Genomic DNA, 331,100 nt, shown 5'->3' on the forward strand with positions numbered 1-331,100 from the left:
ACCGTGCAGGCCGGCAGTTGGGCCAATGTGCCGAGCAATTGGCTGCGGCTGGTTTTCTTGCGCAAAACCTGATGACCTTTGGCGTCCTGGCCGTGCAGATGGAAACTGTGTTTACCAATGTCGATGCCGAGAAGCGTCATCGTGTTCATGAGAGATCCTCCGCCGAAAACGAGAAAAGCCCTGCAAGCGTAAACCTGCAGGGCTTCTCGGTCAGGCTGACCATCTCATTAAACCCGCTTCGGCGGGTTTTTTATTGCGCTGGATTGTTCGGGCAAGAACTTGTTTTGTGGTGAGCGGATGGGTTCCCTTGCCCCAAGAGATCCCTGTCGGCCGTGAGCACAATCGTCATTCAAAGTGACGAATCCAGTGATTGCCCCATCGCCAACCCCTGCCTAGTCTTTCAGCGTTCAGTCACTGGAGGTCACCCATGCAAGGCCCGTTGGCGTCGCTCAAGGTCCTGGATTTCTCGACTCTGTTGCCTGGTCCGTTCGCTTCACTGTTACTGGCGGACATGGGGGCAGAGGTGTTGCGTATCGAATCGCCGACCCGCCCGGACCTGGTGCGCAACCTGCCGCCACATGACCAGGGGATGTCGGCCAGTCATGCCTACCTCAATCGCAACAAGCGCAGCCTGGCCCTGGACCTCAAGCAGCCCGCGGCACGAGAGGTCATCGGGCAACTGCTTGGCGAGTACGACATCGTGCTGGAGCAGTTCCGGCCCGGGGTGATGGAGCGGCTGGGGTTGGGATATGAAACCCTGAAAGCGATCAATCCACGGCTGATCTACGTGTCGATTACCGGCTATGGCCAGACCGGGCCCTACAGGGACCGCGCCGGCCATGACATCAACTACCTGGCCCTGACGGGGCTTGCCAGCCATACCGGCCGTGCCGATAGCGGCCCGCTGCCTTTGGGTATCCAGGCGGCGGACATTGCCGGCGGTTCGTTGCATGGGGTGATCGGGCTGCTGGCGGCGGTGATTGCCCGGCAACAGAGCGGACAGGGCCAGCATCTGGATGTAAGCATGAGCGATTGTGTCTTCAGCCTGAACGCGCTGGCAGGCGCCGGTTACCTGGCCTGTGGTGTCGAACCGGGCAGGGAGGACCAATTGCTCAACGGCGGCAGCTTCTACGATTATTACCGCACGCGGGATGGCCGCTGGATGTCGGTGGGCAGCCTGGAACCGGCCTTCATGCAGGCACTGTGTGAGGCCTTGGGGCGACCGGAACTGGCGGCCCAGGGACTGTCGCCCAAGCCTGAAGAGCAATACGCCCTTAAGCAGGCACTGCAGACCGAGTTCCAGAAGCATGATTTTGCCGAGCTGTGCGGCTTGTTTGCTAGGGTCGATGCTTGCGTCGAGCCGGTGCTGAGCCTGGCGGAAGCTGTCCGGCATCCGCAGTTACAGGCTCGGGAGCTGGTGAAACAGGTGCCCCGAGGGGATGGTTCGAGCCAGGCTCAGATGGCCTGTCCGTTGAGGTTTTCAGATGGCCTGCCCGAACCTCGACATGTTGGCGTGGGGCTGGGGGCGCATACGGATCAGGTGTTGGGGGCGTTGGGGTTCAGTGCTGGGCGGATTGCCGAATTGCGCAGGAGCGGGGTGGTTTTGTAGGGCGGCAAGGCCGCCATCGCGAGCAAGTTCGCTCCCACACTGGATCTTTGGCATTCACGGATCCTGTGGGAGCGAGCCTGCTCGCGATGAGGCCGGCCCACACCACAAGAGCATTACTCCACCCGCGTTTCCCCACTGAACACCAGGGTATTGCGGCAGCTGCGGCACAAGTATCGCCGCCCCTGGCGCACCAGGCGATGGCGCTGGGCCGAAAACGGGAAGTCGCTGCCGTCGCAGGGGCATTTGTAGATGTAGCGGGTCACGCTGCGACGCTTGATTTCGTAGGTGTGGCAACGATTGGGCGGCAGTTCGTAGACCCCGCGCATGATCAGTTGCCATTCCTCGCCGTGGGGCTGGATGCGTTCGCCGAACAATTGATGGGCGATCAGGTGCGCGACTTCGTGGGCGACAGTCTGCTTGAGGAAATCCTCGGCGTTTTCCCGGTACAACTGCGGGTTGAAGCGCAGCAGGTTCTCGTGCAGATGCGCGACACCGGCTTTCTGGCCACGCAATTTGAAGCTGACTACGGGGCGTTTGAAGGAACGTTTGAAAAAGGCTTCGGCTTGTTGGTAACACTCTTCGACGCGGGTATTGAGTTGCTCGAGCATGCTTTACGGGTCTCCAGAACCCCGAGTATGCCGCAAGCGCCGGCCATTGCGAATCGCCCGGGCGCCCAATGGTCGTCTTGGCTGTTCCAGGCACAGGAAGGCCGCCTTGCGGCGGCCTGTATTGGCAGATCCTGTTTTTATAGGTGAGCCTTGGAGTTCAGTTGGTGTAGACCGGGCCGACGCCCAGCCCCCAGACAATGACCGTGAACGCCATGATCGCGACCAGCACCACCAGGCCGACGGCGAGCACCGAGCTGGAAAACAGGAACCCTTCGTCCTGGGGAATGTTCATGAAGGTGGGCAGGCCCACGTACAACAGGTAGACCGTGTAGCAGATCGCTGCCGTGCCGACGATCATCCCCAGCCACATGTGCGGGTAGAGCGCCGCCAGCCCGCCGATGAACAACGGTGTCGCGGTATAGGTGGCGAACGCGACGCAACGGGCCAGGCTCGGATTGGCGTCATAGGTACGGGCCATCCAGTGGATGAAGGCACCCATCACAGCCACCCCACCCAACATGGCGAGGTACGACATGATGGTCATCCATAGCGCGCTTTCCTGGGTAAGCATCACCGGTGGGCGATTGCCGATGACCCATCCCACCTGCGTGGTGCCGATAAACGCCGATACTGCGGGGATGGCCGCGAGAATCAGCGTATGGGTGAGGTACATGTGGCTGATGCTTTCCTCCTGATCGCCACGGATTTCCTTCCATTCTTGATCAGGGTGGGTAAAGAGCCCCACGACATGATGGATCATAGTCAGTCACTCCTTTGTTATTGCCATCGCCCCCCAACGGAGCGCCTACGGGCCAAATGGCCAAGTAAGTAAAGGTCTGAATATGTGTGCGACCTTATGACGCAGTATAGAAAGGAGTTATCCCTAGTGGGACTAGGGGCTTAGAGCAAATCGCGCTGTAGAAAAGTCTATTAATCGCCGATGAGTCTTGCGCCGGTGCGGTAGGCGGGGCTTACCCGTGGCCAGGGGACTTATCCCGCTGGACCATGCAACAGCTCCCCTCATCTGCAGTGTCAGGCTGGGAAGCCAGTGGAGCGGGGCGCTTCGCACTCCAGCAGGGAAAATTCCCTCGCCACAATCAGCGTTCATCATGGGTCTTCGCTGAAAGTGGGTTTTTTGCGTAAAATGCCGGCCTTTCGTCACACCTCACGGATTTCGCGTCATGGGCACTCTTACGGTCAACCAGAACAAACTGCAAAAGCGCCTGCGCCGCCTGGCCGGTGAGGCGGTCGCCGATTTCAACATGATCGAGGATGGCGACAAGGTCATGGTCTGCCTGTCCGGCGGCAAGGACAGCTACACCCTGCTGGATGTCCTGATGCATTTGCAGAAGGTTGCGCCGATCAAATTCGACATCGTCGCGGTGAACATGGACCAGAAGCAGCCCGGTTTCCCCGAGCATGTGCTGCCGGCCTACCTGGAGTCCCTCGGCGTGGAATACCACATCGTCGAGAAGGACACCTACTCGGTGGTCAAGGAGCTGGTCCCCGAAGGCAAGACCACCTGCTCGCTGTGTTCACGCCTGCGTCGCGGTACGCTCTACACCTTCGCCGACCAGATCGGTGCAACCAAGATGGCCCTGGGTCATCACCGCGATGACATCGTCGAGACCTTCTTCCTGAACATGTTCTACAACGGAACGCTCAAGGCCATGCCGCCCAAGCTGCGGGCCGACGACGGGCGCAACGTGGTGATCCGTCCGCTGGCCTATTGCAGCGAAAAGGACATCCAGGCCTATTCGGATTTCAAGCAATTCCCCATCATCCCCTGCAACCTGTGCGGCTCCCAGGAGAACCTGCAGCGCCAGGTGGTCAAGGAGATGCTCCAGGAGTGGGAACGCAAGACCCCGGGCCGTACCGAGAGCATTTTCCGCGGCCTGCAGAACGTCGTTCCATCGCAATTGGCCGACCGCAACCTGTTCGATTTCACCAACCTGCGCATCGACGAAAACGCCACGCCGCGGTTCGTCAACGTGGTGAACCTCTGACGGTGCCAACCGCTCTATTCACGGCGCCAGTGGCTATGAAGGCCACTGGCGCCGTTTTCATTCCAGACCCCAGGAGAGGGCATGCGCGACTACAAGTGGCTGCACGAGTATTGTCTGAACCGCTTCGGTTCGACGACTGAACTGGAGGCTCACCTGCCGGTGCCCAAGACCCCGGCGCAACTGCGCAAGATCAGCGACGATCGCTACCTGTCGACCCTGGCGCTGCGGGTCTTTCGCGCCGGGCTCAAGCACAGCCTCGTGGATGCCAAGTGGCCGGCATTCGAAGAGGTGTTCTTCGGGTTCGACCCGGAAAAGGTCGTGCTGATGAGCGCTGAGCACCTGGAGCGGCTGATGCAGGACGCAAGGATCATCCGGCACCTGGGCAAGCTCAAGAGCGTGCCGCGCAATGCGCAGCTGATTCTGGACGTGGCCCATGAAAAGGGCAGCTTTGGCGCGCTGGTTGCCGACTGGCCGGTGACTGACATCGTCGGCCTGTGGACCTACCTGAAAAAACACGGCCATCAGTTGGGCGGCCTGTCGGCGCCGCGCTTCCTGCGGATGATGGGCAAGGACACTTTCGTGCCCAGCTACGACGTGGTGGCCGCCCTCAATGCCCAGGACATCATCGACAAGGTTCCCACCAGCCTGCGGGATCTGGCGACGGTGCAGAATGCCTTCAACCGGTGGCATGAGGAGAGTGGCGGCAGGCCCATGAGCCAGATCTCGATGATGCTGGCCTATACCGTGAATCATTGAGACCGCATGGCGGCCATCGCGAGCAGGCTCGCTCCCACAATGACTCAGTGACACCCTGTGGGAGCGAGCTTGCTCGCGATAGCGGTTCATCAGGCGACGGGGATATCTCCCTCACCAGCCAAGCGCCGGTTCAACTGGAACCGCCAGCGCACATACAGCAAGGCCGAGCAGAACACCGCCACGCTCGCGGCCATTTCCAGCACGCCGAACCACTGCCGGTTCGGGTCATAGGCCGCCAGCGCACCCTTGATGAAATACAGGTTCACCACAAAGCACATCCAGGAGTGGCCACGGGCGCTGCCCATGATCATGCCCGGCGCCAGGATCAGCAGCGGCACCAGCTCGATCAGCAGGATCACCCAGGGCCGGGCGCCGTGCAGGTCGGCGATGAGCAGGTAGTACACGCAGAGCAGCCCCACCAGGCCGAAAAAGCACAGCAGGCTCACGGCGCGGGCGACGCGCACGCGTGGTTCCAGCCACTGGATCGGCGGCAGGGTCTTGGGCTTCTTAGCCACGGCCGTTCTCCAACAGTTGCGCGGTTTTCGCCAGGCGCGAACCCAGGGCCCGGCACAGGGTCACTTCGTGTTCGTTCAAGCCGCTTTTACCGTCGGCGCCCGCATGATGGCTCGGCCCGTAGGGGGTACCGCCGCCCTGGGTGTCGATCAGTGCCGATTCGCTGTAGGGCAGGCCGGTGATCAGCATGCCGTGGTGCAGCAGCGGCAGCATCATCGACAACAGAGTGGTTTCCTGGCCGCCATGCAGACTGGCGGTGGAGGTGAACACCCCGGCCGGTTTGCCCACCAGTGCGCCGGTCAGCCACAGGTTGCTGGTGCCGTCGAGAAAATACTTGAGCGGTGCGGCCATGTTGCCGAAACGGGTCGGACTGCCGAGGGCCAGGCCGGCGCAGTGCTTCAGGTCATCGAGGGTGGCGTACAGTGGGCCCTGGCCGGGAATTTCCGGGGACACCGCTTCGCACTCGGTGGACACTGCCGGCACCGTACGCAGCCTGGCTTCCAGACCGGCCTGCTCGACGCCGCGGGCGATCTGCCGGGCCATTTCGTTGGTGGCGCCACCGCGGCTGTAATACAGCACCAGGATGTACGGCGTGCTCACGGCAGGATCTCCAGGATCTTTTCCGGTGGCCGGCCGATGACGGCCTTGTCACCGACTTCGAGAATCGGGCGCTCCATGAGTTTCGGGTGCGCGGCCATCGCGGCGATCAGCTGGGCTTCGCTCAGGCCTGGATCGGCCAGGTTCAGGGCCGCGTATTGCTCCTCGCCAGTGCGCAGCAGTTGTCGGGCGGTGATACCGAGCTTGCCCAGCAGGCGCTCCAGCTGCGTGGCGTCGAGCGGGGTTTCCAGATAATGAACCACGCTGGGCGCGAGGCCTCGGTCCTCCAGCAGTTGCAGGGCACCACGGGATTTCGAACAGCGCGGGTTGTGATAAAGCGTCAGGTCGGTCATGAGCGGGTCGCATCTTGCGTAAGGTGGCGGCTATTCTACTGTGCCACGAGGTGCCAGGCATCCTGCGCAGGTGCCAGGCATTCACATTCATACAAGGACAGCACATGACAAGGCGACTGACGGCGGCATTGGCATTGATGGGCTCTTTATTGCTCGCCGGTTGCGGCAATGACTATGGTGTGGACCAGAACGGCCAGGCCATTGCCTCGCAGCGGCTGGACAAGCAATGGCTGGTGGTCAACTACTGGGCCGAATGGTGCGCACCGTGCCGCACCGAAATTCCTGAGTTCAACGCCTTGTCCGAGCAGCTCAAGGGGCGCGGCATCGGCGTGTTCGGGGTCAATTTCGATCAGGTGCAGGGCGAGGAACTCAAGAGCGCCAGCGAGAAGATGGGCATCCGTTTCACCGTGCTGGCCCGAGATCCGGCCGAGATCTTCGACCTGCCCCGCAGCGAGGGGCTGCCGGTGACCTACATCATCGACAACCAGGGCAAGGTGCGCGAGCAGTTGCTGGGGGAACAGACGGCGGCGGGGGTGATGGCGAAGCTTGAGGCGTTGCAGGCGTTCAAATAACTTGTTTTGACAGGTGGGATCCCCTCGCCACAGGGGATCCATGCCGGATCCAGGATCTTCGCCTGAAGGACTCAGCCTTCTTCGAGCCACCAGCGCAGCGGCTTGCCCTGGGCCGGCCAGAAACGGATCTGCTCGATGGGGGAAATGTCCCAGCGCTCGACCTTTTCCAATGCCTGCAAGAAGCGCGCTTCCTGCTCCATCAACGCCGGGCCGCAGAGTTTGCGAGTGCTGCCGATCTTGCCGAAGCTCAGGCGTTCGCCTTCCAGCGTATAAGGCGCGAACCAGTGATTGCAGCCACCGTTGCCATAGGCCCGGCCGTCCTCGCCGAGGGTGATGGTCAGGTGGCTGTAGTCCATCAACGGGCGTTCGCCGATCCATTCCAGGATGTAGCTGCGGTTCTGTTGCAACCGAACCGGCTCGGCGGCACACCCCATCAGGCCGACGCCGATCAGCGCGAGGGCAAGCGGATGTTTCATCAGGCGGCGTCCTGGCATTCGGGGCACAGGTGTTTTTCGCCCTGGGTGGTCCAGCCTAGCTCGGCGATGCGTGCGGTGGCGGCTGGTTTCTGGGCCTTGCTGCCGAGCTTGGCATCCACGGCAAATTCGAAACTCAGTGCCTTGGCGCAGCGATCGCAGTTGACCTGCCAGGTATGGATCGCCAGTTCGCCAAAGACCGGACCGGTGGTCATGGCGGTCCACTGGCCCATGGGCTTGAGCAAATGCCGGACAGTGTCCACGGTAAGGCGCATGGACAAGTCCTTGCTGCCCTTGAGCGTGACCAGCAGCACATCGTTGGCCTGGATCGAACCGCCATTGCCGGTCACCTGGTATCGGCCCGGCGCCAGGGCGCGGACTTCAGTCAGGGTGTGGTGCGGATTCATCAGGGTGTAGCGGAAATCGTGTTCGGCCATGGGTCCTCCAAATAGGCGCGACATGCTAGCACGGGGCATGGCCTGGGATGGTCAACCACGAATCCTGCCGACGAAACTCCCACTGGGGGAAGGCCGGTTCAGGTCTAGCGCTCAACCAGGTTTTTCGGCGTGCCGGCCGCCCACGCTGCGATGTTATCCAGGGTGGTCATGGCAATCGCCGCCAGGGCTTCATGGGTGAGAAAGGCCTGGTGAGCAGTGATCACCACGTTGGGGAAGGTCAGCAGGCGTGCCAGCACATCGTCCTGCAAGGGCTGGTCGGAGCGGTCCATGAAGAATAGATCGGCCTCTTCTTCATAGACATCCAACCCCAAATAGCCCAATTGGCCGTTCTTCAGTGCCTCGATCAAGGCCGGTGTGTCCACCAGGCCACCGCGTCCGGTGTTGATCAACATGGCGCCGCGTTGCATCGATGCCAGGGACTGGGCGTTGATCAGATGGCGGCTCTGTTCGTTCAGCGGGCAGTGCAGGCTGACGATCCAGGCTTGGGCCAGCAGCTCGTCCAGGGGCAGGTAGCGAGCCCCCAGGGCTTGCACCTGAGGGTTGGGGTAGGGGTCATGGGCCAGCAACTGACAGCCGAAGCCGGCCATGATCCGGGCGAAGGTGGCGCCGATCTGCCCGGTGCCGATCACGCCGACGGTCTTGCCCACCAGGTCGAATCCGGTCAGGCCATGCAGGCTGAAATTGCCGTCTCGGGTCCGGTTGTAGGCGCGGTGCAGGCAGCGATTGAGGGTCAGAATCAACGCCACCGCATGTTCGGCCACGGCATGGGGGGAGTAGGCCGGTACCCGGGCGATGCTCAAGCCCAGGCGTTTGGCGGCGGGCAGGTCGACATGGTTGTAGCCGGCCGAGCGCAGGGCGATCAGCCGGGTGCCGCCGGCCGCCAGTTGTTCCAGTACCGGGGCGCTCAGGTCATCGTTGATGAACGCACAGACCACCTCGTGGCGCTCGGCCAGGGCCACGGTGTCCAGGTTCAGGCGCGCCGGCTGGAACTGCAGCTCGATACCCGCCGGCAGCGGGGCGTTGGTGAAACTGTCGCGGTCATAAGTCTGGCTGCTGAAAAAAATTACGCGCATGGCGGCCTCCTGGCACTGGAATGGCATCAGCTTAGCCGCAATCGTCCCGATGGCTATTGCCCTGGGTCAGGCGCTGACACGCGCCTCGCTGGCCAGGCGGTCGATGGCATTGTCCAGATCCTGGAGGGCGGCGGCAGCTTTCGGGTCCTGTTGCTTGAGCAGGGTTTCGCTGCGCTGGCAGGCGGCACGCAACTGGGGGACGCCGCAGTAGCGTGTCGCGCCATGCAGGCGATGCACCCGTTCGATCAGGGCATTGTGGTCGTTGGCTTCGTTGGCCTGGCGAATCGCTTCGCGGTCGGCCTCCAGGGAAGCCAGCAACATGGCCAGCATGTCCGCCGCCAGGTCCGCCTTGCCGGCGGCCAGGCGCAGGCCTTCCTCGTGGTCCAGCACCAGCAGCTCGCCGCTGCCCTGGGCTTCATGGCCCCGCTCCGGCGTCTGGTTGCGCAAGGCCAGGCCAGTCCATTTGAGCACTACCTGGGCCAGCTGGCGCTCGCTGATGGGCTTGGTCAGGTAGTCGTCCATTCCACTTTGCAGCAACGCGCGTTTCTCGTTGGCCATGGCATGGGCGGTGAGGGCGACGATGGGCAGTGGCGTGCAGTGCCGCTCGCTTTCCCACTGACGGATCGCCTCGGTGCTCTGGCGGCCGTCCATGCCGGGCATCTGGACATCCATCAGGACCAGATCGAAAGTCTCCTTCTGCACGGCCTTGACCGCGGCATAGCCACTTTCCACCGCCAGCACCTTGGCCCCCATGTCCTCGAGCAGGGTTTGCACCAGCAGCAGGTTGGCCGGGTTGTCGTCCACGCACAACACCTTGGGGGCGCGGCTGGCCACGGGTTCGCTGGGTTCGCTGCGGGGCGGGCGCGGGTTGATCAGGTCGGACAGAGAGCGACGCAACTTGCGGGTGCAGGCCGGCTTGGCCTGCAGCTGGCTGTGGGGGTTGGGCACCGAGAGGTGGTACAGCGTCTGTTCGGTGGTAGGGCACAGTACCAGGACCTTGCAGCCCAGGTGCTCAAGGTCCCAGACATGCTGGTTGAGGCGTTCCGGCGGCATGTCGTTGCTGGTGATGCCCAGCACGGCCAGGTCGATGGCCTGGTCGGTCTGGTGGGCGATGGTCACGCCGTTGGTCAGGCTCTCCAGGGTATTGAATGGCGTGACTTGCAAGCCACAGTCTTCCAGCTGGTGCTGCAGGGCCTGGCGCGCCAGTTCGTGATTTTCCAGCAGGGCCACGCGACGGCTCAGCAACGGTGGGCCGGGCAGGTCCTCGGCGTCGTCACGGGTCTTGGGCAGGCGCAGACTGATCCAGAACTCCGAGCCCTCGCCCGGTGTGCTGTCGACGCCGATTTCGCCGCCCATCTGTTCCACCAGGCGCTTGGAAATCACCAGGCCCAAGCCGGTACCGCCCGGTTGCCGGGACAATGAGTTATCGGCCTGGCTGAAGGCCTGGAACAGCGCCCGTACGTCCTGGCTCGACAGGCCGATACCGGTGTCCTGGATGCTGATGCGCAGTTGCACGCTGTCTTCATGCTCGTCTTCGAGCATGGCACGGGCGACGATGGTGCCTTCGCGGGTGAACTTGATGGCATTGCTTACCAGGTTCGTGAGGATCTGCTTGAGGCGAAGGGGGTCGCCCACCAGCGACAGCGGGGTGTCCCGGTAGACCAGGCTCACCAGCTCCAGCTGTTTGGCGTGGGCGGCGGGCGCGAGGATGGTCAGGGTGTCCTGCAACAGGTCGCGCAGGTTGAACGGAATGCTGTCGAGCACCAGCTTGCCGGCCTCGATCTTCGAGAAGTCGAGGATCTCGTTGATGATGCCCAGCAAGCTGTCGGCGGATTTCTCGATAGTGCCCAGGTAGTCGAGCTGGCGCGGGGTCAGCTCGCTTTTCTGCAGCAGGTGCGTGAAGCCCAGGATGCCGTTGAGCGGCGTACGGATCTCATGGCTCATGTTCGCCAGGAATTCGGACTTGATCCGGCTCGCCTCCAGGGCTTCCTTGCGGGCCAGGTCCAGCTCGATGTTCTGGATCTCGATGGTCTCCAGGTTCTGGCGCACGTCCTCGGTGGCCTGGTCGATGCTGTGCTGCAATTCCTCCTGGGCATTCTGCAGGGTGCCCGCCATGCGGTTGATGCCCGATGCCAGTTCATCCAGTTCCTGGCTGCCCAAGGGGGGCAGGCGGGTTTCCAGATGACCGTCCTTGAGTTGTGCCACGGCTTGCTTGATCTGGCTCAACGGCCGGTTGATGGTACGGCCCATGCGCAGGGCCAGCAGCGCGGTCAATCCCAGGCCGGCGGCGATCAGCAGCAGGCTGGCGAACAGGCTACGGTAGCCGCGCAACAACATGCCGCTGTGGGACAGCTCCAGTTCGACCCAGCCCAGCAGGCGGTCGGCCTCTTCGGGGATCAGTTCGCCGGCCAGGTTGCGATGCTTGCCGAATACCGGCAACAGATAGCGGGTGGCATCGTTGCCGGTGCGCTGCAGCAACTGGGTGCTGTTGCCTTCCGGCGCACGGTTGAGCATGGTCGGGCCGGCATGGGCCAGCGGTGTGCGGTCGGGCGCGAGGAAGGTCACCGCACGCACGTCCGCCTGTTCCAGGGACTGGGTGGCGATGCGTTCCAGCAGGTCGGTCTCCTGGCGACTCATGGCCGGGGCGACCAATGGTGCAAGCTGTTCTGCGATCATTTCGCCGCGTTGCAGCAACTGGGCGTGCAGGTCAGATTGCTGCATCCAGGTGAAATAGCCCCCCAGGACCAGCGCCATCAGGCTGGTCGGCAGCAGGGTCAGCAACAGTACGCGGCCTTTGATTCCCAGTTTCTTGAGCACACTTGTCTCCTGCATCCAGCGGTCAGATCGAACTTGCACGCATCCGGCATGCAATACCTGCGCAGTGTAGCGATTTGCGGGCGGTCAATCTCCGTAAAATTCATGCGCGTCTCGTATCCGTACTGCCGAGCAATTGTCCACGGCGATAAACGGCGCTGGCGTCTGGGGGCAGGGTCAAACTCGCGATGATCCGTGGGCGGCCAGACCATGTGTCACTTTCGGCTCGCTATTGACCATCGGTCGGGACTGTCGATCTTGACAGGTGTCGGCTTCTTTTCTGTTTTTTAAGCTCGGTGTCGTTGAGTTATTAACTACCTGAGGAGAAAGACATGAACACCCTGAGCGACAAAGAAAGGATGAAAGCTATAAAAGCTGCTCCCAGGCTTGATGCGAAAGGCTCAATAACCATCACGCTTAATGGGCAGGTCACCAAAACTGAGGACGTTTATATTCTGGATCAGCCCGATAACTCCATTGTCGGGGTTATAGGAGAGGATAAAGGTATAGTCATCGTGCAGTTCAGCTCTCTGACGGCGCCGGGTACCTATGAGATCAAAAAACATAATATCTGGATACAGATGTCGTTCCACGGTTTCTCAGGGGCGGCAAACACTGGAGATTTGACCCTTGAGACCATCGAGATAAAAAACAAATACAAAGGTCGTTTTGACGTGAAAACCGTGGATCACCAGAAAGCTGATGGGGTATTTGACGTACAGAAGGTATAGGTCTGGCAGTCGCGGACAGGTGGACTGGTTCCATGGGAGAGGTTCCCAGCCAGACTTGCTTCACCTCCCCGTGTTCGCGAGGTCGGCGATAGCTCGCAGCCCGGCGGGATCAAGCCCTGTCTCTCCATCTCATGACCCGCTTATTCCCATAAGCCATAACCACCACACTTTGCGTGATATGGCCTGGCAACGTTTGCCGGTATGATAGGCGCCCCCGCAGCCCGGATTGCGAATACGCCATGACATTGCAGTACCCCACCATCGCCGATTGCGTCGGCAACACCCCGCTGGTCCGTTTGCAGCGCCTGCCTGGCGCCACCAGCAACACGCTTTTACTCAAGCTTGAAGGGAACAACCCGGCGGGTTCGGTCAAGGATCGGCCGGCGCTGTCGATGATCACCCGGGGTGAACTGCGTGGACAGATCCGGCCCGGCGACACCCTGATCGAGGCGACGTCCGGCAACACCGGTATCGCCTTGGCCATGGCGGCGGCCATCAAGGGCTACAAGATGATCCTGATCATGCCCGACAATTCCAGCGCCGAACGCAAGGCGGCGATGACCGCCTACGGTGCCGAATTGATCCTGGTGTCCAAGGACGAAGGCATGGAAGGCGCCCGGGACCTGGCCGAGCGCATGCAGGCCGATGGGCGTGGCAAGGTGCTGGATCAATTCGCCAACGGCGACAACCCCGAGGCCCACTACACCAGCACCGGCCCCGAGATCTGGCGCCAGACCGGCGGCACCATTACCCATTTCGTCAGTTCGATGGGCACCACCGGTACCATCATGGGCACTTCGCGCTACCTCAAGGAACAGAATCCGGACGTACAGATCATTGGTCTGCAGCCGATGGAGGGCTCGGCCATTCCGGGCATTCGTCGCTGGCCCGAGGAATATCTGCCGAAGATCTACCAGGCCGATCGCGTGGACCGCATCATCGACATGGCCCAGAGTGAGGCCGAGGACGTGACCCGTCGGCTGGCCCGGGAAGAGGGTATTTTCTGCGGCGTGTCTTCGGGCGGTGCCGTGGCGGGCATGCTGCGCTTGTCCAAGGAAGTTGAAAACGCGGTGATCGTGGCGATCATCTGCGACCGGGGCGACCGTTACCTGTCCACCGGCATTTTCGACGCGCCCAACTGATGGCCAGGCATGAAAGAGGCCTGCGCTTCCAGCCCAGCGGCGGAAGCCGGGCCCCCCAGGTGCCCACCGGCAAAAAGCAGCGCTTGAGCATCGAACGCCTGGCCAACGATGGCCGGGGTATCGGCTTTGTCGATGGCCGTACCTGGTTCGTCATCGGTGCCCTGGCCGGCGAGGAGGTCGAGGCTCGGGTGCTCGGTGCCCATGGCAAGGTGGTCGAGGCGCGCACCGAGCGTGTGTTCCAGACCAGTGAACTGCGCCGCCCGGCAGCCTGTGCCCACGCCGGTCAATGCGGAGGCTGCAGCGTCCAGCATTTGCCCCACGAAGAACAGCTTGCCCTGAAACAGCGCATGCTCGCCGAGCAGTTGTCGCGGGTGGCCGGCGTCGAACCCGAGGAGTGGGCCGCGCCGCTGAGCGGGCCGGAGTTCGCTTATCGACGTCGCGCCCGGGTGGCCGTGCGCTGGGATCAGAAAGCGAAGAAGCTCGAGGTGGGTTTGCGTGCGGCCGGCAGCCAGGACATCGTTGCCATTGGCGATTGCCCCGTGCTGGTACAGCCCTTGCAGCCGATCATGAGCCGCCTGCCGGATATGCTCAGGCGCCTGAGCAAGCCCCAGGCGCTTGGCCATGTGGAGTTGTTCGCCGGCTCGTCCCTGGCGGTGTTGCTAAGGCACATGGCACCACTATCGGAGGCCGACCTGACGATCCTCAAGGATTTCTGCGCGTTCCATGAGGCCCAGTTGTGGCTTCATGGAGAGGGCGAGCCGCAACCGGCGGAGCCCGGCCAGACCCTGGGTTATCGCCTGGATCCCTGGGGCCTGGAGCTGGCCTATCGACCGGGGGATTTCATCCAGGTGAACGCCGGCATCAACGAGGCGATGATTGCCCAGGCCTTGCAATGGCTGGCGCCTCGGCCCGAGGAGCGGGTGCTGGATCTGTTCTGTGGCCTGGGCAATTTCGCCTTGCCACTGGCCAGGCAGGTACGCGAAGTCGTCGCCGTCGAGGGCGTGCAGGTCATGGTGGATCGGGCTGCGGCCAACGCGCTCAGCAACAATTTGCATAACACTGCCTTTTTTCAGGCCGATTTATCCCAGCCGCTGGCGGGTGCCGAATGGATCGGCGAAGGCTTTTCTGCGGTACTCTTGGACCCACCCCGTGACGGAGCTTTCGAGGTGGTGCGCAAGCTGGCCTCCCTGGGCGCCGGACGGTTGGTATATGTATCGTGCAACCCGGCAACTTTGGCCCGGGACACGGTCGAATTGATCAAGCAGGGCTACCGGTTAAAACGTGCCGGGATTCTCGATATGTTTCCTCAGACGGCGCATGTCGAGGCCATGGCGTTATTTGAAGCGAGCCAGGATGGCTTGTCCGACTGACCCGTTCGTGCCAACCCGCTACAGTCCTGGGCGGAAGCACGGACAACGAAGGTCAGCGATGTTGACGCATTGAATCTGCGTCATAGGGAAGGTAAGTAAAGATGGTACAGGTGAGAGCACACCAGCCGATCAACACCGACGGCAGTATCAATCTCGAGGCTTGGCTCGATCACGCGGTCAGCATCGACATGGCGTTGGATCGCGAAGCCTTGAAGCAAGCCTGCGAGTTCGCTCGCGAGGCGGAACAGCAACACAATGCGGCGAAGAACCTCTGGTCCGAAGGCACCTCGAGTTTTCATACGGGCCTGGAGATTGCCGAGATCCTCGCCGACCTCAAGCTCGACCAGGATTCCCTCGTGGCCGCGGTGCTGTACCGCGGCGTTCGCGAAGGGCAGATCCCGCTCCCGGTGGTCAGCCAGCGCTTCGGTGCGGTGGTCGCCAAGCTGATCGACGGCGTGCTGCGCATGGCGGCCATCAGCGCCAGCCTCAGTCCGCGCCATTCCATGGTCCTGGGTACCCAGGGCCAGGTAGAGAACCTGCGCAAGATGCTCGTGGCCATGGTCGACGACGTGCGCGTCGCGTTGATCAAGCTGGCCGAGCGGACCTGTGCGATTCGTGCGGTGAAGTCCGCCGACGACGAGAAGCGCAATCGCGTCGCCCGGGAAGTGTTCGACATCTATGCCCCCCTGGCCCACCGTCTCGGCATCGGTCACATCAAGTGGGAGCTGGAGGATCTGTCCTTCCGCTACCTGGAGCCCGACCAGTACAAGCAGATCGCCAAGCTGCTGCATGAGCGACGCCTGGACCGTGAGCGTTTCATCACCGATGTGATGACCCAGCTGCGCGAAGAATTGCAGGCCACCGGCGTGGAAGCCGATATCAGCGGCCGGGCCAAGCACATCTATTCGATCTGGCGCAAAATGCAGCGCAAAGGGCTGGAATTCAGCCAGATCTACGACGTTCGCGCCGTTCGCGTGCTGGTTCCGGAAATGCGCGATTGCTACACCGCCCTGGGGATCGTCCATACCCTGTGGCGACACATTCCCAAGGAGTTCGACGACTACATCGCCAACCCCAAGGAAAACGGCTATCGCTCGCTGCACACTGCGGTGATCGGTCCCGAAGGCAAGGTACTGGAGGTGCAGATCCGCACCCACGCCATGCACGAGGAAGCCGAGCTGGGTGTCTGCGCGCACTGGAAATACAAGGGCACCGACGTCAAGTCCGGCTCCAACCACTACGAAGAAAAGATTTCCTGGCTGCGCCAGGTCCTGGAGTGGCACGAGGAACTGGGTGATATCGGCGGCCTGGCCGAGCAGTTGCGGGTGGATATCGAGCCGGACCGGGTTTACATCTTCACCCCCGACGGGCATGCCATCGACCTGCCCAAGGGTGCGACGCCCCTGGACTTCGCCTACCGGGTCCACACCGAGATCGGCCATAACTGCCGTGGCGCCAAGATCAACGGGCGGATCGTACCGCTCAACTACAGCCTGCAGACCGGTGAACAGGTCGAGATCATCACCAGCAAGCACGGCACGCCGAGCCGTGACTGGCTGAACCCGAACCTGGGCTATATCACCACGTCGCGGGCTCGGGCGAAAATCGTCCATTGGTTCAAGCTGCAGGCTCGCGACCAGAACGTCGCCGCCGGCAAGACCTTGATCGAGCGCGAGCTCAGTCGCCTTGGCCTGCCGCAGGTGGATTTCGACAAGCTGGCCGAAAAGGCCAACATGAAGACCGCCGACGACATGTTCGCCGCCCTCGGGGCCGGGGACCTGCGCCTGGCGCAACTGGTCAACCTGGCCCAGCAACTGGTGGAGCCGGAGCGTGGCAACGAACAACTGGAGCTGATCCCGCGCAAGGCCACTGGCTACAAGCCGGGCAAGCGCGGCGATATCCAGATCCAGGGGGTCGGCAACCTGATGACCCAGATGGCCGGCTGCTGCCAGCCGTTGCCGGGGGATGCGATCGTCGGCTACATCACCCAGGGGCGCGGCGTGAGCATTCACCGCCAGGACTGTGCCTCGGTGCTGCAACTGGCCGGCCGCGAGCCGGAACGGATCATCCAGGTCAGCTGGGGCCCGGTGCCCGTGCTCACCTATCCGGTGGACATCATCATTCGCGCCTACGATCGCTCCGGGTTGCTGCGTGACGTGTCTCAGGTGCTGCTCAATGAGCGGATCAACGTGTTGGCGGTCAACACCCGTTCGAACAAGGAAGACAACACCGCACTGATGTCCCTGACCATCGAGATTCCGGGGCTGGATGCGCTAGGCCGCCTGTTGGGGCGGATTTCCCAGTTGCCGAACATCATCGAGACCCGGCGTAACCGGACACCAGGTTAAGCGCAGTCCGAAAAAGTGGGAGCGAGCTTGCTCCCACAGGACTTTTTTGTGATGGGATGGATTGATGTACAGCCTCGAAGACCTGCTCCACTTGATGAACCGTCTGCGGGACCCCCAGTACGGTTGCCCGTGGGACATCAAGCAAACCTACGCGACCATCGTTCCCCATACCTTGGAAGAAGCCTACGAAGTCGCCGATGCCATCGAGCGCGGCGACTTCGATCACCTGCAAGGCGAATTGGGCGATCTGTTGTTCCAGGTGGTGTATTACAGCCAGCTGGCCCGGGAAGAAAACCGCTTTGAATTCGCCGGTGTGGTCGACAGCATCACCCGCAAGCTGATCCGGCGCCATCCTCACGTATTTCCCACCGGCGATCTCTACGCGCCGCTGGATGTACCGCGCCTGAGCGAGGAGCAGGTCAAGCATCGCTGGGAGCAGATCAAGGCTGAGGAGCGGGCTGAAAAGGCCTGCGCTCCGGAGCAGTTGTCACTGCTCGACGATGTGCCAGCGGCCCTGCCGGCGTTATCCCGGTCGGCGAAGCTGCAGAAACGGGCGGGCCAGGTCGGTTTCGACTGGCCGGGTCCACTGCCGGTGCTGGACAAGGTTCGCGAGGAGCTGGACGAAGTGCTGCAAGCCATGGCCGACAATGACCCACAAGCCATTGGCGAGGAGGTCGGCGACCTGCTGTTCAGCGTGGTGAACCTGGCCCGTCATCTCAAGGTCGATCCGGAAACCGCACTGCGCGGCGCCAATGGGAAATTCGAGCGGCGTTTTCGATTTATCGAACAGGCATTGCGCGACACCCACCGTCCCATGGAAGATTGCACCCTAGAAGAATTGGACGCCTTGTGGGGCGAAGCCAAACGTCAGGAAAAGAATTTGCCCAGCTGCGGCTGAGGCCGTTGCCTAAGTGAGTAAGCACCATGAGCCTTTCCCTTCGCGACCAGTTGCTCAAAGCAGGGCTGGTCAACCAAAAGCAGGTCAAGCAGGTCGGCAAAGAGAAGCAGAAGCAGCAGCGCCTGGCCCACAAGGGCCAGATCGAACTGGACGACTCCCAGCAGCGCGCGGCCCAGGAGGCCATGGCGGAGAAGGCGCGGCGTGACCAGGAGCTCAATCGCCAGCAACAGGAAAAGGCCGAGCAGAAGGCCCGTGCCGCCCAGATCAAGCAGTTGATCGAAGTCTCGCGCCTGCCGAAGCTGACCACCGATGATTACTACAACTTTGTCGACGACAAGAAGGTCAAGCGTATCTCGGTCAACACCCTGATGCGTAACAAGCTGAGCAGCGGCTCTCTGGCGATCGTCCATCATGCCGGCGGTTATGAAGTGATCCCCCGCGAAGCGGCGTTGAAAATCCAGGAGCGCGATCCCAAGCGTATTGTGCAGCTCAATACCCAGACCGAAGAAGTGGATGCCGACGATCCGTACGCGGCGTATCAGATTCCGGATGATTTGATGTGGTGAGCCGGACGCAATATCGTTGAACTGAAACACAAAACCTGTGGGAGCGAGCGTGCTCGCAATAGTGGTTATCAGTGCCCCATATGGCGACTGACACTCCGCTATCGCGAGCACGCTCGCTCCCACAGGTTTTTCGTTGTTCAGGATTCTGCCGTCTCCCGCGAGCGCAGCATTTCCTCGCGCTCCAGCTCCGCCTTGTAGCTATGGGCGTCTGTCTCCGAATGGAACATCCCCACCAGCAGATCCTGCTGATGCACATCCCAGATCCGGATGCCGGCGGCAATGGCTTCGTGGGACATGTGGGCATCATCGCGTTCAATTACTTTCACAGTCATCTTTGCAAACTCCAATCTCTGTCATCTGCAGCAAAACGTGTGCAGGACTTTGTTATAGGTTTGCGTAGCCTGCTAAGTAAATGCCCCGGTCCGTTAAGAAGTTTTCATGGAAAGCGCAGCGGTCGTACAGCCCAGGCCGGGCGCGGCATTCGGTCGCAGGGAGGCATCATGAAAAAGGTTTCATATTGGCGCGGCAACCATCCAGCGAAGCTGCCTCCCTGGGGAAAGAGGCTGCCCGCGATACCGAGTGCCAGCCCACTTCCATCGTGAGCAGGTGCACGCAAGGCATGTCATCCCGGACAAAAAGAAGCCCCGCATATGCGGGGCTTCCTGATTATCGAGCCGGATCAGCTGCCTTTGACTGGCTTGCCGTTGACCGTGCCGTCCTGGAGCATGATGTTGTACTCCTTGCCGTCGGTCTCGACCTGTTGCAGGCGTACCAGCAGGTAATCCCAGTCCTTGGCGAACCAGAGTACGGTGATGCGCTTGCTTTGTGTCGGGTCGCGCACACGCTCCACTTTGATCGCGTCGATCTGCCCGGCCTTGGTTTCGACTTTTTCGGCGCCCAGTACGCGGAAGTCATAGGTGTCGACTTCGCCGTCATCGACCACCTGATAGCTCATGCTCTTCTTGCCGGCGGCCACATCGTGCTGCAAGGCCAGCTGGTAGGTGGATTTATCCACCATGCCTCGGTTGAGCGGCAGCTTCACCGCGTCGCCGCGATCGGTGCCGGTGACCATCTTCGTGTTCCAGTCGAAGTCCAGGTCGGCCTTCTTGGCCTTGCCCAGGCCGCTGCGCTCGAAGTGGTAGGACTGAGGCAGCAGGGTGTCCTTGTCCAGGGTCAGGGTGCTTTCTTCCGTCAGGCCGGCAATCATCATCGATGCCTTGAAGCTCAGCTTCCAGGTGCCGTTGGCTTCCTTGGTCAGGCTGCGCTCGGCAGTGCCGCTCATGGGCAATTGTTTCCAGTCGGCGGTGTAGCTGGCGGAGAAAGGTTGAAGCTCCGCGGCCTGTGCCAGAGGCAGGGCAAGCAGGGCGCAGGCGAAGAGCAGGGCGCGACGCATAAAATCTCCTAGTATCGAATCAAATGGCCGCTGGCGGCGAGCAACTGGCCGTCCAGCGAGGCACCACGATCGTCGAGGGTCAGCCGTCCTTCGGCAAACCAACGCACGGCCATCGGGTAGATCTGGTGTTCCCGGGCGTGGACCCGTTGTGCCAGGCTTTGCGGCGTGTCGTGCAACTCTACCGGTATTACTGCCTGTACGACCAGTGGTCCGCCATCGAGTTCCTCGGTGACGAAGTGCACCGAGCAGCCATGCTCCGTGTCCCCGGCCTCCAGTGCGCGCTGGTGAGTGTGCAACCCTTTGTATTTGGGTAGCAACGAAGGATGGATATTGAACAGCCGGCCCTGGTAATGACGCACGAAGCCGGCGCTGAGGATGCGCATGAAGCCGGCCAGGACCACCAGTTGGGGACTGAAGGCGTCGATCTGTTCGATCAGTGCGGCGTCGAAGGCTTCGCGGCCATCGAATGCCTTGTGATCCAGGACGCGGGTCTCGATTCCCGCCTCCTTGGCGCGTTGCAGGCCGTAGGCATCGGCGCGGTTGGAAATCACCGCGCGGATGCGGACCGGGTTGTCTCCGGTCCGCGTGCTGTCGATCAGGGCCTGCAAGTTGCTGCCGGTGCCTGACAGCAGCACCACGACGTCACAGGTTGCAGACATCCGTTCGTGCATCAGTGTGCCTTAAGGTTTTTAAGCTCGACCTGGGCGGCGCCTTCGGCTGCCGCAGCGATGTGGCCGATGACCCAAGGCTGCTCGCCGGCTTCACGCAACACGTTCAGGGCGGTCTCGACGTGCTCCTGGGCCACGCAGATGACCATGCCCACGCCGCAGTTCAGCACGCGGTGCATTTCGGTTTCATTGACGTTGCCTTTTTCCTGCAGCCAGTCGAACACTGCGGGGCGGGTCCAGCTCGCCACGTCGACCACCGCCTGGGCGCCTTTTGGCAGGACGCGCGGGATGTTGTCCAGCAGGCCGCCACCGGTGATGTGGGCCATGGCCTTGACGGCGCCGGTGTCCTTGATCAGCTTGAGCAGCGGCTTGACGTAGATGCGGGTCGGGGCCATCAGCAGGTCGGTCAACGGCTTGCCGTCGAGCTGGGTGTTTTCGATGTCGGCGCCGGACACTTCGATGATCTTGCGGATCAGCGAGTAGCCGTTGGAGTGCGGACCGGAGGACGGCAGGGCAAGCAGGGCGTCGCCGGTGGCGACTTTCGAACCGTCGATGATCTCGGCTTTTTCCACAACGCCGACACAGAAGCCGGCCAGGTCGTAGTCCTCGCCTTCGTACATGCCTGGCATCTCGGCGGTTTCACCACCGACCAGGGAGCAGCCGGACAGCTCGCAGCCGGCGCCGATGCCGGTCACTACCTGGGCTGCGGTGTCGACGTTCAGTTTGCCGGTGGCGTAGTAGTCGAGGAAGAACAGTGGCTCGGCGCCGCAGACGACCAGGTCGTTCACGCACATCGCCACCAGGTCGATACCGATGCTGTCGTGCTTGTTCAGGTTCAGTGCCAGGCGCAGCTTGGTGCCCACGCCGTCGGTGCCCGAGACCAGCACCGGTTGCTTGTAGCCGGCCGGGATCTCGCAGAGGGCGCCGAAACCGCCCAGGCCGCCCATGACTTCCGGACGCGCAGTGCGCTTGGCGACGCTCTTGATGCGTTCGACCAATGCTTCACCGGCGTCGATGTCTACACCGGCGTCCTTGTAGCTCAGGGAGGGTTGCTTGCTCATGATCCAGGCCTTTAGGGGGGGGATTTCTGGGTAACGACCGACCGCCGGGGCCATTGAATACTCGTTGTGCGAGTGATTCCGGATGCCCAGCCGTTGCCGGTCTGCGAAGGCGCGCGATTTTATCAGGCTTGTGGGGCAGCGGCCATCCTCGCGCCGACGGGCAGGAACATATCCGCAGAAAAAAACCGATATTTCTTCTATTGGTGCTGCACGATGCGGCTGTATAAGGTGTAGCCGTAACCGGCTATGGTGACGACCGCGCAAAACTTCCATCGGTGTGTGAGTGTTTTGGCGCATGCCGTGGTCACAGCCATGCTTCGTTTTCTTCACACGGCCTGTTCCAGCCGTCATGTCCGGGAATCTTCCATGCGTCTGATCAAATTCTTGTCTGTGGGCTGCCTGGCGTTGATCAGCCTGGCGAGCCAGGCCGAACCCCTCAATGGTCTTTATCAAGTCTACGAGCCCGTCGCGAGCCAGTCGCCGGACGAGCGCAACCAGGCGACATTACGCGCCCTGGACACGCTGGTGCTGCGTCTGACCGGCGATGCCGGGGCGGCACAGAACCCCGGGCTGGCGGCGCTCCGCAAGGACCCGCAGCAGATCATTCTCCAGTATGGCTACGACGCCGGCCCTCCCGAGAGCCTGAAGGTGGACTTCGATCCGGTGAGCACCGATCGCGCCCTGCGTTCGGCAGGGCTGTCACTGTGGGGCGCGAACCGGCCTTCGATCCTGGGCTGGTGGCTGAACGAGTCGACCGAGGGTTCGAGCCTGGTGGGTGACGGGCAGCCCAGCGCCGCGCCGTTGCGCCGCGCCGCCCAGCATCGGGGCTTGCCACTGCTATTGCCACTGGCTGACCTGAGCGAACAGATCGTCGCTACCGCGCCGAACCTGGAGGGCACTGACCCGGCTCCGTTGCGCGACGCATCGGAGCGCTACGGCGCCGATGCGCTGCTGGCGGTCCATGCCAAGGAAGAGGGCGGTCAGTGGAAGGGCACCTGGCGCCTGTGGCTGGGCAATCAACGGGAACAGGGCAGTGCCCAGGGCGCCGATGCCGCCGCGCTGGCCGATGCGGTGATGCTGGCGGTGAGTCAGCGTCTGGCCCCGCGCTTCGTCGCCAAGCCAGGGGTGGCAACCGAACAGTTGCTGGAAGTGCAGGGCATGAACTTCGAGCGTTATGCCGCCCTGGGGCGTTTGCTGGAGCCGTTCGGCGGGCAATTGCAGCGGGTCGAAGGGGACCGGATCGTCTATCGGGTCAATGGCAGTGCGGAGCAGCTCAAGGCGCAGTTGGCCCTGGCGAAACTGCAGGAAATTCCGGCCGGCGAGAGCATCGCGCCCGTTCCTGCGGCACAACCGCCAGCCGATGGTTCGGCCACGGCCCCCGCTGCGCCCCCCGCACCGACGGCCAACCTGCGGTTTCGCTGGTAGTTTTCCTTCTATATAGCCAGGAGTTGTTCATGGGTGATACGCGGCGTTGGTTCTGGTTGGGCGGGGTCGCCCTGCTGTGCGCGCTAATCTATCTGTTGCATCCGATTCTGACCCCGTTCCTGGTGGCGCTGCTCCTGGCCTATCTGTTCGATCCGGTGGTGGATCGCCTGGAGAAGCTCGGCCTGTCGCGGACCTGGGGCGTGGTGACGGTGTTTGCCCTGTTTACCCTGATCGTCATCGCGCTGTTGCTGGTGTTGATTCCCATGCTGGCCAAGCAACTGCTGCGCCTGTATGAACTGGCACCGCAGATGCTCGATTGGCTACAGCACACAGCGGTGCCCTGGGTACAGTCCAGGCTGGGTCTGGCGGACGGTTTCTGGAAGTTCGACAAGGTCAAGGCTGCCATCAGCGAACATATGGGCCAGACCACCGACATCGTTGGCGTGGTGCTGAGCCAGGCCACAGCCTCGAGCCTGGCCTTGATGGGGTGGCTGGCGAACCTGGTGCTGATTCCGGTGGTGAGTTTCTATCTGTTGCGGGACTGGGACCTGATGATGGCCAAGATCCGCGGCCTGCTGCCGCGTCACCGGGAGGAGCAGATCATGACCCTCACCGGCGAATGCCACGAGGTGCTGGGTGCGTTTGTGCGGGGGCAGTTGCTGGTGATGGTGGCGCTGGGCTTCATCTATGCGGCGGGACTGATGCTGGTTGGGCTGGAGTTGGGTCTGCTGATCGGCATGATCGCCGGCCTGGCGGCCATCGTACCGTACATGGGCTTCGTGATCGGTATCGGCGCGGCGTTGATCGCCGGGCTGTTCCAGTTTGGTGGCGACCTGTATCCCATGGTCGGCATCGTGGCGGTATTCATGGTGGGTCAGGCCCTGGAAGGCATGGTGCTGACTCCGTTGCTGGTGGGCGATCGCATCGGCCTGCACCCGGTGGCGGTGATCTTCGCGATCCTGGCAGGTGGTGAGTTGTTTGGTTTTACCGGGATCCTGCTGGCGCTGCCGGTGGCGGCGGTCATCATGGTGCTGGTGCGCCACGCGCGTGACCTGTACAAGGATTCGGACCTCTACAGTGGCGTCGAAGACCCCGATCTGTAGGGCGCGACCGGCCGGGGCGCCAGGGAAATGGTCGCCATGCCGTGTTGCTGCTGCAAACCTTTGATTTTGCTCGTGGAGCGGCGCATTGTGCGGTCTGCTTCACGAGTATAAACTTTGCGAACTTTACACAGAGGCCACTAACGGTTCCTTGGAACTGTCCAGCCAGCATGAAACCGATTCAGTTGCCCCTAGGTGTGCGTCTGCGTGATGACGCCACCTTCATCAACTACTACCCAGGCGCGAATGCCGCTGCACTCGGCTATGTCGAGCGGCTATGCGAAGCCGACGCCGGCTGGACCGAGAGCCTGATCTACCTGTGGGGCAAGGATGGGGTTGGGCGTACGCACCTGTTGCAGGCGGCCTGCTTGAGATTCGAGCAATTGGGCGAGCCGGCGGTGTACCTGCCATTGGCTGAATTGCTGGACCGTGGCGTTGAAATCCTCGACAACCTCGAACAATACGAACTGGTCTGCCTGGACGATCTCCAGGCCGTGGCCGGCAAGGCCGATTGGGAAGAGGCGCTGTTTCATCTTTTCAACCGGTTGCGGGACAGTGGCCGGCGCCTGCTGATCGCTGCCTCCACGTCTCCCCGGGAGTTGCCGGTAAAGCTGGCGGACCTCAAGTCTCGTCTCACCCTGGCGCTGATCTTCCAGATGCGTCCGCTTTCCGATGAAGACAAGCTGCGTGCCTTGCAGTTGCGCGCTTCCCGGCGCGGACTGCATCTGACCGATGAGGTGGGGCATTTCATTCTTACCCGTGGCACCCGCAGCATGAGTGCACTGTTCGAGTTGCTCGAGCGCCTCGACCAGGCCTCCCTTCAAGCACAGCGCAAGCTGACCATTCCTTTCTTGAAAGAAACCTTGGGCTGGTAGAGCCTGTCCGACTAGTGGCTCTTGGCCTGCTTTGCGCACGAGCAAACCCGCGGCCCTGTTGGGTTGCAGGCCACGCGACATTCAAAATGGGCTTAAGCGCTTAGATGTGATGGCAAATCCGGGAAGTCACATTTTTATCGATTGAATTTGCAAATGAAGTCGATAGAAGGCATAGTCTCGCCATCTTTACAACTACAGCCACGGTCGTGCCCATGCTAAATCGCTTCGCACCCCTCGTGCCTCTCGCACTCGTTACCCTGTTGTTCGGTTGCGCTGCCCACTCCCCAGTGACCCAGCAAGAGCAGCAACCACAGGTCAAGAATTCCGTTACCGCCCAGTCTTCCTCCGTTGCGTTCCAGGAAGAAGTGGCCTCCGACAAAGAGCTGGCGGCCTTCGCCAGCAACAAGCCCTATCAGCTTCCCGTGCTGGCCGACAGCATCCTGGAGCGTGGCATGTCCCTGATCGGGACCCGCTACCGTTTTGGCGGCACCTCCGAGGCGGGCTTCGATTGCAGCGGTTTCATCGGTTATCTGTTTCGCGAAGAGGCCGGCATGAACCTGCCGCGTTCCACCCGCGAAATGATCAACGTGAATGCCCCGCTGGTGGCTCGCAATCAACTGGAGCCGGGTGACTTGCTGTTTTTCAGCACCAATGGGCGCCGTGGACGTGTCAGCCACGCCGGTATCTACCTGGGTGACAACCAGTTCATCCACTCCAGCAGCCGTCGCAGCGGTGGCGTACGCATCGACAGCCTCGGTGACAGCTACTGGAGCAAGACCTTCATCGAAGCCAAGCGCGCCCTGGCCATGGCGCCGACTGTGGTCACCGCTCGCAAGTAAGCGCACAGTTTGTAAGGCAAACTTAAAGTCTTACTTGAAGTTTGCCTCATAGCCGCTAGAATCCTTGATCATTGATTGATGGCAATCCGCCTGCGTTCCAGCAGGCGGATTTGTTTTCATGCCCCGGCAGGAAAAAGCCGCATCCAGATCAGGATCGTTCTGCATATGTCGACGTCGGCCCGCCTCGCTACCCTTCTCCTGGCCGCGCTGCTCAGCGCATGCGCCAGTCGAACCCCGCCCCCTGCGCCTGTGCGTGCTCCGGTGGTATTCGCTCCCTCGCAACCCGTGTCCCCGGCCGCCGAAGACGTACTCTTCCGGGCGCTTGGCCTGGTGGGCACGCCTTATCGCTGGGGTGGCAACACACCGGATTCGGGTTTCGATTGCAGCGGCCTGATCGGTTATGTCTATCGCGACGCGGCCGGTATTTCCCTGCCACGTTCGACCCGCGAAATGATCGGCATGCGAGCCCCGGAAGTCGGTAAGGATGCGCTGCAGAGCGGGGACCTGGTTTTCTTCGCCACCAATGGCGGTTCCCAGGTCAGCCACGCCGGAATCTACGTCGGAGAGGGCCGTTTCGTGCATGCGCCGGCCACCGGTGGGACGGTCAAGCTCGATAGCCTGTCCAAGGCCTATTGGCAGAAGGCTTACCTGGGCGCCAAGCGTGTATTGCAGCCTGAGCATCTGGCACGCAATCCCTGACGTAGATCTTCAGGCCAGCGAGGACCTGTGGCGAGGGGATTTATCCCCGCTGGGCTGCAAAGCAGCCCCAAAGACAGCGGCTTGGATGCGATCGGCCTGAAAACTCCGCATTTCAAGCTCTAGGGCTGCTGCGCAGCCCCGCGGGGATCAATCCCCTCGCCACAGAAGAGTGCGATCAGCGCTATTGGGCAGACACCCGCCAGATCTTGTTCCCCACATCATCGGCCACCAGCAATCCACCCTGTTTGTCGATCACGACACCTACCGGGCGGCCCTGGGCTTTTTCGTCGGCGTTCAGGAAGCCGCTCAGCACATCGACAGGTTGCCCGACCGGCTTGCCAGCACTGAAGGGGACGAAAATCACTTTGTAGCCACTGTGGGGCTTGCGATTCCATGAGCCGTGCTGCCCGATGAACGCTCCCTCGGTAAATGGCGCGGGCAGGTTGCTGCCCTCGGCGAAGGTCAGGCCCAGCGACGCGGTGTGAGGCCCGACGGCATAGTCCGGGGCGATGGCCTTGGCCACCAGGTCCGGTTTCTGGGGCTCGACCCGAGTATCGACATGCTGCCCGTAATAGCTGTAGGGCCAGCCATAGAAGCCGCCATCCTTGACCGAGGTGATGTAGTCCGGCACCAGGTCGCTGCCGATCTCGTCCCGTTCGTTCACCGCTGTCCACAGCGCTCCGCTGCGCGGCTCCCAGGCCAGGCCGTTGGGGTTGCGCAGGCCAGAGGCAAAGATGCGGTGGTTGCCGCTGGCGCGGTCCACTTCCCAGATGGCCGCACGACCTTCTTCAGCCTCCATGCCGTTTTCCGCGACGTTACTGTTCGAGCCGGTGGTGACGTACAGCTTGCTGCCGTCGCGGCTGGCGATGACGTTTTTGGTCCAGTGGTGGTTGAGCGTGCCGCCCGGCAAGTCGACGACCTTGGTGGGCTGCGCCTTGATTTGCGTGTCGCCGTCCTTGTAGGGAAAACGAATCAACCGGTCAGTGTCGGCTACGTACAGGTCATTGCCCACCAGGGTCATGCCGAACGGCGAGTTGAGGTTCTCCAGGAAAACCGTGCGGGTTTCGGCGATGCCGTCGTGATTGGCGTCACGCAGCAGTGTGATGCGATTGGGGCTTGGCACTCCGGCGCCGGCGCGACCCATGACCTTTTTCATTACCCAGCCGCGCACGCCCTTGGAATCGTCTGGCTTGGGCGGGGCATTGGTTTCGGCTACCAGCACATCGCCGTTGGGCAGCACATAGAGCCAGCGTGGATGATCCAGGCCTTCGGCGAAAGCCTTCACTTGCAGGCCCTGGGCCGGCGTCGGCTTGGCGCCGTCCGGCCAGCCGACAGCTTCGGCGATGTTCACGGTGGGGATCAGGGTCTTGTTCGGTTCCGGCAGCTTCGGCGATGGGCCGGTGCCATCGGACACTTGCAGCGTGGACGATTCCCCGCAAGCGACAAGCCCTGCGGCAAGGACAATGGTCAGGAGATGAGGCGGCTTGAGCATGCTGGCTTCCCTATGAATGCATGTGGTTATTCATAGAGAAGCGTAGACGCGCGATGGTTCCACCCGTCAGCCGTGGGCCTGCTTGAACAGCACGGCGATCCCCGGATGATAATGACCGGCCTCGTTGCGCAACTTGCGGTAGGCGTAAGGGAAATACCAGGCCACGGCGCAGGTGTTTTCCTTCTGCAGTTCATCGACCATGTCCTGCAGCTCTTCGGGCGTGGTGCTTTGCTGGGCTTTTTGCGGCGCGACGAACAGGCAGCCCAGCTTCAGGTCGCTGGCGTAGCTGATGCGCTTGGCGTCGCTGGTGGCTTCGAGCAAGGGCTGGGTCAGGTTGAGGCTCTTGACCTTTGGCCAGCGCTGGGTGGCCTGGATGAAGGCGCGCTCATCCGTACCGGCAATGAACAGGTGGGCCCTGGCGTTGCGTTCGCCTTCTTCATTCTGCTTGCGGGTCGGGGCGTCCTGCAGCGTGACCATCTCGGCCATCCAGGCCGCTGCCGAGAGCAATCCCAGGTTGGCTTTTTCGTCGAACCAGTACGGCGTGTCGTTATCCCCGCGCACGGTGTTGTAGCGATCGATGCAGTCGAACCAGCGTTCGAGCATCGGGCGCAGGAACTCCAGTTTTGGATTGCTGATGATCATGCCTTGCATGCGTTGCCCCCTGTTGTTCTTGTGATATCGGGTGGTAATGTCCATTTGATATCATTTGCCGCATCATGGCACAACATTGACGTCATTTTATTGATCCTGGCCAATAAGCGACGCCCGGCCCGCGGTGGCTTTAATTGACGCTCCTGCCCCAACCCTCTAACCTTCGCGGCTTGTTTCAGGTGCTTTGTGGCCGCAGGCCGACAAAGTGAAACAGGGAAGCCGGTGAGCCCATGCGAGCCCGGCGCTGCCCCCGCAACGGTAAATGAGTCAAGGCTGCCCATGAGCCACTGCGTCCAAGGACGTGGGAAGGCGGGTAGCCCGGCATCACGCCGCTCATGAGCCCGGAGACCGGCCTGATCCATTCAACGGCGTCACGGTGGGCGATGCCAGGCTTGTTGCCGTCTCTTTTTGTGCCCGCCCGCCGTTATCCAGTCCCAACGGAGGCCTCCCCATGACCGGTTCCCCCATTTCCGATGCGTCCGATCGCGACGAACGTCACCTGGCGCGCATGCTGCGCAAGAAAGCCGTGATCGACGAGCGTATTGCCAACGCGCCGAACGAGTGCGGCCTGCTGCTGGTGTTGAGCGGCAACGGCAAGGGCAAGAGCAGCTCTGCGTTCGGCATGCTCGCGCGGGCCATGGGGCATGGCATGCAATGCGGCGTGGTGCAGTTCATCAAGGGGCGCAACAGCACCGGGGAAGAACTGTTTTTCCGTCGCTTCCCGGAGCAGGTGCGTTTTCATGTGATGGGGGAAGGATTTACCTGGGAAACCCAGGACCGCCAGCGCGATATCGCTGCTGCCGAAGCCGCCTGGGCGGTGTCGCGCCAGTTGCTGGGCGATCCGTCCATCGGCCTGGTCGTGCTCGATGAACTCAATATCGCCCTCAAGCATGGATACCTGGACCTGGACCAGGTGCTGAGCGACCTGCAGGCCCGCCCGCCCATGCAGCATGTGGTGGTGACCGGGCGTGGCGCCAAGCCGGAAATGATCGAGTTGGCGGATACCGTCACCGAGATGGGCATGATCAAGCACGCCTTCCAGGCCGGCATCAAGGCGCAGAAGGGCGTCGAGCTGTGAGCGATGCCCGCATGCACAGCCGCCAGTGCCCGGCCGTCCTGATCGCAGCCCCTGCCTCGGGGCAGGGCAAGACCACCGTCACCGCCGCGCTGGCCCGGTTGCATCGCAACCAGGGGCGCAGGGTGCGGGTATTCAAGTGCGGTCCGGATTTTCTCGATCCGATGATCCTGGAGCGCGCCAGCGGCGCGCCGGTCTATCAGCTGGACATGTGGATGGTCGGCGAGCAGGAAAGTCGACGGCTGTTGTGGGAAGCCGCCGGGGAGGCGGACCTGATCCTGATCGAAGGCGTGATGGGGCTGTTCGACGGCACCCCGTCCAGTGCCGACCTGGCGCGGCATTTCGGTGTACCGGTGCTGGCGGTGATCGACGGAACGGCCATGGCCCAGACGTTCGGCGCCCTGGCCCTGGGCCTGGCGCGTTATCAAGCGGACCTGCCGTTTGCCGGGGTGCTGGCCAACCGGGTCGGCACCTTGCGGCATGCGCAACTGCTCGAAGGCAGCCTGACCGAAGGGCTGCGCTGGTACGGCGCGTTGTCCCGGGAAACCGGTATCGAATTGCCCAGCCGTCACCTCGGCCTGGTCCAGGCCAGTGAGCTGAATGACCTGGATCTGCGCCTCGATGCTGCCGCCGAGGCCCTGGCGAGCAGTTGCGAAGTGACGCTGCCGCCGGCCGTGACGTTTGCCGCACCCGAGGTGGTGGCCGTGCAACCCTGGCTCGACGGCGTCCGTATCGCCGTGGCGCGGGACGAAGCGTTTGCGTTCACCTACGGCGCAAGCCTCGACCTGCTGCGGGCCATGGGCGCGCAGTTGAGCTTTTTCTCTCCGATCCATGACACGACGCTGCCCGAAGCGGACAGCCTCTACCTGCCTGGCGGTTACCCGGAGCTGCACCATGTCGCCCTGGCCCGGAACGCGTCGATGCTGGCGGCGATCCGGGCTCACCATGAGGCCGGCAAGCCCTTGCTGGCCGAATGCGGCGGCATGTTGTACCTGCTGGATTCGCTGACCGATGTCGAAGGTACTCGCGCCGAGCTGCTGGGCCTGCTGGCCGGCGAGGCGCAGATGCAGAAACGCCTGGCGGCCCTGGCCCTGCAAGCGGTGGAGCTGCCGGAAGGCACCTTGCGGGGCCATACCTACCATCATTCGCTGACCAGCACCGATGTTGCGCCGATCGCTCGTGGCCAGAGTCCCAATGGCGGGCGTGGAGCCGAGGCGGTTTTCCGGCAGGGGCGGATGACGGCTTCCTATGTTCACTTCTATTTTCCATCGAACCCGAGGGCGATCGCCGCGCTGTTCGCGCCGGTCCCCGAGGCCGCTTTCGCGAACACGTTCGATCACCTGACTCCAGTGGAAGCGGGCTTGCTCGCGAAAAGGCCATGACCGACAACGCTTTCTCCCAGGCCGAACGCGACGCCATCTACCGCGCCATCGCCGAGCGCCGCGACATGCGCCACTTCGCAGGTGGCTCGATTGAGCCGGCCTTGCTGCGGCGCCTGCTGGAAGCGGCGCATCAGGCTCCCAGCGTGGGCCTGATGCAGCCGTGGCGATTCATTCGCATCAGTGACCGCGCCCTGCGCGGCAATATCCGGCAGTTGGTGGAAGAGGAACGTGTTCGCACCGCCGAGGCCCTGGGCGAGCGTAGCGATGAGTTCATGAAGCTCAAGGTCGAAGGCATCGACGACTGCGCCGAAGTGTTGGTGGCCGCGTTGATGGATGATCGCGAGCGGCATATCTTCGGGCGTCGGACCTTGCCGGAAATGGATCTGGCCTCGCTGTCCTGCGCCATCCAGAACCTGTGGCTGGCCGCCCGTGCCGAAGGGTTGGGGATGGGCTGGGTGTCGTTGTTCGAGCCCCAGGCCCTGGCCGACCTGCTGGGGTTGCCCGTCGGCGCCAAGCCCCTGGCGATTCTGTGCCTGGGGCCGGTGCAGAGCTTTTACCCGGCTCCGATGCTCACCCTGGAGGGCTGGGCGCAATCGAGGCCGCTCAATGAACTGCTTTATAAAAACCGTTGGGGCGTGAGCTCATGAGCGTGGCACTGCTCAGCGCTGCTGCGGTGGCGTTGGATGCGTTGCTGGGCGAACCTCGACGCTGGCATCCGTTGGTGGCGTTCGGCGGATTTGCCGATCGCATCGAACAACGTTTCAACGCGGGCGGGCGCGGCTGGCGCAGCCACGGTGTCACGGCGTGGTTCATCGCCGTGGTGCCGTTGACCTTGCTGGCCACGGCCTTGTCCTGGGCCCCCCTGGTGGGTTGGCTGGTGGACATCCTGGCCTTGTACTGCGCCCTCGGGCTGCGCAGCCTGGGGGAACATGTCGAGCCGGTAGCCCGGGCGTTGCGCAGTGGGGACCTGGACGAAGCGCGTCGGCGGGTGGGCTATCTGGTCAGCCGTGAGACCCGTGAGCTGGACGAAACCGCTGTCGCGCGCGCTGCCACCGAATCGGTGCTGGAGAATGGCAGCGACGCGGTATTCGCCGCCTTGTTCTGGTTCGCCGTGGCCGGCGCGCCCGGCGTGGTGTTGTACCGCTTGAGCAATACCCTCGATGCGATGTGGGGCTACCGCAACGAACGCTTCGAGCGGTTCGGTTGGGCTGCGGCCAGAATCGATGATGGCCTCAATTACATTCCGGCGCGGCTGGTGGCGTTGACCTACGCGTTGCTGGGGAAAACCCGAGTGGCGCTGCGGTGCTGGCGTCGCCAGGGGCCGACCTGGGACAGCCCCAACGCCGGGCCCGTCATGGCGGCCGGTGCCGGGGCGCTTGGGGTCGAGCTGGGAGGCGCGGCGGTTTACCACGGCGAGCTGCACCAGCGTCCGCCTTTGGGCGAGGGCGTTCCGGCGAGCGCCGATTCCATCGATCGCGGCTGGCAACTGGTCCAGCGCGGCGTATGGTTGTGGTTGCTGATCCTCTGCCTGGGAGCCGAGTTTTATGCTTGAGCACGGTGGGCGCCTGCGCAACGCGGCCCGGCAATACGGTATTGCCGAGGCGCAATGGCTCGATCTGTCCAGCGGCCTGGCGCCCTGGCCGTTCGAGGTTCCGGCGATTCCACTGCGCGCCTGGGCCCGGCTGCCTGAGACGGATGATGGGCTGGAACAGGCGGCCCGCGATTATTACGGCGCTGAGCATGTGCTGCCGGTGGCAGGTTCCCAGATGGCCATCCAGTTGTTGCCCCGCCTGCGTCGCACCGGCAAGGTCGGCGTGCTGTCGCCCTGTTACGCCGAGCACGCCGAGGCCTGGCGCCGAAGTGGCTACATCGTGCGGGAAGTGCTGGAAGCGGAAGTGGATTTCTTCCTCGACAGCCTCGATGTGCTGGTGGTGGTCAACCCGAACAACCCCACGGGCCAGAGCCTGAGCCCGGAGCGTCTGCTCGACTGGCATGCCCGGCTGGCCCAGCGCGGTGGCTGGCTGGTGGTCGATGAAGCGTTCATGGATGTCACGCCGCAACTGAGCCTGGCGGCCCATGCCCATCAGGTTGGTCTGATCGTGCTGCGTTCGTTCGGCAAGTTCTTTGGGCTGGCCGGAGTTCGCCTGGGCTTTGTATTGGCCGAGCGGCACTTGCTCAGGTTGTTGGCCGAACAGGTCGGGCCATGGGCCGTCAGCGGGCCGACGCGGGTGCTGGGGCAGGCCTGTTTGCTGGACCATGCCGCTCAGGTCCGCCAGCGACAGCGCTGTGAAGTCACCAGCCAGCGCCTGGCGCTGACCCTGGAGCGTCATGGCTTCAAGCCCCAGGGCGGCTGCGGGCTGTTCCAGTGGCTGGTGACCGAGCATGCCCAGGTGCTTCACGATTTCATGGCCCGCCGCGGCATTCTCCTGCGCTTGTTTTCCCACAACAGCAGCCTGCGGTTCGGGCTTGCAGCCGACGATGCAGAATTCCTGCGCCTCGAACAGGCGTTAGAGGCCTACACCAAGGATCTTCCATGACCACTTTGATGGTGCAGGGCACCACATCCGATGCCGGCAAAAGTACCCTGGTGACGGCGCTGTGCCGCTGGGTCCGCCGCCAGGGCGTCAGCGTGGTGCCGTTCAAGCCGCAGAACATGGCGCTCAACAGCGCGGTGACCGCCGATGGCGGCGAAATCGGGCGCGCCCAGGCAGTACAGGCCCAGGCCGCAGGCCTTGAGTCCCATACCGACATGAACCCGGTGCTGCTCAAGCCCAACAGCGACACCGGGGCCCAGGTCATCATCCATGGGCGTGCCGTGACCACCATGAACGCCGTTGCCTATCACGATTACAAAGCCATCGCGATGCAAGCGGTATTGGCCTCTCACCGGCGGTTGAGCGAGGCCTATCCGGTGGTGATGGTGGAAGGTGCGGGATCGCCGGCGGAAATCAATCTGCGGGCCGGCGACATCGCCAACATGGGCTTTGCCGAAGCGGTGGACTGCCCGGTCCTGCTGATCGCCGATATCAATCGCGGCGGGGTCTTCGCCCATCTGGTGGGCACCCTGGAATTGCTGTCGCCCAGCGAGCAGGCGCGGGTGAAAGGCTTCGTCATCAACCGATTTCGCGGCGACATCGCCTTGCTGCAGCCGGGCCTGGATTGGCTTGAGGCGCGTACCGGCAAACCGGTTATTGGCGTGTTGCCCTACGTGACGGATCTGCACCTGGAGGCCGAGGATGGCCTCGACCAGCGCCAGGCCGACAAGGTCGGGCAGGTGCTCAAGGTGGTGGTGCCGGTGTTGCCGCGCATCAGCAACCATACCGATTTCGATCCGTTGCGCCTGCACCCGCAGGTGGACCTGCAATTCATCGGCCCTGGCCAGGCCATTGCGCCGGCCGACCTGATCATCCTGCCCGGTTCGAAAAGCGTGCGCAGCGACCTGGCCTATTTGCGTGCCAACGGCTGGGAGGCGGCTATCCAACGCCACTTGCGCTATGGCGGCAAACTGCTGGGGGTCTGCGGTGGTTTGCAGATGCTCGGCCAGCAGGTCCACGACCCGCTGGGGCTGGAGGGCGCGGCGGGCTCCAGTGCGGGGCTGGGTTTGCTGGCCTTTGAAACGACGCTGGAGCACGAAAAACAACTGCGTAATGTCCGCGGGCGATTGGCCTTGGAAGAGGCTGACGTCAGCGGCTATGAGATTCACGCGGGGGTGACCACTGGACCGGCCCTGGAAAACGCAGCGGTGTACTTGGAAGACGGCCGTTGCGACGGCGCGAAAAGTCTCGATGGGCAGATTGTCGGCACCTACCTGCATGGACTGTTCGAATCTCCCCAGGCCAGCAGTGCGTTGTTGCGCTGGGCTGGGCTACAGGATGTGCAGGCAGTGGATTACCACGGCTTGCGCGAGCGGGACATCGAGCGGTTGGCGGATCTGGTGGAGCGGCATCTGGACACTGGGTTGTTGCGTGAACTCTGCGGGATCTAGGGTGGCTGTGCCGGCCTCATCGCGGGCAAGCTCGCGTCCACATTGGATTTCTGATGACCACAGAATTCATGAACCCACAGGATCAACTGTGGGAGCGCGCTTGCTCGCGATGGCGCCAGTCGCCACACCGCCAAATAAAGGTAATGACTCATGCTCCAACTGATCCTCGGCGGCGCCCGCTCCGGCAAGAGTCGCCTGGCGGAAAAACTCGCCACGGACACTCAATTACCCGTGACCTACATCGCCACCAGCCAACCCCTGGACGGCGAGATGAACGCACGGGTCGCCCAGCACCGCGCCCGTCGCCCGGCCGAATGGGCGCTGGTGGAAGAACCCTTGGCCCTGGCCCGGGTGCTACAGGAAAACGCCGCACCCGGGCAATGCCTGCTGGTGGATTGCTTGACCCTGTGGTTGACCAACCTGCTGATGCTCGACGACGCCGAGCGGTTGAACGCAGAACGCGATGCGCTGCTGGACTGCCTTGCTGCGCTGCCCGGCGACATCATTTTTGTCAGCAACGAGACCGGCATGGGTGTCGTGCCGCTGGGTGAGTTGACTCGCCGTTATGTCGATGAAGCCGGTTGGCTGCATCAAGCCTTGGCCGAACGGTGTCAGCGTGTCGTGCTGACCGTCGCCGGCCTGCCCCTGACTCTCAAAGGTACTGCGTCATGACTCACCGCTGGTGGCTGGACCCCTGCAAGCCCCTCGATACCCAGGTCCTGGAACAGGCCGCGGCTCGTCAGCAACAGCTGACCAAACCGGCCGGCTCACTCGGCCGGCTGGAGTCGGTGGCGGTGCAACTGGCGGGGTTGCAAGGGCAGGTCAAGCCGAATCTGGATCAAGTCTGGATCGCGATTTTTGCCGGCGATCATGGAGTCGTGGCCGAGGGCGTATCAGCCTTCCCTCAAGAAGTGACCGGGCAGATGCTGCTCAACTTCGTCAGCGGCGGCGCGGCCATCAGTGTCCTGGCGCGGCAACTGGAGGCCCGGCTGGAAGTGGTGGACCTGGGCACGGTGACGCCGTCGCTCGAATTGGCGGGTGTCAGGCATCTGCGGGTCGGGCCTGGCACCGCGAATTTTCTCCATGGCGCGGCGATGACCCCGAAGCAGGGCGTGCAGGCTTTGCAAGCGGGGCACGACAGCGTGGCGCGCGCGGTCGAGGTCGGCACGCAGTTGTTCATCGGTGGCGAAATGGGCATCGGCAACACCACCGCGGCCAGCGCCCTGGCTTGCGCCTTGCTGGATTGCCCGGTGGCTCACCTGGTGGGGCCGGGTACGGGACTGGACGCGGCGGGTATCAGCCGCAAGGCGCTGGTCATCGAACGCGCCCTGGCGTTGCATGGTGCCCAGGGCAACGACCCGCTGCAGACGCTGTTCAACCTGGGCGGTTTTGAAATCGCAGCGCTGGTCGGTGCCTACCTGGCCTGTGCCCAACAAGGTGTCGCGGTGCTGGTGGACGGTTTCATCTGCAGTGTCGCGGCATTGGTGGCGGTGCGGCTCAATCCGGGCTGCCGGCCATGGCTTCTGTTCGCCCATCGCGGTGCCGAGCCAGGGCATCTCCATGTGCTGGAAACCCTCGGAGCCGAACCGCTGCTCGATCTGGGCCTGCGCCTGGGCGAGGGCAGCGGCGCGGCGCTGGCGGTGCCGCTGTTGCGCCTGGCTTGTGGCCTGCACGGGCAGATGGCGACGTTTGCCGAGGCCGCCGTGGCGGATCGTCCGGCATGACCTTGCGCCTGGACCTGTTGCGTCACGGCGAAACCGAGCTGGGAGGCGGGCTGCGAGGCAGTCTCGACGATGCCCTGACGGCCAAGGGGTGGGAGCAGATGCACACGGCCGTCGCTCAAGGCGGGCCCTGGGATCGGCTGGTGAGTTCACCCTTGCAGCGCTGTGCCCGTTTCGCCGAACAACTCGGCGCCCGGCTCAACGTGCCGGTGCACCTGGAAAAAGACCTGCAAGAGCTGCATTTTGGCGCCTGGGAAGGTCGCAGCGCAGCGGCGTTGATGGACACTGATGCCGAGGCACTGGGCCAGTTCTGGGCCGATCCCTACCGGTTCACCCCGCCCGACGGCGAGCCGGTACTGGCGTTCTCGACACGGGTCCTGGCGGCGGTGGACCGTCTGCATGCGGCCTATGCGGGGCAGCGCGTCCTGCTGGTCAGTCATGGCGGTGTGATGCGCTTGCTGCTGGCTCGTGCCCGGGGGCTGCCACGGGAGCAGTTGCTCAACGTCGAAGTGGCCCATGGCGCGCTGTTTTCACTGCGCGTGTCCTCCGGTTCGGTTCTGGCGGAGATGACCTGACGATGTTGTCGTTCTGGATCGCCTTGCAGTTCCTCAGCAGCCTGCCGGTTCGTCTGCCCGGCATGCCCGAGCCGACGCAGCTCGGTCGGTCGCTGTTGTTCTATCCGTTGGTGGGGGCGTTGTTCGGCGCATTGCTGTGGATCCTCAGCGCTGCGCTGTCCGGAGCGCCGCCACTGCTTCACGGAGCCCTGCTGCTGACGGCGTGGGTGCTGCTCAGTGGCGGCCTTCACCTGGATGGTCTGGCCGACAGCGCCGATGCGTGGCTCGGTGGTTTTGGCGACCGGGAGCGTACGCTGTCGATCATGAAGGACCCCCGCAGCGGCCCCATTGCCGTGATCACGCTGGCACTGGTGTTGCTGCTCAAGTTCACTGCGCTGCTGGCGCTGATCGAGCAAGGCCAGGCCGTTGCCCTGATCATCGCGCCGGTTCTGGGACGTTGTGCGCTGCTGGGCCTGTTCCTGAGCACGCCTTACGTGCGAGCTGGAGGATTGGGCCAGGCACTCGCCGATCACTTGCCACGAGACGCGGGCTGCAAAGTGCTTTCGATCAGTGTGCTGGGCTGTGTTCTGCTGGCGGGGTGGACGGGGATCCTGGCATCGATCATCGCGACTGCTGTGTTTATCGGCCTGCGGCACATGATGCTGCGCAGGCTCGGGGGTTGCACTGGAGACACGGCCGGGGCGTTGCTGGAGCTGCTGGAAATGGCCGTGCTGGTGGGCTTGGCATTGGCCTGATCCGTACTTGGTCTTGATTGACAAGGGATTCATTTCGCTTCGCTGCGCAGGCATCCTCGCCAAATTAAAATTTGCATTCACTTAGTCGCGGGTATATACACGCATCATGCTTCCTTCCCAATGTCTATGCATCAACCTGCGTCGTGCCGCCCGGGGCGTCAGCAGGTACTACGACGGAGCCCTCGACGGTTTCGGCATCAACGTTGCCCAGTATTCGCTGTTGAACAACCTGGCACGCCTGGACCAGCCGAGCATTTCCTCCCTGGCCGAGGCCATGGGCCTGGATCGCAGTACCCTTGGGCGAAACCTGCGAGTACTGGAGGGCGAGGGGCTGGTCCGGCTCGCAGAGGGTGAAGACCTGCGCAACCGCATCGTGATGTTGACGGAGGCCGGGCATGCCCGGCTCGAGGCCGCGTTGCCGGCCTGGGAAGCGGCGCAACAGAAACTGATCGATAAGCTGGGTGCCGAGAAACGCGCCACCTTGCTGGCCTTGCTGGATGAACTGGCGTGAAGCCGGTTCGTTCGACGATAAGTGGGTATATACCCACAACCGGAGAATAAAATGACATCGATGTGGCGTACCTGTGGTTGGGTCCTGGTGGGCAGCGCGCTGATCCTGGCGTTGTCCCTGGGGGTGAGGCATGGCTTCGGGCTGTTCCTGGCGCCCATGAGTGCCGAATTCGGCTGGGGCCGCGAAGTGTTTGCCTTCGCCATTGCCTTGCAGAACCTGATCTGGGGCCTGGCACAACCCTTCACCGGAGCCTTGGCCGATCGCTTCGGTGCGGCCAGGGTCGTGCTGATCGGTGGCGTGCTTTATGCCCTCGGCCTGTTGTTCATGGGGCTCTCGGATTCTGCCTGGTCGCTGTCGTTGAGTGCGGGACTGCTGATCGGGATCGGCCTGTCCGGTACGTCGTTCTCGGTGATCCTGGGGGTGGTCGGTCGCGCGGTGCCGGCGGACAAACGCAGCATGGGCATGGGCATCGCCAGTGCTGCCGGCTCGTTTGGCCAGTTCGCCATGCTGCCGGGCACGCTGGGGTTGATCGGCTGGCTGGGATGGTCCGCCGCGCTGTTGGCGCTGGGCCTGCTGGTGGCGTTGATCGTGCCGTTGGTCAGCATGCTCAAGGACGTGCCGGCGCCGCTGTCCAGTCATGAACAAACCCTGTCTGAAGCCTTGCGCGAGGCGTGCAGTCATTCCGGGTTCTGGCTGCTGGCATTCGGTTTTTTTGTCTGTGGTTTCCAGGTCGTGTTCATCGGCGTGCACCTGCCCGCCTATCTGGTGGACCAGCACCTGCCCGCCAGCGTGGGAACGACCGTGCTGGCGCTGGTGGGGTTGTTCAATATCTTTGGCACTTACACGGCGGGCTGGCTCGGTGGCCGGATGTCCAAGCCGCGCCTGCTGACGGGCTTGTACCTGCTGCGCGCGGTGGTGATCGGCCTGTTCCTGTGGTTACCGGTGACCACCACCACTGCCTACCTGTTTGGCATGGCGATGGGCTTCTTGTGGCTGTCTACGGTGCCGTTGACCAATGGCACGGTGGCGACTCTCTTCGGTGTACGCAATCTTTCGATGCTGGGAGGGATCGTGTTCCTGTTCCACCAGTTGGGGTCATTCCTCGGTGGCTGGTTGGGTGGGGTGGTGTACGACCGCACCGGCAGCTACGACCTGATCTGGCAAGTGGCGGTCCTGCTCAGCCTGCTGGCGGCTGCGCTGAACTGGCCGGTGCGTGAGCGTCCGGTAGCGCGCCTGCAGGTGCAGGCGGGTGCCGCATGAGCCGCGTCGGTCCGTGGTTGCTTGTCCTGGGCGCTGGCGCGCTGCTGGCGTTGGCCTGGTGGGGCTGGCATCAGGGCGGGCTGGCATTGATGCAACTGGGCATGGGCAACTGCTGAACAATGGACGGCACCGTGCGTGCGGAGTAACGTCGTGGTCTGATCGGCTTTCAAGGACATTCGACATGCTGATGCGCTGGCTTGCTGTTTCCGCTCTGCTGCTGGCCGTGGCCGGACAAACCCAGGCCGCTGGCTGCCCGCCGTTGCTGGAGGGTTCGTTGCCCAAGCTGCGGGCCAAGGAAACCATCGATCTTTGCCAGCACTTCGCCGGTAAGCCGTTGGTGGTGGTCAATACCGCCAGTTTCTGTGGGTTCGCCCCGCAGTTCAAAGGCCTTGAGGCTCTCAACCAGCGCTACAAGGGCGAAGGGCTGCAAGTGTTGGGCGTGCCATCCAATGATTTCAAGCAGGAGTCCAAGGATGGCGCTGAAACGGCCAAGGTTTGCTACGTCAATTACGGCGTGACCTTCACCATGACCGAGCCTCAACCGGTACGCGGCGCTGACGCCATCCCATTGTTCAAGCATCTGGCCGAGCAATCCAGCGCACCGAAATGGAATTTCTACAAATACGTCGTGGACCGCCAGGGCAAGGTGGTGGGCAGTTTCTCCAGTCGCATCAAGCCCGATGATCCCGAATTCATCAAGGCAGTGGAGGCGGCCATCGCATCCCGACCCTGATTGCTCTCATGAGAAAGCCCCGTCTCTTTGCAGAGGTCGGGGCTTTTTTTGGGCTTTGAAATCTGCCGTGATCCACTCGAGTCTCAGTCATATCCAATACGTTTTATTGCTTGGAATGTTGTGAATGTTGAGTTATCCAGTTTGCAAATAATTCCCTGGTTGTGTGTGGCGGGTTCAATGATTAGTGAGGAAGTTGGATAAGGCAAATAAAGTTGAAAGTTTTATTGTGATTCATGGGAGGAAGAGTCTGTAGCTAGTTGTTGGGAAGAGGGAAGGCCCGGACTGGAAAAAACATTTTTTATCCCACTCGATCGCTCGGGTATTGATCGGGTGCACCAGTGTCGGCTGGCTGTACGGCCATCTAGTGAAGTAGCGCGCAGTCCTGAGAAGTGCCTCAGAAGTCCCGCTCTAGAGGCATCAGAATTTCTCGGTCCTTCTGCTTGGCAACATTCGGTTGCATCGGATGATTTCATATAGCTACCATTTGGCCTGTGGCGCGTCCTATTGGTCGCTATCGGGCTCGGGAAAACGGTCCTGGTCTTGGCCCAAAGTTATCGTGATCGTCGTTGTATCGATGATTCAAGAAGTTCGGAGTTCATACGAATGATCACTGTTGATGCGGCTGTGGAAGAGTTTGTGCGCTTACTTGATGTTGCGACTGTCATTGCGCAAGAAATGAAGAATAGTTCCAGGGATGCCTGTGTTATCCAGGCGGCTGAAGTCACGATCAAGAACCTCAAGGGTTTTCGCAGCCTGGCGCTGTCCGGCGGGCTGCCGAGGCCATCGAGAGGTGAGGTTGCCCTAGGGGCAGGTCTCGATTTGCGTCGTGGTGTTGGCGAATGGGCAGGAGCCGGTAAGTTGGTGGAGGCTATTGGTCAGGTCGAACATCACTACGAACATTCGCTGTAAGCTGACCGCCTGGCGGATAGAGCGTTGGATACAAAACGCCCGATGCTGGGCACCGGGCGTCAGGTTGAAGCAAAGCGGCGAGCGTACAGCCTCGCCGTGAGTTGTCAGAAGCGGTAGGTTGCGCCAACGCCGAAGCCGTTTGCGCTGTTTTCGTATTCAGCGTTATAGGACTGGCCCAGTGCGTTGGTTTGATTGACGTTGACTTTCTCTTCCTTCAGGTAGGAATAGGCCACGTCGATGGTCAGGTCTTCGGTTGGGCTCCAGCCGGCACCCAGGCTGAAGATGGTCCGATCGCCGGTTGGAATACGAGGCGAACGGTCCGTGTTGTTGGCCGGCGACTGGTCGAACGTCAAACCGGTGCGCAGCACCCACTGCTTGTTCAACCGATAGGACGTACCGATGGCATAGGCCCAGGTGTCATGCCAGTTCTGCTCTTCGGTGATGGTGCCGAGAACCGGGTTCAGCAGGCCGCCGCCCGTCTCGGTCCCTTTGTTTTCCACAGTGATATCTTTCAGGCGGCTCCAGCGAGTCCAGGTGCTGCCCGCATAGACGGTCCAGGCATCGTTGATTTCCTGGGTAACCGAAAAGTCCACCGACTCTGGCGTGGTAATGTCCAGCGAAGCATCGTAGCGTGCGCCGCTGAGGAAGCCGGCGGGGACGCCAGCGCCCGGGCTCACTTCGGTATGGCCGTCGAGCTTGTACTTGACCTTGGAGTGGTAGGTCAGGCCAACGCGCGTGGTGTCGGTCGCCTGGACCAGCAGGCCGATATTGTAGCCGTAGCCAATGTCGTCGCCCTTGATCTTGACGTTGCCATCAGTACCCGGCAAAGGCGCTGGCAAGGTCAGTGCCGATTCCAGGGAGCCCGAAATGCGGTTGATGGTGGGACCGAAACCGATCGACACCTTGTCATTGAAGGCATAGCTGACAGTTGGCTGGAAGGTGACGACCTTCACTTCGCTCTTGCTGCCGAAATTACGGCCCTGGAAACTGCTTTCATAGTCAGTGATCAGGCCGAACGGTGCGTACACGCCCAGGCCGAAAGCCCACTGGTCATCGATAGGCTTGACGTAATAACCCATCGGAACGCCGGTGAGCGGAACCATGTCGCCCTTGTTGGTGCCCGATTGGGAGCCACTGGCATCGTTGATATCGGTGGAGGCGTCGATGGCGGCAAAACCGCCAGTCACTTGCTGGCGCTTGAGGCGCGACATGCCGGCAGGGTTACCAAATACGGTGCTTGCGTCGTCTGCGGAAGAGGAACGACCAGCGAAACCAGTGCCCATGCCACTGATGCTTTGTTCGTTCAAGGCAAAGCCACTCGCGAAGAGTTGGCTGGATGCCAAGGTAACGGCAAGGCCGAGGGTGGTTTTGAGCATCATTTTTTTCATTGTTAGAACTCCTGGTGATCACCGGCGCAAAAACTACCAATATTTTCGTTCAAGCGCTATAGCCTGTTTCGCTTGATTTAGAGCGGTTTTGTAGGACAATCCGACCAGAATCGCGACCAATACCTGAACTTTTCAAAATCCCGTTCAGCAGGCGACCTGATTCAAGGGTGAAACACATTGTTGCCAGGCGCAGGTGAAATCTCTCAAGCGCCCTTGGGGATGAAAGGTCTGGCGCCAGATCCGGGCCATGCCCAGCAGATCGTCGGCCTCGGGAAGCGGTGTGTTCTGTTCTTCCACCAGTAGCCATGCGATGGCGGTGGCGTAGCGAAGATTGACGGTCAGCTCCAGGTGGGGGCCGCTGAGAAAGGCGTGCTGGCTGGCGAGGCCGCGCACCAGGCTGGCGCGTTCAGGGTCGCGGGCCAGATAGTCGTCCCAGAGCGCGCGATGACGAGGCTCGGGAATGCGATACAGGCCATGTCCGCGGCGGTCATGCAGGGCTGATCCCAGGGCCGACTGGCTGGCGGCGATCCCCAGCAACAGGCATTCCGCCGTGCTGCTGTGGCTCCCCAGGTAAAGGAGCGTAGGGCGGATCACATATCGACACAGTTCGCTGGCAGCGATACCCATAAGACCCTCGAAGCGTAGAAAGGGGCGAAGCCTGAAGATGTGGGCTTGGCAGCGGTGGATCGGTCCAGGCTCCGCCGGAAGCGGATCATGCCGCTTGACTTGAAGTGTAGTGTCATATTTGCGCTGTAAAGGACTGTTTTTAAAACATCTTCAGCGAACGGTTATAACCGTTATATCCCTTGGTACTTAAGCCGTTGCGCTTCTACGGGCTTTTCCAGGCAATAAAAAGCCCCGCTTTTTCAGGGCGGGGCCTTTGGTTTCAGCTTGCTGGCGTTCAGGCAACCAGGGCCTGGCGGGTACGCTCGATCACGGCCTGCAGCGGTTCTGCGCTGGAGTACTGATCGGGATACAGGCGTTCGCTGTGACGGGCGATGCCGTGTTCGTTGACCAGCGTGAAGCTGAAGCAGCCTTTGCGAGCGGCCAGGATCAGGCAGTTCATTGGAGCAAAGGCGTTGGTGAGGGTGCGGATGGCATCCTGTGTCTGGATTTGAGTCGACATGTTATGGGTGTTCCTACAAATGACACGGTTAAGAACCGTGCAACGTTAAAACGTTCCAGTAACGTCGACCACCATTGGTCGAACGAAGAACCCGACTGGAACAAAGCAGCCAGTTTGAGCGCTGTATAAGTGCGCGCTTGGGCCGGCAGGTAGGTACTTAGGAGGGCAGGCGACACATCAAGGGCAGAGGTTCTGGGCCCAGGGTGAAGATCCTGATCAATTTGCAGGGTGGTTCGTTCAGAGTAAGGGACTTGGCGACGCCTTTGTATTCTTCCAAAGGCTGTGTTGTCGCGAGTGTTACCTGGAAACCATCGAGGGGTCCGGTCTCTTTCACCGGTGGGCTATCCTTCTGGGTGGCTGACCGTAGCGTGAAGAGTTTGACCCGGAATTGATTTTCAGCTTGGTACTAACGGCGCGGATAGTAACGGATCGATCCGGCAAAGGAAAGGCCGTTGATCAAAAAATCTCCAATGCAGCGGTGCCGGTCACAGGCCCCGGATCTCCGGGACACGGGCGAACGGAGCGAGCGATGGATGTCGGGGGCTACCCGGCCGCGGCGGTTGTGCAAACGCACCAAAAAAAAGCAGAGATATAACCGTTTCGTTGTTACTTGTGCACACTTGTGGCGACGGCTGTCACTCAACTGTCATCTCGAAACAATCCCGGGTGGGTGCCTGTATCCAAAATTTAAGTCAATGAAAAACATCGCTTTTTTTTACTGGTGAAAAAATCGTCAGTTTAAGCGCAGGCCCCGTCCTACAGGGCTTGCGACCCATTCAAGGGGGGTTGTCCACTGAGTTATCCACAGCTTCTGTGGATTGTCCCAAGCACTTGCTCTAGGACGGGCGTGCCGGATTTTTTCGACTTTACCGGCACGAAAAAAGGAGTAGAGTGGCGCGCCTTCCGATCTGTCCCGCAGTGCTTTATGAAGTTTCGCTCAGTATCAACGGTTGTTACCTCCACACCCTCTGGTGTTATCTCTCCCAAGCGTATTTCGATGCGAGTCGCCGAGTGGCTGCTCGACAGTCCCCGACTCGCGGCAAGCCCCAGCGTCAAGCACCTGGCTGGCCGGTTGCTCAAGCAGCCGGCTCGCGACGGCGTGGTGGCCGCACAAAGTCGCCTGGGTCAGTTGATGTGCCGTGAATGCGGGAACGCCAGGGACCGGCGCATCGGCCAGGACCTGTTGCGCCAGGCCGCTCGGGCCGGGGACTCGCGGGCACAAAAGGCCCTGACTGAAATAGAAAGATGAAATCGAAGACGCGACTGGGCAACCTGCGGCGGCTTGGTTAACCTTCGGGCTTTATTCGACCGGCAGGATTTGTCATGGCTATGGATTTGACCAGCCTGTTGTTTGGCCTGGCAGGCGCAGCAGTGCCGCTGCTCGCTTTGGCCTGGCATCTGCAACGCCAGGCCGCTGCCGCGCAGACGGAGTTGGCCTTGCTCGAAGAGCGCCTGGCAATGGCCCATATGGCCCATGATGGCTTGAACGCCCAGCTCGATGCCTGCCGTGACGAAATCAGCGACCTGAGCCAAGCCAATGCCGCCAGGCAAGCCGAGCTCGCTGCTGCCTGCCGTGAAGTCGAGTTGTTGCAGATCGAGCGCGACAACGCCCGGGATGCCGCCCACGCCTGGAGCCTGGAACGTGCCAGCAAGGAGGCGGAACTGCGACGGCTCGATGCCCAGGCCGCGTCCCTGAACGCCGAATTGCGCGAACAGCAGGAAAGCCACCAGCAACGCCTGAACGACCTGCAAGGCTCGCGAGACGAACTGCGCGCGCAATTTGCCGAGCTGGCGGGAAAGATCTTCGACGAACGCGAGCAGCGTTTCGCCGAAACCAGCCAGCAGCGCCTGGGACAATTGCTCGATCCGCTGAAAGAGCGCATCCAGTCCTTCGAGAAACGCGTCGAGGAAAGTTATCAGGCCGAGGCACGGGAACGTTTTTCCCTGGGCAAGGAGCTGGAGCGCCTGCAACAGCTGAACCTTCGCCTGAGCGACGAAGCCACCAACCTCACCCGGGCACTCAAGGGCCAGAAGACCCAGGGCAATTGGGGCGAGTTGATCCTGGAGCGGGTGCTCGAACACGCGGGGCTGGAAAAGGGGCGCGAATACCAGACCCAGGTCAGTCTCAAGGGGCCGGACGGCGAGCGATTCCAGCCCGATGTGTTGATTTACCTGCCCGGCGACAAGCAGGTGGTGGTGGATTCCAAGGTCAGCCTCACGGCTTATCAGCAGTACGTGGGCGCCGAGGACGATGCCGTTGGCCTGCATGCCCTCAAGCAACACGTCGCTTCATTGCGAGCCCACGTCAAAGGCTTGGCCGGCAAGGATTACAAGCGGCTGGAAGGTCTGCACAGCCTGGATTTCGTCCTGCTGTTCGTGCCGATCGAAGCCGCGTTTTCCGCAGCCTTGCAAGCCGAACCTAACCTGTTCCAGGAAGCCTTCGACCGCAACATCGTGATCGTCAGTCCTACCACGCTGTTGGCGACGTTGCGGGTCATCGACAGCCTGTGGAAGCAGGAGCGCCAGAGCCAGAATGCCCGTGAGATCGCCGAGCGGGCCGGATGGCTGTACGACAAGTTCGTCTTGTTCATCCAGGATCTGGACGAAATCGGCAGCCGTCTGCAGCAGTTGGACAAGGCTTACGGTGCGGCGCGTAACAAGCTGACGCAAGGGCGTGGCAACCTCATCAGCCGCAGCGAGCAACTGAAGCTGCTCGGTGCCCGGGCCAGCAAGAGCCTGCCCACTGAACTGCTCGAGCGGGCGATGAGCGATGGGGATGGGTTGCCTGAGTTGCCGGAAGAAACCGCAAAAATCCAGGATTGATGAAATCCTTGGGTCTGGTGCGAAACCTGTGGCGAGGGGATTCATTCCCGTTCGGCTGTGCAGCAGTCGTAAACCGGCTTGCATGGTTCGTCTGCTGCGCCGCAGTGCGCAGGGCAGGGGGCACAACCCAGCGGGGATGAATCCCCGCGCCCACAGCTCGGTGCCCGGCCGGAAAACCCTTGCGCCTACAACGGCAAATGCCGGCTCAATAATGCTCGCAACGCCGCCGGCTTCACCGGTTTGGCCAGGAAGTCCAAGCCTGCGGCGTGCACTTGGGCGACAGTTTCGGGCCGACCGTCTGCGCTGATCACCACTCCCGGCACGGGTTCGCACATTCGCTTACGCAGCCAGGCCATCAGTTCCGTGCCGGTCTCGCCACCGTCCAGGTGGAAATCCACCAGGGCCAGTTGCGGGCGGCCACCCTGGGCCAGCCAGGACTCGCATTCCTCGCGGTTGCGCGCTGTCCGCACCTGACAGCCCCAGCGCGTCAGCAGACTGTTCATGCCGATCAGGATGCTGTCTTCGTTATCCACGCACAGCACCTGGGCACCGCTTGGCAGGACACCGTTGGGTTCGACGACGGCACTGGGCACGGCGTTCTGGGTACGGGCCAACGGTACGCTGACGCTGAAAACACTGCCACGCCCAGGCCAGGAGCGTACGCGCAAGGTATGGCCAAGCACGCGGCACAGCCCGTCGGCAATCGCCAGGCCCAGGCCGAGGCCTTTTTCGGCCCGGGTCTGATGGCTGTCCAGCCGTTTGAACTCTTCGAAAATCACCTGTTGCTTGTCTTCGGCGATGCCGGGCCCGCGATCCCAGACCTCCAGGCACAGCTCGCCGTTGCGCCGGCGTACGCCCAGCAGTACCGGGCCCTTGGCATAGCGGAAGGCATTGGTGAGGAAGTTCTGCAGGATGCGCCGCAGTAACTTGATATCGCTGTCGACCCGCAGCCGCGAGCCGCGCACCCGGAATTTCAAGCCTTGTTCCTGGGCCAATGCGGTGAATTCGGCGCCGAGGATATCGAACAGCTCGTTCAGGGCGAAGGGCTTGCGATCGGGGTTGATCTTGCCGTTTTCCAGGCGCGAGATGTCCAGCAGGTCGGTGATGAGGTCTTCGGCCGAGCGCAGCGAGCTGTCCAGGTGCTGCACCAGTTGCCGGGCCTCGCTCGGCAGGCTGTCATGCTGGTGGGACAGGGCGGCGGAGAACAGGCGGGCGGCATTGAGCGGCTGCATCAGGTCATGGCTGACCGCCGCCAGGAAACGGGTCTTGGACTGATAGGCCGCCTCGGCGGTACTTTTGGCTTCGGTCAGCGCCTGGTTCAACTGCGACAATTCCCGGGTGCGCTCAGCGACCCGTTGCTCCAGTCCTTCGTTGGCTTCGGTCAAGGCCTGTTCGGCTTCGCGGAACGCGGTAATGTCGGTAAAACTCATGACGAAACCGCCACCCGGCATCGGGTTGCCGATCAGCTCGATCACCCGGCCATTGGGAAACAGTCGTTCGGAGGTATGGGCGCGTCCCTGGCGCATCCAGTGCAGGCGCCGGGCAACGTGGACCTCCGCCTCGCCCGGCCCGCAGAGGCCGCGTTCGGCGTTATAGCGGATGATGTCGGCAATGGGCCGGCCAACGCTGATCAGGCCGTCCGGGTAATTGAACAGCTCCAGGTAACGACGGTTCCAGGCCACCAGCCTGAGGGACTGGTCCACCACGCTGATGCCCTGGGTGATGTTCTCGATGGCCCCCTGCAGCAGGGCCCGGTTGAACTGCAAGACTTCCGAGGCTTCGTCAGCGATCCGTACGACATCTTCCAGTTGCATCTCGCGACCTTCGATCGCCGCCTTGACCACCGCCCGTGTCGAAGAAGCCCCCAGCACACCGGCCAGCAGGCGTTCGGTGTGGGCAATCCATTCGCTGTCGGCATTCTGGTTCGGGTTGAATCCCTTGCCTTGACGGTAGGCGAAGCGGATGAAGCTCTGGCGTGCCCGTTCCTCGCCGACGAACCGGGCGGCCAGTTGCAGCAGATCTTCGATATGCACCGCCAGCATCGAACGGGCATTGGGGCGTGGGCTGATCTCCTGGCCGATGAAGCGTCCGGCCTGCCAGTGTTCCGAGACACGGGTGCGCGACAGCAGGGAGACCCAGGCAAACAGGCTGAAGTTACCGGCCAGGGACAGCACGACACCCTGGGTCAGCGGGGTGATAGGCAGGTCCAGGGGATTGCCATGCAGCCAGGCCAGCCCCGGGAAACTGTCCAGCGACCAGCCCAGGCTGTGGGCCGCGATGGGCAGCACCAGGGTGTAGAACCACAGGAAGATCCCGGCGGCGAGACCGGCGAATACGCCGCGGCGGTTGGCCTGTTTCCAGTACAGCGCGCCCAGCATGGCGGGAGCCAGCTGGGTCACGGCGGCGAAGGCGATCTGGCCGATGGTGGCCAGGCTTGCCGTCGAGCCCAGCAATCGGTAGCTGACGTAGGCCAGCAGCAGGATCACCACGATACTCACCCGACGAACCGAGAGCATCCACTGGCGGAACACTTCGAACGGCCGCTCGGCGTTGTTGCGACGCAGCAGCCAGGGCAACAGCATGTCGTTGGACACCATGGTAGAGAGCGCGACACTCGCCACGATCACCATGCCGGTAGCCGCCGAGGCGCCCCCGATGAACGCCAGGACCGCCAGCGACGGGTGGGCCTGGGCCAGTGGCAGGCTGATGACGAACGAGTCGGGCAGCACCGAGCTGGGCAGCATCATTTGTCCGGCGAGGGCAATGGGCACCACGAACAGCGCGGCCAGGGCCAGGTAGGCGGGGAATACCCATTTGGCCAGGCGCAGGTCCTGGGGATCGATGTTCTCCACCACGGTGACGTGGAACTGTCGCGGCAGGCAGATGATCGCCATCATCGCCACCCCGGTCTGCACCACCATGGAAGGCCAGTTGATGGTTTCCTTCCAGTACTGTTCCAGTCGCGGCGCGAGCATCGCCTGGTTGAACAGGTCATCGAAGCCGTCATAGAGACCGAATGTCACGAAAGCGCCGACCGCTAGGAAAGCGAACAGCTTGACCAGGGATTCGAAGGCGATGGCCAGCACCATGCCGCGGTGGTGCTCGGTGGCGTCCAGGTTGCGGGTGCCGAAGACGATGGTGAACAGGGCCAGGATCAGCGAGACGATCAGCGCGGTGTCCTGGGCGCGAGTGCCCATGGCGTCGGCGCCGGCGCCGATCAGCAGGTTCACGCCGAGCACGATGCCCTTGAGCTGCAAGGCAATGTAGGGCAGCACGCCGACCAGGCAGATCAGGGCGATCACGATGGCCAGGGATTGGGATTTGCCGTAGCGGGCGGCAATGAAGTCGGCAATGGAGGTGATGTTCTCCTGCTTGCTGATCAACACCATTTTCTGCAGGACCCATGGCGCCAGCACTAGCAGCAGGATCGGTCCGAGATAGATCGGCAGGAATGACCAGAGTTGTTCGGCGGCCTGGCCCACGGCGCCAAAGAACGTCCAGCTGGTGCAATACACCGCCAGCGAGAGGCTGTAGACCCAGGCCCGCACCCGCGGCGGCAGCGGTGTGCTGCGCCGGTCGCCATAGAAGGCGATGGCGAACATGATGGCCATATAGGCCAGGGCAACGACGGCGATCAGCCCGCTGGACAACGACATGAAAACTCCCGAACGAAGAACACCGGGACCGGGCCCGGCACGACAGTCTCGCACGCCCGCTCGGGTTCGTCAGTGTCGACCAAGGTCGAGGCGTGGCGAGGTGTCGCGGGCCATAGGGAGAGGGCTTTGCCGGAGCGATTCGCGAGCCGGTCCGTTGCCGTCGCAGGCTACCGAGCCAAGGCCAGATCGATCAATCGATACAACTCTTCGACCTCCAGCGGAGCGGTCGCAAAGAGAATGCGAAACACCGTCGGCGCCACCACCACATTGATCAGCCGCTCGATGCCCGGGTTTGGCGCCTCGGGATAGCGATCCAGGATGATCTGCAACTGAGCGCTGATAATCCCCACGCAATGCCCAGGCGTAGCGCAGGCCTGGATGTCGCGCATCATGTTGCGCCCGGGTTCGGAGCTCATTTCGTCCAGATACTGCTCGGCCCAGGCGCGCAGGTCGCCGCGCAGACTACCGGTGTTGGCTGGTTCGCTGTCGGGGCGCATGCGGGCGATGGCGACGTCTGCCAGCAAGGCAGCCAGATCGCCCCAGCGCCGGTAAATGGTGGACGGCGTCACGCCGGCACGCGCGGCGATCTGCGGCACGGTGAGGGTGGCGCGGTCCTGCTCCTGGAGCAGGGTGCGGACCGCCGAATGAATCGACTCCTGGACCCGGGCGCTTCGACCGCCGGGGCGTAAACCTTCTTTAATAGCCATGCAGCGGACCTTAACACAAAGAATTTGCTTTAAGCACCCATCGGTAGCACACTGCGCAAAAGCAAAAAATTAGCTTTTGCGGATGATCCCTTGCGGAGTGTGCCCATGTCTCGTCCAGCTTCGACCCGTGCCAGCCTGATTTTCCTGGCCATCACCTTGCTCGGTTTTCTCGCCGCTTCCAGTGCGCCGACGCCGTTGTATCACCTTTATCAGGAACACATGCAATTCTCCCCGGCGATCCTGACGCTGATCTTTGGCGTATATGCGTTCAGTCTGCTCGCCGCCTTGCTGACGGTGGGGTCGCTGTCGGATTACCTGGGGCGCAGGCCGGTGATCTTTGTGGCGTTGTTGCTCAACATATTGGCCATGTCGCTGTTCATCAACGCCGACAGCATCGGTTGGCTGATCTGGGCCCGTCTGATCCAAGGTTTCGCCACCGGCATGGCCACCAGCGTGCTTGGCGCTGCGCTGTTGGATTTCGACCGCCGCCAAGGTCCCTTGATCACCAGTCTCGCACCCTTGCTCGGCATGGCCTTTGGGGCCTTGGGTTCTGGCCTGTTGGCGCAGTACGCCCCATTGCCGCTGGAACTGGCCTACTGGATCCTGCTGGGGTTGTTCCTGCTCCAGGCCGCTTACCTCTGGCGCCTGGCCGAAAGCGTCAGTCCGCAGCCCGGGGCCTGGCAATCCCTGCGTCCGACCTTGCATGTCCCTGTGCAGGCGCGGCGGGCGTTATGGCTGGTATTGCCACTGAACCTGGCGGCCTGGGCAGTGGGTGGTTTCTATCTGTCCTTGGCCCCGTCCCTGGTTCGCGCGGCAACCGGATCGACCTCCAACCTGATGGGGGGCGCGCTGGTGGCGGTGCTGACCCTGACGGGGGCATTGTCCATCTATACGCTGCGCAACCAGGGAGCGGACAAGATACTGCGTCTTGCCGCCGGCTTATTGATGAGCGGCCTGGCCCTGGTGTTGATCGCGGTGCATGGCGGCAGCCTGCCGCTGTTTTTCCTCGGTACGCTGGTGACCGGCAGTGGTTTCGGTGCCGGTTTCCTGGGCGCGTTGCGCAGCATCATGCCGCTGGCTTTGCCCCACGAGCGGGCTGGCTTGATGTCGGCGTTCTATGTCCTCAGTTATCTGGCTTTCAGTCTTCCATCATTGCTGGCCGGAAACCTGACCCGGGTGTTCGGATTGATCGCCACCACCGATGGCTACGGCGTCATATTGATGTTGCTGGCCGCCGGAGCGTTATGGGGGCTGCTGCGTCAGGCGCAGGGTAGGGCGGTGGAGCAACGCAGTGTGTGACTTATCTATAAAATAGATTAGCTATAGAAAAATTACCCGTTATATAGATATTAAATTCGGATCTAGCATGGCTCCACCTCATTCGAGGACAGGAGTTCGCCATGACATGCTGCACCGAAAGAAATCGCTTGCGCCCATTGAGCCATTTGCCCAGGCCGTTGGAAGCCATTCGCCAGTTCACCCCGAACTGGTTCGCCGTGACCATGGGCACCGGGGTGCTGGCCCTGGCCTTGGCCCAGTGGCCGGGAGGAGGATCCGGGCTGCGCCTGCTGGGTGAAGGACTGTGGCTGTTCAATGCCGCGTTGTTCGTGCTGTTCGCCGGCCTGTACGCCGCCCGTTGGGTGTTGTTCTTCGATGAGGCGCGGCGGATCTTTGGGCATTCCACGGTTTCGATGTTCTTCGGCACCATTCCCATGGGGCTGGCAACCATCATCAACGGTTTGCTGGTGTTCGGCTTGCCTCGCTGGGGGGAGGCAACAGTGCCCATTGCCGAAGTCTTGTGGTGGATCGACGTGGCAATGTCGCTGGCCTGCGGCGTGCTGATTCCATTTCTGATGTTCACCCGTCAGGAGCACCGGATCGACCAGATGACCGCCGTTTGGCTGCTGCCCGTGGTGGCCGCCGAGGTGGCGGCTGCCAGCGGCGGGCTCCTGGCACCGCACCTGGCGGACGTGCATTCGCAATGGGTGATGCTGGTCACCAGCTATGTCCTCTGGGCGTTCTCCCTGCCCGTGGCCTTCAGCATCCTGACGATTCTGCTGTTGCGCATGGCCTTGCACAAACTGCCTCACGAAAACATGGCGGCCTCGAGCTGGCTGGCCCTCGGTCCGATCGGTACCGGTGCCTTGGGCATGTTGCTCCTGGGCAGCGAAGCGCCAGGGATATTTGCCGCCAACGGCTTGCCGGGCGTCGGCGAAATCGCTGCCGGGTTGGGCTTGGTGGCGGGGATTACCCTGTGGGGCCTGGGCTTGTGGTGGATGTTGATGGCGGTGCTGATCACCGTCCGCTATCTGCGCGACGGCATCCCGTTCAACCTTGGTTGGTGGGGGTTCACCTTTCCCCTGGGGGTCTACGCCCTGACGACGCTGAAGCTGGCGAGCCTGTTGGGCCTGGCGTTCTTCACCGGGTTCGGTTGCCTGCTGGTGGTATCGCTGTTGCTGATGTGGCTGATCGTCGCCCGTCGTACCCTGCTGGGGGCATGGCACGGTGAGTTGTTCGTGTCGCCCTGCATCGCGGGGCTGGCGAAATAATTGCCCGGCCCCTCCAAAGCGGCGTGTCGTGGGGTAATGTGTGGCCTGGATCGAAAAACGTCATTCCAATAAGCGTCCAAGCCACTCAGGTACATGGAAGATGAGTCACTCGTCACAGTTCACCTTGCTCCGCAAGCGGCGGTTCCTGCCGTTCTTCATCACGCAGTCCCTTGGGGCGTTCAACGACAACGTGTTCAAGCAGTCGCTGATCCTCGCGATCCTCTACCGGCTGACCATCGAGGGTGACCGTTCGATCTGGGTCAACCTCTGCGCGCTACTGTTTATCCTGCCGTTCTTCCTGTTCTCGGCATTGGCGGGGCAGTTCGGGGAAAAATTCGCCAAGGACGCGTTGATTCGTCTGATCAAGTTTGGCGAAATCGTCATCATGGCAGTGGGCGCAGTGGGGTTTCTGTTCGACCACCTATGGCTGATGTTGCTGGCGTTGTTCGCCATGGGGACACATTCCGCGCTGTTCGGGCCGGTAAAGTATTCGATCCTGCCGCAAGCGTTGCACGAAGAAGAGTTGGTCGGTGGCAATGGCCTGGTGGAGATGGGCACTTTCCTGGCGATTCTCGCCGGTACCATCGGCGCGGGGATCATGATGTCCTCGACTCATTATGCGTCGGTGGTGTCCACGGCGATCGTCGGTATTGCCGTGCTTGGCTACCTGGCCAGTCGCAGCATTCCGAGGGCAGCGGCGGCTTCGCCGCAGATGCGCCTGAACTGGAACATCTTCAGCCAATCCTGGGCCACCCTGAAGCTGGGTTTGGGCCAGACCCCATCGGTATCCCGCTCCATCGTCGGTAACTCCTGGTTCTGGTTCGTCGGGGCGATTTACCTGACGCAGATTCCCGCCTATGCCAAGGAGTGGATGCACGGGGACGAGACCGTGGTGACCTTGATCCTGACGGTGTTTTCCGTGGGCATCGCCCTGGGCTCGATGCTCTGTGAGCGCTTTTCGGGGCGCAAGGTCGAGATCGGCCTGGTGCCGTTCGGTTCGTTCGGCCTGACAGTGTTCGGGCTATTGCTATGGTGGCATTCCGGTGCGATCCCCGACAGCGTCGACGGCCACGGTTGGCTCCAGGTACTGGGATTCGGACACGCCTGGCTGGTGCTGATGGACATCCTTGGCCTCGGCATCTTCGGCGGTTTCTACATTGTGCCGCTGTATGCCCTCATTCAATCGCGAACCGTTGAAAACGAACGGGCACGGGTCATCGCCGCCAACAACATCCTCAATGCCTTGTTCATGGTGGTTTCGGCGATTGTATCCATCGTCCTGTTGAGTCTGGCCAAGCTGTCGATACCGCAGCTGTTTCTCGTGGTTTCGCTGCTGAACGTCGGCGTCAACGCCTACATCTTCAAGATTGTCCCCGAGTTCAGCATGCGCTTCCTGATCTGGCTGCTGAGCCATTCCATGTACCGCGTGGAGCATCGCAACCTGGAGGCGATCCCCGATGAGGGGGCGGCGCTGTTGGTCTGCAACCACGTGTCTTTCGTCGATGCGCTGTTGATTGGCGGTGCAGTGCGTCGGCCGATTCGCTTCGTGATGTACTACAAGATCTACAACCTGCCGGTGCTGAACTTTATCTTCCGTACCGCCGGGACGATTCCGATTGCCGGGCGTCAGGAAGATATCCACATCTACGAAAAGGCCTTCACCCGAATCGCGCAGTACCTGAAGGACGGTGAGTTGGTGTGCATTTTCCCTGAAGGAAAACTGACGGCTGACGGTGAGATCAATGAGTTCAAGAGCGGGCTGACACGCATCCTCCAGGAAACCCCGGTGCCGGTGATTCCCCTGGCATTGCAGGGTCTGTGGGGCAGTTTCTTCAGTCGTGATCCGAGCAAGGGGTTGTTTCGTCGGTTCTGGTCGCGGGTGACGCTGGTGGCGGGTTCGGCGGTTGCGGTGGAAGTGGCTGAGCCGGCGAAGTTGCAGGCGTTGGTGGGGGAGTTGCGTGGGACTGTCCGCTAGGGCAGAAAAACTGTGGGGGCGAGCTTGCCCGCGATTGCAATCTGTCTGGCGTTGATGTCACAGGCAAACCGCTATCGCGAGCAAGCTCGCCCCCACGGGGCGATCAGGCGCTGACCTTGAGCCCGATCAACCCCGCAACGATCAATGCCACGCTGGCCAGGCGAACCAGCGCCATTGATTCGCCGAACAGAATGATCCCGGCGATCACCGTGCCCACGGCGCCTACGCCCGTCCAGATCGCATAGGCTGTGCCCAGAGGCAACTCCTTCATGGCAAGGCCGAGCAGGCCCAGGCTGATGGCCATGGCGGCAATTGTCAGTGCCGTGGGGAGAGGGCGACTGAACCCGTCGGTGTACTTCAGGCCTACGGCCCAGCCGACTTCGAACAGGCCAGCAAAAAATAGAATGATCCAAGACATCAGACACCTCATCGATGGATGGGGTCGTCCCCGGATTCAAGACTCAATCGAGTAGCGGGGTCGTCCCCGCAGTGGAAGGATAGAGTGCCCATGATCGGGCACTCGATCAAGCCTGACTTAATCGGCTGTTTGCCGGGTGCCGAGGGTCTCGCCGTCGCGCTTTTCGCTCATGCGCCGGAAGTACGTCGAGAGCAGCGCTCCGGAAATATTGTGCCAGACGCTGAACAGCGCACTGGGGACCGCCGCCAGTGGCGAGAAATGCGCACTGGCCAGGGCCGCGCCGAGGCCGGAGTTCTGCATGCCCACTTCCAGCGCCAGGGTCTTGCGCTGGGCCAATGGCAGGCCGAACACGCGGGCGGTGAAATAGCCCAGCAGGTAACCGAAGCTGTTGTGCAAGATCACGATAGCCATGATCAGCAGGCCGGATTCGGCAATCTTCGCCTGGCTGGCAGCCACCACCGCCGCCACGATGATCACGATGCTTACCACGGATATCAGCGGCAGCACTTCTACGGCATGGCGAACCCGGGCGCCTAGCAGGCGTTGCGCAACGATGCCCAACGCGATCGGCAACAGCACGATTTGCAGGATCGACCAGAACAACGCCGAGAACGATACCGGCAGCCAGGCCGAGGCCAGCAACCAGATGAGCGCTGGGGTCAACACAGGTGCGAGCAGGGTTGTGATCGCGGAAATCGCCACGGCCAGGGCCAGGTCCCCACGAGCCAACCAGGTCATGACATTGGACGAAGTGCCGCTTGGGCAACATCCCACCAGAATCACGCCGACCGCGATCTCCGGTGGCAGGCTGAACACCTGGCACAGCAGCCAGGCGGTACCCGGCATGATCACGAACTGGGCAATCACCCCCAGGGCCACACGGCCTGGATGACGGGCCACTTCGGCGAAATCCTCCAGCTTCAGGGCCAGGCCCATGCCGAACATCACCAGGCCCAGCAAGGGGACGATGGCAACTTTAAGGTCGACGAACCATTGCGGTTGGAAGAATGCCAGCACCGCGAAAAACAGTACCCAGTAAGCGAAGGTATTGCCGACAAAGCGACTCAATGCAGCCAGTGCGCGCATGACCTGATCCTTATTATCAAGAGCATCGAATACTGATGTGGGAGCAAGCTTGCTCGCGATTACGGAGTGTCAGTCAACATATCGGTGACTGCCATGTCGCTATCGCGAGCAGGCTCGCTCCCACAAGGGTAAGCCGTTGCGTTTTAGATCCCCTGCGCAATCTCTTCCCCGCCCAGGGCTTCGACCAGGGCCGGCAGGAATTCGCCGAACGTCAGCATCATCAGTGTGAAACTGGCATCCAACTGGCCCAGGGCTTCGTCGCCGCCGTCCTGTTCCGCCTGGTCTTGCAGCAGATCCTCGAACTTCAGGCGCTTGACCACCATCTTGTCGTCGAGCACGAAGGACAGCTTGTCCTGCCAGGCCAGCGACAATTGGGTCACCACCTTGCCAGTGTTCAGGTGCAGCTGGATTTCGTCGCTGGTCAGGTCCTGGCGCTTGCAGCGCACGATGCCACCGTCCTCGTGAGTGTCGCGCAATTCGCATTCGTCCAGCACGAAGAAATCGTCCGCGGCTTTCTGGGTCTTGACCCAGTCGGTCATGATGGCGGTGGGGGCTGTCTTGACCGTCAATGGACGCACTGGCAGCGAGCCGATGACTTCGCGCAGGGTGGAAAGCAGGTCTTCGGCGCGTTTCGGGCTGGCGGAGTTGACCAGGATCAGGCCCTGCTTCGGTGCGATGGCGGCGAAGGTGGACGAACGACGGATAAAGGCGCGAGGCAGGAACGCCTGGATGATCTCGTCCTTGAGCTGGTCCCGCTCTTTCTTGTAGACCTTGCGCATCTGTTCGGCTTCAATTTCCTCGACCTTTTCCTTCAGCGCATCGCGCACGACGCTACCGGGCAGGATGCGCTCTTCCTTGCGCGCGGCGATCAGCAGGAAGTCCTGGCTGACATGCACCAGCGGCGCGTCCTCGCCCTTGCCGAATGGCGCGACGAAACCGTAAGTGGTCAACTCCTGGCTTGCACATGGACGCGCCAGTTTGCTGGCCAGTGCAGTTTCCAACGCCTCGGCATCAAAAGGCAGATCTTGGGTCAGGCGATAGATAAGCAGGTTCTTGAACCACATGGGGTGAATCTCTCCTTTATACAAAGGGGGGCATTATTCTCTTCGCGGCGCCATAGGCCAACCCTTCGCTAAGCCTTTGGAAGGCCTGAGAAAATTAATTTAAAAAGTGCTTGCCAGTCGTGAGGGCGCTCCGTAGAATGCGCGCCACACCGAAAGCGAAGGGTGATTAGCTCAGCCGGGAGAGCGTCTGCCTTACAAGCAGAATGTCGGCGGTTCGATCCCGTCATCACCCACCATTTCGCTTCAAGTGTTACGCGCAGCGGTAGTTCAGTCGGTTAGAATACCGGCCTGTCACGCCGGGGGTCGCGGGTTCGAGTCCCGTCCGCTGCGCCATATTCGGTTACCTGGAACACTGAACGCCAGGTCACCACGAAAAGCCCGCTAACGCGGGCTTTTTGCTGTTTGCAGTTCCTGTGGTGCGCATCGATCGCGGTTTTTATTTTTTGCTAATTAAATCAGCACATTACGAAAAACTGTGAGAGAATGCGCCCCGCATCGAAAGTGCAGGGTGATTAGCTCAGCCGGGAGAGCGTCTGCCTTACAAGCAGAATGTCGGCGGTTCGATCCCGTCATCACCCACCAAGCTTTCAATGTTACGCGCAGCGGTAGTTCAGTCGGTTAGAATACCGGCCTGTCACGCCGGGGGTCGCGGGTTCGAGTCCCGTCCGCTGCGCCATATTCGATTACCTGGAACACTGAACGCCAGGTCATCTGCAAGAAGCCCGCTTAACAAGCGGGCTTTTTGTTGCCTGGCGTTTGGCGCGACCGGCCCTTATTGCTCGGCATTACGGGTGTGACGGTAATCGCTGACCGCCTCGTATACCGCCTTGCGCAGCCGATTGATCCCGCCGATGGGGCGATGGGCCTCGATGCCGAACCAGGGATTGAAGGACAGGTTGTCACAGGCCAGGTTCTGCTTGGGGGTGTCGAAGTCCTGGGCGGGCACCTTGATCCGTGCCACCGTCTCGAACGGGGCGTCGCTCTCCCGCCATTCGATACTGGTGTCTTCGATCGGCATGTATTTGCTTGGATCCTGGCGCTGGATCTGCAGGACGAAGCACGCTGGCACACGGTCCGTGGACAGTTGCTGGTTCAATGCACTGCGTAGAAAGTTCGGCAGGTCCTGGTTTTGTGGCGGCAGGGTGTATTCCGGGCAGTTGTCTGGATCCGGCGCGACACGGAACTTCGCGTTGGCCTCGCCGAACTTGTAGGGCGATACCGAGAAATACGTTGTCTGGGTCGGGCTGGCGGGCGGTGGCGAGAGGGTTGCCAGGGCGATGAACAGATGGCGGATCTGCCACGTGCGTGGATCGATGCTTGGAAAAAACGCCATGGCCTTTTTGCCGTCGGCCTGGGCGGCTACGTTCTGACGGTATTCGGCGACATCGCTGACGAAGAAGTTCGGATGATTGAACATCACGAAATCCTGTTCAGCCTGGGATTGCCGTTCTGCCAGCAATTGCCTGCCCGGCACGTTCAGCAATTTGATGGCCATTCCGCGGGCATCGCGCAAGCTGTCGAACTGAGGGTAGGCGTTGCCGTTGGACAGCCGCATGGTTGCCTGCCAGACCTTCCCCGGTTCGGCGAATACGCCCTGGCGCAAGGGGGCGGGCAGGTCGGTTGGTACCTGGACTTCGGCCATCACGCAGCCGTGAGCCTTGGCATGGGCGTCCCGCAGATAACGAGTGCCTTCGCGATGCTGATCGACGATGCGAATGGCGGTCTGGATGATGTCCTGGGTCATGGCGGTTTCGCCCGGCGGCATCTGTTCCTTGTCCGGGACCGGTCCGCTGTGTTGCCAGGCGAACCAGGCCGTGGCCAGGGCCCAGCCGAGCAGTCCCATGCCCAGCAGCCACAGGAGCATCTTGCCCAGAAAGGCGCCGAGGCGCAGCCAGAGCGTGATCAGCATGGGTCAATCCTTTTGCCTGAAAAGTTCATCATCACAATTGCGACTCCAGTGGCCCGCCGAGCACTTTGAGGTATTCCAGCAGCGCCCAGCGCTCCTGCGGCTGCAGCAGGCGGCCAATCACGCCGTTGCCGCGTTCGCCTGCGCGGAATTCGTGGCCGCTGTTGTGGTTGCCGGTGATCCGGGTATCGAAGACGAAACCGTTGGTGAAGGCCTCGGTGCGATAGCCCAGGTGTCGTGGATCGTATTCGAAGCTGCCTTTATAGAAGGTGGTCGCCCGCTCGGCCTGGGGTGAGAGCAACTGATAGATCGTCGGTACCGAGCCGTTGTGCAGGAAAGGCGGCGTGGCCCACACGCCGGCCAGCGGACGAGCCTTGTAGGCGCGCAGTTCGCGCACGCCAATGGGCAAGCCGAAGCCATCCAGTGCCGGACGCTCCTCTGGAGTCACGCCGGCGTCGCGGTAAGCCCGGTTTTCGACGAATGCCGTGACGTAGGCCAGGCCCTTGGCGACCGAGAGCTGGCTCATGTCCAGCGGTTGCGTCGGGGTAGGGTGCAGTTGCACTTCCAGTTTCGCCAGTTCGGCCGGGTCCCATTGCAGGCTGGTCAGGTCGAAGCGGTGATCGGCGATATTGTTGGCGGTGCCCGGGTCGGTGCCGATGACCTTCACGGGCAGCATGTGCAGTTGCTGGACCGGCCTGTCGGGACCCTGGACCACTTTGGGCACGTGGCAACCGGCGCAGTTTTCGGCGAACAGGGCCCGGCCTTTGGCGGCCAGGGGTTTATCGACCGGGCCCAGCAATGCTTCCGGCCAGACCGGCGGCTTGAGCAGTTGCAGCGTCTCTTCGATGGTATGCAGGTCGCGCACGCGCACGCTGGAGGGGTAGCGCGCATCGCCCTGCAGCGGCTTGCCCTGGGCGTCGAAGAAATTCAGCGTGGCACCGACGCCCAGGGCTTCGCCGACGTTGCGGGCCATTGGCTGCTGGGCCGAGCCATTCCACTGCACCCAGTCGAATGTCCACATTTCCCACAGTTGCGGGTAATCCACCGGCGCGTCCGCGACGCGGTAGTTCTTCGCCGAAATGGCATCGCCGAAGCTGGCGTTGGCGATACGGCCAAAGGCGTCGGTACGGCCGGGCCCTTCCTCGGTGGGATAGAGGCCACGATGGGTGTCGTTCCATGCGGTGCGCACGAAAGTGCCCAGGGAGTCCTTGAAGGCCTCGCGTAGTTCGTTCTTGCGGGCATCATAGTCCTGGCCCAGCACCTTTCGGGCGAAGCGTTCGAATTTCCAGGGGTTGTAGTAGGTCGACGCCAGGCTGGCGACCAGGGCCTGTCCAAAACTGCCGCCGCGCAATGTCGGGACGCTGGAGGGCAATACGTGCTGGGCCGAGCCGCCATCGATCCTTATTGCCTGGCCCTTGAAATGCAGTTCACCGGTGTGACACGCGGCGCAGGTGATATCCAGGAACTGCTCGCTGCTGCCAGCGTTCTGGTGCCGGGTGAAGCCCACCGGCAGATTGCCTGGATTTTGCGGCGAGGGCTTCTGCGCCGGGTCCACCAGAAAGCCGAAGCGCGCCAGGTATTGCGGCGAGGCGAAGCGCTCTTGCGAAAACGGCAGCTCCAGCGCGGTGAACCAGTCGTAGCGCAGGCCTTTGACCTGGGTTCCCTGCGGGGTGAAGTAATACGTCTGGCGCTCGGTGGCGCTCCATTGGTCCAGGTAGTGCACCTGTTCGACCGGGGTATAGAAGGGGAGGCGAGGGTTGGCGACGTAATAAAGCACTACGGCCACTGCGACAAAAAGCAGCACGAGGATCAACAATAGGATGCGGGAGAGAAGGCGCACGGTAACGTCCTTGTTTTTTTGATAAGCCCTTATGCCTCAGAGGCGCGTGGCCGGCAAGTGGCCATTATCGTAGGGTTGCGAGTCGCGGTGATTTGTCGCTATGCGCCCTGGATAACGGAGCCTTAATCGGCCCAGGATCAAATTGCGTTTGCACGCCTGAACTTATCACCGGTTTGTGGCTCACATGCCGGTAGCCATTGGTCGTGGCCGCCTGATAAGCTCGCGGCTTTACTCGATTGCCCTTTAGGCGCATGAACAAGGAAATAGCATGAAACAGCATCGGTTGGCGGCGGCGGTTGCCCTGGTTGGCCTGGTCCTCGCAGGTTGCGACTCGCAGACCAGCGTAGAGCTGAAAACCCCGGCGCAGAAAGCTTCCTACGGTATTGGCCTGAACATGGGCAAGAGCCTGGCTCAGGAAGGCATGGATGACCTGGACTCCAAAGCGGTCGCCCAGGGCATCGAAGATGCCGTCGGCAAGAAAGAACAGAAGCTGAAAGACGAAGAACTGGTCGAAGCCTTTGCCGCGCTGCAAAAGCGTGCCGAAGAGCGCATGGCCAAGATGAGTGAAGAGTCGGCGGCCGCCGGCAAGAAATTCCTCGAAGAGAACGGCAAGAAGTCGGGTGTAACCACCACCGCTTCCGGCCTGCAGTACGAAGTGGTCAAGAAGGCCGACGGTCCACAGCCCAAGCCGACTGACGTGGTGACTGTCCACTACACCGGCAAGCTGATCGACGGCAAGGTGTTCGACAGCTCCGTTGAACGTGGCAGCCCGATCGACCTGCCGGTCAGCGGCGTGATCCCGGGTTGGGTCGAAGGCCTGCAACTGATGCATGTCGGCGAGAAGTACAAACTGTACATCCCGAGCGACCTGGCTTACGGTGCCCAGAGCCCGAGTCCGGCCATCCCTGCCAACTCCGTCCTGGTGTTCGACCTGGAACTGCTGGCAATCAAGGATCCGGCAAAAGAAGACGCAGCCAAGTAACCGCGTCTGATCTCAACGAAAACGCCTCGCTCATGCGGGGCGTTTTTGTATGCGGGCGCCGGCAACATCAAAAAAACGAACGCATGCCGCAGGCGGCAGTCATAGGCATTACAGGCGCCGCGCTAGCCCCAGTCGGCCGGTCAAGTCAATGAAATATTGGGTTTTTTTTAGTGAGTAAAAAACGCCCGATCTAAGCCGGGCCCTTGTGCAACGGGGGCTTCAGCGGTGAAATGCAGGTCTGTTCACAAGGTTATCCACAATTTGTGTGGATAACATTTCAGTGGGAAGAAGAAATGAAGGCACCGTGGAATTTTGCCCGATTCCTGCCTTTGGCGGGGCGCTTGCTGGCTCGCGGTCGATTGCCGACGCTGTTGTTTGCCGTGGCCAGCAAGAGTGCCCGGGAGGGCGGTCGCCTGGGTCGGCTCAAGGATGACCTGCGCCTGCTGCAGGCCTTGTGCCTGGCTTACTGGCGTGGTGAGTATCGGGCCGTGAGCGCCAAATCGCTGCTGTCCATCGTGGCAGGCCTGATGTATTTCCTCAGCCCCCTGGACGCCATACCGGACCTGCTGCCTATGTTCGGCATGTTCGATGATATCGCCGTGCTGGCATGGATCATGAAAAACCTCGATACCGAGCTCAGTGCCTTTCGTGCCTGGCGTGATCGACAACTGCCCGAGAAGCTCGTGCGGGTCGAAAGGCTTCCGGACACCCCGGAGCAGCTTCAACTCGAAGGTCAGAAAAAAAACTGATCCTGTTGCATTTTCCTCATGGATTCATCGCCCCGCGACCTTAGCCACTATTTAGGATTACACTTCCTAGGAAAAAAGCTGACTCGCTAAGTGTTGTTGTCCTACGGGGTAGTCATGGATATTCAGATAATCACGCGCGACGGAGAGCCCGAGTATGCGGTTTTACCGTGGGATCAGTACCAATCATTGTTGAAAGCCGCAGGCATCCATCAAGCACCGCCGCACGAAGCCACGGTCCATCCGGCGGCGACACCCGGTCAGGACCTTCCTGGTCTGGATCAATTACGCAGTTTGCGCGAAGGGAAGGGCATCGCCATCGAGGCGCTGGCCCGCACGGTAGGAATCAGCCCGTCTTATCTGGCCATGATCGAAAGCGGCGAGCGTCAGCCCGATGCCGCGATTCGGCGTAGTCTGGCCTGGGAGTTGACGGTGCCAGGTTGGAGGGATGAATCGTGAGTGTACGCATCAGTCGACAGCATTGGGATGGATTGCTGGGGGAACTGGACCAGGCGCGCCGCCAGCGCCATCTGTTGACGTATCGGGCGTTGCTGGAGCGCTTGCAATTGCCCAGTCCGGCCATGCAGACCCTGACCGCGGCCCTCGAGCATCTGGCAGCGCTGGATGCCCGGGCCGAGCAGCCTCTGCGCAGTTCGCTGGTCATCAGCCAGGGCGCCAGCCGGTTGCCACGCACGGGGTTCTTCGAGTGCGTCGAGCGCCTTGGGCGCTTCTCCGGTCCTTCCGATGGCGTGGCCGCTGCCTCATGGCATGCCTCCGAAGTGGTCCGGGTGTTCGAATACGAGTATCCCGAGTCGGCGGAGGCCTGATGTTCTGGCGTATCAAGGCACGGGCCGGTTACTGGCTGGCGCGCCGACTGTTCCACTGGCCATGGTTCGTCCGCCAGCCTCGCGGCTGGGCGTGGCTCGAGGGGCAGTTTTCCCGCATGGCGAACCTGGGCGATGTCGGTGCCCAGAGTTTCTATGGCCATATCCTCACCTTTCGCGGCCAAGGGCTGGGCGCCCGGGCCGAAGGTATTCGCCTGTTGCGGCTGGCAGCCTTGGCCGGGGATGGCAAGGCGGCCTATCAGGTCGGCGTGCTCAGCATGACCGGAACGGTCGGCAAGGCGCCGGACCCGGTCGAAGCGGCACGCTGGTGGGCGCTGGCGGCGAAGGCGGGACATCCATTGGCCGAGGACCGGCTCCAGAAGCTCGAAGGCCACGACCTGTAGACTTATCCACAAGGCAGGCGCAGCGTGCGAGCCTCGGTGGATGGGTTGTTGTGCGCTCTGGTGAATTTAAAGAATCGCCCTACATCCACCGCTTCTTTCGCTGACTTATTTCCCCTGTTATCCACTGCAAAGTCTCGCCCTTCCTGAGTGTTGCGAGACCTTTGCCCATGTTCGACCGGTTTTCCCTGCGGGCCCCTGTTCGAGCCGCGTCCTGATGGAACAGATGCGTCGTATCGAGGAAGCTGTCGACAGTTCCCAAGGCACCCTGACGGTTTGCCACGAGCAGCCCTCGCTGATGGGTATGGAGCGGCTGATCCGTTTCGCTGGACGTCCCCCGATAATCAGCACGGCGGCCTTGCCTTGCACCCGCGGCGGCCAGCTGTCCTTGGTCACGGGCGAGGGATTGCTGAGCCTTGACGACGGTCAGCTCGATGGCCGGCTGCCGTTTGTCTTCACTCGCATGTACCGCAGCGGTGCCGCCGATCAGGACCTGGGCCTGGGGCGTGGCTGGAGCCATGCCCTGGCGCATCGCTTGCGGCTTGAAGGCGGGCAAGTCATCTGGATCGACCAGGAAAACCGCCGGACGACCTTTTCCCTGCCCAGCGTCCAGCGCCCGGCGATTCAACATGGCCTGGTCCACGCGGCGATTTACCTGGGGGGCGAACCGGATGAGATGATCATTGCCCAGCCGGGTGGGCAAGCACCTTTCCTGCATTTTCGCGACGGCCAACTGATCGCCCTCAGCGACCGCTACGGCAACCGCCTGACCCTGCAGCGCAACATCCATGGCGATATCAGTCGCCTCGACAACGGTGTCGGACGCTGCCTGCGCCTGCGTTACGAGCAGCGCCACCTGGTGGCCATCGACTACCAGAGCTTCCATCCGGCCCTGACCCTGGACGACGCCTGGCGTACCGAGCAGACCTTGATGTCCTACCGCTATGACGGGCGCCTGCGACTCATCGAAGCGACCAATGCCGCCGGTGAGAGCGAGCGCTACGACTACGACGACCAGCACGTCATCCTCCAGAGGCAACTGGCCGGTGGCGCGAGTTTTTTCTGGGAGTGGGAGGGGGCCGGGAAGTCGGCCCGCTGCGTGCGGTATTGGGCCTCGTTCCCGCAGTTGGATATCCGTTATCGCTGGGGCGAGGGCGGTTGCGTCACGGTCCGACACCTCGACGGCAGCGAAGAGGCGTACATCCACGACGAGCAGGCGCGTCTGGTGCGCAAGGTCGATCCCGATGGCGGCGAGCACCTCAAGGCCTACGACGAACAGGGGCGTTTGATCGCTGAGCAGGATCCCCTGGGCGGCGTCACCGAATACCGTTACGACGAGGACGGACGGCTGGCAGCGCTGATTCCACCGAACGAACTGCCTACGACCTACGAATACCGCAACGGTGTCCTGTACGCCAAGGCGCGCGGTGATGCGAGATGGACCTACCGGTGCAATGCCCAGGGTGACGTGATCGAGGTCATTGACCCGGGTCGACAAAGTACCGGTTATGCCTATGACGCTCACGGACAGTTGTCGGCGATCCGCTATCCGGACGGCGGCGAACACCGCTTCGCTCGCGATGCTCTGGGGCAGTTGGCTGAAGAAACCTTGCCAGATGGCAGTCGACGGGCGTTTACCTACGACCTCCTCGGGCGTTTGCTGACCTGCCAGGACGAACACGGTGGCTTGACCCATTATCAATGGGACGCCGTGGAGCGCCTGCTTCAGGCGACCTCGCCAACCGGTGCCAGCCGCGCCTGGCACTACAACGCCTACGGCAAGATCACCCGTGAACGCGACGAACAGGGCCGCATCACCCATTACGAATATGCCGATGATTGGCCCTTGGTCAGCCGACGCATCAACCCCGATGGCAGCGAGCTGCACTACCGATATGACTCGGCGCGGTTGCTACTGACCGAAATCGAAAATGAATCCGGGGAAAAATACCAGCTGGACTACACCCCCGGCGGCCTGATCCGACGGCAAGTCGGCTTCGACGGCCAGCGTACGGACTACGTCTATGACCTCAACGGAGGCCTGCTGGAAAAAACCGACTTCGGCGTCGATGGCAGCCAGTGGCTGACGACCTACCAGCGCGACGCGGCCGGGCGGCTTCGGGTCAAGACCTTGCCCGACGGACAGTCGATCCAGTACCGCTACGACAGGCTGGGACGGCTGGCGGAGGTCAGCGATGGCAGCGATAACCCGCTGGTCTTCGAGTACGACGCCCAGGACCGGCTGGTCGCCGAACATCAAGGCCAGGGCACCCTGCGTTATCGCTACGATACCTGCGGGCGGCTCGATCACATGGGCTTGCCGGACAACAGCCAGGTCGATTTCCATTACGCCGCAGGGGGGATGCTCACTGCCATCGACCTCAACGGTGAGCGCCTCACCGAACATCGTTACCGGGCCGGTCGCGAATGGCAGCGTCAACAGGGACTGCTGCTCAGCCACTATGACTACGATGACCAGGGCCGTCTCAGGGCTTGTACGGTGCAACAGAACCGGCAGTCCTTGTTCTGGCGCGCTTTTACCTACAGTGCCAAGGGAAACCTTGAGGTCATTTCCGACAGCCATGATGGACAGTGCACTTATCGGTACGATGGCTCGGATCGGCTGATCCGCATCGAGCGTGGCCAGGATGAGCCGCCGCAACCCTTCGGCCACGGCCCGGTTGGCAATCTGCCGCAGGGCCCTTACCCGCCCAGCCTCGAGGACAACCGCCTGCCCAGCGAAGGCGACCACCACGCCGACTACGACGCCTTTGGCAATCTGATCCGCGAGCGTCACGGTGAGGCTCACGTCCTCCTCACTGAATACCGGTATGACACTCAGCATCGCCTGATCGGCGTCACCACGCCGGAAGGTCGCGAAATGTCCTACCGCTACGACGCGTTTGGCCGACGCATCAGCAAGACCGTCGAAGGCCTGACCACTAGGTTTTTCTGGCAGGGGGATTTCCTCGTCGCTGAAAGCAGTCCGCGCCACTACCGCAGCTACCTCTACGAGCCCGGCACCTTCCGCCCACTGGCGATGCTCGACGGCAAAGGCCTGAACAGCTGCCCGTTCTACTACCACCTCGACCATCTGGGGCTGCCCCAGGAACTGACCAACTATGGCGGCCAGATCGTCTGGTCGGCGCGCTACACCGGCTACGGCAGGGCCTGTGCGATCGAGCACGGCGGCGGCGAAGAGCTGGAGCAGCCGCTGCGTTCGCACGGCCAGTACTTCGACCCCGAGACGGGTCTGCACTATGATCGGCACCGCTACTGCAATCCTGAAACCGGCCGCTACCTGACAGCCGATCCGAGCCAACTGGCGGCTGTGTTCGGTGGGGTGTCGCTATACGGTGGCCACGTCCACATCCTTCGCAGGCTCTGCCTCGACCAGGTACACGCTGCCTCCGGCCATGTCCTTGGCATGATGCTTGGCCTGTGAAGCCAGTTCCGCCAGCTGGCTGGCGTCCAGCTCCTCGCACGCCTCCGACCGCAGATACACCACCCCGATGGACAGTGACAACAACGCAAACTCCTGGCGGACCCCTTGCCGGTTCAGTGCGGTAAAGCATCCCGCTTCCAGGTGTTCGGGGCGATAGAAGCGCCGGCAGTGGGTCTGGAAGTCGCTCAGAAGCTGGTCCAGGCGCTTGCGCCAGTCTTCCGGGCCAAGGACCAGCAGGAAGTCGTCGCCGCCGATGTGGCCGACGAAGTCGCGGCTGGGGTCGATGCGTTCGTTCAGGCATTGGGCCAGGCACAGCAGGACTTCATCGCCTCGGCCGTAGCCATAGATATCGTTGAAGGGTTTGAAACTGTCGATGTCCACGTAGCAGATCACCGATTCCTGCCGTTGCTGCAGCAGGCGGGTCAGGCATTGCTGGATGGGGACGTTGCCCGGCAGCAGGGTCAGGGGGTTGGCGTAGCGAGCCTGCTGGATTTTCAGCTCGGTGATGAGCTTGAGCACGTCGATCACCCGCCCCAGTCCCAGGTAACCGCCGTTGAGGGTGATGATGAAGTCTTCTTCGATGCGTTGCCGGGCGCGGCTGGTGATGAGGCGGCTGACCTGCTGCAGCGACTGGTTCAGCTCCACGGCCAGGAAGTCATCGCTCATCAGGCGGCTGATGGGTTTGCGGGCGAACAGGTCGGTGGCGAAGGGCTTGAGCAGGGCGTCCGAAAGCGAATGGCGATGGACGATGCCACAGGGGTGGTTCTGGTTGTCCAGTACCGCCAGGGAATTGAGGTTGGCCTGGCGCCGAAAGGCCTCCAGCACTGTGGCCGTGGGAGTGTCGTGAGCCACGGCCGGTTGTTCGTTGAGCAAGGCCCCGAGGTCGTTGACCTCATCGTTCAGCGATACTGCGCCGCTGTCCTGCCTGGGCATGAGCGCCCTGGCGTCCCGGGACGGCTGCTCCTGGGGGCGGGCCAGCAGGTAACCCTGGACCAGATCGACGCCCATCTCGATCAGTACCGCCAGTTCCTCGGGCAGTTCGATGCCTTCGGCGATGACCTGCGACCGTGAGGTGCGGGCGATCTTCAGGATCGAACCGACGAATTCGCGCTTGAGAGCGTCCTGGTGAATGCCATCGATGAAGTGCCGATCGATCTTCACATAGTCGGGCCGCAATTCGGACCAAAGTCGCAGGCTCGAATAACCAGCCCCCAGGTCGTCCAGGGCGATGGAAAAGCCCATGGCGCGATAATGATGCAAGGCGGTCTGCAGGAGCTGGAAGTCGTCGATGGGGGTCTGCTCGGTCAGTTCGATCACCACCTGGCTGGGTGGAATGCCGAAATCCTGCAAGAGCTGCAATGTGCGGCCGGTCTGGTGCGCCGACTCCAGCAGCGATTCGGGCGAGACGTTCAGAAACAGTTTGCCCGGCAGTTTCTGCTCGTTGAAACGCTGGCAGGCGCTGCGCCGGCAGGCCAGTTCCAGTTCACTGAGCCGTCCGGCCTGGCGTGCCACGGAGAGCAGGGCGATGGGGGAGTGCAACGGGCTGTTGGACGGTCCGCGGGTCAGGGCCTCATAACCCACGATGCGTCGTTCGGAAAGGCAGATGATCGGTTGGAACAGGCTGTGCAAACCGCTTTGAGTCAGGATTGAACTCAAGGCACCCAGCTGTTCGGTCGTGGTCATGGCTATCTCTGGCGAAAAAAAAGGACTGGGCGCCTCCCGCTGGGGGCGCCCGGTCCTGTATTTCACGACAGAATGATGTCAGTTTGATGACGCTCCGAGGAGCGGTAGCATTAAATGGCTATCACCTTAATGTTTCGCGACCGCCGTGTTGAGTTTCAGGTAATCCAACAGGATTCGCCCGGTCTCGCTCAGGTAGGCATCGTCTTCCGGCTTGGTTTTTTCCGGCTCGGTGATGAGGTCTTCGTCCTCTTTCTTCAATTCCTTGAGTGGTTCTTCACCCTTGGCCTTGCGGCGCAGGTTTTCCATCGCCAGTTGCTTGGCCTCGATGTCGGTGTGTTGCGCGCGACGCTCGGTTTCGTTGAGGGTGACGGTCTTCTCGGTCATCAGTTTCTGCGCCAGGGCCAGCTTGTCGCGGATGAACACGAATTCCGCGTCCTGGGCCGTGCGGGCGTCATGCTCGGACTTGAGCTGGGCCAGGAACGGCTTGAACGGGTCCACCGCCGGTTTGATCGCCGGCCGGATGGTGTCCCACGGCATGGCTTCGGGCAGGGCGCTTTCGCCGATTTCCTTGGTGTCGATGATCGACGGGTAATCGATATCCGGCAGCACGCCCTGATGCTGGGTGCTCTGCCCGGAAACCCGGTAGAACTTGGCCAGGGTCAGTTTCAGCTCGCCATGGTTGAGCGGCTGGATGGTCTGCACGGTGCCTTTGCCGAAGGTCTGGCCACCGATGATGAGCGCCCGGTGGTAGTCCTGCATGGCGCCAGCGAAGATCTCCGAGGCCGAAGCCGACAGGCGATTGACCAGCAATGCCATCGGGCCCTTGTAGAACGCGCCCGGGTTTTCGTCTTCGAGCACATCCACCCGGCCATCGGCGTTGCGTACCAGCACGGTCGGGCCCTTGTCGATGAACAGGCTGGTCAGCTCGGTTGCTTCCTGTAGGGAACCACCGCCATTGTTGCGCAAGTCGATGACCACGCCGTCGACCTTTTCCTTCTGCAATTCGGTCAGCAGTTTCTTGACGTCGCGAGTGGTGCTCTTGTAGTCCGGGTCACCGGCGCGGAAGGCTTTGAAATCCAGGTAGAAGGCCGGGATCTCGATGATGCCGAGCTTGTAGTCCTTACCGTCCTGCTTGAGTTTGAGGACCGATTTCTTCGCGGCCTGTTCTTCCAGCTTCACCGCTTCACGGGTAATCGACACGACCTTGCTGGTCTGGTCGTTCGGGGCATTGCTGGCCGGGATGACTTCCAGGCGCACCACCGAGCCTTTCGGACCACGGATCAGCTTGACCACTTCGTCCAGGCGCCAGCCGACCACATCGACCATTTCCTTGTCACCTTGGGCGACGCCGATGATCTTGTCCGCCGGGCTTACCTGCTTGGTCTTGTCGGCGGGGCCTGCCGGCACCAGGCGCACGATTTTCACCTGGTCGTTGTCGCTCTGCAGCACCGCACCGATGCCTTCCAGGGACAGACTCATGTTGATGTCGAAGTTTTCCGCGTTATCCGGCGACAGATAATTGGTATGCGGGTCGTAGGACATGGCGAAGGTGTTGATATACGCCTGGAAGATGTCCTCGGCGCGGGTCTGGTCCAGGCGTGCCATCTGATTCTTGTAGCGCTTGATCAGGGTTTCCTGGATCTGCTTGGGTTCCTTGCCGGCGATCTTCATGCGCAGGACTTCGTCCTTGACGCGTTTGCGCCACAGGTCGTCCAGTTCGGCGGTGTTTTTGAGCCAGGGGGCGTCCTTGCGATCCACCAGCAAGGTTTCCTTGGCATTGAAGTCGATTTTGTCGACGCCTTTGTTCAGTTCGGCAAGGGCGTAGTCCAGACGCGCTTTCACGCGATCCAGGTAGCGTTTGTAGATGATGAACCCTGCGTTCAGGTCGCCGCTCTTGAGGAAGTCGTCGAACTGGGTTTTCCACTTGTCGAATTCGGCGATGTCGCTGGCCAGGAAATAACTGCGCGACGGATCGAGCAGCTTCAGGTAGCTGTCATAGATGATGACGGAGCGTGCATCGTCGAGGGGAGGCTTGCTGTAGTGATGGCGTTTGAGCAACTCGACGACGTTAAGGCTGGCAATGACCTCGTCGCGATCGGGTTGAAGCTTGTCCCAGCTGTTGGCTGCGAACGTATCGCTCGACAGCGGCAACAGACCGAGGCCAATGACAAGCGCAAGGGCGGTGCTGGGGAACAGGTGCTTCATACTGATTCGACGCAGGGACAATTGATAACGCATATTAGGCCGTCTTTGAAGTCGCCGGTTCCATGTGGCCCGGGCGCATAATGCAAGAAAGCCCGGCGTTGCGGCAACGGGCCCAGTCGAGACTCACTATGGAGGCACCGTGAAAGCATTGCAAGGCGTTGAAGGCCAAGTGGTATGGGCTGATGAGCCAAGTCCGGCATGTGATGCCGGCCAAGTTCGCATCCGCGTGGCGGCTGCCGGCCTGAATCGGGCCGATTTGTTACAAAAGGCCGGGCATTACCCGCCGCCGCCCGGTGCCAGTCAGGTGCTGGGGCTGGAGTGTTCCGGAGTGATCAGCGAGGTAGGGCCGGGCTCGTCCTGGCAGGTTGGCGACCGTGTCTGTGCCTTGCTCGCCGGCGGCGGCATGGCGCAGGAAGTGGTGGTCGATGGCCGGCATGTCCTGCCCGTGCCCGAGGGCCTTTCCATGGCTGAAGCCGCCGCGCTGCCTGAGGTCTACAGCACCGCATGGCTGAATCTGTTTCAGTTGGCTGCGCTCAAGCCGGGCGAGAAAGTGCTCCTGCACGCCGGAGCCAGTGGCGTCGGATCGGCGGCTATCCAGCTGTGCAAGGCGTTCGGCAACCCGTGCTGGGTCAGTGTTGGCTCGGCGGATCGGTTGGCCTATTGCGAGGCGCTGGGCGCTCAGGGCGGCGTGGTGCGCACCGATGGCATGGACAGCCTGAACGACTTCGGTCCCTTCGACGTGATTCTCGATCCGGTGGGCGCCAGCTACGCTCAGCTCAACGTGAAACTTTTGTCAGTTGACGGGCGTTGGGTATTGATCGGCCTGATGGGCGGGCGGGAAACCCAGCTGGACCTGGCGCAGGTACTTGCCAAGCGCATCCAGTTGCTGGGCTCGACCCTGCGCAGTCGCGATGGGCAGTTCAAAGCCGATCTGCTGCGAGAGTTGGGCGAGCATGTCTGGCCGCTGTTCGGCGAGAAACGCCTGAGTCCGCAACTGGCCGGGACCTTTGCCATCGAGGATGCCGAAGCGGCGTTTGCAGAGCTGGCGAGCAACAAAGTGTCAGGCAAGTTGGTGCTGGTAATCGATGAAAGCCTGAGCTGATCCCTGGCCCATGGGAAGCAGATTGTCCGATAAGCGGAGTCTGTTTCCCCCTGCACTGTTCTGACGACACTCCGGCGAGGAAGCGAACCTCCGTTGTGGATCCGTGAGCACGCCAGGCTGTTCGCTCCGCTGGAAAGCCCATGCACCTGTCAGGTCTGACAGTAGACACCATGGAGAAAGCCGCCCTAGAGTGGGTTCGAGAGTAATAGTTGTCTCTCTGTTCAGTGTCACTAACAGAAGAGGTGATGTGATGGCTACAAAAGAACTCCGCATGAGCCAAGAGTACGTTGACGACAATAGATCGCCCGACGTTGTCCTGGAGATCTACAAAGGCAGGAAATTGCAGTTCGCGACCTTTGTCACGGCTTCGAAAAAGAACGGACCCTACGACACCGTCAACGTCAAAACCGACATTGATGGCGACGGTGATATGGACAGGCAAGACGAAAAAACAATTCTGGATCTGGCAAAAGCCTTTTCCAAGTTCAAGTAGGGCGCTGTCATGTCAGGCCATGTCGCCTTGCACGCGTCGGTTTGTGCACTCTTGCTGATAGTTGTCGAGGCTGTCTGGGGGCAAGTGCCTTCGGATACATCGGAACAAGGGCCGTGGGGAACTTGGGGAGCGGCTGCCTACTGCCCCCAGGGGCAGTATGTCTGGGGGTTCCGACTCAAGAGTGAGCCCTATCAGGGCAGTGGCGACGACAGTGCATTGAATGCGGTCCAGCTTATCTGCAAGAGCGGCGCCAATGGGGCGGCCACTTACATCCGAAGCCTCGAAGGAAAGTGGGGAAGCTGGGGCAGGGACTACGTTTGTCGCGAGCATCCCGTCATAGCGTTTGCCATTCAGGTGGAGCGGTTTCAGGGGCGAGACAAGGAGAAGGGTTCGAAGGACGATACGGCCGCCGGCAATATCAAAGTCAATTGTGGATCGGAAACCCTGGCAGGTGACCCGCCAGCCTCATGGGGAGAGTGGACCGGGTTCTACAGTTGCCTCGATGGTTTGGGAGCCAAAAAAGTAAGGGGATTCCGGACCAGGGTGGAACCCGATCAGGGCAGTGGGGATGACACGGCCCTGAATGCGATGCAGGTGTATTGCGGGCTGTAGGCTTTTCGTACAACCCCCAGGCTTTGTCTGAACCTTTCGCCACCCAAGCCTGGGAGCTGGCTTCATGTCCAGCTATGGATCGGCCAGCCGGCCGATTCGGCATAGGCCTTCAATTCCGGATCCGGGTTCACCACATGCGGGTGATCGATCTTGAGCAGCAGCGGCAGATCATTTCGCGAATCGGAATAGAAACTCGCGCCTTCGAGATTCTCTTCTTCGGCATCCAGCCAGTCCAGCAGCCGCGTGATCTTGCCTTCGCGGTAGGTCAGGACGCCTACGGTCTTGCCGGTGTATGCCCCATGGGCGACCTCGAGATCGATCGCCAGGATCTCATCGATGCCCAGGCGTTCGGCAATCGGCTTGACCAGGTGCGTGCCCGAGGCGGAGATCACCAGGATCCGGTCGCCGGACTTGCGGTGTTCGGCGATGGCCTTGGTGGCGTCGCTGAAGATGATCGGTTCGATGAAATCTTCCACCCATGGTGCCACCAGATGCTCGATTTCTTCCGGCGTGCGGCCGATCATCGGCTCCAGGCTGAAGTCCATGTACTCTTCCATGCGTAGCTTGCCGCGACTGTAGGCGTCCATCAGCTCATTGTTGCGACGCATGAACGACTCGGGGTCGACCCACCCCAGTCGGCCCATCTGCTCGCTCCAGAGGGTGGCGCAGTCGCCGTGGATCAGGGTTTCGTCCAGATCAAAAATTGCCAGGGCCATCAGCGCGTTTCCCTTTTCAGTATCAGCTTCAGAATCGACAAAGCCATCAGGCTACCTCACACAGCGCCGACGGATCGATGGAAAGTGCCAATCGAGCGCCATCAGGGTGCAGGTCGGCGGCGGAGCGGTTGAGCACATCCACCACCAGTTCCACGCCACGGGCCTCGACCCGGTAGCGGATGACATTGCCCAACAGGCTGTGGCTGCGGATCAGCGCATCGGCCTCGCCGCTGCGGTTCAGCTCGATGGCTTCCGGACGAATCGCGATGCGGCTGTTCACCGGCCGTTGCAGCAGCCGGGTGGCGCTGTCGGCGTCCAGCAGGTTGTAGTTGCCGATGAAGCCGGCGGCAAAGACATCCACTGGCGCAGTGTAAAGGGTCTCGGCATCGCCGCTTTGTACGATCTTTCCTTGGTTCATCAGGAAAATCCGGTCAGACATGGTCAGGGCTTCTTCCTGATCGTGTGTGACGAAAATCGTGGTCAGGCCCAACTCGCGCTGGATCTGACGGATCTGTTCGCGCAGGTGTTTGCGAATCCGCGCATCCAGGGCCGATAACGGCTCGTCCAGCAGCAACAGGCGTGGCCGGGTCACCAGGGAGCGGGCGAGGGCGACGCGCTGGCACTGGCCGCCGGAGAGTTGATGGGGATAGCGGGCGGCAAAGTCGTGCAGCTCCACCAGGCGCAGGATCTCCAACACACGCTGGTGGCTGTCCGAGGCGTCGACCTTCTGCATGCGCAGCCCGAAGGCCACGTTCTGCTCCACGGTCATGTTGGGAAACAGGGCGTAGCTCTGGAAGACCATGCCGATCCCGCGCTTCTGTGGGCTCAGCGGGACGATGTCCTGGCCGTCCAGCAGGATCTGGCCGGCGTCCACCGCCGTCAGGCCGGCGATGCAACGAAGCAGCGTGGACTTGCCACAACCGGACGGGCCCAGCAGGGTGACGAATTCGCCCTTGTAGATCTCGCAATTGATGTCGCTGAATACCGGGGTGCCGGCGTAGCTTTTCTGCAGGTGTTGGACGCTGACGTAGCTCATTGGCTTTTGTCCTTGTTCAAGATATTGGCCGCCCAGGTCAGGACCAGTACGAAAAAGAAGTAGGAAATCACCAGCGCACTGGTGAAGTGGCCGCTGCTGTTGCGCATGTTGTTCAGGTAGACCTGCAGGGTTTCATAACGGGTGCCCACCAGGATATTGGCGAAGACGAACTCGCCGAACAGGAACGAGAACGACAGCAGCAGTGCCACCATCAGGCCCTTGCGCAGGTTCGGCAGCACTACCAGGAACGCCGCCTGGAAGGTGCTGGCACCGAGCAATTGGGCGGCATCCATCAGGTCGCGCAGGTTGATAGCCTGCAGGTTGTTGGTGATCGCCCGGTACATGAACGGCAGGGCGACCGTGAAATAGCAGCCGATCAGGATCCATGGCGTGCCCACCATCGCCAGTGGCCCGGAGCCGTAGAGCTGAAGCAGCCCCACCGAAGACACCACCGGCGGTACCGCGAAGGGTAGCAGGATGAGGATATTCATCAGCGCGTCGAGCTTCGGGAAGTGGTAATGCACCACGAACAACAGCGGCAGGATCAGCACCACCGAAAGCACCAGCGCTGCGACGCACACCACCAGCGATTGGCCGAACGCGCCGAGAAACCGCGGATCGCTCCACAGTTGCACATACCATTTGAACGTGAAGCCGCTGGGCAGCACGGTGGCCGACCAGCTGCTGGCGATGGAGTAGACCAGGGTGCCGACCAGGGGCAGCAGCAGGATGGCGAACAGCACGTATACCACCACCCGGTGATAGAGCCCGGCAGGGCCCGATTCAGCGCGCGACATGGTAGCTCCTCTTGAGCAGCAACTGATGGACGATGGTCACCAGGGTCATCAACGCCACCAGGACCACGGCCAGGGCGCTGGCCATGTTCGGGTCGAGGGAGATATCCCCGGACACCATGGCGGCGATGCGGATGGGCAGGACGTTGAAGTTGCCGGTGGTCAGGGCGTAGACCGTTGCGTAGGCCCCCAGGGCGTTGGCCAGCAGGATCACGAACGTGCCCAGCAGCGCCGGGGTCAGTACCGGCAGGCCGATGTGTCGCCAGAACTGCCAGCCACTGGCCCCCAGCAGGGCGGCGGACTCGCGCCAGTCTTCGCGCAGGGCGTCGAAGGCCGGATACAGCAGCAGCACCCCCAGGGGAATCTGGAAGTAGGTGTAGAGGATGATCAGCCCGGTTTTCGAATACAGGTTGAAATCCTCGATCACGCCGGCCTGTTTGAGCATCAGGGTGATGCTGCCGTTGAACCCCAGCAGGATGATGAACGCGAAGGCCAGGGGCACGCCGGCGAAGTTGCTGGTCATGTTGGCGAAAGCGTTGACGAAATTGCGCAGGCGCGAATCGACCCGGCGCAATGAATAGCTGCCCAATACAGCGATGACGATGCCGAACACGCTGGACCAGAAGCTGATTTCCAGGCTGTGCTGGATCGCCTGGCGATAGAACTTGGAGTTGAAGATCTTGCTGAAATTGGCCAGGCCCCAGCCGAATTCTTCCGATTCCAGGCTATTGACCAGTACCCAGAGCAGCGGGGCGATCTGGAACACGATGAAGAAAATCGCGAAAGGCACCAGGCACAAGGCTGCCAGCCATTTGCCGCGCGTCATGGCATTCACTTGAGCAACTCCTGGCAATAGGGTTTGTCGTGCTCGACACCCAGCAACTGGCAGACGGTGCCGCACAGTTCGACCTGGCGAGGCGTTGCCTCGGGGTCGAGGCTGAAGCTGTCGCCCAGGACAAACAGCGGCACCTCGCGTTCCTCGGCCAGCAGGCCGTTGTGGGAGCGGTCGTTGTTCATGCCGTGGTCGGCGGTCACCAGCACCTGGTAACCGGCGTCGAGCCAGGCTTGCAGATAGACCGCCAGGTTGATGTCGGCCGAGCGGGCGCTGTTGCGATATTGCGGGGTGTCGAGGCCGTGCTGGTGACCGGCATCGTCGATGTTCATCGGATGAACCAGGAGGAAATTCGGCTGGTAGCGCTGACGAAGATGTTCGGCGTCGGCGAACAGGTGGGAATCGGGATAGTGGTCGTTCCAGTAGAAATGCCCGTACTGGATGGGCAGGTCGGGATTTTCGGTATGCCGGTCGCGGGCCGATATGAACGGCGAGGCGTTGTAGAGCTCGCTGATCCAGTGATACGCCGCCGCTGCCGTGCTCAACCCGCCGTCGGTGGCGTAGTGGAAGACGCTGCGCTGGTTCGACAGGCGCGAGACGTTGTTGTGCACGATGCCGCTGTCGATGGGCTCGACGCCGGTGAGGATGCATTCATAAAGAGGACGGGACAGGGCCGGCAGTTCACATTCCAGTTTGTAGAGCGCCGCGCGTCCTGCGCCGACATACGCCTGCAGATGTCCCATGGCATGGCGCGCGACTTCGTAGTTGAGGCCGTCGAGCACTACCAGGATGACATTGTGTTTCATAGGGACCGGGACTCCGGATGGAAACCAGAAAGCTCGGATTCAGCGCAGATCAGATGTGGGAGCGAGCTTGCTCGCGATGAGGGCGTGTCAGTCGACATCAATGTTGGCTGATACACCGCTATCGCAAGCGAGCTCGCTCCCACAAGGGGGTCTTCGTTGGATATCCGAGCGGGGCTGACTACCGCCTCACTTCATTTCGACGATGACTTCTTCATTCCACTTCTGCGGCAGTGCCTTGGAGGTTTTTTCCCACGCATCGGCGTCCTTGATTGGCGTCACGCCCTTGTACTGCTCGTTGGGCAGCAGCTTGGTCTTGACCTCTTCCGGCAGTTTCAGGTGCTCGGCGCGGATCGGACGGGCATTGCCCTTGGCCAGGTTGATCTGGCCGGCGTCGCTGAAGATATATTCACGGGTCAGCTTGGCGGCGTTCGGGTGCTTGGCGTATTTGTTGATGATGGTGGTGTAGCCGGAAATGACCGAGCCATCGGAAGGAATCAGCACGACGTAGTCATCCGGGTTGGCCATCTTGGCCTTGTAGCTCAGGCCGTTGAAGTCCCAGACCACACCGACTTCCACTTCGCCTTTTTCCATGGTGGCGATGGTCGGGTTGGCCATGGACAGGCGCCCTTGCTTGGCGATGTCGGCAAACATCAACAGGGCCGGTTGCAGGTTCTTCTCGTCACCGCCGTTGGCCAGGGCCGCCGCCAGCACGCCATTGGCGGCCTGGGCTGCGGTGCTCACGTCGCCGATGGAGACTTTGTACTTGCCGGTTTTCAGGTCGGCCCATTTGGTCGGCACTTCGGAGCCGTGCAACAGCTTCTTGTTGACGATGAATGCGATGGTGCCGGTGTAGGCCAGTGCCCAGTTGCCGTCCTTGTCCTTGGCCCAGTCCGGAATCTGTTCCCAGGTGCTTGGCTTGTAAGGCTGGACCACGCCCTGCTTGACCGCGATCGGGCCGAAGGCCGCGCCGACGTCGCCGATGTCGGCGCTGGCGTTGTCTTTCTCGGCGGCGAACTTGGCGATTTCCTGTGCCGAGCTCATGTCAGTGTCGATGTGCTTCAAGCCATAGAGCCTGGCCAGGTCGTCCCAGGTGCCTTTCCAGTTCGCCCAGTCATCAGGCATGCCGACGCTATTGACGGCGCCTTCCGCTTTCGCAGCGGCTTCCAGTGTTTTCAGATCGGTATCAGCGGCCATGGCGGCGGTGCACATGGCGATGGTCGAGCCTAACAGTGATGCCAGGAAAAGCTGTTTCATCCGAAGCTCCTATGGGCGTATTCAACGCTGCGATTGCGGTTGTGTTGGTCTAGGTCAGCAATACCTGAGCCAATTTAAGCGGGCCCTGTGACAATTTGATGTCGATGCGAAAGGGCGCCACGGCTGCGAGACTCGAGCAAAGCGCCTGGGATTTAAGCGTAGACCATGGTTAAACACCTGATCTGAAAGGACTTGGCTATGATTTTGCAGGGGGTATGAAGTGACCGTTCGGCGGCTCTGTCATCTAGCAGTCATATGCCGTGCCTAGGCTTGCAGGCATGAGAACAGGATCGATGGTCCATCGATTTCTGCCCGGAAACAGTGCTGGTCTAGTCCAGATAGGTAACGTTTGATGCGCATCGATGCAACCAAGGCGGTGACAACCATCGGCCAGGTCCTGCAAGAGCAGCTCGACCACGGATTGCTGGCCCCCGGCAGCCAGCTGCCGGCCGAGCGCAAGCTCAGTGAGTTGTTCGGGACAACGCGAATCACCGTGCGTGAGGCCTTGTTGCAGCTCGAGGCCCAGGGACAGATCTATCGCGAGGAGCGCCGGGGCTGGTTCGTCTCGCCGCCTCGGCTGGCCTACAACCTGATGCAACGCAGCCATTTCCACGCCATGGTGACGGCCCAGGGGCGGGTGCCTTCCACCCAGGTGATTTCGGCGCGGATGCAGCCGGCTTCGGCGGCGGTGTGCGCATGGCTACAATTGCCGGCGCTGTCGAGGGTGATCCAGATCTGCCGCGTGCGGCGTATCGATGAGCGCCTGGTGCTGTATGTCGAGCATTACCTGAATCCGCAGTATTTTCCCGACATCCTCCAGCTCGACCTGAACCAGTCCATGACCGAGTTGTATGCCCGCCATTACGACTTGCATTACGGCCGGGTGAAATTCGAAATCGTTCCCACGTCCTTGCAGCCGGAGGCTGCGGCAGCGTTGAAGGTGTCAGTGGGCAGCCCCGGGCTGCGCATTGCCCGGGTCAATTACGACCAGCACCAGCGCCTGATCGACTGCGACCTGGAATTCTGGCGGCATGATGCGATCCATGTCGGTGTGGATGTGCCGGAGCAGACAACCTGACCCGGCGCTACAGCGACTCGTTGAGCTTGGCGAGAATCCTGAACAGGACCGTGGCCAGGATCAGCAGCATGCCGATCCACATGGCGAAGACCCCGACATTCTTGTCGCGGAAATTGAAACCGATGCCCAGCAGGACCATGCCGGCCAGAATGGGCACCAGCATGGCGTTCAACGAAGACATGGAAATCATGGCGACAGCCTTGTCCAGGGAGGGATAAGGTCAGTCTAGTTGGGGATTGGCCGAGGTGTGATGATGTACATCACATGAGCCGCGATCCGGAGGCGAACACATTTGTGGCGACGGGATCTATCCCCGCAGGACTGCGAAGCAGTCCCAGGATTCGTCGGTCGCCGCGATCATCCGGTCGGGCAAAGGGTTGCTGTGCAACCCAGTGGGGATAAATCCCCTCGCCACAGGAGTCTGCTTGTCTCTGCTGCGGCTCTCCGGTCCGGACAGGTTCGGCGGTTCAGGGCAGCTCACGAGAGGCATAGAATGCGCTCAGCACCTTCACCAGGTGCGCCAGGTCATGGCTGCCGCACAGCTCGCGGATCGAGTGCATGGCAAAGGTCGGCAGGCCGATGTCCACGGTACGCACCCCCAGCTGGCTGGCGGTGATCGGGCCGATGGTCGAACCGCAGCCCATGTCGCTGCGCACCACGAAGCTTTGCACCGGTACTTCTTCGGCCATGCACAGGTGACGGAAGAACCCGGCGGTTTCGCTGTTGGTGGCGTAGCGTTGGTTGGAGTTGACCTTGATCACCGGCCCTGCATTGAGCTTGGGGCCATGGTTGGCGTCGTGCTTGTCGGCATAGTTGGGATGTACGCCGTGGGCGTTGTCGGCGGAGACCAGCAGCGATTTCTGAATGGTCCGTACGAACTCTTCGCCTTCAGGCAGCAGACGGCGCAGGGTCTGCTCCAGCATCGGGCCATCGGCCCCGCAGGCCGAGCAGGAGCCGACTTCCTCGTGATCGTTGCACACCAGTACGCAGGTTTCTTCGGTATCGGCGTTCAGCAAGGCCTGCAGCCCCGCATAGCAGGACAACAGGTTGTCCAGGCGCGCGCCGGCGATGAAATCGCCATGCAGGCCAACGATGGCGGCGCTCTGGGTGTCGTAGAAGCTCAGCTCGTAATCGAGCACCACATCGGCATTCAGGCCGTGTTCGCGGGCCAGTTGGTCGGTGAGCACGGCACGGAAGTCGACGCGTTCGTCACCGGCGAACTGGGCGAGGATCGGCGGCAATTCGTTCTGTGGGTTGATGGCCCAGCCCTGGTTGGCTTCACGATTGAGGTGGATGGCCAGGTTCGGAATGGTGGCGATCGGCGCCTTGAAATCGATCAACTGGCTCTCGACCTTGCCATCGCGGCGGAAGGTCACGCGCCCGGCCAGGGACAGGTCACGGTCGAACCACGGCGCCAGCAACGCGCCGCCGTAGACTTCCACGCCCAACTGCCAGAACCCGTGGCGCTGCAGTTCAGGTTGGGGCTTGACCCGCAGGCAAGGGCTGTCGGTATGGGCACCAACCAGGCGGATGCCGTCGTGCAGGGGGGCGTTGCGGCCCAGTTTGAAGGCGATGATCGAAGAGTCGTTGCGCGTGACGTAGTAGCGACCGTTGGCCTCGGTGGCCCAGGTTTCGCGTTCGTCAAGACGCTGATAACCCGCCGCCTCAAGGCGCTTGGCGAGGCTGGCGGTGGCATGGAACGGGGTAGGAGAGGCCTTGAGGAAATCGATCAGGCCCTGGTTCAACTCTGCGCGCATAAATAACTCCTGACAGCAATGGGCGCGAGTTTACCCCATCGACAGCCTGCATTGCAGATCCAATCCCGTTGCTCAGGGCCTCGCGTCCCCGGTATCGATCAGGCCGAAGGCGTGACCTGCCGATTCAGCTGCGCCAGTATCAATGACTTGTCTTGAGCTCTGGAGGGCGCAGGCATTTGCTGCGGCCATTGTTCCAATTGGCCGAAGGACTTCTTTCGGCGTTCGGGTTCCAGGCGATTGATCTCTCGCGATGCCGAGTCCCACCAATGATGTCGGCAAAGGTTGAAGTAGGGGTTCTGCGGCGCCTCGCTGCCATACAGCAGGTCACGACCGATTCTATAAAAGGCGCCGCGTTGATTGCGCAACTGCCATTTTATCTTCAGGCGTCTCCAGATAGGCGGGAGTGGTCGGCTTCGCGGTACGTCGCGGCTGCGTTCTATCAATTGCGCATCGAACGTTTCCCCATGCTGCGCGAAGAAGTGCGCATGCATGGTGTGGAAAAACTGCTTATGCCCAAAATAGTGATAGACGTGTCTGTCGGTTTTCCTGATGGTCTGGTTGCGCAGCGTGAATGAGATCGCGATCTGCTCTATGGTGTGGATGTCAAAGCCACCTTCGGTCCATTCATCGATCCGCTCGATGGCCTGCTCCAGCAACGACGCGTCGTTATCGTTAACGCCGCACAGCCCGCTGTTATAGAGCTTGAAGCCGTTCCCCCGACTGACGCCGTGGGCACGCAGGCAGTTACCCAGGCGGAGGTAGGTCTCGCGTTCGCACACCTGGTCCCAGTGATATTCAAAGCTGTCCATCAGGTTCTGTCCTGGCTGGATCTGTTGGAATAATGACCCCGGGTGGGCGAGGAACAGTGTGTCGGTGTCGACGAACAGGGTCTTGTGCGCCAGCTTCAACCCTGCGGCGATTGCACAGGCCTTGCGTCTGTGAATGTAGCCATTGTTGCCTTGCCATTCGCTCAGCAACTGTGGCGTCAGGGCAAGGGTCTCGACGGGCCAGCCAAGGTAGTCCTCGGGCCTGTCGGTCAGGATTCTGATATGCGGCATCGTCGATGACTGACCATGGCTCAGGGCTGTCAGGATGCTGAACTTGGCTTCGTGCCGGTACACCTGCTTGTCGCCATAAATCAGGTACAGCAGTTGGTGACGGACTTTCTTGACGGGTGTTCCTTGGAAATCAATGACCTGCATTCAGGGGCTTCTCGGTTGAAAACTCATGTCTCGGCCAGGGACGATCAGAAGGGCGCCGGGCACTCGAAACGCAGGCGTTCGCCACTTTGCGGATGAGTGAAACTCAGCATGCTGGCATGCAGGCAGAGGCGGGGCCAGGCAGCCAGGGCCTGAGGGTGGGCATAGAGCCCGTCGCCCAGCAGCGGATGGCCGATGCAGAGCATGTGTACGCGCAACTGGTGCGAGCGCCCGGTGATCGGCGTCAGTTCGACCCGGCACCAGTCACCGCAACGTTCCAGCACTCGCCAGAAGGTCAGGGCGTGCTTGCCGTGCTCATGGTCCACCACGTGACGTGGCTTGGTCGGTGGGTCATAGCGCAAGGGCAGGTCGATGCTGCCGCTGTCCAGTGCTGGCTGGCCCCAGCACAGCGCCGTGTAGGCCTTCTCGGTTTCACGGTCATGGAACTGCCGGGACAACTCGCGATGAGTGTCGGGATCGCGGGCCAGCAGAATGATGCCGGAGGTCTCCCAGTCCAGCCGGTGTACGATCCGGGCTTCCGGATAACCGTTTTCCTGCAGGCGGGTGATCAGGCAGTCCTTGTTGTCATCGGCCCGGCCGGGGACCGACAGCAACAGGGTCGGCTTGTCGACCACCAGGATAGCGGCGTCCTGATGAATGATACGGATGTTGGACAGGGGCATTGAAAACAGTCTCGGTACAAACGCCAACGGCGGCTCGGACCCGGCCCTTGAGGGAGCTGCTTGCTCGCGAAAGCGGTTTTGAAAGCACATCGATGCTGGATGTGCTGCCGTCTTCGCGAGCAAGCTCGCTCCCACAAAGGCAGTGGGGTCCGAGCCGCCGTGGCTCCCGCAGGATCGATCAGCGATCCGGCAGGGTGATATTGAGTTCCAGAATCGAGCAGCTGCCCTGGCTTTCCAGTGCGACATGCACGTCATCGTTGCCGATATTGACGTACTTGCGGATCACTTCGACCAGTTCCTTCTGCAGGGAAGGCAGGTAGTCCGGGGTGCTGCGTTGGCCGCGTTCGTGCGCCACGATGATCTGTAGACGCTCTTTCGCGACCGAGGCGGTACTGGGCTTTTTGTTGGCACGAAAGAAGTCAAAAAGGTTCATTACCTACCTCCAAACAGGCGCTCGAAGAATCCCTTCTTCTCGACGTTGAGGAACCGGTGTTCCAGGTCTTTGCCCAGCAGGCGGTCAACGGTATCGCTGTAGGCCTGGCCGGCGTCGCTCTGGTCGTCAAGGATCACCGGGACGCCCTGGTTGGATGCCTTGAGCACCGCCTGGGATTCAGGGATCACGCCGAGCAGCCGCACGGCGAGGATTTCCTTGACGTCTTCGACGCCGAGCATTTCGCCCTTCTCGACACGCTCCGGGTGGTAGCGGGTGATCAGCAGGTGTTCCTTGATAGGCTCCTCGCCTTTCTCGGCGCGACGGGACTTGCTCGCCAACAGGCCCAGCATGCGGTCGGAGTCACGCACCGAGGAGACTTCCGGGTTGGTCACGACGATCGCTTCGTCAGCGAAGTACATGGCCAGGTGGGCACCTTTTTCGATACCGGCCGGCGAGTCGCAGACGACGAATTCGAACTGCTCCTTGAGCTCCATCAGGACTTTTTCCACGCCTTCCTGGGTCAGCGCGTCCTTGTCACGGGTCTGGCTGGCGGCCAGCACGTAGAGGTTCTCAAGGCGCTTGTCCTTGATCAGGGCCTGTTGCAGGTTCGCTTCACCGTTGACCACGTTGACGAAGTCATAGACCACGCGGCGCTCGCAACCCATGATCAGGTCCAGGTTTCGCAGGCCGACGTCGAAGTCGACGATGACTGTCTTGTGGCCGCGCAGAGCGAGGCCGGTACCGATAGCGGCGCTGGTGGTGGTCTTACCCACACCACCCTTGCCGGATGTAACCACGAGAATCTTGGCCAAGGTGTTTCACCCCTAAGGAAAAAGGACTTTGTCAGCCCCTGAAAAACATCTCTAGAGAACGGCGGCAATTGGACAGGCTTTGCTGGAACAGGGTGCAGGGCCGAGTCTACCTCCGGTAAACACTGCCTGGTCCTGTTTCCTACGTCGTTTCAGCCGTTTTCGCTACGTTTCAGAGATGCTTGGAAAATGCGGCAGTATCCGTTAAAGCCGAATGATGTTCAACACGTCGCCCGACAGGCTGACCTGGACGCCGGCCCCCCATAGCGGATCGCGGCGCAGATCCTCGGAAACCTTGTACTGTCCGGCGATAGAGAGCAGTTCAGCGCTCAATTGCTGACAGAAGATCCTGGCTTTCGTATCGCCCTTGACGCCGGCCAGCGCTCGGCCGCGCATCGGGCCGTATACATGGATGTTGCCATCGGCCAGAAGTTCCGCTCCCGGGCTGACCGAGGACACCACCACCAGATCGCCACCCTGGGCATAGATCTGCTGGCCACCACGTACTGGCGAGGTGATCACGCGGGTCGGCTTGACGGTGGGCTCCGGCGGTTTTTCCGGCTTTTTCGTCGCTTCGGCCGGGCCTGGTTCCAGCAGCCGTTCCCGGGCACCGGATGGTGGCAGCACGGGAATGTCCACGGCGATTGCCGCGGCGATGTCCTCGATGCGGCTGGCACGGATAGCCAGGGTGCGCAGGCCGTGCTGGCGACAGACGCGCATCAGGCCGGGCAGGTCCACCGCACCTTCGCCAGGAGGCAACTTGTCCAGGGCCAGCACCAGTGGAGCGTTGCTGAAGAAGTTCGGGGCTTGCGCGACTTTCGCCGTGAGCTGTCGGTCGAGGCCCTCCAGGTCGTTGCGGGCCAGCTCCAGCACCGTAATGGCGAGCATGCTGCCCTTCAGCTGGAACACGGGATCTTGGTCTAGCGGTTCGGTTTGGCTCATGGTCGGCGTACAACGGCTTGTCACTAAAAGTGCCGAGACTTATAACGAGATCGTCCGCGAGCCGCAAGCCGGGTCGAACGATGTAGAATGCGCGGCCCATGTCTTTATGGAAGCTGTAATGGATCGCCCGCGTTTTCAAACCGCTTTTTTTCATCCGCGTTTCTGGTTGCTCTGGTGCGGCCTGGGGCTGTTGTGGCTGGTCGTCCAGCTGCCTTATCCGTGGCTGCTGCGGGTCGGACGCGCATTGGGGGCGCTGATGTACCGGGCGGCAGGCGACCGGCGGCGCATTGCCCGGCGCAACCTGGAGCTGTGCTTCCCGGAAAAGTCCGCGGCCGAGCGCAAGCGCCTGCTCAAGGAGAACTTCGCTTCCACCGGCATCGCTTTTTTCGAAATGGCCATGAGCTGGTGGTGGTCGCGCTCGCGCCTGGCGAAGCTGGCTCATATCGAAGGCCTGGAGCATCTCAAGCAGGCCCAGCGCGAAAACCAGGGCGTGATCCTGATGGCCTTGCATTTCACCACGCTGGAAATCGGTGCCGCATTGCTTGGCCAGCAGCACACCATCGACGGCATGTACCGCGAGCACAAGAATCCGCTGTTCGATTATATTCAGCGCCAGGGTCGTGAACGGCATAACCTCGACTCGCTGGCGGTGGAGCGCGACGATGTGCGTGGCATGCTCAAGCTGCTGCGCGCCGGTCGGGCGATCTGGTATGCGCCAGACCAGGACTACGGTGCCAAGCAGAGCATCTTCGTGCCGCTGTTCGGCATCCAGGCGGCGACAGTCACGGCCACCACCAAGTTCGCGCGCCTGGGCAAGGCGCGGGTCGTGCCGTTCATCCAGGAGCGCCTGGCCGATGGCAGCGGCTATCGCCTGGTGATCCAGGCGCCCCTGGAGGATTTCCCCGGCGAGACCGAGGAAGCCGATTGCATTCGTATCAACCAATGGGTGGAGCAATCGGTGCGCGCTTGCCCCGAGCAATACCTGTGGGCCCATCGCCGGTTCAAGAGCCGCCCGCTGGGTGAGCCGAAGCTGTACGACAAGCGCGGTTGAACCTGTAGTCCACATTCATGAGCACGGAGCGTTGCGATGACCCCAGCTGAACCGGTGACAGGTTTGATTCTTTCCGGCGGCGGGGCTCGGGCGGCGTATCAGGTAGGTGTATTGGCGGCAATTGCCGAGTTGTTGCCAGACGGCGCGCAGAACCCGTTTCCGGTGATTGTCGGCACCTCGGCCGGAGCGATCAACGCGGTCAGCCTGGCCAGCGGGGCGATGGACTTCAAGGCCGCCATCGAGCGCCTGACCGCGTTCTGGCAGGCGGTGCGCAGCCATCAGGTCATGCGCAGCGACTGGCGCGGCGTGATCGTCCAGGCGACGCGGTTCATCGCTCACAGTCTGCTGGGCCTGGGTGCCCGGTTGCCGGTGGCGTTGATCGACAGCTCACCCTTGCGCGAGCTGCTCCAGGCACAATTCCATGCTTCGGGTATCGAGCAGGCCATTGCGCAGCAGCAGTTGCGTGCCGTGGCGGTGACCGCGTTCGGCTATGAATCCGGCCAGGCCGTGACCTTCTACCAGGGCCGCGGCACCATCGAAGCCTGGTTGCGACATCGTCGAGTTGGCGTGCCGGCCTTGTTGTCGGTCGAACACCTGCTGGCCAGTTCGTCGATCCCCTTGCTGTTCGCGCCCGTCAAGATCGGCCCGCAATATTTCGGCGATGGTGCGGTACGCCAGTCGGCGCCCATCAGCCCGGCATTGCACCTGGGGGCGAATCGGGTGCTGGTGATCGGTGTCAGCGGCAACCCCCGTGGCCCCAGCCCCCGGGAATCGGTGGAGCGCAGCTACACCGGGCAACAACCGACGCTGGCCCAGATCGGTGGGCACATGCTCAACAGTACCTTCATTGACAGCCTGGAAAGTGACATCGAGTTGCTCCAGCGTCTCAACGGGTTCAGCCATCTGCTGCCCGATAACGTATCGCCCCATGCGTTGGGCGCCGCGCCGGTAGAGGTGCTGGTGATTTCGCCCAGCCAGCCGATCGACGAAATCGCCGCCCGCCATCGCCAGGAGCTGCCGGCCGCGTTGCGAATGTTCCTGCGCGGGCCGGGCGCGACCAAGACCAGCGGTGCCGGTGTGCTGAGCTATCTGTTGTTCGAGGCGGGGTATTGCAACGAGCTGATCGAGCTGGGACGCCAGGATGCACTGGCGCAGCGCGAGGCGTTGACCCGGTTCCTGGGGCTGGCCCAGGGATGACTCCATGCCGAGCCCCTGTGTGAGCGGGCTCGCTCGCGAATGCGTTGGATCGGCTTGCACCGATGTTGAATGCTCAGCCGCCCTTGCGAGCAAGCCCGTTCCCACAGGGGGGCGTGGCGAGCTCCAGGGGCGGGATCGACCTGGACCGAGTCGGATCAGAAGTGGTACTTGAGCAGGAAGCTGGTGGTGCTCTGGTTGGTCTTGAATGCTTCGCTGTCTTCGATGGCGTACTTGTTCTTCCAGTAATCGTACTCCACGCCCACATACAACTGCTTGGCCCCCAGTTTCAGCGCTTTGCCCAGGTCGTACTTGATCTGCGGGACGATGTGCAGGTTGGCGTGGTAGGTGCCCTTGGCGTTGGTGTCGTTATCCACCACCCAGTCGATGAAACCGTCGATCAGGATATCGGATGAACCCACCGGGAGGGTGTAGGCCCAGACTGGCGTGATCTGCCAGACATCGTCGCCGGGGCGGGAGCCTTCGGTCTGGCGGTTATAGAAATTCAACTGGAAATAATCGAAGCCGGGGACCGCCAGGTCGAAGCCCGGGCCGATCAGGTAGGACTCGTTGTCGCCTTCACCGAACTCATAGGTCATGGCCAGCAGCACGTCCTTGATCGGCCCCAGTGCCAGCTTCTGGTCGAAGAGCTTGCCGAACGACAGGCGCGGACTGAACTCGCCGTAGTAGGTATTCGGGCCGGACTGGCTGTCGTCCTGGCCGTTGTAGAAGATCCGGTCGAGGAAGAAGAAGTTGTCCCCGTATTTCCAGGCATCGGCGTGTTCGAAGGTCACGGTCTGCTGGATACGCGGGTTGATCTGGAAATCCTTGCCGTAGAGGTAGGTCAGGCTGTTGTTCTGCCACTGGAACAGATCGTCGGCCATCGCCTGGCTGCCGGCCAGCAGGGATCCCGCGACAATCAGGCTGGTGCACGTACGTTTCATTCGGTTTGCTCCCAAGGTTGGTGATTTTTTTGAAGTCAGCGCTCTGGTGTGGCGCCTTTTGCCACGGATAAACATCCGTTCGGTCAGCTTTCTGTTCGTGGCAGGGGCTGACAGGATTGAGCCGAAGCCGGCAAGGGCCATCGGCAGGATCAGGCGTTGGAAATTATTGGAGTGGGCCGGATTCGAGCGGCCGCGCAGGATACGGACTTGCCCCGAGGGGCTCAAGTACCCTGCGACGGTGAGTCTGCCGCGCTTCCGAGGCGTAACGGCGAGTCTGGGTCATCTTGCGTTCCTCTAGTTCTTATTGTTTGAGGCGCAGCAGCCCCTGACGGGCCACCGGCGGTATGTGCCGGTGCCTGTCAGTGGCATGACGGGGGCTGGGGGCTGCGGGGTTGATCGATGGACGAACGTTGGCGTCGGCCAATCAACCCACAGGCCTTAGTCGGTTCGCGCGCCCTGGCTGATCCACGCGCCGATCAGGTCGCGTTCCTGTTGGGTCATCTGGGTGATGTTGCCCAGGGGCATGATCTGGGTGGTCACGGCCTGGGCCTGGATACGCGCGGCCTGTTGCTGGATCTGTTGCGGCGTATCGAACATCACCCCGCCCGGTGCGGCGCTGAAGAGCGGGCTGGTGGGTTTGGCCGAGTGGCAGACCGAGCAGCGTTCCTGGATCACGCTGTGGACCTTCTCGAACGAGGGCCCCTGGGCGTTGCTTGCCTGGGCGGGTTGGGCGGCCGGTGCCGCTGGCGCCGCTTGCGGCTTGGCCCCACCTCCGGCTGCGGTTTCGGGCAAGGGTTGATATTCGATGGCCGCGGGTGCCTTGGTCACTTCCGGTGCGGTGGGAGGGGCCTTGGGGCCTGTGACATAGGCCAGGCAAATCATGGCCAGGGCACCGACCGGCAGCGTCCAGGCGAACCGGTTGCTGTCGTGGCGGGTGTTGAAATAGTGACGCACCAGCACCGCGGCTACCGCGATCCCGGCCAGGATCAGCCAGTTGTATGGACTGCCGTAGGTGCTCGGGAAGTGGTTGCTGATCATGATGAACAGCACCGGCAGCGTGAAGTAGTTGTTATGGCGCGAGCGCAGCAAACCCTTGGCCGGCAGGGCCGGGTCGGGGGTGCGGTTCTCGGCGATGGCGGCCACCAGGGCGCGTTGCGCCGGCATGATGATACGGAAGACGTTGCCGACCATGATCGTGCCGATGACGGCCCCGACATGCAGGTAGGCGCCGCGTCCGCTGAACACCTTGCTGAAGCCGTAGGCCGCGGCGATCAGCAGCACGAACAGGATCAGGCCGAGCAGGGTGGGGTATTTGCCCAGGGCCGAGTCGCAGAGGAAGGAATAGACGAACCAGCCGACGAGCAACGAGCCGAGTCCCAGGGCGACGCCTTCGGGCCCGCTCAAGCCGCTGCCGGGAGCCAGCAGGTAGACGGTCGGGTTCCAGTAGAACACCAGGCACAGCAGCACGATGCCCGACATCCAGGTGAAGTAGGCTTCCCACTTGAACCAGTGCAGATTCTCCGGCATGGACGGTGGCGCGAGCTTGTATTTTTCCAGGTGGTAGATACCGCCACCGTGGATGGCCCACAGGTCGCCGGCCAGGCCGCTCCTGGGGTTGACGCGATTGAGGTTGTTTTCCAGCCAGACGAAGTAGAACGACGCGCCGATCCAGGCCACGCCAGTGATCATGTGAACCCAGCGCACGCTCAGGTTCAGCCATTCCAGCATATGTGCTTCCACAGTCGTTACCTCTCGCCCGTCACGCTTGTTCTCGCGTGATCGGACCTTCTCTTATTGGTGGGGGGCGAGGATCAGACAATCATCCTCTTTGAAGAAATGCTCATCGCAGTTATTGCCTGTGCCACTGCGATCAACCACCAGGAAGTCATCCCGCTTTTCGATCGTCAGCACCGGGTGGTGCCAGACGCCGCGATGGTAATTGATGCCCTGCCTGCCGTTGGTGACGAAGGCGCGGACCAAGCCTGATACAGGTACATCGCCAAGTGGCGCGACCACGATCAGAAAGGGGTTGCCGAGCAGCGGAATGAAGGCCTGGCTGCCCAGCGGATGGCGCTCCAGCATGCGTACGGTCAGCGGCATGTCCAGCGCGTCGGCGCGGAAGATGCTGATGATCGCCTGATCGTCCGGCGTGGCGGTTTGCACCGTCGCCAGGCGATGGAAGCGCATGGTCGAGCCGTTGTTGATCATGAAGTGATCGCTGCCGTCGGTTTCGATCACGTCACCGAACGGGGCGAAGGCTTCTTTGGTCAACGGTTCGATCTTGAGTGTGCGCATGCTGGTCTTCTTGTCTTGAATTCTGTGTTGTTTGTCGTGTCGCCATCGCGAGCAAGCTCGCTCCCACAGGGGAATGCATTGCAAATGTGGGAACGGGCTTGCCCGCGATTCGGGGTCACCCTTGTTTCGATACCTTGCCCAACACCCGCAGACGACTCACACCGCCATCCGGGAAGACGTTCAGGCGGATATGGGTGATTGGCCCAAGTGCCTTGATCTGTTCGGCGAAGGTGTGTTCGGCATGCATTTCCAGTTTCTGGCTCGGCAGCAGTTCGCGCCAGAACAGCGATTGGGTTTCGATCTGGCTGTCGGTGCCGCCCTTGACGAACGCGCCCTGGATCGAGCAGCTGTCTGGGTAGTTGCCCTTGAAGTGCAGGGTGTCGACGATGACTTTCTCGACGATGCCGGCATGGCCCAGGGCGACGATGACCCAGTCGTTACCGGGGGTACGGCGGCGGGCGGTTTCCCAGCCATCGCCCATGTTCACGCCACGGCCCGGGTTGAGGATGTTGCTCATGCGGCCGAAGTGCTCGTCGGAGCAGGCCAGGGCGCGCCCGCCATTGAGGGCCGCCGCCAGATCGACCTGCTCGTTGTCGCCCACGGCCGACCAGTCGCGGTAGGGAATGCCGTGGACACGCAGGCGGGCCACGCCACCATCGGGGTAGATGTTGAAACGCAGGTGGCTGAAGGCCTGGTCGTTGGCGATCTCATGGTAGTGGTGGCTGTCGCCCTTCAATTCCACGGCCGCCAGCACTTCGGTCCACTGGGTGTTTTCGTCCGGATCGCCTTCAGCCAGGAAACAGGCTTCCAGGGAGGCCGACGGTGGATAATTGCCGGTGAAGAATGAGGTGTCGATGTCCACGCCCTTGATCGAGCCTGGCACACCCAGGCGGATCACTGCGCTGTCGTAGCCTTCGAAGCGCTTGCGGCGCGACTCCCAGCCATCCATCCACTTGCCGTTGTCGTCGAACACGCCCTCTTTCCACACGGCCGGGGTCGGCTGGAACAGACGGTTGGCGTCGGCGAACCAGTCATCGGTGACCGAGATGATCCTGGTGCCCAGGCGGGCGTCGGCCAGGTTGACGAATTTCTCGAAGGGTACGGCGTAAGCTTTCATTCTTCTTGTCTGCCTTTTGATTGATTGGCTGGGGATGCTTGCTCGGCCCTGGGTCACCAGGGCTGCTCGCTAAAGGGTCAGTAGTCGGAACAACGCGATCTTGTTGATCTCTGCCAGCGCGCATTGGAACTCGGTGTCCACCGGGTTGTGGATGCGCGTTTCGAACGCCGCGAGGATCTGATGCCGGTTGCTGCCTTTTACCGCCATGATGAAGGGAAACCTGAACTTGGCCTTGTAGGCCTCGTTCAGCTCGGTGAAGCGTTGAAACTCTTCGGCCGTGCATTGGTGGATACCGGCGCCGGCCTGTTCGTTCGTGCTGGCTTCGGTCAGTTGGCCCTGGACGGCGGCTTTACCGGCCAGGTCCGGGTGAGCGTTGATCAGCGCCAGTTGGCTGGCGTGATCGGCGCTTAGAAGGATGTCGCTCATGCGCTGGTGCAGGGTCTCGATCTCGTCGATCGAGGGATCCTGGCCCAGGTCGAAGGCTTTTTCGGCCACCCACGGCGAATGTTCGTAGATGTCGGCAAAGGCCCTGACGAAGGCTTCACGGCCCATGGTGGAAGGCTTGAGGGTCTGGAAGACGGTCATTTCGACGCTCCTGGTTTCCAAGCCCCTTGATACGGGTGGGTCTGCTGCCAGTGACGGGCGATGTCGACACGACGGCTGAACCAGACGCGTTCATGGCCCTTGACGTATTCGAGGAAGCGCTTGAGGGAGGCCAGGCGAGCAGGGCGGCCGATCAGCCGGCAATGCAACCCGATGGAGAGCATTTTCGGCGCCTCGGCCCCTTCGGCGTACAACACGTCGAAAGCGTCCTTGAGGTACTGGAAGAAATCGTCACCCTTGTTGAAGCCCTGCACCTGGGTGAAACGCATGTCGTTGGTGTCCAGGGTGTACGGGATCACCAAGTGCGGCTTGCCAGTGGGCGTGTTGGGTTCCCAATAAGGCAGGTCGTCGTCGTAGGTATCGCTGTCATAGAGAAAGCCGCCTTCCTCCATCACCAGCCGACGGGTGTTCGGGCCGGTGCGGCCGGTGTACCAGCCCAGCGGGCGATCGCCGGTGATCTCGGTGAGGATGCGGATCGCTTCGAGCATGTGCTCGCGCTCCTGGGCCTCGTCCATGTACTGGTAGTCGATCCAGCGGTAGCCGTGGCTGCAGATTTCATGGCCGGCGGCGACCATGGCACGGATCACATCCGGATGCCGCTGGGCGGCCATGGCCACGGCGAAGATCGTCAGCGGGATGTCGAATTCCTTGAACAGCTTGAGAATCCGCCAGACCCCGGCGCGGCTGCCATACTCGTACAGCGACTCCATGCTCATGTTGCGTTCGCCCTGCAACGGTTGCGCCGCGACCATTTCCGAGAGGAACGCTTCGGACTCCTTGTCACCGTGCAGGATGTTGCGCTCGCCGCCTTCTTCATAATTGAGCACGAAGGACAGGGCGATACGGGCATCGCCCGGCCAGTGGGGATGGGGAGGGTTACTGCCGTAACCGATCAGGTCGCGTGGGTAGTCAGCGCTCACTGCAGTCTTCCTTCTTGTTCGAACCATGTAGGTGGCGCCCGGGCAATGCATCTCAGGCTGGCGTCACGACGATGAAGTGATTGTATACAACTTTATGCGCGCTTTGTAAGCCTGATTTTTCGCATTTTTCATCGTCGGCACAGCTTGGTCTACGCTGCAAGAAACCTGCCCAGTCGGTCAGTCAGGTGAGGCGAAGTCATTGTATCCATTGCATTGGCTGCAGATTGAGCCATAGCGTGGCTTGGAAGGCGGGGGAAGCAAGAGTGTGATTTTTATTGTGTACAATTTCCATTTAAAGTGTCTTAATTCGCACATTGTCGTAGCGTTTCGTGCTCCGAAACGGTGCGGTCAGTCCTTATCAACCTATCAGGAGGCGCGCGCAATCAATGGGACGCTTGACTACTCACGTTTTGGATGCGGCACATGGTTGCCCGGGCAGCTCGATCAGGATCGAGCTGTACCGAGTGGAAGGTTCGCAATTGCACCTGGTCGCCAGCGCGTTGACCAACAGCGATGGCCGTTGCGATGCGCCGTTGTTGCAGGGGGATGACTACCGTTCCGGGGTCTACCAGATCCAATTCCATGCCGGCGATTACTACCGCGCCCGTGGCGTCCAGCTGTCCGAGCCGGCGTTCCTGGATGTGGTGGTGCTGCGCTTCGGCATCTGCGCCGAGCAGGATCATTACCACGTCCCCCTGCTGATTTCGCCCTACGCCTATTCAACCTATCGAGGCAGCTGATCCCCCAAGCAGCTGCCTTACCCTGGAAGCGACTGCGCATAAAGCTTCTTTGGTTTTTCGCCCGCTCACACTGCGGGCTTTTTTTTGAGTGGCGCCTCTACAGCCGCGCATTGTCGTCCCGGATGATGAAGACCGTATCGGCAATGCCTGGGCGGATTTCGGACCCCCCCTTGAGCCAGATGATCTTGTTGGCACTTTGGGCGTCCCTGACGACTTTCGCGGCAGCCTCGCCCACCTGGTTTTCCAGGAGGACACCGGCGGTGTTCGGGTCCGTATACGATGGCAGGGAGATCTTCGGGATCCTGGTGCGATGCAGGCTCATGTAAAAGACGTGGTCATGACCTGTTCGTTGGAATACCAGTGCCGGGAAGCTACTGAAAGAGCTGGGCTCGATCACCGTATAGCCATTACGGGTCAGGAGGCCGGCCATGAAGCGCTTGAAATCCACTGGCGAGTAGGTGGTGAGGAAGTACAGCCATTGTTGCTGGAACCGCAGGGGATCGAAGTCCAGCCGTTCCAGCGTTCCGGTCGCGGAGGGGATGGGCAGCGCTATGGCGCGGGCAGTGCCCCTGGACGATGAGGAGGTCGGGAGAATCGGAAGCATCAGTAATGGATCGGTCCATTGGGGGGGCGGCGATGGCGTCGCGTTTTTCCAACTGTGGAAAATCTGTCGGAGCGCGGTCAAGCCCGCGCCGTCGGCGAACGATGAGTCATTGGCGAGCTCGAACTGCCTTCTCGCGATGTTTTCCAGGGTGACGGTGGTGACCTCTGGAAAGACTTCCCTTACATAGGCCGTCAGGGGCTTCTCGAAAGGGAGCCTGGGGTCGATTTCCCAGTGATTGCCCGGGGGGATGCGTACCGCGCTTCGGGGTTGTTCGTCAGGCGTATGTCGGAGAATGGCTTCGAGCAAGTCAAAATCGTAGGCGGGATGGGTAGGCGACTGGACATAGGTGATCGGATACTCACGGGCGGCGGTGCTTGACACTACCTTGTAGTGAACGTCGCCCAGGGTGATGAATTCCGACGTCGAGAACCGCGGGTCGAACCCCCAGTTCTTGGTGAATGCCGGCTCGCCCTGGGTCACCGCCTCGCTTTGAGACGCTGTCGTGCGTGGACGCTTGGGCGCGACCGCTTCCGGCGATTCCTCCACCGTTGGCCTGTCGAGTGCAGGAACAGGATCGGGATCACTGCCGTGCGTCACCTCGCCATGGGGGAGCCGACGCCATAGGTGGCTGCCTTCCACTTGTTCCAGGCGGGGGCCGGAGGCGATGAGTTCGGTGCTGGATCGAGCGCGGTAATTCTGCTGGGAATCGCGTCCGAGCAACACCGTTCCCCCTTCCGAAAGCTCCACGTAAGTGCGTGTCCTGAACGTGCGGATGCCAGAGGTTGCGTCTGGCTCCGATAGCATGGTGACCAGCTCGGGAGAGAGGTAATAATCGTCCAGTGACACCGGGACAGACGCGTCGCGGGTGACTGCCCGGGATGCGATTTCGGCTATCTGGACGGCCGGAGGCTGGGCTTCAGGGGCTTGGGTTTGTCGTCCGGGGGACGAGGGGGGCTGGTCGATTCCTTCTCCTGGCTGGGGATTCCTGGGCAGCGCCTGCGGTGTCGTATCGCGACCGGCATGGGGTGTATCAGGGGACGACTTGGGGCTATTGAGCCGGGTGTTTCGTCTTGGACTCATTGCATTCCGCTCTTGGGTTTGAAAGTACCGATATTCATGAAGCCAGGCCTGTCGTAGCTTGCAGACCGACAGGCCAGGTGCTTTCAAGATGCTCGCGGAAAACCGGCAGGCGGGTGCACTACATATGTATGGGACCGTTGAAAAAGGAACTTTCCAAGCCACGTCAAGGCAACGGACACCGGGACTTGGCTTCACCCAGAGAAAGAAGCCAATTGAGTTGGGAAAGCCTGATGCCGAAGACTGCACTCAGTACCAGCACTTGCGCGAACCTCACCGAATTTCCCAATGTGAAGCCCTCCATCATCTCCACGCATTTTTCCCGTAGCAGACGCAGTGCATCGTCTCCCACGGGGGGCGTCTGAGCGAGGCCCTCGCGAGCCAGGCTGCGATAGGTCTTGAGGGCGTGATCGCAGAGCTCCGTTCTTTTGAGTTGCGCCGCCCCGATGATCCGGGACCTGTCGCTGTCGAGCGTCCACCTGCGGGTCTTGAGGTTATAGCTCAGGTTCCCGGCAGCCCCGTCCCTGACGGCGACGTGCAGCACCTTCAGCGCTTCGTGCTTCAGGTTGGCCAGTTCCCCGGGCAATGCTCCGTCGGGGTCGCTGGGAGGTGTGAAATACCGGCCATCGAGTGCTTCCACGTACACCCGTTCAAACAGACTATCGACAGCATGGACGACACCCTGTGCCGTGATGACGCGTATCTGGTCGAGCAGGTCGTCAGCGTCATGGACGGGAAGGTGGATGGTGATTGTGCCGATACGCAGCAGATTGGAGGACAGCCTTATCTCGACTGCGCCCAGGTGCGTGGCGTCGAGTTCCCAGGTGGAGGCATGGGGCAGTCGAGGATTGGCACTGACCAATGCGCCCGGCGTGGACAGGCGTAGGGTCATGTTCGGGCTGAGGTGCACAAGGTAGGTGGCGCCTTCGCCAATCAGGACTTCGATGCCGGTCTGTTCAGTGGGGGCTGTCAACAGGGCGCAAGTTGCCCAACTGCGCATGTAATGAGGTGTGTTATCCAGTGGGCGGAGGTAGGTGTATTTCCTGTTTGTGAGCGGGGCCGGCATTGGGACTTGCGCAGTCCATGCCACCGGATCCTTGCCGACGAAGGTTTCGTCCAGCAACAGGCCATAGTCGGGTGAAGGTTGGACCAGGCGGTAGCATACGTCGTCATTCAGGATGAGGATGACCGTATGGTGGGACGCCAGGGCGGAAAATGCGCGGCGGCCCGTCACCGCGCTTTGCGCGCTGTAGCGTTCGTCGGAACTCGCCAGGTTTTTCAAGGCCACCTGGCGGGTGCCAAAGTGGAGCGTCAGGCCGCATTCGCCATACCGTGCCACCTCCAGTTCATCCTGCCCGGTGGCCTGGGCCTGGTAGTGAGCCTCGATGCGCGTCAGCTCGGGACTGCGATAGTCCAGGTGAAGGGTGGTGCAGAAGGCGCTTTTTTGTTTGAACCTCAGTGTCGTGAGCTCATTAAGCCGCGAAACATGATAGTTCGTGTCTTTGTCATGGGCGACCTGCTGTTCGCTTCGATCGTTCAGGATGGACGGATGTCGCGGTGTGCCTTGCTGCACCACGACGACTTCAATATCGAGAGGATGGTCGTGCTCGATCATATCGGGCAGGTCGGGTATCAGATGGTAGCCGTCCCGGGTGATGAACATCAGCCGATCATTTTGCAGGGCCTTCGGATAATGGCTGTCGGTATAGACATTCCTGACGATCACTTTGCGACGCTCCCGGTCATCTGCATCGAAGCCCGACGTGATGACCAGGTGGCCTTCTTCGACAGTCCAGCTTTCAATCAGGTCGGCACGCCAGTCCAGGGCGATGACACTGTTGTCCGCACCGTCTTCGGTGATGGTGACGCAGCCTGGCTTATGAGCGATGGCATAGACATCGCTGCCAGGCCCTCCGTCGGCGTTGCGGTTGTTTCCAGTGAGAATGAAGATCCGGTCATCTCCCGGGCCGGCCTCTAGGGTGTCATTGCCCCGGGATTTGATGATGTTCGCGCTGGACGTGCCCTTGATGATGTTGGCTCCGCCCTCGGGGATCTCCACGTTTTCGATGCCTTCAAGGGCCGCATGGCGATAATGTCTGCTCCCTGTGCCATGACCTTCCTGGACGATGGTGGATACTTGCCCGGCGTCCAGGTCGACCTGGTAACCCAGCCGCGGCGCTTGGCTATTGCCGGTACGGCCCGATAGGACGAGGGTGTCGTTACCCTGGCCGCCTTCGAGACGGTTCGTCGAAAGTGCCTGCTGCCCTCCGGGGGCCTGTGTCGAGCCTTCGAAAATGAAAACGTCATCCCTGGAACCACCGGTCAGTTTTTTTACGCCGCCTGCGTAGTGAAAGACATTCGGCTTGTCTGCGACGCCGACAACGGTGTCGTTGCCACCGCCGAGGTACCACTGGATGGCTTTATCTTCTCCGGACGTTTCGATGACTGCACCGGGCGTCTCGGCGGTGACGCCTTTGCTTGCGTCTATGCGATCGTCGTTGTCCATGATCCGGGGGCGTACTGTCGTCGCCTGGTACCTTTCACCGGTCCACCAATTCCAGGTGTTGTAAGTCACCGGTTCGAGTTCCACGGTGAACGTGCCGTTCACGATGGCCTCGGTGCTGTCTTTCAACGGGCCCTTGAGGAGGGCCAGGGCATCGGCTTGCAGGCGCTTGGTATGCTCGGCGGTCGCCTTGGCCACGAGATAGCGGTCCTGGATATCCTGATCGGCATCGATCGTCCAGAAGGCGAACCAACCTGTGCGCAGGCGCTCGTTGACGGTGAGGGTGATGTAGTCGTCGATCTCATCGACTTGCCGAATCGCCCCCCAGACCTGTGATCCAACCAGCAAAATCAGGCCCGCTGCCAGGCCCACGGGACCGGCTGAACCAAACCCCGCCAACGCCGCCATGCCGATGGTCAGGGTCATGGCGGCGCTGGTGACGCTCAGGGCGGCGCTGACGTAATGGTCGGTGGCCTCTTTGCCAGTGGTGTTGCCCGCGGCCTTGAAGGCATCGATGGCGGCGACGATGTCGAAGGGCAGGGTCAGCACGCTGGCAATCAGGCTGCTTCCACGGGCCAGCCGCGTGGCGAATGTCGTTTTGGAGAAATCCCCGAGGGAGCGCTGGCCGGCCTTGATCATTTGCGTGGCTTGCCTGGTCACGGCCGCCTCGACGCCGATCGACGTGACCTCGGCGGCCACGCTGCTGCCATTGAACACGGCCTGGTAGGCGTCCTTGTTGCGGATGGCGTCCTGCAGGCCCCGCAGGCCGCTATAGATTCCGAAAGCCTGGAGCCCAAGCCCTGTAGGGATGAGGACATTGCTCTTGGTTGTGCTGGCCCAACTGAATGCTTTGTGAGCTGGCCTCTGGATATCGAGCTTTTGGGCACTTGCCAGTAGCCTTTCGAGGGGACCTCGATAACGGGCGGGTGTAGCGGTGGATTCAGGTTTTTCCCTCAGCATTGAAGGTGCGGAGGACGAGCGCTGGCTCGCCATTTCAAACAGCAACGTCGACAGCCGATAGTCATCCGCATCGGCGGACAGTTTCAGACGGGTTTCGATATCAGGCGCGCTGAATTGCAAAGAGTCCACGAAGAAACGATTGGCAATGCGGAAGAACGTATTGTCCCCGTTCAGAGGCTGCCCATCAGTCGTTGCTCCCAGTGCATCGAGGGCTGAGCGGGTCACCGTTACGGAACCGATGTGCAGCGGACCATAAAGCCTATCGACGACTTCAAGTTGAGCCCGCCTGTGCAGGTGGGCCGACAAGAGCGCTACGTTATCCACAGCGTTGAAGTGGAGTGTCTCGACGGTGTGTTCGTTAACGGGAAAGCCCAGGTCCGAAATGACGACGGTAGGCTTGTCGGGAGCGGAGCTGGGCTGGAGAGCCTTGGCCATGGTGAACGTCCTTGTTCAGTGATGATAGCTACCCACCTATGAAAGGCGTTCGCCAGAGAGGTGTACATCGACTGGTTGTTGCTAGGTTTTGCAAACGCTTCAGGTGGAAAAAGAGAGTCGCCAGAGGATTTGAATATTTTCGAATCGCCTCTCATGCCCCAGTTATGTTGGGAGCTGTATTTTTATGAATATTAATCGGCAAGTGCAGTAGCAAAATGTTATAGGTGACTGTAATACCTGACAGTGCCGAGTTCTGTTTGTGTGTATTAGATTTTAGGTGTGGGCTGAATAAGGGCTTTTATTGTGTAAGTTGCTGTCAGCTTAATTCTTGTCGATCAGTCTGGTTATAGTGCTGGATTGAAGGGAGTGTATGTCATGTCTAATGCGCGTGTTGCGGCGTTGAAGGTCGTGGGTCTACTGCTAACTGGTTTTGCGCTATCTGTCGGTGCTACAACTGAAACTTTTACTCAAAGTGGGAGTTTCAATGTTCCCTACGATGTGACGCGTATCAAGTTCACTGTTATAGGCGCAGGTGGTGGCGGTGGTGGCGGTGGAGGAGCTTATGATGGTTATGTGCTCAACGGACGTGGAGCAGGCGGCGGAGGCGGTGGAGGTGGCGCCAATTTGGAGTGTGATTCCTCCGTTCCGGCAGGTGGGCAATTGACAATCGAAATCGGTACCGGGGGGGCGGGAGGAAGCGCCGGCGCTCTGAGTCAGGGCGGCGGATCAGGAGGCAACGGAGAAACCACTAACGTCAATTTTCCGTACGGAGGTGGAGTATGGGCCGGAGGAGGGGCCGGTGGAGGTGGTGGCAGTGCCGGGGGCGTGCCCAGCAATACCCCTGGCAGCGCTGGGTATGGGGCGGATCAACCGAGGGTTACAGGCTGTGTTAATGGCAAGGTAGGATTTCAGGGGAAACCTGGAGGGTCCCAAGGGGGGAGCGAAACCGGTGGTGCAGGCGGGGCGGCCGGAGCGACGATTCCTTCTTCTTGCGGCAATGCTGGTATGGGCGGTTCGGGGGGAACTGGAGGTACTATCAATACGAGCAGCCAAACGGGGCATGGTGGACTTGCGGGCAATAAAGGCTCGGATGGTTGTGTGGTCCTCGAATATTGAATTTCTGGTGCTGTTGACTACCTGGTGTTGTGTGTTAACAAATACCATCCCGTTTTGACTATGGCTGTTGCCGTCATGCTGGGTCTAAGCCTCTCGTTATAATGAGTCACGACCCGTCGTGACACCTTGCCTGGCGGCAATCGCTATTTCAGGAAAGACACTTTATTTACAGGAGTCGGGCGTTGGAATGAAACTTTAGTTAATGTGAAGAGGGTATTCATTAAGGCGTAAACCAAAGCGAGTACCCGTCGATTGTATGGTGATAAGACGCCCACCGCGTGAGGTTCTCAGAAATATCCTGTTAACGATGGAGGAACAGTGTGCGAGCCCGCTAGGATGCTTTTACTGTTTAACGGCTCAACAACGAAGCCGTCCCTGCACCACCAAACAACCCGGCACTGATGCGATTGAACCAGCTCTGGCCCTTGCCCGTTCGCAAGTACCTCGCCGCACCGTGGGCGCCGAGGCCGTAGGCCAGCTTGCAGAGCAGGTCCAGGAGGGTCCAGGTGACGATCATCACCAGCAGTTGCGGCAGGAACGGTTGTTCGGCGCTGAGGAATTGTGGCAGGAATGCGGCGAAGAACAGGATGTCCTTGGGGTTGCTGGCGCCCAGTACGAACGCTCGGCCGAACAGCGCGCGGAAACGCGGAACGGCAGCAGCCTGGGGAACCTCGGCCCCTTGGGAAGGCTGGCGCGATTGCTGCCAGCTCTGCCAGGCCAGGTAGAACAGGTACAGTGCGCCGACGATTTTCAAGGCACTGAACAGTTGTTCCGAAGCCAGCAACAACGCACCGAGTCCCAGCGCCGATGCGCTCAACAGACAGATAGAGGCACTCACCCCGCCCAGGAAGGCGGGGTACGAGCGACGCAGGCCATAGTTCAGGCTGTTGCCGATCATCAACAGCGACAGCGGGCCCGGAATGAGGATCACCACCAGGGCGGCACCGCTGAACAACAGCCAGGTTTCCAGATTCATTGCTTTGCTCCTGATATACAAAAGCCCCACCCGAAGGGGTGAGGCGGGTGGATCGATGTATCGCCTACAGGAAAATGAACTTGGCGATGAAAATCGCGCAGAGCGCCCACAGGCTGACTGAAATGTCCTTGTGTTTACCGGTGCAGGCCTTGAGCACCACATAGGTGATGAAACCCAACGCGATGCCGTCGGCGACCGAAAAGGTCAGGGGCATCATGATGGCGGTCACGATGGCCGGGATGCTGTCGGTCGGTTCGTCCCATTCGATATGGGCCATACCGCCCATCATCAGCATGGCGACATAGATCAACGCTCCGGCGGTGGCGTAGGCAGGAATCATCCCGGCCAGCGGCGCGAAGAACATCGCGGCAATAAATAGCACGCCGACGGTCACCGCGGTAAGCCCCGTCCGGCCACCGGCCGCCACGCCGGCGGCGCTTTCCACGTAGCTGGTCACCGGCGGCACGCCGACCATGGCGCCAAATACACTGGAAGCGCTATCGGCCTTCAGGGCGCGGGACAGGTTCTCGATCCGGCCATCGGCCTTCACCAGGCCGGCGCGTTGGGCGACGCCCATCAAGGTGCCGGCAGTGTCGAACATGTGCACAAACAGGAAGGCCAGCACCACGCTGATCATACTGACGTTGAACACGCCGGCCACGTCCATTGCCATCCAGGTCGGCGCCAGGCTCGGCGGTGTCGACATGACCCCGTTGTACTGCACCAGCCCCAGGCCCCAGCCGGCCAGGGTCACGGCGATGATGCTGATCAGGATCGCGCCGAACACGCGGTGGTAGCTGAGCACGGCGATCATCAGGAAGCACACCGCGGCCAACAACGGACCGGGTTCACGCAACGAGCCGAGCTTGATCAGGGTGGCGGGGCTGTCCACCACGATCCCGGCGGTCTTCAGGCCGATCAGTCCCAGGAACAACCCCACCCCCGCACCCATGGCGAACCGCAGGCTCACTGGAATGCTGTTGAGCAGCCATTCCCGGATGCGTGACAACGTCAGCACCATGAACAGCACACCGGAAATGAACACCGCGCCCAAGGCGGTTTCCCAGTTGTAGCCCATGGTGCCGACCACGGTGTAGGTGAAGAACGCGTTCAAGCCCATGCCCGGGGCCAGGCCCACCGGCCAGTTGGCGTAGAGGCCCATCAGCAGGCATCCCAGGGCGGCGGCGATGCAGGTGGCGACGAAGGCCGCGCCATGGTCGATCCCGGCATCGGCCATGATGTTGGGATTGACGAAGATGATATAGGCCATGGTGATGAAGGTGGTCAGGCCGGCAATCAACTCGGTCTTGACCGTGGTGCCATGCAAGCTGAGTTTGAAGAGGCGATCCAGCCAGCCACTGCGTAGGGGCGGCGAAAGGTCTAGCGTCCGGGCGTCGGGTTTGCGGCTTTCCACAGCGAGTACTCCTCAAGAGTTTTATTTTTATTTCCAGCTCCGCAGGCCCTGGGGGGTGGTTGCGCAGCGTTGAGGCAGGTAAGGCTGGCGACGTTTGTTGACCTGTTGGTCAGGAACTCGCACGAGGCGAATTATGCTTTTGTATACAAATAAAGCAAATAATGTTTTCTATGTTGTCGACGAAAAATCGGACGATAGGGATATATCGCTGAAAAAACAGCAAGCCCGCCCCGCAACGAGAGATGGATATGACGAGAGGCTTGCATGCGCCGCCAAGCCTCTTGGTAGCGGTCTTCGTGCGAAGGCATTGACGCAGGCGATGGGAATTTGCCTCAGTCGCCAGACTTGCCCAACGCCATATTCACCGCCAACCACCCGTCCACCGCCGCCTCCCCAGCCTCGGCAAACACCCGCTCCAGCAGTTTCACCTGTTCACGCCGCAACGCCTGTTCGAACCGCTCACCTTCGGCGGTCAGCTCCAGCAGCCGCTTACGCTTGTCGGTCTGCGAGGCGACGCTGTTCACCAGGTGCATCTCCATCAACTGCCGCAATGGCATGTTCAGGGCCTGTTTGCTCACCCCAAGCAATCCCAGCAGTTCTTTCACGCTCAGTGTCGGGTAGCGGGCGATGAAAAAGACGATCCGCTGATGCACCCGGCTCAAGCCACGTCGTTCGAGCATCTCGTCAGCCTTGGCGGTGAACGCCTGGTAGCCGAAGAAGAACGCTTCCATGGCCATTTGCTGGGAAGTCGGGTTTTTAAGGTCAAGCATATTGACGTATCCAGAAAGGTCGGGGTAATTTCGGTCAAGCAGTTTGACTTATTTCCCTAACACCTCGCTACAGGGTGATCCCATGGCTTTTTCCGAACGTGTCTCGCGCCTCAAAAGTTCGTTGATCCGAGAAATCCTCGCCGCGGCCCAGCGCCCTGAAGTGATGTCGTTCGCCGGTGGCCTGCCGGCCGAAGCCATGTTGCCGAAGGTGGAGTGGGAGGCCATGCCGTCGGCCATGGGTCAATATGGCATGAGCGAAGGGGAGCCGGCCCTGCGTGAGGCCCTGGCGGCCCAGGCGCGGTCGTTGGGCCTGGCCTGTGAAGCGAGCCAGGTGCTGGTGGTCAGCGGTTCCCAGCAGACCCTCGACCTGGCGGCGAAACTGCACATCGATGTCGGTACCGAAGTCATGCTGGAGGCGCCGACCTACCTGGCGGCGTTGCAGATCTTCCAGTTGTTCGGCGCCGATTGCATCACCGTACCGTTGCAGGCCGATGGTCCGGACCTGCAGCAGTTGCGGGCACGGCTGGAGCGGCATCGACCGGCATTCATCTACCTGATTCCCACTTTCCAGAATCCTTCGGCGGTGCGCTACAGCGAGGCCAAGCGCGATGCGGTGGCGGCGCTCCTGGATGAATTCGGCGTGACCTTGATCGAAGACGAACCCTACCGCGAACTGACGTTCGACGGTGCTAGCGCCACGCCGATTGTCAGTCGCCTGAAAAAGGCCAGCTGGATCTACACCGGCACGGTGTCGAAGACCCTGCTTCCCGGGCTGCGGGTGGGCTACCTGATCGCCAGCCCGGACCTGTTCCCGCATCTGCTGCGGCTCAAGCAGTCGGCGGACCTGCACACCAATCGCATCGGACAATGGCAGGCCTTGCAGTGGATCGGCAGCGAGAAGTACCAGCGGCATCTTGGCGTGTTGAGGGATTTCTACCGGGATCGTCGCGACCGTTTCGAAGCGGGCCTGCAAAAACACTTTAGCGACATCGCGGATTGGAACGTGCCCCAGGGCGGGCTGTTTTTCTGGCTGACCCTGAGGCATCCCCTCGACACCCGCACCTTGCTCGCCGCCGCGCTGGCGGCCGACGTCGCGTTCATGCCGGGGGAGCCGTTCTTTCCCGAGCCGGACAAGCACCCGGGACACTTGCGCTTGAACTTCAGCCACATCGACCCGACCCGCCTGGATGAAGGGCTCAAGCGGCTGGCGGGGGTGGTGCGGCAGGCTCTGGCGGCAAAGGCGGCCTGAGGTGGGAGCATTTGCGCTGATCTTGCTGGCCACTTCGCAGGCAAACCCCACATAGGTGCATGGGACTCTGTGGGAGCGGGTTGCCCGCCCCCAGGCTAGCGAAAACTCAGACCACCGAGAAGCGCTTGTCCAGGTAATCGATGATCACCTTGGACTCATACATCCAGGTGGTCTCGCCATTTTCTTCAATGCGCAGGCACGGCACCTTGATCCTGCCGCCTTGCTCCAGCAGCGTCTGGCGATCCTGGGCGTTGTTCTTCGCATCGCGCAGGGCCACCGGTACGTTGAGGCGGTGCAGGGTACGGCGGGTCTTCACGCAGAACGGGCAAGCATGGAACTGGTACAGCGTCAGGCTGCGTGCCGCCTGGTCCACTTGCGCCTGGGCCTCGGCCGAACGCCGCTTCTTGGCGGGACGGGTGATGAAATCGATGAAGATGATGAGCTGGCCCAGGCCAACCCGAAGCGCTTTGACGATCACGTGACAAGCCTCACGGCAGGGAAGAAGAGGGGGCGCAGCTTACCTGATTTTTCGCGGACGAAAAAAAACCGGCGATCACTGCCGGTTTTTTTCGTGAGACGGATTACTTGATGAGGCTGAGGAATTCGCTGCGGGTCGCGGCGTTTTCCCGGAACTCGCCCAGCATCACTGAGGTGATCATGGAAGAATTCTGCTTTTCCACACCACGCATCATCATGCACATGTGCTTGGCCTCGATCACCACGGCCACGCCCAGGGCACCGGTCACCTGCTGGACCGCGTCGGCGATCTGGCGGCTGAGGTTTTCCTGGATCTGCAGGCGACGCGCATACATGTCGACGATGCGCGCCACCTTCGACAGCCCCAGCACCTTGCCGCTGGGGATGTAGGCGACGTGGGCCTTGCCGATGAATGGCAGCAAGTGATGCTCGCACAGCGAGTACAGCTCGATGTCCTTGACCAGCACCATTTCGCTGTTGTCGGAGCTGAACAAGGCTCCATTGGTGACCTCTTCGAGGGTCTGTCCATAACCGCGGCAGAGGTACTGCATGGCCTTGGCAGCGCGCTTGGGCGTGTCGAGCAGGCCCTCGCGGGAGACGTCCTCGCCCAGTTGGCCGAGAATCGCGGTGTAATTCTGTTCCAGAGACATGAAACTACCTGTGGGATTTTACGCAAAGGGCAAGGGTACGGTGGCGGACACGGCGCTGCAAGCTCGGCAATCGAGGGCTACTCGTCGCGGCCTTCCATCATGGTGCGCTTGAGCATCACGTACACCGCCCCGGCGCCGCCGTGTTTCGCCTGGCAGGACGTGAAGCCCAGTACTTGCGGGTGCTGGCGCAGCCAGGTGTTGACGTGGCTCTTGATCATTGGCCGCTTGCCGTCCAGGCGCACGGCCTTGCCGTGGGTGACGCGTACGCAGCGGATTTCGAACCGGGTGGCCTCGGCCAGGAAGGCCCAGAGGGTTTCCCGAGCTTTTTCGACGCTCATGCCGTGCAGGTCGAGGCTGCCTTCGAAGGGGATCTGGCCGGCCTTCAGCTTGCGCATCTGGCTCTCCTGGACGCCATCGCGGGCCCACATCAATTCGTCTTCCGGCCCGACGTCGATCACGAACTGATCGGACAAACCGTCCACGGTGGTGGCGTCGGCGCGTACGGTGGCGGCCTGGCGCAGCTTGGCGATCTGGGCGCGATCGGTCTTGGGTTTGCCGGTTTCGGCGCGATCGTGCTTGATCGGTTTTACGCCCTGGATCGCACTCTTGAACAGGGAAAAGTCGTCGTCTTGCATGTCAGCCTCCGCGAAGGCCGGCCAGTTTACCCAAGTCCGGCGGGATCGGGCGCGAGAAAAACGTCGGGCGGTGGTTCAGTCGTGTTTTTTCATCAGGTGGGGAGCCATGGCCAGCTCCAGGGATTGGCGGGCGCGACGGCGGCAGCGGCGCCAGAGCCAGATGCCCAGCAGCAGCACCAGCAGGCCGACCGCCAGGATGATCGCCGAGCCCAGGGGGGTGGCGTTCAGCTCGCCCAGTGCGGGCGGGCGTCCCAGCAGGCTGGCGGCACCGGCCATGGCCAGCAGCACACCGAGTGTTGCCAGCAGCGCAGCGATCGCCGCGCCGAAACGAAATCGCCAGTTGCTCGGGCCCTTGGGCCGCAGGCGACGTGCGTCAAAACCATCGGATAACTTCATTCCGACCTTCCTCAATGGGTATCGGCCCTTCGACCGGAAGATGTTCGGGTTGTTCCTGAGGCCTGGCGAGTGAGTGGCTTTTGCGGATGAGCGGCGGAACAGGGCCGCTCATCGAGGCAGGGTCAGATAAGGTCCTGGGTCAGGGCCAGGGTGGCGAAGTTGTCCGCCATGATCGCCATTTCGGTCTGGTGCACGTGTTCGGCGCTGAGGACGGTGCCCTTGTGCGGCAGGTCGCGGGTGGCGCAGGCGTCTTCCACCAGCGTGCAGCGAAAGCCCAGGTTCTTGGCGGCGCGTACCGTGGTGCTGACGCTGGAGTGGCTCATGAATCCGCAGACGATCAGGTCGAGGGGGCCAAGCTCTTCCAGGCGTTTCTTCAGGTCCGTGCCGTGGAATGCGCTGGGCAGCAGCTTGCCGATGACGATCTCGTCACCCTCAGGTTCCAGGCCCGGAATGAACTCGCCGCGTTCGCCCTGGGGGTCGAACAGCCCGCCGTGGGTGCCCAGGTGGCGCACATGCACGATCGGTCGACCGGCGGCACGGGCCGCACCGAGCAATTGCTTGATGTTCGCGACCGCTGCATCCATGCCGCTCAGGGCCAGGGGGCCGGCGAGGTATTCCTTCTGGGCATCGATGATGATCAGGGTCGCTTGACTCAGGTTGGCCGCCGCGTAACCACGGCCACTGAGTTGAAACATCGTTTTTGGAACGGACATTCTGGGGCTCCTTCGAGTGGGGCTTTTGCGACATTCTCCTCTGGCTGAGCGGTTCTGTGAATCGCTTCCATCGCAAGGGCCGCCGTTGCTGGCCTACAGCCTTGTCAAGATGCCTGTATTGTTCAATGGGGGCAGTCGAAAAACGGAAGGATCCTACAATCTCTTCGGGAATTTCTGTGGTCCCCGAGGCGGGTTTGGGCTGGGACGTGTTTGGCTGTTAGACTCGCCCGTCGTTTTTTCTGGAGTTTGCCGCCGTGATCACTTCCCGCCTTCGTACCCTGCGCGACCATATCCGTTGGGCCGTCAGCCGTTTCCACGGGGAGGATCTGTTTTTCGGCCATGGCACTGACAACGCCTGGGACGAAGCCCGGCAACTGGTGTTGGGGGCATTGCATCTGCCTTGGGAAATCTCCGACAGCTACCTGGACTGCCGCCTCGAAGACGAAGAGCTGGTCCATGTACAACGCCTGCTGCATCGGCGTATCGCCGAGCGCATCCCGGCGGCCTACCTGCTGGGCGAAGCCTGGTTCTGCGGGATGTCTTTCATTGTCGACGAGCGCGTGCTCATTCCGCGCTCCCCCATCGGCGAGCTGATTGAAAAACGCTTCGAGCCCTGGCTGGGCCAGGAACCGACACGGATTCTCGACCTTTGCACCGGTTCCGGCTGCATCGGCATCGCCTGTGCCCAGGAATTTCCCGAGGCCGAAGTGGTGCTGGCCGACCTGTCGTTCGAGGCGTTGGAAGTGGCCAACCAGAACATCGAGCGCCATGTCGTCGACGAGCGGGTCTTCACGGTCCAGGGCGATGGTTTCGATGGCCTGCCGGGGCAGCGCTTCGACCTGATCGTGTCGAACCCGCCCTATGTCGATGCGCAAGACTTCGCCGACATGCCCCAGGAATACCAGCATGAGCCGGAGCTGGGCCTGGCCTGCGGCGATGATGGCCTGAACCTGGTCCGCCGGATGCTGGCCGAGGCGGCCGATCATCTGACCGAAAAAGGGCTGTTGATCGTCGAGGTGGGCAACAGCCAGGTGCACGTCGAGGCACTCTACCCGGAAGTGGATTTCGCCTGGCTGGAGTTCGAGCGGGGCGGCCATGGCGTGTTCATGCTCAGCGCCGAACAGTGCCGCCAGCATCAGGCGTTGTTTGCTTCGCGGGTTTGACCCGAGTGAGCTGACGGAACTGTCCTTGTGGTGAGGGGATAAATCCCCTCGCCACGGGGTTATGTTTCAAGCGGCCCTCTATCAGTGCCGCGTCGCAATCCAGATCAGCAACCCCGCCTGGAACATGGCGAAAGCCACCAGGCAGGTGATGGTGAAGCGCAGGCCGGTGTCTTCGCGCTTGAACTTGCTGACCCTCTCTTCCTGCTGCTTGATCTTGACTTCCTGTTCCGCCAGGTTCTGCTCGGCTTGCTGCAGCATCTGCGCGGCTTCCAGGATGGTCACGAACTGCAGCTTCTCGGTGTTCCAGTCTCCCACCAGGTCGCCGACCTGGACGGCCTTGACGCTGCCCTTGAGGTGCTGGGCGTCGGCGTAGACCACCTCGAAACCCTGGGCCTTGAGGAAGTGATCGCGGCGCAGGCGGGTGTCTTCGTTCAGCGCGTCCTTGTTGTTCAGGTCGGTGCCTTCCACCCGATAGCTCGACCAGCGCTTCTTGGCCCAGGCAATACCCTGGGCCGCGAGGAAGCGGCCAATGCCACGATTCATCGGCTCGACCTGCAGGCTCTCCGGGGAAAAATGCAGGCGTTTTTCCACGTGGTCGGCCCAGACGTCCAGGTGGTTCTGTTCCTTGCGCACCCGCTGGCCCGGCAACTGGATGCTTATGCGCAGCAGGCTGCGCTCCTTGCTGTGCCGCTCGGCATAGCTGAATTCGACGAACCGCAATGGCCGCGCACCCGTGGCGCGATCGGTCTTGAGCGGTGCCAGCCGGAGCATCTTGTGGTGTTCGGCCTGCACGTCCGCCCAGGGCAGCTCCGCGCTTGGCGGGGCAGCGGTCTCGGCGGTGGTGTCGGGTGAAGTTTCAGTTTCAGTCATAGCGGCAAAATCCTGTCCAGGCCGGCTCCTCGGCAGCCAATGCGCTGTCCGACACCGGTTTATCGGCCGTTTTTGCCAGGACTGGAGCGTTAATCGCTTAACGGGAAGTGATCGAGTCGATAAAACCCACGATCCGGATGCCCAGTTCCGCTGCCAGGGGCAGGTTGGGGTCCTTGTAGGATTGCAGTTGGCGTCTCTCATCGTTGGGCACGATGCGCAGCACATGATTCATGCCATTGACCAGCGCCAGCTCGGCGTCGGGCTTGGCGGCCTTCAACTGCCTGGCGTCATCGACACCGACCTGAATGTCGTGAGTGCCCTGGACGATCAGCGCCGGCATCTTCAGTGCGGCGAAAGCCTGGGCCGGATCCTGGCGGAACAGCGAGATCAGGTACGGCTGGACGCTGGGGCGGAAGATGAACTGCAGTTGTGGCGGCACATTCAGGTCGACTCGACCGCCCTTGAGGCTGTCGAGCAGCTCGTTGCTGCGTAGCATCAGGGGAGGCGGCAGGCGGCTGCCCAGTTGTTGGCGAAGCACCTGGTCGATCGGCCGGGCACTGCCGCCCACTGAAACCACCGCCACCGCGCTGGCCTGGGGAGCGGCGAGACTGGCGATCAAGGCACCCTCGCTGTGCCCAAGCAGGACCAGCGGCCCCAAGCGCGGATCGGCGGCGAGCTTGCGACTCCAGGCCACGGCATCGGCCACGTAGGCTTCGACGCTCAGGTTGCGTTCATCCGCAGTGGCGGCCAGGCTGGCGGCCACCCCGCGCTTGTCGTAGCGCACACTGGCGATATTGTGCCTGGCCAGCACCCAGGCCAGGCGCTTGAGGCTGTCGTTGCGCCCGCCTTCGGGGTTGTTGCCGTCGCGATCCGTGGGGCCGGAGCCGGAGATGATCAGGACAACCGGCACGGGCGTATCGGCCTTGGGCAACAACAAGGTGCCGAACAGCTCACCGTTGCCCGTGTCGAGGCTGATGGGGCGTTGCAGGACCGTGGCCTGGGCCAGGCCGGAAAACAGGCAAGTGAACAAGGTGAGGCTCAGGGCAAGCAGGTTTAACATCATCACGCCATTAGTTGCGAAGGTGCCGGTTGGACTGACGGGCCTCGATAAGGTTCGAGGATGAACTACGCAGGGAGCCTGCGTATACTGGCGTCCATCACGAATCCAAGGTTGAGTCTCTCAGCGATTTCACGGAGCACCCTGCATGTCCGGCAATACCTACGGCAAGCTGTTCACTGTCACCACCGCGGGCGAAAGCCATGGCCCGGCGTTGGTCGCCATTGTCGACGGCTGCCCGCCGGGCCTGGAGATTTCACTGGAAGACCTGCAGCGTGACCTGGACCGCCGCAAGCCGGGCACCAGTCGCCATACGACCCAACGCCAGGAAGCCGATGAAGTCGAAATCCTCTCCGGGGTGTTCGAAGGTCGCACCACCGGCTGCGCCATCGGCCTGCTGATCCGCAACACCGACCAGAAATCCAAGGATTACTCGGCCATCAAGGACCTGTTCCGGCCGGCCCACGCCGACTACACCTACCACCACAAGTACGGTGAGCGCGACTACCGTGGCGGCGGTCGCAGTTCGGCCCGGGAAACCGCCATGCGCGTGGCGGCAGGGGCGATTGCCAAGAAATACCTGGCCAGCCAGGGCATCGTGATCCGCGGCTACATGAGCCAGCTGGGGCCCATCGAGATTCCGTTCAAGACCTGGGACTCGGTGGAGCAGAACGCCTTCTTCAGCCCTGACCCGGACAAGGTGCCGGAGCTCGAGGCCTACATGGACCAGCTGCGTCGGGACCAGGACTCGGTCGGTGCGAAGATCACCGTGGTGGCCGAAGGCGTGATGCCCGGCCTCGGCGAGCCGATCTTCGACCGTCTCGACGCGGAACTGGCCCATGCGTTGATGAGCATCAACGCGGTGAAAGGGGTGGAGATCGGCGCCGGTTTCGCCTGCATCGCCCAACGTGGCACCGAGCACCGTGACGAGCTGACGCCGCAGGGTTTCCTGAGCAACAATGCGGGTGGCATCCTCGGCGGCATTTCCTCGGGCCAGCCGATCGTGGCGCACCTGGCGCTGAAGCCCACGTCCAGTATCACCACCCCGGGGCGCTCCATCGACATCCACGGCAATCCGGTGGACGTGATCACCAAGGGCCGTCACGACCCCTGTGTCGGCATTCGGGCTACGCCAATCGCCGAGGCGATGATGGCGATCGTGCTGATGGACCACCTGCTGCGTCATCGCGGCCAGAACGCCGGCGTGCGGGTCGCCACGCCGGCGCTGGGTCAGCTTTGATGGCTGGCCTGCCGACCGCAGTGGCCTGACGACCGTGGCGGCACTGCCGTACTGGCGGCTCTCCAGTTTCTATCTGTTCTATTTCGCGCTGCTCGGTTCGACGGCGCCGTTCCTGGCGCTGTATTTCGATCATCTGGGTTTCAATGCGGCGCGCATCGGCGAGCTGGTGGCGATTCCCATGCTGATGCGCTGCGTGGCGCCGAATATCTGGGGCTGGCTGGGGGACTACACCGGCCAGCGCCTGGCAATCGTGCGTTTCGGCGCGATCTGCACGTTGCTGACCTTTTCCCTGATCTTCATCGACAAGAGCTATGCCTGGCTGGCGATGGTGATGGCGCTGCATGCCTTCTTCTGGCATGCGGTGTTGCCCCAGTTCGAGGTCATTACCCTGGCTCATCTGGGGGGCCAGGCCTCGCGCTACAGCCAGGTTCGCCTGTGGGGCTCCATCGGCTTCATCATCGCGGTGGTGGCCCTGGGGCGGCTGCTCGAATGGCTGAGCCTGGACATCTATCCGGTGGCGCTGGTGCTGATCATGGGCGGCATCGTGTTCGCCAGTTTCTGGGTGCCCAACGCCCAGCCGGTGCAGGGGCCCCGGGTGGCGGGGGATGGTTTCCTGCGCCAACTGCGCAACCCGGGCGTCCTGGCGTTCTATGCCTGCGTCGGCCTGATGCAGGTGAGCCATGGGCCGTATTACACCTTCCTGACCCTGCACCTGGAACACCTGGGCTACAGTCGCGGCCTGATCGGCGTGCTCTGGGCCGTGGGCGTGGTAGCCGAAGTCTTGATGTTCCTGTTGATGAGCCGGATCCTCGCGCGCTTTTCCGTGCGTCGTGTGCTGCTGGCGAGTTTCCTGTTGGCGGCATTGCGCTGGGTGCTGCTGGGATCGCTGGCCGAGTTCCTCTGGGTGCTGCTGTTTGCCCAGGTGCTGCATGCCGCCACCTTTGGCAGCTTCCATGCCGCCGCCATCCATTTCGTGCAACGTAGCTTCGGCCCACGCCAGCAAGGCCAGGGTCAGGCGCTGTACGCAGCGCTGGCTGGCACGGGTGGGGCGCTGGGTGCGTTGTATTCCGGCTACAGCTGGAATGCCCTGGGCGCCAGTTGGACATTCAATATCGCCAGCCTCGCGGCCTTTGCGGCAGCAGTCCTCATTGCCATTCGCATGAAAGAGGACAGGCCATGAGCCTTCGAACCGTTAATTTGCTGGAGCCACAGTCATGAGCAGCCTGTCCGTTTATCACCTCTCAAGCCCCGACATCCCGAACAAGGTGCTGACCCACTTCGAAGATATCGCCGCGACCCTGGCCGAAAAGGGCGTTCGCTTCGAGCGTTGGCAAGCCGCCACGAAGATCCAGCCTGACGCGACCCACGACGAGATCATCGCGGCCTACCGGCCCCGGATCGAGCAGTGGATGGGTGAGGAGGGATTGTGTGAGGTCGAGGTCATCAGCTTGGATAACGACCATCCGCAAAAAGACGAAGTCCGCGCCCGGCTCCTCGAAGAGCACCACTACGAACAGGACGAAGTCCGTTTTTTCTTGGCCGGTCGTGGCCTGTTCAGCCTGCACATGGACGATTACATCTACGCCGTGCTGTGTGAAAAGAACGACCTGATCTCGGTGCCCGCCGGCACGTCTCACTGGTTCGACATGGGGGAGCAACCGTATTACGTGACTCTTCGCCTGTTCAAAGATCAGGAAAAGCGCGCCGCCCGGTTCACCGGCAATGACATTGCCAGCCGTTTCCCACGGCTCGAGGACTGACGCGGCGCCTTGAGCGTGCCAGGAAAAACGAAGCGGGCTTGTTGGCAAAAGCGCGGTGTCGGCCAGTATTCAACTGACTGGCACCGCGCTTTTGTCAGCAAGCCCGCTTTTTTTCGACAGGCTCAGGCGCTGTGATAGGTCGGCAGCGCGAAGCGATGTTGGCTCTGCAGCAGGGTAATCTGCGGCAATTCGCTGGCCTGCTCAGCCAGGTCACGACGGATGGCGCTGATGGCCCAGGACAGTTGATCCCCGGCGTGCAACTGGGCGTAGGAAATCGTGCGTTTGAACAGTTTGCCTTCGCTGTTGCGCAAGGTCAGCAGGATGCCGCCGTCCGGGCGTGCCTGAGTGGTGACTTCATAGTTGGAAAACAGGGATGCAAACTTTTCTTGAATCATGTTCATGTGACTGCTCCATGGTGAGGCAAACCGTGGAGGAGCTGTTGCAGTGTCTGTGCCAGCCTTTGAAGTTAAATAAATGCCTTTAAAAACAATAGGTTAAATTTTCATTGGGTTTTTGCGGTCGTGCATCTTGCATGAATGGCCATCGTGCATCCTGCATTTTGCGTGGTGGGTCGATGTTTTACGGAACCAAATCGCTTCGCGATGCTCCCGTTTCGCTCCCAGGGTGGTGGGATACAAAACATTGCAAAAACCGCATGTACAGCCCCGCGATCCCTGGCGTACTTTCGAGCCCATACCACCTTCCGCCCGATAACAAGACACTCGAAGGTCGAACGGGAAATCCATGAGTCCAACACCCAGCGATGCCATTACCTGGGGCATGATGCTGCGCAAGCTGCCCACCCTGGCCAGGGCCGTTCCCCGGATCGTCAAAGGCCTCAAGCTGGCCAACGTCCAGGACCCGACCCAGCCCTGCGGCCTGGGCTGGTGTTTCGAACAGGCCGTCCAGCGCAACCCCCAGGGGCCGGCGCTGCTGTGCGGCGACCTCTGCTTGAGTTATGCACAGGTCAACGAGCAAGCCAACCGCATCGCCCACTACCTTTTGGCGCAAGGGATCGGCAAGGGTGACTGCATCGCCATCTTCCTGGAGAACCGCCCGCAGCTGCTGGTCACGGTATTGGCCGTGGCGAAGGTCGGCGCGGTCAGCGCCATGGTCAACACCTCGCAGACGGGGGATGCACTTGTCCACAGCCTGGCGTTGGTCGCGCCGGTGGCCGTGGTGGTGGGCGACGAGCGGGTCCCGGCGTTCAATGAAGTACGCGGCCGAACCGGATTATCGGACACCCGCACCTGGTGGGTCGCGGATGAACAGAGCGCCGCCATGCCCGAGGGGTTCGTCGACCTGATGGGCAGTACCGCAGACTACCCGCACGATAACCCGGCCAGCAGCCGGCAGGTCTTTTCCAACGACCCCTGCTTTTACCTCTACACCTCGGGCACCACCGGGCTGCCCAAGGCCGGCGTGTTCCGCCATGGCCGCTGGATGCGCACTTCCACCAGCTTCGGGCTGATCGCCCTGGACATGAAGCCCGATGACATTCTCTATTGTACCTTGCCGCTGTACCACGCCACGGGCCTGTGCGTCTGCTGGGGCGCGGCAATCTGCGGAGCCTCGGGATTCGCGATCCGGCGCAAGTTCAGCGCCAGCCATTTCTGGAGCGATGTGCGTCGCTATAGGGCCACTACCCTGGGGTATGTCGGTGAGTTGTGCCGATACCTGATCGACCAGCCAGCCAGTACCGAAGACCGCCGGCACCGGGTGCGCAAGATGATCGGCAACGGCCTGCGACCGGGGGCCTGGTCGGCTTTCAAGACGCGCTTTGGCGTGGAACATATCTGCGAGCTGTACGCCGCCAGCGACGGCAACATCGGCTTTACCAACGTGTTGAATTTCGACAATACCGTCGGTTTCTCCCTGATGGGCTGGGAGCTGGTGCGCTACGACCATGACAGCGGGGCACCGCTGCGCAACCTGCAGGGGCGCATGCAGAAGGTTCCCAAGGGCCAGCCGGGCCTGCTGTTGGCGCGCATTGACGACAAAGCCCCACTGGACGGCTACACCGATCCGGCCAAGACCGAAAAGACCATCTACCGGGACGTCTTCGTGCCGGGCGACCGCTACTTCAACACCGGCGATCTGCTGCGCAACATCGGCTTCGGTCATGGGCAATTCGTCGATCGCCTGGGTGACACCTATCGTTGGAAAGGTGAAAACGTCTCCACCACCGAGGTCGAGAATGTGTTGTTGCAGCATCCGCAAGTGGCCGAGGCGGTGGCTTACGGTGTGGAGATCAATGGCACCAACGGCCGGGCAGGCATGGCGGCGATCACCCCGTCCGAGTCCCTGGCGACCCTGGATTTCAGCGAGTTGCTCCTGTTCCTCCAGGGCAAGTTGCCGAGCTATGCGGTGCCGTTGTTCTTGCGCATCAAGGTGAAAATGGACACCACCGGCACCTTCAAGTACCAGAAGAACCGCCTCAGGGCCGAGGCCTTCGATCCCTGTGTCACCGGCGACGAACCGGTCTTTGCCTGGCTGCCCGGCACCGAAACCTATGTGCGCATCGACCGGCCATTGGCCGCACGGATTCAGGGCGGGCAATACCGTTATTGACTACGGCTATGGCCGGTACAGAAAAAAAGCGAGTGACAGGGCATGGGGCGCCCCGGAAACTAGCCGCTTCGTGAAGAGCCAAGTGGAGTTGCCCATGTCCGATACAAGCCGCCAGATGACCCCGCAAGAAGCCGCGGAATTTGCCGAGCAGGTATTCAACGTTGCACGCCAGGGCGATGCCGCCATGATGGCGGCCCTGCTCAATAAAGGCCTGCCACCCAACTTGCGCAACCACAAGGGCGATACCCTGCTGATGCTCGCTGCCTATCACGGCCATGTGGACACGGTGAAAGTCCTGCTGGAGCACAAGGCCGACCCGGAAATACGCAACGACAATGGCCAGAGTCCGATTGCCGGCGCGGCATTCAAGGGCGACCTGGCCGTGGTCACGGCGTTGGTGGAAGGGGGCGCACAGGTGGAAGGCGCCTCCTTCGACGGCCGCACGGCGTTAATGATGGCGGCCATGTTCAACCGGGTGCAGATCGTCGATTACCTGATCAGCCAAGGCGCCGACCCGAAAGCCCGGGACGCCAATGGCAGTTCGGCGCTGGACGCGGCCAGGACCATGGGCGCGGCCGACACCACGGCGCAGTTGGAGAAGTTGCTCGGCTGAGAGCCTTGGGTACAAGGCTCGAACCTGCTGCTGGTGGCGAGGCGCTTGCGTCCGCAGGGCTGCCTGGTCACCTGTCAGCCCCATCCTAATCGGTTCGCGGATGCGCTATCCTGCGCGCCCTTGAAATTCCCTCGCCACAGGATTCGCCATGAAACCCGCACTCGTCGAACTCATCAGCAAAATCAGCTCCGGTTGCCTGGGCGATGCCGAGATTGAGCGAATCGCAGATGAAGCGGCCCAGGCCTATGCCGATCCAGCGACATTTCTGGCGGCCAACCCGGACATCAATTACGACGACACTTTCCCGATCCCGCTGGGTGAGTGGGTCGTGGTCGGCAGCCTTCCGGATACCGTGCTGTTCCAGGCCGATACCTATGTGCAGTTGTTCGAGCAGATCCTCGCCTCGTTCGGCCCGGGCGTGGCATTCAACCTCAAGCCCAAGCAGTTGGCGAAGACCGAGGCACTCACCGCGCTGAACCGTATCCAGGTCCAGATGAGCAGCCTGAACAAGGAAAACGGCGGCTACGTGCTGATGAACTTCAGCCAGTTGCTCGACGATGAATTGCAGATGGTGCTGGTATACGGCAATGACGTGCCGCGGGTGCTGGAACTGTGTGCCGAGGTCGGCATCGCCGCCGCGCCAGCCCTTGAGGCCCTCAGGATCGCCGTGCATATCTGAAGCGATAAACGGAACCCTTGCCGAGGCGCCGCTATCCTAAGAGTGCATGTCACCATTCTGGAGCGACACCATGGGTTCTACCTTCAACGGCCTGATAGGCCTGATCATCCTGGCGCTCGATATCTGGGCGATCATCAATGTGCTCAAGAGCGGCGCGGGAACCGGGGCGAAAGTGCTGTGGGTGCTGCTCATCCTGCTGCTGCCGGTGCTGGGGCTGATCATCTGGGCGATTGCCGGGCCGCGAGGCAACGTGCGGGTCTGACGGCTGCCTGCGATACCCGGCGGTCCCTGACCGCCGGGTTGTCGTTCGTGTCAGGCCGTCGCCACTGAGCGCTCCTGCGAAGCGCCCAGGAAGCGCAGCAAGGCCAGCAACGGGAATACGCTGCCGACGATGACCACCCACGACCAGCCGCCGTGTTCATAGATCGCGCTGGCAATCGACGAGCCGAATGCGCCGCCGATGAAGATGCTGGTCATGTACAGCGCATTGAGGCGACCGCGACTCTTGGCGTCGAGGGCGTAGATGGTGCGCTGGCCCAGGACCATATTCATCTGTACACAGAAATCCAGCAGCACCCCCGTGACGGCCAGGCCGATGACGCTGTAGAGCGGATGCACGAATGCCGGCAGGAAGCTCAGGCTCGCAAAGAGCATGGCCAGCAGCGAAGCGATGCGGGTATGACCGGCGTCCGCCAGGCGCCCGGCGATGGGCGCGGCGATGGCGCCGATGGCCCCGACCAGGGCGAACAAGGCAATTTCGCTCTGGCTCAGGCCATGGTTGCGTGCCAGTTCCAGGGGGACCGCCGTCCAGAACAGGCTGAAGGTGGCGAACAGGCAGGCCTGGTAAAAGGCCCGTTGCCGCAGCAGCGGTTGCTGGCGCAGCAGGGTGCCGAGGGAGGCCAGCAACTGGCCGTAGGAGGCACTGTGGTCAGGCTGGCGCTTGGGCACTGTGAAAGCCAGGATGATACTGATGGCTGCCATCAATCCGGCCGCGCCCATGAACATGGCACGCCAGCCGAAGTGGTCGGCGACGACGCTGGACACCGGCCGCGCCAGCAGGATCCCCAGCAACAGGCCCCCCATGATCCCGCCGACCACCCGTCCCCGGGAGGCTTCCGGCGTCAGGTGCGCGGCCAGGGGAATCAGGACTTGCACCGACACTGAACTGAAGCCCACCAGCAATGAAACCAGCAGGAACACATTGGGCTGATCGGTGAACGCCGCGCCCAGCAGGCTGGCGATCGCCACCAGGCTGGTGAGGGTCATCAACCGGCGGTTTTCCAGCAGGTCGCCCAGCGGCACCAGGAAAAACAGGCCCAGGGCGTAGCCGATCTGGGTCAGCGAGACGATCAGGCTGGCCATTGTGCTGGTCAGGCCGATGTCTGGTGCGATCAGTTCGATGATGGGCTGGGAGTAGTAGATGTTGGCGACGATGGCGCCGCAGCAGAAGGCGAACAGCAGCACCATGCCGCGGGTCATGCTTGTACCGGCGGGTGCGGTGGATGGGGGGGCACTCATGGCAATCTCGTCAGTAGCTTGAAAGGATGGCGTGAGGCTAATGAGTTGCGCCGCTCAGGAACAGGCTTTGCGGCTGATATCAGACATGCTTGCCGTTGATGGTGCGGCGAATCCTTTATAGGGCGAGGGCGTTGCCTCTGTGGGAGGGGATTCATCCCCGCTGGGCTGCGCAGCAGCCCTAAAACAGGACACAACGGTATTCAGACAACCCGCGTCGGCTGGATTGGGGCCGCTACGCAGTCCAGCGGGAATAGATCCCCTCGCCACAGGACTGCGCATGACCCATTGGTTTTGTTACTGGCCGCTGTAGATCTGGTCGAAGACCCCACCGTCATTGAAGTGAGTCTTCTGCACCGTGCGCCAGTCACCGAAGGTTTTTTCCACCGACAGGAAATCCACTTTCGGGAAACGATCGGTGTATTTGGCCAGGACAGCCGGGTCTCGTGGACGCAGGTAGTTGGCGGCGGCGATTTCCTGGCCTTCCGGCGACCACAGGTACTTGAGGTATGCCTCGGCGGCCTGGCGGGAGCCTTTCTTCTCGACGACCTTGTCCACCACGCTCACGGGCGGCTCGGCTTCGGCGGACACGCTCGGGTAGACCACTTCGAACTGGTCGCGGCCGAACTCACGGGCGATCATTTCGGCTTCGTTTTCAAAGGTCACCAGGACATCGCCGATCTGGTTGGTCATGAAGGTCGTGGTCGCCGCGCGGCCGCCGGTGTCCAGGACCGGGGCCTGCTTGAACAGCTTGCCGACGAAGTCCTTGGCCTTGCTTTCATCGCCGCCATTCTTGAGCACGTAGCCCCAGGCCGACAGGTAGGTGTAACGGCCGTTGCCGGAGGTCTTGGGGTTGGGCACGATCACCTGCACGCCGTCCTTGAGCAGGTCGGGCCAGTCTTTCAGGGCCTTGGGGTTGCCCTTGCGCACGATGAACACCGTGGCCGAAGTGAACGGGGCGCTGTTGTTCGGCAGACGGGTGACCCAGTTCTCGGGGACCAGCTTGCCGTTGTCCGCCAGGGCATTGATGTCGGTGGCCATGTTCATGGTGATGACATCCGCCGGTAGCCCGTCGATCACCGAACGCGCCTGCTTGCTGGAGCCGCCGAAGGACATTTGCACCGTGATGCTTTCGTTGTGTTCGGCCTGCCAGTGCTTCTGGAAAGCAGCGTTGTAGTCCTTGTAGAAGTCGCGCATCACGTCGTAGGAAACGTTGAGCAGGGTCGGGGCGGCGTGGGCCAGGCTGCCGAAGGTCAGGCCGGCGGCAAGGAGTGAGGCGCCAAAGAGTTTCTTCACTGCGAATTCCTTTTTATTGAAAGGGGTTCCGGACACTAGCTGTAAGCCTAGGGCCCTTCAAGCATCAAAAAGTGCTTTGCTTATTCCAGTTTCTTGAACAGTGCATTACCGCAGCGGGAGCAGAACGCCGCCCCGTGCTCGTGGTTGTTTTTGCTGCACACCGGGCAGTCGTGCTTGAGCTGGTCACCGCGCATGGCCGAGGCCAGTTCAGCCGTGAAGATACCGGTCGGCACCGCGATGATCGAGTAACCGGTGATCATCACCAGGGATGAGACCACCTGGCCCAGCGGTGTCTTGGGCACGATGTCGCCGAAGCCCACGGTGGTCAATGTCACGATAGCCCAGTAGATGCCCTTGGGGATGCTGGTGAAGCCGTGCTCGGGACCTTCGATGACATACATCAGCGTGCCGAATACGGTCACCAGGGTCGAGACGCTGACCAGGAACACGATGATTTTCTGCTTGCTGCCCCGCAGTGCCGACATCAGGTAATTGGCCTGCTTGAGGTAGGGGCTGAGCTTGAGCACGCGGAAAATGCGCAGCATGCGGATGATCCGGACGATCAGCAGGTACTGGGCATCGCTGTAGTACAACGCCAGGATACCCGGCACGATCGCCAGCAGGTCCACCAGGCCGTAGAAGCTGAAGGCGTAGCGCAGGGGCTGGGGCGAGCAGTACAGGCGCAGGCCATATTCCACCAGGAAGATGAAGGTGAAGCCCCATTCGATGTAGGCCAGCAGGGCCGCGTAGTCCTTGTGCACGCTGTCGATGCTGTCGAGCATCACCGTCACGAGGCTGGCGAGGATGATCAATAGCAATGCGCTGTCGAAGCGTCGGCCGGCCACGGTGTCGGTCTGGAAAATCATGATGTAGAGGCGCTGACGCCAATCGTTGCTGTGGTCCATAACCTTCGCCTGAGTCGGAATCAGCGAAGCCTAGGTCGATTGCGTTGCAGAGCGCAAGGCGTGGCGTCGAGACTGGCCTGGCGCCATGTCCGAACCGTGGCGTGGACCAGCCAGCAGGCGAGGATGAACGGGGCCGTCAGCGGCACCAGGCCGAGGGCGGCGAACCCTGGTGCGAGGATCAACGCCAGCACGATGCCAGTCAGTGGCAGCCATGGCCGGTGATGCTGTTGGCTGAGGGCCAGGGCCACCAGCACCGGGTTGTAGCTGCCCAGCCCGGAAAGGGCGGATGCGTTTTCATGCTGTAGCAACGTGAAGGCCAGGCCGACGGCGGAAGCGAACAATGCCCAGGCGCCGGCGCGCAGGTTGGCCAGCAGCAGACCGGTGGCAATCAGCGCACCGGCCACCGGATGGCCGAGAAACATGGCCTGGCCCAGTCCGCTCAACTGAGCGGCCAGCAGGTTGGGTAAGGTTATTTCAATCGAGGTGGCCAGAGGCGGCGGCAGGGTGAACCCCATCAGCAGCCAGGCCAACGCAACAAAGGGCGCGGTGTAGGCGGGCAGGCAGCGAGGGTCTCGGGTGCGCTTGAGCCATTGCTGGGTGAGCATCGCGCTGAGGCCGCCCGCGGCGATGATCAACGGTGGCAACAGGACGGACCAGGGCAACGTGAGGCTCAGCAGCAAGCCCAGCAGAATGCCGTTGTAGCTGAACAGTCCGGCTTGGCGGTCGGCCTTGGTGTAACCACGTCGCTGGGCCGTCAGCAACCCGGCCACCCCGCCGAGCAACGCGCCGCCGAACAGGGCGGGCGCAGTGAGCAGAATCGCCGACAGGCACAGCAGACCGCACAGCGGATGGCGCTGGAGAAAAACCTGGCTGAAGCCGTTGAGCAGGGCGGTGGCCCAGTCGGGGCAGTGGGTGTTGGGCATGATAGGTATATGTCAGAGGGACGAGTCGACTTCATCGCGAGCAAGCTCGCCCCCACAAGGGCACCGCAGCTCCCTGTGGAAGCGAGCTTGCTCGCGATCAGGCCAGTACCGACGTTCGTGGCCTGTGTGGCTGATGCGTGCGCTCAAATTCGAATCAGCCGTACAGGCCCCTAGATCAACGTCTCGATGCGCAGGGAATTGGTCGACCCCGGTTTCCCGAACGGAACGCCCGCGGTGATCAGCAGCGTATCGCCGCGTTGGGCCATGCCTTGCGCCTGGGCGATTTCCAGGGCGGTGGAGCACACCTCGTCCACCTGCCGCAGTCGATCGTTGACCACCGAGTGCACGCCCCAGGCCACCGTCAGGCGGCGGGCGGCCTGCAGGTTCGGCGTGAGATTGAGGATCGGTACTGTCGGCCGCTCCCGCGCCGCTCGCAGGCTGGAGCTGCCCGACTCGCTGTAGTTCACCAGCACCGCCACCGGCAGGACATTGCTGATCCGGCGGATCGCGCAACTGATGGCGTCCGACACCGTGGCCTCGGCTTTCGGCCGGCTGACATCCAGCTGGGCCTGGTAATCCGGACCGTTTTCCACCTGGCGAATGATCTTGCTCATCATCTGCACGGCTTCCAGGGGGTAATCGCCGGAGGCGGTCTCCGCCGACAGCATCACCGCGTCGGCGCCTTCGGCCACGGCGTTGGCCACATCGGTCACCTCAGCCCGGGTAGGCGCCGGGGAGAAACGCATCGACTCCAGCATCTGGGTCGCCACCACCACCGGTTTGCCGAGGGCGCGACAGGTGCCGATGATGGTCTTCTGGATCTGCGGCACACTCTCGGCAGGCACCTCCACGCCCAGGTCTCCACGAGCGACCATGATCGCGTCGCTCAGTTCGGCGATTTCCCGCAGCCGGGTCACCGCCGATGGCTTTTCGATCTTCGCCATCAGGAAGGCCTTGTCGCCGATCAGAGCGCGAGCTTCGCGGATATCTTCGGGGCGTTGCACGAAGGACAGGGCCACCCAGTCCACACCCAGTGCCAGGCCGAAGCTCAAGTCGCGGCGGTCCTTGGCCGTCAGCGGGCTCAGGTCGAGCAAGGCCTGGGGCACGTTCACGCCTTTGCGGTCCGACAGCTCGCCGCCATTGAGCACTTCGGTGTCGATGGCGTCATCATGCCGGGCCGTCACTCGCAGGCGCAGCTTGCCGTCATCCAGCAACAGGTCCATGCCGGGTTCCAGGGCCGCGATGATTTGCGGGTGGGGCAGGTTGACCCGACGGCGATCGCCCGGTGTCGGGTCCAGATCCAGCCGCAGGGCCTGGCCTCGCTGCAGCGACACTTTTGCTTCGGCGAAGCGGCCGACCCGCAGTTTCGGACCTTGCAAGTCCATCAGGATGCCCAATGGGTAGTTGAGCTGTTGTTCGACCTCACGAATCCACTGGTAACGCTGGGCGTGGTCGGCATGCTCGCCATGGCTGAAGTTGAGGCGAAAGATGTTCACGCCGGCCTCCACCAGTTCACGTACATCGTCGACGCCACGGGTGGCGGGGCCGAGGGTCGCGAGGATCTTGACCTTTTTATCAGGCATCATGAGTGGAGGTCTCGAGAATCAGGAGGGCGCGAAAGTCGTTGACGTTGGTGCGGGTCGGCTCGGTGACGATCAATGCGTCCAGCGCGGCGAAATAGCCATGGCCGTTGTTGTTATCCAGTTCATCGCTGGCATTGAGGCCCAGCTCGGCGGCGCGGCGGTAACTGTCCGGGGTCATGATGGCGCCGGCGTTGTCTTCGGAACCGTCGATGCCGTCCGTATCGCCGGCCAGTGCGTAGATGCCAGGGTGGCCCTTGAGGCTGTCGGTCAGGCTCAGCAGGAATTCGGCATTGCGCCCGCCACGGCCCTGGCCACGCACGGTCACGGTGGTTTCGCCGCCGGACAGGATCACGCAGGGTGCCGCCAGAGGCTGGCCATACCGGGCGACTTGCCGGGCAATGCCGGCATGGACCTTGGCCACTTCCCGGGACTCGCCTTCCAGGTCGCCCAGGATCAACGGGCTGAAGCCGGCCTGGCGGGCTTTCACCGCGGCCGCCTCCAGGGATTGCTGGGGCCGGGCGATCAACTGGAAGTGACTGCGGGACAGGCTCGGGTCGCCGGGCTTGACGGTTTCCGATTCCGGGCTCAGCAGCCAGTTGCGCACCGAGGCCGGGACCTCGATGTCGTAGCGCTTGAGGATCGCCAGGGCTTCGGCCGATGTACTGGGGTCGGCCACGGTGGGACCGGACGCGATGACCGTGGCCAGGTCGCCCGGTACATCGGAGATGGCATAGGTGTAGACCGTCGCCGGCCAGCAGGCCTTGCCCAGGCGTCCACCCTTGATGGCCGACAGGTGCTTGCGCACGCAGTTCATCTCGCCGATGGTGGCGCCGGACTTGAGCAGGGCTTTGTTGATCGCCTGTTTGTCCGCCAGGGTGATTCCGGCGGCTGGCAGCGCCAGCAACGCCGAGCCGCCGCCGGACAGCAGGAAGATGACCCGGTCGTCTTCGTTCAGGTGGCTGACCAGTTCCAGCACCCGCCCGGCCACCGCCAGGCCGGCCGCGTCGGGCACGGGATGAGCGGCTTCCACCACCTCGATTTTCTGGCACGGCGCGCCGTGGCCGTAGCGGGTCACCACCAGGCCGGTGACTTCGCCCTGCCAGCAAGCCTCGACCACCTGGGCCATTGCCGCGGCCGCCTTGCCGGCACCGATGACGATCACCCGGCCGCTGCGGTCGCTGGGCAGGTACTGTTCGAGGACATGCTGCGGATGGGCCGCTTCGATGGCTGTGGCAAACAGCTCGCGGAGCAATTGTTGCGGATCGACCGACATGGCGGGCTCCCGGTTTTTTATTATTGGTGTTGAAGCGAGCCTTGTGGGCGCGAGCTTGCTCCCACAAGGGGCAGGGTTTATTTGTCGCGAATCGAGAAATTGGCCATATGCTCCAGGCCCTTGATCAGCGCCGAGTGGTCCCAGTTGCTGCCGCCGATGGCCGCGCAGGTGCTGAACACTTGCTGGGCGTTGGCGGTATTGGGCAGGTTGATGTTCAGTTCCCTGGCGCCTTGCAGGGCCAGGTTCAGGTCCTTCTGGTGCAGGCTGATGCGGAAGCCTGGGTCGAAGGTGCCCTTGATCATGCGCTCGCCATGCACTTCGAGGATCTTCGACGAGGCGAAACCGCCCATCAGGGCTTCGCGGACCTTGGCCGGGTCGGCGCCGTTCTTCGAGGCGAACAGCAAGGCTTCGGCCACGGCCTGGATGTTCAGCGCCACGATGATCTGGTTCGCCACTTTCGCGGTCTGGCCGTCGCCGTTGCCGCCCACCAGGGTGATGTTCTTGCCCATGGCCTGGAACAGCGGCAGGGCGCGCTCGAAGGCCGCACTGTCACCGCCGACCATGATGCTCAAGGTCGCGGCCTTGGCGCCGACTTCGCCGCCGGAAACCGGCGCATCGAGGTACTGCGCGCCCTTTTCGTTGATCTTCGCCGCGAACGCCTTGGTGGCGGTGGGGGAGATCGAACTCATGTCGATGACCACCTTGCCCGCACCCACGCCAGCCGCCACGCCGTCGGTGCGTAACAGCACATCCTCGACCTGCGGAGTGTCCGGGACCATGACGATGATGAACTCGGCTTCCTGGGCGACTTCCTTCGGATTGGCCAGGGCCACCGCGCCGCCATCCAGGAGGTCGGCGGGTGCCGGGTCGTGATGCACGGACAGGAACAGGCTGTGCCCGGCCTTTTGCAGGTTCAGTGCCATGGGGTGGCCCATGATGCCGGTGCCGATGAATCCGATTTTAGCCATGGGAAAATCCTCTTGTGGTTATCGCTGCTTCAAGCAAACGAGGGAGTGCTTTCTGTGGGAGCGAGCTTGCTCGCGATGACGGTGTGTCAGCCAGAAAATGAGTGACGGACTGACGCCATCGCGAGCAAGCTCGCTCCCACAGGGGGAATTGCGTCAGATCGCGTTATGGCTCTTCAGCCACCCCAGACCTGCTTCGGTGCTGGTCAACGGCTTGTATTCACAGCCGACCCAACCCTGGTAGCCGATGCGGTCCAGGTGTTCGAACAGGAAGCGGTAGTTGATTTCGCCGGTGCCCGGCTCGTTGCGTCCCGGGTTGTCCGCCAGCTGCACATGGTTGATCTCGCCCAGGTGCGCCGACAGGGTCCGGGCCAGGTCACCTTCCATGATTTGCATGTGATAGATGTCGTATTGCAGGAACAGGTTGGCGCTGCCCACCTGCTCGCGGATCGACAGGGCCTGGGCGGTGTTGTTCAAGTAGAAGCCTGGAATGTCGCGGGTGTTGATGGCTTCCATCACCAGCTTGATGCCTTTGGCCTGCAGTTTTTCGGCGGCGTACCTGAGGTTGGCGACGAAGGTTTTCTCCGCCAGGGCTTCGTCGCATTTGTGCGGGCGAATCCCGGCCAGGCAGTTGACCTGGGTATTGCCCAGGACCTGGGCGTAGGCGATTGCCAGGTCGACGCCGGCGCGAAACTCCTCGACCCGGTCCGGCAGGCAGGCGATACCACGTTCGCCTTTGGCCCAGTCGCCGGCCGGCAGGTTGAACAGCACCTGGGTCAGGCCGTTGGCGTCCAGCAGGGCCTTGAGTTCGGCGGAGCTGTAGTCGTAGGGGAACAGGTACTCGACACCGCTGAAGCCGGCCTTGGCGGCCGCCTCGAAACGGGCGAGGAAATCCTGCTCGGTAAACAGCATGGACAGGTTGGCTGCGAAACGCGGCATGGTGGTCTCCTGTGAATATTTATCAGGCCCCCTGTGGGAGCGAGCTTGCTCGCGATAGCGGTGTGTCTGCTTGCATCCAGGTTGAATGTTGCGCCGTCATCGCGAGCAAGCTCGCTCCCACTGGGACGCCGGTCGGTCAGTCCAGCAGCGAAATGGCGGTTGGTGCATCGTTGCCCACCAGCGCCAGGTCTTCGAACTCGTTGACCGCGTTGATCTCGGTACCCATGGAAATATTGGTCACCCGCTCCAGGATGATCTCGACGATCACCGGTACCCTGAATTCCTCGATCATGTCCTGGGCCTTGCGCAGCGCCGGCTGGATGCCGGATGGCTCGAATACCCGCAGCGCCTTGCACCCCAGGCCCTCGGCCACGGCGATGTGGTCCACGCCATAGCCGTTGAGCTCCGGCGCGTTGAGGTTGTCGAAGGACAGCTGCACGCAGTAGTCCATATCGAACCCGCGCTGGGCCTGGCGGATCAGTCCGAGGTAGGAGTTGTTCACCACGACATGGATGTAGGGCAGCTTGAACTGCGCCCCCACCGCCAGTTCTTCGATCATGAACTGGAAGTCGTAGTCCCCCGACAGCGCCACGACCTTGCGGCTCGGATCGGCCTTGACCACCCCCAGTGCCGCCGGAATGGTCCAGCCAAGTGGGCCTGCCTGGCCGCAGTTGATCCAGTGGCGCGGCTTGTAGACATGCAGGAACTGCGCACCGGCGATCTGGGAAAGGCCGATGGTGCTCACGTAGCAGGTGTCCTTGTCGAACACCTGGTTCATTTCCTCGTACACCCGTTGCGGCTTGACCGGCACGTTGTCGAAGTGAGTCTTGCGCTGCAGGCTGGCCTTGCGCTGGCGGCAGTCCTGCAACCAGGCGCTGCGGTCCTTCAGCTTGCCTGCGGCCTGCCATTCGCGGGCCACTTCGATGAACGCCGTCAGCGCCGAAGCGGCATCGGAGACGATACCCAGGTCGGGTGTGAAGACCCGGCCGATCTGGGTCGGCTCGATATCCACATGAATGAACGTTCGGCCTTCTGTGTAGACGTCCACCGAGCCGGTGTGACGGTTGGCCCAGCGGTTGCCGATACCCAGCACCAGGTCCGACTTGAGCAGGGTCGCGTTGCCGTAACGATGGGATGTCTGCAAGCCGACCATGCCGACCATCTGGGGATGATCGTCCGGGATGGTTCCCCAGCCCATCAGCGTAGGGATTACCGGAATGCCGGTCAGCTCGGCGAACTCCACCAGCAGGTCGCTGGCATCGGCGTTGATGATGCCGCCACCGGCCACCAGCAGGGGACGCTCGGCCTGATTGAGCATGGCCAGGGCTTTCTCGATCTGCACGCGGTTGGCGGCGGGTTTGGCCAGGGGCAGCGGCTGGTAGGCATCGATGTCGAATTCGATCTCGGCCATCTGCACATCGAAGGGCAAATCGATCAGCACCGGGCCCGGACGGCCGGAGCGCATCTCGAAGAATGCCTTCTGGAAGGCATACGGCACTTGTCCGGGTTCGAGCACGGTGGTCGCCCACTTGGTCACGGGCTTGACGATGCTGGTGATATCCACCGCCTGGAAGTCTTCCTTGTGCAGGCGAGCGCGGGGGGCTTGCCCGGTAATGCACAGGATGGGAATGGAATCGGCCGAGGCGCTGTAGAGCCCGGTCACCATGTCGGTACCGGCCGGACCCGAGGTACCGATGCATACGCCGATATTGCCGGCCTTGGTGCGGGTGTAACCCTCGGCCATGTGCGAGGCGCCTTCAACGTGGCGAGCGAGGACATGATCGATGCCGCCCACCTTTTGCAGGGCCGAGTACAGCGGGTTGATCGCAGCGCCCGGGATACCGAAGGCGGTGTCCACGCCTTCACGGCGCATCACCAGAACAGCGGCTTCGATTGCTCTCATTTTGCTCATCGTTTTGTGCCTCTTGCGTTTTGTAATTGTATACAAGTTGCTGTGTGGCGGAGTTTATTCACGGCAAGAGGCCCAGGTCAATGCCTTTTCTCAAGCGGCTGTTTCATTGTCTCGTCCCCAGGAATGCGCCGGCCTTTCGTCGATAACGAGACGGTGCAGAGCATTTTTGTATACAAAAAATATGTTTGTTGTGTTCTATTTGGTTGGTCCGGTTTTGCTGGAAATTTGATCCGGAAGGCTTCTCCATAACAAAAGAAGGACAGCACCCATGAGCGCTTTAACCTTGAAAACAGCCGTAGACCTGGCAAGACAGGCCCTTGCCGCGGGACGGGAAATCAACGCCGCCCCCTTGACCGTGGCGGTCCTGGACGGCGGCGGGCATCTCATCACCCTGCAGCGCGAGGACGGCGCCAGCCTGCTTCGCCCACAGATCGCCATCGGCAAGGCTTGGGGCGCTATCGCCCTGGGCAAAGGCTCCCGCCTGCTCGCCCAGGACGCCCAACAACGCCCGGCGTTCTTTGCGGCTTTGAATGGGTTGGGACAAGGCAACGTCGTACCGGCCCCGGGTGGGGTGTTGATCAGGGATCAGGATGGCAGGGTGCTGGGGGCGATGGGGGTCAGCGGCGATGTTTCGGATGTGGATGAGCAGGTGGCGATCAAGGCTGTGGAGGCGGTGGGGTTGTGGGCGGATGCGGGGATGGTTGCCTGATTTTGTGGTGAGTGGGCCGGCGCCATCGCGAGCGAGCTCGCTCCCACAGGGTTTGATGCTGGACACATAATGTCTAGACACCGCAAACCAGTGTGGGAGGGGGCTTGCTCGCGATGAAGCCTCGGGCTATCGGTCTGGCTCGCATCCCTTCAACACCAACCGGATAATCGTCTGCGCCGCGGCTTCGTAGTCGGTTTCATCCAGCTTCGCCTTGCCGGTCACGGCGGAGATCTGCCAGTCGAAATCGGCGTAGGTCTGGGTAGCGGCCCAGATGCTGAACATCAGGTGGTTGGGGTCGATGGGGGCGATCTGGCCGCGGTCGATCCAGGTCTGGATGCACTCGATGTTGTGCCGGGCCTGGGCGTTGAGCTGTTCCACCAGGTCGGGGCTCAGGTGCGGGGCGCCGTGCATGATTTCGCTGGCGAAGACTTTCGAGGCAAAGGGCAGGTCGCGGGAGATGCGGATCTTGGAGCGGATGTAGTGACTGAGCACCTCGCCCGGCACGCCATCGGCGTTGAACGGCGTCGAGGCCTGGAGGATGGGTTCGATGATGCTTTCCAGGACTTCCCGATACAGGTTTTCCTTGGATTTGAAGTAGTAGTAGACGTTGGGTTTGGGCAGGCCCGCCTTGGCCGCGATGTCGCTGGTCTTGGTCGCCGCGAAGCCCTTGTCGGCAAATTCCTCGCTGGCGGCACGCAGGATCAATTCTTTGTTGCGCTCGCGGATAGTGCTCATAAACCCAGGGGTTCCTTGCCTGTTCTGGCGGTTGCGCATGGTAGCACCGGCCTCGTGAGGCGCTCAAGAATGCCCCGGATTGACGCATGCGCTATGCTGCGCAGCATTTATGATCAAGGAGCCTTTCCATGGCCGGAAGCAGTTTGCTGGTGCTGATCGATGACATCGCCACCGTGCTCGACGATGTTGCATTGATGACCAAGATGGCCGCCAAGAAAACCGCCGGGGTGCTCGGCGATGACCTGGCACTCAATGCCCAGCAGGTCTCCGGCGTCCGTGCCGAGCGAGAGTTGCCCGTGGTCTGGGCGGTGGCGAAGGGGTCCTTCATCAACAAACTGATCCTGGTGCCTTCGGCCCTGGCCATCAGCGCTTTCGTACCCTGGCTGGTGACGCCGTTGTTGATGGTGGGGGGCGCCTACCTGTGCTTCGAAGGCTTCGAAAAGCTCGCCCACAAGTTTCTTCACAGCCCGGCCGAGGACCAGGCCGAGCATGAGCAGCTGGTGGAGGCGGTGGCTGATCCGGCGGTCGACCTGGTGGCCTTCGAAAAGGACAAGATCAAGGGCGCGGTGCGCACCGACTTCATCCTGTCGGCGGAAATCATCGCCATCACCCTGGGCACCGTGGCCGATGCACCATTGACCCAGCAGGTGATCGTGCTGTCGGGCATCGCTATCGTCATGACGGTGGGTGTCTACGGCCTGGTGGCCGGGATCGTCAAGCTCGATGACCTGGGCCTGTGGTTGACGCAGAAACCAGGCCAGGCCGCCAAAAGCATCGGCGGTGCGATCCTGAGTGCGGCCCCCTACATGATGAAAAGCCTGTCGGTGATCGGCACGGCGGCGATGTTCCTGGTGGGCGGTGGCATCCTGACCCATGGCGTGCCAGTAGTGCATCACTGGATCGAAGGCGTGGCGGCCAGTGCTGGCGGTGCCGGGTTTATCGTGCCGATGCTGCTCAATGCGGTGGCGGGGATCGTGGCAGGGGCGGCGGTGTTGGCGGGGGGGATGGTTGTCGGCAAGGTCTGGAAAGCGCTGAAAGGCTAAGACCTGGCAACCCATGATAACTGTGGGAGCGAGCTCGCTCGCGATAGCGGTCTGTCAGACAACATCAAGGTTGAATGTCAGGCCCTCATCGCGAGCAAGCTCGCTCCCACAGAGGGTTTGGGGCGGCGAAAATTACTCGGCAATCTGCAACTTGCGTGACTCGGTGTACACGTAGCGCACCTTCTCGTATTCGAACGGCGAGTTCAGCTGGCCGTAGCGGAAGCTGGTCTGGTAACGCCGGTCCACGCCACGCAGGAGCAGCAGTTCCGGGTGGTTGGAGCTGACCTCGGAGACGTTCAGGAAGTTGATCGCCGATTCGGCGGTGTAGTCCACCAGCAAGCCCGAAGTATCTCGCAGGTTCGAAGGGCCGAAGATCGGCAGTACGAAGTACGCCCCGGCTGGCACGCCATAGAAGCCCAGTGTCTGGCCGAAGTCCTCGCTCTGGCGCGGCAGGCCCATGGCGGTGGCCGGGTCCCACAGGCCGGCGATGCCGACGGTGGTGTTGAGCAGCAGCCGCGCCGTGGTTTCCATCGAACGCTTGCCCTTGAACTGCAGCAGGCTGTTCATCAGGTTCGGTACATCCCCCAGGTTGTTGAAGAAATTGCTGACCCCTGTGCGCACGAAACTCGGGGTGATGTAGCGATAGCCGTCCACCACCGGCAGGAACACCCATTGGTCGAAGCGGTAGTTGAAGTGATAGACGCGACGGTTCCAGGATTCCAGCGGGTCATAGACGTTCAAGGCGCTGAGGGTCGAGCGCTCGAATTCCCGCTGGTCCAGCCCTGGGTTGAACTTGAGCTTGGTCAAGGGCTCCTTGAAGCCGTCGGCGTCTTCTACCACGGGGTCGTTGGCCTTGCTGTTGTCGGCATGAACAAGGCCTGCGCTCATTAAAGCGGCGATAAGCAGGAGATATTTAGCCACGGAAGAACTCCAGCATGGCGTCGCTGTTGACGCGATAGTTAAGGTTGCCGCAGTGGCCGCCCAGTGGATAAACCGTCAGGCGGTCACCAAAGGTCTTGCGCAGGAAGCCCAGGTCGCCAGGGCCGAGAATGACGTCGTCGGCGTTGTGCATGACGGCGATCTTGGGGCTATCGTGCAGGTAGTCCTTCAGTGCATAGAGGCTGACCTGATCGATCAGCTGCAGCAGGCTGCCGCCATCGGTGCGCGCGCGCCACATTGGAATCACCTGTTCGGTGAGGTAGCAGTCGAAATCGCATTGCAGTGCACGCTTGAGGAACGGCGACAGGCTGGTGCTTTCTGAGATCGGGTATTTGGGTGGGGTGATAAGGCCGCGGCGGTTGATCAGGTCCGAAGTGAACGCGATATCGGCCGCCGAAAAGCGGAACGATGTGCCGATCAGCATTGCCATCTGCTCGTTGCTCAGGTGTTGCTTGGATTGCTGGAAGTCATAGAGCAAGGCGTCGTTGAGGTCGATGTAGCCTTTTTGCTGGAAGTAGCGGGTCAGCTTGTTCAGCACCAGTTCATAGAAGGTGGTGGTGCTGTTGATACCTTTCACCTCGGTCTGGACCAGTTTGTCCAGGTTGGTGATCGAGGTGTAGAGGTTCACCGGAGGATTGAGCAGCAGCACTTTCTTGAAATTGAAGCTGCGCCGGGTTTCATCCAGGTGGGCGACAAACGCCGCGTCCAGGGCGCCGAGGCTATAGCCGGTGAGGTAGTACTCGGTCACCGGTACGTTGGGGTTCTGCGCACGCACGGCTTGCATCACCCGGTACATGTCCTCGGCGTCTTCCTTGGTGATGCCCGGCGTGGCGAAGCGCGAGGCGGCGCTCATGAAGTCGAAGCTGGTGGGCGACGACAGCTGCACCACGTGGTACCCGGCCTTGTAGTAGAGGCGCTTGAGGTATTCGTTGAGGGTGCTGTCGTAGCGAGCCCCGGTCCCGGCGATCAGGAAGATCAGCGGCGCCGGCTTGTCCTGGGTGGCCATGCGGTAGGTGAGACTTTTTACCGGCCAGAAATTGTCCGGCAGGATGAACTCGCGTTCCGGGCGCAGAGTGACGCTATGGTCCGCCTGGTTGATGTCTTCGACCAGAGGCAGCTCCGGGCGCAGGTCGGGCGGTGTGGTGGCGATGGTCGCCTCGAACGGGTTGGTCAAAGGGTAGCCATAGCTGGCGGCGTCGATATCCGCCGCCAGCGCGGACGCACTCAGAAGAAGGCCGCCGGCGAGGGCAGCGAAGCGCAAGGAACGGAGCATGACGGTATCCCTTAGAGGAAGGTGCCGAATGAAGGTCGCAGGCTATGACCACCGAAGTGAAGCCTAGTGCCATGACGGACATTAAACAGGTATGAACGTGGCGCAATGGCTACGGGACGATACACGTTGCGGCCGGTTGGTGGCTAGTTGCCTTCGACTTGTCGCTGATGGCGTTCTCATGTCGTTTCCCGCTGTTTCGAGGTCGCTGCCAGAGCAGGTCCCGGATCGGCGCAGGCCGATGATCGACAGGTCAGTACTCCACTGGCGTTCGAGGCAGTTAGGCAGGCGAGCGTGATGGGGGCGCTGGGCACCATAAAAAATACGTTGATGTCGCTCGACATCCGTCGGGCGCAGCACTTTCGGGGAAGTAAACGATGAAGATGCGACGACTCTTGGGCGCAGGTGCCGCACTGGTACTGGCGATCAGCTCCACCCTGGCCAGCGCCGAAACCAAAACCCTGAGCATCGGTTACGTTGACGGCTGGTCCGATAGCGTCGCGACCACTCACGTGGCGGCCGAAGTCATCCAGCAGAAGCTCGGTTATGACGTGAAACTGCAGGCGGTCGCGACCGGGATCATGTGGCAAGGTGTAGCCACCGGCAAGCTCGATGCAATGCTCTCGGCCTGGTTGCCGGTGACCCATGGCGATTACTGGACCAAGAACAAGGATCAGGTCGTCGACTACGGCCCCAACTTCAAGGACGCGAAAATCGGCCTGATCGTGCCTGAGTACGTCAAGGCCCAGACTGTGGCCGACCTCAAGACCGATGACAGCTTCAAGAAACGCATCGTCGGCATCGACGCCGGTTCGGGCGTGATGCTCAAGACGGAACAGGCCATCAAGGATTACGACCTGACCGGCTATCAACTCAAGGCCAGTTCCGGCGCCGGCATGATCGCCGAGCTGACCCGTGCCGAGAAGAAGAACGAATCCATCGCCGTCACCGGTTGGGTGCCGCACTGGATGTTCGCCAAATGGAAACTGCGCTTCCTGGAAGACCCGAAAGGCGTCTATGGCGCGGCTGAAACCGTGAACAGCATCGGCAGCAAGGGCCTGGAGGCCAAGGCACCGGAAGTGGTGGCGTTCCTGAAGAAATTCCAATGGGCTTCGAAGGACGAAATCGGCGAAGTCATGCTGGCGATCCAGGAAGGTGCCAAGCCGGACGCCGCTGCCAAGGATTGGGTTGCCAAGCACCCGGACCGCGTCAAAGAGTGGACCGGCAAATAATTCACCTGGTTCAGCTGTCCCGCAAAACCGCATGACGTTGGGTCATGCGGTTTTTTTGTGCCTGCAGTTTTTCGATTGGCGCCACTCCCCTGTGGGAGCGACTTTGCTCGCGATAGCGATGTGTCTGCTTGCATCCATGTTGAATGTGGCGCCGTCATCGCTAGCAGGCTCGCTCCCACAGGGGGTAACTGCCGGAATTTGGCTGGAAAATGGCAAAACCGTCATGTCGTTCTAATACTAAGGTCGTCTGGAACCTGGCCTTGAGCCGCATAGAGTAGAGTCGTTCCAATTAAATCTGTGCTGCGAGGATAAAAACAATGAACGACAGCATTTACCTCTCGATTCAAAACAGCCCGCGCTTCAAGGAGCTGGTGAGAAAAAGGGAAAGGTTCGCCTGGATTCTTTCGGCGATCATGCTAGGGCTGTATTCCGGCTTCATTCTTCTGATTGCCTATGGGCCACATATTCTCGGGGCCAAAATCACGCCCGAGTCCACCATCACCTGGGGGATTCCCATCGGTGTCGGCCTGATTCTCTCGGCCTTCGTCCTGACCGGCATCTACGTGCGACGTGCCAACGGCGAGTTCGACGATCTGAACAATGCGATTCTCAAGGAGGCTCAGCAATGATCCGGCGTCTATTGGCTCTCTTGAGCATCGCAGCATTCGCACCGGGCGTCTGGGCGGCTGACGCCGTGGCGGGTGCTGTGCAGAAACAACCCCTCAACATCGCGGCTATCTTGATGTTCGTCGCCTTCGTCGGCGCAACGCTGTACATCACGTACTGGGCTTCCAAGAAAAACAACTCCGCGGCCGACTACTATGCGGCTGGCGGCAAGATCACTGGCTTCCAGAACGGCCTGGCAATCGCTGGCGACTACATGTCGGCGGCGTCTTTCCTGGGTATTTCCGCGCTGGTGTTCGCGTCCGGTTATGACGGCTTGATCTACTCCATCGGCTTCCTGGTGGGCTGGCCGATCATTCTGTTCCTGATCGCCGAGCGCCTGCGTAACCTGGGTAAATACACCTTTGCTGACGTGGCGTCTTATCGCCTCGGGCAGACCCAGATCCGCAGTCTGTCCGCCTGCGGCTCGCTGGTGGTGGTAGCGTTCTACCTGATCGCGCAAATGGTCGGTGCGGGTAAGCTGATCCAGCTGCTGTTCGGCCTGGACTACCACGTTGCGGTGATCCTGGTCGGTATCCTGATGTGCCTCTACGTGTTGTTCGGTGGCATGCTGGCCACCACCTGGGTGCAGATCATCAAGGCGGTGCTGTTGCTGTCGGGTGCTTCGTTCATGGCCCTGATGGTCATGAAACACGTCAACTTCGACTTCAACATGCTGTTTGCCGAAGCGGTCAAGGTTCACCCTAAAGGCGAGGCGATCATGAGTCCCGGTGGCTTGGTGAAGGATCCGGTCTCGGCCTTCTCCCTGGGTCTGGCGCTGATGTTCGGTACCGCTGGCCTGCCGCACATCCTGATGCGCTTCTTCACCGTGAGCGATGCCAAGGAAGCCCGCAAGAGCGTGCTGTATGCCACTGGTTTCATCGGCTACTTCTATATCCTGACCTTCATCATCGGCTTCGGCGCGATCCTGCTGGTCAGCACCAACCCGGCCTTCAAGGACGCGGCAGGTGCCTTGCTGGGCGGCAACAACATGGCGGCGGTGCACCTGTCCAACGCTGTGGGCGGTAGCATCTTCCTGGGCTTCATCTCGGCGGTGGCGTTCGCGACCATCCTGGCGGTGGTGGCGGGCCTGACCCTGGCCGGCGCCTCGGCGGTGTCCCATGACCTGTACGCCAGTGTCATCAAGAAGGGCAAGGCCAACGAGAAGGACGAGATTCGCGTCTCGAAGATCACCACCATCGCCCTGGCGGTGCTGGCGATTGCCTTGGGTATCCTGTTCGAGAAGCAGAACATCGCGTTCATGGTGGGCCTGGCGTTCTCCATCGCGGCGAGCTGCAACTTCCCGGTACTGCTGCTCTCGATGTACTGGAAGAAGCTGACCACCCGTGGCGCCATGATCGGCGGCTGGATGGGGCTGGTCAGTGCCGTGGGCCTGATGGTTCTCGGCCCGACCATCTGGGTACAGATCATGGGGCACGAGAAGCCGATCTACCCGTATGAATATCCGGCGCTGTTCTCGATGATCATCGCGTTCGTCGGCATCTGGTTCTTCTCCATCACTGACAAGTCGGCCGAAGGCGCCAACGAGCGGGCGCTGTTCTTCCCGCAGTTCGTGCGTTCGCAGACTGGCCTGGGGGCGAGCGGGGCGGTCAACCACTGATGCGCTAAGTTGTAAAGGGTGAAGAAGTACCCCGGTCGAGAGACCGGGGTATTTTTTTGTCCCCGTTTCGGGGTGGGCAGGTCTACCGTCATCGCGAGCAAGCTCGCTCCCACAAAGCAGGCGGGTACACGGATCCACTGTGGAGCGAGCTTGCTCGCGATGACACAGGGTCTGGCACTGAAATGCCGGGAGGTAAAGGAGGAGGGCGTAAACAAAACAGCCCCCGCTCTTATATAAGAAGCGGGGGCCGTTTCAGTGCAGCGTCGGACCTGGCATAGAGCAGGTCTTACTTGCGGTCTTCCAGCTTGGTGATGTCACGCGACTCGTAGCCGGTGTACAGCTGGCGTGGACGGCCGATCTTGTACGGGCTGGAGAGCATTTCCTTCCAGTGGGAGATCCAGCCCACGGTGCGCGCCAGGGCGAAGATCACGGTGAACATGCTGGTTGGAATGCCGATCGCCTTGAGGATGATCCCCGAGTAGAAGTCGACGTTCGGGTACAGCGAGCGCTCGATGAAGTACGGATCGGTCAGGGCGATCTCTTCCAGGCGCATGGCCAGTTCGAGTTGCGGGTCGTTCTTGATGCCCAGTTCCTTGAGGACTTCGTCGCAGGTCTGCTTCATGACGGTGGCGCGTGGGTCGCGGTTCTTGTAGACCCGGTGACCGAAGCCCATCAACTTGAACGGATCGTTCTTGTCCTTGGCCTTGGCGATGAACTTGTCGATGTTCGAGACATCGCCGATTTCATCGAGCATGGTCAGTACCGCTTCGTTGGCACCGCCGTGGGCTGGGCCCCAGAGTGCCGCGATGCCGGCGGCGATACAGGCGAACGGGTTGGCACCCGACGAGCCGGCCAGGCGCACGGTGGAGGTAGAAGCGTTCTGCTCGTGGTCGGCATGGAGGATGAAGATCCGGTCCATGGCCTTGGCGAGCACCGGGCTGATCGGTTTGATCTCGCACGGTGTGTTGAACATCATGTGCAGGAAGTTCTCTGCATAGTTCAGGTCGTTGCGTGGGTACATCATGGGCTGGCCCATGGAGTACTTGTAGACCATGGCTGCCAGGGTCGGCATCTTCGCCACCAGGCGGATCGCGGAGATTTCGCGGTGCTGGGGGTTATTGATGTCCAGGGAGTCGTGGTAGAAGGCCGAGAGGGCGCCGACAACGCCGCACATGACGGCCATCGGGTGGGCGTCGCGACGGAAGCCGTTGAAGAAGGACTTCAACTGCTCGTGAACCATGGTGTGGTTCTTCACGGTGCTGACGAACTGGGCCTTTTGCTCTGCGGTTGGCAGCTCGCCGTTGAGCAGCAGGTAGCAGGTTTCCAGGTAGTCCGATTTTTCAGCCAGTTGCTCGATCGGGTAGCCGCGGTGCAGCAGGATGCCGTTGTCGCCGTCGATGTAGGTGATCTTCGACTCGCACGAAGCGGTCGACATGAACCCCGGGTCGAAGGTGAAACGGCCCGTGGCGGTCAGGCCGCGGACGTCGATTACATCGGGACCAACGGTGCCGGTTAAAATGGGCAGCTCGACGGGGGCTGCGCCCTCGATGATCAACTGCGCTTTTTTGTCAGCCATGTGGCCTCCTATTAATGCTTGGAATCATCAGACAGACCCCCCACGCAGGGCCCGCACCACTATAGTGAGATAAATCCGAATGTCAATTTGCCTAAAGTCTTGCTCCAGAAGGCTTTAACCGGACTTTTTCCTCGAAATTACCTGCCGTTTACGCCTTTTGCCGTTGTTGTGCAATGCGCCATCAGTGGAAGGTGAACGCGTTGTCATTAGTAACCTAACTGTCTATACTCGGCAGCCGACCGCCAGGGGCTTTTGGGCCAGCTTTGCTGGGGGTCGTCACTCCCTGGGTGGTGAGTACCTGACCAGTGCGCGCCGCAACAACTTTGCCCTGATTCTTAGGGGCTCTTCAGTGTGAAAAAAGCCGTGAAAAGCCAACGACCTGTAAACCTAGACCTAAGGACCATCAAACTCCCAGTCACTGCTTACACGTCCATTCTTCACCGTATCTCCGGTGTCATCCTCTTCGTCAGCCTGGCCATCATGCTTTATGCATTGGACAAGTCGCTCGACTCGGAAGAAGGCTTCGGTCAGGTGAAAGCGTGTCTGACCAGTCCGCTAGCCAAGCTAGTGATTTGGGGCATCCTGTCCGCCTTGCTGTATCACCTGGTTGCCGGTGTGCGCCACTTGATCATGGACATGGGCATCGGTGAGACGCTGGAAGGCGGCAAGCTGGGCTCGAAAATCGTTATCGCCGTTTCCGTGGTGGTAATCGTTCTGGCAGGAGTCTGGATATGGTAACCAACGTTACGAACCTCTCTCGTTCGGGCCTCTATGACTGGATGGCGCAGCGTGTGTCTGCGGTCGTTCTCGCGGCTTATTTCATTTTCCTGATCGGATATGTGGTCGCCAACCCTGGCCTTGGCTATGCCCAATGGCATGAACTGTTCGCAAGCAACTGGATGCGTATCTTCAGTCTGCTGGCCCTTGTCGCACTGGGCGCTCACGCCTGGGTCGGCATGTGGACCATCGCGACCGACTACCTGACGCAGATGGCGTTCGGCAAGTCGGCGACTGCCGTACGTTTCCTCTTCCAGGCAGTATGCGGCGTTGCGATGTTCGCTTACTTCGTCTGGGGTGTGCAGATTCTCTGGGGTATCTGATCCATGGCTAACATTCCAACTATTTCCTTCGACGCCATCATCATTGGTGGCGGCGGTGCCGGCATGCGCGCAGCGCTGCAACTGGCACAGGGCGGTCACAAGACTGCCGTGATCACCAAGGTTTTCCCGACCCGTTCGCACACCGTTTCCGCCCAGGGTGGCATTACCTGCGCCATCGCTTCGGCCGACCCGAACGATGACTGGCGCTGGCACATGTACGATACCGTCAAGGGTTCCGACTATATCGGCGACCAGGATGCTATCGAATACATGTGTCAGGAAGGTCCGGCCGCGGTCTTCGAACTCGACCACATGGGCCTGCCGTTCTCGCGCACCGAAACCGGCCGTATCTACCAGCGTCCGTTCGGTGGCCAGTCCAAGGACTACGGCAAGGGCGGCCAGGCTGCGCGTACCTGCGCGGCGTCCGACCGTACCGGTCACGCACTGCTGCACACCCTGTACCAGGGCAACCTGAAGGCTGGTACCACGTTCCTGAACGAGTACTACGCCGTTGACCTGGTGAAGAACCAGGACGGCGCCTTTGTCGGTGTAATCGCCATCTGCATCGAAACCGGCGAAACCACCTACATCCGTTCCAAGGCCACCGTGCTGGCGACCGGCGGTGCCGGCCGTATCTATGCCTCCACCACCAACGCCCTGATCAACACCGGTGACGGCGTCGGCATGGCCCTGCGTGCCGGCGTGCCGGTGCAGGACATCGAAATGTGGCAGTTCCACCCGACCGGCATCGCCGGCGCCGGTGTACTGGTTACCGAAGGTTGCCGCGGTGAAGGCGGTTACCTGATCAACAAGCACGGCGAGCGTTTCATGGAGCGTTACGCTCCGAACGCCAAGGACCTTGCCGGTCGTGACGTCGTGGCTCGTTCGATGGTTAAAGAGATCATCGCCGGCAACGGCTGTGGCCCGAATGGCGACCACGTGATGCTCAAGCTCGACCACCTGGGCGAGGAAGTGCTGCACAGCCGCCTGCCAGGCATCTGCGAGCTGTCCAAGACCTTCGCTCACGTCGACCCGGTCGTCGCGCCAGTTCCGGTCGTTCCAACCTGCCACTACATGATGGGCGGCGTTGCCACCAACATCCATGGCCAGGCCATCACCCAGAACGCCGAAGGCGTGGACGAAATCATCCCTGGCCTGTTCGCAGTGGGTGAAGTGGCGTGCGTATCGGTTCACGGTGCCAACCGCCTGGGCGGCAACTCGCTGCTCGACCTGGTGGTCTTCGGCCGCGCGGCCGGCCTGCACCTGGAAAAGGCGCTGACCGACGGCATCGAATACCGCGACGCCAGCGACACCGACATCGACGTGGCCCTCAAGCGCCTGGCCGGTCTGAACGAGCGTACCGAAGGCGAAGACGTCGCCACCCTGCGTCGCGAGCTGCAAAGCTGCATGCAGAACTACTTCGGTGTGTTCCGTACCGGCGAGTACATGCAGAAGGGTATCGCCCAGCTGGCGCAGCTGCGTGAACGAATTGCCAATGTGAAGATCAACGATAAGTCACAGGCGTTCAACACTGCACGTATCGAAGCGCTGGAACTGCAGAACCTGCTGGAAGTGGCCGAAGCCACCGCCATCGCGGCAGAAACCCGTAAAGAGTCCCGTGGTGCCCATGCCCGCGAAGACTATGAAGACCGTGACGACGAAAACTGGCTGTGCCACACCTTGTACTTCCCGGGTGAGAAACGTGTCGCCAAGCGTGCCGTGAATTTCTCGCCGAAGACTGTTCCGACTTTCGAACCTAAAGTCCGGACTTATTAAGGGTGACCGCTATGTTGCAAGTCAGTGTTTATCGCTACAACCCTGATCAGGACGCTGCGCCGTTCATGCAGGATTTCCAGGTCGATACCGGTGGTAAGGACCTGATGGTGCTGGACGTGCTGGCCCTGATCAAGGAACAGGACGAAGGTTTCTCCTATCGTCGCTCCTGCCGCGAGGGCGTGTGCGGCTCCGACGGCATGAACATCAACGGCAAGAACGGCCTGGCCTGCATCACGCCGCTGTCGGCGGTGGTCAAGGGCAACAAGCTGATCGTGCGTCCGCTGCCAGGTTTGCCGGTGATCCGTGACCTGGTCGTCGATATGAGCATCTTCTACAAGCAATACGAGAAGGTGAAGCCATTCCTGCAGAACGACACGCCGGCTCCGGCCATCGAGCGTCTGCAGTCCCCGGAAGAGCGTGAAAAGCTCGACGGTCTGTACGAGTGCATCCTGTGCGCCTGCTGCTCGACCTCGTGCCCATCCTTCTGGTGGAACCCGGACAAGTTCCTGGGCCCGGCCGCCCTGCTGCAAGCGTACCGCTTCCTGGCAGACAGCCGCGACACCAAGACGTCCGAGCGTCTGGCCGCACTGGATGACCCGTTCAGCGTATTCCGCTGCCGCGGGATCATGAACTGCGTCAACGTCTGCCCGAAAGGCCTGAACCCGACTAAGGCCATCGGTCACGTACGTAACATGCTGCTGCAAAACGGCGTGTGATTCAGCTGCTGTACCCGTAGAACCGCTGTACCCGTAGAGGCTAGGGCGCGGGCTTCAACCCGCGTCGTAGCATAACCAGAACAGCCGCTCACAAAGCGGCGGTTCTTATTTTTGAAGAAATGAGACAAGCAGGGGCATCCGGGCTGGTACCCGGACTATCAGCGTGATCCTAAGTGGCTTGTTTTAGTCGCTGCACTCGGACTTCTGCAAGTTTGCTCGGTGTTTTCGCCGGTGGTGTTCCCCTAATCGAGGGTGACCAAGCATGCAAGAAAGCGTGATGCAGCGCATGTGGAACAGTGCCCACCTCTCCGGTGGTAACGCTGCCTATGTGGAAGAGCTCTACGAGCTCTACCTGCACGACCCTAACGCTGTGCCAGAAGAATGGCGCACCTATTTTCAGAAGTTGCCGGCCGACGGTAACTCTGCCACAGATGTTTCGCACTCTACGATTCGCGATCATTTCGTGCTGCTGGCGAAGAACCAGCGCCGCGCTCAACCGGTATCTGCCGGTAGCGTGAGCAGCGAGCACGAGAAGAAGCAAGTCGAAGTGCTGCGATTGATCCAGGCCTACAGGATGCGAGGCCACCAGGCAGCCCAGCTGGACCCGCTGGGGCTGTGGCAGCGTCCTGCACCTGCAGACCTGTCGATCACTCATTACGGCTTGACCAATGCCGATCTCGATACGACCTTCCGTGCCGGCGACCTGTTCATCGGCAAAGAGGAAGCGAGCCTACGCGAAATTCACGAAGCGTTGCAGCAGACATATTGCCGCACCATCGGCGCCGAGTTCACGCACATCACCGATTCCGAGCAGCGCCAGTGGTTCCAGCAGCGTCTGGAAAGCGTGCGCGGGCGTCCGACGTACTCCGCCGACATCAAGACCCATGTGCTGGAGCGCGTGACAGCCGGTGAAGGCCTGGAGAAATACCTGGGCACCAAGTACCCGGGCACCAAGCGTTTCGGCCTGGAAGGCGGCGAAAGCCTGATCCCGATGCTCGACGAGCTGATCCAGCGTTCCGGTTCCTACGGCACCAAGGAAGTCGTCATCGGCATGGCCCACCGTGGTCGTCTGAACGTGCTGGTCAACACCTTCGGCAAGAACCCGCGTGAGCTGTTCGACGAGTTCGAAGGCAAGAAGAAGGTCGAACTGGGTTCCGGTGACGTGAAGTATCACCAGGGCTTCTCGTCCAACGTGATGACCACCGGCGGCGAAGTCCACCTGGCCATGGCGTTCAACCCATCCCACCTGGAAATCGTTTCCCCGGTGGTCGAGGGTTCGGTTCGCGCCCGCCAGGATCGTCGCAACGACCCGACCGGTGAGAAGGTCCTGCCGATCTCCATCCACGGTGATGCGGCATTCGCCGGCCAGGGCGTGGTCATGGAAACCTTCCAGATGTCGCAGACCCGCGGTTTCAAGACCGGCGGCACCGTGCACATCGTGATCAACAACCAGGTCGGTTTCACCATCAGCAACCCGCTGGACTCGCGCTCCACCGAGTACGCCACCGACGTCGCGAAGATGATCCAGGCGCCGATCCTCCATGTGAATGGTGATGATCCGGAAGCCGTGCTGTTCGTGACCCAGCTGGCCATCGACTACCGCATGCAGTTCAAGCGCGACGTGGTGATCGACCTGGTTTGCTACCGTCGTCGTGGCCACAACGAGGCGGACGAGCCAAGCGGTACCCAGCCTCTGATGTACCAGCAGATCACCAAGCAGCGCACCACCCGCGAGCTGTATGCCGATCGCCTGATCCAGGACGGCGTACTGGATGCCGAGCGCGTCCAGGCCAAGGTCGACGAATACCGCAACGCGCTGGACAACGGTCTGCACGTGGTGAAAAGCCTGGTCAAGGAGCCGAACAAAGAGCTGTTCGTGGACTGGCGCCCATACCTGGGTCACGCCTGGACTGCACGTCACGACACGCGTTTCGACCTCAAGACCTTGCAGGAACTGTCCGCCAAGCTGCTGGAGATCCCGGAAGGCTTCGTGGTTCAGCGCCAGGTCGCGAAGATCTACGAAGACCGTCAGAAGATGCAAGCCGGCGGCCTGCCGATCAACTGGGGCTACGCCGAAACCATGGCGTACGCGACCCTGGCGTTCGAAGGTCACCCGATCCGCATGACCGGCCAGGACATCGGCCGCGGTACGTTCTCGCACCGTCATGCCGTCCTGCACAACCAGAAAGATGCCAGCACCTACATTCCGCTCAAGAACCTGTACAAAGGCCAGCCGCTGTTCGACCTGTACGACTCGTTCCTGTCGGAAGAAGCCGTACTGGCGTTCGAATACGGTTACTCGACCACCACGCCGAACGCGCTGGTGATCTGGGAAGCCCAGTTCGGCGACTTCGCCAACGGTGCGCAGGTCGTGATCGACCAGTTCATCACCAGTGGCGAGCACAAGTGGGGTCGTCTCTGCGGCCTGACCATGTTGCTGCCGCACGGCTACGAAGGGCAGGGTCCCGAGCACTCCTCGGCGCGCCTGGAGCGCTACCTGCAACTGTGTGCCGAGCACAACATCCAGGTGTGCATGCCGACTACCCCGGCACAGATCTACCACTTGCTGCGCCGCCAGGTGATTCGTCCGCTGCGCAAGCCCCTGGTGGTCCTGACGCCGAAGTCGCTGCTGCGCCACAAGCTGGCCGTTTCGACGCTCGAAGAACTGGCCGATGGCTCGTTCCAGACCGTTATCCCGGAAATCGATGCCCTGGACCCGAGCAAGGTCGAACGCGTCGTTCTGTGCAGCGGCAAGGTCTACTACGACCTGCTGGAAAAACGCCGTGCCGAAGGCCGCGAAGACATCGCCATCGTGCGTATCGAGCAGCTGTACCCATTCCCTGAGGACGACCTGAAGGAAGTCCTGGCGCCTTACACCAATGCCAAAGCGGCTGTCTGGTGTCAGGAAGAGCCGATGAACCAGGGCGCATGGTACTGCAGCCAACACCACCTGCGTCGCAGCATCAGCTACCTCAACAAGTCTCTCGTACTCGAGTACGCGGGCCGCGAGGCTTCTGCCGCACCTGCATGTGGTTACGCATCGATGCACGCCGAGCAGCAGGAACAACTGCTGCAAGACGCGTTTACCGTTTAACGCCTTCGAGCACCTGAAACCGAATTTAAGGAACCCAAGATAATGGCTATCGAGATCAAAGCCCCCACTTTCCCAGAATCGGTTGCCGATGGCACCGTTGCCACCTGGCACAAGAAACCGGGCGAGGCCGTCAAGCGTGACGAACTGATCGTCGACATCGAGACCGACAAGGTCGTACTGGAAGTCCTGGCCACCGCCGACGGCGTGCTGGGCGCGATCGTCAAGAACGAAGGCGACACCGTCCTGTCCGACGAAGTGCTGGGCTCGATCGTTGAAGGTGGTGCTGCCGCCGCCGCTCCGGCCGCTGCTGCTGCCGCTGCGCCGGCTGCCGCCCAGGCTGCTGCTCCAGCGGCCGATGGCGAAGACGACCCGGTCGCCGCGCCTGCTGCCCGCAAGATCGCTGAAGAAAACGGCATCAACATCGCTTCCATTGCCGGCACCGGCAAGGGTGGTCGTGTGACCAAGGAAGACGTGGTTGCCGCTGTTGCAGCCAAGAAAGCCGCTCCAGCCGCTGCCCCGGCCAAGCCTGCTGCGCCTGCCGCTGCCGCTCCGGTGTTCGCGGCCGGTGATCGCGTTGAAAAACGCGTTCCGATGACCCGCCTGCGGGCCAAGGTTGCCGAGCGCCTGGTCGAAGCCCAGTCGAACATGGCGATGCTGACCACTTTCAACGAAGTGGACATGACCGAAGTCATGGCGCTGCGTTCGAAGTACAAGGACCTGTTCGAGAAGTCCCACAATGGCGTGCGCCTGGGCTTCATGTCGTTCTTCGTCAAGGCTGCCACCGAAGCGCTGAAACGCTTCCCGGCCGTCAACGCGTCGATCGACGGTTCCGACATCGTCTACCACGGCTATGCCGACATCGGTGTTGCTGTTTCCAGCGACCGTGGCCTGGTGGTTCCGGTGCTGCGTAACGCCGAGCTGATGAGCCTGGCCGAAATCGAAAACGGCATCGCCACCTTCGGCAAGAAGGCCCGTGACGGCAAGCTGTCCATCGAAGAGATGACCGGTGGTACGTTCACCATCACCAACGGTGGTACATTCGGTTCGATGATGTCGACCCCGATCGTCAACCCGCCACAAGCAGCGATCCTGGGGATGCACAACATCATCCAGCGTCCGATGGCAATCAACGGTCAAGTCGTGATTCGTCCGATGATGTACCTGGCACTGTCCTACGATCACCGTCTGATCGATGGTAAAGAAGCCGTGACGTTCCTGGTGACCATCAAGAACCTGCTTGAAGATCCGGCTCGCCTGCTGCTGGATATCTGATTTCGCCGCGAGGGCCGGTCGGTTGACCGGCCTCTTGCTGAAACAACCGGTTTCGTCCCACGACGGTCACCACAAGTGGCCGTCCGGTTTGATTCGAAAAGGAATGACTCATGACTCAGAAATTCGACGTGGTAGTGATTGGTGCTGGCCCTGGTGGCTACGTAGCGGCCATCAAGGCTGCACAACTTGGCCTCACCACTGCCTGCATCGAGAAATACACCGACAGCGAGGGCAAGCAAGCCCTGGGCGGTACTTGCCTGAACGTCGGCTGCATTCCTTCCAAGGCGCTGCTGGACAGCTCCTGGAAATACAAGGAAGCGAAAGAAAGCTTCAACGTCCATGGCATCTCCACCGGCGAAGTCAAGATGGACGTCGCCGCGATGGTTGGCCGCAAGGCCGGCATCGTGAAGAACCTGACCAGCGGTGTCGCCACCCTGTTCAAGGCCAACGGCGTGACCTCGATCCAGGGCCACGGCAAGCTGCTGCTGGGCAAGAAGGTCGAAGTGACCAAGCCCGACGGCTCGGTCGAAGTGATCGAAGCCGAGAACGTCATCCTGGCGCCAGGCTCGCGTCCGATCGACATCCCACCGGCTCCAGTCGATCAGAAAGTGATCGTCGACTCCACCGGCGCCCTGGAATTCCAGAGCGTGCCTAAGCGCCTGGGCGTGATCGGCGCCGGCGTGATCGGCCTCGAGCTGGGTTCGGTCTGGTCGCGCCTGGGTGCGCAAGTGACCGTGCTGGAAGCCCTCGACACCTTCCTGATGGCTGCCGATACCGCGGTGTCCAAGGAAGCGTTCAAGACCCTGACCAAGCAGGGCCTGGACATCAAGCTGGGCGCTCGCGTGACCGGCTCCAAGGTCAACGGCGAAGAAGTCGTGGTGAACTACACCGACGCCAATGGCGAACAGACCATCACCTTCGACAAGCTGATCGTCGCGGTGGGCCGTCGTCCGGTGACCACCGACCTGCTGGCTGCCGATAGCGGCGTGAACATTGATGAGCGCGGTTTCATCGCGGTCGATGATCATTGCGCAACCGACGTACCGGGCGTCTTCGCCATCGGTGACGTGGTCCGCGGCATGATGCTGGCCCACAAGGCGTCCGAGGAAGGCATCATGGTCGTCGAGCGCATCAAGGGCCACAAGGCCCAGATGAACTACGACCTGATCCCATCGGTTATCTACACCCACCCGGAAATCGCATGGGTCGGTAAAACCGAGCAGGCCTTGAAAGCCGAAGGCGTTGAAGTTAACGTCGGCACCTTCCCGTTCGCCGCCAGTGGCCGTGCCATGGCAGCCAACGATACCGGCGGTTTCGTGAAAGTCATCGCCGATGCCAAGACGGACCGCGTATTGGGCGTTCACGTCATTGGCCCAAGCGCTGCCGAGCTGGTACAGCAAGGCGCGATCGGTATGGAATTCGGCACCAGCGCTGAAGACCTGGGCATGATGGTCTTCTCCCATCCGACCCTGTCCGAAGCCTTGCACGAAGCGGCCCTGGCCGTAAATGGCGGCGCCATCCACGTGGCCAACCGCAAGAAGCGTTAATAGATAATAAGAAACCACGGCGGTTCGGCCCGTCGTGAGCCTTGCGCGCAAGACTCACCGCGGAATGTCCGCTGGACGCAGTCTTGCGTAGCTCTGCCGGTTCACCGGAAGGCTACGCAAGCAGCAGTCACAGGTGGTGCGGCACTAAACTGGTGCAGCACCGAATGCGCAGTACCTAACGAAGACGGTAATAAGCATGAATCTTCACGAGTATCAGGGTAAGCAGCTGTTCGCTGAATACGGCCTGCCAGTATCCACAGGCTACGCGGTAGACACCCCGGAAGCGGCAGCAGAAGCTTGCGACAAAATCGGCGGCAGCGAGTGGGTTGTCAAAGCCCAGGTTCACGCCGGTGGTCGCGGTAAAGCGGGCGGCGTAAAGCTGGTTCGCAGCAAAGAAGACGCCAAAGCCTTCGCACAGCAGTGGCTGGGCAAGCGTCTGGTGACCTACCAGACTGACGCCAACGGTCAGCCGGTCACCAAAATCCTGGTTGAATCGTGCACTGATATCGCTAAAGAGCTGTACCTGGGCGCTGTCGTCGACCGTTCGAGCCGCCGCATCGTGTTCATGGCTTCCACCGAAGGTGGCGTGGACATCGAGAAGATCGCTCACGATACCCCTGAGAAAATCCTCAAGGCCACCATCGATCCACTGGTTGGCGCCCAGCCATTCCAGGGTCGCGAGCTGGCATTCCAGCTGGGCCTGGAAGGCAAGCAGGTCACTCAGTTCGCCAAGATCTTCGTAGGTCTGGCCAAGCTGTTCCAGGATCATGACCTGGCGCTGCTGGAAGTGAACCCGCTGGTGATCAAGGCCGACGGCGACCTGCACTGCCTCGATGCCAAGATCAACATCGACGCCAACGCCATGTACCGTCAGCCGAAGCTGAAGACTTTCCACGATCCGTCCCAGGACGATCCGCGCGAAGCGCACGCTGCCAAGTTCGAACTGAACTACGTGGCCCTGGAAGGTAACATCGGCTGCATGGTCAACGGTGCCGGCCTTGCCATGGGTACCATGGACATCGTCAACCTGCATGGCGGCAAGCCAGCCAACTTCCTCGACGTGGGCGGCGGCGCTACCAAGGAGCGCGTAACCGAAGCGTTCAAGATCATCCTGTCCGACACCAACGTCGCCGCAGTACTGGTCAACATCTTCGGCGGCATCGTTCGTTGCGACATGATTGCCGAAGGCATCATCGGCGCCGTGAAAGAAGTCGGCGTGAAAATCCCGGTTGTTGTTCGCCTCGAAGGCAACAACGCTGAGCTGGGCGCTAAAGTACTGGCAGAAAGCGGTTTGAACATCATCGCTGCTACCAGCCTGACCGACGCTGCTCAACAAGTCGTAAAAGCTGCGGAGGGCAAATAATGAGCGTCCTGATCAATAAAGACACCAAGGTTATCTGCCAGGGTATTACCGGTTCGCAAGGTAGTTTCCACACCCAGCAAGCCATCGAGTACGGCACCCAGATGGTTGGCGGCGTAACTCCGGGCAAGGGCGGCACCGAGCACCTGGGCCTGCCTGTCTTCAACACCGTCAAGGACGCTGTTGCTGCCACTGGCGCCACCGCCAGCGTGATCTACGTTCCGGCTCCTTTCTGCAAGGACTCCATCCTTGAGGCGGCGTTCGGCGGCATCAAGCTGATCGTGTGCATCACCGAAGGCATCCCTACCATCGACATGCTGGAAGCCAAGGTCAAGTGCGACGAGCTGGGTATCACCCTGATCGGCCCTAACTGCCCAGGCGTGATCACTCCAGGCGAATGCAAGATCGGCATCATGCCAGGTCACATTCACTTGCCAGGCAAGGTCGGTATCGTGTCCCGTTCCGGCACCCTGACCTATGAAGCCGTGAAGCAGACCACTGACGCCGGTTTCGGCCAGTCCACCTGCGTCGGCATCGGCGGTGACCCGATCCCAGGCTCCAACTTCATCGACATCCTGAAGCTGTTCCAGGAAGACCCGAAGACCGAAGCGATCGTCATGATCGGTGAGATCGGCGGTTCCGCTGAAGAAGAAGCCGCTGCCTTCATCAAGGCCAACGTGACCAAGCCGGTCGTGTCCTACATCGCTGGTGTGACTGCTCCTCCGGGCAAGCGCATGGGCCATGCTGGCGCAATCATCTCCGGCGGCAAGGGCACTGCGGACGAGAAGTTCGCTGCCCTGCAAGACGCCGGCGTGAAAACCGTGCGTTCGCTGGCAGACATCGGCAAGGCCCTGGCCGAGCTGACTGGCTGGGAAATGAAGAAGTAAGCTTCGGCTGACCTTTTCGTTCCAGCAACAAAGGCCACCTCCGGGTGGCCTTTGTCGTTTCTGGCCTGTTGGATCTACGCATTGTTTCTGCGCAGAGGGCCTTAGTCTGTGGTGGAGGATTTATCTGTGGCGAGGGGATTTATCCCCGCTGGGCTGCAAAGCAGCCCCCAAGCAATCGAGCGCGGTTTATCTGGAAGAATGCGGCCACCTTGTTGGGGCCGCTTTGCAGCCCAGCGGGATGAATCCCCTCGCCACAGGTCATCCCCTGTCTATCAGGAGTGTGATGAGGGAAAAATAGATACGTAAACGCGACATTGAAATGTCGTGTATCGGATAGTGCGCCCCGTAACAGTGCGTTTTCTGCACGGATTCGTTAGGCTAGCAGCCATTTTTGCGACCGCTCCCCACAAGGAAGCGACGCGCTAAACGGGTCGGTCCCATACGGATCGACAACATTTCCCTCACCCATAAGGGAAATCCCTCTCTAAATTCCGATTCAGCAGTGTGGTTTCCTTAATGAAAGTGTTGAAAGGCCAGGACATCCTGGCACTTGGTTTCATGACATTTGCCCTGTTCGTCGGGGCCGGCAATATCATTTTCCCGCCAATCGTCGGCTTGCAGTCCGGGCCCCATGTCTGGATGGCGGCGCTGGGCTTCCTGATCACCGCGGTCGGCCTTCCGGTTGTCACCGTCGTTGCGCTGGCCAAGGTGGGCGGGGCGATGGATGCCTTGAGCAGCCCCATCGGCAAGGTCGCCAGCGGGTTGCTGGCCGCGGTCTGCTACCTGGCTGTCGGCCCGCTGTTCGCCACGCCGCGCACCGCCACGGTCTCGTTCGAGGTGGGCCTGGCGCCATTGACCGGCGAAAGCCCGCTGGCCCTGTTGATCTACAGTGCCGTGTACTTCCTCCTGGTGTTCTTCATTTCGCTCTACCCGGGCCGTCTGCTGGATACCGTCGGACGGTTCCTCGCACCGCTGAAGATCATTGCCCTGGCCGTGCTGGGGATCGCCGCGTTCGCCCTGCCTGCCGGCGGTATCGGCGTGGCGACACCGGAATACGTGGCGGCGCCGTTTTCCCAGGGCTTCATCAATGGTTACCTGACCATGGACACGTTGGGCGCATTGGTGTTCGGCATCGTCATCGTCAACGCGATCCGTTCCCGGGGTGTCGAATCGCCAGCCTTGATTACCCGCTACGCCATCATCGCCGGGCTGATTGCCGGGGTGGGCCTGGCGCTGGTCTACGTCAGCCTGTTCCGCCTCGGTTCCGGCAGCCATGAAGTGGCCGCAGGGGCGACTAACGGCGCCGCTGTGCTGCATGCCTACGTGCAACACACCTTCGGCAGCCTGGGCAGCGGCTTCCTCGCGGTGCTGATTTCCCTGGCCTGCCTGGTGACCGCCGTTGGCCTGACCTGCGCCTGTGCCGAATACTTCAGCCGTGTCCTGCCGCTGTCCTACAAGACCCTGGTGGTGATCCTGGCAGCGTTTTCACTACTGGTGTCCAACCTGGGCCTGACCAAGCTGATTGCGTTCTCCATCCCGGTCCTGACCGCGATCTACCCGCCATGCATCGCCCTGGTGGCCCTGAGTTTCTGCAAGGACTTCTGGCATGAGCAGAGTCGCATTGTCGGCCCGGTGATGCTGGTGTCGTTCCTGTTTGGCCTGGTCGATGCGCTCAAGGGCGCCGGTCTGGCGGACTGGATGCCGGCGCAACTGGCCCAATTGCCGTTGAGCGAACAAGGCCTGGCCTGGCTGGTGCCTTCGGTGATGACCCTGGTGGTTGCCGTGGTGTGCGATCGCCTGCTGGGCAAACGCAGCGAAGCTCTGGCTTAAGCAGCTTCAGGCCGATTCACCGGCCACAACCGAAATGCCCCGTATCAATCGATACGGGGCATTTTTTTGGGTGCAGTGTCTTTTTTCGTGCGCTAACGTCGAAGCAGTGTCTGAAAGGCGTACACAGCACCTGTGGAGCGAGCTTGCTCGCGATAGCGCCAGATCAGCAGCATCAACGTGTCTGATAGATCGCAATCGCGAGCAAGCTCGCTCCCACAGGTCGGCATTTCAAGGCGCGTCTGGCTTTAGACGTCATGTTTTTAGATATACAGGAAATCGAATGTCATTCATCCAAGCCAACCTGTCCCATCTGCTTGCCGCTGTCTGGTTCATCGTCTGCTGGGGCGGCTATACCCGCTATGCCACCTGGAAAGCCCGTGACACGGCTTGTCTGGCGAGCGTGATGCACTTGTATCGCGAGGACTGGATGCGTCGCATGCTGCTGCGCGAGAACCGCATCGCCGACGCCAGCGTGATCGGTAACCTGGAGCGCAACGCCTCGTTTTTCGCCTCCAGCACGCTGATTATCCTGGCGGGTATCCTGACCGTGCTCGGGGCGTCCGATCGGGCGGTGTCGCTGCTGGCCGACCTGCCGCTGGTGCAGCAGGCTTCCCAGGGGCTGGCGGAGGTCAAGCTGTTGTGCCTGGCATTGGTGTTCGTCTATGCATTCTTCACGTTCAGCTGGTGCATGCGCCAATACAATTTCGCGGCGGTGCTGGTGGGCTCTGCGCCGATGATCGGCGAGCGGCATGTGTCGGAGCAGGAGCGCAAGGCCTTTGCGCTCAGGGCGGCCCGGGTCATTTCGATGGCGGCCAACCAGTTCAACTTCGGCCTGCGCTCTTATTACTTCGGCATGACCATGCTGGCCTGGTTCGTCAGCCCCTGGTTGTTCATGTTGATGAGCGCCGGCGTGGTATTTGTGCTGTACCGCCGGGAGTTTCATTCCGACGTGCTGGATGTCATGGTCTACACCCCGACCGAAGCGCCACCCAGCGAAGTGAGCCGGGAAGCGGCCTGATTCATTGGTCCCGCCAGAATGCAGACAAAAGAAAACCCGCACCAGGCGGGTTTTCTTTTGTCACTAAAACCGGATCAGTTGGTTTTAGGCGCGGTTGCAGGGGCTTGTTCCTGCGTTGCTGCTTCGTTCGATTCGGCCTGGGCTTTGGCGGCTTCGGCGTTTTCTTTCGCCGCGTCGTTCACTTTATCCTGTGCTTTGTTCATGTCCTGCTGAGCTTGCTCCGAATGTTGGGCGGCATCTTGAGCTTTGTCTTCGGATTTCTTGTCGCAGGCAGCGAGGCCGAGGGAGGCAGCCAACATCAAGGCAATAGTCAAAGTCTTACGCATGGGGTGTTTCTCCTTATGGAAATAACTACTGGCCTTTTGAGCTATACCCCTTGGCTTAAGTTCCTCTTTTGCTACAGATATATAACTTCGTGTCGGCATGGAACTTTATCGGGTTCGTCTATTATCGGACCTGGCCACTAACAAGAGTTTCTAACCAATGGCTGAAAACCCCGTTTTTGAGCGCGCGACCCGGTTTCTATCGGCACTGCGCCATTGCCAGGTGCTGGGCCTGACGCTGAAAAGCGCCAGCGAGGAAGGACTGACACTGGTGCTGCCTTTCAGTCCCCGGATCGTGGGCAACCCCCTCTCGGGCATCATCCATGGTGGCGCGCTGACGTCATTGATGGACACCGCTTGCGGCATGTCGACCCTCTGTGTACTGCCGCAATTCGAGGTCTGTCCGACCCTCGACCTGCGCATCGACTACATGCACGCCGCCCAACCCCACAAGGACGTCTACGGCTTCGCCCAATGCTACCGGGTCACGCCGGACGTGATCTTCACCCGGGGCTTCGCTTATCAGGACGACCCCGATCAACCCATCGCCCATGTGGTGGGCACTTTCATGCGCCTGGGGCAGCATGCCAGGGGTATGGGCAGGCAGGTACCCAAGGCCGGAGCGGACACGCCATGACGGCCATTACCCAGGAACAACTGCGTCAGGCCTGCGAGCAGGGCGACTATGGACTATTGATGGCGTCGATCCCTTACGCACAGTTGATCGGCGCCGAATGCACTCGTCAGGGCAATGACCTGCTGTTTCGCCTGCCGGCGAGCCCGGACAACATTGGCAACCCTTTATTGCCGGCGATCCATGGTGGGGTGATCGCCGGTTTCATGGAACTGTCGGCCGCCGTTCATCTGCTGATTGCCACCCGTACGCCAGGTGTGCCGAAGATCATCGACTTTTCCCTGGATTACCTGCGCGCCGGGCAGTTCCGTGACACGTACGCTCGTTGCCAGGTCTGGCGCCAGGGGCGGCGGGTGGCCAACGTGGCCATCACGGCCTGGCAGGACGACGAGGCCGAACCCATCGCCACCGCGCGGGCGCATTTCAAGATCCAGGAGCCGACGAAGCCGACCCACCCTTGAAATCATCGGCGCCGCCCCCACCTTGAGGTCATCCCGCCGCCGATCTCAGCGAGGCGGACACCACCATCCACTTGGAGTTTGATGACAATGAGCGTGGAAACTCAAAAGGAAACCCTGGGCTTCCAGACCGAGGTGAAGCAACTGCTGCACCTGATGATTCACTCGCTGTATTCGAACAAGGAAATCTTCCTTCGCGAGCTGATCTCGAACGCCTCCGACGCTGTCGACAAATTACGTTTCGAAGCCCTGTCCAAGCCAGAATTGCTGGAAGGCGGCGCTGAACTGAAGATTCGTGTGAGCTTCGACAAGGACGCGAAGACCATCACCCTGGAAGACAACGGCATCGGCATGAGCCGCGAAGAGGTGATCACTCACCTGGGCACCATCGCCAAGTCCGGCACCGCCGACTTCATGAAGAACCTTTCGGGTGACCAGAAGAAGGATTCCCACCTGATCGGTCAATTCGGCGTCGGTTTCTATTCCGCGTTCATCGTGGCCGATCATGTCGAAGTCTTCAGCCGCCGTGCCGGCCTCGCCGCGAGTGAAGGCGTGCACTGGTCGTCCAGGGGCGAAGGGGAATTCGAAGTCGCCACCCTCGACAAGGCCGATCGCGGTACCCGTATTGTGCTGCATCTCAAGTCCGGTGAAGACGAGTTCGCCGATGGCTGGCGCCTGCGCAACATCATCAAGAAATACTCCGACCATATCGCACTGCCGATCGAGCTGCCCAAGGAAGTCACCGCCGCCGAAGGCGAAGAGAAGCCTGAGGTGCAGTGGGAAACCGTCAATCGCGCCAGTGCCCTGTGGACTCGTCCGCGCACCGAGGTGAAAGACGAGGAATACCAGGAGTTCTACAAGCACATCGCCCACGACTACGAGAACCCGCTGAGCTGGAGCCACAACAAGGTCGAAGGCAAGCTGGAATACAACTCCCTGCTGTACGTGCCGGCCCGCGCGCCGTTCGACCTGTACCAGCGCGAAGCACCACGCGGCCTGAAGCTGTACGTGCAACGGGTATTCGTGATGGACCAGGCCGAATCGTTCCTGCCCCTGTACCTGCGCTTCATCAAGGGTGTAGTGGACTCCAACGACCTGTCCCTGAACGTCTCCCGGGAAATCCTGCAGAAAGACCCGATCATCGACTCCATGAAGTCGGCGCTGACCAAGCGCGTGCTGGACATGCTGGAGAAGCTGGCGAAGAACGAGCCCGAGCAGTACAAGAGCTTCTGGAAGAACTTCGGCCAGGTGATGAAAGAAGGCCCGGCCGAAGACTTCGCCAACAAGGAAAAGATCGCCGGCCTGCTGCGCTTTGCCTCCACCCAGGGTGACGATGGCGAGCAGGTGGTCGGCCTGGCCGATTACCTGGCCCGCGCCAAGGAAGGCCAGGACAAGATCTACTACCTCACTGGCGAAACCTATGCCCAGGTCAAGAACAGCCCGCACCTGGAGGTTTTCCGCAAGAAAGGCATCGAAGTGCTGCTGCTGACCGACCGCATCGACGAGTGGCTGATGAGTTACCTCAACGAGTTCGACGGCAAGAGCTTCGTCGACGTGGCGCGTGGCGACCTGGACCTCGGCAACCTGGATTCGGAAGAAGACAAGAAAGCCGCCGAAGAAATCGCCAAGAGCAAGGAAGGCCTGGTGGAGCGGATCAAGACGGCCCTGGGCGACGCGGTCAGCGAAGTGCGGGTGTCCCATCGCCTGACCGATTCTCCGGCGATCCTGGCCATCGGTGAGCAGGACCTCGGCCTGCAGATGCGCCAGATCCTCGAGGCCAGCGGCCAGAAGGTTCCGGATTCCAAGCCGATTTTCGAGTTCAACCCTTCTCACCCGCTGGTGGAGAAGCTGGACAACGAGCAGAGCGAAGAGCGCTTTGGCGATCTGTCGCACATCCTGTTCGACCAGGCGGCCCTGGCCGCTGGCGATAGCTTGAAGGACCCGGCGGCTTATGTTCGCCGCCTGAACAAGCTGTTGGTGGAACTGTCAGCTTAATCAAGTGCAGGAAAAACCCGCTTCGGCGGGTTTTTCATTTCGGGATGTTCGATTGAAGAGGAGTCCGTCATGAGTCAGATCACGGTTCGTTCACTGGTCTATCAGATCGAAGGTCAAGCCTATGAAGGCCGCCTGGCCTTCGACATCCACCAGCAGGGCCCGCGCCCGGGCCTGTTGATGGCACCGAATTGGATGGGAGTGGGGGCGGGGGCCGAGGAGATCGCCAAGTCCGTGGCAGCCAATGGCTATGTGGTGTTGATCGCCGACCTGTACGGACAGACGATGCGTCCGAGCAATGCCGATGAGGCGGGGGCGGCGATGATGCCGCTCAAGAATGATCGGGCCCTGTTGCGCAAGCGCATGCAGGCAGCGTTCGAGCAATTGCAGAGCCAGGGCGAGGCACCGGTCGATGTGTCGAAACTCGCCACATTCGGCTTCTGTTTCGGCGGTTGCTGTGCCTTGGAACTGGCTCGCACCGGCGCGCCGCTGAAGGCCGCCATCTCCTTCCACGGCACCCTGGACACGCCGGATTCGACGGATGCGCGAAATATCCAGGGCTCGGTGCTGGTGATGCACGGTGCGTCCGACCCGCTGGTGCCCAAGGAACAGCTACCGGCATTCGAGGAGGAAATGAATGCCGCCGGGGTGGATTGGCAATTGCTGAGCTACGGTGGAGCGGTGCATTCGTTCACCGATCCGCAGGCCAATGTCCCCGGCAAGATGATGTACAACGCCAAGGTCGCCAATCGCGCGTTCCGGTCGATGCATAACTTGCTGGACGAGGTGTTCAGGGGCTGAAGCCGGGTTCTGGATTTGAATCTCCTGTTGCCTGGTATAAAGCCGTCGCGAGCAAGCTCGCTCTCACAATGATCCGCTGTGAACGCACATTCCGTGATCACTCAAATCCGATGTGAGAGCGAGCTTGCTCGCGATGGTGGCCCGACAAGCAATCCTGGAATCAGGGCAACTCGATCCGCTCGCTTTCCCCTGGCACGCTCGGCCAGTCTCCGGCCGCCCAGCGCCGGCGGGCTTCGTCGATGCGGGCGGGGTCGCTGGAGACGAAATTCCAGTTCATCCGTCGCGGCCCGTCCAGCGGTGCCCCGCCGAACAGCACGGCATGGCAGTCGCTTTCGGCGCACAAAGTCATTTCTTCGCCCGTCGGCAGGATCACCAGGGTGTGCGGCTCTACCGGCTCGCCCTCCAGCATTGCCTCGCCGCTCAATACGTACAACGCCCGTTCTTCATGCTCCGTGGGAATCAGCAAGGTCGTCGCGGTTTGCAGGTTCAATTCGGCGTATAGCGTAGGAGACAGCACCGGCACCGGCGATTCCAGGCAAAAGCCTGACCCGGCAATCATGCGGATACTGACCCCCAGGTTTTCGCTGACCGGTAGGGTGCGGGCCGGATGATGGCTGTAGTGTCCCGGTCCTTGTTCGTGGGACTGGGGCGAGGCCAGCCAGACTTGCAGCCCGTGCAGGGCGAAGGCTTCCCCCAGCAGCGCCTCTGGGGTGCGCTCCACATGGGCAATGGCGCTGCCGGCGGTCATCCAGCTCACATCGCCGGCCTCCACCACCTGATCGGAGCCGAGGCTGTCCTTGTGCTGGAGCGTGCCCTCGAACAGGTAGGTGAGGGTGGACAGCCCGATGTGGGGGTGTTGACGGATATTCATCCCCTGGCCGGCCGGGTAGGTGGTTTGCAGCATATGGTCGAAAAACACGAAAGGGCCGACGCTGCGGCACTTGGCGCAGGGCAGTGGACGAAGGATCGGCTGGCCTTCGACATCTTCTGCGCGGGGGCGGACGGTCAGGGGCGTGGGCATGGTGTCTTCCTGGTCGATAACGGATGTGGCGAGCATAACCCGGCACGGGTACTTGAACCCAGGTGGCAAGGCCAGGGTCTATGTTGCTCACGTTCCTGGGAAGTTATCCGTTGACCCGTCTGATCCTTACCTGGTTGCTGGTCGTTTCGAGCAGCGCGACCATGGCTCGCGAATACACCTACAGCGATGCGCACCTGCATTACGTCGACTTCTTCCAGGAAACCGCCGGGATGCCCAAGCTGCTCAAGGCCATGGACGACAATCGCATCGAGCACGTCATGATCTCCGGTATCCCGGTGGCCAAGAAATGGCATGAAGACGAGCCCAAGCGCCCACGTTACTACGCCGGTGACGATGCCGATGCCTATTGGTACAGCGCCACCGATGTGATCGTCGCGGCGGCGGTGAACAAGCTGACGACCGAGCAGCGCCGGCGTTTCCATCCGTTCCTGTCCGGCTTCAACCCCAATGACAAGAACTCCGCCGCCCACATCCAGCGCATGCTCGATCTGTATCCGGGGCTATGGCAGGGCATCGGCGAAGTCTTCACGCGCCACGATGACCTGACGGCGCTGACCTCGGGTGATACGCCGCGGGCCAACAACGAGGCCATGACGCGGATCTATCACCTGGCGGCGGAGAACGACCTGCCGGTGATGCTGCATTCCAACATCACCTCCAAGCGCGAAAGGAACCCGTTGTACCTGGCGGAAATCGAAGAGCCGCTGCGCAATCATCCCCACACCCGATTCATCTGGGCCCACGCCGGTACCAGCATGGAGATCCATCGGCACCAGACCCAGCTGGATTTCCTCTTGCCGACGCTGAGCCGGATGCTCGAAGCCTATCCCAACCTGTACATCGACCTGTCCTGGAGCCTGCTGACGCCCTACCTGCTGGACGAGGCAGGCAAGCCTCGACCGGAGTGGGTCGAGTTGGTGAAGCGCTTCCCCGACCGCTTCATGGTGGGCTCGGACGTGGTCGGACGGTTCAAGAAGCTCGGTCACGAGCTGCACGGCTTCGATCCGTTCCTGGATGCCTTGCCCGAGGAGGTGGCCAGGAAAGTGGCGCGGGATAATTTCCTGGCGGTGCTGCCTCGTTCGGTCCCACGATAAGGAAAGTGCTTTGTGACGAGGGGATTTATCCCCGCTGACTGTGCAACAGGCCCGAAGCTTCGATGGTGATCGGTCCAGCCACCGAGACATCGGGCTTGAGCCCGCTTCGCGAGCCAATGGGATAAATCCTTTCGCCACAGAGGCTGCTCGGTGATGCTGGTTTGTCATCAACCTGTCACTGCCGCGTCATACCCTCGCGCTCATCTCAATCAAGGAGCGCACCATGCAATTCACCTGTTCAAGCGCACTGTTCGCGCTGCTGTTGACCTGTGGCCTGGCTCAGGCGCAGGTCCGTGTCGAAGGTCCGGTGGAGTACGGCGTCTTCGAAGGCCCGCAAGCCGAGCTGCAATCGGGGGAGCGGGTCCTGCGTCGCAGTAACGAGCAAATCCGCCAGACCCAGGAGGTACCTGCGAAGCTGGGCACCAAGTTCGGCATGCGCTACCAGCTGGCGGGCAAGGTCGCCGATGACCAGCCGTTGACCCTGCTGTATTTCACGCCTGGCATCCAGACCCCCGATGGCCTGCGCCACGATAAACTCGAAGTCATCCAGAAACTGGTACCCGGTGCGCCCCAGGACGTCATGGCCTACGAATTCACCGAGAGCCACGAAGTGGTACCGGGTGAGTGGCGGTTCATGGTATTCCAGGGGGATCGGCTGCTGGCCCAGCAGCGGTTTGTAGTGCGCTGAGTTCCAATTCACCACAGACCCCATGTGGGACCGAGCTTGCTCGCGATTGCGGCAGGCCAGTCAACTTATCGGGTGCATGACACGCTGCAGTCGCGAGCACGCTCGCTTCCACAAAGGGGACTACGGTGTGTTGAGCAGGCGCAAAAAAACGCCCCGAACCGGTCGGGGCGTTTTCGCGTGCGGCGTGACGGCGAGGCTTACTTGCCTTGCCAGCGCTTCAGGACCAGGGTGGCGTTGGTGCCACCGAAGCCGAAGCTGTTGCTCATCACGGTGTCGATGGTGGCGTTTTCGCGAGTCTTGGTCAGGATCGGCAGGTCGGCCACTTCCGGATCCAGCTCGTCGATGTTGGCCGAACCGGCAATGAAGTTGCCTTCCATCATCAGCATGCAGTAGATCGCTTCGTGGACGCCGGCGGCGCCCAGGGAGTGGCCCGACAGGCTCTTGGTGGAGCTGATGGCCGGGGCCTTGTCGCCGAACACTTCACGCACGCCTTTCATTTCCGCGACGTCGCCGACCGGAGTGGAAGTGCCGTGGGTGTTCAGGTAGTCGATCGGCGTGTCGACGGTGGACATTGCCATCTGCATGCAGCGGATAGCACCTTCACCACTCGGGGCCACCATGTCGTAGCCGTCGGAGGTGGCGCCGTAGCCAACGATTTCGGCATAGATCTTCGCGCCACGGGCCAGGGCGTGTTCCAGTTCCTCGACCACCACCATGCCACCGCCACCGGCAATGACGAAACCGTCACGGTCGGCATCGTAGGCGCGAGAGGCTTTTTCGGGGGTGTCGTTGCGCTTGCTGGACAGGGCGCCCATGGCGTCGAACAGGAACGACTGGCTCCAGTGTTCCTCTTCACCGCCGCCGGCGAACACGATGTCCTGCTTGCCCATCTGGATCTGTTCCATGGCGGTACCGATGCAGTGGGCACTGGTGGCGCAGGCGGAGGCGATGGAGTAGTTCAGGCCCTTGATCTTGAAAGGCGTGGCCAGGCAGGCGGAAACGGTGCTGCTCATGGTCCGGGTGACGCGATACGGGCCGACGCGCTTGACGCCTTTTTCCCGCAGGATGTCCAGCGCTTCCATCTGGTTCAGTGTGGAGGCACCACCGGAGCCGGCGATCAGGCCGGTGCGCGGGTTGGAAACCTGCTCTTCGGTGAGTCCGGAATCGGCGATGGCATCTTTCATGGCCAGGTAGGCGTAGGCCGCCGCGTGGCCGACGAAACGGTAGATCTTGCGGTCGATCAGCTCTTCGAGATTGAGGTCAATGGAGCCGGAAACCTGGCTACGCAGACCCATTTCGGCGTATTCCGGGTTGAACCGGATGCCAGGGCGGCTTGCACGCAGGTTAGCGGAGACGGTCTCTTTGTCATTGCCCAGGCAAGAAACGATGCCCAGACCAGTGATAACGACGCGGCGCATGCGGATAACCCTTAGAAGTTGTCAGTGGAGGTGAAAACGCCGACCCGGAGGCCTTCGGCGGTGTAGATCTCGCGTCCGTCGACAGCCACCGAACCATCGGCAATGGCCATGTTCAGCTTGCCCTTGAGGACACGTTTGATATGAATGTTATAGGTAATCTTGCTGGCGGTCGGCAGTACCTGACCGAAGAACTTCACCTCGCCCGAACCCAGGGCGCGACCACGGCCTGGCAGGCCTTGCCAGCCGAGGAAGAAACCGACCAGCTGCCACATGGCATCCAGGCCCAGGCAGCCCGGCATCACCGGATCGCCTTCGAAGTGGCAAGCGAAGAACCACAGGTCCGGCTTGATATCCAGCTCGGCGACCAATTCACCTTTGCCGTACTTGCCACCCTCGTCGCTGATATGGGTGATGCGGTCCACCATCAGCATGTTCGGGGCGGGCAGTTGCGCGTTACCTGGGCCGAACAGCTCACCGCGACTGCAGCGCAGCAGGTCTTCCCGGGTAAAGGCGTTTTGTTTGGTCATGCGAGCTCCTCAATAATCCCATGCGGCAGGGTGGGGCGAATCTTCCCGACCGATCGAAGCGTTCATGCCTCGCATCGGCAGCCTACCCATAGACTATTGCGTTGTAGTGAAAGTCACAGCGCACAGGAAAATGAATGAACAACTGTGCACTGAAATATTAATTCAAGCCCCCAGTCGAGGCTCGTCGGGTGCCTAAGACTGCCGCACTTTCGCTTTTCACGCCAGCCACACAGGCTACTAATGCACCCATCGCTGCAGAATCTGCTGCAGATCAACTCTTTTGAACGGTTTTGCCAGGTAATCGTTCATGCCCGCCGCCAGGCAGGCTTCGCGGTCGCCTTGCAGGGCGTTGGCCGTCAACGCGACGATCGGCAATTGGTCGCACCCCGGCAGCTGGCGAATCTGCCGGGTGGCCTCGTAACCGTCGACGATGGGCAGCCGGCAGTCCATGAGGATCAGGTCGAACTTCAGGCTTTCGGCGCTGCGTATGGCTTGCGCGCCGTCGGAGGCGATGCTGATGGCGAAGCCCAGGCTGCGCAACATGGCTTCGATCACGGTCTGGTTCACCGGATTGTCCTCCACCAGCAGCACGTGCCGGCCCTCACCATGCCCGTTGCCGCCGGGCAGGCGAGGTGCCAGGGCCGCCGGGACCTGGGTGGACAGCGCCAGCGGGATTTCCAGGGTGAACACCGACCCCTGGCCTTCCTCGCTCTGGGCCCGCAACGTTCCGCCCATGCGTTCGGCCAGGGTCCTTGCGATCGGCAGGCCCAGGCCGGTGCCGCCGTAGCGTCGGGAGATGGAGCTGTCCGCTTGCTGGAAGGCGTCGAACATGCGCTCCAGGCTCTCGGCCGGGATGCCGATGCCGCTGTCGCGTACCGTGCAGGTGAACCACAGCAGTTCGTGGTCCAGGGCCTGCCACTGGCACTGCACGGTGACGCGGCCCTGCTCGGTGAATTTCAGCGCATTGCCGATCAGGTTCACCAGGATCTGCCGGATCCGTGTCGGATCGCCTTGTACCTGCAGGGCGTGCATGTCGTCCGGGATCTGCAGGTCCAGGCCGAGCCTGCGTTGCGCGGCGCTGTGCTGGAAGGATTGGGCGCAGCTGCCCACCAGTTCCGCCAGGTTGAACGGGATGTGCTCCAGCTCCAGGGCCGAGCGTTCGATGCGCGAGAAGTCGAGGATGTCGTTGATCACCTTCAGCAGGTGCTCGGTGGATTCCGAAGCCAGCGCCGTGTACTCGTGCTGCTCGTCGGTCATCCGGGTGGTTTCCAGCAACTGCAGCATGCCCAGCACACCGTTCATGGGGGTGCGCAGCTCGTGGCTCATCATTGCCAGGAACTCGGATTTGGCACTGTTGGCCTTTTCCGCCTCTTCCCGGGTCTTGATCAACTGGGTCATGGCCTGGTGCTGCTCGCGGCTGGCTTGTTTCAGGCCGTCGGCGAGGTTGTTGATGTGCCGCGACAAGGCCCCCAGCTCGGCATCGTCGACGATGGGCAGGGGCTTGCTGTAGTCACCCTGCTGGATGGCCTTGACCGCATCGCCGATGTCCCGGATCGGCCGGGACAGGTTGGCGGCCAGGCGGCGCGCCACCAGGAAGGTGAACAGCAAGGCGAACAGCGCCAGGATCGCGGCCTTGAACAGGATCTCCTGTTGCCGCTGGCTGAAGGCGTCGTTGGACATGCCGACGATCACCCGGCCCAGGTAGTCTTCGCCGGGCGTCTCGATGGTGGTGCTGTTGCCTTGCAGGAAATCATTGTTCAGGGCAATGCGTTGCAGGCGCACCGGTGCCTGGAAAACCTCGATCTGTTGGGAGTGGCTGCGGGCCTGGGCCGGTTGTTCGACGTACACCAGGACGCGGTCCGCGCTGTCCTGGACTTCCAGGAAACGCACATGGGGCGTGGCCAGGGTGGCGGTGAGCAGGCTTTCCAGCACTTCGTTGTTACCGGAAATCACCCCGTACTCGGTGGCCGGCGCCAGTTGGTTGGCGATCAGTTGCCCGGTGTGATTGAGTTCCTGGCGCAGGTCCTGGATCCGCACGAAGGTAAAGAAGCTGATCAACAGCACGGTCAGCAGCAACGCCGGGCCGAGGGCGATGAGCTGGGTGCGGGTATTGATATCCCAACGGCGACGCAAGGTCATGGGCGTGATTCTCCTTCGGCCAACTGCGCGGCGACGGATTCGGTGTCGATCGGTTCGATCCCCAGGGAGCGTGCGACCTGTTGATTGCTCAAGACCTTGAAGCGGGCCGGATACAAGGTGCGCGGCCAGCTGGAAGCGGGGCGGTCGAGCAGCTCGTCGAGGATCGCCAGCCAGTCTTCCTGGTCACTGTAGGTACTGGCCAGGCTGCCGGCCTTGACAAAAGCCGCGCTGGGCCCGATCAGCGCACGTTGCCGGGCATAGCTGCTGAGCAGCAGGTTTTTCACGGTCTTGGGGTTGTACAGGTCGGGGTCATCGAGGCCCAGTAGCACATCGCTGCGACCCAGCAGATTCTGCAGGGGGCGACTGTCGCTGGTGTCGTCCCAGCGTTCGGTCACGATCTCAAGACCCAGCGGCGCGGCGGCCTGGCGGATTTCCCTGAGCAAGAACTCGCTGTGCCCATCGAACAGCACACCGATGCGTCGCACCTGCGGAAGGATCATGCGGATCAAGCGCAATTGCCGCGCCACTGGCGGATCGCTCCACAGCAGGCTCAGATGAGCGGGTGTCGTCTCGCCCAGGCGTTCCATGGCTTGCTGGCGGCTGATGCGCAACACCAGCGTGGCCGGGCCCTGGGAGGCTTGCAGGCGCCAGTCGAGGCTGGGCAGGTCGAGCAGGACCAACCGGGTCGTGGCCGGCAGCTTGTCCGGTGCCGGCAGGCTCGCCACGGGGATGAATCGCACGCTGTCTTCGGGGCGCAGGGCCTTCAGGGCCTGGGTGAAGGACTGCACGCCGGGGCTGTCCTGGGCGCCGGTCAGGAGAATCTCGGCGGCCCTGGCCTCGATCACGGACAACCAACCGGCGACCACCAGGCACAGCGCCAGTGGCAGGCGCCGGGCAAAGGGCCTTTTGCGCGATCGGTCCCGGACCATCTAGAAGGACAGCTCCGCGCTGAAGTACAGGACATGACGGGAGTCGTAGCGGTTGTCGACGAAGGTGGTGGGCTGGTTGTCGAGACGTTCCTGCAGGACGCCCGCCAGTTCGAGGTTGGCCTTGCCCAGCGGGATACGCCGGGCCAGGCGGGTATCGACCCGTTCGAAGCGGTAGCCATTGAGGGCGTCGGCGGCATAGTAGAACACCGAGCTGTTCCAGCCCTGGCCCCAGTCCCGCAGCCACCCGGCCGAACCGCTGTTGCGAGCGGTCAGCGCTTCGTCCAGGGCGTTGCTGGCCAGGGCGTCGACGTAGGCATAGGTCACGCGCAGGCGGTCGGCGCTGGTCATGCGCCAGTCCAGCTGGGTCTCGGCGCCGGAGAACTGCGATTCGTTGGAATTGCTGGCGATGTACTGGTTGTTGCGCAGCGGTTCGCTGATCATGCCGGTGATTTCGTCATGGAACACCCGCACGTCCACCGACAGGCCCAGGTCCATGAAATAACCGTTGTAGCCCAGTTCCCGGGAACGCATGTGTTCCTGGTCGAGGTTCCCCGGGCCACGGGTCTGGACAAAGTAGCGGGCGCTGCTGCGGCCGAAGGCGTTGGGTTGCAGGTTGGTGACCTGGTAGCTCCAGTTGACGTTGTTCTCGAACATGTCCGGTGAGCGCACTGCTTCGGAGTACACCGCCCGCAATCCATGGCGCGGCGTGATCAGGTAGTTCAGTGCCACCCGTGGCGTCAGCGAACTGCCGATCAGGCGGGTGTCCTCGAACATGGCGCCGCCCTGCAATAGCCAATGTTCGGTGGCTCGCCATTCGAACTGGCCGAACAGTCGCCAGGTGGTGTCGTCCAGGGTGCCGTTGAAGTACGTCTCGGAGTCGGCGCGGTCATAGCGATAATTCGCCCCGGTCACCAGTCGCAGGCTGTCGGACAGGCTCAGGGTGTCCTGGATTTCCAGGTCATAACGCGATTCCCGGGCACTCTGGTCGATGTCGCCGCAGACGGTCCGCGAAGCGCCGTTGCGCCACTGGTCCAGCACCTGGTTGGCCAGCGCCTGCTCCTGGGCCGTTCCGGGGGGTGCGCCGGTGTTGGTGAAGGTGGGCATGTTGCGCGCCAGCTTCTCGGCGTAATTGGGGTTGAGCAGCCAAAGATCGGTCAACTGTGGGCTGAAGGACACCTCGGCATCGCAGGCCCGCCAGGTCTGCTGGCGGTCCCAATGCTGGACCGAGCCTTGTACGTAGAGGCTGTGGTCGGGGTCCAGGTCCAGGTTCCAGCGCAACGAACCGGCATAGTCCTTGGCAATGACGTCGGAGTTATCCCCTGCCGCGGTGATCCCGGCGAAGACTGGCTTGTAGGTGTAGGGCCGCTGGTTGGTGCCATCCTTGGCGTTCAACTGCCAGTCGATGCTCTGTCGTTCGTCCAGGGTCTGGCTGACCGACAGGTTGAATCGGTTCAAGCGTCGGCCGTCGCGGTAGTCGGCGCCGTTGCGGTTGCTGTCGAAGCCGTCGTCTTCCTGGCCGGACAGGGAAAGCCGCATGTCGCCGCTGTCCCAGGCAGTGCCCTGGCTGGCGTACCAGTCGCTGATGCCGCGTTGGCCGCGGGTCATTTTCAGACGGGTGCCGTGGCTGTCGGCCGGGGCGCGGGTAATGATGTTGACCACCGCCATCAGGGCGTTGGCGCCGTAGCTGACGGTGTTGGGGCCGCGGAAGACTTCGATCCGTTCGATGTCTTCCATGGCGACCGGAATGTCGCTCCAGTCCACCGTGGCCAGGCCGGCGCGGTACACCGAGCGGCCGTCGATCAGCACCTGCATGCGGCGTGCTTCGCTGGCGTTGGTGCCGTGGTAGTTCACGGTGGGTTGGTTGCCGGTGAGGTTGCCGACCATCATGCCGGGTACCAGGCGCAGCAATTCGCTGATGTCCCGGGCGCCACTGGCCTTGATCAGCTCGCTGTCCAGCACGGTCATGCTGCCGGGCACCGCTGCGGGCGACTGCTTCAATCGCGTGGCGGTCAGGACCTGCGGCAGGGGCTGGCTGTCCACGAACAAGTCGTCAGCCCACACTGGCGAACTGATGAACAGTGCCAATAGCAGCGACGAACCTGAGCGGGAAGAGCCTACGGACACGGCATAGCCTTTAGGTAGCAGAAGGATGGCAGGCATGTTAACTGAGCTGAGAGACTTTTCCAGTTGAGTTGACGGCATTTTCCTGGCAATTGATGGTCAGCTTCCTACGGTTGCGGGTAATTGATGCTGACACTAGTCGCGATCCGGCCGCTCCGTATAATGCCCGGCATCGCCACTTGGTATGGATGAACGGATTGCATATGACTGAACAGCGCCCGATTGCGGTCCTGGGGGGCGGAAGTTTCGGTACCGCCGTGGCTAACCTGCTGGCCGAGAATGGCCATGCGGTGCGTCAATGGATGCGTGACCCGGAGCAGGCGGAGGCCATTCGGGTCAACCGCGAGAATCCGCGCTACCTCAAGGGCATCAAGATCCGCCCGGAAGTGGAACCGGTGACCGACCTGCAGGCGACCCTCGAGGGCTGCGACCTGTTTTTCGTCGCCTTGCCCTCCAGCGCCTTGCGCTCGGTGCTGGCGCCTCACGCCGAACGCTTGAGCGGCAAGCTGCTGGTGAGCCTGACCAAGGGCATCGAGGCCCAGACCTTCAAGCTCATGAGCGAGATTCTCGAGGAGATCGCGCCCAAAGCGCGGATCGGTGTGATTTCCGGGCCGAACCTGGCGCGGGAAATCGCCGAGCACGCCCTCACCGCCACGGTGGTGGCCAGTGAAGACGAGGCGTTGTGCCAGCGGGTCCAGGCTGCACTTCACGGCCGGACTTTCCGGGTCTACGCCAGTGCCGACCGTTTCGGCGTGGAACTGGGCGGGGCGCTGAAGAATGTCTACGCGATCATCGCCGGCATGGCCGTGGCGCTGGGCATGGGCGAGAACACCAAGAGCATGCTGATCACCCGTGCGCTGGCGGAAATGACGCGCTTTGCCGTCAGCCAGGGCGCCAATCCGATGACCTTCCTCGGACTGGCTGGAGTGGGCGACCTGATCGTCACCTGTTCCTCGCCCAAGAGCCGAAACTACCAGGTCGGTTTCGCCCTCGGCCAGGGCCTGAGCCTGGACGAGGCCGTATCGCGCCTGGGAGAAGTGGCCGAAGGGGTGAACACCCTGAAGGTCCTCAAGGCCAAGTCCCAGGAGACCGGGGTCTACATGCCGCTGGTCGCCGGGCTGCACGCGATCCTGTTCGAAGGGCGCACCCTTGAACAGGTCATCGAACTGTTGATGCGTGGCGAACCCAAGACCGATGTCGATTTCATTTCCACCAGTGGCTTCAACTGAGCCTCTGGCGATAGAGAAACAGGAGCGAACCATGAACGATCCGAAAGGGCAGCCCCAATACGAGTCCATTCTGTTGCGTGTGTTGTGGATGGTGATCTACCTGCTGGTCTGGCAGGTGGCGCAATTCATTCTCGGCGCGGTGGTGCTGGTGCAACTGATCTATCGGCTGATCTATGGCGCCCCCAGTGCCAGCCTGATGAATTTCGGCGATAGCCTGAGCCAGTTCCTGGCCCAGATCGGCCGTTTCGGCACCTTCCACAGCGACCAGAAGCCCTGGCCGTTCGCGGACTGGCCAACGCCGCGTACGCCGGAAGGCGAGGCGCCGCATGCCGTGGCACCCGCCCCACATCCTGTCCGTGATGAGGAGCCCAAACTATGAAAGTATGGGTATTGCGCCATGGCGAGGCCGAGCCTCACGGTGCTCGTCCCGATCCCGAGCGGGCCCTGACCGCTCACGGTCGCGAAGAAGTATTGCGCAGCGCCGCCGAGCTGATGGGGCGGCCGCTGACCGCCATCTATGCCAGCCCCTACGTGCGTGCCCAGCAAACCGCGCAGCTGGTGCGCGAAGCGCTGGGGTTCGAGCCGGAGCTGATCACCGTCGACTGGCTCAAGCCGGAAACCCGGCCGCAGAAAGTCCTGGAGCACCTGGACGACCGGGACCATGTCCTGCTGGTCAGCCATAACCCGCTGGTGGGCAGCCTGCTCGGTCTTGCACAGCACGGCCATCTGCAGCAACCCGAACAGGTGCAAACCGCCGGCCTGGCGGAGCTCGAAGGTGACCTGCCCCTGGCCGGGGCGATGAAGCTCAACGGCATCAAGCACCCATAAGCCGCAAACGGCGCGGCTTGGGCAGGATTGAATGCAACGACAAGCAGAAGGAAAGGGCAACGATGAGTCTGTGGCGCAATACACCCAATATCGAGCAACTGAACGCCGCTGGTAAAAATACCATCAGCGAAATGCTGGACATCCGTTTCGAGTCGTTCGACGACGAGTCCCTGACCGCCAGCATGGTCGTCGATCACCGCACTCACCAGCCGTTCGGCCTGCTGCATGGGGGCGCTTCGGTGGTGCTGGCCGAAACGGTCGGCTCCATGGCGGCCTACCTGTGCGTGGACACGAGCAAATTCTATTGCGTGGGCCTGGAGATCAACGCCAACCATTTGCGTGGCGTGCGCAGCGGGCGTGTGACGGCCACGGCCCGGATGATTCACCTGGGTCGTACCACCCAGGTCTGGGATATTCGCCTGACCGACGATAACGGCAAGCTCAACTGCGTGTCGCGCCTGACCATGGCGGTCGTTCCGTTGGGAGAGCAACCGCCATCGCGCTGATGGCGGCAGGCCGTTTCGTTCACATATGTCCGATGTTCAATTGGCTCCGTGAGTATTTGCGCCGGCCTTCGGGCAATTCGCTGACCATATAGAAATAGGGATCGACCTGCGATGGGGGAACGGTGCCGATGCTCACTGGCACGTTTTCGCGGGTGATCGCGGTACCCACGGTGCCCTTTTCCACATCCCAGATGGTCTGCCCCAGCTCCGCGCTCAACCCCGGAGTGGCGGTGGTCACGAACGTCGAGCGCAGGTCACCGATGGCGCTGCTGATCGCTCGGCTTACCAGGGCCCGGGTATTGGCGTCCAGGTCACCGTATCCGGGAATCTGCGCGACCGCCAGATTGGCGGCCTGGCCCAGGGAGGCGAAGAAGTGCCGGCTGCTGGCACCCACCACAGCCTTGGCCTTGTCGAACGCAGGGCCTGTTCCTTTCGAGGGCTTGGTGGGGGTGCCCCTCAGTCCCCTGACCCCCGAGGCAGCGGCGGCGCCGAGACCTGTCGCCGCGGCACCGGCGACGATCGATTGCAGGGCATTCCCCGCCGGCCCGGAGCCGAACAGGGCCGCTCCACCATAGCCTGCCGCCGCGCCGGCAAGGCCCACGGCGCCCATGCTGGCCGAGCCTGTGATCAGGTCCGTGCGCCCGACGCTGGGATTGCTCGGGCCGGCATCCGCCAGGTATTGGGCGCTCATTTCGCGATATACCGTTCCGAAAACCCCGGCGATCTGCGCGACAGCCGCGGAATTGCCCCGGGGGTCGAGGGAACCCAGCAGGGACGGCGCAGCTCCCACCGCGGCTCCCAGGGCGGCGCCACCGATTTTGGCGATCAGGGGAGCCCAACTGGAAGGATCGTCGACCGAGAGCCTGGACTGGGCCCAATTGGCGCTTGCGTACCCGCTGATGCCGCCGGAAATGGCGCCTGCGGTGGCACCGGCAATGGTCACTCCCAGGCTCGCAGGTGCCATGAGCGCCGCGAGCGGGTATTGCATGAACGAGGCGAGCAGGGCGCTGGTGAATTCCCGGGCGCCCGTGGCGCCGACGGCCGAGAGTGTGTCGACGCCCACCAGGCCCTGGAAATCGACGAACCGGACCGGATTGCCATGGACCATGGCGAACAGGTTCAAGCCATCGCCGATCCCGGTCGGATCGGCACTCAGCCAGCGTCCGAGCCAGGGGGCGTAGTAGCGCTTGCCGAAATAATACAGGCCGGTGGCATCGCGCTCCTGGTTCGAATAACGCCGTGTCCTGTAGCTCGCCTGCGTCTTGTCCGGGCCGGCCCACCATGACGTACCGCCATAGGGGTAGTACATTTCCTCGCTGATCATATCGGCATGGGCGTCAAGCTCCAGCGTGCTGGAGCCCAGGTGGTTGGTCAGGGAGTAGCGGTACTGGTCGGCCCGGACACTGCCCGATTGCCAATGCAGCACCTGCACCGAGCAGCGTCCGGCCTGTATCGAGATGACCTGCAGGACTTCTTCGGCCCAGGTGCGGATTTCCAGGTCGGGCAGATACCTCACCTCTCGCGTTCGACTGTTGCGCGCGTCATGGGTCACGCGAACCTTGCGTTTGCGCTGGCCTGATTCGTCATAGACATAGATTTCGCTGTCGTTCGCCGCATCTTCGCGCACGACCTGATGAACCTGTCGCAGCAGGTTGCCCTGGCCCCAGGTCAGGTCCTGACCGGCCAATAATTGTTTCCTGTTGCCATTGGCATCGAACCCGGCAGCGATCTCCTCCTCGCCGGGCAAGCTGCCGTCGGGCTTTTGCGGCAGTCCCCGGTTGCTGTACCTGGAAATCGCCATCTGGTGTGTCCAGCTGCGGCTGGCGGCGCTGTGGATCAGTGTCGTGAGGTTGCCGCTGTGATCGTAATGGTAGGCCTGGCGGTAGTTTTCCAGTTGCCCGGGGTCGGGAGGGGAAACGAAAACCGGTTCCTGGGGGCCGTGCTGGCTGTCGAGCCGTTGCCAGCCGCTTGCCTCGATCAGTTGATAAAGGCTGTCGTAGCTAAAGGTGCGAGTCGGTTCGATTCTCTGGTTGCGGAAATAACGGGTCTGTGCGGTCCCATCCTGAAGGCTGAGAATATTGCCGGCCCGGTCATAGCCATAAATCAGGTGCTGCAGCGGTGGATGACCGGGAACGCCGGCCTTGATGCACAGCAACCGGCCATCCTGTGGGTCGTACCGGGTCTCGCTTACCACGCCGTTGCCGGCGGTCTGGCGCTCGACGTTGCCCGAGGCGTTGTAGTCCATGTCCTTGATCAGCGCCGTGGCCTGTGGCTGCCCGGCGAGCTGCAGGCGGACCTGGTGCAGTTGTCCGGCGACATCCAGCTCCATGAACTGGACGTTGCCCTGCGCATCCTGCTGGCGGACCGGCTCCCCCAGCGCGTCATGGACGGTGTGAGTGACGGCGCCATTCCCTGCTTCGTTCAACCGGTCCCTTTCTGCTTCATCGGCGGGCCAGTCAGGCTCTTGCAGGTCCTTGAGAAAATGCCGGGTCTGGGAGCTGACGCCGCCTGTCAGGGCAAACTCAGTGAAAAGCTGTGTGCCAGCGTTGTCGTCGTGGCGGATCAAGCGGCCGCATCGGTTATGCGAAGCCGATGCCGGGGTGCTGTCGCCGTAGGCATAGAAGGCACGGTTCCTGGCCGGAGCACCTGGCGCCTGCTCGACGATCCTGACGGTGCGCAACCGTGAGTCGTAGTCGTTTCGCACTTGCCCGTACAAGCTGTCCCAGCCGATGAGGTGTTGGCCGGCCACGCCGAACAAGGCCAGGCGGCTTCCCGCGTCGACGCTATCGCTGTAGAGGGGAAGTCCTGAGAGGCTGAAAAGCGTTTTCAGATTGGGACGGGCATCCGGCTCGGTCTCGAGCAGCTTGAACAGACGCGGATCGCGACTGGTCACGGGGCGGTCCGCGACATCGTAGGACTGGCGATGAACCCGCGGCTCAGCGGCCTGGCCGGGGGTATTGCGATAGTAGGACACCGAGGCGACCTCAAGTTTTCGCGGGTCCTTTATGGTGACCGTGGGGGTTCTGGCGTGCATGAAGGTCGACCTCACCAGGGAGCGACGAATCTGTTGCCAGTTATTCGTGGTTAACCGGTGGCGTCAACTGTCAGAAGTAACAGGTGGGCAACCCTGAAGGCTGTTGAAGAGGGCGGGTTTTCATTGGCGAAACGCCGCCGTCATCATTCCTGGCAGTTACGGTCATTGCTGCAAGAGCGCGTCTTGCGGACAATCAGGGCCTGTTTCCCCGTCCATGGATCTGCCGCAATGCCGCAACCGATCTTTTTCGCCCACGCCAACGGATTCCCCTCGGGCACCTATGGCAAGCTATTCGCGGCGCTGGCTCCGCAATATCAGGTTGCGCATCTGGAGCAGCACGCCCACGACCCGAGTTTCCCGGCGGATGACAACTGGCACAACCTGGTGGACGAGCTTATCCATCACCTGGAACAACAACCGCAGCCTGTGTGGGGTGTCGGGCATTCCCTCGGCGGGGTGCTGCACCTGCATGCCGCGTTGCGCTGCCCCCGGCTGTATCGCGGGGTCGTCATGCTCGATTCGCCGGTGCTGACCCGCGCCGATCAATGGGTGATCCTGGCGGCCAAGCGCCTGGGCTTCATCGATCGCCTGACGCCGGCCGGCCGCACCCTGGGGCGGCGCGAGGAGTTCGAAGACCTGGAGTCGGCCCGGCAGTATTTTTCCGGCAAGACGCTGTTTCGCGGTTTCGACCCGGATTGCTTCGATGCCTACCTGCAACATGGCTTGCAACAGGTGGGCGATCGCTGGCGACTGCGCTTCGACCCGGCCACGGAAATCAGCATCTACCGCGGCGTGCCTCATACCAGCCCCGGTCGGCCCCGCAAGCTCCAGGTGCCGCTGGCCGTGGTACGCGGTCGCCAGAGTCGTGTGGTGATGCGTCATCACACCCGCACGGTGGGGCGCATGCCCCGGGGCGAGGCCTTGAGCATGCCCGGTGGGCATATGTTTCCACTGGAACGCCCCCTGGACACCGCCAACCTGCTCAAGGACCTGTTCCAGCGCTGGGAAGGACGCCGCGCATGAGCCAGGTCGAGGAAGTCCGCCTGAGCCTGCCCCATATCGAACTGGCGGCGCACCTGTTCGGGCCGGAGGACGGGCGCCCGGTGATCGCCTTGCATGGCTGGCTGGACAACGCCAACAGCTTTGCCCGCCTGGCTCCCCGGCTCGAAGGGTTGCGCATCATCGCCCTGGACATGGCCGGCCACGGTCATTCCGGACATCGGCCGCCCGGCGCCGGCTACGCCCTGTGGGACTATGCCCATGATGTGCTGCAGGTCGCCGAGCAGCTGGGGTTGCAGCGTTTTGCGCTGTTGGGGCATTCCCTGGGCGCCATCGTGTCCCTGGTGCTGGCTGGCTCATTGCCGGAACGGGTGACGCACCTGGGGCTGATCGATGGTGTGATTCCGCCCACCGCCCAGGGCGACGACGCCGCCGAACGCATGGGCATGGCCCTGCAGGCGCAACTGGATCTGCGGAAAAAAAGCAAACCGGTCTACAAGACCCTCGACCGGGCTATCGAAGCCCGCATGAAAGGGGTGGTGGCGGTCAGCCGAGAGGCCGCCGGCCTGCTGGCCCAGCGCGGGCTGATGCCGGTGCCGGGCGGTTACACCTGGCGCACCGACAATCGCCTGACCCTGCCATCGCCGCTGCGCCTGACCGAGGAACAGGCCATGGCGTTCGTGGCACGGGTCGGTTGCCCCGCGCATCTGGTGGTGGCGGCCGATGGCATGCTTGCCCGCCACCCGCAGTTGCTGGAGCGTCTACCCTTCAGCCATGAGCTGTTGCCCGGCGGCCACCATCTGCACCTGAACGATGAGTCCGGGGCGACGCTTGTAGCAGACTGTTTCAATCGGTTCTTCAGCCTTTCTTGACTTGCGTCGGGCAACTGTCGAGGCTGGGCGGGTTGAAAGGGAGACAAGCATGACCGATATCCGTGTACCCGCCTTGCGGTCCATGATCGACGCAGGTTTCGTCCAGGAACAGCAGGCCCGGTCGATCCGATGAAATTACCTATCCCATCATTCGCATTACTGGCGCTGGGCTGTTTCGCCACGGCGTCCTTCGCCGCCGACGTAGCCGGCAGTCGAGACCTGGAGCGCGTGCCGCGCATGCCCGATGCGCAGATCGTCGACTACCGGCAGGTCAGGGACGCGGAGCGGATCTACCCGTTGGGGTCGATCCGCAAGATCAGTGGCCAGTTGCGCTTCGACGGTCAGGTCGATGCCCGTGGCGACACCACCTCGGTGACCTATGAGCTGCCACCGGAGCATTCGGCGACCCAGGGTTTCACCGCCGCCCGCGAAGCGTTGCAGAAACAGGGCGCCGAACTGCTTTTCTGGTGCCAGGCCCGCGATTGCGGTGAAAGCAGCCTCTGGGCCAACGACGTCTTTGGCAATGCCAAGCTCTACGGCGCGGACAGCGGCCAGGCCTATCTGCTGCTGCGCCTGGCGCCGCCTGTGGATAACACCCTGATCGCGCTGTATGCCATCACTCGCGGCAATCGCAAGGCCTATCTGCACGTCGAGCAATTCGAGGCGAAAGCGCCCCTGGGCGATCTGCTGCCGACATCCGCCACGCTGCTGCGCCAGCTCAAGGACACCGGCGTGCTGGACTTGCCCCGCCTGAGCGGCGAGCCGGACGAAACCTGGTTGCGCCTGCTGGCCCGGGCGCTGAACCTGGATACCGGCCTGCGGGTCAGCCTCGCGGGGCCCCGGGCCGAGGCCTGGCGCCAGGCGCTGACGGGGCAGGGCGTGCGGGCGGCACGAATGGAGGCCGCCGATGGCGACACGACGGGCCTGCACCTTGAATTGTTGCGATAAGCTGTCCCGGGCGACGGGTTTCACGCCGTTGCCCAGGTCCTGTTCTTTTTTCGAGACCCTACATGCTCAATAACGATCGGCTGTTGGTGCAGATCCTGCTCCTGGTGTTGTTCGGCGCAAGCCTCTGGGTGATGGCGCCGTTCTGGTCGGCGCTGTTCTGGGGCGCGGTGCTGGCCTTTGCCAGTTGGCCGCTGATGCGCCTGTTGACTCGCTGGGTCAACGGGCGCGAATCCCTGGCGGCGGGCCTGCTGACGGTCGGCTGGATGTTGCTGGTGGCGGTGCCGCTGGTGTGGCTGGGTTCCAACCTGGCCGATCATGTGCGTGATGCCACGACATTCATCAGGGACGTGCAGGTCGACGGCTTGCCGGATGCCCCGCAATGGCTGGCCGGCTTGCCCCTGGTGGGCGGGCGGCTGGTGGCGATCTGGAACAGCATCGACCAGCAGGGCGCCGCGATGATGGGAGCCGTCAAGCCTTACCTGGGGCAGGTGGGCAACTGGCTGCTGGCACGCAGCAAGCAGATTGGCGGCGGCATCCTCGAACTGACCCTGAGCATCGTATTCGTCTTCTTTTTCTACCGCGACGGCCCGCGCCTGGCTGCGTTCGTCCATGGCTTGCTGGAACGCCTGATCGGCGACCGTGCCGGCTACTACATCGAACTGGTGGCCGGTACGGTGCAACGGGTGGTCAATGGGGTGATCGGTACCGCCGCGGCCCAGGCCGTGCTGGCACTGATCGGCTTCCTGATCGCCGGTGTGCCGGGTGCGCTGGTGCTGGGCATTGTCACCTTCCTGCTCAGCCTGATTCCCATGGGGCCGCCCCTGGTCTGGATCCCCGCCACGGCCTGGCTGGTGTGGCAGGGCGAATACGGCATGGCGGTGTTCCTCGGGATCTGGGGCACGTTCGTCATCAGCGGCGTGGACAACGTGCTCAAGCCATACCTGATCAGCCGGGGTGGCAACCTGCCGTTGGTCATCGTGTTGCTGGGGGTGTTCGGCGGATTGATCGCCTTCGGATTCATCGGCTTGTTCATCGGCCCGACCCTTTTGGCCGTGGCGTACAGCCTGTTGACGGACTGGAGCAAGAGCCAGGCGCGTTGACGGCGGCCCTGGGGCCGGCAAGGTTGGCTCGGTGGGCCGTGAACCTGCTGCAAGGCCAGGTTCACGGCAGGAGTCAGGCCGCCACGTTCAGGTGTTTACCCACGCTGGCGACGTTATCCAGCGAGTATTGACGGTTGAGGTTGGCGATCATCCTGTTCAACGCTTCGTTGGCGTTGGCCTGACCGGCGGGGCGGCCATTGTCGCGGCTGGCCTGCAGGGCGCTGTCGAGTTCGTCGCTGCTGACGCCACCGCTGCTGTCGCTGTCCAGTGCCGCCATCAGCGTAGCGCTGGTTTCGGTGCCGGACGTCGCGTCGCCGGCCTGCAAGGCGCTGGCCAGTTCGGCGGCAGTGACGGTGCCGTCGCCATCGCTGTCGAGCTGGCCGAACAATGTTTCACCGGACGCGTCCTGTGCCGGTGGAGGCGGTGGCGTGAGGCTGGCGGCGAGTTCGTCGCGGCTGACGGTGCCATCTTCATCCTTGTCCAGTGCCGAGAATACCTGCGTGCTGTCGGCGCTGCTGCCGGCGCTGGCCAGGCCGTTGCTCAACTCGTCGCTGCTGACCTTGCCGTCACCGTCTGCATCCAGGACGCTGAGCAGCGCGTCGGCCAGCTCGGTGCCTGGCGCCTGGTCCCGTGGCGGCGGGGGCGGTGGCGCCAAGGCGGCCATTTCCTCGCTGCTCAGGTCACCGCTGCCGTCGCTGTCCAGATCGCCGAACTGCTTGCTCAGGCTGACCAGCAGGCCATCGTCGCTGTGCTGCGACAGGGCCGTGCTCAATTCGTCCTGGTCCACCGTTGCGTTGCCGTCGCTGTCGAGCCGGGTGAGCAGCTCCTTTTGAAACTGCTGGCTGCGGGCACTGCTGGTGGCCGTGCTGCTGGTGTACGTCGAATAACCGCTACTGCTGACGCTGCCGATCATGGGCATTCTCCTTGGGATGGAATTGCCGGCGGGTGCACCGGCTTATGCAGCCTCGGCGGGGCAGTTGTCGTGGGTATGTGAAATTTGTACCGGGGGACGTACAAATCGTCACGTGGGGGGCGCTCCGGGCGGCGGCCCGACGAAGACGGCAGGAATGACTCAGGTCCGGGGGAGGCGGATGACGGCCGTCAGGCCGCCCCCTGGGGTTTGCTCCAGGTCCAGATGGCCGCCCAGGCGTTCGGCGGCTTCCCTGGCGATGGTCATGCCCAGGCCGACGCCGCCGGAGTTGCGGTTGCGCGAGCCCTCCAGGCGATAAAAGGGTTCGAATACCGCTTCGCGCTTGTCTTGGGCGATACCGGGGCCATGGTCGATGACCCGTATCAGCAACTGGCAGTCCTGGTCTTCGAGGGCGATCAGGGCATGACCGGCATAGCGCAAGGCATTGTCCATGAGGTTGGCGATGCAGGAGCGCAATGCCATTGGCTGCACCTGCAGCGGCGCGCAGGAACCCTCGACCTGGACATCGGCGCCATGGTCCTGGGCGTTTTCGCTCAGGGATTCCGCCAGGGCTTGCACATCCATCCATTGCAGCGCCTCGCTGGTGCGCTGTTCGTGCAGGTAGGTCAGCGTGGCGTCGAGCATGCCGATCATGTCGTCCAGGTCCTGGCGCATCTGGCCTTGCAACCTGGCGTCATCGATCTGCTCCAGGCGCAACTTGAGGCGCGAGAGCGGGGTGCGCAGGTCGTGGGACACCGCCCCAAGCATGCGTGAGCGTTGCTGGACCTGTTCGCGGATTCGCTGCTGCATCAGGTTGAACGTGTGGGCCGCCTGCCGGGCTTCCCGGGGGCCGGTTTCGTCCAGGGGCGGGCTGTCGAGGTCCTCGCTCAGGCGTTCAGCCGCATCGCTCAAGCGCTGGATCGGTCGGGTCAGCAACTTGGCGCCATACCAGGCCGCGATGATCAGGCACACGAACTGGAACGTCAGCGGTACCACCGGGCCGCCGAACCACGGGCGCTGACGGCGTTGAGGCGGCGGGGCAAAAGGGGACGGGGTCAAAGGTGACAGACCCGTGGGCGGTGTTCCTTCGCTCTGCCGGGAAAATTCCGGCGGCGGCCCGGGCGGAGGCGGCTGGTCGTAATGGAAAAACCAGGCGAAGGCCAGCAGATGCGCCAGGACGATCGCCAGCAACAGCATGCCGAACAGGCGACCGAACAGGGAGTCGAGGCGCAATCGCATCAGCCGATGTCCCGGGCGTCGAACAGGTAGCCTTCACCGCGAACGGTCTTGATCAACTGCGGGGCCTTGGGGTCGTCGCCCAGCTTCTGGCGCAGTCGTGACACCAGCAGGTCGATGCTGCGGTCGAAGGCCTCGATGGAGCGTCCACGGGCGGCATCGAGCAGTTGCTCGCGACTGAGTACCCGGCGCGGTCGTTCGATGAAGACCCACAGCAGCCGGAATTCAGCATTGGACAGCGGCACCACCAGCCCATTGGCGGAGATAAGTTGGCGCAGCACGCTGTTGAGCCGCCAGTTGTCGAAACGGATATTGGCCCGTTGCTCGGTGCGGTCGTCACGCACCCGGCGCAGGATCGTCTGGATCCGTGCCACCAGTTCCCTGGGTTCGAACGGCTTGGCCATGTAGTCGTCGGCACCCAGTTCCAGGCCGATGATGCGATCGGTGGGTTCGCAACGGGCGGTGAGCATCAGGATCGGGATGTCCGATTCGGCGCGCAGCCAGCGGCACAGTTGCAGGCCGTCTTCGCCCGGCAGCATCAGGTCGAGCACGATTACATCGAAATGTTCGGATTGCATTGCCTGGCGCATGGCCGCGCCGTCGCTCACGCCACTGGCGCGGATGTTGAAACGGGCCAGGTAATCGATCAGCAGCTCGCGGATCGGCACATCGTCATCGACGATCAGTGCGCGGATGCTCCAGCGCTTGTCATCGCTGGAGGCTTTTTGATCGTCAGAATTGGCAACGGGGGTGTTCTGCATGGATGCTTCATCTGCCTGGTAGGCTGCCAGCCGCAAGGAGCGACGGCAAGGTGGTGGCTTCAGCATAAGCTCCGTGCCGCAAGGCGTGAAGCGCTGAAAGGGCGGGGTGCGGCGGCGAACGGTAGCGTGCGGGCGTGTTGTGCGCATGTCATGAATGTATCGGCTTGGACACAAAGCGTCCTGTCGGCCATGCTGGTTGGGGCACCATGAGGATTTACCGATCATCGGGTCCCGCAGCGCCGCTGGTTCCGCTACAATGCGCGCCGATTTCGACTTGCCTGAGAGCCCGCTCATGTCCGCCTGCCAGACGCCTATCATCGTCGCCCTGGATTTTCCTACCCGTGACGCCGCCCTGAAGCTGGCCGACCAGCTGGACCCCAGCCTTTGCCGGGTCAAGGTTGGCAAGGAGCTGTTCACCAGCTGCGCTTCGGAGATTGTCGGCACCCTGCGCGACAAGGGGTTCGAAGTATTCCTGGACCTGAAATTCCATGACATTCCCAATACCACCGCCATGGCCGTCAAGGCCGCCGCGGAGATGGGCGTGTGGATGGTCAACGTGCACTGCTCCGGCGGTCTGCGCATGATGGCGGCCTGCCGTGAGGTACTGGACCAGCGCAGCGGGCCGAAACCGCTGCTGATCGGCGTGACCGTGCTGACCAGCATGGAGCGTGAGGATCTGGCGGGGATCGGCCTGGACATCGAGCCTCAGGAGCAGGTGCTGCGCCTGGCGGCCCTGGCCCAGAAGGCGGGCATGGACGGCCTGGTCTGTTCGGCGCTGGAAGCCAGTGCGTTGAAGTCGGCACACCCGTCGTTGCAACTGGTGACCCCGGGGATTCGTCCGGCGGGCAGCGCCCAGGACGACCAGCGCCGCATCCTGACCCCGCGCCAGGCATTGGACGCCGGTTCCGATTACCTGGTGATCGGCCGCCCGATCAGCCAGGCGGCGGACCCGGCCAAGGCGCTGGCGGCGGTGGTGGCCGAGCTGGCCTGATTCGACACGCATGGGCCGTGGTGGGCGCGAGCAAGCTCGCGCCCACCATTATTTCGCTCAGACCTTGAGCACGAGCTTTCCGAAATTCTCCCCGCTGAACAGTTTGGTCAGCGTCTCGGGGAATGTCTCCAGCCCTTCGACGATGTCTTCCTTGCTCTTGAGCTGCCCCTTGGCCATCCAGCCGGCCATTTCCTGCCCGGCGGCGGCGAACTGCGCGGCGTAGTCCATCACCACGAAGCCTTCCATGCGTGCCCGGTTCACCAGCAGCGACAGGTAGTTGGCCGGTCCCTTCACGGCTTCCTTGTTGTTGTACTGGCTGATGGCGCCGCAGATCACGACGCGAGCCTTGAGATTCAGGCGGCTGAGCACCGCATCCAGGATGTCGCCCCCGACATTGTCGAAATACACATCCACTCCCTTGGGGCATTCACGCTTGAGACCGGCGTGGACGTCTTCGTTCTTGTAGTCGATGGCGCCATCGAAGCCCAGTTCATCGATCAGGAACCTGCATTTGTCGGCTCCGCCGGCGATGCCCACCACGCGGCAGCCCTTGATCTTGGCGATTTGCCCGGCAATGCTGCCCACGGCGCCGGCTGCGCCCGACAGCACCACGGTTTCACCGGCCTTGGGGGCGCCGACGTCGAGCAAGGCAAAGTAGGCGGTCATGCCGGTCATGCCCAGCGCGGACAGATAACGGGGCAGTGGCGCCAGTTTCGGATCGACCTTGTAGAAACCTCTCGGCTCGCCCAGGAAATAATCCTGCACACCCAAGGCGCCATTGACGTAGTCCCCGACCGCGAATCCCGGATTGTTCGAGGCAATCACCTGGCCCACGCCCAAGGCTCGCATCACCTCACCGATACCCACCGGGGCGATGTAGGACTTGCCTTCGTTCATCCAGCCGCGCATGGCCGGGTCCAGGGACAGATATTCGTTCTTCACCAGAATCTGGCCAGGCCCCGGTTCGCCGACCGGTACTTGCTGATAAGTGAACGTCTCGCGGGTGGCGGCGCCCACCGGGCGTCTGGCGAGCAGGAACTGGCGATTGGTCTGGGCAGTCATGGCTGGCACTCAAGGTAAATGAAGCTTTGTTGATAGACCGTCGAGGCATTTGCCGCAAGGTTTTGCCGACACAGCGAATGCACCTCGATCCAACGCAGTGATAGTGGCTACCGCTGCGTCATCACTGGCACCCATGAATGCCCAACCGGCATCTGGATAGTGCTGCCGTGCCACGGGGGCTGTGGCTACACTGGCACGACCCCGCATTCTTCGAGGAACAGGACAATGAGCATGACGTTTTCCGGGCAGGTGGCAGTGGTTACGGGCGGCGCCGCAGGCATCGGCCGCGCTACCGCCCAGGCGTTCGCGGCGCAAGGGCTGAAAGTGGTCGTGGCGGATCTGGACGCGGCCGGCGGCGAAGACACGGTGCGCTCGATCCTGGACGCCGGCGGCGAGGCGGTGTTCGTGCGCTGCGACGTGACGCTGGAAACTGACGTGCAGAACCTGATGAACGCGGTGATCGATACGTATGGCCGCCTCGACTACGCCTTCAACAACGCCGGGATCGAAATCGAGAAGGGCAAGCTGGCCGACGGCACCCTCGATGAGTTCGACGCGATCATGGGCGTCAATGTGAAGGGCGTCTGGCTGTGCATGAAGTATCAGTTGCCGCTGCTGCTGGCCCAGGGCGGTGGCGCCATTGTCAATACTGCCTCGGTGGCCGGCCTTGGGGCGGCGCCGAAGATGAGCATTTATGCGGCCTCCAAGCATGCCGTGATCGGCCTGACCAAGTCCGCCGCCATTGAATACGCCAAAAAGAAGATTCGCGTGAATGCGGTCTGCCCGGCGGTGATCGATACCGACATGTTCCGCCGTGCCTATGAAGCGGATCCGAAAAAGGGCGAGTTCGCCAACGCCATGCACCCGGTGGGGCGTATCGGCAAAGTGGAAGAGATCGCCAGCGCCGTGTTGTATCTGTGCAGTGACGGCGCGGCATTCACCACCGGCCATTCCCTGGCGGTTGACGGTGGCGTCACGGCTTTTTGAAGAAGCTTGTAGGAAGAAGCCCGCACTGGTTGCGGGCTTTTTCTTTGATGGTAGGAAATTTCTTGAATGAATCCGCCAATGTGTTTCAAAGGGTGAGAATCGGCGGTTTTGGCGCCGTTGTCGTACCTCGTTCCTGGACACCCTGTGCTTAACTGTTTTCCTAAAAACAAACTGTTTCCAGAAATAAAACAAACGCTTAGGAGCTTGGTTACTCATGGAATTGAGAATCGACCGACAGGCCCTGGTGCCTGTCGTGCAGCAAATTGTCGACGCGCTGGCCGGCTGGATTCGACAGGATGCGGTGCAACCGGGAACTCGCCTGCCATCCATCCGGCAACTGGCGCGGGATAACCTGCTGAGCCAGTCCAGTGTCAGTGAAGCGTGCGAGCGCCTGGTCGCCCAAGGCATACTGGCGTCCCGTCACGGCTCGAGCTTCTTCGTGGCGCCACCATCCTTGGCCAGGTGTACGCCCGGCGACTGGCCGGATGACGCGTCCCTCACCCAGGCCGGCCTGGTCGATAATGCCCAATGGGGACTGCACCTGGGCTGCGGCGGGCTGCCTGAGCGCTGGCGCGAGAGCGATGACCTGGGTTATGCGATCCGCCAGGTGACCCGCACCGACATGGCGGGGTTGTTCAATTACAGCACGCTGTTGGGGCTGCCTGCGCTGCGGGAGCAATTGTCCAGGCGTCTGAAGCAGCTCAATATCAATGCCGGCGCGGACCGGATCCTGACCACGACGGGAGCCACCCATGGGCTGGACCTGATCGTGCGAACCCTGCTTCGGCCGGGGTGTTGCGTGGTGGTGGAGAGCCCCGGCTATCCAAGCCTTTTCGAATTGCTCAGGCTTCACCGGATCGACATGATCGAATTGCCCAGGACTCCACGGGGCCCGGACGTGGAGGCATTGCAGGCACTATTGGCCAGTCACCGGCCCAGCGCCCTGTTCATCAACAGTGCCTGCCATAACCCGACCGGAAGCAGCCTGGCGCCCGCCGTGGCCCAGCAGTTGCTGCAACTGGCAAAAAAACACGCCCTGCTGGTGGTCGAGGACGATGTCTATGCTGACTTCCAGGGCGCCACACGGACCCGGCTGGCGGCGCTGGATGCCGATGTCCTCTATGTGGGCAGTTTCTCGAAAACCCTCAGCAGCTCGTTACGAGTCGGTTTCGTGGCGGCCGAACCTGGCGTCGTCGAGCGGTTGAGCGCGGTCAAGGGGATCACCAGCATGGGCGGTTCGCGGTTCTGTGAGTCAGTGGTGGCCAGCCTGTTGGCCAACGGCGCCTATCGCAAACTGGCCCAGCGTCAGCGACAACGATTGGGTGTCGATATGGCGGCGGTGCTGCAGGTGCTGGAGGATGCCGACTGGACGGTCTTCGGCAAGCCGGCCGGCGGGCTGTTCATCTGGGCCCGCCCGCCCCGGTGCGATCACGCTGGGCTACAGCGCCTGGCCAGGCGGTTCGGCGTGCTGCTGTCCTCACGCACGGCATTCAGTCCTTCAGGCACCGAAAGCGACTGGCTACGGATCAATGTGGCTTATGCACGGGACCCCAGGGCGCTGGCGTTTTTCCGGGCCAGCGCTTTGGATCGACCTCAAGTGTTCTGAAAACGACGGAGCTGTAGCTTTTTGCCATTATTCCGACGCCAGCATCTTGTGTTGGAGGGCATCTCGTTGCGAATCTGCGGATACACAAACTGGCAGAGGACTGAGCGCAATGATTTCGGCCGTGCAAGGACGTTTTGCCAACCTCGGTATGGCGAAGAAATTGGGGATCGGGTTTGTCCTGGTGCTGCTGCTCACCGCTGTGGTGGCAGCCATCGGTGTCTGGTCCCTGCAAACCATCAGCCAGCGCTTCGGTGATCTGAAGCAGATGTCGTCCCTTAACAGCGAGCTGCTCAAGGTCCGGCTGCTGGAGCAGGAATATGCCCTGCGCTCCGATCCCAAGACGGTCGACGCCCTGCGCCAGGGCGTCGACGGGCTGATTGTCCTGGCCAACGACCTCAAGGCGAAATCGACGGCCAACGTGCCGGTGATGAATGACGTCGAACAGGCCCTGTCGGCGTATCGCAAGGCGTTCGATGAATTTGTCGAGTTGAACCAGAGCAAGGAGCTGGCGCTGGAAATGGCCAGTTGGTCGGTCTCCAGCGTTGCCAATAACCTGGATGTGCTGCAGGCGGGGCTGGCGGATGACGGCGCCTATAACCTGAAAGACTCCGAAGGCAAGGAGGGCGCTGAATTCATCGAGCAGGCCAACCAGGTCAGCGAGGTGTCGCGCCTGATGCTGCAGGCCATGAACGAAGCGCGGGTCCGTCTCGACCAGAGCCGCAAGGGCAATGAAGAAGCGGCACAAGGCGACATCGAACAGGCCGAGCAGGCCATGAAACAGGCCGAGGCGCTCAAGACCGCCGTCAAGGACGCGGGTTACCAGACCGTGCTCAACGAAGTGGCCGGGCACATCGCCGGATTCAAGCAGCAGCTTGCCGACTACACCGGCCTGCTGGCCAAGGAAAAGATTGTCTACCGACAATTGCACGAACGCGCGGCCCAGGTCGTGGAACGGGTCAACCAGGCCTATAGCGCCGAAGACGGCGCCATGCAGGCGGAGTTGAAGAAGAACTCGCTGTTGATCATCGGTTCGTCGGCCCTGGCGTTGCTGGTGGGCCTGGTTGCGGCCTGGATCATTACCCGCTTGATCGTTGCACCGTTGCGCACGGTCATCCGCGTGGCCCAGCAGATAGCATCGGGCGATCTGAGGGCCACGGTGGAGGTCACGCGCCGGGATGAGATCGGCCAACTGATGCTTGCGATGCAGCAGATGGGGGCCGGCCTGAGCAGTATCGTCAGCGGTTTGCAGGCCGGTATCGAACAGTTGGCCAATTCTGCCCAGTCCCTGTCGGCCGTGACCGAACAGACCAACCTGGAAGTCAGCAGCCAGAAAGAGGAAACCGAGCAGGTCGCCACGGCCATGAACCAGATGACCGCCACCGTGCACGATGTGGCACGCAATGCCGAAGAAGCGGCCCAGGCGGCCCAGACCGCCGACGACAAGGTTGAAAGCGGCCAGCAGGTGGTGCGCCAGAGCATGGTGCGCATCGAACAGTTGGCCGATTCGGCTACATCGGCCAGCTCCAGCATCGAAAGCCTCAGCGCCGAAATCCAGAACATCGGCACCGTACTGAGTGTGATCAAGAGCGTCGCCGAGCAGACCAACCTGCTGGCGCTCAATGCCGCCATCGAGGCGGCACGGGCCGGCGAGCAGGGCAGGGGCTTCGCGGTGGTGGCCGATGAAGTGCGGGCCCTGGCCCGGCGCACGCAGCAGTCCACCGAGGAAATCGAACGGCTGGTCAGCGCGTTGCGTTCAGCTGCCCAGACCTCCGTACAGCAGATCCAGAGCAGCGGCGAATTGGTGAAGATGGCGGTCAGCGATGCGCTACAGACCGAAAGCGCCCTGGGCAGCATTGCCGCGGCGGTGTCCCTGATACAGCAGATGAACCAGCAGATCGCCGCGGCGGCGGAGCAGCAGAGCTCCGTCGCCGAGGAGATCAATCGCAGCGTCACCAGCATCCGCGCCAGTGCCGATCAATCTTCCCTGGCGATGCAGGGCAACGCGACGTCCAGCGTCGAGCTGGCGCAGTTGGGCGCTGAGCTGAAGGGGATGGTGGGGCATTTCAGGTTGTGATGCGCTGAGGGGATACTGGCAAGAGGGATATTCCCGTCGGGCTGCCAGGTGCCCTGTCATCGATACCGCATCGGGATCGCAAAAGGCAGGGGCTGCCATGCAGCCCCGCAGAGGGTGAGCCCCCCTTGTCCTCGATGACGGTGTCGGGACCTCAGTCGTAGACTTTCTTTTTCTTCCAGTCCGATTCCGCTTCGACTTCCTTGAGCCCTTCGGTCAACTGGTTGACCTCGCCCTCGACGGGCTGGGTGCTGGCCAGGACCATGGCGTTGGCGCGGGCCAGGAGTTTTTCCAGGTAATCCAGCTGTTCGGCGTAGACCTGGGGATCCTGCTGCTTGCGCAGGTATTGCACGCCGCGCTCGAAGGCCAGGCGTGCCTGCCCGGGTTGTTCCTGCTGCAAGGCCTGTTGACCGAGGTTGTTGAAGAATTCGATGTGCAGCAGGACCAGGATATGGCGCACCTCACGAATCCAGCGCTTGGCTTCGTTGGGCGGCAGGAAACCGTCCTGGGCGGCACGGGTGATCTGGCCATGCAAGGCCTCGAGCAGGAAGCGCACGTCCTTGGCCTTGGCTTCGGTCTGGATCGGTGCCGGAGGATTGTTCACCGGGATCGATTCGCCCTGGGCGGCCAATGCATTCAGTTCGTCCAGGCGAGCCTTGACCGCGGCGTTACCCTTGTCGAGATTCAGCAAGCGCTGGCAGACATTGATCTCGAGGCGAGTGATCAACAGCTTCAGGGCCGGTGTCATCAGCTGGCCGGGGAAGGTTTCGGTCAGCTCGCCGCAGCGACGCAGGCGGTCGTTGAGTTCAACCTTGGTACGGGCCTTTTCCAACTTGTTGTTTTCCGCCACATGATTCATGTAGCCAATGGCGATCAACAGTGCGATCCCGGCTACGACGAGCAGGGTGATCATGAGTGGTGTCACCGGTAAGACCTCTTTTATGGGGTTCGCATACTTCAGTGTAGTGGCTTGGCTTTTAAGCGCATAGGCCCGTGCGGCGTCATTAGACGGGCGTCGTACTGTTCGTGGGGCTTGCAGCGGCCTAGATGCACATTGCCACTATTTGCCGAGCGCGACTATAGCGTCTTGGCGGACGACAGAATATAGGCGCCAGAGACCGGACGGGAAAAATCTGCGGATCCGTTCCAAACCGGGGGAAGTCATTGATTTAAATAAATTTATACGTGGGGGTTGACGACCTACCAATCCATCCATAGAATGCGCGCCACTTACAGCGTAAAGCACTCAGCCAAGCGCCATAAGCAGTGAATGTTGTACGTGTGTCCCCTTCGTCTAGTGGCCTAGGACACCGCCCTTTCACGGCGGTAACAGGGGTTCGAGTCCCCTAGGGGACGCCAATGCGGGAATAGCTCAGTTGGTAGAGCACGACCTTGCCAAGGTCGGGGTCGCGAGTTCGAGTCTCGTTTCCCGCTCCAATTTTAAACAGTCTTGCTTCAAGGCAAGATTGAGTGAAACCAGAACCGATACCTTCGGGTCAGGATCTGGGCACTGGGACACACACCATGTGTTCCGGGCAGCGTGTCCCCTTCGTCTAGTGGCCTAGGACACCGCCCTTTCACGGCGGTAACAGGGGTTCGAGTCCCCTAGGGGACGCCATTTGCGGGAATAGCTCAGTTGGTAGAGCACGACCTTGCCAAGGTCGGGGTCGCGAGTTCGAGTCTCGTTTCCCGCTCCAAATTCAAGAAAACGCCGCTCATCGAGCGGCGTTTTTTTATGTCCGCAGAAAACCTCAACCCTCCAGGCTATGGACCAGGTTCTCAAGCGCCTCCACGCTGGCGTCGTCCGGCGAAGGCTGGATGACGATCGTCGCGCGCATCTGGCGAGCCAGGCGATATTCGCTGGGTGTGCAGCTGGCGTACTGCTTGAAGGCACGGGCGAAGTAGGACGGGTCCTTGAAACCGGCTTCGTAGCCAATGCTGGTGATGGGCATCTCGCTGTTGTCCAGCAGTTCCTTGGCGAAGCTCATGCGTTTGTTCAGCACGTAGTCGGTGAAGCCCAACCCGTTGGCTTCCTTGAACAGGCGACTGAAGCGAAACGTCGTCATGCCGCAGCGTTTGGCCAGGTCCCGTTGGTCGATGCTGTCGCGAAAGTGCTGGTCGATGTACAGCATGATATGGCTCAAGGCCTGGTGCTTCTGATGCCCCGACGTCAGGCGGATGCTGTCCGGCAGGGTAGGGGCATGGTCGATCTGCGAGGCTTTGCCCCGGCCAAGGGCGTTGCGCCGCAGCTCGCATAATTGCACCAGGGCCGCCAGGTAGCGTTTCCTTTCGGTGGTCGACAGGGGCAGCACCATGTATTCCCAGACGCTGGAGCGCATCGCCCAGACCGCCAGCTCTTCGGAATGCTGCACCGTGAACATGGTAATGGGGATGGCGGGTACCGTGCGCTTGATCTCCAGCAGGCGCCTCAGGCCGGGGGTGTCCGGCCGGTCGAAATGGATGCAGATCATGTCCACCTGCTCTGCGCCGGGCAACATGGCATGTTTGCCCAGTGTGCAGATGCAGGATTCCTCGAACTGAGTGATGAGTTCATTCGTGGACCGATCATGGGTCAGATCGAACCACAACAACTTTGGCTTTCCGGTCAGATTCGACGTCATGTGCCTGTCCAGGTGGTTCTTCCTGCCCTTTAGCCGGAAGTATCGTCAATGTGCCATCATCTCGCCGAATAAATTCTTCTAAGAAATCGATCCCTTATCTCCATCCCCCCTCAGTGTCGGCTGCGGCGCGGGGTGATGTCCTCTGCGCGAACCTGCGCAAAAAAGTCCTAGGGATGTGCAAAATCCTCCTAACGGCTCTCCCGCCCCCTGACTAGGGTTGCATCAGGCAGTTCGCAATGTACTGCCTTTAAAACAACCCCGATGAGGTGTGCGAAATGACTCTTCAAACAATCAAGGCTTCGGTAGTGAAGTTCGCCAAAGATGAAGACGGCCTGACCATTGTGGAATACGCAGTGGCCGGCGGGTTGATCACGGTACTGGTGGCCGCTGCCTTCGTTCTCCTGGGCGGTGCCGTGAATACCAAGATCCGTGCCCTGTGCCAGGCCGTCAACGGCAACGTTGCCTGCTGATCGTAACCATTACGGCAGGGGACGCGGCAACTTCATGGAATAGCGCTTGCGACTCTTTAGCAGTGAGTACAACCAACTGATTCGAATGGATCTCGCGCTGTCCCCCGACCCCAGCTTCTTTCCGAAGACGAGGTAAATGAAATGACTCTGCACACAATCAGAACTTCGATCGGCAAGTTCGCCAGAGATGAAGACGGCTTGACCATCGTCGAGTACGCAGTGGCGGGAGGCTTGATCACGGTCGCGGTGGCCGCGGCGTTCGTCCTGTTGGGTGGCGCCGTGGATACCAAGATCCGTGCCCTGTGCCAGGCCGTCAATGGCAACGTTGCCTGCTAACGATCACTGCAACCGGGAGACGCGTCATGTCCATGGAATTGCTGGTATCGACAGTACTGCTGGTAGGACTGCTGGGTGTGGCGGTGGTGAGCGATCTGCTTCGCCACCGCATTCCCAACACGCTGGTCCTGCTGGGGCTCGCCCTGGGAGTGGCCGGTCAGGTCTATGCAGCTGGCATCGCCGGGCTGGGTGACAGCCTGTTGGGCATGCTGATTTGCTTCGGGCTGTTCCTGCCCATGTATGCGGTGGGCGGCATGGCGGCGGGAGACGTCAAGTTGATGGCCATGGTGGGCAGTTTCCTGCCGTTCCATTATGCGTTGTGGGCGGCGCTGTTCAGCCTGATCGCAGGCGGGGTGTGCGGTTTCCTGATTGTCCTGGCCCGCGGTCAACTGCTCCAGACCCTTGGCCGCTACTGGCTGATCCTCAGAGCCCAGGCTTACCTGGCGCCCACGACGGATGAAGTGGCCGGCAAACCTTTTCCTTATTCGATTGCCATCCTGATCGGCACCTTGAACAGCGTCTATTGGCAGCTGGTTGCCGACGGCTGGGGAGTCTAGTCATGCACGTCATCAACGATAGTGATGCCTACCCCAGCGAACGGGAGGCGGTACAGCGCCTGGCACCCCAGCCCTGCACCATTCGCGACACCGGCCTGTCCGACAGCTTCCTCGGCGAACTGGTGTGCAAGCATCTGCATGATGCCGGCGTTCTGGACATGCCGCGGCTGGTGGAGCGCCTGGCGCTGACCGGCGCGGTACTGGAGGAAGTCCTCGCGTTCCTGCGCAAGGACGGGCGTGTCGAAGTGCTTGGCCAGATCGGCCAGGCGAGTGTCCAGGGGCTGCGCTATGGCCTGACCGAGCGCGGTCGCAGCTCGGCCCGTGACGCCTTGTCCCGCAGTGGCTACATCGGTGCGGCCCCGTTCCCGGTGAGCACTTACCGGTCGCTGATCAAGATCCAGACCATTCACCATGGCCGAATCACCGCCAACGAAATGCAACGGGCCCTGTCCGGGATCGTGTTGACCCAAAGCATGCTCGACCAGTTGGGTGTAGCGCTGAACTCCGGTCGGGCCATCATGATCTACGGCCCTGCGGGCACCGGCAAGACGTATGTCAGTAGCCGCCTGATCCGTCTGTTCGCCGAGGCCATCTGGGTTCCCCACGCCATTGTCATCAACGAGTCGGTGATCGAAATCTACGACCCGCAGGTCCACCAGCGCCTGGACGACAACAGCCAATCGAACAACCTGATGCTCAACGAGGGCATCGACCGCCGTTTGCTGTGCTGCAAGCGCCCCATCGTGATCACTGGCGGCGAGTTGAGCATGGAGCAACTGGATGTGCGCTACGACCCGTTCACCCGCCAATACCAGGCCGCGTTGCAGCTCAAGGCCAGTAACGGCCTGTTCATCATCGACGACATGGGCCGCCAGCGCATGGCGCCGGCCGAGCTGCTCAACCGCTGGATCGTGCCCATGGAAGAGAAGCGCGACTTCATCAACCTGGGCGGCGGTCGTCACTGTGAGCTGCCGTTCGACCTGATCCTGGTGTTTTCCACCAACCTCAACCCCCTGGAACTGGCCGACGAGGCCTTCCTGCGGCGCATTGGCTACAAGGTGCAATTCGGCTACCTCAAGCCTGAGGAATACGAGCGCATCTGGCGCCAGGAATGCGAGCGCCTGGGCATTCCCTACGATCCGTTGCTGGTGCGCTACGTGCTGCAGCGGCTCTATGCGGGCGAAGGCATGCCCCTGGTGCCTTGCCATCCACGTGATCTGTTGAACATGGCGCTGGACCGCCAGCGTTACCTGGGCGGCTCCGGGCCGCTGGCGCCCCAGGAGCTGGAATGGGCGTGGCACAACTATTTCGTTCAGCTCGACTTCCTTTGATTCGGAGATACCGACATGAGCTCTCGTACGCTTTCGCTGATAGGCGTTTCCCTGGTAATGGGCCTCGGTGCCGCATGGATGGCCGACTCCTGGCTGAGCGCACGACTCAATGCCACGCCTGACGATCACCTTCGAAGCGTGGTGGTCGCCACGGTGGAGATCCCGTTCGGGCAGATGGTCGAGGCCCAGCAGGTCACGACCGTGCGCATGCCCATGGACACGATTCCGGAAGACGCTTTCGATTCCAGCGAAAAGGCCGTGGGCAAGATCGCCACGTTCGACATCCTGCGCGGTGACATCGTGCGGGGGGCGCGCCTGAGCGAGCATCTGGGAGGCAGCACCCTGGCCTCGCTGATCGCCCCGGACAAGCGCGCCATTTCGGTACGGGTGGACGATGTGGTCGGCGTGGGCGGCTTCCTGTTGCCGGGTAACCGGGTCGATGTGCTGGCGACCAAGACCACCAGTGCCGGCAGCAACAACGCGGTGTCCCGGACCATCCTGGAAAACCTGCGGGTGCTGGCGGTCGACCAGACGGCGGGCACCGACAAGACCCAGCCAGTGGTAGTGCGGGCCGTGACGCTGGAGATGACCGCCGCGGAGGCGGAGGCCCTGGTTACCGCACAGACCGAAGGCAAGTTGCAACTGGCCCTGCGAAATCCGCTGAACCTGGAGAAAAAAGCCGCGGCCGTCGCGCCACCCGCTCCCGCGCCGGTCATGGCGGTGGCGGCTGCCCCGGTACCAAGGCCCGTGGTGCAACGCCGCGCCAAGGCGCCGGACGGCGGGGCGGTCACGGTGATCCGAGGGGTTGAAAGCAGCGTGATCAACGTCCGCTGATTCGCGCGGACGAAACGGCCTGGCTCCCAGGCGATGACGATCCTCAAGCAGTCAGCGAGGGCGTGATGATGAGTTCCAATATTCGGCAGCGCCAGGGAGGGGCAGTGAGTGTACTGATGGTGATCGCCTTGGTGGCGATCTCCATGATGGCGGCATTGGCCCTGGATGGCGGTCACATGCTGCTCAACAAGACCCGCCTGCAGAATGCCGTGGATGCCGCGGCGCTGAGCGGCGCCAAGACCCTCAGCCAGGTCGTGGGCGGCCTGAACATGGCCAGCACGACGCGTGCCGCAGCCCTCGATACCCTGACGAAAAATGCCGATGCCTTGGGTAACGCCGAACTGGCGAGCGCAGTGGCCGGTAACCCGGGGGCATTCGCCGTGGTGGAGTTGGCCAGCAGTGTCTATGGCCCTTTCTCTTACCCGGGGCCGACGGATGCCAAGTATGTACGGGTGTCGGTGTCCAGTTATCAATTGAACGGGTTCTTCTGGAGTTTCGTCCAGACCATGGGCAGCGCCGGTCTCGGCGGCAAGGCCGTGGCGGCGATCGCTACTGCGGGCCCCAGCCCGACTTCGCCCTGTGACCTGGCACCGCTGATGGTCTGCGGCGATCCCAACCAGTACGACCCCTCCGCCGGCAATTTCTGGGGTTACCACTTCGGTGACCTGGAGGTGCTGAAGACGGCGGCGGGCAATACGTCGCCCATCGGTCCCGGCAACTTCCAACTGCTGGATTTCGGCTCCGGCGGCAGTGCGGTCCGGGAAGACCTGGCCGGTGGAGGCTCGGTCTGCCGCAGCGTGGGCGACAACGTCCAGACCGCTCCCGGCAACAAGGCCGGTCCCACCTCCCAGGGCTTGAATACACGCTTCGGCATCTACAACGGCCCCGTCAGTTCGTCCGACTATCCGCCGGACCTGGTGACCTCGTCGAGCAATCCGGCGATGACCTATGACGATGCGCTTGCCCAGGCGAAATACAAGAACCAACCCGTGACCGCGAGCAACGGCGATCTCACGGCGGGTGGCGAGGCGATCCAGGACTATAACGACTGGCGAACCCAGGTCGCCGCCTGTGTGGCCGGCAGCGGCAGTGGCTGTGAAAGCAATGGGGTGTTCGAGCGCCGGATGCTGAAGATCGTGATCGGCAACTGCACCGGCAAGCAGGGCGGCTCCACCTCGATTCCGGTCCTGGGCTTTGGCTGCTACTTCGTCGTGCAACCGGTGGACGGCGGCGGCTCGGACTCCCTGGTCTTCGGCCAGTTCGTGCAGGAGTGCGAAGGGGACGGGGTACCGGGCCCTACGCCATCCACCGATGTCGGCCCGCAGATCATCCAGCTCTACAAGACCTATCTCAACGGCAGCGGCACTCCGAGCACCGACTCGTAGGAGGCTTCATGAGACTTGCCCCGTTCGATCCACCCCAGGCCCAGCGAGGCGTGGCGCTGGTGGAGTTCACCCTGGTGCTGCCGCTGTTGCTGCTGTTGCTGCTGGCCTTCGGCGAATTCGGCCGCATGCTCTTGCAGTACAACGTGCTGCTGCAGGCCAGCCGCGAAGCCGATCGTTTCGTCGCCAGCCAGGCCTGGAACTCCACCTTGGGAGGTGTCGCCCTGACCAGTACATTGCAGACCCAGACCAAGAACGTCGCGGTGTACGGCGTGCCTAACGCGGTCGGCAGCCCTGTGGTGTCGGGTTTGACGACGGCCCATGTGGAAGTCGCCGTCGTGGGCAGCGATCACGTGCGCGTCACCATTACCTACCCCTTCTGCCCGGTGATTGGCGCAGGCAACTGCAGCGGATCGATTCCGGCGTTCTTTGGCAACGCCATGCCGCTGGGCATACCGCTGGTCGCGACAACGGTCATGAGGGTGCTGTGATGAACAGGCAGATAAACATGAAGCACATGCGCGGCACGTACATCGTGGAGTTTTCCTTCGTTGGCCTGCTGGTGTTCATCCTGCTGTTCGGCGTGGTGGAAATGGGCCGGCTGTACTTCGTCGCCAATGCACTGGACGAAGCCGCACGCCGGGGCGCGCGCCTGGCGGCGGTGTGCAACATCAGCGATCCGGTGGTGCTGCGCCGGGCCATCTTCAATGCCGCGACCGATGCCGGGACCAGCCAGCTGATCAGCAGCCTGGCCACCTCGAACCTGGCGCTGACCTATCTGGACGCCAATGGCGCGGTGGTGGCGAACCCCGCCGACACGGTCAGTGCCAGTGGCTTCCGGGCCATCCGCTATGTCCGCCTGAGCGTGCAGAACTACGTTTTCAATCTGTTCATTCCCGGCTTGGGCGTGCCCATTACGTTGCCCCCGTTCCGGGCAACCTTGCCACGCGAAAGCCTTGGGCGTCATTCCGATTCCGGGGAGATCACACCATGCTGAATACCAGGGAAACTCCGCTCTCGTCCGCCACCGGCAAAGCCGGGCTGCGGCTGCTGATCAGCAGTCGCGACGCCACATCCTTGCGCGACCTGCAATGCGTCTGCCAGCGTATGCCGAGCCTGGAGGTGAGCACGCGCCTGGTGAGCAACGGCCATGTCGATCCCCTTTATGGGCTGGACCGCATGCCCGACCTGCTGCTGTTGCGGGTCAGCCATCTGTGGCGCGAGGAATTGGCCGCACTGTTGCAACGTCCGGCCCATGAGCGCCCGCCGATGCTGGTGTGTGGCTTGCTCGGCGACCAGGAAGGCATGCGCCTGGCGATGCAGGCCGGTGCACGGGATGTGTTGCCCGAGCCGTTCGCCGAGACGGAACTGGTGGCAGCCTTGAATCGGTTGGTGGCGGAGGTACGTCTGGGCAATGGCGCCGAGGGCAAGCTGGTGGCCGTGATCAGTGCCAAGGGCGGCTCCGGCGGGACCCTGGTGGCCTGCAATCTGGCCCAACAGCTCAGCATGCGGGCCGGCAACACACTGCTGCTGGACATGGACCTGCAATTCGGCAGCGTGACCCACTACCTCGATGTGGCCCAGTCCCACAGTCATCTGGAGGTGCTGCAGCAGGTCGATGACCTGGACGGTATGGCGTTGCGCGGCTTCTGCAGCCATTTCAGCCCGACCCTTCATGTCCTGGGTGGCCGGGCCGGCGAATTGTGCCTGCCCCAGGATGCCCAGCCCGAACAGCTCGATGCCTTGTTGCAACTGGCCCGTACCAGCTACGACTGGGTGGTGGTGGACCTGCCGCGGCAGATCGACCACCTCACCGGCGCGGTGCTGGAACAGGTGGACCGGGTCTACGTGGTGGTGCAGCAGAGCGTCAGTCACCTGCGCGACGCCTGCGCCCTGGTGCGGATCCTGCGCGAAGACCTGGGCATGCGCGGGGACCAGTTGCAGATCGTGGTCAACCGCTACGACAAAGCCGCCGCCATCAGCCTCAAGGATATCGGCGAGGCCTTGCGCTGCGCGAACCTGTCCAGATTACCCAATGACTTCAACCTGGTCAGCCAGAGTCAGAACACTGGCGTGCCGTTGGGGCTGCATGCGCCGAGGGCGGCTATCACCGTGGCCCTGCGCGATTTGACCGAAGACCTGGTCGGTCACCAGATGGCGGCAGACAAAGGCCTGCTCAAACGTGCCTTCAACCGTTTTTTCGGGGGATGACCCATGATCAGCGATTTCCGCAACCGCTTGCGCAAACAATCCGCCAAGCCCGGTGCCTCGATGGCGGCCCAGAACGGCGACAGCCTGCCGGACCCGACCGATGAACTGATGGCCTGGGAACAGGCTGTCCCGGATGTCATCTATGAAACCCGCAGCCAGGTCTCCCCGGTGGAAGCCGAATGGCGGGAACGGATCTACCAGCAGTTGCTCAAGGTCATGGACCTGTCCTTGCTCGACGCCCTGGAGCAGGCCGAGGCGACGCGGCAGATCCGTGATATCTGCCAGCGCCTGCTGGACGAGCATTCGGCGCCGGTGAGTTCCGCCGGTCGCCAGTTGATCATCAAGCAGATCACCGACGAGGTGCTTGGCCTGGGGCCGCTGGAACCCTTGCTGGCCGACCATAGCGTGTCCGACATCCTGGTCAATGGGCATGCCTCGGTCTATGTCGAGCGCTTCGGCAAGTTGCAACGCACTGACGTTCGCTTCCGTGACGACCAGCACCTGCTCAATATCATCGACCGCATCGTCTCCGGCCTGGGACGGCGTATCGACGAGTCGTCGCCCCTGGTGGACGCCCGGCTCAAGGACGGCTCGCGGGTCAACGCGATCATCCCGCCCCTGGCCATCGACGGTCCGAGCATGTCGATCCGGCGCTTTGCCGTGGACCTGCTCAACACCGACAGCCTGATCCAGGTGGGCAGCATGACCCCGGCCATTGCCCTGTTGCTCAAGGCCATCGTGCGCGGACGCCTGAATGTGCTGATTTCCGGCGGGACCGGCAGCGGCAAGACCACCATGCTCAACGTGCTGTCCAGCTTCATCCCGCATAACGAACGCATTGTCACCATCGAGGACTCGGCCGAACTGCAGCTGCAGCAGCCCCACGTGGTCCGTCTGGAAACCCGGCCTTCGAACATCGAGGGACGCGGCGAGGTGAGCCAGCGCGAACTGGTACGCAACAGCCTGCGGATGCGCCCGGACCGCATCGTCATCGGCGAAGTGCGCGGCGCCGAGGCGCTGGACATGCTGACGGCCATGAACACCGGCCACGATGGCTCCCTGACCACGATCCACGCCAACACCGCCCGCGATGCCCTGGGACGAATCGAGAACATGGTATCGATGGCTGGCGCGACTTTTCCTATCAAGGCGATGCGTCAACAAATTGCCTCGGCCATCGATGTGGTGATCCAGCTGGAGCGTCAAGAAGACGGCAAGCGCCGCGTGGTGAGCATGCAGGAGATCAACGGCATGGAAGGAGAGATCATCACCATGACCGAAATCTTCTCTTTCGTGCGCCAGGGTATCGGCGAAAACGGCGAGGTGCTCGGGGAGTATCGACCCAGCGGCATGATCCCGGCCTTTCGCGACGTGCTGGCCAAGCGCGGCATCGAGTTGCCATTGACCATGTTCCGCCCTGAATGGATGGAGGCCCGTTCGTCATGAACAATATCCCTGCTGAGTTCATTCTGATTTTCCTGGGCATGGTGTTCATCGCGGTCTTCCTCTTGTCCCAGGGCGTGGTGGTGCCGGTGTTCGGCGAGGCCGGCAAGATGCGCAAGCGCATTCGCGGACGCTTGCACGTATTGGAAAAAGCCAATCACCTGCCCAACATGCAGACGGTGTTGCGGCAGAAATACCTGACGCGCCTGTCCCCCCTGGAAGCCAGCCTGGAGCAGTTGCCATTGATGGCCAACCTGACCCAGTTGATCGAGCAGTCCGGTCACGAATATCGCGCCTACCGGGTGATGCTGCTGGGCCTGGCCCTGGGAATGGGAGGCGGGGCCGTGGTCCTGATGATTTCGCAGGTGTGGTGGATGGCCCTGCTGGCGTTGTCGGGATTGTTCTGGTTGCCGGTACTCAAGATCATGCGCGACCGCAGCAAGCGGTTCGCCACGTTCGAGGAAGGCCTGCCGGATGCACTGGACGCCATGTGCCGGGCGTTGCGCGCCGGTCATCCGTTCAACGAAACCCTGCGCCTGGTGGCCGATGAGCACAAGGGCCCGGTCGCCCAGGAGTTCGGCATGACCTTTTCCGACATCAACTACGGTAACGACGTGCGCCGGGCCATGCTGGGCCTGCTGGAGCGCATGCCCAGCATGACCGTGATGATGCTGGTGACCTCGATCCTGATCCACCGCGAGACCGGCGGCAACCTGACCGAAGTGCTGGAACGCCTCAGCCGGCTGATCCGTGGGCGATTCCGGTTTCACCGCAAGATCCGGACCCTCTCGGCGGAAGGACGGATGTCGGCCTGGGTGCTGGTGGCGATCCCCTTCGTGCTGGCGATCGCCATCGTGCTCACCAGCCCCAGCTATATGCCGGTGCTGATCAACGACCCCATAGGCCACAAGCTGATCATCGGTGCGTTCTGCGCCATGTTGATCGGGATTTTCTGGATTCGAAAAATCATTCGGATCCAGGTTTAAGCGCCGTCCTGCCGCGAGGTATCAGTCATGGATTTTTTGCTCGGGTTGTTCAGTCGGTTTACAGGAAGCGAGGAGGTGGCACGGCTGCTGTTCATTGCCGTGATCGGTGTCAGTACGGTACTGGCGGTGGTCGCTGTGCTCTTGCTGCTGCTGGGCCTGCAGGACCCGGTGCAGAGACGCCTGGCCTTGATCAAGCGCGGCTATGGCGGCACGTCGGCGGGACAGCAGGCCCCCGGTAACCTGCAACTGCTGCTGGAGCGGGTAGGCCAGCGCTTTGCCTCGACCGACCAGGCCCAGGCATCCGCCACCCAGACCTTGCTGACCCATGCCGGTTACCGGTCCGCATCGGCGGTGCAGATGTACTGGGCCGTGCGCTTGATGCTGCCGTTGCTGCTGCTCGGTATCGCGTTGGTGTTGCTGCCGCTGATCAAGGTGTCGTTGATTGTCGGGCTGCTGATCGTGACTGTGGTGGCGGGGGTCGGCTGGTTGCTGCCGGCGATCTATGTCGGCAAGCGCAAGCAGGCGCGACAAGGCCGGTTGCGTGCGGCATTTCCGGATGCGTTGGACTTGATGGTGGTGTGTGTCGAATCGGGCCTGGCCCTGCCTACCACCATCGAACGGGTGGCGGAAGAAATGTCGGTCAGCCAGGTCGAGCTGGCCGAAGAGCTGGCCCTGGTCAATGCGCAGATCCGAGCCGGCATCACCAGCACCGAGGCGCTCAGGCAACTGGCCGTGCGCACCGGGCTGGAGGACATCCAGGGCCTGGTCAGCCTGTTGGCGCAGAGCATCCGTTTCGGCACGAGCGTGGCCGATACCCTGCGTATCTATGCCGATGAATTTCGCGACCGGCGGACCCAGGCCGCCGAGGAGATGGGGGCGAAGATCGGCACCAAGCTGATCTTTCCTTTGATCTTCTGCCTCTGGCCAAGCTTCTTCCTGGTCGCCATCGGGCCCGCCATGATTGGCGTGTTCAGGGCCTTCGGCAATATGTAGCCGCGCCTGCGAACGTTGGCTTGCGCTGACGAGAAAGCTTGCTCCCCTCCGGGCCGCCTCGCGGCCCTTGTTGTTTGCGGCGGTTGGGCCCAGGGGCACAACCGCCCTCGCCAGGGTTGTTCCAGCCTATTCTTAAGTCTCGCCTCAGTACCCTGTGACGGGATGCGTGCGCTCTTCGGGTCGCATGGAGGCCTTGGAGTCCACCTTCGTGCTGCATCAGCCGGGGTGGAGTTGTGCCGCTGTCGGGGCGCAGCCCTGCGATGCGCCACAAGGGTGTGTGATTCTGAATGTGACGAGGGCGCGTGCCCCGTTGGGTTGTCTGGCGTCCTACGCGCTGGCTTCGTGATGCATCAGCCAGCTCCGGCAAAGGAATCGAGCCTTGCCAACGGTATAAAAAAAGCCCCAGGGCGCTGGGGCCTCGGGGCGATCTGTATTGTTGCCGGATTTCATTTGCTGCTGGTGATCTCTCCACCCGAGTCCTGGTCGAAGTACTCCGGGATCGGATAGTTGAAACTATTGAGCCAGCGCTGCATGGCCAGTTCGCGTTCGGTGGCCGAGGCGGTTTGCAGGTGGGTGGAGGCAACCACTCCGCGAATCTGTAGCTGCATCCAGCTCTCGGTGCCTTGTTGGGCGGCGGAAGAAGGACCGGGCTCGATTGCCCAGGCGGTGGTGCAAAGGCAGGCCATGCACACGATCGACAGTTGTTTGGTTTTCATCTCTTGAACTCCTCGCAATGCTTACTTGACCGTGCCGGATGAGACATCGGCTACCTCGGTCAGACGGTCGGCCTGTGTGATCCCCACCTTGTTGGTCATGCCCCTGATTTTTTCCGCGCGGGCCTGGGCGTCTGCCACCTGGCTGGGACTCAGCCTGGCCATGCTTGCCAGTTCGGCGGCCTGTTTCCAGTTGTCCTGGTAGATCAGCAGCGTCACCATGTTGAGCGCCGCCAGGGAATCCGACTGGCGCAGTTCCATGGCGGTCATGAACTCGAAGCGTGCTTCAGGGATCCGGCGCTGGTTCAGATAGACAACGCCCAGGTCGTTGCGGATCTTTCCTTCGGTGGGAGCCATTTTCACCGCACGTTCGAGGTGTTCGATGGCGGTGGCATTGTCGTTCCTGGCGGCGGCCAGTTGGCCGAGGCCATGTTCGCCATCGGCGGCCAGGCAGGTCCCGAGCAGGCTCTGGTACAACGGCTCCGCTTCGTTACGCCCCATCAGGCGCAGGACCCGGGCCTTGCGCAAGCGGACCTGGACCAGGTCCTCGGGCAGCCCCTCGAGGTTGGCGAGGCTGGCGTACAAGCGACCGTCATTGGCCATGTCGTCGGCCAGGTTCAGGGCCAGCTCCTGGTCGGATCCGGGCTTGACGCAACTGGTCGGGCGAGACGCCACGCCGTTACTGGCACAGCCGGCGAGCACCAGGCTGGCCGTCAACGCGATGATTGCTTTCATTGAATGTCCCCTGGTTACAGGCTCGATCCCTGGACGCCGGCACAGCAGGCGCCGGCTCATTGGGAAAGACCCGTGCGGTTGTCGAACTCGCCGTTTTCGAGAAAGTACATCCGGTAGAAATTAGGGTCGTAGTTGCGCAGCTGTTCGCCCGGCAACGTCGGCAGTTGCGCGTTGGCAGCCAGGGGTTGGACCAGGTGCGGCGTGACGATCATCAACAGTTCCCGTTCTTCGCGGTTGATGGAGTTGTCGCGAAAGAACGCGCCGAGAATCGGAACATCGCCCAATCCCGGAAACTTGTTCACCTGGGAAGCGTTGCGGGTGCTGATCAGGCCGCTGATGACGAAACTTTCGCCGTCGGCCAGGGCAATGCTGGTATCGGTACGGCGCACGGTAAGCGCCGGAACCAGCGTGCCGGCGATGTTCACGGCGTTGGTGAAATCCAGCTCACTGACTTCCGGAGCCACCTTCAAGGCAATGCGGTTTTTCCCGATGACGGTTGGCGTCAGGGTCAGGCGGATACCGAACTCCTTGTATTCGATGGAGACGTTGTCGCTGCCGGCGCTGGGCACCGGGATTGGCACCTCGCCACCGGCCAGGAAGCTCGCGCTCTGGCCACTGAGGGCTACCAGGCTCGGCCGCGCCAGGGTGTAGGCAAAGCCGCTGCCTTCCAGTGCGTTGATCATCAGCAGGGTTTGCCCGGTGGCGAATGACAGGTTGAACATGTCGTTGTTGACCGGCAGCGACGGCCGGACCACGCCACCGATGGTGGGCAAGGTCCGAGGGGAGCCGAACAGGAAGTTGCCACGGCTGCCGAAGATCGAGGTCGAGGCTTCCTTGAGCTTGGTCCGGCTGACCTCGACGAAACGGATATCGGTCTGCACCTGGGCCAGCAGCATCGGATCCTCGGTAGGCACGCTGGCCGCGCTGGTCAACGCCGCGGTGGCCCGGCCTTCGACGAAAATCATGCTTTGGCGGGGCGTTTTCGAGCATTCCGTCCAGACCATCAGACTGGTGGCGCCCGGCGCGATGCCCGTAAGAATGAAAGCGTCGCTGCCACTGGGCTGGACGTCGGCAATTTTCGGGTCGCCCACTGCCAGCTTGGTCACGGGCGCCAGGATACGCAATTCGTCCTGGAGGCCCTGGCCAACCACGAAGGTGGCCGGCAACTTGTCCAGTTGCGCACAGCTGGCAGGTGCGGCCTGCGCCGCATCCAGGCCAAGGCCCATCCAGAACAAGCCATGGATAAGGTGTTTTATAGCGGGCACGGTACGGTAGCTCATAAGATGATCCTCGACAGACTGGCCGTCCATAGGCTTGAACGATGCCTCGGATCATTTATGGGGCCCGGGCAACCCCCTCACTCACCACGCGACTCAATGAGCCGGTACGGAATTCGCCGCTGAACGCCAGCGACGATCACCGGCCCGACTGAACGGCGGGCGGCTTTCGAAAACATCCTCAAGACCCGGAAAGCTCCGGTCGTCGAGCCAATGGCGGATATCCACAGCTCGCCCGCAAGGGCGCTCTGCCTGCCATCGTTCTCGCTTCTGTTTGAAGGTAGTCGACCTATGGCAAAGCGCCACGCCTGAAATGAAAAAAACGCCTAAAAAGTGACGGTCGGCGAAATGATGGCAAAACACGTGTCAATAAAATGTCTTTTGCCCTGAGGAGCCCTTGGTTCGCATTCCTTCCAGGAATGATCCAAGGCCTGGCGCCTGTTTCGGTTTCCCAATAAAAAGGCCCGCAGGATCAACCGTGCGGGCCTTTGGCGTGACTGGATCGAGATCAGTGCTTGCTGTCCTGGTCCGACATCGCCAGCAATTGTTTTTCCTGGTTCCAGTCGAACGGCTCGTCGTTCTGTTCGGCTTCGAAACGGCGCTCCTCCAGCGCCTGGTACAGGCTGATTTCTTCATCGGGCATGTAGTGCAGGCAGTCACCGCCGAAGTACCACAACAGGTCGCGAGGTACGAGATGGGCGACCTGTGGGTAACGTACGATCACCTGGCACAGCAGATCCTGGCCCAGGTACTGGCTTTCGATCGGGTCGATGGGCAATTGCGCACGCAACTCGTCGAAGCGCTCCAGGAACAAGGCATGGCTTTCTTCGGGAACCTGTTCGGCCTCACCCACGGCGACCAGGATGCTGCGCAAGTGGTCAAGCAGGAGAAGGTGATCGGCAACGACGTTGGACACGAGATAAGTCCTCAAGAGCAAAACGGGCGCGGGAGTATAAAGCCACCGCGCCCGTTTTTACATGGTGGAACCGGTCGGCGGGATCAGCGGACCCTGCCTTCGGCGAGTGTCAGCGCCTCCTTGTCGAAATCATCCACGTCGATGACCTTGCGTCGCGCCGCTTCGGCCTCGCGCAGGGCCTGGGCTTCGCCGGCCTGCAGCACTCCCGCTTCGAGGGCGGCGTCGATGAGGTGTTCCCCCGGGACCGGGTTGAGCTGGCCTTGCTTGAGTGCCGTATGCAACTTGCGTTGCGTGGGATGCGCAGCGGTCAGCAGGTCGGCGGCGTGCTGCAGGGCGCCCACGGGGTCGTCGATCGATTGTGGGCGATAGCAGCCCTGCAACAACTCCTCGAGGGTCGGATCGCCCTTGGCCCGGCCGATCACCGCGGCCACTTCGGCATCCAGGCGGTCGCTCGGCCCCTTGTGGCGGCGGCCGAAGGGGAATACCACGCAGCGCAGCAGGCCACCCAGCAACCGGTTGGGGAAATTTTCCAGCAGTTCGTCCAGCGCACGCTCCGACTGGCCGAGGCTTTCTTCCATGGCCCAGGTGAACAGCGGCGCCATATGGTCCGGTGAATCCAGGTCGTGGTAACGCTTGAGGGCCGCACTGGCCAGGTACAGATGGCTGAGCACATCGCCCAGGCGTGCCGACAGGCGTTCGCGACGTTTGAGCTCGCCGCCCAGCAACATCATGCTCAGGTCGGCCAGCAGGGCGAATGCCGCTGCCTGTCGGTTGAGCGCTCGGAAATAACCTTGGCTCAAGGTGTCGCCCGGAGCTCTTTCGAAATGCCCCAGCCCCAGGTTCAGCACCAGGGTACTGGCGGCATTGCTGACGGCGAAGCCGATGTGCTTGAGCAGCAGCCGATCGAATTCCAGCAGCGCCTGGTCCTTGTCCTCGCGGGTGGCCAGGGCCATTTCCTTGAGTACGAAAGGATGGCAGCGGATCGCCCCCTGGCCGAAGATCATCAGGTTGCGCGACAGGATGTTCGCGCCTTCCACGGTGATGAAGATCGGCGCGCCTTGCCAGCTGCGCCCCAGGTAGTTGTTCGGGCCCATGATGATGCCCTTGCCCCCATGCACGTCCATGGCGTGGCTGATGCACTCGCGGCCGCGTTCGGTCAGGTGGTACTTGAGGATCGCCGACAGCACCGAGGGTTTTTCACCCAGGTCCACCGCGTTGGCGGTGAGCATGCGCGCGGCATCCATCAGCCAGGCATTGCCACCGATTCGAGCCATGGCCTCCTGGATGCCTTCGAAGGCCGACAACGGTACGTTGAACTGCTCCCGCACCTGGGCGTACTGGCCGGTTACCAGGCTGGTGAATTTCGCCGCCCCGGTTCCCACCGCCGGCAGGGAGATCGAGCGCCCCACCGACAGGCAGTTCATCAGCATCATCCAGCCCTTGCCGAGCATGGCCTGGCCGCCGATGAGGAAGTCCAGGGGGATGAACACGTCCTTGCCCCAGTTCGGTCCGTTCATGAACGCCGCGCCGAGGGGCAGGTGACGGCGACCGATATTGACCCCGGGTGTATCGGTGGGAATCAGCGCAAGGCTGATGCCCAGGTCTTCTTCGTCGCCCAGCAGGTGGTCGGGGTCGTACGCCTTGAACGCCAGGCCGAGGAGGGTCGCCACCGGGCCGAGGGTGATGTAGCGTTTTTCCCAGTTCAGGCGCAGGCCGAGGGTTTCCTGGCCCTGCCACTCTCCCTTGCAGACGATGCCGGTGTCGGGCATCGCTCCGGCGTCGGAGCCGGCCAGTGGCCCGGTCAGGGCGAAACAGGGGATATCGTCGCCACGTGCCAGCCGTGGCAGGTAATGGTCGCGTTGTTCCTCGGTGCCGTAGTGCAGCAGCAGTTCCGCCGGACCCAGGGAGTTGGGGACCATCACGGTCGACGCCAGGTCGCCGCTGCGGGTCGCCAGTTTCATGGCCACCTGGGAGTGGGCATAGGCGGAGAAACCCTTGCCGCCGTAGACTTTGGGAATGATCAGCGCGAAGAACCCGTGCTCCTTGATGTGCGCCCAGGCTTCGGGCGGCAGGTCCATGGCCTGGCCGATCTGCCAGTCGCTGACCATGGCGCAGAGTGCTTCGGTGGGCCCGTCGAGGAAGGCCTGTTCTTCTTCGGTCAGTTGCACCTTGGGGTAGGCCAGCAGCGTGTCCCAATCGGGCCGACCGCTGAACAGCTCGCCGTCCCACCACACCGTGCCGGCGTCGATGGCGTCACGCTCGGTCTCCGACATGGGCGGCAGGGTTTTCTGAAACCACTCGAACATCGGCGCGCTGAAGTATCTGCGGCGCAGGTCCGGCAGCAGCAGGGGGGCCGCGATGGCGGCCAGCACCACCCAGAGGATCGCCATCAGCCAGCCGGGGGCGGGGCTGAAGATGCCCATGGCCAGCAGGTAGACCGCGACGACACCCAGCACGGGTAGCGGGGCGATGCGCCGATGCGCCAGCCAGGCGATCCCGACGACCAGGACCAGTATCCACAACAACAGCATATGTAATCCTCCGTGAACCAAGGCAAGACCGACCCCCAGAGCTTAGACGGCATCGGTCAATCCGGCGGTCAGCGCGATGTGATGGGTTTCGTGGGAAATCTCGCATGCGTTACGCCAGTCTGGTTGGCAACAGCCGTGGGAAATCGTTCGCCGAAAAGGAGAGAAAACGCCATTGTTTGGCCGAAACGCCGTTATCGCTGCATCAGGGCTGTGGATAGACTCAGCGTTTCCCTGATGCCGTAGGCGTTGCGCCGGTGCAGGAGCAAGTTCTGACCCTGCCAGCGGCGTTGCAGTGCGAGAGGTTTCCCCATGCAGCAATACCTGAACCCCGGCCGCTTCATCGACAGCGATCATCCTGCGGTCATCGCGTTCGCCGAAACCCACCGCGGCACCGACCGCGATCCGACGGCGCAGGCGATCAGCCTGTATTACGCCGTGCGCGAAGCAGTGCGCTACAACCCTTATACCTTCAGCCGCGACCCGGCGACTCTGCGTGGCAGTCATGCATTGGCCCTGGGTGAAAGCTATTGCGTGCCCAAGGCAACGTTGCTGGCCGCCTGCGCCCGTCACTGTGCTGTCCCGGCCCGGATCGGCCTGGCGGATGTGCGCAATCACTTGTCCACGCCGCGCCTGCTGGAGCTGCTCAGGAGCGATGTGTTCGCCATGCACGGTTACACCGAGCTGTACCTGAACGACCGCTGGGTCAAGGCCACGCCGGCCTTCAACCAGGGTTTGTGTGAGTTGTTCGACGTCGCGCCCCTGGAGTTCGATGGTCGTCATGACAGCATCTTCCATCCGTTCAATCGCCAGGGTGCCCGGTCGATGGAATACGTCACTGACCACGGTCCTTTCCCCGACGTACCGGAAGGGTTCTTTTTCCAACACCTGGAAAAATGCTATCCGCACCTGTTCGAGGATCGGCTGGCGCCGGTGCTGGGCGACATGCAGGGCGATTTGAGTCATGGCTGATCCGGCGTATGCTGCTGCGGCACTTATTCATCGAGGATGCCGTGATGCTGAAGATCTGGGGCCGGAAAAACTCATCGAATGTCCGTAAGGCGCTGTGGTGCGCCGAGGAGTTGGGATTGGCCTTCGAGGCCATCGACGCCGGTGGCGCATTCGGCGTGGTGGACACGCCCGAATACCGCGCGAAGAATCCCAATGGCCGGGTTCCGATGCTCGAGGACGATGGTTTCGTGCTCTGGGAGTCCAACACCATCGTGCGTTACCTGATGGCCCGTCACGCATCCGGTTCGGCCTGGTACCCCACCGACCTTCAGGCTCGGGCCCAGGCTGAAAAATGGATGGACTGGACCACTTCCACCTTCGCCGATCCGTTTCGCACCGTGTTCTGGGGTGTCCTGCGCACGCCCGCCGAACAGCAGGACTGGGCTGCCATCAAGTCGGCGATCCAGGTCTGCGACGCGGTGCTGGCAGTGGCGGACCAGGCGCTGGGCGAGCAACCTTTCCTGTCGGGCGATGAAATCGGCATGGGGGACATTCCCCTGGGCAGTTTCATTTATGCCTGGTTCGAGATGCCCATCGAGCGTGCCCCATTGCCTCACCTGCAGGCCTGGTATGCGCGATTGCAGCAGCGTCCGGCTTATCGCAAGGCGGTCATGACCGCGTTGACTTAATACTTACTATCGACACGCTTGACTGTACTTGTTTGGCGACGCCAAGCACCATGGCACCTCCTGCGCCAGTGGTTGCATTGTTCGCCACTCGCCCTTATCTAGGGTTTGTGCGAAAGGTCGCGCAGGCACTTTTCGTACAAAACCTAATGTTTTTCTCTCCTCTTGGTGCGTAGATCCGATATGAGTTCCGCTCTGTCCATCCGGCAGCTAACCAAAACCTACGGCAACGGTTTCCAGGCCTTGAGTGGTATCGATCTGGACGTCGCCGAAGGTGATTTCTTCGCCTTGCTCGGCCCCAACGGCGCGGGCAAATCCACCACCATCGGCATCCTGTCCACGCTGGTGAACAAGACCAGCGGCACCGTGAGTGTCTTCGGCCATGACCTGGACCGCGAACCCGCCGCGCTCAAGCGCTCCATCGGCGTGGTCCCCCAGGAATTCAATTTCAACCAGTTCGAAAAGACCTTCGACATCGTCGTGACCCAGGCGGGTTACTACGGCATCCCGCCGAAGATCGCCAACGAGCGCGCCGAGCGCTACCTGACCCAACTGGGGTTGTGGGACAAGCGCGACGTGCCGTCCCGTTCGTTGTCCGGTGGCATGAAGCGGCGATTGATGATTGCCCGGGCCCTGGTGCACGAGCCACGCCTGTTGATCCTCGACGAACCGACCGCGGGCGTGGACATCGAGCTGCGTCGTTCGATGTGGACCTTCCTGACCGAGCTGAACCAGAAAGGCATCACCATCATTCTTACCACCCATTACCTGGAAGAGGCCGAGCAGTTGTGCCGCAACATCGGCATCATTGACCACGGCACCATCGTCGAGAACACCAGCATGCGGCAACTGCTCAGCCAACTGCATGTGGAAACCTTCCTGCTGGACCTCAAGGGCGATCTCGATAGCGCGCCGCAGTTGGTCGGTTATCCGGCCCGGCTGCTGGATCATCGCACCCTGGAAGTGCAGGTGGACAAGTCCGTCGGCATTACCGGACTGTTCACCCAGCTGGCCCTGCAGAACATCGAAGTGCAGAGCCTGCGCAACAAGACCAATCGCCTCGAGGAGCTGTTCGTGTCCCTGGTGGAAAAAAACCTGGCGAAGGTGGCGGTATGAGTTCCGAGTTCCGTCCCAATCTCATTGCCCTCAACACCATCGTTTACCGTGAGGTCCGCCGCTTCATGCGGATCTGGCCACAGACCTTGCTGCCGCCGGCCATCACCATGGTTCTGTACTTCGTGATCTTCGGCAACCTGATCGGTCGGCAGATCGGTGACATGGGTGGCTTCACGTACATGGACTACATCGTGCCCGGGCTGATCATGATGTCGGTGATCACCAACTCCTACGGCAACGTGGTGTCGAGTTTCTTCGGCAGCAAGTTCCAGCGCTCCATCGAAGAACTGATGGTCTCGCCGGTTTCGCCCCATACGATCCTGATCGGCTTTACCCTGGGCGGTGTCTTGCGCGGCCTGGCGGTGGGCTTGATCGTGACCCTGCTGTCGTTGTTCTTCACCGATCTGCAGGTGCACCACCTGGGAGTGACGATACTGGTGGTGGTGCTCACCGCGACGATCTTTTCGCTGCTGGGCTTCATCAATGCCGTGTTCGCGCGCAACTTCGATGACATCTCCATCATTCCCACGTTCGTGCTCACGCCGCTGACTTACCTGGGCGGGGTGTTCTACTCCATCTCGCTGCTGCCACCGTTCTGGCAGACCGTGTCCCTGGCCAACCCGGTGCTGCACATGGTCAACGCCTTCCGCTACGGGATCCTCGGGGTTTCGGACATCAGGATCAGCATCGCGATCACCTTCATGCTGGTGGCGACGGTGGTGCTCTATATCGGTTGCGCCCGGTTGCTGGTGAGCGGACGCGGGATGCGGACATAACGGGCTGCGCATTTACCTTGCACCACTGAAAAGGCCTCCGATCAGGGAGGCCTTTTTGCATTTCACTGCCGTCTTTTCTTGCGCTTTTTCCATTGCCGCGCCACCCACCAGCGCCAGTAGCTCATGGTCACGAAATACGCCAGGACGCCGAGCACCAGGCCAGTCACCACCGAGCCCAGCAGGAACGGTCGCCACAAAGTGGACAGCTGGTCGGTGATCCATGCCCAGGTCAGTTCATCGGGCAGGGTCCGGGCAGGAACGTCCATCAGCCACGCCCCGGTCTGGTAGGTGCAGAAAAACACCGCCGGCATGGTGATGGGATTGGTCAGCCAGACCAGGCTCACCGCAATGGGGATGTTGCCGCGGACCGTGACGGCCAGCGCGGCGGCCAGCAGCATCTGCAGGGGGATGGGGAGAAAGGCGGCGAACAGGCCGACGGCCATTGCCCGGGCCACGGAGTGGCGATTGAGGTGCCAAAGGTTGGGATCGTGCAGCAGGGCGCCGAGAAAGCGTAAGGATTTGTGTTCCCGAATGATCGCTGGGTCTGGCATGTAACGTTTGAATAGGCGCCGGGGCATAAGGCTTCTCGGTCGGTTCAAAGCAATAAAGCCGCAAGTATGTCCGGATTCTAGGAGCGGCAGATTCAGACTTTGTGACAATTGATAACGGCCACGGTGCCGCAGACCGACTATGCCTGAGTGAGGAACTCTCAAGGATGGGGTTATGCGCAGGGGAATGGTCGCGCTTGCACTGGGTCTGTCGGCCCCGGTTTTCTTGTCGGCGCTGCCGTCGCCATGGCTGATGGCGGCCATGCCGGTACTGGCTTTGATGCTGCTACCGTTTCGAGCCTACCCGCTGGGTTTTTTCCTGCTGGGGTTGGCCTGGGCCTGCCTGGGGGCGCAGTGGGCACTGGACGACCGATTGCCCTTGGCGCTGGACGGCGAGACCCGCTGGGTCGAAGGGCGGGTCGTGGGGTTGCCGCAACAAGGTGATGGCGTGGTGCGCTTCGAGCTGGCCGATGCCCGTTCGCGGCGCACCCGGTTGCCGTCATCGATGCGCCTGGCCTGGTTTGGCGGGCCGCCGGTCAGTAGCGGCGAACGTTGGCGGTTGGCGGTGAAACTCAAGCGGCCCACGGGTCTGCTGAACCCTCATGGTTTCGACTACGACGCCTGGCTGCTGAGCCGGGGGATTGGCGCGACCGGTACGGTCAAGGACGGTCATCGCCTGGCTTCGGCCCAGGGAGCGTGGCGCGATGGGGTCCGCCAGTCGCTGGCACGGGTCGACGTCCAAGGCCGCTCGGGCGCGCTGATCGCCTTGGTCCTGGGCGATGGGGCAGGGTTGAGCCGCGATGAATGGCAGGTGCTGCAAGACACCGGCACGGTTCACTTGCTGGTGATTTCCGGGCAGCACATTGGCCTGCTCGCCGGCCTGATGTACCTGTCAGTGGCCGGGGCGGCGCGTTACGGTTTATGGCCGGCGCACCTGCCATGGCTGCCCTGGGCCTGTTTCCTGGCTTTTGTCGCGGCGTTGGGCTACGGCTTGCTCGCCGGTTTCGAAGTGCCGGTGCGAAGGGCCTGCGCGATGATCGGGCTGGTGTTGCTGTGGCGCCTGCGCTTCCGTCATCCGGACCCGTGGCGGGCGTGGCTGCTGGCGCTGGTCGGGGTGCTGGTGTTCGACCCGCTGGCAAGCCTGAGGCCTGGGTTCTGGCTGTCGTTCGCCGCAGTCGCCATACTGATTTTCATCTTCGGCGGGCGCCTGGGTCCCTGGCGCTGGTGGCAAACCTGGACCCGCCCCCAGTGGCTGGTCGCGGTGGGGCTGTGTCCGCTGCTGCTGATACTGGGTTTGCCGGTCAGCCTCAGCGGGCCGTTGGTGAACCTGGTGGCGGTGCCCTGGATCAGCCTGTTGGTGTTGCCGTCGGCATTGCTCGGAACGGCCTTGCTGCCGGTGCCATACATCGGTGAAGGATTGCTGTGGATCGCCGGTGGGCTGCTCGACCTGCTGTTCCGGGGATTGGCCCTGGTCGGCGCAATATGGCCAGCCTGGGTTCCGGTTGCGCTACCGGTGTGGGCCTGGTGCATTGCAGCGCTTGGCGCTGTCATCATATTGCTGCCGCAAGGCGTGCCGCTGCGCGTGCTGGGCTGGCCGATGCTGTTGCTGTTGGTTTTTCCGCCGCGGGACGAGGTGCCGGCGGGGCACGCCGAGATCTGGCAGCTGGATGTGGGCCAGGGGCTGGCGGTGCTGGTGCGTACCCGACGGCATAACCTTCTATATGACGCTGGGCCGCGTTTCGGCGACGCCGATGCAGGCGAGCGTGTGGTGCTGCCCACCTTGCGCAAACTGGGTGTGGGCGGGTTGGACCTGATGCTGCTCAGCCATGCCGACGCCGATCACGCCGGTGGTGCCAGGGCGGTGCACAACGGCTTGCCCACCGCCCTGGTCATCAGCGGAGATCCGGCCGCCTTACCCGCTGCACTGAAGGCCGATCCTTGCCACAGCGGTACGCAGTGGGAGTGGGACGGCGTCAGGTTTGAGCTGTGGCGATGGGCAGCGGCTCTTGAAAGCAACCAGAAGTCCTGTGTCTTGCTGGTCGAGGCCGGCGGCGAGCGGCTGCTGCTGACCGGCGACATCGATAGCCACGCCGAGCGCGCCTTGCTCGACGGCCCCTTGGCGGTTCCCATCCAGTGGCTGGCGGCGCCTCATCACGGAAGCCGCAGCTCGTCGTCGATGGCACTGCTCTCGCGTCTCACTCCTCATTCGGTCCTGATCTCGAGAGGGCGAGGCAATGCGTTCGGCCACCCTCATCCTCGAGTGATGGCCCGCTATCGACGGTTGGGCATGGCGGTCTACGACAGTGCCGAACACGGTGCCATTCGTCTGCAACTTGGAGCCTTCGCTGCGCCGACGACCCAGGCCGGGCAGCGGCGTTATTGGCGCGACCCGCCGTCCTCCGGGCCATGAATCCGCTTGGCACAGGGGCTGACGCGGGGGGAGGCGGACCTGTCTCCCGAGGCCCGATGCACGGGCTTTTGGCGGGGCGGGCCTGCACGGCCGATTCTGTATGATAAAGTGGCGCACTTTTTCCGAGGGGGCTGTCACTGTGTGGGAATTGGTCAAATCCGGCGGCTGGATGATGTTGCCGATCATTCTGAGTTCCATCGCGGCACTGGGTATCGTTGCCGAACGCCTGTGGACCCTGCGGGCCAGCCGTGTGACCCCGGAGCATCTGCTCGGGCAGGTCTGGGTCTGGATCAAGGACAAGCAACTGAACAAGGACAAGCTCAAGGAGCTGCGGGCCAGTTCACCGTTGGGGGAAATCCTGGCGGCAGGTCTGGCGAACTCCAAGCACGGTCGCGAGATCATGAAGGAGTGCATCGAGGAAGCTGCCGCCCGGGTCATCCATGAGCTGGAGCGCTACATCAATGCCCTGGGCACCATCGCCGCCATGGCTCCTCTTCTGGGGCTGCTGGGTACCGTACTGGGCATGATCGATATTTTCAGCGCCTTTACCGGTTCGGGCATGAGCACCAATGCTTCGGTGCTGGCGGGCGGGATTTCCAAAGCCCTGATCACGACGGCCGCGGGCCTGATGGTGGGTATTCCGTCGGTATTCTTCCATCGATTCCTGCAACGCCGTGTCGATGAGCTGGTGGTGGGCATGGAGCAGGAAGCCATCAAGCTGGTCGAGGTGGTGCAGGGCGACCGAGACGTGGACCTGGCCGGGGGCAAGAAGTGAGATTTCGCCGTAAACCACGGGAGAACATCGAGATCAACCTCGCGTCGCTGATCGACGTGGTGTTCATCCTGCTGCTGTTCTTCGTCGTGACCACGACCTTTACCCGGGAAACCCAGCTCAAGGTCGAACTGCCGCAAGCCGTCAGCGGCTCGCCGGCCGAAGACCAGCAGGTCAAGAACCTGGAAGTCACCATCAACGCGGAGGGGGCCATTTCGGTGAACAACCAATTGCTGCCCAAGAGCGACCTGGCGACACTGATCGAGGTGTTGCAGAAGGAGTCCGGTGGTGACACCAGCCTGCCGTTGTCCATCAGCGCCGACGGCAAGACGCCTCATCAATCGGTCATCACCGCCATGGACGCTGCCGGCAAGCTCGGTTTCAGTCACCTGCGCATGACCACGGTCGAGGCGGCGCCGGCACCCTGATGGCCATGTCCGATCGATTGCTCGCCGCGTGGTACGAAGGTCACCCGGCCTTGTCGCTGTTGCGCCCGCTGGAGTGGCTCTACCGGCGCGTGGTGGTGGGCAAGCGCGAGCGCTTCCTGGCAGGCGAGGGCAACATCTACCAGCCTCCGGTACCGCTGATGGTGGTGGGTAATATCACAGTGGGTGGCACCGGCAAGACACCGATGATCCTGTGGATGATCCAGCATTGCCAGCGCAGCGGCCTGCGTGTTGGCGTGGTCAGCCGTGGCTACGGGGCCAAGCCCCCGCAACTGCCGTGGCGGGTACGGGCCGACCAGCAAGCCGGTGTTGCGGGTGACGAGCCGCTGCTGATCGTCCAGCGCACTGGCGTGCCGTTGATGATCGACCCGGATCGCAGCCGCGCGGTCCGGGCGCTGCTGGCCAGCGAACCGCTGGATCTGATCCTGTCCGACGATGGCCTGCAGCATTACCGGCTGGCCCGGGACCTTGAACTGGTATTGATCGACAACGCCCGTGGCCTGGGCAACCGGCGCTGCTTGCCTGCCGGGCCGCTGCGTGAGCCGGTCGAACGCCTGCAATCGGTCGACGCGGTGCTCTACAACGGCGCCAGCGCCGACCGCGAGGACGGTTTCGCCTTCGAACTGCAGCCCACCGCCCTGGTGAACGTGGCCAGCGGCGAACGACGCTCGCTCGACCATTTTCCGCACGGCCAGGCACTGCATGCCGTGGCCGGGATCGGCAATCCCCAGCGTTTCTTCAAGACCCTCGAAACGCTACACTGGCGTCCTATACCGCACGGGTTTGCCGACCATGCCGAATACAGTGCCCAGGCCTTGAGCTTCACACCGTCGTTGCCGGTGGTCATGACGGAAAAGGACGCGGTCAAATGCCGTGCCTTTGCCGCTTCCGACTGGTGGTACCTGACGGTGGACGCCGCGCCGTCACCGGCCTTCGCGGCCTGGTTCGATACGCAGTTGATGCGCCTGTTGCCGGATCGTCTGTTGCCTTAAAAACCTTTATCCAGGGGAATCTCATGGACACCAAACTGCTCGATATCCTGGCCTGCCCGGTCTGCAAGGGGCCGCTCAAGCTCAGCGCCGACAAGACCGAGCTGATCAGCAAGGGCGCCGGCCTTGCGTATCCGATCCGCGACGGTATTCCGGTGATGCTCGAAAGCGAAGCGCGTACCTTGAGCACCGACGAGCGCCTGGACAAATGACAGTTGCCTTTACCGTCGTCATCCCGTCGCGCTTCGCCTCGACGCGCCTGCCCGGCAAACCGTTGCTGACGATCGCCGGCAAGCCCATGATCCAGCACGTCTGGGAACAGGCCTGCAAGAGCAGCGCCCAGCGCGTGGTCGTGGCGACGGACGATGTGCGAATCGTCGAGGCCTGCAACGGTTTCGGCGCCGAAGTGGTCATGACCCGTGAAGACCACAATTCCGGCACCGATCGCCTGGCGGAGGTGGCGCAGAAACTGGGCCTGGAGCCCGACGCCATCGTCGTCAATGTGCAAGGCGACGAGCCGCTGATCCCCTCCAGCGTGATCGACCAGGTGGCGAACAACCTGGCGGCACACCCCCAGGCGCGCATGGCCACCCTGGCCGAGCCGATCGAGGACGTGAAGACGCTGTTCAACCCGAACGTGGTCAAGGTGGTCAGCGACCTTGATGGCCTGGCGCTGACCTTCAGCCGTGCCACGTTGCCCTGGGCCCGGGATGCGTTCGCTCAAGACCGCGACGTCATGCCCGCCGGCGTGCCGTATCGCCGCCATATCGGCATCTATGCCTACCGCGCCGGCTTCCTCCAGGATTTCGTGAGCTGGGGCCCATGCTGGCTGGAAAACACCGAAGCCCTGGAGCAATTGCGCGCCCTCTGGCATGGCGTGCGGATCCACGTCGCCGATGCGCTGATCGCACCGCCGACCGGCGTCGACACTGTCGAAGACCTCGAGCGCGTTCGTCGCCTGCTGGAGGCTTGATGCGGGTTCTGTTCGTTTGCCTCGGCAACATCTGCCGGTCCCCCACCGCCGAGGGCATCCTGCGGCATAAGCTGCGGGAGGCCGGGTTGGCCGGGCAGGTGGAAGTGGCTTCCGCCGGTACCGGGGACTGGCACGTGGGCAAGGCCCCGGACAAGCGCAGCCAGGCTGCCGCCCTGCGGCGCGGCTATGACCTGTCGGCCCAGCGTGCCCGGCAGGTCAGCCGCGCCGACTTTGCCGCCTACGATCTGATCCTGGCGATGGACAGCAGCAACCTGCGCAATCTCAAGGCCCTGCAACCGGCCAATGCCAGGGCCGAACTGGACCTGTTCCTGCGCCGCTACGAAGCCGGGCTCGACGATGTACCGGATCCCTACTATGACGGTGAACAAGGCTTCGAGCAGGTGCTTGACCTGATCGAGCACGCCACGGATCGCCTGGTGATCGAACTGAAGGGGCGCTTATGAGCCTGCAAGTACGCAGCGGCGTCAGCCTCAAGCCATTCAACAGCTTCGGGGTGGACGTCACGGCCCGACTGTTCGCCGAAGCCCATTGCGACGAGGATGTTCGCGAGGCGCTGGCGTATGTCGCCGGACATCAGGTGCCATTGTTGGTGATCGGTGGCGGCAGCAATCTGCTGCTGACCGGCGATATCGACGCGCTGGTGCTGCGCATGGCCAGCCAGGGAATCCGCTTGCTCGGTGATGACGGCGAGCGGGTCGTGGTCGAGGCCGATGCGGGGGAGCCGTGGCACCCTTTCGTCCAGTACACGCTGGCGCAAGGCTGGTCAGGCTTGGAAAACCTCAGCCTGATTCCCGGTACGGTGGGGGCGGCGCCGATGCAGAACATCGGTGCCTATGGCGTCGAGATAAAGGATGTCTTCGCCGGTCTCACTGCCCTGGATCGCCAGACAGGCGAGCTGCGCGATTTCACCCTTGAGCAATGCCAGTTTGCCTACCGCGACAGCCTGTTCAAGCAGCAAGCGGGGCGCTGGTTAATTCTGCGGGTGCGTTTTGCCCTCAGTCGCGCCGCGCACTTGCATCTGGAATACGGCCCGGTTCGCCAGCGGCTGACCGAGCAAGGCGTCGATCGCCCGACGCCCCTCGATGTCAGCCGGGCCATTTGCAGTATCCGCAGTGAAAAGCTTCCGGACCCGGCGGTGCTGGGCAATGCCGGCAGCTTCTTCAAGAACCCGTTGGTACCGGCCGCTCACGTGGCGCGTCTCAAGGCACAATACCCCGACCTGGTGGCTTATCCACAGCCTGAGGGGTACATGAAACTGGCTGCAGGCTGGTTGATCGAGCGAGCCGGCTGGAAGGGCTTTCGCGAAGGCGACGCCGGGGTGCACAAGTTGCAGGCCCTGGTGCTGGTCAACTACGGCGAGGCCACGGGCTCGCAGCTACTGGAACTGGCGTTGCGCATCCAGAAAGACATTGCCGAACGTTTCCAGGTCGAACTGGAAATGGAGCCCAACCGCTACTGAACCCTGCCCGTTGCCGTCATCGCGGATTTTCCGGGGCTGGCGATCCCTGCCGGGCATAGCGCCCCGTGGCGCAATCGCCTGCTTTGGCGAGGGTAAACCAAACGCCCTGCATGATCCTCGCAAGCTTCATTTGTGCAGGATTGTGCAGGGCTTTTTTTCGGGTCCTGGGTTAATTTAGTCCGCTGACGATGCGCCATAGCATCTGTAAAGGCCCGGTGCAGACACCTGCGTGTGCGCATAAGAGAGCCCGATTAGCCTGAGCCAGTCTGCGATAACCAAACCGCTACCCAAGCGGCAGATGGCTCGACCCCATAACTCGATAACTATGCGGGCGTGCCCATGATTACCCTGAAACTCAATGGAAAAGATCATCAACTGGAGGTGACCGAGGACATGCCGCTGCTGTGGGCGATCCGCGACGTTGCCGGTTATAACGGTACCAAGTTCGGCTGCGGCATGGGCTTGTGTGGCGCATGCACCATTCATATCGATGGCGCCCCGGCGCGCAGCTGCATCACGCCGATCGGTTCGGTGAAAGGGCAGGACGTCAGCACCATCGACGAGCTCCATGCCGATCCGATCGGGCAAGTCGTTCAGAAGGCCTGGCTCGATACCGCCGTGGCCCAGTGTGGTTACTGCCAGGGCGGGCAGATCATGTCCGCGACGGCCTTGCTCAAGACCAATCCCAACCCGAGCGATGAGCAGATCGAGGAAGCCATGATGGGCAACATCTGCCGCTGCGGTACCTATAACCGGATCAAGACCGCGATCCGGCAGGCTTCCACGCATCTGAAGGAGGCCAAGGCATGAGCCGTTTGCCCGATGATTTCGTGCTGAGCAACCTCAGCCGTCGCGGCTTTCTCAAAGGCGCCAGCGCCACGGGTGTGCTGGTACTGGCCGCCAGCTGGGGGGTGCCGGACGCCTTCGCCGAAGAAAAGAAGTTTGGCGCCGAGGGCATGCCGCATGGCGCGGTCGATGACCCCAAGGTGTATGTGGGCATTGCCGCCGATGGCAGTGTGACGGTGATCTGCAACCGCTCGGAAATGGGCCAGGGCGTGCGCACCAGCCTGACCATGGTCGTGGCCGATGAGCTGGAGGCCGATTGGGCTCGGGTGAAGGTGCAGCAGGCTCCGGCCGATGAAGTGCGCTTTGGCAACCAGGATACGGACGGCTCGCGCAGCATGCGTCACTGGTATGAGCCGATGCGTCGTTGCGGTGCGGCCGCCAGGACCATGCTGGAGCAGGCTGCTGCGGCGCAGTGGAAGGTTCCGGTGGGCGAGTGTCATGCCCGCCTGCACAGCGTGGTCCACCAGCCTTCCGGTCGAGAGCTGGGTTATGGCGCGTTGGCCGCCGCTGCCAGTGCCTTGCCGGTGCCGGCGCGCGATAGCCTGCGTCTCAAGCAGCCTTCGGAGTTTCGCTACATTGGCAAGGAGGGGAGCCGGGCCATCGACGGCGCGGACATCGTCAACGGTCGTGCCGTATTCGGCGCCGACGTGCATTTCGACGGCATGCTCTACGCCGTGGTAGCCCGCCCGCCGGTCTATGGCGGCAAGGTCAAGTCCGTGGACAGCAGCGCGGCGCTGAAGGTCCCCGGGGTGGTCAAGGTGCTGCAGATCGAGCCTCGTCCCCTGCCTTCGGAATTCCAGCCCCTGGGCGGCGTGGCGGTGGTGGCGAAAAATACCTGGGCGGCCATGAAGGGGCGCGAGGCGCTGAAAATCGAGTGGGACGATGGCCCGAACGCGGGCTATGAGTCCGTCGCCTACCGCAAGGAGCTCGAAGCCGCAGCCCTCAAGCCTGGAAAAGTCGTGCGCAATGCCGGTGATGTCGACGATGCGCTGGCCAAGGCCGACTCGACCCTGGAAGCGACCTATTACTTGCCACACCTGTCCCAGTCGCCCATGGAGCCCATGGTCGCCACCGCGCGCTTCAAGGATGGCCAGTGCGAAGCCTGGGCCCCGAGCCAGGCGCCGCAGGTCACGCGTGAGCGCATCGCTGAACGGCTGGGCATTCCTTTCGAAAAGGTCACGGTGAATATCACCTTGCTGGGGGGCGGCTTCGGGCGAAAATCCAAGCCTGACTTCGTCCTTGAGGCGGCGCTGCTGGCCAAGGAGTTCCCAGGGCAGGCGATCCGGGTGCAGTGGACCCGCGAGGATGACATCCATCACTCCTATTTCCATACCGTATCGGCCGAATACCTGAAGGCCGGCCTGAATCGGGACGGCCTGCCTTCCAGCTGGTTGCATCGCACCGTCGCGCCCAGTATCACCGCGCTGTTCGCCCCGGGAATGACTCACGAAGCCCCCTTCGAGCTGGGCATGGGCGTTACCAACATGGCCTATGCCATTGCCAACCTGCGCCTGGAGAACCCCGAGGCGACGGCTCATACCCGGGTGGGCTGGTACCGCTCGGTGTCGAATATTCCCCACGGTTTCGCGATCCAGAGTTTCATCGACGAACTGGCCCACAAGGCCGGTCAGGATCCGCTGGACTACCACCTCAAGTTGCTTGGCCCGGACCGCAAGATCGATCCGCGCACCTTGAACGAGGAGTGGAACTACGGCGAATCCCCCGACCGCTATCCCATCGATACGGCACGGATCCGCACCGTGCTGCAAACGGCTGCCAAGGCGGCGGGTTGGGGGCAGCAACTGCCCAAGGGGCGCGGCCTGGGGCTGGCGGTGCACTACAGCTTCGTCACCTACGTGGCGGCGGCGATCGAAGTGGAGGTCAAGGACGATGGCACGGTGATCGTGCACAAGGCTGATATCGCGGTGGACTGCGGCCCGCAGATCAACCCGGAGCGCATCCGTTCCCAATTCGAAGGTGCCTGCGTCATGGGCCTGGGCAACGCGATGGTGGGGGAGATCAGCTTCAAGGATGGCAAGGTGCAGCAGGACAACTTCCACATGTACGAAGTGGCGCGCATGTCCCTGGCGCCCAAGAAAGTGGCCGTACATCTGGTGACGCCGCCGGGCGAGGTTCCGTTGGGAGGGGTCGGGGAGCCGGGAGTGCCGCCGATTGCCCCGGCGCTGTGCAACGCGATTTTCGCCGCCACCGGCAAGCGCATCCGTGATCTGCCTGTGCGCTATCAGCTGCAAGGCTGGCAGCAGGCCAAGGCCTGATGGACAGTGTCGACCTGAACGTCCTGCGCAGCGTGCTTCAATGGCGCCGTGCGGGGCAGCGCGTGGTGCTGTTCACCGTGGTCCAGACCTGGGGCACCGCGCCAAGGCCACCCGGGGCGATGCTGGCCCTGCGCGAAGACGGCGTGGTGATCGGCTCGGTGTCGGGCGGCTGTGTGGAGGACGACCTGATCGCCCGGCTGCATGATGGTCGTATCCCGGCGCAAGGTCCGCCGGTGCAACTCATCACCTATGGCGTCACCCGCGAGGAGGCCGCGCGTTTCGGCCTGCCGTGCGGTGGCACCCTGCGCCTGACCGAAGAGCGGGTCGGCGATCCGCAATGGGTCGCTGAACTGCTGGAGCGTTGCGACGCCCACGAGATTGTCGCCCGGGAGCTGGTGATCGCCACTGGTGCCGTGACGCTGGTACCTGCCAGTAAACACGACGCGCTGGTTTTCGATGGCCAGACGCTGCGAGCCATTTATGGCCCACGCTGGCGGCTGCTGCTGATCGGTGCCGGACAACTGTCGCGTTATGTGGCACAGATGGCTCGGTTGCTGGACTTCGAAGTGCTGATCTGCGATCCGCGCAAGGAGTTTGTCTATGGTTGGGAAGAGCAGCAGGGGCGCTTCGTCTCCGGAATGCCCGACGAAGCGGTGTTGAGCATCCAGACCGATGAGCGCACGGCCATCGTCGCCCTGACCCACGACCCACGGCTGGATGACATGGCGCTGCTGACCGCCCTGGATTCCAAGGCATTCTATGTCGGGGCCCTGGGGTCGCGGGTCAACAGTCAGAAGCGCCGGGACAACCTGGCTCAGCTAGGCTTGTCGGCACAGGCCATCGAGCGGCTGCATGGGCCGATCGGGCTGCACATCGGCAGCCATACCCCGGCGGAGATCGCCTTGTCGCTGCTGGCTGAAATCGTGGCCATCAAAAATGGCGTCGAGCTTCGGCAGAAGAAGCCGTTGTAAGTCGCGGGTGGAGGGCGAGGAGGGCGTATGACTGAATCCATTGGGGCGATTATCGTCGCGGCCGGGGCGGGGAGCCGGTTCCGTCAGGTCGCGGGTCCCGACAAGGACAAATTGCTGGCCGATTGCGCCGGGCGTGACGGTGCTGTCCGTTCGGTGATCGAGCAGGTCCTGGTGAATCTGCCGGTTTCCCTGGCAAAGCGCGTCCTGGTGACTCGCGAAGATCGTCCCCAGGCCATTCGCATGGCCCAGGCCTATGGGTGCGATTTCATCGAGCTGCAGTCCCCGGGGCTGGGGGATAGCATCGCGGCCGGCGTGCAGGCCTCGCCCGATATGGATGGCTGGCTGATCGTGCTGGCAGACATGCCGTTCATCCTGCCATCAAGCATCGAGCGGGTGATGGCGAATATCCGCGAAGACGGCATCTGCGTTCCGGTCTTTGCGGGTGAGTATGGGCATCCGGTGGGATTCGGTCGTGGTCTGGGGGCGAAATTGATGGCCTTGACCGGCAATCGTGGTGCCAGGGTGTTGTTCGCCGAGGCGGAAGTGGTCGAGGTGGCGGTCGATGACCCCGGTGTGCTGTGGGACGTGGATGTGCCTGAGGCTCTGGTCTTCAAGCAATAGCCGCGGGGCGGAGCCCGCCCGAGTGGATGGACAGGAAATAAAAAGCCCCGCCTGGCATTACCAGGCGGGGCTTTTTATCGGGCTATGGAATCAGGCGTGAGGTTTTGGCTCGTGCTCTTTTTCCAGGGCCTGGGGGTGACGCGGTGCGACTTCCTCGGCTTCAGCGGTGTGCTGAGGCTGGGATTCATCGCTTGCCGGCACCGATTCAACCGGTTCAGCCGGAGCAGGTTCGGCAGCGGCCTCAGCGGTTGGGGCAGGGGCTGCCTCGACGGCTTCCACCACCGGAGCCGGTTCGGCGACAGGTGCCTGAGCGGCAGCCAGTTCAGCTTCCTTCTGCAGGCGTTCGGCTTCGCGCTTGCGACGACGCACTTCACGTGGGTCGTTCGGTGCGCGACCGTTCGGAGTCAAGGCGCTCACAGGGGCAGGTGCTTCGACTGGCGCCTGTACCGCAGCCGCTACAGGGGCATCGACCACCGGAGTCGGCTCGACCGTCTTCACAGGTTCAGCCTCGGGGGCTGGCTCAGGCGCTGGCGCTGGCTCGTCGACCGCAGCCGGTGCGGCAGGCTCCGAATGCCAGTTGAACGCGGTCTGTTCCTCGCGTACCAGCGGCTCCGGTGCTTTTTCCTCTGCTGGTGTTTCGACGACAGGTTCGGCTTCAGCAATCACCGGCTGCTCGACGACCGGCGCAGGTTCGGCGACGGTTTCGGCGGCAGGCTGGGCTTCACTGACCGGCGCGACTTCCACTTCCGGCGAAGCGGTGACTTGCACTGCCGTATTGGCTTCGACCACCGGAGCTTCGACCTGTGCTTCTTCCACCGCGGCGGTGGCGCGTTCGGCCTGCTCGTTGGCCTGGGCTTCGGCCGGGGCACTGATGGTGCTGCTGGCAACTGCCGCGGTGACGGCCAGGCCGGCGGCCAGGTCCGCAGCGCTTGGCGCTTCGGTAGTGGCGGACTCTTCCGAGCCCTCGATCACGTTCCCGTTGGCGTCGCGTTGGCGCTCGCGGCGGTTGCTGCGACGACGCTGGCCGCGGGAACGGCGACGTGGACGATCGCCTTCGGCGGCGTCCTGGCCGTCTTCCTGCAATTGTTCCTCGGTGTTCAGCACTTCGTCTTCGCTGGCTGCGGCGGCAGCCTGTTCGGCCCGAGGCTGACGCTCTTCACGCGGTGGACGTGGAGCACGCTCTTCGCGAGGCTGGCGAGCCGGACGCTCTTCAGCGGTGGCGGCAACGGCAGGGGCGGCGTCCAGCGGCTCGCGCAGTTCGCGAACACGTTCTTCACGCTCGCCACGTGGCTTGCGGTCTTCACGCGGGGCACGCGGTTGACGCTCTTCACGTGGTGGACGCGGCGTGCGTTCTTCGCGGGCTACGGCCGGTGCATCCTCGCGGGCTTCGCGCGGCTGGCGTTCTTCACGCGGTGCGCGTTCTTCACGCGGGGCCCGTTCTTCGCGTGGCTTGCGCTCTTCGTCGCGGCGGCCGTTGCGGTTGCGGGTCTGCTGGCGACCGTTGCGACGCTCTTCGTTGCGGGCCGGACGCTCGGTGGCAGGCTTGGCGGTGACCACGGGCGCGGCCGGTTCTTCCTTGGTGGCGAACAGGCTGACCAGGGACTTCACCAGGCCCTTGAACAGGCTAGGTTCAGGCGCGGCGGCCGGTGCAGGTGCGGCAGTGGCAACTTCGGTCGGAACCGGCGCGTTGGCGCGGGCCGGCGCGGTCTTGACGGCGGCTTCCTGGCGAACCAGGGTGCGGGTGGCGGCAGCCGGCTGGACGTCTTCCACTTCGGCTGCGGCGGCAGCGATCTCGTAGCTGGACTGGTTGGTGTGGGCTTCCGGGCTATCGTCACGCAGGCGCTGCACTTCGAAATGCGGCGTCTCGAGGTGGTCGTTCGGCAGGATGACGATGCGGGCACGGGTGCGCAGTTCGATCTTGGTGATCGAGTTGCGTTTTTCGTTGAGCAGGAACGCGGCCACCGGGATCGGCACCTGGGCGCGGACTTCGGCGGTGCGGTCTTTCAGGGCTTCTTCTTCGATCAGGCGCAGGATCGCCAGGGACAGCGACTCGACGTCACGGATGATGCCGGTGCCGTTGCAGCGAGGGCAGACGATGCCACTGCTCTCGCCCAGGGATGGACGCAGGCGCTGACGGGACATTTCCAGCAAGCCGAAGCGCGAGATGCGGCCAACCTGTACGCGGGCGCGGTCGGCTTCCAGGCATTCACGGACCTTTTCTTCCACGGCGCGCTGGTTCTTGGCCGGGGTCATGTCGATGAAGTCGATGACGATCAGGCCGCCGATGTCGCGCAGGCGCAGCTGGCGGGCGATTTCCTCGGCCGCTTCCAGGTTGGTCTGCAGGGCGGTTTCTTCGATGTCGCTGCCTTTGGTGGCGCGGGCCGAGTTGATGTCGATGGACACCAGGGCTTCGGTGGGATCGATGACGATGGAGCCGCCGGAAGGCAGTTCGACGACGCGCTGGAAGGCGGTTTCGATCTGGCTTTCGATCTGGAAGCGGTTGAACAGCGGGACGCTGTCTTCGTAGAGCTTGATCTTGCTGGCGTACTGCGGCATCACCTGACGAATGAAGGTCAGGGCTTCGTCCTGGGCTTCGACGCTGTCGATCAGCACTTCGCCGATGTCCTGGCGCAGGTAGTCGCGGATGGCGCGGATGATGACGTTGCTTTCCTGGTAGATCAGGAACGGCGCGGAGCGATCCAGGGACGCTTCCTTGATGGCGGTCCACAGCTGCAGCAGGTAGTCGAGGTCCCACTGCATTTCTTCGCTGCTGCGGCCCAGGCCGGCCGTGCGCACGATCAGGCCCATGTCGGCAGGAGCCACCAGGCCGTTGAGGGCTTCACGCAGTTCGTTGCGCTCTTCGCCTTCGATGCGGCGGGAGATGCCACCGGCACGCGGGTTGTTGGGCATCAGGACCAGGTAACGGCCGGCCAGGCTGATGAAGGTGGTCAGGGCGGCGCCCTTGTTGCCACGCTCTTCTTTTTCGACCTGGACGATGACTTCCTGGCCTTCGCTCAGGACGTCCTTGATATTGACGCGGCCTTCGGGGGCCTTCTTGAAGTATTCGCGGGAGATTTCTTTGAGGGGCAGGAAGCCATGGCGCTCAGAGCCGAAATCGACAAAGGCAGCCTCCAGGCTTGGTTCGATGCGAGTGATCCGGCCTTTGTAGATGTTGGCCTTCTTCTGCTCGCGTGCACCGGATTCGATATCCAGGTCGTAGAGGCGCTGGCCGTCTACCAGTGCAACACGCAACTCTTCGGGTTGAGTTGCGTTAATCAGCATTCTTTTCATGTAGTACCGTCGGTTTCCGGGCTGCCGGAAACGGCGTTCGGCACACACGACTTCTCACGGTCGGTGTCAGGTGCGTCATGGAAGTGGCATTGCCACTCCAGTGTCCAGCGAGTTCGGCCCAATAACGGCGAAGTCGCGACGGACGCGTCCTGCTTGCTGGTACTCAAGCACTCAGTCAGGAGGAGGAATCAACCGGCGCCTGTGGACGAGATGAAGCGTCTAAATATAAGCCTAGTGCTACACAGTCCGACGGTTGTACATCTCCACCCTACACGTATCCCTGATAATTCGGGTGCTGCCGCGCGCAGAATCCGCAGCGGGTTGGCATTTACCGTGAGCTCCGGAAGGGGAGGTCACGCATCATGGCTAATTAGGCGTTGTTTCCGAAGCTCTCGCCCGGGGTCGTCCGCAACTGACTGCACTTTGTGAACTGGCCGTGAATGTGGCGCGCAAGGCGAGCCAAAACTCTGCTTTGCGGCGTATTTCAGGCCTCATGTCACCTGCGCTCGTTACACCTGCAAACTCTGCCGTTACGTAGCAAAAGCCCCGTAGGACGGCCTCTCGTCCTCGTGAATTGCGTTGGTCAGGGCCGGTTTTTGACCGTTAGTCCGCTGTCCAGCCACTTTTGGCGGCGTTCGCGACTATAGCAGCAATGATTAAGTGCTTCAATTCCATAAAAAATTGTTATGATCGCCGCCATGACGACTACTGCCCCTTCGACCCCTGGCGTTCAACTGCTCGAGGTCTCGCCGGAATATGCCGGCCAACGAATCGATAATTTCCTGCTAGCCCGGCTCAAGGGTGTGCCCAAGACCTTGATTTATCGCATTTTGCGCAAGGGCGAAGTGCGGGTGAACAAGGGCCGGATCAAGCCTGAGTACAAGCTCCAGGCGGGCGATATCGTGCGTGTGCCGCCGGTTCGCGTGCCTGAGCGCGACGAACCGGTGCCCGTCGCCCAGGGACTGCTGCAGCGCCTGGAGGCTTCGATTGTCTACGAAGACAAGGCGCTGATTGTGATCAACAAACCCGCGGGCATCGCAGTTCACGGCGGCAGCGGCCTGGATTTCGGCGTGATCGAAGCCTTTCGTCAGTTGCGTCCCGACGCCAAGGAGCTGGAACTGGTCCATCGCCTGGACCGGGACACTTCCGGCCTACTGATGATCGCCAAGAAACGCAGCATGCTGCGTCATTTGCACGAACAGTTGCGGGGCGATGGTGTCGACAAGCGCTACATGGCCCTGGTCCGCGGCCATTGGGCGACGTCCATCAAGCAGGTCCGCGCACCGTTGCTCAAGAGCAACCTGCGTTCCGGCGAGCGCATGGTCGAGGTCAACGACGAAGGCAAGGAAGCGCTGACCGTATTCAAGGTCCTGCGCCGTTTCGGCGAGTTCGCCACCCTGATCGAAGCCAAGCCGATCACGGGGCGCACCCACCAGATTCGTGTCCATACCCTGCACGCCGGGCACTGCATTGCCGGTGACCCCAAATACGGGGACGACGACTTCAGTCGGGAGATACGCGATCTTGGCGGAAAGCGATTGTTTCTCCATGCTTATATGCTCACGGTGCCGCTGCCCGATGGGGGTGAGCTGAAACTGCAGGCCCCCGTGGATGACATGTGGGCCCGAACCGTGGAGCGGTTGAGTGCATCCTGAATACAAGCTGCTGATATTCGATTGGGACGGCACTCTGGCCGATTCCATCGGTCGGATCGTGGAGTCGATGCATGCCGCATCGGATCGTACGGGTTTTGCCAGGCGTGACGACCTTGCAGTCAAAGGCATTATCGGTCTCGGCTTGCCCGAGGCGATTCGCAGCCTGTATCCGGAGATCGACGACCAGGAGTTGGTGGTGTTTCGTCAGCACTACGCCGACCATTACATCGCGCTGGAGGCCGAGCCTTCGCCGTTGTTCGATGGCGTCCTGGATACCCTCCAGGCGTTTCGGGCGGAGGGTTACCACCTGGCCGTTGCCACTGGAAAGGCTCGTCGGGGATTGGATCGCGTGCTGAAGGCTCATGGCTGGGAGGACTATTTCGATGTCACTCGTGCTGCCGATGAAACCGCCAGCAAGCCCCATCCCTTGATGCTCGAGCAGATCCTGGCGCACTGCGAGGTGCGTGCGGAGCAGGCGCTGATGGTGGGGGATTCGTCCTTCGACCTGCAGATGGCGCGCAATGCCGGCATGGGCTCGGTGGCTGTCAGCTACGGTGCGCAGACCATCGAGGCGCTGCGGGCATTCGAACCGCGATTGACGATTGACCGTTTTACTGAATTACACGCCTGGCTGAGCCGGCCTACCGATTAGAACCTGTTGGAGATGCATGTATGACCGATGAATGGAAAGCACCGGCCAAGGCAAGCGCTGAAAACGGTGACGATAAAAGCTGGAAGTTGCTGGAAAAAACCCTCCTGGCGGGGGTGCAAGAACAGCGTCGCGCTCGCCGCTGGGGGATTTTCTTCAAGTTCCTGGTCTTCATTTATCTTTTCGTCGGGCTGGGTGTCATCATCCAGGCGATCGATATGAAGAAGAGTCCCGGCAGTGCTTCGGCCTATACGGCGGTGATCGACGTCGAGGGCATGATCGCCGACAAGGAGGCGGCCAGCGCGGACAACATCATTGGCAGTCTGCGGGCTGCGTTCGAGGATGAGAAGGTCAAGGGGGTGGTGCTGCGTATCAACAGTCCGGGCGGCAGTCCGGTGCAGTCCGGCTACGTCTATGACGAGATCGTTCGCTTGCGCGCTGCGCATCCGGACACCAAGGTCTATGCGGTGATCGCCGACCTCGGCGCTTCCGGTGCCTATTACATCGCCAGTGCGGCGGATCAGATCTATGCCGACAAGGCCAGCCTGGTGGGGTCCATTGGTGTCACCGCTGCCGGTTATGGCTTTGTCGAGACCCTCGACAAGCTCGGTATCGAGCGCCGGGTCTACACCGCCGGTGAGCATAAGTCGTTCCTCGACCCCTTCCAGCCGCAGAAGCCGGAAGAGATCGCTTTCTGGCAGGGCGTGCTCGATACGACCCATAAGCAGTTCATCGCCAGCGTCAAGAAAGGTCGGGGCGATCGGCTCAAGGACAAGGATCATCCGGAGCTGTTTTCCGGCCTGGTATGGTCTGGAGAGCAGGCGTTGTCGCTGGGCTTGATCGACGGCCTGGGCAGTGCCGGTTCGGTGGCGCGGGATGTGATCGGCGAGAAGGAGCTGGTGGACTTCACTGTCGAAGAATCGCCGCTCGACCGTTTCTCGAAGAAGCTGGGGGCGAGCATCGCCGAGCGCCTGGCAATGTGGATGGGGTTCCAGGGGCCGGTATTGCGCTGACTCGCTGGCAGGGCTCCGGCCGTTCGGTTGCGGGCGGCGGGTGCTCTGCCATGGATGATGCCAGATTCAGGGTATCTCTACGCCCTCCGCCAGCAACATATCCACAAGGCGAATCAAGGGCAGTCCGATCAGGCTGGTGGCGTCCGGGCCTTCGGTGCTCTGGAACAGGCTCACGCCCAGCCCTTCGGCCTTGAAGCTACCGGCGCAGTCATAGGGCTGCTCGGCCCGCAGATAGCGCTCCACTCGCTCCGGGTCGAGCGCGCGCATATTGACGCTAAAAGCCACGCAATCGACCTGGCAGGCGCCGGTCTGGCTGTTGAGCAGTGCCAGGCCTGTGAGAAACGTGACCTTGGTGCCGCTGGCCGCCAGCAGTTGCTCGCGGGCCCTTTCGAAGGTGTGGGGTTTGCCCAGGATGCGTTCGCCGAGCACGGCGACCTGGTCCGAGCCGATGATCAGGTGTCCCGGGTGACTGTCGGCCAGGGCCAGGGCCTTTTCCCGCGCCAGGCGTTCCACCAGTGTTCGGGCAGCCTCGCCGGGGCGTTGGCTTTCGTCGATATCCGGTGACTGGCAGACGAATGGTAACCCCAGGCGGGCGAGCAATTCCCGGCGATAGACCGAGCTGGAGGCAAGTAATAAGGGCAGCATGGGCATCTCCAAAAGGCAGGGGCGAATTCTAGCGGGGCGTGCAAGTGACGGACAGGGCTGAATTTCCTTTGACATGGCTGGGTGCATCCCTATAATGCTGCGCCTATGTTGAATGACCCGATTCCACCTCACGTTGACCCGCGCAAATTGGCTGATCGTGGCACCACCCTTCAAGGTGAACTGCCGCTGGCCGATTTGAAGAGACTCTGCGACCCGCTTTCCGACGATATCGGGACGGTCCAGGCCAAATTCGTTTTTGAACGAGATGAACGTAAATCTGTGGTTATCCACAGCTTTATCGACACTGAAGTCAAAATGGTTTGCCAGCGTTGTCTTGAGCTGGTCACCCTGCCGATCCACAGCGAATGCAGTTACGCCGTGGTGAAGGAGGGTGCGAATACCCAGTCGTTGCCGAAAGGCTATGACGTGCTGGAACTGGGCGAAGATTCATTGGATCTGCAGTCACTGATCGAGGATGAGCTCCTGCTCGCCTTGCCCATTGTGCCTGCTCATCATCCGGAAGAATGCCAGCAGCCGGCGGGAGCAGATGAGCCCGAGCCGAGCGAGGACGAGGTAACGCGGTCCAACCCGTTCAGTGTTTTGGCGCAGTTAAAGCGTGACCCAAACGTTTAGGAGTTAATCAATTATGGCTGTTCAGCAGAACAAAAAATCCCGCTCTGCCCGTGACATGCGCCGTTCGCACGACGCTCTCGAGGCTAGCACCCTGTCTGTAGAAAAAACCACTGGTGAAGTTCACCTGCGTCACCACGTATCGCCAGAAGGCGTATACCGTGGTCGCAAAGTGATCGACAAGGGCGCTGACGAGTAATCCTTGTCCGCTCAAGTCATCGCGATTGACGCAATGGGCGGGGACTTCGGTCCCCGCAGCATTGTTCAGGCCAGTCTTGCTTGCCTGAATGCTACGCCCTCGTTGCACCTGACCCTCGTCGGTCAACCCTCCCTCCTGGAAGAAATGCTCAGCGGCCAGCCTGCTGCGGATCGTGCGCGCCTGACGATTACCCCGGCGTCTGAAATGATCGCCATGGACGAAAAGCCCGCCCAGGCCCTGCGCGGCAAGCCCGATGCGTCGATGCGGGTGGCTTTGGAGCTGTTGCGCGATGGCAAGGTCCAGGCGTGTGTCAGCGCCGGGAACACTGGCGCGCTGATGGCGCTGTCGCGCTACGTGCTCAAGACTCTGCCAGGTATCGACCGGCCGGCAATGGTCGCGGCGATACCGACCCGGCGCGGTTTCTGCCAGTTGCTGGACCTTGGCGCCAATGTCGATTGCAGTGCCGAGCATTTGCTGCAATTTGCGGTGATGGGCTCGGTGGCCGCTGAAACCCTGGGCATTGCACGTCCTCGCGTGGCACTGCTGAACATCGGTACCGAAGACATCAAGGGCAACCAGCAGGTCAAGCTGGCCGCCACCCTGCTGCAGGGTGCGCGTGGCATCAACTACATCGGCTTTGTCGAGGGCGACGGCTTGTACCGGGGCGAGGCGGATGTGGTCGTGTGCGACGGCTTCGTTGGCAATATCCTGCTCAAGTCCAGCGAAGGCCTGGCCACCATGATCAGCGAGCGCATCGAGACCCTGTTCCGGCAGAGCCTGGCCTCGCGCCTGGTTGGAGCGCTGGCCTTGCCATTGATGCGTCGCCTGCAGGCAGACCTGGCGCCGGCGCGACATAACGGCGCGAGTTTCCTCGGCTTGCAGGGCATCGTGATCAAGAGCCACGGGTCGGCGGGGGTGCAGGGCTTTCAAAGTGCGATCAATCGTGCGGTGATCGAGATCCAGGAAAACCTGCCGGAACGCCTGCATGGCCGCCTCGAAGATTTGTTAACTTAGGCGTTTTCGTCCGACAATGCTTAAATGTGACCGGCTGGTTCAACCCGCCATCCAACTGTCAGTTTCCTAGCGCCCCCAGGGGCGTCAATTTTTGACGACAAGATCATTAGGGGCTTTGTTTTCATGTCTGCTTCCCTCGCATTCGTCTTTCCAGGACAGGGCTCGCAGTCCCTCGGCATGTTGGCCGAGCTGGGCGCGCAATACCCGCTGGTCCTCGAAACATTCAAAGAAGCATCCGATGCGCTCGGCTACGACTTGTGGGCATTGACCCAGCAAGGGCCGGAAGAGCTGCTCAATCAAACCGACAAGACCCAACCGGCCATCCTCACCGCCTCGGTCGCGCTGTGGCGCCTGTGGCTGGCTGAAGGTGGCGCGCGTCCGGCTTTCGTCGCCGGCCATAGCCTGGGTGAATACAGTGCTCTCGTGGCCGCTGGCAGTCTCAGCCTGGGCGATGCCGTGAAACTGGTGGAGCGTCGCGGCCAGTTGATGCAGGAGGCCGTTCCGGCCGGGCAGGGCGGCATGGCCGCTATCCTCGGCCTGGAAGATGCAGATGTGCTGGCTGCCTGTGCCGAAGCGGCGCAAGGCGATGTGGTCAGTGCCGTGAACTTCAACTCGCCTGGCCAGGTGGTGATTGCCGGCGCCAAGGCCGCGGTCGACCGGGCCATCGAGGGCTGCAAGGCGCGTGGAGCCAAGCGCGCCATGCCGCTGCCGGTCAGCGTGCCGTCGCACTGTGAACTGATGCGGCCTGCCGCCGAACGCTTTGCCGAATCCATTGCCGCCATCGATTGGCAGGCTCCGCAGATACCTGTGGTGCAGAACGTCAGCGCCGATGTGGCGCCGGACCTCGAAACCCTCAAGCGCGATCTGCTGGAACAACTCTACAAGCCGGTTCGCTGGGTCGAAACGGTGCAGACCCTGGCGGCCAAGGGTGCGACCGAGCTGGTCGAATGTGGCCCGGGCAAGGTGCTGGCCGGTCTGAACAAACGCTGCGCCGAAGGCGTGTCGACTTCCAACCTCAATACCCCAGACGCTTTCGCTGCCGCTCGTGCAGCGCAGGCCTGAACAGGAGAAGCTTGCATGAGTCTGCAAGGTAAAGTTGCACTGGTGACCGGTGCGAGCCGTGGCATCGGCCAGGCTATTGCCCTGGAATTGGGTCGCCAAGGCGCCATCGTCGTCGGCACCGCGACTTCCGCTTCGGGCGCCGAGCGCATCGCCGCGACCCTGAAGGAAAACGGTATCCAAGGCACCGGCCTTGAACTGAACGTCACCAGCGACGAATCCGTCACGGCGGTGCTGGCAACTATCCAGGAGCAGTTCGGTGTCCCGGCGATCCTGGTCAATAACGCCGGTATCACTCGTGATAATCTGATGATGCGCATGAAAGATGACGAATGGTTCGATGTGATCGATACCAACCTGAACAGTCTGTACCGGCTGTCCAAGGGCGTCCTGCGCGGCATGACCAAGGCTCGCTGGGGTCGTATCATCAATATTGGCTCGGTTGTGGGTGCCATGGGCAACGCAGGCCAAGTAAACTATGCTGCGGCCAAGGCCGGTCTGGAAGGTTTCAGCCGTGCGCTGGCGCGGGAAGTGGGTTCGCGTTCGATTACGGTAAACTCGGTGGCCCCGGGTTTCATCGACACCGACATGACCCGCGAATTGCCAGAGGCGCAGCGTGAGGCCTTGTTGACGCAAATTCCGCTGGGGCGTCTGGGGCAGGCTGAAGAAATCGCATCCGTGGTGGCTTTTCTTGCATCCGACGCTGCGGCATACGTCACGGGGGCTACAATCCCGGTGAACGGCGGGATGTACATGAGTTAAATGTGACGGATTGCTTCAAAAAAATGTCATACGAGCTGTCTAAAATCCGTTATAAAGCTGCAATCTATTTATAGGGGCGGGCCCGAGGGGTTTGAGGAGTGAAGCTTTCGGTTGAAAAACCGAAAAGCCTTTCTATACACTTACCCACCGGCCAGCTGCCTGAATTTGTCCATTAGGAGTGAAAACAAGGTATGAGCACCATCGAAGAGCGCGTCAAGAAAATCGTTGCCGAGCAACTGGGCGTCAAGGAAGAAGAAGTTGTGAACACTGCTTCCTTCGTTGAAGACCTGGGTGCCGACTCCCTTGACACCGTTGAGCTGGTGATGGCTCTGGAAGAGGAATTCGAGACCGAGATTCCTGACGAAGAAGCTGAGAAGATCACTACTGTACAAGCTGCCATCGACTACGTTACTGCCCACCAGGCGTAATCGTTTTTAGTCGTCGCTAGCTGTCATGGAAAAACCGCACTGCCGTTACGGCGTGCGGTTTTTTCTTTAGGCCTGATGCAAAGTCGTCATTAGAAAAAGGAGAGTGCTGTGTCGCGTAGACGCGTCGTAGTCACCGGTATGGGTATGTTGTCGCCACTGGGCACGGATGTGCCGAGCAGCTGGCAGGGCATTCTGGCTGGCCGTAGTGGCATTGGTCTGATCGAACACACCGACCTTTCTGCCTATTCCACCCGTTTTGGCGGCTCGGTAAAGGGCTTCAATGTCGAGGAATACCTGTCGGTCAAGGAAGCCCGCAAGCTAGACCTGTTCATCCAGTATGGTCTGGCAGCCGGATTCCAGGCAGTGCGTAACGCCGGCCTGGAAGTCACCGACGCCAACCGTGAGCGCATCGGCGTTGCCATGGGCTCGGGTATCGGCGGCTTGACCAATATCGAAGAGACCAGCCGTACATTGCACGATTCGGGGCCGCGACGGATTTCCCCGTTCTTCGTGCCGGGCTCGATCATCAACATGATTTCCGGTTTCCTGTCCATCCACCTGGGTGTGCAGGGGCCCAACTACGCCATTGCCACGGCGTGCACCACGGGTACCCACTGCATAGGCATGGCTGCCCGCAACATCATGTACGACGAAGCCGACGTCATGATTGCCGGCGGTGCCGAGATGGCCGCGTGTGGCCTGGGCATGGGTGGCTTCGGTGCGTCCCGTGCGCTGTCGACCCGCAACGATGAACCGACCCGCGCCAGCCGTCCATGGGACAAGGGCCGTGATGGCTTCGTGCTGTCCGATGGTTCCGGTGCGCTGGTACTCGAGGAACTGGAGCATGCCAAGGCCCGCGGCGCTACCATTTATGCCGAGCTCATCGGCTTCGGTACCAGCGGCGATGCGTACCACATGACATCGCCTCCGGCCGATGGCGCCGGTGCGGCCCGTTGCATCGCCAATGCTCTGCGGGATGCGAAGGTCAATGCCGACCAGGTCCAGTACATCAACGCCCATGGCACCTCGACCCCCGCGGGCGACCTGGCCGAAGCCCAGGCGATCAAGACCGTATTCGGTGATCATGCCTACAAGCTGGCCGTCAGCTCCACCAAGTCCATGACCGGTCACCTGCTGGGGGCCGCCGGTGCGGTAGAGGCGATCTTCAGCGTACTGGCGATCAACAGCCAGGTCGCGCCGCCGACCATCAACCTCGACGAGCCGGATGAAGGCTGCGACCTGGACTTCGTTCCGCATACCGCCCGTGGCATGGATATCGATGTAGTGATATCCAACTCCTTCGGCTTTGGCGGGACCAACGGCTCGCTGGTGTTCCGCCGGTTCGCTGGTTGATGGATAGCTGGGTCGACGGTCAGCCGGCCGACGTTCTGTCGCTGAAGGATCGCGGCCTGGCTTATGGCGATGGGTTGTTTGAAACCATCGCCGTGCGTGCCGGCGTACCCGTGCTGCTGGAGCGTCATCTGCAACGTCTTGAACAGGGTTGCCAACGGCTGGCGCTCCATGTCGACTGGGTTGCGTTGAGCGCCGAGCTGGACGCCTACGCGCAAGGCCTGGGGCAGGGGGTGCTGAAACTGATCGTGACCCGAGGCGACGGCCTGCGGGGTTATGCCGCCGTCCCGTCGGCCCCGGCCCGGCGCATCCTGCAAGGCAGTCCGCCGGTCGCGTATCCCGCTGCGCATGCCGAGCAGGGAGTTTCCCTCTTTCCTTGTGCCACGCGCCTGTCCGAGCAGCCTTTGCTCGCGGGCCTCAAGCACCTCAATCGCCTTGAGCAGGTGTTGGCCCGCGCCGAATGGGGCGGTGCGGAACATGCCGAAGGCCTGATGCGGGATACCTCCGGGCGAGTGATCGAAGGGGTGTTCAGCAATCTGTTTCTGGTGTGCGATGGTGTGCTGATGACGCCTGACCTGAGCCGTTGCGGTGTGGCCGGGGTGATGCGCGCCGAATTATTGTTTCAAGCCGAGTCCCAGGGCATCGTCACGCAGATTGCCGATATTGGCCTGGAGCAACTGCACCTGGCCGACGAAGTCTTTGTCTGCAACAGCGTATATGGCGTGTGGCCGGTACGCGCATGCGGTTCGGCACGCTGGTCGGCCGGGCCGCTCACCCGTAAACTGCAGACCCTTGCCCGCGCGTTATTGGATGTTTGATTCGTGAGACGTAAATTCTTGCTGTTGCTGGAAACCGGACTGGTTCTGGCAGGGCTGTTGTGGGGCGCTTCGGCCTGGAAGATTCATTCGGCGCTGCAGCAGCCGTTGAACATTACCCAGGAAGAACTGCTGGATATTCCCAGCGGGACCAACCCGACCGGGACCCTCAAGCGTCTCGAGGCCGAAGGTCTGATCAAGGACGCTTTCTGGCTGCGGGTGTATTGGCGTTTCAACCTTGCCGGCCAACCCCTGCACGCCGGCGAGTACCGCATGGTGCCGGGCATGACGATGCAGGACCTGATCGCCGTGTGGAAGCGTGGGGAAGTGGTGCAGTACAGCGTGACGCTGGTGGAGGGCTGGAATTTCCGTCAGGTCCGTGCCGCGCTGGCCAAGGATGAAAAACTCCAGCAGACCCTGACCGGCCTGAGCGACAGCGAGGTCATGGATCGGCTCGGCCACTCCGGCGTCTTTCCCGAGGGGCGGTTTTTCCCCGACACCTATCGTTTCGTACGCGGGACCTCGGACGCCGACGTGCTGAACCAGGCCTACAACCGGCTCGAGGAAGTGCTCGCCAGGGAGTGGGCCGAACGCTCCCCCGATGCCCCTTACACCCAGCCTTATCAGGCGCTGATCATGGCGTCGCTGGTGGAGAAGGAAACCGGCGTGCCACAGGAGCGCGGGCAGATCGCCGGTGTGTTCGTGCGTCGGCTGCGCATGGGCATGTTGCTGCAGACCGACCCTACGGTTATCTACGGCCTGGGCGAGCGCTACACCGGCAAGCTCACCCGAGCCCATTTGAAAGAAGAAAACCCATACAACACTTACATGGTCCCGGGCCTGCCGCCGACGCCAATCGCGATGGTGGGACGAGAGGCGATTCATGCGGCCCTGAATCCGGCGCCGGGAAGCAGCCTTTACTTTGTCGCTCGCGGTGATGGCAGCCATGTCTTCTCCGACAGCCTGGAATCGCACAACAATGCGGTGCGCGAGTACCAGCTCAAGCGACGTGCCGATTATCGTTCCAGTCCTGCGCCAGCTACGCTGGACGACACCGCGCCGATTCCCGCCGCATCGCCTGATACGGCGCCCGAAGCCGTGCCCCAGGTCCCGGCACAGCAGCCGGCTCCCGAACCGAATGCCAGCGAGCCGTCGGGCTCGCAATGACTCTGATTAAGGACCGCCCGTGACTGGCTTGTTTATAACGCTGGAAGGCCCTGAAGGCGCCGGCAAGAGCACTAACCGCGAATACCTGGCCGAACGCTTGCAGGCCGCGGGGGTCGAGGTGGTATTGACCCGCGAGCCTGGCGGTACGCCGCTGGCGGAGCGGATTCGCGAGGTGTTGTTGACACCGGCGGACGAGGTCATGAATCCCGACACCGAGTTGCTGCTGGTGTTTGCCGCCCGGGCACAGCACCTGTCCGAGGTGATTCGTCCGGCCCTGGCTCGTGGCGCCGTGGTGCTCTGTGATCGCTTTACCGATTCGACCTATGCCTACCAGGGGGGCGGCAGGGGATTGTCCCTGGAGCGCATCGCTACACTGGAGAGCTTCGTGCAGCGTGAATTGCGCCCGGACCTGACGCTGGTGTTCGACCTTCCCGTGGAAGTCGGCCTGGCTCGCGCCAGCGCCCGCGGGCGGCTGGACCGTTTCGAACAGGAAGGCGCGGCGTTCTTCAATGCTGTGCGCAGTGCGTTCCTGAGCCGCGCCAAGGCCGATCCGTCGCGTTACCTGCTGATCGATGCCGCGCAGCCCCTGGCGCAGGTCCAGCGGTCTCTGGATGATCTGTTGCCGCGCCTGCTGGAGCGTGTCCGTGGCTGAAGCCTATCCCTGGCAGGACGGTCTCTGGCAGCAGTTGGCCGGACGTACCCAACATGCCCACGCGTATCTGCTGCATGGCCCGGCCGGTATCGGCAAGCGGGCGCTGGCGGAGCGCCTGATGGCCAGCTTGCTGTGCCAGCATCCCGGGCCCTCCAATGCATGCGGTGAGTGCAAGTCCTGCCTGTTGCTCAAGGCCGGGAGCCATCCCGACAACTATGTGCTGGAGCCGGAAGAGGCGGACAAGGCGATCAAGGTCGACCAGGTCCGCGATCTGGTCAGCTTTGTAGTCCAGACCGCGCAACTGGGTGGGCGCAAGGTGGTGCTGATCGAGCCGGTGGAATCAATGAACATCAATGCGGCCAACGCCTTGCTCAAGAGCCTGGAGGAGCCTTCGGGCGACACCGTGCTGTTGCTGGTCAGCCATCAGCCGAGCCGCTTGCTGCCGACCATCAAGAGCCGTTGCGTGCAGCAGGCGTGTCCGTTGCCGAGCGAGGCAATGAGCATGCAATGGCTGGCCCAGGCCTTGCCGGAGAGTACCGAGCAAGAGCGGGGCGAGCTGCTGACCCTGGCCGCCGGTTCCCCCTTGGCCGCCGTCAGCCTCCAGGCCCAGGGTGTGCGTGAACAGCGGGCCCTGGTGGTGGAAGGGGTGAAACAACTGCTCAAGCAGCAGCAATCCCCCACGCAGCTGGCCGAGGGCTGGAATGCTGTCTCGCTGTTGTTGCTGTTCGACTGGTTCTGCGACTGGTCGAACCTGATCCTGCGCTACCAGCTCACCGAGGATGAGTCTGGCCTGGGGCTGGCGGACATGCGCAAGGTGATCCAGTACCTGGCGCAGAAAACCAGCCGGGACAAAATCTTGAACATTCAGGACTGGATACTTGCCCAACGTCAGAAGGTGCTGAGCAAGGCGAACCTCAACCGGGTCTTGTTGCTCGAAGCCCTGTTGGTGCAATGGGCGAGCCTGCCGGGCCGAAACTGACAGGCTGCAACTGAAGGAAAACCGGTGAGAATGTTCCTTGCTCTGTACGAAAAGCCTTGATACTCGTTCAGGCAGCGTTGAAAGCTGCCTCGCCTTGCCTGGCCTTCGTCTCAAGACTTTCATACAGAGCCTAGACTCAGCTCAATCGCAGCGGAGGTCAGCATGAACGAACCTGTCAGTCCCGGTCCACGCAATGGCATCCTGTCCCTGACCATCAAGGACAAATCGGTGCTTTACGCCGCCTACATGCCTTTTATCAAGAATGGTGGCCTGTTCATTCCCACCAACAAGAATTATCGCCTGGGCGATGAAGTGTTCATGCTGTTGAGCCTGATGGAGGAGCCGGAGAAGATCCCGGTCGCCGGCAAGGTGATCTGGCTGACCCCCAAGGGCGCCCAGGGCAATCGCGCCGCCGGCGTCGGCGTGCAGTTCAACGAGGGCGACAACTCCGCCCGCAACCAGATCGAAACCCACTTGGCCGGAACCCTGAAATCCGACCGTCCCACCCATACGATGTAACCTGGTTCCCTATGCTTGTAGATTCCCATTGCCACCTTGACCGCCTCGATCTTGCCGCCCATGGCGGCTCCCTGGATGCTGCGCTGGACGCGGCTCGTCAGCGGGGCGTCGGGCACTTCCTGTGCATCGGCGTCAGCGCCGACAATGCCGCCGACGTCAAGGTCCTGGCCGAACGCTACGAAGATGTCGATTGTTCGGTCGGCATCCATCCCCTCGATGTCCAGCCCGACGCCGCGCCGGCTCTGGACTGGCTGTTGCGCGAACTCGATCATCCGCGGGTGGTGGCGATTGGTGAAACCGGTCTGGACTATCACTATGAGCCCGAAGCCGCCGAAGTCCAGCAGGCGTCGTTCCGACTGCACCTGGAAGCGGCTCGACAAACCGCAAAGCCGGTGATCATCCATACCCGGGGCGCCCGAGCCGATACCCTGGCCTTGTTGCGCGAGGCCGCGTTGCCCCAGGCTGGCGTGCTGCACTGCTTCACCGAGGACTGGGACATGGCCAGGGCTGCGTTGGACATGGGCTATTACATTTCCCTGTCGGGCATTGTCACGTTCCGCAACGCCGATGCCTTGCGCGATGTGGCCAGCAAAGTGCCGGCCGACCGCTTGCTGGTGGAAACCGATTCGCCTTACCTGGCGCCGATTCCGTACCGCGGCAAACCGAACCTGCCGCAATACGTACGGGAAGTGGCGGAGTTTCTGGCGATGTTGCGGGGCGAATCCTACGAGCGTTTTGCAGCCCAGACGACAGAGAACTTCCAACGGCTGTTCCCGCTGGCCCACGTCCGTTCGGCACGGGCTTGAATTTCAAGCAAAAAAAACCCGGGTTCTGGGGGGTGAATCCGGGTTAAGACCATTAGGAGTAAAACAAAGGCACGCGGTCCTTTGGTACCTTTATCGGCGCGTCACTTGGGGGAGATGTCGCACCGACAGTTCAAGTATTGATCAGTATGCGGACGCGTCCAGTTTGCCCGGGGCGGTTTTTAAACAAATTTGGAATACGCTCGCTTCGGATAAGTTCTCATTGTCGCCTATGCCTGCCTCCGGGGCGTGGTGGGGCAAGGGAAGAAGAGCCAGATCTATACGATTTTGTGAAGAACTGAGGCCGGGAACGGATGATCCGTGCATTTTTGCGTAAGTTAGGCATAATACCCGGCTTCGAATTTTGACCCTTCAGACCTTTCTCTTATGCACAAAGAACCTCGTAAGGTCCGTGAGTTTCGTCGCCGCGAGCAGGAAATTCTCGACACCGCGCTCAAGTTGTTCCTCGATCAGGGTGAAGACAGCGTCACCGTCGAGATGATTGCGGATGCCGTGGGTATCGGCAAAGGCACGATTTATAAACATTTCAAATCCAAGGCGGAGATCTACCTGCGCCTGATGCTCGATTACGAGCGTGATTTGAACGAACTGCTGCATTCGGCCGATGTGGACAAGGACAAGGAAGCCCTGTCCCGGGCCTACTTCGAATTCCGCATGCGCGATCCGCAACGTTATCGCTTGTTCGATCGCCTGGAAGAGAAGGTGGTCAAGGGCAACCAGGTACCGGAGATGGTCGAGGAGCTGCACAAGATCCGCGCCTCGAATTTCGATCGCCTGACCTTGTTGATCAAGGGCCGGATCAGCGAAGGCAAGCTTGAAGACGTGCCACCCTATTTCCATTACTGCGCTGCCTGGGCGTTGGTGCATGGCGCGGTGGCGCTGTATCACTCGCCGTTCTGGAGCAACGTGCTGGAAGATCAGGAAGGCTTCTTCCAGTTCCTGATGGACATCGGCGTACGCATGGGCAACAAGCGCAAGCGCGATACCGACGTCCCGAGCAGCTGACATTCACCTGTCTGATTGCGCCATGGCTGCTTACATGGCGCAGTGCCCCAGTAATATACTCAGGCATGAGGCTTGCGAAAACTTGAATTCTGGGTCAAGTTTTGCCAGTCCGATTCTTCTTCCGCCGGAGTGATCCATGATCGTTGATCGTCAGGGCAGGCGTTTTCGCAATTTGCGAGTCAGCCTGACTTCCGCCTGCAACTACGCCTGTACCTACTGCGTACCTGATGGCAAGCGTCTGGTCGCCGCACAGGATGAGCTGTCGGCCGAGGCGATGGCCCGAGGCGTGGCTTACCTGATCGAAGCCGCCGGTATCGAGCGTTTGCGCATCACCGGTGGCGAGCCGCTGGTGAGCCCAAAACTCGAGCGTTTCATGACGGCGGTGGGGCAGATGGGGCTGGAAGACATCAGCCTGACCACCAACGGCCAATTGTTGGCGAAGAAACTGCCTTTGCTGGTGGACGCCGGAATCCGTCGCATCAACGTTTCCCTCGACACCCTGGATCCTTCTGCGTTTCGCGGGATCGCACGAGGGGGCGACCTGGCGACCGTGCTTGACGGCATGGACCAGGCCCGGGCGGCGGGCATGAAGATCAAGGTCAACATGGTGCCGTTGCGCGGACAGAACCTGGACCAGGTCATGCCGCTGCTCGAATACTGCCTGGAGCGGGGTTACGAGCTGCGTTTCATCGAGTTGATGCGCATGGGCCACCTGGCCAGCGACTCCAATGCATTCCTGCAGCAGTTCGTCAGCCTCGAACAGCTGTTGAGCCTGATTGGCGACCGGTACGAATACCTCCAGGCCAACGCGCCGGTGGATGCCACGGCGGTACGTTACGAGATTCCGGGCATGGGGCACTTCGGGGTGATCGCCAACGAAAGCGTGCCGTTCTGCCGTACCTGCTCGCGGCTGCGGTTGTCCTCGACGGGCTGGTTGCACGGCTGCCTGTCGTCGAGCAATCGTCACTTCATTGGCGACCTGCTGGATAAACCTCGACACCAGGCCTTGCCGGCTATCCAGCGGTTGCTGGTCAAGGCCCTGGGAGACAAGCAGGAAGTAGCGTTTTCCGGCGGCGCCACCATCATGAAGATCATCGGCGGCTGACCCGCCTTTATGGCGAGGGGATCTATTCCCGTCGGGGTGCGAAACAGCCCTCGGACCTGTCACCTCTGGGAATCGGACTGACTGCATTACAAGGGGCGCCTCGCACCCCATCGGGGATGAATCCCCTTGCAACAGGAATATGACGGACCCCTCATCTATCGAACTGGCGCAAAAGCTGCATCCAACGGCCATTCGCCGGTTTTCCGACACCGGTCTCTGGAGGGTAGGATGCGTAGCCTGGTTTTGCTGCTGGCCGTCTTGGTGCTTGGCGGCTGCATGAATGTCAGCGACATGGGGGAGGGCGTGCGTTATCACATGAGCGACGCCGGCCTGCTGGATCACAGCGATAGCCGTCGTGTGAATAACCTGCGTATCCAGCCCGATTCCTTTATCTATATTGCCCAGGGGGCCTTCGCTCCGCCGGGCAGCGCCTATCCGCGACCCAATGTCGTGGCCGAGGAAGCCTTCAACGGTTTCATCGAATATTTCCCCATGGTTCGGCGCGCCCGGGTTCCTGAGGGCCTCGACCAGGCCATGGGCGAAGCCCGTGCCGCCGGTGCCCATTACCTGCTGTATACCCGGTTCGCCAAGGCCGACAACCGCATCGGCAACACCGACGAATGGTTGGACGAGGAAGCCGTGGACCGCCTGGGCGTCGACACCAGCGTGATCCAGATCATGTTGATCGAGACCAGTACCCAGTATTTGATCGATACTGCACGTATCAAGAGTCGTGGCGGTTTGCTGACACTGCACGACAAACAACCACAAGACCTCATCGCCCCACCCTTGCGTGAATATGCCCGCAGCCTGCTGGGGATGAGTGATCAGTAAACACAAGGAGTCGACATGAGCGGACCGCAAAAAGCCAATGACTTGCTGGGGCAGATCCCCAAGACCAGAGGCCTGCCACCGGTCCACCTGTGGAACCCCGACTTCTGCGGCGACATCGACATGCGCATCGCCCGGGACGGTACCTGGTATTACCTGGGGACGCCCATCGGGCGAAAGCCGATGGTCAAGCTGTTTTCCACCATCATCCGCCGTGACGGCGATGACTACTTCCTGATCACCCCCGTGGAAAAAGTCGGCATCCAGGTCGACGATGCGCCGTTCGTGGCCGTGACCCTCGAGGTCGAAGGCGAGGGGGAAGGGCAGTTGCTACGCTTCACGACCAATGTCGACGAAACCACCGAGGCCGGCCTCGAACATCCGATACGGGTGGTGATCGATCCCCACACCCAGGAGCCCGCGCCTTACGTTCATGTGCGCAGCAACCTGGAAGCGCTGATCCATCGCAATGTCTTCTACCAACTGGTCGAGCTGGGGGTGAGCCGCGAAATCGACGGCCAGCGATGGCTGGGCGTCTGGAGCGGCGGTGAGTTCTTTCCCATCGGCCTGGAACCGTAGATCCGGTAGGAAGCTCCGGCCCCCGTTGTGAGGCCAACCGAAATTCAAATTGACACCCAATCATATGATGATTAGCGTGAGCCTCCATCGAGAGTGCTCATGGGGTGTTCATGTCCAGCAGTTATCATGCATCGACCGTCGATTGGCTGGGGGGCTGGATCGCCGCCGGCCAGGTCAAGCCTGGGCAGACCATCAAGGTCGAGGCGGACCTGGGCGAGCAATTGGGTGTCAGCCGTACGGTCATTCGTGAGGCGATCAAGACCCTGGTGGCCAAGGGCATGCTGGAGGTCGGGCCGAAAGTCGGTACGCGGGTATTGCCGGTGCGGCGCTGGAACCTCTTCGATCCACAGGTGGTCGGCTGGCTGTCGCGCAGCGGCCTGCCGGAGAACTTTGTGGACGACTTGCTGGACCTGCGCCGGACCATCGAGCCCATGGCGGTGCGGTGGGCCTGCGAGCGGGCGACCGCCGAACAGGTAGAGGCCATCCGTCTGGCCTACCATGCACTGGAGCGGGCCGTGGACAGCGGCGCGGACTACAATCTGGCCGACCAGTTTTTCCATGAGTGCATCCTCGCCGCCAGTCATAATCAATTCATCGAACAAATGATCCCGGCCCTGGGTGCGTTGCTGGCGGTGTCGTTCGAGGTGTCGGCTGCCGACCCGGACGAACTGCGCCGCACCTTGCCTATCCACAAGGACATCGCCGAAGCCATCGCCGCTCGTGATGCGGCGCGTGGCGTCTGGGCCTGCATGACCTTGATCGACAATGCCGACCTGGCCATCAAACGGTTTTACCCTGATGTGATGGCCGGTCGTACCGACACCGCCGGGCAAGCCGGAAACAGGAGGATTCAGTGATGTGGAAGGCTGTGACGGAACATAGGGCGAAACTGGGCGAGGGCCCTTTCTGGGACGAGCCGACCCAGGCGCTCTACTGGGTCGATATCGCGGGCAGGCAGGCCTTGCGCTTGATCGGCGCCAATGTGCAGATCTGGCAGATGCCCGAGCACGTATCCGCCTTCATCCCGACCCAGAGAGGTGATGCCCTGGTGACGCTGAGCAGCGGCGTCTACCGTCTCGACCTGGAGTCGCCAGGGCTGGAACCTCGGCTGACGTTGCTGTGCATGGCCGATCCCCAGCCGGGCAACCGGGCCAACGAAGCTCGTTGTGACGCGCTGGGCCGGCTCTGGCTCGGCACGATGCAGAACAACATCGGTGAAGACGGCGAAGACCTGCCCATCGAGCGCCGCTCGGGTGGCCTGTTCCGGGTGGGGGGCGATGGCCGGGTCATGCCGTTGCTGCGGGGGCTGGGCATTCCCAACACCCTGCTATGGAGCCCCGACGGTACCACGGTGTATTTCGGCGAAAGCCTCGATGGCACGCTGTACCGACATTTCATCTACCCCGATGGCAGCCTGGCGCCGGCCGAGGTCTGGTTCGGTCCTCACTCGCGGGGCGGTCCCGACGGTTCGGCGATGGACGCCCGCGGCTATATCTGGAACGCGCGCTGGGACGGCAGTTGCCTGTTGCGGTTGAGTCCGCAGGGACATATCGACCGGGTCATCGAGCTGCCGGTCAGCCGCCCGACCAGTTGCGTATTTGGCGGGGAAGACCTCAAGACCCTGTACATCACCAGTGCGGCAAGCCCGCTGGGTCATCCGCTGGACGGTGCAGTGCTGTCCATGCGGGTGGATGTGCCGGGTATACCGTGTACACGGTTTGCGGGTTAAATCCCAAAATATGGGATGTAAATATATATATTGAGATTGTTCGGCGGTCGGGTTTATAGTCGGTTCCATCAGCAACATGCACTCACACTAAAAAAACAACACAGGTGAAGTGATGCAACGATCTGCCCTTGCGTGCCTCGGTGGCACAAGCGACTCTCCGTTCCAGCAATGCCAAAGGCCGGTCATCCCTGGATGCCCGGCCTTTGGCACGCCTTCGAACCGGGGGGGCTGAGCGATGGCCCAACCGCTTTGCTTGCCACCGGTGCCCGAGCCACCCAAGGGCGAGCGATTGAAGAACAAGGTGGTGCTGTTGACCGGTGCCGCCCAAGGGATCGGCGAGGCGATCGTCGCCGCGTTCGCTTCGCAGCAGGCGCGGTTGGTGATCAGCGATATCCAGGGCGAAAAGGTCGAGCAGGTCGCCGCTCAGTGGCGGGAGCGCGGGGCGGATGTGCAAGCATTGAAAGTCGATGTGGCGAAACAGCATGACCTGCACGCCATGGCACGCCGCGCCGTGGAACTGCACGGACGCATCGATGTGCTGGTGAATTGCGCTGGCGTCAATGTGTTCCGCGATCCGCTGCAGATGAGCGAAGAAGACTGGCGTCGCTGTTTCGCCATCGACCTGGACGGCGCCTGGTATGGCTGCAAGGCGGTGTTGCCGCAGATGCTGGAACAGGGCGTGGGCAGCATCATCAACATCGCTTCGACCCACTCGTCCCACATCATTCCCGGCTGTTTTCCTTACCCGGTGGCCAAGCACGGCTTGCTCGGCCTGACCCGCGCCCTGGGCATCGAATATGCGCCCAAGGGCATACGTGTCAATGCCATCGCACCAGGTTATATCGAGACCCAACTGAACGTCGATTACTGGAACGGCTTTGCCGACCCCCATGCCGAACGCCAGCGGGCGATGGACTTGCATCCGCCCCGGCGCATCGGCCAGCCGATCGAGGTGGCAATGACGGCCGTGTTCCTGGCCAGCGACGAAGCACCTTTCATCAACGCTTCATGCATCACCCTCGATGGTGGACGTTCGGTCATGTATCACGACTGAATGTCCGGGTTGGCAGGTGGTTATGCTGTCTGTCATCCAATCATCATACGATATGACTATTTGGATCTATGCTGTAGCAACACGATTTGACGGCCCGGCCTGCGCAGCACCACCCCGTAGGGGAGCAGAACCGAGGCCTTGGCTTTCAATAAAAAAAACAAGGAGTCAGCTATGAATCATCGTCGTGGGATTCGTTCCCTGTGTCGCGCCGCCCTGGCCGTTACCGCGTTCACTTTCGGCAGCAACCTGCTGGCCGCTGAAGAGGTGAAAATCGGCTTCCTGGTCAAGCAGGCCGAGGAGCCCTGGTTCCAGACCGAATGGGCGTTCGCCGAGAAGGCCGGCAAGGACCGAGGCTTCAAAGTGATCAAGATCGCCGTGCCTGACGGCGAGAAGACCCTCTCGGCCATCGACAGTCTTGCCGCCAATGGTGCCAAGGGCTTCGTCATCTGCCCGCCGGACGTGTCCCTGGGTCCGGCGATCATGGCCAAGGCCAAGCTCAACGATCTGAAAGTCATCGCGGTGGATGACCGTTTCGTCGATGCCAACGGCAAGTTCATGGAGGATGTGCCGTACCTGGGCATGGCCGCATTCGAAGTGGGCCAGAAGCAGGGCGCCGCCATGGCCGCCGAAGCGAAGAAACGCGGCTGGGACTGGAAAGACACCTACGCGGTGATCAACACCTACAACGAACTGGACACTGGCAAGAAACGCACCGACGGTTCGGTCGATGCCCTGAAGAAAGCCGGCATGCCCGAGGACCACATCCTCTTCTCGGCCCTCAAGACCCTCGACGTACCCGGCAGCATGGACTCCACCAACTCCGCGCTGGTGAAACTGCCCAGCGCCGCGAAGAACCTGATCATCGGTGGCATGAACGACAACACGGTGCTGGGTGGCGTACGCGCTACCGAAGCCGCCGGGTTCAAGGCCGCCAACGTGATCGGGATCGGCATCAACGGTACCGACGCCATCGGCGAATTGAAGAAACCGGAGAGCGGCTTCTTCGGCTCGATGCTGCCAAGCCCGCACATCGAAGGCTACAAGACCGCCGAGATGATGTTCGAGTGGGTCACCACCGGCAAGGAGCCACCGAAGTACACCGCCATGGATGAGGTGACGCTGATCACTCGGGAGAACTTCAAGCAGGAGCTGGAAAAGATCGGCCTGTGGAATTGATGGCCGGTTGATTCAAAAGCGGCGCAGGTGTCCTGTCCCCAGCTTCGGACAGGACCTCGACGGCGCCGCTTGATCTCTGTGAGTTCGAGGTGGTTATGCAAGCGCAGACAGCGACACAACAACACAACACCGGCGCCAGCCTGCGGTTCAATGGGATCGGCAAGGCCTTTCCTGGCGTGCAGGCGCTGGCCAATATCAGTTTCGTTGCCCATCCGGGGCAGGTCCATGCCTTGATGGGCGAGAACGGCGCGGGCAAGTCCACGTTATTGAAGATTCTCGGTGGCGCCTACATTCCCAGCAGTGGCGAGTTGCAGATCGGCGAGCAGACGATGGCGTTCAAATGCACCGCCGACAGCATCGCCAGCGGTGTGGCGGTGATCCACCAGGAATTGCACCTGGTGCCGGAAATGACCGTGGCGGAAAACCTGTTCCTGGGGCACCTGCCGGCCCGTTTCGGCCTGGTCAATCGCAGCGTGCTGCGCCAGCAGGCGCTATCGTTGCTCAAGGGCCTGGCCGATGAAATCGATCCGCTGGAGAAAGTCGGTCGCCTGTCTCTCGGCCAGCGGCAACTGGTGGAGATCGCCAAGGCCTTGTCCCGGGGCGCCCATGTCATTGCGTTCGACGAGCCCACCAGCAGCCTTTCGGCTCGGGAAATCGATCGTTTGATGACGATCATAGGGCGCCTGCGGGACGAGGGCAAAGTGGTGCTGTACGTCAGCCACCGCATGGAAGAAGTGTTCCGTATCTGTGACGCGGTGACGGTGTTCAAGGACGGTCGCTACGTGCGTACCTTCGAGGACATGAGCGAGTTGACCCATGACCAGTTGGTAACTTGCATGGTCGGTCGCGATATCCAGGACATCTATGACTACCGCCCGCGGGAGCGGGGTGACGTGGCGCTGCAAGTGAAGGAGCTGCTGGGGCCGGGCCTGCGCGAGCCGGTGAGTTTCCAGGTGCACCAGGGCGAGATCCTCGGCCTGTTCGGGTTGGTCGGCGCCGGTCGTACCGAGTTGCTGCGTTTGCTCAGCGGCCTCGAACGCCAGAGCGAGGGGAGCCTCGTCCTGCACGGCCACGACTTGAAATTGCGTTCTCCAAGGGATGCCATCGCCGCCGGCGTGCTGCTCTGTCCGGAAGACCGCAAGAAGGAAGGCATCATTCCGTTGGGCAGCGTGGGCGAGAACATCAACATCAGCGCCCGTGCGTCCCATTCCACCCTCGGCTGCCTGCTGCGGGGCGATTGGGAACGAGGCAATGCCGACAAGCAGATCAAGGCGCTGAAAGTGAAGACGCCGACAGCCGGGCAGAAAATCATGTACCTGTCCGGTGGCAATCAGCAGAAGGCGATCCTCGGTCGCTGGCTGTCGATGCCGATGAAGGTGCTACTGCTGGACGAGCCGACACGTGGCATCGATATCGGGGCCAAGGCCGAGATCTACCAGATCATCCACAACCTGGCGGCCGATGGCATCGCCGTGATCGTGGTGTCCAGCGACCTGATGGAAGTGATGGGTATTTCCGACCGAATCCTGGTGCTCTGCGAAGGGACCTTGCGTGGCGAACTGCCCCGTGACCAGGCCAATGAATCCAACCTGCTGCAACTGGCGCTGCCACGCCAACGCGTTGCCGACGCGGCGAACTGAGAGGTAATCATGACCATTCAAAACAATGCACTGCCGACGGCACGCAAACCCCTGGACCTGCGGCGTTTCCTGGACGACTGGGTCATGCTGCTGGCGGCCATCGGGATCTTCGTGCTCTGCACCCTGATGATCGACAACTTCCTGTCTCCGCTGAACATGCGGGGCTTGGGCCTGGCGATTTCCACCACGGGCATCGCCGCTTGCACCATGCTGTATTGCCTGGCGTCCGGGCACTTCGACCTGTCGGTCGGCTCGGTGATCGCCTGCGCCGGCGTGGTGGCGGCGGTGGTGATGCGTGACACCAACAGCGTTTTCCTGGGCATCGGCGCGGCGTTGGTGATGGGGCTGATCGTCGGCCTCATCAACGGTATCGTCATTGCCAAGCTGCGGGTCAATGCGTTGATCACTACCTTGGCGACCATGCAGATCGTCCGGGGCCTGGCCTACATCTTTGCCAATGGCAAGGCGGTGGGTGTGTCCCAGGAAGCGTTCTTCGTGTACGGCAACGGCCAACTGTTCGGCGTGCCGGTACCGATCCTGATCACCATCGTCTGCTTCCTGTTCTTCGGCTGGCTGCTGAACTACACCACCTATGGGCGCAACACCATGGCCATCGGTGGCAACCAGGAGGCGGCCTTGCTGGCGGGGGTCAATGTCGACCGCACCAAGATCATCATCTTCGCCGTGCATGGCGTGATCGGTGCGCTGGCGGGAGTGATCCTGGCGTCGCGCATGACTTCCGGCCAACCGATGATCGGCCAGGGGTTCGAGCTCACGGTGATTTCCGCCTGCGTCCTGGGTGGGGTGTCGTTGAGCGGTGGCATCGGCATGATTCGCCACGTCATCGCCGGGGTACTGATCCTGGCGATCATCGAGAACGCGATGAACCTGAAGAACATCGACACGTTCTACCAGTACGTCATCCGTGGCTCGATCCTGCTGTTGGCGGTGGTCATCGACCGGATGAAGCAACGCTGAGGTTTGCCAGGCTCCGTACGAAGAGTCTTGAGACAAAGGTCAGGCAACGGGAGAACAGCCGAGCAAGCGCAGAGTGCGGGAGTACATGAGCATGGCGAGGCCGTTTTCAACGCTGCATGGATGAGTATCAAAGGCTTTTCGTAGAGCCTGGGAAAAGGGTGGCTCGAACTCATCGTCAGCTGACCCAACGCCATCGCGAGCCGGCTCGCGATGGCGTGTTGCCGCTTACTAGCCGGCCTTGCGCAGCGCTTGGATCAGCTCCTCCTTGCGCATCTTCGATCGGCCGGGAATGTTCTTCGCCCGGGCCTCCTTCATCAGGCTATCCACGGTCTGGGCCTCATGGGAGGCCTTGCTGGTACGCGGATGTCCTTCGCGGGTCTTGGCGGCGCGTCGGGCCGATTCCTTGCGGTCGGTTTTCTTCTGCTCGGCGGGTTTTTTCTTGCCCGACCCGCCGGAGTGTTCGCCGCCGCCGGACTGCTTGTTCACCGTTGCCCAGGCCCGCGCCTCGGCCTGGCCTTCGGACACACCTTTTTGCTCATAGCTCTCTTCGATGTGTTCGGCCTTGCGTTTCTGCTTGTCGGTGTACTTGTCTTTGCTTCCACGAGGCATGCCAATTCCTCCTCATCTGTCGCTCAGCGGTTATTGGCTGGCGGCGCCACCTTCCGAGCCCGATCCCCCGGTGGTGGTCTTGGAACCCACGCCGGTCTCGGCGTTGTCGGGGGTGTTGGTGTCGGGGGTGTTCAAGCCACCCTGGCGCCCGGTGTCGTTGCCCTGCACGCGTGGATCGGTCCCGGTGGCCGGAGGCTGGCCGTTGTTCAAGGTGCCGCCTGTGCCGTCGGTGTTCAACTTGGGCAGGCCCTGGGTCGCCGGTGAGTTGGGTGCTTGTACCGGGTCGGTGGGGCCGGTTCCGGAGGTGGAAGCCGCCAGGGCCACCGAGGAAAGCAATGCGGCAAATGTGAATGCAGTCAGCCTTGCAGTGATCATGGTGTCGCCTCCATTTTTCGGATACTTGCCTGATCTTGGGCTGCCCGGGATAGGCGTTGGTGCCGTATGGGCGACGAATGGCGTTTTGAAGGGCGGGATCATTGAGGTGTGACGAGCGCTGCGTAGCGGCTTAGTATGGCGCTTTCCATTGGCTACAAGGGCCGTTCATGTCGATCGAGATCCGTCCCGCGCAACCCAGCGATGCGCCTCAAATCCTTGCCTTCATCACCGAGTTGGCCGACTACGAAAAAGCCCGCCACGAAGTCATCGCCAGCGTCGCCGACATCGAGCGCAGCCTGTTCAGCGAAGGCGCGACCGCCCACGGGCTGATCTGCCTGCGCGACGGTGTGCCGATCGGTTTCGCGGTGTTTTTCTTCAGCTATTCGACCTGGCTGGGCAGCAATTGCCTGTACCTGGAAGACTTGTACATCACGCCTGAACAGCGCGGCGGCGGTGCGGGCAAGACCTTGCTGCGCCACCTGGCAAAGATCGCCTGCGACAACGACTGCGGTCGCTTCGAGTGGAGCGTGCTGGAATGGAACACGCCGGCCATCGAGTTCTACAAGTCCCTCGGCGCGCAACCCCAGGAGGAATGGGTGCGCTACCGAATGGACGGCAAGGTGCTGCGGGACTTCGCCCAAGGCAATTGAACGCCTCAGCAATAGGTGTCGCCTGCGTATTCGGCAAACCCCGGTCGCTGTTCCAGCCGCTTGCAATAGGCGGCCACGGCCGGGTAGTCCGGGCGCTCCATGGGCGTCTGGCGCCAGCGGTGCACCGACAGCCCGATGAGCACGTCCGCGAGGGAAAAGTCCTTGCCGGCCACGTAGGCGCCGGTGCGGTTCAACTGCTGTTCAAGCAGCCCCATCTTCTCGTTCCACCCTTTGATACCGGCAGCGATGCGCTGCGGGTCCTGGAAATCCGGGTTCTTGCGTACCAGGGCATGGAATGCATAACCCCATGACGGGTTGAGTTCCGTCGCCTGCCAATCCATCCATTGCTCGATTCGTGACCGGGCTGCAGGTTCGGCAGGCAGCAGGTCATCGCGCCCTTGCTTGCCTGCCAGGTAGCGGCAGATGGTGTTCGATTCCCAGAGCACGCCGTTCTCGTCGATGATCACCGGCACCTGGGCGTTGGGGTTCAGGGCCAGGAATGCAGGGTCGTGGGTGGAATTGAAACCGATGCCCCAATCTTCACGGTCGTAGGGGATCTCAAGTTCCTGACAGGTCCACAGCACTTTTCTGACATTGATCGAGGAGGTGCGACCAAGGATTTTCAGCAGTTGGCCCATAAACGTTTTCCCTGAGTGACTAAGGCATCCGATCAGGAAACTTAGCAGGGTCGTTGGCGGATAGCGATGGGCTTTAATCAAAGCTTATCCCTATATATGGGATCAATATTTATATATTGAGATTTTGCTGCGCCCGGGTTTATAGTCCGTTCACTCACTGCCAAAAAACAGAACAGGTGAAGCGGATGCAGGCGCAATTGATCGCGCTCGATTGGGGGACCACCTCATTACGGGCATACAAACTCGCCGACGGAGGCGAGGTGCTCGAACAGCGCTCGTTATCCTCGGGAATCATGCAATTGCCTGCCGGGCCGCGAACGGTGGCCGGGCTGGCCTGCACGGACGGTTTCGAACTGGCGTTCGACGAGGCCTGCGGCGACTGGCTCGACGCGCAACCAGGCCTGCCCGTGATCGCCTGCGGCATGGTCGGCAGCGCCCAGGGCTGGCGTGAGGCACCTTACTGCGACACGCCAGCCGATGTCGCCCAGCTCGGGCACTCCCTGCAAACCATCCGCAGCCTGCGTGGTGTCGATGTACACATCGTGCCGGGGGTGATCCAGCGTTCGCGGCTGCCCAATGTCATGCGCGGCGAAGAGACCCAGGTGCTGGGCGCCTTGCACAGCCTGCCGAACGAAGCCGTGCTGATCGGCCTGCCTGGCAGCCACTCCAAATGGGTGGAAGTGGCTGACAGCTGCATCGTGCACTTCGACACCTTCATGACCGGCGAGATCTTCGCCGTGCTCAGCGACCACAGCATTCTCGGCCGTACCCAGCAACGAGGCGTGGCTTTCGACGCTCAGGCCTTTGACCGGGGCGTGCACGTGGCCTTGTCGACGGATGGCCAGGCCGGCCCGTTATCCACCGTGTTCAGTGCCCGCAGCCTGGGCCTGACCGGCGAACTTGCCGCCGGTGCCCAGGCGGACTACCTGTCCGGCCTGTTGATCGGCCACGAACTGACGGCACTGGCCGCCGTGCAACGCCAACGCCGCAACAGCGTCCATCTGCCGACGGTGGTGCTGATTGGCAATTCCCAACTCTGTGCCCGTTACCAACGGGCCCTCGACGCCTGCGGTTTCGCCCGGGTGACCCTGGCCGAACAGGCCACCGAACGTGGTTTGTGGCAGTTGGCCGTGGCGGCCGGGCTGCTTGGCCGCTGAACCTGACTGGAGGTCTGACAATGCTCACACAAGCCCTGGCGCAAAACGGGTTGATCGCGATTCTGCGCGGTCTGCGTCCCCAGGAAGCGACAGCCATCGGCCACGTCCTGTACGAGGCCGGATTCCGAGTCATCGAAGTGCCGCTCAACTCCCCCGAACCGTACGAAAGTATTCGCATCCTGCGCAGTACCTTGCCCGCCGATTGCCTGATCGGTGCCGGTACGGTGCTCACACCGGAGCAGGTTGCCCGGGTGAAAGCCGCTGGCGGCCAGGTGATCGTCATGCCTCACAGCGATCCGAAGGTGCTGCGGGCGGCGAAAGCGGCGGGGCTGTACCTGTCGCCCGGGGTCGCCACCCCGACCGAGGCGTTTGCCGCGTTGGCCGAAGGCGCCCATGTATTGAAGATGTTTCCCGCCGAGCAAATGGGCCCGGCGGTGGTCAAGGCCTGGCTCGCGGTATTGCCGGCCGGGACCGTGCTGGTGCCAGTGGGGGGAATCGCACCCGACAACATGACGCCGTTCGTCGAGGCGGGCGTGAAGGGCTTCGGCCTCGGCTCCGGTCTGTTCAAGCCAGGCCTGACGGCCGATGAGGTGGCGGTGCGCGCCAAGGCATACGTGGCCGCGTGGAAAGCCTTGAACTGAAGATTTTTCCGGCGCTCCGTGCGCTGCATCCGACAAGAGAGACAACACGATGAAAATCACCAAATTGACCACGTTTATCGTTCCGCCGCGCTGGTGCTTCCTCAAGGTCGAAACCGACGAAGGCGTCACTGGTTGGGGCGAGCCCGTGGTCGAGGGGCGCGCCCACACGGTGGCGGCTGCCGTCGAGGAATTGTCCGACTACCTGATCGGCAAGGACCCACGCAATATCGAAGACATCTGGACCGTGCTCTATCGCGGCGGCTTCTACCGGGGCGGAGCGGTGCACATGAGTGCCCTGGCCGGTATCGACCAGGCGTTGTGGGATATCAAGGGCAAGGCCCTGGGCGTGTCGGTCAGCGATCTGCTGGGCGGCCAGGTGCGCGACAAGATCCGCGTCTATTCATGGATCGGCGGCGACCGGCCGGCGGACACCGCACGCGCCGCCAAGGAGGCCGTGGGGCGGGGGTTCACCGCAGTGAAGATGAATGGCACCGAAGAACTGCAGTTTCTCGACACGTTCGAAAAGGTCGACCTGGCCCTCGCCAACGTCGCGGCGGTGCGGGACGCGGTGGGGCCGAACGTCGGCATCGGCGTGGATTTCCACGGTCGGGTCCACAAGCCCATGGCCAAGGTGCTGATGAAGGAACTCGACCCCTACAAGCTGATGTTCATCGAGGAGCCGGTGCTCAGCGAAAACTACGAAGCGTTGAAGGAACTGGCGCCGCTGACCAGCACGCCGATCGCCTTGGGCGAGCGGCTGTTTTCCCGCTGGGATTTCAAGAGGGTACTCAGCGAAGGCTACGTGGACATCATCCAGCCGGATGCCTCCCATGCCGGCGGCATCACCGAAACCCGCAAGATCGCCAACATGGCCGAAGCCTACGACGTGGCGCTGGCGCTGCACTGCCCGCTGGGCCCCATCGCCCTGGCGGCGTGCCTGCAACTGGATGCGGCCTGCTACAACGCGTTCATCCAGGAACAGAGCCTGGGTATCCACTACAACGAGAGCAACGACCTGCTGGACTACATCAAGGATCCGCGGGTGTTCGACTACGAGAAAGGCTTCGTGAAAATCCCCAATGGCCCGGGCCTGGGTATCGAGATCAACGAGGAATACGTGATCGAGCGTGCGGCCATCGGCCATCGCTGGCGCAATCCGATCTGGCGTCATGCCGACGGCAGTTTCGCCGAATGGTAAGTCAGGCCTGACCCTGTGGGAGCGAGCTTGCTCGCGATGGCGATGTATCAGTTACACATGTACCAACTGACACGCCCTCATCGCGAGCAGGCTCGCTCCCACAATTTGATCTTCGCAAGCAGGGAGATCTTCTTCGATACGCCCGTTTCCTCAATAAACATAAAAAAGAGGCACCTCACATGCAAGCGCACACCCTGAGCGCGCAAGCGTCGTTGGTGACGCCCAGCCGCAAGCGTTTTTTCATCATGGTCCTGCTGTTCATCACGGTGGTGATCAACTATCTGGACCGCAGCAACCTGTCCATTGCCGCCCCCGCACTGACCAGTGACCTGGGCATCGACCCGATCCATGTCGGGCTGATCTTCTCGGCGTTCGGCTGGACCTACGCCGCCATGCAGATCCCGGGTGGCTGGCTGGTGGACCGGGTGCCGCCGCGCATTCTCTACAGCGTCGCGCTGCTGCTATGGTCGGTGGCCACGGTCATGCTGGGGTTCGCCGCCAGCTTCATCGCCTTGTTCGTGCTGCGCATGGCCGTCGGCGCCCTGGAAGCGCCGGCCTATCCGATCAACAGTCGTGTCGTCACTACCTGGTTCCCTGAGCGCGAGCGGGCCACGGCCATCGGTTTCTATACCTCCGGACAGTTCGTCGGCCTGGCATTCCTGACGCCGGTACTGGCCTGGCTGCAGCACACGTTCGGCTGGCACATGGTGTTCGTGGTGACCGGCGCGGTGGGGATTCTCTGGGCGGTGATCTGGTACGCGGTGTATCGCGAACCACGTGACTTCAAAGGCGCCAACGCCGCAGAGATCGAGCTGATTCGCGAAGGCGGCGGGTTGGTGGATATCCAGGCCGAGACTGCCCGAGTGAAGGCGAAATTCAGCTGGGCCGACCTGGGGATCGTCCTGACCCAACGCAAGTTGTGGGGCATTTACCTGGGGCAGTTCTGCCTCAACTCCACGCTGTGGTTTTTCCTCACCTGGTTCCCCACTTACCTGGTGAAATACCGTGGCATGGATTTCATCAAGTCCGGCCTACTGGCGTCGTTGCCGTTCCTTGCGGCATTTGTCGGCGTGCTGTGCTCCGGTTTCTTCTCCGACTGGCTGATTCGTCGCGGCGCCACGGTAGGATTCGCACGCAAGTTGCCGATCATCGGTGGGTTGCTGATTTCCACTTCGATCATCGGCGCCAACTTTGTCGAGTCGACGCCGCTGGTGATCGCGTTCCTGGCCCTGGCATTCTTCGGCAATGGCCTGGCGTCGATCACCTGGTCGCTGGTTTCCACCCTGGCGCCGGCGCGATTGCTCGGGTTGACCGCAGGGGTGTTCAACTTCATCGGTAACCTGGCGGCCATCGCGACGCCGATCGTCATTGGCCTCCTCGCCAGCGGCGATTCGTTTGCCCCGGCCATCACCTATATCTCTGTCCTGGCCCTGGCTGGCGCGCTGTCCTACATCCTGCTGGTGGGGAAGGTCGAGCGCATCGAGTTGTAGTCCGACGGGGCGGGCGACCATAATGCCGCCCGTTCCCCGCTCACAGTCGAAGGCCGGATATGCAGCAAGACGATCCAAAAATCACCAAGGACGCCGCGCCTACTGGCACGCAAACCCTGCTGCGCGGCCTGGGTGTGGTCCATGCGGTTGCCAGTGGCGCCCGGGATCTGAAGGAAATCGCCCGGCTGATCGGTACCACCCGCAGCACGACCCATCGCCTGGCCAGTTGCCTGGTGGACGAGCGGTACCTGCGAGTGGTGCCGCAGGTGGGTTATCTGCTGGGACCGAAACTGATCGAGCTGGGTTTCCAGGCCCGGGAGGAATTGCCCCTGGTGAGCCTGGCGGGACCGTATCTGGACGAGCTGTCGGCGTTGACCGGTGACACCGTGCACCTGGCGATTCGCGAGGGCGACGAGGTCTTGTACCTGCTGAAGAATCCGGGACGCAATGGTCCGGAGATGCGCTCGCGGGTGGGGCATCGCATGCCGTTGGCGCGTACGGGGATCGGCAAGGCGCTGATGCTGGACGACACTGAGGAGCAATGGCAGCGCTTGTATGAAATCAGCTTGCCGGCAGTAGGAAAAAATCAGTTCTGGCCGCAGCATCAGGAGCAATCCTGGGAGCAGTTCCAGCAGCGGATGCGGGAGTACGTGGCGGGGGGCTACGCGTTCGACCTGGAGGACAACGAACCGTCGATTCGTTGTGTGGCGGCACCGATTCGCGACGCCGGCAAGCGTATCGTCGCCGGTATCAGCATCGCCAGCACCGTGCCGTACATGCCATTGGAAAAAATGGCCGAGCTGATTCCCCTGGTCAAAGGGGTCACAGCCCGGCTGTCGGCGGAGCTGGGCGCCAAGGTCTGAGGAAAATCAGGCCTTGAGCGTCGCCATGTCGATGACGAAGCGGTACTTCACGTCACCGGCGATCATGCGGCTGTAGGCCTCGTTGATCTGGCGGATGTCGAGCATTTCGATGTCGCAGCTGATGTTGTGTTCGGCGCAGAAGTCCAGCACTTCCTGGGTCTCTGCGATGCCGCCGATCAACGAGCCGGCCAGGACGCGACGACCCATGATCAGTTTCGCGGCATGGACCGGCGGATCGATCGGTTCCACCAGGCCTACCAGGATGTGCACGCCGTCGAAACGCAACGTGTCGAGGTAGGGGTTGAGGTCGTGCTGTACCGGAATGGTGTCCAGCAGGAAGTTGAAGCGTCCGGCGGCAGCGGCCATCTGCGCAGGGTCGGTGGATACGATCACATGGTCGGCGCCCTGGCGACGGGCCTCTTCAGCCTTGCCGGCCGAGCGGGTGAACAGAGTCACTTCCGCACCCATGGCCTTGGCGAACTTGATGCCCATATGGCCCAGCCCACCCATGCCCAGCACGCCGACCTTGTCGCCGGCCTTCACACCGTGGTGCTTGAGGGGCGAGTAGGTGGTGATGCCGGCGCAGAGGATCGGCGCGGCAGCGGCCGGGTCGAGTGTCTGCGGTATGCGCAGCACGAAATGCTCGCTGACCACGATGCTGTTGGAGTATCCCCCCATGGTGTGGCCGCCGCTGATGCGATCCGGGCTGGCGTAGGTCTGCGTCATGCCCTGGTAGCAGTATTGTTCCAGGTCGGCGCGACAGGCCTCGCATTCGCGGCAGGAGTCGACCATGCAGCCAACGCCCACCAGGTCACCGACCTTATAGCGGGTCACATTCGCACCGACCGCGGTAACCTTGCCTACGATCTCATGACCGGGCATCAGCGGGTAGACGGCGATGCCCCATTCATTGCGGGCCTGGTGGATATCGGAGTGGCAGACGCCACAGTAGAGGATGTCGATGGCCACGTCGTCAGCCTGCGGGCTACGGCGCTGGAATTTCATCGGGGCGAGGGGAGTGGTGGGCGATTGGGCGGCATATCCGATGGCGGTATACATAATGAACCTCGCTAGGCTGTGAACAGAGGCGATCTATTCTGGGTGCCGTGGCGGCATGGGGCGATGGCGATTCCTACGGGTGTCATGCCTAATCCTCCGACCTTGGCCGTGGATCAGTCTTATGTGACGCCAGACCTGCGATGATGTTCCCATCCCTTTTTGCGTGAAGTTCCTACCATGTTGTTGACCCGCCATCTCGATGCCAATGCGGCGCTGGTTTCACTGATCGAACCCCTGGCGACCCGTGACGGTTTCATCCCTACATCGCTGCCGGGTGTGCAAGTGCTGCGGTGCAGCCAGGACATCGCCCGGGGGCCGCAGCTCTATGAGCCAAGCCTGGTGATCATTGCCCAAGGCAGCAAACTGGCTTACCTGGGACCTCGCACAATGGAGTATGGCGCCGGGCACTACCTGATCCAGGCGTTGCCGGTGCCGTTCGAGTGCGAAACCTATGCCATGCCCGATGCTCCGTTGCTCGGGATTTCCGTGGCGATCGATCGGGCGATGCTGGGGGAACTGGTGCTGGCCATGGGTTTGACGCCGGGGCGAAGCCTGGCGGCGCAGACACCGGAATCCATGACCAGCGCCGCGCTCGATGGTGCGATGCGAGGGTGTGTCGAACGGCTGTTGCACTGTTTGCACGATCCGCTGGAGTGCCAGGTCATGGGCCAGGCGCGACTGCGGGAATTGCTGTTCGTCGCCTTGCGCGGGCCTCAGGCCGACGTATTGCGAGCGCTGGTGGAGCAGCATGGGCAATTCGCTCGGATTGCCGCGGCCCTGAGTCATCTGCATGCGCATTTCACCGAACCGCTGAACGTCGAGACACTGGCCAGTTGCGCCAACATGAGCGCTTCGACGTTTCATGAACATTTCAAGCGCAGCACCTTGCTCTCACCCGTGCAGTACCTCAAGCGTTTGCGTTTGCTGAAGGCGCAGCGGTTGCTACTGGTCGAGGGCATGGGCGTGGCGCAGGTCGCGCATCAGGTGGGCTATCAGAGCTCTTCGCAGTTCAGCCGGGAGTACAAGCGCTACTTCGAACACAGTCCCGCAGATGAGCGCGCCGCCTGAGCCAGTGATGTTCCCCTGGGGGAGCGAGCTTGCTCGCGATAGCGGCGGTTCAGTTTGCATCAAGGTTGAATGGGCTGCCGTCATCGCGAGCAAGCTCGCTCCCACATTGGGTTGTGGTGCTCCTTGGATGGCAGGCAACAAAAAGGCCCCCATTGCGGGAGCCTCGATGTCTTGCGTGCCAGCTTACATGTTCGGGTAAGTCGGACCGCCGGCGCCTTCCGGCGAGACCCAGGTGATGTTCTGCGCAGGATCCTTGATGTCACAGGTCTTGCAGTGCACGCAGTTCTGGGCGTTGATCTGGAAGCGCTTCTCGCCGTCCTCCTTGGTCACCACTTCGTACACGCCGGCCGGGCAGTAACGCTGCGCCGGTTCGTCGTACAGCGGCAGGTTCTTGCTGATCGGAATGCTCGGGTCGGTCAGCTTGAGGTGGCAGGGTTGTTCTTCCTCATGGTTGGTACCGGAGATGAACACCGAGCTGAGTTTATCGAAGCTGATCTTGCCGTCCGGTTTCGGATAGTCGATCTTCTTGCAGTCTGCCGCCAGTTTCAGGCAGGCGTAGTCGGGCTTGTTGTCATGCAGGGTGAACGGCAGCTTGCCGCCGAAGATGTTCTGGTCGAGCCAGTTGAAGCCGCCGCCGATGATGGCGCCGTACTTGTGGATCGCCGCGCCGAAATTGCGGCTGGCGAACAGTTCTTCGTACAGCCAGCTGCTCTTGAAGCTGTCGACGTAGGCGGTCAGTTCATCACCGCCTTCGGACTCGGCGAACAGGCGATCGGCCACCGCCTCGGCAGCGAGCATGCCGGATTTCATGGCGGTATGGCTGCCCTTGATCTTGGCGAAGTTCAGGGTGCCGAGGTCGCAACCGATCAAAGCGCCGCCCTTGAAGACCATTTTCGGCAGCGAATTCAGGCCGCCCTTGCAGATGGCACGGGCACCGTAGCTGACACGCTTGCCGCCTTCCAGGTATTGCTTGAGCACGGGATGGTGCTTGAGGCGCTGGAACTCGTCGAACGGCGACAGGAACGTGTTGCTGTAGGACAGGTCGACGATCAGGCCCACCACCACCTGGTTGTTTTCCAGGTGATAAAGGAACGAACCACCGGTGTTTTCGGTACCCATGATGTCCAGCGGCCAGCCGGCGGTGTGTACCACCAGGCCGGGTTGATGCTTGGCCGGGTCGATTTCCCAGATTTCCTTCAAGCCGATGCCGTAGTGCTGCGCATCGGCGTCGCTGTCCAGGTTGAAGCGCTTGATCAGTTGCTTGCCGATATGACCACGGCAGCCTTCGGCGAACAGTGTGTACTTGCCGCGCAGTTCCATGCCGGGCGTATAGAGGCCTTCCTTCGGATGGCCTTCGCGGTCGACACCCAGGTCACCGGTGATGATCCCGCGAACCACGCCGTTCTCGTCGAACAATGCTTCCTGGGCGGCGAAGCCTGGATAGATTTCCACGCCCAGGTTCTCGGCCTGCTGGGCCAGCCAGCGGCACAGGTTGCCCAGGGAAATAATATAGTTGCCTTCGTTGTGCATGGTCTTGGGCACAAAGAAGTCAGGGATTTTGCTCGCGGTGTCGGCGTTTCTCAGGACATAAATGTCATCGCGCTTGACGGGCGTGTTCAATGGCGCGCCCAGCTCTTTCCAATCCGGGAACAGCTCGTTCAGGGCGCGGGGCTCGAACACCGCACCGGAGAGGATGTGCGCGCCAACTTCAGAGCCTTTTTCCACCACGCAGACGCTGATTTCCTTACCGGCTTCGGTGGCCTTCTGTTTCAGTCGGCAAGCGGCAGACAGGCCAGCGGGGCCGGCACCGACGATGACCACGTCGAATTCCATGTATTCGCGTTCCACAGGCTATCTCCTACTCAAGGCTCAGCGGTTTTTTCTAATTGGAGGTTGGCGTTGCATCCATTGTTTCCTTCATCGGTAGGACGAAAGCGACAATGGATGAATCGCGGCGCTCTCTTTGAGCGGCGCATTATATCTACACCACTCTCAGCGTCCAATACAAACGTTTGTTTGAAATCGCTGGAAGCCAGATAAATCACTGACGTGCGGCTTATGGCTGGACATTTTGCCGTATTGACCGGAATAGGCGTTCCGGTCAAGATACGGTCGGTTTTGCGCTCGCCGTAGGCTGACTGTTGGTTTCAAGAGCACCTCTAAAGACAGGGCGAAGGCAGCACAAAGTGACTGGATTGCGTGTTCGGATGCGCAGTTTACACGCCGCGATAATGAATGACTCATCGGTCACCACTGACGAACGGTCATCACTCCCGTGAGCAAGGTCATGTGTGGTTCATGCCGGCGTTTTTAGAGGTGCCCTTGCGCCCATGAGCATCAACCGCCAGGTTCGCCTAGGCGACTTTCTTTTCACCGGAGAGTAACGAGGAATCCATGAAGGTTCTTGTAGCTGTCAAACGAGTGGTCGACTATAACGTCAAGGTTCGCGTCAAGGCGGACAACTCCGGCGTCGACCTCGCCAACGTCAAGATGTCGATGAACCCTTTCTGCGAAATCGCCGTAGAAGAAGCCGTGCGCCTGAAAGAAAAAGGCGTGGCGACTGAGATCGTCGTTGTCTCCATCGGTCCGACCACTGCCCAGGAGCAACTGCGCACCGCGCTGGCGCTGGGTGCCGATCGCGCCATCCTCGTCGAATCCGCCGAAGACCTGACCTCCCTGGCCGTGGCCAAGCTGCTCAAGGCCGTCGTCGATAAGGAACAGCCACAGCTGGTGATCCTCGGCAAGCAGGCCATCGACAGCGACAACAACCAGACCGGCCAGATGCTTGCTGCACTGAGCGGCTACGGTCAGGGCACCTTCGCGTCGAAAGTCGAAGTGTCCGGCGACAGCGTTGCCGTGACCCGTGAAATCGATGGCGGTGCGCAGACCGTTTCCCTGAAGCTGCCGGCCATCGTCACCACCGACCTGCGTTTGAACGAGCCGCGTTATGCGTCCCTGCCAAACATCATGAAAGCCAAGAAGAAGCCTCTCGAGACGCTGACTCCGGACGCTTTGGGCGTTTCCACCGCCTCCACCAACAAGACCCTGAAAGTCGAAGCGCCGGCTGCACGCAGCGCGGGCATCAAGGTCAAGTCGGTGGCTGAACTGGTCGAGAAACTGAAAAACGAAGCGAAGGTAATCTAACGATGACTATCTTGGTAATCGCCGAACACGACAACAAAGCGCTGGCTCCTGCCACGCTGAACACCGTTGCTGCCGCTGCCAAAATCGGTGGCGATGTGCACGTCCTGGTGGCCGGTCAGGGCGCAGGCGCCGTTGCCGAAGCCGCTGCGAAAATCGCTGGCGTGAGCAAGGTCCTGAACGCTGACAATGCCGCTTACGCGCACCAGCTGCCGGAAAACGTCGCTCCGCTGGTGACCGAGTTGGGCAAGGGCTACAGCCACATCCTGGCAGCCGCGACCTCCAACGGTAAAAACATCTTGCCGCGCGTCGCCGCTGCCCTGGATGTCGACCAGATCTCCGAGATCATCTCGGTAGAAAGCGCCGATACCTTCAAGCGTCCGATCTACGCCGGTAACGCCATTGCCACCGTGCAATCGAACGCCTCGGTCAAGGTCATTACCGTTCGCGCCACCGGTTTCGACCCGGTTGCCGCCGAAGGTGGCTCGGCTGCCATCGAAGCCGTGGGCGCCGCCCATGACGCCGGTATCTCCAGCTTCGTCAACGAAGAGCTGGCCAAGTCCGATCGTCCGGAACTGACCGCTGCCAAGATCGTCGTTTCCGGCGGCCGTGGCATGCAGAACGGCGACAACTTCAAGCACCTGTACGCCCTGGCCGACAAGCTGGGCGCTGCCGTCGGCGCTTCCCGCGCGGCGGTCGACGCAGGTTTCGTACCCAACGACATGCAGGTCGGCCAGACCGGCAAGATCGTTGCGCCACAGCTGTACATCGCCGTCGGTATTTCCGGCGCGATCCAGCACCTGGCCGGCATGAAGGACTCCAAGGTGATCGTTGCGATCAACAAGGACGAAGAGGCGCCGATCTTCCAGGTGGCCGATTATGGCCTGGTGGCGGACCTGTTCGAGGCCGTTCCAGAGTTGGAGAAGCTGGTCTGATCCGGCATCTTCACTTATAAAGAACCCGGCCGGTTGGCCGGGTTTTTTATTTCTGCATCGTGTGTTTGCAAGGGGAGCGTATCGTCATGGAGCTTCATCGTCTGGCTGGCTGGTCGCTGGCATGGTTGCTGACAGGTGCACCGGCCCTGTCCGTTGCGGCCGGCAAGTGTGAGCGACTGATCGCCACCGGCAGCCCGGATGCGCCACCCTACCTCTGGCAGGACCCTCAGGAACCCAAGCACCTCATCGGTGCCGGCGCCGACCTGCTGACGAAAGTGGCGGGTGAGTTGGGTATCAAGGTCGAACTGCTCTACGCCGGCAAGCGGGCCCAGGCGCTGGAGGAAGTGCGCAGCGGCCGCATGGACCTGCTCACCGATGCCCCGCTGACCACGGCCGGGCTCGATTCGCTCGATTACATCCACCCGCCGTTGCTGGAGAACGATTACCTGGTCTGGACCCGCAAGGATTCGCCACTCATCGCCGAGCGCCCCGAAGACCTCCACGGCCACACCGGGGCGTTGTCGGAAAAGGCGCGCATGACCCAGGCATTCGGTATGTTCGCAGAGCAGCAATTGTCCCTGGTACGCACCTCCAACTTGACCCAGGCCTTTCAGAAATTGCTGCTTGGAGAGGTCGAGTATGTCCTGGCGGGGCGCTATTCGGGCTTGGCGATGGCGCAGACGTTGGGCATGGCTCAAGACCTCCAGGCCATGCCGCAACCGGTGGATAAACCGGGGCTGTTCCTGGCGGTTTCCCATGACTCGGCCTGCAATGACCCATGGCTACGCGGACAGCTGGCGCAAAAGATGACAGAATTGGCCGCGTCCGGCCTGGCGGAGTCTGTATTGCAACGCAATCTCGAGCGCTGGAACACACAGTTGCAGTCATCTGCCAGCGCCTCAAAACAGTAGGGAACATTAGTGACTATTCGACCTCTTTTCGCTGCCCTGGCCGTTCTGGCTCTGGCGGGCTGCGCAGCCGATCCGGCGCCGAATGAACAGATCCGCCTGACCGAACAGGCGTTGGAGCAAGCCCGGGCAGTGGGTGCCACCGCCGACGAAGTGCCAGAGCTGAAACTTGCCGAAGAAAAGTTCGCCCGGGCCAAGAGCAACATGGCTGACGAATCGTACAAGAAGGCGCGCATGCGCGCCGAGCAGGCCGAGCTGGATGCGCGCCTGGCGGAAGCGAAGGTGCTGACGCTCAAGAGCCAGGAGCAATTGAACGTGCTCAACACCCGCATTGCACGCCTGCGCAAGCAATTGAGGGAGGATGCCCAATGAAGCTCTCCCATGTGATGGGCAGCCTGGTCCTGCTGGGGCTGGCCAGTCTGTATGGCTGCGCGGGGCAGCGCAGCGAGGCAGCACTGGAAAAAGCCAGTGACGACTTCCAGAAGGTCAAGGAAGACTCCAACGTGCTGCGTGCCGCGCCCAAGGACGTGATACGCGCCGGTGAATCACTGGCCCGTGCCGATCGGCTTTCCACATACTGGGGCAGTGGCGAGGACGTCTTGCATTACGGCTACCTCAGCCAGCGCTACAGCGAAATTGCCCGGGAACACACCAACCAGGTGCTCAACGAAGAGCGCGCGGCGAAACTCGAACTGGAGCGCCAGCGCCTGCAGTTGGCCTTGCGAGAGTCCAAGTTGCTCAGCGTCCAGCAGCAAGGCAAATGGCTCGAAGAGCAGATCAAGGAAATGGCGACCATCCAGACCGATCGCGGCCTGGTGATGACCCTCGGTGATGTCTTGTTCGACACCGGCGAAGCTGAACTCAAGAGCTCGGCCAACCGGGTAGTGCTCAAGATCGTGCAATTCCTGCAGCTCAATCCCAAGCGCGTGGTGCGCATCGAAGGGTATACCGACAGCACCGGAGGCAAGCAGGAGAACCTCAAGCTCTCCCGCGACCGCGCGCAGTCGGTGGCGGACGTGCTGGTGGATCTGGGTATCGATGAAAAACGCATCCAGGTCGAGGGCTACGGCGATCAGTTTCCGGTGGATGTGAACGCTACCGAACGAGGGCGGGCGCAGAACCGTCGTGTTGAAATCGTCTTTTCCGACGAAAAGGGCCAGCTCGGCGCCGCCCGCTGAAACTTGCCTGATCCAAAAACCCGGCCCCCTGCAAAGGCGCCGGGTTTTTGCTTTCTGAACCTGCCATCATGAGTACAGTTGGGGCTATCAACCCACTGTACTGTCGAGTAATCTGGCAACTGTCCCAGTACACTTCTAAACTGTTCCGGTATCGTTTCCGACAAGAATAAAATGCCCGTGAAATCGAGTGCTGCGCCATGACCAATCTCTTGCTCTATCAACGTATTGCACAGCAACTGGCTGAAGACATCCGGCGTGGTGTGTATCAGCCCGGTGAACGCGTGCCTTCGGTGCGCAAGATGAGCTCACAGCTCAACGTCAGCCACGCGACGGTGTTGCAGGCCTACGCGAACCTCGAGGACCAGGGGCTGATTCGGGCGCGGCCGCAATCGGGCTATTACGTGCACCAGACCCCTGCGCTCACGGCGTCGACCCCGGATATCGCCCGGGTGGAGCGCCCGGGCCTGGTGACCCGCAGCAGCATCATCCAGCAGGTGCTGGTGGAGTCGCGACGCGAAGGAGTGTTTCCCCTGGGGGCGGCGGTGCCGAGCGTCGATTACCTGCCAGTCCGAGCGCTGCATCAGCAGTTGGCCAAGGTCACGCGCTTCCACAGTCCGCGGGCGTTCAGCTACATGTTCAGCCCGGGTTTCGAGCCGTTGCGGCGTCAGGTGGCGATCCGCATGCGCGATGCCGGCGTGGTGGTGGATCCCTCCGAAGTCGTGATCACCCACGGCTGTGTCGATGCGCTGCAGATGTCCTTGCGAGTACTGACCCGCCCGGGAGACCTGATTGCCGCCGAGTCACCCACCTACTATGGCTTGTTGCAACTGGCGGATCTGTTGGGGCTCAAGGTCATCGAGATTCCCAGCGATCCGGTGACCGGCATGAGCCTGGAAGCCCTTCAACTGGCGGCCAACCAATGGTCGATCAAGGCATTGGTACTGACCACGCGCTTGAGCAACCCTCTTGGCGGGACCATGCCGGAAGAGCGGCAGAAACAGCTGTTGCGCCTGGCATCGGACTTCGACATCCAGATCGTCGAGGACGATATCTATGGCGAGTTGATGTTCGAGCAGGGCCGTACCAAGGCGCTCAAGGCCTATGATCGGCTGGACCGAGTCATCTACTGTTCGAGCTTCTCCAAGACATTGTCACCGGGCGTGCGCATTGGCTGGATGATCGCCGGTAAATTCCAGCAGGAAATCCAGCGGCTCCAGACCTTCAGTACCCACTCGGCCTGCAGCGTCACCCAGATGGGCATTGCGGCCTATCTGGAAAATGGCGGCTATGACCGGCACCTGCGCTATATCCGCCAGGAATACCGCAAGAATCTCAGCGCCTTCCAATTGGCGGTGCAGCAGCATTTCCCCGAGGGTACGCAGATGAGCCGCCCCACCGGGGGCTTCATCCTGTGGGTCAGCCTTCCGGGGCGGGTCAATACCCAGGAACTGCATGTCCGTGCGCTGCAACAGGGCATCAGCATCGCACCGGGGTTGATCTTCAGTAATACCGAGCAGTTCAACCACTGCATCCGCCTGAACTGTGGCATCCCCTGGAATCGCGAGGCGGAACGGGCCTTGATGACGCTGGGGCTGCTGGCCACTCAGTTGTGCCAGGAGACGGCCGGCGGGTTCTTTTAGAAAATCCGCTTGAAGATCAGGACCTTGGATTGATGTGCTTGTCAGCGCCCCATTATCGGGCGAGCATGGGTACCTCTGTCGTAGCTGCCATTGTATTTATGAAAGTCATTGCTCCTGCCGCCTGGGTTCTGATCGGCCTGCTGACCGCCTTCCATGCCGAAGGCGTTCTGGCTGCGCCAGCGCAGGAGAAACCGGCCGCCAGCGCCACGAACAACGTGTCCAAAAAAACAGTGGCGGCGAAAAAGGCTCCTGCCAAAAAAGCGGTCTCCCCGAAGAAGAAACGACCGCCCATTGCCTCCAAGACCAAGTCGGCCCGGGAAATCGCCAAGACTCCCCTGCCTGCGGCCAGACTGGACCTGAGCCTGCCTCATGAAATGGTCGAGGAGCTGGAGCCGCCGGGAAAAGCCCCTTTGCCCAAACGTGAGCCGCTGCTGCCGTCGATGTTTGGAGAGAAGCCTGGTCCGTTCCAGCTCAACGGTCGTCTGCTGAGCAACGAAATGCAGCTTCCGCTGCGTAATCAGGAACGCAACGAGGTTGAAGGGGCCGCGTTGGACTTCGAATTCAAACAGTGAAACCTGATGGCCATCGAGCCGTCGCTGACTGTCCGGTCGTCTGCATTGAGCGAAAAAACGCGTTCACGGCAATTTAAAACGAGCGTTTTAGCCGTTACTCTGTGTTGCGTTATGAATCCGTTACCTGTCGTGAGGATGTCGACGTCATGAAATGCCGTGAAGGCTGTGGCGCCTGTTGCATTGCCCCTTCCATCAGTTCGTCGATCCCTGGCATGCCCCATGGCAAGCCTGCCGGCGAACGTTGCGTGCAGCTGTCAGTCGATAACCTGTGCCAGATCTTCGGGCAGCCGGAACGTCCGGCGGTCTGCTCGGGATTCGCGGCCGACATCGAGGTTTGCGGCAGCAGTCGTGAAGAAGCCATTCGATTGCTCGGATGGTGGGAACAAGTCACCGCAGCGTAACGGGTCGACGGACGGGTCCTGGCGATTCGTTCCGATGACAAAACTCAATGAACGGACTTCGACAATAAGGAAAACACTATGGGTTCGCTGCATCGTATGGCTGTGTCGTGTGGTCTGGTCGTTCTGTTGGCGACGGCAAGCGCCCAGGCCGAAGACTGGAAAGTCGCCAAGGAGCAGGACGGCATCAAGGTTTCCCTCAGTGAAGTGGCCGGCTCCAAATACAAGGCCTACCGTGGCGTCACCGTCATGAACACCACGGTGGACAAACTACGCGCCCTGCAGGAAGACGTTCCCGGGGCCTGTGCCTGGATCCACGAGTGCAAGAAGCAGGAACTGATCAAGCACGAAGGCGACAAGAGCTGGACCTACACCCAGTTCAACACGCCGTGGCCTGTCACGTCACGGGACTCGGTGCTGGAAGTCACCACTGTAAACGGTGCCGATGGAAGCCTGACCCGTAACCTCAAGGGTGTGCCAACCTATCGGCCAGAAGAAAAGGGGTTCGTGCGGGTGACCCAGGTCGACGGGTTCTGGAAGTTGACGCCCAAGGGCCCGGGCCAGGTCGAAGTGGTCTATCAGGTCCATACCGAGCCAGGTGGGGATGTACCGTCCTGGCTGGCCAACAAGTTCGTGGTGGATGCGCCATTCAATACGTTGAAAGCCCTGAAAAAGCTTGCCGAAGAGAAGTAATCGGCGAGATTGTCTGCAAACAGCATCGACAGACCGCCGCGAGGCGGTCTTTTCATCTGTACCGCCCAGTACCCGGCGGAACGATCATTCAGCCTTCAGGGTCGAGATAGAGGTAAGCCCGACGATGAATTGATCGAGGAGACACCAATGCGCAAGTGGGAGATCACTTTCGTTGATGATCACGGCGAAGCCATCGCCGAGCAGTTCGACCATGACCAGGAACCCACTATGGAGCAGGCAGCTCAGCTGATTCGTGAAAGATTGCTCCCGGTGTCCGCCAAGCTGGATCTCAATGACCTGGAAGGAAGGACAGAAGATCCCACGGTGAAGAATCTCAAGTCCCAGCACAGCATCGAAATCATCAGTATTAAACCGATTTCATGAAATCGTGGCCTGGCCCCGCTTGGCAGTGGCCATGACTTGCGACTACTCTGCAAACGAGATCAGCGAAGAGATCGCTAAGGTCTGGTCTTGTCAGCTACATGCTTGTGTCCCGACGGTCAGTTGATGCCGTGTTGCACGCAATCCCCGGATTGCCTGCGCGGGAAGACGGAAAGTCTATCCATCGATTTGAGGAGGACGTTTCATGAGCACAGCCTATCAAGAAGACATCAGCACCCGTGTGTTGCGCCGCATGAAAGAAGGCGGGTTCGATTTTTCACAATTCCATCCCATCGAGTTCTACGCCATCTTCCCGGATGAGGAGCGGGCGCGCAGGGCGGCGGGTCAATTTCGGGGTGAGTCCCTGAATGCACAGATCAGTCCACGGGATGACGGTGGCTGGTCACTGGAACTGAGTCGGGTGATGTACGCCACCTACGATGACATCGGGGACTTCGAGCAAGACTTCGAAGCGGTTGTGGAGCCCTTGGGCGGTGTCATCGAGGGTTGGGGCGTCAAGCAGGAAATCCGGCGCTTCCAGGCCTGAGGATTCATCCGCGACAACTGACAACGGCTGGCCTTTGGGCCGGCCGTTTTTCGTTTTGTACCCAACTGTATCCGGGACGGGCCGGGTTCTTTTTCCATGTCTATGCTCAGGGGAGCGAAGCTCCTGCGCCGCAACGAACCAGCGGTGCAGGAGAGGGCCGCGATGCCTTGATGTCGGATGACAGGGAGAACGGCATGAGCCGCGCCGGTTTTGATGAAATGTACGATGCCGAGGGTCAGGTTCGCCCGCATTACCGGGCGTTTGCCCATTGGCTGGCGTCAGCGCCGGAGGAGCTCCTGGCCCAGCGGCGGCGCGAAGCCGATCTGTTGTTTCATCGTGCGGGAATTACCTTCACGCTCTACGGCGATGAGCAGGGAACGGAGCGCCTGATTCCCTTCGACACGATTCCGCGCAGCATTCCCGCCAGCGAATGGCGAGTCGTCGAGCGTGGCTGCGTCCAACGGGTCCGGGCGCTGAACATGTTCCTGGCCGACCTCTACCATGAGCAACGGATCATCCGTGCCGGCATCATCCCGGCCGAACAGGTGTTGGCCAACGAACAATATCAGCTGGCGATGCAAGGCCTGGATCTGCATCGTGACGTCTATGCCCACATCTGCGGTATCGATCTCGTACGCGATGGGGATGGCACGTACTACGTACTCGAGGACAATCTTCGTACGCCCAGTGGCGTGAGCTATATGCTGGAAGACCGCAAGATGATGATGCGGCTGTTCCCCGAACTGTTCGCGGCCCAGCGCATCGCCCCCATCGACCATTATCCCAACCTGCTGCTCGATACCCTGAGAAGCGCCAGCGCGCTGGAAGATCCCAGCGTCGTGGTGCTCACGCCGGGGCGTTTCAACAGTGCATTCTTCGAGCATGCATTCCTGGCCCGGGAAATGGGCGTGGAGCTGGTGGAAGGCGCGGACCTGTTCGTACGCGATGACAAGGTGTTCATGCGTACCACCGACGGGCCGAAAGCGGTGGATGTGATCTACCGGCGCCTTGACGATGCGTACCTCGATCCGCTGGCCTTCAATCCGGAGTCGATGCTCGGCGTGCCGGGGATCCTGTCCTCCTACCGCTCCGGCAACGTGGTGCTGGCCAATGCCATCGGTACCGGCGTGGCGGACGACAAGTCGGTGTACCCGTTCGTCACCGATATGATCCGTTTCTACCTGGATGAAGAACCGGTCCTGAAGAACGTTCCCACCTGGCAGTGTCGTGATCCTGTCCATCTGTCCCATGTACTGGCGCACCTTCCAGACCTGGTGGTCAAGGAAACCCAAGGTTCCGGTGGGTATGGAATGCTGGTGGGGCCTACTTCGACGAAGGCCCAGATCGACGCATTCCGGGAGCGGATCAAGGCCAGGCCGCATGCGTATATCGCCCAGCCGACGCTATCGCTTTCCACCTGCCCGACTTTCGTCGAGAACGGTATCGCACCGCGACACATCGATTTGCGACCGTTCGTGTTGTCCGGCCACGAAACCCGGGTAGTGCCCGGTGGCCTGACCCGCGTAGCGCTTCGCGAAGGATCGCTGGTGGTCAATTCGTCCCAGGGTGGTGGTACCAAGGACACCTGGGTGGTCGAGCAATGAGGGAGCTACGATGCCAGGAAGCCTGCCATGTTGAGTAGAACCGCCTCGGACCTTTACTGGATGTCACGTTACCTGGAGCGGGCGGAAAATCTCGCCCGGATGCTCGACGTCAGTTATTCGCTGTCCTTGATGCCCCAGGACGGTCATGGCGATGGCCTGCACGAGTTGGCCATGCCCTTGCTGATCACCGGTACGCTGGATGACTACCGGGAGCGACACGGCGATCTGCATGCCGAGCGATTGCTGCATTTCTTCGCCCTGGAGGCCGCCAACCCCGCCAGTATCTACAGTTGCCTCGGGGCGGCTCGGGCCAGCGCCCATGCGGTGCGTGGGCGAATTACCGCCGACATGTGGGAAAACATCAATGCCACCTGGCTGGATATCCGCGATATTGCCGGGCAGGGCCTGGGGCGTTACGGGCTGAGCCGTTTCTGTGAATGGATCAAGGAGAGGTCCCACCTGTTTCGGGGGGCAACCTATGGCACCGTCATGCGCAACGATGCGTTCAGGTTCATCCGCCTGGGCACGTTTATCGAAAGGGCCGACAACACCCTGCGTCTGCTCGATGCCCGCTATGAGATGGCCGGCGACCAGGCTGACGCCGTCAGCGACGGCACGGCCCATGCGTATTATCAGTGGAGCGCGCTGTTGCGTGCCCTGTCTTCCTTCGAAGCCTATACCGAGATCTACCGCGATGCCCCCGGAGCCCGCCATGTGGCCGAGTTGCTGCTGTTGCGTGCCGATGTGCCGCGCTCGCTGCGCGCCTGCACCGAGGAAATCGACCAGATCCTGGCCAGCCTGCCAGGGACCAATGGGCGGCCGGCGCAACGCCTGGCGGCGCAGATGGATGCACGCCTGCGCTATACCGGTATCCATGAAATCCTTGATGGAGGTCTGCATGCCTGGCTCACGGAGTTCATCCCGAGGGTCCGCGAGCTGGGCGACGCGATCCACCGTTCCTACCTGGAGGTCATATGAGACTCTCGATCAGCCACGAAACGGCCTACCACTATGAACATCAGGTTCGCGCCAGCATCCAGTACCTGCGCCTCACGCCCCACGACAGCGAACGCCAGCATGTGCTGAGCTGGAAGCTCGACCTGCCTCGACCGGTGCGTTCCCAGCTGGATCCGTTCGGCAATATTCTCCATGTGCTCACCCTGGACGAGCCCCACGAAACCATCATCATTGGTGCACGCGGCCAGGTCGATATCGATCCCTTGCATGAGGCCGAGCATGAGCAACGCTCGGCGCTACCGTTCCTGCGGTTCACCCGGCTGACCGAAGCGGACGAGGCCTTGCGTGACTTCGCCCATGAGCAGTGCGGGCAACGGCGTGACCGCGTGGCACTGATCGACCTGATGCACGGGCTGAACCGGCACATCGCGTATACCCCGGGCTCGACCGAGGTCGAGACCCGCGCGGCACAGGCGTTCGCCGGCCGCAGCGGGGTGTGCCAGGATCATACCCACGCCTTCCTGGCCTGCGCCCGCAGTCTGGGCGTGCCGGCGCGCTATGTGTCTGGCTATGTGTACAGCGACGGCTGCGAGCACCTGGCCAGTCATGCCTGGGCCGAAGCCTGGCTCGACGACGCCTGGTACAGCTTCGATGTCACGCACCAACTGGCCCGCCCGGAGCGACACTTGAAACTGGCCGTAGGCCTGGATTACCTCGACGCCTGCCCGGTACGGGGCATGCGTCGCGATGGCGGTTGCGAGCAGATGCGGGCCCGGGTGGTCGTGACGCCGGCTACGGTGGTTGCCTGGCAGGAACAATGATGCCTCATGGACTCGGCAGCTGTTTGCGTCCGGCCATGTGCTTCAGATAACCCACCAACAGGTCCAGTTCCGAATCCGGCAACACCGCTGCGGAGAACCCTGGCATCTTCCCTTGGGGCCAGCGGCGCAGGCTCTGGGGATCGCGGATGTAGCGTTTGAGGAAGTCCCCCGAGAAGTATTCGGTGGGATTGAAGGGAATATTCAGGTCCGGACCGAACTGTGCGTCGCCCGCGCCATTGAGGCGGTGACACGCCAGGCAGTTTTTCTGGAACAGCTCGAAGCCTTTGTTGACCGGATCGTCCTTGGCCAGGGTAGGCGCCGGCAGCAGGGCAGGGAAGCGTTCGGCTACCGCTGGCAGGCGCTTGATGCTCGCCACCGCGTAGGGCCATTGCTCGGGGCTGATATGGCCCGCCTGCGGATCGGTCCAGACCAGGTAGAAAGGCCCGGCGCTGTGCTTGCCTTCACCCAGTGGAGGCCATGGCGCGGCCGGATCCTCTATCGCCAGCCAGGCGCGTGCGCCGCTCTTGTTCAACAAGGGCGCAGCGGGCAATTCGGCGGCGAAGCCATCCAGTGCCACGGCTTGCAGATGATCGTCCGGCTGGATGCCGGTCAACAACTCCGTCAGCGGCACGGCGCGGTAGGTCATCGGTTTCTTGTAGGAGACGTCCTCGGCGATTTGTACGGTCCGGGCTTGCGGATGCTTGAGCAGTTCTTCGGTTTGCCAGGTGCGTGTATTCGCGCCCAGTTCCAGCGTCAGCTGGGCGGCGTACAGGGGCGTGCCGAGCAGCAACGCCCCGAGCATGATGAGAGCCTTCAATGGATCGCCTTCCATGTCGAGTGGGGTGCCGCAAGGTTGGCACAGCCACTGCGGCCCGAACAACGAGCCTGTCGCTTTTTTTAGCGAGAAACACAGTATCGAGGCAACTGCCCGCGTACGGATTCAGCCGATCATCTTGGGGATATTCGGCAGAATCAACAGCAGCGTCGTGGCGAAGAGAATGAGTCCGGCTTGACGAACTTTCGTATGTTTGAACATGGCTGACCCGCCTTTTTTGTTATTTCCTGAGCCAGCCTGCATAACTCCATGACGGCTGGCGTTGCACTTCCTGTCTGACAAGCGCCTCGGCAAAACCCGACGACTCTCTTGTACAAGGATTACATTAGGGGCCGCAGCCGGCTTGGCTTAGATCCAATTAGTATCAGTTTTTAACCACTAGTTATCAAAACGCTATGAGGCCTATTGCCATCTACCTGAAGGACCTTTTGCTAGACAGTTCGCTCTCCTGAAACGGTTAACCCGATAGCACGCTACCGTTCGTCTGACCGTCGTCGTCAACGCTGTTGAGCGCTGTGGTCATTGAATCCCCTGCCGCTGGGCTTATGGTTGGAGGCCTTGCATACAACTGCGGTTCGAGGGTGTCATGACCGAGGCTTTGATTTTCGACGCGTTGCGCACGCCCCGTGGCAAGGGCAAGGCTGACGGTGCCTTGTACAGCGTCAAGCCGGTGAGTTTGGTGAGTGGGCTGCTCAATGCCCTGCAGCAGCGCATGGACCTGGATACCGGCCAGGTGGATGACATCGTGCTCGGGTGTGTGACACCGGTGGGCGACCAGGGCGCCGACATCGCCAAGACCGCCGCCGTGGTGGCAGGCTGGGATATCAGTGTCGCGGGCATGCAGCTCAACCGGTTCTGTGCCTCGGGCCTGGAAGCGGTGAACCTGGCGGCGATGAAAGTGCGCTCCGGGTTCGAAGACCTGGTGGTGGCCGGTGGCGTCGAATCCATGTCCCGGGTGCCCATGGGCAGCGACGGCGGGGCCTGGGCGCTGGATCCGCAGTCCAACCTGTCGGGGCATTTCATACCCCAGGGCATTGGCGCCGACCTGATTGCCACCCTGGAAGGTTTCAGCCGGGAGGATGTCGACCGCTATGCACTGCATTCCCAGCACAAGGCTGCGCGAGCCAGGGCGGACGGTTCGTTCGATCGATCCCTGGTGACGGTGCGGGACCAGAACGGCCTGGCGCTGCTGGATCAGGATGAATTCATTCGCGCCGACTCGACCCTTGAGGGTCTTGGCAAGCTCAAGCCGAGTTTCGAGGCCATGGGCCAGATGGGATTCGATGCCACCGCACTCAGGGTCTACAGCCATGTCGAGCGGATCGATCATGTGCATACGCCGGGCAACAGCTCCGGGATCGTCGATGGCGCGGCGCTGATGCTGGTCGGCTCCGAAGCCAAGGGGCGGGCCCTGGGCTTGCAACCCCGTGCACGGATCGTCGCCACGGCCATCACCAGCACCGACCCGACCATCATGCTCACCGGTCCCGCGCCAGCTACCCGCAAGGCCTTGGCCAAGGCCGGCTTGCGGGTGCAGGACATCGACCTTTTCGAGGTCAACGAAGCGTTTGCCTCGGTGGTGCTCAAATTCATCAAGGACATGGCCATCGATCCGACGAAGGTCAACGTCAACGGCGGTTCCATTGCCCTGGGCCATCCCTTGGGGGCGACGGGGTGCGCGATCCTCGGCACCTTGCTCGACGAACTGGAGGCGCGTCGCCTGCGTTATGGCCTGGCGACCCTGTGCGTCGGTGGTGGCATGGGCATCGCCACGGTGATCGAGCGTCTCTGAGCCCGTCTTCAAGGAACCGTATTTTTTTAGGAACGCTATCGATGACCGATGCCATACGTTACGAAACAGGCCCCGACCGGATTGTCGTCCTGACCCTGGATATGCCGGGCCAGAGTGCCAACACCATGAATGCGGTGTACCGCGAGGCCATGGCCGCCTGCATCGCCCGACTGAGTGCTGAAAAGGACCGCATAGCCGGGGTGGTCATCACGTCCGCCAAGAAAACCTTCTTCGCTGGCGGCGATCTCAACGAACTGGTCAAGGTCGGCAAGGACCAGGCCAAGGCGTTCTACGACATGATCCTGGCTCTCAAGGCGCAACTGCGCGCCCTGGAAACGTTGGGCAGGCCGGTGGTGGCCGCTATCAACGGCGCGGCCCTGGGCGGTGGCTGGGAGCTCTGCCTGGCCTGTCATCACCGTGTGGCGCTGGACGATCCATCCGTGCAGATCGGTCTGCCGGAGGTCACCCTCGGCCTGCTGCCGGGCGGTGGCGGGGTGGTGCGGATGGTGCGTCTGCTTGGCTTGGAGAAAGCCTTGCCGTATCTGTTGGAGGGTAAGAGGGTCACCGCTCGGCAAGCCTTGCAGGTTGGGTTGATCGATGAGCTGGCAGGCGACCGTGACGAGTTGCTGGCCAAGGCTCGCGCCTGGATACTCGCCAATCCGAATGTGCTCCAGCCCTGGGATTTGAAGGGGTATCGGATTCCGGGGGGCACGCCATCCGACCCGGGCATGGCGCAGATGCTGGCGATTGCACCTTCGATTCTGCGCAACAAGACCCAGGGTTGCCTGCCGGCGCCGGAGAAAATCCTTTGTGCAGCGGTGGAGGGCGCACAGGTGAGCTTCGACGCTGCGCACTTGATCGAAACCCGCTATTTCACCGAACTGACCACCGGCCAGGTGGCAAAGAACCTGATCGGTACCTTCTGGTTCCAGCTCAACGAGATCAAGGCCGGACGCTCCCGTCCGCAAGGCTTTGCGCCGTTCTCGACAAAAAAAGTCGGCGTGCTGGGAGCCGGTATGATGGGCGCCGGTATTGCCGGTGTCTGCACCCAGGCCAACATCGAGGTGGTCCTCAAGGACATCGACCTGACCGCGGCAGAGAAGGGCAAGGCTCGTCTGGCGGCTTTGCTCGACAGCAAGGTCGACCGCGGGCAGATCAGCGCGCAACAACACGAAGCCACGCTGGCGCGGATTCATGCCACTGACCGCGATGCCGACCTCGCCGGCTGCGACCTGATCATTGAAGCGGTGTTCGAAGATCGCGCCCTGAAGGCCAGGGTCTCGGCCGCCGCCCAGGCTCTGGCAGGGCACGACGCCGTGATTGCCTCCAACACTTCGACATTGCCTATCACCGGCCTGGCGACGGCGGTACCGGACCCGACGAAGTTCATCGGCCTGCACTTTTTCAGCCCGGTGGAAAAAATGCCCCTGGTGGAAATCATCAAGGGCGCCGGTACCAGTGATGAAACCCTGGCGCGCAGTTTCGATTTCGTCCTGCAGATACACAAGACGCCGATTGTGGTCAACGACAGTCGCGGCTTCTTCACATCACGGGTCTTCGGTACCTTCGCCCAGGAAGGCATCGCCATGCTCGGCGAGGGCGTGAGTGCGCCCATGATCGAGACCGAAGCACGCAAGGCCGGCATGCCGGTCGGCCCCTTGGCGGTTTCTGATGAAGTTTCCCTCAGCCTGATGAGTCATATTCGCGCCCAGACCCTTCAGGATCTGGAGGCGGAAGGGAAAGCCCCCATCGAGCATCCCGCGTTCGCGGTAATCGATTGGCTGCTCAATGAATGCAAGCGCCCAGGCAAGGCCGCTGGAGCGGGTTTCTACGAATACCCGGCCAGCGGGCCGAAGCACTTGTGGCCGGGACTCAAGATGCATTTCGAGGAGGCGGGCAGGCGGATTTCAGCGCAGGATATCCGTGACCGCTTGCTGTTCATCCAGGCCCTGGAGACGGTGCGTTGTGTGGAAGAGGGCGTGCTCACTTCGACGGCCGATGCCAACGTCGGCTCGATTTTTGGCATAGGCTTCGCGCCATGGACCGGCGGCGCGTTGCAGTTCATCAACCAGTACGGCCTGAAGGATTTCATTGCTCGCGCCCAGTATCTGTCCGAGCAATATGGCGAGCGTTTCGCTCCGCCGGCCCTGTTGCTGGAAAAGGCCGCGAAGCAGGAGCTGTTCTGACGACGAGGAAGGGCTTGCCTTGGAACAGTGTTTCGAGGCAGGCTCTTGGGTGTGCAATATTCCCATCACCGTGTCAGGTATTTTTTATGTCGCTACGCATCTGCATCTTGGAGACCGATATCCTGCGTCCGGAATTGGCCGATCAATATCAGGGCTACGGGCAGATGTTCCAGCGCCTGTTCTCGCAGCAGCCCATCGAGGCGCAATTCGTCGTCTACAACGTGATGCAAGGCCATTACCCCAGCGATGACGAGCGTTTCGATGCCTATCTCGTGACGGGCAGCAAGGCTGACTCCTTTGGCACCGATCCGTGGATTCAAACCCTCAAGGCCTTCCTGCTGGATCGCTACAAGCGGGGCGATAAATTGCTGGGCGTCTGTTTCGGGCATCAGTTGCTGGCGCTGTTGCTTGGCGGCAAGACCGAGCGCGCGACCCAGGGCTGGGGCGTAGGCACCCATCGCTACAAATTGGCAGCCAAGGCGCCATGGATGAGCCCGGTGATGGAAGAGCTGACCTTGCTGATCAGCCACCAGGACCAGGTCACCCAGCTTCCGGAAAACGCCACGGTCATTGCCTCCAGCGATTTCTGCCCGTTCGCCGCCTACCACATCGACGATCAGGTGTTGTGTTTCCAGGGCCATCCTGAATTCATCCACGACTATTCCCGGGCGTTGTTGGATATTCGCCAGGAACACCTGGGCGAAAAGGTCTACAGCCAGGGTGTGGCAAGCCTCGAACAGGAGCACCACGGCACGACCGTGGCGGAATGGATGATGCGTTTTGTCGCCCATAAGCCCCAGGGGTAAGCGTCGCAGGAAGGGTAGTCGGAGGGCGGGCTTGTCTGGAGAAGGGGCGGCCTGTCCGTTATCGATGCCGACTGACCGGGCAGCATTGCGCAACGCCCTGCACCATGGCTTCGGGCGTCATCCAGGAAATCCTGCCTTTGGACCGCTCTACAACCACCCCGATCGCTTGAAGCTCGCCCAGAGCCCGGTGCACCCCACCGCGATCACTCCCAGCACCATGAAGTAGCCGTAATGCCAGGTCAGCTCTGGCATGTTCTCGAAGTTCATCCCGTAGATACCGGCCACCGCCGTGGGAAATGCGAGGATCGCGGCCCACGCTGCGAATTTGCGCTGCACCACGCTCTGGCGCGACGCTTCGAGCAATACCCCGACCTCGATGGTCTGGCTGGCGATATCCGCCAGGGTGGTCAGGTCTTCCATCTGCCGCGTGACATGGATCTGCACATCGCGGAAGTAAGGACGCATGTTCTTGTCGATGAAAGGAAAGCTCAGTCTCTGCAGTTCTTCACTGATTTCCACCATCGGCGCCGCGTAGCGACGCAGCCGTAAGACGTCCCGTCGCAAGCCATGGAGTTTCTGGATGTCCCGTTCGTTCAGGGCGCTGCACAGGACATGTTGTTCCAGCTCATCGATCTCGGCATGAATGGCTTCGCCCACTGGCTGGTAGTTCTCGATCACGAAGTCGAGGATGGCATAAAGAACGAAGTCTTCCCCATGCTCCAGCAGCAGAGGACGGGCCTCGCAGCGTTGTCGCACGTAGGCGTAGGACGCCGAGTGGCCGTTACGGGCGGTGATGATGTATCCATTGCCAGCGAAGATATGGGTCTCGATGAACTGCAGCTTGCCGTCCTTGCGTACCGGCGAATACGTCACAATGAACAGCGCATCGCCGAAGGTCTCCAGCTTCGGGCGGCTGTGCTTCTCCATGGCGTCTTCGATCGCCAGTTCATGCAGGTTGAACTGGCGCTGCAGGTTGGTCAGTTCCTCGTTATTGGGCTCCTCGAGGCCGATCCATACGAAATGATCGGGTTTGGCGGCCCACGTGCTGCCTTCATCGAGGGTGATATTGGTGACTTTCTTACCGGCGCTGTAGACCGCAGCGGCAACGACTCTACCCATGGTGGTGGTTCACTTTTCTTGGAAATGGCAGTGACAGGCTATGCGATGCGCAGCTTAGCGCGCCCTGATGCTTGAGAGTCAGCAAAATCCGCCAAGTTCGCCGGCAAAAGAAAACCCGCCGTGGGGCGGGTTTCGTTCAGGATTTGCAGATCTGTCGATCCATCGACTCGATGCATTCATGCATCTGCTCACGGCATTGGTTCATGAGCCGGGGCATGTCTTCCATGCTCAGCCCGGCTGTAGGAATTGCTGGCAATGAGCGTATGAGAATGTCACCGCTGCGCCAGCGATTGAGGCGCATGTGGTTGACGTAGTTGCTGACGCACACCGGGACAATCGGTACCCCGGCGGCGATCGCCATCTGGAAGGCGCCTTTCTTGAATGGCAGCAACTCATGGCCAAGATTGCGCGTACCCTCCGGGAATACCCAGATGGACGTATCTTCATGCTGCAACGTGTGGGTGGTGGTCAGCATCGCCCGGCGTGCCTTGATCGCGTTGCCCCGGTCGATCAGCACGTTACCCGCCAGCCAGAACAGTTGCCCGAACAACGGCACCCATTTCAGACTCTTCTTGCCGATGCACACGGTGCGCCGCGGCACCACGCTGCCGAAGACGAACAGGTCATAGTTGGACTGATGATTGGCAATGATCACGCAGCTCCGAGGCTTGTTCGCCAGCGTATCCACCCCGGCCTTGAGCCGCAGGCCCAGGATCCACATCGCGGGCCAGGCATACAGCCGGGCGCATAAACGGCTGTTGTCCGGATTGAACGGTCGGCAGACGCCAAGGATCAGGCCGAGCACACCCGCGAGGATAAAGTGCAGGCCCAGCAACAACATACGCAGTACGAACAACATCTACAGGCCCATCGGGACAAAGGTGGCGCAGTGTACGGATGTGCACTGTTTTCGGCAATTACTGCCCTGCAGGAAGGAGATGGGCGATGTTCGACGGCGTGCCCACGGATGGACGCGTCAGAAGCAGGCTAGAGCGGCCGGGGATTTTTAAACGCAACATGAAAAAGCCCGACACGTGGGCCGGGCTTCGATTCGCGGGTGTAGATGTCAAACCTGGAAATCCTGGTCCAGCAGAATGGCACTGTCCAACGTGTCCAGCAGAGCCTTGCGCACTTTCAACTTGGTCTGCTTGTGGGCGTTCATGTTGATTTTCTTCAACTGACGTGCCGCTTCCAGCGCAGCCCCTTGCAGCTCTTCGGCCGATACCACCTTGTCGAGGAAGCCGGCATCCACCGCTGTCTGTGGATTGAACATCTCGCCGTTGATCACCGAGCGATGGAAGGCAGACTTGCGCAGGCGATCACGGGCCAGTTCGATTCCGGCGTGGTGCATGGTCATGCCGATCTGCACCTCGTTCAGGCCGATGCTGAAAGGCCCGTCCACGCCGATGCGGTAGTCCACCGAAAGCAGCAGGAAAGCGCCCTTGGCCACTGCATGGCCCGGGCACGCGACGATGACGGGGAAGGGGTGTGACAACAGGCGACGGGCAAGGGTCGAGCCCGCCGTGACCAGGCTCACCGCTTCCTTGGGGCCGGCAGTCATCACCTTCAAGTCGTAGCCGCCCGACAGAATGCCCGGTTGGCCGGTAATGATCACCACCGCCCGATCCGCCACTGCCCGATCCAGCGCAACGTTGAATGCGGTAATCACATCCGGCGAAATGGCGTTGACCTTGCCGTTGTTCAAGGTCAGGGTCGCGATACCGTCTTCGAGATGGTAGGCAATCAGATCGCTCATGACGCTATTCCTTGTAAGAGAAGTGATGCAGACGTTACCCACCACCGCAGGTCAGGTAAAGCGCCGTGACTGACTCACCGGTCAGCTGCCGGACCTCCTAAACAGCCTGCTCCACCCAATCGGCCGCGCTGGGGGCCATCACATCGCGTACAGACCGACCCAAAGATTGTCCGGTTTGCCATGTCCGCTGGATTTCAAATTGTCGTCCATCTTAAGCGCATGAAAATTCTCAAAAAAACCTTTGCCATCAGGAAAGCTTTCGACTACATTAGCGCGCCTCGACAGACTGAACAGTTTGCCGAGACACGGTGAAGTGTCCGAGTGGCTTAAGGAGCACGCCTGGAAAGTGTGTATACAGGAAACTGTATCGAGAGTTCGAATCTCTCCTTCACCGCCAAATTCGTTGAACACAAACCCCCGATTTTCAAGAGAAAATCGGGGGTTTGTGTTTTCTGGTGCCTGCAAAAAAGTAGCGATAGGGGCCCCGATCGATGCCGACGGTCCGCAGTTGCGTCGACTTGGCCGGCTGGGGTGGGTATGGAGGTCGGATGCTGGCGTGCCGATGATGGTTGAATGGCCCGTCGCCGTCATTGGATAGTCGTTTTTGATTTGCTACTGTCCAGGCGTGAAATGGATTTGCTAACCAGACGGTACATTTTCGGTGGCAGCCCCTTCACGCTCGAACTACGCTCAAAACATCGTTTGTCGATTGGAAATGGAAAAATGAAAAGGATGTCGCCTGCTGTCATTGCGTTGACAATGTTCGTCGCATGCTCGAATACCGTGCTGGCCGATGCCGCTTCGCTCAATGACGCTCGTACCCTCGTTGCCCGGTCCGGAATGGGCAATAAACTCTCCTCCCTGGCGCTTTTGACGGCCAAGAGCAGTACGACCTACGCGGTTATCGCCGACAAGCTGGGAAACGCGAGTGCGAACAGCGCACTGTCCGATGAGATCAATGCACTGTTGCCGCAATACCAGCCCAAGTGGGATGAAAACCTGGCGGCTGCCTATGAACAGTCGTTTACCGGAGAAGAGTTGGCGTCCCTTGCCACCGAAGGCCGCGCCTCGAAGTACGCGCCGAAGGTCAGGGAGCGGCAAGACGGGATTGGTCGCTACATGGCGGTGAATGCCGAGCCTATCCTGGCGGCCCTGGCCTCCGATGCACTCAAGGCGACCTTGTCCAAATACGTTTCTCCACAGTAGGAAGCAGGTTTCGTCTGAAGAGCGCCAGGTTCAATTGCGTTTCGCCAGTCAGTGCCCTTTCCCAGCATCAGGCAACTTCGCAGCAGTATCGGGCAAAAGTTTTTGAGTGCGTGCCGTTAAGGTTTTCCCGGAGAGAAAATTCATCAACCGGGAGAAACCGCCATGACTCTATGGACAAGTTCGATCGTGCGTCTTCAGTTCTTTTTGCTGTGCCTGATACTGCCGGGAGCCGTTTGGGCTTCGCAAGCCTACGGCCAGGATGCCAACGCGCATCGGGTCCACCAGTCCTTCGTGAATTGGCAGCAGGGCAAAGGCAGTGTGTTCGATCTGCTGGCGCCCAATGCCAGATGGACAGTCGCCGGCTCCAGTCCCGTCTCCGGGGTGTACGAGAGCAAGGCAGATTTGATGGACCGGGCCGTACGCCCCATTACAGCCCGGCTGGCAACGCCTATTTTCCCTACGGTCCAGAGCATTGTTGCCGAAAATGACATCGTGGTCGTTCTCTGGAGCGGCAAGGCAACGGCGCTGGACCAGCAGCCCTATAACAATACTTACCTGTGGCACATGAAGTTCAAGGACGGGAAAGTGATCGAGGTAACCGCCTTACTCGACACTTATGTGCTGAACGACCTCCTGCACCGTGTGAAGCCAGCCGGTTGAGTCGGCCTTGACGCATTGGCGCTCCAGAACAAAAGCAGCTATGCATGGTCTTTGAGAACCGAAACTCAACGCCTGAGGTTGCATAATGAGTCTGATCGATTGTCCTGAATGCGCTTCCCGAATTTCCGACAAGGCTTACGCTTGCCCGCATTGCGGCAACCCGTTCAGGGAGCCAAGTTTCCGATTGACGGAAAAAAACGTCGGCCAGATCGCCGGAGTGACCGGCGTCTGGCTTACCGCGCCCTGGATCGCCCGCATGGTATTCGGTGTGACGGCCGTGATCGCGGTTGCTGCCGTGCTGATCCTGCGTTGAGGCAAGCGGGGGGACGCGACGCTGGGGCTGGTGACTACCGCGAGGTTGCGGCTGAACTCGAATACTCCACAACGCCGGTGTGTCTTGCCGTGAACGAGATGGTATCGCCTGTCTTCATCTCCAATTGCTCGCCGGTGTCGAGGGAAATGGCGATATAGCCTTCGATCAGCACGAAAGCTTCGTCGTTATCGAAGCAACAGCGAATTCAGACGGATGTGAAGTCAAAACACCCTGGAGGAAGGCAGGCCTGATGGCGGCTGCCTTGTTTGCACCACGCTCTCAGCCGGACGGGCTGCTGGCAGGTTCCAGCTGACGCATGCCGCGTTCGATCACGGCATCGATGTAACTTGAGTCGTCGTAGATGCGCGCCAACAGAATCGCACCTTCGAAATCGGCCACCAATTGTCGCGCCAGGCCATGCGCCTCAGCCTGGCCGTGGGCGGCGCGATAAAGCTCGGCGAAGGCCTGGGCCCAGTCATCCAAAAAGCGCCGGATCGGCGCCATGAGTTCCACCTTTCCATAAGTGGCATCGACTGCCACGACGCCCATCAGGCAACCGATCGAATCGTCCTGGAAGAGTCGCTTGGCCTTGCGTCCCATGCTGGCGAGGCGTTCGTGCACCGGCAGGTTTTCATCGAAGGCAATGGCGAACAACGATTGCTTCAATCGCTCGTGCGTCCAGTCCAGCACATCCCGCAGCAGCGCTTCCTTGTTGGGGTAATGGTGATAGAAGGAGGCCTTGGTCAGGCCGCAGGCCGATGACAGTTCATCCATGGTCGTGCCGTGGTAGCCGAGACGCTTGAAGGTATTGGCACAGCGTTGCAGAAGCACATCGCGTGGGATTTTCGGTGGACGCACGGGTAACTCCTGCGAACGATCATGCAAATTGATTCTACGGCATAAGCCTGACCGTCACAATTTGACGGTTACCGAATGTTTGTTTAGTTTTCTTGAACCGAAAACAGTGGACCGGGTCGAGTGACCCGGGAGCAGCGCGGTCATCTGATCCTGATCGGCCTCGATCGGGCCGGTAAGCGCAATGCATTCGATAGTGCCATGCTGAACGACCTTGCCCTGGCCCTGGGCGAGTACGAGCGCAATGACGAGCTGCGTTGCGCCGTCGTATTCGCCCATGGCGAGCACTTCACCGCGGGTCTCGATCTGATGGAGTTGACCCCCAAACTGGCTTCGGGAGGCTTCAGGTACCCGGATGAAGGCATCGACCCGTGGGGTGTGTCGAAACCGCGCCGCAGCAAACCGGTGGTGGTGGCCATCCAAGGCACTTGCTGGACCGCCGGTATCGAACTGATGCTCAACGCCGACATCGCGATTGCCGCCAGCAATGCCCGCTTCGCGCACTTGGAAGTGCTGCGTGGCATCTCGCCGTCCGGCGGGTCCACCGTGCGTTTCACCCAGGCTGCCGGCTGGACTGACGCCATGCGCTACATGCTGACCGGCGAGCCATTCAATGCCGCCGATGCGCTGCGCATGCGCCTGTTGACCGAGGTCGTTGAGCCCGGGCAGGAGCTGGCGCGTGCCATCGAGTACGCCGAACGCATCGCCAAGGCTGCGCCCCTGGCGATCAAGGCCACCCTGCAATCAGCCTTCCAGGCTCGCGACGAAGGCGCCGATGCGGCCCTCGGCAAGCTCAACGATCTGCTGTTCACCCTGATCAAGAGCGAAGACGTGCGCGAAGGCGTCATGGCGATGATGCAAAAGCGCGAACCGGTGTTCAGAGGTCGTTGATTCCTCAGGGCAGGGGTAAGCGATGCAGCAGCACCAGACACCGATGGCAGCGCGCGGTATAGCGCGTCTGTCTGAAGCCCAGCGGCCTGTTAAGGCGGATTCTTTGATGATCGAACAACTGACGCTGGTGGCGGACGATGGCTACCGCCTGGCCGCCAACCGATACTCGGCCCAAGGGCCATTGAAAGGCAATCTCATCATGGCGGGCGCGACGGGTGTGCAACAACGCTTCTACCGCCGCTTCGCCGAACATGCCAGCAGACAGGGCTTCAATGTCCTGACGATGGATTACCGGGGTGTCGGTGCGTCCGCCCCCGACTCCTTGAAAGGCTTCGAGATGTCCTACCTCGATTGGGGGCTGCGCGACCTGGCGGCGGCCGTCGAGTACATGGATGACGCAGAGACGGGGTTGTACTGGGTCGGTCACTCTTTCGGAGGGCATGCATTGGGATTGCTGCCCAACCACCGCAAGATCGCGGCGGCCTATTGTTTTGGCACAGGGGCCGGATGGGCCGGGTGGATGCCCAGGCTGGAGGCCATCAAGGTGCGTCTGTTGTGGCGATGCGTCCTGCCACTGATCGTGACGTACAAGGGCTACATGGCCTGGAGCCTGCTGGGAATGGGCGACGACCTGCCGCTGGGGGTCTACAAGGATTGGCGGCGCTGGTGTGTCTATCCCCATTACTTCTTCGATGACCCATCGATGGCGGCTGTCGCCGACCGCTACGCGCAGGTCCGTTCGCCTTGTGTGTTCGCCAACGCGGTGGATGATCCATGGGCGCCGCCTCGGTCGAGAGACGCCTTCATCAAGGGCTATCGCAATGTGCCGTTACGGGTCCGGGACCTGCATCCTGAAACGAAAAAGCAACCCATCGGCCATATGGGCTATTTCCGTCCAGACGCCGCGCCCCTCTGGGATGAGGTTCTCGGCTGGTTCATTGACCAAAAAGCCTGGCAGACGAGCCAACGGCCAATGAGCGATGCCTGAACGTCAATCCGCAATCTATCCCATGGGGATCATCGTCCGATGGGATAGTGCTTGATACGGCACGGGTGGCTATTGCCGTCGCCTTTGCAGATGCCGTCCAGATAGCGATAGTCGACCTGCATGGATTGCCCTTTTCGAGGCCATTGCCGGCGAGGAAGCGTGGCCTGGTAATCGGCGGTTTCCGGCGTGAAGGTCAATGTTGACCCTTGCTCCGGACATTCCACCGAGGCTGACGCGGGGTTTGCCTTCAGGATCTTGGCTTGTAGTTGGGGGAATGGACGTTTCAATACGTCAGTAATCTCCAGGTCCATCTTGCAAATCTGCCAGGTTCCTGCCTGTGCGTGGCCACAGCACACCAGCAGTGCAAGAACCGATAACCCGTAGCGTGTTGCGTGAGATTTCATGATGGCTTGCCTGGGTTTCAGGTGTGTCGATGATGAAGCGATCAGACCTAGGATGCCCTGCGCGTTGAAATGCATCAAATCGTCGATCAGCGTAGAGACAGCGAAATGTCGGGCTATTATCGAGCCGACAACAGGAAGAAGGACCTTCACCGTGCAAATCTTCCCTGAGCTGCAGACCCGACGCCTTTTACTCTCGCCCCTGCAACTGAGCGACGCAGCGGCCATCCAGCAGCTGTTCCCTCATTGGGACGTGGTGCGTTATCTCGACAGTCGCGTGCCATGGCCATATCCCGATGACGGCGCGCTGGCGTACGTTCGCGACCAAGCACTTCCCGCCATGGCGGCGGGGCACGAATGGCACTGGATGATTCGCCTGCGCGAGGAGCCGTCCCCTTGCATCGGCAGCATCAGTCTGTATGACCAGCCCGGCAATAACCGAGGTTTCTGGCTGGCACCCCAATGGCAGGGGAAAGGCTATATGCGCGAAGCCTGCGAAGTCATCAATGTCTTTTGGTTCGAAACCCTGGGACGTCCCACGATGCGAGTCCCCAAGGCCGCCGGCAATCACGCCTCGCGCCGGATTTCGGAGCACGAGGGCATGCGTCTGGTGGCAACGGCTCAAGGGGATTTCGTTTGCGGGACTTTGCCCAAGGACATCTGGGAAATGACGCGGGAGAACTGGCTGGCAAGCACTGCTTCGCCCGACCCACAGCACCCAGGGGGGCTGCGGTAAATCCTTGAGGTTTCAGGACAATCAGAAACGCAAGCTCCCCCAGCCGGACTGATCTACAATGCCGCACCTTCGCAGAGGCTGGCATTTCGTGGATGCTTTTTCCCTTGTCTATCAACAACTGATCGAGTGGGTCGTCGAGCCCGTCTGCGAACAGTTCTTCAGCCTCTTCAACCTGAACGGTCGTCTCGGGGCCTTGTTCCTCTGCGCTTCCTACGGGGTTGCCTATGGTCTTTATCGTTCGCGCAAGCACCGCGGCCTGACCCAGGCCCGTTCGTTCTGGCAATTCATCGGCGGCAGTCGGGTGTATTGGCATCCCTCGGCATTGCTCGATTACCGGTATTACTTCGTGCGGGCGATTCTCAAGGTTGCCCTGATATTGCCCATCGTCCATCTGGTGGATCCTTACATCCTGCGTTCAGGAGACTACCTGGCTTTCTTCATCAATCTCTGGGGCGCGCGACCGCGCCTGGGGGAGAGTCTCTCGCTGGCCTTGCTCTATGGGCTTGGGGTGTTCCTGGTGAAGGACTTTATCCATTACTGGGCGCACCGGGCGTTCCACTCGCGCTGGCTCTGGGCATTCCATAAGGTTCATCACTCGGCCCCGGTACTGGTACCGGCCACGGCGAGTCGGGTGCATTTTTTGGAAAAGATTGTCGAGAAGCTCGCCGTCGGCGCTGGTCTTGGGCTGTACGTCGGAGGGTTCTGGTATGTCTGCGGCGGCGAGGTCAGTCGCTACACATTGTTTGGGGTGACCTATCTGGTGTTCATCTTCAATGGTCTTGCGGCGAACCTGCGCCACACCCATGTCTGGCTGTCATTCGGCCCGGTGATGGAGCATCTGCTCAATAGCCCCGCCCAGCATCAGATCCACCACAGTGACGCGCCGCGCCATTTCAACCGGAATTTCGGTACTAATCTGTCACTCTGGGACTGGATGTTCGGCACGCTCCATGTCACCCGTTCTCAACCCGAAAGCCTGCGCTTCGGCACCGGCGAGCCGGAGCATGACCGTTACCAGACGGTCTATGGCTTGATTGTCACGCCGTTTGTCGAAACCGTGGGCAAATTCAGGGGAAGGCGAGGGCAGCGGATCGAGCCGCAAGCGCCAAGTCCATGAGAGCGCCACTGATCCTTTGGAACTGATTGGCAGGCAAATTCCTTATTACGTGTAGGACGCGTCTGTAGTTTTATCGCCATTTTTTACCGTTCAGCACTCGGTCGCAGCGCTATACGCCTCACATTCCAATCGCACATTCCCGTCCGGCACGGGATAATACGGCGCGGCTTGAGGACGCAAGCACTTCGCTTCGATGATAAGGCAGTTGGGAAGGATCGAACGCATGACAGACTGGCTGCAGAGCGATGGTGAAATGGCCGCCCAGGTAAGGCGTCATGATTGGGCCGGCACGGCCATCGGACCGCTGGAGCAATGGCCGGATGTGCTCAAGACGACCGTGGCGCTGAGCCTTGCTTCGCAGTTTCCCCAGGCCATTGTGTGGGGACCGGAGCTGATCACCCTGTACAACGACGCATTCATGGCCATTCTCGGCAACAAGCCCGACGCATTGGGTCGCGGGTTCGACGAGATCTGGCAGGAGGCATGGAGCGAGATCGGCCCCATCGTGCAGGGGGCCTTCGACGGGCAAGCGACCTATATCGAGAACTTCCCCTTGGTCATCGAGCGGGGTGGTGGCCCTGAACAGGCCTATTTCACCTTCTGCTACAGCCCTATCCGCGACCAGTTCGGCAAGGTGGTGGGCATGCTCGACACCGTCACCGAGACCACGTCCACCGTCTTCATGACCCAGCGCCTGGCCGTTCTCGATGCCATTGGCAGCGCGGTGGCCAACGCCACCGATCCACAGACCATCATGGCAACCACCACGCGCATCCTGGCGGCGCATCTGAACCTGTCCAACTGCGCATACGCGGACATGGAAGAAGACGAGGACGCCTTCACGATTCGTGGCGATTGGGCCAGGGTGGGGTCTGCGAGTATTGTCGGTCGCTATCGACTGGCGGATTTCGGTCGGCTGGCGGTCGCCAACCTGCGGGCCGGCAAGCCCCTGGTGATCAATGACAACCTGGCGGAGCTGGCGCCGGAAGAAGCCGCGACATTCCAGGCGATCGGCATCGCCGCCACCATCTGCGTCCCGCTGATCAAGAACGGGCGTTTGACCGCCTTGATGGCGATCCACGATAAAACGCCTCGGGTCTGGTCTTCCAACGATCTGGCGCTGCTGCTGGAGGTCACCGAGCGCTCCTGGGCCCACATCGAGCGCGCCCGTGCCGATGCGGCGGTGCGCGAGGGGCTCGCGGCCCTGGCCGAACTGAACGCGACGCTGGAGGAGCGGGTCGAGGAGCGCACTACCCGGCTGCAGCAGACCGAAGCGGCACTGCGCCAGTCGCAGAAGCTCGAAGCCATTGGCCAGCTTACCGGGGGCGTGGCCCATGATTTCAATAACCTGCTGACCATTATCCGCTCCTCCATGGATTTCCTGCGCCTGCCCAACCTCAGCGATGAGCGCCGCCAGCGCTACATGACGGCGGTGTCCGAAACGGTAGAGCGTGCCGCCAAGCTGACCAGCCAGTTGCTGGCCTTCGCTCGGCGTCAGCCTTTGAAGCCGAAAGTCATCGATGTGGGCAAGCAGGTGCAGAGCCTGGGGGACATGCTGGAGACCATCACCGGGGCACGCATGCAGGTCAAGGTGCAGTTGTGCGAGCGTCCCTGCTTCGTCCGCGCGGACTTGAGCCAGTTCGAAACAGCCCTGATCAACATGGCGTTGAACGCTCGGGATGCCATGAGCGGGCAGGGCACGCTGTGGCTGCGACTCAAATGCGGTAAAGGCATGCCGCCGATCCGTGGCCACGCCGGGTCCGGGCAGGCTTTTGTCGCCGTCGCCCTGGCAGACACCGGCACGGGGATCGCGCCTGAGGTCCTCGAACACATTTTCGAGCCGTTCTTCACCACCAAGGAGGTGGGCAAGGGCACGGGATTGGGCTTGTCCCAAGTGTTTGGCTTTGCCAAGCAATCTGGTGGCAATGTCGATGTCTCGACTGTGGTCGGCGAGGGTACGGTGTTTACCCTGTACCTTCCCGAAGTGAAAGCCGAAAAGACAAAGGAGCCCGCGAAGGAAGAGGCAGTCGATCTGATCCTGGAGAAGGGCAAGCGGCGCGTGCTGGTGGTGGAGGACAACCTGGAGGTAGGCAAGTTTGCCAACCAGATCCTGCAGGACCTGGGTTACGAAACCGTCTGGGCTACCAATGCCGAGGAGGCGCTGGACCTGGCCGGCCCGGACGCCATGGCCTTCGATGCGGTGTTTTCCGACGTGGTCATGCCGGGTATCAGCGGTATCGCCCTGGCCAAGGAACTGCGCCGGCGCCGCGAGAACCTGCCGGTGGTGCTGACGTCCGGCTACAGCGAGGAACTGGCCCACAGTGGCCATGAGGGCTTCGAGTTCTTGTCCAAGCCCTATTCGGCCGATCAGGTTTCCCGGGTGCTGAGCCGGGCAATCGTGCGTACAGGTTGACTGTTTCCCTTCTGAAACAGTGGGTTCCATTCGTCGGTCAAGCGAGCATCGAATGAGCGGTCTGTTGATGACCGGCTAGTCTCAAGACTTGAAGATCGATATTTTCCAGGCAACGGTTGTTGCCGGTATCGGTCCCGACGAAAGGGGAAGGCGATGGGAGCATCCTACAGCGAGGACATCGGAGCCACTTATCCGATTAACGAAGGGTTGCAATGCGGTCAATCGGCTTATCGATCTGACTTCGGCGATGAGCCGATCAAGTCCATCAGGACCAGGGTGCCCAAAGTGCAACGTGGGGAGAAGGCCAAGTTCCTGCCCAGAGTCCCGGCCAGAAGGTAGCGACAGTCGCAGCCCCGTCAGTGGACGGGGCTTTTTGTTGGGGGACCGGATGCGCGCGCGTGCAGCATCGACCGGCGTGTAGTTTTTTTCTTCATCTTTTTTGTCGACGTTTCTTTCACGTTTCTTTCACACTCGGCCGCGTAGTCTCAGCTCATCCGTTAGAAAGCAGTACCTGCCCGTTTCCCCAGCGGGCTTTTTTTTGCCTGTCATAAAACAACTCCTGCATTCGCTGTCCAACCGGCATGGTTGAGCCGTTTGGCGTAAACTCGCGCCCGCGCGCAGCGGCCATTTTTCCCGATGCGGCATTTTCGAGGTTTTTATCATGCGTTTGACTTTGTCCACCCTGGTGCTTGGGCTTGTGATTGCCCAAGGTGCGATGGCGGCTGGCGATGGAACCGCTGCAATCGGCGGTGGCCTTGGCGGTGTCTTGGGTAATGTGGTTGGCCAGCAGATGGGCGGTAGCACAGGTGCCGCCATCGGTGCCGGTGTCGGCGGTGCGGCCGGCAGCGCGGTGGGGGCTCGCAAGGGCAGTCGTACAGAAGCAGCCATCGGCGGCGGCCTGGGGTCGGCCGGTGGTTCGATCGTCGGCAATCGCTTGGGTGGCTCAACGGGTTCCACCATTGGCGCGGGCATTGGCGGCGCAGCAGGCGGAGCCCTGGGCAGCAACCTGTCCAACGACAACGACGGGCACTCCGGCAAGAAACACAAGCACAAGAAAAAGCATCGCTGAGGTGATGCCTGAATGAGGAAACCCGGCCCCCGTGCCGGGTTTTTCTTTCTCGGGGATTTGTCCGGAACGTTTACCTTCCTCTCGCCTCGAATCCATACATCCATCTGCAATTGCGAGGTGTGCCATGACGCCGGAAACCGAAGGCAAGGAAGAGAAAGGTCCGTCGGGCCTTCCTTTCGTCAATGATCCGGGCAATGAGGATCCCGGTTCCCTGATGGACGACGCCCAGGTCCCCCTGATCGACGATGAAGACGCCGAGCTTGAGGAAGAATCCTACGATTGAGGTCGGTTCATCCGCCTCTGGAGGTTGCCATGACTGCCAATTCACCTGCCCCCGACGAAGATGAAACGCCGGAATACCCACTGCCATCACCCACGGACTCCCTGAGCCGGGACCAGCGTCCGCCGGATGACGAGGCCGGCATCGAGCAGGTGCCCGAAGAGGATGACAGCGTCGAAGCGACCCCGGATGACCCGGACATCGCCGGTGACGATGCTTCCGGTAAACCCAGCTGAACGCCGCAAGAGCGGCCGCCTGTCGATTTCGGGGCACCATCGGCGTCTCCTGGCGGCCACACATCAGGTAGGTACCTTGAAAAGGAGACTCACCATGATGAAATCACACCTGGCGGCGATGACACTCGCCGGCATTCTTTCGACCAGTTCGCTGGCAGCTTTCGCACAGACCACGGGCGATAATCCACCCGTGGACAAAGATGGAATGCCACCTTCCACCCAGATGGATGCCGGTTCCACGACCGACACCAGCGGTAACGCCTTGCCCCCTGGCTCTGTCAGTGGTGGTAACGGCGGCGACGCCAGCGGCAGCAGCACCAGCCCTGGCACAGGGACCGGTTCGACCAGTGGAGGCAGTTCCATGGGTGGCGATGCCTCCAGCAGCGGGACCGGAGCCGGCACCACCGACAGTGGTGGTAGCTCAGGCGGATCCAGCGGATCGAGCCAATAAGATAGATGAGCATTGACGGTGGGCACTGTAGGAGCTGGCGAGGGAAAGCTCGCCAGCTCCTACAGATTGCGCATGTACCTGTCGTAAGATTTTTCGTTGCCTGTTCCAACTCCCCCTCGTTATCCTGCTGAATCCTTTAAGGCGCACACCTCATCCTGGACGTACCTGAGCGATTTTCCGGAATGTAGTGTTGATAACGGATCCGCTGCGATGAAAGCACCGCACAAAGAGTTTGGCCCGATCAAGGCTGTGATATTCGACATGGATGGTCTGTTGCTGGATACCGAGGGCATCTACACCGAAGTCACGTCCATCATTGCCGAGCGTTACGGACGTACGTTCGATTGGAGTGTGAAGCAGAACATCATCGGCCGTGGCGCCGGGGACCTGGCTCGCTACGTGGTCGAGGCGCTGGAGCTGCCGATCACCCCCGAGGAGTTCCTGGTGATCCGCGAACCGCTCATGCGCGAGCGGTTTCCTCATGCCCTGGGGATGCCCGGTGCCGAGGAGCTGGTGCGGCATCTGAAGGCCCATGATGTGCCGATCGCGGTGGGCACCAGCTCGTCGAGCCATACGTTCAAGCTCAAGACCACTTTGCACCGAGACTGGTTCGCCCTGTTCGATTTCATCGTCACGGCGGACGATCCCGAGGTGGGAGCGGCAAAACCGGCGCCGGATATCTTCCTCACCGCGGCGCGGCGCCTGGGCGTGGCGCCGCGAGATTGCCTGGTGTTCGAAGACTCGCCATTCGGTGTCACCGCAGCCAAGGCGGCCGGCATGACAGCCATCGCGGTGCCGGACTCGGCCATGGCCGATGAGAAATACGCCCATGCCGACGCGATCATCCGTTCTTTGAAGCTGTTCCAGCCGGCCTTGTGCGGTCTGCCGCAGCTTGAGTGGGCCTGAGAAAACAAAGCAAAACGCCGGTCATGGTCGAGCCATGGCCGGCGTTTTCCGCATGGGCCGGGTCAGGCGCCGAAACCACCGTCGATGGTCAGGCTGGCCCCCGTGATATACGCCGCTTCCGGACCGGCCAGATACGCAACGAAACTGGCGATTTCATCCACATTGCCATAACGACCGATGGCCATCAGTGACATCAGGCTGCCAGCGAACTCGCTGTCGGCCGGGTTCATGTCGGTGTCCACCGGGCCGGGTTGCACGTTATTGACCGTAATGCCCCGTGGGCCGAGATCGCGGGCCATGCCTTTGGTCAGGCCCACCAGCGCAGCTTTGCTCATGGCGTAGGGTGCACCTCCGGCGAAGGGCATGCGATCGGCGTTGGTGCTACCGATGTTGATCACCCGACCTCCTTCCTTCATATGTCGCGCAGCCTCCTGGGTCGCGATGAACACGCTGCGCACGTTGACGGCCAGGGTCTGGTCGAAATCCTCCAGCTTGAATTCTTCCAGCGGTGCCATTGCCAGGATCCCGGCGTTATTGACCAGGATGTCCAGCCCGCCGAAGGCTTCGACAGTGGCGTTGACAGCATTGCGGATCGCCTCGGCGTCGGCGCTGTCGGCCTTGATTGCCAGGGCCTTGCCGCCGGCGGCGATGAGGCTGTTCTGCAGTTCCTCGGATTTGGCCGCGGAGCTGACGTAGGTGAAGGCCACCGCGGCGCCTTCGGCGACCAGGCGTTTGACGATGGCGGCGCCGATGCCGCGGGAACCGCCCTGGATCAAGGCGACTTTACCGTTCAGTGTTTGAGTGCTCATGGTGTTTCTCCAAAGTATGCCGGGGCGAGAGGCCACGGGGATGGAGCGAGTATCGGGATCGGATCGCCGGCTGTGTAGACCGCCATTGATATAGTCTGTGTAAACCAGAAGTTTAGAGTGGCGCTTATGGAGACCTTCAGCAGTATCGAATGCTTTGTGCGCAGTGCCGAAGTCGGCAGCTTTGCCGAAGCCGCCCGGCGACTGAGTATTACCCCGGCGGCGGTGGGCAAGAATGTCGCCAGGCTCGAAGCACGGCTGGGGGTGCGCCTGTTCCAGCGCAGTACCCGCAGGCTGACCCTGACCGAGGCCGGTCATTTGTTTTTGAGCGAAGTGAGCGGCAGCCTCAATACCATCCAGAACGCGGTCGCCAACCTGGCCAGCGCCGGTGGGCAGCCGGCAGGTACGTTGAAGGTGAGCATGGGCACGGCATTCGGACGACTGTATGTGGTGCCATTGCTGGGGCAGTTTCTACGACGCTTCCCGGCGATCAGCCCGGACTGGCACTTCGATAACCGACAGGTCGACCTGATCGGCCAGGGCTTCGATGCGGCCATCGGGGGTGGTTTCGAGTTGCCCCAAGGCGTGGTGGCACGCAAGCTGGCGGTGGCCCATCGGGTACTGGTGGCCTCACCGGGTTACCTGCAGGAGCACGCCGCGGTGCTGGAGCCGGACGACCTGGCGAACCATCAGGGCATCCTGATCCGTTCGCCCCAGACCGGGCGCATTCGCTCCTGGCAACTGACCAGTCGTACCGGGCAGCACAGTCCGCTGATGCTCAAGGCGCGCATGACCATGAGTGACTCGGAAGCCGACTGTGCGGCCGCGGCCCAGGGGCTGGGCATTGGACTGGTGAGCATGCCGGTGGCCGTTCCGTTCCTGGAGTCCGGCGAACTGCAGCGGGTATTGCCGGACTGGTATGTGGATGATGGCAACATTTCCATCTATTACGCCGAGCACAAGTTGCTGCCGGGCAAGACCCGAGCCTTCGTGGATTTCATCATCGAACAGTTTGCCGAGCAGGAATGGGCGCAGCGGTTCAGGGCCGTTTGAGACCACTCGCCCATCGCAGCACGATCGCGATGGGCACGACGTGTCTCAGCGCCCGAACCGCCCCGGCCAGCCGATGATGGTCTTGGGCCGAGGTGTCGCGTAGGTGCGGACCTTGGAAGTGGATAACCCCAGTCGCACCAGGGATTCGGCGATGGTCACCGCCGCGGTCACCCCATCCACCACCGGCACCCCGGTGCATTGGCGGATCCGTTCATCGAGCCCGGCCATGCCGCCGCATCCCAAGCAGATCACCTCGGCCTTGTCCTGGCTCACCGCCAGTTCCGCCTGCTGCACAATGGCTTCGACGGCCCGTTGCGGGTCCTGCTCCAGCTCCAGCACCGCCAGGCCACTGGCCCTGACCGATGCACACCGGTCGTACAGGCCGGAGAGCTTGAGCCGGTCTTCGATCAGCGGCACGGTGCGGTCCAGGGTGGTGACCACCGAATACGCATGGCCCAGGAACATCGCGGTGCTGGCGGCGGCGTCGGTGATATCCACCACCGGCACGTCGAGCAGCTCCTGCAGGCCTTCGCGGCCATGCTCGCCATAACCGGCCTGGATCACGGCGTCGAACGGCTGATCGTAGGACATCACTCGGTCCATCACTGCGATGGCGGCCAGGTAACTTTCGAAGTTGCCTTCGACCGAGTCGGCCCCGAAATGCGGCGTGAGCCCGACAATCTCCGTACCTGGGGCGGCCACGGCCTGCGCCTGGCGGGCAATGGCCTGGGTGATGGACTCGGTGGTGTTGACGTTGACTACGAGAATTCGCATGGGCTTTCCTTGAGGTGAGATAGGCGGCCCGAGCCGGGCAGGCCGCGTTGAAATCGGGCTTCAGTGGCTGACGTTATCCACGGCGATGGATTCACCGCTGACATCTTCGTAAAACGGCTGCCGCTTGGCGATCGCCAGGTAGAGCAGCCCGGCGATCCCGGCGCCGATCAACCAGGAGAACGGTGAAACGCTGTCGAAGCCGGGCACCAGCGCCAGGACGATGGCAATCAGGGCCGCCGGAATGAATGCCGCCACCGCACGCAGGTTGACCCCCTTGCTATAGAAATAGGCGCCATCGGGGTCTTCGCTGTAGAGCTGTGGCACATTGATCCGGCCTTTTCTGATCAACCAGTAGTCGACCATGATCACGCCATACAGCGGCCCGAGCAGCGCACCGAGGCCGGACAGGAAATACACGATCACCAGCGGGCTGTTATAGAGATTCCACGGCAGGATCAGCACGGCGATGGCGGCGCTGATCAGTCCGGCCCGGCGGAACGTCAGGTATCTGGGGGCCAGGTTGCTGAGCACGAAGGCCGGTGCGACGAAATTGGCCATGATGTTCACGGCCACGGTGACGATGAGGAACGCCAGGCAGCCGAGCACCAGGAAAAAGGTGTTGGGGATCGAGGCGATGACCTCGGTCGGGCTTTCGATGATCTGCCCGTTGATCTGGAACTGCGCACCGCACAGCAGGATCGTGATTGCGGCGAAAACCAGGATATTGACCGGCAGGCCCCAGAAGTTGCCGACGACGATGGTTCGGCGGCAGGGCGAAGAACGCGCGAAGTCGCAGAAGTTGAGTACCAGGGTGCCGTAGATCGCCAGCCACAACGCGCCGCCGGCGAAAATGTTGCGCCACATCTCGGCACCGCTCAGCGGTTCACGGATCGACCAGGCAATGGTGGCGCCGGCCTGGGTGTACATCCAACCGGCCAGGGCGGCGACGGTGACGAGAATCACCGGCCCGGCAAAGCCTTCATAGCGGCGTACCATTTCCATGCCATAGGCCAGGATCAACAACTGCACGAACCAGATCACCACGAAACACACCCAGCCCAGGCTCGACAGGCCCAGGATCGAGTCCTGGTCGTAGTCGGCGAAGCCCGGGTGGATGGCGGTCAGCAATACCCGAAAGACCACCGACGCCAGGTAGGTCTGGATACCGAACCAGGCGATGGCGATAACCGCCCTGATCAACGCAGGAATCTGCGCGCCGTGGATGCCGAAACTGATCCGGCTGATGACGGGAAACGGCACTCCGGTCTTCTGCCCCATGTAGCCGGACAGGTTCATGAAGCCATAGACCAGCGCGGCACCGATCCCCAGGGACAGCAGGATCTGCCAGCCGCCCAGGCCCAGCGCATACAGGCCGATGGCGAAGGAATAGTTGGCGATGTTGTGTACGTCGTTGGTCCACAGGGCAAAGATGCTGTATCGACCCCAGCGCCGGCCCTCGGCCTTGGTCGGCGCCAGGTCCTTGTTGTGCAGCCTGGGGCTCAGGATCAGGGGGGCTGTGGTTCGGGTATCCGCGGCAGTGGTGGAGGAGGGTAGATCCAGTGCGATGTCATTGGAGAGGCTAGTACGCATTCCGGCAGGCTCCTGATCCTCGATGCCGCGATGACTGTGCATGAGCGCATGGCTCGACAAATCTTCGTCGCGGCGGGCGAGCATCCTTGGTCAAGGGGCATCTGCAGCCTGTACGGGATAGGGCGCTTCAGGCTTGCGGAGCTAAAGTGTGTGTAGGTTTTATTTGATTTGTATACAAAACACATGTCGACTCAAGCCATATCTATGCCAGCTTCGGATCTAAAGCTTTCTGCCTTGATTTCGTTTCGTTATTTGTTTCGTATAAGTCACTGAAAAAAGGTCGTTATAAATTGACCAATCGAACAGGTATTTATTTTCAGGACGCGAGCTTTCGCCAGGAAGGAAAAATGCGATGGGGAGGGCAGGTGTAACTTTTCGGGGCATTACGGGAATAAGTGCACACAAAAATGGCACCTGAGGTGACATTTTTGTGTACAGGTTGCCGGCGCGTCACGCCATGGCCAGCAGGTCATCCCTACCGCTTCCTTCAAAGTTCGAAGCGGTCGCGGGTTGAGGGATCAGGCCTTGGATTTGCTGATGATGTTACCGGCATGCAGGCCACATTCTTTCTGCGTGGCTTCTTCCCACCACCAGCGACCTTCGCGCTCATGCTGGTTCGGCAGCACCGGGCGGGTGCAGGGTTCGCAGCCGATGCTGATGAACCCCCGTTCATGCAAGCTGTTGTAAGGCAGCTCAAGCATGCGGATATAGCCCCAGACTTCCTCGCTGGTCATCTGCGACAGCGGATTGAATTTGTACAGGGTGCGTTCCGGGGTCGAGAATGCTGTGTCGATCTCCAGCACGGCCACCTGGCTGCGGGTCCCGGGGCTCTGGTCGCGACGCTGGCCGGTGGCCCATGCGCGGACATCGGCCAGTTTGCGTCGCAATGGTTCGATCTTGCGGATGCCGCAGCACTCGCCATGACCGTCCTTATAGAAACTGAACAGGCCTTTTTCCTTCACGAACGGCTCCAGTTTCGTATGGTCCGGCGAGATCACCTCGATATCGATCTTGTAGTGTTCGCGCACCTGATCGATGAACCGGTAGGTTTCCGGGTGCAGGCGACCGGTGTCGAGGCTGAACACCTTGACGTTCTTGTTCAGCTTCCAGGCCATGTCCACCAGCACCACGTCCTCGGCGCCGCTGAAAGATATCCACAGGTCGTCGCCGAACTCGGCGAAGGCCAGCTTGAGGATGTCTTGTGGAGACTTGTTGGCATAGGTCGTGGCGAGTTCCACGACGTCAAACGATGGGCTCATCAGGGCGGTTTCCTGCAGGTCGGTGGCGCTGAGCGCTCTATAGGAGGCCGATGGTAACAAAAGCGGCCGGGACTGGCGCGCTCCTGTGCGAATGGCTAGAGTCGGCAAGCCTTTTGTTCGCTCAACCGACAGACATCAATAATGGGAGTGTCCTGTGGAAATTGCCTGCCTCGACCTGGAGGGTGTATTGGTCCCGGAAATCTGGATCGCCTTCGCTGAAAAAACCGGGATTCAATCCCTCAGGGCAACCACTCGGGACATTCCCGACTACGACGTGCTGATGAAACAGCGGTTGCGCATCCTCGACGAACACGGGCTCAAGCTTTCCGATATCCAGGAGGTGATCGCCACCCTCCAGCCGCTGGACGGCGCCATCGAGTTCGTCGACTGGCTGCGGGAACGCTTCCAGGTGGTGATTCTTTCGGACACGTTCTACGAGTTTTCCCAACCCTTGATGCGGCAGCTGGGTTTTCCCACCTTGTTGTGCCATCGCCTGATCACGGATGAGAGCGGGCGGGTCACCGGGTATCAACTGCGTCAGAAAGATCCCAAGCGGCAGTCGGTCCTGGCATTCAAGAGTTTGTACTACCGGGTGATTGCCGCAGGAGATTCCTACAATGACACCACAATGCTCGGCGAAGCCGACGCCGGCATCCTGTTCCATGCCCCGGATAATGTGATCCGTGAGTTCCCGCAGTTCCCGGCGGTGCACAGCTTCGCCGAGTTGAAGCAGGAATTCATCAAGGCGTCGAACCGTAATCTCAGCCTGTAGGTAAAAAACCTGTGGGAGCGACGCTTGTTCGCGATAGCGGTGTGCCAGTCGTCTCCAGTGCTGCTGACCCAACGCAATCGCGAGCAAGCTCGCTCCCACAGGAGATGGTGTGGTCACTAAAGGTTCTGCAAGGTTTCCAGCAAGACCCTGACCTTGGTAATCGACTCCTGATACTCCGCCTGCCAGTCCGAGTCCGCGACAATCCCGCCGCCGCCCCAGCAGCACACCTGTCCATCCTTGACCAGCAGGCTGCGGATGGCGATGGAGCTGTCCATCTCCCCACGTACGTCCAGGTACAGCAACGAACCGCAATAGAGGCCGCGCCGGGTCGGTTCGAGCTCGTCGATGATCTGCATGGCGCGGATCTTCGGTGCGCCCGTGATGGAGCCGCCGGGGAAACTGCCGGCGATCAGGTCCAGGGCGTCTTTGCGCTCGGCCAGTTCGCCGGTCACGCTGCTGACCAGATGGTGTACGTTCGGGTAGCTTTCCAGGCTGAAGAGTTCCGGTACCCGCACCGAGCCGATGCGGCAGGTACGGCCCAGATCGTTGCGCAGCAAGTCGACGATCATCAGGTTCTCCGCCCGGTCCTTGGGGCTGGCAAGCAGCTCGGCGGCATGGGCGGCGTCTTCGCCAGGCGTGCTGCCACGGGGGCGGGTGCCCTTGATGGGACGGGTTTCGACGTGGCCCTCGCTGACCCTGACGAAACGCTCGGGCGACAGGCTCAGCACCGCGCCGCCATCCGGCAGGCTCTGGAAGCCCGAGAACGGTGTCGGGCAAGCCGCTCGCAGTGCCTGGTACGCAACCCAGGCATTACCCTGGCAAGGCGCCCGGAAGCGCTGGGCAAAATTCACTTGGTAACAGTCACCAGCCTGGATATAGGCCTGGATCCGGTCGATTGCCTGTCGATAGGTTTCGGCGCTGAGGTCCGGCGCCATAGGTCCTTCGAGCCTGAAAGCGCTGGCGGGCATCGGGGTGGTCCGGCTGAACAGCTCGATCAGACGCTGGCGTTCGCTTTCGCCACAATGAGGGTGGAACACCAATTGGCTGGTGCCGGCCTGATGGTCGCTGACAAGCGCCCAGTCATAGACGCCGAAGCAGGCATCGGGCAGTTGCAGGTCGTCCTGGGCCTGGGAAGGCAGGGTTTCCAGGTGTCGGCCGAAGTCATAGCTCAAGTAGCCGATCAAGCCGCCCGCGAAGGGCAATTGCACCGTGGCCGGCAGCACCGCGTCGCCCAGTTGGGTCAGCTGAATGCGCAGGCGTTGCAGGAAGTCACTGCCGCTCTCGTTCGGCATCACCGCCAATTGTGTCAGCGGCCATGCGCTGAGCAGGTCATAACGTCCGCGTTCGGCACTCGGCCGGCCACTGTCGAGCAGCACGCTGCCCGGGGCATGACGAATCGCCGCGAAATACTCGGCAGGGTTGGCGCGGTAAGGTAACGGGTGTACGGAGCAGGTTGGCATGGGCGGGGCGGGTCAGCCATTCAGGCGGGGGAGCGATTGTAATCCCCCGTAGGATTTGCTCCTAGGGGGATGTCGGAGATGAGCACGTCTGTGGCTGTCGAAGATGACTGCGGGGAACATTTGTGATGAGAACATCCTGTGGCGAGGGAATTTATCCCCATTGGGTTGCGAAGCGACCCCAGACAGGTAGTGCAACCACCCTGATGTATTGGGGTGGCAGCTTTTGGGGATACCACGCAACCCAGCAGGGATAAATCCCCTCGGCACAAGTTCACAATGTCCCGGTCCAGACAATTGGCATTGTTCAGGATTAGAGGGATCAGCCCTCAACCGGCGGGATATGCCCGAACAGCTTCTGGGCAAACGCCACGCGCTCTTCCACGGTTTCCACGACGCCCCGTGCCTGGAGCTCCTCCAGGTGCGCTTCCACCGCATGGGTACGCAGGGTCAGGCCGCAGTCGTTGGCGATCTGGATGTTCAGCCCTGGTCGGGCGTTCAGTTCCAGGATCAACGGCCCTTTCTCCTGGTCCAGCACCATGTCGACGCCGATGTAGCCCAGTCCGCACAGTTCATAGCAACCGGCGGCCAGTTTCATGAAACCGTCCCAGTAGGGCAGTTGCACGCCGTCCACCGCGTTGGTGGTGTCAGGGTGTTTGGTGATGATGTTGTTCAGCCAGGTGCCGCGCAGGGTCAGGCCAGTGGCGAGGTCCACGCCGACGCCGATGGCGCCCTGGTGCAGGTTGGCCTTGCCACCGGACTGCCGGGTCGGCAGCCGTAACATGGCCATCACCGGATAACCCATCAGTACGATGATGCGAATGTCCGGCACGCCCTCGTAGCTGATGCTCTTGAAGATCTGGTCCGGGGTCACGCGGTACTCGATCAGCGCCCGGTCACGGTGCCCGCCCAGGGAATACAAGCCGGTGAGGATACTGGAAATGTGATGCTCGATTTCCTCGTGGCTGATGATCTTGCCGGACACGGTGCGGTAGCGGCCCTCGAAACGGTCGGCGATGACGATGATCCCGTCGCCGCCGGCGCCCTGGGCCGGCTTGATGACGAAGTCGGTGCGCCCGCCGATGATGCCATCGAGCTTGTCGATCTCCTTCTCGGTGGAAATGATTCCGTACAGCTCCGGCACATGGATGCCGGCGGCGATGGCCCGTTCCTTGGTGATGATCTTGTCATCGACGATGGGGTACAGGCTGCGCTTGTTGTATTTGAGCACGTAGTCGGCATTGCGCCGGTTGATGCCCATGATGCCCCGGGCTTCCAGGGCCTTCCAGGTTTTCCAGAGGCCGAACATTACGAGTCAGCCTTGACGAAGGCCTTGAACCGTACCAGCTCGGTCAGGCGGTAGCCGCGGTAGCGACCCATGGCCAGCATGAAGCCCACCAGGATCAGCAGGATGGCCGGGAAGGTGAACACGAAGTAGACCAGTTCCGGCACGCTCATGATCAGGTGCGCCAGGGACGCGGCGAACAGCGTGCCGATGGCCACCTTCATGGCATGGCCGGCGCCGCGCTCTTCCCAGGTGATGGACAGGCGTTCGATGGTCATGGTCAGGATCACCATCGGGAACAAGGCCACCGACAGGCCGCGCTCCAGGCCCAGCTTATGGCTGAGCAGGCTGATGGCGGCGATCAGCACCACCACGAATGTCAAGACCACCGAGAGTCTTGGCAGCATCTGCAGCTTGAGGTGCTCCAGGTACGAGCGCAGCGACAGGCCCAGGGTGGTGATCACCGTGAACAGGATGATCCCGAAGCCCAGTTGGGTTTCACGGAAGGCCAGTGCGATCAGCACCGGGGTGAAGGTGCCGAGGGTCTGCAGGCCGATCAGGTTGCGCAGCACGAGGATCACCAGCACGCCGATCGGGATCATGACCATGATCATGAAGGTCTGCTGGGTCTGCAGGGGCAGGCCGTAGAGCGAGTATTCGAGGAAGTTGGCGTCGGTGTTCTCGTCCGTCAGCTTGGCCAGGCGAATGGCGTTCATTTCGCTGTTGTTCATGCTGAACGTGACGGTGGCTTTCTTGCCGCCATCGACGGTGATCAGGTTTTCATCGCCAGTCCACCACAGCAGGCGGTCGGTGGGCAGCCCCTGCTCGCCGGTGTCCGGGTTGAAGTACAGCCAGTCGGTGCCGTTGAAACTGCGCAGCCACAGTTCGGGCGTCTGCGGCTGGTCGGCCACCAGGCGGATGGTGTGGACCTTTTCCACCGGCACATGGGCGATGGACAGCACCAGCTCGACGATCCTTGCCTTGTTGCCCGAGGAGACGTCGCCGGCCAGCAGCAGCTTGACGTTGTCGTCGTTGAGGTTGTTGACCCGCTTGATGGCTTCGCTGATGAAGGTCTCGACGTCGGCAGAGTGCTGGCGGATCGGCGCGAGCAGTGCTTCGGCGGCGATCTTCTCCGGGCCTTCGACGGCGATGCTGTCGCGGAAGGTCGGGCCCTTGACCTTGGTTTTCTCGGCGCTGTAGCGCTTGGTCAGCACCAGGCGGTAATACAGGGTCTGGTTGCCCTTGGCCCGGCGGGCCGACCAGGTCACCTTGCGGTTACCGTCGATCCGGTTCACCGCCACGCCATAGTTGTTGGAAATGAAGCTCTCGTTGAGGCTCACATAGTCGCGGCTCAGGGGCGGCACGAACATCTGGACCTTCACCGGATCCTTGGCGTTGGGCACGAACTCGACCTTGGCGTCGATGTTCCACAGGTCGTCGGTGGCATCTTCGGTCACCGGGATGCCGAGCACGAAAATCTGATAGGCCGTCACCGACAGGCCCAGCACCACCAGGATGGCGATCAGCATTTTCAGATGGAGGGTAAGGGAGCGCATTGGGATTACTCTGCGGTTTGAGCGGCATTGGCGCAGGCGGGTTTGCCGGCAGCGTATTTGAGACTGGGGTCGACCAGCGCGTCGAAGCGTTTGAGCGCCTCGGAGCCGATCAGCAACGGGTATTGGAATGCACTGCGGTCGGTCAGGTTCACTTCGATGCTGCGCAGGGCCGAGCCCATGCAGATATCCAGTTCGATGACCGGCCGGGCCGTGTATTTCTTGCCTTCCTCCGGGTCGTAGTCACCGGCGCGGCGCTTGATCTTGCTGACCCGGGCCAGCGGGCGTTCGATAGGGTGCGAATGGGCCGCGTCGATGGCGAGGTAAAAGCGGACCCAGGATTCGCCGTTGCGCTTGAAGCGCTTGATGTCACGGGCGCTGAGGGACGCGGTCTTGGCCCCCGTGTCCAGCTTGGCGGCGACTTCCAGGTCGATGCCCTGGAGTGCCGCATATTCGTTCAGGCCGTACACGGTCTTTTCACCCGCCGCGGCAAAGCCAGGCAGGCAAATGAAACACAGGACAGCGGAGAAGGGCTTGAATGTCATAGATCCTGGTGCGCAGCGGTCCGTTTATCGGTTCAGGCCCTGGCATTACTGCACAAGCTCCCTGGCGGCCTTCTTTAATAAGAAGAGACTGGCGAATAGCGGCGGCATTCTAGCACGGTGGTTTTCTGACGCCACCGCTGGCAGGACGCTACGAGCCCGCCCTGCGGCCGGTTATGCCAAGGCATCTTGTTAGACGATTGTCGACAATGTCTATATTTGCTTTGACCTTCACCCTGCTATTGGCTATTTTTCGGCGTATTGATTTTCAAGGTGTCGACAATATGCTCGATCAGCTCGAAACCCCGGTCGTTGCCCAGGACGACTCGGAAACCCTTTCCGAGAACGTCTTCCGGCGCATCCAGGCGGCCATCGTCAAAGGTGAGATCGCACCCGGCAGCAAGATCTCCGAGCCCGAGCTGGCCCGCACGTACGGCATCAGCCGCGGTCCCTTGCGCGAAGCGATCCATCGCCTGGAAGGCCAGCGCCTGCTGGTGCGTGTGCCTCACGTCGGTGCCCGGGTGGTGTCCTTGAACCATGCCGAACTGCTGGAGCTCTACGAAATACGAGAGTCCCTGGAGGGCATGGCCTGCCGCCTGGCGGCCGAACGCATGACCCTGCAAGAGATCGACGAATTGCGCCGCGTACTGGAAACCCATGAGCGCGACGCGGCGTTCCAGGCCGGTGTCGGCTACTACCAGCAGGAAGGGGATTTCGACTTCCACTACCGGATCATCCAGGGCAGCGGCAACCGCACCCTCACGCAGATGCTCTGCGGCGAGCTGTACCAGTTGGTGCGCATGTACCGCATCCAGTTTTCCACCACGCCCAATCGTCCGCGCCAGGCCTTTGCCGAGCACCACCGGATACTCGATGCCATCGCCGACCGTGACGGCGAGCTGGCTGAATTATTGATGCGACGGCACATCGGCGCATCCAAACGCAACATCGCGCGTCATTACCAGGACAGCGCCGCCACTGAACGAGGTGAGTCATGAGTTCCAGCAAGAGCACGCCAGGCCAGCGTTTTCGCGAGGCGGTCGCCACCGAGCACCCGCTGCAAGTGGTGGGTACCATCAACGCCAACCATGCGCTGCTGGCCAAACGCGCCGGTTTCAAGGCCATCTACCTGTCCGGTGGCGGCGTGGCCGCAGGTTCCCTCGGCGTGCCGGACCTGGGCATCACCGGCCTGGATGACGTGCTGACCGATGTGCGTCGGATCACCGATGTCTGCGACCTGCCGCTGCTGGTGGATGTGGACACCGGTTTTGGTTCCTCGGCGTTCAACGTGGCCCGTACCGTCAAGTCGATGATCAAGTTCGGCGCGGCGGCAATCCACATCGAAGACCAGGTGGGAGCCAAGCGCTGCGGCCATCGTCCGAACAAGGAGATCGTCTCGCAGCAGGAAATGGTCGACCGCATCAAGGCCGCGGTGGATGCCCGCACCGACGACAGTTTCGTGATCATGGCCCGCACCGACGCCCTGGCGGTGGAAGGGCTGGAGTCGGCCCTCGATCGCGCTGCCGCCTGCATCGAGGCCGGGGCCGACATGGTCTTTCCCGAAGCCATCACCGAACTTGAAATGTACAAGCTGTTCGCCAGCCGCGTGAAAGCGCCGATCCTGGCGAACATCACCGAATTCGGCGCGACACCGCTGTACACCACCGAGCAACTGGCCGGCGCCGACGTCTCCCTGGTGCTGTACCCGCTGTCGGCCTTCCGCGCCATGAACAAGGCGGCCGAGAACGTCTACACCGCGATCCGCCGAGACGGCACGCAGCAGAACGTCATCGATACCATGCAGACACGCATGGAGCTTTACGATCGTATCGACTACCACACCTTCGAGCAGAAGCTCGATGCGTTGTTCGCTGCGAAGAAGTAAGGCGCCCATTCCCTGCAACTTGCCGATTCCCTACAAATTCAAAAATTGGAGAAAGCAAATGGCCGAAGCAAAAGTACTCAGTGGCGCCGGGCTCCGTGGCCAGGTGGCCGGGCAAACCGCATTGTCCACCGTGGGCCAGTCGGGCGCCGGCCTGACCTATCGTGGCTATGACGTGCGCGACCTGGCGGCCGATGCGCAATTCGAAGAGGTGGCCTACCTGCTGCTTTATGGCGAACTGCCGACCCAGGCCCAGCTGGATGCCTATATCAGCAAGCTGCGCCAGTTGCGGGACTTGCCCCAGGCCTTGAAGGAAGTGCTGGAGCGTATTCCTGCCGACACTCATCCGATGGATGTGATGCGCACCGGCTGTTCGTTCCTGGGCAACCTGGAGCCGGAGAAGGATTTCTCCGAGCAGCATGACAAGACTGACCGCCTGCTGGCCGCGTTCCCGGCGATCATGTGCTACTGGTATCGCTTCAGCCATGAAGGCCAGCGCATCGAATGCGTGACCGACGAAGTGTCCATCGGCGGCCACTTCCTGCACTTGCTGCACGGCAAGAAGCCGAGCGAGCTGCACGTCAAGGTGATGAACGTGTCGCTGATCCTGTACGCCGAGCATGAGTTCAACGCCTCGACCTTCACCGCCCGGGTGTGCGCCTCCACGCTCTCGGACCTGTTTTCCTGCATCACGGCAGCCATCGGCTCGCTGCGCGGCCCGCTGCATGGCGGCGCGAATGAAGCGGCGATGGAAATGATCGAGCGCTTCCAGTCGCCGGAGGAGGCGATCAAGGGCACCCTGGCGATGCTCGAACGCAAGGACAAGATCATGGGCTTTGGCCACGCCATCTATAAGGACAACGACCCGCGCAACGAGGTCATCAAGGGCTGGTCCAGAAAACTTGCCGATGAGGTGGGCGACACGGTGCTGTTCCCGGTTTCCGAAGCCATCGACAAGACCATGTGGGAACAGAAGAAGCTGTTTCCCAACGCCGATTTCTACCACGCTTCGGCTTATCACTTCATGGGCATCCCCACCAAGCTGTTCACGCCGATCTTTGTCTGCTCGCGCCTGACCGGCTGGGCCGCCCACGTATTCGAACAACGCGCCAACAACCGCATCATCCGCCCGAGCGCCGAATACACCGGCGTCGAACAGCGCAAGTTCGTGCCAATTGAACAACGCTGAGCTGGAGGGTTTTAGCCGCCGGAACTGAATGACCCCGAAACCCTGTGGAAGCGAGCTTGTTCGCGATTGCGCACTGACATTCAACGTCGATGTCGACGGATGCACCGCTATCGCAAGCAAGCTCGCTCCCAGTGGCCGGAGGGTGACTTCAAATCCTTCGCCAACCCCTTCTGAAACCACCGTGACCGAGTCCTGACGATGAACACAGAATTTCGTAAACCGCTGCCCGGCACCGCCCTGGATTATTTCGACGTTCGCGCCGCGGTGGATGCCATCTGCCCTGGCGCCTACGATGGGCTGCCGTACACCGCCCGCGTGCTGGCGGAAAACCTGGTGCGTCGCTGCGAGCCGGCCACGCTGCGTGAATCGCTGCTGCAATTGATCGAGCGCAAGCGCGACCTGGACTTCCCGTGGTTTCCGGCCCGGGTGGTATGCCATGACATCCTTGGCCAGACGGCCCTGGTGGACCTGGCCGGCCTGCGCGACGCCATCGCCCAGCAAGGCGGCGATCCGGCGCAGGTCAACCCGGTGGTGCCGACCCAACTGATCGTCGACCACTCCCTGGCGGTGGAAAGCGGCGGTGCCGATCCCCAGGCATTCGCCAAGAACCGCGCCATCGAAGACCGGCGCAACGAAGACCGTTTCCACTTTATCAACTGGACCAAGAAGGCCTTCAAGAACGTCGATGTGATTCCGCCCGGCAACGGGATCATGCACCAGATCAACCTGGAGAAAATGTCTCCGGTGATCCAGCAGCGTGACGGCGTCGCGTTCCCCGATACCTGCGTGGGCACCGACAGCCACACTCCCCATGTCGATGCGCTGGGCGTGATCGCCATCGGAGTCGGTGGGCTGGAAGCCGAAAGCGTCATGCTCGGTCGCGCCTCGTGGATGCGCCTGCCGGAAATCGTCGGCGTCGAGCTGACCGGCAAGCTGCAACCGGGCATCACCGCCACCGACATGGTGCTGGCGCTGACCGAATTCCTGCGCAAGCAGAAAGTCGTTGGTGCCTGGCTGGAGTTTTTCGGTGAAGGCGCCAGCGCCTTGACCCTGGGCGACCGTGCGACCATTTCCAACATGGCGCCGGAATATGGCGCCACGGCGGCCATGTTCTATATCGACCAGCAGACCATCGATTACCTGAAGCTCACCGGACGCGAAGACACGCAGGTGCAGCTGGTGGAAACCTATGCCAGGCACGTGGGGTTATGGGCCGATAGCCTCAAGGGCGCGCAATACGAGCGTGGCCTGACTTTCGACCTGTCCTCGGTGGTGCGCAACATGGCCGGTCCGAGCAATCCGCACGCCCGCGTCGCGGTGTCGGACCTGGCCGCCAAAGGCATCGCCGGGCAATGGACCGAAGTGCCGGGGCAGATGCCCGACGGTGCTGTGATCATCGCCGCCATCACCAGTTGCACCAATACCAGCAACCCACGCAACGTCATCGCAGCCGGTCTGCTGGCGCGCAATGCCAATCGCCTGGGCCTGACCCGCAAGCCATGGGTCAAGTCGTCCCTGGCGCCCGGCTCGAAGACCGTGGCGCTGTACCTGGACGAAGCCGGCCTCACCCCTGAACTCGAAAAGCTGGGCTTTGGCGTGGTGGCGTTCGCCTGCACCACCTGCAACGGTATGTCCGGAGCGCTGGATCCGGCGATCCAGCAGGAAATCATCGACCGCGACCTGTATGCCACCGCAGTCCTGTCGGGTAACCGCAACTTCGATGGGCGAATCCATCCGTATGCCAAGCAGGCTTTTCTCGCCTCGCCGCCGCTGGTGGTGGCCTACGCCATCGCCGGGACCATCCGCTTCGACATCGAGAAGGATGTGCTGGGTGTGGTGGACGGTCGGGAAATCCGTCTCAAGGACATCTGGCCGAGCGACGAGGAAGTCGATGCCGTGGTCAAGGCCTCGGTGAAACCGGAGCAGTTCCGCCAGGTGTACATCCCGATGTTTGCCATCCAGGAAGACACCGGGCCGAAAGTGACGCCACTGTACGACTGGCGTCCACAAAGCACCTACATCCGCCGTCCGCCCTACTGGGAAGGGGCACTGGCCGGTGCGCGGCCGCTCAAGGGCATGCGCCCGTTGGCGGTGCTGCCGGACAACATCACCACCGATCACCTGTCGCCGTCCAACGCCATCATGGCGGACAGTGCGGCCGGGGAATACCTGGCCAAGATGGGCCTGCCCGAAGAGGACTTCAACTCCTACGCAACCCACAGGGGCGACCACCTGACCGCGCAACGCGCCACCTTCGCCAACCCGAAACTGTTCAACGAAATGGTCCAGGAAAATGGCAAGGTCAAGCAGGGCTCCCTGGCCCGGGTGGAGCCGGAAGGCAAGGTCATGCGCATGTGGGAAGCCATCGAGACCTACATGGGACGCAAGCAGCCGTTGATCATCATCGCCGGTGCCGACTACGGCCAGGGTTCGTCCCGGGACTGGGCGGCCAAGGGGGTGCGCCTGGCCGGTGTCGAAGCGATCGTCGCCGAAGGGTTCGAGCGCATTCACCGCACCAACCTGGTGGGCATGGGCGTATTGCCGCTGGAGTTCAAGCCGGGCACCAACCGCAAGACCCTGGGCATCGATGGCAGTGAAATCTATGACGTGATCGGCGAGCGCACACCTCGGGCGACCTTGACCCTGGTGATCACCCGCAAGAACGGTGAGCGCCTCGAAGTGCCGGTGACCTGCCGCCTCGATACCGCCGAAGAGGTGTCGATCTACGAAGCCGGTGGCGTGCTGCAGCGTTTCGCCCAGGACTTCCTCGAGTCGGCGGTTGCCGTTTGAGTCTGCTGCGCGGGTGTGGGATTCGAGACCCCTTGCCCGCGGGCTTCAACATTCAGGAGTAGGCGCATCATGGCTCACGCCCCCCAAATCAGAATTCCCGCTACCTATATGCGTGGCGGCACCAGCAAAGGCGTGTTCTTCAGCCTGCAGGACCTGCCCGAAGCCGCCCGTGTCCCGGGTGCCGCCCGGGACGCCTTGCTGCTGCGGGTGATCGGCAGTCCCGATCCGTACGAAAAGCAGATCGATGGCATGGGCGGTGCGACGTCCAGCACCAGCAAGACCGTGATCCTGTCCAAGAGCACCCGGGCCGACCATGACGTCGATTACCTGTTCGGCCAGGTGTCCATCGACAAGCCGTTCGTGGACTGGAGCGGCAACTGCGGCAACCTGTCGGCGGCGGTGGGGTCATTCGCCATCGGCAGCGGCCTGGTGGATGCCGCTCGCCTGCCGGAGAACGGCGTGGCGGTGGTGCGGATCTGGCAGGCCAATATCGGCAAGACCATCATTGCCCATGTGCCGATCACCGATGGCGCGGTGCAGGAAACCGGCGATTTCGAACTCGACGGCGTGACCTTTCCGGCAGCCGAGGTGCAATTGGAATTCATGGAGCCGGCGGCCGAGGAAGAGGGGGGAGGAGGATCGATGTTTCCCACCGGCAACCTGGTGGACGACCTGCAAGTGCCTGGTGTCGGTACGCTCAAGGCAACTCTGATCAACGCCGGCATCCCGACGATCTTCATCAACGCCCGAGACGTCGGTTACACCGGTACCGAACTGCAAGGCGCCATCAATGGCGATCCCAAGGCCCTGGCCATGTTCGAAACCATTCGTGCCCACGGTGCCTTGCGCATGGGCCTGATCAAGCACCTGGACGAAGCCGCCCAGCGTCAGCACACGCCGAAAGTAGCGTTTGTCGCGCCGCCAGCGGATTACCTGTCCTCCAGCGGAAAAGCCGTGGCGGCAGGGGATATCGACTTGCTGGTGCGGGCGTTGTCCATGGGCAAGTTGCATCACGCCATGATGGGCACTGCCGCCGTGGCCATCGGCACTGCGGCGGCTATTTCCGGCACCCTGGTGAACCTGGCTGCCGGGGGCATCGAACGCAACGCCGTGCGCTTCGGCCATCCCTCCGGCACTTTGCGCGTTGGCGCCGAGGCCAGCTTGGTGAACGGCGAATGGACCGTAAAAAAAGCCATCATGAGCCGCAGCGCGCGGGTGTTGATGGAAGGGTTCGTGCGGGTGCCGGGGGATGTTCTGAACTGAGTCGAAAAAGCTGTGGGAGCGAGCTTGCTCGCGATAGCGCTGTATCAGCCGACACCAATCTTGAATGTGCCGGCCTCTTCGCGAGCAAGCTCGCTCCCACAAGGGATGGCCGTCAGCCTTCCGTCAGCGCGGCGACGACCAGCCCCACATTACTCTCCAGCTCCGCTACCGGATCGGCGGCATCGGTGCTGAGCACCAGCAATCGGCTGCCGCCCTCGGCAATGGCTGCCTTCAGCGCATCCGAAGGCTGGCGATGATGGAGCACCAGCGCCACGTCGTTGTCCTTCAACGTCGCACTCAATTGCTTGAGGGTTTCGGCGGTCCATTCGGCATCGGGCCGGGTATCGGTGCTGATGGCGTCCAGGTTGAGCCCGCTGATCAGGTAGCCGAAATGCTCGCTCAGGCTGACCACGCTCAGGTTGTCGGCATTGGCGAGCTGTTTTTCGCTGTCGGCGCTGAGCTTGAGCAGACGCTGCTTGAGGGCCGCCAGGTTGGTATCGATCCTCGGTTTGGCCGTCGGGGCCAGTCGCACCAGATCGGCGGCGATCACATCGGCCATGCGGCCCAGGTTATGACTGGCCATCCACGGCTGGCTCGCCAGGCCGTCGGCCATTCCCGGTTGCACGGCGATACCGGGCAGGGCGCCATCCACCGGGCGCGCGGCGTCGATTTCGACGACGCGGATATTGCTGCGTCGGGCCATGGGATACAGCGGATCGTCCGGCCATAGCGAGCGCAGGCCGATCACCGCGTCGGCGTCACTGGCCAGCTTGCTCAGCGCCGCTGCGCCCCGGCCGCTGAAGTAGGCACTCTGGCGGGTGCCGGGCAGGTTGGCGGGGGCGGCTCGCTCCAGGCTGACATCGGTGCCCTTGAGCAAGGCCTCGCTCAATCCATAGGTAACTGGCAGAGATGCCAGCAGACGAACCTTTTCGCTGGCGAATGACGAGGTGGCGGCCACGCCGCACAACGCGAAGGCCAGGGTCAGTTGTCGCAATGAAAAAACCATTTATCCAAGATTCCCTTTGAGGCTGGGGACGACGCCACGGGCGATGGCGCTCAGGGCGAAGGCGATGCCGGCCACCAGGATGATCGCGGCACCGGATGGGATCGGCAGGTCGAAGACAATTGGCGCAAGAATCCCGCACAAGGTACTGAGGGTCGCGATCAGTACCGAACACCAGAAGAAGCCTTTCAACGATTGGCTGAGCAAGCGTGCCGCCGCGGCGGGAATCACCAGCAACGCGCCCACCAGAATGGCCCCGATGACTTTCACTGCCGCTACGGTGATCAAGGTCACCAGGACCACGAACAGGTAATCCAGGGTCTTGACCGCCACACCGCGCACCGCCGCCAACTGCGGGTTGAAGCTGGCGAGCATGATGCGGTTGTACAGCGGCAAGGCCAGCGCCATCACCAGCGAGCCGACCACCGCCAGCACCAGCAGGTCATTGCCGTTGACCGTCAGCACCGAACCGAACAGCACGTTCTCCAGGATATGCACGTTGATCTTGCCGGCCAGGATCAACAGCAGGCTGGCGCCCAGGGCCAGGGAAACCGACAGGAAGACGCCGATCAGCGTGTCGGGGGCCAGGCCGGTGCGGTTGCGCAGGTAATTGAGAAGGATGCCGAACAGCAGGCAGTAGCCGAACAGACTGCCGTAGGGGCCGGTATAGGGTTCGCCCAGCAGAATGCCGATTGCCACGCCGGTCAGTGCGGCATGGCCCACGGCCTCGGAGAAGAACGCGAAACGCTTGACCACCACCAGCGTGCCGAGGCCGCCCAGTACCGGGCCGATCAACAGCCCGGCCAACAACGCATTGACCACGAAACCGTAGGCCAGCGCCTCGGGCAGGTAACCGGACGAGGCCCAGGCCTGCACCGTCAGACGAAAGGCTTCATAACTCATCAGGCAGCACTCCCGTTGCTGTGTGGATGAGGGGGGCGCGGATGCGTGGAAAACAGTGATAGCAACCGTTCCGGCGTCAAGGCCTGGCGCGGCGGGCCGTCGAACAGTACCCGGCGATTCAATCCGGTGACACGGTCGGCCAGGCGCCCGACGGCTTCCAGGTCATGTTCGATCCACAGCACGGTGACACCCGCCAGGCGCCAGTCCTGCAGCAACCGCTCGAAAACCTGGATGCCAGCCTCGTCCAGGGCCGACATCGGCTCGTCCAGTACCAGCAGTTGCGGCGAGGGAATCAACCCTTGGGCCAGCAACACCCGCTGGCGCTCGCCGCCGGACAGCGCGCCCATGCGGCGCTTGCGTTTGTCTTGCATGCCGACCCGCTCCAGAGCCTGGCCGATGGCGTCGGTGTAATGCTTGCTCAAGCCGAGAAAGGCGGGCTTGCGCTGACACATCGCCGCCATGAAGTCATCCACGGTCATGGGCAGGCCACGATCGAATTCCAGCGCCTGGGGCACATAGCCGATGACGCCGGGTTCGCCTGGCCATTGCAGGCTCAGCTGTCCCTGGTGGGGCATCTGCCCGAGCAGGGTCTTGATCAATGAGCTCTTGCCGCCGCCGTTGGGGCCGACCAGGGCGTGGACGCTGCCGGCCTGCACCTGGAAAGCCACGCCGTCGAGAATGAGCGTGCGGCCCAGGTTCAGGCTGACGTCGGCGAATTCGACCAGGGGTCCGACGCGTTGCAGGGTGAGGGTTTCCTGGACGGTCATGCGCCGGACTCCTGGATTGCCCGGACCACGGTGTCGAGGTTGCCGGCCATCTCCTTTTCATATTTCTCGGCGCTGTATTCACCGTAGGAAATGTGCGAAAGCGGATACAGCTTCACTCCGGATTCACGCTGGATGGTGTCGACATAGGTGGACGGGAAATCCATCTCCGAGAAGATCACCTTCACGTCCAGCTCCCGGAGTTGATCGATGGTTTTCTTCAACTGGCTGGGGCTCGGTTCGATGCCATGTGCCGGCTCCACCACGGCGGTCACTTCCAGGCCGAATTCACGCAGCAGATAGTCGTAGGCGGCATGTACCGTGGCGACCCGCAGTTCGGCGTTGGGTGCCTGGGTCAGCTTCGCCAGGGCGGCGGCGCGCATCTGCCGCAGGCGCTTGCCATAGGCACGGGCGTTCTGGGTGTAGGCCTGGGCGTTGTCCGGGTCGAGCTTGCCCAGTTCCCGGGCAATGTTGTTGACCTGGGCAATGGAGGCACTGATGGACAGGAAGGTGTGCGGGTTCACCACCTTGCCGGCTCCCCGGGCGGCTGTACCGGTGGCGGCCAGCAGGGGAACGTTCTCGTTGGCCTCGATCACTTTCACGTCCGGGGTTTCGCTGGCGGCGATCATCCGGTCGGCGAAATCGTCATGGCCGACGCCATTGAGCACGACCACATCCAGACCGCTGATGCGCTTGATGTCCTCGGCGCGTGGTTCATAGGCATGGGGATTGAAACCGGCGGGGATCAGCGGCACTACTTCAGCCTTGTCGCCGACGATGTTGGCGACGTAACTGTAGTAAGGGTGCAGGGTAATGCCGATGCGCAGGCGCTTGGCGGTTTCGGCGTTGGCCGGGGCGGTGAACAGGCAGGCCAGCAGGCCGATCAGCAGCAGGCGTAGCAAGGGCTGGCGTTGAGATGCAATAGACATGGGCGAGCGGTCTTCTCTGCAGTGAGACGTGGGGTCAGTGCCGGTGCTGGCGCGTTACGCCGGCATCGAACTGCGCGACGATCTGTTGCCAGCCCGCGGCGGACAGGGTGCTGTCGTCCAGCGCGCCGGGGGGCGCGAGCGGGGTGCCCCGGTTGAGCCAGATATCAGGGGCTGCGTCGGACGTTTCGCTGATGCGCATCAGAAACGAACCGGCAATGGAGGCATTGGCACTTGCACCGAAGTAGGCGTGGTCCTCCAACCGTTGCCAAGCGTGGCCGCCCCGGCTGACGGAACTCGCGTCCTTGGCGAAAGGGGCAAAGCCTTCATCGGCCAGGACCTGCGGACTGGGCAGCGCCTGTTGCTCCTCGCGCAACAGGCGGATCTCATCCAGGGTCACCCGCAGGTCGGCATAGATGCCTTGTTCGGCGGCGCTGAGATCGCGGCGGGCGTCGATCTGGTGAGCGGCGAGGTGGCTGACATCCTGGGTTTCTCCATGCAAGGCCACGACCGAACCGGCCACAAGGACGATGAACAGGCACAGCAGCAATACGTAGAGTGTTTCATGGCCCGCGCCTGCGGGGCGGATGACCTGAGTGGTGGCGTTGCTCATGGGGCCTCGATGTCGGCTTGGTCGATTTCCACCACGTGGCCAGGGCCTGCGTCGAAGAGTACGTAGAATTCGGTGTCCGGTTTCTTGAAGGTCAGTTTCGAATCGGCGCCGAGCTTGCCCGGCACCAGGATGGTTTCGTCGTAGCCGATCACGTCCAGCGTCACGCCGGGAGCGCCACTGCCGTCGGAAAAGCCGCCGGTGCACTGGATCTGCTCGGCATCGATGGCCTTGCATTCGCACATGGGGTTGTGGGCCTGGACGCCGGCGCTGAAACCGACGCACAGGAGCAGCGCCAGGCTGCGCAGAGAGGTGTTGTGGGTCATGGTTGGGTTCCGTGGGTCTTCAGCCAGGCAATGGTGGCCGGAGAAGCCTGGCTCAGGGGAATGGAGGCCTGGTGCATCGAGCCGTCCCAGCCTTCGAGGGTGAGCCACAGTTCGGCGTCGGGCTGGGTCTTCTTCGGCACCGGCAACCAGGCGCCCATGCGATAGGGCGAACCGAAGAAAATCACTCCGGCGGCTCGCAGGCTGCGAGGCTTGCCGATGCGCAGGTAGGTGGCCTTGACCTGGCTGATGCAGCTTTGGCAAAGCGCGGCGTTGAATTGCTTCATGTGCCCGGCCGGGCCGTCGGCACGCGGGGCTTCATCGCGAAATTCGGCCAGTCGCACGCTCCAGGGACCGACCTGGATTTCGCCGACCTCCCGTTCGCCGAGGCCGGAATCGCCCCGGAACAGGGCCGCTTCGGAAAAGTACTTGGGCATGAAGCCCAGGGGAATCAGCAGCAACAGCACGTTGAGATGGAAGCGCCATTTCTGCCAGAACAGGGCCAGGCGAGAGGGAGAGGGTGGTGCCACGGTGGTCTGGCTCACAGGTTGCCCTCCGGTGATTCACGATTGATGGACGGTTGCAGCGGGCGGACGGCCTGAGGCGCGCGCGGGGCTTTATGACTGCGCTTGAAGGCATTGGCGGTGGCCAGGGCGGTGCGTTTGGTCCAGATCAGCAGTCCGCTGAGGACCATCATGCTCAGGATCAGGCCGAAGAAAAACCAGATGAGTTTGATCCAGAGCCCGCCGAAGTCCCCGGTGTGCAACGGGCGCATCGACTCGGTGACGAACTCCAGCGCCGTGCGATCCGACAGCAACCGCGAGGCCGCCACCTCGCCTGTATAGGGATGGATCGTGGCGGTCTGGAACATCAGCGGGTACCAGCCGCGCCCACCGATCTCCAGGTGGCTGTAGGCATTGCCGGGCATGCTGATGAAGCTCGCTTCCAGGCCAGGAATCTGTTGCCGGGCGATCTCGACGGCCCGGTCCAGGCTCAGTTGCGGCGGTGGCAGGCCGTCGGTCGACAAGGGCACGCTTTCACGGGAGACGGCCGGTATTACCGGGGCGCTGGAAATGGAAATGTGGTTATCGCCCAGCACGGCCTGGATCAGGAACCAGGTGCCGGTAATGGAGATGACTGCGATGAACCAGATCGACCAGATGCCGCTGAGGCGGTGGAAATCTCCCCAGAAAATCCGTGCACCGTGGCGCAGGCGCAGAGTCGGATGGAAGAATCCTTTCCAGAACCGCTTGTAGACCACCAGCCCGGTCACCAGGGAGGCCAGCAGCGGCAGCCCCAGGAACGAGACCAGATACCAGCCCCAGCTGTAACCGTTGGTGAACGGCACCAACCACCATCCATGCAGGGCGCGGGTGAAGGCCCTGAAGTTGAACACCGGCGCCGAGCCCTGGACGATCCCGGTGTACGGGTTGACGTAGACGGTGTCGGGACGGCCGTCGGGGTAGGTTACCTTGGCCTCCAGGGCGAAATGCGACTCGTCCGGACGGGCGATGCTTAGCACCTGGGTCTGCGGCTGGGCGCGCTTGATGGCGGCGACGACCTGGTCGTAGCTGAGCCGTTGGGCATCGTCCGAGGGTTTGCTGGCGCGCATGTCCGGGTTGACCAGCCAGACGATCTCCTGGCTGACCACCGCCAGTGTGCCGGTGACGCAGACGATGAGTACAAAAAACCAGATGGGCAGCGCCAACCAGCTATGCACCAGGAACCAGAGTTTGGAGCGGGACTTCTTTGACATGGCTGAACGTCTTGATCCGATGAAAGGTTCCGTATCGCGGGCTTCGCAACAGCGTGAACCATGAAAAACAGGCCGTGGCTTTTGCCGACGCGGCCTGTTGCATCTAATTAAGACGAACGAGCAGAGGAAATCCCGAAGATAAAGATGAAAGAAAATGTTTCGCGTTTACCGAACGCGCCCGGCCTTTGCAGATGAGCCTGTGCGCGAGAGTGACGTGTCGGTTGGCAGTCTCTGTGCCGTCGGACCGCAGTGCTCGCGAACAGGCCTGGGTGATTGCAGGGATGAGCAGGGAAATCAGTTTTGCTGGAACATCTCCCTGGCCCGCTGTTCGATCTGCTCCTGGGTCAAATCCTCTTTATGGGTTGCCAGGAACCACACGTGCCCATAGGGATCCTTCAGGGAACCGCTGCGGTCGCCATAGAACTGATCCCTGACTTCGCAAATCACGGTTCCACCGGCGGCGATCGCCTGGGCAAACAGGCTGTCGACGTCCTCGACGTATAGATGCAGGCCCACCGATGGCGATTGATCGGGATTGCTCAGCGGGCCCTGATCGCATGGCGTGCCGAGCATGATAGGGCTGCCGCCGATCCGCAGTTCGGCATGACCGATGCTCCCGTCGGGCATGGCCAGGCGCATGACTTCGGTGGCATTGAAGGCTTTTTTATAGAAATCGATGGCTTGCGCAGCTTCTTTGATGCCCAGGTAAGGCGTGACGCTGTGGAAGCCTTCTGGAATGGCTTTGACGCCCATGACATTTCTCCTTGTTCCCATACGACGAAGAGACCTTCGTCGATTTGCGCTTCACCACTATAGGGCAGCGACCTGGAGCCGACTTTTGCGCCGACGAACGTTTCAGGTCTGATCCAGCAGATGAGGGCCCGGTCCACGCTTGCCCAATACGTCCCCCTGGTTGCGCAGCGGACACGCTTGCATCGACAGGCACCCGCAGCCGATACAACCTTCGAGCCGGTCACGCAGTGCCACCAATTGATTGATGCGTTCGTCCAGGTCGCGACTCCATTGTTGCGACAGGCGCTTCCAGTCGGCAGCCGTCGGGGCTTGGTCGGCGGGCAGGGTTTCCAGGGCCCGGCCGATTTCCGCCAGGGGGATACCCAGGCCCTGGGCCGCCTTGATCAGCGCCACGCGCCGTAACACGCCCCTGGGATAGCGTCGTTGGTTGCCCTGGTTGCGGGTACTCCTGATCAGCCCCTTTGCTTCATAGAAATGCAAGGCAGTGACCGCGACGCCGCTGCGGGCGGCCACCTGGCCTACGGTGAGCGCTTTGTGGACATCGATCTGCGTCATGATCATTCACCGCTTGACCTTGAGTTAACTGGAGGTTTTACCCTGCACGCCTTCGGATCGCAAGATTCGCCCCACCTGTATCGAGGAACCGTCATGCACGTGCCTGGGAACAATCGCAGCTTTACTCAACTGATCGAATTCGACATCGAACCGCAATGGCAGCCGACATTGATCCTGGCGCTGTCGGAACGGATCGAACGCCTGGCTCGGGATCAGCAGGGGTTTCTAAGCGCCAGTATCCAGGCCAGCGAGGATGGCAGGCGTGTACTCGGCTACTTGCAGTGGCGAACCCGCGAGGCGGGCCAAGACGCGTTTCGATGCTTTGAAAGCGGTGACGAGGATTTCTGGCAATTGATTCCGGCGCACCGGGTCAGGGCGGTGACGTTCGGCTCGTTCCAGGTGGTGCGCAGCATCGAGCGCAGCCCGGACAATGCGCTGCATTGCCAATTGGTCGTCTGAGCGCAGCGACGGGATCCGAAGCGGCGATACCCACTATCGAGAGGGTTGATTTCTGCCCCGCGAGGCTGGCGGGTAGCCTTTGTTCCATCACCTCGGAACACTGGACACTCGCCATGAATCGTATCCTTGCTGTCTTGCTGTTGTCGGCCATCGCCGTATTGAGCGGTTGCGCCAGTTCCTCGCCTGAATTGCGTCCCTACACCGCCGAAGAAACCCGTGAACTGGCGCTTGAAGCCTTGAATCGCCGGGGACTGTCGTTCGATGAATATCATGCGAAAAAAGCCGAGTTGCTCGGTCCATCGCAGAAGAATTCGAGCTTCGATGACCGTGGCGAGATGAGCGCTGAGCAGACCGTACAGAAGCTGCCAGGTAGGCCAAGCTGAGCGACTGTACTGCTTGAAGTTTCACTCAACTGTCCATGGGTTTGGGTCGAAACGTCGGGTAGGGTCATTACCCGACCACCCGATGGATTCCTGCCATGACCCTTTCGCTTGATCTGCTGCTGGGCTTTGCCCTGTTTGCCCTCGTGACCTCGATCACGCCTGGCCCCAACAACACCATGTTGCTGGCTTCGGGTGTCAATTTCGGATTCAACCGCACCATTCCTCACATGCTGGGCATCACCTGCGGGTTCTTTTCCTTGGTGCTGGCGGTGGGCCTTGGCCTGGGGGCGGTGTTCCAGACTTATCCGTTGCTCTATACCGTGCTGCGCTACGCCGGCGCAGCCTACCTGCTGTACCTGGCCTGGAAAATCGCCCACTCCGGTCCGGTCTCGGACAGCCGGACGGGGGAGCAGACACCTATCAGCTATTGGGGCGCGGCGGCCTTCCAATGGGTCAACCCCAAGGCCTGGATCATGGCTATCGGCGCTATCAGTACATACACGCCGCTTCAGGGTTATTTCTTCAATGTGGTGGTGATTGCCGCGGTGTTTGCTCTGATCAACTTGCCCAGCGTGAGCCTGTGGGTGGTGTGCGGCAGTCTCTTGCGCAATCTGCTGCGTGATCGCCGCTGGTTGCGGTTGTTCAACTGGGGCATGGCCCTGTTGCTGGTTGCCTCGCTGTACCCGTTGTTGCTCGAAAGCATCGGTTGAGGGCTGAGCTTCGACTGGATGCCTGCTAAGCTCGCTGTTCAGGAGCGTTCCTACGCACTTTTAAACGAACTCTCACTTCTTTAAGGTCTTGATCGGGTAACGCCAGTCTCGAACCCAACGAGGGCGCCCGGTCCCGGAACAGGCTCTGCGAGTTTTCCATGAATAAACGTCCTTTGTATTTCGATTATGCCGCCACCACGCCGGTGGATGAGCGGGTCATCCAGGTGATGGTTGAATGCCTGGGCTTCGACGGCAATTTCGGCAATCCGGCCTCCAGCTCCCACGCTTTCGGCCAGCAGGCCCGCCGCTCGGTGGAGCATGCGCGCCGGCAGGTGGCGCAGTTGGTGGGAGCGCAGTCGGAGCAGATCGTCTGGACTTCCGGCGCCACCGAATCCAACAATCTGGCCCTCAAGGGCGTGACCCAGGCGCGCGGGGCGTCCACGGGGCATGTCATTACTAGCTTGATCGAGCACAAGGCGGTTCTCGACACAGTCCGGCAACTGGAAGAGGGCGGCGTTGCGGTGACCCGGCTGGCGCCGGACGCCGATGGCCTGATCGACCCGCAAGCGGTGCGCGAGGCGTTGCGCGAAGACACTTTCCTGGTGTCGCTGATGCTGGTGAACAATGAGTTGGGTACCCTGAACGACGTCGCGGCCATCGGCGAGATCGTGCGTGGCCATGGCGCACTGTTTCATGTGGATGCCGCCCAGGGGGCCGGCAAGGTCAGGATCGACCTGGCCCGGTGGCCGGTGGACCTGATGTCGTTTTCCGCCCACAAGATCTATGGCCCCAAAGGTATCGGCGCGCTTTATGTCGGTGAGCGCGCACGGCCGCGTCTGTCAGCCCAGATCCATGGCGGCGGGCATGAGGGAGGTTTCCGTTCCGGCACGCTCGCAACCCATCAGATCGCAGCCATGGGCGCGGCCTTCGAACTGGCGAATCAGGCGTTCGACGATGAACTCGACAAAATCGCTCGATTGCGCAATCGTTTGCTCGGACCGCTGCTGGCCTTGCCGGGTGTGCGAGTCAACGGCAGTGCGACCCAGCGAATTGCGCATACGCTCAGCCTGACTTTCAATGACGGGGAATTCGACCCGACTGCATTGGGGGTTTCGCTTGCTTTTTCCGCCACGTCTGCCTGCAATTCGGCGAACAATACGCCATCCCACGTGCTGCTGGCCTTGGGGCTCGATGCGCGTGCGGCGGGGCGCACCATCCGCTTGAGCCTGGGACGCTTCACCCGTGAACAGGATATCGACGAGGCGGTACGGTTGATCAAGGCGGCCTGCGCCGCTGCGCCAGCATTCTGGGCCACCACTTCATAAGCCGGACGTCCGGCGCGAACAATAATGATGAACAGGAGAAACGATGAGTACCGAGCCTTTGACCCACGGACTGGTTCCCCAACGCCTGGCCCGAATCCGTGAGCTGATGAGCCGTGAAGGCATCCATTCGCTGCTGGTGCCGTCGGCCGATCCGCATCTTTCGGAGTACCTGCCAGGTTACTGGCAAGGTCGGCAATGGCTGTCGGGGTTCCATGGCTCGGTCGGTACCTTGATCGTGACGGGGGATTTCGCCGGGGTCTGGGCCGACAGTCGTTATTGGGAGCAGGCTACCCATGAGCTGGAGGGGAGTGGGATCGAACTGGTCAAGCTCATTCCGGGCCAACCCGGTCCGTTGGACTGGCTTGCCGAACAAACCCCTGAAGGCGCGGTGGTCGCGGTCGATGGGGCGGTGATGGCCGTGGCGTCGGCGCGGACCCTGAGCGGTAAGCTTCAGGAGCGAGGCGCGCGGCTGCGCACCGATATCGATCTGCTCGACGAGGCCTGGAGCGACCGTCCGGACCTGCCCAACCAGCCGGTCTACCCGCATTTGCCCCCTCACGCGACCGTCAGTCGCGTCGAGAAGCTCGCCAAGCTGCGTGCAACCCTCAAGGAGCGTGGCGCCGACTGGCATTTCATCGCCACCCTGGACGATATCGCCTGGCTGTTCAACCTGCGTGGCGCGGATGTGTCGTTCAATCCGGTGTTCGTTTCGTTTGCCTTGATCAGCCAACAGCAGGCGACCTTGTTCGTCGCCCTGGACAAAATCGACGGTGCGTTGCGCGCGACTCTGGAGCAGGATGGCGTATCCCTGCGCGATTACAGCGAAGCGGCCAGCGCGCTCCGGGAAGTGCCGGACGGTGCGAGCCTGCTGGTCGATCCGGCCCGAGTCACGGTCGGCTTGCTGGACAATCTGCCCAGCGACGTGAAACTGGTGGAAGGGCTCAACCCCACCACGTTGGCCAAATCTCGCAAAAGCCTGGCCGATGCCGAGCACATCCGTCGGGCCATGGAGCAGGATGGCGCGGCGCTCTGTGAGTTCTTCGCCTGGCTGGAAGGTGCCTGGGGCCGAGAACGCATCACCGAGCTGACCATCGACGAACACCTGACGGCGGCCCGCAGGCGGCGTCCGGATTTCGTTTCCCTGAGCTTCAATACCATTGCCGCCTTCAACGCCAACGGTGCGATGCCTCACTACCGCGCCACGGAAGAATCCCACGCGGTCATCGAAGGCAATGGCTTGCTGTTGATCGACTCAGGCGGCCAGTACCTTGGCGGCACCACCGATATCACCCGCATGGTGCCGGTCGGGACGCCCAGCGCTGAACAGAAGCGTGACTGCACGCGCGTGCTCAAGGGCGTCATTGCCTTGTCCAGGGCTCGGTTTCCGCAGGGTATCCTGTCGCCTCTGCTGGACGCCATCGCGCGGGCGCCGATCTGGGCCGAGCAGGTGGACTACGGGCACGGTACCGGTCACGGCGTCGGATATTTTCTCAACGTCCACGAAGGTCCGCAGGTCATTGCCTACCAGGCGGCTCCCACACCACAGACGGCCATGCAGCCAGGCATGATCACATCCATCGAACCGGGAACGTATCGTCCGGGACGCTGGGGCGTACGCATCGAGAACCTGGCCATGAACCTTGAGGCGGGCAGCAGCGAGTTCGGCGAATTCCTCGAGTTCGAAACCCTGACCTTGTGCCCGATCGACACGCGTTGCCTGGAGCCATCGTTGCTGACCCAGGATGAAAAGGCCTGGTTCAACGCCTACCACGCCGAGGTGCAGCGGCGCCTGAGCCCGTTGCTGGAGGGCGACGCGCTGCAATGGTTGAACACGCGAACGATGGCAATCTGATCCACAGATCAACCGAGGGCTTCACGGACGAAGTCCAGCCGATCCTGGCCAAAGAACAACTCTGCGCCAACGAACATGCTGGGGGCACCGAATACGCCCCTGGCAATGGCTTCTTCGGTGGTGGCCTTGAGTGCTTGCTTGATTTGTTCGTCTGCTGTCAGCGCCAGCACCTGGCCAGGGTCGAAGCCGCCTTCATCCAGCACCGTCGCCACGGTTTCCGGTTGGTTGAGATCTCGAGCATCGACCCATAGGGCCTGGAACAGACAATCGAGGAATGCCATGAAACGTTCCGGCTGGCGCATTTGCATGCCAGTCACGGCGCGCATCAATGACAGGGTGTTGATCGGGAAGTAAGGATTGAGCTTGAAGGGCACGCCATAACGCTTGGCGAAGCGCTCCAGGTCCTTGGCCATATGCGCGCCCTTGGCTGGAACGGTCACGGGCGATGCATTGCCTGTCGCCTTGAAGACACCGCCCAGCAGCATGGGGCGATAGACCAGCTCACTGCCGGTATGTGCGCAGAGCAAGGGGAGTTGGGTATACGCCAGATAAGTCGCGGGGCTGCCAAGATCGAAGAAAAACTCTACCGATTTGCTCATGGTCACAGCTCTCTTGTTGTTATGGGGAGGGACTTACCAGCGTTCGCTCCAGGGGCGCAGGTCCAGCTCGAAGGTCCAGGCGTCACGAGGTTGGGTGTGCAGGTACCAATAGTTCTCGGCGATATGTTCAGGATCGAGGATGCCGTCCTCATCCTTGGTCGCGTACTTTTCCGGGAAATTGTCGCGAATGAAGTCGGTGTCGATGGCGCCGTCCACCACTACATGGGCCACATGGATATTCAGGGGGCCCAACTCACGGGCCATGCTCTGGGCCAGCGCTCGAATGCCGTGTTTGGCACCCGCGAACGCGGCGAACCCCGAGGCGCCCCGTAGGCCTGCTGTGGCACCGGTAAACAGAATGGTTCCACGCTGGCGCTTGACCATGCGTTTGGCCACTTCCCGGGCGTTCAGGAAACCGGAGAAACAGGCCATTTCCCAAATCTTGAAATATTTACGGGCGGTTTCTTCGAGAATGCTGCAGGGCACGTTGGCACCGATGTTGAACACGAACGCGTCGATGGGGCCGATCTGGCTTTCGATTTGTTCGATAAGCGCGATCACATCGTCTTCCTTTCGTGCGTCACAGGCAAAGCCGTGGGCTTCGCCGCCCTGGCTGTGTATCGCCTCGATCAATGGTGCGAGTTTATCGGCGCTGCGGCGCGTGACGCAGGCGATGAACCCTTCCTGCGCGAAACGTTTGGCAATTGCGCCACCCGTGGCATCTCCCGCGCCAACAACCAGTACGACCTTCTTGTTATCCATGATCAGCCTCATTGGTAAACGATCGTTAGCTGAACGGACGTTATGCTAAGGTCGGGTATAGGTCAAGGTGAACGATCAGAGGCAGGATTCATGCGTTATTCAGCCAATCACAAAATGGAAACCCGGGAAAAGCTGCTTGCCAGCAGTGCCGTATCCGCCAAGAAATCAGGTTTTTCGACGGTGGGCGTCGATGGGCTGATGAAGGCGATCGGGCTGAGCGGCGGAGCGTTCTATAGCCACTTTTCTTCCAAAGATGAGCTTTTCAAGGCCATCGTAGAGCGGGAATTGACCCACAGCCTGGATCGTTTGAGTGGTGATCATGTTCTGGACGCGGCCAGGTTGGAGCGTTGTCTCAAGCAGTACCTGAGCATGAGTCATGTCGAACAACCTGAAGCGGGTTGCGCACTGCCAGTGCTTGGCGCTGAAATCGCTCGTTCGGATCTACAGGTGCGGGAGACGGCTCAGACTTGGATCTGCCGTTTGCATGAGGGTTGGGCGCAGATACTGGGAAGCGACAGCCTGGCCTGGTCGATCCTGTCGCAATGCGTGGGAGCGCTGGTCGTTGCGCGCATGCTGGTGGCGCCACAGATCCAGCGTAATGTCCTTCAGGCCAGCCAGGAGGAGATCGGCCGTCGAATGGCCGAGCAACGGATTGACTGAAGACCGATGCTTATTTGCAGATGACGATCATGCTGCGGCTGGTATAGCCGGCTGGGTTGAGGCCGAAAGGATAGTCACCTGGTTCTTCGATCGCATCGCCCGACTTGGCGATGATTTTGTAATTCTTCGGGGCGCATGAGTTGGCGGCGCTGGCTAGGCATTGATCCCAGGACGAGGACAGACCGGAGCAGTTGATATGCAAACCTTTCTTGCCACGCTTGACTTCACTTTTCGTGGTCGCCGCGCAACCTGAAATTGCGAGCACGGCGATGAATATCAAAATTCGTTTCATTCCCGTCCTTATGCCGTCGTGCATCTGATGTCCACGTACGGCTGTGTTCGCTTCCGTTTGAAGCGTTCGTGACGTCCTGTATGAAAAATCCATGACTGACATTGGGTTACACGCCTAAACATGGCCTAAAAGCGCGGCAAATGCCAGAGCTTCGTGAAGTCCCGCTTCAATCCGCCGCGACGGCGGGCTTTACAGGGTTGTTCATGGTCAAGGTTGCACCCACCGATGCGAGAATGATGCACGCAATGGCGGCCCATTGAGGCAAAGAAAGGTACTCCTGGAGGAATACGAACCCCGACAAGGCCGCGACGGCGGGCTCGATACTCATCAAGGTGCCGAAAGTGCGGGCGGGCAGGCGGGTCAGGGCGACCATTTCGAGGGTGTAAGGCAGGGCTGTAGACAAGATGGCGACGCCGATGGCGACGGGTATCAGGCTTGGCGTCAGCAGCGCGGCCCCCGCATGAACGATACCGAAGGGAGCGACGAACAAGGCGGCGATCACCACGCCCAACGCGGCGGTCTGGACGCCATTGTCTGCTCCGGCCTTTTGACCGAACAGTATATAGAGCGCCCAGCAGACACCTGCTCCCAGGGCATAGCCTGCTCCTATCAGATCGATGCCCGTACTGGTGGCTCCGGTCGGTATCAACAGGCACAGACCAACCACTGCCAAAGCGATCCAGAGGAAGTCGATTGCCCGTCTCGAGGTGTAGATAGCCACCGCCAGGGGGCCGGTGAACTCCAATGCCACGGCGATGCCCAGCGGTGTCGTGCGAACCGACATATAGAAGAGAAAATTCATCCCGCCCAGCGCCATCCCATAGACGACTACGGTACGTAGGGATTGGGCCGTGAGCTTGGCGCGCCAGGGGCGCAGCAGCAACAGCATGATGAGGCTGGCAAATATCAGTCGCAGGGTCGTGGTGCCTTGAGCGCCTATGACCGGAAACATGCTTTTGGCGAGGGAGGCGCCGGACTGGATGGACGCCATGGCGATCAACAGGAGTGCAACGGGGTATAAGGTGGCTGCCAGAGGGCGATGTGGGGGAGTCATTGAAACGCGTCGTCCAGTTAAGAGTGTGGGAATAATGGATTGAGCAATATATTGCGCACTTGTTGTTGCCCCGTCCATATATAGAACTGCTTTCAGGCAGTAATCGTCGCAAGCGGATAGATAAATCAAATTAAAGGTTGACGGCAGATTCTGAGTCTCTATAATTCGCCCCACTTCCGGCGCAGTCGAAACGTAAAACTTATTGGGATTCAATAAGTTATGAAGTTTTCGGGTGTGCAGGGCTTCAAATCATCGAAGTCCGGAAGGGGGCGGCAGGGGTTGCAGTCAAGTCCCGTCGGCACTTCGATCTTCACGATCGAAGACGCTGGAAAAGAGGTGTTGACAGCAGCGGCTAACGCTGTAGAATTCGCCTCCCGCTGACGAGAGATCGAAAGCGCAAGTGGTTGAAGTTGCAAAGGAAACTTTGAAAACTTCTGAAAATAACCACTTGACAGATGTACGGGGCGCTGTAGAATGCGCGCCTCGGTTGAGACGAAAGGCTCAACCCACCGCTCTTTAACAACTGAATCAAGCAATTCGTGTGGGTGCTTGTGGAGTCAGACTGCTAGTCAA

At 61.7% G+C, this 331,100-nt stretch carries 321 protein-coding genes, 9 tRNA genes, 3 pseudogenes and 1 riboswitch; of the genes and pseudogenes, 204 read left to right on the top strand and 129 right to left on the bottom strand.

Annotated features, from left to right (window positions below; translation table 11 throughout):
• Positions 1–149: pseudogene (locus BT179_RS27005) on the bottom strand (IS110 family transposase); the annotation flags it as partial.
• A 278-nt stretch (positions 150–427) separates the two neighbouring features.
• Between BT179_RS27005 and BT179_RS13510 the strand changes: the two are divergent.
• Positions 428–1,609, top strand: a complete 1,182-nt coding sequence (locus BT179_RS13510; RefSeq protein WP_072431645.1) for a CaiB/BaiF CoA transferase family protein — start codon at positions 428–430, stop codon at positions 1,607–1,609.
• 113 nt (positions 1,610–1,722) lie between these two features.
• Here the strand turns inward: BT179_RS13510 and BT179_RS13515 are convergent, their stop codons facing one another.
• Positions 1,723–2,217 carry a SprT family zinc-dependent metalloprotease gene (locus BT179_RS13515; RefSeq protein ID WP_072394093.1) on the bottom strand — a complete coding sequence of 165 codons (495 nt, stop codon included), beginning with the start codon at positions 2,215–2,217 and terminating at the stop codon, positions 1,723–1,725.
• A gap of 157 nt (positions 2,218–2,374) precedes the next feature.
• Positions 2,375–2,977, bottom strand: coding sequence for a Yip1 family protein (locus BT179_RS13520; RefSeq protein WP_039591896.1), 603 nt, complete (start codon positions 2,975–2,977; stop codon positions 2,375–2,377).
• 421 nt (positions 2,978–3,398) lie between these two features.
• Between BT179_RS13520 and ttcA the strand changes: the two genes are divergently transcribed.
• A complete protein-coding gene (ttcA, locus tag BT179_RS13525; RefSeq protein WP_072431644.1) occupies positions 3,399–4,223 on the top strand; it encodes a tRNA 2-thiocytidine(32) synthetase TtcA in 825 nt (274 codons plus the stop codon).
• Positions 4,224–4,304: 81 nt separating this feature from the next.
• A complete protein-coding gene (locus BT179_RS13530) occupies positions 4,305–4,979 on the top strand; it encodes a DNA-3-methyladenine glycosylase I (RefSeq protein ID WP_072394088.1) in 675 nt (224 codons plus the stop codon).
• An 89-nt stretch (positions 4,980–5,068) separates the two neighbouring features.
• Here the strand turns inward: BT179_RS13530 and BT179_RS13535 are convergent, their stop codons facing one another.
• From BT179_RS13535 to arsC, 3 genes are read right to left on the bottom strand one after another with little or no spacing between them, the layout of a single operon-like run.
• Positions 5,069–5,494, bottom strand: a complete 426-nt coding sequence (locus BT179_RS13535) for a DUF2069 domain-containing protein (RefSeq protein ID WP_072394085.1) — start codon at positions 5,492–5,494, stop codon at positions 5,069–5,071.
• Complete coding sequence (gene wrbA, locus BT179_RS13540; protein WP_072394082.1) at positions 5,487–6,092, bottom strand: NAD(P)H:quinone oxidoreductase; 606 nt, start codon at positions 6,090–6,092, stop codon at positions 5,487–5,489. Before wrbA ends, BT179_RS13535 begins: the two co-directional genes overlap by 8 nt.
• Positions 6,089–6,442, bottom strand: a complete 354-nt coding sequence (arsC, locus tag BT179_RS13545; protein WP_072394079.1) for an arsenate reductase (glutaredoxin) — start codon at positions 6,440–6,442, stop codon at positions 6,089–6,091. Before arsC ends, wrbA begins: the two co-directional genes overlap by 4 nt.
• 104 nt (positions 6,443–6,546) lie before the next feature.
• On the opposite strand from arsC, the gene BT179_RS13550 reads away from it, so the two are divergent.
• A complete protein-coding gene (locus BT179_RS13550) occupies positions 6,547–7,014 on the top strand; it encodes a TlpA disulfide reductase family protein (protein ID WP_072394076.1) in 468 nt (155 codons plus the stop codon).
• A gap of 71 nt (positions 7,015–7,085) precedes the next feature.
• On the opposite strand, the gene BT179_RS13555 is transcribed toward BT179_RS13550, so the two are convergent.
• From BT179_RS13555 to BT179_RS13570, 4 genes are all read right to left on the bottom strand, one after another.
• Positions 7,086–7,490 (bottom strand): META domain-containing protein, encoded by a 405-nt coding sequence (locus BT179_RS13555; protein ID WP_072394073.1) that lies wholly within the window; start codon positions 7,488–7,490, stop codon positions 7,086–7,088.
• Positions 7,490–7,924 carry a hypothetical protein gene (locus tag BT179_RS13560; RefSeq protein ID WP_072394070.1) on the bottom strand — a complete coding sequence of 145 codons (435 nt, stop codon included), beginning with the start codon at positions 7,922–7,924 and terminating at the stop codon, positions 7,490–7,492. The genes BT179_RS13555 and BT179_RS13560 overlap by 1 nt, the downstream gene beginning before the upstream one ends.
• A gap of 104 nt (positions 7,925–8,028) precedes the next feature.
• Positions 8,029–9,018: a 2-hydroxyacid dehydrogenase gene (locus tag BT179_RS13565; protein WP_072431643.1), complete on the bottom strand. Its 990-nt coding sequence runs from the start codon at positions 9,016–9,018 to the stop codon at positions 8,029–8,031.
• A 66-nt stretch (positions 9,019–9,084) separates the two neighbouring features.
• The gene (locus tag BT179_RS13570; protein ID WP_072394063.1) at positions 9,085–11,835 is read right to left on the bottom strand and encodes a response regulator; all 2,751 of its coding nucleotides are present in this window, start codon (positions 11,833–11,835) and stop codon (positions 9,085–9,087) included.
• Between the two features lie 329 nt (positions 11,836–12,164).
• Here BT179_RS13570 and BT179_RS13575 point away from each other — a divergent pair, with 329 nt between their 5' ends.
• The 6 genes from BT179_RS13575 (at position 12,165) to BT179_RS13600 (ending at position 18,887) form a co-directional block, all read left to right on the top strand.
• Complete coding sequence (locus BT179_RS13575; protein WP_072394059.1) at positions 12,165–12,563, top strand: hypothetical protein; 399 nt, start codon at positions 12,165–12,167, stop codon at positions 12,561–12,563.
• 239 nt (positions 12,564–12,802) lie between these two features.
• Positions 12,803–13,705: a cysteine synthase CysM gene (cysM, locus tag BT179_RS13580; RefSeq protein WP_072431642.1), complete on the top strand. Its 903-nt coding sequence runs from the start codon at positions 12,803–12,805 to the stop codon at positions 13,703–13,705.
• The gene (gene rlmD / locus BT179_RS13585; RefSeq protein ID WP_072394053.1) at positions 13,705–15,075 is read left to right on the top strand and encodes a 23S rRNA (uracil(1939)-C(5))-methyltransferase RlmD; all 1,371 of its coding nucleotides are present in this window, start codon (positions 13,705–13,707) and stop codon (positions 15,073–15,075) included. The genes cysM and rlmD overlap by 1 nt, the downstream gene beginning before the upstream one ends.
• A gap of 101 nt (positions 15,076–15,176) precedes the next feature.
• Positions 15,177–17,423, top strand: coding sequence for a GTP diphosphokinase (gene relA / locus BT179_RS13590; protein ID WP_072394050.1), 2,247 nt, complete (start codon positions 15,177–15,179; stop codon positions 17,421–17,423).
• 64 nt (positions 17,424–17,487) lie between these two features.
• A complete protein-coding gene (gene mazG / locus BT179_RS13595; RefSeq protein WP_072394047.1) occupies positions 17,488–18,321 on the top strand; it encodes a nucleoside triphosphate pyrophosphohydrolase in 834 nt (277 codons plus the stop codon).
• A gap of 26 nt (positions 18,322–18,347) precedes the next feature.
• A complete protein-coding gene (locus tag BT179_RS13600) occupies positions 18,348–18,887 on the top strand; it encodes a DUF2058 domain-containing protein (RefSeq protein WP_072394044.1) in 540 nt (179 codons plus the stop codon).
• 137 nt (positions 18,888–19,024) lie between these two features.
• On the opposite strand, the gene BT179_RS13605 is transcribed toward BT179_RS13600, so the two are convergent.
• The 4 genes from BT179_RS13605 to purM all read right to left on the bottom strand — a co-directional run bounded on the left by BT179_RS13605 (position 19,025) and on the right by purM (position 22,009).
• Positions 19,025–19,219, bottom strand: a complete 195-nt coding sequence (locus BT179_RS13605; RefSeq protein ID WP_072394041.1) for a hypothetical protein — start codon at positions 19,217–19,219, stop codon at positions 19,025–19,027.
• Positions 19,220–19,566: 347 nt separating this feature from the next.
• Positions 19,567–20,280, bottom strand: a complete 714-nt coding sequence (locus tag BT179_RS13610) for a DUF3108 domain-containing protein (RefSeq protein ID WP_072394038.1) — start codon at positions 20,278–20,280, stop codon at positions 19,567–19,569.
• 8 nt (positions 20,281–20,288) lie between these two features.
• Positions 20,289–20,939, bottom strand: a complete 651-nt coding sequence (gene purN, locus BT179_RS13615; RefSeq protein WP_072394152.1) for a phosphoribosylglycinamide formyltransferase — start codon at positions 20,937–20,939, stop codon at positions 20,289–20,291.
• A gap of 11 nt (positions 20,940–20,950) precedes the next feature.
• The gene (gene purM / locus BT179_RS13620; RefSeq protein WP_072394035.1) at positions 20,951–22,009 is read right to left on the bottom strand and encodes a phosphoribosylformylglycinamidine cyclo-ligase; all 1,059 of its coding nucleotides are present in this window, start codon (positions 22,007–22,009) and stop codon (positions 20,951–20,953) included.
• A gap of 366 nt (positions 22,010–22,375) precedes the next feature.
• On the opposite strand from purM, the gene BT179_RS13625 reads away from it, so the two are divergent.
• The 5 genes from BT179_RS13625 to BT179_RS13645 all read left to right on the top strand — a co-directional run bounded on the left by BT179_RS13625 (position 22,376) and on the right by BT179_RS13645 (position 26,947).
• Positions 22,376–23,434: a DUF2066 domain-containing protein gene (locus BT179_RS13625; RefSeq protein WP_072431641.1), complete on the top strand. Its 1,059-nt coding sequence runs from the start codon at positions 22,376–22,378 to the stop codon at positions 23,432–23,434.
• Between the two features lie 29 nt (positions 23,435–23,463).
• Positions 23,464–24,537, top strand: a complete 1,074-nt coding sequence (locus BT179_RS13630; RefSeq protein ID WP_072394029.1) for an AI-2E family transporter — start codon at positions 23,464–23,466, stop codon at positions 24,535–24,537.
• Positions 24,538–24,704: 167 nt separating this feature from the next.
• A complete protein-coding gene (hda, locus tag BT179_RS13635) occupies positions 24,705–25,409 on the top strand; it encodes a DnaA regulatory inactivator Hda (RefSeq protein ID WP_003178999.1) in 705 nt (234 codons plus the stop codon).
• A 212-nt stretch (positions 25,410–25,621) separates the two neighbouring features.
• Positions 25,622–26,248 (top strand): C40 family peptidase, encoded by a 627-nt coding sequence (locus tag BT179_RS13640; protein ID WP_072394026.1) that lies wholly within the window; start codon positions 25,622–25,624, stop codon positions 26,246–26,248.
• A gap of 165 nt (positions 26,249–26,413) precedes the next feature.
• Complete coding sequence (locus tag BT179_RS13645) at positions 26,414–26,947, top strand: C40 family peptidase (protein ID WP_072431640.1); 534 nt, start codon at positions 26,414–26,416, stop codon at positions 26,945–26,947.
• A gap of 181 nt (positions 26,948–27,128) precedes the next feature.
• Here the strand turns inward: BT179_RS13645 and BT179_RS13650 are convergent, their stop codons facing one another.
• The gene (locus BT179_RS13650) at positions 27,129–28,439 is read right to left on the bottom strand and encodes a PQQ-dependent sugar dehydrogenase (RefSeq protein ID WP_072394020.1); all 1,311 of its coding nucleotides are present in this window, start codon (positions 28,437–28,439) and stop codon (positions 27,129–27,131) included.
• Positions 28,440–28,505: 66 nt separating this feature from the next.
• Positions 28,506–29,090 (bottom strand): hypothetical protein, encoded by a 585-nt coding sequence (locus BT179_RS13655; protein WP_072431649.1) that lies wholly within the window; start codon positions 29,088–29,090, stop codon positions 28,506–28,508.
• A gap of 160 nt (positions 29,091–29,250) precedes the next feature.
• Positions 29,251–29,462, top strand: a riboswitch (cobalamin riboswitch).
• Positions 29,463–29,541: 79 nt separating this feature from the next.
• Between BT179_RS13655 and cobO the strand changes: the two genes are divergently transcribed.
• From cobO to BT179_RS13725, 14 genes are all read left to right on the top strand, one after another.
• Positions 29,542–30,168, top strand: coding sequence for a cob(I)yrinic acid a,c-diamide adenosyltransferase (cobO, locus tag BT179_RS13660; RefSeq protein WP_207956415.1), 627 nt, complete (start codon positions 29,542–29,544; stop codon positions 30,166–30,168).
• 11 nt (positions 30,169–30,179) lie between these two features.
• Positions 30,180–31,547 carry a cobyrinic acid a,c-diamide synthase CobB gene (locus tag BT179_RS13665; protein ID WP_072431648.1) on the top strand — a complete coding sequence of 456 codons (1,368 nt, stop codon included), beginning with the start codon at positions 30,180–30,182 and terminating at the stop codon, positions 31,545–31,547.
• On the top strand, positions 31,544–32,194 hold the full coding sequence (gene bluB, locus BT179_RS13670; RefSeq protein ID WP_072431639.1) for a 5,6-dimethylbenzimidazole synthase: 651 nt from the start codon (positions 31,544–31,546) through the stop codon (positions 32,192–32,194). Before BT179_RS13665 ends, bluB begins: the two co-directional genes overlap by 4 nt.
• On the top strand, positions 32,191–33,099 hold the full coding sequence (gene cbiB / locus BT179_RS13675) for an adenosylcobinamide-phosphate synthase CbiB (RefSeq protein ID WP_072431638.1): 909 nt from the start codon (positions 32,191–32,193) through the stop codon (positions 33,097–33,099). The genes bluB and cbiB overlap by 4 nt, the downstream gene beginning before the upstream one ends.
• Complete coding sequence (gene cobD / locus BT179_RS13680) at positions 33,092–34,084, top strand: threonine-phosphate decarboxylase CobD (RefSeq protein ID WP_072431637.1); 993 nt, start codon at positions 33,092–33,094, stop codon at positions 34,082–34,084. Before cbiB ends, cobD begins: the two co-directional genes overlap by 8 nt.
• On the top strand, positions 34,081–35,532 hold the full coding sequence (locus BT179_RS13685) for a cobyric acid synthase (RefSeq protein WP_072431636.1): 1,452 nt from the start codon (positions 34,081–34,083) through the stop codon (positions 35,530–35,532). The genes cobD and BT179_RS13685 overlap by 4 nt, the downstream gene beginning before the upstream one ends.
• A gap of 150 nt (positions 35,533–35,682) precedes the next feature.
• A complete protein-coding gene (gene cobU / locus BT179_RS13690) occupies positions 35,683–36,204 on the top strand; it encodes a bifunctional adenosylcobinamide kinase/adenosylcobinamide-phosphate guanylyltransferase (RefSeq protein ID WP_072394005.1) in 522 nt (173 codons plus the stop codon).
• Complete coding sequence (gene cobT, locus BT179_RS13695) at positions 36,201–37,256, top strand: nicotinate-nucleotide--dimethylbenzimidazole phosphoribosyltransferase (RefSeq protein ID WP_072431635.1); 1,056 nt, start codon at positions 36,201–36,203, stop codon at positions 37,254–37,256. The genes cobU and cobT overlap by 4 nt, the downstream gene beginning before the upstream one ends.
• Positions 37,253–37,828 (top strand): alpha-ribazole phosphatase family protein, encoded by a 576-nt coding sequence (cobC, locus tag BT179_RS13700; protein WP_072431634.1) that lies wholly within the window; start codon positions 37,253–37,255, stop codon positions 37,826–37,828. The genes cobT and cobC overlap by 4 nt, the downstream gene beginning before the upstream one ends.
• A 2-nt stretch (positions 37,829–37,830) precedes the next feature.
• Positions 37,831–38,562 carry an adenosylcobinamide-GDP ribazoletransferase gene (locus BT179_RS13705; RefSeq protein ID WP_072431633.1) on the top strand — a complete coding sequence of 244 codons (732 nt, stop codon included), beginning with the start codon at positions 37,831–37,833 and terminating at the stop codon, positions 38,560–38,562.
• Positions 38,563–38,668: 106 nt separating this feature from the next.
• A complete protein-coding gene (locus tag BT179_RS13710) occupies positions 38,669–39,073 on the top strand; it encodes a MarR family winged helix-turn-helix transcriptional regulator (RefSeq protein WP_072393992.1) in 405 nt (134 codons plus the stop codon).
• Positions 39,074–39,124: 51 nt separating this feature from the next.
• Positions 39,125–40,333 (top strand): MFS transporter, encoded by a 1,209-nt coding sequence (locus tag BT179_RS13715; protein WP_072393989.1) that lies wholly within the window; start codon positions 39,125–39,127, stop codon positions 40,331–40,333.
• A gap of 181 nt (positions 40,334–40,514) precedes the next feature.
• The gene (locus tag BT179_RS13720) at positions 40,515–41,066 is read left to right on the top strand and encodes a glutathione peroxidase (protein ID WP_072393986.1); all 552 of its coding nucleotides are present in this window, start codon (positions 40,515–40,517) and stop codon (positions 41,064–41,066) included.
• Positions 41,067–41,669: 603 nt separating this feature from the next.
• The gene (locus BT179_RS13725) at positions 41,670–41,975 is read left to right on the top strand and encodes a hypothetical protein (RefSeq protein WP_072431632.1); all 306 of its coding nucleotides are present in this window, start codon (positions 41,670–41,672) and stop codon (positions 41,973–41,975) included.
• 104 nt (positions 41,976–42,079) lie between these two features.
• Here the strand turns inward: BT179_RS13725 and BT179_RS13730 are convergent, their stop codons facing one another.
• The 3 genes from BT179_RS13730 to BT179_RS13740 all read right to left on the bottom strand — a co-directional run bounded on the left by BT179_RS13730 (position 42,080) and on the right by BT179_RS13740 (position 44,489).
• A complete protein-coding gene (locus BT179_RS13730; RefSeq protein ID WP_072393980.1) occupies positions 42,080–43,363 on the bottom strand; it encodes an OmpP1/FadL family transporter in 1,284 nt (427 codons plus the stop codon).
• Between the two features lie 144 nt (positions 43,364–43,507).
• On the bottom strand, positions 43,508–43,990 hold the full coding sequence (locus BT179_RS13735) for a hypothetical protein (protein WP_072431631.1): 483 nt from the start codon (positions 43,988–43,990) through the stop codon (positions 43,508–43,510).
• Positions 43,991–44,264: 274 nt separating this feature from the next.
• Entirely contained in the window at positions 44,265–44,489 is a 225-nt protein-coding gene (locus tag BT179_RS13740; protein WP_053147385.1) for a hypothetical protein, read from the bottom strand.
• A gap of 925 nt (positions 44,490–45,414) precedes the next feature.
• Here BT179_RS13740 and BT179_RS13745 point away from each other — a divergent pair.
• Both BT179_RS13745 and rmuC read left to right on the top strand, forming a co-directional pair.
• Entirely contained in the window at positions 45,415–45,738 is a 324-nt protein-coding gene (locus tag BT179_RS13745) for an SEL1-like repeat protein (protein WP_072431630.1), read from the top strand.
• Between the two features lie 188 nt (positions 45,739–45,926).
• A complete protein-coding gene (gene rmuC, locus BT179_RS13750) occupies positions 45,927–47,312 on the top strand; it encodes a DNA recombination protein RmuC (RefSeq protein ID WP_177305116.1) in 1,386 nt (461 codons plus the stop codon).
• A gap of 185 nt (positions 47,313–47,497) precedes the next feature.
• On the opposite strand, the gene BT179_RS13755 is transcribed toward rmuC, so the two are convergent.
• Both BT179_RS13755 and BT179_RS13760 read right to left on the bottom strand, forming a co-directional pair.
• Complete coding sequence (locus BT179_RS13755; RefSeq protein ID WP_072431628.1) at positions 47,498–50,968, bottom strand: hybrid sensor histidine kinase/response regulator; 3,471 nt, start codon at positions 50,966–50,968, stop codon at positions 47,498–47,500.
• Positions 50,969–51,135: 167 nt separating this feature from the next.
• Entirely contained in the window at positions 51,136–51,675 is a 540-nt protein-coding gene (locus BT179_RS13760) for a TetR/AcrR family transcriptional regulator (RefSeq protein WP_072393964.1), read from the bottom strand.
• A gap of 105 nt (positions 51,676–51,780) precedes the next feature.
• Here BT179_RS13760 and BT179_RS13765 point away from each other — a divergent pair, with 105 nt between their 5' ends.
• The 3 genes from BT179_RS13765 to BT179_RS13775 all read left to right on the top strand — a co-directional run bounded on the left by BT179_RS13765 (position 51,781) and on the right by BT179_RS13775 (position 56,199).
• Positions 51,781–52,974 (top strand): MFS transporter, encoded by a 1,194-nt coding sequence (locus BT179_RS13765; protein WP_072431627.1) that lies wholly within the window; start codon positions 51,781–51,783, stop codon positions 52,972–52,974.
• 101 nt (positions 52,975–53,075) lie between these two features.
• Positions 53,076–54,224: a TDT family transporter gene (locus BT179_RS13770; protein ID WP_072431626.1), complete on the top strand. Its 1,149-nt coding sequence runs from the start codon at positions 53,076–53,078 to the stop codon at positions 54,222–54,224.
• A 100-nt stretch (positions 54,225–54,324) separates the two neighbouring features.
• A complete protein-coding gene (locus tag BT179_RS13775) occupies positions 54,325–56,199 on the top strand; it encodes an MFS transporter (protein ID WP_072431625.1) in 1,875 nt (624 codons plus the stop codon).
• A 103-nt stretch (positions 56,200–56,302) separates the two neighbouring features.
• Here BT179_RS13775 and sugE read toward each other — a convergent pair whose 3' ends face one another.
• The 3 genes from sugE to rdgC form a co-directional block, all read right to left on the bottom strand.
• The gene (gene sugE, locus BT179_RS13780; protein WP_003204587.1) at positions 56,303–56,617 is read right to left on the bottom strand and encodes a quaternary ammonium compound efflux SMR transporter SugE; all 315 of its coding nucleotides are present in this window, start codon (positions 56,615–56,617) and stop codon (positions 56,303–56,305) included.
• Positions 56,618–56,734: 117 nt separating this feature from the next.
• Entirely contained in the window at positions 56,735–57,703 is a 969-nt protein-coding gene (locus BT179_RS13785) for a bile acid:sodium symporter family protein (RefSeq protein ID WP_072393952.1), read from the bottom strand.
• A 143-nt stretch (positions 57,704–57,846) separates the two neighbouring features.
• The gene (gene rdgC, locus BT179_RS13790; RefSeq protein WP_072393949.1) at positions 57,847–58,767 is read right to left on the bottom strand and encodes a recombination-associated protein RdgC; all 921 of its coding nucleotides are present in this window, start codon (positions 58,765–58,767) and stop codon (positions 57,847–57,849) included.
• Between the two features lie 160 nt (positions 58,768–58,927).
• Between rdgC and BT179_RS13795 the strand changes: the two genes are divergently transcribed.
• From BT179_RS13795 to BT179_RS13810, 4 genes are all read left to right on the top strand, one after another.
• Positions 58,928–59,003: transfer RNA gene (locus BT179_RS13795), tRNA-Val, on the top strand.
• A 20-nt stretch (positions 59,004–59,023) separates the two neighbouring features.
• Positions 59,024–59,100 (top strand) — tRNA-Asp (locus tag BT179_RS13800).
• Positions 59,101–59,273: 173 nt separating this feature from the next.
• A tRNA-Val gene (locus BT179_RS13805) sits at positions 59,274–59,349 on the top strand.
• Between the two features lie 17 nt (positions 59,350–59,366).
• Positions 59,367–59,443, top strand: a tRNA-Asp gene (locus BT179_RS13810).
• 96 nt (positions 59,444–59,539) lie between these two features.
• On the opposite strand, the gene BT179_RS13815 is transcribed toward BT179_RS13810, so the two are convergent.
• Both BT179_RS13815 and BT179_RS13820 read right to left on the bottom strand, forming a co-directional pair.
• On the bottom strand, positions 59,540–60,676 hold the full coding sequence (locus BT179_RS13815) for a catalase family protein (RefSeq protein ID WP_072431624.1): 1,137 nt from the start codon (positions 60,674–60,676) through the stop codon (positions 59,540–59,542).
• Between the two features lie 31 nt (positions 60,677–60,707).
• Positions 60,708–62,513 carry a di-heme-cytochrome C peroxidase gene (locus tag BT179_RS13820; protein WP_072431623.1) on the bottom strand — a complete coding sequence of 602 codons (1,806 nt, stop codon included), beginning with the start codon at positions 62,511–62,513 and terminating at the stop codon, positions 60,708–60,710.
• 268 nt (positions 62,514–62,781) lie between these two features.
• Between BT179_RS13820 and BT179_RS13825 the strand changes: the two genes are divergently transcribed.
• The 6 genes from BT179_RS13825 (at position 62,782) to BT179_RS13850 (ending at position 68,911) form a co-directional block, all read left to right on the top strand.
• Positions 62,782–63,495, top strand: a complete 714-nt coding sequence (locus BT179_RS13825) for a BamJ family beta-barrel-assembly machinery protein (RefSeq protein WP_072393940.1) — start codon at positions 62,782–62,784, stop codon at positions 63,493–63,495.
• 293 nt (positions 63,496–63,788) lie between these two features.
• Positions 63,789–64,244 carry a YkvA family protein gene (locus BT179_RS13830; RefSeq protein ID WP_072431622.1) on the top strand — a complete coding sequence of 152 codons (456 nt, stop codon included), beginning with the start codon at positions 63,789–63,791 and terminating at the stop codon, positions 64,242–64,244.
• 114 nt (positions 64,245–64,358) lie between these two features.
• Positions 64,359–64,700, top strand: coding sequence for a helix-turn-helix domain-containing protein (locus BT179_RS13835; protein ID WP_072431647.1), 342 nt, complete (start codon positions 64,359–64,361; stop codon positions 64,698–64,700).
• On the top strand, positions 64,697–65,068 hold the full coding sequence (locus BT179_RS13840) for a hypothetical protein (protein ID WP_003179080.1): 372 nt from the start codon (positions 64,697–64,699) through the stop codon (positions 65,066–65,068). Before BT179_RS13835 ends, BT179_RS13840 begins: the two co-directional genes overlap by 4 nt.
• Positions 65,068–65,469 carry an SEL1-like repeat protein gene (locus BT179_RS13845; protein WP_072393934.1) on the top strand — a complete coding sequence of 134 codons (402 nt, stop codon included), beginning with the start codon at positions 65,068–65,070 and terminating at the stop codon, positions 65,467–65,469. Before BT179_RS13840 ends, BT179_RS13845 begins: the two co-directional genes overlap by 1 nt.
• A gap of 214 nt (positions 65,470–65,683) precedes the next feature.
• Entirely contained in the window at positions 65,684–68,911 is a 3,228-nt protein-coding gene (locus tag BT179_RS13850; RefSeq protein WP_083568907.1) for a DUF6531 domain-containing protein, read from the top strand.
• On the opposite strand, the gene BT179_RS13855 is transcribed toward BT179_RS13850, so the two are convergent.
• Together BT179_RS13855 and BT179_RS13860 are read right to left on the bottom strand one after the other, a co-directional pair.
• On the bottom strand, positions 68,816–70,594 hold the full coding sequence (locus BT179_RS13855; RefSeq protein ID WP_072393931.1) for a bifunctional diguanylate cyclase/phosphodiesterase: 1,779 nt from the start codon (positions 70,592–70,594) through the stop codon (positions 68,816–68,818). The two genes, BT179_RS13850 and BT179_RS13855, sit on opposite strands and share 96 nt — an antisense overlap.
• Positions 70,595–70,720: 126 nt before the next feature.
• Complete coding sequence (locus tag BT179_RS13860) at positions 70,721–72,799, bottom strand: carboxy terminal-processing peptidase (RefSeq protein WP_177305117.1); 2,079 nt, start codon at positions 72,797–72,799, stop codon at positions 70,721–70,723.
• A 139-nt stretch (positions 72,800–72,938) separates the two neighbouring features.
• Between BT179_RS13860 and BT179_RS13865 the strand changes: the two genes are divergently transcribed.
• From BT179_RS13865 to BT179_RS27210, 3 genes are all read left to right on the top strand, one after another.
• Positions 72,939–73,901, top strand: coding sequence for a zinc-binding dehydrogenase (locus tag BT179_RS13865; RefSeq protein ID WP_072431620.1), 963 nt, complete (start codon positions 72,939–72,941; stop codon positions 73,899–73,901).
• 271 nt (positions 73,902–74,172) lie between these two features.
• Complete coding sequence (locus BT179_RS13870) at positions 74,173–74,394, top strand: hypothetical protein (RefSeq protein ID WP_072393922.1); 222 nt, start codon at positions 74,173–74,175, stop codon at positions 74,392–74,394.
• 9 nt (positions 74,395–74,403) lie between these two features.
• Entirely contained in the window at positions 74,404–75,006 is a 603-nt protein-coding gene (locus BT179_RS27210; RefSeq protein WP_072431619.1) for a hypothetical protein, read from the top strand.
• A gap of 62 nt (positions 75,007–75,068) precedes the next feature.
• Here BT179_RS27210 and BT179_RS13880 read toward each other — a convergent pair whose 3' ends face one another.
• The 6 genes from BT179_RS13880 to BT179_RS13905 all read right to left on the bottom strand — a co-directional run bounded on the left by BT179_RS13880 (position 75,069) and on the right by BT179_RS13905 (position 80,444).
• Positions 75,069–75,722, bottom strand: a complete 654-nt coding sequence (locus tag BT179_RS13880; protein ID WP_072431618.1) for an HAD family hydrolase — start codon at positions 75,720–75,722, stop codon at positions 75,069–75,071.
• Between the two features lie 46 nt (positions 75,723–75,768).
• Positions 75,769–76,758, bottom strand: a complete 990-nt coding sequence (locus tag BT179_RS13885) for an ABC transporter ATP-binding protein (RefSeq protein ID WP_072431617.1) — start codon at positions 76,756–76,758, stop codon at positions 75,769–75,771.
• Positions 76,755–77,555 (bottom strand): ABC transporter permease, encoded by an 801-nt coding sequence (locus tag BT179_RS13890; protein ID WP_072431616.1) that lies wholly within the window; start codon positions 77,553–77,555, stop codon positions 76,755–76,757. The genes BT179_RS13885 and BT179_RS13890 overlap by 4 nt, the downstream gene beginning before the upstream one ends.
• Positions 77,542–78,378 carry an ABC transporter permease gene (locus BT179_RS13895; protein WP_168199554.1) on the bottom strand — a complete coding sequence of 279 codons (837 nt, stop codon included), beginning with the start codon at positions 78,376–78,378 and terminating at the stop codon, positions 77,542–77,544. Before BT179_RS13895 ends, BT179_RS13890 begins: the two co-directional genes overlap by 14 nt.
• Before the next feature lie 5 nt (positions 78,379–78,383).
• Entirely contained in the window at positions 78,384–79,190 is an 807-nt protein-coding gene (locus BT179_RS13900; RefSeq protein WP_072393907.1) for an alkaline phosphatase family protein, read from the bottom strand.
• A gap of 186 nt (positions 79,191–79,376) precedes the next feature.
• A complete protein-coding gene (locus BT179_RS13905) occupies positions 79,377–80,444 on the bottom strand; it encodes an ABC transporter substrate-binding protein (protein ID WP_072393904.1) in 1,068 nt (355 codons plus the stop codon).
• 352 nt (positions 80,445–80,796) lie between these two features.
• Here BT179_RS13905 and BT179_RS13910 point away from each other — a divergent pair, with 352 nt between their 5' ends.
• Positions 80,797–81,522 (top strand): UTRA domain-containing protein, encoded by a 726-nt coding sequence (locus tag BT179_RS13910; RefSeq protein ID WP_072393901.1) that lies wholly within the window; start codon positions 80,797–80,799, stop codon positions 81,520–81,522.
• Between the two features lie 7 nt (positions 81,523–81,529).
• Here the strand turns inward: BT179_RS13910 and BT179_RS13915 are convergent, their stop codons facing one another.
• The 7 genes from BT179_RS13915 to minC form a co-directional block, all read right to left on the bottom strand.
• Complete coding sequence (locus tag BT179_RS13915) at positions 81,530–81,712, bottom strand: hypothetical protein (RefSeq protein ID WP_072393898.1); 183 nt, start codon at positions 81,710–81,712, stop codon at positions 81,530–81,532.
• 277 nt (positions 81,713–81,989) lie between these two features.
• Positions 81,990–83,279: a M18 family aminopeptidase gene (locus BT179_RS13920; protein ID WP_072393895.1), complete on the bottom strand. Its 1,290-nt coding sequence runs from the start codon at positions 83,277–83,279 to the stop codon at positions 81,990–81,992.
• 98 nt (positions 83,280–83,377) lie between these two features.
• The gene (locus BT179_RS13925; RefSeq protein WP_072431614.1) at positions 83,378–84,481 is read right to left on the bottom strand and encodes a hypothetical protein; all 1,104 of its coding nucleotides are present in this window, start codon (positions 84,479–84,481) and stop codon (positions 83,378–83,380) included.
• A gap of 44 nt (positions 84,482–84,525) precedes the next feature.
• Positions 84,526–85,161, bottom strand: a complete 636-nt coding sequence (locus BT179_RS13930; protein WP_072393889.1) for an RluA family pseudouridine synthase — start codon at positions 85,159–85,161, stop codon at positions 84,526–84,528.
• Positions 85,162–85,339: 178 nt separating this feature from the next.
• Entirely contained in the window at positions 85,340–85,594 is a 255-nt protein-coding gene (minE, locus tag BT179_RS13935) for a cell division topological specificity factor MinE (protein WP_007960071.1), read from the bottom strand.
• Positions 85,594–86,406: a septum site-determining protein MinD gene (gene minD / locus BT179_RS13940; protein WP_024779631.1), complete on the bottom strand. Its 813-nt coding sequence runs from the start codon at positions 86,404–86,406 to the stop codon at positions 85,594–85,596. The genes minE and minD overlap by 1 nt, the downstream gene beginning before the upstream one ends.
• Positions 86,407–86,607: 201 nt before the next feature.
• Positions 86,608–87,345, bottom strand: a complete 738-nt coding sequence (minC, locus tag BT179_RS13945; protein WP_072393886.1) for a septum site-determining protein MinC — start codon at positions 87,343–87,345, stop codon at positions 86,608–86,610.
• A 118-nt stretch (positions 87,346–87,463) separates the two neighbouring features.
• Here minC and BT179_RS13950 point away from each other — a divergent pair, with 118 nt between their 5' ends.
• Together BT179_RS13950 and BT179_RS13955 are read left to right on the top strand one after the other, a co-directional pair.
• Entirely contained in the window at positions 87,464–88,396 is a 933-nt protein-coding gene (locus BT179_RS13950; RefSeq protein ID WP_072431613.1) for a lipid A biosynthesis lauroyl acyltransferase, read from the top strand.
• Between the two features lie 36 nt (positions 88,397–88,432).
• Positions 88,433–89,593, top strand: a complete 1,161-nt coding sequence (locus tag BT179_RS13955; RefSeq protein WP_072393880.1) for a patatin-like phospholipase family protein — start codon at positions 88,433–88,435, stop codon at positions 89,591–89,593.
• A 155-nt stretch (positions 89,594–89,748) separates the two neighbouring features.
• On the opposite strand, the gene BT179_RS13960 is transcribed toward BT179_RS13955, so the two are convergent.
• The 6 genes from BT179_RS13960 to puuE all read right to left on the bottom strand — a co-directional run bounded on the left by BT179_RS13960 (position 89,749) and on the right by puuE (position 95,469).
• Positions 89,749–90,534 carry an outer membrane protein OmpK gene (locus BT179_RS13960; RefSeq protein WP_072431612.1) on the bottom strand — a complete coding sequence of 262 codons (786 nt, stop codon included), beginning with the start codon at positions 90,532–90,534 and terminating at the stop codon, positions 89,749–89,751.
• 438 nt (positions 90,535–90,972) lie between these two features.
• Entirely contained in the window at positions 90,973–92,274 is a 1,302-nt protein-coding gene (locus BT179_RS13965) for a urate hydroxylase PuuD (RefSeq protein ID WP_072431611.1), read from the bottom strand.
• Positions 92,275–92,325: 51 nt separating this feature from the next.
• The gene (locus tag BT179_RS13970; RefSeq protein WP_072393871.1) at positions 92,326–92,829 is read right to left on the bottom strand and encodes an ureidoglycolate lyase; all 504 of its coding nucleotides are present in this window, start codon (positions 92,827–92,829) and stop codon (positions 92,326–92,328) included.
• Positions 92,830–92,944: 115 nt separating this feature from the next.
• Positions 92,945–93,946 carry an allantoicase gene (alc, locus tag BT179_RS13975; RefSeq protein WP_072393867.1) on the bottom strand — a complete coding sequence of 334 codons (1,002 nt, stop codon included), beginning with the start codon at positions 93,944–93,946 and terminating at the stop codon, positions 92,945–92,947.
• Between the two features lie 69 nt (positions 93,947–94,015).
• Positions 94,016–94,531, bottom strand: a complete 516-nt coding sequence (uraD, locus tag BT179_RS13980; RefSeq protein ID WP_072393863.1) for a 2-oxo-4-hydroxy-4-carboxy-5-ureidoimidazoline decarboxylase — start codon at positions 94,529–94,531, stop codon at positions 94,016–94,018.
• A complete protein-coding gene (gene puuE / locus BT179_RS13985; protein WP_072393859.1) occupies positions 94,528–95,469 on the bottom strand; it encodes an allantoinase PuuE in 942 nt (313 codons plus the stop codon). The genes uraD and puuE overlap by 4 nt, the downstream gene beginning before the upstream one ends.
• A gap of 386 nt (positions 95,470–95,855) precedes the next feature.
• Here puuE and uraH point away from each other — a divergent pair, with 386 nt between their 5' ends.
• A complete protein-coding gene (gene uraH, locus BT179_RS13990) occupies positions 95,856–96,209 on the top strand; it encodes a hydroxyisourate hydrolase (protein ID WP_072393856.1) in 354 nt (117 codons plus the stop codon).
• 97 nt (positions 96,210–96,306) lie between these two features.
• On the opposite strand, the gene BT179_RS13995 is transcribed toward uraH, so the two are convergent.
• The 5 genes from BT179_RS13995 to BT179_RS14015 form a co-directional block, all read right to left on the bottom strand.
• Complete coding sequence (locus BT179_RS13995) at positions 96,307–97,659, bottom strand: hypothetical protein (RefSeq protein ID WP_143148704.1); 1,353 nt, start codon at positions 97,657–97,659, stop codon at positions 96,307–96,309.
• A gap of 397 nt (positions 97,660–98,056) precedes the next feature.
• Positions 98,057–101,788 (bottom strand): calcium-binding protein, encoded by a 3,732-nt coding sequence (locus tag BT179_RS14000; RefSeq protein WP_072431609.1) that lies wholly within the window; start codon positions 101,786–101,788, stop codon positions 98,057–98,059.
• 1,465 nt (positions 101,789–103,253) lie between these two features.
• Positions 103,254–103,880 carry a LysE family translocator gene (locus BT179_RS14005; protein ID WP_072393850.1) on the bottom strand — a complete coding sequence of 209 codons (627 nt, stop codon included), beginning with the start codon at positions 103,878–103,880 and terminating at the stop codon, positions 103,254–103,256.
• A gap of 64 nt (positions 103,881–103,944) precedes the next feature.
• The gene (locus tag BT179_RS14010; RefSeq protein WP_072393848.1) at positions 103,945–105,294 is read right to left on the bottom strand and encodes an NCS2 family permease; all 1,350 of its coding nucleotides are present in this window, start codon (positions 105,292–105,294) and stop codon (positions 103,945–103,947) included.
• Positions 105,295–105,626: 332 nt separating this feature from the next.
• The gene (locus tag BT179_RS14015; RefSeq protein WP_072393846.1) at positions 105,627–106,064 is read right to left on the bottom strand and encodes a MarR family winged helix-turn-helix transcriptional regulator; all 438 of its coding nucleotides are present in this window, start codon (positions 106,062–106,064) and stop codon (positions 105,627–105,629) included.
• Between the two features lie 82 nt (positions 106,065–106,146).
• On the opposite strand from BT179_RS14015, the gene BT179_RS14020 reads away from it, so the two are divergent.
• Positions 106,147–107,313: an aminotransferase-like domain-containing protein gene (locus tag BT179_RS14020; protein WP_072431608.1), complete on the top strand. Its 1,167-nt coding sequence runs from the start codon at positions 106,147–106,149 to the stop codon at positions 107,311–107,313.
• A gap of 106 nt (positions 107,314–107,419) precedes the next feature.
• On the opposite strand, the gene BT179_RS14025 is transcribed toward BT179_RS14020, so the two are convergent.
• The 5 genes from BT179_RS14025 to BT179_RS14045 form a co-directional block, all read right to left on the bottom strand.
• The gene (locus BT179_RS14025) at positions 107,420–107,791 is read right to left on the bottom strand and encodes a glutathione S-transferase N-terminal domain-containing protein (RefSeq protein WP_072393841.1); all 372 of its coding nucleotides are present in this window, start codon (positions 107,789–107,791) and stop codon (positions 107,420–107,422) included.
• A gap of 103 nt (positions 107,792–107,894) precedes the next feature.
• Positions 107,895–108,440: a GTP cyclohydrolase I FolE gene (folE, locus tag BT179_RS14030; protein ID WP_072431607.1), complete on the bottom strand. Its 546-nt coding sequence runs from the start codon at positions 108,438–108,440 to the stop codon at positions 107,895–107,897.
• 77 nt (positions 108,441–108,517) lie between these two features.
• On the bottom strand, positions 108,518–109,075 hold the full coding sequence (locus BT179_RS14035) for a Smr/MutS family protein (RefSeq protein ID WP_072393683.1): 558 nt from the start codon (positions 109,073–109,075) through the stop codon (positions 108,518–108,520).
• Positions 109,076–109,150: 75 nt separating this feature from the next.
• Positions 109,151–109,471, bottom strand: a complete 321-nt coding sequence (locus BT179_RS14040; RefSeq protein WP_072393681.1) for a hypothetical protein — start codon at positions 109,469–109,471, stop codon at positions 109,151–109,153.
• A gap of 122 nt (positions 109,472–109,593) precedes the next feature.
• Positions 109,594–110,184: a cysteine hydrolase family protein gene (locus BT179_RS14045; RefSeq protein ID WP_072393679.1), complete on the bottom strand. Its 591-nt coding sequence runs from the start codon at positions 110,182–110,184 to the stop codon at positions 109,594–109,596.
• A gap of 254 nt (positions 110,185–110,438) precedes the next feature.
• Between BT179_RS14045 and prmB the strand changes: the two genes are divergently transcribed.
• Positions 110,439–111,347, top strand: a complete 909-nt coding sequence (gene prmB / locus BT179_RS14050) for a 50S ribosomal protein L3 N(5)-glutamine methyltransferase (RefSeq protein ID WP_072393677.1) — start codon at positions 110,439–110,441, stop codon at positions 111,345–111,347.
• A gap of 81 nt (positions 111,348–111,428) precedes the next feature.
• Here the strand turns inward: prmB and BT179_RS14055 are convergent, their stop codons facing one another.
• Together BT179_RS14055 and BT179_RS14060 are read right to left on the bottom strand one after the other, a co-directional pair.
• Positions 111,429–112,217 (bottom strand): hypothetical protein, encoded by a 789-nt coding sequence (locus tag BT179_RS14055; protein ID WP_072431606.1) that lies wholly within the window; start codon positions 112,215–112,217, stop codon positions 111,429–111,431.
• Between the two features lie 97 nt (positions 112,218–112,314).
• Positions 112,315–113,280 (bottom strand): alpha/beta hydrolase, encoded by a 966-nt coding sequence (locus BT179_RS14060; protein WP_072431605.1) that lies wholly within the window; start codon positions 113,278–113,280, stop codon positions 112,315–112,317.
• A 142-nt stretch (positions 113,281–113,422) separates the two neighbouring features.
• On the opposite strand from BT179_RS14060, the gene aroC reads away from it, so the two are divergent.
• The 3 genes from aroC to BT179_RS14075 are packed head-to-tail and all read left to right on the top strand — an operon-like array spanning position 113,423 to position 116,274.
• Positions 113,423–114,514 (top strand): chorismate synthase, encoded by a 1,092-nt coding sequence (aroC, locus tag BT179_RS14065; RefSeq protein WP_072431604.1) that lies wholly within the window; start codon positions 113,423–113,425, stop codon positions 114,512–114,514.
• 34 nt (positions 114,515–114,548) lie between these two features.
• On the top strand, positions 114,549–115,694 hold the full coding sequence (locus tag BT179_RS14070; RefSeq protein ID WP_072431603.1) for an MFS transporter: 1,146 nt from the start codon (positions 114,549–114,551) through the stop codon (positions 115,692–115,694).
• A gap of 34 nt (positions 115,695–115,728) precedes the next feature.
• Positions 115,729–116,274 (top strand): 1,2-dihydroxy-3-keto-5-methylthiopentene dioxygenase, encoded by a 546-nt coding sequence (locus BT179_RS14075; RefSeq protein ID WP_072431602.1) that lies wholly within the window; start codon positions 115,729–115,731, stop codon positions 116,272–116,274.
• Positions 116,275–116,396: 122 nt separating this feature from the next.
• Here BT179_RS14075 and BT179_RS14080 read toward each other — a convergent pair whose 3' ends face one another.
• Entirely contained in the window at positions 116,397–116,675 is a 279-nt protein-coding gene (locus BT179_RS14080; RefSeq protein ID WP_053149889.1) for a DUF3509 domain-containing protein, read from the bottom strand.
• Between the two features lie 343 nt (positions 116,676–117,018).
• Here BT179_RS14080 and BT179_RS14085 point away from each other — a divergent pair, with 343 nt between their 5' ends.
• The 4 genes from BT179_RS14085 to BT179_RS14100 all read left to right on the top strand — a co-directional run bounded on the left by BT179_RS14085 (position 117,019) and on the right by BT179_RS14100 (position 120,399).
• On the top strand, positions 117,019–118,845 hold the full coding sequence (locus BT179_RS14085) for a long-chain-acyl-CoA synthetase (protein WP_072431601.1): 1,827 nt from the start codon (positions 117,019–117,021) through the stop codon (positions 118,843–118,845).
• Between the two features lie 94 nt (positions 118,846–118,939).
• A complete protein-coding gene (locus BT179_RS14090; RefSeq protein ID WP_072393656.1) occupies positions 118,940–119,458 on the top strand; it encodes an ankyrin repeat domain-containing protein in 519 nt (172 codons plus the stop codon).
• Between the two features lie 148 nt (positions 119,459–119,606).
• Positions 119,607–120,137, top strand: a complete 531-nt coding sequence (locus BT179_RS14095) for a hypothetical protein (RefSeq protein ID WP_072393653.1) — start codon at positions 119,607–119,609, stop codon at positions 120,135–120,137.
• Between the two features lie 70 nt (positions 120,138–120,207).
• Entirely contained in the window at positions 120,208–120,399 is a 192-nt protein-coding gene (locus BT179_RS14100) for a PLDc N-terminal domain-containing protein (RefSeq protein WP_053149901.1), read from the top strand.
• Between the two features lie 50 nt (positions 120,400–120,449).
• Here the strand turns inward: BT179_RS14100 and BT179_RS14105 are convergent, their stop codons facing one another.
• The 9 genes from BT179_RS14105 to gcl all read right to left on the bottom strand — a co-directional run bounded on the left by BT179_RS14105 (position 120,450) and on the right by gcl (position 131,448).
• Positions 120,450–121,655, bottom strand: coding sequence for an MFS transporter (locus BT179_RS14105; protein WP_072431600.1), 1,206 nt, complete (start codon positions 121,653–121,655; stop codon positions 120,450–120,452).
• Positions 121,656–121,949: 294 nt separating this feature from the next.
• Entirely contained in the window at positions 121,950–122,948 is a 999-nt protein-coding gene (locus tag BT179_RS14110) for a sulfate ABC transporter substrate-binding protein (RefSeq protein WP_072393647.1), read from the bottom strand.
• 80 nt (positions 122,949–123,028) lie between these two features.
• Positions 123,029–123,853 carry an ion transporter gene (locus BT179_RS14115; RefSeq protein WP_072393644.1) on the bottom strand — a complete coding sequence of 275 codons (825 nt, stop codon included), beginning with the start codon at positions 123,851–123,853 and terminating at the stop codon, positions 123,029–123,031.
• Between the two features lie 20 nt (positions 123,854–123,873).
• The gene (locus BT179_RS14120; protein ID WP_072431599.1) at positions 123,874–124,776 is read right to left on the bottom strand and encodes an urea transporter; all 903 of its coding nucleotides are present in this window, start codon (positions 124,774–124,776) and stop codon (positions 123,874–123,876) included.
• 170 nt (positions 124,777–124,946) lie between these two features.
• The gene (gene pyk, locus BT179_RS14125; protein ID WP_072431598.1) at positions 124,947–126,362 is read right to left on the bottom strand and encodes a pyruvate kinase; all 1,416 of its coding nucleotides are present in this window, start codon (positions 126,360–126,362) and stop codon (positions 124,947–124,949) included.
• Positions 126,352–127,632, bottom strand: coding sequence for a glycerate kinase type-2 family protein (locus BT179_RS14130; RefSeq protein WP_072431597.1), 1,281 nt, complete (start codon positions 127,630–127,632; stop codon positions 126,352–126,354). The genes pyk and BT179_RS14130 overlap by 11 nt, the downstream gene beginning before the upstream one ends.
• 77 nt (positions 127,633–127,709) lie before the next feature.
• Positions 127,710–128,600: a 2-hydroxy-3-oxopropionate reductase gene (locus BT179_RS14135; protein ID WP_072393631.1), complete on the bottom strand. Its 891-nt coding sequence runs from the start codon at positions 128,598–128,600 to the stop codon at positions 127,710–127,712.
• Between the two features lie 153 nt (positions 128,601–128,753).
• Entirely contained in the window at positions 128,754–129,536 is a 783-nt protein-coding gene (gene hyi, locus BT179_RS14140) for a hydroxypyruvate isomerase (protein WP_072393627.1), read from the bottom strand.
• A 136-nt stretch (positions 129,537–129,672) separates the two neighbouring features.
• Entirely contained in the window at positions 129,673–131,448 is a 1,776-nt protein-coding gene (gene gcl, locus BT179_RS14145; protein ID WP_072393624.1) for a glyoxylate carboligase, read from the bottom strand.
• A 268-nt stretch (positions 131,449–131,716) separates the two neighbouring features.
• On the opposite strand from gcl, the gene BT179_RS14150 reads away from it, so the two are divergent.
• Entirely contained in the window at positions 131,717–132,157 is a 441-nt protein-coding gene (locus tag BT179_RS14150; RefSeq protein WP_072393622.1) for a GlcG/HbpS family heme-binding protein, read from the top strand.
• Positions 132,158–132,283: 126 nt separating this feature from the next.
• Here the strand turns inward: BT179_RS14150 and BT179_RS14155 are convergent, their stop codons facing one another.
• The gene (locus BT179_RS14155; RefSeq protein ID WP_072431596.1) at positions 132,284–132,892 is read right to left on the bottom strand and encodes a TetR/AcrR family transcriptional regulator; all 609 of its coding nucleotides are present in this window, start codon (positions 132,890–132,892) and stop codon (positions 132,284–132,286) included.
• 128 nt (positions 132,893–133,020) lie between these two features.
• Here BT179_RS14155 and BT179_RS14160 point away from each other — a divergent pair, with 128 nt between their 5' ends.
• Positions 133,021–133,935 (top strand): DUF808 domain-containing protein, encoded by a 915-nt coding sequence (locus BT179_RS14160; protein WP_072431595.1) that lies wholly within the window; start codon positions 133,021–133,023, stop codon positions 133,933–133,935.
• A 132-nt stretch (positions 133,936–134,067) separates the two neighbouring features.
• Here the strand turns inward: BT179_RS14160 and BT179_RS14165 are convergent, their stop codons facing one another.
• A complete protein-coding gene (locus BT179_RS14165; RefSeq protein ID WP_072393617.1) occupies positions 134,068–134,856 on the bottom strand; it encodes an MlaA family lipoprotein in 789 nt (262 codons plus the stop codon).
• Entirely contained in the window at positions 134,849–136,147 is a 1,299-nt protein-coding gene (locus tag BT179_RS14170; RefSeq protein WP_072393615.1) for a serine/threonine protein kinase, read from the bottom strand. The genes BT179_RS14165 and BT179_RS14170 overlap by 8 nt, the downstream gene beginning before the upstream one ends.
• A 374-nt stretch (positions 136,148–136,521) precedes the next feature.
• On the opposite strand from BT179_RS14170, the gene BT179_RS14175 reads away from it, so the two are divergent.
• From BT179_RS14175 to BT179_RS14185, 3 genes are all read left to right on the top strand, one after another.
• Positions 136,522–137,376 carry a glycine betaine ABC transporter substrate-binding protein gene (locus tag BT179_RS14175; protein ID WP_072393612.1) on the top strand — a complete coding sequence of 285 codons (855 nt, stop codon included), beginning with the start codon at positions 136,522–136,524 and terminating at the stop codon, positions 137,374–137,376.
• Between the two features lie 317 nt (positions 137,377–137,693).
• A complete protein-coding gene (locus tag BT179_RS14180) occupies positions 137,694–138,005 on the top strand; it encodes a DUF485 domain-containing protein (RefSeq protein ID WP_072393609.1) in 312 nt (103 codons plus the stop codon).
• Entirely contained in the window at positions 138,002–139,660 is a 1,659-nt protein-coding gene (locus BT179_RS14185) for a cation acetate symporter (RefSeq protein WP_072393601.1), read from the top strand. Before BT179_RS14180 ends, BT179_RS14185 begins: the two co-directional genes overlap by 4 nt.
• A 286-nt stretch (positions 139,661–139,946) precedes the next feature.
• Here the strand turns inward: BT179_RS14185 and gltA are convergent, their stop codons facing one another.
• The gene (gene gltA / locus BT179_RS14190) at positions 139,947–141,236 is read right to left on the bottom strand and encodes a citrate synthase (RefSeq protein ID WP_053149956.1); all 1,290 of its coding nucleotides are present in this window, start codon (positions 141,234–141,236) and stop codon (positions 139,947–139,949) included.
• A gap of 351 nt (positions 141,237–141,587) precedes the next feature.
• Here gltA and sdhC point away from each other — a divergent pair, with 351 nt between their 5' ends.
• The 11 genes from sdhC (at position 141,588) to BT179_RS14245 (ending at position 155,836) form a co-directional block, all read left to right on the top strand.
• Positions 141,588–141,974 carry a succinate dehydrogenase, cytochrome b556 subunit gene (gene sdhC, locus BT179_RS14195; RefSeq protein WP_172679607.1) on the top strand — a complete coding sequence of 129 codons (387 nt, stop codon included), beginning with the start codon at positions 141,588–141,590 and terminating at the stop codon, positions 141,972–141,974.
• Positions 141,968–142,336 carry a succinate dehydrogenase, hydrophobic membrane anchor protein gene (gene sdhD, locus BT179_RS14200; RefSeq protein ID WP_047698960.1) on the top strand — a complete coding sequence of 123 codons (369 nt, stop codon included), beginning with the start codon at positions 141,968–141,970 and terminating at the stop codon, positions 142,334–142,336. The genes sdhC and sdhD overlap by 7 nt, the downstream gene beginning before the upstream one ends.
• 3 nt (positions 142,337–142,339) lie before the next feature.
• On the top strand, positions 142,340–144,112 hold the full coding sequence (gene sdhA / locus BT179_RS14205; protein ID WP_072393598.1) for a succinate dehydrogenase flavoprotein subunit: 1,773 nt from the start codon (positions 142,340–142,342) through the stop codon (positions 144,110–144,112).
• Positions 144,113–144,123: 11 nt separating this feature from the next.
• Positions 144,124–144,828: a succinate dehydrogenase iron-sulfur subunit gene (locus BT179_RS14210; RefSeq protein WP_039594133.1), complete on the top strand. Its 705-nt coding sequence runs from the start codon at positions 144,124–144,126 to the stop codon at positions 144,826–144,828.
• A 262-nt stretch (positions 144,829–145,090) separates the two neighbouring features.
• Complete coding sequence (locus tag BT179_RS14215; RefSeq protein ID WP_072393595.1) at positions 145,091–147,922, top strand: 2-oxoglutarate dehydrogenase E1 component; 2,832 nt, start codon at positions 145,091–145,093, stop codon at positions 147,920–147,922.
• 42 nt (positions 147,923–147,964) lie between these two features.
• Positions 147,965–149,194 (top strand): 2-oxoglutarate dehydrogenase complex dihydrolipoyllysine-residue succinyltransferase, encoded by a 1,230-nt coding sequence (odhB, locus tag BT179_RS14220; RefSeq protein ID WP_072431594.1) that lies wholly within the window; start codon positions 147,965–147,967, stop codon positions 149,192–149,194.
• A 110-nt stretch (positions 149,195–149,304) separates the two neighbouring features.
• Complete coding sequence (gene lpdA / locus BT179_RS14225; protein WP_072393589.1) at positions 149,305–150,741, top strand: dihydrolipoyl dehydrogenase; 1,437 nt, start codon at positions 149,305–149,307, stop codon at positions 150,739–150,741.
• Between the two features lie 196 nt (positions 150,742–150,937).
• Positions 150,938–152,104, top strand: a complete 1,167-nt coding sequence (gene sucC, locus BT179_RS14230) for an ADP-forming succinate--CoA ligase subunit beta (RefSeq protein WP_003179235.1) — start codon at positions 150,938–150,940, stop codon at positions 152,102–152,104.
• Positions 152,104–152,988, top strand: a complete 885-nt coding sequence (gene sucD, locus BT179_RS14235; RefSeq protein ID WP_053149972.1) for a succinate--CoA ligase subunit alpha — start codon at positions 152,104–152,106, stop codon at positions 152,986–152,988. Before sucC ends, sucD begins: the two co-directional genes overlap by 1 nt.
• Positions 152,989–153,504: 516 nt before the next feature.
• Positions 153,505–154,818, top strand: coding sequence for a branched-chain amino acid transport system II carrier protein (brnQ, locus tag BT179_RS14240; RefSeq protein ID WP_072393587.1), 1,314 nt, complete (start codon positions 153,505–153,507; stop codon positions 154,816–154,818).
• A 280-nt stretch (positions 154,819–155,098) separates the two neighbouring features.
• Complete coding sequence (locus BT179_RS14245) at positions 155,099–155,836, top strand: DUF599 domain-containing protein (RefSeq protein ID WP_072393583.1); 738 nt, start codon at positions 155,099–155,101, stop codon at positions 155,834–155,836.
• A 74-nt stretch (positions 155,837–155,910) separates the two neighbouring features.
• Here the strand turns inward: BT179_RS14245 and BT179_RS14250 are convergent, their stop codons facing one another.
• Entirely contained in the window at positions 155,911–156,162 is a 252-nt protein-coding gene (locus BT179_RS14250) for a hypothetical protein (RefSeq protein WP_072393580.1), read from the bottom strand.
• Between the two features lie 157 nt (positions 156,163–156,319).
• Here BT179_RS14250 and BT179_RS14255 point away from each other — a divergent pair, with 157 nt between their 5' ends.
• From BT179_RS14255 to BT179_RS14270, 4 genes are all read left to right on the top strand, one after another.
• Positions 156,320–156,796, top strand: coding sequence for a PaaI family thioesterase (locus BT179_RS14255; RefSeq protein ID WP_072393577.1), 477 nt, complete (start codon positions 156,320–156,322; stop codon positions 156,794–156,796).
• Positions 156,793–157,254 carry a PaaI family thioesterase gene (locus tag BT179_RS14260; protein ID WP_072393574.1) on the top strand — a complete coding sequence of 154 codons (462 nt, stop codon included), beginning with the start codon at positions 156,793–156,795 and terminating at the stop codon, positions 157,252–157,254. The genes BT179_RS14255 and BT179_RS14260 overlap by 4 nt, the downstream gene beginning before the upstream one ends.
• An 87-nt stretch (positions 157,255–157,341) precedes the next feature.
• A complete protein-coding gene (gene htpG / locus BT179_RS14265) occupies positions 157,342–159,246 on the top strand; it encodes a molecular chaperone HtpG (RefSeq protein ID WP_072393571.1) in 1,905 nt (634 codons plus the stop codon).
• A gap of 69 nt (positions 159,247–159,315) precedes the next feature.
• Positions 159,316–160,044: a dienelactone hydrolase family protein gene (locus BT179_RS14270; protein WP_072431593.1), complete on the top strand. Its 729-nt coding sequence runs from the start codon at positions 159,316–159,318 to the stop codon at positions 160,042–160,044.
• Positions 160,045–160,204: 160 nt separating this feature from the next.
• On the opposite strand, the gene BT179_RS14275 is transcribed toward BT179_RS14270, so the two are convergent.
• Positions 160,205–161,065 (bottom strand): pirin family protein, encoded by an 861-nt coding sequence (locus BT179_RS14275; RefSeq protein ID WP_072393565.1) that lies wholly within the window; start codon positions 161,063–161,065, stop codon positions 160,205–160,207.
• 161 nt (positions 161,066–161,226) lie between these two features.
• On the opposite strand from BT179_RS14275, the gene BT179_RS14280 reads away from it, so the two are divergent.
• Together BT179_RS14280 and BT179_RS14285 are read left to right on the top strand one after the other, a co-directional pair.
• A complete protein-coding gene (locus BT179_RS14280) occupies positions 161,227–162,180 on the top strand; it encodes an amidohydrolase family protein (protein ID WP_143148708.1) in 954 nt (317 codons plus the stop codon).
• Positions 162,181–162,403: 223 nt separating this feature from the next.
• Positions 162,404–162,868, top strand: coding sequence for a DUF3859 domain-containing protein (locus tag BT179_RS14285; protein ID WP_072431591.1), 465 nt, complete (start codon positions 162,404–162,406; stop codon positions 162,866–162,868).
• 197 nt (positions 162,869–163,065) lie between these two features.
• On the opposite strand, the gene fabB is transcribed toward BT179_RS14285, so the two are convergent.
• The 5 genes from fabB to BT179_RS14310 form a co-directional block, all read right to left on the bottom strand.
• A complete protein-coding gene (fabB, locus tag BT179_RS14290) occupies positions 163,066–164,286 on the bottom strand; it encodes a beta-ketoacyl-ACP synthase I (RefSeq protein WP_072393556.1) in 1,221 nt (406 codons plus the stop codon).
• 11 nt (positions 164,287–164,297) lie between these two features.
• Entirely contained in the window at positions 164,298–164,813 is a 516-nt protein-coding gene (gene fabA, locus BT179_RS14295) for a 3-hydroxyacyl-[acyl-carrier-protein] dehydratase FabA (RefSeq protein ID WP_072393552.1), read from the bottom strand.
• 237 nt (positions 164,814–165,050) lie between these two features.
• Positions 165,051–166,952 (bottom strand): ATP-binding protein, encoded by a 1,902-nt coding sequence (locus BT179_RS14300; RefSeq protein WP_072431590.1) that lies wholly within the window; start codon positions 166,950–166,952, stop codon positions 165,051–165,053.
• Positions 166,949–167,881: an ABC transporter substrate-binding protein gene (locus BT179_RS14305; protein ID WP_072431589.1), complete on the bottom strand. Its 933-nt coding sequence runs from the start codon at positions 167,879–167,881 to the stop codon at positions 166,949–166,951. The genes BT179_RS14300 and BT179_RS14305 overlap by 4 nt, the downstream gene beginning before the upstream one ends.
• On the bottom strand, positions 167,882–170,041 hold the full coding sequence (locus BT179_RS14310) for a TonB-dependent receptor plug domain-containing protein (protein WP_231991055.1): 2,160 nt from the start codon (positions 170,039–170,041) through the stop codon (positions 167,882–167,884).
• 164 nt (positions 170,042–170,205) lie between these two features.
• Between BT179_RS14310 and BT179_RS14315 the strand changes: the two genes are divergently transcribed.
• From BT179_RS14315 to BT179_RS14330, 4 genes are all read left to right on the top strand, one after another.
• Entirely contained in the window at positions 170,206–171,231 is a 1,026-nt protein-coding gene (locus BT179_RS14315; RefSeq protein WP_072393543.1) for an NAD(P)H-dependent glycerol-3-phosphate dehydrogenase, read from the top strand.
• Between the two features lie 31 nt (positions 171,232–171,262).
• Entirely contained in the window at positions 171,263–171,610 is a 348-nt protein-coding gene (locus tag BT179_RS14320; RefSeq protein ID WP_039594151.1) for a DUF4389 domain-containing protein, read from the top strand.
• On the top strand, positions 171,607–172,059 hold the full coding sequence (sixA, locus tag BT179_RS14325) for a phosphohistidine phosphatase SixA (RefSeq protein ID WP_072393537.1): 453 nt from the start codon (positions 171,607–171,609) through the stop codon (positions 172,057–172,059). The genes BT179_RS14320 and sixA overlap by 4 nt, the downstream gene beginning before the upstream one ends.
• 62 nt (positions 172,060–172,121) lie before the next feature.
• A complete protein-coding gene (locus tag BT179_RS14330) occupies positions 172,122–172,565 on the top strand; it encodes a hotdog fold thioesterase (protein WP_072393534.1) in 444 nt (147 codons plus the stop codon).
• A gap of 19 nt (positions 172,566–172,584) precedes the next feature.
• Here the strand turns inward: BT179_RS14330 and BT179_RS14335 are convergent, their stop codons facing one another.
• Complete coding sequence (locus tag BT179_RS14335; protein ID WP_072431588.1) at positions 172,585–175,599, bottom strand: RHS repeat-associated core domain-containing protein; 3,015 nt, start codon at positions 175,597–175,599, stop codon at positions 172,585–172,587.
• Positions 175,600–175,827: 228 nt separating this feature from the next.
• Here BT179_RS14335 and BT179_RS14340 point away from each other — a divergent pair, with 228 nt between their 5' ends.
• The 4 genes from BT179_RS14340 to BT179_RS14355 all read left to right on the top strand — a co-directional run bounded on the left by BT179_RS14340 (position 175,828) and on the right by BT179_RS14355 (position 179,518).
• Positions 175,828–176,622: an alpha/beta fold hydrolase gene (locus BT179_RS14340; protein ID WP_072393528.1), complete on the top strand. Its 795-nt coding sequence runs from the start codon at positions 175,828–175,830 to the stop codon at positions 176,620–176,622.
• Entirely contained in the window at positions 176,619–177,470 is an 852-nt protein-coding gene (locus BT179_RS14345) for an alpha/beta hydrolase (protein ID WP_072431587.1), read from the top strand. Before BT179_RS14340 ends, BT179_RS14345 begins: the two co-directional genes overlap by 4 nt.
• 141 nt (positions 177,471–177,611) lie before the next feature.
• A complete protein-coding gene (locus BT179_RS14350; RefSeq protein WP_072394131.1) occupies positions 177,612–178,418 on the top strand; it encodes a DUF4892 domain-containing protein in 807 nt (268 codons plus the stop codon).
• Positions 178,419–178,480: 62 nt separating this feature from the next.
• Positions 178,481–179,518, top strand: coding sequence for an AI-2E family transporter (locus BT179_RS14355; RefSeq protein WP_072393522.1), 1,038 nt, complete (start codon positions 178,481–178,483; stop codon positions 179,516–179,518).
• Between the two features lie 73 nt (positions 179,519–179,591).
• Here BT179_RS14355 and xopAW read toward each other — a convergent pair whose 3' ends face one another.
• The 3 genes from xopAW to BT179_RS14370 form a co-directional block, all read right to left on the bottom strand.
• Complete coding sequence (xopAW, locus tag BT179_RS14360; protein ID WP_072431586.1) at positions 179,592–180,431, bottom strand: EF-hand domain-containing protein; 840 nt, start codon at positions 180,429–180,431, stop codon at positions 179,592–179,594.
• 159 nt (positions 180,432–180,590) lie between these two features.
• Entirely contained in the window at positions 180,591–181,667 is a 1,077-nt protein-coding gene (locus BT179_RS14365) for a sensor histidine kinase (RefSeq protein WP_072431585.1), read from the bottom strand.
• On the bottom strand, positions 181,667–182,425 hold the full coding sequence (locus BT179_RS14370) for a response regulator (protein ID WP_072394128.1): 759 nt from the start codon (positions 182,423–182,425) through the stop codon (positions 181,667–181,669). Before BT179_RS14370 ends, BT179_RS14365 begins: the two co-directional genes overlap by 1 nt.
• Before the next feature lie 292 nt (positions 182,426–182,717).
• Here BT179_RS14370 and pyrF point away from each other — a divergent pair, with 292 nt between their 5' ends.
• Positions 182,718–183,416 (top strand): orotidine-5'-phosphate decarboxylase, encoded by a 699-nt coding sequence (pyrF, locus tag BT179_RS14375; RefSeq protein ID WP_072394123.1) that lies wholly within the window; start codon positions 182,718–182,720, stop codon positions 183,414–183,416.
• A 57-nt stretch (positions 183,417–183,473) separates the two neighbouring features.
• Here pyrF and BT179_RS14380 read toward each other — a convergent pair whose 3' ends face one another.
• On the bottom strand, positions 183,474–184,478 hold the full coding sequence (locus BT179_RS14380) for an NADP-dependent oxidoreductase (protein WP_072393513.1): 1,005 nt from the start codon (positions 184,476–184,478) through the stop codon (positions 183,474–183,476).
• A gap of 225 nt (positions 184,479–184,703) precedes the next feature.
• Between BT179_RS14380 and BT179_RS14385 the strand changes: the two genes are divergently transcribed.
• From BT179_RS14385 to BT179_RS27220, 4 genes and pseudogenes are all read left to right on the top strand, one after another.
• Complete coding sequence (locus BT179_RS14385; protein ID WP_072431584.1) at positions 184,704–185,465, top strand: SDR family oxidoreductase; 762 nt, start codon at positions 184,704–184,706, stop codon at positions 185,463–185,465.
• A 214-nt stretch (positions 185,466–185,679) separates the two neighbouring features.
• Positions 185,680–187,071: an aminotransferase-like domain-containing protein gene (locus tag BT179_RS14390; RefSeq protein ID WP_072431583.1), complete on the top strand. Its 1,392-nt coding sequence runs from the start codon at positions 185,680–185,682 to the stop codon at positions 187,069–187,071.
• Between the two features lie 148 nt (positions 187,072–187,219).
• A pseudogene (locus BT179_RS27215) lies at positions 187,220–188,284 on the top strand (HAMP domain-containing protein); the annotation flags it as partial.
• On the top strand, positions 188,282–189,145 hold the full coding sequence (locus BT179_RS27220) for a methyl-accepting chemotaxis protein (protein ID WP_371264397.1): 864 nt from the start codon (positions 188,282–188,284) through the stop codon (positions 189,143–189,145). The pseudogene BT179_RS27215 and the gene BT179_RS27220, both read left to right, overlap by 3 nt.
• 151 nt (positions 189,146–189,296) lie before the next feature.
• On the opposite strand, the gene BT179_RS14400 is transcribed toward BT179_RS27220, so the two are convergent.
• The gene (locus tag BT179_RS14400) at positions 189,297–190,055 is read right to left on the bottom strand and encodes a VHS/ENTH/ANTH domain-containing protein (protein ID WP_072393500.1); all 759 of its coding nucleotides are present in this window, start codon (positions 190,053–190,055) and stop codon (positions 189,297–189,299) included.
• Between the two features lie 370 nt (positions 190,056–190,425).
• On the opposite strand from BT179_RS14400, the gene BT179_RS14405 reads away from it, so the two are divergent.
• From BT179_RS14405 to BT179_RS14420, 4 genes are all read left to right on the top strand, one after another.
• Positions 190,426–190,501 (top strand) — tRNA-Glu (locus BT179_RS14405).
• A gap of 2 nt (positions 190,502–190,503) precedes the next feature.
• Positions 190,504–190,579, top strand: a tRNA-Gly gene (locus tag BT179_RS14410).
• Positions 190,580–190,684: 105 nt separating this feature from the next.
• Positions 190,685–190,760, top strand: a tRNA-Glu gene (locus BT179_RS14415).
• A 3-nt stretch (positions 190,761–190,763) separates the two neighbouring features.
• Positions 190,764–190,839: transfer RNA gene (locus tag BT179_RS14420), tRNA-Gly, on the top strand.
• Between the two features lie 54 nt (positions 190,840–190,893).
• On the opposite strand, the gene BT179_RS14425 is transcribed toward BT179_RS14420, so the two are convergent.
• Complete coding sequence (locus BT179_RS14425; RefSeq protein ID WP_072431795.1) at positions 190,894–191,763, bottom strand: helix-turn-helix transcriptional regulator; 870 nt, start codon at positions 191,761–191,763, stop codon at positions 190,894–190,896.
• Between the two features lie 275 nt (positions 191,764–192,038).
• Between BT179_RS14425 and BT179_RS14430 the strand changes: the two genes are divergently transcribed.
• From BT179_RS14430 to BT179_RS14485, 12 genes are all read left to right on the top strand, one after another.
• The gene (locus tag BT179_RS14430) at positions 192,039–192,233 is read left to right on the top strand and encodes a Flp family type IVb pilin (protein ID WP_072393491.1); all 195 of its coding nucleotides are present in this window, start codon (positions 192,039–192,041) and stop codon (positions 192,231–192,233) included.
• 141 nt (positions 192,234–192,374) lie between these two features.
• Complete coding sequence (locus tag BT179_RS14435; RefSeq protein ID WP_072393488.1) at positions 192,375–192,569, top strand: Flp family type IVb pilin; 195 nt, start codon at positions 192,375–192,377, stop codon at positions 192,567–192,569.
• 26 nt (positions 192,570–192,595) lie between these two features.
• Entirely contained in the window at positions 192,596–193,126 is a 531-nt protein-coding gene (locus BT179_RS14440) for an A24 family peptidase (protein ID WP_072393485.1), read from the top strand.
• 2 nt (positions 193,127–193,128) lie between these two features.
• Entirely contained in the window at positions 193,129–194,457 is a 1,329-nt protein-coding gene (locus BT179_RS14445; RefSeq protein ID WP_072431796.1) for a P-loop NTPase family protein, read from the top strand.
• A 15-nt stretch (positions 194,458–194,472) separates the two neighbouring features.
• Positions 194,473–195,291 (top strand): Flp pilus assembly protein CpaB, encoded by an 819-nt coding sequence (gene cpaB / locus BT179_RS14450; RefSeq protein ID WP_072393479.1) that lies wholly within the window; start codon positions 194,473–194,475, stop codon positions 195,289–195,291.
• Between the two features lie 65 nt (positions 195,292–195,356).
• On the top strand, positions 195,357–196,676 hold the full coding sequence (locus tag BT179_RS14455; RefSeq protein ID WP_072393476.1) for a TadE/TadG family type IV pilus assembly protein: 1,320 nt from the start codon (positions 195,357–195,359) through the stop codon (positions 196,674–196,676).
• 8 nt (positions 196,677–196,684) lie between these two features.
• The gene (locus BT179_RS14460; protein ID WP_072393473.1) at positions 196,685–197,164 is read left to right on the top strand and encodes a TadE/TadG family type IV pilus assembly protein; all 480 of its coding nucleotides are present in this window, start codon (positions 196,685–196,687) and stop codon (positions 197,162–197,164) included.
• 11 nt (positions 197,165–197,175) lie between these two features.
• A complete protein-coding gene (locus BT179_RS14465; RefSeq protein WP_072394120.1) occupies positions 197,176–197,670 on the top strand; it encodes a TadE family protein in 495 nt (164 codons plus the stop codon).
• On the top strand, positions 197,664–198,884 hold the full coding sequence (locus BT179_RS14470) for an AAA family ATPase (protein WP_072393470.1): 1,221 nt from the start codon (positions 197,664–197,666) through the stop codon (positions 198,882–198,884). Before BT179_RS14465 ends, BT179_RS14470 begins: the two co-directional genes overlap by 7 nt.
• Before the next feature lie 3 nt (positions 198,885–198,887).
• Positions 198,888–200,330, top strand: coding sequence for a TadA family conjugal transfer-associated ATPase (locus BT179_RS14475; protein WP_072431797.1), 1,443 nt, complete (start codon positions 198,888–198,890; stop codon positions 200,328–200,330).
• Positions 200,327–201,313, top strand: a complete 987-nt coding sequence (locus BT179_RS14480; RefSeq protein ID WP_072393464.1) for a type II secretion system F family protein — start codon at positions 200,327–200,329, stop codon at positions 201,311–201,313. The genes BT179_RS14475 and BT179_RS14480 overlap by 4 nt, the downstream gene beginning before the upstream one ends.
• Before the next feature lie 27 nt (positions 201,314–201,340).
• Positions 201,341–202,306: a type II secretion system F family protein gene (locus tag BT179_RS14485; RefSeq protein ID WP_072393461.1), complete on the top strand. Its 966-nt coding sequence runs from the start codon at positions 201,341–201,343 to the stop codon at positions 202,304–202,306.
• 446 nt (positions 202,307–202,752) lie between these two features.
• Here BT179_RS14485 and BT179_RS14490 read toward each other — a convergent pair whose 3' ends face one another.
• The 5 genes from BT179_RS14490 to BT179_RS14510 form a co-directional block, all read right to left on the bottom strand.
• Positions 202,753–203,022 carry a DUF3613 domain-containing protein gene (locus BT179_RS14490; protein WP_072393458.1) on the bottom strand — a complete coding sequence of 90 codons (270 nt, stop codon included), beginning with the start codon at positions 203,020–203,022 and terminating at the stop codon, positions 202,753–202,755.
• 21 nt (positions 203,023–203,043) lie between these two features.
• A complete protein-coding gene (locus tag BT179_RS14495) occupies positions 203,044–203,754 on the bottom strand; it encodes a tetratricopeptide repeat protein (protein ID WP_072393455.1) in 711 nt (236 codons plus the stop codon).
• A 56-nt stretch (positions 203,755–203,810) separates the two neighbouring features.
• The gene (locus BT179_RS14500) at positions 203,811–205,034 is read right to left on the bottom strand and encodes a type II and III secretion system protein family protein (protein WP_072393452.1); all 1,224 of its coding nucleotides are present in this window, start codon (positions 205,032–205,034) and stop codon (positions 203,811–203,813) included.
• 505 nt (positions 205,035–205,539) lie between these two features.
• Positions 205,540–205,947: a PA2817 family protein gene (locus BT179_RS14505; RefSeq protein WP_072393448.1), complete on the bottom strand. Its 408-nt coding sequence runs from the start codon at positions 205,945–205,947 to the stop codon at positions 205,540–205,542.
• Positions 205,948–206,030: 83 nt separating this feature from the next.
• Positions 206,031–208,478 (bottom strand): acyl-CoA dehydrogenase, encoded by a 2,448-nt coding sequence (locus BT179_RS14510; RefSeq protein WP_072431798.1) that lies wholly within the window; start codon positions 208,476–208,478, stop codon positions 206,031–206,033.
• 309 nt (positions 208,479–208,787) lie between these two features.
• Here BT179_RS14510 and BT179_RS14515 point away from each other — a divergent pair, with 309 nt between their 5' ends.
• The 4 genes from BT179_RS14515 to BT179_RS14530 all read left to right on the top strand — a co-directional run bounded on the left by BT179_RS14515 (position 208,788) and on the right by BT179_RS14530 (position 212,004).
• Positions 208,788–209,447 (top strand): transglutaminase-like domain-containing protein, encoded by a 660-nt coding sequence (locus tag BT179_RS14515; protein WP_072431799.1) that lies wholly within the window; start codon positions 208,788–208,790, stop codon positions 209,445–209,447.
• A gap of 44 nt (positions 209,448–209,491) precedes the next feature.
• Entirely contained in the window at positions 209,492–210,115 is a 624-nt protein-coding gene (locus tag BT179_RS14520) for a glutathione S-transferase family protein (protein ID WP_072394117.1), read from the top strand.
• A gap of 180 nt (positions 210,116–210,295) precedes the next feature.
• Positions 210,296–211,228, top strand: coding sequence for an ABC transporter ATP-binding protein (locus tag BT179_RS14525; RefSeq protein WP_072431800.1), 933 nt, complete (start codon positions 210,296–210,298; stop codon positions 211,226–211,228).
• Complete coding sequence (locus BT179_RS14530; RefSeq protein WP_053150099.1) at positions 211,225–212,004, top strand: ABC transporter permease; 780 nt, start codon at positions 211,225–211,227, stop codon at positions 212,002–212,004. The genes BT179_RS14525 and BT179_RS14530 overlap by 4 nt, the downstream gene beginning before the upstream one ends.
• 62 nt (positions 212,005–212,066) lie before the next feature.
• Here BT179_RS14530 and BT179_RS14535 read toward each other — a convergent pair whose 3' ends face one another.
• A complete protein-coding gene (locus tag BT179_RS14535) occupies positions 212,067–212,582 on the bottom strand; it encodes a DUF2062 domain-containing protein (protein ID WP_072393434.1) in 516 nt (171 codons plus the stop codon).
• Between the two features lie 145 nt (positions 212,583–212,727).
• Here BT179_RS14535 and BT179_RS14540 point away from each other — a divergent pair, with 145 nt between their 5' ends.
• From BT179_RS14540 to BT179_RS14595, 12 genes are all read left to right on the top strand, one after another.
• Positions 212,728–214,962 carry a DNA internalization-related competence protein ComEC/Rec2 gene (locus tag BT179_RS14540; protein WP_072431801.1) on the top strand — a complete coding sequence of 745 codons (2,235 nt, stop codon included), beginning with the start codon at positions 212,728–212,730 and terminating at the stop codon, positions 214,960–214,962.
• Between the two features lie 139 nt (positions 214,963–215,101).
• Positions 215,102–215,737, top strand: a complete 636-nt coding sequence (locus BT179_RS14545; RefSeq protein WP_165887346.1) for a MotA/TolQ/ExbB proton channel family protein — start codon at positions 215,102–215,104, stop codon at positions 215,735–215,737.
• Entirely contained in the window at positions 215,734–216,162 is a 429-nt protein-coding gene (locus BT179_RS14550; RefSeq protein ID WP_072393427.1) for an ExbD/TolR family protein, read from the top strand. Before BT179_RS14545 ends, BT179_RS14550 begins: the two co-directional genes overlap by 4 nt.
• Positions 216,162–217,172 (top strand): tetraacyldisaccharide 4'-kinase, encoded by a 1,011-nt coding sequence (lpxK, locus tag BT179_RS14555; protein WP_072393424.1) that lies wholly within the window; start codon positions 216,162–216,164, stop codon positions 217,170–217,172. Before BT179_RS14550 ends, lpxK begins: the two co-directional genes overlap by 1 nt.
• A 23-nt stretch (positions 217,173–217,195) precedes the next feature.
• A complete protein-coding gene (locus BT179_RS14560; protein ID WP_042728811.1) occupies positions 217,196–217,381 on the top strand; it encodes a Trm112 family protein in 186 nt (61 codons plus the stop codon).
• A complete protein-coding gene (gene kdsB, locus BT179_RS14565; protein ID WP_072431802.1) occupies positions 217,378–218,142 on the top strand; it encodes a 3-deoxy-manno-octulosonate cytidylyltransferase in 765 nt (254 codons plus the stop codon). The genes BT179_RS14560 and kdsB overlap by 4 nt, the downstream gene beginning before the upstream one ends.
• The gene (locus tag BT179_RS14570; protein ID WP_072393418.1) at positions 218,142–218,606 is read left to right on the top strand and encodes a low molecular weight protein-tyrosine-phosphatase; all 465 of its coding nucleotides are present in this window, start codon (positions 218,142–218,144) and stop codon (positions 218,604–218,606) included. The genes kdsB and BT179_RS14570 overlap by 1 nt, the downstream gene beginning before the upstream one ends.
• On the top strand, positions 218,603–219,622 hold the full coding sequence (gene murB / locus BT179_RS14575) for a UDP-N-acetylmuramate dehydrogenase (RefSeq protein WP_072431803.1): 1,020 nt from the start codon (positions 218,603–218,605) through the stop codon (positions 219,620–219,622). The genes BT179_RS14570 and murB overlap by 4 nt, the downstream gene beginning before the upstream one ends.
• 339 nt (positions 219,623–219,961) lie before the next feature.
• A complete protein-coding gene (locus tag BT179_RS14580; protein ID WP_072431804.1) occupies positions 219,962–220,432 on the top strand; it encodes a (2Fe-2S)-binding protein in 471 nt (156 codons plus the stop codon).
• Positions 220,429–222,744: a xanthine dehydrogenase family protein molybdopterin-binding subunit gene (locus BT179_RS14585; protein ID WP_072431805.1), complete on the top strand. Its 2,316-nt coding sequence runs from the start codon at positions 220,429–220,431 to the stop codon at positions 222,742–222,744. The genes BT179_RS14580 and BT179_RS14585 overlap by 4 nt, the downstream gene beginning before the upstream one ends.
• Complete coding sequence (locus BT179_RS14590) at positions 222,744–223,715, top strand: XdhC family protein (protein ID WP_072393407.1); 972 nt, start codon at positions 222,744–222,746, stop codon at positions 223,713–223,715. Before BT179_RS14585 ends, BT179_RS14590 begins: the two co-directional genes overlap by 1 nt.
• Before the next feature lie 27 nt (positions 223,716–223,742).
• A complete protein-coding gene (locus tag BT179_RS14595) occupies positions 223,743–224,336 on the top strand; it encodes a nucleotidyltransferase family protein (protein WP_072431806.1) in 594 nt (197 codons plus the stop codon).
• A 90-nt stretch (positions 224,337–224,426) separates the two neighbouring features.
• Here BT179_RS14595 and rne read toward each other — a convergent pair whose 3' ends face one another.
• Positions 224,427–227,627: a ribonuclease E gene (gene rne / locus BT179_RS14600; RefSeq protein ID WP_072431807.1), complete on the bottom strand. Its 3,201-nt coding sequence runs from the start codon at positions 227,625–227,627 to the stop codon at positions 224,427–224,429.
• 698 nt (positions 227,628–228,325) lie between these two features.
• On the opposite strand from rne, the gene rluC reads away from it, so the two are divergent.
• The 3 genes from rluC to BT179_RS14615 are packed head-to-tail and all read left to right on the top strand — an operon-like array spanning position 228,326 to position 230,944.
• Complete coding sequence (gene rluC / locus BT179_RS14605; RefSeq protein ID WP_072394114.1) at positions 228,326–229,282, top strand: 23S rRNA pseudouridine(955/2504/2580) synthase RluC; 957 nt, start codon at positions 228,326–228,328, stop codon at positions 229,280–229,282.
• A complete protein-coding gene (locus BT179_RS14610) occupies positions 229,272–229,934 on the top strand; it encodes an HAD-IA family hydrolase (protein ID WP_072431808.1) in 663 nt (220 codons plus the stop codon). Before rluC ends, BT179_RS14610 begins: the two co-directional genes overlap by 11 nt.
• Positions 229,935–229,954: 20 nt before the next feature.
• The gene (locus tag BT179_RS14615; RefSeq protein ID WP_072393395.1) at positions 229,955–230,944 is read left to right on the top strand and encodes a S49 family peptidase; all 990 of its coding nucleotides are present in this window, start codon (positions 229,955–229,957) and stop codon (positions 230,942–230,944) included.
• Between the two features lie 66 nt (positions 230,945–231,010).
• On the opposite strand, the gene BT179_RS14620 is transcribed toward BT179_RS14615, so the two are convergent.
• Positions 231,011–231,589: a Maf family protein gene (locus BT179_RS14620; RefSeq protein ID WP_072393392.1), complete on the bottom strand. Its 579-nt coding sequence runs from the start codon at positions 231,587–231,589 to the stop codon at positions 231,011–231,013.
• 105 nt (positions 231,590–231,694) lie between these two features.
• On the opposite strand from BT179_RS14620, the gene BT179_RS14625 reads away from it, so the two are divergent.
• The 23 genes from BT179_RS14625 to araH all read left to right on the top strand — a co-directional run bounded on the left by BT179_RS14625 (position 231,695) and on the right by araH (position 252,084).
• Positions 231,695–232,222: a YceD family protein gene (locus BT179_RS14625; protein WP_072431809.1), complete on the top strand. Its 528-nt coding sequence runs from the start codon at positions 231,695–231,697 to the stop codon at positions 232,220–232,222.
• A 13-nt stretch (positions 232,223–232,235) separates the two neighbouring features.
• On the top strand, positions 232,236–232,418 hold the full coding sequence (gene rpmF / locus BT179_RS14630; RefSeq protein ID WP_003179396.1) for a 50S ribosomal protein L32: 183 nt from the start codon (positions 232,236–232,238) through the stop codon (positions 232,416–232,418).
• Positions 232,419–232,421: 3 nt separating this feature from the next.
• On the top strand, positions 232,422–233,432 hold the full coding sequence (plsX, locus tag BT179_RS14635) for a phosphate acyltransferase PlsX (RefSeq protein WP_072431810.1): 1,011 nt from the start codon (positions 232,422–232,424) through the stop codon (positions 233,430–233,432).
• Positions 233,433–233,555: 123 nt separating this feature from the next.
• Positions 233,556–234,494 (top strand): ACP S-malonyltransferase, encoded by a 939-nt coding sequence (gene fabD / locus BT179_RS14640; RefSeq protein ID WP_072393382.1) that lies wholly within the window; start codon positions 233,556–233,558, stop codon positions 234,492–234,494.
• 15 nt (positions 234,495–234,509) lie between these two features.
• On the top strand, positions 234,510–235,253 hold the full coding sequence (gene fabG, locus BT179_RS14645) for a 3-oxoacyl-ACP reductase FabG (RefSeq protein ID WP_072431811.1): 744 nt from the start codon (positions 234,510–234,512) through the stop codon (positions 235,251–235,253).
• 191 nt (positions 235,254–235,444) lie between these two features.
• The gene (gene acpP / locus BT179_RS14650; protein WP_007987170.1) at positions 235,445–235,681 is read left to right on the top strand and encodes an acyl carrier protein; all 237 of its coding nucleotides are present in this window, start codon (positions 235,445–235,447) and stop codon (positions 235,679–235,681) included.
• Between the two features lie 108 nt (positions 235,682–235,789).
• Positions 235,790–237,034 carry a beta-ketoacyl-ACP synthase II gene (gene fabF, locus BT179_RS14655; RefSeq protein WP_072393376.1) on the top strand — a complete coding sequence of 415 codons (1,245 nt, stop codon included), beginning with the start codon at positions 235,790–235,792 and terminating at the stop codon, positions 237,032–237,034.
• Positions 237,034–237,849, top strand: coding sequence for an aminodeoxychorismate lyase (gene pabC, locus BT179_RS14660; RefSeq protein ID WP_072431812.1), 816 nt, complete (start codon positions 237,034–237,036; stop codon positions 237,847–237,849). The genes fabF and pabC overlap by 1 nt, the downstream gene beginning before the upstream one ends.
• Positions 237,850–237,852: 3 nt before the next feature.
• The gene (gene mltG / locus BT179_RS14665; protein ID WP_072393370.1) at positions 237,853–239,013 is read left to right on the top strand and encodes an endolytic transglycosylase MltG; all 1,161 of its coding nucleotides are present in this window, start codon (positions 237,853–237,855) and stop codon (positions 239,011–239,013) included.
• A 19-nt stretch (positions 239,014–239,032) separates the two neighbouring features.
• Entirely contained in the window at positions 239,033–239,665 is a 633-nt protein-coding gene (gene tmk / locus BT179_RS14670; protein WP_072393367.1) for a dTMP kinase, read from the top strand.
• Positions 239,658–240,644: a DNA polymerase III subunit delta' gene (locus BT179_RS14675; RefSeq protein ID WP_072393364.1), complete on the top strand. Its 987-nt coding sequence runs from the start codon at positions 239,658–239,660 to the stop codon at positions 240,642–240,644. The genes tmk and BT179_RS14675 overlap by 8 nt, the downstream gene beginning before the upstream one ends.
• 162 nt (positions 240,645–240,806) lie before the next feature.
• Positions 240,807–241,163, top strand: a complete 357-nt coding sequence (locus BT179_RS14680) for a PilZ domain-containing protein (protein ID WP_072393361.1) — start codon at positions 240,807–240,809, stop codon at positions 241,161–241,163.
• An 11-nt stretch (positions 241,164–241,174) separates the two neighbouring features.
• Positions 241,175–241,969, top strand: coding sequence for a TatD family hydrolase (locus BT179_RS14685; protein WP_072393358.1), 795 nt, complete (start codon positions 241,175–241,177; stop codon positions 241,967–241,969).
• A gap of 384 nt (positions 241,970–242,353) precedes the next feature.
• The gene (locus BT179_RS14690) at positions 242,354–242,992 is read left to right on the top strand and encodes a TetR/AcrR family transcriptional regulator (protein ID WP_072393355.1); all 639 of its coding nucleotides are present in this window, start codon (positions 242,354–242,356) and stop codon (positions 242,990–242,992) included.
• A gap of 136 nt (positions 242,993–243,128) precedes the next feature.
• Positions 243,129–244,097 (top strand): GTP 3',8-cyclase MoaA, encoded by a 969-nt coding sequence (locus BT179_RS14695; RefSeq protein ID WP_072431813.1) that lies wholly within the window; start codon positions 243,129–243,131, stop codon positions 244,095–244,097.
• 228 nt (positions 244,098–244,325) lie between these two features.
• Positions 244,326–244,931 carry a DUF4823 domain-containing protein gene (locus tag BT179_RS14700; protein WP_072393349.1) on the top strand — a complete coding sequence of 202 codons (606 nt, stop codon included), beginning with the start codon at positions 244,326–244,328 and terminating at the stop codon, positions 244,929–244,931.
• Positions 244,932–244,946: 15 nt separating this feature from the next.
• The gene (locus tag BT179_RS14705) at positions 244,947–245,507 is read left to right on the top strand and encodes a DUF1285 domain-containing protein (RefSeq protein WP_072431814.1); all 561 of its coding nucleotides are present in this window, start codon (positions 244,947–244,949) and stop codon (positions 245,505–245,507) included.
• 110 nt (positions 245,508–245,617) lie between these two features.
• A complete protein-coding gene (locus BT179_RS14710; protein ID WP_072393343.1) occupies positions 245,618–246,364 on the top strand; it encodes a FadR/GntR family transcriptional regulator in 747 nt (248 codons plus the stop codon).
• Positions 246,361–247,236 carry an SMP-30/gluconolactonase/LRE family protein gene (locus BT179_RS14715; protein WP_072431815.1) on the top strand — a complete coding sequence of 292 codons (876 nt, stop codon included), beginning with the start codon at positions 246,361–246,363 and terminating at the stop codon, positions 247,234–247,236. The genes BT179_RS14710 and BT179_RS14715 overlap by 4 nt, the downstream gene beginning before the upstream one ends.
• A 235-nt stretch (positions 247,237–247,471) precedes the next feature.
• Positions 247,472–248,290, top strand: a complete 819-nt coding sequence (locus tag BT179_RS14720) for an SDR family oxidoreductase (RefSeq protein WP_072393337.1) — start codon at positions 247,472–247,474, stop codon at positions 248,288–248,290.
• Between the two features lie 171 nt (positions 248,291–248,461).
• Positions 248,462–249,466: a substrate-binding domain-containing protein gene (locus BT179_RS14725; protein WP_072393334.1), complete on the top strand. Its 1,005-nt coding sequence runs from the start codon at positions 248,462–248,464 to the stop codon at positions 249,464–249,466.
• Positions 249,467–249,561: 95 nt separating this feature from the next.
• Positions 249,562–251,106, top strand: coding sequence for an L-arabinose ABC transporter ATP-binding protein AraG (araG, locus tag BT179_RS14730; RefSeq protein WP_072431816.1), 1,545 nt, complete (start codon positions 249,562–249,564; stop codon positions 251,104–251,106).
• A gap of 9 nt (positions 251,107–251,115) precedes the next feature.
• Positions 251,116–252,084, top strand: coding sequence for an L-arabinose ABC transporter permease AraH (araH, locus tag BT179_RS14735; RefSeq protein WP_072393328.1), 969 nt, complete (start codon positions 251,116–251,118; stop codon positions 252,082–252,084).
• A 228-nt stretch (positions 252,085–252,312) separates the two neighbouring features.
• Here the strand turns inward: araH and BT179_RS14740 are convergent, their stop codons facing one another.
• Positions 252,313–252,693: a Rho termination factor N-terminal domain-containing protein gene (locus tag BT179_RS14740; RefSeq protein WP_072431817.1), complete on the bottom strand. Its 381-nt coding sequence runs from the start codon at positions 252,691–252,693 to the stop codon at positions 252,313–252,315.
• 30 nt (positions 252,694–252,723) lie between these two features.
• Positions 252,724–253,068 carry a hypothetical protein gene (locus BT179_RS14745; RefSeq protein WP_072393321.1) on the bottom strand — a complete coding sequence of 115 codons (345 nt, stop codon included), beginning with the start codon at positions 253,066–253,068 and terminating at the stop codon, positions 252,724–252,726.
• Positions 253,069–253,235: 167 nt separating this feature from the next.
• On the opposite strand from BT179_RS14745, the gene BT179_RS14750 reads away from it, so the two are divergent.
• Positions 253,236–253,718 carry a GNAT family N-acetyltransferase gene (locus tag BT179_RS14750; RefSeq protein WP_072393318.1) on the top strand — a complete coding sequence of 161 codons (483 nt, stop codon included), beginning with the start codon at positions 253,236–253,238 and terminating at the stop codon, positions 253,716–253,718.
• 5 nt (positions 253,719–253,723) lie between these two features.
• On the opposite strand, the gene BT179_RS14755 is transcribed toward BT179_RS14750, so the two are convergent.
• A complete protein-coding gene (locus tag BT179_RS14755) occupies positions 253,724–254,356 on the bottom strand; it encodes a glutathione S-transferase family protein (RefSeq protein ID WP_072393315.1) in 633 nt (210 codons plus the stop codon).
• A gap of 185 nt (positions 254,357–254,541) precedes the next feature.
• Here BT179_RS14755 and BT179_RS14760 point away from each other — a divergent pair, with 185 nt between their 5' ends.
• From BT179_RS14760 to BT179_RS14780, 5 genes are all read left to right on the top strand, one after another.
• Positions 254,542–255,513: a 2-dehydro-3-deoxygalactonokinase gene (locus tag BT179_RS14760; protein WP_072393312.1), complete on the top strand. Its 972-nt coding sequence runs from the start codon at positions 254,542–254,544 to the stop codon at positions 255,511–255,513.
• A gap of 20 nt (positions 255,514–255,533) precedes the next feature.
• A complete protein-coding gene (locus BT179_RS14765) occupies positions 255,534–256,154 on the top strand; it encodes a 2-dehydro-3-deoxy-6-phosphogalactonate aldolase (RefSeq protein ID WP_072431818.1) in 621 nt (206 codons plus the stop codon).
• A 49-nt stretch (positions 256,155–256,203) separates the two neighbouring features.
• The gene (gene dgoD, locus BT179_RS14770; RefSeq protein ID WP_072393306.1) at positions 256,204–257,352 is read left to right on the top strand and encodes a galactonate dehydratase; all 1,149 of its coding nucleotides are present in this window, start codon (positions 256,204–256,206) and stop codon (positions 257,350–257,352) included.
• Between the two features lie 179 nt (positions 257,353–257,531).
• On the top strand, positions 257,532–258,842 hold the full coding sequence (locus BT179_RS14775) for an MFS transporter (RefSeq protein WP_072431819.1): 1,311 nt from the start codon (positions 257,532–257,534) through the stop codon (positions 258,840–258,842).
• A 59-nt stretch (positions 258,843–258,901) separates the two neighbouring features.
• The gene (locus BT179_RS14780) at positions 258,902–259,705 is read left to right on the top strand and encodes an IclR family transcriptional regulator (RefSeq protein WP_072393299.1); all 804 of its coding nucleotides are present in this window, start codon (positions 258,902–258,904) and stop codon (positions 259,703–259,705) included.
• Positions 259,706–259,711: 6 nt separating this feature from the next.
• Here the strand turns inward: BT179_RS14780 and BT179_RS14785 are convergent, their stop codons facing one another.
• A complete protein-coding gene (locus BT179_RS14785) occupies positions 259,712–260,764 on the bottom strand; it encodes an NAD(P)-dependent alcohol dehydrogenase (RefSeq protein WP_072393296.1) in 1,053 nt (350 codons plus the stop codon).
• A 177-nt stretch (positions 260,765–260,941) separates the two neighbouring features.
• Between BT179_RS14785 and BT179_RS14790 the strand changes: the two genes are divergently transcribed.
• The gene (locus tag BT179_RS14790) at positions 260,942–261,832 is read left to right on the top strand and encodes an AraC family transcriptional regulator (RefSeq protein ID WP_072393292.1); all 891 of its coding nucleotides are present in this window, start codon (positions 260,942–260,944) and stop codon (positions 261,830–261,832) included.
• 183 nt (positions 261,833–262,015) lie between these two features.
• On the opposite strand, the gene BT179_RS14795 is transcribed toward BT179_RS14790, so the two are convergent.
• Complete coding sequence (locus BT179_RS14795; RefSeq protein WP_072431820.1) at positions 262,016–263,680, bottom strand: electron transfer flavoprotein-ubiquinone oxidoreductase; 1,665 nt, start codon at positions 263,678–263,680, stop codon at positions 262,016–262,018.
• A gap of 546 nt (positions 263,681–264,226) precedes the next feature.
• Here BT179_RS14795 and BT179_RS14800 point away from each other — a divergent pair.
• The 14 genes from BT179_RS14800 to BT179_RS14865 all read left to right on the top strand — a co-directional run bounded on the left by BT179_RS14800 (position 264,227) and on the right by BT179_RS14865 (position 275,607).
• Complete coding sequence (locus tag BT179_RS14800; RefSeq protein ID WP_039760104.1) at positions 264,227–264,976, top strand: electron transfer flavoprotein subunit beta/FixA family protein; 750 nt, start codon at positions 264,227–264,229, stop codon at positions 264,974–264,976.
• 2 nt (positions 264,977–264,978) lie between these two features.
• Complete coding sequence (locus BT179_RS14805) at positions 264,979–265,908, top strand: electron transfer flavoprotein subunit alpha/FixB family protein (RefSeq protein ID WP_072393286.1); 930 nt, start codon at positions 264,979–264,981, stop codon at positions 265,906–265,908.
• 86 nt (positions 265,909–265,994) lie between these two features.
• Complete coding sequence (locus BT179_RS14810; protein ID WP_072431821.1) at positions 265,995–266,819, top strand: substrate-binding periplasmic protein; 825 nt, start codon at positions 265,995–265,997, stop codon at positions 266,817–266,819.
• A 9-nt stretch (positions 266,820–266,828) separates the two neighbouring features.
• Positions 266,829–267,188, top strand: a complete 360-nt coding sequence (locus BT179_RS14815) for a DUF4398 domain-containing protein (protein WP_072393279.1) — start codon at positions 266,829–266,831, stop codon at positions 267,186–267,188.
• A complete protein-coding gene (locus BT179_RS14820) occupies positions 267,185–267,994 on the top strand; it encodes an OmpA family protein (protein WP_072431822.1) in 810 nt (269 codons plus the stop codon). Before BT179_RS14815 ends, BT179_RS14820 begins: the two co-directional genes overlap by 4 nt.
• A 197-nt stretch (positions 267,995–268,191) precedes the next feature.
• Positions 268,192–269,634 (top strand): aminotransferase-like domain-containing protein, encoded by a 1,443-nt coding sequence (locus BT179_RS14825; RefSeq protein WP_072393273.1) that lies wholly within the window; start codon positions 268,192–268,194, stop codon positions 269,632–269,634.
• A 98-nt stretch (positions 269,635–269,732) separates the two neighbouring features.
• Positions 269,733–270,206, top strand: coding sequence for a translation initiation factor 2 (locus BT179_RS14830; protein WP_072393271.1), 474 nt, complete (start codon positions 269,733–269,735; stop codon positions 270,204–270,206).
• Between the two features lie 146 nt (positions 270,207–270,352).
• Positions 270,353–270,607 (top strand): YkgJ family cysteine cluster protein, encoded by a 255-nt coding sequence (locus BT179_RS14835; protein ID WP_072393268.1) that lies wholly within the window; start codon positions 270,353–270,355, stop codon positions 270,605–270,607.
• A 78-nt stretch (positions 270,608–270,685) separates the two neighbouring features.
• Positions 270,686–271,297: an START domain-containing protein gene (locus tag BT179_RS14840; protein WP_072393265.1), complete on the top strand. Its 612-nt coding sequence runs from the start codon at positions 270,686–270,688 to the stop codon at positions 271,295–271,297.
• Between the two features lie 147 nt (positions 271,298–271,444).
• Positions 271,445–271,681 carry a hypothetical protein gene (locus BT179_RS14845; RefSeq protein ID WP_072393262.1) on the top strand — a complete coding sequence of 79 codons (237 nt, stop codon included), beginning with the start codon at positions 271,445–271,447 and terminating at the stop codon, positions 271,679–271,681.
• Positions 271,682–271,883: 202 nt separating this feature from the next.
• Positions 271,884–272,225: a ribonuclease E inhibitor RraB gene (locus BT179_RS14850; RefSeq protein ID WP_072393259.1), complete on the top strand. Its 342-nt coding sequence runs from the start codon at positions 271,884–271,886 to the stop codon at positions 272,223–272,225.
• A 194-nt stretch (positions 272,226–272,419) separates the two neighbouring features.
• Positions 272,420–273,829 carry a circularly permuted type 2 ATP-grasp protein gene (locus BT179_RS14855; RefSeq protein WP_072431823.1) on the top strand — a complete coding sequence of 470 codons (1,410 nt, stop codon included), beginning with the start codon at positions 272,420–272,422 and terminating at the stop codon, positions 273,827–273,829.
• 27 nt (positions 273,830–273,856) lie between these two features.
• Positions 273,857–274,807, top strand: a complete 951-nt coding sequence (locus BT179_RS14860) for an alpha-E domain-containing protein (RefSeq protein WP_072431824.1) — start codon at positions 273,857–273,859, stop codon at positions 274,805–274,807.
• A complete protein-coding gene (locus BT179_RS14865) occupies positions 274,804–275,607 on the top strand; it encodes a transglutaminase family protein (protein ID WP_072431825.1) in 804 nt (267 codons plus the stop codon). The genes BT179_RS14860 and BT179_RS14865 overlap by 4 nt, the downstream gene beginning before the upstream one ends.
• Positions 275,608–275,611: 4 nt before the next feature.
• Here BT179_RS14865 and BT179_RS14870 read toward each other — a convergent pair whose 3' ends face one another.
• Complete coding sequence (locus BT179_RS14870; RefSeq protein WP_072393246.1) at positions 275,612–276,439, bottom strand: c-type cytochrome; 828 nt, start codon at positions 276,437–276,439, stop codon at positions 275,612–275,614.
• A gap of 589 nt (positions 276,440–277,028) precedes the next feature.
• Between BT179_RS14870 and BT179_RS14875 the strand changes: the two genes are divergently transcribed.
• From BT179_RS14875 to BT179_RS14885, 3 genes are all read left to right on the top strand, one after another.
• Complete coding sequence (locus BT179_RS14875; protein WP_072431826.1) at positions 277,029–278,234, top strand: acetyl-CoA C-acetyltransferase; 1,206 nt, start codon at positions 277,029–277,031, stop codon at positions 278,232–278,234.
• Between the two features lie 41 nt (positions 278,235–278,275).
• A complete protein-coding gene (locus BT179_RS14880; RefSeq protein ID WP_072431827.1) occupies positions 278,276–280,420 on the top strand; it encodes a 3-hydroxyacyl-CoA dehydrogenase NAD-binding domain-containing protein in 2,145 nt (714 codons plus the stop codon).
• Positions 280,421–280,506: 86 nt separating this feature from the next.
• Entirely contained in the window at positions 280,507–281,226 is a 720-nt protein-coding gene (locus tag BT179_RS14885) for an amidotransferase (protein ID WP_072431828.1), read from the top strand.
• Between the two features lie 147 nt (positions 281,227–281,373).
• On the opposite strand, the gene BT179_RS14890 is transcribed toward BT179_RS14885, so the two are convergent.
• The 3 genes from BT179_RS14890 to BT179_RS14900 all read right to left on the bottom strand — a co-directional run bounded on the left by BT179_RS14890 (position 281,374) and on the right by BT179_RS14900 (position 284,101).
• Positions 281,374–282,345, bottom strand: coding sequence for a magnesium and cobalt transport protein CorA (locus BT179_RS14890; RefSeq protein WP_072393234.1), 972 nt, complete (start codon positions 282,343–282,345; stop codon positions 281,374–281,376).
• Positions 282,346–282,481: 136 nt separating this feature from the next.
• Positions 282,482–283,204 (bottom strand): lysophospholipid acyltransferase family protein, encoded by a 723-nt coding sequence (locus BT179_RS14895; RefSeq protein ID WP_072431829.1) that lies wholly within the window; start codon positions 283,202–283,204, stop codon positions 282,482–282,484.
• A gap of 207 nt (positions 283,205–283,411) precedes the next feature.
• On the bottom strand, positions 283,412–284,101 hold the full coding sequence (locus BT179_RS14900; protein ID WP_072393228.1) for a crotonase/enoyl-CoA hydratase family protein: 690 nt from the start codon (positions 284,099–284,101) through the stop codon (positions 283,412–283,414).
• A 307-nt stretch (positions 284,102–284,408) separates the two neighbouring features.
• On the opposite strand from BT179_RS14900, the gene BT179_RS14905 reads away from it, so the two are divergent.
• The 4 genes from BT179_RS14905 (at position 284,409) to BT179_RS14920 (ending at position 286,280) form a co-directional block, all read left to right on the top strand.
• Positions 284,409–284,498: transfer RNA gene (locus BT179_RS14905), tRNA-Ser, on the top strand.
• A gap of 176 nt (positions 284,499–284,674) precedes the next feature.
• Entirely contained in the window at positions 284,675–285,307 is a 633-nt protein-coding gene (locus BT179_RS14910; protein ID WP_143148707.1) for a hypothetical protein, read from the top strand.
• Between the two features lie 162 nt (positions 285,308–285,469).
• Positions 285,470–285,967, top strand: coding sequence for a nuclear transport factor 2 family protein (locus BT179_RS14915; protein WP_231991056.1), 498 nt, complete (start codon positions 285,470–285,472; stop codon positions 285,965–285,967).
• 85 nt (positions 285,968–286,052) lie between these two features.
• The gene (locus tag BT179_RS14920; protein ID WP_072393222.1) at positions 286,053–286,280 is read left to right on the top strand and encodes an integrase; all 228 of its coding nucleotides are present in this window, start codon (positions 286,053–286,055) and stop codon (positions 286,278–286,280) included.
• 34 nt (positions 286,281–286,314) lie between these two features.
• Here the strand turns inward: BT179_RS14920 and BT179_RS26760 are convergent, their stop codons facing one another.
• Together BT179_RS26760 and BT179_RS14925 are read right to left on the bottom strand one after the other, a co-directional pair.
• Positions 286,315–286,452: a hypothetical protein gene (locus BT179_RS26760; RefSeq protein ID WP_165887349.1), complete on the bottom strand. Its 138-nt coding sequence runs from the start codon at positions 286,450–286,452 to the stop codon at positions 286,315–286,317.
• 107 nt (positions 286,453–286,559) lie between these two features.
• The gene (locus tag BT179_RS14925; protein WP_072393219.1) at positions 286,560–287,138 is read right to left on the bottom strand and encodes a TetR/AcrR family transcriptional regulator; all 579 of its coding nucleotides are present in this window, start codon (positions 287,136–287,138) and stop codon (positions 286,560–286,562) included.
• A gap of 102 nt (positions 287,139–287,240) precedes the next feature.
• Between BT179_RS14925 and BT179_RS14930 the strand changes: the two are divergent.
• Together BT179_RS14930 and BT179_RS14935 are read left to right on the top strand one after the other, a co-directional pair.
• Positions 287,241–288,026 (top strand): annotated as a pseudogene (locus BT179_RS14930) (crotonase/enoyl-CoA hydratase family protein); the annotation flags it as partial.
• A 106-nt stretch (positions 288,027–288,132) separates the two neighbouring features.
• On the top strand, positions 288,133–289,014 hold the full coding sequence (locus BT179_RS14935) for an alpha/beta hydrolase family protein (protein ID WP_072431831.1): 882 nt from the start codon (positions 288,133–288,135) through the stop codon (positions 289,012–289,014).
• 29 nt (positions 289,015–289,043) lie between these two features.
• Here BT179_RS14935 and BT179_RS14940 read toward each other — a convergent pair whose 3' ends face one another.
• Positions 289,044–289,568 (bottom strand): hypothetical protein, encoded by a 525-nt coding sequence (locus BT179_RS14940; protein WP_371128593.1) that lies wholly within the window; start codon positions 289,566–289,568, stop codon positions 289,044–289,046.
• 1 nt (position 289,569) lies between these two features.
• Here BT179_RS14940 and BT179_RS14945 point away from each other — a divergent pair, with 1 nt between their 5' ends.
• The 8 genes from BT179_RS14945 to BT179_RS14980 all read left to right on the top strand — a co-directional run bounded on the left by BT179_RS14945 (position 289,570) and on the right by BT179_RS14980 (position 296,623).
• Entirely contained in the window at positions 289,570–290,151 is a 582-nt protein-coding gene (locus BT179_RS14945) for a GNAT family N-acetyltransferase (protein WP_072431832.1), read from the top strand.
• Between the two features lie 88 nt (positions 290,152–290,239).
• A complete protein-coding gene (locus BT179_RS14950; protein WP_072431854.1) occupies positions 290,240–291,268 on the top strand; it encodes a sterol desaturase family protein in 1,029 nt (342 codons plus the stop codon).
• A 223-nt stretch (positions 291,269–291,491) separates the two neighbouring features.
• Positions 291,492–293,681, top strand: coding sequence for a GAF domain-containing hybrid sensor histidine kinase/response regulator (locus BT179_RS14955; RefSeq protein ID WP_072431833.1), 2,190 nt, complete (start codon positions 291,492–291,494; stop codon positions 293,679–293,681).
• A gap of 661 nt (positions 293,682–294,342) precedes the next feature.
• Positions 294,343–294,750 (top strand): glycine zipper domain-containing protein, encoded by a 408-nt coding sequence (locus tag BT179_RS14965; protein ID WP_072393204.1) that lies wholly within the window; start codon positions 294,343–294,345, stop codon positions 294,748–294,750.
• A 124-nt stretch (positions 294,751–294,874) separates the two neighbouring features.
• Entirely contained in the window at positions 294,875–295,033 is a 159-nt protein-coding gene (locus BT179_RS26765) for a hypothetical protein (protein ID WP_165887350.1), read from the top strand.
• A 29-nt stretch (positions 295,034–295,062) separates the two neighbouring features.
• Positions 295,063–295,266, top strand: coding sequence for a hypothetical protein (locus tag BT179_RS14970; RefSeq protein ID WP_072393201.1), 204 nt, complete (start codon positions 295,063–295,065; stop codon positions 295,264–295,266).
• 94 nt (positions 295,267–295,360) lie between these two features.
• Positions 295,361–295,717, top strand: a complete 357-nt coding sequence (locus BT179_RS14975) for a hypothetical protein (RefSeq protein ID WP_072431834.1) — start codon at positions 295,361–295,363, stop codon at positions 295,715–295,717.
• A 210-nt stretch (positions 295,718–295,927) separates the two neighbouring features.
• Entirely contained in the window at positions 295,928–296,623 is a 696-nt protein-coding gene (locus BT179_RS14980; protein ID WP_072393195.1) for an HAD-IA family hydrolase, read from the top strand.
• A 62-nt stretch (positions 296,624–296,685) separates the two neighbouring features.
• On the opposite strand, the gene BT179_RS14985 is transcribed toward BT179_RS14980, so the two are convergent.
• Complete coding sequence (locus tag BT179_RS14985; RefSeq protein WP_072393192.1) at positions 296,686–297,432, bottom strand: 3-oxoacyl-ACP reductase family protein; 747 nt, start codon at positions 297,430–297,432, stop codon at positions 296,686–296,688.
• 126 nt (positions 297,433–297,558) lie between these two features.
• On the opposite strand from BT179_RS14985, the gene BT179_RS14990 reads away from it, so the two are divergent.
• Positions 297,559–298,482, top strand: coding sequence for a LysR family transcriptional regulator (locus tag BT179_RS14990; RefSeq protein ID WP_072431835.1), 924 nt, complete (start codon positions 297,559–297,561; stop codon positions 298,480–298,482).
• A 45-nt stretch (positions 298,483–298,527) separates the two neighbouring features.
• Here the strand turns inward: BT179_RS14990 and BT179_RS14995 are convergent, their stop codons facing one another.
• The 3 genes from BT179_RS14995 to BT179_RS15005 all read right to left on the bottom strand — a co-directional run bounded on the left by BT179_RS14995 (position 298,528) and on the right by BT179_RS15005 (position 302,108).
• Positions 298,528–299,256, bottom strand: a complete 729-nt coding sequence (locus BT179_RS14995) for an aspartate/glutamate racemase family protein (protein WP_072393184.1) — start codon at positions 299,254–299,256, stop codon at positions 298,528–298,530.
• A 60-nt stretch (positions 299,257–299,316) separates the two neighbouring features.
• Positions 299,317–300,846, bottom strand: coding sequence for an NCS1 family nucleobase:cation symporter-1 (locus BT179_RS15000; protein WP_072431855.1), 1,530 nt, complete (start codon positions 300,844–300,846; stop codon positions 299,317–299,319).
• Between the two features lie 518 nt (positions 300,847–301,364).
• Positions 301,365–302,108: a phosphoadenylyl-sulfate reductase gene (locus BT179_RS15005; protein ID WP_256343841.1), complete on the bottom strand. Its 744-nt coding sequence runs from the start codon at positions 302,106–302,108 to the stop codon at positions 301,365–301,367.
• 151 nt (positions 302,109–302,259) lie between these two features.
• Between BT179_RS15005 and thrH the strand changes: the two genes are divergently transcribed.
• Positions 302,260–302,877, top strand: a complete 618-nt coding sequence (gene thrH, locus BT179_RS15010; protein ID WP_072431836.1) for a bifunctional phosphoserine phosphatase/homoserine phosphotransferase ThrH — start codon at positions 302,260–302,262, stop codon at positions 302,875–302,877.
• A gap of 116 nt (positions 302,878–302,993) precedes the next feature.
• Here thrH and pabB read toward each other — a convergent pair whose 3' ends face one another.
• The 4 genes from pabB to BT179_RS15030 all read right to left on the bottom strand — a co-directional run bounded on the left by pabB (position 302,994) and on the right by BT179_RS15030 (position 307,717).
• The gene (gene pabB, locus BT179_RS15015) at positions 302,994–304,337 is read right to left on the bottom strand and encodes an aminodeoxychorismate synthase component I (protein ID WP_072431837.1); all 1,344 of its coding nucleotides are present in this window, start codon (positions 304,335–304,337) and stop codon (positions 302,994–302,996) included.
• Between the two features lie 319 nt (positions 304,338–304,656).
• Positions 304,657–305,643 (bottom strand): alpha-L-glutamate ligase-like protein, encoded by a 987-nt coding sequence (locus tag BT179_RS15020; protein WP_072431838.1) that lies wholly within the window; start codon positions 305,641–305,643, stop codon positions 304,657–304,659.
• Complete coding sequence (locus BT179_RS15025; protein WP_072393169.1) at positions 305,643–307,175, bottom strand: osmotic stress tolerance membrane protein RloB; 1,533 nt, start codon at positions 307,173–307,175, stop codon at positions 305,643–305,645. Before BT179_RS15025 ends, BT179_RS15020 begins: the two co-directional genes overlap by 1 nt.
• A gap of 5 nt (positions 307,176–307,180) precedes the next feature.
• The gene (locus tag BT179_RS15030) at positions 307,181–307,717 is read right to left on the bottom strand and encodes a retropepsin-like aspartic peptidase RloA (RefSeq protein ID WP_072393166.1); all 537 of its coding nucleotides are present in this window, start codon (positions 307,715–307,717) and stop codon (positions 307,181–307,183) included.
• Positions 307,718–307,998: 281 nt separating this feature from the next.
• Here BT179_RS15030 and BT179_RS15035 point away from each other — a divergent pair, with 281 nt between their 5' ends.
• The 5 genes from BT179_RS15035 (at position 307,999) to prpF (ending at position 314,838) form a co-directional block, all read left to right on the top strand.
• Positions 307,999–308,712: a GntR family transcriptional regulator gene (locus BT179_RS15035; protein ID WP_072431839.1), complete on the top strand. Its 714-nt coding sequence runs from the start codon at positions 307,999–308,001 to the stop codon at positions 308,710–308,712.
• On the top strand, positions 308,709–309,599 hold the full coding sequence (prpB, locus tag BT179_RS15040) for a methylisocitrate lyase (protein WP_072431840.1): 891 nt from the start codon (positions 308,709–308,711) through the stop codon (positions 309,597–309,599). Before BT179_RS15035 ends, prpB begins: the two co-directional genes overlap by 4 nt.
• A gap of 58 nt (positions 309,600–309,657) precedes the next feature.
• Positions 309,658–310,785, top strand: coding sequence for a bifunctional 2-methylcitrate synthase/citrate synthase (gene prpC / locus BT179_RS15045; protein WP_072431841.1), 1,128 nt, complete (start codon positions 309,658–309,660; stop codon positions 310,783–310,785).
• A gap of 198 nt (positions 310,786–310,983) precedes the next feature.
• Positions 310,984–313,575, top strand: coding sequence for a Fe/S-dependent 2-methylisocitrate dehydratase AcnD (gene acnD, locus BT179_RS15050; RefSeq protein WP_072431842.1), 2,592 nt, complete (start codon positions 310,984–310,986; stop codon positions 313,573–313,575).
• A gap of 69 nt (positions 313,576–313,644) precedes the next feature.
• Positions 313,645–314,838: a 2-methylaconitate cis-trans isomerase PrpF gene (gene prpF / locus BT179_RS15055; protein WP_072431843.1), complete on the top strand. Its 1,194-nt coding sequence runs from the start codon at positions 313,645–313,647 to the stop codon at positions 314,836–314,838.
• A gap of 112 nt (positions 314,839–314,950) precedes the next feature.
• Here prpF and BT179_RS15060 read toward each other — a convergent pair whose 3' ends face one another.
• The 10 genes from BT179_RS15060 to soxR all read right to left on the bottom strand — a co-directional run bounded on the left by BT179_RS15060 (position 314,951) and on the right by soxR (position 322,431).
• Entirely contained in the window at positions 314,951–315,844 is an 894-nt protein-coding gene (locus BT179_RS15060) for a metal ABC transporter solute-binding protein, Zn/Mn family (RefSeq protein ID WP_072431844.1), read from the bottom strand.
• Positions 315,845–316,744 (bottom strand): metal ABC transporter permease, encoded by a 900-nt coding sequence (locus BT179_RS15065; RefSeq protein ID WP_072393143.1) that lies wholly within the window; start codon positions 316,742–316,744, stop codon positions 315,845–315,847.
• A complete protein-coding gene (locus BT179_RS15070) occupies positions 316,744–317,511 on the bottom strand; it encodes a metal ABC transporter ATP-binding protein (protein ID WP_072431845.1) in 768 nt (255 codons plus the stop codon). The genes BT179_RS15065 and BT179_RS15070 overlap by 1 nt, the downstream gene beginning before the upstream one ends.
• Complete coding sequence (locus BT179_RS15075; RefSeq protein ID WP_072393137.1) at positions 317,508–318,437, bottom strand: metal ABC transporter solute-binding protein, Zn/Mn family; 930 nt, start codon at positions 318,435–318,437, stop codon at positions 317,508–317,510. Before BT179_RS15075 ends, BT179_RS15070 begins: the two co-directional genes overlap by 4 nt.
• Before the next feature lie 34 nt (positions 318,438–318,471).
• Entirely contained in the window at positions 318,472–319,047 is a 576-nt protein-coding gene (locus BT179_RS15080; RefSeq protein ID WP_072393134.1) for a DUF6162 family protein, read from the bottom strand.
• On the bottom strand, positions 319,044–319,370 hold the full coding sequence (locus BT179_RS15085; protein ID WP_072431846.1) for a hypothetical protein: 327 nt from the start codon (positions 319,368–319,370) through the stop codon (positions 319,044–319,046). Before BT179_RS15085 ends, BT179_RS15080 begins: the two co-directional genes overlap by 4 nt.
• On the bottom strand, positions 319,367–319,912 hold the full coding sequence (locus tag BT179_RS15090; protein ID WP_072431847.1) for a thiamine pyrophosphate-binding protein: 546 nt from the start codon (positions 319,910–319,912) through the stop codon (positions 319,367–319,369). The genes BT179_RS15085 and BT179_RS15090 overlap by 4 nt, the downstream gene beginning before the upstream one ends.
• Entirely contained in the window at positions 319,909–321,123 is a 1,215-nt protein-coding gene (locus BT179_RS15095; protein WP_072393125.1) for a PepSY-associated TM helix domain-containing protein, read from the bottom strand. Before BT179_RS15095 ends, BT179_RS15090 begins: the two co-directional genes overlap by 4 nt.
• A 294-nt stretch (positions 321,124–321,417) precedes the next feature.
• Positions 321,418–321,876, bottom strand: a complete 459-nt coding sequence (locus tag BT179_RS15100; protein ID WP_072393122.1) for a VOC family protein — start codon at positions 321,874–321,876, stop codon at positions 321,418–321,420.
• Positions 321,877–321,978: 102 nt separating this feature from the next.
• Entirely contained in the window at positions 321,979–322,431 is a 453-nt protein-coding gene (soxR, locus tag BT179_RS15105) for a redox-sensitive transcriptional activator SoxR (RefSeq protein WP_072394099.1), read from the bottom strand.
• Positions 322,432–322,524: 93 nt separating this feature from the next.
• On the opposite strand from soxR, the gene BT179_RS15110 reads away from it, so the two are divergent.
• From BT179_RS15110 to BT179_RS15130, 5 genes are all read left to right on the top strand, one after another.
• Positions 322,525–322,890, top strand: coding sequence for an antibiotic biosynthesis monooxygenase (locus BT179_RS15110; protein WP_072393118.1), 366 nt, complete (start codon positions 322,525–322,527; stop codon positions 322,888–322,890).
• A 113-nt stretch (positions 322,891–323,003) separates the two neighbouring features.
• Positions 323,004–323,273 (top strand): hypothetical protein, encoded by a 270-nt coding sequence (locus BT179_RS15115; RefSeq protein WP_072393115.1) that lies wholly within the window; start codon positions 323,004–323,006, stop codon positions 323,271–323,273.
• 95 nt (positions 323,274–323,368) lie between these two features.
• The gene (locus BT179_RS15120; protein ID WP_072393113.1) at positions 323,369–323,983 is read left to right on the top strand and encodes a LysE family translocator; all 615 of its coding nucleotides are present in this window, start codon (positions 323,369–323,371) and stop codon (positions 323,981–323,983) included.
• Positions 323,984–324,141: 158 nt separating this feature from the next.
• Complete coding sequence (locus BT179_RS15125; RefSeq protein WP_072431848.1) at positions 324,142–325,308, top strand: aminotransferase class V-fold PLP-dependent enzyme; 1,167 nt, start codon at positions 324,142–324,144, stop codon at positions 325,306–325,308.
• Between the two features lie 43 nt (positions 325,309–325,351).
• Positions 325,352–327,160, top strand: a complete 1,809-nt coding sequence (locus tag BT179_RS15130; protein ID WP_072431849.1) for an aminopeptidase P family protein — start codon at positions 325,352–325,354, stop codon at positions 327,158–327,160.
• An 8-nt stretch (positions 327,161–327,168) separates the two neighbouring features.
• Here the strand turns inward: BT179_RS15130 and BT179_RS15135 are convergent, their stop codons facing one another.
• Positions 327,169–327,759 (bottom strand): 2-hydroxychromene-2-carboxylate isomerase, encoded by a 591-nt coding sequence (locus BT179_RS15135; RefSeq protein ID WP_072431850.1) that lies wholly within the window; start codon positions 327,757–327,759, stop codon positions 327,169–327,171.
• A gap of 33 nt (positions 327,760–327,792) precedes the next feature.
• Positions 327,793–328,521 (bottom strand): SDR family oxidoreductase, encoded by a 729-nt coding sequence (locus BT179_RS15140; RefSeq protein ID WP_072431851.1) that lies wholly within the window; start codon positions 328,519–328,521, stop codon positions 327,793–327,795.
• Between the two features lie 90 nt (positions 328,522–328,611).
• On the opposite strand from BT179_RS15140, the gene BT179_RS15145 reads away from it, so the two are divergent.
• Positions 328,612–329,181, top strand: a complete 570-nt coding sequence (locus BT179_RS15145; protein WP_072431852.1) for a TetR/AcrR family transcriptional regulator — start codon at positions 328,612–328,614, stop codon at positions 329,179–329,181.
• 10 nt (positions 329,182–329,191) lie between these two features.
• Here the strand turns inward: BT179_RS15145 and BT179_RS15150 are convergent, their stop codons facing one another.
• Together BT179_RS15150 and rhtA are read right to left on the bottom strand one after the other, a co-directional pair.
• Complete coding sequence (locus tag BT179_RS15150; protein WP_072431853.1) at positions 329,192–329,473, bottom strand: hypothetical protein; 282 nt, start codon at positions 329,471–329,473, stop codon at positions 329,192–329,194.
• Between the two features lie 166 nt (positions 329,474–329,639).
• Entirely contained in the window at positions 329,640–330,527 is an 888-nt protein-coding gene (rhtA, locus tag BT179_RS15155; RefSeq protein WP_072393095.1) for a threonine/homoserine exporter RhtA, read from the bottom strand.
• Between the last annotated feature and the right edge of the window lie 573 nt (positions 330,528–331,100).

The organism is Pseudomonas sp. NFACC43 (assembly GCF_900119645.1).
Classification (GTDB): Bacteria; Pseudomonadota; Gammaproteobacteria; order Pseudomonadales; family Pseudomonadaceae; genus Aquipseudomonas.

What these genes read in the sequence shown, in the direction of transcription:
- BT179_RS13600 (WP_072394044.1), top strand. Translation starts at nt 18,348, where the DNA reads ATGAGCCTTTCCCTTCGCGACCAGTTGCTCAAAGCAGGGCTGGTCAAC.
- BT179_RS14820 (WP_072431822.1), top strand. Translation starts at nt 267,185, where the DNA reads ATGAAGCTCTCCCATGTGATGGGCAGCCTGGTCCTGCTGGGGCTGGCC.
- BT179_RS13825 (WP_072393940.1), top strand. Translation starts at nt 62,782, where the DNA reads ATGAAACAGCATCGGTTGGCGGCGGCGGTTGCCCTGGTTGGCCTGGTC.
- BT179_RS26765 (WP_165887350.1), top strand. Translation starts at nt 294,875, where the DNA reads ATGACGCCGGAAACCGAAGGCAAGGAAGAGAAAGGTCCGTCGGGCCTT.
- BT179_RS14760 (WP_072393312.1), top strand. Translation starts at nt 254,542, where the DNA reads ATGCAGGCGCAATTGATCGCGCTCGATTGGGGGACCACCTCATTACGG.
- BT179_RS13860 (WP_177305117.1), bottom strand. Translation starts at nt 72,799, where the DNA reads ATGAAGCACCTGTTCCCCAGCACCGCCCTTGCGCTTGTCATTGGCCTC.
- BT179_RS14430 (WP_072393491.1), top strand. Translation starts at nt 192,039, where the DNA reads ATGACTCTTCAAACAATCAAGGCTTCGGTAGTGAAGTTCGCCAAAGAT.
- BT179_RS15150 (WP_072431853.1), bottom strand. Translation starts at nt 329,473, where the DNA reads ATGAAACGAATTTTGATATTCATCGCCGTGCTCGCAATTTCAGGTTGC.
- BT179_RS14690 (WP_072393355.1), top strand. Translation starts at nt 242,354, where the DNA reads ATGCACAAAGAACCTCGTAAGGTCCGTGAGTTTCGTCGCCGCGAGCAG.
- lpdA (WP_072393589.1), top strand. Translation starts at nt 149,305, where the DNA reads ATGACTCAGAAATTCGACGTGGTAGTGATTGGTGCTGGCCCTGGTGGC.
- BT179_RS14135 (WP_072393631.1), bottom strand. Translation starts at nt 128,600, where the DNA reads ATGGCTAAAATCGGATTCATCGGCACCGGCATCATGGGCCACCCCATG.
- BT179_RS14800 (WP_039760104.1), top strand. Translation starts at nt 264,227, where the DNA reads ATGAAGGTTCTTGTAGCTGTCAAACGAGTGGTCGACTATAACGTCAAG.
- BT179_RS13830 (WP_072431622.1), top strand. Translation starts at nt 63,789, where the DNA reads ATGAAGGCACCGTGGAATTTTGCCCGATTCCTGCCTTTGGCGGGGCGC.
- BT179_RS14320 (WP_039594151.1), top strand. Translation starts at nt 171,263, where the DNA reads ATGAACGATCCGAAAGGGCAGCCCCAATACGAGTCCATTCTGTTGCGT.
- cpaB (WP_072393479.1), top strand. Translation starts at nt 194,473, where the DNA reads ATGAGCTCTCGTACGCTTTCGCTGATAGGCGTTTCCCTGGTAATGGGC.
- BT179_RS14475 (WP_072431797.1), top strand. Translation starts at nt 198,888, where the DNA reads ATGATCAGCGATTTCCGCAACCGCTTGCGCAAACAATCCGCCAAGCCC.
- cobC (WP_072431634.1), top strand. Translation starts at nt 37,253, where the DNA reads ATGACCTTGCGCCTGGACCTGTTGCGTCACGGCGAAACCGAGCTGGGA.
- prpC (WP_072431841.1), top strand. Translation starts at nt 309,658, where the DNA reads ATGGCCGAAGCAAAAGTACTCAGTGGCGCCGGGCTCCGTGGCCAGGTG.
- BT179_RS13640 (WP_072394026.1), top strand. Translation starts at nt 25,622, where the DNA reads ATGCTAAATCGCTTCGCACCCCTCGTGCCTCTCGCACTCGTTACCCTG.
- rhtA (WP_072393095.1), bottom strand. Translation starts at nt 330,527, where the DNA reads ATGACTCCCCCACATCGCCCTCTGGCAGCCACCTTATACCCCGTTGCA.
- BT179_RS14435 (WP_072393488.1), top strand. Translation starts at nt 192,375, where the DNA reads ATGACTCTGCACACAATCAGAACTTCGATCGGCAAGTTCGCCAGAGAT.
- BT179_RS14075 (WP_072431602.1), top strand. Translation starts at nt 115,729, where the DNA reads ATGAGCAGCCTGTCCGTTTATCACCTCTCAAGCCCCGACATCCCGAAC.
- BT179_RS14210 (WP_039594133.1), top strand. Translation starts at nt 144,124, where the DNA reads ATGTTGCAAGTCAGTGTTTATCGCTACAACCCTGATCAGGACGCTGCG.
- BT179_RS13835 (WP_072431647.1), top strand. Translation starts at nt 64,359, where the DNA reads ATGGATATTCAGATAATCACGCGCGACGGAGAGCCCGAGTATGCGGTT.
- cobT (WP_072431635.1), top strand. Translation starts at nt 36,201, where the DNA reads ATGACTCACCGCTGGTGGCTGGACCCCTGCAAGCCCCTCGATACCCAG.
- BT179_RS14480 (WP_072393464.1), top strand. Translation starts at nt 200,327, where the DNA reads ATGAACAATATCCCTGCTGAGTTCATTCTGATTTTCCTGGGCATGGTG.
- cobU (WP_072394005.1), top strand. Translation starts at nt 35,683, where the DNA reads ATGCTCCAACTGATCCTCGGCGGCGCCCGCTCCGGCAAGAGTCGCCTG.
- BT179_RS15060 (WP_072431844.1), bottom strand. Translation starts at nt 315,844, where the DNA reads ATGGTTTTTTCATTGCGACAACTGACCCTGGCCTTCGCGTTGTGCGGC.
- BT179_RS14330 (WP_072393534.1), top strand. Translation starts at nt 172,122, where the DNA reads ATGAGTCTGTGGCGCAATACACCCAATATCGAGCAACTGAACGCCGCT.
- BT179_RS13665 (WP_072431648.1), top strand. Translation starts at nt 30,180, where the DNA reads ATGCACAGCCGCCAGTGCCCGGCCGTCCTGATCGCAGCCCCTGCCTCG.
- BT179_RS14990 (WP_072431835.1), top strand. Translation starts at nt 297,559, where the DNA reads ATGGAGACCTTCAGCAGTATCGAATGCTTTGTGCGCAGTGCCGAAGTC.
- purM (WP_072394035.1), bottom strand. Translation starts at nt 22,009, where the DNA reads ATGAGCAAGCAACCCTCCCTGAGCTACAAGGACGCCGGTGTAGACATC.
- BT179_RS14250 (WP_072393580.1), bottom strand. Translation starts at nt 156,162, where the DNA reads ATGCGTAAGACTTTGACTATTGCCTTGATGTTGGCTGCCTCCCTCGGC.
- bluB (WP_072431639.1), top strand. Translation starts at nt 31,544, where the DNA reads ATGACCGACAACGCTTTCTCCCAGGCCGAACGCGACGCCATCTACCGC.
- fabA (WP_072393552.1), bottom strand. Translation starts at nt 164,813, where the DNA reads ATGACCAAACAAAACGCCTTTACCCGGGAAGACCTGCTGCGCTGCAGT.
- folE (WP_072431607.1), bottom strand. Translation starts at nt 108,440, where the DNA reads ATGTCTCTGGAACAGAATTACACCGCGATTCTCGGCCAACTGGGCGAG.
- BT179_RS14615 (WP_072393395.1), top strand. Translation starts at nt 229,955, where the DNA reads ATGACCGATGAATGGAAAGCACCGGCCAAGGCAAGCGCTGAAAACGGT.
- BT179_RS15125 (WP_072431848.1), top strand. Translation starts at nt 324,142, where the DNA reads ATGAATAAACGTCCTTTGTATTTCGATTATGCCGCCACCACGCCGGTG.
- BT179_RS14560 (WP_042728811.1), top strand. Translation starts at nt 217,196, where the DNA reads ATGGACACCAAACTGCTCGATATCCTGGCCTGCCCGGTCTGCAAGGGG.
- BT179_RS13650 (WP_072394020.1), bottom strand. Translation starts at nt 28,439, where the DNA reads ATGCTCAAGCCGCCTCATCTCCTGACCATTGTCCTTGCCGCAGGGCTT.
- BT179_RS14440 (WP_072393485.1), top strand. Translation starts at nt 192,596, where the DNA reads ATGTCCATGGAATTGCTGGTATCGACAGTACTGCTGGTAGGACTGCTG.
- BT179_RS13565 (WP_072431643.1), bottom strand. Translation starts at nt 9,018, where the DNA reads ATGCGCGTAATTTTTTTCAGCAGCCAGACTTATGACCGCGACAGTTTC.
- BT179_RS27210 (WP_072431619.1), top strand. Translation starts at nt 74,404, where the DNA reads ATGTCAGGCCATGTCGCCTTGCACGCGTCGGTTTGTGCACTCTTGCTG.
- odhB (WP_072431594.1), top strand. Translation starts at nt 147,965, where the DNA reads ATGGCTATCGAGATCAAAGCCCCCACTTTCCCAGAATCGGTTGCCGAT.
- BT179_RS14175 (WP_072393612.1), top strand. Translation starts at nt 136,522, where the DNA reads ATGAAGATGCGACGACTCTTGGGCGCAGGTGCCGCACTGGTACTGGCG.
- BT179_RS14745 (WP_072393321.1), bottom strand. Translation starts at nt 253,068, where the DNA reads ATGATCACTGCAAGGCTGACTGCATTCACATTTGCCGCATTGCTTTCC.
- BT179_RS13560 (WP_072394070.1), bottom strand. Translation starts at nt 7,924, where the DNA reads ATGGCCGAACACGATTTCCGCTACACCCTGATGAATCCGCACCACACC.
- dgoD (WP_072393306.1), top strand. Translation starts at nt 256,204, where the DNA reads ATGAAAATCACCAAATTGACCACGTTTATCGTTCCGCCGCGCTGGTGC.
- BT179_RS15070 (WP_072431845.1), bottom strand. Translation starts at nt 317,511, where the DNA reads ATGACCGTCCAGGAAACCCTCACCCTGCAACGCGTCGGACCCCTGGTC.
- sdhD (WP_047698960.1), top strand. Translation starts at nt 141,968, where the DNA reads ATGGTAACCAACGTTACGAACCTCTCTCGTTCGGGCCTCTATGACTGG.
- BT179_RS14120 (WP_072431599.1), bottom strand. Translation starts at nt 124,776, where the DNA reads ATGCCCAACACCCACTGCCCCGACTGGGCCACCGCCCTGCTCAACGGC.
- BT179_RS14750 (WP_072393318.1), top strand. Translation starts at nt 253,236, where the DNA reads ATGTCGATCGAGATCCGTCCCGCGCAACCCAGCGATGCGCCTCAAATC.
- BT179_RS14000 (WP_072431609.1), bottom strand. Translation starts at nt 101,788, where the DNA reads ATGGCCAAGGCTCTCCAGCCCAGCTCCGCTCCCGACAAGCCTACCGTC.
- BT179_RS14830 (WP_072393271.1), top strand. Translation starts at nt 269,733, where the DNA reads ATGAAAGTCATTGCTCCTGCCGCCTGGGTTCTGATCGGCCTGCTGACC.
- BT179_RS14520 (WP_072394117.1), top strand. Translation starts at nt 209,492, where the DNA reads ATGCTGAAGATCTGGGGCCGGAAAAACTCATCGAATGTCCGTAAGGCG.
- BT179_RS14150 (WP_072393622.1), top strand. Translation starts at nt 131,717, where the DNA reads ATGAGCGCTTTAACCTTGAAAACAGCCGTAGACCTGGCAAGACAGGCC.
- BT179_RS14015 (WP_072393846.1), bottom strand. Translation starts at nt 106,064, where the DNA reads ATGCTTGACCTTAAAAACCCGACTTCCCAGCAAATGGCCATGGAAGCG.
- BT179_RS14965 (WP_072393204.1), top strand. Translation starts at nt 294,343, where the DNA reads ATGCGTTTGACTTTGTCCACCCTGGTGCTTGGGCTTGTGATTGCCCAA.
- BT179_RS14085 (WP_072431601.1), top strand. Translation starts at nt 117,019, where the DNA reads ATGAGTCCAACACCCAGCGATGCCATTACCTGGGGCATGATGCTGCGC.
- BT179_RS14920 (WP_072393222.1), top strand. Translation starts at nt 286,053, where the DNA reads ATGAGTCTGATCGATTGTCCTGAATGCGCTTCCCGAATTTCCGACAAG.
- BT179_RS15120 (WP_072393113.1), top strand. Translation starts at nt 323,369, where the DNA reads ATGACCCTTTCGCTTGATCTGCTGCTGGGCTTTGCCCTGTTTGCCCTC.
- BT179_RS14995 (WP_072393184.1), bottom strand. Translation starts at nt 299,256, where the DNA reads ATGCGAATTCTCGTAGTCAACGTCAACACCACCGAGTCCATCACCCAG.
- gltA (WP_053149956.1), bottom strand. Translation starts at nt 141,236, where the DNA reads ATGGCTGACAAAAAAGCGCAGTTGATCATCGAGGGCGCAGCCCCCGTC.
- BT179_RS15000 (WP_072431855.1), bottom strand. Translation starts at nt 300,846, where the DNA reads ATGCGTACTAGCCTCTCCAATGACATCGCACTGGATCTACCCTCCTCC.
- BT179_RS13555 (WP_072394073.1), bottom strand. Translation starts at nt 7,490, where the DNA reads ATGAAACATCCGCTTGCCCTCGCGCTGATCGGCGTCGGCCTGATGGGG.
- BT179_RS14525 (WP_072431800.1), top strand. Translation starts at nt 210,296, where the DNA reads ATGAGTTCCGCTCTGTCCATCCGGCAGCTAACCAAAACCTACGGCAAC.
- BT179_RS14040 (WP_072393681.1), bottom strand. Translation starts at nt 109,471, where the DNA reads ATGAAGTTATCCGATGGTTTTGACGCACGTCGCCTGCGGCCCAAGGGC.
- BT179_RS14245 (WP_072393583.1), top strand. Translation starts at nt 155,099, where the DNA reads ATGTCATTCATCCAAGCCAACCTGTCCCATCTGCTTGCCGCTGTCTGG.
- minC (WP_072393886.1), bottom strand. Translation starts at nt 87,345, where the DNA reads ATGAGCCAAACCGAACCGCTAGACCAAGATCCCGTGTTCCAGCTGAAG.
- minE (WP_007960071.1), bottom strand. Translation starts at nt 85,594, where the DNA reads ATGAACCTTTTTGACTTCTTTCGTGCCAACAAAAAGCCCAGTACCGCC.
- BT179_RS13915 (WP_072393898.1), bottom strand. Translation starts at nt 81,712, where the DNA reads ATGATTTCCATGTCTTCGTTGAACGCCATGCTGGTGCCCATTCTGGCC.
- BT179_RS14115 (WP_072393644.1), bottom strand. Translation starts at nt 123,853, where the DNA reads ATGGACCACAGCAACGATTGGCGTCAGCGCCTCTACATCATGATTTTC.
- prpB (WP_072431840.1), top strand. Translation starts at nt 308,709, where the DNA reads ATGAGTTCCAGCAAGAGCACGCCAGGCCAGCGTTTTCGCGAGGCGGTC.
- BT179_RS14130 (WP_072431597.1), bottom strand. Translation starts at nt 127,632, where the DNA reads ATGTCGGTCGATCCGCAACAATTGCTCCGCGAGCTGTTTGCCACAGCC.
- BT179_RS14215 (WP_072393595.1), top strand. Translation starts at nt 145,091, where the DNA reads ATGCAAGAAAGCGTGATGCAGCGCATGTGGAACAGTGCCCACCTCTCC.
- BT179_RS13960 (WP_072431612.1), bottom strand. Translation starts at nt 90,534, where the DNA reads ATGAAACGTACGTGCACCAGCCTGATTGTCGCGGGATCCCTGCTGGCC.
- sdhA (WP_072393598.1), top strand. Translation starts at nt 142,340, where the DNA reads ATGGCTAACATTCCAACTATTTCCTTCGACGCCATCATCATTGGTGGC.
- BT179_RS14895 (WP_072431829.1), bottom strand. Translation starts at nt 283,204, where the DNA reads ATGTTGTTCGTACTGCGTATGTTGTTGCTGGGCCTGCACTTTATCCTC.
- BT179_RS14390 (WP_072431583.1), top strand. Translation starts at nt 185,680, where the DNA reads ATGGAATTGAGAATCGACCGACAGGCCCTGGTGCCTGTCGTGCAGCAA.
- BT179_RS14260 (WP_072393574.1), top strand. Translation starts at nt 156,793, where the DNA reads ATGACGGCCATTACCCAGGAACAACTGCGTCAGGCCTGCGAGCAGGGC.
- hyi (WP_072393627.1), bottom strand. Translation starts at nt 129,536, where the DNA reads ATGCCGCGTTTCGCAGCCAACCTGTCCATGCTGTTTACCGAGCAGGAT.
- BT179_RS13845 (WP_072393934.1), top strand. Translation starts at nt 65,068, where the DNA reads ATGTTCTGGCGTATCAAGGCACGGGCCGGTTACTGGCTGGCGCGCCGA.
- BT179_RS14270 (WP_072431593.1), top strand. Translation starts at nt 159,316, where the DNA reads ATGAGTCAGATCACGGTTCGTTCACTGGTCTATCAGATCGAAGGTCAA.
- fabG (WP_072431811.1), top strand. Translation starts at nt 234,510, where the DNA reads ATGAGTCTGCAAGGTAAAGTTGCACTGGTGACCGGTGCGAGCCGTGGC.
- araH (WP_072393328.1), top strand. Translation starts at nt 251,116, where the DNA reads ATGACCATTCAAAACAATGCACTGCCGACGGCACGCAAACCCCTGGAC.
- pyk (WP_072431598.1), bottom strand. Translation starts at nt 126,362, where the DNA reads ATGATGCCTGATAAAAAGGTCAAGATCCTCGCGACCCTCGGCCCCGCC.
- BT179_RS13715 (WP_072393989.1), top strand. Translation starts at nt 39,125, where the DNA reads ATGACATCGATGTGGCGTACCTGTGGTTGGGTCCTGGTGGGCAGCGCG.
- BT179_RS14380 (WP_072393513.1), bottom strand. Translation starts at nt 184,478, where the DNA reads ATGACTGCCCAGACCAATCGCCAGTTCCTGCTCGCCAGACGCCCGGTG.
- BT179_RS14045 (WP_072393679.1), bottom strand. Translation starts at nt 110,184, where the DNA reads ATGTCCGTTCCAAAAACGATGTTTCAACTCAGTGGCCGTGGTTACGCG.
- BT179_RS14585 (WP_072431805.1), top strand. Translation starts at nt 220,429, where the DNA reads ATGAGCCGTTTGCCCGATGATTTCGTGCTGAGCAACCTCAGCCGTCGC.
- acnD (WP_072431842.1), top strand. Translation starts at nt 310,984, where the DNA reads ATGAACACAGAATTTCGTAAACCGCTGCCCGGCACCGCCCTGGATTAT.
- BT179_RS14890 (WP_072393234.1), bottom strand. Translation starts at nt 282,345, where the DNA reads ATGGGTAGAGTCGTTGCCGCTGCGGTCTACAGCGCCGGTAAGAAAGTC.
- BT179_RS14490 (WP_072393458.1), bottom strand. Translation starts at nt 203,022, where the DNA reads ATGAAAACCAAACAACTGTCGATCGTGTGCATGGCCTGCCTTTGCACC.
- BT179_RS14470 (WP_072393470.1), top strand. Translation starts at nt 197,664, where the DNA reads ATGCTGAATACCAGGGAAACTCCGCTCTCGTCCGCCACCGGCAAAGCC.
- BT179_RS13610 (WP_072394038.1), bottom strand. Translation starts at nt 20,280, where the DNA reads ATGCGTCGCGCCCTGCTCTTCGCCTGCGCCCTGCTTGCCCTGCCTCTG.
- BT179_RS13710 (WP_072393992.1), top strand. Translation starts at nt 38,669, where the DNA reads ATGCTTCCTTCCCAATGTCTATGCATCAACCTGCGTCGTGCCGCCCGG.
- BT179_RS13815 (WP_072431624.1), bottom strand. Translation starts at nt 60,676, where the DNA reads ATGCTGATCACGCTCTGGCTGCGCCTCGGCGCCTTTCTGGGCAAGATG.
- BT179_RS14685 (WP_072393358.1), top strand. Translation starts at nt 241,175, where the DNA reads ATGCTTGTAGATTCCCATTGCCACCTTGACCGCCTCGATCTTGCCGCC.
- BT179_RS13730 (WP_072393980.1), bottom strand. Translation starts at nt 43,363, where the DNA reads ATGAAAAAAATGATGCTCAAAACCACCCTCGGCCTTGCCGTTACCTTG.
- BT179_RS13950 (WP_072431613.1), top strand. Translation starts at nt 87,464, where the DNA reads ATGGATCGCCCGCGTTTTCAAACCGCTTTTTTTCATCCGCGTTTCTGG.
- BT179_RS13630 (WP_072394029.1), top strand. Translation starts at nt 23,464, where the DNA reads ATGGGTGATACGCGGCGTTGGTTCTGGTTGGGCGGGGTCGCCCTGCTG.
- BT179_RS13760 (WP_072393964.1), bottom strand. Translation starts at nt 51,675, where the DNA reads ATGGCTATTAAAGAAGGTTTACGCCCCGGCGGTCGAAGCGCCCGGGTC.
- BT179_RS14680 (WP_072393361.1), top strand. Translation starts at nt 240,807, where the DNA reads ATGAACGAACCTGTCAGTCCCGGTCCACGCAATGGCATCCTGTCCCTG.
- BT179_RS15130 (WP_072431849.1), top strand. Translation starts at nt 325,352, where the DNA reads ATGAGTACCGAGCCTTTGACCCACGGACTGGTTCCCCAACGCCTGGCC.
- BT179_RS13550 (WP_072394076.1), top strand. Translation starts at nt 6,547, where the DNA reads ATGACAAGGCGACTGACGGCGGCATTGGCATTGATGGGCTCTTTATTG.
- BT179_RS13745 (WP_072431630.1), top strand. Translation starts at nt 45,415, where the DNA reads ATGAAGTTTCGCTCAGTATCAACGGTTGTTACCTCCACACCCTCTGGT.
- BT179_RS15030 (WP_072393166.1), bottom strand. Translation starts at nt 307,717, where the DNA reads ATGACATTCAAGCCCTTCTCCGCTGTCCTGTGTTTCATTTGCCTGCCT.
- BT179_RS15135 (WP_072431850.1), bottom strand. Translation starts at nt 327,759, where the DNA reads ATGAGCAAATCGGTAGAGTTTTTCTTCGATCTTGGCAGCCCCGCGACT.
- BT179_RS14335 (WP_072431588.1), bottom strand. Translation starts at nt 175,599, where the DNA reads ATGCACGCCAGAACCCCCACGGTCACCATAAAGGACCCGCGAAAACTT.
- BT179_RS14315 (WP_072393543.1), top strand. Translation starts at nt 170,206, where the DNA reads ATGACTGAACAGCGCCCGATTGCGGTCCTGGGGGGCGGAAGTTTCGGT.
- BT179_RS14780 (WP_072393299.1), top strand. Translation starts at nt 258,902, where the DNA reads ATGCAGCAAGACGATCCAAAAATCACCAAGGACGCCGCGCCTACTGGC.
- BT179_RS27220 (WP_371264397.1), top strand. Translation starts at nt 188,282, where the DNA reads ATGGGGGCCGGCCTGAGCAGTATCGTCAGCGGTTTGCAGGCCGGTATC.
- BT179_RS14035 (WP_072393683.1), bottom strand. Translation starts at nt 109,075, where the DNA reads ATGCAAGACGACGACTTTTCCCTGTTCAAGAGTGCGATCCAGGGCGTA.
- rdgC (WP_072393949.1), bottom strand. Translation starts at nt 58,767, where the DNA reads ATGTGGTTCAAGAACCTGCTTATCTATCGCCTGACCCAAGATCTGCCT.
- BT179_RS13530 (WP_072394088.1), top strand. Translation starts at nt 4,305, where the DNA reads ATGCGCGACTACAAGTGGCTGCACGAGTATTGTCTGAACCGCTTCGGT.
- BT179_RS13655 (WP_072431649.1), bottom strand. Translation starts at nt 29,090, where the DNA reads ATGCAAGGCATGATCATCAGCAATCCAAAACTGGAGTTCCTGCGCCCG.
- alc (WP_072393867.1), bottom strand. Translation starts at nt 93,946, where the DNA reads ATGAAAGCTTACGCCGTACCCTTCGAGAAATTCGTCAACCTGGCCGAC.
- purN (WP_072394152.1), bottom strand. Translation starts at nt 20,939, where the DNA reads ATGTCTGCAACCTGTGACGTCGTGGTGCTGCTGTCAGGCACCGGCAGC.
- murB (WP_072431803.1), top strand. Translation starts at nt 218,603, where the DNA reads ATGAGCCTGCAAGTACGCAGCGGCGTCAGCCTCAAGCCATTCAACAGC.
- BT179_RS13900 (WP_072393907.1), bottom strand. Translation starts at nt 79,190, where the DNA reads ATGAAACACAATGTCATCCTGGTAGTGCTCGACGGCCTCAACTACGAA.
- BT179_RS13775 (WP_072431625.1), top strand. Translation starts at nt 54,325, where the DNA reads ATGAGTCACTCGTCACAGTTCACCTTGCTCCGCAAGCGGCGGTTCCTG.
- BT179_RS14515 (WP_072431799.1), top strand. Translation starts at nt 208,788, where the DNA reads ATGCAGCAATACCTGAACCCCGGCCGCTTCATCGACAGCGATCATCCT.
- BT179_RS14540 (WP_072431801.1), top strand. Translation starts at nt 212,728, where the DNA reads ATGCGCAGGGGAATGGTCGCGCTTGCACTGGGTCTGTCGGCCCCGGTT.
- BT179_RS14720 (WP_072393337.1), top strand. Translation starts at nt 247,472, where the DNA reads ATGGCCCAACCGCTTTGCTTGCCACCGGTGCCCGAGCCACCCAAGGGC.
- BT179_RS14570 (WP_072393418.1), top strand. Translation starts at nt 218,142, where the DNA reads ATGCGGGTTCTGTTCGTTTGCCTCGGCAACATCTGCCGGTCCCCCACC.
- BT179_RS14835 (WP_072393268.1), top strand. Translation starts at nt 270,353, where the DNA reads ATGAAATGCCGTGAAGGCTGTGGCGCCTGTTGCATTGCCCCTTCCATC.
- aroC (WP_072431604.1), top strand. Translation starts at nt 113,423, where the DNA reads ATGTCCGGCAATACCTACGGCAAGCTGTTCACTGTCACCACCGCGGGC.
- htpG (WP_072393571.1), top strand. Translation starts at nt 157,342, where the DNA reads ATGAGCGTGGAAACTCAAAAGGAAACCCTGGGCTTCCAGACCGAGGTG.
- BT179_RS14385 (WP_072431584.1), top strand. Translation starts at nt 184,704, where the DNA reads ATGAGCATGACGTTTTCCGGGCAGGTGGCAGTGGTTACGGGCGGCGCC.
- cobD (WP_072431637.1), top strand. Translation starts at nt 33,092, where the DNA reads ATGCTTGAGCACGGTGGGCGCCTGCGCAACGCGGCCCGGCAATACGGT.
- BT179_RS15115 (WP_072393115.1), top strand. Translation starts at nt 323,004, where the DNA reads ATGAATCGTATCCTTGCTGTCTTGCTGTTGTCGGCCATCGCCGTATTG.
- uraH (WP_072393856.1), top strand. Translation starts at nt 95,856, where the DNA reads ATGGGACGCTTGACTACTCACGTTTTGGATGCGGCACATGGTTGCCCG.
- brnQ (WP_072393587.1), top strand. Translation starts at nt 153,505, where the DNA reads ATGAAAGTGTTGAAAGGCCAGGACATCCTGGCACTTGGTTTCATGACA.
- BT179_RS14740 (WP_072431817.1), bottom strand. Translation starts at nt 252,693, where the DNA reads ATGCCTCGTGGAAGCAAAGACAAGTACACCGACAAGCAGAAACGCAAG.
- BT179_RS14785 (WP_072393296.1), bottom strand. Translation starts at nt 260,764, where the DNA reads ATGTATACCGCCATCGGATATGCCGCCCAATCGCCCACCACTCCCCTC.
- hda (WP_003178999.1), top strand. Translation starts at nt 24,705, where the DNA reads ATGAAACCGATTCAGTTGCCCCTAGGTGTGCGTCTGCGTGATGACGCC.
- BT179_RS14170 (WP_072393615.1), bottom strand. Translation starts at nt 136,147, where the DNA reads ATGCTCCGTTCCTTGCGCTTCGCTGCCCTCGCCGGCGGCCTTCTTCTG.
- BT179_RS13720 (WP_072393986.1), top strand. Translation starts at nt 40,515, where the DNA reads ATGCTGATGCGCTGGCTTGCTGTTTCCGCTCTGCTGCTGGCCGTGGCC.
- BT179_RS15035 (WP_072431839.1), top strand. Translation starts at nt 307,999, where the DNA reads ATGCTCGATCAGCTCGAAACCCCGGTCGTTGCCCAGGACGACTCGGAA.
- BT179_RS13905 (WP_072393904.1), bottom strand. Translation starts at nt 80,444, where the DNA reads ATGAAACAGCTTTTCCTGGCATCACTGTTAGGCTCGACCATCGCCATG.
- BT179_RS14775 (WP_072431819.1), top strand. Translation starts at nt 257,532, where the DNA reads ATGCAAGCGCACACCCTGAGCGCGCAAGCGTCGTTGGTGACGCCCAGC.
- BT179_RS14275 (WP_072393565.1), bottom strand. Translation starts at nt 161,065, where the DNA reads ATGCCCACGCCCCTGACCGTCCGCCCCCGCGCAGAAGATGTCGAAGGC.
- kdsB (WP_072431802.1), top strand. Translation starts at nt 217,378, where the DNA reads ATGACAGTTGCCTTTACCGTCGTCATCCCGTCGCGCTTCGCCTCGACG.
- BT179_RS14580 (WP_072431804.1), top strand. Translation starts at nt 219,962, where the DNA reads ATGATTACCCTGAAACTCAATGGAAAAGATCATCAACTGGAGGTGACC.
- BT179_RS14280 (WP_143148708.1), top strand. Translation starts at nt 161,227, where the DNA reads ATGGCTCGCGAATACACCTACAGCGATGCGCACCTGCATTACGTCGAC.
- rlmD (WP_072394053.1), top strand. Translation starts at nt 13,705, where the DNA reads ATGGCCAGGCATGAAAGAGGCCTGCGCTTCCAGCCCAGCGGCGGAAGC.
- relA (WP_072394050.1), top strand. Translation starts at nt 15,177, where the DNA reads ATGGTACAGGTGAGAGCACACCAGCCGATCAACACCGACGGCAGTATC.
- BT179_RS14080 (WP_053149889.1), bottom strand. Translation starts at nt 116,675, where the DNA reads ATGAACATGATTCAAGAAAAGTTTGCATCCCTGTTTTCCAACTATGAA.
- BT179_RS14725 (WP_072393334.1), top strand. Translation starts at nt 248,462, where the DNA reads ATGAATCATCGTCGTGGGATTCGTTCCCTGTGTCGCGCCGCCCTGGCC.
- BT179_RS14695 (WP_072431813.1), top strand. Translation starts at nt 243,129, where the DNA reads ATGATCGTTGATCGTCAGGGCAGGCGTTTTCGCAATTTGCGAGTCAGC.
- cobO (WP_207956415.1), top strand. Translation starts at nt 29,542, where the DNA reads ATGACCGGTTCCCCCATTTCCGATGCGTCCGATCGCGACGAACGTCAC.
- BT179_RS13705 (WP_072431633.1), top strand. Translation starts at nt 37,831, where the DNA reads ATGTTGTCGTTCTGGATCGCCTTGCAGTTCCTCAGCAGCCTGCCGGTT.
- BT179_RS13855 (WP_072393931.1), bottom strand. Translation starts at nt 70,594, where the DNA reads ATGACCACGACCGAACAGCTGGGTGCCTTGAGTTCAATCCTGACTCAA.
- BT179_RS14055 (WP_072431606.1), bottom strand. Translation starts at nt 112,217, where the DNA reads ATGACTGAAACTGAAACTTCACCCGACACCACCGCCGAGACCGCTGCC.
- BT179_RS14160 (WP_072431595.1), top strand. Translation starts at nt 133,021, where the DNA reads ATGGCCGGAAGCAGTTTGCTGGTGCTGATCGATGACATCGCCACCGTG.
- sugE (WP_003204587.1), bottom strand. Translation starts at nt 56,617, where the DNA reads ATGTCTTGGATCATTCTATTTTTTGCTGGCCTGTTCGAAGTCGGCTGG.
- xopAW (WP_072431586.1), bottom strand. Translation starts at nt 180,431, where the DNA reads ATGATCGGCAGCGTCAGCAGTAGCGGTTATTCGACGTACACCAGCAGC.
- BT179_RS14100 (WP_053149901.1), top strand. Translation starts at nt 120,208, where the DNA reads ATGGGTTCTACCTTCAACGGCCTGATAGGCCTGATCATCCTGGCGCTC.
- gcl (WP_072393624.1), bottom strand. Translation starts at nt 131,448, where the DNA reads ATGAGCAAAATGAGAGCAATCGAAGCCGCTGTTCTGGTGATGCGCCGT.
- BT179_RS14485 (WP_072393461.1), top strand. Translation starts at nt 201,341, where the DNA reads ATGGATTTTTTGCTCGGGTTGTTCAGTCGGTTTACAGGAAGCGAGGAG.
- cysM (WP_072431642.1), top strand. Translation starts at nt 12,803, where the DNA reads ATGACATTGCAGTACCCCACCATCGCCGATTGCGTCGGCAACACCCCG.
- ttcA (WP_072431644.1), top strand. Translation starts at nt 3,399, where the DNA reads ATGGGCACTCTTACGGTCAACCAGAACAAACTGCAAAAGCGCCTGCGC.
- BT179_RS14935 (WP_072431831.1), top strand. Translation starts at nt 288,133, where the DNA reads ATGATCGAACAACTGACGCTGGTGGCGGACGATGGCTACCGCCTGGCC.
- uraD (WP_072393863.1), bottom strand. Translation starts at nt 94,531, where the DNA reads ATGACCGTCTTCCAGACCCTCAAGCCTTCCACCATGGGCCGTGAAGCC.
- BT179_RS14005 (WP_072393850.1), bottom strand. Translation starts at nt 103,880, where the DNA reads ATGAATCTGGAAACCTGGCTGTTGTTCAGCGGTGCCGCCCTGGTGGTG.
- BT179_RS14620 (WP_072393392.1), bottom strand. Translation starts at nt 231,589, where the DNA reads ATGCTGCCCTTATTACTTGCCTCCAGCTCGGTCTATCGCCGGGAATTG.
- BT179_RS14985 (WP_072393192.1), bottom strand. Translation starts at nt 297,432, where the DNA reads ATGAGCACTCAAACACTGAACGGTAAAGTCGCCTTGATCCAGGGCGGT.
- BT179_RS14850 (WP_072393259.1), top strand. Translation starts at nt 271,884, where the DNA reads ATGAGCACAGCCTATCAAGAAGACATCAGCACCCGTGTGTTGCGCCGC.
- BT179_RS14495 (WP_072393455.1), bottom strand. Translation starts at nt 203,754, where the DNA reads ATGAAAGCAATCATCGCGTTGACGGCCAGCCTGGTGCTCGCCGGCTGT.
- BT179_RS13765 (WP_072431627.1), top strand. Translation starts at nt 51,781, where the DNA reads ATGTCTCGTCCAGCTTCGACCCGTGCCAGCCTGATTTTCCTGGCCATC.
- BT179_RS14970 (WP_072393201.1), top strand. Translation starts at nt 295,063, where the DNA reads ATGACTGCCAATTCACCTGCCCCCGACGAAGATGAAACGCCGGAATAC.
- sixA (WP_072393537.1), top strand. Translation starts at nt 171,607, where the DNA reads ATGAAAGTATGGGTATTGCGCCATGGCGAGGCCGAGCCTCACGGTGCT.
- BT179_RS13510 (WP_072431645.1), top strand. Translation starts at nt 428, where the DNA reads ATGCAAGGCCCGTTGGCGTCGCTCAAGGTCCTGGATTTCTCGACTCTG.
- BT179_RS15020 (WP_072431838.1), bottom strand. Translation starts at nt 305,643, where the DNA reads ATGTTCGGCCTCTGGAAAACCTGGAAGGCCCTGGAAGCCCGGGGCATC.
- BT179_RS14285 (WP_072431591.1), top strand. Translation starts at nt 162,404, where the DNA reads ATGCAATTCACCTGTTCAAGCGCACTGTTCGCGCTGCTGTTGACCTGT.
- BT179_RS14910 (WP_143148707.1), top strand. Translation starts at nt 284,675, where the DNA reads ATGGCCCGTCGCCGTCATTGGATAGTCGTTTTTGATTTGCTACTGTCC.
- BT179_RS14915 (WP_231991056.1), top strand. Translation starts at nt 285,470, where the DNA reads ATGACTCTATGGACAAGTTCGATCGTGCGTCTTCAGTTCTTTTTGCTG.
- sucC (WP_003179235.1), top strand. Translation starts at nt 150,938, where the DNA reads ATGAATCTTCACGAGTATCAGGGTAAGCAGCTGTTCGCTGAATACGGC.
- BT179_RS13770 (WP_072431626.1), top strand. Translation starts at nt 53,076, where the DNA reads ATGACATGCTGCACCGAAAGAAATCGCTTGCGCCCATTGAGCCATTTG.
- BT179_RS14870 (WP_072393246.1), bottom strand. Translation starts at nt 276,439, where the DNA reads ATGGAAGGCGATCCATTGAAGGCTCTCATCATGCTCGGGGCGTTGCTG.
- BT179_RS13755 (WP_072431628.1), bottom strand. Translation starts at nt 50,968, where the DNA reads ATGTCGTTGTCCAGCGGGCTGATCGCCGTCGTTGCCCTGGCCTATATG.
- araG (WP_072431816.1), top strand. Translation starts at nt 249,562, where the DNA reads ATGCAAGCGCAGACAGCGACACAACAACACAACACCGGCGCCAGCCTG.
- BT179_RS13870 (WP_072393922.1), top strand. Translation starts at nt 74,173, where the DNA reads ATGAGCCAAGAGTACGTTGACGACAATAGATCGCCCGACGTTGTCCTG.
- BT179_RS13895 (WP_168199554.1), bottom strand. Translation starts at nt 78,378, where the DNA reads ATGACGCGCGGCAAATGGCTGGCAGCCTTGTGCCTGGTGCCTTTCGCG.
- rne (WP_072431807.1), bottom strand. Translation starts at nt 227,627, where the DNA reads ATGAAAAGAATGCTGATTAACGCAACTCAACCCGAAGAGTTGCGTGTT.
- lpxK (WP_072393424.1), top strand. Translation starts at nt 216,162, where the DNA reads ATGGCCATGTCCGATCGATTGCTCGCCGCGTGGTACGAAGGTCACCCG.
- BT179_RS13685 (WP_072431636.1), top strand. Translation starts at nt 34,081, where the DNA reads ATGACCACTTTGATGGTGCAGGGCACCACATCCGATGCCGGCAAAAGT.
- BT179_RS14855 (WP_072431823.1), top strand. Translation starts at nt 272,420, where the DNA reads ATGAGCCGCGCCGGTTTTGATGAAATGTACGATGCCGAGGGTCAGGTT.
- BT179_RS14805 (WP_072393286.1), top strand. Translation starts at nt 264,979, where the DNA reads ATGACTATCTTGGTAATCGCCGAACACGACAACAAAGCGCTGGCTCCT.
- BT179_RS14980 (WP_072393195.1), top strand. Translation starts at nt 295,928, where the DNA reads ATGAAAGCACCGCACAAAGAGTTTGGCCCGATCAAGGCTGTGATATTC.
- BT179_RS14595 (WP_072431806.1), top strand. Translation starts at nt 223,743, where the DNA reads ATGACTGAATCCATTGGGGCGATTATCGTCGCGGCCGGGGCGGGGAGC.
- BT179_RS14840 (WP_072393265.1), top strand. Translation starts at nt 270,686, where the DNA reads ATGGGTTCGCTGCATCGTATGGCTGTGTCGTGTGGTCTGGTCGTTCTG.
- BT179_RS13785 (WP_072393952.1), bottom strand. Translation starts at nt 57,703, where the DNA reads ATGCGCGCACTGGCTGCATTGAGTCGCTTTGTCGGCAATACCTTCGCT.
- pabC (WP_072431812.1), top strand. Translation starts at nt 237,034, where the DNA reads ATGGATAGCTGGGTCGACGGTCAGCCGGCCGACGTTCTGTCGCTGAAG.
- BT179_RS14355 (WP_072393522.1), top strand. Translation starts at nt 178,481, where the DNA reads ATGCTCAATAACGATCGGCTGTTGGTGCAGATCCTGCTCCTGGTGTTG.
- BT179_RS15075 (WP_072393137.1), bottom strand. Translation starts at nt 318,437, where the DNA reads ATGTCTATTGCATCTCAACGCCAGCCCTTGCTACGCCTGCTGCTGATC.
- BT179_RS15080 (WP_072393134.1), bottom strand. Translation starts at nt 319,047, where the DNA reads ATGAGCAACGCCACCACTCAGGTCATCCGCCCCGCAGGCGCGGGCCAT.
- soxR (WP_072394099.1), bottom strand. Translation starts at nt 322,431, where the DNA reads ATGACGCAGATCGATGTCCACAAAGCGCTCACCGTAGGCCAGGTGGCC.
- BT179_RS14755 (WP_072393315.1), bottom strand. Translation starts at nt 254,356, where the DNA reads ATGGGCCAACTGCTGAAAATCCTTGGTCGCACCTCCTCGATCAATGTC.
- BT179_RS14700 (WP_072393349.1), top strand. Translation starts at nt 244,326, where the DNA reads ATGCGTAGCCTGGTTTTGCTGCTGGCCGTCTTGGTGCTTGGCGGCTGC.
- fabD (WP_072393382.1), top strand. Translation starts at nt 233,556, where the DNA reads ATGTCTGCTTCCCTCGCATTCGTCTTTCCAGGACAGGGCTCGCAGTCC.
- BT179_RS14705 (WP_072431814.1), top strand. Translation starts at nt 244,947, where the DNA reads ATGAGCGGACCGCAAAAAGCCAATGACTTGCTGGGGCAGATCCCCAAG.
- BT179_RS15100 (WP_072393122.1), bottom strand. Translation starts at nt 321,876, where the DNA reads ATGGGCGTCAAAGCCATTCCAGAAGGCTTCCACAGCGTCACGCCTTAC.
- BT179_RS14305 (WP_072431589.1), bottom strand. Translation starts at nt 167,881, where the DNA reads ATGGTCCGGGACCGATCGCGCAAAAGGCCCTTTGCCCGGCGCCTGCCA.
- BT179_RS14790 (WP_072393292.1), top strand. Translation starts at nt 260,942, where the DNA reads ATGTTGTTGACCCGCCATCTCGATGCCAATGCGGCGCTGGTTTCACTG.
- BT179_RS15110 (WP_072393118.1), top strand. Translation starts at nt 322,525, where the DNA reads ATGCACGTGCCTGGGAACAATCGCAGCTTTACTCAACTGATCGAATTC.
- BT179_RS13645 (WP_072431640.1), top strand. Translation starts at nt 26,414, where the DNA reads ATGTCGACGTCGGCCCGCCTCGCTACCCTTCTCCTGGCCGCGCTGCTC.
- BT179_RS14765 (WP_072431818.1), top strand. Translation starts at nt 255,534, where the DNA reads ATGCTCACACAAGCCCTGGCGCAAAACGGGTTGATCGCGATTCTGCGC.
- BT179_RS14185 (WP_072393601.1), top strand. Translation starts at nt 138,002, where the DNA reads ATGATCCGGCGTCTATTGGCTCTCTTGAGCATCGCAGCATTCGCACCG.
- BT179_RS14400 (WP_072393500.1), bottom strand. Translation starts at nt 190,055, where the DNA reads ATGATCACCCTGCTCGTCGTAGCCGGGATCGCACTGTTGATCGCCATT.
- BT179_RS14865 (WP_072431825.1), top strand. Translation starts at nt 274,804, where the DNA reads ATGAGACTCTCGATCAGCCACGAAACGGCCTACCACTATGAACATCAG.
- BT179_RS13970 (WP_072393871.1), bottom strand. Translation starts at nt 92,829, where the DNA reads ATGCGCACACTCAAGATCGAACCGTTGACCAAAGAAGCCTTCGCCCCG.
- BT179_RS13740 (WP_053147385.1), bottom strand. Translation starts at nt 44,489, where the DNA reads ATGTCGACTCAAATCCAGACACAGGATGCCATCCGCACCCTCACCAAC.
- BT179_RS14590 (WP_072393407.1), top strand. Translation starts at nt 222,744, where the DNA reads ATGGACAGTGTCGACCTGAACGTCCTGCGCAGCGTGCTTCAATGGCGC.
- BT179_RS14340 (WP_072393528.1), top strand. Translation starts at nt 175,828, where the DNA reads ATGCCGCAACCGATCTTTTTCGCCCACGCCAACGGATTCCCCTCGGGC.
- BT179_RS13920 (WP_072393895.1), bottom strand. Translation starts at nt 83,279, where the DNA reads ATGCGCGCAGAGTTGAACCAGGGCCTGATCGATTTCCTCAAGGCCTCT.
- BT179_RS13850 (WP_083568907.1), top strand. Translation starts at nt 65,684, where the DNA reads ATGGAACAGATGCGTCGTATCGAGGAAGCTGTCGACAGTTCCCAAGGC.
- BT179_RS14460 (WP_072393473.1), top strand. Translation starts at nt 196,685, where the DNA reads ATGAGACTTGCCCCGTTCGATCCACCCCAGGCCCAGCGAGGCGTGGCG.
- BT179_RS14300 (WP_072431590.1), bottom strand. Translation starts at nt 166,952, where the DNA reads ATGACCTTGCGTCGCCGTTGGGATATCAATACCCGCACCCAGCTCATC.
- BT179_RS14510 (WP_072431798.1), bottom strand. Translation starts at nt 208,478, where the DNA reads ATGCTGTTGTTGTGGATACTGGTCCTGGTCGTCGGGATCGCCTGGCTG.
- BT179_RS14860 (WP_072431824.1), top strand. Translation starts at nt 273,857, where the DNA reads ATGTTGAGTAGAACCGCCTCGGACCTTTACTGGATGTCACGTTACCTG.
- BT179_RS14710 (WP_072393343.1), top strand. Translation starts at nt 245,618, where the DNA reads ATGTCCAGCAGTTATCATGCATCGACCGTCGATTGGCTGGGGGGCTGG.
- BT179_RS14975 (WP_072431834.1), top strand. Translation starts at nt 295,361, where the DNA reads ATGATGAAATCACACCTGGCGGCGATGACACTCGCCGGCATTCTTTCG.
- BT179_RS13605 (WP_072394041.1), bottom strand. Translation starts at nt 19,219, where the DNA reads ATGACTGTGAAAGTAATTGAACGCGATGATGCCCACATGTCCCACGAA.
- BT179_RS14155 (WP_072431596.1), bottom strand. Translation starts at nt 132,892, where the DNA reads ATGAGCACTATCCGCGAGCGCAACAAAGAATTGATCCTGCGTGCCGCC.
- acpP (WP_007987170.1), top strand. Translation starts at nt 235,445, where the DNA reads ATGAGCACCATCGAAGAGCGCGTCAAGAAAATCGTTGCCGAGCAACTG.
- BT179_RS15095 (WP_072393125.1), bottom strand. Translation starts at nt 321,123, where the DNA reads ATGTCAAAGAAGTCCCGCTCCAAACTCTGGTTCCTGGTGCATAGCTGG.
- arsC (WP_072394079.1), bottom strand. Translation starts at nt 6,442, where the DNA reads ATGACCGACCTGACGCTTTATCACAACCCGCGCTGTTCGAAATCCCGT.
- BT179_RS14500 (WP_072393452.1), bottom strand. Translation starts at nt 205,034, where the DNA reads ATGAGCTACCGTACCGTGCCCGCTATAAAACACCTTATCCATGGCTTG.
- sucD (WP_053149972.1), top strand. Translation starts at nt 152,104, where the DNA reads ATGAGCGTCCTGATCAATAAAGACACCAAGGTTATCTGCCAGGGTATT.
- BT179_RS15140 (WP_072431851.1), bottom strand. Translation starts at nt 328,521, where the DNA reads ATGGATAACAAGAAGGTCGTACTGGTTGTTGGCGCGGGAGATGCCACG.
- rpmF (WP_003179396.1), top strand. Translation starts at nt 232,236, where the DNA reads ATGGCTGTTCAGCAGAACAAAAAATCCCGCTCTGCCCGTGACATGCGC.
- pyrF (WP_072394123.1), top strand. Translation starts at nt 182,718, where the DNA reads ATGTCCGCCTGCCAGACGCCTATCATCGTCGCCCTGGATTTTCCTACC.
- BT179_RS13925 (WP_072431614.1), bottom strand. Translation starts at nt 84,481, where the DNA reads ATGCAGGTCATTGATTTCCAAGGAACACCCGTCAAGAAAGTCCGTCAC.
- BT179_RS13625 (WP_072431641.1), top strand. Translation starts at nt 22,376, where the DNA reads ATGCGTCTGATCAAATTCTTGTCTGTGGGCTGCCTGGCGTTGATCAGC.
- BT179_RS14955 (WP_072431833.1), top strand. Translation starts at nt 291,492, where the DNA reads ATGACAGACTGGCTGCAGAGCGATGGTGAAATGGCCGCCCAGGTAAGG.
- BT179_RS14020 (WP_072431608.1), top strand. Translation starts at nt 106,147, where the DNA reads ATGGCTTTTTCCGAACGTGTCTCGCGCCTCAAAAGTTCGTTGATCCGA.
- BT179_RS14625 (WP_072431809.1), top strand. Translation starts at nt 231,695, where the DNA reads ATGTTGAATGACCCGATTCCACCTCACGTTGACCCGCGCAAATTGGCT.
- BT179_RS14900 (WP_072393228.1), bottom strand. Translation starts at nt 284,101, where the DNA reads ATGAGCGATCTGATTGCCTACCATCTCGAAGACGGTATCGCGACCCTG.
- BT179_RS13890 (WP_072431616.1), bottom strand. Translation starts at nt 77,555, where the DNA reads ATGTCGCGCGCTGAATCGGGCCCTGCCGGGCTCTATCACCGGGTGGTG.
- cbiB (WP_072431638.1), top strand. Translation starts at nt 32,191, where the DNA reads ATGAGCGTGGCACTGCTCAGCGCTGCTGCGGTGGCGTTGGATGCGTTG.
- BT179_RS14885 (WP_072431828.1), top strand. Translation starts at nt 280,507, where the DNA reads ATGTCGCTACGCATCTGCATCTTGGAGACCGATATCCTGCGTCCGGAA.
- BT179_RS14095 (WP_072393653.1), top strand. Translation starts at nt 119,607, where the DNA reads ATGAAACCCGCACTCGTCGAACTCATCAGCAAAATCAGCTCCGGTTGC.
- BT179_RS13725 (WP_072431632.1), top strand. Translation starts at nt 41,670, where the DNA reads ATGATCACTGTTGATGCGGCTGTGGAAGAGTTTGTGCGCTTACTTGAT.
- BT179_RS14060 (WP_072431605.1), bottom strand. Translation starts at nt 113,280, where the DNA reads ATGATGTTAAACCTGCTTGCCCTGAGCCTCACCTTGTTCACTTGCCTG.
- BT179_RS13955 (WP_072393880.1), top strand. Translation starts at nt 88,433, where the DNA reads ATGACCCCAGCTGAACCGGTGACAGGTTTGATTCTTTCCGGCGGCGGG.
- BT179_RS14535 (WP_072393434.1), bottom strand. Translation starts at nt 212,582, where the DNA reads ATGCCCCGGCGCCTATTCAAACGTTACATGCCAGACCCAGCGATCATT.
- BT179_RS14180 (WP_072393609.1), top strand. Translation starts at nt 137,694, where the DNA reads ATGAACGACAGCATTTACCTCTCGATTCAAAACAGCCCGCGCTTCAAG.
- BT179_RS15145 (WP_072431852.1), top strand. Translation starts at nt 328,612, where the DNA reads ATGCGTTATTCAGCCAATCACAAAATGGAAACCCGGGAAAAGCTGCTT.
- BT179_RS13910 (WP_072393901.1), top strand. Translation starts at nt 80,797, where the DNA reads ATGCGCATCGATGCAACCAAGGCGGTGACAACCATCGGCCAGGTCCTG.
- BT179_RS14345 (WP_072431587.1), top strand. Translation starts at nt 176,619, where the DNA reads ATGAGCCAGGTCGAGGAAGTCCGCCTGAGCCTGCCCCATATCGAACTG.
- BT179_RS14370 (WP_072394128.1), bottom strand. Translation starts at nt 182,425, where the DNA reads ATGCAGAACACCCCCGTTGCCAATTCTGACGATCAAAAAGCCTCCAGC.
- mazG (WP_072394047.1), top strand. Translation starts at nt 17,488, where the DNA reads ATGTACAGCCTCGAAGACCTGCTCCACTTGATGAACCGTCTGCGGGAC.
- BT179_RS14090 (WP_072393656.1), top strand. Translation starts at nt 118,940, where the DNA reads ATGTCCGATACAAGCCGCCAGATGACCCCGCAAGAAGCCGCGGAATTT.
- BT179_RS14105 (WP_072431600.1), bottom strand. Translation starts at nt 121,655, where the DNA reads ATGAGTGCCCCCCCATCCACCGCACCCGCCGGTACAAGCATGACCCGC.
- BT179_RS14825 (WP_072393273.1), top strand. Translation starts at nt 268,192, where the DNA reads ATGACCAATCTCTTGCTCTATCAACGTATTGCACAGCAACTGGCTGAA.
- BT179_RS14455 (WP_072393476.1), top strand. Translation starts at nt 195,357, where the DNA reads ATGATGAGTTCCAATATTCGGCAGCGCCAGGGAGGGGCAGTGAGTGTA.
- BT179_RS15065 (WP_072393143.1), bottom strand. Translation starts at nt 316,744, where the DNA reads ATGAGTTATGAAGCCTTTCGTCTGACGGTGCAGGCCTGGGCCTCGTCC.
- rluC (WP_072394114.1), top strand. Translation starts at nt 228,326, where the DNA reads ATGACGACTACTGCCCCTTCGACCCCTGGCGTTCAACTGCTCGAGGTC.
- BT179_RS14425 (WP_072431795.1), bottom strand. Translation starts at nt 191,763, where the DNA reads ATGACGTCGAATCTGACCGGAAAGCCAAAGTTGTTGTGGTTCGATCTG.
- BT179_RS14875 (WP_072431826.1), top strand. Translation starts at nt 277,029, where the DNA reads ATGACCGAGGCTTTGATTTTCGACGCGTTGCGCACGCCCCGTGGCAAG.
- BT179_RS14810 (WP_072431821.1), top strand. Translation starts at nt 265,995, where the DNA reads ATGGAGCTTCATCGTCTGGCTGGCTGGTCGCTGGCATGGTTGCTGACA.
- BT179_RS13520 (WP_039591896.1), bottom strand. Translation starts at nt 2,977, where the DNA reads ATGATCCATCATGTCGTGGGGCTCTTTACCCACCCTGATCAAGAATGG.
- BT179_RS15025 (WP_072393169.1), bottom strand. Translation starts at nt 307,175, where the DNA reads ATGCGCTCCCTTACCCTCCATCTGAAAATGCTGATCGCCATCCTGGTG.
- BT179_RS14310 (WP_231991055.1), bottom strand. Translation starts at nt 170,041, where the DNA reads ATGCCTGCCATCCTTCTGCTACCTAAAGGCTATGCCGTGTCCGTAGGC.
- BT179_RS13885 (WP_072431617.1), bottom strand. Translation starts at nt 76,758, where the DNA reads ATGAGCTACGTCAGCGTCCAACACCTGCAGAAAAGCTACGCCGGCACC.
- fabB (WP_072393556.1), bottom strand. Translation starts at nt 164,286, where the DNA reads ATGCGCCGCGTCGTTATCACTGGTCTGGGCATCGTTTCTTGCCTGGGC.
- pabB (WP_072431837.1), bottom strand. Translation starts at nt 304,337, where the DNA reads ATGCCAACCTGCTCCGTACACCCGTTACCTTACCGCGCCAACCCTGCC.
- BT179_RS14880 (WP_072431827.1), top strand. Translation starts at nt 278,276, where the DNA reads ATGACCGATGCCATACGTTACGAAACAGGCCCCGACCGGATTGTCGTC.
- BT179_RS13880 (WP_072431618.1), bottom strand. Translation starts at nt 75,722, where the DNA reads ATGGCCCTGGCAATTTTTGATCTGGACGAAACCCTGATCCACGGCGAC.
- BT179_RS13735 (WP_072431631.1), bottom strand. Translation starts at nt 43,990, where the DNA reads ATGGGTATCGCTGCCAGCGAACTGTGTCGATATGTGATCCGCCCTACG.
- prpF (WP_072431843.1), top strand. Translation starts at nt 313,645, where the DNA reads ATGGCTCACGCCCCCCAAATCAGAATTCCCGCTACCTATATGCGTGGC.
- BT179_RS14365 (WP_072431585.1), bottom strand. Translation starts at nt 181,667, where the DNA reads ATGCGATTGCGCCTCGACTCCCTGTTCGGTCGCCTGTTCGGCATGCTG.
- BT179_RS14445 (WP_072431796.1), top strand. Translation starts at nt 193,129, where the DNA reads ATGCACGTCATCAACGATAGTGATGCCTACCCCAGCGAACGGGAGGCG.
- BT179_RS13930 (WP_072393889.1), bottom strand. Translation starts at nt 85,161, where the DNA reads ATGCCCCTGTCCAACATCCGTATCATTCATCAGGACGCCGCTATCCTG.
- BT179_RS13575 (WP_072394059.1), top strand. Translation starts at nt 12,165, where the DNA reads ATGAACACCCTGAGCGACAAAGAAAGGATGAAAGCTATAAAAGCTGCT.
- BT179_RS14530 (WP_053150099.1), top strand. Translation starts at nt 211,225, where the DNA reads ATGAGTTCCGAGTTCCGTCCCAATCTCATTGCCCTCAACACCATCGTT.
- BT179_RS13515 (WP_072394093.1), bottom strand. Translation starts at nt 2,217, where the DNA reads ATGCTCGAGCAACTCAATACCCGCGTCGAAGAGTGTTACCAACAAGCC.
- BT179_RS14845 (WP_072393262.1), top strand. Translation starts at nt 271,445, where the DNA reads ATGCGCAAGTGGGAGATCACTTTCGTTGATGATCACGGCGAAGCCATC.
- BT179_RS14255 (WP_072393577.1), top strand. Translation starts at nt 156,320, where the DNA reads ATGGCTGAAAACCCCGTTTTTGAGCGCGCGACCCGGTTTCTATCGGCA.
- BT179_RS15085 (WP_072431846.1), bottom strand. Translation starts at nt 319,370, where the DNA reads ATGACCCACAACACCTCTCTGCGCAGCCTGGCGCTGCTCCTGTGCGTC.